This is a genomic window from Pseudomonas sp. H1_G08 (genome assembly GCF_054681355.1).
Genome location: NZ_CP162822.1, coordinates 4342396 through 4803768 on the forward strand (window position 1 = coordinate 4342396; position 461373 = coordinate 4803768).

Below are 461373 nucleotides of genomic sequence, written 5' to 3' on the forward strand. Positions count from 1 at the left end.
TGCGCCCGGGGTCTGCGCGAAACATGCATGCCAGAGCTTCTCATCAGGCGTTTCGCGTACTAACCTCAGGCCATGCCCCTTATTGCCCAACTGCTGAGCGTTATTCTTCTGACTTGCCTGAGCGTCGCCGCTCGGGGGGAGAAGTTGCGTATTGTCACCGAGCCGTGGGCGCCTTACGTCTACGAACAGGGTGGTAAAAACCTCGGTCTTGACTACGAAACCACCGCCATCGTGTTCCAGCGCCTGGGCATTGAAGTGGAATGGCAGTTCCTGCCGTGGAAGCGCTGCCTGTCGATGCTCGAGACCGGTCAAGCCGACGGTGCGCTGGACATCTTTCACAGCGCCGAACGCGACGCCACTCTGCTCTACCCCAGCGAACCGCTGTCCGACGTCGAATTCGTGATGTTCTACGCCAACGAGCGGCCGCATCCATTCAACACCCTCGAACAACTCAAAGGCCTGACCATCGGCACCTCGCCGGGTTATCTGTACAGCCCTGACTTCAGCCAGTCGGACCTGTTTACCCGTGAGCCGGCGCCAACTCATGAAGCCAATTTCGGCAAACTGGTGCGCGGGCGGATTGACCTGCTGATTACCGATCGCCGCGTCGGTCAGCATTTGCTCGATGAGCTGAATATTCGCGATCTGATCACGGAAAACCCGACGGTTATCAGCCGTCAGAGCCAGTTTCTTGCAGTTCGGCGCAATGCCGGCATGGATTTGCTGGTGCAGCGTTTCGGTGCCGAGCTCAAGCGTTTCAAGCGCGAACCGGCCTACGCGGAGCTCAGCGCGCGCTACGGTGCCGCGCCTGTCGATAGCGCATCACTGCGCTCGGCCACGGCCAGCGGCGAAACCGTTGAGCAGCAGGAAAGCAGCGCGCAGTGATTGCTCTGTTATACTCCGGCGTTCCCGCCAGGCTCACGCCCGGACGCCCGGAACCGTAACAGGCCTCTCGACCCGCTACAGCGCAGCTTTCAGCCCGCGCGAGCGCTCCTGACGTGCCTTCGGAACCGCCGCTGGACCGGACGGGATTGCGTCCTCTTAAACGTGATTCGCGCCAGGCAAGACTCCCATTGGGCCAAGCCCTAACTAAAACAGGATTACTCATGTCCTTTGCTTCCCTCGGTCTCTCCGAGGCTTTAGTCCGTGCCATCGAAGATGCGGGCTATACCGAGCCTACTCCGGTGCAACAGCGGGCCATTCCCGCCGTGTTGCAAGGTCGCGACCTGATGGTGGCGGCTCAGACAGGTACCGGTAAAACCGGCGGCTTCGCCCTCCCGATTCTGGAGCGGTTGTTCCCCAACGGTCACCCGGACAAATCCCAGCGTCACGGCCCGCGCCAACCTCGCGTGCTGGTCCTGACCCCGACCCGCGAACTCGCGGCCCAGGTGCACGAGAGCTTCAAGATCTACGCCCGTGACCTGAAATTCGTCAGCGCCTGCATCTTCGGCGGCGTCGGCATGAACCCGCAGGTCCAGGCCATGTCCCGTGGCGTCGACGTTCTCGTCGCCTGCCCGGGTCGCTTGCTCGACCTCGCCGGCCAGGGCAGCGTCGATCTGTCCCACGTGGAAATTCTCGTTCTCGACGAAGCCGACCGCATGCTCGACATGGGTTTTGTCCACGACGTGAAGAAAGTCCTCGCGCGTCTGCCGGCCAAGCGTCAGAACCTGCTGTTCTCGGCGACCTTCTCCAAAGACATCACCGACCTCGCCGGCAAGCTGCTGCACAACCCGGAACGCATCGAAGTGACGCCGCCAAACACCACGGTCGAGCGCATCGAACAACGCGTGTTCCGCCTGCCGGCCAGCCACAAGCGTGCGCTGCTGGCGCACCTGATCACCGCCGGCGCGTGGGAACAGGTACTGGTTTTTACCCGCACCAAGCACGGCGCCAACCGTCTCGCTGAATACCTGGACAAACACGGCCTGTCGGCTGTGGCAATCCACGGTAACAAGAGCCAGAACGCGCGCACCAAAGCCCTGGCCGACTTCAAGGCCGGCGAAGTACGCATTCTGGTTGCCACCGACATCGCTGCCCGTGGCCTGGACATCGATCAGTTGCCGCATGTGGTCAACTTCGAGCTGCCGAACGTCGATGAAGACTATGTGCACCGTATCGGCCGTACCGGCCGCGCCGGTCGTTCGGGCGAGGCGATCTCGCTGGTCGCGCCGGACGAAGAAAAACTGCTGAAAAGCATCGAGCGCATGACCAAGCAGAAGATTGCCGACGGCGATCTGATGGGCTTCGACTCCAGCACCATCGAAGCCGAGAAGCCGGAAGCCCGCGAGCGTCCGGACATCCGCAACCCGCGCAATTCCCGTGGCCCGCGTGGCGACGGTCCGAATGGCGGCGGCGGTGGTGGTGGTCGCAAGGACAAAGGCAAAGACAAGGGCAAGGAAAAACCGGCCGGTGAACGTGGCGAGCGCCCTGCCCGTCAGCAGAAACCGCGCGAAGGCACCCCGAGCCGCGACCAGCGCCCGAGCCAGCCACCGCGTGCAGCGGCTGACCGTGCCCCGGACGAATTCCTCGACGACGATATCGATAACTTCGGTAACCGCGTCGACTACGTGCCGAAAGCCGCCCCTGCCGGCGGCCGTGGCCGTCGTCCGGGCGCACCGGCGCAAGGCGCTGGCGCACCACGCGGTGGCCAGCCTCAGGGTCGCCAGAACGGTCCGCGCAACAGCAACGGCTCGAGCACCGGCACACCACCGGCCAAACGCAGCGGCCCGCGCAATGGCGCACCGCGTGATGGTCAGGGTCGTCGCGACGAATCCGCGCCGCGCAACCGCCGCCCGGCCCGTGACGATCAACCTCGCAGCGAACCGGCCGTGCAGAACCCGCGCAGCAACGGTCCGAAGATCATGCACAAGGAATCGAAAGCCGACCGCTTCCCGACGCCTGAGCAGCTCGATCAACTGCCAAGCCGCCCGCGTGGCGAGAAACCAGCACTGCTGACCCGCAATCGCTGAGTTTCATACCGTCATGAAAAATGCCCCGACTCGAAAGAGCCGGGGCATTTTTTTACCTCGATTATCTCTGCCATACCGCAATACCCCTGTGGGAGCGAGCCTGCTCGCGAAGGCGGCGGGTCAGCTGAATCTTTGCCGATTGACACACCGCTTTCACGAGCAGGCTCGCTCCCACAAGGAATAGCGTGTTATGGCAAAAAAAAACGCCCCCGGCCTTTCGACCGGGGGCGTTTTCATGTGGCGGCGAAAGTTATTTCGCTTTCACACCTTCGAACGAAACATACAGCTCGACCGCATCGGACTTCGGACCGAGGTCTTTCTGCTTGCCGAAATCGGAACGCTTGATGGTGGTGGTGCCTTCGAAGCCGGCACGGTAGCCGCCCCATGGATCCTTGCCTTCGCCCAGGAAGGTGGCCTTGACGACAACCGGCTTGGTTACGCCCAGCAGGGTCAGGTCGCCGGTCACGTCAGCGGTGTTGGCACCGGTGGACTTGACGCTGGTGGATACGAAAGTAGCCTTGCCGAACTTGCTGGCGTTGAGGAAATCAGCGCTGGCGATGTGCTTGTCGCGCTCGGCGTGGTTGGTGAACACGCTGGCAGTGTTGACGTTGAACTCGATCTTGCTGTCTTCAGGCTTGGCAGCGTCGAAGCTGAACTTGCCGTCGATGTCCTTGAAGGTACCGGTGATGTAGCTGTAGCCCAGGTGGCTGATCTTGAAGTCGACGAAGGCGTGCTGACCTTCCTTGTCTACTACATAGTCAGCAGCCATTACGTTGGCGGACAGCACGGCCGAACCGATTGCCAGAGCGGCCAGAGTCTTTTTCAACATGCTTTCTTTTCCTTTGAGTCGAGGTTGAATTTCAGGCTTTGCGACCGAGCATTCGAGTGAGGGTCGCATCACGATCGATAAAGTGGTGCTTCAATGCTGCCAACGCATGGAGACCGGAAAAAATTACCAGTGCCCACGCCAGCCACAGATGAATCACCCCAGCGGTATCTGCCTGATCCGGTAGTCCGGAGAGCAGAGCAGGGACTTCAAACAGGCCAAACACCGGGATCCCGACACCGTCTGCGGTGGAAATCAGGTAACCGGCAATCATCACAGCGAACAGCGCCAGATACAGAAACCCGTGGCCGAATTTAGCGCCGATACGGGTCATGCGGCTGTAGCTTTGCAGCGTTGGCGGCGGTGGGCTGATGAAGCGCCACAGCACCCGCAACACCATCACACCGAGCAGCACCAGACCGATGCTCTTGTGCAGATCCGGCGCGTCTTTGCGCCAAGTGCTGTAGTAATCCAGCCCAACCATCCACAGACCCAGCGCAAACAGCCCGAAGACCGCCAGCGCCACGCCCCAGTGCATGAAGATGCTGACCCAACCATAGCGCGAAGAAGAGTTACGTAGCTGCATTGCCCAAATCCTGTGAGAACTGCGAACCAAGACTAGCGAGTTATCTATCGAATTAAAGCGAAAAATTTTGCTTTGAAATATCGATAAATACGATCAAGAGTCTGCGAGCGGGGTGTTAAGGAAGGATTAAAGGCGATTCCTGCGTGGAGCGCTTGTACAAATGACGGGGGCTGCATTGACCATCGTCGTCTCTGCACACGCAGACGGCGAAACTCGCCCCTGATAACTATGTACCGCTGATGCGCAATTCAAACCTGCTCGAATGATGCTTCTTTTCATTATTCAAACAGGCACGAAAACATGGCTCTGCGATATACGCCCTTTCAAGCAAGTGGTTCTTCTGTACTGCCGCCCAATCAAACGATGTCTGCGGGCCAATTCCTGCAATCCGAGAACGGTCGATTTCGTCTGATGCTGCAAAGCGACGGGAACCTCGTGCTCAAGGACGGTGAGGCGATCATCTGGATCGCCGACGCCAATCAACCTTACAGCGCAACTTTGCACCCGAAGAAGATGCGCGAGCCGCTGCAGTTTGTGATCAGCAACAGCGGCTTTCTTTATGACCCCTCCAGGCGACGATTATGGATCGCGGAAAGCACGCACAGCACCGACAAGTCGCTTTGGTACAACACATACATGACTGTGCAGGACGATGGAAACCTGGTGATTTACGACCAGCGCACGGGCAGTCTGCGCTGGGCGCGTTTCGGTTTCATTCCCGGGCGCCTGCGCAAACCCAAGCAAAAGTGGCTGAGGAAACTGCCGAACGGGACAGAATTCTACAAGTGGGAGTTTTGACTGACCAGCCATTCATGGCCGATCAGTTATGGAGTACTGCCGGCGGTTGCAGGCATTCGGCACTGTAGGGGTCTATGTGGCACTTGTGCGCCAGTTCAGAACCATAGCCGCCGGGGAAAAATTGCCCGTTGCTACATCCGGAAAGTGCAATCAAAACCAGTATCGCGATAAGCGTTTTCATAGCATGCCTCCAATTTTTTCCAGCATAAAATTGGCGCGCTGGCAGCGGCTATCACCTCATTCCGAGCATCTTGTGGGAAGGCTCCGGTACGCCGGTAAGTCCCGTAACCGGATGACGAAGGACTGAAACGCAGGGCAAAAAAAAACGCGACCCGAGGGCCGCGTTTTCATGTGAACAAAGCCTTACTGCGCCTTGGTCTCGGTCGTTGCAGCAGGCTTGGCCGCTGGCTTCTTCGCCGGTTCAGCCTTCTTCGCCGCCGGTTTGGCCGCCGGCTTTTTCGTTTCGGTTTTTGCCGCCGGTTTCTTCGCCGCTGGCTTGGCCGCTGCTTTTTTCGCCGGCTCGGCTTTTACCGGGGCCGCTGGCTTCGGTGCTTCCACCGGCGCAGGTGCAGGTGCCGGGGTCGGCGCAGGCGCTGGAGCAACAGGTGCTGGCGCAGGCTCTGGCGCCTTCACAGGCTCTGGCTTCTTCTCGTCATCCGAACCGCCAAACAGGTTGCTGAAGAAGTTGCCCTTCTTCGCCGCCACGGCACCCGCCGCGCCTGCAGCTGCTGCAGCCGGAACCACTTTGACCGGTTCAAAGGACTTGCCTGCCGCCAGATCTTCAACCTGGCTGGCCGCGCGCTGGCCGGTGCGCAGTGCGCCTTCCAGAGTGCCCGGGTACAAGGTGTCGGTGTGTTCGCCGGCAAACGCTACGCGTTGCAGCGGACGTTCCCACAGGCGCCAGAACTTGCTGATCTGCCCCGGGCCGTAAGCCAGGTAGGCGCCGCCCATCGACGGATCGGTGCTGTAGCGACGGATTTCATAACCGGTGAACGAGCCACGGGCCTGTGGGTAAAACGCGTGCAGACGGATCAGCACCTGATCGACCATCTGCTTGTCGCCGAACGCCTGCATCACACGGGCGTTATCGCCGGACAGGTTGATCACCACGTTGGCGCCGCCCTTCAGTGCCGGTTCGATCCAGAGCATGCCCAGACCGGTATTGCTGTAGATCTCGCCGGACATGCGCGATTTGCTTTCCCACACTGGCGTCTTGAACTTCAGCATGATCTGGTCGCGCCAGCCGTAGTTGGTGCCTTTGATCGCCGCCAGATGCTGGGCATCCAGCGCCGGGGTCAGGGCGATCTTGTTCAGCGCGCGCAGCGGTACCGCCAGCACAACGTAGTCGGCCTGATAGCCGACGCTGCCGACTTTGACGGTCACACCGTCCTTGTCCTGGATGATGGCCGAGACCGGCGAGCTGGTCTTGATGGTCTTGATCTGTTTGACGAAGGCCTGGGCCAGGACCTGGCTGCCGCCGACCAGACGCGAGGCGCGCAGGTCGCGGTCGGAAACGCCGCGATAGACGCGGTTCTGCTGAGCGAAATACAGCAGCGACAGACGCGAAGGTTCGTCGTAGTGGGTGCGGATGTCCTGGTTGATCAACTGACGCGCGGTGGCCGGCAGGTTCTGCTTGTCGAGCCAGCTCGATACGGTGATCTGGTCCAGTGCATGCAGGGTGGCGGTCGCTGCCGGGTTCTGCGGGTCGTCGATCGAGCGCGCCAGATCGTCGAGGGTTTTCTGGTAGCGCTTGAGCGCATCGGCGGTGGCTGGCTGCTTGGTGGCCAGATCAGCGGCGGAGAAATAATCGCCGTCGATCAGATAGCCCGGGGTACGGACGAATTCCGGCGCCGGCGTGGTGCCGAGCTTGAAGGTCGAGACGTACTTGTTCAGCACCGGCTGAGTCTTGTCGTTGCCGATCCACTCGCTGGTGGCCATGCCCGAGCGCCCGCCCAGGCTCGGTTTGGCTTCCAGCAGGGTGACCTGCCAGCCTTTGTTCTGCAGTTCGTAAGCAGCGGTCAGACCCGACAGGCCGCCGCCAATCACGATCGCGGTTTTATCCTTGGCCAGCGCCGTAACGCTGAACAGCCCCAACATCACCAGCGCACAGGCGCGCAGCCAACCGACAGACATTCAGCGAACTCCGGAAAAACATGTGGGAAAAAGCAGTTTTGCGAGTCAGACGACTCAAAGAACCGCGAAGAATACGTTAGCCATCAAAACGCCGCCAGCGACGTCTATCGGCTCAGACAAAGTAGTTCAATCGACACAATGGGTTGTTCCCGCGCGATGCATTGCATAGGCTTGCGCGATTGTTTGCCCGCGCCTGACGCGAGCCGCCTCGAGGAGACTGTAAATGGGCCTGAATAACCAGTGGATGCAACGCGATCTCGCGGTGTTGTGGCATCCCTGCACCCAGATGAAAGACCACGAACAGCTGCCGCTGATCCCGATCAAGCGCGGCGAAGGCGTCTGGCTCGAAGACTTCGAAGGCAAGCGCTACCTCGACGCAGTCAGTTCCTGGTGGGTCAACGTGTTCGGCCACGCCAACCCGCGCATCAACCAGCGCATCAAGGATCAGGTCGATCAACTCGAACATGTGATTCTTGCCGGTTTCAGCCATCAGCCGGTGATCGAGCTGTCCGAGCGCTTGGTGAAGATGACCCCGCAAGGCCTGAACCGGGTGTTCTACGCCGATAACGGCTCGTCCTGCATCGAAGTCGCGCTGAAGATGAGCTTTCACTACTGGCTCAATCGCGGCCAGCCGAACAAGAAGCGCTTCGTCACCCTGACCAACAGCTATCACGGCGAGACCATGGCGGCGATGGCGGTCGGCGATGTGCCGCTGTTCACCGAGACCTACAAAGCGCTGCTGATGGACACCATCAAAGTGCCGAGCCCGGATTGCTACGGCCGGCCCGACGGCATGGGCTGGGAAGAACACTCACGCAATATGTTCGCGGCCATGGAACAGACGCTGGCAGAGAATCATGACAGCGTCGCGGCAGTGATCGTCGAGCCGTTGATTCAGGGCGCGGGCGGCATGCGCATGTATCACCCGGTGTACCTCAAGCTGTTGCGCGAGGCCTGCGACCGTTACGGCGTGCACCTGATCCACGACGAAATCGCCGTCGGCTTCGGCCGCACCGGAACGATGTTCGCCTGCGAACAGGCCGGCATCCGCCCGGACTTCCTCTGCCTGTCGAAAGCCCTCACCGGCGGCTACCTGCCGCTGGCCGCGTGCCTGACCACCGACGAGGTCTACAGCGCCTTCTACGACGACTACCCGACCCTGCGCGCCTTCCTCCACTCGCACAGCTACACCGGCAACCCGCTCGCTTGTGCGGCGGCATTGGCGACCCTGGATATCTTCGAGCAGGACAACGTCATCGAGAACAACAAAGCCTTGGCACAGCGCATGGCCTCGGCGACCGCGCATCTGGTGGATCATCCGAATGTGTCGGAAGTGCGCCAGACCGGCATGGTCCTGGCCATCGAGATGGTCAAGGATAAAGCCACCAAAGAGGCCTACCCTTGGCAGGAGCGTCGCGGTTTGAAGGTCTTCCAACATGCGCTTGAACGTGGCGCGTTGTTGCGGCCACTGGGCAGCGTGGTGTATTTCCTGCCGCCGTATGTGATCACCCCGGAGCAGATCGACTTTCTGGCCGAAGTGGCCAGTGAAGGTATTGATATTGCTACGCGTGACAGCGTCAGCGTGGCGGTGCCGAAAGACTTCCATCCCGGCTTCCGCGATCCGGGCTGATCTATTTCACTTAAGCTTCAGCGGTGAACGGACTACCGTCATCGCTGGCAAGCCAGCTCCCACAGGTCCTGCGCAAGTCCTTGTGGGAGCTGGCTTGCCAGCGATAGGGCCGCCAGACTTTTACACTTTTTACAGAGACCCCGCATGAGACTGTCCCGCTTCTTTATCGACGCCCCGCTGAGCACTGGCGAACACGAACTGCCGGAAGCCCAGGCGCATTACATCAGCCGCGTGTTGCGCATGGCCGAAGGCGATGCGGTGCAGTTGTTCGACGGTTCCGGCCATGAATTTCGCGGGTCCTTGGTGGACGTCGGCAAGAAACGCGTGGTCGTACAAATCGACGAGCAATTCGCCGGGCAAATCGAATCGCCGCTACAGATCCACCTCGGCCAGGGCCTGTCCCGGGGCGAGCGCATGGACTGGGCGATTCAGAAAGCCACTGAACTGGGCGTGACGCAAATCACGCCGATCTTCAGCGAACGCTGCGAAGTGCGCCTCAAGGACGAACGCGCCGACAAGCGCTTGCTGCACTGGCGCCAGGTGGCGATCAGTGCCTGCGAACAGTGCGGGCGTTCACGGGTGCCGGTGATTCATCCACCAGTATTGCTGGCGGACTGGCTCAAGCAGACTGAAGCCGAATTGAAACTGGTGCTGCACCCGGTCGCAGAACCGCTGGTCAGCCATGCCAAACCGGCGACGCTGGCGTTCCTGATCGGACCGGAAGGTGGCTTGACGGACGGCGAAGTCGAGCAGGCCAAAGGCAATGGCTTCCACGCCGCCCGCCTCGGCCCGCGCGTGTTGCGCACCGAGACCGCGCCGGTGGTGGCGTTGGCGGTGGCCCAGCAACTGTGGGGTGACTTCTAAGGCCCCTTCGCGAGCAGGCTCGCTCCCACATTGGATCTAGGGTGTTCACAAAACCAGAGTTCACTGAAGATTTATTGTGGGAGCGAGCCTGCTCGCGAAAGCGGTGTTTCATTCAACGAAGGTGTTGGCTGACCTGACGCCTTCGCGAGCAGGCTCGCTCCCACAGGGATTGCATTTACAGGACGTAAAACAGAATCGCCACAAAGTGCAGCAGACTTCCCGCGATCACAAACAGATGCCAGATGCCATGGGCATGCCGCAGGCGGTGATCCAGGGCAAAGAAGATAATCCCCACCGTATACAAAACCCCGCCCGACGCCAGCCAGGCAAACCCGGCCGTGCCCAGTGCGGCAATCAGCGGTTTGACCGCGACCAGCACGATCCAGCCCATCACCGCGTAAATCACGATCGACAGAATCCGCGCTTCGGAGCGCGGTTTGATCTCTTGCAGAATGCCGATCAGCGCCAGCCCCCAGACAATCCCGAACAGCGTCCAGCCCCAAGGCCCGCGTAACGTCACCAGACAGAACGGCGTGTAGCTGCCGGCGATCAACAGGTAGATCGAGAAATGATCGACCTTCTTCATAATCGCTTTCTTGCGCCCGCGCACGCTGTGATACACGGTCGAGGCGCTGTAGAGCACCAGCAAAGTGAAGGCGTAGATCGCCACGCTGACAATCTTCCACGGACTGCCGTCGAGGCTGGCAATCACCAGCATCCACACGCCGCCGATAAACGCGGCGATGGCCCCGACCAGATGGGTCCAGGCGTTGAGTTTTTCCCCGTGATACATGTATTGCTCACCTCACATTCGTTACCGCAGCGCGCAAGGCTCGGGCCTTGAGCGTAAAAGCGCAATGTTTCTGTTCAACCTCGCCTGCGCGGCCCGCGGGAATTGGGCACAATCGGCCGATACCAAAAAGAGTCCGCGCCATGCTGATCGACGAAGAATTGACCCTGAAAAAACTCGAGGTGTTCCTCGCCTTCATGCGCACCGGCAACCTCGCCCGCGCCGCCGCTGAACTGCAGACCAGCAACGTCAGCGTGCACCGCGCCATTCACTCTTTGGAAAATGCTCTGCGCTGCCCGCTGTTCAAACACGAAGGGCGCAACCTGACGCCGCTGGAAAGCGCTTATGTGCTGGAGGAACGTGCGCAGAAGCTGATCAACGACGTCGTCGACAGCGTGCGCCTGACCCGCGAAGCCGCCGGGTTCTCCGCCGAGCGCTTCAAGCTCGGCTCGCTGTATTCACTGACGGTGAAGACCGTGCCGCAGCTGATCATGGGCCTGAAGATCCGCCGCAGCGAACTCAACATCGACCTGATCCTCGGCTCGAACATCGACCTGCTCTACAAGCTGAAAAACATGGAAGTCGACGCGATTCTGGTGTCGCTGGACGACAGCATCAACGACCCCGATTGCGAACAGATTGCGCTGTTCTCCGACGACATCTTCCTCGCCACCCCGGCGGATTCAAAATTCGCTCAGCGCAGTGAAGTCGATCTGGCGGAAGTGCGCGATGAAACCTTCATCACCCTGACCCAGGGCTTCGCCACGCATCAGGACGGTGTGCGGGTATTCAAGCAAGCAGGGTTCGAGCCGAAGGTGGCGATGCAGGTCAATGACATCTTCACCCTGCTGAGCATGGTCAGCTCAGGGGTGGGGTACGCCTTGTTGCCGGGGCGGATTGCGGCGGTGTACGAGAATCGGGTGAAGCTGATTCCGTTGCAGGAGAAGTACCGGTTGCAGCAGCACATTGGCGTGGTGTTTCTCAAGGCCAAGGAGCGTGACCCGAATTTGCTGGCGTTGTTGGCGGAGTGTCGGATGTATGCCAATCGGCAGGCTGGGGTTTAGATCAAGATCAAAATCAAGAGCTACCCCCTCACCCCAGCCCTCTCCCCCAAGGGGTAGAGGGGGAAAGGGAGCAGATCGGGGGCTTTTTCAGAATCTGAGTTCGACTTAGAAATTTCAGGTCGATGTATAACGCCAAAACAACTCGGTCAGTCCCCTCTCCCTACGGGAGAGGGTTAGGGTGAGGGCAGCTTAAATTGACTAACCCATCAACCCGCGCATCGCCAGAAACAACAGCGAAGGCCCAAGCAGACACCCGAGCGCGGTGTAGAACGCCGCCGTCAGGCAACCATATGGCACCAGCTTCGGATCGGTGGCCGCGAGGCCTCCGGCAACGCCGCTGGAGGTGCCCATCAAACCACCGAAAATTACCGCACTGCGAGGATTGTTCAGGCCGATCATCGGCGCCACGAAGGGTGTCATCACCATCACCAGAATCGCCTTGATCAGCCCCGCCGCAATCGACAGCGCCATCACCTCGGAGCTGGCACCAATCGCCGCACCGGTCACCGGGCCAACGATATAAGTCACGGCACCGGCGCCAATGGTGGTCAGGCTCACCGCATCGGTGTAGCCGAACGCCATCGCCACGCCGACGCCGGCGACGAACGAGGTGCCAACGCCGACAAACAGCGCCAGCACACCGACGAATCCGGCGCGTTTGAGCTCATCGACACTGACGCCAAACGCCGTCGCCACAATCGCGAAATCCCGCAGCATCGCACCACCGAGCAGGCCGATGCCGGACAGCAGGGGAATATCCACCACGCCTTTTTGCCCACCGGTCAGCGCGCCGCCGATATACGACAGCACCAGCCCGAGCAGAATGGCGATCGCCGAACCGTGCAGACGGCCCTTGGTGAAAGTGTTGGACATCCAGTAGGACACCCACATGGTCAGGCCGACAATCAAAAAGCCGCTGATCAGACCGTAGCCGGTGATCACTTTCATCATTGATTCGTACATGGCGATTACCCCGCAGTCTTGGCTGGAGCAATCGGCGTCTCTTGCTTGTTGCCCATGCGCGTCAGCACCGGCACCAGAGCAAAGGCGATCACTACGGCGAGGGTGCCGGCAAGAATCGCCATCGGCCCGCCCTTCAGCGCACCGTAGACATTCTGCTGTGCGGCCATGGCGACCACGATGGGGATGTAGATCGCGCTCCAGAACTCCACGCCCTGCTCGGTCTTGCCCTTGAGCCAGCCGCTCTTGTAGAGATAGCTGCCCAGGCCGATCAACAGCAGCATCGCAATACCGACACCGCCGACATTGGCCGGCACGCCGATCAGCTTGCCGAGCAATTCACCGACCCAGATACCGACCAGCGTGCAAAAGGCGAGAAATGCCACACCGTAAATAATCATTGTTGTAGTCCTCAAAGTGCATCGTCGAATGTTGTTTTTGTTGTTCGAAGCTTGAGTCGCGGCGTTTTTAGAGTTGGCGGCCACCCTCCTCGCGCAACAGCGCTTGCAGGGTATCGAGGCGGGCACTGTCGAAGGCAGTGACGGTGCCCTGCTCGAACACCCGGCGCGCCAGCCCGGTCAGCACCGCACCGGGCGGCAGTTCGATCTGTAGACGTACGCCGCGCTCGTAGGCGCTTTGCACGGTGCCGCGCCAGTCCACCACGCGGCACATGTTGAAAGCGAGGTCGTCACGCAGCGCTTCGACTTTGGCAACAGGCCTTGCGCGACTGCCGCTCAGATAAGCGATTTTCGGGTTCTTCAGTTCAACCTTGGCGAAGGCGTCGGCAAGCGCCTGCGCCGGTTTTTCCAGCAATGGGCAATGCGACGGCACGCTCACCGCCAGCCGCTTCGCCACTCCGGCGCCGCGACTGCGCGCCAGTTCGGCCACCGCGTGCATGGCCTTGTCGCTGCCGGCAATCACCACTTGGTTATCGGCGTTGATGTTGGCCAGATACACCGGCGCATCTTCGCTGTGCACTTGCGCCAGCAGCGTTTCGACGGTGGATAACTGCAAGCCGATGATCGCGGTCATGCCGTAGCCCTGTGGATAGGCTTGTTGCATCAGCTCACCGCGCAGGCTGACCAGATGCAGCGCATCGCTGAAGCTCAATGCCCCCGCCACCACTGCCGCCGGGTAGGCGCCGATGGACAGGCCGGCGACGTAATCCGCAGTCAGTTCATCCTGCAATAACTGCCGCGAAGCAGCGACACCGGCGATCAGCAGGCACAACTGAACCGCTCGTGTCGTGCGCAATGCCTCGGCACAATCCAGCAGCAAGACATCCTCGCCGAGCACATCACTGGCCTCGACCAGCGTTTCCCTTGGCAAACGCTGGAGCATGCCCGCTTGCTGCGCGCCTTGGCCGGGAAACACCAAAAGGCTGCTCACGCTGCCTGCTCCTGCGGGTTCCACGGATCCGTCACCAGACAGGCCTGATAAGCATTTTTCAGCAGCACTCGGGACGAACCGCTGGCCCATTCACGCAGCGCCACCGCGCCGAATGGCGTCTGCAATTGCATGTCGACTCGGCACACAGTCTGATCAAATAGCGCGACCAGTTCGCGCGCCTGATCACGGCCGATCATCTGCGGCGCACGCAGAATCAGATCGAGATCACTGGCCGCATGCATCGCTGCAAAACCACTGGCCAATTCAAACCCGACACTGCCGCTGACACCCCAGACCCAACGGCAGTCATCGAGCATCGGCCGCAGTTGTTTGAGCGCCTGCATCACCGGCAGATCTCGCTCGCACTCAATATGACAAAGGGCTTCGGGACTGACCCGACAGGCAATCGAATCCAGCGCCATAAACGCCGCCAGCCGCTGCTCGCGCAACACACCGCGCACACCGACCGCGACCTGACCTTCCTCGCTCAAGGCCCGGCGCACCACCACCGGTTGCCCGGCCGCCAGCGCCGCGATCGCCCACTGCGGCGCATCCGCCGGCAACTGCGCCGGGGTCATGCCCCAGAGCAGATCGTGGGCCAGGGGCAGGTTCACCACTGCGCCCTCAGCAGTTCGCGGACGCGGCTGGAGGCGGCACGATTGCTCGCACCAAGGCGCCCTTTCAAATCAGTGCCGGTCACATCGCTGATCGCTTGCTTCAGGCACTCGCTCACCCGCGCCAGATCTTCCGCCGTCGGTTGTTCGATCTGCTGCACCGAGAGGGTTTCCCAGAGCAGGCCGAGGCTGGCGTAGCTGTCGATGTCGTAGGCCATCGGCGGCACGCTCGAGGCCAGCGCTTCCAGTTCCTCGACACTGCGCAAGGTCACCCGCGCCGCCGAGGCTTTGCCCATCGCGTGGACCATCACGCCGGGGTCGCGCAGCGCGATCAGGCGATTGGCCTGATAACCGTGAGCGAGAAACGCACCCGACATGGCCTTGCCCACCAGCAGCGCAATCACCGGATGCCCGGCCAATCGCGCACGAGCATAACTGTCCGCCGCGCCGGCCAGCGCCTGATGAATGCCGAGGGCTTCTTCGCGCCGGCCATACGCCTGGCTCGGCACATCGACGATGGCGATGATCGGGCGCTTCTGTGCGCTGTCGCGGTCGGCGCTGATCGCGTCATCCACAGCCTTGGCCAGCCCCCAGCCTTCGAGCAAACCGACCTCGCCATTGCGGGCGCGAGGAAAACGATTGTCCGGGTCGCCGACCACCGCGATAAACCTGCCGAGCTCAGCGTCGGCGACTTTCAACGACGGCGGCAAACCTTCGACGACACTGGCGCCAGCGCTGAGCGCATTGAACCAGTGCAAACCGCGCAGTGAGTAACCGCTCATGAGCGCTCTCCTTGATACAGATCGCGAACCACCGAAGGCTCGATTTGCGCGTTCGTGTCCAGGCTCGCCAAGCGTTGCAGGGACCACTCGGCGCGCTGACTGCGCGGCTGTGCCGGCAGGCCTTGCTGGAGCAATTCACCGACCTGCTGACGAATTTGCGCCACGTCATCGCCGACATAACGGTCCACCAGCCCCGTGTTGAAACGCTGTTCGCCGCCGGTCAGGCCCCAGATGAAGGGCCGGTCGCGGGAGTCGTATTCCTCGATCCCGGCTTCCTGCTCGATCACCTGCGGGCCGTTCAGGCCGAGGCGTGCTTCCTGAGTCACCAGCAAATAACTGCACAGCGCTGCGGCGATCGACATGCCGCCGAAGCAACCGACGCTGCCGGCGACCACGCCGACCACCGGTTGGTATTGCTGCAAATCGACAATCGCCGCGTGAATATCGGCAATCGCCGCCAGCCCTAGATTGGCTTCCTGCAAGCGCACGCCGCCGGTTTCCAGCAGCAATACGGCGCGGGTGGGGATGCCGTTGCGGTTGTCTTCGGCGGCCAGTTCCAGCGCACCGGCAATCTTCGCCCCGCCGACTTCACCAAGGCTGCCGCCCTGAAACGCACCTTCAATCGCCGCAATGACCACCGGCAAACCGTCGAGACTGCCCTTGGCGATGATCACGCCGTCGTCGGCTTGCGGCACTACACCCTGGCGCTCGAGCCACGGCGACATGACCCGTTGAAACGGATCGAGCAGTTCGCGAAAGGTCCCGGCGTCGAGCAAGGCTTGCGCCCGCTGCCGTGCGCCAAGTTCGACGAAGCTGTGTTTGTTGAGCAACACTGCGCTGTCAGTCATGGCCGATCTCCTCGAAACCCTGTTCCAGACGCAAGCGCACCACCCCCGGCGTCGCGCCGAAATCGTGGATATCGATGGCCATCGCCGGCGGCGTGGTGCCGTCGAACATCCGCGCAAACAGGTGCTGCCAGCGCTGCTGCGCGCCGTTGACCGAGGTCTGCACGTTGATCGTCAGTTTGCCGGCCAGACCCGGTTCGATCAGCACTTCCAGATCCCCCGAGCCGACACAGCCGACCAGCGCACGCCCGCGTGGCGGCTGCCCGGCGGGGAATTCAAACGATAGGTTTTCCATCAAAACGCTCCCTGAGAGATGCCGTCGTGCTCGATACGATCGAGCAGCAATGTGGCGGCGAGCAGGTCGGCGGCGCCACCGGGCGAGGCATTCAATGCGATGAGTTGTTGATCGAGTTCGTGCAGGCGCCGACGACCGCTGAGGCTGGCGCTGCCGCCGGCATCGAGCACCGCTTGCGCGCCGGCCTGCATGGCGTGCAAGCCCGGTTCGCCAGCGCGGTAGAGCACGCAGGTGTCGGCCAGCTCGGTCATGATCGCCAGCAATGCATCGAGCCGGGCGTTCTGTTCGCCGTGGCCGTTGGCGCGGCTTTTATGCAGTTGCGGCAGGCCGCGTTGCAGCACGGACGGGAAGCCCAGTTGCGCTTCTTCGCGAGCACCGCGTGCGCCGTAACGCTGGGCGACCTGTGCGCCATGGCTGAGCGGCGTCGGTGCGTAGCGGTCGTCGAGCAGTGCCAGGCGGGCGGCGCACAGGGCGATGGATTTCGGTTGCAGCGCGGCGGCCGTCACGAACAGTCCCAATGCCCAGATCGCACCGCGATGGGTGTTGACGCCGTTGGTGGTCACGAGCATCGCTTGTTCGCCCTCGCGGCCGATGCGGCCAATCGCTTCGCGCAACGGCACACCGACTTCACCGATCTCCAGCGCGGCCTCGGCCATTTCCTTGAATGCCGGCCACAATGCCAGCGCCGACGCGTGCATCAGGCCCAGGTGCAGATCGGTGTGTGCGCCATTGCCGCGACGGTCGACCAGCGCCGGTTTCGGCGACAGATCGGCTTCGTCGATCAGTGCGTCCACCGCCAGATCGGCCAAGCGGTCAGCCAGAGAAAGCGGTTTCGCTTGCAGGTTGAATGCGTGCATTACCAGCTCCTGAATTTGGCGGGCGGGTTGTACAGGCCGCCGGACCACTCGACCAGATCGGCGACGCTTTTCGCCGCGAGCAATTCGCGGGTGGCGTCGGTGCGGCGGATGCCGAGGTCTTCGGGCAAGGCGATCAGGCCTTCGCGGCGCATGCGTTCGGTGTCTTTCGGGTTGTGCCGCAGGCCGATGGCGGTAACCCCGGCGACCGCTGCGATCATCGCCTGGCGTTCTTCCAGCGAGCGCGCCTTGTACAGGTAGGCGATGCCTTCTTCGGTGAGCAGGTGGGTAACGTCGTCGCCGTAGATCATGATCGGTGCCAGCGGCATGCCGCTTTTCTTCGCCACCTCCACCGCGTCGAGGGTTTCGACGAAGGTCGGTTTGCCGCCCTCCTGGAAGGTCTCGACCATTTGCACCACGAGTTTCTTGCCGCGTTCGAGCATCGGTTGCGGCCCATCGGCGTGGCGCATGTCCAGCCACGCCGGGGTGCCGTGACGGCGGCCGCGCGGGTCGTGACCCATGTTTGGCGCACCACCGAAACCGGCGAGACGGCCCCGAGTCACCGTCGAGGAATGGCCGTCGCCGTCGACTTGCAGCGTCGCGCCGATGAACAGGTCCACCGCGTATTGCCCGGCCAGTTGGCAGACCATGCGGTTGGAGCGCAGCGAGCCGTCGCGGCCGGTGAAGAACACATCCGGCCGAGCGGCGATGTAGTTTTCCATGCCCAGTTCGGTACCGAAGCAATGCACGCTCTCGACCCAGCCGCTTTCAATCGCCGGGATCAGCGTCGGGTGCGGATTGAGCGTCCAGTTGCGGCAAATCTTGCCCTTCAAGCCGAGGGATTCGCCGTAGGTCGGCAGGATCAGTTCGATGGCGGCGGTGTTGAAACCGATGCCGTGGTTGAGTGACTGCACATTGTGTTTTTCGTAGATCCCGCGAATCGCCATCATCGCCATCAGCACGTGCACAGGCTTGATGTGGCGTGGGTCGCGGGTGAACAGCGGTTCGATGTAGAACGGCTTGTCGGCGACCACAACGAAATCGACCCACGACGCCGGGATGTCTACGCGAGGCAGCTCGCTGACGTCATCGACCAATTGGTTGACCTGGACGATAACGATACCGTCGCTGAACGCCGCCGGTTCGATCAGTGCGGGGGTGTCTTCGGTGCTCGGGCCGGTGTAGATGTTGCCAGCGCGGTCGGCCATGAAGCCGGCCGAGAGCACAACGTTGGGGATCAGGTCCACGACGAGGCGGGCGTAGAGTTCGATGTACGTGTGAATGGCGCCGACTTCGAGCAAGCCATCTTCGAGCAATTGGCTGATGCGCAGGCTCTGGGTGCCGGCGAAGGAGAAATCGAGCTTGCGGGCAATGCCACGTTCGAACAGATCAAGGTGTTCGGAGCGGCCGACGCTGGGCATGATCATGTGCAGATCGTGGAGCTTGGCCGGGTCGGCCTTGGCCAGCGAACGTGAAAGGAAATCCGCCTGTTTCTGGTTGTTGCCCTCCAGCACCACACGGTCGCCGGGATGGATCAGCGCTTCGAGCGCGGCGACGATCTTGTCGCTAGGCAACACCGCGCCATCGGCGAGCCCGCGCACCTTGTCGAGCCGGCGCTGCTTCTCGTCACGCCGCCGCGTCCAGCGCGAGTCGGGGGAAATTGTTGTTGTCATGCTCACTCCACGGGGTTCGCTGTCGTGGAGCCAAGTTAGGCGTGTGTGGTGAGGGCATCAATCAAGCTGGGTGGTGAATCATTACGCTGAGCGTAACGTTCAAAAGCTACCCTCACCCTAGCCCTCTCCCGGAGGGAGAGGGGACTGATTGGGGGATGCTTGGGAATGACGCTGACCTGAACCCGTTGTAGTGAATCCATAATCGACTCGGTCATTCCAGGTCGATGTAGGACGCGAGACACCCCGGTCGGCTCCCTCTCCCTTTGGGAGAGGGCTGGGGTGAGGGGCTTTTGATCGTTCCCACGCTCTGCGTGGGAATGCCTCCACGGACGCTCCGCGTTCGGCTCTTGATGGGACGCGGAGCGTCCCGGGCTGCATTCCCACGCAGCGCGTGGCAACGATCAAGCGAAAGCCTTGGATCAGCGGGCCAATCCCGCATCCACCAGTAACTGCTCCAGCCCCAACAAATCCGGCACCTTCGCCACCTGCTCGCCGACCTGCACCGCCGCCTGCTCCAGCGCACACAACGGCACATCCACGTAACTCAACTGACTGTCCAGCTTGTACGACCGAGGAATCCCCTGCACCAACAGGGCGATGAATCTGAGCTGCGGCAAGCCGCCCAGCGCATTCAGGATGACGATCCGCGCCCGTTCGCCGATGACGATTTTCTGCCCGCAGGCCGATTCGAAACTGATCAGCGGAATCTGCCGCTCGCGCCACGTTACCCGCCCCAGGTACCACGGCGGCGTGTCGAGATCGAAGGCGCTGGCCTGGTAGTCGATCAGCTCGGCGATGGCGACATTGGGCAGGATCAGGTTGCGATCGGCCAGCGGCAGCAGCAGCCCGGTGAGCTGGCTGGTGCGCGGGTTATGCCGGTGCTCATGCATGTTTCTTGCTCCACTGGGCGATGCTCTCCAGCAACACCGATTCCTGATACGGCTTGCCGAGGTAGTCATTGACGCCGATGGCCATGGCGCGGTCGCGGTGTTTCTGCCCGGTGCGCGAGGTGATCATGATGATCGGCAAGTGGCACAGGCGTTCGTCGGCGCGCACCTGAGTGGCGACTTCGAAGCCGTCCATGCGCGGCATTTCGATGTCGAGCAGCATCAGGTCGGGCATGTGCTCTTCGAGGAGCAGCATCGCATCGACGCCGTCCTTGGCGGTCAGCACGTTCATGCCGTGACGCTCGAGCAAACGGCTGGTGACCTTGCGCACCGTCACCGAGTCATCGACGACCATGATCAGCAACGGCTTGTGCGGTTCGCTGTCGATGTCCGTGCGCGCCGGCTCTTGCGCCAGGCGCGCCTGCATCGCCCGGATCGGTGCGAGCAGATCCAGAATCAGCACCACCCGGCCATCGCCGAGAATCGTCGCCCCCGACACGCCCTGCACCGCCGCGAACTGCGGGCCGAGGCTCTTGACCACGATCTCGCGGGTGCCGGCCATGGAGTCGACCAGCACCGCAACATGGCGGTCGTTGCAATGCACCAGCAGCACCGGCAACGGCAGGTTCTGCCCGAGCAGTTTTGGCCGTGGCGCAGTCTTCAACAGCTCGCCGAGATAGCACAGCTCATACCGCTGGCCGCCGTATTGATAGCTCGGTGGATCGTGACGGAAATGCCCTTCCAGATCATTCGGCAACACGCGCACGATGCCTTCGATGGTGTTCAGCGGGATCGCGTATTGATCCTCGCCGCACTGCACCATCAGCGCGCGGTTGACCGACACGGTGAACGGCAGGCGAATGCGGAAATGCACGCCCTGCCCCGGCACCGAATCGATACTCATGCTGCCGCCGAGCTGACGCACCTCTTCGTGGACCACGTCCATGCCGACGCCACGCCCGGAAATCTGGGTGATCTTTTCCGCCGTGGAGAAACCCGGCTGAAGGATGAACTGCAACACGTCGCGGTCGCTGATCTCGGCGTCGGGCGCCAGCAAGCCGCGTTTGATCGCCTTGCGCCGCACGGCTTCCAGCGGCACCCCGGCGCCGTCGTCGCGGATGTCGAAAACGATGTCACCGCCCTCGCGGGACAGATCAAGGGTGATCTGCCCTTGCGCCGGTTTACCTGCCGCCAGCCGCACATCAGCGGGTTCGAGGCCATGGTCGACGGCGTTGCGCAGCATGTGTTCCAGCGGCGCGGCCATGCGCTCCAGCACGTTGCGATCCATCTCGCCATCAGCGTTGCCGACGACGAATGCGACATCCTTGCCCAGCTCTTCGGCGACCTGACGAACGATGCGTTTCAGACGCGGCACCATGCGTTCGAACGGCACCATGCGCGTACGCATAAGGCCTTCCTGCAGCTCGGTGTTGATCCGCCCCTGTTGTTGCAACAGGTTTTCTGCGTCGTGATTGCGGCGGTCGAGGGTTTCCTTGAGGTCGAGCAGGTCCGAGGCGGATTCGAACAGCGCCCGCGACAGTTGCTGAAGCTGCGAATGGCGGTCCATTTCCAGCGGATCGAAGTCTTCATAACCGAGGCGTTCGCCATCGACTTGCTGGCGGCTGAGGATGCGCCCCTGGGTTTCGGTGTCGAGGCGGCGCAACTGATCGCGCATGCGCTCGATGGTGGTTTCCATCTCGTTGAGAGCAATCTGCGCATCGTTGACTTGCTGCTCGATTCGCCCACGAAAGATCGAGGTTTCCCCGGCCAGATTGACCAGTTCATCAAGCAGCTCGGACGAGACCTTGACCATGTCCGCGCCAGCATCGGCGCTCGGCGGCGCGGCCTCGGGCTTGATGACTGGAGCCGGCGCCGGCGGCGCTTCAACCTGCACCGGGTGACTGAAATTCTGGATCGCGTTGATCAGCCGATCGGCCGGCGGGCACGGTTGCCCGGCGCGCACACCATCGAGCATTTGCGCCAGTCGGTCATGGCCGCGCTGCACCAGCGCGAACAGTTCGGCAGACGGTTGCAGCGCACCGCTAGAGAGGCTTTCGTAGAGAAATTCCAGCTCATGGGCGAGGTCGCCGATCGGGCCGATTTCGACCATGCGCGCGCCGCCCTTGAGGGTGTGCAGATCGCGCAGCAGGGTTTCGATTTCCTGACGGTTGCCCGGCTCGGCCTGCCAGCGCAACAGCGCGGCGCCGGAGCTTTCGATGATGTCGAAACCTTCTTCGAGGAAGATTTCCAACAGTTCCGGATCATGCCCGGCGTTGTCGTGTTCGACCGCAGCGGGGGCAGATTCGCTGGCGGCCTGGCCCTGACGCAACTGACGGATCGCGTCGATCAGATCCTGCGCCGGGGTCAGCGCTTGATGCGCTTGCAGTTGCTCCAGCATCAGCGCCAACCGCTCATGACTGTGCTGCAACAAACCTTCGAGCACGGCGCTGTGGTTGTAGCGCCGATCGACCAGCCCTTCGTAGAGGTTTTCCAGTTCCTGGGCAAGGTCGCCGATAACCTCGACCTCGGCCATGCGCGCGCCGCCCTTCAGCGTGTGCAAGTCGCGCTGCAATGACGACAGCGGCGCGGCGTTGTCCGGATCCTTGCGCCAGCGCTGCAAGGCTTGCCCGGCGCTGTCGAGAATGTCCACCGCCTCTTCGAGGAAGATTTCGACGATCTCGTCGTCAGGCTCAAGGGCGGCAACCGATTGCTGCAATTGCGCGGTGGCGCTGCCCAGTTCGCGAATGTCCAGGGTGCGGCTGCCGTCGCTGCGGATCAGGCCCATCGCCGCCGGGTCGAGGCCTTCGTCGAGCAGTTCCTGCAAGGCACGAATCCGCTCCGGCTGCGGGGTGATTTCCTGGCCGGCAGCGAGCTCGTCGAGCATGTTGATCAGCGCTTCGTGGGCCAGTTGCGCCTCGTGGAAAAACCGCTCACTGACCGCCAGGCTGCTTTCTTCCACCGCGCCATACAGGTCGAGCAAAGCTTCGCAGAGGCCATCGACCGGAAGCAGATCGGCAAGGTGCGCGCCCTCGCCCAGAGTGGTCAGCTCATCGAGCAAGGCGCTGAGTTCCTGGCGTTCGCCGGGGTGTTGCTGCCAGCGCTGCAAAAGGTTTTCGGCGTCGAGGAGGATGTCCATGCCCTGGGCGAGGAAGTTGTTGATCAGCTGCGGATCGCGCTTGAGGCGCAGGCCGCTGTCAGCGCCATCGGAGCTGGCTTGCAGGCGCTCGGCGAGCAGCGCCTCGGTGCGTTTGATCAGCGACTGCGCACCGACAATCGGCGCCAGCGGATCGTGTTTGAGCTGACGCAGGCCGACGCGGAACAAACCCTCGGCTTCGAGCAGCAATTCGACCTCGTCCAGATCCAGCGGCAACTGATGCGCCTTGAACTCGCGAGCCAGTTGATCCAGTGAAGCCGCCAGTTCGGCCATCGGCAATACGCCGGCCATGGATGCACTGCCCTTGAGCGTGTGCAGCGCCCGTTGCAGTTCGTCGCTGGCCGGCAACGGCACCTGTTCGGCGGCCTGATCGAGGAAACGGTTGAGGCTGGCGAGGTGGGTTTCGGCTTCTTTGCGGAAGATTTCCAGCAGCAGCGGATCAAGCGCGGCGACGTCGTCGGTGTCTTCGGCAGCCAGCGGCTCATCGCCTTTGGCCAACGCGTGGGCGCGGGCGGCGAGTTGGTCGACATCGCTGCGTTGGCGCTGACGCTGGGTGGCGAATTCGTTGATCAGCTCGGGCAGCAGCAACAGCGTGTCGCCGAGCAACTGGCGCAGCACTGCGCCGGGCTCGACGCTTTGTTCGAGCACGCGGTTGAGCAGGTTTTCCACGGCCCAGGCCAGTTCGCCAAGGACCAACGCGCGGACCATGCGCCCGCTGCCCTTCAAGGTATGGAAGGCCCGACGCAGCTCAATCAGGGCGGCGCGGTCCTGGGGATTGGCGGTCCAGCGCGGCAGGTATTCGTGGAGGACCGCGAGGACTTCGTCGGTCTCTTCGAGGAATACTTCGCGCAGTTCATCGTCGACCGGTTCCTCATCGGTCGGCGGCGGCATCAGGCTGTCAGGGGTGTTGCGCGCCGGCGGGTTGAGCGCCGACAGCGGGCTGGCCAGCACCTCGGCGAGCGACTGCACGACGTCAGGGTCGTCAAGGGTTTGCAGATCCTGCATGAGCTGCGCTTCGCTGGGGCTGAGCACCTCATCGAGCACCGGCACCTGCGCTTCGCCGGGCTGCTCGTTAGCGAAGAAGCCGAGGCTGGCGAGGCTGTTTTGCGCGACATCGAGCAGATGCTCGGCGGGCGCCTGCGGGTCATCGCTCAGGCGTTCGAGGTAATACTCCAGGCTGCTGATCACATCGGCCAGATGATCGAGTTGTTCCCAGCCCGGTTCGTGGGCATCGAGCATCAAATGCTCGCGAATGAAACCGTTGCAGGCCTCGACCAGACTCGCTGCTCGGGCCAGCGGAATCATCGCCAGCGCGCCGCGCACCTGTGTCAGCAGTTCGGGCAGCGATTGCAGATGCTGGCGGTCCCAATCGGCGTCGATGTAGTCGACGATCATGTCCTTGGCCTGTTGCAGGCAGATGCGCGCTTCCTTGATCACGATCTGATGGATCTGCGTCAGGTCGGTGGTCGGCAGGCGCGCGTCTTCGGCGCTTTGCGTCTCCACCGTGCCAACCATGCCGGCCAGCGTGGCTTCGACGTAGAGCAAGGCCCCGGCGACGTCCATGAGGATCGCGTCGTTCGGTTCGCGCTGGCCTTGGGCGAGGCTGAGCACCACTGCCAGTTGGTCGATGATGACTTTGCGCGGCTGGCCGAAACCCAGCACCGCGAGGGTGTCGGCAATCTGCCGCAGCGGTGCGAGCAGGCTGTCCAGATCCGAGGCGTGCTGGCGGTCGCTGCGCACGAACAGATCGAGGCGCTCCTTGACCCGCACCAGCTCTTCGCACAGCGCCGCCAGCACCGAGCGCATGGCATCGCGGTCGGGGCCGGCGAGGCGTGCGCGTTCTTCATCGACCATCGCGCTGTCGGGCAACGCGTCGTCCAGGGAGTAGTGATCTTTCATGGTCAGCATCTGCCCGGTGGGATGTTCGGCTTTGGCAATATAGAACAACAGGCTTTTCAGCAGCTCGGCCGGCGCCGGCTGATTGAGCCCGACGATGCCCTGCTCGAGCAGGCGCTTGAGCTCTTGGTCGGCGTCCTTGAACAGGCTGCGCAGCGCCGGACTGTTGGCGATGACGCCCTCGCGCATGCCCTCGACCAATGCCGAGGCGATTTGCCACAAAGGGCTCAACGGCGCGTCGCCGCTCAGCGCTTCGAGACGGCTGAAGACTTTGGCCAGATAGCCAAGGTGCGTCTGGTCGTCCTGTTCGCGCAGCAGACCGACCAGAGCCATTTGCAGCATCTGCCGCAGTTTGCGCAGCACGTTCGGCAGATCGGGCGGTTCCAGCGCGGCGAGTGCCTCGTCGCCGAGCGGCGCCAGCTCGGGCAGTGGCGGGCTGAACAGGCTGGTTTCCGCCAGCAGGCTTTCACCACGGGCGCTGCGCAGATCGTTGATCAGCGGCAACACCACCAGCGGCAGGTCGCGGCGGGCGCTCTGCACGCGGTCAAGGTAAAGCGGCAGTTGCCCCAAGGCTTGCAGCAGCAGGTGCAAGGCCTCGTCGCGGTGTGGCACGCGTTGATGTTGCAGGGCTTGGACTAGGTGTTCCATTTCTTCGGCGAGCAACGCTGCGCCGTAGAATTCGACCATCTGCAGACTGCCGTGGACCTGATGAATGTACGCCAGGCACTCGTCCAGACCGGGAAAGGCCTGCGGATCGTCGAGCACGGCTTCGATCGCCTGATGCGCCAGCCTCAGCGTTTCGGCAATTTCGCCCTTGACCCATTCCAGGGCCACGTAGTCGTGCCGATCACCCATAACCACTCCACTCACGCTTTATCTGTCGCCGCCGGCAAGGTGAAACCGGACACCGAACGGCGCAACTGACTGGCCATTTTCGCCAGGTTGCCGATGCTCTCGGCGGTGGCCGTGGACCCCGACGAGGTTTGCGAGGTGATCTGCTGGATCACATTCATCGTCAGCGAGATCTGCCCGGCCGAAGAGGTCTGCTGCTGCGCCGCGTTGGAAATGCTCTGGATCAGCGCCGCGAGGGTCTTGGATACGCCTTCGATTTCTTCCAGAGCCACACCGGCATCCTGCGCCAGTCGCGCGCCGCGCACCACTTCGGTGGTGGTCTGTTCCATGGAAATCACCGCTTCGTTGGTGTCGGCCTGAATCGCCCGCACCAGGGTTTCGATCTGCCGGGTCGCGGCGGACGAACGTTCGGCCAGGCGCTGCACTTCGTCGGCAACCACGGCAAAACCGCGCCCGGCGTCGCCGGCCATCGATGCCTGGATCGCCGCGTTGAGGGCGAGGATGTTGGTCTGGTCGGCGATGTCATCGATCAGGCTGACGATGTCGCCGATTTCCTGAGAGGACTCGCCGAGGCGCTTGATGCGCTTGGCCGTGTCCTGAATCTGTTCGCGGATGTTGTCCATACCGTGGATGGTGTTGTGCACCACCTCGTTGCCCTTGTTGGCGATTTCCACGGAACGCTCGGCCACCGCCGACGATTCGGCAGCGTTGGCCGAGACCTGATCGATGGACTCGGCCATGTCGCTGATCGCTGTCGAGGCTTCGGAAATCTGCTGGGCCTGTTGCTCAGACGCTTGGGCCAGATGCATGGCGGTGGCCTGGGTTTCCTGCACAGCGGCGGCAACCTGGCCGGCGGTGAGGTTGATGGTGGCGACCAGATCGCGCAATTGGTCGACGGAATAGTTGATCGAGTCGGCGATGGTGCCGGTGAAGTCTTCGGTCACCGAAGCGGTCACGGTGAGGTCGCCATCGGCGAGGTCTTCGATTTCGTCGAGCAGGCGCATGATCGCGTTCTGGTTGCGCTCGTTCTTCTCGGCGGTTTCACGCAACTGGCGATTGGTTTCGCGGACCATGACCAGACCGATGAGGATGATCGAGGCCAGCGCCAGCAAGCCCAGCACATAGCCGCCAATGGTGTCGGTGTTGCGCCCGCCGGCCAGATGCTCGAACCCGGTGGCCAGATGCGAGGCTTCGTCGAGCAGGGTTTGCGACAGGGTGAAGATGTTGCTGGCCGACTCGCGCACCTTGAACAGCTCAGGCGAGGTTTCGAGGATTTCGTCCACGGAGCCGGAAACGAACTGGAACAGCTCGGAAATTTCGCTCAAACGCGCACGGGCGTCGCGGTCTTCGACCTGGCTGATTTTCAGCGCCGGGTTGCCTTGCAACATGCCGTTAAGCACCAGGCCGAAACGCGCGGCATCGCGGCCAAAGGCGTCGGCGGCCTGCTGCGAGTTTTCGTCACCGGCAAGCACGGTGTTGACGGCACCGAGGATGCGTTCGGCAAGCAACGATTGCCGTTGCGCCATTGCCACCTGCGCCGCCGGGGCGCCGCGCTGGAGCAGGATTTCCACGACTTTTTCGTATTCGATCTGCAACTGCGGTACGGTTTCGGCCAGCGTCGCGGCGACTTGATGCAGCGACAGCACGGTCTGTTCGCTGCTGAGGATCGCATCGGTGTTTTTCAACAGGCGCTCCCAGTCCATCTGCACCGCGCGCATTTCCGGGCGCACCGCGACGGGTGCCGGCGGCAGGCCGGTGTTCGGGTCACCCTTCTTCAGGTAGCCCCAGCGCTGGGCAAAATCGTTGCGCGCATCACTGAGCAGCTTGAACGCCGCAGCCTTGCCCGCCGCCGCTTCGGTGGCGTTCTTGGCAATGCGTTGCGAGAGCACGCGCAGTTCGCCGGCATGGCCGATGTACTGCTTGTCGTAGTTCGCCTGGGTGTTGAGGTACGCGAAGTTGGCGAACAGCAGCATGATGAACACGATCAGTGCGATAAACAGCACGATGATCTGTGCGCGACTGCGCGATGCTTCTGCCGACTTGCCTGTTTTTGCTTTTGTCATCGGTCCTCGCCTATGAAACCTGCCATGGCCCTTGTGGGAGCGAGCCTTGTGGCGAGGGGATTTATCCCCGTTCGGCTGCGAAGCAGTCGCAAAAATATCGCATGCGCTGACGGTGTCAGGCATTGCAGTTTTTGGGGCCGCTGCGCGACCCAACGGGGATAAATCCCCTCGCCACATGGCCCGCGTCCACATGGGTTCTGTTGTTCGTGCTATAGAGCCACACCCATGAACACCGGAGACCTGGCCAGTGCGAACAGGCTGAACACCCGCCAGTTCTGTTCACGGCGGAAATAGCCTTTGACGAATTCGGCCTTGGAGCCCTGGCGCTTGCTGATCGACAGAGGCTCGAAACTGCCCTGTTCGAAATGCTGCAAGCCGATGACTTCGTCGACCATTACCCCGGCGAACACGTCTTCATGTTCCACCACCAATACCCGCCGTTGTTTGCGCAGCGGCGACAGCTCATGGCCGAAGAAGCCGCACAGGTCCATGATCGGCAGCAGCCGCCCGCGCAGATTGGCGACACCCTTGACCCACGGCTTGACCCCGGGCAACTGGGTGAAGCGCGGTTCATGCAGGACTTCGCTGACTTCGCCCATCGGCGCCACATACCAATGTTCGCCGAGGCGAAAGCCGATGCCGCTCCAGCGATCCGGGCGCGCCGCTTGCGACGGCAGGTCCGCTGCCAGCAGGCGGCAGCGCTGGTCGATCTGCCAGAGCAGTTCGAACGCGGTCAGCGATTCGTTCATGATCGCGCGATCAGCCGTTGAGTACGTTGTTCAGGGTCTTGATCAGGGTGTCTTCGTCGACCGGTTTGGTCAGGTAATCCTTGGCGCCCTGGCGGGTGCCCCAGACCTTGTCGGTCTCCTGATCCTTGGTGGTGATGATGATCACCGGGATGTGCGCCGTGTCGGCATCCTTGGTCAACTGCCGGGTCGCCTGAAAACCGTTGAGGCCAGGCATGACGATGTCCATCAGCACCGCGTCGGGTTTTTCCTGACGGGCCAAGGCCACGCCGTCGGCGCCGTTCTCGGCCTTGAGCACTTCATGGCCGTGCTTTTCGAGCATGCCGGTGAGTTTGTACATTTCAGTCGGCGAATCATCGACGATCAGGATACGTGCCATGGTCTTCCCCATTTTTCTGGTCGACTGCCGGCCCGCTGGCCGAGCGTCACTGTGCGTGTCTTACTGCGGCAAAACGGCGGCGAAGCCCGGAACATGGGCCTGGATCGCGTTGAGCAGTTCTTCTTTGCTGAACGGCTTGGTCAGAAATTGATCAGAGCCGACAATCCGCCCCTTGGCCTTGTCGAACAGACCGTCCCTGGACGACAGCATGATCACCGGCGTCGCCTTGAAGGCGCTGTTGTTCTTGATCAGGGCGCAGGTCTGATAACCGTCCAGACGCGGCATCATGATGTCGACAAAGATGATCCCGGGATGGTGGTCGGCAATCTTCGCCAGCGCATCGAAACCGTCGATGGCGGTGATCACTTCGCAACCGACATTCTTCAACAATGTTTCGGCGGTGCGGCGAATCGTTTTCGAGTCGTCGATCACCATGACCTTCAAGGCGCTGGACTGCTGTTCCATAAGAGGGTTCTACCGTCGCCTTTGCGAATCAAATTGTCCGTTTTGCTGTGAATAATGGCCTGAAACCCTTGAAACCCATGGGGCGGCGCGATCTGCCAGCCTTTTTAGCACAGTCTCCAGATGCAATCTATCGACGGGTTTTTCCTTGACCCGAAACCCGCCCGGCGCCACTCTGGCGGCACTTTTTCAATACCGATCCGGTAGCCAAATTTCGAGGAAAACCCAATGAGCGTTCGCGTCGGGATTGTCATGGACCCTATCGCCAGCATCTCCTATAAAAAGGATAGCTCGCTGGCCATGCTGCTGGCCGCGCAGAAGCGTGGCTGGGAACTGTTCTACATGGAACAGAAAGACCTGTATCAGGCCGAAGGCCAGGCGCGGGCGCGGATGAGCCCGCTGAAAGTCTTCGCCAACCCGGACAAATGGTTCGAGCTGGACGCCGAACAGGACAAGCTGCTGAGCGACCTGGACGTGATCCTGATGCGCAAGGATCCGCCGTTCGACATGGAGTTCGTCTACTCCACTTACTTGCTGGAACAGGCCGAAGCCGCCGGCGTGCTGGTGGTGAACAAGCCGCAGAGCCTGCGCGACTGCAATGAAAAGCTGTTCGCCACGCTGTTTCCGCAGTGCACGCCGCCGACCATCGTCAGCCGCCGCCCGGACGTATTGCGTGAGTTCGCCGATCATCACGGTGACGTGATCCTCAAGCCGCTGGACGGCATGGGCGGTTCGTCGATCTTCCGCCACACCGCCGGCCACCCGAACCTCTCGGTGATCCTCGAAACCCTGACCCTGCACGGCAAGCAGCAGATCATGATTCAGGGTTACCTGCCGGCGATCGTCGACGGCGACAAGCGCATTCTGATGATCGATGGCGAGCCGGTGGATTACTGCCTGGCGCGGATTCCGGCGCTGGGCGAAACCCGTGGCAACCTCGCCGCCGGTGGCCGTGGCGAAGCGCGTCCGCTGACCGAGAAGGATCGCTGGATCGCCGCCCAGGTCGGCCCGACCCTGCGCGAGAAAGGCCTGCTGTTCGTCGGCCTCGACGTGATCGGCGAGCACCTGACCGAAATCAACGTCACCAGCCCGACCTGCATCCGCGAAATCGACAATGCGTTCGGCACTGATATCGGCGGCATGCTGATGGATGCGATCGATAAAAAGCTGCAAGCGGCCGGCAAAAAGCCACAAGCTTGATGTACGTCACATGCAGCCTGTCGCTTGAAGCGTGAAGCCCAAGGCGCGAAACCAACATTGCGTTATCATGCGCAGCCTCTGAAAAACGCGATGTTGGTTTTCTTGTCATGACCCTCCCGTCCGATCTGCCCGCTGAACTCGCCCATCGTGGCGTGCGCCCGGCCGATCGCCTCGGTTTTACCCTGTTTCTGGCAGCGCTGATTCACTTGGCGCTGCTGCTAGGCGTCGGCTTCACCATGGTCGAGCCGCAGCAGATCAGCAAAACCCTGGAAATCACCCTGGCCACCTTCAAGGCCGAGAAGAAGCCGGAAAAGGCAGATTTTCTCGCTCAGGAAAACCAGGAAGGCAGCGGCACGCTGGACAAGAAAGCCCTGCCCAAGACCACCGAAGTCGCGCCATTCCAGGACAATCAGGTCAAAAAGGTCACCCCGCCGCCCGCCGCCAAGCCAGTGGTGCAGGAAGCCGCACCGAAGGCAGCGGTGACCACCGTCGCGCCGAAACCGAAAAAGGCGCCGACCAAGAAAGAAGAAAGCAAAACCGAAGTCAAACCGACCGTCGACGCGCCGGTGTTCGACAGCTCGCAGTTGTCCAGCGACATCGCCAGCCTCGAAGCAGAGCTGGCCAAGGAACAACAGCTGTACGCCAAACGCCCGCGCATCCACCGCTTGAGCGCGGCCTCGACCATGCGCGACAAGGGCGCCTGGTACAAGGACGACTGGCGCAAGAAGGTCGAGCGCATCGGCAACCTCAACTACCCCGAAGAAGCACGGCGCAAGCAGATCTACGGCAATTTGCGCCTGATGGTCTCGATCAACCGCGACGGTTCGCTGTATGAGGTGCTGGTGCTCGAATCCTCCGGCCAGCCGCTGCTCGATCAGGCCGCGCAGCGCATCGTCCGCCTGGCCGCGCCGTTTGCACCGTTTACCGGCGATCTGTCGGACATCGACCGCCTGGAAATCATCCGCACCTGGAAATTTGCCCGGGGCGACAAGCTCTCAAGCAATTAAGAGCAAAATCAAAAGATCGCAGCCTTCGGCAGCTCCTACAGTGGGCCTGCGTACACCCTGTAGGAGCTGCCGAAGGCTGCGATCTTTTAAAGCCTCAGCTTGTCAGTTCGCCCTTGCGACGCCACACTAGCGCTCATGAAAAACGTCAGCCCCAGCTACCTCAAGCATCACTTCCTGATCGCCATGCCACACATGGCCGACCCGAACTTTGCCCACACCTTGACCTACATCGTCGAGCACACGGCCAATGGCGCGATGGGGCTGGTGGTCAACAGGCCGCAAGACTTGAACCTGGCCGACATCCTCGAACAGCTGCGCCCGGACATCGAGCCGCCGGCACGCTGCCAGGATGTGCCGATCTTCATCGGCGGGCCGGTGCAGACCGATCGCGGTTTTGTCCTGCACCCGGCGGGCCAAACGTTCCAGGCCACGGCGCAGCTGGACGGCGACCTGGCCCTGTCGACTTCGCAGGACGTGCTGTTCGCCATCGCTGACGGCGTCGGCCCCGCGCAGAGCCTGATCACCCTCGGTTACGCCGGCTGGGAAGCCGGGCAACTGGAAGCCGAACTGGCCGACAACGCCTGGCTGACCTGCCCTTTCAACGCCGACATACTGTTCAACACCCGCAGCGAATTGCGCCTGGAAGCGGCAGCGCGGCACTTGGGCATCGATCTCAATCTGCTCACCAGCCAGGCAGGTCACGCCTGATGGCCCTGCGCCTGATTCTCGGCTTCGACTACGGCACCAAACAGATCGGCGTCGCGGTCGGCCAGGTCATCACCGGCCAGGCCCGCGAGCTGTGCACCCTCAAAGCACAGAATGGCGTGCCGAACTGGGATCAGGTCGAAGCGCTGATAAAAGAATGGAAACCCGACGCCGTGGTGGTCGGCCTGCCGCTGAACATGGACGGCACGCCCAGCGACATGTGCGTGCGCGCCGAGAAATTCGCCCGCCGCCTCAACGGCCGCTACAACCTGCCCTTCTATACCCACGACGAACGCCTGACCACTTTCGAAGCCAAGGGCGAGCGACTGGTGCGTGGCGGGCAGAAAGGCAGTTACCGCGACAACCCGGTGGACGCCATCGCCGCTGCCCTGCTGCTGCAGGGCTGGCTCGATGAAAACACTGCATTGTTTGAATCCTGACAAGCGCTTCGGCGCTTTTCTTTTGGTTATAAACCGAGCTTCGTCCGGCAGGACGCAGCGCGGATTCACGAAGGAGCAACCATGAGCCTGCCCAATCCCGCCGATCTGATCAGCCAGATGGCGACCCGCCTCAAGGCGCACCTTGCCCAGCGTGACATCAGCGAACCGCGTTACATCGGCATCCGCACCGGCGGCATCTGGGTCGCGCAGGCGCTGCTCAAGGAACTGAACAGCGATGCGCCACTGGGCACGCTGGATGTGTCCTTCTATCGCGATGACTTCAGCCAGAACGGCCTGCACCCGCAAGTGCGCCCGTCCGCCCTGCCCTTCGAGATCGAAGGCCAGCATCTGGTGCTGATCGACGACGTGCTGATGAGCGGTCGGACTATCCGCGCCGCCATGAATGAATTGTTCGATTACGGCCGCCCGGCCAGCGTCACCCTGGTCTGCCTGCTGGACCTGGACGCCGGCGAGTTGCCGATCCGCCCGAACGTGGTCGGCGCCACCCTGACCCTGGCCGGCAACCAGCGGGTCAAGTTGTCCGGCCCCGAACCGCTGACGCTCGAACTGCAAGACGTCACCCTTTAATCCGCCCTATTGAGAGTCCCCCTCGCGATGACGCCTCTAGATACCAAGCGCCCGCTGCAGCTCAATGATCAGGGCCAGCTGCGCCACTTCCTCTCGCTCGACGGCCTGCGCCGCGAGTTGCTGACGGAAATCCTCGACACTGCCGACTCGTTCCTTGAAGTGGGTGCCCGGGCGGTGAAGAAAGTCCCGTTGCTGCGCGGCAAGACCGTTTGCAACGTATTCTTCGAAAACTCCACGCGCACCCGCACCACGTTTGAACTGGCGGCCCAACGGTTGTCGGCAGACGTGATCACCCTGAACGTGTCGACATCGTCGGCGAGCAAGGGCGAAACGCTGCTCGATACCCTGCGCAACCTTGAGGCGATGGCCGCCGACATGTTCGTCGTCCGCCACGGCGACTCGGGCGCGGCGCACTTCATCGCCGAGCATGTCTGCCCGCAGGTGGCGATCATCAACGGCGGCGACGGCCGGCATGCGCACCCGACCCAGGGCATGCTCGACATGCTCACCATCCGTCGGCACAAGGGCGGTTTCGAAAACCTCTCGGTGGCGATCGTCGGCGACATCCTGCATTCGCGGGTGGCGCGCTCGAACATGCTCGCGCTGAAAACCCTTGGCTGCCCGGACATCCGCGTGATCGCGCCGAAAACCCTGCTGCCGATCGGCATCGAGCAATACGGCGTCAAGGTCTACACCGACATGGCTGAAGGCCTGAAAGACGTCGACGTGGTAATCATGCTGCGTCTGCAACGTGAGCGCATGACCGGCGGCCTGCTGCCCAGCGAAGGCGAGTTCTACCGCCTGTTCGGCCTGACCACCGCACGTCTGGCCGGAGCCAAACCCGATTGCATCGTCATGCACCCGGGGCCGATCAACCGTGGTGTGGAGATCGAGTCGGCGGTGGCCGACGGCCCGCACTCGGTGATCCTCAATCAAGTGACCTACGGCATCGCGATTCGTATGGCCGTGCTGTCCATGGCCATGAGCGGGCAGACTGCGCAACGTCAATTCGAGCAGGAGAACGCCCAGTGAAGCTCAGCATTCTCGGCGCACGCGTCATCGATCCCAGCAGCGGCCTGGATCAAATCACCGACATCCACGTTGAAGCTTGCAAGATCGTCGCCCTCGGCGCCGCACCGGCCGGGTTCAGCGCAGTAGAAACCATCGATGCCCAAGGTCTGGTCGCCGCACCTGGCCTGGTCGACCTCAACGTCGCCCTGCGCGAGCCGGGTTACAGCCGCAAAGGCTCGATCGTCAGCGAAACCCGCGCCGCCGCTGCCGGTGGCGTGACCAGCCTGTGCTGCCCACCGAAGACCAGACCGGTGCTCGACACATCCGCCGTGGCCGAATTGATCCTCGACCGCGCCCGCGAAGCCGGCAACACCAAGGTGTTCCCGATCGGCGCACTGAGCAAAGGTCTGGACGGTGAGCAATTGGCCGAACTGGTGGCCCTGCGCGACGCCGGTTGCGTGGCGTTCGGCAACGGTCTGGAAAGCTTTCGCAACAGCCGCACCCTGTGCCGGGCGCTGGAATACGCGGCGACTTTCGACCTGACGGTGATCTTCAACTCGCAGGATCACGATCTGGCCGAGGGCGGTCTCGCCCACGAAGGCGCGGTCGCCAGCTTCCTTGGCCTGCCGGGCATCCCGGAAACCGCCGAAACCGTGGCGCTCGCTCGCGATCTGCTGCTGGTCGAGCAGACCGGCGTGCGTGCGCATTTCAGCCAGTTGACCAGTGCGCGCGGTGTGGCGCTGATTGCCCAGGCGCAGGCCCGTGGCTTGAAGGTAACGGCGGATGTTGCGTTGTATCAGCTGATCCTGACTGACGAAGCGCTGATCGACTTCAACAGCCTCTATCACGTGCAACCGCCGCTGCGCACCCGCGCCGATCGCGATGGCCTGCGTGAGGCAGTGAAGTCCGGGGTGGTTTCGGCGATCTCCAGCCATCACCAGCCCCACGAGCGCGACGCCAAACTGGCACCGTTCGGCGCCACCGAGCCGGGCATCAGCAGTGTTGAGTTGCTGCTGCCGCTGGCGATGACGCTGGTTGAGGATGGTTTGCTCGACTTGCCGACGCTGCTGGCACGTCTCAGCGCAGGACCGGCCGAAGCCCTGCGCCTGCCGGCGGGCAAACTGGCGGTAGGCGGTGCGGCGGATATCGTGCTGTTCGATCCGAAGTCATCGACGGTGGCCGGTGAACAATGGCTGTCGAAGGGCGAGAACTGCCCGTTCATCGGGCACAGTCTGCCGGGCGTGGTGCGCTATACGCTGGTGGATGGGCGGATTACTCACCAGGCCTGAAAAGCAAAAGATCGCAGCCTGCGGCAGCTCCTACTTTGGAATGCATTTCCCTGTAGGAGCTGCCGCAGGCTGCGATCTTTTGATCTGGCAAAAACTTACTGAAAGGCGCCGCGATTCTGCGCGTTGCGCACCGACACCTGATCGTTCAGCGTCCAGAAGTCATACAGCACGCCAATAAAGAACAACCCGCCGGTCAGCAGATACAGCAAGCCGCTGATCCATTTGCCCTGATACATCCGGTGCACGCCGAACACACCGAGGAAGGTCAGCAGAATCCACGCGACGTTGTACTCGATCGGCCCGGCGGCAAAGCGCAGGTCCGCTTCGCGATCCATCGCCGGGATCAGAAACAGGTCGATCAGCCAGCCAATCCCCAGCAAACCGAAGGTGAAGAACCAGATCGTCCCGGTCACCGGTTTGCCGTAATAAAAGCGGTGCGCGCCAGTGAATCCGAAAATCCACAGCAGGTACCCGATGACTTTGCTGTGAGTGTCTTTTTCTTTCACGCGGGGTAGCTGATAGCTGTTCATTAAGACCTCATTGCACTCGATAGATAAATATTCTTCATTTCTTTGTGACTTTTTTACAGGTGGCCGACGTATGGCAAATGTTACCGTTGCTAGCGCGAAACCCTTGTAGAACCTGACTTCTGTCGGACAATTGCGTACTTTTTGAGCGTTTTTGGTTCCGTAGCCGGCGGAATGAATCGATGAACGGCCTCGGAACGGCAAAAAAAGCTGTTATAAAGTTGCGCGCTATCACTTATGAGCCACGCCTAATGCGACCATTTTTCAAGACATGGCTGACTATTTGCCTATTAATGCCACTGGCCGCCCACGCCACCAATCGTGAGCAACGTCTTCCCAACGTCAACGGCTTCACCCCAAAATCCCATGCTTCGGCTCCCTCGAGCAAAAGCGGCAAGAGCAAGACCACCACGCTGAGCAGCAAGAGCCGCAGCAAGCTGGTGCCACCGATGGCGAGCAAGGAAAGCAGCAATGTGCTGAGCCGTGCGGTAAACGTCCTCGGTACACCTTATCGTTGGGGCGGCAGCAGCCCAAGTAAAGGCTTCGATTGCAGCGGTCTGGTGAAATACGCGTTCAACGACGCTACGTTCGACCTGCCACGCACCTCCAACGCCATGGCCAGCGGTCACGGCGAGAAAGTCGAGCGCAAGGATCTGAAGCCGGGCGATCTGATTTTCTTCAACATCAAGAGCCGTCGGGTCAACCACGTTGCCATCTACCTGGGCAATGACCGCTTCATCCACGCCCCGCGCCGTGGCAAAGCGGTGAGCATCGACACGCTGAACAAGCCGTACTGGGAAAAGCATTACGTCGTCGCCAAGCGCGTGTTGCCGAAAGAACAACAGCAACTGCGCGTAGTCCAGCGCTGAGCTGTTTGATCTCCTGAATCAGCTTCAGCAGTACCAGCCTTTTCGCGAGCAGGCTCGCTCCCACAGAAGAATGCATTCCAGCTGAAGGAATGCGGTTTGATGTGGGAGCGAGCCTGCTCGCGAAGGGGCCGGCAGCCGCACCAGCGACCCTCAGAAATTATCAGGCGTACGCGCCTTCTCCCGCGCATGCTCGCGGCTGATCAGGCCCTTGGTCACCAGATCCTTCAGGCACATATCGAGTGTCTGCATCCCCAACGACCCACCGGTCTGAATCGCCGAATACATCTGCGCCACCTTGTCCTCGCGGATCAGGTTACGAATCGCCGATGTCCCGAGCATGATTTCATGCGCCGCCACCCGCCCGCCGCCGATCTTCTTGATCAAAGTCTGCGACACCACCGCCAGCAACGACTCCGACAGCATCGAACGGACCATCGACTTCTCGTCGCCGGGGAACACGTCGACCACGCGGTCGATGGTCTTCGCCGCCGAGGTCGTGTGCAGGGTGCCGAACACCAGATGCCCGGTCTCGGCGGCGGTCAGCGCCAGGCGAATGGTTTCCAGATCACGCATTTCGCCGACCAGAATCACGTCCGGGTCTTCACGCAAGGCCGAACGCAGTGCGGTGGCGAAGCTGCGCGTATCGCGATGGACTTCGCGCTGATTGATCAGGCATTTGCGCGATTCATGGACGAACTCGATGGGGTCCTCAATGGTGAGGATGTGGTGATGGCGATGGGTGTTGAGGTAATCGATCATCGCCGCCAGCGTGGTCGATTTGCCGGAGCCGGTCGGCCCGGTGACCAGCACCAGCCCGCGCGGCGCATCGGTGATCTTGCGGAAAACATCGCCCATGGCGAGGTCTTCCATGCTCAGCACTTTCGACGGAATAGTGCGGAACACGGCGCCAGCGCCACGGTTCTGGTTGAATGCGTTGACCCGAAAGCGCGCCACGCCGGGTACATCGAAGGAAAAATCCGTTTCCAGATTTTTCTCGAATTCGATGCGCTGGGTGTCGTTCATGATGTCGTAGATCAGATCGTGCACTTGCTTGTGATCCAGCGCCGGCAGATTGATCCGTCGCACGTCGCCATCGACACGGATCATCGGCGGCAGGCCGGCCGACAGGTGCAGGTCGGAAGCGCCCTGTTTGGCGCTGAAGGCCAGCAGTTCAGTGATATCCATAGCGTCCCTCAATTCCAGTAGAATGCCGCGAACCTACAGACCGCCGGCGCCTCTTGATGTCCACGATAGCAGACAACATTCTTCAGGTTAGTTCGCGCATCCAGGCAGCGGCGAAAGCTGCGCACCGCGACGAAAACAGCATCCATTTGCTCGCCGTGAGCAAGACCAAACCCGCCCAGGCTCTGCGTGAAGCCTATGCCGCCGGGCTGCGCGACTTCGGCGAGAACTACTTGCAGGAAGCCTTGGGCAAACAGCTGGAGCTGGCCGACCTGCCCTTGATCTGGCACTTCATAGGCCCCATTCAATCGAACAAGACTCGCGCGATTGCCGAGCATTTCGACTGGGTGCACTCCGTGGATCGTCTGAAAATTGCCCAACGCCTGTCCGAGCAGCGCCCGGCCGAACTGCCGCCCCTGAACATCTGCATTCAGGTCAATGTCAGCGGCGAGGCGAGCAAATCCGGTTGCACCCCGGCCGATCTGCCGGCGCTGGCCGAGGCCATCAGCGCCCTGCCCCGGCTGAAATTGCGCGGACTGATGGCGATTCCCGAGCCGACCGAAGAGCGCGCTGAACAGGACGCTGCCTTCGCCGCCGTGCAGACATTGCAGGCGAGCCTCGCTCTGCCGCTCGACACACTGTCCATGGGCATGAGCCACGACCTCGAGTCGGCCATTGCCCAAGGCGCCACCTGGGTGCGGATCGGTACCGCGCTGTTTGGCGCCAGAGATTACTCCCAGTCTTGAACGTTTCCAGATAAGGACCACACATGAGCAACACACGTATTGCGTTTATCGGTGCGGGCAACATGGCGGCCAGTCTGATTGGCGGCTTGCGCGCCAAAGGTCTGGAAGCGGCGCAGATCCGCGCCAGCGATCCGGGCGAAGACACCCGTGCCAAGGTCAGCGCCGAACACGGCATCGAAACCTTCGCTGACAACGCCCAGGCCATCGACGGCGTCGATGTCATCGTGCTGGCGGTCAAGCCACAGGCGATGAAAGCCGTGTGCGAGGCGATTCGCCCAAGCCTGAAACCGAATCAACTGGTGGTGTCGATCGCCGCCGGCATTACCTGCGCAAGCATGACCGCGTGGCTCGGCGAACAGCCGATCGTGCGCTGCATGCCGAACACCCCGGCGCTGCTGCGTCAGGGTGTCAGCGGTTTGTACGCGACCAGCGAAGTAACCGCCGAGCAGCGTCAGCAAGCCGAAGAGCTGCTGTCCGCCGTCGGCATCGCCCTGTGGCTGGAAGAAGAACAGCAACTGGACGCGGTCACCGCAGTGTCCGGCTCCGGCCCGGCGTACTTCTTCCTGCTGATCGAAGCCATGACCGCCGCCGGCGTCAAACTTGGCCTGCCACAAGAGATCGCTGAGCAACTGACCGTGCAGACTGCTCTGGGCGCCGCGCACATGGCGGTGTCCAGCGATGTCGACGCCGCCGAATTGCGTCGCCGCGTGACCTCGCCAAACGGCACCACGGAAGCAGCGATCAAATCATTCCAGGCTGGCGGCTTCGAAGCGCTGGTTGAAACCGCACTCGGCGCCGCCGCGCACCGCTCGGCCGAAATGGCCGAACAACTGGGCAAATAAAGGAGCCTTACATGATCGGATTGAACACCGCAGCGGTTTACGTGCTGCAAACCCTCGGCAGCCTGTACCTGCTGATCGTGCTGCTGCGCTTCGTCCTGCAACTGGTGCGGGCGAACTTCTATAACCCGCTGTGCCAGTTCGTGGTCAAGGCCACCCAGCCGCTGCTCAAGCCTTTGCGCCGGATCATCCCGAGCCTGTTCGGCCTCGACATGTCGTCGCTGGTGCTGGCGATTCTGGTGCAACTGCTGCTGATGGCGCTGACCCTGCTGCTGACCTACGGCACCACCGGAAACCCGCTGCAACTGTTGATCTGGTCGCTGATCGGCGTCACTGCGCTGTTCCTGAAGATCTTCTTCTTCGCTCTGATCATCAGCGTGATTCTGTCGTGGGTCGCACCGGGCAGCCACAATCCGGGCGCTGAGCTGGTCAACCAGATCTGCGAACCGGCGCTGGCACCGTTCCGCCGCTTCCTGCCGAACCTCGGCGGTCTGGACCTGTCGCCGATCTTCGCCTTCCTTGCGCTGAAATTGATCGACATGCTGGTGATCAACAATCTGGCGGCGATGACCATGATGCCGGAGATTTTGCGTTTGCTGATGTAAGCCAGTGCGTTCGGTCTGACTGACCGAGTCGCCTTTTTCGCGAGCAGGCTCGCTCCCACATTGGAATGCATTTCAACTGTGGGAGCGAGCTTGCTCGCGAATGGCTGCACCTCGGTCCGAAGCGAAAACGCCGGACCTGATCGTTGCTTGCCGCTAACCCCCCCGGTCTTTAGACTTACGCCTCATTTCAACGAGAGCAGGGTCGATGCCAACTGCCTTTCCCGCCGATTCTGTTGGTCTGGTAACGCCGCAAACCGCGCATTTCAGCGAACCGCTGACGCTGGCCTGTGGCCGTTCGCTGGCCGCTTATGACCTGATTTATGAAACCTACGGCACGCTGAACGCCCAGGCGAGCAACGCCGTGCTGATCTGCCACGCGCTGTCCGGTCATCATCACGCCGCTGGTTATCACAGCGTCGACGACCGCAAGCCCGGTTGGTGGGACAGCTGCATCGGCCCCGGCAAGCCGATCGACACCAACAAGTTCTTTGTGGTCAGCCTGAACAACCTCGGCGGCTGCAACGGCTCCACCGGCCCGAGCAGTATCAACCCGGAGACCGGCAAGCCGTTCGGCGCCGACTTCCCGGTGCTCACCGTGGAAGACTGGGTGCACAGCCAGGCGCGTCTGGCTGACCTGCTCGGCATCGGCCAGTGGGCAGCGGTGATCGGCGGCAGCCTCGGCGGCATGCAGGCCCTGCAATGGACCATCACCTACCCGGATCGCGTGCGGCACTGCCTGGCGATCGCCTCGGCACCAAAACTGTCGGCGCAGAACATCGCCTTCAACGAAGTCGCGCGTCAGGCGATCCTCACCGATCCGGAATTCCACGGCGGCTCGTTCCAGGAAGCCGGCGTGATCCCCAAGCGCGGGCTGATGCTCGCGCGCATGGTCGGCCACATTACCTATCTGTCCGATGATTCCATGGGTGAGAAATTCGGCCGTGGCCTGAAGAGTGAAAAGCTCAACTACGACTTCCACAGTGTCGAGTTCCAGGTCGAAAGCTATCTGCGTTATCAGGGCGAAGAGTTCTCCGGGCGCTTCGACGCCAATACCTATCTGCTGATGACCAAGGCGCTGGACTACTTCGATCCGGCGGCGAACTTCGACGATGATCTGGCGAAAACCTTCGAAAACGCCACAGCCAAGTTCTGCGTGATGTCGTTCACCACCGACTGGCGCTTTTCTCCTGCGCGTTCGCGGGAACTGGTGGATGCGCTGATGGCCGCGCGCAAGGACGTCAGCTATCTGGAAATTGACGCACCGCAAGGCCACGACGCCTTCCTGATTCCGATCCCGCGTTACTTGCAGGCGTTCGGCAATTACATGAACCGCATTTCGTTGTGAGAAAGCCATGAGAGCTGATCTGGAAATCATCCAGGAATGGATCCCCGCCGGCAGCCGCGTCCTCGACCTGGGTTGCGGTGACGGCGAGCTGCTGACCTGGCTGCGCGACAACAAGAACGTCACCGGTTATGGCCTGGAAAACGACGCCGACAACATCGCCGAGTGCGTGGCCAAGGGCATCAACGTCATCGAGCAGGATCTGGACAAAGGCCTGGGCAATTTTGCCAGCAACAGTTTCGACATCGTCGTCATGACCCAGGCCCTGCAAGCGGTGCATTACCCGGACAAGATCCTCGACGAAATGCTCCGGGTCGGTCGCCAGTGCATCATTACCTTCCCCAACTTCGGCCACTGGCGCTGCCGCTGGTATCTGGCGAGCAAGGGCCGCATGCCGGTCTCGGAATTCCTGCCTTACACCTGGTACAACACGCCGAACATTCACTTCTGCACCTTCGAGGACTTCGAAGAGTTGTGCCGCGAACGTGACGCCAAGGTCATTGATCGGCTTGCCGTGGATCAACAGCACCGCCACGGGTGGGCCAGTAAGCTATGGCCTAATCTGTTAGGTGAAATCGGTATCTACCGCGTCAGCAGTCCGCAGTTGGCGGACGCCCGAGTCGCGGTCTGAGCCAGGGCATTTGAAGGAGCACGAACATGAGCCGTCTAGCGTTGCTGTTATTCACCGCCTGCCTGAGCGCCAGCACCATGGCGGCGGACGTCATCAAAGGTGAGCGCAAGGAAACCTTCGGCGACATCACGGTGCACTACAACACCTTCAACTCGACGTTCCTGCAACCGGACATCGCCAAGGCTGCCGAGCTGATCCGCAGCAAGAACCAAGGCGTGATCAACGTCTCGGTGGTCAAGGACGGCAAACCGGTGATCGCCAGCGTCACCGGCACGATCAAGGACCTGACCAGCAACAGCGTGCCGCTGAACTTTCGCCAGGTCACCGAACAGGGCGCGATCTACTACATCGCCCAGTACCCGGTGCCGCAGCAGGAAACCCGCACCTTTGAAATCAAGGTGCAGAACGGCGACAAGATCAACACCATCAACTTCAACCAAGAACTCTTTCCCGGCGAATGATGAACATCAAGCAGCTCGTACTGGCCAGCCATAACGCCGGCAAACTCAAAGAACTTCAGGCCATGCTCGGCGACTCGGTGCAACTGCGCTCGATTGGCGAATGGAGCAAGGTCGAGCCGGAAGAAACCGGCCTGTCGTTCGTCGAGAACGCGATTCTCAAGGCGCGCAACGCCGCGCGCATTTCCGGGCTGCCGGCACTGGCCGATGATTCCGGGCTGGCGGTGGATTTCCTTGGCGGTGCGCCGGGTATCTACTCGGCGCGTTACGCCGACGGCCAGGGCGATGCGGCAAACAACGCCAAACTGCTCGATGCGCTGAAGGACGTGCCGCAAGCCGAGCGCGGCGCGCAGTTCGTCTGCGTATTGGCACTGGTGCGCCACGCCGATGATCCGCTGCCGATTCTCTGCGAAGGCCTGTGGCACGGGCGCATCCTCACCGCTGCCAGCGGCGAGCACGGCTTCGGTTATGACCCACTGTTCTGGGTGCCGGAGCGCGGCTGCTCCAGCGCCGAACTGAGCCCGGCCGACAAGAACCAGATCAGCCACCGCGCCCGTGCAATGGATCTGCTGCGCCAGCGTCTGGGCTTGAAATGACCACTGATTCTTCCGCGTCGTCGCTGATTATCGGCGGCGCCGCGTCCTCGCCTCGGGCGCCGCTGCCAACTCTGCCGCCCCTGGCGCTGTACATCCACATCCCGTGGTGTGTGCGCAAATGCCCGTATTGCGATTTCAACTCGCACACCGCCAGCCCGGTGCTGCCGGAGCAGGAATACGTCGACGCGCTGCTGGCCGATCTCGATCAGGATCTGCATGCGGTGTATGGCCGTGAGCTGACTTCGATTTTCTTCGGTGGCGGGACGCCCAGCCTGTTCAGCGCCGAAGCCCTCGGGCGTTTGTTGAAGGGTGTCGAGCAGCGCATCCCGTTCGCCGCCGACATCGAAATCACCCTGGAAGCCAACCCGGGCACCTTCGAGCAGGAGAAGTTTGTCGCCTATCGCAAGCTGGGGATCAATCGGCTATCGATCGGTATCCAGAGCTTTCAGCAGGAGAAGCTTGAGGCCCTTGGCCGCATCCACAACGGTGACGAAGCCGTGCGTGCGGCGGGCATGGCGCGGCAGGCCGGGTTCGATAACTTCAACCTGGACTTGATGCACGGTTTGCCCGATCAGTCGCTGGACGATGCCTTGAGCGATCTGCGTCAGGCCATCGCGCTGAAGCCGACGCACATTTCCTGGTATCAGCTGACGCTGGAGCCGAACACGGTGTTCTGGAACCAGCCGCCAGCGCTGCCGGAAGACGACACGCTGTGGGACATTCAGGAAGCCGGCCAGGCGCTGCTGGCCGAGCACGGTTACGCGCAGTACGAAGTGTCGGCGTATGCCCAGGCCGGTCGCCCTGCGCGGCATAACCTCAATTACTGGAGCTTCGGCGACTTCATCGGCATCGGCGCCGGCGCCCATGGCAAGCTGAGTCACCCGGACGGGCGCATCGTGCGCACATGGAAAACCCGCCTGCCGAAGGACTATCTGAATCCCGCGAAGAGCTTTCAGGCTGGCGAGAAATCGCTGAGCAATGACGAGATGCCGTTCGAGTTCCTGATGAACGCCCTGCGCCTGACTGCCGGGGTCGAATCGCGCCTGTATCCGGAACGCACCGGCCTGTCGCTGGACACCCTCGCCGAAGGCCGGCGCGAAGCCGAACAAAGCGGCCTGTTGCAGGTCGAACCGTCACGCCTGGCGGCGACCGAACGCGGCCAGCTGTTTCTCAACGATTTGCTGCAACAATTTCTGAACTGACTTCAGCTCAAAGGGAAAACGCATGGATTTGATACTCGACCTGCTGGCCACCGTCTCCCGCTGGAGCCGCAGCAATCTCTCGGAAATCGCCCTGGCGCTGGTCGGTTGCCTGCTGGTGCTGTTCGGCGCTGACTTCAAAGGCTGGGTCGAACAACGCCTGGGCAGCATCGCCGGCGCCCTGCGCGTGCCCCTGATGGCCCTGCTCTGCCTGATCGGCAGCGGCGCCGCGCTGATCTACGCCACGCCGTGGGTGATCAAAGGCCTGAGCCAGTTCAACAACTACAGCCTGGCGCCGGTGCTGCTGGTGGTACTGGTGTTGATCGGTGTGGTTGCTGATCGCCGCTGACCCCGCAAACACCCCAAAACAAAATGTGGGAGCGAGCCTGCTCGCGAAGGCGTCTTGACATCCAACATCATCGTTGATCGTCAGACCGCTTTCGCGAGCAGGCTCGCTCCCACAGTTGATCGCAATGAAAGGGAAGTTCATGAGTAAAAAACTACTGGATGAGACGAGCAAATTTCTTAGCTTCGTGTTGCGTCACGAGCCTCAGGCGATTGGTCTTACGCTGGATTCGGATGGCTGGGCAAATATCGACGCACTGATCAGCGGCGCGGCGCGTGATGGCAGGCATTTAAGTCGTGAGCTGATTGAAAACGTCGTGACCAGCAGTGACAAGAAGCGTTTTACGATTTCCGCTGATGGCCACTGTATACGCGCTGTTCAAGGCCACTCGACGAAAAGCGTTGATCTGCAATTCGAGCAGAAACAGCCACCGCAAACGCTCTACCACGGAACAGCGACGCGTTTTCTCGACTCGATCCACGAACAAGGCTTGATTCCAGGACAACGCCATCAGGTGCATCTGTCCGACGAGATCGCCACCGCGTCGGCCGTGGGTCAACGCTACGGAACGCCAGTCGTTCTGAAGGTTGCCGCGAAGCAGATGGAAGAACAGGGCTTCAAGTTCTATCAGGCCGAAAATGGCGTCTGGTTGACAGAGCAGGTGCCCGCTCGATTTCTTGCCCCCCTGTAATCTCCTCATACACAAAACAATTGTGGGAGCGAGCCTGCTCGCGAAGGCGTCTTGACATCCAACATCATCGTTGAACGTCAGACCGCTTTCGCGAGCAGGCTCGCTCCCACAGTTTTTTTTGCGTGATGCTTAAGCGATCTTTTCGAACTTCAGATCCCACACGCCATGGCCAAGGCGTTCGCCACGGCGTTCGAACTTGGTGATCGGGCGTTCGGCCGGGCGTGGGACGCATTTGCCGTCTTCGGCAAGGTTGCGGTACCCCGGGGCGACGTTCATCACTTCCAGCATGTACTCGGCGTAAGGCTCCCAGTCGGTGGCCATGTGCAGAATGCCGCCAACCTTCAACTTGCTGCGCACCAGTTCAGCGAACGAGGCCTGGACGATGCGGCGCTTGTGGTGGCGGCTCTTGTGCCACGGATCCGGGAAAAACAGCATCAGGCGATCGAGGCTGTTGTCGGCGATGCAGCGATTGAGCACTTCGATCGCGTCACAATCGTAGACCCGCAGGTTGGTCAGCCCTTGGGTCAGCACGCCATTGAGCAGCGCGCCGACACCCGGACGGTGCACTTCAACACCGATGAAATCCTGCTCTGGAGCGGCCGCGGCCATTTCCAGCAGCGAGTGGCCCATGCCGAAACCGATTTCCAGCGAGCGCGGCGCCGAGCGGCCGAACACCTGGTCGTAATCGACCGGCGCATCGGCCAGCGGCAGCACATACAGCGGCGCGCCCTGATCCAGGCCGCGTTGCTGGCCTTCGGTCATGCGCCCGGCGCGCATCACGAAACTCTTGATGCGGCGGTGTTGGCGCTCGTCGCCTTCGTCCGGCTGGACAGGCGTGTCGTTCGATTCAGTCATCAATGGCTCTTACTTGATCAGACCATCCAGCGGCGAAGAGGCGCTGGCATAAAGTTTTTTCGGCATGCGGCCGGCGAGGTACGCCAGGCGACCGGCGACGATGGCGTGCTGCATGGCTTGCGCCATCATGACCGGTTGCTGGGCGTGGGCGATGGCCGAGTTCATCAGTACGGCGTCGCAACCCAGTTCCATGGCGATGGTCGCGTCGGAAGCGGTACCGACACCAGCATCCACCAGCACCGGGATCCTGGCTTCTTCGAGGATGATCTGCAGGTTGTACGGATTGCAGATGCCCAGACCGGAGCCGATCAGACCGGCCAGCGGCATCACGGCGATGCAGCCGATTTCCGCCAGTTGCCGGGCGATGATCGGGTCATCGCTGGTGTAGACCATCACGTCGAAGCCTTCCTTGACCAGGGTTTCGGCGGCCTTGAGGGTTTCGATCACGTTGGGGAACAGGGTCTTCTGGTCGGCCAGCACTTCCAGCTTCACCAGATTGTGGCCGTCGAGCAGTTCACGCGCCAGGCGGCAGGTGCGCACGGCTTCGATGGCGTCGTAGCAACCGGCAGTGTTCGGCAGGAAGGTGTAGCGATCCGGCGACAACACTTCAAGCAGGTTCGGCTCGCCTTCGATCTGGCCCAGGTTGGTGCGGCGTACGGCGAAGGTGACGATCTCGGCACCCGAGGCTTCGATGGCCTGGCGGGTTTCTTCCATGTCACGGTACTTGCCGGTACCGACCAGCAAACGCGACTGGTAAGTACGACCGGCCAGCACAAAAGGCTTGTCGCTACGAACGATGCTCATGGGGAATCCTCTTTAAGGGTGAGGGTCTTGCAGAATTCTGTGCCCTTGCGGGCCGGGCGATCAGCCGCCGCCGATGGCGTGGACCACTTCGACGTTGTCGCCGTCGTTCAACGTAGTGTCGGCATGCTGGCTGCGCGGGACGATGTCCAGATTGAGCTCGACCGCCACCCGACGTCCGGCCAGATCCAGACGGGTGATCAGGCCCGCAACGGTTTCACCGTCGGGCAGTTCAAAGGACTCACCGTTCAACTGAATGCGCATGCACAACGCCGCCATCATTTTTAGGGGCTGGCATTCTAGCCCGATCATGACCTAAAGGTCAGTACCAAGCGTCAAGCGGTTAGCTGCAAGCGCCAGGCGGCGAGGCCGAGGCAAACCCAACCGATGAGAAACGCGAGGCCACCAAAAGGGGTAATGATGCCGAGCTTGCTGATGCCGGTGGTGGTCAGCAGATACAGGCTGCCGGAGAACAACACAATGCCGACGGTGAAGGACACGCCGGCCCAAGTGACCAGCCGCCCTGGAATCTGCGTGGCCAGCAGCGCAACGCCGAACAATGCGAGCGTGTGCACCAGTTGGTAGGTGACGCCAGTGTGGAAGATCGTCAGGTATTCCGGCGTCAGACGGTTTTTCAGGCCGTGGGCGGCAAACGCGCCCAGCGCAACACCGGTGAATCCGAAAAAAGCAGCCAGCATCAAAAAGCCACGCAGCATGGGGAACTCCAGTCAGACGCCATCGGCAGGGTCTGTATAATGGCCCGCTCCACGGGTTCGGCCAAGCCATCTCTATGCTGCGTTCAATTTTCCGTCGTCTCACGAAGGCTCTGCTCTGGTTCGCCGGCGGCAGTGTCTTGCTGGTGCTGGTGTTTCGCTTCGTGCCACCGCCGGGCACGGCGCTGATGGTCGAGCGCAAGGTCGAATCCTGGGTCGACGGCGAGCCGATTGACCTGCAGCGCACCTGGAAACCGTGGAACGAGATCTCCGATGACCTGAAAGTGGCGGTAATTGCTGGCGAAGACCAGAAATTCCCCGAGCACTGGGGCTTCGATCTGCGCGCGATTCAGGCTGCTCTGGCCCACAACGAACTGGGCGGTTCGATTCGCGGTGCCAGCACCTTGAGCCAACAGGTGTCGAAAAACCTCTTTCTGTGGTCGGGCCGCAGTTATCTGCGCAAAGGCCTGGAAGCGTGGTTTACCGCGCTGATCGAGGTGTTCTGGCCCAAGCAGCGAATTCTCGAGGTGTACCTGAACAGCGTCGAGTGGGATGACGGCGTATTTGGCGCTGAAGCGGCGGCCCGCCATCACTTTGGTGTGAGCGCAAAGTCATTGTCGCGTCAGCAGGCGAGTTATCTGGCTGCCGTACTGCCCAATCCACGGGTGTGGAGCGCGAGTCATCCGACCGGTTATGTATCGCGCCGGGCTGGGTGGATTCGGCAGCAGATGAGTCAGTTGGGCGGAGACAGTTACTTGCTCGGGCTGAACGATTCGCGGCGGGCGCCTTGGGCTGAATAACACCGAAATTCCAATGTGGGAGCGAGCCTGCTCGCGAAAGCGGTGTGTCAGCTTGCATTGATGGCACTGATAAACCGCTTTCGCGAGCGGGCTCGCTCCCACAGGGATTTGTGTTGAAACAGAATGAAAACGCCCCGATCATCGCTGATCGGGGCGTTTTTTATTGCTGATCTACCGGTTACGCGGCGATCGACAACTTGAGCTTGTTCATCGCGCTCTTTTCGAGCTGACGGATTCGCTCGGCCGACACGTTGTACTTCTGCGCCAGGTCGTGCAGCGTGGCTTTCTCTTCCGCCAGCCAGCGCTGGTAGAGGATGTCACGGCTGCGCTCGTCCAGCACTTCCAGTGCTTCGTGCAGGTTGGTGTTGGAGTTGTCGCTCCAGTCGGCATCTTCCAGTTGACGCGCCGGGTCGTACCGGTGGTCTTCCAAGTAGTTGGCCGGAGACTGGAAAGCACTGTCGTCGTCGGCTTCGGCAGCCGGGTCGAAGGCCATATCATGGCCGGTCAGGCGACTTTCCATCTCGCGCACTTCACGTGGTTCGACGCCGAGGCTTTCCGCCACACGGTGGACTTCCTCGTTATTCAGCCACGCCAGACGCTTCTTCTGGCTGCGCAGGTTGAAGAACAGCTTGCGCTGGGCCTTGGTGGTCGCGACTTTCACAATGCGCCAGTTGCGCAGGATGAACTCGTGAATTTCCGCCTTGATCCAGTGCACGGCGAACGACACCAGACGCACACCCATTTCCGGATTGAAACGCTTGACGGCCTTCATCAGGCCAACGTTACCTTCCTGGATCAGGTCAGCCTGAGCCAGACCGTAGCCGGAATAGCTACGGGCAATGTGTACGACAAAACGCAGGTGGGCGAGCACCATCTGCCGAGCCGCCCCCAAATCCTGCTCATAGTAGAGACTCTCGGCCAGTTCACGCTCCTGCTCCGGCGTCAGCAATGGAATGCTGTTGACGGTGTGCACGTAGGCTTCCAGGTTCGCACCCGGAACCAACGCATACGCAGGTTGCAAAGAATTGGTCATACGAAAAAACCTCCCACTCACATACTCGTGCCTCTCGGCACTGCGAAAAATTGACCGGGAACTCAGGTACAAGTTCCCATAAAAACCGCAAGGTCAATCACGCGCAAAAAAGATTCTACTTCGGCGCCAGCTCCCTGAGATGACGTGCGACTGCAATCCATGCACCGATATAACCCAACAGCACCGCGCCAAGCAAGAGCGACAGACCGTCGGCCACTGGCACACCGGCCAGGGCGAAATCACTGCCGTACAAGCCGGCCAGTCCGACCACCGCATCGTTCAGCCAGTTCAGGCCGAACGCCAATACGCCCCAGGACAACAGCCCTGCACCGAAGCCATACAACGCGCCCATATAAAGGAAAGGGCGGCGCACATAACTGTCAGTGCCGCCGACGAGTTTAATCACTTCTATCTCGGTGCGGCGGTTTTCAATATGAAGACGAATGGTATTGCCTATCACCAAAAGTAATGCAGACACCAAAAGCACCGTCAGACCGAAGACAAAGCGGTCGCCAAGCTTGAGGATGGCGGCCAGACGCTCGACCCAGACTAGATCAAGTTGCGCCTGTTGTACCTTCGGCAGCTCGGAAAGTTTTTGTCTTAATGCTTCGAGTGTCGGCTTGTCGACTTCGTTCGGTGTCACCAGCACCACACCCGGCAAAGGGTTGTCAGGCAGCTCACGCAGGGCTTCGCCCAGGCCGGATTGCTGCTGGAACTCTTCCAGCGCCTGATCGCGGCCGACATATTCGGCATCAGCGACGCCCGGCATGCCTTTGATCTGCTCACGCAGCGCTTCGCCTTGTTCCGGGCTGGCGTCGAGTTGCAGGTACAGGGAAATCTGCGCCGCGCGCTGCCAGGAACCGCCGAGACGTTCGACGTTATTGAGCAACAGCGAAAGCCCCATCGGCAGACTCAACGCCACGGCCATCACCATGCAGGTGAAGAAGCTGCCGATCGGCTGTTTGCCGAGACGGCGCAGGCTGTCGAGCAGGCTGGCGCGATGGCTTTCGATCCAGGCGCGAAACAGCGTGGCGAAGTCCGGGCCGTCGTCATCGTCGTGCTTTTTCTTTTTCTGCGGTTGCGGATCGGCGGCCTTCGGGGCCACGCGCTCGGAAACCTTAGGACTGCGTGTCGCACTCATACCCCGGCCTCCCCGTCGCCGATGAGGCGGCCGCGTTGCAGGGTCAGCATGCGATGACGCATGCGCGCGATCAGTGCCAGGTCGTGACTGGCGATCAGTACGCTGGTGCCCAAACGGTTGATGTCTTCGAACACGCCCATGATTTCGGCGGCCAGACGCGGGTCGAGGTTACCGGTCGGTTCGTCCGCCAGCAGCAAGGCCGGGCGGTGGACGATGGCGCGGGCAATGCCGACGCGCTGTTGCTGACCGGTGGACAGGTCGCCCGGGTACAGATCGGATTTATCCGACAGCGCCACGCGTTCCAGCGCCGAATCGACGCGCTTGGCGATCTCGACCTTGGACAGGCCGAGGATCTGCAGCGGCAAGGCGACGTTGTTGAACACCGTGCGATCGAACAGCAACTGGTGATTCTGGAACACCACGCCGATCTGTCGGCGCAGGAATGGAATCTGCGCGTTGCTGATGGTGCTCAGGTCTTGCCCGGCGAGCAGCAATTTGCCGCTGGTCGGCCGTTCCATTGCCAGCAACAGGCGCAACAGCGTGGATTTACCGGCACCGGAGTGGCCGGTGACAAACAAGAACTCGCCACGACGGACTCGAAAGCTCAGCTCATGCAAGCCGACGTGACCGTTCGGGTAGCGTTTACCGACCTGTTCGAAACGAATCATGAACGCTCCCGCTCGGCAAACAGTGCCTGGACAAAGGGTTCGGCTTCAAAGGTACGCAAGTCGTCGATGCCCTCACCGACGCCGATGTAGCGGATCGGCAGACCAAATTGCTTGGCCAGGGCGAAAATCACCCCGCCCTTGGCGGTACCGTCGAGCTTGGTCAGCGCCAGACCGGTCAGTTCGACGGTCTGGTTGAATTGCTTGGCCTGGTTGATCGCGTTCTGGCCAGTGCCGGCGTCGAGCACCAACAGCACTTCATGCGGCGCGTCGGCATCGAGCTTGCCGATCACCCGGCGAACCTTTTTCAGCTCTTCCATCAGGTTGTCTTTGGTGTGCAGGCGACCGGCGGTATCAGCGATCAGCACGTCGATGCCACGGGCCTTGGCCGCTTGCACGGCGTCGAAGATCACCGAAGCGGAATCGGCGCCGGTGTGCTGAGCGATCACCGGAATCTTGTTGCGCTCGCCCCAGACCTGCAATTGCTCCACGGCCGCTGCACGGAAGGTGTCGCCGGCCGCCAGCATGACCTTCTTACCCTCCAATTGCAGCTTCTTCGCCAGCTTGCCGATGGTGGTGGTTTTGCCGGCGCCGTTGACGCCGACCACCAGAATCACGAAAGGCTTGTTCTGCGAGGCGATTTTCAGCGGTTGCTCGACGGGCTTGAGCATTGCGGCCAATTCGGCCTGCAAGGATTTGTACAGGGCGTCGGCGTCTGCCAGTTCCTTGCGTGCGACCTTCTGGGTCAGGCGCTGAATGATCTGCGTGGTGGCTTCAACACCCACGTCGGCGGTGAGCAGACGGGTTTCGAGGTCGTCGAGCAGATCGTCGTCGATGGTTTTGCGCCCGAGGAACAGGCTGGCCATGCCCTCGCCGATGCTGGCGCTGGTCTTCGACAGGCCTTGCTTGAGGCGGGCGAAGAAACCGGCTTTGGTTTCTTCGGTGCGCGGGGTTTCGACTGGCGCTTCTACAGGGACTTCGACCGGCACGACCGGAGCGACCGGAGCGACAACCGGCGCAGCGGCAATCGGTGCAGGCTCCGACGGCGGGACAACCGGGGCGGCGGGTTCAGAAATGACCGGCGCAGGCTCGACAACCGGTTCAGGCACAGGCTGCGCAGGCACCTCGGCAACCGGCGCAGGAATCACTGGCGTCACATGTGGCGCCGCTTCTTCAACCAGCGCGACCGGCTCTTCTGCCACCGGCAAGGTCAGCCACGGCTCGGCGGCGGGCGTCAGCGGCAGTTCGGGAGCGGCGGGCGCTTCCGGCTCGGCTTCAGCCTCCGGTTGCAGCACCGGCTCGGCGATCGGCAGCACAATCGGCGCCGGCTCTTCTTCTATTACAGGAGCTGGCGCGGGGGCCGGTTCAGGAATCGCGGGCGGCTGTTCGACGACGGGTTCCTGCGGTTTTTTCCGCAGCCATCCGAACAGGCTTTTCTTCTCGCCAGCCGCAGCTGGGCTCTTCTTGTCGTCGTTGGAACCAAACATGGAGGACGGCTATCTCACGGTAGCGACGCGCCAACAGGGCGCCCCGGCAAATAAATATTCGATGCAGAACAGACTGTGTTTCACCCAGCTTGTTCACGCGCAACATTTTGTCGAGGCACCGAAGGCACCTCAAGGATCGTATTAACGTTGATCTAAACCGGCAAAGATCGGCGAAAACGCGGAGTTTAGTGGGGAAAACACAGCTTTTCGCCGCAAACCTATACAGCCTTATCAAACCCTGAAGCCTGATAGGCGTGGCCGCCAGTAAAACGGATCAGTATCCTAGGGCGTGTCATTGATCATTACCAGTACCGCGTGGCCGCCTGAAAACGGGCCAGACAAGGCGCAGGCCGCAGGGAATGTGCTTTCCTTGCCAAGGACTGCAACGCAGTATGGCCCGTTTTCAGGCGCCACCCGGAGGGCCGGGCCTGATAGTGTGCAGGGCTGCGTTGCTCGGAGTTTATTTGGAACAACCAAACCACACTCCTCGCGCCTTGCCCTGCACACTATCAGGCGCCGGCGCGGTACTGGTAATGATCAATGACACGCCCTACCTCTCGCCCGCCGACGCTAAGACCAAGCGGGCAGCCCAACAGGTTGAAAAACGAATGAATGCTCTAGCCCGCCGCGCTGCTGGCCTGCTGCTCAGCGCAGTCTGCCTGCCCCTTTCGGCCCTGGCGGCCGACCCGCAACCGACCCATGAATTCACCCTCGACAACGGCCTCAAGGTCGTCGTGCGCGAAGACCATCGTGCGCCGGTGGTCGTTTCGCAGATCTGGTACAAGGTCGGCTCCAGCTACGAGACTCCGGGCCAGACCGGTCTGTCCCACGCGCTCGAGCACATGATGTTCAAGGGCAGCGAAAAAGTCGGTCCCGGCGAAGCTTCGCTGATCCTGCGCGACCTCGGCGCCGAAGAGAACGCGTTCACCAGCGACGACTTCACTGCTTATTACCAGGTGCTGGCCCGTGACCGCCTCGGCGTGGCGTTTGAGCTGGAAGCAGACCGCATGGCCAATCTGCGCCTGCCGGCCGACGAGTTCGCCAAGGAAATCGAAGTCATCAAGGAAGAGCGCCGCCTGCGCACCGATGACAAGCCGATGTCCAAGGCCTACGAGCGCTACAAGGCCATGGCCTACCCGGCCAGCGGTTATCACACGCCGACCATCGGCTGGATGGCTGACCTCGACCGTATGAAAGTCGAGGAACTGCGCCACTGGTACCAATCCTGGTACGCGCCGAACAACGCTACGCTGGTGGTGGTCGGTGACGTCACTCCGGACGAAGTGAAAACCCTCGCCCAGCGCTACTTCGGCCCGGTCGCCAAACGCGACGTGCCACCGGCGAAAAAACCGCTGGAACTGGCCGAGCCCGGCGAACGCCAGATCACCCTGCGCGTGCAAACCCAACTGCCGAGCCTGATGCTTGGCTTCAACGTGCCGAGCATTGCTACCGCTGAAGACAAACGCTCGGTCAACGCCCTGCGCCTGATCTCCGCGCTGCTCGATGGCGGCTACAGCGGGCGCATCCCGACGCAGCTGGAACGTGGCGAAGAGCTGGTCTCCGGCGGCTCGTCGGACTATGACGCCTACACCCGTGGTGACAGCCTGTTCACCCTGTCGGCCACGCCAAATACGCAGAAGAAAAAGACCATTGCCCAGGCCGAAGCCGGCTTGTGGAAACTGCTTGAGCAACTGAAAACCACCGCGCCGTCTGCCGAAGAGCTGGAACGCGTCCGCGCTCAAGTCATCGCCGGCCTGGTCTACGAGCGTGACTCGATCACCAGCCAGGCCACCGCGATCGGTCAACTGGAAACGGTCGGTCTGTCGTGGAAGCTGATGGACACCGAACTGGCCGATCTGGAAAGCGTGACCCCGCAAGACATCCAGAACGCCGCGAAAAAGTATTTCACCCGCGAACGTCTCAGCGTCGCCCACGTCCTGCCTTTGGAGACGACTCATGAGTGAGCGCAAAACCCCACGCCTGATGCTGCTTGGCCTGATTGCTGTCGCGGTGATCGGCTCGGCGGCCGTGTATCTGTCGCCCGGCGCTGACAGCCACGCCAGCGAAGCCCTGGATAACGCCAAAACCAGCCAGAAACTGCAATCGCTGGCCGAACTCGATGGCAAGGCCCCGGCCAGCCGCAAGCTCGATGTACAGACCTGGAACACCGCTGACGGCGCCAAAGTGCTGTTCGTCGAAGCGCATGAGCTGCCGATGTTCGATATGCGCCTGATCTTCGCCGCTGGCAGCAGCCAGGACGGCAACGCGCCCGGCCTCGCGGTGCTGACCAACGCCATGCTCAATGAAGGTATCGCCGGCAAAGACGTCGGCGCTATCGCCCAGGGTTTTGAAGGCCTTGGGTCCGACTTCGGCAACGGTGCGTTCAAGGACATGGCGCTGGCCTCGTTGCGCAGCCTGAGCGCACCCGAGCAGCGTGAACCGGCGTTGAAGCTGTTCGCCGATGTGGTCGGCAAACCGACCTTCCCCGCCGATTCCTTCGCGCGCATCAAGAACCAACTGCTCGCCGGTTTCGAATATCAGAAACAGAACCCCGGCAAACTCGCCAGCCTGGAGCTGATGAAGCGTCTGTATGGCGATCACCCGTACGCGCATTCCAGCGATGGCAATGCCCAAAGCGTGCCGAAGATCACCGTCGCGCAATTGCGCGAGTTCCATGCCAAGGCCTACGCCGCCGGCAATGCGGTGATTGCGCTGGTTGGTGATTTGTCGCGAGCCGAAGCCGAGGCGATTGCCAATCAGGTTTCCTCGGCCCTGCCGAAAGGTCCGGCGCTGGCGAAGATCGCTGCGCCGCAGGAGCCGAAGGCCAGTGTCAACCACATCGAGTTTCCTTCGAAACAGACCAACCTGATGCTCGCGCAACTGGGCATCGATCGCGATGATCCGGATTACGCCGCGCTGTCGCTGGGCAACCAGATCCTCGGCGGCGGTGGTTTCGGTACGCGCCTGATGAGCGAAGTGCGCGAGAAGCGCGGCCTGACCTACGGCGTGTATTCGGCGTTCAGCCCGATGCAGGCCCGTGGCCCGTTCATGATCAACCTGCAGACCCGCGCCGAGATGAGCGAAGGCACCCTGAAACTGGTGCAGAACGTGCTCGCCGACTACCTGAAAACCGGGCCGACACAGAAAGAACTCGACGATGCCAAGCGCGAACTGGCCGGCAGCTTCCCGCTGTCCACCGCGAGCAACGCCGACATCGTTGGCCAGCTCGGCGCGATGGGCTTCTATAATCTGCCACTGAGCTATCTCGACGATTTCATGCGGCAGTCGCAGAGCCTGACTGTGGAGCAGGTCCGCGATGCGCTGAACAAACACCTGAGCACGGAGAAAATGGTCATCGTCACCGCTGGCCCGACCGTGCCGCAAAAGCCGTTACCGGCCCCATCTGATAAACCTGCCGAGCAACCGCTCGGGGTTCCGGAGCATTAATGGCCACTCGAGCACCGAAAAAACCCGTGCAAAACGTGCACAACGGCGTCAATCAGCTGCGCATCATTGGCGGCCAGTGGCGCAGCCGCAAGCTGAGCTTCCCCGACGCACCGGGCCTGCGCCCGACCCCGGATCGCGTGCGTGAAACCCTGTTCAACTGGCTCGCGCCCTATGTCGAAGGGGCGAAAGTGCTCGACCCGTTCGCCGGCAGCGGCGCGCTGTTTCTCGAAGCGCTGTCCCGAGGCGCGGCCACGGCCCAGGCGCTGGACGCCAGCAACGTTGCGGTTTCCAGTCTGAAGGAACACCTCGGCACCTTGCGTTGCAGCAACGGCCAAGTACAAACCGCCGACGCGCTGCGCTACCTGGAAACCCAGGCCGCGACGCCGTTCGATCTGGTGTTCCTCGACCCGCCGTTCAACCAGAACCTGTTACCAGCGGTTTGTACTTTGCTGGAAGAGCGCCAATGGCTGGCGGCCGATTCGTGGATCTACACGGAAAGCGAAACAGCGCCATCGACGCTGGGCCTGCCGGGCAACTGGCGCCTGCACCGCGAACAGAAATCCGGTCGTGTGTATTACGCGTTGTGGCAGCGCAGCGCCTGAACCATCCGCACTGCGCTGTAGCGTGCGGTAGATAGTTACCGCACCCAGTGCCTCGCAGTCCGCCACAGTGGTTACCGCAATCTGCGTTAACCACTGAGGATTTCGCGTATGGATACGCTCTGCAGCCGGATGCTGCTTTTTCTTGGCCTCGCGCCGTTCATGACGCTGGCCGCCACGCCCCCGCCGACTCATCAATTCACCCTGGAAAACGGTTTGCAGGTACTGGTGCGCGAGGATCACCGTGCGCCGCTGGTCACTTCGCATTTGTGGTTCAAGGTCGGCTCGGCAGACGAGGCGCCGGGGCAAGCCGGGCTATCGCACGTTCTTGAACACATGCTCTACAAAGGCAGCCGCAAGACCTGCGCCGGTGAGGCTTCGCGTCTTTTGGAGTCCCTGGGTGCCGAAGAAAATGCCTTCACCGCCGAGGACGTCACCGGCTACTACCAGACCTTGTCGCCGCGCTATCTGGGCGTGGTTTTCGAGCTGATGGCCGACCTGATGACGACTGCTGATTTGCACGTCGACGACCTGAAAACCGAACTGGCAGTCATTCGCGAAGAGCGCCAGCTGCGCATCGACGACGATGTCGACGCCGCTGTGCTGGAACACTTCACCAGCCAGGCGCATGTCGCCAACAGCTATCGCACGCCAGTCATCGGCTGGATGCACGACCTGCAGCACGTGGACGCCGAGGAACTTCGCCATTGGTATCAAAGCCGTTACGCGCCGGGCAACGCCGTACTGGTGATCGTCGGCGATGTCACGCTCGCACACGTGCAGCCGCTGGCCGAGCGCTATTTTGGCGCGCTCGCAAATCGTCCCGTGCCGCGCCTGTTACGGCCCGTGGAGCTGAAAGTGCCGGGCGAACGCAGACTGACCTTGCAGCGCAATGTCCCAGCAGAGCGGTTGCTGATGGCTTTCAATCTGCCCGGACTGGCCACGGCCAAAGACCTGCACACCGTGCACGCCCTGCGCCTGATCAACGCGATACTCGGCGGCACACATGGCGCGCGCCTGCAAAAGAAACTGATTTTCACCGACCGCGTGCTCAATCGTGTCGACACTCACTACGACGAACGCACGCGCGGCGACAGCCTGCTGCTGTTGACTGCCGAGCTGGCCGATCCGCCGCTGACCGATCTTGAAGGTGCGCAAGCGCGGGTGTGGGAGCAGATCGAAAGGTTGCGCACCACACCACCGTCGGCGGAAGAGCTTGAGCGGGCACGCACGCAACTGATTGCGCAGCAGGTGTATGCCCGCGATTCGATTCAGGAACAGGCGCGTCAGCTGGCCAGGTTCCAGGCCATCGGCTTGCCTTGGCGAATACTCGATGAAGATGCCGCTGCATTGGCGAAAGTGACGCCGCAACAGATCCGCGAAGTGGCCGCCACGTGGCTGATACCCGAGCGTCTCAGCGTTGCCCAAGTGCGCAAGGTGGACGTCCGATGAGCAGGTCCTCAAGGCGCACGGGGTTGGTCCTGATGTGGCTGTCGGCTGCGGCGGCTTGCGCTGATGGTCAGCCTGAACAAGCGCGGACATCGCGCCTGCAATCGCTCAGCGAAGTCCAAGCGCTGGAAATCAAGCCGCGCGCATTGCAGATCAGGGGCTGGAAAACCCTGACCGGCACCAAGGTGCTGTTCGTGCGCACGAGCGATCTGCCGATGTTCGATATTCACGTCAGCTTCGCCGCAGGCAGCGCCCGCGACGGTAGCCTGCCGGGCCTGGCTGCCACGACCTTTTCCATGCTCAATGAAGGTATCCCCGGCAAGGATTTGTCCGCCATCGTCGAAACCTTCGACGGGCTCGGCGCGCAATGGGAAATGGATATCGATCACGACCGCGCCGTGTTCTCCCTGCGCAGCCTCAGCGATCCGGCCAAGCGCCTACCGGCGATGGATCTGTTGACGCGAATATTCAGCGAGCCATCGCTCAGCGCCCAGCGCCTGCCGCCAGTGAAAGACGAACTGCGCGCAGCGCTCATCGCAGAGCAAGGCGACGCCGCGGGTCTGGCCTCGCAGAGCATCAAGGCACTGCTTGCGCCGGACAGCCCGTACAGCCTTCCGGTCTATGGCACGCAATGGGGCCTCAATGCCGTGACCCGGGCCGCCGTGGAGGATTTCCATCGCCGCTATTACGCTGCCCGACATGCGCAAATCACCCTGGTCGGCGACCTCACTCTGGACCAGGCACAAGCGATCAGCCTGCAGATCAGCAATGCCCTGCCCAAGCCTCCTGACGCGCTGGTGTCTTCAGCAATAGCAACACCCGGAAACGTCCAGTCCAGTCACCTGGAACTGAATCAACTGCAGACCCACATTGCCTTTGCCCAAATCAGCGTGCCGCGACGACATGCCGATCACACCGCCTTGTACGCCGCCAGTCAGATTCTCGCCGGAGGCAGCAACAGTCGGTTGATGAATGAACTGCGGCACAAGCGCGGACAGGTTTATGACGTGTATGGCGCCAGCGTCAATTGGGCTGGTGGCGCCGGGTTGCTGACCGTCACCTTGCAGACCGGTAGCTCCATGAGCGACAGCACCGTCGCTTTGGTGCGCTCGATGCTCAATGATTTTCTTCGGCAAGGGCCGACCGCCCCGGAACTCGAGCACCTCAAGCGCAGGCTGGCCAACAGAAATGTGCTCACCAGCGCCAGCAACCGGCACATTCTGGCCAGACTCGTGGAGATCAACCGCTACGACTTGCCGCTCGATCTGGATTACACAATGCAACAAGTGCAGAGGCTGACGGTGGACGACATCAAACTCGCTATGAACCGTCACTTGTCTGTTGATCGCTGGGTGTCGGTTACGGTCGGCCCCAGTGTCGAGCAACAGCCACTGCCTGGACCGGAGGTTGCGCCGATCGGTCAGGCTGAAGAGGACATGTGTCGCGCCGACCCGGGCTTTGTGGCAAGTTAGGCGCTTTCGTTGAGAAGCGACAGCCCGCCCTGTGCGCCGGTCGCTTTACGCAAGACCTGTCGAGATTTGCCGTGCAATCACCGTCCCCGCTTCCCGCCTCGCGTTTCGTTCCGGCCTTCGGCCTCGGCAATCCGCATCTGCAAACCCTGTGGGGTCCGCTGTGGCGCAAGACCGTGCACATCGAGCGCGAACGCGAACGCCTGTGGCTCGAGGACGGCGACTTCCTCGACCTCGACTGGCACGGCCCGCACAGCGCCGAGGCGCCGTTGGTACTGGTGCTGCACGGTTTGACCGGCTCATCCAATTCGCCCTATGTGGCGGGCATTCAAAAGGCCTTGGCCGAGCAGGGCTGGGCCAGCGTCGCGCTGAACTGGCGCGGTTGTTCCGGCGAGCCGAATCTGTTGCCGCGCAGCTACCACTCCGGCGCCAGCGAAGACCTTGCCGAAGCCATCCAGCATCTGCGCGCGAAACGACCGTTGGCGCCGTTGTACGCGGTCGGTTATTCGCTGGGCGGTAATGTGCTGCTCAAGCATCTCGGTGAAACCGGCAGCAACAGCGGTGTGCTCGGCGCGGTGGCGGTGTCGGTACCGTTCAGGCTCGACCAATGCGCAGACCGGATTGGCCAGGGATTTTCGCGGGTTTACCAGGCGCATTTCATGCGCGAAATGGTCGCCTACATCAAGAACAAGCAGCGCCAGTTCCAGCATGACGGACGCGAAGACGGCCTGGCGAAACTGGCCGCGCTCGGCTCGCTGGAAAACATGCGTACGTTCTGGGATTTCGACGGCCGGGTCACCGCGCCGCTGCATGGTTTCACCGATGCCGAGGATTACTACCGCCGCGCCTCGAGCCGCTACTACCTCGGCGAGATCCGCACGCCGACGCTGATCATTCAGGCAGCGGATGATCCGTTCGTATTTCCCCACAGCCTGCCGCAAGCCGATGAGTTGTCAGCCTGCACCCAGTTCGAATTGCAGGCGCGTGGCGGTCATGTCGGCTTCGTCGACGGCTCGTTTCGCCGGCCCGGGTATTACCTGGAGCGGCGCATACCACAATGGCTGGCCGCACTCGGTCAATGAACGCCGCATGGCCCTTGCAGGAGTGAGCCTGCTCGCGATGGCGGTGTGTCAGTCTGGAAATTCAATGCCTGACAGGACGCCTTCGCGAGCAGGCTCGCTCCCACAGGGATTTGTGTCGGCATGAAAATGCATGGCACAACCTGGTTCAATGTGGGAGCGAGCCTGCTCGCGAATGCGGTGGGTCAGGTGGCATTTAACTCACTGACACACCGCCATCGCGAGCAGGCTCACTCCTACAGAGAGATCGCTGTGTTTATTCGCCCGTGGCAATGCCGCGCGACGGTTCGTTGATCCACTCGCTCCACGATCCGGCATACAACGCCCCCAGCGGATAACCGGCCAGGCACAGTGCAAACAGGTTATGGCACGCTGTCACCCCGGAGCCGCAGTAGGCGACCAGTTCCGACGGTGAGCGATCACCCAGCTTCGCCGCAAAGCGCTGCTTGAGCTGCTCCGCCGGCAAAAAACGTCCGTCACTGCCGAGGTTGTCGGTGAACGCCGCGCACTGCGCGCCGGGAATATGCCCAGCCACCGGATCGATCGGTTCCACTTCGCCCTTGAAGCGCGGCAAGGCGCGGGCGTCGAGCAGGGTCAGGGTTGGCTGGCCGAGGCGCTGCTGCAATTGCTCGGCGCTGAGCAACAGGCTCATGTCCGGCTGGCCACTGAAGTTACCCGGCGTCACGCTCGGCGGATCCAGGCTCAGCGGCAGGCCGGCGGCGTGCCAGGCTTTGAGCCCGCCATCGAGAATGAATACGCCGTCGCGCTTGCCCAGCCATGCCAGCAACCACCACGCCCGCGCCGCGTATGCACCCGGGCCGTCATCATACAAAACCACATCGCTGTCGTTGCTGATGCCCCAGGCTTGCAGGCGTTCGATCAGCGCCGCCGGCTCGGGCAACGGATGACGCCCGGTCACACCCTTCTCGACTTTGCCGCTTAGATCCCGTTCCAGATCGGCGAAACTCGCTCCGGCAATGTGCCCTTCGGCGTAGCTGCGCTGGCCGTAATCCGGATCCTCGAGGGCGAAACGACAATCGAGAATCACCAGCCCCGGCTGCTCTTTGCGAGCGTCCAAAGCTTGTGGGCTGATCAACTGTGCAATCGACATAACGGGCTCCTGTGGAATTCGGCTGAACGGTTTATTTCACGTCTTCAAGGGCCTGCGCCAGTGGCACGTAGAACTCGTCGAACAATGCGTTGACTTCATCCCGCGCCTGATCGGTAACAAACCCTGCTTCCAGCACCAGCACCTGATACACGCCACGCTTCACGGCCTGTTCGCTGAGGTGGTTGGAGTTTTCCCGGGTGGTGCACAGAAAACGCACCCACGAGGTCAGGATGATCCACGCATTGAGGGTCAGCGATTCGATCTGCACACGGTCCATTTTCAGGATGCCGGCGGCGACGAAGCCTTCGTAGATCGCTGCGCCCTGGATCACGCAGCGCTGGGAAAAGCGCCGATAGCGCGCGGCCAGTTCCGCATCGCTGTCGAGCAGATGCTCGAGGTCACGATGCAGGAAACGGTAGCGCCACATGGCCGAGAGCAGTTCCTTGAGATAGAAACGCTTGTCCTCGACGGTCGCCGGGCGACCCTGAGGCGGACGCAAAAAGCTGTCCACCAGGGCTTCGTACTCACTGAACAACACGGCGATGATCGCCTGCTTGTTGGGGAAGTGGTAGTACAGGTTGCCCGGAGAAATCTCCATGTGCGCGGCGATGTGGTTGGTGCTGACGCTGCGCTCGCCCTGCTGATTGAACAGCTCCAGGCTGTTCTGAACGATGCGCTCGCTGGTTTTTATTCGTGGGGCCATGGCTTGAGCTTTAATTCAGAGTGCGTAGACGGCGCATCTTACGACCTAACCGGAAATGGATAAAACCTTGCCGTGCACGGAAGTCGTTTGACTTTCTAGAGCTTAGACTCTAAAAAGTGCCCATTACAATAAAATCCGGAGCCCGCGATGACTGCCGACATTGCCTACCTGCAAACCCTGCAACAGCCTCTTGAAACCCTCGATCGGCAGTTCCAGGCGCAACGGGCTGCATATGCCGCCAACCCGATGCCGCCGGCCGCGCAACGTCAGCAATGGCTCAAGGCTTTGCGCGATCTGCTCAGCGCTGAGCGGCAGGCATTGATCGAGGCGATCAGCGCCGATTTCAGTCACCGCAGCGCCGACGAAACCCTGCTCGCCGAACTGATGCCGAGCCTGCACGGCATTCACTACGCCAGCTGTCACCTGAAAAAATGGATGAAGCCGTCGCGGCGCAAGGTCAGCGTGGCGTTCCAGCCTGCTTCGGCAAAGGTGGTTTACCAGCCGCTGGGCGTGGTCGGTGTAATCGTGCCGTGGAACTACCCGCTGTATCTGGCCGTAGGGCCGATGGCCGGCGCCCTGGCGGCGGGCAATCGGGTGATGCTCAAGCTCAGCGAATCGACCCCGGCCACCGGCCTGTTGCTCAAAGAGCTGCTCGCGCGGATCTTTCCCGAAGACCTGGTTTGCGTGGTGCTGGGTGAGGCAGATATCGGCGTAGCGTTCTCGCGTCTGCCGTTCGATCACCTGCTGTTCACCGGTTCCACCAGCGTCGGCAAACACGTTATGCGCGCTGCAGCGGAAAACCTCACGCCGGTCACCCTGGAACTGGGCGGCAAGTCGCCGGCCATCGTCTCCACAGACGTACCGCTCAAGGACGCCGCCGAACGCATCGCCTTCGGCAAGACCCTCAACGCCGGGCAGACCTGCGTCGCGCCCGACTATGTGCTGGTGCCGGAAGACCGCGTCGGCGCCTTCGTCGAGGCCTACCGTCAGGCTGTGAAAGGCTTCTACCCGACCCTGGCCGACAACGCCGACTACACCGCGATCATCAACGAACGCCAGATGGCCCGACTGAACGGTTACGTCAGCGACGCGACCAGCAAGGGCGCGCTGCTGATCCCACTGTTCGAACAAGGCCAGGGCCGGCGCATGCCGCACAGCGTGCTGCTCAATGTCAGCGATGAGATGACGGTGATGCAGGACGAAATCTTCGGCCCATTGCTGCCAATCGTGCCTTATCGCGATCTGGAGCAGGCATTCGCTTACATCAATCAGCGGCCTCGTCCTCTGGCTCTTTACTACTTTGGCTACGACAAACGCGAACAGCATCGCGTACTGCACGAGACCCATTCCGGCGGCGTATGCCTGAACGACACCTTGTTGCATGTCGCTCAGGACGATATGCCCTTCGGTGGCATCGGCCCCTCGGGCATGGGCCATTACCACGGCCACGAAGGTTTCCTGACCTTCAGCAAGGCCAAGGGCGTGCTGATCAAACAGCGCTTCAACGCGGCCCGGCTTATCTACCCGCCCTACGGCACATCGATTCAGAAACTGATTCAGAAGCTGTTCATTCGCTAAACGTTCGTCGACGCCGGGTAATAAAAACAATGCACCCAAGCCTGACCGAAACACCTGCCCTGTCGCGCCGTAGCCTGCTGAAATTCAGCCTCGGCGCCAGCGCGTTTCTCGCCACCGCCGGCCTTGGCGCCAGCCTCACTGGCTGCTCGTCGAGCGTCAGCGCCAACGGCTTTGTCGTTTTGCGCGACGGCGATCTGCTGTTCCTGCGCGCGCTGATCCCGGTGATGCTCGACGGCGCCGTTGCCACCGGGGAAATGCCCGCGGCGGTCGACGGCACGCTGAAGTCGCTGGACTACAGCCTTGATCACGTGTCGCCGGAAATGCTCAAGCTCACTCGGCAACTCTTCGATGTGCTCGGCATGGCCGTGACCCGTGGCCCGCTCACCGGTATCTGGGGCAGTTGGGAAAACGCCAGCCCTGAGGCGATGCGGCATTTCCTTGATCGCTGGGAGAACAGCTCACTGAGCTTGTTGCGCATGGGCCATAGCTCGTTGCAGCAGATGGTGATGATGGCCTGGTACACCCGCGCCGAGTCCTGGGCGCATTGCGGTTATCCCGGTCCGCCGAAGGTCTGAAACCAGGGCGCGGCCTTCGCGAGCAGGCTCGCTCCCACATTTGAAATGCATCCCCCTGTGGGAGCGAGCCTGCTCGCGAAGGGGCCTGCTGCATCACCTCAGCATCCAGAATAATAAAGAGAACCTGACCGATGCCCGTACCCGATCCCTTCCGCGAAGGCCTCGCCCGAGGCTGGAAAACCTACAACGGCGCGCAATTGAGCGACGACCTCACCCTCGAAGCCGACGTCGCCATCATCGGCAGCGGCGCCGGCGGCGGTACCACAGCGGAAATCCTCAGCGCGGCCGGCTACAAAGTCCTGCTGATCGAAGAAGGCCCGCTGAAGACCAGCTCGGATTTCAAACTGCTCGAAGACGAGGCCTATAGCAGCCTCTACCAGGAAGGCATCGGGCGCATGAGCAAGGACGGCGCGATCACTATCCTGCAGGGCCGCGCGGTCGGCGGTACGACGCTGATCAACTGGACCTCGAGCTTCCGCACGCCCGAGCCGACCCTCGAACACTGGGCCAGCGAGCACAACGTCACAGGCCATAGCCCGGCAGAGATGGCGCCGTGGTTCGAAAAAATGGAGCAGCGCCTCGGGGTCGCGCCGTGGATGGTGCCACCCAACGCCAATAACGACGTGATCCGCAAAGGCTGCGAGCAACTCGGCTACAGCTGGCACGTGATCCCGCGCAACGTGCGCGGCTGCTGGAATTTGGGCTATTGCGGCATGGGCTGCCCGAGCAACGCCAAGCAATCGATGATGGTCACGACCATCCCGGCGACGCTGGAAAAGGGCGGCGAGCTGCTGTATCTGGCGCGGGTGGAGAAACTGCTGATCAGTGGCGACAAGGTTACCGGGCTGCATTGCGTGGCGATGGACGAACGCTGCGTCGAGCCGACCGGGCGCAGCATCACCGTCAAGGCGCGGCATTATGTGCTGGCCGGCGGCGGCATCAACAGCCCGGCGCTGTTGCTGCGCTCCGACGCACCGGATCCGCATGAGCGCGTGGGCAAGCGTACTTTTCTGCATCCGGTGAACATGTCCGCCGCGCGTTTCGCCGAGGTGGTCAATCCGTTTTACGGCGCGCCGCAGTCGATCTATTCCGACCATTTTCAGTGGAAGGACGGCACCACCGGGCCGATGGCTTTCAAACTCGAAGTGCCGCCGCTGCACCCGGCGCTGGCGGCCACGCTGCTGGGTGGTTTCGGCCGGGAGAACGCCCGGCACATGGCCGACCTGCCGCACACCCACGCAATGCTGGCGCTGCTGCGCGATGGCTTCCACCCGGACAGCAGCGGTGGCTCGGTGGAGCTGCGCGGCGACGGCTCGCCGGTGCTCGACTATCAGGTTTCGCAGTACGCCTGGGACGGTTTGCGCCGGGCCTTTCACGTCATGGCCGAAATCCAGTTCGCCGGCGGCGCGCAATCGGTCATGCCGATGCACGCCGACGGTCGCTATGTGAAGACACTGGCTGAGGCGCGCTCGCTGATCGACGGGTTGAGCCTGGAGCTGTACCGCACGCGACTGGGCAGTGCCCACGTGATGGGTGGTTGTGCGATGGGTGAAGATCCGAAAAGCGCGGTCGCCGACAGCCTCGGTCGCCATCATCAACTGCGCAATCTGTCGATTCACGACGGCTCGCTGTTCCCCACCAGCATCGGCGTCAACCCGCAGTTGTCGGTGTATGGCCTGACCGCGCAACTGGCGACAGCCTTGGCTGATCGGCTGAAAAATCCATGAAAAAGCAGAATATTCCTATCGTCTATAGTGCTTTCTTACCCAACAGGCGACTTGGCCGACCGGGAAGGCTGCGATACCATCCGACTCCCCAACGGACTCCCGCCAGGACGACGCGATGAACCGAGTGTTGTACCCAGGTACCTTCGACCCTATTACCAAGGGCCATGGCGATCTGGTCGAACGCGCCTCGCGCCTGTTCGATCACGTGATCATTGCGGTCGCCGCCAGCCCGAAAAAGAACCCGCTGTTCCCACTGGAACAACGGGTCGAACTGGCTCGCGAGGTCACCAAACACCTGCCGAACGTGGAAGTGGTCGGTTTCTCGACGCTGCTCGCGCATTTCGCCAAAGAGCAGAACGCCAATGTGTTCCTGCGTGGTCTGCGTGCGGTGTCGGACTTCGAATACGAATTCCAGCTGGCCAACATGAACCGCCAACTGGCACCGGATGTGGAGAGCCTGTTTCTCACGCCGTCGGAGCGTTATTCGTTCATTTCCTCGACGCTGGTGCGGGAGATTGCCGCGCTGGGCGGCGATATCAGCAAGTTCGTCCACCCGGCCGTGGCCGACGCGCTGACCCTGCGCTTCAAGAAGTAGGAACTGCCGAAGGCTCGGGCTGCGATCAGACGATCTTTGCTTTTAAAGATTGCAGTCTCGTGCCCTTGATCGCCCCCGCGTGCACTGCGAGCGCCAATGCGGCACAATTGCGCGCATTGATTTATAGCGCCCGGGCCTGCCGCCCCGGCTGGAGTTAGCATGTCCCTGATCATCACCGACGATTGCATCAACTGCGACGTCTGCGAACCCGAGTGCCCGAACGCCGCCATTTCCCAAGGCGAAGAGATCTACGTGATCGACCCGAACCTGTGCACCCAGTGCGTCGGCCACTACGACGAGCCGCAGTGCCAGCAGGTCTGCCCGGTGGATTGCATTCCACTGGACGAAGCCCATCCGGAGACTGAAGAACAGTTGATGGAGAAGTACCGCAAGATTACCGGCAAGGCCTGATCTCTTCAGTGCCCGTCCGGCCCTCTTCGCGAGCAGGCTCGCTCCCACATTTGCAATGCATTCTCCTGTGGGAGCGAGCCTGCTCGCGAATGGGCCATCAGCCACACCCCTGAAACCCGATCAGCTCACTCGCGCTGCTCGAACCCCTCCCCCGTACACCCCAGACACCGCACAAACGCTGCTTTCGCCGGGTCTACCACCAGCGCCTGACCGGCATCGCCAACACCGCCGCCGAGCGCGGTAAACGGCAACGACACCACAAACGCTCCCGCACCGATCACCGTTGCCACCACCAGCAAAGGTCGGGCAATCAGCAGGTCGCCGAGCATGGCGTAGGCCGGGGGATTCTGGATGGTGTATCGCGGGTCACCGCTGCCGTTTTCCGAGGCCTGAGCAGCCAGACTGGAACACAGCAGCAGCGTGACGAAGAAGACTTGCAGGAGTTTCATGGCACGATCCTTCGGGCTGAGCAGTGAGACTTCTCACTATAGACCCAAGGATTTTTCAGGTCTGGCAGCGCGGACAAAACACGCTGGCGCGCTGGCCGAGCTTAACTTCGCGCAATCCGGTGCCGCAGACCTTGCAGTGCTGCCCTCCCCGGCCGTAGACAAACAGTTCCTGCTGGAAATAGCCGGGCTGACCGTCGCCGCCAATGAAATCGCGCAATGTCGTGCCGCCACGCTCGATGGCGGCGGCGAGGATGCGTTTGATCTCGATCGCCAGTTTCAAGTAACGCCCGCGGGAAATGCTTCCGGCTTCGCGGCGCGGGTCGATGCCGGCGGCGAACAGCGCTTCGGTCGCATAGATATTGCCCACCCCGACCACCACCGCGTTGTCCATGATGAACGGCTTGACCGCCATCGAGCGCCCGCGTGACAGCTTGAACAATCTTTCGCCATCGAACAGATCGGTCAGCGGCTCCGGTCCGAGGCGAATCAGCAGTTCGTGATTGAGCGGGTCGTTGCTCCACAGCATCGCGCCGAACCGTCGCGGGTCGGTGTAGCGCAGGGCCAGACCCGATTCCAGTTCGATGTCGACGTGCTCGTGCTTCAACGCCGGCAACCCGGCCTCGACCAGACGCAGATTGCCCGACATGCCCAGATGGCTGATCAGTGTGCCGATCTCGGCGTTGATCAACAGGTACTTGGCGCGCCGCTCCACCAGCACGATGCGCTGCCCGGACAGGCGCACATCGAGGTCTTCGGGGATCGGCCAGCGCAGGCGCCGGTCGCGGACGATGACGCGGCTGACACGCTGGCCTTCCAGGTGCGGGGCGATCCCGCGACGGGTGGTTTCGACTTCCGGCAGTTCAGGCATGGTGTCCTCGGATCAATGCGCGCCGAGGTCGCGAATCGTTTGTTTGAGTGTTTCGAAGTCGTAGTCCGACAGACCGACGTAATCGAGCACCAACGGGCCGACCGCGTTCCACTCGAAATCTTCGGTCTGGTTGCCCAGCACGCGATAAGAGGCGCAGATGTGCTCGGCCATTTTCAGAATCGCCAGCAAATTTTTCAGCTGGCTGTTCTTCGACGATTCGTCGCTGAAAATCGCCAGCGCGTTGTGGTGGTTGGCGATGGCGGCGCTGACATGCTCCGGCAGGCGCCAGGACTTGGCAGTGTAGTAACCGACCACGGCGTGATTGGTGTTGAACACACGGTTTTCCGTATCGACCACACGGCATTCCGGGCTGGCGCTGGCATAGGCCTCTTCCAGTACGGTCATGTAGTTGGGGAAACGCTGCAGCATCAACGGTACGCCGCAATCGTGGAACAGCCCTAACGCATAGGCTTCGTCACCGGCCTGGGTGCCGATGCGCTTGGCCAGGGTCAGGCAGGTCATCGCCACGTCCTGCGCGGTGTCCCAGAAACGGTTGAGGGTGACGATGGTGTCGTCGTTCATCTCGCCCTTGATCGACTGCGCGTTGATCAGGTTGATGATCGAGCGGCTGCCCAACAGGTTCACCGCACGCTGGATCGAGGTGATCTTGTTGCTCAGGCCGTAATACGGCGAGTTGACGATTTTCAGCAGCGCGCCGGACAGGCCGGGATCCTGGGAGATCAGCTTGGCGATCACCTCCAGGTCCGGGTCGGGCATGTACTGCTCCATTTGCAGATCCACCATGATCTGCGGTTGCGCCGGCACACTGATGCCTTGCAGCGATTGTTGAATCTGTTCGGTGGTCAGCTCTTGGGACATAAGTACACACTCCGGGGCAGGCGGCGATTCTAACCGCTGAAACGGCAGGGCGACACACCGATGGGCACATCGTCGGAACTTTCATCTGTGCCCAGGCTTCGGAATCTGTAGGGCGCATCGGACCTCAACGGTCCGCTGCGAAGGCAAAATCTCCACAGACTCAGGAGCTTACCGATGGCAACTTCCCTCAATGGCAAACGCGTCGCTATTTTGGTTACCGATGGTTTCGAACAGGTCGAAATGACAGGCCCCAAGGATGCTCTGGAGCAGGCCGGCGTGCAGGTCGATATCCTTTCCGCCGAGGCTGGCACGGTGAAAGGCTGGAACCATGACAAACCGGCCGACGACTTCCCCGTCAGCAACACTTTCCAGGCTGTGAGCGTCGATCAATACGATGCCGTGCTGCTGCCGGGCGGTGTGCAGAATTCCGACACCATCCGTATCGATCAGGATGCCCAGCATCTGGTCAAGACTGCCGCTTCGGCGGGCAAGCCGATTGCCGTGATCTGTCATGGCAGCTGGCTGCTGATTTCCGCAGGGCTGGTCAATGGCAAGACCATGACCAGCTACAAAACGGTCAAGGACGATCTGGTCAATGCCGGGGTCAACTGGGTCGATCAGGAGGTGGTCAAGGACGGCAACCTGATCAGCAGCCGCCAGCCGGATGATGTGCCGGCGTTCAGTCAGGCCCTGATTGACGCACTGGCTGCATAAGAGCTGAAATCGCTTTCGCGAGCAGGCTCGCTCCCACAGGTGAATGCATTCCAAGTGTGGGAGCGAACCTGCTCGCGAAGGCATCATCAGCGTTTCATCGCATCCTCAGCCCTGCGCAAACCTCAACACGCTATACTCCCGCTCTTTTTTCCGGAGCGACGTCATGTCCCTGCCTAGCCTGCGCCTCAAAGCCAACGCCGACCGTCGCCTGCGCAACGGCCACTTGTGGGTCTACAGCAACGAAATCGACGTGGCCGCCACGCCTCTGCACGGCTTCAAGGCCGGCGATCAGGCGGTGCTCGAAGCCGCTGGCGGCAAGCCGTTGGGCATCGTCGCCATGAGCCCGAACAACCTGATCTGCGCGCGCCTGCTGTCGCGCGACATCAAACTGGCACTCGACAAGTCGTTGCTGGTGCACCGTCTGAACGTCGCGCTGTCGTTGCGCGAGCGTCTGTTCGACAAGCCGTTCTATCGCCTGGTCTACGGCGACTCCGACCTGCTGCCGGGTCTGGTGGTCGATCGCTTCGGCGACATTCTTGTGGTGCAGATCGCCTCGGCGACCATGGAAGCGCACAAGGACGACGTGATCGCCGCGTTGACCCAGGTGCTCAAGCCAAGCGGCATTTTGTTCAAGAATGATTCCGCCGCCCGCGACGCCGAAGGCCTCAACCGTTATGTCGAAACCGTGTTCGGTCTGGTGCCGGAGTGGGTCGCGCTGGAAGAGAACGGCGTCAAGTTCGAAGCGCCGGTCATTCAAGGGCAGAAAACCGGCTGGTTTTACGATCACCGCATGAACCGCGCGCGCCTGGCACCTTACGCAAAGGGCAAACGCGTACTTGATCTCTATAGCTACATCGGTGGCTGGGGCGTGCAGGCCGCTGCGTTCGGCGCCAGCGAAGTGTTCTGCGTCGACGCCTCTGCATTCGCCCTCGACGGCGTCGAGCGCAATGCCGCGCTGAACGGCTTCGCTGACAAGATGACCTGCATCGAAGGCGACGTCTTCGAAGCCTTGAAGGAACTCAAAGCCAGCGAAGAGCGCTTCGACGTGATCGTTGCCGATCCGCCGGCCTTCATCAAACGCAAGAAAGACATGAAGAACGGCGAAGGCGCCTACCGTCGTCTCAACGAGCAAGCCATGCGCCTGCTGACCAAGGACGGCATTCTGGTCAGTGCTTCGTGCTCCATGCACCTGCCGGAAGACGATCTGCAGAACATCCTGCTGACCAGCGCCCGTCACCTGGACCGCAATATCCAGATGCTCGAGCGTGGCGGTCAGGGTCCGGATCATCCGGTGCATCCGGCCATCGCTGAAACCCGTTACATCAAAAGCATCACCTGCCGTCTGCTGCCCAACAGCTGATTGCGCTTGAACACCGGGGAGCCAATGAGCTCCCCGTTTTTTTTGCGCGCCCTCCCCCCGTTTTTTCACACTCGACATGAGTGTACTGCCCTCTTCCTACAACTTCTTTCTCGCTGCCTTGCAGGAAGTTTCGTCATGCCTGTCAATCATGGAAATTAAACCTACACAGTAAGCCTCCTGCAAAAGATCACTCCGACAAAATTACTGGAATATTCCTACTTAATATCCGCTTGCCAATATTCGATTACAAACTAATATGAAGTTGTCGCAACGAAGCGACTCAACTACCAACGAACAAGGAGTTCACATCATGAAAACCATTTATCTCGAAACAGACAAACTCGCCAACCTGGCCTTTCTGGTTGCAGCCACCGGCCGCTAAGTAAGCCTGGACGCCGGAGAGTGCCGGCACTCTGGCGTCCATCAGACTTTTTCCCGAGTGACCTGAGCCCATGTATATCAATCCTTTTCTTTTTATATTGCCGCGCCCGCCTGGACAAGTTGTCTGGAACTACAAGAACCACACTCAACACGAACTTGATCTTGATTACTCCCATCGCCTCGCCAGACTTATACACAACCCTGAATTATTTGATCCGAACAACATAATAGACACACAACTTCTGGACGCAGGAATTCTGACAACTTCCAAAATAGACAGCCCGAATTGGGGCTGGGATGAATTGTCGAAGATCTATCACATCGGCACACAAAACATACCTAGCGCACATACGCCTCGGAATATCCACGAGTGGTCCAGGCAATATCTGGCGCACTGCAGCGAAGTGCTGGCGAAGCCAGAACCTGCAGACACCCGGGCGCGGCGATCAGTGCAGCCCCTGATTACCCTGCCCGTACCGGGCGCCATTGATGATGACAGCCTGACTCAGGCCCTGATGAGGCGCAAAACCTGTCGTTCCTACACCGGTGCAGCGGTGACACTGGATGAGGTTGGCACGCTGCTGTATTTGACCCTCGGCTATCTTCCCCCACGCGACAATGCCCACGACGATCCGGTCGCACCGGGTCTCGAGGCACGCCGAAGCTGCCCGTCCGGCGGCGGACTGAACGCCTGTGAGGGATTTGTCCTGGCGCAAAATGTCAGCGGACTGGAACCCGGCATCTACGCCTATCACCCTGCCGAACACGCCCTGAGTCGGATCAATGCGCTGCCGGATCCGGAGCTGGGTCAATTGCTCGGCGGCCAGCATTTCATCAACAACCTGCCACTGGGCGTGTTCATCACTGCAAGGTTTGATCGTCTCTGGTGGAAGTACGAGCACTCGCGTGCCTATCGCATGGCCTTCATCGAAGCCGGTCATCTCTCGCAAACCTTTCAACTGGTAGCGACGACGCTGGGGTTGAACACCTGGTTGACCGGCGCATTTGCCGACGCACAGATTGAAACCCTGCTCGGCATCGCGGACAGCGCCGAGCAACCGTTGTTCTTCGTCGGCTGCGGACAAAGCGATGGCCAGGCCATGTGCCAGGAAATGCGTGATCTGCTCAGCGGAGCACAGTCATGATTCCCACGGCTATGGACGAAAGCGAAGCCCCGGTGTCATGGTCGCTCAAATTCACGCTTCCAGGCTGGGAGAACCGTGCATCGGTACGCAGCAGTGTCCACGACTATCGATTACCGGGCGATGTCGAGCAGCAATTGCAAACCCGCTACTGGTTACCCCCGGCCTTTGTGCCCTATCTGGCGCATCCGGCCATCCAGGCCAAAGGTCGCGAAACCCTGCACCGCCTTACCGCCAATCATCTGGTGTATTTCCTCGACTACACCACCCTGCTCGAACACCGCATCGTCAACCGCGCGGTGGAAGTCATCGTGCACCGCGAACTGCCCATTTATATACCGCTACCGATGAAACATGCGGCACTGCAGCTGTATACCGACGAGGGCTACCACGCGCTGTTTTCCAACCAGATTGCCGAGCAGATCGCTGCGCTCTACGGCATCACCCGGCGACCGGTCATTCCGAAGCGGATCAGCCGCATGAACGCTTTGATCGCGCGCACGCCGGAGAAAAACCGTGCATTGGCCTGGTTCCTGCTGGGATTTGTCTCGGAAACCATCATTGCCCGCGAGTTGCTGGAGGTCTGCCGCGACACGCTGGTATCCAGTGTGAGTGACATGTTGCGTGATCACCTTGCCGACGAAGCCCGGCACAGCCGCTATTTCGCCGAAGCCTTCCATTACTTCTGGATTGCGATGAACAGTCGTCAACGCCTGTTCGCCAGCAAGACCCTCGTGGAGATCATTTCCATCTTCTTCGAAGCAGATGAAGGCTGGCTGCAACAAAGCCTGCGTTCGGCCGGTATTGCCGAGATCGACGTGATGGAGATTGTCGGCGGCACGGCAACGGTGCAGGCCAACCGCGCTCGTGCACGCGTTGGCTGCAAACCTACGGTGGAGGCCTTGCACAAGGCGGGCTTCTTTGCATTGCCCCACAACCAGACACTTTTCGCCAAAGCAGGATTGATCGATGGATAAACACAGCCGTGTAGCTACCCGCCGGCAACAACGCGGTGCCGTCAGCCTGTTGTTGGCGATGATCCTGCTTGGCGTGTTTCCGCTGGATGTGCTGCTGCCTTCCTTTCCGGCATTGGCAGCTCACTTTGGCCGATCGTCTAACGACATCGCGCTGTCGATCAGTCTGTTTGCCGTGGGCATCGCATTTGCCCAGTTATTGATCGGCCCGCTGTCAGATGTGATCGGGCGCAAAGGTCTGCTGCTTGCCGGCATGAGCGTGTCGCTGCTCGGCGCACTGGGCTGCGTGCTGAGCAATGACTACACGCTGTTCCTGATTTTCCGGGTGATGCAGGCGCTGGGATGCGGTTGCTTCGTGCTGTCCCAGGCACTGGTGCAGGATCTGTTCGAAGGCAACGAGCGTGATCGCCTGCGGATCCTGATGGTCACCGCAACGGGCATCTTCATTTCGGTATCACCATTGGCGGGCACGTTTCTGCAAGCCACGCTCGGCTGGCGCGGCAGCTTCTGGGTCTTCATCGCCCTGGCCGCAGCAGTTCTGATCAAGACCTGGCGATTGCTCGATAACAGCCGTCCTCCTCATGATCCCACCCGCCTTGGCTTCATCCAGTCCTATCAGCGCGTCCTGGGCAATTTCGAATTTGTCGGCTGCTGGCTGATTTCCGCATTCGCTTTCGCTTGCCACTTTTCCTTCATAGTCATTTCCCCGCTGATCTTCATGGAGCAGCTGCAGATGGCACCTTACGATTTCGCCTTGATCCTGCTGATTTACGGCGCCGCCTATGTCTTTGGCGGCGTGCTCGCCAGCGTGCTGAACCGGCATATCAATGCGCAACAGCAGATTTTTACCGGGCTGAGTCTGATCCTGCTCTCGGGACTGGTAATGCTCTATCTGGCCGCCAACCATGATTTGTCAGCTGCGACTGTGCTGATTCCAATGCTCATCTGCACGGTGGGCACGACCATTTCCCGGCCACCGGCTACCTCCCGCGCCATGAGCCTGTTTGCCGAAAATGCCGGCGCATCGGCGTCTGCCGGCAGCACCATCATCTTTATCTGTGGCGGGCTGGTCAGCGCCTTGATCAGCCTCGGCCCGGCCAACCTGCAAGCGACGCTGGGCTACGGTTTCGTCCTGTTGAGCGGCATATCCCTGTTGCTCAACAGCGTGATTGGCCGCCGCGTCAGCAACCTGCGCAGCAACAGGTTGATGCCCGGAGGCGACCATTGACCCTGCCAGTCGTCATCCCGCGCACCGCATCAGCAAGTCAACGATGCTTTGCGCCATTCCCTCGCGACGCCAGCGGTGTAGAATCGCCTCATTCATCGCCATTCATCCCCGGCGGGTTTATGAGCTCAGGCTGAGACCAGCGGCGATCCCGCAACGTCATCGGCAGCTTCCGGACACACGGCCATTTTTCGGGTGTTTCAGAGGTCAACAGAAGCTCACTCCCCTTTAGTACGTGATTAGCCGCCCGGAGTGCTCCATGCCAGATTACCGCTCGAAAACATCCACCCACGGCCGCAACATGGCCGGCGCCCGCGCACTGTGGCGCGCCACCGGCATGAAAGATGACGACTTCAAGAAGCCGATCATTGCCATCGCCAACTCGTTCACCCAGTTCGTCCCGGGGCATGTGCACCTGAAGGACCTGGGTCAACTGGTCGCCCGCGAGATCGAACGCGCCGGTGGCGTGGCCAAGGAATTCAACACCATCGCCGTCGATGACGGCATCGCCATGGGCCACGACGGCATGCTGTATTCGCTGCCGAGTCGCGAGATCATCGCCGACTCCGTCGAGTACATGGTCAATGCCCACTGCGCCGACGCTATCGTGTGCATTTCCAACTGCGACAAGATCACCCCGGGCATGCTGATGGCCGCGCTGCGCCTGAACATTCCGGTGATCTTCGTTTCCGGCGGTCCGATGGAAGCGGGCAAGACCAAACTCGCCTCCCACGGCCTCGACCTCGTCGACGCCATGGTGATCGCCGCCGACTCCAGCGCTTCTGACGAGAAAGTCGCCGAGTACGAGCGTAGCGCCTGCCCGACCTGTGGTTCGTGCTCCGGCATGTTCACCGCCAACTCGATGAACTGTCTGACCGAAGCACTGGGTCTGGCCTTGCCGGGCAACGGTTCCACTCTGGCCACTCACAGCGACCGCGAACAGCTGTTCCTGCAGGCCGGTCGCACCATCGTCGAGCTGTGCAAGCGTTACTACGGCGAGAACGATGACTCCGTGCTGCCGCGCAACATCGCCAACTTCAAGGCGTTCGAGAACGCGATGATGCTCGACATCGCCATGGGCGGTTCGACCAACACCATCCTGCACTTGCTCGCAGCTGCCCAGGAAGCCGAGATCGATTTTGACCTGCGCGACATCGACCGTCTCTCGCGCAGCGTGCCGCAGCTGTGCAAAGTCGCACCGAACATCCAGAAGTACCACATGGAAGACGTGCACCGCGCCGGCGGCATTTTCAGCATCCTCGGTTCGCTGGCCCGTGGCGGCCTGCTGCACACCGACCTGCCGACCGTACACAGCCGCAGCATGGAAGAAGCCATCGCCAAGTGGGACATTACCCAGACCAGCGACGAAGCCGTGCATCACTTCTTCAAGGCAGGTCCTGCGGGCATTCCGACCCAGACCGCGTTCAGCCAGTCGACCCGCTGGGAAACCCTCGACGACGACCGTGAAAACGGCTGCATCCGCAGCTTCGAGCACGCCTATTCGAAAGAAGGCGGCCTCGCCGTGCTGTACGGCAACATCGCGCAGGACGGTTGCGTGGTGAAAACCGCCGGAGTCGATGAGTCGATCCACGTCTTCGAAGGCAACGCGAAAATTTTCGAAAGTCAGGACAGCGCCGTGCGCGGCATCCTCGCTGACGAAGTGAAGGAAGGCGACATCGTCATCATTCGCTACGAAGGCCCGAAAGGCGGCCCGGGCATGCAGGAAATGCTCTACCCGACGTCCTACCTGAAATCCAAAGGTCTGGGCAAAGCCTGTGCGCTGCTCACCGACGGGCGTTTCTCCGGCGGTACTTCCGGCCTGTCGATTGGTCACGCTTCGCCAGAAGCTGCGGCCGGCGGCGCGATTGGTCTGGTGCAGGATGGCGACAAGGTGCTGATCGACATTCCGAACCGCTCGATCAACCTGTTGGTCAGCGACGAAGAACTGGCGGCACGCCGTGCCGAGCAGGACAAGAAAGGCTGGAAACCGGTCGAGGTGCGTCCACGCAAAGTGACCACCGCGCTCAAGGCCTATGCCCTGCTGGCGACCAGTGCCGACAAGGGCGCGGTGCGTAACAAAGCGATGCTCGACGGGCTGTAACCGTCAAATCGTCGATGCAAAAATGCCCCGCCATGTGCGGGGCTGATCGTTCCCACGCTCTGCGTGGGAATGTCTCAAGGGACGCTCCGCGTCCAGTGACGCGGAGCGTCACGGGCTGCATTCCCACGCAGAGCGTGGGAACGATCCAAAACAAGATCAAAAGATCGTAACCTTCGGCAGCTCCTACATGCGATCGTGGCTTACTGGATGTCTTCCGGTTTGACGATCACCCAGTTCTTGTCCGCCGTCACCGGCAAGCCTTCCTTGGCCTGCGCCGCCGCGTGCCTGGCCATCATGCCGTTGATTTGCGTCATGTACTTGTCCTTGCGGTTGATCCACAAGTGAATGCCGCCCTTGGCCACATCGACATCGTGGAACAGCATGTAACCGTCGCTCGTCGGGGTATCGCCGCCGACCAGTACCGGTTTTTTCCATTCATCGATATAGGTCAGGATCGCTGCGTGCTTGCCGGCCATCCACGTTGCCGGGGTCCACAGGTACGGCGTCAGCTCCAGGCCGAGGTTGGCCTTCTCGTCATATTTGCCAGCAGTGATCTGTTTGCGCGCAGTGGTCAGCTCGCCGGTCTTCTGATCCTTGAGCAGCAGTGAAACGCCAATGACGTTCTGCGGTTTGACGTTGTAACCGTACTTGGGATCCGCCGCGACCATACGCACCAGTTCCTCGGAGGCGGCGGTCATCACGTAGACCTCGATGCCGTTCTCCATCAGCTTGTTGTACAGCTCCTGCTGGCCAGTGAAGATCTTCGGCGGATTGACATCGAGCTTCTTCACCACATCGCCTTCGTAATACGTCGCCGGCACCGGTTTGCCCGAAGCCATCAGCTCGTCAACGTAGCCCTTGAGTTCCTTGAGGGTGAAGCCAGAGAACACCTGCGCCACCCACGGGTAGCAGACCATGTCGTCGACTTCGCAGAGCCGGTAGTAATAACTGAACAGGCTTTCCTTGTGCTCGGCGGTGTCCTTGAAGGGCATCAGTTTCAGCGAGGGGTCGAGCTTGTCGCGGGTAATAAGGCCTTTGTTTTCCATGAACGGCAGCAAGGATTCTTCGAGGTCGTAGCGGTAACTGGTGTTGTCCATGTCGAACACCGCGTAATTACCCTTGTTGGCGTTGGCGGCAATCATCGCGTCCAGCGCCTTGGCCTGATCCGCCGGCCAATGCTTGAGGTCCGTGGCGAATACATGGCCGGCGAGGCCAGCCGCCAGTGCTACAGCCAACAACGTGCGTGCAATTCTCATAGCGCTACTCCCCGATGCAAAGAGTTCGACGCTAACAAATCAGTGTGACAACCCTCGCCTGTCAGCGACCGCCTGCGTCCCCTGCGCGCCAGATGCATTGCCGACAGCGACACGCGCTTATTCCAAAAACGACGGATGCCCAGCCATTTTGGTATTAAATCATTGCAAATCAAGCTGTTAGGCTTGCCGGTTCGCAGCAGCCCCGGATGGCTGTTGGCACAGTCTTTACTGGAGTTCTCATGAATCTACCGCTGATTCTCAACTTGCTGGTGTTCCTCGCCCTGCTCTTCGGTCTGGCGCAGACCCGCCACACCACCTGGAGCCTGGCGAAAAAAGTCCTGCTCGCACTGGTCCTCGGCGTGGCGTTCGGCGTCGCGCTGCACACGATTTACGGTGCTGGCAACCCGGTGCTGAAAGCCTCGATCGGCTGGTTCGATCTGGTCGGCAACGGTTACGTGCAGTTGCTGCAAATGATCGTGATCCCGCTGGTGTTCGCTTCGATCCTCAGCGCCGTCGCCCGCCTGCACAACGCCTCGTCGCTGGGCAAGATCAGTTTCCTGACCATCGGCACGCTGCTGTTTACCACCGCCATCGCAGCGCTGATCGGCATCGGCCTGACCAACCTGTTCGGCCTCAGCGCTGAAGGTCTGATCGCCGGCACTCAGGAAATGGCGCGCCTGCAAACCATTCAGAACGACTACGCCGGCAAGGTCGCCGACCTGAATGTGCCGCAATTGCTGCTGTCGTTCATTCCGCAGAACCCGTTCGCCGACCTGGCCCGGGCCAAGCCGACCTCGATCATCAGTGTGGTGATCTTCGCCGCGTTCCTCGGGGTTGCCGCGCTGCAACTGCTCAAGGACGACGTCGAGAAAGGTCAGAAAGTGATCAACGCCATCGACACCCTGCAAGCCTGGGTGATGCGTCTGGTGCGTCTGGTGATGAAGCTGACCCCGTACGGTGTGCTGGCGCTGATGACCAAAGTGGTCGCCGGTTCCAACCTGCAGGACATCATCAAGCTGGGCAGTTTCGTCGTGGTCTCGTATATCGGCCTGGGCCTGATGTTCGTCGTGCACGGCGTGCTGGTGTCGGCCGCCGGGATCAACCCGCTGCGCTTCTTCCGCAAGATCTGGCCGGTGCTGACCTTCGCCTTCACCAGCCGCTCCAGCGCGGCAACCATTCCGCTGAGCATCGAAGCGCAGACCCGTCGTCTGGGCATTCCGTCGTCAGTCGCCAGTTTCGCTGCCTCGTTCGGTGCGACCATCGGCCAGAACGGGTGTGCCGGCCTGTACCCGGCGATGTTGGCGGTGATGGTGGCACCAACGGTCGGCATCAACCCGCTGGATCCGCTGTGGATCGCGACGCTGGTAGCGATTGTCACGTTGAGTTCGGCCGGTGTCGCCGGAGTGGGTGGAGGCGCGACGTTCGCCGCACTGATCGTGCTGCCAGCGATGGGCCTGCCGGTGTCACTGGTGGCGTTGCTGATTTCGGTCGAGCCGCTGATCGATATGGGTCGCACCGCGTTGAACGTGAGTGGCTCGATTACCGCTGGGGCGATTACCAGTCAGGTCATGCAGCAGACTGATAAAGCGCTGCTGGATGCCGATGAACACGCAGAGTTGGCCCAGGCTTAAGCTTCTCAGCGACTGAGCGGGCCTCTTCGCGAGCAGGCTCGCTCCCACACTGAAATGCGTTCCCCTGTGGGAGCGAGCCTGCTCGCGAAGCTGTTAGGCTTTCTCCCAAACCTCAAAGCTATATGCAGGTTTATCGCCCTCTGCCGGATTCGGTACATCCGACACCAGCTTCCATTCGCTCAGATCAAACTCCGGAAACCACGCATCCCCTTCCGGGCTCAGCGCCACGCGGGTCAGGTACAGCCGATCGGCCTGCGCCAGTCCCTGCGCATACAACTGCGCGCCGCCAATCAGCATCAGTTCATCAACGCCCTGGGCTTTCGCCCATTCCTCGGCGCGCGCCACGGCGGCTTCCAGCGACGGATAGACCTCGGCGCCTTCGAGCTGCAGATCGGTCTGGCGGCTGACCACGATGTTCAAGCGCCCCGGCAATGGCCGACTGAGCGAATCCCAGGTCTTGCGACCCATGATGATCGGCTTGCCGAGCGTGGTCGCCTTGAAGTATTTGAAGTCCCCCGGCAGGTGCCAGGGCATGCTGTTGTCGACGCCGATCACGCGGTTTTCACCGAGGGCTGCGATCAGGCTGAGGGGCAGTGATTTAGTCATGCCGGCGAGGATACCAGAGCCGCGCTTACCCCGATAAGCGCCACAGCGGTTATGCTCAGCGCTCGATTTAGCGACGGGACGCCGCGTGACTGAACTGACTCCACTGCAAAACCTCTGGCTCACCGAAACCATCCGCCTGCGCGAAGAACACGCGGGGCCGCTGGATGACCTGGAAGCCAATCGTCTGGCCCGCGCCGCTGGTGGCGATCTGCCGAGCCGCATTGCGCGCCGGGCGCTATGGCTGGCCGAGCGTGACGGGCTGACCGCCGCCCTCAAGCACTGGCTGCAAGGCGCGCGCCTGGCGCTGGTGCTGTTGATGATTGTCGCCGTGCTCAGCGGCGCCGGCCTGGCATTCGCCGCACTTGGGCAGACGCCGGTGAATGTGTTCTGGGCGCTGGGCAGTCTGCTCGGGATCAATATGATTTTGCTGCTGAGCTGGGCGCTGGGCTTGATTTTCGCTGGCGAACACGGCGCCACCCTCGGGCGCTTGTGGCTGTGGCTCAGCGAAAAATTCGCTCGCGACACCAAAGCCGCGCAACTGGCGCCGGCCCTGCTGTTGCTGCTGCAACGCAAGAAACTCAACCGCTGGGCGCTCGGCGCGTTGGTCAATGGCCTGTGGCTGCTGGCGATGCTCAGCGCGTTGATTCTGCTGCTGACGCTGATGGCCACGCGGCGCTATGGCTTTGTCTGGGAAACCACGATCCTCGGCGCCGACACCTTTATCCATGTCACCCAGGCCCTTGGCTATCTGCCGGCGCTGCTCGGCTTCAATGTGCCGACCGAGGAAATGATCCGCGCCAGCGGCGACGGCGCACTGGATATTGAAAGCGCACGACAAGCCTGGGCGACCTGGCTGGTCGGCGTGCTGGTGGTCTACGGCGTGCTGCCGCGCCTGCTGCTCGCGCTGTTCTGCCTGTGGCGCTGGAACCGCGGCAAAGCTGCGCTGCGCCTGGATCTGAACCTGCCCGGCTACGCGCAACTGCGCGAAAGGCTGATGCCGACCAGCGAGCGCCTTGGTGTCAACGACCCGGAGCCGGCGCAACTGCATCGCGTCGAAAGCAACGTCGGCGAACTGGCCAGTGAAGGCGCGCTGCTGGTGGCGATTGAGTTGGACGAACAGCGTCCGTGGCCACCCGTGCTGCCGAAAAACGTCAGCAACGCGGGCATCCTCGACAGCCGCGAATCGCGGCACAAGCTGCTCGAACAACTCAGTCGCTTCCCGCCGGCGCGGCTGGCCATCGCCTGTGATCCGCGACGTTCGCCGGATCGCGGCAGCCTCGCGCTGATCGCCGAACTCGCGCGCAACGCCGGCGCCACTCGCATCTGGCTGCTGCAAGCGCCGCCTGGCGAAGCGCTGGACGGGCAACGTCTGGGTGACTGGCACGCGGCGCTGCAACAGCTGGAACTGCCATTCGCCGATTGCGCGCCGATGAACTGGCTGGAGAGCGGACATGACTGATGCACGCAAGGCCCCGCTGAAACTGGCAGTGGTTGGCCACACCAACGTCGGCAAGACCTCGCTGCTGCGCACGCTGACCCGTGACGTCGGCTTCGGCGAAGTCTCGCACCGGCCGAGCACCACCCGGCATGTCGAAGGCGCGCGGTTGTCGGTGGATGGCGAGCCGTTGCTCGATCTGTACGACACGCCGGGGCTGGAAGATGCGATCGCCCTGCTGGATTTTCTCGAGCGTCTGGAACGCCCCGGCGAACGCCTCGACGGCCCGGCACGATTGGCGCGGTTTCTCGACGGCAGCGAGGCGCGCCAGCGTTTCGAACAGGAAGCCAAGGTACTGCGACAACTGCTGGCCTCCGACGCTGGTCTGTATGTGATCGACGCCCGCGAACCGGTGCTGGCCAAGTACCGCGACGAACTGGAAGTGCTCGCCAGTTGTGGCAAACCGCTGCTGCCGGTGCTGAATTTCGTCAGCAGCGCCAACCATCGCGAACCCGATTGGCGTGAAGCGCTGGCGCGGTTGGGGCTGCATGCGTTGGTACGTTTCGACAGCGTCGCGCCGCCCGAGGATGGCGAGCGGCGCTTGTACGAGAGCCTCGCCCTGCTATTGGAAAACGCCCGGCCGCAACTGGAGCGGTTGATCGCCGACCAGCAGGCGCAGCGCCTCGCCCGTCAGCAAAGCGCCGCGCGCTTGATTGCCGAATTGCTGATCGACTGCGCTGCGTGCCGACGCAGTGTGGTCAGCGAAGCCGAGCAGGAACAGCAGGCGATCAGCGAACTGCGCAAAGCCGTACGTCAGCGTGAGCAGAAGTGCGTTGAGGCGCTGCTCAAGCTCTACGCGTTTCGCCCGCAGGACGCGGCGGCCAGTGACTTGCCGTTGCTCGACGGGCGCTGGGGCGATGATCTGTTCAACCCGGAAACCCTAAAGCAACTCGGCGTGCGCGTCGGCGGCGGCATTGCTGCCGGTGCAGCGGCCGGGGCTGGGGTGGATTTGCTGGTCGGCGGGATTACCCTTGGCGCGGCGGCACTGGCCGGCGCGATTGCCGGTGGCGCACTGCAAACCGCGCGCAGTTATGGCAGTCGCCTGCTCGGCAAGATCAAAGGCCAGCGGGAATTGACAGTGGATGACGCCGTGCTGCGCCTGTTGGCGTTGCGCCAGCGCCAGTTGCTGCTGGCCCTGGATCAGCGCGGGCATGCGGCGATGGACAGCATTCAGGTGGCCACGCCTCTGGACAAGACCTGGCGCGAAGGCAAGTTGCCGGAAGCGCTGAACAAGGCGCGCGCGCATCCGCAGTGGTCGTCGCTCAATCCGCAGGCGAAGTTGAATCAGGCGGAAAGGCAGGAGCAGGTTGAGGCGTTGGTTGATCGGGTGCTTGAGCTTTAGATCGCTACCCCCTCACCCCAGCCCTCTCCCGGAGGGAGAGGGGGCCGACTGTGTTGCTCTTGGGTCATACACCGACCTGAGATATCCAGTCGAACTCAGGTTTGAAAAGCATGGAGATCAGCTCCCTCTCCCTCCGGGAGAGGGCTGGGGTGAGGGCTGCAATCACTCAGCCGACAACAATTTCTCAGCCTTGCGCTTTAACACACTCAGATCCACCAGCGGCACTGCAACCTCCTTCGCCAACTCATCCCAACACCGCATGCGCAAACTCAGCGCACATAACGGATCAGCCGCAAACGTATCCGCCTCAGCCTCGCTCATTACCCCGCCCTGATATTCCAGGGTGCGCCGACTCGCCTCACTCAACCGCGCGTAATAGCCCGGCTCGCGTAAGGTCAGATAGCGTTTGGCCTGGACGTGATATTCCACCAGTCGCGCCAGCCGTTCGCTGAAACCTGCCTCACGCAGATAGTCGGCACCGAGCCGTTCATGGCTGACCACGCCATAACCGCCCATGTTTTCCGCGCCCTCGGCACACAAATGGCCGATGTCATGAAAGAACGCCGCCAGCACCACTTCATCGTCACAGCCTTCAGCCATGGCCAGTTCTGCGGCCTGGGACATGTGCTCGAGCTGCGACACCGGTTCGCCGATGTAATCGCTGGCGCCGAAGCGTTCATACAGGCCGAACACCCGGGCAATCACCTGTTCGTGATTCATGCCTCCTCCAGTAACTGCGCGATGTTGCGTTCGGCCAGCGCCGGGCCGACGCTCATGCCGACGCCGGTGTGCATCAGCGCCACGCTCAGGCCCGGTGCCGGACGCAGGAATGAAAACGGCCCTGGCCCCCGAGAACCATAGACGCCCTGCCAGCGTTCGACCACTTGCACCTGGCAGCCCAGCGTCTGCTCGGCGAGTTCGAGCATCCAGTTGTCGACCTGTTCGGCGTTGAACGGTGAAGCATCGCTGCCGTAATGATGCGAATCGCCGATGATCAACTCGCCATACGGCGTCGGACTGATCAGCAAGTGAATGCCGTTAGCGTGCAGGTGCGGTTGTTCACGGAGGATCTGCGCCTGCACCGCTGCGGCTTCCGGCAGATCGGCGAAAGCGCCGTAGTGCACGCAGCTCAGGCCGGTGAGCACGGCGTGTTGCAGATTGAGACCGGCCTGCGGTCTGGCGCGGAGCATTTGCAAACGACAGATCTGCGGATTGAGCGCGGCAATCGGCTCGGCCAGCAGGGTCTGATAATCGTGGCCGGAGCAGACGATGATCTGCTTGCCGGTAAAACTGCCGGCGGTGCTGTGCAGACGCCCCGGCTCGACGTCGCGCACCAGCGTGGAAAAGTGAAACTCGACGCCCAGATCTCGGCGCAAATAATCGATCAGCGCCGGAATCGCTTCGCGCGAGTACAACTGCTGATCATCGATACCGTGCAGCGCGGCGCGGTGATGGCTGAACTGGCCGCCATAGAGATCACGCAACGCCGCGCCGCGCAGCAGCTCGACGTTGTAGCCATGCTCGACCGCGCGGTCGGCGCAGAAGGCTTCGAGCAAGTATTCTTCGGCCGCGCTGCGGGCGAACAGGTATGAGCCGTTGCGCTTGATCTGCAGGCCGGCAAGTTGCGCCCAGTCGCCCCAGACCTCGCGGCTGGCCTTGGCCAGTTCGAGCATGATGCCGGGCGGCTGACCGGTCACCAGCGCCTGGCCGAAGTTGCGCACCGAAGCGCCGAGGGGCGTGGCGGTGCGTTCGAATACCGCAACTTTCAGGCCGCGTTTGGCAGCAGCATAGGCGTGGGACAGACCGAGGATGCCAGCGCCGATGATGAGCAGGTCTTTGGGTTGTGTCATGAAGAGGTGCTCTGAATGAGAAACCGCTTTCGCGAGCAGGCTCGCTCCCACAGGGGACAGCATTGCAACTGTGGGAGCGAGCCTGCTCGCGAAGAGGCCTTGTCAGTCGATAAAGATCTTACTTGGCGACAACTTTCTCGGACTTGCCGTCATACCGCTTGCGCCATTCAGCCAGGATCTCGTCGCGATTCTTTGAGGCCCAGGCAAAGTCGTTCTTGATCAGGCGCTGCTCATAGTCGGCTGGCAATTCGGTTTGCGGCTTGGCAATCCCCGGCTGCGCAAGAACAGCGAAGTTTTCCTTGTACAGATCCATCGCCTCGGCGCTGGCGGAGAAGTCAGCGAGCTTCTTCGCCGCTTCTTCGTGCGGCGTGCCTTTGATCACCGCTGTCGCTTCGATCTCCCAGCCCAGACCTTCCTTCGGCAGAATGATGTCCAGTGGCGCGCCCTGGCGTTTCAACTGTACGGCTGGATATTCAAAGGAAATCCCGATCGGAAACTCCCCCGCCGCCGCCAGTTTGCACGGCTTGGAACCGGAGTGAACGTACTGGCCGATGTTCTGGTGCAAGCCGTCCATGTAGGCCCAGCCCTGTTTCTCGCCGAAGGTTTGCAGCCAGGCGCTGACGTCGAGGAAACCGGTGCCGGACGACGCCGGATTGGGCATGACGATCTTGCCCTTGTACTCAGGCTTGGTCAGGTCCTGCCAACTGACCGGTTTGCTCAGCCCCTGCTTCTCGGCTTCGACGGTGTTGAAGCAAATGGTCGCGGCCCACACATCCATGCCGACCCAGGCTGGCGGGTTGGCGGCGTCGCGGTAATTCGCGCCGATCTTGGCCAGATCCTTCGGTGCATAGCTTTGCAGCATGCCTTGCTGATCGAGAATCGCCAGGCTCGACGCAGCCAGGCCCCACACCGCGTCAGCCTGCGGACGAGCCTTTTCGGCGAGTAGTTTGGCGGTGATGATCCCGGTGGAATCGCGCACCCACTTGATCTCGACGTCCGGGTTGGCCTTTTCGAAAGCGTCCTTGTAGGACTTCAACTGTTCGGCTTCGAGTGCGGTGTACACCGTCAACTCGGTTTTTGCCGCAAAGGCATTCAGGCTGAAAGTCGCGAGCACAGCAGCGGCCAGGGCCATAGGCTTGAACATGAGCGTTTTCCTGTAGATGAGTTGAACGGAGTTGCAATCAGTGACCGGGCGCGGTTTGCCGCCAGGCCTGGGAACGGCGCAGCAAACCGCGCGAAGCCCACGCCAGCAGCAAGGACACGCCGGCCGAAGTGAACAGAATCAGGGTCGACATCGCCGCCGCGCCGCCAACGTTGCCGGCATCGTCCATGTTCAGCACCGCCACCGCCGCGAGGATGGTGTCGGGGCTGTAGAGGAAGATCGCGGCGGAAACCGTGGTCATCGCCGAGACGAACAGGTAGCGCACGATGTCCAGCAGCGCCGGCAGGCAGATCGGCACAGTCACGCGCAGGTAATGCCGGTACAGCGGCGCCTTCAGCGACAGCGCCGCAGCCTCGAACTCAGCATCGAGCTGGCGCAGCGCGGTGGTCGCGGTCATTTGTGCGGTGGTCAGGTAGTGCGCAATGGTGCAGACGATCAGCAGCGTCATCGTCCCGTAGAGCACGTGCAGCGGATTGCCGCTGAGGTTGAAGAAGAAGACGTAACCCAGGCCCAGCACCAGCCCCGGCACCGCCATCGGCACGAAGCTGAGCATACGCAAAGCCAGGTTCAGCCCGCGCTGAGTGCGGGTTTTCTCCATCAGATAGGCGCCGGTAAAAATCAGCACACTGCCAATCAGCGCCGTGCCCAGCGCCATCTTCAGACTGTTGCCGTAGGCGAGCCAGCCACCGCCGGCGGTATCGTTGAACTGATAGTGGTTGAGCGACAGCGACAGGTTGTACGGCCAGAACTTCACCAGCGACGAAAACACCGCCATGCCGAACACCAGAATCAACGCCGCGCTGATCAGCAAAACAATGGCCAGATAGCAGCCGTCGCGCAGCTTGCACGGCAGCGGTTTGAACACCTGCGCGCGTCCGCTCATGGAGTCGCCATGGCGGCGACGCAACCAGGCATCGACACCGAAACTGAACAGCGCCGGCAGCAACAGCACCATGCCGATCAACGCGCCGCGACCGAATTGCTGCTGGCCGACCACGGCTTTGTAGGCTTCCAGCGCCAACACTTGATAGTCGCCACCGACCACCACCGGCACGCCGAAATCGGTGATGGTCAGGGTGAACACCAGACAGAACGCGGCGAACACCGCCTGACGGGTCGCCGGCCAGGTGATGCTGCGAAACGCCTTCGCAGGGCTGGCGCCCATGCTCGATGCGGCATCGAAAAGCCGCGCATCGGCCAGCGACAATGCCGAGAGCAAAATCATCAGCGCATGGGGAAAGGTGTAGATCACCTCGCCCAGCACAATGCCCCAGAACCCGTAGATATTGTCCGAGAGCAACCCACGCAGCATGCCCTGATTGCCGAACAGATAGACCAGCGCAATCCCCGGCAGCATCGACGGCGCCATCAGCGGCAGCAGGGAGATCCCGCGCCAGATGCCTTTGCCCGGAATCAGCGTGCGTTGCAGCGCGTAGGCAAACAGGTAGGCCAGCGGTACGACAATGGCCGCAACGCTGAGGGACACTTTCAGGCTGTTGCCGAGCAACCAATGGAAATTGGCACTGGTCACCAACTCTTTCGCCGCGAGCCAGCCACCGCCCTGCCCGGCGTCATTGCTGAAGCCGCGCCAGAAGATCGCCAACAACGGCAGCAGCACCGCGAGGCCGAGCAACACCAGCAGAACGACTTTGCCGCCGACCACGAACAGGCGATCGCCGATCTCGGCTTTCGAAGACTGTCGCACCTGCTTGTGCGGTAGCGGCAGCGCGAGGTTGCTGTTCATCAGGCGAACACCTGCAAACTGCGCGGCGGCAAGGCGACCATGATCTGCTGGGCGCCGAGGCGCGGCATGGCTTCTGGCGCGATTTCGGCGAGCAGTGCGTGGCCCGGCAATTGATCAAGTTCGAAGCTCATCCGGCAGCGATTGCCGAGGAAAGTGATTTCGCGAACCCTGGCCGGGAACAGGTTTTCTTCGTGCACCAGCGGATTGACGTTGATCGCCTCCGGGCGGCAGAACAGTCGACCCGAAGCGCCGTGTACGCTGCCCTCGGCCAGGCGCAGATTCATCCCGCCGACCTGGGCGTGACTATCGCTGCTGCGCTGGAACGGCAGCCAGTTGCCCTGGCCGACAAACTCGGCCACGAACGGCGTGGCTGGACGGTTGTAGATTTCCTGCGGCGTGGCGTACTGCTCGACGCGGCCGTTATTCATGACCGCGATGCGATCGGCCATCAGCATCGCTTCGTCCTGATTGTGCGTGACCATCAGCGTGGTGATGCCGAGGTTGCGTTGCAGCTGACGCAGCTCAGTGCACAGATGCTCGCGCACCCGCGCGTCGAGAGCCGACATCGGTTCATCCAGCAACAGCAGCGACGGTGCCGGCGCCAATGCGCGAGCCAGCGCGACCCGCTGTTGCTGACCGCCGGACAGTTGGCCGGGGTATTTTTTCTCACTGCCAGTGAGGCCGACCAGTTCCAGCATCTGGCCGACACGCCGGCGCACTTCATCGCGACCGCTGCCGGCGAGGCCGTAGGCAATGTTCGCCTCGACCGTCAGATTCGGGAACAGCGCGTAGGACTGGAACAGAATCCCGTAATCCCGTGCTTGCGGGGCGAGGTGCGAGACATCGCGATCGCCCAGGTACAGCTCGCCACTGTCCTGCTGCTCCAGCCCGGCGATGCAGCGCAACAACGTGGTCTTGCCACAGCCCGACGGGCCGAGCAGACACACCAGTTCGCCGGCGGCGACATCAAGGGAGACGTTATCCAGCGCAGTGAACGCACCGAAACGCTTGTGCACGCCGCGCACTTTCATCGGCGCGCCGGGGTTGGTCAGGGCAGTTGCGATGGCAGGATTCATGGACGGACCTCAGCAAACGGATGAGGCCAATCCTAGAGTTGTAATGCGTCCGTCATGTGGCAGCGAGGCAAAAACGGCTGATAGTGGTATTCGGGGATTTTGGTTCAGATTGTGTTTTGCCTGGGCTGACGCCTTCGCGAGCAGGCTCGCTCCCACAGGGGATCGTGTTCACAACCCAAATCCAATGTGGGAGCGAGCCTGCTCGCGAAGAGGCCTTCTCAGACATTGAAGGTCTCATGCCGGAGACATCTCTTGTGCCAAGCCGAGGAACGCCGCCGGCAGACGCGCACCCTTGCGCTCTTTGAGGCAATACAGATACTCCGGAATCTGCGGCGCATTCTCGATGGTCAGCACGCGCAATTGCGGATCATGCGGCACTTCCTGCCGGGCAATGATGCTGATGCCGATATTGCGCAGCACCGCTTCGCGGATCGACTCGCGGCTGCCGATTTCCAACAGCGGTCCGAAGCTCACTCCGGCGCTGGCCAGCAACTCTTCGGTCAACCGCCGCGTGGTCGAACCCGGCTCGCGCATCAACAACGTATGCCCGGCCAGCGCGTTCAGCCTCACATGCTCCAACGAGGCCAACGGATGATTGCGATGCACCGCCAGCACCAGCGGATCGGTGCCGAGTACCCGGCGAATCAACCGCGCATCGTCGAGCAGCTGTGACGACGCCGCGACATCCACGCGGTAATCCTCCAGCGCTTCCAGCACTTGCTGCGAATTGCCGATCTCCACCGACACTTCCACCTGCGGCAAACGCTCGCGGAAGGTCTTCACCAGATCGAGGATGTAATAGGGCGCCGTCGCGGCAATGCGCAGCGTGCCCTGCACCTGGCCGCTGTTGCGCAGGAAAAACTCGATGTCGGCCTCTTGCTGCAACAGGGTCTTGACCATCGGCAGCAAGCGCGCGCCTTCGTCACTGACGCTTAAACGGCGCCCGCCCCGGTAGAACAGTTCCACCGAATACTGACTTTCCAGATTGCGGATCTGCGTGGTCACGGTCGGTTGGCTGAGGCCGAGTTTTTTCGCCGCCAGCGTAATGCTGCCCAAGCGGGCGACCATGTAAAACGCTTTCAGCTCGGCACTCAGCACAGTCTTTCCTCATCTATTTGCGCAGCAGGCGCAAACCGTTGAACACCACCAGCAGGCTCACACCCATATCGGCAAACACCGCCATCCACATGGTGGCGAGCCCGGCAAAGGTTACCGCAAGAAAGATCGCCTTGATCACCAGCGCCAGTGCGATGTTCTGTTTCAGGATGCTGGCGGTGTTGCGCGACAGGCTGATGAATGCGGGGATCTTGCGCAGATCGTCGTCCATCAGTGCGACATCGGCGGTTTCGATCGCGGTGTCGGTGCCGGCGGCGGCCATGGCGAAACCGATCTCGGCGCGGGCCAGTGCCGGGGCGTCGTTGATGCCATCGCCGACCATACCGACCCGGTGGCCCAGCTTGTACAAATCTTCAATCGCTTGCAGCTTGTCGGTCGGCAGCAAATCGCCGCGCGCCTCGTCGATGCCGACCTGGGCGGCAATCGCTTGCGCGGTGTGGACGTTGTCGCCGGTCAGCATCAGGGTTTTCACGCCGAGTTCATGCAACTGACGAATCGCTTCGCGGCTGGTTTCCTTGACCGTGTCGGCCACGGCGAACAGCGCCAGCGGGCCTGATTTGTCGAGCAGCAACACCACGGATTTGCCCTGCTTTTCCAGGGCGAACAGCTTCTCTTCCAGCTGCGGTGAGCACAGGCCAAGCTCTTCGACCAGACGATGGTTGCCCAAGTGATAAGTCTGGCCGTTGATGTCGCCTTTGACGCCCCGCCCGCCCAGCGCGGCGAAGTTATCCACAGTCAGCGCGGCGAGGTTTTTATCCACAGCGGCGTTGGCGATGGCCAACGACACCGGGTGATCGGAGCGCCCGGCCAGCGCGGCGGCGATTGCCGGTGCGCTGGCATCGGCCGTCGGGTCGAGTGACAGGTAATCGGTCTGTACCGGTTTGCCGTGGGTGATCGTGCCGGTCTTGTCCAGCGCCAGATAATCGAGCTTGAAGCCGCCCTCCAGATACACGCCGCCCTTGACCAGAATGCCCTTGCGCGCCGCCGCCGCGAGGCCACTGACGATGGTCACCGGGGTGGAAATCACCAGTGCGCACGGACAAGCCACCACCAGCAGCACCAGCGCGCGGTAGATCCAGTCGAACCACGCCGCGCCCATGAACAACGGCGGGATGATCGCCACGGCCAAGGCGAAGACGAAGACCGCCGGGGTGTAGATTTTCGAGAATTGATCAACGAAGCGCTGAGTCGGCGCCCGCGCGCCCTGGGCCTGTTCGACGGCGTGAATGATCCGCGCCAGGGTCGAATTGTTCGCCGCAGCGGTCACCGTATATTCCAGCGAACCGGCCTGATTGATGGTGCCAGCGAAGACTTTGTCACCGACGGTTTTTTCCACCGGCAGGCTTTCGCCGGTGATCGGCGCCTGGTCGATGGTCGAGCTGCCGTTGACCACCGCGCCGTCCAGCGCGATGCGCTCGCCGGGTTTCACCCGCACGCGGGCGCCGAGATCGACGCTTTTCACCTCTTGTTCGCGCCAGTTGCCGTCAGCCTGCAATACCGTGGCCTGCTCCGGGGTCATCTGCATCAAGCCGCTGATCGCATTGCGTGCACGATCCAGCGAGCGCGCCTCAATCAGCTCGGCGACGGTGAACAGGAACATCACCATCGCCGCTTCCGGCCACTGGCCGATGAGGATCGCGCCCGTCACGGCGATGCTCATCAGCGCATTGATGTTGAGATTGCGGTTCTTCAGGGCGATCCAGCCCTTTTTATAAGTGCCGAGGCCGCCGCTGAGGATCGACACCAGCGCAACGACTGCCACCACCCAGTCCGGCGCGGCGCTGGTGAAATGAATGACTTCGGCGCCCAGCGCGGTCAAGCCGGACAGCGCCAATGGCCACCAGTGTTTTTTCACCGCTGCCGGTACTGGCGCGTCGACACCCGCCTCGAGCGGCTCGGCGTGCATGCCGAGGGACTTGATCGCTTCGGTGATCGGCTCGGTGCCCGGCAGATTGTGGGTCACGCCAAGTACGCGGTTGATCAGGTTGAATTCCAGCTGCTGCACGCCGGCCAGTTTACCCAGTTTGTTCTGGATCAGCGTCTGCTCGGTCGGGCAGTCCATCGCCTCGATGCGGAAGCTGCTCAGGCGCGCGTCGGCGCTGGTCTTTTCGCTCAGTTGCACCCGCGCAGGTGCGGCGGCTTTTGACGAGCAGCAGGAATCGCCGCCATGCGCATGTTTATGCACGGGCTGCAATTTATGACTGTGATCGTGACCGTCGCCGGGCTTGTGGGTGTGCAGGGAATCGCTCATTGGTCGCGTCCATGAAGGTGCCTGTTGCCAAGTAAAGACCCTGTAGCCACTATAGGGTCAAGCACCCTTTTGGAGATGGCGGTCATGAAGATCGGCGAACTGGCGAAACTCACCGACTGTGCGGTTGAAACCATCCGCTACTACGAGCGCGAAAACCTCCTGCCGGAACCGGCGCGCAGCGACGGCAACTACCGCGTCTACACCCAGGCCCACGCCGAGCGCCTGACCTTCATCCGCAACTGCCGCACCCTCGACATGACCCTCGAAGAAATCCGCAGCCTGCTCGCCCTGCGCGACAGCCCGCAGGATCAGTGCGAGAGCGTCAATGCGCTGATCGACGAACATATTCAGCACGTGAAGGCGCGGATTGATGGGTTATTGGCGTTGCAGACACAACTGCTCGACCTGCGCCAACGCTGTGGCGAAGGGCCGGAGGCGGATCAATGCGGGATCTTGCAGCGGCTGGAGGTGAGTGGCGGGGTTGTCGCGACCGAAGTTGAGCATTCCCACGTCGGCCGTAGCCACGGCCACTAAGCACACCGCAAAAACAAATGTGGGAGCGAGCCTGCTCGCGAGAGCGGTGTATCAGTCGACACATCTGTGACTGACACGCCCTCTTCGCGAGCAGGCTCGCTCCCACAGGGATATTGCGGTGTGGTTTAGACCGCCATCGGCGCGGTCATTGGTGGGTGGTGCTCGTAGCCTTCCAGCGAGAAATCGCTCGGTTCCACCAGCTCCAGCCACTCCGGCTGATATACACCAGTCTTGGCAAACTCCGGCACGCGGTCGGAGATTTTCAGTTTCGGCATGGCAAACGGCTCGCGCTTGAGCTGTTCGTTGAGCATGTCCAGGTGGTTTTCGTAGACGTGCGCATCGCCGATGAAATAGGTGAACCAGCGCGGCGTGTAACCGGTCAGGCGACCGATCAGGCTCAGCAGTGCGGCGCCTTCGGTAAGGTTGAACGGCGTGCCCAGGCCCAGATCGTTGGAACGGATGTAGAGGGTCAGAGAAATCTCTTTGGTCTCGACATTCGGGTGGAACTGGTACAGCAGGTGGCATGGCGGCAGGGCCATTTCATCGAGCTGGGCGACGTTCCAGCCGTGGAACAGAATGCGGCGGCTGCCCGGATCCTTGATGATCGTGTCGACGCACTGGCGTACCTGGTCGATCGCCTTGTACAGCACGACGTAGGCCTGGCCGTCTTCTTCGCCCTGAGCGATCTGCTTGTAGCCGTTGCTCAGGGTCTGTTCGATGGCAGCGGTGTTGCTCAGCGGGATCTGCTTGTACGCCGGCCACTTGCGCCATTGCACGCCGTAGATTTCACCGAGGTCGTCGTCGCCCTGACGGAACGGGTTGGCCAGCCACTGCGCGTTTTCGTTGGCGTTCTGGTCCCAGACCTTGCAGCCCAGCGCGCGGAATTCAGCGGCGTTGTTCACGCCACGCAGAAAGCCGCACATCTCGCCGATGGCCGATTTGAAGGCCATTTTGCGCGTGGTGATCGCCGGGAAGCCTTCCTGCAGATCGAAACGCAGCATCGCTCCCGGGAAACTGATGGTGTTGATACCGGTGCGGTTGGCCTGTTTGGTGCCGTTCTGAATGACGTGCGAGACCAGTTCGAGATATTGCTTCATGAGGTACCTGTGTCCTTGGAGCCCCGGCGTCGCGCGCCGGGGTTCGTAGTTTAAGCCGTCGGCGCGAGCGGCGCTGCCGGGGCGCGACGATAGGCCAGCCAGATCAGCAACAGCCCGCCGACAATCATCGGCACGCAGAGCACCTGACCCATGGTCAGCCAGTTCCACGCCAAGTAGCCGAGCTGAGCATCCGGGACGCGGACGAACTCGACGATGAAACGGAAGATGCCGTAGAACAGCGCGAACATGCCGGAGACCGCCATGGTCGGGCGCGGTTTGCGCGAGAAGATCCACAGGATCAGGAACAGCGCCACGCCTTCGAGGGCGAACTGATACAGCTGCGACGGGTGGCGCGGCAACTGCGCCGGATCGCTGAACGGCGGGAACACCATTGCCCACGGCACGTCGGTGGCCTTGCCCCACAACTCGGCGTTGATGAAGTTGCCGATGCGCCCGGCGCCCAAGCCGATCGGCACCATCGGCGCGACGAAGTCCATCAGCTGGAAGAACGACTTGCCATTGCGCTTGCCGAACCACAAGGCCGCGAGCATCACGCCGATGAATCCGCCGTGGAACGACATGCCGCCCTTCCACACTTCGAAAATCAGCGTCGGGTTGGCCAGGTACGCGCTCAGGTCATAGAACAGCACGTAACCCAGACGGCCGCCAACGATCACGCCCATCGATAGCCAGAACACCAGATCGGAGAGTTTCTCCTTGGTCCAGGTCGGGTCGAAGCGGTTGAGCCGGCGCGACGCCAACAGCCACGCGCCGCCGATGCCGATCAGGTACATCAGACCGTACCAGTGGATTTTCAGCGGACCGATGGCCAGGGCCACCGGGTCGATCTGCGGGTAAGGCAGCATTGCGACTCCTTGTTAGAGTTGAAAGCAAAATTCCCGGGTGACGCTGCCACCTCAGGATTAAGCCAGGATTGCCACGCGGTCAGAGCAGAAAGCTCAAACCCACGCAGAACAGCAAAGCGGCGAACAGCCTTTTCAGCAAGCGCGGCGACAACCTGTGCGCCAGACGCGCGCCGAGCCGAGCGAAGACCATGCTGGTCAGGGCGATGCCCAACAATGCCGGCAGATAAACAAAACCGAGACTATGGGCCGGCAACAACGGATCGTGCCACCCCAGAATCATGAAACTTGCTGCACTGGCCAGAGCGATCGGCAGACCACAGGCCGATGAGGTCGCCACGGCCTGCTGCATCGGCACGCTGCGCCAGGTCAGAAACGGCACGGTCAGCGAGCCGCCGCCAATACCGAAAATCGCCGACGCCCAGCCAATCACCGTACCGGCGGCAGTCAGACCGAGTTTGCCCGGTACCGTTCGGCTGGCCTTGGGTTTGACATCCAGCGCCAGTTGCACGGCGATCACCAGAGCGAAAACACCGATGATCTTTTGCAGGTTCGGCCCGGAGATCGCTTCAGCAGTCAGCGCTCCGAAACCGGCACCGAGCAGGATACCCACGGTCATCCAGCGAAAAATCGCCCAGCGCACCGCGCCGCGACGGTGATGTTCACGCACGGCGTTGACCGAGGTGAATATGATCGTCGCCAGCGATGTGCCCACCGCCAGGTGCGTAAGAATCGACTGATCGAAGCCCTGCAAAGTGAAGCTGAACACCAGCACCGGGACGATGATGATCCCGCCGCCAACGCCAAACAGCCCGGCGAGCACGCCCGCACAGGCGCCGAGCGCCAGGTAGAGCAGAAATTCCATGACCGTCTCCAGCACGCGTCGGCAAAACAGGAGCGGCATGTTAACGGATGCGCAGCCTTCTGCTCCACTGGCGATGGATGCACGGACGCCGGATGCGTAGAGTGGGCAAAAAACACACAAGGACCACCTTATGTGCCTGATTGTTTTCGCCTGGCGCCCGGGCCATGCCCAGCCGCTGATCGTCGCGGCCAACCGCGACGAGTTCTACGCCCGCCCCAGCCTGCCATTGGCGCCGTGGCCCGAGGCGTCACAGGTGCATGCCGGGCGCGATCTTGAGGCCGGCGGCACCTGGCTGGGGATCGGCGCCAACGGGCGCTTCGCCGCACTGACCAATATTCGCGATCCGCAACAGCCGCCCGCGACCAAATCCCGGGGCGAGCTGGTGGCGCGGTTTCTTGGGGGCGATCTGTCGATTGATGATTATTTGAGCGATGTGGTGGCTCGTGCCGCCGAATATGCCGGGTTCAATCTGCTGCTGGGCAATGCCCATGAGTTGTGGCATTTCAATGCGCGGGCGTCAGAGCCGGTGATGTTGCAGCCGGGGGTTTATGGTTTATCCAACGCGGGGCTGGATACGCCGTGGCCGAAACTGCTCAAGGCCAGGGCTGCGTTGAGCGCGGTGCTGGATGATCCGCAGCCTGAGCGCTTGCTGGCCTTGCTGAGCGATGCGCAGACCGCCCCCGAGGCCGAGTTGCCGGATACCGGGGTGGGCATGGCAACGGAGTCGTTGCTGTCGAGCGTGTTTATTGCCAGCCAAAGTTACGGAACGCGGGCGAGTACAGCGTTGGTTGTGCAGGCGGACGGAACGCGGCGGATGGTGGAGCGCAGTTTTGGGCCGTATGGCGGGCATCTCGGGGAAGTTGAGGTTTGTGTCTAACAGCAGCCCCTCACCCCAGCCCTCTCCCGGAGGGAGAGGGGGCCGACCGAAGTGCCTTGCGGTATACATCGACCTGAGAGATCGAGTCGATTATGGATTCAGCAAAGCACTTACAGGTCGACGGAGTTCTGCAGCATCCCCCAATCAGTCCCCTCTCCCTCTGGGCGGTCCGACGTTTCGGGAGGGCTAGGGTGAGGGGCCTTTGATCTTTAGAGAGCCTTGGTCACCACCGGCGAATTCATCTTCGCCAACCCGAGATTCTTCAGCGCCAGTTGCAGCGAGCTGTGGATAACCTGCGGGTTATCGATCTTCATCAGTTCCGCCAGCATCTCCTGCGCCTTGCTCAGGTTCACCTGACGCAACATCCACTTCACCTTCGGCAGGTTGGTGGCGTTCATCGACAGGCTGTCGAAACCCATCGCCATCAACAGCACCGCCGCCGCCGGATCACCGGCCATCTCGCCGCAGATGCTCACCGGTTTGCCTTCGGCGTGGGCGTCAGTGACCACGGTTTGCAGGGCTTGCAGCACCGCCGGGTGCAGATAGTCGTAGAGGTCGGCGACGCGCGGGTTGTTGCGGTCTACCGCCAGCAGGTACTGGGTCAGGTCGTTGGAGCCGACCGAAAGGAAATCGACCATCCGCGCCAGTTCCTTGGTCTGGTACACCGCTGCCGGGATCTCGATCATCACGCCGATCGGCGGCATCGGCACGTCGGTGCCTTCGTCGCGCACTTCGCCCCAGGCGCGGTGGATCAGGTGCAGGGCCTCTTCGAGTTCGTGAGTGCCGGAGATCATCGGCAGCAGAATCCGCAGGTTGTTCAGGCCTTCGCTGGCCTTGAGCATCGCGCGGGTCTGCACGAGGAAGATTTCCGGGTGGTCGAGGGTGACGCGGATACCGCGCCAGCCGAGGAACGGGTTGTCTTCCTTGATCGGGAAGTACGACAGCGATTTGTCACCGCCGATGTCGAGGCTGCGCATGGTCACCGGTTGCGGGTGGAACGCGGCGAGCTGTTCGCGGTAGATCGCCAGCTGTTCCTTCTCGCTCGGGAAGCGCTGGTTGATCATGAACGGCACTTCGGTGCGGTACAGACCGACCCCTTCGGCGCCACGCTTCTGCGCCCGCGCCACATCGGCGAGCAGGCCGGTGTTGACCCACAGCGGCATGCGGTGGCCATCGAGGGTCACGCACGGCAGGTCGCGCAGGGTGTCGAGGCCCAGCGCCAGTTGTTTCTCTTCTTCGACGACTTCGGCGAACTGCTTGCGCAGCACTTCGCTCGGGTTGGTGTAGACCTCGCCACGGGTGCCGTCGACGATCATTTCGATGCCGTCGACCTTGGCGTACGGCAGATCGACCAGGCCCATCACTGTCGGAATGCCCATGGCTCGGGCGAGAATCGCGACGTGAGAGTTACCTGAACCGAGCACCGAGACCAGACCGACCAGCGTGCCTTCCGGCACCTCGCCGAGCATTGCCGGCGTCAGCTCTTCGCTGACCAGAATGGTTTTTTCCGGGTAGACCAGATTCTGCTGGCGCTCTTCCTGCAGATAGGCGAGCAGACGGCGGCCAAGGTCTTTGACGTCCGAAGCACGCTCGCGCAGGTAGGCGTCGTCCATCAGTTCGAAACGGTTGACGTGCTCAGTGACCACTTGACGCAGCGCGCCCTGAGCCCACTGCCCCGTCTTGATCACGGTGGTGATTTCGCTGCCCAGCGAGGCATCGTCGAGCATCATCAGGTAGACGTCGAACAGCGCGCGTTCTTCCGGGCGCAGCTGGGTCGCGAGTTTGGCGGACAAGGCGCGCATGTCGGCGCGCACGCCTTCGATGGCAGTCTTGAACAGCGCCAGCTCAGCGTCGATGTCGGTGATGGTCTTGTCCGGCACCACGTCCAGGTCCGCCGGCGGCAGCATCACCACGGCGGTACCGACGGCAGCACCCGGCGAACCCGGTACGCCGACGAACTTGGCTTCCTGAATGCCCTTGCCCTGCCGGCCCAGACCACGGATCGAACCGGTGGCCTCGGCGTGGGCGATTACACCAGCAAGCTGCGCGCTCATGGTCACGAGGAAGGCTTCTTCACCTTCGTCGAACTGGCGGCGTTCTTTCTGCTGGATGACCAACACGCCGACGACGCGGCGGTGGTGGATGATCGGTGCACCGAGGAACGAGGCGTAACGCTCTTCACCGGTTTCGGCGAAGTAGCGATAGCGCGGGTGAACCGAAGCGTTTTCCAGGTTCAGGGGTTCTTCACGCGTGCCGACCAGACCGACCAGACCCTCGTTGGGGGCCATGCTGACCTTGCCGATCGAGCGCTTGTTCAAGCCCTCGGTGGCCATCAGGACGAAGCGATTGGTTTCCGGATCAAGCAGGTAGACCGAGCAGACCTGGCTGCCCATGGCCTCTTTGACGCGCAACACAATAATCCCCAACGCCGCCTTGAGATCCTTGGCGGAGTTAACTTCCTGGACGATCTTGCGCAGCGTATTGAGCATGGCTCGGGGTCGAACTCCGTCGTCAGTCGCGCGCTAAAAGGCGCGGGGCAAGCTCTTTGAGAGCGCGTCGATACACCTCGCGCTTGAATGTCACCACCTGGCCCAACGGATACCAATAGCTGACCCAACGCCAGCCATCGAACTCCGGTTTACCGGTCAGATCCATCCGCACCCGCTGCTCGTTGGAGATCAGGCGCAGGAGGAACCATTTCTGTTTCTGGCCGATGCACAGCGGTTGGCTGTGGGTACGCACCAGGCGTTGCGGCAAACGATAGCGCAACCAGCCCCGGGTACAGGCCAGTATTTCAACATCTTCACGTTCCAGGCCAACTTCTTCGTTCAGCTCGCGGTACAAGGCGTCTTCCGGCGTCTCCTCGGGGTTGATCCCCCCTTGCGGAAACTGCCAGGCGTCCTGATTGATACGGCGAGCCCATAGCACCTGGCCGGCGTCATTCGTCAGAATGATCCCGACATTGGGGCGGAAACCATCGGGGTCGATCACGGCAACAACCTCGCAAACGCATGTCGCCGCATTGTTCCACAAAGCTTGATCAGGCGGCAACGAAGGTTCCTACCTTATGTGCACTCTTGTGAAAAGACCGTATTCTTGTCGCCTTTTTACTGACTTTTCAGCGGGTAACTGCAATGCGCCTGGCTTTATTCGATTTGGACAACACCCTACTGGGCGGCGACAGCGATCACGCTTGGGGCGATTATCTGTGCGAGCGCGGCTTCCTCGACCCGATCGCCTACAAGGCGCGCAACGACCAGTTCTATCAGGATTACCTGGCCGGCAAGCTGGACAACGCTGCCTACCTGAACTTCTGTCTGGAAATTCTCGGCCGCACGGAAATGGCCGTGCTTGAGCAATGGCACAGCGATTACATGCGCGACTGCATCGAGCCGATCGTGCTGCCCAAGGCACTGGAGCTGCTGAAGAAGCACCGCGATGCCGGCGACAAACTAGTGATCATCACCGCCACCAACCGTTTCGTGACGGCACCGATCGCCGTGCGCCTGGGCGTGGAAACCCTGATTGCCACCGAATGCGAAATGATCGACGGCCGCTACAGCGGGCGCAGCACCGACATCCCGTGCTTCCGCGAAGGCAAGGTCACGCGCCTCAATCGCTGGCTGGAAGAGACCGGCTATTCGCTCGAGGACAGCTATTTCTATAGCGATTCGATGAATGATCTGGCGCTGCTGGAGCAGGTGACGAATCCGGTGGCGGTGGACCCGGATCCGAATCTGCGGGCCGAGGCCGAGAAGCGTGGCTGGCCGGTGATTTCGTTGCGCGACTGAGATTGCTATCGCTGGCAAGCCAGCTCCCACAGGGTTCTCAGTGTCCACTTAATCTGTGTTCACCGAATACCCCTGTGGGAGCTGGCTTGCCAGCGATGGGGGTCAACTCGGCCTCAAGCCTTAAACCGGCTTGGCCCCCATCAACGCCGCGATGGCGACAAATCCGACGCCGCTGACAATCGCCAGCGCCAGATTGAACTTGCGATTGCCCACCCCGCTTGTCCACAACCGATCCAGCCGGACCAGCAGCCAGACCGCACTGAACGTCGCCACGGCGTAGAGCACGCTGGATCCCAGTATCCACAATTGGCCCAATGGCCAGCCCACCAGGTGCACCAGCCACCAGCCGGTGAAAGGCATGCTGAGCATGCCGATCAGCATCAGGCACCAGATAAACAGCCAGGGACGGCGCATCGTACTGGCCGGGCCTTCGCTGCGATTACGCCAGGTCAAGGCGGCGAGCCCCAGCCCGCTCGCGAGGATGACCACGGTCGCCGCGACGTGAAGGACTTTCAGGGTGGTCAGGGTTTCCATGTCGTTCTCTTCCGTAGATCCATGCCCATCAGCGTAGCCGCTCAGCCAAGAAACAGCTGATAGGCCGGGTTATCGCTTTCATCCCAATACGGGTAGCCGATTTCCGCCAGTGCCGCCGGCACCAGATGACGTTCGTCATGCGGCACTTGCAGGCCGGCAACCACACGGCCATCAGCCGCGCCGTGGTTGCGGTAGTGGAACATCGAGATGTTCCAGCGCCCGCCGAGCTTGTTGAGGAAGTTGAACAACGCGCCCGGACGCTCCGGGAATTCGAAGCGCAGCACCACTTCATCGACCACCTGCGCCGCGCGGCCACCGACCATGTGGCGAATATGCAGCTTGGCCAGCTCGTTGTCGGTCAGGTCGAGCACCGGAAACCCCTGCTCGGTCAGGCTCGCCAGCAAGGCGCTGCGCGGATCGTTGTCCGGGTGGGTCTGCACGCCAACAAAGATGTGCGCTTCGCTGCCGGTGTTGTAGCGGTAATTGAATTCAGTGATCTGGCGCTTGCCGATGGCTTCGCAGAACGCCTTGAAGCTGCCGGCCTTTTCCGGAATGGTCACGGCGATGATCGCCTCGCGCCCTTCGCCCAGCTCAGCGCGTTCGGCGACGTGGCGCAGGCGGTCGAAGTTGACGTTGGCGCCGGAGTCGATGGCGACGAAAGTCTGCCCGCTGACGCCACGTTGCTCGACGTACTTCTTGATCCCGGCCACGCCTAGCGCGCCGGCAGGCTCGGTGATCGAGCGGGTATCGTCGTAGATATCCTTGATTGCTGCGCAGATCTCGTCGGTGCTGACAGTAATCACTTCATCGACGTAATCCTTGCAGATTTCGAAGGTGTACTGGCCGATCTGCGCCACCGCCACGCCGTCGGCGAAAATGCCCACGGTCGGCAGAACCACGCGCTCGCCCGCTGCCATTGCCGCTTGCAGGCAGTTGGAATCGTCCGGCTCGACGCCAATTACCTTGATGTCCGGACGCAGGTATTTCACGTAAGCCGCGATACCGGCGATCAGCCCGCCCCCGCCGACCGGGACGAAAATCGCATCCAGCGGCTGCGGGTGCTGACGCAGGATTTCCATGGCCACGGTGCCCTGCCCGGCAATGGTGTGCGGATCATCGTACGGGTGGATGTAGACGTAGCCTTTTTCATCGACCAGTTTCAGCGAATAGGCTAGCGCTTCCGGAAACGAGTCGCCGTGCAGCACCACTTTGCCGCCGCGCGAACGCACGCCTTCGACTTTGATTTCCGGGGTGGTCTTGGGCATGACGATGGTGGCTTTGACGCCCAACACTTTCGCCGCCAGCGCCAGACCCTGCGCATGATTGCCCGCCGAGGCGGTGACCACGCCACGAGCGCGCTCTTCGTCGCTCAATTGCGTCAGCTTGTTGTAGGCGCCGCGAATCTTGAACGAGAACACTGGCTGCAAGTCTTCGCGCTTGAGCCATATGTCATTGCCCAGCCGCTCGGAGAGCTGGCGGGCGTTCTGCAGCGGGGTTTCTACGGCAACGTCATAAACGCGCGAGGTGAGGATCTTTTTGACGTACTGTTCGAGCATCGGAAAGCATCACTGGCGATTGGGCGGGACCAGCGAGTCTAACCCGCCTTTTGCCGAGGCGACCACACTAAACAGGTGGTTTTAAGGTCTGGAAACCCAATCTTGAGTGAGCACCGTTGTGGTGAGGGGATTTATCCCCGCTGGAGTGCGAAGCGCTCCCCTGCTTTTTTTCAGTCACACCGCGTTCCTGGGTTTTACGACGACTGCGTCGCCGAACGGGGATAAATCCCCTCGCCACAGCTTGTTTCCCCCTGTACCACCGCGAGGCCTATAATGCCGGCCTTTCTGCCCAACCCTTGCCCGCTTCCGGAGCCCGCATGACCCAGGATCAACTCAAACAGGCCGTGGCCCAGGCCGCCGTCGACTTCATCCTGCCGAAACTCGACGACAAGAGCATCGTCGGCGTCGGCACCGGCTCCACCGCCAATTGCTTCATCGATGCCCTGGCCCAGCACAAGGGCGCGTTCGATGGCGCCGTTGCCAGCTCCGAAGCCACCGCCGCGCGCCTCAAGGGCCATGGGATTCCGGTGTATGAGCTGAATACCGTCAGCGATCTGGAGTTCTACGTCGACGGCGCCGATGAAAGCGATGCGCACCTGAACCTGATCAAGGGCGGCGGCGCGGCCCTGACCCGCGAGAAGATTGTCGCCGCTGTGGCCAAGACCTTCATCTGCATCGCTGACGCCAGCAAACTGGTGCCGGTACTCGGCGAGTTCCCGCTGCCGGTGGAAGTCATCCCGATGGCCCGCAGCCACGTTGCCCGCCAACTGGTCAAACTCGGTGGCGACCCGGTGTACCGCGAAGGCGTGCTGACCGACAATGGCAACATCATCCTCGACGTGTTCAACCTGCAGATCACCAACCCGGTGGAGCTGGAAGCGCAGATCAATGCCATCGTTGGCGTGGTCACCAACGGCCTGTTCGCCGCGCGTCCGGCGGATCTGTTGTTGCTGGGCACCAGTGAAGGCGTGAAAACCCTGAAGGCTGAGTAAGCCGGACTGCCCACACTGGTGTGGGCAAATGAAATACCTGTGGGAGCTGGCTTGCCAGCGATAGCGGCCTGTCAGTCAACAATGATGTTGAAAGTGATGGCCTCATCGCTGGCAAGCCAGCTCCCACAGTGTTTTGGGGTGTTGGTTAGGGCTGTGCCGGTTTTTTGAAGACGTAAAACAGATTCGGCTCGCTCACCAGGTACAACGTGCCGTCATCATCCATTGCAATTCCCTCCGCCTGCGGCACGGTTTTCTGCAAACCCTGGCGCCCGCCGCTGATCGACATGGTGCTCAACGGGCGCCCGTCGACATCCAGTTCGATAATCAACCGCGACTCGTCCGACAGCGCCAGCAAGTGCCCGCTGCGCTCGTCGTACTGCAGACTCGACAGATCACGCACAAACATCCCGGCATCGCGCTTGGGGTTGTTGATCACGTGCACCGCGTAGGTCTTGTCCGGTTTGAAATGCGGAAAACCGTGGACTTCGTAGATCAGCATCGGGTCGCGTTCTTTCGCCACGAACAGCCGCTTGCCCACAGAATCATAAGCAAGCCCTTCGAAACCCTTGTTGCCGGACATGTGCACGCCAAGGGTCATTTGCTCGGCATCCTCGGCATCGAGAAAAGTGGTGTCGGCCTCGAGGTGAATCTTGATCAGGCGTTGCTGACGCTCGTCGGTGATCACGTAGGTGTCGGCACTGATGTACTCGACGGCTTCCGGATCGCCAAACCCCACTAGAGCGATGCGCCGCAGAATCTTGCCTTCCAGGGACAATTCGACCAGTTCGGAATTCTTGTTGGTGACCGTGAACAGACTTTTGCGCACCGGATCGTAGGTCAGCGCCGAGACGTCATCGTCGAGCCCCTCGATCGGCCGCGCCTCGATCGTCACCCGATACTGGTCGAGCCCGATCGCCTCGCTGCTCACCGGTTGCCACAGCGTGTGCAGGTTGAACCAGGCGCGCTCGAACAGACGCAGGTATTGGCCGATCGCGATCAAGGCAATCAGGACAATCATCAACAGGACGAGAATCAGCGGTTTGGGGCGGGCAAGTCGACGCATTCAGGCAGGCTCGGATTCATGACAGGCCGATGAAATATCACGCCCGTCTGAATTGAAGCTTAATGGCCACTTGCCTCGCACGACAACTGCGCAATTCCGCAATTACTGTAGGGAAAGTTACCGATGTTTTTCGAATCGGTAGAACAGGTTCGGCTCGCTGACCATGTACAGCGTGCCGTCCTCATCCATGGTCATGCCTTCGGCGCGGGGAATGGTGTCTTTCAGACCGTTGAAATTCCCAAGCAACGTCATGAAGCTGACTTGCTTGCCATCCTCGTCGAGTTCAAGCAACAGATGTGAATCCGCCGACAGCACCAGCAGATGGCCAGTGCGCGGATCGACAGCCAGCGCCGACAGGTTGCGCAGATCCAGCTGATCGCTGGCCAGTTTCTGCTTGTCGCCCTGCAGGGTCTGGCCGCCATCGCTTTTCCACGTGAACAGCGCCGGTGGGCGTTCCTCCCCCAGAATCAATCGCTGATTGCGCGGATCCCACGTGATGGCCTCAAATGCCTTGTTCTGATCTTTCGACGGCCCGAGGTCGTATTTGGGGAAATCGGCGATGTTCAGCTCACGAGTCGCGGCATCGACCTTAATGATCGACAACGTATGCTCACGCTCATCGACAATGGCCAGCAAACCGTTTTCCATGACCGTCAAGCCTTCCGGATTGCTCCAGCCCACCAACGGCATCTTGCGCAACACGTCGCCCTGAAGCGTCAGCTCGACCAGGAAGGCATTCTTGCCCATCACCGCAAACAGGGTCTTGGTCTGCGGGTTGTAGGCCAGATCCGAGGCTTCGTCTTTCTCCATCCCCGGCAGCGGCTTGGCATCGATCACCACCTGATAATCCGGCAGCCACACACTCTCCTTTTGCTCGGCCTTGCTCTCGAAGCGCTCCAGCACCCACAGCACGCCGCGATCATCCCAATGCATGGCGAACGCCAGCCCATAGGCTGCGGCGATGACCAGCAACAGCCAGACATACCAGCGCAGGACGAAGCGCGAACGGGAGGGGGATTTCTGCTGAGTTCGAGATGCCATCGAGGGATGCGTTCCGTTAATTCAGGCCAAGGGTAATAGCACAAAGAGGCCGGCTGAGACGCCAGAATCGCGGGAATTATCCAGAGAGGATGTGAAAAAAACGGGAAATGGCGGGATTGGCGTGTGCGTTTGCCAGCAACACACTTGTGGCGAGGGGATTTATACCCTCACCACAAAGCTCACCCCCTGCAAGGGGTTCCGCGGTTAGCGCACGCTGCTGCTGAAGCTGCTCGCCCCCGGCAGCTCGAGGACGATTTCATCGCCGACGTTCAGCGGGCCGACGCCCACTGGCGTACCCGTAAGGATCACGTCACCGGCCTGCAGCGAGAAGCAGCCAGCCATGTGCTGGATCATCGGCACGATCGGGTTGAGCATCGCGCTGCTGTTGCCGTCCTGGCGCACTTCGCCGTTGATGGTCAGGCGGATGCCGATGTCGGTCAGGTCAGCGAAGGTGCTGCCGACCACGAACGGCGCGATCACCGCCGCGCCGTCGAACGACTTGGCGATTTCCCACGGCAGGCCCTTGGCTTTCAGCTCGGCTTGCTTGTCGCGCAGGGTCAGGTCCAGCGCCGGGGCGAAGCCTGAGATCGCATCGAGGACTTCTTCACGGCTCGGCTTGGTCGACAGCGGCTTGCCGATCAACACGGCGATCTCCGCCTCGTAGTGCACTGAACCACGCTCGGTCGGAATGCTGAACCCGCCTTCCAGCGGCACCACGCAACTGCCCGGCTTGATGAACAGCAGCGGCTCGGTCGGCACTGGGTTATCCAGTTCCTTGGCGTGTTCGGCGTAATTGCGGCCAATGCACACGACTTTCCCGATCGGGAAGTGAATGCGCGTGCCGTCGACGTACTGGTGCTGATAGCTCATTTACCGACTCCTGCCTTTATTGATTCAACAGAGATTACCGATCAAACCGGGAAAATCTTGCCCGGGTTCATGATGCCGTTCGGGTCGAAGACTGCCTTGACCGCTTTCATGTACTCGATCTCGGCCGGCGAGCGGCTGTAGGTCAGGTAATCACGCTTGGTCATACCGACGCCGTGCTCGGCCGAGATCGAGCCGTTGTATTTCTCGACGGTTTCGAACACCCACTTGTTGACGGTGGCGCACTTGGCGAAGAACTCGTCCTTGCTCAGGTTTTCCGGTTTGAGGATATTCAGGTGCAGATTGCCGTCGCCGATGTGGCCGAACCAGACGATTTCGAAATCCGGGTAGTGCTCGCCAACGATCGCGTCGATTTCGCGCAGGAACGCCGGCACTTTCGAGACGGTAACCGAGATGTCGTTCTTGTACGGCGTCCAGTGGGAGATGGTTTCGGAGATGTACTCGCGCAGCTTCCACAGATTGTGCAGCTGGGTTTCGCTCTGGCTCATCACGCCGTCGAGCACCCAGCCCTGTTCTACGCAGTGTTCGAAGGTTTCCAGCGCGCTGTTGGCCACTTCTTCGGTGGTCGCTTCGAATTCCAGCAGGGCGTAGAACGGGCACTCGGTGTCGAATGGCGCCGGCACGTCGCCACGGCCCATGACCTTGGCCAGGGCCTTGTCGGAGAAGAATTCGAACGCCGTCAGGTCGAGTTTGCCCTGGAAGGCATGCAGCACCGGCATGATCGAATCGAAATCGGCGGTGCCGAGGACCATCGCCGTGAGGTTTTTCGGCGCGCGATCAAGGCGCATGGTCGCTTCGACGACGAAACCGAGGGTGCCCTCGGCGCCGATGAACAGCTGACGCAAGTCGTAACCGGTGGCGTTCTTGATCAGGTCCTTGTTCAGTTCGAGCACATCGCCCTTGCCGGTGACGACTTTCATGCCGGCCACCCAGTTGCGGGTCATGCCGTAGCGAATCACTTTGATCCCGCCGGCATTGGTGCCGATATTGCCGCCAATCTGGCTGGAACCTGCCGAGGCGAAGTCGACCGGATAGTACAGGCCGTTTTCTTCGGCGACGTTCTGCAGATGCTCAGTGACCACGCCCGGTTGGCACACGGCAGTGCGGTCGGTGAGGTTGACGTCGAGAATCTGGTTCATGTAATCGAACGAAACCACCACTTCGCCATTGGCCGCCACCGCAGCGGCGGACAACCCGGTGCGCCCGCCGGATGGCACCAGCGCAACCTTGTGAGTGTTGGCCCAACGCACCACGGCCTGCACTTGCTCGATGGTCTTGGGAAACACGATGGCGCTCGGTGCCGGGGCGAAGTGTTTGGTCCAATCCTTGCCGTAAGTGTTCAGGGAGTCGGCGTCAGTGAGGACTTTGCCAGGCTCAACCAGGGTCTTCAGTTCATCAATCAGCGCAGGATTGGTCATCGACAGAACTCTCGAACAATTCATGGTCATCCTGAGAACGCTTCACGTCGCAGGAATGAGTGTTTAGCGGGGTGGCTATGCTAGCATACCGACCCCGCCGGACAGTGCCCAAGGCCAGATCCGCGGTGACGGCTTTGTTGCCGTGCGGGTCAGCTCCAGGCTGCTCCCTCCCTGCCATTTTTCTCCGGGATACAGGTTTACGCAGATGAGCAAGACTTCTCTCGATAAGAGCAAGATCAAGTTCCTTCTTCTCGAAGGCGTCCACCAATCGGCTGTCGACGTCCTCAAGGCGGCGGGCTACACCAGCATCGAATACCTGACTGGTTCCTTGCCGGAAGCCCAGCTCAAGGAAAAGATTGCTGACGCTCACTTCATCGGCATTCGCTCGCGCACGCAACTGACCGAAGAGATCTTCGATCACGCGAAGAAACTGGTCGCGGTCGGCTGTTTCTGCATCGGCACGAACCAGGTTGACCTCAGTGCGGCCCGCGAGCGCGGTATCGCCGTGTTCAACGCACCGTACTCCAACACCCGTTCCGTAGCGGAACTGGTACTGGCCGAAGCGATCCTGCTGCTGCGCGGCATCCCTGAGAAAAATGCCTCCTGCCACCGTGGCGGCTGGATCAAGTCCGCTGCCAACTCGTTCGAGATCCGTGGCAAGAAGCTGGGCATCGTCGGCTACGGCTCGATCGGCACGCAGTTGTCGGTGCTGGCTGAAGGTCTGGGCATGCAAGTGTTCTTCTATGACACCGTGACCAAGCTGCCACTGGGCAACGCTACGCAGGTCAACAATCTGCACGAGCTGCTGGGCATGTCCGATATCGTCACCCTGCACGTACCGGAAACCGCCGCCACTCAGTGGATGATCGGCGAGAAGGAAATCCGCGCCATCAAGAAGGGCGGCATCCTGATCAACGCCGCGCGCGGCACCGTGGTCGAGCTCGACGCCCTGGCGGACGCGATCAAGGACAAGCACCTGATCGGCGCGGCCATCGACGTGTTCCCGGTGGAACCACGCTCCAACGATGAAGAGTTCGAAAGCCCGCTGCGTGGCCTCGACAACGTGATCCTGACCCCGCACATCGGTGGCTCGACCGCCGAAGCGCAAGCCAACATCGGTCTGGAAGTGGCAGAGAAACTGGTCAAGTACAGCGACAACGGTACCTCGGTGTCGTCGGTCAACTTCCCGGAAGTGGCGCTGCCGGCTCACCCTGGCAAGCACCGCCTGCTGCACATCCACGAGAACATCCCGGGTGTGATGAGCGAGATCAACAAGGTCTTTGCCGAAAACGGCATCAACATCTCCGGTCAGTTCCTGCAGACCAACGAAAAAGTCGGCTACGTGGTGATCGACGTAGACGCCGAATACTCGGAGCTGGCGCAAGAGAAGCTGCAACACGTCAACGGTACTATCCGTAGCCGCGTGCTTTTCTAAAAGCAGCTACAAGCTACAAGCTGCAAGTTACAAGCGGTAAGTGAAAGCGCTTTGCCTTTACTTGCCGCTTGCAGCTAGCCACTTGAAGCTGAATAAAAAAGGGAGCCCCGAAAGGCTCCCTTTTTTTATTTCACGTTGACCGTGATTTTTTCCGAAACGATCGATGGGTCGAACGGCATGTGGCCGCTGTCGCCGAGGATCAGTTGCAAGGTGTGCTTGCCCGGGGCCAGTTTGATCGTGGCTTCGGTCTGCGCCTTGCCGAAATGCATGTGGTGCGCGTCAGTCGGAATCGGCGCGCCTTCGGCCGGCAAATCATCGACGTCGATCAGCAGATGATGGTGGCCGGTGTTCTTGGTGGTGTCACCCGCCGGGGCCAGCGCGATGTTCTTGACGCCGAACTTGACCTTGAATTCCTGCGAGACGGTGGCGCCGTCCTCGGGAGAAACGATGAACACTTCAGCATCCTTCGGCGCCGGTGTCGCCGCACTGGCCAGCACCGAAAAACCCATCAGCACACCGGCCAACGCTGCACGAGACATAAAGCTTTTCATTTTCTTCTCCAGTTTTTCCGTAAAATCCGCACGGTCATGACAACTTCATGACCATTCGTTGTCGAAGGCACTCGACAACCATAGCAAAGCGAGCCTGAATCAGAGCGTCGCGATAATGATTTCAAAGGAGTGACCATGCGCCTGCTGCCTGGCCTGATCTGCCTGCTACCCCTTCTGAGCCCGCTGGCTCACGCCGAACTGATTGATGACGTCAACGACCGCGGCGAGCTGCGCATAGCCCTTGAGGCTAATACACCGCCCTTCAATTACAAGGAAGGCGACACCCTCACGGGGTTCGAGGTCGAGCTTGGGCAACTGATCGCCAACGAGCTGGATGTACGCGCCGACTTCATCGTCACCGACGAGGGCGACCTGCTCCAGGGCGTTGAAAGCGGCAAGTACGACGTCGCGCTCAACCACATAGCACTGACACCCGAACTCAAGGATCGTTTCGACTTCAGCGAGCCGTACGGCGAGGTCGACGGGCAGTTGCTGGCGAAGAAGGACGAGACGCCGCGACCGATGGTGCTGGTGCAGGCGTTGACCGAAGCGAAGCCGAAAGCGGCAGCGCCGGTCGAGTTGGCGATCCCGTTTCAGAAGGGTAATCCGGCATTTCAGGCCAGCCTCAAGAGCGCGCTGGAACGGATCAAGGCGGATGGGCGGTTGGCGGCGCTGTCCGAGAAGTGGTTGAAACCGTAAGAGCCCCTCACCCTAACCCTCTCCCGGAGGGAGAGGGAACTGATCCGGGGATGCTTTAGAGGTACGCCGACTTGGGATTGCTATAACGAATCCGAAATCGACTGATCATGGCTTTGTCGAATCTCTGGTCGCCAAGGTCTTTCAGGTCGATGGACAGCGCCAGACACCTCGGTCGGCCCCCTCTCCCCCCGGGAGAGGGCTGGGGTGAGGGCAACGATGGCGGATCAGTCCAAAGCCGCCAGAGTCACCGCCGCCTCAACCAGCTCAAGTTCACTGAAAACCCGAACCCCATGACGCTTGAGCAACGCCGCCGTCACCCCTTCGCCACTGACTTTGACCCCACTGAACGTGCCGTCATACGTCAACAGATTCCCGCAAGAGGGGCTGTTGGCCTTGAGCACCGCCACCCGAATGCCGTGCTTTTGCACCAGTTCCAGCGCTTGCCGCGCCCCCTCGAGAAATTGCGCGCTGACATCCTCGCCCTCAGTAGTGATGACTGCGGCAATGCCATCCAGCACCTCACCGCCCTGCCCGCCGGGAATCTCCGCCGCCGCCCGCGGCGTCGGCAATCCACCGGCCACCTCCGGACACAACGGCACCACGCGCCCTTCTTCGATCCACTGCTCGAGCAGATCAAACGGCCCGCTCGCGCCACCGTCATAACGCACGCGATGGCCCAGCAGGCAGCGACTGACCAGGATCTTTTCCATGTTCAGAACGGCTCGTTGCCACGGCGACGGAACCAGCCAGTCAGCGACAGCCGTTCGCGCTGGGCCGGCAATACTTCGTGAGGCACTTCGCCGGAGAGAAACACCACCAGGCAGCCGCCGGTCGGCTGCACGTCGTGCACGCGCTCATCGCCCAGGTACATGCGCAACTGTCCGCCGTCCTCCGGCAGCCAGGCGTCGTTGAGGTAGATCACCGCCGACACCATGCGCCGGTCATCATCGCGAAAGCGGTCGAGGTGCTTGAGGTAAAACGCGCCGGGCGGGTACAGGGCGAAATGGCATTCGAAATCCTCAAGCCCCAGAAACAAGCCGCGATTGAGCGCCTCGCGCAGACTGTCCATCAGGCTCAGGTAGCGGTCAGTGGCGTCGGCCTGACCCGGGTCGATCCACTGGATGTGATCGCCGCGAATACCCTCGCGAATCTCCGAAAACGGCCCGCGACCGACCGCCGCCGGCGCCAGCTCACCCTCGGCTTCACGTTTACGGCACTCAGCCGCCAGCGCCCGGGTCAGATCGGCGGGCAGGAAGATGTTCTGCTGCGACCAGCCGTGTTCGGCCAGGTCGTCGACAATGCGTAACAGCAGCGGGTGTTCAGAGGATATCGGCATGGCGCGCATAGTATGCCGACGGCGATAAATCCGACAGAGCCACGCAGCGCCTTGCTACGAATTCTCGACAAGTACCGGCACCGCACGGACAATAGTCCGCTGCTGACAGGAGTCCCTATGCGCCGTTTGCTTTTTTCACTGTTGATGTTCTGCGTATTGCCCGCCTGGGCGGACGGCCACGATCAGTTGTACAAGGTCGCCGGCTGGCCAGAACAACGCGCGCATTTCAACGATGCCCTGAGCGCCGCCCAGCAGCGCTATCAGAACAGCCTGCCGCCTGCGGTGTTTCAGGCGCTGGTCAACAACAGCAATCAACGCTTTGCCGCGCAGGCCATGGATCAGCGTGCCGAAGCGCAACTGCGGCAGAAACTCGCCGACCCGAAACCGGCGCTGACCTTCTTCCAGTCACCACTGGGCAAGAAAATCGTCGCCGCCGAATTGCTCGCAACCCGTCGCGATCAACTGGCAAAAAATGCCCAGGGCCTGCCGAAGATGCAGGCCAGCGACAGTCGCTTGCTGATCATCGGCCATCTCGCCCAGGCCCTGCCGGCCCGTGAGGCTGGCGCCGAGGTCAGCCTGGCGATTGCCGGCGTGGCAGCGGACAGCTTGAGTTCGATGATTCCGGGATTGCTTGGCGGTGGACAGGCACAGGGCATGCTGAATGGTCAGCGCCAGCGGCTGATGGATCAGATCGGCGCCGATCTGAACAACACGTTGCTCTACGTCTATCGCGACTTGTCGGATGAAGAGCTGGAAGAGTTTGCGACATTTGCCGAGTCGACCGAGGGCAAGGCTTACTACCAGGCGGCACTGGCGGCGATTCGGGCGGGGTTGGCGGTCGGCCAATAATCTTCGTTGCCTGAAAGATCGCATTCGCGAGCAGGCTCGCTCCCACATTGGATCATCAGTGGACACAAAATGTGTGAGCATCCCGAATTCCCTGTGGGAGCGAGCCTGCTCGCGAAGAGACCCGCACAGCCGCTACAGATTCCTGCCCCTGATCCGCTTGCTCAAGAATTCGAAATACTCCTCACGCATCTCCGCCGTTTCATTGGCCAGGTGATGCCGTGCCTCGGCCAACAGCAGAATCTGCGGCCGGTCGAACTTCCATTTCAACACCTGCAGATTGTGCTGCCAGTCGACAGTCATGTCCGCCTGCCCCTGAATGATCAGCGGCCGTCGCGGACTTTTTTCGCGTGCTCGACGCGGATGATCCAGCGCGACAGCGCGCCCACCCATTTCGTCGGCAGACGTCTTGGCTGCAACGGATCGGCCTGCAGAAACGGCAGAAAATCCGGATCGTTGGAGTTCTCGCTGAAGCGTCGCACGACCCCGCGTACAAACGGCCGCAGCAGGTAATAACTCAGCTGCGACCAGCCCCACGCCCTTGGTCGCACCAACGGCGCCAGCAGAATCACCTGCCCCTGCGCCGGGCTGTTCTCGCCATGGTTGAGCAGGTGATCGACGACAATCGCGCCACCGGTGCTTTGCCCGCACAAATGCCAAGGCTGCGGCAGCGCGATCGAGTTCGCTTCAGCGAACAGCGCCTGCAACACGTCCTGGTATTCAGCGAAATCACGAATGCTTGCCCGTGGCCCGCTCGACAGACCATGGCCCGGCAAGTCGCAGGCGATCACGGCGAAATCCTGATCCAGCGCCCACTCGATCACATGCCGGTACAGGCCGATGTGGTCGTAATAACCGTGGAGCAGAAACAGCGTCGCCTTGACCTTCTCCGGCCACCAGCAATGGCTGACCAGCTCGTAGCCATCGACTTCGAAACGACCCATGCCGCGCCAGACATCGCGCTCGGCGAAGTCGGTCTTGTAGAAGCGCTGATAAGCCTTCGCCTCATCCGATAACGGCTGCCACTCGGCCAATGGCTTGAGGCTCGCGCGTAAATGATCGGGGTCGAAAGTATCAGGCATGCGGACATTCCAGAACGGTAAACGGACTTTATCGGCCTGCGATATTCATCTGTAGAGGCAGACATGGCAAGCTAGCCGGCCTTTCGAGGATCGAAAACCATGCGCTCGCCCTACCGCACCGCACTGTTCGCCAGCCTGCTCGCGCTTATCTGCGCCGGGGTGTTGTGGGCGGCATATGACTGGTTTCAGGGCCGCTACCTGCGCGCGTTCAGCGAACATACGGCGGTATTTTCCGGCGACCCGCTGCGCCTGCCGGACAACCTCGCCGGGCCGGGAAATATCCGCCTCGTGCACTTCTGGGACCCGGCCTGTCCGTGCAATGTCGGCAATCAACAGCACCTGAGCGAGATGGTCGAACAGTTCGGCGCGCGTGGCGTGGAGTTCTTCGCCGTGCAAAAACCCGGCAGCCACGGCCAGTTGCCCGCCACCCTCGCCAGCCTGAAAACCATCGTCGTCCTGCCCGGCGCCGAACAGATCCCCGCCAGCCCTGCCGTGGCGATCTGGGATCGCAGCGGCAAACTCGCCTACTTCGGCCCGTACAGCGAAGGCCTGACCTGCAACTCCAGCAACAGCTTTATCGAACCGATCCTGCATGCCCTGACGGAAGATCGCCCGGTCAATGCTACCCACACCTTGGCGGTGGGTTGTTATTGCCCATGGCCGGCGGACGCGAAGTAAGGCATTCCGGACTTTTCAAGGACAGCGCTGCAGCGCACAGATGCTCTGTGCTAAATGTTTGCAGCCCGACGGGCGGCCTTCCCGCCTGCACAAGGAGTCACCATGAAGCGTGCGTTGATCGTCGTTGCCTTGCTCATCGTTGTCCTGCTCGGCGCCGCCGGCGGGTATATCTACAGCAAGCAGCCGACGCGCCAGGGCCAGGTCGAGTTGCGCAATCTGCAAGGCTCGGTGACCGTGCGCTATGACGAGCGCGGTGTGCCGCATATCCGCGCCGAGAACGAAACCGACCTCTATCGCGCCCTCGGTTATGTGCACGCGCAGGATCGTCTGTTCCAGATGGAAGCCATGCGCCGCCTCGCCCGGGGCGAGCTGGCCGAAGTGCTCGGGCCGAAACTGCTCGACACCGACAAACTGTTTCGCAGCCTGCGCATCCGCGAGCGCGCGGCCAGTTACGTCGCCAGCCTCGACAAGCAGTCGCCGGCATGGAAGGGCCTGCAAGCCTATCTGGATGGCATCAACCAATATCAGAGCAGCCACGCCGCGCCGATCGAGTTCGACGTGCTGGGCATCCCCAAGCGGCCGTTCACGGCCGAAGACAGCATCAGCGTCGCCGGCTACATGGCCTACAGCTTTGCTGCTGCGTTTCGCACCGAGCCGCTGCTGACCTACGTGCGCGATCAGCTCGGCGCCGATTACCTCAATGTCTTCGATCTCGACTGGCAGGCCAAAGGCGTTCTGGCCACCGATCACACCCGGCACGCACCGGCCCTCGCCGCCGGCGACTGGCAGGACCTCACCGCCCTCGCCCGCCTCAGCGAACAGGCGCTGCTCGACAACGGCCTGCCGCAGTTCGAGGGCAGCAACGCCTGGGTGATTGCCGGCAGCCGCAGCCAGAGTGGCAAGCCGTTGCTGGCCGGCGATCCGCATATTCGTTTCTCGGTGCCGTCGGTGTGGTACGAGGCGCAGCTGTCGGCGCCGGGTTTCGAGTTGTACGGCCATCATCAGGCACTGGTGCCGTTCGCGTTTCTGGGGCACAACCTCGATTTCGGCTGGAGCCTGACCATGTTCCAGAACGATGACCTCGATCTGATCGCCGAGAAGGTCAACCCGGCCAACCCCAATCAGGTCTGGTATCGCGGCCAGTGGACCGAGATGCTCGTCAGCGAACAACAGATCAATGTAAAGGGTCAGGCGCCGGTGACTCTCACCTTGCGCCAGTCCCCGCACGGGCCAATCGTCAACGATGCTCTTGGCAGCGCCGCCGGCAAGACCCCGATCGCGATGTGGTGGGCCTTCCTCGAAACACCCAACCCGATCCTCGACGGTTTCTACCAGCTCAACCGCGCCGACACGTTGGCCAAGGCCCGCGCGGCAGCGGCCAAGGTGCAGGCGCCGGGTCTGAATCTGGTGTACGCCAATGCCAAGGGCGATATCGCCTGGTGGGCCTCGGCCCTGCTGCCCAAACGTCCGGCCGGGGTGAAACCGGGCTTCATCCTCGACGGCAGCACGCCCGAGGCGGACAAGGACGGCTACTATCCGTTCAGCGCCAACCCGCAGGAAGAGAACCCGGCGCGCGGCTATATCGTCTCGGCCAACTTCCAGCCCGTGTCGCCGACCGGCATGGAGATTCCCGGTTACTACAACCTTGCCGATCGTGGTCAGCAGCTTGACCGTCAGCTCAGCGACAACCGGGTGAAGTGGAGCAACGAGGCCAACCAAAAACTGCAATTGGGCACGGCGACCGGTTACGGCCCGCGTCTGTTGGCGCCGCTGTTGCCGGTGTTGCGTGAGGTGGTCAGTGATCCGGCGCAGCTCAAACTGGTCGAGCAACTGGCGCAGTGGCCGGGCGACTATCCGCTGAATTCGATCAGCGCGACGGTGTTCAACCAGTTCCTCTACGACCTTGCCGATGCGGCGATGCGCGATGAGTTGGGCAATGACTTCTTCGAGACACTGCTGTCGACGCGGGTAATCGATTCGGCGTTGCCACGCTTGGCGGCCAAGGCGGATTCACCGTGGTGGGACAATCGCAGCACGCCGGCCAAAGAAACCCGCGCCGATGTCGTGCGCACGGCGTGGGCGGCAAGCATGGCGCATCTGAAACTGACCCTCGGCGATAACGTGGCCGGTTGGCAGTGGGGCGCGGCGCACACCCTGACCCACGGCCATCCGCTGGGGCAGCAGAAGCCGCTGGATCGCCTGTTCAACGTCGGCCCGTTCGCAGCGCCGGGCAGCCACGAAGTGCCGAACAACCTCTCGGCAAAGATCGGCCCGGCGCCGTGGCCGGTGACCTATGGACCGTCGACCCGACGCCTGGTGGACTTCGCCGATCCGGTCCATAGCCTGACGATCAATCCGGTCGGCCAGAGTGGCGTGCCACTGGACAGTCACTATGACGATCAGGCCGAGGCGTATGTGGAGGGGATTTATGTGCAGGCGCATTTCAGCGAGGAAGAGGTGCTGGCGAATACGCGCAGTACGTTGAAGCTGTTGCCTGCGCGGGCTGCGCGATAGATTGATGCAATCTGCACCGGCCCTTTCGCGAGCAAGCTCGCTCCCACAGGAGATTGCATTCCAAATGTGGGAGCGAGCCTGCTCGCGAAAGCGCTGTGTCAGCCGACATCTGAGTCGACTGACACTCTGTCTTCGCGAGCAGGCTCGCTCCCACATTTACAACCGGGTTGGCCGCAGGGTTGAGGCCAACCTGATATTGCTTAAGCCGATTGCGGTGCTGGCGCGCGGCGTGCGTCCGGTTGCTTCCACGAATCAGCCGCGCTTTCTTCGATGGCTTGCTGGATGGCTTTCTTGCGGGCTTCTTCGGCGCGGCGGCTGAAGAACCAGACGAGGAAGGTCACCAGCGACACCGCCAGCAGAATCAGACTGGCCACGGCGTTGATTTCCGGCTTTACGCCCAAGCGCACCGCCGAGAACACTTCCATCGGCAGGGTCGTCGAACCCGGGCCGGAGACGAAGCTTGCCAGCACCAGGTCATCCAGCGACAGCGCGAACGACATCATCCCGCCCGCCGCCAGCGATGGCGCGATCATCGGGATGGTGATCAGGAAGAACACCTTCCACGGCCGTGCACCCAAATCCATCGCCGCTTCTTCGATCGACAGGTCCAGCTCACGCAAGCGCGCCGACACCACCACCGCCACATACGCCGCGCAGAACGTAGTGTGCGCAATCCAGATGGTGACGATGCCGCGTTCCTGCGGCCAGCCGATCATCTGCGCCATGGCCACGAACAGCAGCAACAGCGACAGACCGGTGATCACTTCCGGCATCACCAGTGGCGCAGTCACCAGGCCGCCGAACAGCGTGCGGCCCTTGAAGTGGGTGATGCGCGTCAGCACGAACGCTGCCAGGGTACCCAATGCCACCGCAGCAACCGCGGTGTAGCAGGCGATTTCCAGCGAGCGCAGCACCGAGCCCATCAGTTGCGAGTTGTCGAGCAGGCCGACGTACCACTTGATCGACCAGCCGCCCCACACCGTCACCAGTTTCGAGGCGTTGAACGAGTAGATCACCAGAATCAGCATCGGCAGATAGATGAAGATCAGACCCAGTACCAGCATCAGGCTGGAGAAACGGAAGCGCTTCATTCTTTACCCTCCATTTCCTTGGCCTGACTGCGGTTGAACAGAATGATCGGCACAATCAGGATCGCCAGCATCACCACCGCCAGCGCGGACGCCACCGGCCAGTCGCGGTTGTTGAAGAATTCTTGCCACAGCACCTTACCGATCATCAGGGTTTCCGGGCCGCCGAGCAGTTCCGGGATCACGAACTCGCCGACCACCGGAATGAACACCAGCATGCAGCCGGCAATGATGCCGTTCTTGGACAGCGGAATGGTGATTTTCCAGAAGCTGTTGAAGGTGCTCGAACCCAGATCCGACGCGGCTTCCAGCAGACTCTGATCGTGCTTCACCAGGTTGGCGTACAGCGGCAGGATCATGAACGGCAGGTACGAATAGACAATCCCGATGTACACCGCCAGGTTGGTGTTGAGGATCTGCAGCGGCTCGTCGATCAGGCCCATGCTCATCAGGAAGCCGTTGAGCAGGCCGTTGTTGCTGAGGATGCCCATCCACGCGTACACGCGGATCAGGATCGCCGTCCAGGTCGGCATCATGATCAGCAGCACCAGCACCGTTTGCAGCTCCTTGCGCGCGCTGGCGATGGCGTAGGCCATCGGGTAACCGATCAGCAGGCAGAGCACGGTGCTGATAAAGGCCATTTTCAGCGAGCCGAGATAGGCGGCGATGTACAGTTCGTCGTCGCCAAGCAACGCGTAGTTGCCCAGGTTCAGCAGCAGTTGCAGCTTCTGCTCGGCGTAGGTGTAGATCTCGGTGTACGGCGGGATCGCCACGTCGGCTTCGGCGAAGCTGATCTTCAGAACGATGAAGAACGGCAGCATGAAGAACAGGAACAGCCAGATGAACGGCACCCCGATGACCAGCTGCCGGCCATTGGGGATGATTCGGTTTATACGGCGTTTGAATTTGCGCATGTTCATGAGCGAAGTACCACGCCGCTATCGTCTTCCCACCACACGTAGACCTGATCGCCCCAGGTCGGACGCGCGCCGCGACGTTCGGCGTTGGCGACGAACGACTGCACCAGTTTGCCGCTCGGCAATTCGACGTAGAACACCGAGTGCCCGCCCAGATAAGCGATGTCGTGGACCTTGCCGCTCGACCAGTTGTACTCGCAGGTCGGCATGTCGGCGGTGACCAGCAGTTTTTCCGGGCGAATCGCGTAGGTGACCGACTTGTCCTGCACCGAGGTACTGATGCCGTGGCCGACGTAGATCTGCCGGTCGAGGTCCTTGCAGGTGATGGTCGCGTGGCCTTCGGCGTCGTCGATCACTTCGCCTTCGAAGATGTTGACGTTGCCGATGAATTCGCAGACCAGACGGCTGGTCGGGGTTTCGTAGATGTCAATCGGGCTACCAATCTGCGCGATCCAGCCCAGGTGCATGATCGCGATGCGCTCGGCCATGGTCATGGCCTCTTCCTGGTCGTGAGTCACCATCACGCAGGTCACGCCGACGCGCTCGATGATTTCCACCAGTTCCAGCTGCATCTGCGAACGCAGCTTTTTGTCCAGTGCGCCCATCGGTTCGTCGAGCAGCAACAGCTTCGGCCGCTTGGCCAGCGAACGGGCCAGGGCCACGCGTTGACGCTGGCCGCCGGACAGTTGATGCGGCTTGCGCTTGGCGTACTGGCTCATCTGCACCAGCTTGAGCATCTCGGCCACGCGGGCGTCGATCTCGGCCTTGGGGATCTTGTCCTGCTGCAAGCCGAAGGCAATGTTCTGCGCCACGGTCATGTGCGGGAACAAAGCGTAGGACTGGAACATCATGTTGATCGGACGGTCGTACGGCGGCATGTCGGTGATGTCGACGCCGTCGAGGAAAATCCGCCCTTCCGTGGGCCGTTCGAAGCCTGCCAGCATCCGTAGCAAGGTGGATTTGCCCGATCCCGAACCGCCGAGCAGAGCAAAAATTTCGCCCTTCTTGATTTCCAGGGACACGTCGTCCACGGCAATCGTCTCGTCGAACTTCTTCGTGACCCGGTCGATTTTGACCAGCACCTGTTTTGGTGTCTGGTCGCCCTCGAGGGCTTTCTTGTAGGCGCCGGAGGCAACTGCCATTTACGAAACTCCCAACAGAAGCAGCAGTTCGCCCCGCAAGACGAACCCTGGATAGTTTGTGCGTTATTTGCCCGACTTGACCTTGGTCCAGCTACGGGTCATCAAACGCTGAATATTGGCTGGCAACTCGGTCGACACGTAGGTCTTGTCGAGGACTGCTTGCGGTGGGTAAACCGCTTCATCGGTGCGAATGGATTGTTCCATCAGCTTGTCCGAACCCGGATTGGGGTTGGCGTAACCGACGTAATCACTGACCTGGGCGATCACCTCAGGTTTCAGCAAATAATTGATGAAGGCGTGGGCCTCTTTGACGTTGGACGAATCCTTGGGGATCGCCAGCATGTCGAACCACAGCGCGCCGCCCTCTTTCGGAATCGAATAGGCGATGTTGACGCCCTTCTTGGCTTCCTCGGCACGGTTCTTCGCCTGGAAGATATCGCCGGAGAAACCGATGGCCACGCAGATGTCGCCGTTGGCCAGATCGCCGATGTACTTCGACGAATGGAAATAGGTCACGTAGGGACGCACCGCGAGCAGCTTGGCGGTGGCCTTTTCGTAGTCCTTGGTGTTGGTGCTGTTGGCGTTCAGGCCCAGGTAATTGAGCATGGTCGGCATCATTTCGTCAGCCGAATCGAGGAACGCGACACCGCAGCTGTGCAGCTTCTTGATGTTTTCCGGCTCGAACAGCACGGCCCAGGAATCGATCTTGTCGACGCCCAGCACAGCTTTGACCTTGTCGACGTTGTAGCCGATGCCGTTGGTGCCCCACAGATACGGTACGGCGTAGAGGTTGCCGGGATCGTTCTGCTCCAGGCGCTTGAGCAGCACCGGGTCGAGGTTGGAATAATTCGGCAACTGCGCCTTGTCGAGCTTCTGGAACGCGCCCGCCTTGATCTGCTTGCCAAGGAAGTGGTTCGACGGCACGACCACGTCATAACCGGTGCGCCCGGCGAGCAGCTTGCCTTCCAGGGTTTCGTTGGAGTCGAAAACGTCGTAGACCGGTTTGATCCCGGTCTCATTCTCGAAGTCGGCCAGGGTCGATTCGCCGATGTAATCGGACCAGTTATAAATATGCACCGTACCGGCGGCCTGGGCTCCGACAGCGATTGTCAGGCCGGCAGCGGCCAGCAGGGCTTTGCGCAAAGAAGAAAATACAGGCAAGTGGAGGTCCTCTAAATTGATTGGGCCCAAGTTGCCCCGCGCTGCATGACAGCCATGGCTGCCCGACAACAAAACCGGCGCGCAACTTACCCTCGAAAAACCGATCCAGCAAAACTTTCTGTCATTTAATTATCCGCTGGCCGCCGTCGCGACGACGACGGCCAGTGGTTGTGGCGACAAACCGGCTTATTTGCCCGATTTGATCTTGGTCCAGCTGCGGGTGATCAGACGCAGTGTGGCGGCGTCCAGATCGCTGATCGCATAGAGCTGCTTCTTCACTTCAGCCGAAGGATAGATGCTCGGGTCGCTGGTGATGTCCTTGTCCACCAGAGGCGTTGCCGCCTTGTTGCCGTTCGGGAAACGTACGGCGTTGGTGATGCCGGCCATCACTTGCGGCTCCAGCAGGTAGTTCATGAACTTGTAGGCGGCTTCGACGTTTTCGGCATCCTTGGGAATGGCGACCATGTCGTAGAAAGTACCGGCGCCTTCTTTCGGAATGGTGTAGGCCAGCTTGACCTTGTCACCGGCTTCCTGAGCGCGGGTCTTGGATTGCTCCAGGTCACCCGAGTAACCGACGGCGACGCAGATGTTGCCGTTGGCCAGGTCCGAGATGTACTTGGACGAGTGGAAGTAGGCGACCGAAGGACGGATCTTCAGGAACAGGTCTTCGGCAGCTTTCAGATCAGCCTTGTCCTTGCTGTTGGTCGGCTTGCCCAGATAGTGCAATGCCGCCGGAATCATTTCGGTCGGCGCATCGAGGAAGCTCACGCCGCAGCTTTTGAGCTTCTCGATGTTTTCCGGCTTGAACACCACGTCCCACGAATCGATCTTGTCGATGCCCAGCGCGGCCTTGACCTTGGCCGGGTTGTAGCCGATGCCGATCGAGCCCCACATGTACGGGAAGGCGTGTTTGTTGCCCTGGTCGCTGGCATCGCCAACGGCCTTGAGCAGGTCTTCGTCGAGGTTTTTCCAGTTTGGCAGCTTGGACTTGTCCAGCTCCTGGTAAACGCCGGCCTTGATCTGCTTGGCGAGGAAGTTGTTGGAAGGCACCACGATGTCGTAACCGGACTTGCCGGCCAGCAGCTTGGCTTCCAGGGTTTCGTTACTGTCGAAGACGTCGTAGACGACTTTGATCCCGGTGGCTTTTTCGAAGTTGGCCACGGTGTCCGGCGCGATATAGTCGGACCAGTTGTAGACGTGCAGCACCTTGTCGTCCGCGTGCACCGCTCCCGCCATCATGCCCGCCATGGACAGCGCGAGCAGAGTCTTGCCAGCTAGCTTTTTACCTAATGCCTTCATGCGTCATGCTCCAAATTTTTCTTTTTTGAACCACTTTGTTCAGCGGCCGAACCCGGACAACTGGAACCGCGGCTAGTCTGGCAAGATCCGAGGCGGTCTTTCAACAAAAGACCAGCCTTTCTGACAGCTTTGAGCGAGTGCGCCGCAGCTCCCCCGCCCAAAGCCTAGCACCTAGGCCTGCAGCGCATTGAGGGTCAGGTCCAGACACTTGCGTGCTTTTGTAACCAGCTCATCGATCTCGGCTTTGCTGATCACCAGCGGCGGCGCGATGATCATGGTGTCGCCCACCGCGCGCATGATCAGGCCGTTGTCGAAGCAGAACTGCCGGCAGATCATGCCCACGCCCTTGCCTTCGTAACGCTTGCGCGTGGCCTTGTCCTGCACCAGCTCGATCGCCCCCAGCAGACCGACGCCGCGAACTTCACCCACCAACGGGTGATCGTTCAGCTCGCGCAGACGTTTCTGCAAATACGGTGCCGTTTCGTTGTGGGCGTTCTCGATAATTTTTTCGTCGCGCAGGATGCGGATGTTTTCCAGGCCCACCGCTGCTGCCACCGGGTGCCCGGAGTAAGTGAAGCCGTGGTTGAAATCGCCGCCTTCGTTGAGCACGGCCACCACCGAATCACGCACGATCAATCCGCCCATCGGGATGTAGCCGGAGGTCAGGCCCTTGGCGATGGTCATCATGTCAGGCGCAAGGTCGTAGAAATCGCTACCGAACCACTCACCGGTACGGCCAAAGCCGCAGATCACTTCATCGGCAACGAAGAGGATGTCGTACTTGGCGAGGATTTCCTTGATGCGCGGCCAGTAGGTGTCGGGCGGAATGATCACGCCGCCGGCACCCTGAATAGGCTCGGCAATAAAGGCACCGACGTTGTCGACGCCGACTTCGAGAATCTTCTCTTCGAGCTGATTGGCCGCCCAGATGCCGAACTCTTCCGGCGACATGTCACCGCCTTCGGCAAACCAGTACGGCTGCGCGATGTGGACGATGCCCGGAATCGGCAGGTCGCCCTGCTCGTGCATATAAGTCATGCCGCCCAGGCTTGCGCCGGCCACGGTCGAACCGTGATAACCGTTCTTGCGGCTGATGATGACTTTCTTGTTCGGCTGGCCTTTGATCGCCCAGTAGTGACGGACCATGCGCAACATGGTGTCGTTGCCTTCAGAGCCGGAGCCGGTGAAGAACACGTGGTTCATGCCTTCTGGCGCCACGTCGGCAATCGCCTTGGCCAGTTCCAGTGCCGGCGGGTGTGCGGTCTGGAAGAACAGGTTGTAGTACGGCAGCTCGCGCATCTGCCTGGCGGCGGCATCGGCCAGTTCATCGCGACCGTAACCGATCGCCACGCACCAGAGGCCGGCCATGCCGTCGAGGATCTTGTTGCCTTCGCTGTCCCACAGATAAACGCCCTTGGCGTTGGTGATGATCCGCGGGCCTTTCTCTTTCAGTTGCTTGAAGTCGCTGAACGGGGCCAGGTGGTGATCGCTGCTCAGCGCTTGCCACTCGCGGGTTTGCGGGTTGTTGCTGGTCATGCCAATTCTCCTTGTTATCGGTGAAGGCGCGACGGCTGGCCGCCGCGCCCGGCGTATCAGACGGCGAAGAGCAGGTACTCACGCTCCCAGGAACTGATCACGCGCTTGAAGTTTTCATGCTCGGCGCGCTTGACCGCGACGTAGCCGGTGATGAAGGTCTTGCCGAGATACTTCTCGATGGTCGCGCTGTTTTCCATACGCTCCAGCGCGTCTTCGATGGTCAGCGGCAGGCGCAGGTTGCGGCGCTCGTAACCACGGCCAACCACTGGTGCGCTCGGGTTCAGGCCCTCGACCATGCCGATGTAACCGCAGAGCAGGCTCGCGGCGATCGCCAGGTACGGGTTGGCGTCTGCGCCCGGCAGACGGTTTTCCACGCGGCGGTTCTGCGGGCCGGCATCCGGTACGCGCAGGCCGACGGTACGGTTCTCTTCGCCCCACTCGACGTTTACCGGTGCCGAAGTGTCCGGGAGGAAGCGGCGGAACGAGTTGACGTTCGGCGCGAACAGCGGCAACAGCTCGGGAATCAGTTTCTGCAAGCCACCGATGTGGTGCAGGAACAACTGGCTCATGGTCCCGTCTTCGTTGGAGAAAACGTTCTTGCCGGTCTGAATGTCGATGATGCTCTGGTGCAGGTGCATGGCGCTGCCCGGCTCGCCGGTCATCGGCTTGGCCATGAATGTCGCAGCGACATCGTGCTTGAGCGCGGCCTCGCGCATGGTGCGCTTGAACACCAGAATCTGATCGGCCAGCGACAGGGCGTCACCGTGACGGAAGTTGATTTCCATCTGCGCGGTGCCGTCTTCGTGGATCAGCGTGTCGAGGTCCAGCTCCTGTAATTCGCACCAGTCGTAGACGTCTTCGAACAGCGGGTCGAATTCGTTGGCCGCTTCAATGGAGAACGACTGCCGGCCGATTTCCGGACGGCCCGAGCGGCCGATCGGCGGCTGCAACGGATAGTCGGGGTCGTCGCTGCGTTTGGTCAGGTAGAACTCCATTTCCGGCGCCACGATTGGCTGCCAGCCCTTGTCGGCATACAGCTTCAAGACTTTCTTGAGGACGTTGCGCGGCGACAGCTCGATCGGGTTGCCTTGCTTGTCGTAGGTGTCGTGGATCACCTGCGCGGTCGGCTCGATGGCCCACGGCACCAGGTACACGGCGTTCTGGTCGGGGCGGCAGATCATGTCGATGTCGGCCGGGTCGAGCAGTTCGTAATAGATGTCGTCTTCGACGTAGTCGCCGGTCACGGTCTGCAGCAGCACGCTCTCCGGCAGACGCATGCCTTTCTCGGCGATGAACTTGTTGGTCGGCGAAATCTTGCCCCGGGTGATCCCGGTCAAGTCGCCGATCATGCATTCGACTTCTGTGATCTTGCGGTCTTTCAACCAATCGGTGAGCTGGTCGAGGTTGTTACTCATAAATGCCTCTGGGCTGAGTCTGCTGACGCGATGTCAGGCAATTTTGACGCTTGCGGCGTCGCGTTAAAGGGGGCTTGCTCGCGCAGTGCCGGCTTACGCCTGGCACCGCGCATAGACAATGAAAGAGGAGCTTACCTGCCCTTGACGCTGGCGTTGCATTTCCCGTGCACTTTGCAAACGTGCAGAATCACAAGCATGACGCTGAGTGCGGCACGGGCTTTGAGAGGGAAAGAGTTCTATAGTGAAAGGAGACGCCATAAAGCGGATGCTGTGCCCGACGTCCAGAATATCGGACGCTGCCGTTTTGCCGGATGTTGACGAGAGTCTCGTCAACAGGCTGCGCGCCTTGCTGGCTGCGCTACGGACGGATTGATCGCCACTGATGTGATGAGCATGCAGACCGGACTGTTGCGAGCAGTCGGTGATGCCGATTAACGGCAGGCGAGACATGAAGCACCCCGGTATTATTGCTGTTATGGGTTTGACCGGAGCTTAGCCTTGTTCATTTTTTTACACAACACCCCCGTAAAAAATACAACACGGCCTGCTCAAGCCCGCAGCTGAGCAACGTTCAAGGTTTGAAAAAACGCCCCAAAGTGCCCCATAAATGCCCTTCAAGCGCTTTTTCGGGGCAAAAAAGGCCTCGCTTGACTTCGGCAGGCCGTTCGGGTTGACTGAAACCAGAAAAGATCAATGATTGATATTTTTAACAACAAAGGTGTTGCATCATGTCGGTACCCCCGCGTGCCGTTCAGCTTAACGAAGCGAACGCGTTCCTTAAGGAACATCCTGAGGTTCTGTACGTTGACCTTCTGATTGCGGATATGAATGGTGTGGTGCGCGGCAAGCGCATCGAACGCACCAGCCTCCACAAGGTTTACGAGAAAGGCATCAACCTGCCGGCCTCTCTATTTGCTCTGGATATCAACGGCTCCACGGTGGAAAGCACCGGTCTGGGCCTGGACATCGGCGACGCCGATCGTATCTGCTATCCGATCCCCGATACCCTGTGCAACGAGCCATGGCAGAAGCGCCCGACCGCGCAGCTGTTGATGACCATGCACGAACTCGAAGGCGATCCGTTCTTCGCCGATCCCCGTGAAGTGCTGCGCCAGGTGGTGACCAAGTTCGACGAGCTCGGCCTGACCATCTGCGCCGCCTTCGAACTCGAGTTCTACCTGATCGACCAGGAAAACGTGAACGGCCGTCCACAGCCGCCACGCTCGCCGATCTCCGGCAAACGCCCGCACTCGACTCAGGTCTACCTGATCGACGACCTCGACGAATACGTCGACTGCCTCCAGGACATTCTGGAAGGTGCCAAAGAGCAAGGCATCCCGGCCGATGCGATCGTCAAGGAAAGTGCCCCGGCGCAGTTCGAAGTGAACCTGCACCACGTCGCCGACCCGATCAAGGCCTGCGACTACGCGGTCCTGCTCAAGCGTCTGATCAAGAACATCGCCTACGACCATGAAATGGACACCACCTTCATGGCCAAGCCGTATCCGGGCCAGGCGGGCAATGGTCTGCACGTACATATTTCGATTCTGGACAAAGCCGGCAAAAACATTTTTGCCAGCGAGGATCCCGAGCAGAACGCCGCGCTGCGTCACGCGATCGGCGGTGTGCTCGAGACCCTGCCGGCGCAGATGGCTTTCCTCTGCCCGAACGTCAACTCCTACCGTCGCTTCGGCGCGCAGTTCTACGTACCGAACTCGCCGTGCTGGGGCCTGGACAACCGCACCGTGGCGATTCGCGTACCAACCGGTTCTGCCGATGCCGTACGTATCGAGCACCGCGTGGCCGGCGCCGACGCCAACCCGTACCTGCTGATGGCTTCGGTACTGGCCGGCGTGCACCACGGCCTGGTCAACAAGATCGAACCGGGCGCGCCTGTCGAAGGCAACAGCTACGAGCAGAACGAACAGAGCCTGCCGAACAACTTGCGCGATGCCCTGCGCGAGCTGGACGACAGCGAGGTGATGGCCAAGTACATCGATCCGAAGTACATCGATATCTTCGTTGCCTGCAAGGAAAGCGAGCTGGAGGAGTTCGAACACTCCATCTCCGACCTTGAGTACAACTGGTATCTGCATACCGTTTAAGCGTTGTAACGTCCAAAGAAACGCCGTTGGCTTCGCGCCCACGGCGTTTTTTTATGGCCGAACACAAAACCTGTGGCGAGGGGATTTATCCCCGCTGGGTTACGAAGCAGCCCCAAATCCATCCCACTCGGTGTGTCAGGAATACCCGGCTCTCAGGGTTTACGACTGCTGCGCAGCCGAACGGGGCGGTGCGACGTTTCGCTAAATCCCCTCGCCACAGGGTACTGGCAGACAACACCTGAACCGCCTCGTACAATGCCCGCTGCCCCGCAGGAGACTTCCATGACGCGTCCCGCCACCGTCCGCAAACCCCGTGCCCGCAGTCAGGCGCGGATCGATTCGATCCTCGATGCCGCACGCACGTTGCTGGCGGCCGAGGGCGTGGCCAGTCTGTCGATCTACAGCGTCGCCGAACGCGCGCAGATTCCGCCCTCTTCCGTGTATCACTTTTTCGCCAGCGTCCCGGCGCTGCTCGAAGCGCTGACCGCCGATGTCCACGCAGCCTTCCGCGCTTGCCTGCAAGCACCGATCGATCATGATGCCTTGCGCGACTGGCGAGATCTGTCGCGACTGGTCGAACAGCGCATGCTCGAGATCTACGACGAAGACGCAGCCGCGCGGCAATTGATCCTGGCGCAACATGGCCTGACCGAAGTCACCCAGGCCGACCGCCAGCACGACCTCGAACTGGGCGACCTGATGCACAAGCTGTTCGACCAGCATTTCGAGTTGCCGAGGCTGCCGGACGATGTCGATGTGTTTGCCCTGGCGATGGAACTGGGCGACCGGGTTTATGCACGTTCGGTGCAGCAGCACGGGCAGATCACCCCGCGCATGGCCGAGGAAGGGATGCGCGTGTTTGATGCCTATATCGGGTTGTACCTTCCGCCGTATCTACCCAAAAGAAATCTCTAGCGCATGCACCGGCCCTTTCGCGAGCAGGCTCGCTCCCACATTTGAAATGCGTTCCCCTGTGGGAGCGAGCCTGCTCGCGAAAGCCGCGCCGCCGAATCCGCGACAGGCACAAAAAACCCCGCAGGGCTCACACCCTCCGGGGTTGTTTTTTGCTCACCGGCTCACAACTTGGCGATGGACACCTCGGTGGATTTCACAAAGGCGATCACCTCACTGCCGACCACCAGCTCCAACTCTTTCACAGAACGGGTGGTGATCACCGAAGTGACGATGCCCGAAGCGGTCTGCACGTCGATTTCCGACAGCACGTCGCCGAGGACGATTTCCTTGATCGAGCCTTTGAACTGGTTGCGCACGTTGATGGCTTTGATAGTCATGGCATTGATTCCTGTCGTTGATAAAGGTGTTATTGCGCCCAGCGCAATTGCGTAGGCAGGGGTGAAACGGGTTCCGGCGCCGGCGGTTCGCCGGGCAGGGACAGAACACGGTTGAGCACTTCGGTTTCCAGTGCGGCGAGGCGATGCGAGCCACGCACCCTGGGGCGCGGCAGTTCGACGTGCAGGTCGAGGCCAACTTCGCCGTCCTCGATCAGGATCACCCGATCGGCGATCGCCACCGCTTCACTGACGTCATGGGTCACCAGCAGCACGGTAAAACCGTGTTGCTGCCAGAGCCGTTCGATCAGTTGCTGCATCTCGATGCGGGTCAGGGCATCCAGTGCGCCGAGCGGTTCGTCGAGCAGCAGCAGACGCGGCTGGTGAATCAGCGCCCGGGCCAGCGCGACACGCTGCTTCTGGCCGCCGGACAACGCCGCCGGCCATTCATTGGCGCGATCGGCCAGGCCCACTGCTTCCAATGCATCCAGCGCTTGCTGGCGCCAGTTGCCCTTGAGGCCAAGACCGACGTTGTCGATGATCTTTTTCCACGGCAGCAGCCGCGCTTCCTGGAACATCAGCCGCGTATCGTCGCGCGCCTGGCTGAGCGGTGCGGAGCCGGCCAGCAGCTCGCCGCCAGAGGGTTGATCGAGGCCGGCGAGCAAGCGCAAGAACGTGCTCTTGCCACAACCGCTGCGCCCGACCACGGCGACAAACTGCCCCGCCGGAATGTGCAGATCGATGTCGCGCAACACCTGGCGTGAGCCGAAGGTCTTCTGCAGGTTGCGCACTGCCAACGGAATCCCGCGCAACAGGCGTGGAGGTTGTTGAGCAGTCATGCCGCACCTCCCTTGGCAACCTGATAGGCCGGGTGCCAGCGCAGCCACACACGTTCAAGACCACGGGCGGCGAGGTCGGCGAGTTTGCCGAGCACCGCGTAAAGCAGGATCGCCAGCACCACCACATCGGTCTGCAAGAACTCGCGGGCGTTCATCGCCAGATAGCCGATACCGGAGCTGGCCGAGATGGTTTCAGCGACGATCAGCGTCAGCCACATAAAGCCCAGGGCGAAGCGCACGCCAACCAGAATCGACGGCAACGCACCCGGCAGAATCACCTGCCAGAACAGGCTGAAACCGCTCAGACCATAACTGCGCGCCATCTCCACCAACGCCGGGTCGACGTTGCGGATGCCGTGGTAAGTATTGAGGTAAATCGGGAACAAAGTGCCCAGCGCCACGAGGAAAATCTTCGCTGACTCGTCAATGCCGAACCACAGGATCACCAGCGGAATCAGCGCCAGGTGCGGCACGTTGCGGATCATCTGCACCGAGCTGTCGAGCAGGCGTTCGCCCCACTTCGACAGGCCGGTGATGAAACCCAGCACCAGACCGATGCTGCCGCCGATGGTGAAACCGAGTGCTGCGCGCCAGCCGCTGATCGCCAGGTGTGTCCAGATCTCGCCGCTGCGCACCAGACTGACACCGGCTTCGATCACCGCCACCGGTGCCGGCAGAATCCGCGTCGACAACCAACCGGCCGACACCGACAACTGCCACACCGCCAGCAGCAACACCGGCAACGCCCAGGGCGCGAGGCTGTGGATAAATTTGTTCATGGCCGCGCCTCAGCTCTGCGACGCGGCTTTGGGCAGGATGTCGTTGGCGACCATCTCGCCGAACGGGCTGACATAACCGGCGCTCTTCGGCAGTTCCGGGCGTTCAACGTCAAGATGCGGGAACAGCAGCTCGGCTACCCGATACGATTCTTCGAGGTGTGGATAACCGGAGAAGATGAAGGTATCGATGCCCAGATCCGCATATTCCTTGACCCGCGCTGCCACGGTCGGGCCATCGCCGACCAGTGCGGTACCGGCACCGCCGCGCACCAGACCGACGCCAGCCCAGAGATTCGGGCTGACTTCGAGGTTGTCGCGGCTGCCACCGTGCAGCGCGGCCATGCGTTGCTGGCCGACCGAATCGAAGCGCGCCAGCGAAGCCTGCGCACGTTGGATGGTGTCATCGTCCAGATGCGAAATCAGCCGATCCGCCGCTTGCCAGGCTTCGGCATTGGTTTCGCGGACGATCACATGCAGGCGAATGCCGAAGCGTACGGTGCGGCCGAGCCTGGCAGCTTTGGCGCGCACTTGTGCGATCTTCTCGGCCACCGCTGCCGGCGGCTCGCCCCAGGTCAGGACCATTTCCACTTGCTCGGCGGCCAGATCTTGCGCCGCTTCCGAAGAGCCACCGAAATACAGCGGCGGACGCGGTTGCTGGATCGGCGGATAGAGCAGCTTCGCGCCCTTCACGCTTATGTGCTCGCCGTCATAATCGACGGTTTCGCCTTCCAGCACGCGACGCCAGATGCGGGTGAATTCCACTGAGGCCTGATAGCGCTCTTCGTGGTTGAGGAACAGCCCGTCACCGGCCAGTTCTTCCGGGTCACCACCGGTGACCAGATTGAACAGGGCACGCCCGCCGGACAGACGATCCAGCGTCGCAGCCTGGCGCGCCGCGACCGTCGGGGAAATGATCCCGGGGCGCAGGGCGACGAGGAATTTCAGACGCTGGGTCACCGGAATCAGCGAGGCCGCGACCAGCCATGAGTCTTCGCAGGAACGCCCGGTGGGTATCAGCACACCGCCAAACCCCAGACGATCCGCCGCTTGCGCGACCTGTTGCAGATAACCGTGATCAACCGCGCGGGCGCCTTCGGCGGTGCCAAGGTAATGGCCGTCGCCGTGGGTCGGCAGGAACCAGAAGATATTGAGGCTCATGGAGTGGTCTCCTTGTGGATTCGAATTACTGGGCTTGGGAGCTTTGGGCCACAGCGGCCGGCGGGGTCCAGATCACATCCTTGATGCTCAACGGCTTGGGAATCAGCTTGAGCTGGAAGAACGTGTCGGCGATTTTCTGTTGCGCAGCGACCACTTCCGGGGTCAGGAACAGCGCGCCGTAGCCCTGGCGTTTCACCGAGGTCAGGGTGATGTCCGCCGGCAGGCCGAGCAGCGGCGCGACCTGTTGCGTCACGTCTTCGGGATTGGCTTTCGACCATTCACCAACCGCGCGCACCTCTTCGACGAGGGTCTTGATCACCTCGGGATTTTTCTGCGCGTAAGGTTTTGTGGCCAGATAGAACTGATGGTTGTCGACGATGCCTTTGCCGTCGCGCAGGGTGTGCGCTTGCAGTTGTTTCTCGGCAGCGGCCTGATACGGATCCCAGATGACCCAGGCGTCGACACTGCCACGTTCGAACGCAGCGCGAGCATCGGCCGGCGGCAGGAACACGGTCTGAATATCGCTGTACTTGAGGCCGGCGTCTTCCAGTGCACGCACCAGCAGGTAGTGCACGTTGGAGCCTTTGTTCAGGGCGACTTTCTTGCCTTTGAGGTCGGCCACCGATTTGATCGGCGAGTCTTTCGGCACGAGGATCGCTTCGCTGTTCGGCGCTGGCGGTTCATAGGCGACGTAGAGCAGATCCGCGCCAGCGGCCTGGGCGAAAACCGGTGGAGTTTCGCCGGTCACGCCGAAATCGATCGAGCCGACGTTGAGGCCTTCGAGCAGCTGCGGGCCGCCGGGGAATTCCGTCCATTGCACGTCGACGCCTTGCGCCGCCAGACGTTTTTCGAGCGTGCCTTTGGCTTTCAGCAGCACCAGCGTGCCGTACTTCTGATAACCGATCCGCAATGTCTCGGCTTGAGCTTGGGTGATGGCGCCGAAGGTGACAGCCGCAGCAAACAGAGCGACCAGACCACGACGCAAAAATACAGTGCGCATAGCGCTCTCCTTTTTGCTGTTGGGTTGTGGCTGCACCTGCTTGCCCGTTGGCGGGCGAGTAAGGCCAGTACTTCAAATTTCGATAAGGCTTAAATGCTCCAGCGAGCACTCAACAAACGTTCGTTCAGCAGGCCTGGCTCCAGCGGTTTCGGCCGGCGCGCCATGGCGCCGATGAACTGGTCCAGGGCCTCGTGTAACCGTTGCTCCAGGGCCGGCGCCAGTTGCGCGGCGGCACTGCCTTCGCCGTAAGCGATCTGGCTGTCCTCGGCGAAAATGCCCTGAAGCATCTCTTGGGCCTTGAGTGCCGACAGCACAGGCTTGAGGGCGTAATCGACCACCAGCATGTGGGCGATGCTGCCGCCCGTGGCCATCGGCAAGACAACCTTGTGGTTCAAAGCACGCTCGGGGAGCAGATCCAGCAGGGTCTTCAGCGCTCCGGAAAACGAGGCCTTGTACACCGGCGTGGCGATCAGCAGGCCATCGGCGTTTGCGATCTGTTGCAGCAGGTCGAGGACCTTCGGACTGTCGAAGCGCGCGTGGAGCAGATCCTCGGCCGGGAAGTCCCGCACCTGATAACTCACCACTTCCACCCCTTGCTGTTGCAACCAGCGTTGCGAACGCTCCAGCAGCACCCCGGAACGGGAGCGCAGGCTGGGGCTGCCACCGAGTGAGACGACCAGCATTGCAGATTCCTTTAAGCGTTACAGGCGATTCGCAGGCTGCGATCTCGCTTCAATGGCAGTGACCTTACCAGCTGATTTATATATCCATAAATCATATTTATTCATTTGGTTATGCGTTTAAGAAATATGAAGATAAGCAGAATCCAGGCGAAAAAAAAGGCCGTCGAAACGGCCGAAATTCCCCTGCGTTGTGATTCTGGATTCTCAAGTGCCTGGACTGACGCCTTCGCGAGCAGGCTCGCTCCCACAGGGGAATGCATTGCAAATGTGGGAGCGAGCCTGCTCGCGAAAGCGGCGGTGACTGCACCACAAATCTTATTTGTTCGGCTGCGGCGTCAGGCGCAGGTAGGGCTTCACCGCGCGATAGCCTTTTGGGAAGCGCTGCTTGATCTCGTCTTCGTCCTTGAGCGACGGCACGATCACCACTTCTTCACCGTCCTGCCAGTTGGCCGGGGTGGCGACTTTGTAATTGTCGGTGAGCTGCAGCGAGTCGATCACCCGCAGGATCTCGTGGAAGTTGCGCCCGGTACTCGCCGGGTAGGTGATGGTCAGGCGAATCTTCTTGTTCGGATCGATGACGAACAGTGAACGCACAGTCAGCGTGTCATTGGCGTTCGGGTGGATCAGGTCGTAGAGATCGGAGACCTTGCGATCGGCATCGGCCAGGATCGGGAAATTGACGATAGTGTTCTGGGTTTCGTTGATGTCCTCGATCCACTTGTGGTGCGAGTCCACCGGGTCAACCGACAGCGCGATGGCCTTGACGCCGCGTCGGCTGAATTCATCCTTGAGCTTGGCGGTGAAACCCAGCTCGGTGGTGCACACAGGAGTGAAGTCCGCCGGATGGGAAAACAGCACACCCCAGCTATCGCCCAGCCATTCGTGGAAACGAATCTTGCCGGCGCTGGAATCCTGTTCGAAATCGGGGGCGATGTCGCCGAGTCTGAGGCTCATGGTGCTGCTCCTGATGAGGGATGGGAGACAACAACTGTAGCTCGGGATCAATCAGTGTGAAAAAGAATAAATAACTAGATATCTAGATCATTAGTGAATATTAAACATCTGTTCATTGGACACCAGACGGCATCGCGACGAACATCCAACCAAGGTTCGAGAAGGCCTTGAGTTGCAGCAAAGAGGGAAATCGAGAAAGGCTTACGGGGGTGAGCCTGACTCGAAACGCAAAAGCCCCGTCCGGCGCGATGCCGGACGGGGCTTTTTTTGCTTCAGTTACTTGGTCGAGCTGTTACAGCAGCGGGATCGAGTAGCTGAGGATCAGGCGGTTTTCGTCCTGGTCGCGTTGACCCGGGATGTCGTTGCGCCAGGTTGCGTTTTTCCACATTACGCCAACGTTTTTCAGCGGGCCTTCCGGTACGACGTAAGCAACAGTGAGGTCACGCTCCCACTCGGAACGGCCAGTGGCATTGGTGCTGACTTGTGGCACGCTACTGCCAACACGACCAGTAGTGTCGATGTTATCGCCACGCAGGTAAACCACACCGGCGGTAAGGCCAGGTACGCCTACCTTCGCGAAGTCGTACGAGTAGCGAGCTTGCCAAGTACGTTCGCCAGCGCGAGCGAATTTGGCAATTTGCATGTCGGTAGTGATGTAAGCCGACGAGCCGTCACCCTGGTTCAGCCAAGGGAAGTCGCTGTTGCCGTTACTGACCTGATAACCGCCACCGAAGGTGTGACCTTCAACGGTGTACAGGAACAAACCACTGTACAGGTTGTTGTCGACTTTCCCTTTGGTGATGCCGGTACCGTAGTCACCAGTGGTGTAGTACGCCGGATCATTACCGTTGGCGCCATCGTCACGGCTATTGAAGTAACGCAAATCCGACTTCAATACACCCGGGCCGATTGCCCAGTTGTGCACCAGACCCAGGAAGTGCTGCTTGTAGTAATCCTGCAGGTTGCCGTAGTAGTACTGAGCAGTCAGGTCTTTGGTGATTTTGTAGTCACCGCCACCGTAGATGAACTTGTTACTGTCACGACCGGCAGCGGTGTGAGCGTTGGAGCCCGCAATCGACAACTCTTCGTTGTTGCTGGAGTTACGGCCCTTGGCGTGCTCGATTTGACCAGCAACCAGCGTCAGATCCTTGATCTCGCTCGAAGTGATCTGGCCACCCTGGAAGGTTTGCGGCAGCAGACGACCGTCGTTGGTCACGATGACCGGCAGTTTTGGCTGCAGGGTGCCCAATTTCAGTTCGGTCTGAGAGATCTTGGCTTTGGCAGTCAAACCCAGGCTGGAGAAGTTGTCGACCGCTTCGCCGTTGGATTTGCTCGGGAATACAGTACCGCCGTAGGAAGTCGAGGTAGCACCGTTGGTGCCGCCACCCGAATCCAGACGCACACCCAACAGGCCGATGGCATCGATACCGAAGCCTACGGTGCCTTGGGTATAACCGGAGATAAACCGCAGATCGAAGCCTTGGCCCCATTCTTCTTGCTTGTTCTGAGCGCCGGCAGCTTTAGTATCGCCGTCACGGTTGTCAGTGTTGATATAGAAGTTACGCAGACCCAGAGTAGCCTTGCTGTCTTCGATGAAACCGGCGGCGCCTGCCTGCTGCGCCATAACCCCAACGGCCACAGCCAGGGCCAAGGTGGACTTGTTCATGTATCGCTCCTCTCGTTCTAATTCTTGTGTTCCTGGTTCGGGGTCGATTTGCCCTGAATCCTAAGATTCGCGATTAGCGCCAGACCGTGACTGCCAAGTCAATCGTAACCTTGTATGTCTACGACCATCGTCTAATCGCGAGTGATTTGGTCCCTGCAGCGTAAAGACTTCCTGATAATCCCAAAAAGAATTTATTCGTCCTTTTTCATGCCATTCAGGTATATGGCCCATTAATGGCCATCCGCGCCGGGAAACAGCGTATCGGCGCCTAAGCTCATTCCTAAATGGTATTTGTTGACCTTTTTTTAGATCGATTAGCTTTGCCGTGCTCCCAACACGGCAAATCCCATCGAAAAGGCGACGCATCATGGCGAAACGCGCACTATCAAGTCAATTTGTTACAGTTTGTGTGTCGGCACTGTTTTCTTTTTCCACACATGCCGCCGGTCTGACGGTCGGTTACCAGACCGGGATCGATCCGAGCAAAGTGCCGCAGGCCGATGGTGTCTATGAAAAAACCATCGGCGAGAAGATCGACTGGCGTCGTTTCAACAGCGGCCCGGAAGTCGTCACTGCCATTGCTTCTGGCGACGTGCAGATAGGCAACCTTGGCTCGAGTCCCTTGGCTGCAGCGGCATCGACAAACCGCAGGATCTGGTCGGCAAGACCATCGCCACACCGTTCGTGTCGACCTCGCACTACAGTCTGCTTGGAGCGCTGAAGCACTGGGGCCTGAATACTTCGCAAGTCAAAGTGGTCAACCTGCAACCGGCGGAAATCGCCGCCGCGTGGAAGCGTGGCGACATTGATGGTGCGTTTGTCTGGTCGCCGGCGCTGGGCGAGATCCGCAAGACCGGCAAGACCCTGACCGACGCCGCCCAGGTCGGCCAGTGGGGTGCGCCGACCTTTGAGGTGTGGGTGGCGCGCAAGGACTTTGCCGAGAAGCATCCCGAGATCGTGGCCAAGTTTGCCAAGGTCACCCTGGAGTCGTTCGCTGATTACGCCGCACACAAAGACAGCTGGACGGCCGACTCGGTGCCTGTGCAGAAAATCGCCAAATTGACCGGTGCCAACGCAGCAGATGTGCCGGAACTGCTGGCCGGATCGGCGTTCCCGGATGCCAAGGCGCAGCAAAGCACGGCGCTGCTGGACGGCGGCACCGCCGAGGCCATTGCCGAAACGGCGAAATTCTTGAAGGAACAAGGCAAGGTCGAGACGGTGCTGCCTGATTATTCGCCGTACGTCAGCGCCAAATTCATCACTGACTGAATGCAGAACCCTGTGGTGAGGGGATTTATCACCGCTGGGTCGCGTAGCGACCACCTATGTTTTCACTTGGAAACGCAAGGGGACTGCTGCGCAGTCCAGCGGGGATGAATCCCCTCGCCACAGGAGACCTCGCTGTTGTTCAGAGGGTCTTTTCGAAGATCTTCGAATTACGCTGATAGTTGTACAGCGACGCCCGTGCCGCTGGCAGGCGTTCGACGCTGCTTGGCTCGAACCCGCGCTCGCGGAACCAGTGCGCGGTGCGCGTGGTGAGTACGAACAGGGTTTTCAAACCCTGCGCCCGCGCGCGGGTTTCGATGCGTTCGAGCAACTCGTCGCCGCGTCCGCCGTGGCGATACTCGGGATTCACCGCCAGACACGCCAGTTCGCCGGCATCGGAATCGGCAATCTGATACAGCGCCGCACAGGCGATGATCATGCCTTCGCGCTCGACCACGCTGAACTGCTCGATCTCGCGCTCCAGCACTTCCCGCGAGCGGCGCACCAGAATGCCCTGCTCTTCCAGCGGACTGATCAGGTCGAGCAAACCGCCGACGTCTTCAATCGCCGCTTCGCGCACCAGTTCGAACTGCTCCTGCGCCACCAGCGTACCGCCACCGTCACGGGTGAACAGCTCCGTCAGCAGCGCGCCATCTTCGGCGTAACTGACGATATGGCTGCGCGCCACGCCGCCACGGCAGGCTTCGGCGGCGGCATCGAGCAACTCCGCTTGATAGTTGCTCATGCCGAGGCGCTGCAAATGGGCCGGCACTTGTTGCGGGCGCAGTTCGCGGACCAGTTTGCCGTTCTCGTCGATCAGGCCGAGCTCGGCGCCGAACAACAGCAGCTTGTCCGCGCCCAGATCGATGGCGGCGCGAGTGGCGACGTCTTCGCAGGCAAGGTTGAAGATTTCGCCGGTCGGCGAGTAGCCCAGCGGCGACAACAGCACGATCGAGCGCTCATCCAGCAGGCGATTGATGCCTTTGCGGTCGACCCGACGCACTTCGCCGGTGTGGTGATAGTCGACACCTTCCAGCACGCCAATCGGCCGCGCGGTAACGAGGTTGCCGCTGGCCACGCGCAGGCGCGAGCCCTGCATCGGCGACGAGGCCATGTCCATCGACAGCCGCGCTTCGATGGCGATGCGCAACTGGCCGACCGCATCGATCACACACTCAAGCGTTGCGGCATCGGTGATGCGCATGCCGTGATGGTAATGCGGGGTCAGGCCACGGGCGGCGAGGCGGGTTTCGATCTGCGGGCGCGAGCCGTGCACCAGCACCAGACGCACGCCCAGACTGTGCAGCAAGACCAGGTCGTGGACGATATTGCCGAAATTCGGATGCTCGACGCCGTCGCCGGGAAGCATGACGACGAAGGTGCAATCGCGGTGGGCATTGATGTAAGGAGACGCGTGGCGAAGCCAATTGACGTATTCGGGCATGAACCTGGGCCTGTAATAAAGAGCAGCCGAAAAAAGGGGCGAAACGAAAAACGCACAGCGGGCTGATGGTTATCGTCGAAACAGGCTTGGCGACACGCGCGCTCTCCTCATGAATACGGGTTGTGGTGCAGGCAATTTACCGGGTTGATGCAAGACATTTAACCCAGTGGGAGCGAGCCTGCTCGCGAAAGCGGTGGATCAGGTTCATCAATGGCGACTGACAAAACGCTTTCGCGAGCAGGCTCGCTCCCACACAGGGTCGTCATCGTTCGTCTGTCGTCAGGCAGTAATGTTCAATCAACTGCCGAATCAGATGCACGGTAGGCTGCAAACGTGACATTTCAAGGTACTCGCCGGGCTGATGCGCGCAGGCAATGTCGCCGGGGCCGAGGACTATGGTTTCGCAGCCGAGGCGCTGAAGATAAGGCGCTTCGGTGCCGAACGCTACTGCTTCGGCGCGATGGCCGGTGAGCTTTTCAGCGATGCGCACCAGTTCGGCATCTTCGGACTGCTCGAACGGCGGCACTTCCGGGAACAGCGGTTTGTAATCGATTTTCACCTTATGCCGCTCGGCCACCGGGTTGAGCTTGCGCAGGATTTCCGCGCGCAGCAGGTTCGGGTCCATGCCCGGCAGCGGCCGCAGGTCGAACTCCAGCGAACACTGGCCGCAGATGCGATTGGGGTTGTCGCCGCCATGAATGCAGCCGAAGTTCATCGTCGGTTGCGGCACGCTGAACTGTGGATTGCTGAATTCGCGCTGCCACAACAGGCGCAGACCGCGCAGTTCGCCGATCGCATCGTGCATCGCTTCAAGGGCGCTGTGGCCCAGGCGCGGATCAGACGAGTGGCCGCTCTGCCCGAGGATGTCGATGCGCTCCATCATGATGCCTTTGTGCATGCGAATCGGCTTGAGCCCGGTCGGCTCGCCGATCACCGCCGCGCGGCCCAGCGGCTGCCCGGCCTCGGCCAGTGCGCGGGCGCCGGACATCGAGCTTTCTTCGTCGCAGGTGGCGAGGATCAGCAGCGGTTGCTTGAACGGCTGATCGAGCAGCGGCCGCACGGCTTCGATGATCAGCGCGAAGAAGCCCTTCATGTCACAACTGCCCAGCCCGACCCAGCGACCGTCGACTTCGGTGAGCTTCAGCGGGTCGGTCTGCCACAACGCGTCGTCATAAGGTACGGTGTCGCTGTGCCCGGCCAGCACCAGGCCGCCGGGGCCGCTGCCGATACTGGCAAGCAGATTGAATTTGCCGGGGCTGACCTGCTGGATATCGCAGCTGAAACCCAGGTCACCGAGCCAGCCCGCCAGCAGATCGATGACGGCGCGGTTGGACTGGTCCAGGTTCGGTTGGGTGCAGCTGACCGATGGCGCGGCAATCAGCGCGGCGAACTGGTCTTGCATGGACGGCAATGGCATCACTGACTCCAGGTCCCGGATTGAGGCCCACTATAGAACCATCCGGCGCGCGGAATAAACCGCCGCAGGGCGTAGGAAGTTTGACTCCTGTACACTGCACGGCCTTGGCAGCCACACATTCCCCCGGCTGCGCTCCCGATTCTGGATGTTCCGGCCATGCAAAAAGAAACTGAAATCAAACTCCGCGTCAGCCGCGAAACCCTCGCTGCCCTGCGCGAGCACCCGCTGCTGAAGAAACGCAACAAAAGTGGCTGGGAACGCCGTGAGTTGATGAACCAGTACTTCGACACCCCCGAGCGCGACCTCGCTCAGGCCAAGGTCGCCCTGCGCCTGCGCAAGGACGGTGACGAAGTGATTCAAACTCTCAAGACCCGCGGCCAGAGCGTCGCCGGTCTGTCCGAGCGTAATGAGTACGACTGGAAACTCCCGAAGGCCAAGCTCGACGTGAAGAAACTCGACGGCGAATGCTGGCCCGAGTCGCTCGCCGAGCTGGACAAGAAAACCCTCAAGCCGATCTTCACCACCGATTTCGTCCGCGAGCGCGCCGAAATCGCCTGGGGCCGTGGCAAGACCAAAGTGGTTATCGAGGCCGCGCTGGATCTCGGTCACGTGGTGGTCGGCAAGCAGAAAGAAGAAATCTGCGAGCTGGAACTGGAGCTGCGCGAAGGCGAGCCTGCTGCGTTGCTGGAACTGGCTGCCGAACTGGCCGAAACCCTGGCGCTGATGCCATGCGATATCAGCAAGGCCGAGCGTGGTTATCGCCTGCACGACGCCAACAGCTACTCGCTGAGCCTGCCAGCGCCGCAGCTGACCAGCGAAACCCGTCTCGACGACGCCTTCGCCGCGCTGAGCTGGCATCTGCTCGGCAGCAGCCAGCGTCTGGCCGAACAATATCGCTTCAACGGCCACTGGCGTCTGCTGCAGGACTGGGTAGAGAACCTCGCGGAAATGCGCGCCCTGCTCAGCAGCCTCGGTCAGGCTGCGCCGCGTCAGTCGACCCACGATCTGCGCGTGGCCCTCGATGCCTTGCTGGAAGACTGGCGCCCGTTGGTGCAGGTCGGCATCGAAGACGAAGACGTGCGCAAGGCCGCGCCCGAGCAGTTCCTCGAAGAGCTGGAAGACCCGCGCTGGGGTCAGTTCTCTCTGCACGCTTCACGCTGGCTGTTGGCCCGCACCTGGACCGCCGACCGCAACACCCGCGGCAACCGTCAGGGTGACGCGCAACTGCACAGCTGGTTGCCGCGTCTGCTCGGCGAAGAAGCCACTGCTCTGCAGTTGCAGCGCTACCAGCAGCAGCCGGAAGATCTTGCTGAACAACTGCCGCGTATCGAACGCATTCAGGTCTGGTTGCATCACGCCCGCAACGTGCTGGACATCCCGGAAATGGATCGCCTGTACGGTGAGCTGAACAAACTGGCGCAACTGGCCAACGAGCCGACCATCACCGACGAACTGCTCGATGCACGCAAGCATCAGGCAATTGCGGTGTACCAGAACCGCGCCTGGAAAATCCTCCTGCGCAGCTAAACACCTTCCCACCTGATCGTTCCCACGCTCTGCGTGGGCACGCCTCAATGGACGCTCTGCGTCCGCTTTGGGACGCAGAGCGTCCCGGGCTGCATTCCCACGCGGAGCGTGGGAACGATCAAGCGGGGTCTGCTGGGCAGCCCTCAGCGGGGATAAATCCCCTCGCCACAAAGGCCATCCGCACTACACCGGCAGGCTGGTGGTGGACTTGATTTCAGAAAGCGCCACAATCGAATTCACTTCCTGTATCCCCGGCACCAGCGACAGCTTCTCGAAGAAGAATCGCTCGTACGCCTCGATGTCCGCCGCGACTATGCGCAACATGAAATCCACCGCGCCCATCAGCACATAACACTCCAGCACTTCCGGAAAGCCGCGAATCGCCTCGGTGAATTCGGTGAAGTTCGAACGCCCATGAGCGTTGAGTTTGATCTCGGCGAAGATCTGCGTGTTCAGGCCGATCTTCTTGCGATCCAGCAAGGTCACCTGGCCGCGAATGATGCCCTCCTCCTTCATCCACTGAATCCGCCGCCAGCACGGCGATTGCGACAAGCCGACCTGCTCGGCGATCTGCGCGCTCGACAGCGAAGCGTCTTCCTGCAGCAAGGCGAGGATCTTGCGGTCGTATACGTCCAGCTCGCTGTGCATAAAAAATCCTCAAAGATCAGCTTTCACGAATCAATTCTTTCGATAAATCTGTACAGGCGCCGATCATAGCCAAGAAATACCCCGCACCGAATGTAAAAATTTCTCCACTGATCTGGAGATTTGCCATGCCGCATCTTGAAGCCGTGAACAGCGCGCCTGCCCGCGCCGATGTCTGGAACGTCAACAACGCTCACTGCCTGGCGCAGTACCGAATCCTTGCCGAGGCCGAGCCGGACCTGCTGGTGCGCGTGCTGAATCTGTTCGCCTTGCAGTTTCTGACCCCGGAGCAGGTCAACGTCCAGCGCCAGGGCGATCTGCTGTCGATCGATCTGCTCATGAGCGGCCTGAGCTGGCATCGCGCGCAAGTGATCGCGGAAAAACTGCGCAACCTGATCAGCGTCTGCGCGGTGGACCTGCACAACGCCGACGCGGCGTGGCAGGCACCCGCACAGGCGGCCGGCTGACAATTCCGGCAACGGCTTCGTCGGGTAGTGGCCCAACGGTCAGCGGGGCCACGACTATCCTTTTGCGCATGACGCTCAAAAAGGAAAGCCGCATGTCCGTTCAATTTGTCACTCAGGACCGCTGGCTCGACCTCAACGATGTGTTGCGAGAACTGGTCGCCCAAGGCTTCATCTGCCAGGACGCGGCGGAACAGGCGCTCAATGCCCGCCGTCGCCATGCGGCTCACGGGCAGATGCATCCGCTGGAATTCATCGCCAGCCAGCAACTCGACGACCTCAGCCGTCCGGGCAAACATCTGGATCTGGAAAGCCTGACCCTGTGGCTGGCGCAACAGGCCGGTCAGCCGTATTTGCGCATTGATCCGCTGAAAATCAATGTCGCGGCGATCACGCCGCTGATGTCCTATGCCTTCGCGCAACGGCACAAGATTCTCGCCGTCGCCGTGGACCGCGATTCGGTCACCGTGGCCAGCGCTCAGCCCTACGTCAGCGGTTGGGAAGCCGACCTGACCCACGTGTTGAAGCTGCCGATCAAACGCGTTGTGGCCAACCCGGTCGACATCCAGCGCTTCAGCGTCGAATTCTTTCGTCTGGCCAAATCGGTCAGCGGCGCCAGCAATGCCGACGCCCAGGGCGGCAACCTCGGCAATTTCGAACAACTGCTCAATCTCGGCGCCAGCGACCAGGAACCGGACGCCAACGACGCGCACATCGTCAACATCGTCGACTGGCTGTTCCAGTACGCCTTCCAGCAGCGCGCCAGCGACATCCACATCGAACCGCGCCGCGAGCACGGCACCGTGCGCTTTCGCATCGATGGCGTGTTGCACAACGTCTATCAATTCCCGCCGCAGGTGACCATGGCGATTGTCAGCCGCCTGAAAAGCCTCGGTCGCATGAACGTCGCGGAAAAACGCAAACCCCAGGATGGCCGGGTCAAGACCAAGACCCCGGACGGCGGCGAAGTGGAGTTGCGTTTGTCGACCTTGCCGACGGCGTTCGGCGAAAAAATGGTCATGCGGATCTTCGACCCGGAAGTGCTGCTGAAAAATTTCGACCAGTTGGGTTTCAGCGCCGACGACCTGCGGCGCTGGCAGGACATGACCCGCCAGCCAAACGGCATCATTCTGGTCACCGGGCCGACCGGTTCGGGCAAGACCACCACCCTGTACACCACGCTGAAAAAACTGGCGACGCCGGAGGTCAACCTCTGCACCATCGAGGACCCGATCGAAATGGTCGAGCCGGCCTTCAACCAGATGCAGGTGCAGCACAACATTGAGCTGACTTTCGCCGCCGGGGTGCGCGCACTGATGCGGCAGGACCCGGACATCATCATGATCGGCGAGATCCGCGATCTGGAAACTGCGGAAATGGCGATTCAGGCCGCACTCACCGGCCACTTGGTCTTGTCCACCCTGCACACCAACGATGCACCAAGCGCCATCAGCCGTTTGCTCGAACTCGGTGTGCCGCATTACCTGATCAAAGCGACCGTATTGGGCGTCATGGCTCAGCGTCTGGTGCGCACCTTGTGCCCACACTGCAAGGCGCCACTGACGCTCGAGGATGAAGACTGGCAAACCCTGACCCGGCCCTGGCAAGCGCCGCTGCCGAGCAATGCGCAGCGAGCGATCGGTTGCCTGGAATGCCGCGACACCGGCTATCGCGGGCGCGCCGGGGTCTACGAAATCATGCAACTGAGCGACAGCCTCAAAGCGCTGATCACCCCGGACACCGACCTCACCGCGATCAGGCGTCAGGCATTCAAGGAAGGCATGCGCAGCCTGCGCCTGTCCGGCGCGCAGAAAGTCGCGGCGGGGCTGACCACGGTGGAAGAAGTGCTGCGGGTGACGCCGCAAAGTGAGTTGAAATAATTCAGCACGGAACTGGATCGGGGGATCGGCTATCCAACGCCGTAGTCAATCCCAGGAGTCACCTCATCATGCGTCTCAAACTTGCTGTCGCCACCTTGGCCCTGCTGTCGCTTCCCGTTGGTTCGGCCATGGCGGACAGCTTTTGGCGTAACGTCATTTCTTCCGGCGCCACCACCGGCTCGACCTATCTGACGTTCAAGGATCACAAGCTGATCGTTGCCGCCCAGGACGACGCCGGCAGCTTCGTCGCCAGCGACGGCGGCATCCGTGGCCCGTACCTGGAAGCAGCGATGCAGAAAGTCCGCGCCGACAACCCGGGCCTGCAGGCTTCGGACATGGAACTGGCGAACGCGATTCTGGCGAAGAACGCCGTGGCGTCCGAGTAAGCCTCGCACCCTCAAAAATGCCGCTCGATCGAGCGGCTTTTTTTTGCGCCAGAATCAAAAGATCGCAGCCTTCGGCAGCTCCTACCTTTGGAATGCATTCCTACTGTAGGAGCTGCGATCTTTTGATCTTCAGCGGTAATCATCCACCGGCACGCAGGCGCAATACAGATTTCGATCGCCGTAGACGTTATCCACCCGATTCACCGCCGGCCAATATTTGTGCAAGCGTGTGCGCGCATCCGGGGTGATGGCCTGTTCGATGCTGTACGGCCGTTCCCAGATCCCAGTGACATCGGCCAAGGTATGCGGCGCGCGTTTGAGCGGGTTGTCTTCGCCCGGCCAGTTGCCCTTCTGCACTTCATTGATCTCGGCGCGAATGCTCAGCATCGCCGCGATGAAGCGGTCGAGTTCTGCCTTGGATTCGCTCTCGGTCGGCTCGACCATCAACGTACCGGGCACCGGGAAGGACATGGTCGGCGCGTGGAAGCCGTAATCCATCAGCCGCTTGGCAACGTCTTCCTCGCTGATGCCGGTCTGAGCCTTCAGTGGGCGCAAATCAAGAATGCATTCATGCGCCACCCGGCCGTTGCGCCCGGCGTAAAGCACCGGGAATGCCCCGGATAGATGCTGCGCCAGATAATTTGCCGCCAGAATCGCCACCTCGCTGGCGTCCGCCAGTTGCGGGCCCATCATGGCGATGTACATCCAACTGATCGGCAAAATGCTCGCACTGCCCCACGGTGCTGCGCTGACTGCGCCGTTCTGCGCCAGCGGCCCGTCAATCGGCACCACCGGATGGTTGGCGACGAACGGCGCCAGATGCGCACGGACGCCGATCGGCCCCATGCCCGGCCCGCCGCCGCCATGGGGAATGCAGAAGGTCTTGTGCAGGTTCATGTGCGACACGTCGGCGCCAATGTCCGCCGGTCGGGCGAGACCAACCTGGGCATTGAGATTGGCGCCATCCATGTACACCTGGCCGCCGTGCTGGTGGATCACTGCGCAAATTTCGCTGATGCCCTCCTCGTAAACGCCATGGGTCGACGGATAGGTCGCCATCAGGCACGACAACTTGTTCCCGGCCTCTGCGGCTTTCAGCTTCAAGTCTTCCAGATCGACGTTGCCCGCCTCATCGCATTCGACAATCACCACACGCATCCCGGCCATCTGCGCCGAGGCCGGGTTGGTGCCATGGGCCGACGACGGAATCAGGCAGATATCCCGCGCGCCCTCCCCCCGGCTCTCGTGATATTTACGGATCGCCAGGAGCCCGGCGTATTCGCCCTGGGCGCCGGAATTGGGCTGCATGCAGATCGCATCGAAACCAGTGATCGCGCAGAGCCAACGTTCAAGTTCTTCGATCATCAGTGTGTAACCGACAGCCTGCTCCCTCGGCACGAAGGGATGCAGATTGGCGAACTGCGGCCAGGTGATCGGGATCATTTCGCTGGTGGCGTTGAGCTTCATCGTGCAGGAACCGAGCGGAATCATCGACTGATTGAGCGCCAGATCCTTGTTTTCCAGTTGTTTGAGGTAACGCAGCATCTCGGTTTCGCTGTGGTGAGCGTTGAACACCGGATGTTGCAGGTACGGTGTGCTGCGCTGAAGATGCTCTGGAATTCCAGAAGCCATGTCTTCGCCATCCAGCGCGTCAACGCTCAGGCCGTGATCGGCGCCGAGCAGCACGTCGAACAGTTTTGCCACGGTGTGTTCATCACAGGTCTCATCCAGACTCAGACCGACGCGGCCGCGACCGAGAATGCGCAGGTTGATCTGCGCTGCCTGAGCACTTTCGATGATCGCCGTTTGCGCACCGCCGACCTCCAGGGACAGGGTGTCGAAGAATTGCCTGTTGAGCCGCTTGATGCCGTTGCGCTCAAGTCCCGCCGCGAGGAGGCAGGTCAGGCGATGCACGCGCTGGGCGATACGCTTCAAGCCTTCGGGGCCGTGATACACCGCGTAGCAACTGGCGATATTGGCCAGCAGTACCTGCGCTGTGCAGATGTTCGAATTGGCTTTCTCGCGGCGGATGTGTTGCTCGCGGGTTTGCAGGGCCATGCGCAGCGCGACGTTGCCACGAGCATCTTTCGACACACCGATGATCCGCCCCGGAATCGCCCGTTTGTATTCCTCGCGGCTGGCGAAAAACGCCGCATGAGGGCCGCCATAACCCATCGGCACACCGAAACGCTGGGACGAACCGAACACCACGTCGGCACCCAACTCACCCGGCGGCGTCAACAAAAGCAGGCTGAGCAGGTCGGTGGCGACGCAGGCCAGGGCCTGTTGCGCGTGCAGGTGATTGATCAAGGGTTTGAGATCGCGGATTTCGCCGTGGGTGTCGGGGTATTGCAACAGCGCGCCGAACACCTCGTGCTGCGCCAGGTTATCCACCGCGTCGACGACCAGCTCGAAGCCGAAACCTTCTGCTCGGGTCTGTACCACGGAGAGGGTTTGCGGATGGCAGTTCTCGTCAACAAAGAACAGATTGCTCTTCGACTTCGCCACGCGCTTGGCCAACGCCATGGCTTCGGCCGCTGCGGTGGCCTCATCGAGCAGCGAGGCGTTGGCCAGTTCCAGGCCGGTGAGGTCGATGGTCAGTTGCTGAAAATTGAGCAGCGCTTCGAGCCGGCCCTGGGCGATCTCTGGTTGGTATGGGGTATACGCGGTGTACCAGCCGGGATTTTCCAGCACATTGCGCAAAATCACGGTCGGCGTGACGGTGCCGTGATAACCCATGCCGATCAGGCTGGTGAACAGCTGATTCTGCTCGGCATAACCGCGCAGTTTCGCCAGCGCAGTCTGTTCGTCGAGGGCCGGCGGCAGATCCAGTGCGCGATTGAAGCGAATGCCCGGCGGCACGGTCTGCTCGATCAGCTCGGCGCGACTGCCCAGGCCGAGGCTGTCGAGCATCGCCTGCTGCTCGGCGGCATCCGGGCCAAGGTGGCGGCGCAGAAAGGCTTCGGGATCGCGTAACTGGCTCAGGGACGGCGACTGGGACATGACGGGCTCTCCTGGCTGGCGCTTGGCGTCAATCGACACGGTCAAACCAGCATAGCAGGCGAATTTTCAAGATCACGCCGCCCCTGTGGGAGCGAGCCTGCTCGCGAAAGCGGTGTTTCAGAAACCTTGGCATTGACTGATATGGCGCTTTCGCGAGCAGGCTCGCTCCCACAAAGGGATATTCGTCGCCCATAAAAAAGCCCCGACGAATCGGGGCTTTGGGTGTTGCCGGCAACTTACTCGCCGATTGCAGCCTTGTACCCAGCAGCATCCAGCAGCTTGTCCAGCTCGGCCTTGTCGCTTGGCTGGAGCTTGAAGATCCACGCGCCGTACGGGTCATTATTCAGCTCTTCTGGCGAGTCGGTCAGCGCCTCGTTGATCGCGATGACTTCACCGCTGACCGGGGCGTAGATGTCGGAGGCGGCTTTCACCGACTCGACCACGCCGGATTGATCACCGGCGGCGAACACCTTGCCGACTTCGGTCAACTCGACGAACACCACGTCGCCCAGCGCTTCCTGCGCGTGATCGCTGATGCCCACGGTGACGGTGCCGTCGGTTTCCAGACGCGCCCATTCATGACTTTCGGCAAAACGCAGTTCGGCAGGGATATCGCTCATCTTCGGTTCCTCGGAATTGGTCAGCGGTCATGCCCGCCAGAAAAGGTTAGATCAAGGTTTTGCCATGGCGCACGAAGGTCGGTTTGACCACTCGTACCGGGTACCACTTGCCACGGATTTCCACTTCGGCGCGGTCGGCAGTCGCCATCGGTACACGCGCCAGGGCAATCGATTTGCTCAGCGTAGGAGAGAAACTACCACTGGTGATCTCCCCTTCGCCAACATCGGCGATGCGAACCACTTGGTGAGCGCGCAAAACCCCGCGCTCTTCCAGCACCAGACCGACCAGTTTATGCGCCACGCCCACGGCTTTTTCCGCCTCCAGCGCCGCGCGACCGATGAACTGCCGCGAGGCCGGCTCCCAGGCGATGCTCCAGGCCATGTTCGAGGCCAGCGGTGAAACGTCCTGATGAATGTCCTGACCGTACAGGTTCATTCCGGCCTCGACGCGCAAGGTATCGCGCGCACCGAGGCCGATCGGCGAAATACCGGCACCGACCAGGTCGTTGAAGAACCCCGGCGCCTGATTGGCCGGCAGGCAGATTTCCAGGCCATCCTCGCCGGTGTACCCGGTACGCGCGATGAACCAGTCGCCGTCGATGGCGCCTTCGAAAGGTTTGAGTTGCTGGATCAGCGTGGCGCGCGACTGGGTGACCAGTTCGGCAATCTTGTGCCGGGCCTGCGGGCCCTGGATGGCGAGCATCGCCAGCTCGGCGCGCTCGTGCAGTTGCACGTCGTAGGCGCCGAGCTGGGCGTTCATCCAGGCCAGATCCTGATCGCGGGTCGAGGCGTTGAACACCAGCCGGTACGCGTCGTCGAGGCGATAGACGATCATGTCGTCGACGATGCCGCCGCGCTCATTGAGCATGGTGCTGTACAACGCCCGGCCGGGGCGGTGCAGACGTTCGACGTCGTTGGCCAGCAGATGCTGGAGCCAGGCCTTGGCCTGGGCGCCGGTGACATCGATCACGGTCATATGGGAAACATCGAACACCCCGCAATCGCGGCGCACTTCGTGGTGCTCCTCGACCTGCGAGCCGTAATGCAGTGGCATGTCCCAACCGCCAAAATCGACCATCTTCGCGCCGAGCGCGAGGTGCAGGTCATACAGAGGCGTACGCTGTCCCATGGGTTTCTCCTTCCGGGCGTGGCGAGGGTGCGGACCGCCGCTATACGGCTGAAAGCCTTGATGGATAAGGCTTGCAGCCGATTCCAGCGCACGGGTCTGTCAGACGAACCGCACCGAATGCCGCGCATTGTAGCCGCATGATGTAGGACTCACTACTACGGGGGCGTTCTCAATTGGTTTCCCCACCGCGTTGTCGCCTAAAAGCGAGCCAGGCAAGGCGCAGGCCGCTGGGAATGGTATTCCCTTTTCAAGGCCTGCAACGCAGGCTGGCTCGCTTTTAGGCACAACCCGGAGGGCCGGGCCTGCTGTTGTGCAGGGCTGCGTTGCTCGAAGCTTATTTGGAACAACCAAACCACGCTTCTCGCGTCTTGCCCTGCACAACAGCAGACCCGGCGCGGTGGGGAAACCAATCGAGAACGCCCCCTAGTTTCGGTGCGCCGAACGTCGAATCAATCCGATCACCGGCAACAACCCGACCAGCACCAGCGTCAATGCCGGCAATGAGGCGCGCGCCCATTCGCCTTCGCTGGTCATTTCAAAGATGCGCACCGCTAGCGTGTCCCAGCCAAACGGGCGCATCAGCAGGGTCGCGGGCATTTCCTTGAGCACATCGACGAACACCAGCAACGCGGCGCTCAACGTGCCGGGCAGCAAGAGCGGCAGATACACTTTGAAAAACAGTCGCGGCCCACTGACACCCAGGCTACGTGCCGCTTCAGGCAAAGATGGCCGTATACGCGCCAGACTGCTTTCCAGCGGCCCATAGGCGACGGCAATGAAGCGCACCAGATACGCCATGAGCAACGCCGCGAGGCTGCCGAGTAGCAACGGTTTGCCGGCACCACCGAGCCAGGCGGAGAGCGGAATCACCAGTTCACGATCCAGATAACTGAAGGCAAGCATGATCGACACCGCCAGCACCGAACCGGGCAAGGCGTAGCCGAGATTGGCCAGACCGACGCCAGAGTTGATGGCTGGGGTCGGCGCCAGACGCCGGGCAAACGCCAGCAACAGTGCAACGCTGACGGTGATTAGCGCCGCCATGGCACCCAGGTACAGCGTGTGCAGAATCAGTCCGGCGTAGCGCTCATCCAGATCGAAGCGTCCACGCTGCCAGAACCACACGATCAGTTGCAGCACCGGGATGACGAAGGCGCAGGCGAACACCAATCCACACCAGCCCGTCGCCGCGAAGGCCTTGATTCCCCGCAGGTGATACAGCGCTTTCACCCGTGGCCGCTCGTTGGCGGCTCGATTCGCCCCGCGTGCACGGCGTTCACCGTACAGCACCAGCATCACCACCAGCAGCAACAGACTGGCCAGTTGCGCGGCGCTGGGCAGGCTGAAGAAGCCGTACCAGGTCTTGTAGATTGCCGTGGTGAAGGTGTCGAAATTGAACACCGATACCGCGCCAAAATCGGCAAGGGTTTCCATCAGCGCCAGCGCCACGCCCGCGCCGATCGCCGGACGCGCCATCGGCAACGCGACCCGCCAGAACGCCTGCCACGGCGATTGCCCGAGCACCCGCGCCGCTTCCATCAGGCCTTTGCCCTGGGCCAGAAACGCGGTGCGCGCCAGCAGATAAACGTAGGGATAAAACACCAGCACCAGCACCACGATCACCCCGCCGGTGGACCGCACCCGAGGCAGGCGCAGGCCGGTGCCGAACCATTCGCGCAACAGGGACTGCACGGGGCCGGCGAAATCGAGCAGGCCGACGAAAACGAACGCCAGTACATACGCTGGAATGGCGAAGGGCAGCATCAACGCCCAGTCGAGCCAGCGCCGACCGGGGAACTCGCAGAGGCTGGTCAGCCACGCGAGGCTGACACCAAGCAGGGTGACACCGACACCGACGCCGAGGATCAGCGTCAGGGTATTGCCGAGCAGACGCGGCATCTGGGTTTGCCACAGGTGCGACCAGATCTGCTGATCGATGGTCTGCCACGACAGCAGCAACACGCTCAGGGGCAACAACACCAGTGCGGCGATGGCGAAGACGATGGGGTACCAGCGGCGTTGGGCGGGGTGGGCCACTTTTGGGTCTCTGGAGGGATTGGGGTGTTCTTGGATTGCGTATTTCAGGTTGGGATTGCTGCCCTCACCCTAGCCCTCTCCCGGAGGGAGAGGGAACTGACCGAGGTGCTCACGCAAACTACATCGACCTGAGATATTGAGTCGAACTCAAGTTTCGAAAGCAACACAAGTTGGCTCCCTCTCCCTCCGGGAGAGGGCTGGGGTGAGGGAGCGATCTTGAAAGATCAACAGTTACACGAAACGCCTCAGTTCCACCCCGCCCGATCCATCATCCGGATCGCCTCAGCCTGACGCTTGCCCGCCACTTCTACCGGCAAGGTATCGGCGACAAACTTGCCCCACGCCGCCACTTCTTCCGAAGGCGCCACCGCCGGGTTGGCCGGGAATTCCTGGTTCACGTCGGCAAAAATCTTCTGTGCCTCAGGCGTGGTCATCCATTCGACCAGCGCCTTGGCCGCTTCCGGGTGCGGCGCATGTTTGGTCAGGCCGATGCCCGACAGGTTCACATGCACACCGCGATCGGCCTGATTCGGCCAGAACAGCTTCACCGGCAACTCAGGCTTCTGCTTGTGCAGGCGACCGTAGTAGTAGGTGTTGACGATGCCAACGTCGCACTGCCCGGCGTTGATCGCTTCCAGCACTGCAACGTCATCGGAGAACACGTCAGTGGACAGGTTGTTGACCCAGCCCTTGAGGATCTTCTCGGTCTTCTCGGCGCCGTGCACTTCGATCATGGTCGCGGTCAGCGACTGGTTGTAGACCTTCTTCGCCGTGCGCAGGCACAGGCGGCCTTCCCAGTTCTTGTCGGCCAGCGCTTCATAGGTGGTCAGTTCGCCCGGCTTCACCCGCTCGGTGGAATAGGCGATGGTCCGCGCGCGCAGGCTCAGGCCGGTCCAGGCGTGGGTGGACGAGCGATATTGCAGGGGGATGTTGGCGTCGATGGTTTTCGAGGTGAATGGCTGGAGGATGCCCATCTGCTCGGCCTGCCACAGGTTGCCGGCATCGACGGTGAGCAGCAGATCGGCGGTGGCGTTTTCACCTTCGGCCTTGATGCGCTGCATCAGCGGCGCTTCCTTGTCGGTGATGAACTTGATCTTCACCCCGGTCTTGGCGGTGTAGGCATCGAATACCGGTTTGATCAGTTCATCGATACGCGACGAGTAAACCACCACCTCATCGGCGGCCTGGGCAGTGGTGCTGCCGATCAGGGTCAAGGCCAGTGCGGTCAGAAGACGCTTGGGTGCCAACATGGGAGTGGTCTCACGGTCGGGAAAGGTGGGCCAAATGATAAGGACTCACATTTACCACCACAATCGAACACTGGGGGAAGGCGTTACCAGATGTTGCACGGCTCAAAAACTGCGGTAAGTGGGCGGACGCTTTCGCGAGCAGGCTCGCTCCCACATTGGAATGCATCTCAACTGTGGGAGCGAGCCTGCTCGCGAAGGCCATCAGCCTCAATGAGGCGGTCAGGGCTTTGCCAGAGCTGGAAGATCCCCAGTCAACCCCAGCGCCTCGCGCACAAACAACGCCTTCGCCTCGGGCATCTGCTCAACCAGCTTCAACCCGGCATTGCGCAACCAGCGCAGCGGCAGGGGGTCGGCCTGGAACAACCGCTCGAAGCCTTCCATCGCCGCCATCAGCGCCAGATTGTGTGGCATGCGCCGGCGCTCATAACGGCTCAATACTTTGACATCCGCCAGTCGCTCACCGCGCTGATGCGCTTGCAGGAGCACTTCCGCCAGCACGGCGGCATCGAGGAATCCAAGGTTCACACCCTGCCCCGCCAAGGGGTGAATGGTGTGCGCCGCATCACCGATCAAGGCCAGGCCCTCAGCGACGTAGCGCTTGGCATGGCGCTGACGCAGCGGCACGCACAGACGCGGATCGGCGCTGATCACTTCACCGAGGCGCCCTTCGAACGCTCGCTCCAGCTCAGCGCAAAACGCAGTCTCCTCGAGCGCCATCAAGCGCTCGGCTTCAGCCGGTGTGGTCGACCAGACGATCGAGCACCAGTCCTGCTGACCATCACGCTCCAGCGGCAAAAACGCCAATGGCCCGTGATCGGTAAAGCGCTGCCAGGCGGTTTTGCGGTGCGGCTGGCTGCAGCGCACGCTGGTGACGATGGCGTGATGCAGATAATCCCACTCGCGAGTCGCCACGCCGGTCAGACGGCGCACAGCAGAATTGGCGCCATCGGCCGCGATTACCAGCGGCGCGCGCAAGGTGCGGCCGTCGGCCAGGGTCAGCAGCCAGTCATCGCCGGAGCGACGCATCTGCTCCAGCCGTGCATTGGCCAGCATGCCCAGGTCGCAGTCATGCAAACGCTCGAGCAAGGCATCCTGGACCACGCGATTTTCGACGATGTGGCCGAGCACATCGGCATGCACGCTGCTCGCCGAGAAATGAATCTGCCCGGTGCCGCTGCCGTCCCAAACGTGCATGTCGGTGTACGGGCTGCTGCGCCGCTGGGCGATGCCGTCCCAGACGCCAAGGCGCTCGAGAATGCGCTGGCTCGCCGCCGACAATGCACTGACGCGCGGTTCGAACGCCGCTTCGGCAGCGAAGGGTTTGACACTCAGCGGGCTACCGTCGAGCAACAGCACTTCCAGCCCACTGTCCTGTAACGCCAGCGCCAGGGCGCTGCCGACCATTCCGGCTCCGACAATCAGCACATCTGCGCGCATTTCCATGCTTTAGGCCTGTCTCGCTTGCGGCTTGAGCCGCACGTAAAGGGTTTTACCGACCCGCGCCACAAGGTTGCCGGCGCCGTCATGAATGTCGACCTGCAACTGCGGCAGGTATTTCTCGCCGTTGGCGGTCTGCCGGCGGATCTCGTCGAGCAGGGTCTGGTCGATGTTGAACCGGGCGAACACCGGGCCTTTGCCCGGCGCAATGAAATCGATGTCGGCGGCCTTGTCCCAGACGATGTACTTCGGGCCGAGGTTTTCCATGAGCATCAACATGAAGAACGGGTCGACCATCGAATACAGACTGCCGCCAAACTGGGTGCCGACATAGTTGCGGTTGTACCAGCCCAACCCCATGGACACTTGGACGTCGCGAAAGTCATCGCTGATGTGCCGCACCCGCACACCCGCGCCGAGATATGGCGGGTAGCAGGTCATTACCCAACGCATCAATCGCGCCTTGCCGAATGTGTTGCTCAGCCACTCAAGCATCCGGACGGGTTCCCAGACCCATCGCCTGCCGGGCGAACCAGCGTTTGGCTGGCGGCAGCAGGTCGAGGCCGAGCAGGCCGAGGTTGCGCCCCAGCGACACCAGCGGCTGGCTGCTGCCGAACAGACGCGTGACCTGATCGGAGAAGCCCACCGTCAGGTCCTGATCGAGGCGCTGCCGTTCGCGATAGGCCTGCAACGTGGCGAAGTCGCCCAGCGGCTTGTCGCTGGCCAGCAGCGCGGCAGCCAAGGCGTCGGCGTCACGCAGCGACAAGTTGAAGCCCTGGCCGGCGATCGGGTGCAGGCTGTGTGCGGCGTTGCCGAGCACGGCCAGATGCGAGCGCACCTGTTCTTCAGCTTCGATCAGTGACAGCGGATAAAGATGCCGTGCGCCGACCTGTTTCAAAGTGCCGAGGCGGTAACCGAATACGCCTTGCAGCTCGCTGAGAAAATCACGCTCGCTCAATTCAGTCAGACGCTGCGCGTCCATGCCCAGCCGCGTCCACACCAGCGCGCAGCGATTATCCGGCAGCGGCAGCAGGGCCATCGGCCCCTCATCGGTAAAGCGCTCGAAGGCCATGCCGTTGTGCGCTTCGCTCGGGGTGATGTTGGCGATCAGCGCGCTCTGGTTGTAAGGGCGCGTGCGCACGTTGATGCCCAACTGTTCGCGCAAGCCGGAGCGGCCGCCATCGGCGAGCACCGCGAGATCGCATTCCAGCGTGGTTTCATCGTTGAGGGTCAGGCGATAGCCATCGGCCAACGGCTCCATGCGCGTGACTTCCGCCGGGCAGCGCCACGTGATCACGTCTTTGTCGAGGTGCTGCCACAGGCACTGGCCGAGCCAGGCGTTTTCCACCACGTAACCGAGCGCTGGCACACCCTCTTCCATCGCCGACAAGCGCGCGGTGGAGAAGCGGCCACGGTCAGAGACGTGAATCTGTTTGATCGGCTCGGCGCGGCGGGAGATTTCCTGCCACACGCCCAGGCGCTGATAAATCTGCCGCGAGCCGAAGGACAGCGCCGAGGAGCGAGCGTCGTAGCTCGGTTGCCAGCTGTCGCCGGGGGCGAACGGTTCGATCAGGACGATTTTCCAGCCCTGCGCCTTGGCCCCGGCCTGCAACGCCAACGCCAGACTGGCGCCGACCAGACCGCCACCGATGATTGCCAGATTGACTCGACTCATGCTGCGTGTGTCCTTGCTTGTGCCATCAGCGCCTCGATCTCGGCGACGGTTTTCGGCACGCCGCTGGTGAGGATTTCACAACCGGATCGGGTCACGACCACGTCATCCTCGATGCGCACGCCAATGCCGCGCCATTTCTTCGCCACGTTCTGATTGTCCGCCGCGATGTAGATGCCGGGCTCCACGGTCAGCGCCATGCCGACCTCCAGCACACGCCATTCGCCGCCGACCTTGTACTCGCCAACGTCATGCACATCCATGCCCAGCCAGTGGCCGGCGCGGTGCATATAGAAAGCCTTGTAGGCTTCGCTGGCGATCAACTCGTCAACCTCGCCCTGCAACAAGCCAAGCTTGACCAGACCTGCGGTGATCACCCGCACCGTGGCTTCGTGCGCCTGGTTCCAGTGCTTGTTGGGGGCAATCTCGGCGAATGCCGCTTCCTGCGAAGCCAGCACCAACTCGTAGATCGCCTTCTGCTCCGGCGAGAACCTGCCATTGACCGGCCAGGTGCGGGTGATGTCGCTGGCGTAGCAGTCGATCTCGCAACCAGCGTCTATCAACACCAGATCGCCGTCCTTGAGCAGCGCGTCATTTTGCTGGTAATGCAGGATGCAGCTGTTGCGCCCGGCGGCGACAATCGAACCGTAGGCCGGCATCTTCGCCCCGCCCTTGCGGAATTCGTAATCCAGCTCGGCTTCGAGGCTGTATTCATACAGCCCCGGACGACTGGCCTGCATCGCGCGGATATGCGCCTGCGCCGAAATCCGCGCGGCTTCGCGCATCACCTTCACTTCTGCCGCCGATTTATACAGGCGCATGTCGTGCAGGAGGTGATCCAGGGCAACGAATTCATTCGGCGGCTGCGCGCCGAGGTGCGCCTTGGAGCGGATCACGTTGATCCAGTCCATCAAATGCCGATCGAATTCAGGGTTGCTGCCCATCGCCGAATACACCCGGTCGCGGCCTTCGATCAGGCCCGGGAGGATGTCGTCGATGTCGGTAATCGGAAAGGCGTCGTCGGCGCCGTACTCGCGGATCGCGCCTTCCTGCCCGGCGCGCAGGCCATCCCACAATTCGCGTTCGGCGTTGCGTTCACGGCAGAACAGGATGTACTCGCCGTGCTCGCGGCCGGGCATCAGGACGATGACGGCCTGTGGCTCGGGAAAACCGCTGAGGTACTGGAAGTCGCTGTCCTGACGGTAGACGTGCTCGACGTCGCGGTTGCGGATGGCCACCGCGGCGGCGGGCAGGATCGCGATGCTGTTGGGTTCCATCTGCGCCATCAGGGCCTTGCGGCGACGGCTGTATTCCGCTTTGGGGATATGGGTCATGGGCAGATGGCTTTCCCTGGCACGCGATTAATGCAGCGAAGGTTTGGCCGCTGGCGGCACATCGGACTTCTTGGTTTCCGAGAACAGCAGCAACGGCGCGACGCGCAGGTATTCCATGACTTCCATGTAGTCGGATTCGCCGTCTTCGGATTCTTCCAGCGCGTCCTGCACCTGGGAAATGGCTGCCAGATCCTGCAGCACTTCGGTGGCTTCGGTGCTGAGCATGCTGCTGTCGCGGCAGTTCAGGCCGAAACCGCTGAGGAAGCCCTGGCACCACTCGCCCAATGCGGCAGCGCGGTCGGCCAGCGGTGCATCGTCGGTCGGCAGCAGCAGCACGACAGTGACGTCGTCGCCGGTCAGCTCGCCTTTGACCATCTCCTGCAGGCCGATCAGAGCGTTGCGGACGTTGTCCTGGATGTCGCCTTCGAGCAGTTCGGCGGCGTCGATCAGCCAGCCTTCGTGATCGAAGCCGGCCCCGGCGCAACTGCGCCCGAGCAGCACGCCGTGCAGTTCGGCAGGCGAGACGTTGTGGCCGCTGGCAGTCAGCAGAGTGGCAAAGGCTTGGTACGGGGAATTCGCAATGGTCATGGGCAGCTAGGCGCCAGACGGCGCTATGTCTAGAATGAAGGCCTTGTATCCTACATCGACAGCCCCGCCAAGACCATTAAAGGCTGTCCGCCAGTCACCACCCATCAGACGACACGTGGACCCAATGGAAGACACCGACCTGCAAGCGCTGATGGCCAGACTCGAACTGCTGATTGGCCGAGTCGAGCAACTTAAGAGTCAAAACGCACTCTTACTAGCTCAGGAAAAAACCTGGCGCGAGGAACGCGCTCACCTCATTGAAAAAAACGAAATCGCCCGGCGTAAGGTCGAATCGATGATTTCGCGCCTCAAGGCCCTGGAGCAAGACTCATGAGTTCAAGCAATAGCGTTACCGTGCAGATCCTCGACAAAGAGTATTCGATCATCTGCCCGCCGGAAGAACGCAGCAATCTGGTCAGTGCCGCGCGCTACCTGGACGGCAAGATGCGCGAGATCCGCAGCAGCGGCAAAGTCATCGGTGCCGACCGCATTGCCGTGATGGCCGCGCTGAACATCACCCACGACCTGTTGCACAAAGAAGAGCGCCCGGACATCCAGGCCAGCGGTTCGACCCGCGAACAGGTGCGCGACTTGCTCGATCGTGTCGATCTGGTCCTGGCCGACGATCAGAACACCGCCAAGGGCTGATTCGCCTGACAGCTTGAGGTATACTCGCGGCACTCCCTGGGGTGCTTGCCAGTTGACGATGTCCCGGAGCCGATTCGCACTACCCTGGAAGTTGCACGTTGGGCTGGTGTGCATGTCCGCTAGACGGAAAGCCTTAAAGTCTACTGCTTCTTCCACCTTGAACTTTCGGGTTCAAGGGCTGAGTTGACAGCGGTTCATCCGGGGAGCCTGATTCGAATCCGATGTCGGTGTATGCCGACATCGGATTTTTTATGCGTACGTTTTTGCATCCACCTGCCGAAGCCGAACCATGACCGAACCCGCGCTGCTGCCCCGTCCGCAACTCCGCCGTCTGCTGCGCAAGGCACGCCGCGCACTGACGCCAGGCGAACAACGCCAGGCGGCCAAAGGCCTGTTCCGCCAATTGGCGCAAGACCCGCACTTTCGCCGGGCGAAACATATCTCTCTGTATTTGCCCACCGACGGTGAAATCGATCCGCGCCTGCTCCTGCGCGAAGCCCAGCGTCGCGGCAAGGCGACTTATCTGCCGGTACTCAGCGCGTGGCCACGAACGAAAATGGTCTTCCAGCGCATCCGCCCCGGCGAAAAGCTCACGCCCAATCGCTTCCGCATCCTCGAGCCCCGGGCCAATCTGGCTCGGCAACGCAAGGTCTGGGCGCTGGATCTGGTGCTGTTGCCGCTGGTAGGGTTTGACGATGTAGGCGGGCGCCTGGGCATGGGCGGCGGATTTTATGATCGCAGCCTCGCCTATCTGGCCCGGCGCAAGAACTGGCGCAAGCCGACGCTGCTGGGCCTGGCCCATGAGTGTCAGAAGGTCGAACGTCTGGCGCAGGCGAGCTGGGATGTTCCGTTACAAGGCACGGTCACCGACAAGGCGTGGTATTTCGCAGAGTAGACGCCGCATGGAACAGCGGCGTCGAAGAGACAGGTTCAGCGTTTGAAAGCGGTCGACTGTTGCACCTGTTGCGCCACTTCAATCGGCGCGTCGGTCTTGTTCGCCCACAGGCTCTGCGCGTAACCGGTGGTCACCACACCCAGGCCAAACAAAATTACCAAAGTCCATAGCAAATCCGGTTTGCGTTTCATCGATTGCCCCCCTCAAGGCACATCATCACGATGACAGCAGCGGTTTCCGTTCGTAGGCCGTGCAGCAGCGTCAAGCTTTAAAGGCCGGCATTTTGCGGCAACGTGAACCTGTGCGCAAACGCTGACGTCAACCGACTGTCGGTTTGTCATAAAATTGCCCGACAACCTGCCCAATGACCGCTTCAGGAGCACACGACATGGCCTACTGGCTGATGAAATCAGAGCCCGACGAACTCTCGATCAAGGGCCTGGAAAAGCTCGGCAAAGCGCGCTGGGACGGGGTTCGCAACTATCAGGCGCGCAATTTCCTGCGGGCGATGGCGGTCGGTGACGAGTTCTTTTTCTACCATTCCAGCTGCCCCGAGCCGGGGATTGCCGGGATTGGCAAAATTATCCAAGCAGCGTATCCCGATCCGACGGCGCTGGAGCCGCAGAGCCATTACTTCGATCCGAAGGCCACCGCGCAGAAGAATGCCTGGAGCGCCATCGACGTGGCGCACGTCGAAACCTTTGCGCGAGTCTTGAAGCTCGACTACCTGAAACAGCAGACCGCGCTGGCAGAAATGCCACTGGTGCAGAAAGGCTCGCGGTTGTCGGTGATGCCGGTGACGACGGAGCAGTGGGCGGCAGTTATCGCGCTCAAACCCTGATTCATTTTTGCCTGATAAATAGCTTTCGCGAGCAGGCTCGCTCCCACAGTGGATTGGTGGTGATGCACATTTTTGCATTCACCGAATAACCCTGTGGGAGCGAGCCTGCTCGCGAAGGGGCCTGCCCGGACAGCGAATGACTTACTGAATGATCAGGTTGTTGAACAACAGATCCTCAACAACAGGCTTGCCGGTCTCGTCATTCATGACCTGCTGGGTCTGCTTCAACGCTTCCTGACGCAGCTTTTCCTTGCCCTCGATGCTGCCCATCGCCTCGGTCGACTGCTGAGTGAACAACGCCACCAGCTGATTGCGGATCAGCGGCTCGTTGGCCTTGACCAGTTTGGTCGCCTCCTCACCAGTCACACGCAATGCCACATCGGCTTTGTAGACCTTGAGCTTGGCGGTGCCGTCGAGGCCATAGTTGCCGACGAACGGCGGGCTCAGGGTGATGTAATTGACCTTCGGCGCCTCACCTTCTTTGGCTTCTTCGGCCAGTGCTGCCACAGGCAGAGACAGGGCCAGCAACAACATGATCCACGCTTTCACAATTCGCTCCTTATCCGGTTTGCGGCCTAGCATAACGACCCGCCGCGCAAGCACAAGCTTATGGCTGACTATCAGGGCCGGGCATGCTCGTTGACCCGTTGATTCACACACCTACACTTATCGGCCATCACTCCCAAAGGAATAGCCCTGATGAAAGCCGTGCTGTGCAAAGCCTTCGGCCCTGCCGAATCGCTGGTGCTGGAAGACGTCGCCAGTCCTGTCGCGAAGAAGAATGAAATCCTGCTGGACGTGCACGCTGCCGGAGTCAATTTCCCGGACACGCTGATCATCGAGGGCAAATACCAGTTCAAACCGCCCTTCCCGTTTTCGCCGGGCGGTGAAGCGGCGGGCGTGGTGCGTGAAGTCGGGGAAAAGGTCAGCCATCTGAAAGTCGGCGACCGGGTCATGGCCCTGACTGGCTGGGGCAGTTTTGCCGAGCAGGTGGCGGTGCCGGGCTACAACGTCCTGCCGATTCCGCCGTCGATGGATTTCAACATCGCCGCTGCATTCAGCATGACCTACGGCACCTCGATGCACGCGCTCAAGCAACGCGCCAACCTGCAACCGGGCGAAACCCTGCTGGTGCTCGGCGCATCGGGCGGCGTCGGCCTCGCCGCCGTGGAGATTGGCAAAGCCATGGGCGCCCGCGTGATCGCCGCCGCCAGCAGCGCCGAAAAACTCGCGGTGGCCAAGGCTGCCGGCGCCGATGAGCTGATCAATTACAGCGAAGCCAGCCTCAAGGAGGAGATCAAACGCCTCACCGACGGCCAGGGCGCCGACGTGATCTACGACCCGGTCGGCGGCGACCTGTTCGACCAAGCCATCCGCGCCATCGCCTGGAACGGCCGCCTGCTCGTAGTCGGCTTCGCCAGCGGACGCATCCCGGAACTGCCGGTCAACCTCGCCCTGCTCAAAGGCGCGGCGGTGCTCGGCGTGTTCTGGGGTTCTTTTGCCCAACGCCAGCCACAGGACAATGCAGCCAACTTCCAGCAGCTGTTCGCCTGGTTTGCCGAGGGCAAGCTCAAACCGCTGGTGTCGCAGGTGTATCCGCTGAGCAATGCCGCGCAGGCAATCGATGATCTCGGTCAGCGCAAGGCTGTGGGCAAGGTTGTCGTTCAGGTTCGTTAACAACATGGAGCGATCCGGAGCAACCATCCGGATCGCTTTAGCGTTGAGGTCTGCCTCTCCCATGCGCAAAACCGCAGAAACCCACCCGAGCCACCATTCCCTCAGCGCCGCGTACTTGTCTCAGAGCGACATGTTCATAAAGGAACGTTCATCTGCCCAAATTTCCGCTGTTTTGCCGACGTGAAGCGATGCTATTTTCGGTAACGAAACTGTAACATTCGCATCCGCAGTCAAAACAAGAAAACTGGAGCTCTTGAATGTTTGCTTTCTTTCGTCCTGCCGCACATCAGGCTCCATTGCCTGAAGAAAAAATAGACAGCACCTACCGCCGCCTGCGCTGGCAGATCTTCGCCGGTATCTTTATCGGCTACGCCGGTTACTACCTGCTGCGCAAGAACTTCTCCCTGGCCATGCCGTACTTGATCGATGAAGGCTACAGCCGTGGCGACCTTGGTCTGGCGATGTCGGCGATCGCTATTGCTTACGGCCTGTCGAAGTTCCTCATGGGCCTGGTGTCCGACCGTTCCAACCCGCGCTTCTTCCTGCCGTTCGGTCTGCTGGTCTCGGCCGGGGTGATGTTCATTTTCGGTTTCGCGCCGTGGGCAACGTCCAGCGTGACGATGATGTTCATCCTCCTGTTCATCAACGGCTGGGCGCAGGGCATGGGCTGGCCGCCGAGCGGGCGGACCATGGTGCACTGGTGGTCGCAGAAGGAACGCGGTGGCGTGGTGTCGGTGTGGAACGTGGCGCATAACGTCGGCGGCGGTCTGATCGGCCCGCTGTTCCTGATCGGCATGGGTCTATTCAATGACTGGCACGCGGCGTTTTACGTCCCGGCAGCAGTCGCACTTGGCGTAGCAGTATTCGCCTTCATCACCATGCGTGACACCCCGCAATCGGTCGGCCTGCCGCCGATCGAGCAGTACAAGAACGACTACCCGGAAGGCTACGACGCCAGCCACGAAGACGAATTCAGCGCCAAGGAAATCTTCGTCAAATACGTGCTGCGCAACAAAATGCTCTGGTACATCGCTCTGGCCAACGTCTTCGTCTACTTGCTGCGCTACGGCGTGCTGGACTGGGCGCCGACGTACCTGAAGGAAGCCAAGGGCTTCACCGTGGATAAGACCTCGTGGGCCTATTTCTTCTACGAGTGGGCAGGCATCCCGGGCACGCTGCTGTGCGGCTGGATGTCAGACAAGATCTTCCGTGGCAACCGTGGTCTGACCGGCATGGTGTTCATGGCCCTGGTGACTGTTGCGACCCTGGTGTACTGGCTGAATCCGGCCGGCAATCCGATGGTCGACATGATCGCCCTGCTGTCGATCGGCTTCCTGATCTACGGCCCGGTGATGCTGATCGGCCTGCAAGCGCTGGAACTGGCGCCGAAGAAAGCCGCCGGTACCGCAGCGGGCTTCACCGGTCTGTTCGGTTATCTGGGGGGTTCGGTCGCGGCAAGTGCGGCGATGGGCTACACCGTTGACCACTTCGGCTGGGATGGCGGTTTCGTGCTGCTGGTCGGCGCTTGCCTGCTGGCGATGGCCTTCCTTGCGCCAACGCTGTGGCACAAGCAAGTCGCCAGTCAGAGCCGTGAAGCGGTCGCCTGATCGCTGTGTGATTTACAGCGCTTGAGCCGCGCCTCCAGATTTCGATCCGGCATGGCGTGGCTGCGCAGGGCGTGCGCGGTCTGCTCGACATAATCGCGAGTGGTGCCGTAACGCCCGCTGGCGCTGGCGAACACCTGGCTGAGCACATGATCCGGCAAGTTGCCGGCATAGCTCGGCAGGTGACGCTCCAGAACGAAGCCCAAGGCCTGCACCTGAGTGCCATCTTCGAGCCGGCAATTGAGCCAGTGCGGGCGATACGAGGGAAACGGCATCTCGCGTTTCCACAGCGCGTACAGCGCGGTATCGAGATTGTCTTCCGGCAAGCGGTAGGCAAAACCGCTGCATGAACCGCCGCGATCCAGACCGAAGACCAAGCCGGGCATTTCCGGGGTACCCCGATGCTCGTGGGACCACAGGTACAAGCCGCGATGATAGCCATGCACGCGACCGCGCATGCGCTCAACCGCCGTGCATTCCGGCCGCCAGATCAGCGAGCCATAGGCGAACAGCCACACCGGCCCGCCCTTGTGGCGTGCCATGGTTGATTGCATGGAAGCGAGAAGTTGTTCGTGCGTCAGCTGCGGCCCAAGATCGAGCCGCGGAGGGTAAGCCAGGTTCAGGATTGCGTTTTCAATGGCGCTCATGGCGAATAGCGTTCAGCTCCCCGCGGGTGAAGAATTACTTAATAGAACGCACCGTTGTAACAATAAGGCACATATGTTTTAAGGCAAATTAAGTGCCACTGATTAATTGCCTGATTCATATATAACCTAGCGATATTTACTGTTTAGGGTAAATACCAATCGGCTATATACCAAGTTATAAGTCTCAGGAGCGCGGCGCGTAGGCGAACACATCAGCGCGCATCTGATGCGCATCCATCCCCGCCTCGACCAGCGCGTCCAGCGTGCCGTAAACCATCGCCGGCGAACCGCTGGCATAGACATGCAGCGGCTTCAGATCGGGGAAATCCTCGCAAACCGCTTCGTGCAACATCCCGCAGCGCCCTTCCCAGCCGCACTGGTCGCTGACCACTTTGTGCAGGAACAGATTGGGCAGCTTCAGCCATTCGTCCCAGTGCTCGATCTGATAAAAGTCTTCTGGACGGCGTACGCCCCAATACAGATGCACTGGATGCTTGAAGCCTTCGGCGCGGCAATGTTCGATCAGGCTGTGAATCTGGCCCATGCCGGTGCCGGCGGCGATCAACACCAGCGGACCGTCGGGTAGTTCCGCAAGATGTGTGTCACCGAACGGCAGCTCGACACGCACCAGCGGGTTGCGTTGCAGCTGCTCGATCAGGCTCAACGCACTGGTTTCGCGCGCCAGCACATGGATTTCCAGATCACGTCCGCCGTGGGGCGCCGAAGCCATGGAGAACGCCGATTTCTCGCCGTTCTCACGCTCGATCATCAAATATTGCCCGGCGTGATAGCGCGGCGGCTTGCCCGCCGGTGCACGCAGACGCACGCGCCAGGTGTCGCCGCCGACCTCGCGGCACTCGATGACCTGACACGATAGGCTGCGCACCGGCAATTCACCGAGTGCGAGCACGCCATCCCACAACAGCACGCAGTCTTCCAGCGGTGCGGCGATGCAGGTGTAGAACTCGCCATGGTCGTGGACTTTGCCGGCCTGCTCGACGCGGCCCTCCACCAGCAGCGCTGCACACACGTGGCAATTGCCGTTGCGGCAGCTTTGCGGGCAGTCATAGCCCAGGCGCCGCGCACCGTCGAGAATCCGCTCACCGGGCTGTATCTCGAGCACTGCTCCGGAAGGCTGCAGGGTTACACGCATCAATCTATTCCTAACTGATTCCAGATGGCATCGATCCGTTGGGTGACGGCGTCGTCCTTGACGATCACGCGGCCCCACTCGCGAGTGGTTTCGCCCGGCCACTTGTGGGTGGCATCCAGGCCCATTTTCGAGCCCAGGCCGGAGATCGGCGAGGCGAAGTCGAGGTAGTCGATCGGCGTGTTATCGATCATCACCGTATCGCGCTTGGGATCCATGCGCGTGGTGATAGCCCAGATCACGTCGTTCCAGTCGCGGGCGTTGATATCGTCGTCAGTGACGATAACGAACTTGGTGTACATGAACTGTCGCAAAAACGACCAGACACCGAGCATCACGCGCTTGGCATGCCCCGGATACGACTTCTTCATCGTCACCACGGCCATGCGGTACGAGCAGCCTTCCGGCGGCAGGTAGAAGTCGGTGATTTCCGGGAACTGCTTCTGCAGGATCGGCACGAACACTTCGTTCAGCGCCACGCCGAGAATCGCCGGCTCATCCGGCGGCCGCCCGGTGTAGGTGCTGTGATAGATCGGCTTGATCCGGTGGGTGATGCGCTCGACGGTGAACACCGGGAAGCTGTCGACTTCGTTGTAGTAACCGGTGTGGTCGCCATAAGGGCCTTCGTCGGCCATTTCGCCCGGATGAATCACGCCTTCAAGGATGATTTCGGCGGTGGCCGGTACTTGCAGATCGTTGCCACGGCACTTGACCAGTTCGGTACGGTTGCCGCGCAAGAGCCCTGCGAAAGCATATTCGGAGAGGCTGTCCGGCACCGGCGTTACGGCACCGAGAATCGTCGCCGGATCGGCGCCAAGGGCCACGGACACCGGGAACGGCTGGCCCGGGTGCTTCTCGCACCACTCGCGGAAGTCGAGAGCGCCGCCACGATGGCTGAGCCAGCGCATGATCACCTTGTTGCGGCCGATCACTTGCTGGCGGTAGATACCGAGGTTCTGGCGTTCCTTGTTCGGGCCTTTGGTGACCGTCAGGCCCCAAGTGATCAGCGGGCCGACGTCGCCGGGCCAGCAGGTCTGCACCGGCAACATCGCCAGATCGACATCGTCGCCTTCGATGACCACTTCCTGGCATACCGCGTCTTTGACGACTTTCGGCGCCATCGAAATGATCTTGCGGAAGATCGGCAGTTTCGACCACGCGTCCTTCAAGCCCTTCGGCGGCTCCGGCTCCTTGAGGAAGGCCAGCAGCTTGCCGATTTCGCGCAGCTCGCTGACCGACTCGGCGCCCATGCCCATGGCCACGCGCTCGGGGGTGCCGAACAGGTTGCCGAGCACCGGAATGTCGTAACCGGTAGGCTTCTCGAACAGCAGTGCCGGGCCTTTGGCCCGCAACGTGCGGTCGCACACCTCAGTCATCTCCAGCACCGGCGAGACGGGAATCTGGATGCGTTTCAACTCTCCGCGCTGCTCAAGCTGCTGCACGAAATCCCGAAGATCCTTGAATTTCATTGACGATGGCACCCTCAAAATAGGCGTACATCCTACCTGCTCTGAGGAGCAAACAGCAGCCCGTCATTGCTCGATTGTGGCCCCCGCGCTGCGGCGAAGGCGCAGGCCTCGAACTCGGGAGTGCGCTGCCGACGCCGCAGAATCGGCCCATCAACAGATATCTGTGATGGCCGCGAGATTTTTCGGGGCAAAAAAAAACGCCCCCTCGCGGGAGCGTCCTTTGCTGAAACGCCAGCGTATTACTTGCGTTTCATCGACAAGAAGAACTCGTCGTTGGTCTTGGTCGTCTTCAGCTTGTCGACCAGGAACTCGATGGCGGCGACTTCGTCCATCGGGTGCAGCAGCTTGCGCAGAATCCACATGCGCTGCAGTTCGTCGTCGGCGGTCAGCAACTCTTCGCGGCGGGTGCCGGAGCGGTTGATGTTGATGGCCGGGAACACACGCTTCTCGGCGATCTTGCGATCCAGAGGCAGTTCCATGTTGCCGGTACCCTTGAACTCTTCGTAGATCACTTCGTCCATCTTCGAGCCGGTTTCAACCAGCGCGGTGGCGATAATGGTCAGCGAGCCGCCTTCTTCGATGTTACGCGCGGCACCGAAGAAACGCTTCGGCTTCTCCAGGGCGTGGGCATCGACACCACCGGTCAATACCTTGCCGGAGCTCGGGATCACGGTGTTGTAGGCACGGGCCAGACGGGTGATGGAGTCGAGCAGGATCACCACGTCTTTCTTGTGTTCGACCAGACGCTTGGCCTTCTCGATCACCATTTCAGCAACCTGCACGTGACGGGTCGGCGGCTCGTCGAAGGTCGAGGCAACCACTTCGCCGCGCACGGTGCGCTGCATTTCGGTCACTTCTTCCGGACGCTCGTCGATCAACAGCACGATCAGGTGAACTTCAGGATTGTTACGGGCGATGTTCGCTGCGATGTTCTGCAGCATGATCGTTTTACCGGCTTTCGGCGGTGCGACGATCAGACCACGCTGGCCTTTGCCGATCGGTGCACACAGGTCGATCACGCGACCGGTGAGGTCTTCGGTGGAACCGTTGCCGGCTTCCATCTTCATGCGCACCGTCGGGAACAGCGGCGTCAGGTTCTCGAAGAGAATCTTGTTTTTCGCGTTCTCCGGACGATCGAAGTTGATCGTGTCGACCTTGAGCAGGGCGAAGTACCGCTCGCCTTCCTTCGGAGGCCGGATCTTGCCAACGATGGTGTCACCGGTGCGCAAGTTGAAGCGGCGGATCTGGCTCGGCGAGACGTAGATGTCGTCAGGGCCGGCGAGGTAGGAAGCGTCTGCGGAGCGCAGGAAGCCGAAGCCGTCCTGGAGAATCTCCAGCACGCCATCACCGGAGATTTCCTCGCCGCTTTTCGCGTGCTTTTTCAGCAGGGAGAAAATCACGTCCTGCTTGCGCGAACGGGCCATATTTTCTATGCCCATCTGTTCGGCCAATTCGAGCAGTTCGGTAATCGGCTTTTGCTTGAGTTCAGTCAGATTCATATAGGAATGACGTAATCATTTATGGAGGGGGGGGAAATTAAGCTTTTGGCTTAATGAGGCCGCGCCGCGGAGAAGGCGACAGGATCGCGAACTAATTCGAAAAGGAGTGCGTCGGCGACGGCTAGCAGGGGGCATTGGAGAAACCAGTGCGGGGCCGAATGTACCACCTGAGTTTCGGAGCGTCTAGCCCTGAATATGCAAAAAGCCCCGCGATTTGCGGGGCTTTTTTTCAGCGTTTTACTGCGACGCTCAGATGTTGGCGTCGAGGAAAGCCGCCAGCTGCGACTTCGACAGTGCGCCGACCTTGGTCGCTTCAACGTTGCCGTTCTTGAACAGCATCAGCGTCGGGATACCACGCACGCCATGCTTGGCCGGGGTTTCCTGGTTTTCGTCGATGTTCAGTTTGGCAACGGTCAGCTTGCCTTTGTAAGTCTCGGCAATTTCGTCCAGAACCGGTGCGATCATTTTGCAAGGGCCGCACCATTCAGCCCAGTAGTCGACCAGGACAGCGCCTTCGGCCTTGAGTACGTCGGCTTCGAAGCTAGCGTCGCTAACGTGTTTGATCAGATCGCTGCTCATGGAATTCTCCAGGTTGTAAGCAAAAAAACGTGGCCCATCATAGCCGCCCTTCCCTTGTTCAGGAAGCCGCAGATGATTGAGTGTTGCTATGGCCCTTGATGAGTTTGGGTATAGCTCAAGTCACGCCGTGGCGGGAGCGATGAAGGCGATTCCAGTGCGCAGGGCGGCGTTGCGCACGTGTTCCTGCATGGCTTTCTGCGCCGCCGCCGAGGCGCGGCGCGCCAGTGCGCGGAGGATCTTGCGGTGTTCCTGCCAGGTTTCCATGGCGCGCTCGGCGCGGATGAACGGCAGTTTCTGGCTCTCGAGGAAGATCTCGGCGCTGGCGGTGAGAATGCTCAGCATCGCCTGATTACCGCTGGCAAGAAGGATGCGTCGGTGGAATTCGAAGTCGAGTTTCGCCGCTGCCTCAAAGTCGCCGAGCTTCAATTGCTCGCGCATGGCCGCAACGTTGTCTTCCAGCGCATCCAGATCGAACGTGCTCAACGTCACTGCCGCCAAACCTGCTGCAAACCCTTCGAGCGCATAGCGCAATTGAAAGATATCCAGCGGCGATGCCTGCGCCGCAAACGACCAGCCTGGCGCGTTGTCGCCGCGCGACAATTCGACCGGCGACTGCACGAACACGCCCTTGCCCGGCTGAATGCTGACCACGCCCAGTGCACTGAGCGACGACAGCGCTTCACGCAACGATGCCCGACTGACGCCCAGTTGCAGCGCCAGATCCCGTTGCGAAGGCAACGCGTCGCCGGCACCGAAGCCCTGTTCGGTGATCAGTTTGCGGATCGCTTGCAGCGCCACTTCGGGTACGGCGCGGGAGATCGAATTCATGATGTGCGGACGCGTCAGGGCCAAGGTGCGGCTAGTTGTAAAGCTATTCGTCGAGTCCGGCAAGTCGTGCCCCAGCGGGGTTCGGCGCGCACTGCCGATGCGCCATCGCAGTGCGAAAACCGAGTTGACTGTTCAGACCAGTAAGACCGAACCAAGCCGCTGATGCCGCGGCCTGCCGGGGCGAAATCCGCCTGTTGGCACGGCCCATGCTCTGTCCGATCGCAGCAACCACTTCCCGCCGATCCGGAGATTGTCCATGACCCAGCGTTACAGCGCCCTCCTCGCTTCCCTGTTTGCCGGCCTGCTGCTGTGCCAGGCCCCCGCTCACGCCGACGGTCTGGACGACGTGGTCAAACGCGGCACGCTGAAAGTCGCCGTGCCCCAGGACTTCCCGCCGTTCGGCTCGGTCGGCCCGGACATGAAGCCGCGCGGCCTGGATATCGACACGGCGAAACTGCTCGCTGACCAACTCAAGGTCAAACTCGAACTGACCCCGGTCAACAGCACCAACCGCATCCCGTTCCTCACCACCGGCAAAGTCGATCTGGTGATCTCCAGCCTCGGCAAAAACCCCGAGCGTGAGAAAGTCATCGACTTCTCCCGCGCCTATGCGCCGTTCTACCTCGCCGTGTTCGGTCCGCCAGACGCCGCGATCACCAGCCTCGACGACCTCAAGGGCAAGACCATCAGCGTCACCCGGGGCGCCATCGAAGACATCGAGCTGAGCAAAGTCGCCCCCGAAGGCGTGACCATCAAACGTTTCGAAGACAACAACTCGACCATCGCTGCTTATCTGGCTGGCCAGGTCGATCTGATCGCCAGCGGCAACGTGGTGATGGTGGCCATCAGCGAGAAGAACCCCAAGCGCGTGCCGGCGCTGAAGGTGAAGCTCAAGGATTCCCCGGTCTACGTGGGCGTGAACAAGAACGAAGCGGCGTTGCTGGCCAAGGTCAACGACATCCTCAACACCGCCAAGGCTGACGGCGCACTGGAAAAGAACTCGCAGACCTGGCTGAAAGAGCCGCTGCCGGCCGATCTCTGATCGACTGCGCGGGAGACGTTCATGGCTTATCAGTTCGATTTTATGCCGGTGGTGGAAAACACCGACCTGCTGCTGCGCGGCGCACTGTTCACGCTGGAGCTGACCGCCATCGGCGCGCTGCTCGGGGTCGGCGTGGGCATTGTCGGCGCGCTGGTGCGAGCGTGGCAGATCCGCCCGTTCTCAGCGATCTTCGGCGTCTACGTCGAGTTGATCCGCAACACGCCGTTTCTGGTGCAACTGTTCTTCATCTTCTTCGGCCTGCCGTCGCTCGGCGTGCAGATTTCCGAGTGGCAGGCGGCAGTGCTGGCGATGGTGATCAACCTTGGCGCCTATTCGACCGAAATCATCCGCGCCGGCATCCAGGCGATTCCGCGCGGGCAGCTGGAAGCGGCTGCGGCATTGGCGATGACGCGCTTCGAAGCGTTCCGCCACGTCGTCCTGCTGCCGGCGCTGGGCAAGGTCTGGCCGGCGCTGAGCAGCCAGATCATCATCGTCATGCTCGGTTCGGCGGTGTGTTCGCAGATCGCCACGGAAGAATTGAGCTTCGCCGCCAACTTCATTCAGTCGCGCAACTTCCGCGCCTTTGAAACCTATGCGCTGACCACCCTGATCTATCTGTGCATGGCGCTGCTGATCCGCCAGTTGCTCAACTGGTTCGGCCGCCGGTTCATTGCGAGGAGCAACCAATGAGCGATTTCACTTTCTGGGACATCCTGCGCAACCTGCTCACCGGCCTGCAATGGACCCTGGCGCTGTCACTAGTGGCGTTCATTGGCGGCGGCCTCGTCGGCCTGCTGATTCTGGTGATGCGCATCTCCAAGAACACGCTATCAAGCAGCATCGCCCGCACCTGGATCGAGCTGTTTCAGGGCACGCCACTGTTGATGCAACTGTTTCTGGTGTTCTTCGGCGTGGCGCTGGCCGGCATCGAGATTTCACCGTGGATGGCCGCCGCGATCGCTTTGACCTTGTTCACCAGCGCCTATCTGGCGGAGATCTGGCGCGGCTGCGTCGAGGCCATTCCCCACGGTCAGTGGGAAGCCTCGTCGAGCCTGGCGCTCAATCCGCTTGAGCAGTTGCGCTACGTGATCCTGCCGCAAGCGCTGCGCATCGCCGTGGCGCCGACCGTGGGCTTCTCGGTGCAAGTGGTCAAAGGCACAGCGGTGACCTCGATCATCGGCTTCACCGAACTGACCAAGACCGGCGGCATGCTCGCCAATGCCACGTTCGAACCGTTCATGGTCTACGGCCTCGTCGCCCTCGGCTACTTCCTGCTCTGCTACCCCTTGTCCCTCAGTGCGCGCTACCTGGAAAGGAGACTGCATGCCTCTGCTTAGAATTTCCGCCCTGCATAAATACTACGGCGATCACCACGTACTCAAAGGCATCGATCTCAGCGTCGAGGAAGGCCAGGTCGTGGCGATCATCGGCCGCAGCGGCTCGGGCAAATCGACCCTGTTGCGCACGCTCAACGGCCTGGAATCGATCAACGATGGCGTGATCGAAGTCGACGGCGAATACCTCGACGCCGCCCGCGCTGATCTGCGCAGCCTGCGACAGAAGGTCGGCATGGTCTTCCAGCAGTTCAACCTGTTCCCGCACCTGACCGTCGGCGAAAACGTCATGCTCGCGCCGCAAGTGGTGCAGAAAGTACCCAAGGCCAAGGCAGCCGAACTGGCGCGCGAAATGCTCGAGCGAGTCGGGCTCGGGGAGAAATTCGATGCCTTCCCGGACCGTTTGTCCGGTGGTCAGCAGCAACGGGTGGCGATCGCCCGGGCTTTGGCGATGTCGCCGAAGGTGCTGCTGTGCGATGAAATCACCTCGGCGCTGGACCCTGAGCTGGTCAATGAAGTACTCAGCGTGGTGCGGCAATTGGCCAAGGAAGGCATGACGCTGATCATGGTCACCCACGAGATGCGCTTTGCCCGAGAGGTGGGCGACAAACTGGTGTTCATGCACCATGGCAAGGTGCATGAGGTGGGCGATCCGAAGGTGTTGTTTGCCAATCCGCAGACGGCCGAGCTGGCGAACTTTATTGGCACGGTGGAAGCGACAGCCTGAAGCAGCCTCATCCTGATCGTTCCCACGCTCCGCGTGGGAATGCAGCCAGGGACGCTCCGCGTCCCAAAAGCGGACGCAGAGCGTCCGGTGAGGCATTCCCACGCGGAGCGTGGGAACGATCAGGTTCGGGGTGCGCGCTCCGGCGGTTTGAGCCATGCGCGTTGGCGCCAGCGTTTGATCGTGGCACGATGTCGGGGTTATCGACCGAGACCCCCTGACCATGCCGCAATCCCAAGCCAAGAATCTGTCCCTGATCGCCGCAATCGACCTGGGCTCCAACAGCTTTCACATGGTCGTGGCCAAGGCCCAGAACGGCGAAATCCGCATCCTCGAGCGCCTCGGCGAGAAGGTGCAACTGGCCGCCGGCATCGACGACGCGCGCCAGCTCAACGAAGAATCGATGCAGCGCGGCCTCGATTGCCTCAAGCGCTTTGCCCAACTGATCAACGGTATGCCGCTCGGCGCCGTGCGCATCGTCGGCACCAACGCCCTGCGTGAAGCGCGCAATCGTGGCGAATTCATCCGCCGCGCCGAAGAAATCCTCGGCCACACGGTAGAAGTCATTTCCGGCCGTGAAGAAGCGCGCCTGATCTATCTCGGCGTTTCGCACACACTCGCCGACACCCCGGGCAAACGTTTGGTCGCCGACATCGGCGGCGGCAGCACCGAATTCATCATCGGCCAGCGCTTCGAGCCTTTATTGCGCGAAAGCCTGCAAATGGGCTGCGTGAGTTTCACTCAGCGTTATTTCAAGGACGGCAAGATCACCCCGGCCCGCTACGCCCAGGCCTACACGGCGGCGCGCCTGGAAATCATGAGCATCGAGCACGCCCTGCATCGCCTGACCTGGGATGAAGCCATCGGCTCCTCCGGTACGATTCGCGCCATCGGCCTGGCCCTGAAGGCTGGCGGCCACGGCAGCGGCGAGGTCAACGCCGAAGGCCTGGCGTGGCTCAAGCGCAAATTGTTCAAGCTGGGCGACGCCGACAAGATCGATTTCGAAGGCATCAAGCCTGACCGTCGGGCGATCTTCCCGGCGGGCCTGGCGATTCTCGAAGCGATCTTCGACGCCCTTGAACTGCAACGCATGGACCATTGCGAAGGCGCACTGCGTGAAGGCGTGCTCTACGACCTGCTCGGCCGTCATCACCATGAAGACGTGCGCGAACGCACCCTGACCTCGCTGATGGAGCGCTATCACGTCGACCTGGAACAGGCAGCGCGGGTCGAGCGCAAGGCCCTGCACGCGTTCGATCAGGTTGCTGTCGACTGGGAACTGGATGACGGCATCTGGCGCGAACTGCTCGGCTGGGCGGCGAAGGTCCACGAAGTCGGCCTCGACATCGCTCACTATCACTACCACAAGCATGGCGCCTACCTCATCGAGCACTCCGACCTGGCAGGCTTCTCGCGAGAAGACCAGCAGATGCTCGCGCTATTGGTGCGCGGGCACCGGCGCAATATTCCCAAGGACAAGTTTGCCGAATTCGGCGATGACGGCATCAAACTGATTCGCCTGTGCGTGCTGCTGCGGTTTGCGATTCTGTTCCATCACATTCGCGGGACCCAGGCGATGCCACAGGTGGCACTGCATGCCAATGGCGATCATCTCGACGTGGAATTCCCGGAGAACTGGCTGGATGAAAATCAGCTGACCCAGGCGGATTTCGGCCTGGAAGCGGATTGGCTGACGCGGGTTGGAATTGTCCTCACGGTGCACTGAGTAACTGGCTGGCACAAAAAAGGCGATCCGTTAGGATCGCCTTTTTATTGGGTTTGGCTTGAGAGCGGCGGTGTAGCTCTCCCCTCACCCCAGCCCTCTCCCGAGGGAGAGGGAGCCGATTTGTACTAGCGTTGAGGCCAGAGTTCGATCAGGTATTTCAGGTCAGTGTATGACGCAAGACACCTCGGTCAGTCCCCTCTCCCTCCGGGAGAGGGTTAGGGTGAGGGGCTTTTGACCTTCGGCACTTAACTGCTGACAGGCAATATCGGGCTGCCCAGCCGCTCCAGCAACGTCGCCTGGGCACTGCGCGGGTTCTGGTTGCCAGTGGGTGTGTTGCGGATGTAGCGGCCGTCCGACTGCAGGCTCCAGCTGTGGGTGTTGTCGGTCAGGTACAGCTCCAGCTCCTTCTTGACGCGGGTCAGCAGCTTCTTGCCTTCCACCGGGAAGCAGGTCTCGACGCGCTTGTCGAGGTTGCGCTCCATCCAGTCGGCGCTGGAGAGGAACATCTGCTCGTCGCCGCCGTTGAGGAAGTAGAACACCCGCGTGTGCTCAAGGAAGCGGCCAATGATCGAGCGCACATGAATGTTGTGCGAGACCCCGGCAATGCCCGGACGCAGGCAGCACATGCCGCGCACCACCAGATCGATGCGCACGCCGGACTGACTGGCCTTGTACAGCGCGCGGATGATCTTCGGATCGGTCAGCGAGTTGAACTTGGCGATGATGTGCGCCGGTTTGCCTTCGAGGGCAAACTGGGTTTCGCGGGCAATCATGTCGAGCATGCCCTTCTTCAGGGTGAACGGCGCATGCAGCAACTTTTTCATGCGCAGCGTCTTGCCCATGCCGATCAACTGGCTGAACAGTTTGCCGACGTCCTCGCACAAGGCGTCGTCGGAGGTCAGCAGGCTGTAGTCGGTGTAAAGCTTGGCGTTACCGGCGTGGTAGTTGCCGGTACCGAGATGCGCATAACGGACGATCTCGCCAGCCTCACGGCGCAGGATCAGCATCATCTTGGCGTGGGTCTTGAAGCCGACCACGCCGTAGATCACCACCGCACCGGCCGCTTGCAGACGGCTGGCCAGTTGCAGGTTGGATTCCTCGTCAAAGCGCGCGCGCAGCTCGATCACCGCCGTGACTTCCTTGCCGTTACGCGCGGCGTCGACCAGCGCATCGACGATCTCCGAGTTGGCGCCGGAGCGGTACAGGGTCTGGCGAACCGCGAGCACGTGCGGGTCTTTCGCGGCCTGACGCAGCAGGTCGACCACCGGCGTGAACGACTCGAACGGGTGCAGCAGGAGGATGTCCTGCTTGCTGACCACACTGAAGATGTTTTCGCTGTTCTGCAGCAGTTTCGGGATCTGCGGGGTGAACGGCGTGTATTGCAGCTCTGGATGACTATCGAGGCCAGTGATGCTGAACAGACGCGTCAGGTTGACCGGGCCGTTGACCTGATACAGCTCGGTCTCGCTCAGGTTGAACTGCTTGAGCAGGTAGTCCGAGAGGTGTTTCGGGCAGGTGTCGGCAACTTCCAGACGCACCGCGTCACCGTAGCGCCGCGAGAACAACTCGCCACGCAGGGCGCGGGCCAGGTCTTCGACGTCTTCGGAATCGAGCGCCAGGTCGGCGTTTCGGGTCAGACGGAACTGGTAGCAGCCTTTGACCTTCATGCCTTGGAACAGGTCATCGGCGTGGGCGTGGATCATCGACGACAGGAACACATAGTTGTCGCCGGCGCCGCCGACTTCTTCCGGCACCTTGATGATCCGTGGCAGCAGGCGCGGCGCCGGAATGATCGCCAGACCGGAGTCGCGCCCGAAGGCGTCGATGCCTTCGAGCTCGACGATGAAGTTCAGACTCTTGTTCACCAGCAGCGGGAACGGGTGCGTCGGGTCGAGGCCGATCGGGGTGATGATCGGCGCGATCTCGTCGCGGAAATAGCGGCGTACCCAAGTCTTGAGCTTGGTTGTCCAGTTGCGCCGACGGATGAAGCGCACCTGATGCTTTTCCAGCTCGGGCAGGAGGATGTCGTTGAGGATCGCGTACTGGCGGTCGACGTGACCGTGGACCAGTTCGCTGATCCGCGCCAGCGCCTGATGCGGCTGCAAGCCGTCAGCACCGGCCTGTTCACGGGCGAAGGTGATCTGCTTTTTCAGCCCGGCGACGCGGATCTCGAAGAATTCGTCGAGGTTGCTGGAGAAGATCAGCAGGAACTTCAGCCGCTCCAGCAACGGGTAGGACTCGTCCAGCGCCTGTTCCAGCACGCGGATGTTGAACTGCAATTGCGAAAGCTCGCGGTGGATGTACAGGCTGCTGTCATCCAGGCCGGGAATGGCGATCGCCGGCACCGCCACAGCGGTTTCGGCAACCGGCGCGGGTGGCGCAGGCTCCAGTTCCGGCGGGGTTTCGGTGATTTGCTCGACCACCGGCTGAGCTTCTTTTACGGCAACTTCAGTGAGTCCTTCGGTATTCATGGAATGTTCCTGGGAGGGCTATTTCTGCTCTCGTAACAATTGAGCGGCACGAACGGCAAAGTAAGTCAGGATGCCATCTGCACCGGCACGTTTAAAGGCGGTCAGTGACTCGAGGATCACCGCTTCGCTCAACCAGCCATTCTGGATAGCGGCCATGTGCATGGCGTATTCGCCACTGACCTGATAGACGAAGGTCGGCACCTTGAAGGCATCTTTGACGCGAAAAAGAATGTCCAGGTAGGGCATGCCCGGTTTGACCATGACCATGTCCGCACCTTCGGACAAGTCGGCACCGACTTCGTGCAGCGCTTCGTCACTGTTGGCCGGGTCCATCTGATAAGAGGCCTTGTTGGCCTTGCCGAGGTTCGACGCCGAACCCACGGCATCGCGGAAAGGGCCGTAGTAGGCGCTGGCGTATTTGGCCGAGTAGGCCATGATGCGCACGTTGACGTGACCGGCAATTTCCAGCGCCTCACGTATCGCCTGGATGCGACCGTCCATCATGTCCGATGGCGCCACCACCTGCGCGCCGGCTTCGGCGTGGGACAGCGCCTGACGCACCAGCGCATCGACGGTGATGTCGTTCTGCACGTAGCCGTCTTCGTCGAGAATGCCGTCCTGACCGTGGGTGGTGAACGGGTCCAGCGCCACGTCAGTGATCACGCCCAGCTCCGGGAACCGCTCACGCAGGGCGCGAGTGGCGCGCTGGGCGATGCCTTCGGGGTTCCAGGCTTCGGCAGCATCGAGAGATTTCAGTTCAGGCGGGGTGACCGGGAACAGCGCCAGCGCCGGAATGCCCAGCTCGACCCATTTCGCCGCTTCTTCAAGCAGCAGATCAATGGTCAGTCGCTCGACGCCCGGCATCGAGGCCACGGCTTCGCGGCGGTTTTCACCGTCGAGCACGAACACAGGCAGAATCAGATCATCGACCGTCAATACGTTTTCACGCACCAGCCGCCGCGAAAAATCATCACGACGATTGCGACGCAGACGAGTGGCTGGGAACAGACGATTGGCGGGGGTAAAGCTCACGGCAGACTCCTGAGCCCGGGCAAACGGGCGAGCGTGACAGTTATAGACGGCCATTATGACTAACAGATGACAGTTATGTGTGCTCTGTGACAGGTAGCCGCAATCCATTGTCGATGTAGGAAATGTTCACGTCGAGACACATTTGGACACTTTCATGAATGTGCCCGAAGGGTTAGGCTGCGCGTTCATTTCGCCAGCACCCAGACAATGCTCCAACAATTTCTGCACGACTTTGGCTACTTTGCCTTGTTCCTCGGCACGTTCTTCGAAGGCGAAACCATTCTGGTGCTCGCAGGCTTCCTTGCGTTCCGTGGATACATGGACATCAACCTGGTGGTGGTTGTGGCGTTCTTCGGCAGCTATGCCGGCGATCAGCTGTGGTACTTCCTGGGGCGCAAGCACGGGCGCAAATTGCTTGCGCGCAAGCCGCGCTGGCAGATGATGGGCGACCGCGCGCTGGAGCACATCCGCAAACATCCGGACATCTGGGTCCTGAGCTTCCGCTTCGTTTATGGCCTGCGCACCGTGATGCCGGTGGCGATCGGCCTGTCCGGTTATCCGCCGGGGCGTTACTTGCTGCTCAACGGCATCGGCGCGGCGATCTGGGCCACCGCCCTGGCTGCGGCGGCTTACCACTTCGGCGCAGTGCTGGAAGGCATGCTCGGCAGCATCAAGAAGTACGAGCTGTGGGTGCTCGGCGCCTTGCTGATCCTCGGGCTGGGCCTGTGGCTGCGGCGCCGCTTCAAGAATGCGCAACTGGCAAAGAAAATCTATCAGGACGAGCAGCTCGCCAAGGCCGCCGAGGCCGAGCAGTTGCGCCAGGCCGAAGCGCCCCCTCCTGCCGGGCCGAAAACGCCAGCCGAATAAGCCATTCGCTGGCGGCTGCCACGCGCATTCCAGGCAAATAATGAACACCCCGCCGCCGTTGCGATCCATTGAGAGAGCGCTCTGTTCCCGCGCGCGCCAGCCATGCCCCTATGGCCACGCGCGACGATTTAAGGGACATTGAGCGCCATGAATCTGGAGAGAAGCCCATGAGCAAAAAAGTTGCAGTGATCCTGTCCGGCAGTGGCGTGTACGACGGCGCCGAAATCCAGGAAAGTGTCATCACCCTGCTGCGCCTCGACCAGCGCGGCGCACAGGTGCAGTGCTTCGCGCCAAACATCGCGCAATTGCATGTGATCAACCATCTGACCGGCGAAGAAATGCCGGAATCGCGCAACGTACTGGTGGAATCGGCGCGGATTGCCCGGGGCAACGTCAAGGATATCCGCGACGCCGATGTCGAGGATTTCGACGCACTGATCGTGCCCGGCGGTTTCGGCGCGGCAAAGAACCTGTCGAACTTCGCGATCGAAGGCGCCGGCTGCACCGTGCAACCTGAAGTGCTGGCCCTGGCCGAAGCATTTGCCGAAGCGGGCAAACCGGTCGGGCTGATCTGCATCTCCCCGGCGCTGGCGGCGAAAATCTATGGCCCGGGGGTGACCTGCACAATCGGCAACGACGCCGACACCGCTGCGGCCATGAACAAGATGGGCGCCACCCACGAAGAGTGCGCCGTCACCGAAATCGTCGAAGACAAGGCGCGCAAACTGGTCACCACCCCGGCGTACATGCTGGCGCAGACCATCAGTGAAGCGGCTTCGGGGATCAACAAACTGGTCGACCGCGTGCTCGAACTGACCCACGAAAACGACGCTTGAAATCAAAAGATCGCAGCCTTCGGCAGCTCCTACAGGTTTCGTGTCGCGCCGTGATATTGCGGCATACACCGCCCCTGTAGGAGCTGCCGCAGGCTGCGATCTTTTCAGGGCTTGCGGGTGAGCCGGGTGAGAATCCGATCCAGCGCATTGGCAAACGCCTGCTTCTCGCGCTCGCCAAACGGCGCCGGGCCGCCGCTCATCTGGCCCTGCTCCCTGAGATCGGTGAACAGATTCCGCACCGCCAGCCGCTCGCCCATGTTCTGCGCATCGAACTCCTTGCCGCGCGGATCCAGTGCCGCCACGCCCTTCTTGACCAGCCGATCGGCCAGCGGAATATCGCTGCAGATCACCAGCTCGCCCGGCACGGCGTGCTCGACCAGATAATCATCCGCCGCATCCGGCCCGCTCGGCACCACGATCAGTTTGACGATGGCCAGCCCCGGCTTGGTCTGCGGCTGCCCGGCTACCAGCACCACTTCGAACTGGCGCTTGAGGGCGAATTTCACTACAAGATCCTTCGCCGCCCGTGGACAGGCGTCGGCATCAATCCATACACGCATGTTCTTGCCTCCAAAAAATTCGCGAGCAGGCTCGCTCCCACAGGATACATACCGAACCTGTGGGAGCGAGCCTGCTCGCGAATATGAGCGCAGCGAATGCCTTTATGCAGCCGAAACCCGACGCTTCTCCGCCACCCAACTGCGCCCATACAGCACAGCAATCGCCACAATCGCCACCACCTGCGCGGTCAGCGAATAGGCATCGGCATGGATCCCCAGCCAGTCGAATTCAAAGAACGCGACCGGCCGTGTGCCGAAGATCCCGGCTTCTTGCAAGGCCTTGACGCCATGCCCGGCAAACACCACCGACAGCGCGCACAACAGCGCAGCGTTGATGCTAAAGAACAAGGTCAGCGGCAGTTTCGCCGAGCCGCGCAGAATCACCCAGGCCAGGCCGACCAGCAGCACCAGCGCCGTCGCGCCGCCGGCCAGCACGGCGTTGTGCCCGGCTGGACCGGCCTGCAGCCACAGGGTTTCGTAGAACAGGATCACTTCAAACAACTCGCGATAGACCGAGAAGAACGCCAGGATCGCAAAGCCGAAACGTCCACCGCCGCCGACCAGACTGCTTTTGATGTAATCCTGCCAGGCCGCCGCATGACGGCGGTCATGCATCCACACGCCGAGCCACAACACCATGACGCTGGCAAACAGCGCGGTGGCGCCTTCCAGCAACTCACGCTGCGAACCGCTGACGTCGATGACGTACGCCGCCAGTGCCCAGGTACCCAGACCTGCCAGCAGTGCCAGACCCCAGCCAACGTTGACACTGCGTACTGCCGATTGCTGACCGGTATTGCGCAGGAAGGCGAGGATCGCCGCCAGCACCAGAATCGCTTCCAGGCCTTCGCGCAGCAGAATCAGCAGGCCGGAGATGAAGCTCAGCGACCAGCTCAGACCATCGCTGCCCAGCAGCCCGGCGGATTCCTTGAGTTTGGCTTTGGCCGCGTCCAGACGCTGTTCGGCCTGCTCGACCGGCAGACCATCCTGCAATGACTGCCGATACGCCATCAGCGATTTTTCGGTGTCCTTGCGCACGTTGGCATCGACGTTATCCAGCGAGCTTTCGACCAGTTCGAAGCCTTCCAGATACGCCGCCACCGACAGGTCATAGGCCTGATCGTGTTCACCGGCGCGGTAGGCCGCGAGGCTTTTGTCCAGCGTGGCGGCGGTGTAATCGAGCAACTGCGCCGGACCGCGCTTGACCTGCGGCGGTTGCGCGCGCTGGGCACGGAACGTCGCCGCGACCTCTGCGCCCTCGGCAGCCTGCACCTCGGCCGGGGTCTGGCGGGCCAGGTCGGCGATGTTGTAGACCTTGTCGGACTTGGCGGCCGCCGCATCGGCGCTGAAGCCGGCGATGTAGGTGGCCAGATCCCAGCGCTGGCGATCATCGAGCTGATCGGCGAACGCCGGCATGTCGGTGCCTTCGACGCCCTGGCCGAGGGTGCTGTAGATCGCGTACAGACTCAGGTGATCCATCCGCGCAGCGTCGCGCAGGTTGGCTGGCGCAGGGGTCAGACCGACACCGGCCGGGCCGTCGCCAGCACCAGTGTCGCCGTGGCACACCGAGCAATTTTGCGCATACAGCGGCGCACCGCGTGTCGGGTCCGGAGTGATGATCGGTGCCTGGCTGACTTCATAAGCCACCGCCAGTTTCGCCCCCAGCTGTCGGGCCTGACGGGCGACATCAGCACCGTCCTGCTTCGCAGTGATGGCGGCGTGCAAAGATTCGACGCCCTGTTCCAGCGCGGCTTTTTCCGGTTTGGCTGGCAATGCAGTGATCAAGCCTTGCAGAACCTGGGTGAATTCCAGCTGCTCGCGGTATTCGCCATCGTCGATGACTTTGCCTGCCGCGACCGTCGGCGGGTAATCGGCACTGATGTAATCGAGCAGGTGCAACGCTTGCGGCGCGCCTTCCACGGTATCGGCCAGCAGCGGCAGGCTGCTCAGGGACAATAACGGGAACAGCAGCCAGGCCAGCAATCGGGACGAGGCAGTCATGAACGAATCTCAAATGGAAATGCGAAGTTACATATTGTTCACTTCGAAGACATTTCTCTCAAGCTTTGTCGGCGTTTCGCTTTGATTGGCAGGAAATACCCGGCAGACGGCAGCAGCGTTTGTCGCCGAGTATTGCCGCACTGCCCGCTGCCGATTGACGCTCGATCAAGATCGCAGCCATTTGCCACCATCCACTTTATACTGCCCGCCCCAGAGCATTTGCGCGCAAGGAATCAACCTCAATGCGGAGTCTTCCGTTCGTTTTGCTGCTTTGCGTCGCTGTTCAGTTGAGCGGTTGTGCCGCCTATCGCAACTACGATCTTGAAATGCAGCAGACCACCGAGCAAATGACCCGGGGCAATCTGACCGGGGCTCTGGCACTGGTGGAAATGAACAACCCGTGGGAAGACAAGGATCTGCTGTATTACCTGGAAAAAGGCGCGATCCTCAGCGCTGGCAGTGCCCTGCCCGACAGCCAGGACGCCTGGCGCAATGCCGACCGCATGATCTTCCAGCGCGAGGAAGCCAACCCGTCCGGCGCGATGAAATTACTGGCCCGTTTCGGTGATGAAATGGGCACGATGCTGGTCAACGACAAGCTGCGGCGCTATGAAGGCTACGATTACGAAAAGGTCATGTTGACTACGCAAATGGCCTTGAACCAGCTATCCGTCAATGACTTTGCCGGCGCCCGCGCAGACATCAGGAAAACCCACGAACGCGAAGCATTGATCGCCCGCCAGCGTGAAAAGCAATACGAAGCGGCCGAGGAACAGGCAAAAGCTCAAGGCAAAGTTCTCCATTACAAGGAACTGGAAGGCTACCCGGTCGCCTTGCTTGATGCGCCGCAGGTCGTTGAGCTGAAAAACGGCTATCAGAGTGCGTTCAGCCACTATCTGGCCGGATTCACCTATGAAGCCCTCGGCGAACGCGCCCTCGCGGCGGCCGGTTATCGTCAGGCGATCGAACTGCGGCCGGATATGCCCTTGCTGCAAAAGGCCCTGCGCAATCTCGACAAACCGCCAGCGAAAGCCGATGAAAGCGATGTGTTGCTGATTATCCAGAGTGGCCTGGCCCCGGCTCGCAGCTCCGTGCAGGTGCCGATCCCGGTTCGTCTGAACGAAACGCTGGTCATCATTGCGCCCATTTCATTCCCGGTGATGGTGCCGGACGCGGTCACACCCAACTTCAGCCATATCACCGTAGACGGTCGCAAACAGCCGTTGGTAGTGATCAATAGCGTGACCGATATGTCCATGCGCACACTGCGCGACGACATGCCGCAAATCATCTCGCGGGCGATGTTCCGCGCCAACATGGCCGCCATCGGTCAAGCGCAGGAAAACGAGCGCAACCCGGCGAAAGCCTCGTTGATCGTCACTCAGCATGATCCGTTCGAAGAAGCCGACACCCGCACATGGCGAGCGTTGCCGGACAAGACGCTGGTCGCCCGCCTGCGCTTGAAAAAAGGCCTGCATACCTTCCGTTTTGCGCCTGCGTCCATCGACCACCCTTTTGAAATGCGCGTCGACCAGGACCGCCAGATTCTGCACCTGCGGGTATTCCGGGATCAGGTCTATACCGTCGGATCAGCCTTTGTACCGAATCAAAAACCCGCGTCGGATACACCCGCTTCTGCGGAGAAGTGATGGCACCGCATCTGAAAATGCACCCAAAAAGCTATTACATAGCCATCACCCCACGTTTATAATGCCGCGCCCTCGCCCAGCGAGCCGGCATCAAAAGCTCCTCACGCATGAGGAATTGGCAGGAGGCCAGCGCCACCGTCGATAGGTCACACCAGCCCGACCAGCACACGCGGCTGCAAGTTTTGTTACTCAGGGAAGAAGTACCCATGGCATTCCGCGCTCCCATGCTGCTCGCGCTCAGCGCCGTCACGCTGTTGTCCGGCTGCGCAGCGTTTCGCAACTACGATTCCGAACTGGCCCAGACCAATCAGCAACTGGCATCCGGCAACGTCGACGCCGCGCTGACCCTGCTGGAAAAGAACAACACCGGCACCGACAAAGACCTGCTCTATTACTTCGAGAAAGGCGAACTGCTGCGCGCCAAGGGCGACCTGTCAGGCAGCCAGAACGCGTGGGGCAGCGCCGATCAGGTGGTCGGTCAATGGGAAGACGCGGTCAAGCTCGACTCGGCCAAGTACCTGGCGCAGTTCGGCAGCTTCATCGTCAACGACAAGGTGCGTCGCTACGAAGGCTATGACTACGAAAAAGTCATGCTGACCACGCAGATGGCTCTGAACCTGTTGGCGGTCAACGATTTCGATGGTGCCCGCACGGCGATCAAAAAGACTCACGAACGCGAAGCAGTGATCGCTGACCTGCGCGACAAGGAATACCTCAAGAGCGAAGAACAGGCCGAGAAAGAAGGCATCAAGACCCAGTACAAGGATCTGCAGGGTTATCCGGTGGCCAGCCTCGACGCGCCGGAAGTGGTCGGCCTGAAAAACAGCTACCAGAGTGCGTTCAGCCATTACCTGGCCGGTTTCGTTTACGAAGCCCTGGGCGAGAAGGATCTGGCCGCGCCGGGTTATCGCAAGGCTGCCGAATTGCGCCCGAACACGCCGCTGCTCGAGCAGGCGCTGGTCAACCTCGACAAGCCTTCCAAATCCGATGACAGCGACATTCTCATCGTCGTGCAGAGCGGTCTGGCCCCGGCCCGTGACTCGATTCGCGTACCGCTGCCGCTGCCGATTTCCAACAACGTGGTGATCACCCCGTTGTCGTTCCCGATCATCAAACCGGACACCTCCACCGCGCCTTTTGCGCAGATCGGCGTCGACGGCAAGCAGGTCGACCTGACCGCACTGAACAGCACCACCGCCATGTCCCGCCGCGCTCTGCGTGATGACATGCCGGGGATCATCGTGCGCACCACCGTGCGCGCGATCACCAAAGGCGTGGCGCAGAAGCAGATCAACGAAACCAATCCGCTGGCCGGTCTCGCCGTGGGTATTTCTTCAGCAGTGCTCGAAGGTGCCGATACCCGTACATGGCGCACCCTGCCGGACAACACCCAAGTGGTGCGTCTGCGCCTGAAAAAAGGTGAGCATCAGGTTACCCTGCCGAGCGCCGTCGGCGGCTCGGTGGTCAAGGTCACTGTCGACCAGCGCTACCAAGTGATCAGCCTGCGTGCCGTGGGCAACCAGGTATTCGCTGGCGGCATCGCTGCTCACGTAATGCCGAGCGCTGCCGCGACCAACGTCGCCAGCCTCAAACAACCTTAAGAACGGAGTCTTTGCAATGCGCTTGAAGATCATCGCCGTCGCCGCCCTCGCCTTGCTGACAGGCTGCGCTACCCCGCCACCGCCAGAGCCGGGCAGCGCCGCGAGCAAAGTCGTGGCCATGGGCCCGCAGAAACACATCGTCGTCGGCGCCATGCGCGTGGCTCGTGAAAACGGCTTCATGACCGTCAACGTGCAGTTGAGCAACACCCTTAACAGCAACAAGATTTTCTACTACCGCTTCGCCTGGCTCGGCGCCGAAGGTTTCCCGGTTGCCGAAGAAGAAGTGTGGAAAAGCCAGATGATGTACGGCGCCCAGACCAGCTTCATTCAGGCCATCGCCCCGACCCCGAAAGCCGTGGATTTCCGTCTGGAAATCAAGACGCCTTAAGCCCGCCACCCTATTTCTGATTGAGAGAGCTTTCTCATGTTTGCACGCTTTTCCTGCATCGCCGTCATCGCCCTGCTCGCCTCCGGTTGCGCCAACACCTCGCCGACCCTGGGCAGCAAGAACATCAGCTACGGCGACACCAAGGCTGTTGAAACCGTGACCAACGAATTCGGTTCGACCGACCTGCAAATGATCGCCGAGTCGATGACCCGCTCGCTGGCCCAGTCCGGCATTCTGCAGGGCCGTCCGGTGGTTCAGGTCTACGATGTGAAGAACAAGACCAGCGAGTACATCGACACCCGCGAAATCACCACCAGCATCAAGACCCAGCTGATGAAGACCGGTGTCGCGCGCTTTGCCAGCGACAACAATGCAATGCAGAGCCAGGTTGACCAGCTCAAGCTGCAAAACCAGAGCGGTCTGTACAAGAAAAGCACCGTGGCCAAGACCGGCAACATGGTTGCCGCCAAGTACCGCATCGAAGGCTCGATCAGCTCGATCGTCAAGCGCAGCAGCGACTACAAGGACGTCTTCTACAAATTCAGCCTGCAGTTGATCGACGTCGAAAGCGGTCTGGCCGAGTGGATGGACGAAAAAGAGATCCGCAAAACCACGGAGCGTTGATCGATGCGCACATGGATTGGCATGATGGCCCTGGCTTGCGCGTTCAGCGCGCAGGCGGCCCCGAAAGTGGCGGTGACGGATCTGGCGTATCAGGAGCGCGTGGAGCAATACATCCACATCGTTTCGGCGCAGAGCAATCACCGCGAGAGTTACTACAGCACCAGCGGTTCTTCGAGCTACAACGAGATCGAAGCGACCACCAGCTATATCGAACAGGGCGAGTTGCGCAAATTCACCGGCGACATCAAGGGTGAAATCCTGCGTACCGGCATGTTCCAGCTGGTGCAGGGCACGCCGTATACCGCCTCATCCAAAGGCGACGTGTATGACGTGATCAAGCGCATCAAGGCCGGCAACTTCAAAGGCGCCGACTACGTGCTGTTCGGCACCGTGTCCGACATCGATTTCACCCAGGACATCAACGAGCTGGCGCACACCGACAGCTACTCGGCAGTGCTGGGCCTGACGCTGGTGGCGGATTTCAGCCTGATCAATACCAAGACCTACGAGATCACCTCGGCCTTCACGGCGATGGGCGAAGCGCAGGACACCAAACTGGTGAACCATCGCGACATCAAGATCTCGCTGAACCGTCCGCGGGTGGTGCGTGAGGTGTCGAAGGCCTTGGGCGAAGACGTGGCCGGGCAACTGAGCATGCAACTCGGTGGCGGTGACGGTTATGAGCAGCCGCGTGAAGCGCCGCAGCGCAATAATCTGCCGCGTGATACGGCGCCGGTGATTTTACGCTGAGCCGATCTGAGGACTTTTGTGGCGAAGGGCTCTGTGGCGAGGGGATTTATCCCCGTTGGGTCGCGAAGCGGCCCTCGCTATTGATTCAAGACGATTGGGACTGCTGCGCAGTCCAACGGGGATAAATCCCCTCGCCACAAAAGCTCGCTTGCCCCGATGTCTCGGTAGAAATGAAAAAGGCGACCTCTTGAGGTCGCCTTTTTTCTGTCCGAGCGGTTTACGCCGCCGCTTTGCGCAACGTCGCCATGAACGCCGCCGCGCCAATGAATAACCCGGCAAAGGTGCGGTTCATGCGTTTCTGCTGCTTGGGCGTGCGCAACAGGCGCAGCACCTTCGACGCCAGTCCGGTGTATCCGGCCATGACAATCAGATCGACGAAAACCATGGTCACGCCGATCACCACATACTGAATCAGCAGCGGCGCATGGGGATTGATGAACTGCGGCAACACCGCGAGCATGAACACCAACGCCTTGGGGTTGCTGATGTTCACCAGAAAGCCGCGAAACACCAAAGCCAGCGGCTTGCCGATCGGCCGCACTGCGGCGTCATCGCTCATGTCCATGGGCAGCGCCCGCCATTGCTTGATCGCCAGGTAAACCAGATAGGCGACACCGAACCATTTGATCGCATGGAATGCTGTGGCCGAAGCGGTGAGCACAGCGCCAACACCCGCGCCGACAATCGCGATCTGCACCGCCAGACCGATCTGCAGGCCCAGTGCGTTCCAGTAGCCGCGCCAGAATCCGTACTGCAGACCGCTGGACATCGACGCGATGGCGCCCGCGCCCGGGGACAGGCTGATCACCCAGCAGGCGGCAAAGAATGCCAGCCATGTTTGAAGCTCCATCGCACACCTCGGCTGATGCTTGTGACAAATGCCTAAGCTAATGCGGCTTCGTGTGGATGACTACCAGTTTTTTGCTAAATATTGCGGGAAGCTGAGGGCCCCTTCGCGAGCAGGCTCGCTCCCACAGGGGGAACGGATTCCAATGTGGGAGCGAGCCTGCTCCGGGCGGCGTTCCGACGAAGGCGTCGGAACAGACGACGTAGAAATTACTTCTCAAACCCGCTGGAAGGAAACACATCGGTCCCGCGCCAACGCCGCACCGAACGCTGGAAGAACAGGCTGTTCGGCACCTGCACCATGGCGCTGCCGGTGCCTAACTCTTCGGCTTCGACCAGCGTGGTGTAGAGCAGATTGATCGCGATCACCCGGCCTTTGACGCCAGGCTTGTCGGTGGTATCCACCAGCTCGACTACGTCGCCGAGGCGGAACGGCCCGACGGTGAAGATCAGAATCGCGCAGAGCAGGTTCGACAGCACGCTCCACATGGCGAAGAACGCCACCGCCGCCACCGCGACAAATCCCGACAGCGCCGTCCACAGCACCGTGGCCGAAACGCCGAGGCGCTCGAGCACGAAAAGCAGCGCGCTGCCCATGATCAGCCAGCGCAACACGCCGCGAAGCGGCATCAGCAACTGCGGCGGAAACGGATAGCGCTCACCCAGGCGAGTGAGGCCTTTGGCGACGAAACGCTGGGTCAGGTAACCGGCCAGCAGAATCAGCAGAATCTGCGCGGTGAACCACAACGGTTCGACCCACACCGCCGAGAAAGGCAGCTTGAAGGCTTCCATCAGGACAACGCCTCCAGCTCCGCCTGCATGCTTTCCAGGGTTTCCAGCGCTTCCATCCAGGCTTCTTCCAGCTCGGCTTCACGTACCTTCAACTTGGCCTGTTCGGCGAGCAGATCACGCAATTCATTCTTGCGCGCCGGCTCGTAGATATCGCTGTCACCGAGGCTGGCATCGACCTTGGCCAGTTTCTCGTGCAGCTTGCCCAGCTCGGCTTCAAGCTTGTCGGCCTCGCGCTTGTGCGGCGCCAGTTGCTGACGCAACGCTGCCGCCGCCTGGCGCTGCGCTTTCTTGTCGGTCTTGTCCGGGTTGACAGGCGTGTTGCTGACCGGCGCATTGCGCTGACGGTATTCCACCAGCCAGCGCGCGTAGTCTTCGAGATCGCCGTCGAACTCTTCGACCTTGCCGTCAGCGACCAGATAGAAGTTGTCGGTGGTGCTCTTGAGCAAGTGCCGATCGTGAGAGACCACCAGCACCGCGCCGCTGAATTCCTGCAAGGCCATGGTCAGCGCCAGACGCATTTCCAGGTCGAGGTGGTTGGTCGGTTCGTCGAGCAGCAGCAGGTTCGGCCGCTCCCAGGCGATCAGCGCGAGGGCCAGACGCGCCTTCTCGCCACCGGAGAAATTCAGCACCGGCTCATCGATGCGCGCGCCCCGGAAGTCGAAGCCGCCGAGGAAATCGCGCAAGGTCTGCTCGCGCTCACCCGGCGCGAGGCGCTGCAAATGCAGCAACGGGCTGGCCTTGGAGTCCAGCGAATCGAGCTGATGCTGGGCGAAGTAGCCGACCACGGTGTTTTCGCCACGGGTCAGGCGCCCGGCCAGCGGTTCAAGCTCGCCGGCGAGGTTCTTGATCAGCGTTGACTTACCCGCGCCGTTCGGCCCGAGCAGACCGATCCGCGCCCCGGGGGTCAGTTGCAGCTTGACCTTCTCGAGGATGGTCTTGTCGCCATAACCCAAGCGTGCATCGGACAGGTCGATCAGTGGGCTGGAGATCTTGGTCGACTCGCGGAAGACGAAGTCGAACGGCGAATCGACGTGAGCCGCCGACAATTCTTCCATGCGCTCCAGCGCCTTGATCCGGCTCTGCGCCTGACGGGCCTTGGTCGCTTGCGCCTTGAAGCGGGCTATGTAGCTTTCCATGTGCGCACGCTGCGCCTGCTGCTTCTCGTAGGCCTGTTGCTGCTGGGCCAGACGCTCGGCACGGGCGCGCTCGAACGCGGTGTAGCCGCCACGGTAGAGGGTCAGTTTGCTCTGATCGACATGGGCAACGTGATCGACCACTTCGTCGAGGAAATCCCGATCGTGGGAAATCAGCAGCAAGGTGCCCGGATAACTCTTCAGCCACTCTTCGAGCCAGATGATCGCATCGAGGTCCAAGTGGTTGGTCGGTTCGTCGAGCAGCAGCAGATCCGACGGGCACATCAGTGCCTGCGCCAGATTCAGACGCATCCGCCAGCCACCGGAGAAATCGCCTACCTGACGATCCATCTGCTCATTGGTGAACCCAAGACCGGCGAGCAGCTTGCGCGCCCGCGCATCGGCGGTGTAACCGTCGGCGCTGTCGAGTTCGGCGTGCAGGCGCGCCAGCGCGGTGCCGTCGTGGGCCTCCTCGGCGGCGGCAAGCTCGCGTTGCACCTCGCGCAGACGCAGGTCGCCATCGAGCACATAATCGACCGCCAGGCGCTCGAGGGTGTCGACCTCCTGGCGCATGTGCGCGATGCGCCAGTCGGCCGGCAGCAGGCAGTCGCCCGAATCCGGGTGCAACTCGCCGCGCAGCAGGGCGAACAGGCTGGATTTGCCGGCACCGTTGGCGCCGATGAGGCCGGCTTTGTGGCCGGCGTGCAGGGTCAGCTCGGCGTCTTCTAGCAGACGTTGCGGGCCACGCTGTAAAGTCAGGTTCTGAAGTCGGATCATAATGGCGGCGGAGTCTACCAGCTTCGCTCACAACTGGCGCGAGTAGCACGATGTCCTCTGACCTGTGGAGCTTTGCCCTTGATGTCTACGCCCGCCCGGGTGTCGAAGATGCCTGCCTGCAATTGCAAACGGCGGGCGCCAATGTCTGCCTGCTGCTGTGCGGTTTGTGGCTGGAGCAGCGCGCGGTGGCCTGCGATCAACCGCGCGTACGCTTGCTCAAGGCCTTGACCGCGCCATGGGATATCGAAGTGGTGCAGCCGCTGCGAACCCTGCGCCTGCAATGGAAAGCGCGGGCCGTCGACGATGCGGTGGTGGCCGGCATGCGCGAGCAGATCAAATCACTGGAGCTTGAAGCTGAGCGCACCTTGCTGTCACGCCTTGAAGGTGTGGCGCAAGAGTGGACGCGCAACGATGCAGGTTCGGTGACCTGGCTTGAAGACCTGGCCGGCAATGCCGCCAGCCTGAACCGCGACGCGCTGCAAGTGCTGCGCGTCGCGGCAACCGGCACTTAGGAAGCGCTGGTCGGGGTGCTGCTGACGTTCGACGAAGCGGCTGGTGCTGGCGCAGTCGAAGGGGTCGAGTGGGCGGCGGACGACGGTGCCGACGCAGCTGGAGCAGCCGGGGTAGCGGCAGTGGCAGGCTTGGCCGCTGGAGCGGTGGCCGGTTTGGTCGCGGCTGGCTTGGCAGCTGCAGGCTTTTTCACCGCTGGTTTTGCGGCTGGCTTGGCGGCCGGTTTTGCAGCAGCGGCAGGCTTGGCAGCAGCGGGTTTGGCAGCAGGCTTGGCGGCGGCCGGCTTAGCAGTGGTTTTTGCCGCAGGTTTTGCTGCCGATGTTGCGGCTGGTTTGGCAGCCGGTTTTACCGCCACTTTCGCAGCAGGTTTGGCGGCGGCCGGCTTAGCCGCAGTCTTGGCAGCAGGCTTCGCAGCGGCGGTTTTGGCAGCAGGCTTGGCTGCCGGTTTTGCCGTAGGTTTGGCGGCTGCGGTTTTCGCCGGTGCAGCTTTGCTCGCGGCCGGTTTCGCAGCGGCTTTGGCAGGGGTGGCTTTCACTGCTGGCCTGGCTGCAGCAGGTTTGGCTGCGGTGGTTTTAGCCGCCGGTTTTGCCGCGCTCGCCGCCGGCTTCTTCGCTGCAGTTTTCGCCGCTGGTTTGGCAGCCGCTTTCACTGGCGCCTTGGCCGCTGGTTTGGCGGCGGTTTTCGCAACAGCAGGTTTCGCCGCAGCGGTCTTCGCCGGGGCTTTGCTTGCAGCAGGTTTAGCAGCGACTTTCTTCGCTGGTGCTGCTGCCGGTTTGGCCGAGCGCGACGACAGAACTTTGCCCACTGCTTCTTGAACGCGACCAACACCCTGGGCCAGTTTCAGGCTTTCCTGAGCATCGCGCTTGAGTTGCAGAATGTAGCTGCGGGTTTCGGACTGACGATCTTTCAAAGCGTCGAGCAGCTCTTCGAGTTCTTTCACGGAAGACTTGGCTTTGTTCTGAGCCTTGGCTTTGCCGGCAGTGGCGGCGTCCTGCAACTTGGTGCGCGATTTGTGCAGTTTTTCCTGCGCCTTGCCACGCTGTTTTTCCAGCTTGGCGAGCAGTTTTTCAGCATCAGCCAAGGCTTGCGAGCAAGCGTTTTCCAAATGCTCGAGCAGGCTGCCCGACAATTGTTGGAGTAAGTGCAACGGAGTATTTACAGGCTTCTTGGTGGCCGACATGGTTTACCTCCTGGCTGACGTGAGTGCGGCTCATACTAGACCTCTGCTGATACCGCCGCTAGGGCATGTTGACAGTATCTGCACCGTTGCGTTGCACCGCAGCCGAAATGTTCTGCGCCGAGGAAAAAGCAGTTCACCGATGCAGACGTTTGCACTGGCATAATCCCCCGCATCTCAGGTCGGAGAGTGCCCATGTCGCGCTACTTTATTTTGTCCCTCTGCGTGTTTTTTTCGGCGGCGTATGCCGATGAAAAAACCACGGCGAACGATGCTCATGATCTGGCTTACAGCCTCGGTGCCAGCCTCGGCGAACGGCTGCGCCAAGAGGTGCCGCAGTTGCAGATCCAGGCGCTGATCGAAGGTCTGCAACAGGCATATCAGGGCAAGCCACTGGCATTGAGTGAAGCGCGCATTGAACAGATTCTGGCCGACCATGAATCGCAAAATGCCGAGCAGGCTTCACGGCAGTCGAGCGATGCTGCGATGGAAAACGAGCAACGCTTTCTCAGCACAGAAAAAGCCAAACCGGGGGTGAAGGAACTGGCCGATGGCATCCTCCTGACTGAACTGGTTCCAGGCAACGGTGCCAAGGCCGGCCCTGACGGCAAAGTGCAAGTGCTGTATGTCGGCAAGCTGCCGGACGGCACTGTGTTCGATCAGAACACCCAGCCGCAATGGTTCAACCTCGACAGCGTGATTGCCGGTTGGCGCACCGCCTTGCAGAACATGCCGGTGGGGGCGAAATGGCGGCTGGTGATTCCATCGGATCAGGCCTATGGTGCCGACGGTGCCGGCGACCTGATTGCGCCGTTCACGCCTCTGGTTTTTGAAGTGGAGTTGCGTGGTGCGACGAGCTGATCAGGCATAAAAAAACGGTGCGCTTGCGGGCGCACCGTTTTTCATGAAGGACGTGGATCAGGCCTGAACCGAATATTCTTCCTTGTGTGCCGTGTGCAGCACTTCGATCAGGCAATCCTCAAGTTCAAAGCGCTCATGCAGCAAGCCGCCCAATTCCTTGAATTTCTCCGCAACGCATTTGCCTTCGTCGCACAGATCATTGAATGCGAGCAGCTTCTCGGTAATGACGTCGATGCGCGGGTAGATGGTCTCGGCGAGTTCCAGGCCGCGCTTGTCGTTGAACGCCTTGGCTTCGCCGGTCAGCTGTTCATAGATTTCGAAGTGACCCGCCGATACGTAATCGACCAGTACACCGCAGAACTCCAACAAGGGTTTGCGGCTTTCGGACAGCGAATCAGGCTGCGCACCGAGCTTGTCGTAGGCGACGATCAGCTCTTCACGCTCCTGCAACCAGCGGTCGATCAGCAGATGAACCCCACCCCAACGTTCCTGAGCATTCTGACAACTTTCGAGCATGGCGATCTCTCTTCCCTTGTGGGTCATGCTGCTCTACACCCGCGCCCCTGTTCTGATTTGACTGGTGGACGATCGGGCAGAGCGTCATCGAGCAACATAAATCCAATGACACGTGCCGGCCAGATTATGCCCGCACGCCTATGGCTTCAAGGTACGCAGGAGATAAAGTTCATACAAGTGTTTAATCCCTGACCAGCAGGTGGTGCGACGCTTCGTCGCTGACCGGTCGTTGCAGAGCGCTCCAGATCAGACGCAACAACTGATAAACCGCAAGGATCGACACACCGACAAAAAACAGCAGGCTCCATTCGGGGATGCTCAGATCGAACAGCGTCCAGGAGATGTCCGCACAATCGGCGCCGCCGTTGAACATCCGTTGCAGGGCGCAGATCCACGGCAGGTCGCTGAACATTGACTCCACGGTTGGCGAGCATTTGACCAGTTGCAGCATCGAATCACTCTGGATCAACACCTGCCGCCACGCGGCGGTGGTTCCACCCAGACTGGCGCCGAGCGCAAACAGCCAGTACCACCATAAGCCAACGCGCCGGGGGCCATGCACCGCCGCCACGCCGCAGCCGATGCACAGCAATGTGAGGAACAACCGCTGCACCAGGCACAGACTGCAAGGCGTCAGTCCGACCGCGTATTCGAGGTAATAGGAAGCTCCCAGAGCAAAGGCCCCCGCAATGAAAGCCATGAAGAACAAGGAGCGTGAGCAGGCCAACGACATGGCTTTTCCGTAACAGTAGAGACAGACGGTTACGGTAGAGGAAAGCGTGTCAGCCTTTCAAGGCAAGGGCCTGCCGACAGTTCACCACAGGTGTAGGGAAAACCCGACAGGCTCGATAGGAAACGGTGAAGCGCTTTGTAGGACTTTGTCTCTCGAGCGCAAAGAAGGGGAATTTTCGGTCATCGAAGTTCACGAGGGAGCATCCTCCCTCGCTTTTCAGACCTTCGCCGGGACTGGCAGAGGCGCCGCCAGCAGGCGCTCATCAAGCAGCCCCAGACCTTCCTGGAACAACTGATTGCTGCGCTCGGTATCGCCAAGCTGTGCAAGCAGACGGGCCAACTCCGCACAGGTCTCCGGATTGCGCTGCACGCGCAGACTGCTTTCCAGATAGTCACGGGCCTTGCCCCAAAGGCTGGTTTGCAGACACAGGCGTCCAAGGGTCAGCAGCAGGCTCGGATCGGCCGGGTGCTCCTTGAGCCAGCCTTCGGCCGTCTGCAACTGACGCGCAGGATCACTGCCACGAACCAGACCATAAAGCCGCGCCAGATGGCTGTCGTATTTGCGCTTGAGCGCTGCTCGCAGGACCTCTTCGGCCTCGACCTGAGCGCCCAGCTGGCGCAATTGCTCGGCATAGGCCAGTACCAAAGGTGCTTCCTGACGCTGCGCCGAAGTCAGCTGTTCCCACGCCCGCTTGAGCGATTGCAGACCCACCGTACCGTCTTCTTCACGATGCGCTGCCAGCGAGAGGTTCTCACCCCAGGCGCGCCGTTCGAGCTCGGCCAGTTCTGCCGGCGGCAGCACTTTGTCCTTGCGCAACTCAGGCAGCAAACGAATCACCGCCGACCATTCGCCACGCTGCTGATGCAGACGTTGCAATTGACGCAACGTCTGCGCGCTGCGCGGATGCCGTTCATGCATTGCCTGCAAGGTCACCAGCGCACCGTCGGTGTCGCCACGGTCGGTTTGCAGTTGGGCGTGACTGAGGGCAATTGCCAATTCGGCTTGCGGCTGACGCTCCAGCGCGCGTTCGAGCAAACGATCACTTTCTTCGTACTGGCCCTGCTCGTTCGCCGCACGTGCGGCGCCGAGGTAATAAAGCAATGGTTGGCGCTCGGCTTCCGCCGCGCGGGTCAGATGCCGTTGCGCACTGGCCCAGCGACCTTCAGCCAGATCCAGCTGCCCGTGCTCGATCGCCACTTGCACGCGGCGGCTGCGATTGCGTCGCGACCACGGATTGACCACGCCGGTGGAGGTCATCACCAGCTCGACCAGCACCTTGATGCCCCAGAACAGCAGCCACAGCACCGCTATCACCGCCAAGGTCGCCCACAGGCTCGATTCGTAGCGGAAGCTCTTGTACGCCACCAGCACGTAACCGGAATGCTCGGCAATCGCCAGGCCCAGCGCTGCCGTCGCGGCGATGACCAGAAACACGATTACATAGAGGCGCTTCATGGGGTCGCCTCCTGCGCAGCATTGGCGGCCGGTTTGGCAAACGGTTTCACCGATTCCTCGGCATTGACGTTACGCCGCTCCAGATACCCCTGCACCGCACTCAAGGTGCCAGTCAGATCCGGCGTCTTGACGGTGACCGGTTCCTTGCTCAGCTCGGAGACCTGTTCCAGCATGACTTTGCTTTGCGGATTGTCCGGGTTGAAATTGCCCTTGAGCACATCGCGTGCCTCGGCCAGCGCCTGGGTGTACACCGCCGCCTGACCGTTGAGCGCCGCCCACTGCGCTTGCTCCAGCGCCAGGCTCAGGGCCAGGCGCACCTGGCTCAGGCTTTGCCCGGCCAGCAGCGGTTTGACGTTTTTGTCAGCGTTGAAATCGATGCGGATATAGCGCGACACCTTGTCCCACCACTGCGCCCAGCGACTGGCGCCATCGCCATCGTTGGTCAGGCCCAGCAGCGACTCGCCGCGATCCTTGTACTCCGGCGCCAGCTCGGTGAGGTCGATGACCTGATCGCGCAGCGCGCCGAGACGCAGGAACAGCCCGGTGCGATCCGGCTGTTCGGTGCTGCGCAAGGCGACCAGGGTTTTCGCCACTTGCTCGCGCGCGGCGAAGGAACCCGGATCGTTCTGTTCACGCAGAATTTCATCGGCGCCCTGCACCAGTGCCTGGGCGCTGCTGATGTCCTGCAACGCTGAAAGGCGCAGGCTGGCCAGACGCAGCAAGTGCTCGGCCTCGGCCAGACGCCAGTCCTTGCGGCTGGCGCCGAGGACGGTTTCCAGACGTTGATTGAGGCGCTGCTGATCGCCCTGCAGTTGCGTGACCAGACGCTGGCGCTCGGCGAGCTCGTCAGCACCGGGCAGCTGCGCCAGGCGTTCGGTCAGACGCTGTTCGTTGAGCTTCAGACTCTGCGCCTGATCGTTCAGCGCCTGCACCTGACTCGACTGTTGCTGCGTGTTGTTCTGCAGGTGGCGCACCTGCCAGACACCCCAGCCGCCAATGGCGACACCGGCGGCGCCGAGCAGCAGGGCGACAATTGCCAGTCCATTGCCTCGGCGCGGCTCTTTGGCCGGTGGTGGAGTTTCAACCTGGGCATCGAGCGCAGGCTGGACGTCATCTTTTGGCAAGGCTGTTTCGCTCACGTATCCATCCTTTGCATTAGAAAACGGCACGGGACATTCCCGTAACGCCGTCAGCAAAGCCGCGGCACTCGCGCCGCGGCAATCCACAACTGTTTGAGCCCCGGCGGCACGTGCCAGCTCGGCGACCCTCGGGCTTGGAACAAACAACGGCAACTGCGCAATCTTCGGCCAGGCATCGCCGGCCATCTGCCGCAGGTGCTCGAAACCCTGTCCACTGCTGACCACCAGCCCGTTCAAGCGTTCCGCTTCGATCCGCCGTGGCAGCTCGTTCAGCGGATAGGCTGGCAGTTCACGGCGATACAACTCCAGATACTCGACACTAGCACCAAGCGCGCGCAGGCGCTCGGCGAGCAGTTCACGACCGCCCTCGCCGCGCAGGATCATCACCTGCGCGCCGGGCTGGCTCACCGCCTCGCGCAGACGCGGCAATTGCAGCAAAGCTTCACTGTCATCGCCGTCAACCGGAAAGCTCACATCGAGACCGTGTTCGCGAAGAATGCCTGCGGTCGCCGCGCCGACGCTGAACCACGGCATGCTCAATGGCGGCGCGCCTTCAGACTTGAGCAAGTCCACCGCGATCCGCGCCGCCGGTTTGCTGACCACGATCACTGCGCTGCAAGCGGGCAATCGCGAAATCGCTTGGCGAATAGTGTCAGAGACCGGCAGCGGAACAATGTCCAAAAGCGGCAGACAACTGCTGAAAATCCCGTGCCCGGCCAGCTGTTCGGCCAGCGCCGCGCAGTCGTCTGCCGGGCGCGTCAGCAGCAGGCGCCAGGCTGTCACTCGTGACCCGCCTCGCCGTAGACAGCTTTGAGAATGTCGTCAGCGCCTTGCTTGAGCAAGTCTTCAGCGACCTGCACACCCAAGGTTTCCGCGTCGGCACGCGGCGCCCGGGCTTCGGCACTGAGAAGCTTGCCACCGCTCGGCTCACCGACCAGACCGCGCAACCACAACTGCTCGCCTTCAAGCACGGCGTAGCAGGCGATCGGCACTTGGCAGCCGCCGTTCAAATGTTTGTTGAGGGCGCGTTCCGCATTCACCCGCGAAGCGGTATCGGCGTGATGCAAAGGCGCGAGCAAGGCGTGGATTTCGTCGTCGGCGCTGCGGCATTCGATGCCGACCGCGCCCTGGCCACCGGCCGGCAGGCTGTCATCGACACTGATCGCCGAAGTGATGCGATCTTCGAAACCCAGGCGGATCAGGCCGGCAGCGGCGAGGATGATCGCGTCGTACTCGCCGGCGTCGAGCTTGGCCAGACGGGTGTTGACGTTGCCACGCAGGAACCGGATCTGCAGATCCGGGCGACGCGCCAGCAATTGCGTCTGCCGACGCAGGCTCGAGGTGCCGACGATGGCACCGGCAGGCAGCGCTTCAAGACTGGCGTAGGTGTTGGAGACGAAAGCATCGCGCGGGTCTTCACGCTCACAGATGCAGAACAGACCCAGGCCTTGCGGGAAGTCCATCGGCACGTCTTTCATCGAATGCACGGCGATATCGGCCTGGTTTTCCAGCAGCGCGGTTTCCAGTTCCTTGACGAACAGACCCTTGCCGCCGATCTTCGACAGTGGCGAGTCGAGCAACTTGTCACCGCGACTGACCATGGGCACCAGCGTCACCAGCAGGCCCGGGTGGGCCGCCTCGAGACGGGCTTTGACGTATTCGGCCTGCCAGAGGGCCAGCGCACTTTTACGGGTGGCGATGCGGATTTCGCGAGGGGACATGGAACAATCCGTACTGAATAGATACGGCGGATAATAACAGCTCAGTCAATTTCACTTTGACCTGAATCAGAACCGGCGCGGCCTCCCTGGCCTGCCATGCCGGGTAAAAGAACGCGAAAGGCCCGGCGAAGACCGGGTCACAGCCCCTGCATCATCTTGCGCACACCGGCAACATGCCGCCGGCTGACAATCAGCGCATCGCCATTGAGGCCTTTGAGGAACAACTGGAAATGTCCCAGCGGGGTGCGTTGCAAGCGCTCGATGCGGTCGCGAGCGACCAGCGCGTTGCGGTGGATACGCACAAAGCGTTCGCCGAATTCGTCTTCGAGGGCTTTGAGGGGTTCATCGAGCAGCACCTCGCCGGCTTCATGACGCAGGGTCACGTATTTGTGGTCGGCGATGAAGTAGACCACCTGATCCAGCGGAATCAGCTCGATGCCTTTACGGGTGCGTGCGCTGATGTGGCTGCGTGGGCCGTTGCCACTTTCGGCAGCGGGACGGGTCAGGGCCGAGAGTTGCGCCCGGTTGGGACGTTCAGCCCGCTTCAGGGCTTCATTCAAGTGTTCGGTTCGCACAGGTTTCACCACATAGCCCACGGCGCTGGCCTGCAGGGCTTCCACGGCAAATTCATCGGGACTGGTGCAAAACACCACGGCCGGCGGCGTCTCTCGTTCGCACAGTCGGGCAGCAACCTGCAGGCCATCGAGGCCCGGCATGCGGATATCGAGCAGCACGATATCCGGCTTGTGGCTGTCGATCAGCGCTAACGCCTCCTCGCCATTCGTGGCACTGGGCTCCAGGACTGTGTAACCCTCGAGCTCGCTCACCATACGGCTTAGGCGCTCGCGAGCCAGGGGTTCGTCATCAACGATCAGGACATTCATATTGCGCTGGATTCCTGCGTGAGTCTCGCACAAGGATAGCGTAGACAGGTGTAGTGACCTCCGTCACCGCGATCCACGCTAAGACTAGCCCGAGCGCCAAAAAGTGCCGTACGTCGGCCAGCAATATTTGCCAGCGTCCGGGTCGAACGGCTCAGAGCCCAGTGTTTCCTGCGTTTCTCGCGGTGGGTGACCGTTGTACAACTCACCCGCCCCCTCTTCTTATAGCCAGTGGCCGGACCTTTGCATGATCCGCATTCGCACCGACCCTTATGTCCACTGTAGACGTTCGTCGGAACGATATTGCTCAATCAAAAAATATCCTTTTGTAAATTCCTTGCAGACCGCGCCGGACATGCCTGACACATCCGCGAAAAAACGTATCGACCGGTGTCAGCGACAGGATTGGCAACCCTGTTATTATCCGCGCCAGCGTTTCACGCCATTTCTTCAAGCCGATACGAGCGAATTCATGAGCACTGACAAGACCAATCAGTCCTGGGGCGGCCGCTTCAGTGAACCCGTCGACGCCTTCGTCGCCCGCTTCACCGCCTCCGTCACTTTCGACCAGCGCCTGTATCGCCACGACATCATGGGCTCGATCGCCCACGCCACCATGCTGGCCAAGGTCGGCGTGCTGACCGATGCCGAGCGCGACAGCATCATCGATGGCCTGAAGACCATTCAGGGCGAAATCGAGGCCGGCCAGTTCGACTGGCGCGTCGACCTCGAAGACGTGCACATGAACATCGAAGCACGCCTGACCGACCGCATCGGCGTCACCGGTAAAAAGCTCCACACCGGGCGCAGCCGCAACGACCAGGTCGCCACCGATATCCGCCTGTGGCTGCGCGATGAAATCGACCTGATCCTCGCCGAGATCACCCGCCTGCAAAAAGGCCTGCTGGAGCAAGCCGAGCGTGAGGCCGCAAGCATCATGCCGGGCTTCACCCACTTGCAGACCGCGCAGCCGGTAACTTTCGGGCACCACATGCTGGCCTGGTTCGAAATGCTCAGCCGCGACTACGAGCGTCTGCTCGACTGCCGCAAGCGCACCAACCGCATGCCATTGGGCAGCGCCGCACTGGCCGGCACCACCTACCCGATCGACCGCGAATACACCGCGCAACTGCTCGGCTTCGACGCCGTCGGCGGCAACTCGCTGGACAACGTTTCCGATCGCGACTTCGCCATCGAATTCTGCTCGGCCGCAAGCATCGCGATGATGCACCTGTCGCGCTTCTCCGAAGAGCTGGTGCTGTGGACCAGCGCGCAGTTCCAGTTCATCGATCTGCCGGATCGTTTCTGCACTGGCAGCTCGATCATGCCGCAGAAGAAAAACCCTGACGTGCCCGAACTGGTACGCGGCAAGACCGGCCGCGTCTTCGGCGCGCTGATGGGCCTGCTGACCCTGATGAAGGGCCAGCCGCTGGCCTACAACAAGGACAATCAGGAAGACAAGGAGCCGCTGTTCGACGCCGCCGACACCCTGCGCGATTCGCTGCGCGCGTTTGCCGACATGATCCCGGCGATCAAGCCGAAACACGCGATCATGCGTGAAGCGGCACTGCGCGGTTTCTCCACTGCGACTGACCTGGCGGATTATCTGGTGCGCCGTGGCCTGCCGTTCCGTGATTGCCACGAAATCGTTGGCCACGCGGTGAAATACGGCGTCGACAGCGGTAAGGATCTGGCCGAGATGAGCCTCGAAGAACTGCGTCAGTTCAGCGATCAGATCGAGCAGGACGTGTTTGCCGTGCTGACCCTGGAAGGCTCGGTAAATGCCCGCGATCATATCGGCGGGACTGCGCCGGCGCAGGTCAAGGCTGCGGTGGCGCGCGGTCAGGCCCTAATCGCCAGCCGCTAGAAGCATCGCGGGCAAGCCCGCTCCCACAGGGTTCTTTGTGGAACACAATTTTGCGTTCGACCCATAGCCCTGTGGGAGCTGGCTTGCCAGCGATGACTGACTTCAGAGCGCTACAAAATTCATTTCTTGGCAGCAATCATCGCCAAAAACGCCGGCATCGCCGCGTCTTTATCCGCCGCAATCTTCTGCACGTGCGGATTCTGCTCTAACCGCTCCAGCAGCGCCTTCGCCTGCGGCATCTCGGCCAGCAGATCAATCCCGAACAGCTTCTGCCCGACCGCACAGGCCAGCGGCACGCTGTAGAGGAAATACAAATCGGCAATGCTCAGGCTGTCACCCGCCACATACGGGGCGAACTGGCCGTGGCGGCCGAGTGCCGCGAAGCCCAGCAGCAGCTCCGTCCGGGTCTTCTCTTTGATCGCCTCCGGCAACGTCATACCGAAAAACGCCTCGCCATAGCAGGCACGCCCCGGCAACTCGATGTACAACTCGATCTCCTTCGCAATCGCCAATACCTGCGCGCGCTCGAACGGATCGCTGGGCAGGAGCGGCGTGCCCTTTTGTGATTGTTCGAGGTATTCGAGAATGATCGCGGTTTCGTTGATATAACCGGCGTCGACGCCCAGCACCGGGACCTTGCCGCGCGGGCTGATCGCCAGTGACTCCGGGGTTTGCGCCGGGTAGAACGTCACCTCTTCGAAGGGCAGGCCTTTTTCCAGCAGCGCCAGTTTGACCATGTTGTAGTAGTTGCTGACAGCAAATCCGTAGAGCTTGAACATCACAGAGCCTCCAGGCCGTGCGGGGTGGGCAGTGCCTGTTTATAGATCGCCGCGACGTTTCCCGCCAGCAGCATCACGCCGCTGAATGCGGGTAAACTGGCGCCTTTCCCTGAGGAGCCTGCCATGAGCGAGCCGACAGATATCGTCAACGATGACGACGAAGAAGCATTCACCGAAGCGACGCTGATCGAAGCCATCGAGAACCAGATCGAAAGCGACACCCCCCCAGCGGCCAAGGCGACATTGAACAAGCTGACTCTGGTCGGTATGGAGCGCGAAGAGATCCTCAACCTCATGGCTCACGTGCTTGCCCATGAGATTGACGCGATGCTCGATGAAGACCGCGAGTTCAACACCGAATGGTACGAAGCGGCACTGCGCGCTTTGCCAGAGCTGCCACCGGAAAAGCAATAAGATCAAAAGATCGCAGCCTTCGGCAGCTCCTGCACAGATCCGATGTAGATACCGTCTTGAGCCTCACCGGGCAAGCGCAAGTTTCGGGTCATATGGCAGTCCTGACTTGAGCACTCCGTAAATGAAGTGCAGCAGCTTGCGCATTGCTGCGCAGATGATCTGCTTGGGGGCCTTGCCATTGGCTTCCAGGCGTTCTTTCATCGCCTTGATCGCCTTATTGTGTTTCAGCGCCACCATGCCAGGCATGTAAAGGCCTGCACGCAGCCGTGCTGACCCTACTCTTGAGATCAGGGTGTGACCTTTGAGCTTTCCTGATTCCTGCAGCTTTGGATTGAGCCCTGCAGCAGCGACCAGTTGGCGAGGATCACTGTATTTGCGCAAGTCACCCAGTTCGGCGAGCAATCGTTCAAGCGTTTTTTGTCCGATGCCGTCGATGGTTACGATGAGATCCCGCATCTGACGCATATCCGGGTCGTCATCGATGTGTTTTTTGATCGCCTTATGCGTTTCTACGATCTCTTTTTCGATATGGCGCAGAACGGAGTTGATCGAGTCTTTGACCTTTTCGTCGGAAACGTCCAGACGATTAAGCTCCATTTGTTCCATTTCCTGAAGGTCATCCAGGCGGCGCACCATTGCTTTTAACTGGCGGTATTTCAGCGGCTCAGGCGCCCATGGGTGAAGTTTTTGATCCTTTTCCCGGGCAAAGTCGGCGATCAGTTTGGCATCGCTTTTATCGGTCTTGATGCGGCGCAGTTCGCTGTCAGCGTACGCTTTGGTCGTAGCCGGGTTCACGACGCAGACCCGGAAGCCTTTGTTGTAAACGAATTCCGCGAGCTCCAAGTGGTAGACGCTGGTGGCTTCCATCACGATCAGGGCCGAACGCTCGGCGTTTTTTTCTAGCCACGCCTCAAACTCTTTAAAGCCCTTTGGATCGTTGGCCAGCTTGGCCTTGGTTTTGTGCTTGCCGTTGGGCTGGTGTGTAGCGATATCAAAGGTGTTCTTTGCGATGTCGACGCCAACGAAACCGGACATGATCGTTTCTCCACTTGTTCCCTGTTGCGATCATCACGTCACTCTGTCCAACCTTGCGAATGCGGGCTCTCGCCGCAGGCGGGCCCAAGATACCGTGCGAACTGTACGAGTGAGTGTGGAGGGCTGGAGCACGATCTACGTCACAGGCAAAAAGCCTAAGGAGCTGCGCGGCTTCCAAGTCCCTCCCTCGATGATCAGTCGAGAACTATCGCTCCTGACGGAGCGTTAGTCGAGATACAAGGAGCTGCCGAAGGCTGCGATCTTTTTTATGCGGACTACACTGGAATTCGCCTCAAGACAAAATCCCCTGATCCGAGCACTGGACATGCTGCACCAGCGGGTTCACCTTAGAGGCGCTGTCGTCCAATTCCTAGAAAGTCTGGAGTCCTTATGTCGCTTACCCCTGAGTTGGTTGCCGAACTGGAAGTCCTTGCACTCTTCAACCTGGACAGTTCCCAGGAAGGTCTGAAAATTCATCAGACCGCTGCCCCGAAACACATAGCCGCCGCCAAACGCCTCTTCGAAAAAGAACTCACCGACCAGCCCGATGGCGGTTATCTGACCAGCCTCGGCCGCGATGCCGCGCAAAACGTGCAGACCGTACTGACGATTCTGAGAGAGCAGGAAACCGCCTGACTTTTTCCGACTTTGCCCACGGAAACTCCTGCCACGGGATTTCCGCGGGCCAGCCTGATCACTGCCGATGAAAATCTGACGTCAAAAAACAAATTCAGCTTAAACCTCCTGCTGCGCAGAGGCTAAACTGCGGCCATTCCGAGACCCTCTACGTCCGAGCCTGCAAGCCGGTTTGAGCTGACATGACGCGCACCCACGAAATCCGCCCCGACCTGGACGAAGGCATCGACCGCAAGGTACTCAGCCAACTGCGCGCCCGTTTTCTCAAACTCAATGAAGGCCGCCTCGGCCGCGCCCTCGAAGGTTTGTCGACGCGCCAGCAAAGCGTGCTGACGCTGTTGCCGCTGTTCTTTCACGTCAATCATCCGTTGCTGCCCGGCTATGTCTCGGGCAGTACGCCGGCCGGTCTCTCGAATTATGAGCCGGACGCCAATGCGCTGACCGAGGCGCAGCGCCTGACCCGCTCGTTTTCTTACAAACCGCGCCATGGCAGCAACCCGCCGCGACCGATTCACGGTTTGTTCCTGATGGGCAGCCTCGGCACGCTGGCACAGGCCGATCAGAGCGACATGGATGTGTGGGTCTGCCATGCCCCAGATCTGAGCGAAAGCGAACTCGCCGAGCTACGCAAGAAATGCCAGTTGCTGGAAACCTGGGCCGCGAGCCAGGGTGCCGAAGCGCATTTCTTCCTGATCGACCCGGCGCGCTTCGTCAAAGGCGAACGTGATGCTCAGCTCAGTTCGGAAAACTGCGGCAGCACCCAGCACTATCTGCTGCTCGACGAGTTTTATCGCACGGCGATCTGGCTGGCCGGGCGCACGCCGATCTGGTGGCTGGTGCCAGTCTATGAAGAAACAGCCTACGACGCTTACACCCACACCCTGCTGTCCAAACGCTTTATTCGCGCCGACGAAACCCTGGATCTCGGGCCGATGGCGACCATTCCGCCCGGGGAATTCATCGGTGCCGGATTGTGGCAGTTGTTCAAAGGCATCGAGTCGCCCTACAAGTCGGTGCTCAAACTGCTGCTGACCGAGGTGTACGCCAGCGAACATCCGCAAGTGCAGTGCCTGAGCCTGCGCTTCAAGAAAGCCGTGTTCGCCAATCAGCTCGATCTCGATGAGCTTGACCCGTACATGGTCGTGTACCGGCGTATCGAGGAATACCTGCTCGCCCGCAACGAACCGGAGCGTCTTGAGCTGGTGCGCCGCGCGCTGTATCTGAAGGTCAACCGCAAGCTCACCGGCAACAGCCGCAGCCAGGGTTGGCAACGCGCACTGCTCGAACGCCTGGCCGGCGAGTGGCACTGGGATCAGCGGCAACTGGCGCTGCTCGACAGCCGCAGTCAGTGGAAAGTCCGCCAGGTCAGCGCCGAGCGCCGCGCGCTGGTCAACGAACTCAACTACAGCTATCGCTTCCTGACCCAGTTCGCCCGCAGCGAACAGACTGTCAGCCTGATCAACAAGCGCGACCTCAATGTGCTTGGCCGTCGACTCTACGCGGCATTCGAGCGCAAGGCCGACAAGGTCGAGTTCATCAATCCGGGCATCGCCCCGGACCTGGCCGAAGACACCCTGACCCTGGTGCAGTCGCCGAACAAAAAGGAGCCGGGGCAGACCCAGTGGGGTTTGTACAACGGCAGCCTGACGGCGCTGGAGTGGGAACACTTCGCGCCGATCAAGCGCAGTCGCGAGCTACTTGAACTGCTGACCTGGTGCCACCGCAACGGCGTGATCGACAGCAGCACCCGCCTGGCCCTGCATCCGGGCACCAGCGACTTGAGCGAGTTCGAGCTGTTCAACCTGCTCGGCAGCCTGCAGCAGTGCATCGCCCTGCCCTTGTCCACCGTCGCCGAAGAGCCCTTGCTGCGCGCCGCCGTGCCCAGCGAAGTGCTGCTGCTGATCAACGTCGGCGTCGATCCGCTCAAGCATCACCGTGATCTGAATATTTTGATGACCACCGAACGCACCGACTCGCTGAGCTATGCCGGCGTGCGCGAGAACCTGGTGCTGACCCTCGATCAGGTCACGCTCAACAGCTGGAACGAAGTGCTGGTCAATCGTTTCGACGGCCCGCATGCGCTGCTCGACTGCCTGCGCGATTACCTCAACAACCTGCCGCGCGGCCCGGTGCAGCCGTCGCTGAAAGTGCGCTGCTTCTGCCACAACCGCGCGCAATTCATTGCCCGCCGCGTCGAAGAAATCGTCGACAACGCGCAGACCCTGTTGCTCAGTGACTTGAATCATCGCTACCTGATTCAGGTACAACAGCACTATCACGTGCTGGAGCTGGTGCCGGGTCAGGTCAACCATGTCGCCCTCGCCACCCTGCCGGCGCTGCTCGATTATCTGGGCGAAGAACAACCGCGCTACAGCCCGCTGCACCTCGACCCGATGGCGCTGGAAGATCACGATCTGGCGCTGATCCTGCCGATGGGTCAGCCGGAGTGCATTCAAGTGTTCTATCGCATCAGTGAACAGCAGGCGGAGCTGTACGTGCTGGATGAATTCAATGCGCTGTGGCAACAGCAGCTGCCGTACCACGACGAGCAGAGTCTGCTGGTGCCGCTGCAACGTTTTCTGCAATCGATCCAGTACCGCCGTGAAGCGCAATTGCCGATGGACGGTGGCCCTGCGGGCAGCCCCGAGACTTTGTATTACCAGCTGTTGCCGTCAGGCCCGGGGCGCTCGCGCAGGGTCGAAACCCGACCAGCACCGCAGACCCCGGTGAACAAACCGTTCTACGACGTGCAGGCAATCATCGGCAAAGCCGCACCCGGCGAAGTGCAGGTCACCTTGTACTGCAATCAGCGGGAATTCAGCGAGCTGGAGCATGGCGACCAGTTGTTCAGCGTGGTCGCCCGGGAGATCGTCGAGCAGCGTCGCGAGACCGAGCGTTATCGCTGCTACATCACCGACCTCGACCTGTCGGGTCTGCTCGGTGACGGGCACAGTTCAAGCAATCTGTATCTGCGCTACAAGGCAGACCTGGAGCGCTCGTTGAATGAAGCGCTCGAACAGGTTTGAAGCAGGAATTTATTCGGGAAAGGCGCCGCCGTTGACCGGTTGCGATTCCACTTCCAGCAAGGTCAGTTTCAGCGACTTGCCGCCCGGCGCCGGCCAATCGATGTGCTGACCGACCTTCAGGCCCAGCAGCGCACTGCCAACCGGAGCGAGAATGGAAATCTTGCCTTCATCGGCGTTGGCGTCCTTGGGATAGACCAGCGTCAGGTGGTAATCCTTGCCACTGCCTTCTTCGCGGCAATGCACGCGGGAATTCATGGTCACGACATCGGCGGGCACTTCATCGTGGCCGACCACGGTATCGGCGCGGTCCAGCTCGGTTTGCAGCGCAATCACGCCCGGCGCAGCCTGGTCTTTGTCGCTCAGGCTGTCGATCAGGCGCTCCAGACGTTGCACGTCCAGACGGGTAAGGGTGATGGAAGGTGCGGTCATGATCCAGGCAGACTCCTTTCTTCTGCACAAAAAAAGCAAAACCCCGCCAAAAAAGACGGGGTTTTCACCGTGCCTCGGTGGTTTGAGGCGTTCGCGGACACTATCACAGCTCAAAAAATATACAAGTCACGCCCTTTTTTGCCTGGGTGAAACCCTTGTGGCGAGGGGATTTATCCCCGTTCGGCTGCGCAGCAGCCGTATAGATTTTGGGGCCGCTACGCGACCCAACGGGGATAAATCCCCTCGCCACAATATCAACAGGCTTGGGACTTTCGTGCGGTAGCCTGCTGGCAAATCACCCGGCGCCGCTGATCATCCGCCGAGCGCCACTCGCGAATGTCCTCGACGTGGCGCGCACAGCCGAGACAGACTTTCTGCTCGTCCAGTCGACACACACCCGTGCAGGGCGAAGGCACCGCCGGGCTGACGTTGCTGTAGAGCGGTTTCGGCGGGCGAACAGGCGCGGCATCCGTCACGAATCACAGACCTTCGAAATCGAATTCGGCGCCAGCCTGCTGCTTTACGAGGCGCTGAAGCATTTCGCCCAATTGCTCTTCGCTCTTGTCGCACATCCAGCGCTCGCTTTCTTCGTCGTAGTCGAAGTGGAAACCACCGGACACGGCCGCCAGCCACAGCTGACGCAACGGCTCCTGGCGGCTGAAGATCAGCTGCGAGCCATTTTCGAACTTGACGGTCAAGACACCTGCCGAGCTCTCCAGGTCGATATCCAGGTCGCTGTCATCAAAGATATCTTCCAGCGTCTGCTGGGTAGCATCGACCAGATCGTGGAAACGGGCTTCGGACAAACTCATTGCGGCAACCTCAAAAATGTCTGATCAGGCTCAAGCGCCGAAAGATACGGACGCTGCCGACCGATTGCAAAGATTAACGACCAAGCACCTGTCGGCCCATCCAACACCGCCCCCGTGGGAGCGAGCCTGCTCGCGAAAGCGGTGTGTCAGGCAACGAGCCTGTTGAATTTGCCGACGCCTTCGCGAGCAGGCTCGCTCCCACGGGGATGATGCGCATCACAGGAGCCCCGCCGGACGGGAACCCCCTCGCATAGGCAAGCTGCCGGGTGGCCGGTATACTCCGGCGCAATTAACGCATTTTCAAGGATTTCGCCATGAAGCGCCTGATCTCTTCCCTTGCTGCGCTCGTCGCGGTTGCCTGCCTCGTTTCGGCCTGTGGTCAAAAAGGCCCGCTGTACCTGCCGGATGACGATCAGGACCCGGCCGAACAAGCCCAGTCTTCGCAGAAGCAGCCATCCAAGGCTCACAAGCACGACGTTTACTAAGGGATCGCCATGGACGCTTTTAACTACCGTGGCGGGGAGCTGTTCGCGGAAGGTGTGGCGCTGTCCGCCATCGCCGACCGCTTCGGCACGCCCACCTATGTCTACTCGCGCGCGCACATCGAAGCGCAGTATCTGGCCTACGCCGATGCGCTGGCCGGCATGCCGCATCTGGTCTGCTTCGCGGTCAAAGCCAACTCCAACCTCGGTGTACTGAATGTCCTGGCCCGTCTCGGCGCCGGTTTCGACATCGTTTCCCGTGGCGAGCTGGAACGTGTACTGGCCGCTGGTGGCAGCGCCGACAAGATCGTTTTCTCCGGCGTCGGCAAGACCCGTGACGACATGCGCCGCGCCCTCGAAGTCGGCGTGCACTGCTTCAACGTCGAATCCACCGACGAGCTCGAGCGCCTGCAAGTAGTCGCCGCCGAGCTGGGTGTTCGCGCCCCGGTTTCGCTGCGCGTGAACCCGGACGTCGATGCCGGCACCCATCCGTACATTTCCACCGGTCTGAAAGAGAACAAGTTCGGCATCGCCATTGCCGATGCCGAAGACGTGTACGTGCGCGCCGCGCATCTGCCGAACCTGGAAGTAGTCGGTGTCGACTGCCACATCGGTTCGCAACTGACCACCCTGCCGCCATTCATTGACGCCCTCGATCGCTTGCTCGATCTGGTCGACCGTCTGGGCGATTGCGGCATTCACCTGCGCCACATCGATCTCGGTGGCGGCCTGGGCGTGCGTTACCGCGATGAGGAGCCGCCGCTGGCTGCCGACTACATCAAAGCCGTGCGCGAGCGTCTCGACGGGCGTGATCTGGCGCTGGTGTTCGAACCGGGTCGCTTCATCGTTGCCAATGGCGGCGTGTTGCTGACGCAGATCGAATACCTCAAGCACACCGAGCACAAGGATTTCGCCATCGTCGACGCGGCGATGAACGACCTCATCCGTCCGGCGCTGTATCAGGCGTGGATGGACGTCACGGCGGTGAAACCGCGCGACAGCGCTGCACGCAAGTACGACATCGTCGGCCCGATCTGCGAAACCGGCGACTTCCTCGCCAAGGACCGCGAGCTGGCGCTGGAAGAAGGCGATCTGCTGGCGGTGCATTCGGCCGGCGCCTACGGTTTTGTGATGAGCTCCAACTACAACACCCGTGGCCGTGCCGCCGAGGTGCTGGTGGATGGTGATCAGGTTTTTGAAGTGCGTCGCCGCGAAACCGTGGCCGAGCTGTTTGCCGGCGAAAGCCTGCTGCCGGAGTAACCCATGCTGCTGCGTTTTACCAAAATGCACGGCCTGGGCAACGACTTCATGGTCCTCGACCTGGTCAGCCAGCACGCGCACATTCAGCCCAAACACGCCAAGCAATGGGGCGACCGCCACACCGGGATCGGTTTCGACCAGTTGCTGATCGTCGAAGCACCGAGTAACCCGGATGTGGATTTCCGCTACCGGATCTTCAATTCCGACGGCTCGGAAGTGGAGCAATGCGGCAACGGTGCGCGCTGCTTCGCCCGCTTCGTGCTCGACAAGCGTCTGACTGCCAAGCGGCAGATCCGCGTCGAGACCAAGGGCGGCATCATTGAACTGGACGTGCGTAACGACGGCCAGATCGGCGTGAACATGGGCGCGCCGCGCCTGGTGCCGGCAGACATTCCATTCCAGGCGCCGGCCCAGGCCAGCAGCTATCCGCTGGAAGTCGATGGCACCACGGTCGAACTGGCCGCCGTGTCGATGGGCAATCCCCATGCGGTCATTCGCGTGGACGACATCAACAGCGCACCGGTGCATGAACTGGGGCCGAAGATCGAACACCACCCGCGCTTTCCGGCGCGGGTCAATGTCGGCTTCCTTCAGGTCATCGATCGCCATCGCGCGCAACTGCGTGTTTGGGAGCGCGGCGCCGGGGAAACCCAGGCCTGCGGCACCGGCGCCTGTGCGGCGGCGGTGGCGGCCATCAGTCAGGGGTGGATGGATTCGCCGCTGTTGATCGACCTGCCCGGCGGACGTCTGTCCATCGAGTGGGCCGGCCCGGGCGAACCGGTATTGATGACCGGTCCGGCAGTGCGTGTATACGAAGGACAAGTGCGTCTTTGAGCGAGCAGAAATCATGACCGACAAGCCACAGGTACCCGCCCGACCAGCCGACGAATCAGCGCCCGAGAGCCTCGAGGCAGCCGCGGTAGCCGCCTACCTGGAGGCTCATCCGGACTTCTTCGTCGAGCACGAAGAGCTGCTGCCGTCGTTGCGCATTCCGCACCGACGCGGCGACACCGTGTCGCTGGTCGAGCGGCAGATGACCATCCTGCGCGACCGCAATATCGAGATGCGCCATCGCCTTTCGCATCTGATGGACGTGGCCCGCGACAACGATCGCCTGTTCGAAAAGACCCGCCGCCTGATTCTCGCGCTGATGGATGCATCGACCCTGGAAGACGTGGTCATCAGCGTTGAGGACAGCCTGCGTCAGGATTTCCAGGTGCCTTTCGTCAGCCTGATCCTGCTCGGCGACAACCCCGCACCGGTCGGCCGCTGGGTGACTCACGCCGACGCGCAAACCGCGATCGGCGGCCTGCTCACCGAAGGCAAAAGCGTCAGCGGCAGCCTCCGTGAACATGAGCTGGATTTCCTCTTCGGCGAAGAACAGCGCCAGCAGATCGGCTCGACCGCCGTGGTTGCCGTCAGCCATCAGGGCATTCACGGCATTCTGGCCATCGCCAGCCGTGACCCGCAGCATTACAAGAGCTCGGTCGGCACCCTGTTCCTCAGTTACATCGCCGAGGTCATGGGCCGTGTGCTGCCACGGGTCAACAGCTCGCTGCGCTCGGTACGCTGACCATGGAACGACAACTGGACGCTTACTGCGAACATCTGCGCAGTGAGCGACAGGTGTCGCCGCACACCCTGTCGGCTTATCGCCGCGACCTCGATAAAGTCCTCGGCTGGTGCATCAAGCAGAACATCGGCAGCTGGGCCGCGCTGGACATCCAGCGCCTGCGCAGCCTGATCGCCCGGTTGCATGCGCAAGGCCAGTCCTCGCGCAGCCTCGCCCGCCTGCTCTCGGCGGTGCGCGGGCTCTATCACTACTTGAATCGCGAAGGCCTGTGCGACCACGACCCGGCCACCGGCCTGGCCCCGCCGAAAGGCGAACGGCGCCTGCCGAAAACCCTTGATACCGACCGCGCATTGCAGCTGCTGGAAGGTGCGGTCGAGGACGATTTTCTCGCCCGGCGTGATCAGGCGATTCTTGAGCTGTTCTATTCTTCTGGCCTGCGCCTGTCCGAGCTGACCGGGCTCAATCTCGATCAACTCGACCTCGCCGACGGCATGGTTCAGGTGCTCGGCAAGGGCAGCAAGACCCGACTGTTGCCGGTTGGCACCAAGGCCCGCGAAGCCTTGGAACACTGGTTGCCGCTTAGAGCCATGACCAACCCGGCGGACGATGCGGTTTTTGTCAGCCAGCAAGGTCGGCGTCTCGGCCCGCGCGCGATTCAGGTGCGGGTCAAACTGGCTGGCGAGCGCGAACTGGGGCAGAACCTGCATCCGCACATGCTCCGGCACTCGTTCGCCAGCCATTTGCTCGAGTCTTCACAGGATCTGCGCGCGGTGCAGGAATTGCTCGGCCACTCCGATATCAAAACCACGCAGATCTATACCCACCTCGACTTCCAGCATCTGGCGGCGGTCTACGACAGCGCCCATCCCCGGGCCAAACGCATGAAAGGCGATGATTCATGAGCATTCAGTTGATCACCTTCGACCTCGACGACACTTTGTGGGATACCGCGCCGGTGATCGCCAGCGCTGAAACCGTGTTGCGCGAATGGCTGAGCGAGCATGCGTCGAACCTGGGCGCGGTGCCGGTGGAGCATTTGTGGTCGATTCGCGAGCGAGTGCTGGCGGGCGAACCGGGCCTCAAACACCGCATCAGCGCGCTGCGCCGACGTGTGCTGCTCCATGCGCTGGAAGAAGCCGGGTATGCCCACGGCGAAGCGTCGGAGCTGGCTGACAAGGCTTTTGAAGTGTTCCTGCATGCGCGGCATCAGATCGAAGTGTTCCCGGAGGTCGAGCCGCTGCTGGAGCTGCTCGCCAATCATTACGCCCTCGGCGTGGTCACCAATGGCAATGCCGACGTGCGCCGGCTGGGGCTGGCGGATTACTTCAGGTTCGCCTTGTGTGCCGAAGACATCGGCATCGCCAAACCGGATGCGCGGCTGTTTCATGAAGCGTTGCAGCGCGGTGGTGTGGGTGCTGAAGCGGCGGTGCATGTCGGCGATCATCCCGGCGATGACATCGCCGGGGCGCAGCAGGCGGGGTTGCGCGCGGTGTGGTTCAACCCGACAGGCAAGGTCTGGGAGGCGGAGCGCTTGCCGGATGCGGAAATTCGCAGCCTGACCGAATTGCCCGTCGTCCTCTCCCGCTGGAATGCCACCTCGAAATAATCCACAAACCCTGTGGGAGCGAGCCTGCTCGCGAATGCGGTGTGTCATTCAACATGTATGTCGGCTGACATGCCCTCTTCGCGAGCAGGCTCGCTCCCACAGAGGACTGCATTTGCTTTCAACGGATTTATTTCAGGCATAAAAAAGCCCGCAGCGACGGCGGGCTTTTTCAGCAAGCGAGCGACGCGCCTCAGATAGGGCGGCTGCCGTACTTGTTATCCGGCTTCTTGGGCGGATCGGCGACCACGTTGGCCTCCACTTCCTGCACCTTGCCGCCGCGCGCAAGGAATTCTTCCATGGCCTTGGCCAGGGCGTCACGCTCCTTGTTCTTGGCTTCGATGCTCGGCAACTCGTCGACCGAGACCGCAGCCTTGGCTTTGCCTTTGGCAGCCGGGGCCGGCGTGTCGTCACCGCCATCGTCTTCGGTAACGTCTTCCGCTGCCGCTTCCAGGCCTTCCTCGGCCTCGTCTTCGTCGCCTACTTCGAGGTCGTCGTTTTCCAGATCATCGTCGCTCATGTTCTACCTCATGACTTGCCAAAAGCAGATTAGTTATAGACCAGCTTTGGCGGCTGTCGAAGCCGCCGTTGAAAAATCTTCTGCCGCTGCCCGGCAGCGGCTCATGCCTGTTCACCGTGCAAGGTGGCGAGGACTTTACGGGCACCGCCATGATCACGGTGCTCGCCCAGATAAATCCCTTGCCAGGTACCCAGTGCCAGCCGCCCTGCCGCAACCGGCAGACTGATCTGGCAACCGAGCACGCTGGCCTTGAAGTGCGCCGGGAGATCATCCGGGCCTTCGTCGTTGTGCTCGTAGCCGTCTGTTCCTTGTGGGATCAGACGATTGAAAAATCGTTCGAAGTCGCGACGAACTGCCGGATCGGCGTTCTCGTTGATGGTCAACGATGCCGACGTGTGCTGCAGCCACAAATGCAACAGACCGACCCGACAGGTCTTGAGTTCAGGCAAGCCTGCGAGTAACTCGTCCGTCACCAGATGAAAGCCCCGGGGCCTTGCCCGCAGGGTTATCAGAGTCTGTTGCCACATACAGTTCTCCGCTCGTTCGGGGCGCATTCTAGCGTGCTCTGAAAAAAAACAAAGGCCCTAATATTCCTGCAGCGATGTAAGCGATTGCCCGCAGAAAAAGCCTCGTCGTAAAGACGACCAAAGCCGTAAGAAAAATCCTTTCAGCCGCACCTTGAATGACAAATCCCGGACAAAAAAATGCCCGGCGAACCGGGCAATTTTTTTATCGCGCGTACTTACAGGTTGTAGCCGCGTTCGTTGTGTTGTGCCAGATCGAGGCCGACCGACTCTTCTTCCTCGGTTACGCGCAGCCCCATGACGGCGTCCAGCACCTTGAGGATGATGAAAGTGACGATCGCGGTGTAGATCACCGTGAAGCCGACGCCTTTGATCTGAATCCAGACCTGCGCGCCAATGTCAGTCACGGTGCCGAAGCCGCCCAGTGCCGGTGCGGCAAACACACCAGTGAGGATCGCGCCGAGGATACCGCCGATGCCGTGCACGCCGAAGGCATCCAGGGAATCGTCATAGCCGAGTTTGCGTTTCAGGGTGGTGGCGCAGAAGAAGCACACCACGCCTGCGGCCAGACCGATCACCAGTGCACCCATCGGGCCTACAGTGCCAGCGGCCGGAGTGATCGCGACCAGACCGGCGACCACGCCCGAAGCAATCCCCAGTGCGCTTGGCTTGCCGTGGGTGACCCACTCGGCAAACATCCAGCCCAGTGCCGCAGCGGCGGTGGCGATCTGAGTAACCAGCATGGCCATACCGGCAGTGCCGTTGGCGGCAGCAGCGGAACCAGCGTTGAAGCCGAACCAGCCAACCCACAGCATCGCCGCGCCCATCAGGGTGTAGCCGAGGTTATGCGGAGCCATCGGTGTGGTCGGGAAGCCTTTGCGCTTGCCCAGTACCAGGCACGCGACCAGGCCGGCGATACCGGCGTTGATGTGCACCACGGTGCCGCCAGCAAAGTCGAGCACGCCCCAGTCCCACATCAGGCCGCCGTTACCGGACCAGACCATGTGCGCGATCGGTGCATAAACCAGCGTGAACCAGATGCCCATGAAAATCAGCATCGCGGAGAACTTCATGCGCTCGGCGAACGCACCGACGATCAGCGCCGGGGTGATGATCGCGAAGGTCATCTGGAAGGTGATGAACACCGCTTCAGGGAACAGCGCCGCCGGGCCGGTGATGCTCGAAGGCGTGACACCGGCGAGGAACGCCTTGCCCATGCCACCGAAGAACGAATTGAAGTTGACGACGCCCTGCTCCATGCCGGTGGTGTCGAAGGCAATGCTGTAGCCATAAATGACCCACAGGATGCTGATCAGACCGGTAATGGCGAAGCACTGCATCAGCACGGAAAGAATGTTTTTCGAGCGAACCATACCGCCGTAGAACAGCGCCAGGCCGGGGATGGTCATGAACAGCACGAGCGCTGTCGAGGTGAGCATCCAGGCGGTGTCGCCGGAATTGAGGACTGGCGCTGCCACTTCGTCTGCCGCCATGGCGATGCCGGGCATTACGATGGACAACAGGGCGCCTAGCCCTGCGAATTTACGCAGAGTCATATTGTTTTCTCCTGGGGCGTTGGGTTTGTGGCGGCGCTTAGATCGCGTCGGTATCGGTTTCGCCGGTACGGATGCGGATCGCCTGTTCCAGATTGACCACGAAGATCTTGCCGTCACCGATCTTGCCGGTGTTGGCCGCTTTGGTTATCGCCTCGATAACCCGATCCAGATCCTTGTCGTCGATGGCCACGTCGATTTTCACCTTGGGCAGAAAATCGACCACATATTCCGCGCCGCGATACAGCTCGGTGTGACCCTTCTGCCGGCCGAAGCCTTTGACTTCAGTAACGGTAATGCCCTGCACGCCGATTTCGGACAGCGACTCGCGCACGTCGTCCAACTTGAACGGCTTGATGATGGCAGTGACTAGCTTCATGAAACTCTCTCCCGAATTGGTGGACTTGCCCCAGGAAAACAAACCCGTCTCAAGTCTAAGCGCAGTGCCTGGCTTTGTAACGCATCGTTGACGCCAGCTAACCGCATCAGACGAAACTCCCCGCTTCGTCTGCCGCACTGCATTCGTCACAGCGACTGCATCAGTGCATGGGTCGAGGGTGACTAAGCAGAAACCTTGCCAGCTCGGCAAAAACCCTGCATTTCAATCTCTTGGCCCCTGTTGCACGCGCTCGGGCAGAAAAGCTTTTGCCGATACGCACAACAACGGTGCGCCACCGTCCGTCCCCCTGCGCGAAAAGCGTGCATCCGTGCAACGGGATTGACTATAGACACTGCGTGATACACTGCCGGCCATTGTTTCCAGGACATTTCCCATGCTCGCGCCCAAAGACTTCCTCGACGCCCTGAGCGGCACCGCCTCCCGCCTCTTCAGCGGCGACACCCCGCTGCCGAAAGCCGAAATGGAAAGCCAGTTCAAAATGCTGCTGCAAAGTGCCTTCAGCAAACTCGATCTGGTCAGCCGGGAAGAGTTCGATAGTCAGATGGTAGTGCTGGCGCGTACTCGCGCCCGCCTCGAAAGCCTCGAAGCCAAGGTTGCCGAGATGGAAGCGAAGCTGACACCGCCCGCTGAATAATTCGCGTCCCTGTAGGAGCTGCCGAAGGCTGCGATCTTTTGATCTTCAGCCCTTGAACCATCCCCGCAACGTCCTACAACCTTAATGACCGCCGTCCGATTGCGCCAAAAAGCCCAGGTTTCTAAGCTATCTGATGCTGAATGTTCAGCAGAGGATTGGGCGACCCGGGCAGGGCCATGGTGGAAAAGGGCTTCGCGGATGCTGCAATCGCTATGAGCCCGCATGCCGGAGCTGGGCTCTGCGCAAATCGTAAGTCGACTGAAGATTCATCCATAACTCAGGCGTAGTGTTGAGCTGAATGGCGAGGCTGATTGCCAGATCGGCGCAGATCCTGAGCTGGCATTTCACAAGCTCTTCGATCTCGCTTTCGGGCCATTTCGTGGGCATGGCCAGATCCATGACGGTCATGCTCAACGGCTCCATGAATTCCTTATTCAGAACCTCGCCCGGAAGAATCGGGCGCATACCACTGCGGTCCATTTTTTTTCGCCTCCAGAGGCTGCGTTGAGTGGCCAAACTGGAACATCCGACTCCGGATACAAGATCTTCACACCCCTTTCGCCAGCGTCCTACAAATATTAGGGCAGCGTTCTGGTACGAAGAAGAACTGTGCGGACTGTGCTACGCAACGCCGCGAAGAAGCACGATCTGCATGAAAATCGTCCTTTTGCAGGGACACACCTGCAAGACAAATACCTTGCGGGGCTGGATCGCTCCGATGGCATTGCTGACAACAGAGTTCTACGCCCGGAAGCTGGGGTGCACGAAAATCGAAGTACAAGAGCCAGACTCAGGCGCCATCCCTTACTATCAAACGCTGGGATTTTATTTTGATACAACCGGTCGCCTTGTCTTTCCATTGGACGACCAATAAGATCGAATCAAGCATCCCGGCACGTGAGGTGTTTATGAAGCAGAAGAAGCAGAAAACCCAATCGGCACGGGTGTCCAAACCGGGTACCGAGGCACTCGGATTGCCGGACAGAGTTTCAGCCAGTCAGCGGCATTTTCTGAAAGTGGCCGCGACCTATGGCAAGGAAATGGAGCCCGATGGTTGGCTTGCCGGCGGTGGAACCTGAGTACCGCAAAAATGACCGCCTGACAGGCGGTTTTTTTATGCCTGAGGATTAGTGCCTTCAGCAACATCCAGTGAAAGTTCGCCCTTAAAACTGTCCGACCAACGCTCTCTCCCCAGACTACCCTTCAAAAACCCGCAGGAAGCGGCTCCCCGATTCAACTCAAGGAACGACCATGTCCCTCTCCATCGTCCACAGTCGCGCCCAGGTTGGCGTGGAAGCCCCCGCTGTTACCGTCGAAGTCCATCTGGCCAACGGTCTGCCGTCGCTGACCATGGTCGGCCTGCCTGAAGCGGCGGTGAAGGAGAGCAAGGATCGCGTACGCAGCGCGATCATCAATTCCGGACTGCAATTTCCGGCGCGGCGGATCACCTTGAATCTGGCGCCGGCGGACCTGCCCAAGGATGGCGGGCGGTTTGATCTGGCGATTGCCTTGGGGATTCTGTCGGCGAGTGTGCAGGTGCCCTGCCTGACCCTGGACGAGGTGGAATGTCTGGGCGAGTTGGCGCTGTCGGGTGCCGTGCGGCCGGTGCGTGGTGTGCTGCCGGCGGCACTGGCGGCGCGCAAGGCCGGGCGGGCGTTGGTGGTGCCTCGAGCGAATGCCGAGGAGGCGTGTCTGGCGTCGGGGTTGAAGGTGTTTGCGGTGGATCATTTGCTGGAAGCGGTGGCGCATTTCAATGGGCATACGCCGGTGGAGCCTTACGTTTCCGACGGTTTGATGCACGCTGCCAAGCCCTATCCCGACCTCAACGAAGTGCAGGGTCAAACAGCCGCAAAGCGCGCATTGCTGATTGCCGCAGCGGGGGCGCACAACTTGTTGTTCAGCGGGCCTCCGGGAACCGGCAAGACGCTGCTGGCCAGTCGTCTGCCAGGATTACTGCCGCCGCTATCCGAATGCGAGGCGCTGGAAGTGGCAGCGATTCAATCGGTCGCCAGCGGGGTTCCCTTGACTCACTGGCCGCAGCGGCCGTTCAGGCAACCGCACCATTCGGCGTCCGGGCCGGCATTGGTCGGTGGCAGCTCGAAACCGCAACCCGGCGAAATCACCCTCGCCCACCATGGCGTACTGTTTCTCGATGAGTTGCCGGAGTTTGATCGCAAGGTTCTGGAAGTGCTGCGCGAGCCGTTGGAGTCCGGGCATATCGTCATCGCCCGGGCCAAGGATCGCGTACGTTTCCCCGCGCGATTTCAATTGGTGGCAGCGATGAATCCATGTCCCTGTGGATATCTTGGCGAACCCAGCGGCAAATGCTCGTGCACACCGGACATGGTCCAGCGCTATCGCAACAAGCTGTCAGGGCCGCTGCTGGATCGGATTGATCTGCACCTGACCGTCGCGCGGGAGGCAACCGCATTGAATCCGGCAGCCAAGCCCGGCGAAAACAGCGCCAGCGCTGCGGCGTTGGTGGCCGAAGCGCGGGAGCGTCAGCAGAAACGTCAGGGCTGTGCCAATGCGTTTCTCGATCTGCCGGGGCTCAAGCGTCACTGCACGTTATCCACAGCCGATGAAAAATGGCTGGAAGCGGCCTGCGAGCGATTGATCCTGTCGCTGCGCTCGGCGCATCGCCTGCTCAAGGTCGCGCGCACGCTGGCGGATCTTGAACAGGCCGATGCGATTACCCGCGAGCATCTGGCCGAGGCACTGCAATACCGGCCGGCGACACCTTAATGCTCAGTCAGATCAACCAGCGGTGCCTGACGCACTTCAGTGTCGCGACCGGCCTGAATCTCGGTCACGCGCTTGAGGGCCTTGTCCACCGCCCCTTTGTCGGCCAGCAGGCTGTAGCTGATCTGGAACTGTTTATGTTCTTTTGGGGCAATGGTCGGCACCAGATTCAACGGCCGCTGATAGCGACGGTTGTAGGAGAAACTGGTTCCCGGCTCCAGCCCGGTGACGTAGCCCTGCCCTTGGGTGTCGGTGTTTTTCCACAGCGAAAACACTGGCAACTGCTGAGTGTTGAAGCCAACGGATACGCCGAGGCTACCGGCCTTGTTGTGCAGCACGGTGAGGGTCTCACCCTTGGCGTCCGCATACGGCACGACGTTGTAGACAGTTTCGTCGTAGTCCTTGGTTGGCCCGCGATAGGTCTGCCAGTCGGGCAGATCGCCCTTGGCCTTCTCGTTGAACGGCGACACCTGCTTCACCGGCGCAGCGAATTTTGCCCCTTGCTCAAGAAACGGCGTGCTGAAGTTGCTGTGATACAGCGCCTGATATTCCTTCGCATAGTCGCCGTTGTTGGTCAGGGTGTCGTTGAGGGCGAAGCTGGCGCTGCCCGGTTCGGTGACCAGTTCGGTCGCTACCGAGAAATCGACTTTCTTGAATGCCTGCTCTTTCAGCTCGCCACGCAGCGTGATGGCATACGGCGGCTTCTCGTCGATGTGCAAAGTGACGGTGCTGGCCGGGATGTTGGCGGCGCGACCGTGCAAGGTCAGCAATTCGCCGTTGTCCATGCCGGGATGGCCAACCCACTCGTAACCGCAACGGGTGACCAGTTCATTGAAACCTTCGAGCCAGCCCAGGCCACCGCGACCGTTGAGTTCGATGAACGCCGGGTTGACGACGTCCTTGACCGGCGAGTCCCAGCCCATGCGCACGTCGCCCACCGAAGCCTGCAACACATTCATGCCACGGGTCGGCACGACCGACAGCTTCATCGTGCCGTTATCGATGTCGACAATGCTGACGCCCTCCTGACGACCACCATGCAGGGTACGCAGGGTCACGGAAAACGGTTTGGCGGTTTTTACGCCGAGTTGCTCACTGGTGATCGTCCGGTTTTTTGCCGGAGTATTGGCGTCGAGCAGGACATAGTCCCAGGCCATGGCGTGAGAAGCGGCAGAGAATGCGCCGAGGGCGACGAGAAGTTTGAGCGGGGTCATGGCAGCAGCCTTTATTGGAGTTGTGCCATTTTTATAACGCTGCGGAAACGTTTCAGCAAGTGCAAAAACCGGTTTGTGCCGGAGCATTCGCGAGCAAGCTCGCTCCCACCGGATTTTCGGCTGCTCACACGATTTGTGAACGACCGCGGAAACTGTGGGAGCGAGCTTGCTCGCGAAAACTGTTTCAACGACACATCAGCGGAAGCGATCAACCTCGGAACGCAGATCCGCCGCCAGTTTCTCCAGCTCTTTCGCGGTGACAGCCAGGTTCGACACAACCTCACGCTGCTCACTGTTGGCCAGTGCGATGCTCTGCAAATTGCTGCTCAGCAACGTCGCAGTGCTGCTTTGTTCCTGAGTGGCGGTGGTGATCGCGGCGAACTGCTGGCCTGCCGAACGGCTCTGCTCATCGATCCGCGCCAGTGCCGAGGCGACATTGGCGTTGCGCGACAGGCCTTCCTGCATCAGCACATTGCCCTGTTCCATGGTGCTGATCGCGTTGCCGGTTTCCTGTTGGATGCTGTGGATCATGCTGGAGATTTCATCGGTCGCCTGACGGGTACGCGAGGCGAGGCTGCGCACTTCGTCCGCGACCACGGCAAAACCGCGACCTTGTTCACCGGCACGAGCGGCTTCGATGGCAGCGTTAAGTGCCAACAGGTTGGTCTGCTCGGCGATCGAAGTGATCACGCCGACAATCCCGCCGATTTCCTGAGAGCGCTGCCCCAGCGTGTTGATCACGCTGGCGGTGCTGTTCAGCGCGCCAGCGATCTGCTCCAGCGACGACGACGCTTCTTCCATCGAGCTGCGGCCGATCTGGGTCTGCTGAGCGTTTTCCTGCGCCAAGCGCTGGGTCGCGCCCATGTTGTCGGCAATGTTCAGCGACGTCGCGCTGAACTCTTCCACGGCGCCGGCCATGCTGGTGATTTCGCCCGACTGTTGCTCCATGCCTTCGTAAGCACCACCGGACAAACCGGACAGCGCCTGCGCACGGCTGTTGACCTCTTCCGAAGCGCGGCGGATGTGCTCGACCATGGTCGACAGCGCCTGGCTCATCTGGTTGAACGCGCGGGACAGCTGACCGATTTCATCGTGGCTCGATACGTTCAGCCGCACACTCAGATCACCCGCGCCCAAGGCTTCGGCCTGACGCACCAGATCGCCCAGCGGTGCAAGTTTGCTGCGCAGCAGCCAGACCACGGAACCGACCGCGAGCAACATCGCCAGCAGGCTGCCGATCGCCAGTTGCGTACCGACACTCCAGGTCACCGCGCGGATCTCGGCTTTCGGCATGCTCGCCACCACCGACCACGGGCCACCTTCGAACGGCACGGCGATGCTGTAGAAGTCCTCACCCTTGTCGCTCCAGAACTCACCCTTGCCCGGGGTTTTCACCAGGTTGTTGATGGTCGGGGCGGCTTGATCCAGGTTTTCGACGCCGGCAATCGGCACCAGCCATTTGTTCTGCTCGTCGAGCAGCGCCAGCGAGCCGGTCTTGCCAATGCGGAAGCGCTTGAGATTGGCGAACTGCGCGTTCTGCGCATCGGTGTAGTCGAAGCCGACGTACAGCACGGCGATGATCTTGCCGCCCGCATCGCGCACCGGGGTGTACTGCGACATGTAGTAGCGCTCGAACAGCAACGAGCGGCCGACATAACTCTGCCCCGCCATCAACTTCGCGTACGCCGGGTTGGCATGATCGAGCACGGTGCCGATGGCACGGGTGCCGTCCTGCTTGCTGACGTTGGTGCTAACGCGGATGAAGTCTTCGCCGCTGCGCACGAATACCGTGGCCACACCAGCGGTCATCTGCTTGAACTCGTCAACTTCCTTGAAGTTGTTGTTCAGCACCTCGTTGCCCAGATGCAGGCCCGGAGTCTGCACGCCGGCCACGGTCACTGGCTGATCGGGGTGCACACTCAAACCACTGCCGAAGCGCTTTTCGAACAGCCCGCTCAGGCGCAGGGTGCTTTCGCGCAGCGTACCGTGGAAGGTACTCAGCTGATCGGCCAGCAGCCGGGCCTCACTGGCCAGATGCTCTTCACGGGTGGCGAGGTTGGCGGAATCCAGCGAACGCAAGGCGAACACCGTACTGCCGCTGATGACTATCGCCAGTATCACAGCAAGGGCAAGGCCCAGCTGCGAGGCGATCCGAGCACGAGGTTGAGACATGAACAGCTCCTGGCCGAGCCACCGAATCCTCCTTGATCGCGGTAATTGCCCGGAAAATATTCTAATAATGGGGGTAGCGCGGAACCGGCACGACGGTTCCACATGCTCGTAGTCGGCGGAAAATCCGAATACTTGAGCGGATTGCGTGGGTATGGCGCAGTAGTGGCATTGTGCCGGCTCGAACGTTTCAGCTCAAGCGCTCTACCGCCGGCAATTGCATGGCACGGACTTCGCCTTGGAGAAAATCGCTGAGACGGCGCAAACGTTCACCTCCCGGGCGCGGCTTTGGCCAGACCAGGTAATAATTCAGGCCACTGGCGACGGCCGTAGGCCACGGCAGGCTCAAGCGCCCTTGCGCAACATCTTCGGCAACCATCAACAGATCCCCCATCGAAACGCCGTAGCCGCGCGCCGCCGCGATCATGCCCAGCTCCAGCGTATCGAACACTTGCCCGCCCTTGAGCGAAACCTGATCGGACAGGCCCATGCGCTCCAGCCAACTGCGCCAGTCGCGGCGATCCGGGGTCGGGTGCAGCAGTTCAGCAGCTGCCAGACGCGCTACATCCCAAGGTTGATCATTGAGCAGGTTCGGCGCGCCGACCGGGATCAATTCCTCGGGAAACAGCAGGCTCGCTTCCCAGTCCGGCGGGAAATGCCCGTCACTGAGCAACACCGCGCAATCGAACGGTTCATTGTTGAAGTCCACCGAATCGATATCCATCCATGCGCTGGTCAATTGCACCTCATTGCCCGGCTGCAAATGGCGGAAGCGACTCAACCGCGCCAGCAGCCAACGCATGGTCAGGGTCGATGGCGCTTTCATGCGCAGGATGTCGTCCTCGGCGCGCAAGGTATTGCAGGCGCGCTCGAGGGCGGCGAAGCCTTCGCGGATTCCGGGTAGCAGCAGCCGTGCCGATTCGGTCAGTTGCAGGTTGCGCCCGCTGCGATGAAACAGCCGGCAGGCGAAGTGTTCTTCAAGGGTGCGCATGTGCCGACTGACCGCGCTCTGGGTGATCGACAATTCTTCCGCCGCGCGGGTGAACGAGCTGTGTCGCGCTGCCGCTTCGAATGCGCGCAGGGCATACAACGGCGGAAGGCGTCGGGACATACAAAAAGCTCCAGTAGCGGGGATGTAGCCAATTCGGCGGGTACGTTTCAGGATGAGTATTAATCATGCCACCCATCCTTTTTATCCCTTTGTGCAAAGCCTGCCAAGCGCCGAGAATCGACGCTCTTCTGCTTCCTCTGATATTTGGGTGGTGATGACCATGCAGCATCCTGTGCGTACCGAACTCTGGGCCATTCTGCGGCTGGCGGGGCCGCTGATTGCTTCGCAGTTGGCGCACATGCTGATGGTGCTGACCGATACTCTGATGATGGCGCGCCTGAGCCCCGAGGCGCTGGCCGGGGGCGGCCTCGGTGCGGCGAGCTACTCGTTCGTGTCGATTTTCTGCATCGGCGTGATTGCAGCGGTCGGCACTCTGGTGGCGATCCGTCAGGGTGCCGGCGACATCATCGGTGCCGCGCGCCTGACCCAGGCCGGGTTGTGGCTGGCCTGGCTGATGGCCCTCGGCGCCGGGCTGCTGTTGTGGAACCTCAAACCGGTGTTGCTGCTGTTTGGCCAGACCGAAACCAACGTCAACGCCGCCGGGCAATTCCTCATCGCCCTGCCCTTCGCCCTGCCCGGTTATCTGAGCTTCATGGCGCTGCGCGGCTTTACCAGTGCAATCGGCCGGGCGACGCCAGTGATGGTCATCAGCCTCGCCGGCACGGTGGCCAACTTCCTGCTCAACTACGCGCTGATTACCGGCATGTTCGGCCTGCCGCAGCTGGGTCTGACCGGCATCGGTCTGGTCACGGCGATTGTCGCCAACTGCATGGCACTGGCGCTGGCCTGGCATATCCGCCGGCATCCGGCCTATGACGCTTATCCGTTGCGCGCCGGTCTGTCGCGGCCGAACCGGCAATACCTGAAAGAACTCTGGCGCCTGGGCCTGCCGATTGGCGGCACCTATGCGGTGGAAGTCGGGCTGTTTGCCTTTGCCGCGTTGTGCATGGGCACCATGGGCAGTACGCAAATGGGTGCGCATCAGATCGCCCTGCAGATCGTGTCGGTGGCCTTCATGGTCCCGGCCGGGATGTCCTATGCCATCACCATGCGCGTCGGCCAACACTACGGCGCCGGGCAACTGGTCGATGCACGGATGTCCGGGCGTGTCGGTATCGCTTTCGGCGCCGTGGTGATGCTCGGCTTCGCCCTGGTGTTCTGGCTGTGGCCGAACCAGTTGGTCGGCCTGTTCCTGGACCATAATGACCCGGCGTTTGCCGAGGTGATCCGTCTGGCGGTGAGCCTGCTGGCCGTAGCGGCGTGGTTCGAGCTGTTCGACGGCACGCAGACGATTGCCATGGGCTGCATTCGTGGGCTCAAGGATGCCAAAACCACATTTCTGGTCGGACTGGCTTGCTATTGGCTGATTGGCGCACCGGCGGCGTGGTGGATGGCGTTCCACCTCAACTGGGGGCCGACGGGTGTCTGGTGGGGTCTGGCGTTGGGCCTGGCGTGCGCGGCGGTGAGCCTGACGCTGGCGTTCGAATGGAAGATGCAGCGGATGATTCGGCGCGAGCCGCAAGCTCAAGGTTTCAACATCCCCCAGGCCGAATGAGGTTTTCCTTTGTGGGAGCGAGCCTGCTCGCGAAGACCGAGTGTCAGGCCCAGATCATCCAGCTGACATAACGCCTTCGCGAGCAGGCTCGCTCCCACGGGGATTTGCGCCGGCCGCAACAATTGTGATCAACCGACGATTTCCAGGGCCGGCTGCTGGTTCGATCCAGACGTCAGATATTCCACCAGCTCATCCAGCGGCAACGGCCGGCTGATCAGATAACCCTGCACCTGATCGCAGCCGAACCCGCGCAACAACTCCAGTTGCTCCGGCGTCTCGACGCCCTCGGCGACCACTTCCAGATGCAGGTTGTGCGCGAGGTTGATCATCGCGTGCACCAGTTTGCGGTTCTCTTCGCGCTGTTCCATGCCGCCGACAAAACTCTTGTCGATCTTCAGCAATGTGATGGGCAGGCTGTTGAGGTGCACGAACGACGAAAACCCGGTGCCGAAATCGTCCAGGGAGAAGCGCACACCGAGGCGGCCGAGCGCATCCATGGTCTGTTTGACCAGATCGCTGCGCCGCATTACCGCGGTTTCGGTCAGTTCGAATTCCAGCCACTGCGCCTCGACGCCGCGCTCGGCAATCAGACGGCTGAGTGTCGGCAGCAACTGGCTGTCCTGAAACTGGCGGAACGACAGGTTGATCGCCATGTGCAGCGCCGGCAGCCCCTGCTCGCGCAAGGCCTGCATATCGCGCAAGGCGCGGGAAATCACCCAGTAACCCAATGGCACGATCAGACCGCTCTGCTCGGCCAGCGGGACGAACTCGCTCGGTGGCAACAGACCGCGCTCGCCATGACGCCAGCGCACCAGCGCTTCGAGGCCGACAATCTGGCCGTCCTCAAGATTCAGGCGTGGCTGGTAATGCAGTTCCAGCTCATCGCGGCGCAAGGCCCGGCGCAGCTCGCTTTCGAGGTCGGCCATGCTCCGCGCGTTGCGGTTGATGCGTTCGTTGAAGATATGAAAAGTGCAGCCCTGTGTGCTCTTGGCCTGCTGCATGGCGATATGGGCGTGCCACATCAGTGGATCGGCGCCGCCATTGGCGCGGGCATGGGCGATGCCAAGGCTGGAGCCGATCAGCAGGCTCTCGCCGTCGACCCAATAAGGTTCGGCCAACGCCTCAGTGATACGTTCGGCCATCCACTCGGCGCGTTGCGGCGCGCGGCGGGTATCGATCAGCAGAGCGAATTCATCGCTGCCCAGCCGTGCCAGTTGATCGCCGGCCTCCAGCTGACTTTTCAGCCGCGCGACCACTTGCAGGATCAAGCGATCGCCGGCCTGATGACCAAGGGCATCGTTGGCATGGCGGAAGTTGTCGAGATCGAGATGGCCGAGGGCGAGGCCGCGACCGTCGCCTTCGGCAAGACGCGCAGTAAGCAGGGTCTGAAAGCCCTGGCGATTGGCGATGCCAGTCAGCGGGTCCTGTTCGGCAAGGCGCTGGAGAGTGTTTTCCAGCACGCCGCGCTCGCGCACATGGCGCAGGCAACGCTGGAGCATGCCGGCATCGAGGGCGTCGAATACCAGCCAGTCGCTGACACCGACCGGCGCAGTGGCCGGTTCGTGCTCCAGCAGCAGAACGGTCGGCAGGCTGCAGCGACCGGGCGGCGGTTGCAACGCTGGCAGGGTCAGCAGTACCGCGTGGCGGTTGTCCTCGAACAGGCGGCTGACCGAATCCCAGTTCGGCGCACTGATCAGCACCGCCGCGCTCCCCATCGGAGCCAGACACTCACGCAACAACGCTGTCCACGCTGGCTCTTCGGCCAGTAGCAGCAAACGCAAGGGTTCGACAGGCGTAGACAAGCTGACTCCCTAGACTCTGCAATGATGTAGGCGGGGCATTATGCCGGTGTGCTGAACAATGACCAATGCGTTGTCTGATGACAACGGCATCGAAACGTTATTTTGTGTCACGAATGAGAACATTAGCCGCAAAATCCCCGCGTATCCTGCGTGAAAGTAACAAAACCGGCAAATCTGAATCGCGTGCTGCGTCACAAGTCGGACAGAGCAGCAGAAATCGCTGAGCCTGTTAAAATGCCGGCCCATTTCGTCAACGACTCCCGAATTTTCGTATGTCCCGACTCAATCCCCGGCAGCAAGAAGCCGTGAACTACGTCGGCGGCCCTCTATTGGTGCTCGCCGGTGCTGGCTCCGGCAAGACCAGCGTGATCACGCGCAAGATCGCGCACCTGATCCAGAACTGCGGCATTCGCGCCCAGTACATCGTCGCCATGACCTTTACCAACAAGGCCGCGCGCGAGATGAAAGAGCGGGTCGGCACCCTGTTGCGTGCCGGCGAAGGGCGTGGCCTGACCGTCTGCACCTTCCACAACCTGGGCCTGAACATCATCCGCAAGGAGCATGCGCGGCTGGGCTACAAACCCGGTTTCTCGATCTTCGACGAGACCGACGTCAAAGCCCTGATGACCGACATCATGCAGAAGGAATACGCAGGCGACGACGGCGTCGACGAGATCAAGAACATGATCGGCGCCTGGAAAAACGACCTGATCCTGCCCGCTCAGGCCCTGGAAAACGCGCGCAATCCCAAGGAACAGACCGCCGCGATCGTCTACACCCACTACCAGCGCACGCTCAAGGCGTTCAACGCGGTGGACTTCGATGACCTGATCCTGCTGCCGGTAAAGCTCTTCGAAGAACACGCCGACATTCTCGAAAAGTGGCAGAACAAGGTGCGGTACCTGCTCGTCGACGAATACCAGGACACCAACGCCAGCCAGTATCTGTTGGTGAAGATGCTCATCGGCAAGCGCAACCAGTTCACCGTGGTGGGCGACGATGACCAGTCGATCTACGCTTGGCGTGGCGCGCGCCCGGAAAACCTGATGCTGCTCAAGGACGACTATCCGTCCTTGAAAGTGGTCATGCTCGAGCAGAACTACCGCTCCACCAGCCGCATCCTGCGCTGCGCCAACGTGCTGATCTCGAACAACCCGCACGAATTCGAAAAACAGCTGTGGAGCGAGATGGGCCACGGCGACGAGATCCGCGTGATCCGCTGCCGCAACGAGGACGCCGAAGCCGAGCGCGTGGCCATGGAAATCCTCAGCCTGCACTTGCGCACCGACCGCCCGTACAGCGATTTCGCCATTCTTTATCGCGGTAACTATCAGGCCAAGCTGATCGAACTGAAGCTGCAACACCACCAGGTGCCGTATCGCCTGAGCGGCGGCAACAGCTTCTTCGGTCGCCAGGAAGTGAAGGACCTGATGGCTTACTTCCGCCTGATCGTCAATCCGGATGACGACAACGCCTTCCTGCGCGTGATCAACGTGCCGCGTCGCGAGATCGGCTCGACCACCCTGGAAAAGCTCGGCAACTACGCCACCGAGCGCAAGATCTCGATGTACGCCGCCACCGACGAAATCGGTCTGGGCGAACATCTCGACAGCCGCTTCACCGATCGCCTGGCGCGCTTCAAGCGCTTCATGGACAAGGTCCGCGAGCAGTGCGCCGGCGAAGATCCGATCTCTGCGCTGCGCAGCATGGTCATGGACATCGATTACGAGAACTGGCTGCGCACCAACAGCTCCAGCGACAAGGCGGCGGACTACCGCATGGGCAACGTCTGGTTCCTGATCGAGGCGTTGAAAAACACCCTCGAGAAAGACGAAGACGGCGAAATGACCGTCGAGGACGCCATCGGCAAACTGGTGCTGCGTGACATGCTTGAGCGCCAGCAGGAAGAAGAGGACGGTGCCGAAGGTGTGCAGATGATGACGCTGCATGCGTCCAAAGGGCTGGAATTTCCTTACGTGTTCATCATGGGCATGGAAGAGGAAATCCTCCCGCACCGTTCCAGCATCGAAGCCGACACCATCGAAGAAGAGCGTCGCCTGGCCTACGTGGGCATCACCCGCGCCCGCCAGACCCTGGCATTCACCTTCGCTGCCAAGCGCAAGCAGTACGGTGAAATCATCGACTGCGCGCCGAGTCGCTTTCTGGATGAGCTGCCGCCGGACGATCTGGCCTGGGAAGGCAACGACGACACCCCGACTGAAGTCAAAGCCGTGCGTGGCAATAGCGCATTGGCCGATATACGCGCGATGTTAAAGCGCTAGAATCGACTACTTTTTAATCTACCTTCGGCGCCCATCGCGCCAACAGAGGAAGCTGTTGTGGAAGCACTGCACAAAAAAATCCGCGAAGAAGGCATCGTGCTTTCCGATCAGGTCCTGAAAGTCGACGCTTTCCTGAACCACCAGATCGACCCGGCCCTGATGAAGCTCATCGGTGACGAATTCGCCGCGCTGTTCAAGGATTCCGGGATCACCAAGATCGTCACCATCGAGGCCTCAGGCATCGCCCCGGCGATCATGACCGGTCTGAACCTCGGCGTGCCGGTGATCTTCGCCCGCAAGCAACAGTCGCTGACCCTGACTGAAAACCTGCTCTCGGCGACCGTCTACTCGTTCACCAAGAAGACCGAAAGCACCGTGGCCATCTCCCCGCGCCACCTGACCAGCAGCGACCGCGTGCTGATCATCGACGACTTCCTGGCCAACGGTAAGGCCTCGCAAGCGCTGATCTCGATCATCAAACAGGCCGGCGCCACCGTTGCCGGTCTGGGCATCGTCATCGAGAAGTCGTTCCAGGGCGGCCGCGCCGAACTGGACTCGCAGGGCTACCGCGTTGAGTCCCTGGCCCGGGTGCAATCGCTGAAGGATGGCGTCGTTACCTTCATCGAGTAACCAGCGGCACCGAGTTTCCCCTGTGGGAGCGAGCCTGCTCGCGAATGCATTGTGTCAGTCACCCTGTTGAGTGAATGACACACCGCTTTCGCGAGCAGGCTCGCTCCCACAGTGGGTTCTGGTGTGGGCAGTTATTGCGCGGTAGCTTTGAGGCCTGTGAGCAGCAGGCGTTGGAAAAGGTCCTCCTTCAGGCCCTCCGGATTGGTCAGCTGCATCCGCTCAAGGTGTTCCGGGAACGTTGAGGCCTCCGGCGCATCCAGCGCTGCCTTGCCCAATTCCAGAATCTCCGTCAGCTTGAACTTGCTCTTCAGCCAGTTCAGCGCCCGCAGCAGATCCCGTTCGATCACAGTGAAATCACAGCCCAGCGGATACTCCGGAAACAGGTTCGGATGTCGCGCGGCAATCGCCTGCAAGCGTTGCGGTGTGTTATCGGCAAACCGTGGATCGATACGGAAATCCTTTGGCAGCTTGCCGACTTTCTGCGCCTGTTCGATCAGCCCCGGCTGGAAGCGCGAATCGCTGATATTGAGCAGCGCTTCAATCACCGCCGCGTCGGACTTACCGCGCAGGTCGGCGATGCCGTACTCGGTGACGACGATGTCGCGCAGGTGCCGCGGGATCGTGCAGTGGCCGTAGTCCCAGACGATATTGGAATTGACCTCGCCGCCCGATTCGCGCCAGCTGCGCAGGATCAACATCGATCGCGCGCCCTCCAGCGCATGGCCCTGAGCAACAAAGTTGTACTGGCCGCCAACCCCGCTGAGCACGCGTCCGTCTGCCAATTGATCAGCCACGCCGGCGCCGAGCAGAGTCATGGTGAACACGGTGTTGATGAAGCGCGCATCGATGCGCTGCAAGCGCTTGAGCTCTTCCTGGCCGTACAGCTCGTTGATGTAGCTGATACGGGTCATGTTGAATTCCAGCAGCTTGCTTTGCGGCAACTCGCGCAGCCGTTCATAAAAGCTGCGCGGGCCGAGGAAGAAGCCGCCGTGGACGCAGATACCGTCAGGCTGTGCCGCTTCATCTAGGCTGCCGGCGTTGGCGTGCTCTTGGGTCGGCACATCCGGATAGACCTTGCGCCGGATGATCCCGGCATCCGCCAAAACCAGCAGCCCGTTGACGAACATCTCGCTGCAACCGTAGAGGCCTTTGGCAAATGGCGCGGTGCCGCCCTCGCGCTGAATCAATTGCGCCCATTGGCTGAGGTTGATGTCATCGAGCACCGCCTGATAGCCGGCGTTATCGGCCTGCCGCGCGAGTAGCGCAGCAGTCAACGCATCCCCCATCGAGCCGATACCAATTTGCAATGTACCGCCATCGCGCACCAGCGCACTGGCGTGCAAACCAATGAAATGATCCTGAAAGCCCACCGGCATATTCGGCGTGGAAAACAGCGTGCTGCTGTCCTTTTCGTCGATCAGCAGATCAAACGTGTCGATATCGACTTCCGCATCGCCGGGCATGTACGGCAGATCCGTATGGACCTGGCCGACCAGCACAATGGTCTCCCCCGCTTCGCGGCGCTTGGCGATCATCGGCAGCAGGTCGAGGGTGATGTCCGGGTTGCAGCTCAGGCTCAGACGATCGGGATGCTCACTGTTGCTGGCCAGCAGTTGCGCCACAAGGTTCAGGCCCGCCGCATTGATGTCGCGGGCAGCATGGCTGTAATTGCTGCTGACGTAATCCTGCTGCGCCGGCGCGCTGTTGAGCAGACTGCCCGGCTGCATGAAGAACTGTTGGATTCGGATGTTGGCGGGCAGGCTGTCATGCTGGAGATCGGCGAGAAAATCAAACTCCGGATAATCACCAAACACGCGTTCGACGAAAGGCTCGATAAAGCGCTTCTGCAACCCATCGCCCAGATTCGGCCGACCGAGGCACAGCGCGGTATAGATCGTCAGCTGCCGCTCGGGCAGGTCCTTGATGCGCCGGTATAGCGCGTTAACGAAGTGATTCGGCTTGCCCAACCCCAGCGGCAGGCCCATGTGGATGTGCGCAGGCAAACGCGCCAGCACGTCGTCCACCGCCTGTTCGATCGAACACAACTGCACCATCTGAAGCCTCCCGCCCGTTCTATTGATAGGGGTAGACCGAGATTGCCTTGAGTTTGCTGCAAAGGACAGTGTTTGGTTTGGAGGGATCAGGGCCTGAATGAATCGGAAACCAGAAACCACAGACACAAAAAAACCGTCCGAAGACGGTTTTTTTTCAAAGCCGGCGCTGATTACAGACCGGACATCTCTTTGATCGCGCCCTTGAGCTCTTCATCGGAGCAATCGGCGCAGGTGCCTTTTGGCGGCATGGCGTTGATGCCGGTGATGGCCTTGGCGAGGATGCCGTCCAGACCACCCTGATGATCGGCCCGCTCCTTCCAGGCTGCCTTGTCGCCGATCTTCGGCGCGCCGAGCAGGCCCGTGCCGTGACAAGCGTTGCAGTGCTTGGCGATCACGTCTTTAGGGGCCTTTGCTCCGCCGCCACCGCCAGCGGTAGCAGCCACTTCCATACCCTTGCATTCCTGCCCTTGAACACACACCTGGCCGACGGGCTCGAGGCGTTTGGCGATGTCGTCATTTGTCGCAGCTTGAGCGCTGACAGCCCAGAGGGCCAGTACGGTTGCTGGTGCAGCCAGCATTTTCATAATTAGGTTCACGCGTTCACCCTCAATGGTGGCTATTCACGCCTGCGGCCACGGTTCGCAGGCGGGCGCAAGTATAGCGGGTAGGCCGCTGTACTGAAACAACCCCATGGTTAGAGGGGTCTTGTTGCCCATCGGTAAAACGGTTCTGGGGCCTTTGCCGTATTGGCTTGGCGCCTTCTGCTTAGAAATTCGCCGGCGTGGCTGCGCTGATTAGTCGCGCCGGCACGTCGAACGGGTTACGGAAACGATGCGGCTTGGTACTTTCAAAATAGTAGCTGTCGCCGGCTTCGAGGATAAAAGTTTCCAGACCCACCACCAGTTCGAGGCGGCCTTCGACCAGAATTCCGGTTTCCTCGCCCTCGTGGGTGAGCATTTCTTCGCCAGTGTCGGCGCCCGGCGGGTAGATTTCGTTGAGGAAGGCGATGGCGCGGCTCGGGTGGGCGCGGCCGACCAGTTTCATGGTCACGGCGCCGTCGGAGATGTCGATCAGCTCATTGGCCTTGTAGACGATCTGGGTCGGCTGGTCCTGCAGGATCTCTTCGGAAAAGAACTCGACCATCGACATGGGAATGCCGCCGAGCACCTTTCTCAGCGAACTGATCGAAGGGCTGACGCTGTTCTTTTCGATCATCGAAATGGTGCTGTTGGTGACGCCCGCGCGTTTGGCGAGTTCACGCTGGGAAAGCCCTTTGAGCTTGCGGATCGATTGCAGTCGTTCACCGACGTCCAAGGCGGGAGCCTCCTGATGTTGTAAGAATATTGAGCGTTATCATGGCGACAGCGTTCAGTATTTACAACACTTGGCCCCCGCAGCGGCGTCAACCCTCGGAATAGAGCCTTGGCACACGTTTCAGGTTGCAGAAGATCTGATACGGGATGGTATCGGCCCACTTCGCCACATCGCTGGCGAGGATGTTTTTGCCCCACAGTTCGACGTTGGAACCGAGGCCCGCTTCCGGTATGTCGGTCAGGTCGATGCAGAGCATGTCCATCGACACACGCCCCAGCAGGCGGCTGAGTTTGCCGGCCACCAGCACCGGCGTGCCGGTCGGCGCCTGACGCGGGTAACCGTCGGCGTAACCCATGGCGACCACGCCGATGCGCATCGGCTTGTCGGTGATGAATCTGGCGCCATAACCGATCGGTTCGCCGGCCGGCAATTCACGCACGCTGATGACTTTCGATTCGAGGGTCATCACCGGTTGCAGGCGTTCGGCCACGGCGTTGACTTCTTCGAAGGGGGTCGCGCCGTAGAGCATGATGCCCGGGCGTACCCAGTCGCTTTGGATTTCTGGCCAACCGAGCACGGCTGGCGAGTTGCGCAGGCTGACTTCCGCCGCCAGACCCTGACGCGCCGCTTCGAACACCGCGACCTGCTCGGCGCTGCTTTGCGCATGCAGTTCATCAGCGCGGGCGAAGTGGCTCATCAACACGATTTTCGCGACTTTGCCGCTGGCCAGCAGACGTTGATAGACCGCCGGATAATCTTTCGGATGCAGGCCGACGCGGTGCATGCCGGAATCGAGCTTGAGCCACACCGTGATCGGTTTGCTCAGGACTGCCTGTTCGATCGCTTCGAGCTGCCACAGCGAATGCACCACGCACCAGAAATCATGCTCGACGATCAACGCCAGCTCGTCAGCTTCGAAGAAGCCTTCCAGCAGCAATACCGGTGCGCGAATCCCGGCGGAACGCAGCTCCAGTGCTTCTTCAATGCAGGCCACCGCAAACCCGTCAGCCTCGGCTTCCAGCGCCTGGGCGCAACGTACCGCGCCATGGCCGTAGGCGTCTGCCTTGATCACGGCGAGCGCCTTGGCGCCGGTGACTTCGCGGGCAATTCGGTAGTTGTGGCGCAGGGCTTGAAGGTCGATCAGGGCACGGGCAGGACGCATGGCGGCAGACTTCTGGGCGGTCATGGGAAGAAAAACCGGCGCTGACTGACGACGTGAACCGCCAACAGCACCGGGAGAGGGATCTGTAAAACGTTATGGCAGCGCGGCGACGATGGATATCTCCACCAGAATGCTTGGCTTGGCCATCTTCGCTTCGACGGTGGCACGGGCCGGTGCGGCGCCTTTTGGCAGCCACTGGTCCCACACCGCGTTCATCCCGGCGAAGTGCGCTTCAATGTCGTTCAGGTAGATCGTCGCCGACAACAGATGCTGCTTGTCCGTCCCGGCCAGATCGAGCAGGCGCTCGATATTGGCGAGCACCTCGCGGGTCTGCTGTTCAATTCCGGCGTCAAAGTCGTCGCCGACCTGCCCGGCCAGATACACGGTGCCGTTGTGGCTGACGATCTGACTCATGCGCTCATTGGTGAGCTGGCGCTGGATTGACATGTTTTGCGGACTCCTGGGTCTGGTTGCCGTAACGGGAAATATCGAGGCCTTCGGCGCTGATCTGCGGCTTTTTCTTCGCCATCAGGTCGGCGAGCAAACGGCCGGAACCGCAAGCCATGGTCCAGCCGAGCGTACCGTGACCGGTGTTGAGGAACAGGTTCTTGAACGGCGTGGCGCCAACGATCGGCGTACCGTCCGGCGTGGTCGGACGCAGGCCGGTCCAGAAACTCGCTTCGGCCAGATTGCCGCCCTGAGGATAAAGGTCGTTGACGATCATCTCCAGGGTTTCGCGCCGACGCGGGTTCAGCGACAGGTCAAAACCGGCGATCTCGGCCATGCCGCCGACGCGGATGCGGTTGTCGAAGCGGGTGATCGCGACCTTGTAGGTCTCGTCGAGAATGGTCGAGGTCGGCGCCATGTCCGGATTGGTGATCGGCACGGTCAGCGAGTAGCCCTTGAGCGGATACACCGGGGCCTTGATGCCCAGCGGCTTGAGCAACTGCGGCGAGTAGCTGCCCAGCGCCAGTACGTAGCGATCCGCAGTTTCCAGCTTGCCGTCGATCCACACACCGTTGATGCGGTCACCGGCGTAATCGAGCCTCTGGATGTCCTGGCCGAAACGGAATTCCACACCGAGCTTGCGCGCCATTTCGGCGAGACGGGTGGTGAAGATCTGGCAGTCGCCGGTCTGGTCATTGGGCAGACGCAGCGCGCCAGCGAGAATGTCAGTTACGCCTGCCAGAGCCGGTTCGACGCGGGCAATGCCGGCGCGGTCGAGGACTTCAAAGGGCACGCCGGATTCTTTCAGCACGGCGATGTCTTTGGCGGCGTTATCCAGTTGCGCCTGAGTACGGAACAACTGCGTGGTGCCGAGGCTGCGGCCTTCGTAGGCGATACCGGTTTCGGCGCGCAATTCATCGAGGCAGTCGCGGCTGTACTCGGACAGACGCACCATGCGCTCCTTGTTCACCGCGTAACGGCTGGCGGTGCAGTTGCGCAGCATTTGCGCCATCCACAGGTATTGGTCGATGTCGGCAGTGGCTTTGATCGCCAGCGGCGCGTGGCGTTGCAGCAGCCACTTGATGGCCTTGAGCGGCACGCCCGGCGCAGCCCACGGCGAGGCGTAACCCGGCGAGACCTGGCCGGCGTTGGCGAAACTGGTCTCCATGGCCGCAGCAGGCTGCCGGTCGACCACCACCACTTCAAACCCGGCACGGGCCAGATAGTAAGCACTGGCGGTACCGATGACGCCGCTACCCAAGACCATGACGCGCATTTTCAATCCCTCATCGCGGCTTTTCGCCGAACTGTTTGTTAGAGCAATGATGGGCGCAGTGTAAAAAAGAAATGCCAGTGCTTTTCACTATATAAGCGCCTATATTTGGCGACTATTCTCGGCAAAAACCCTTTTCACGGAGGCGCATCCCCTATGCGTACCAACACTCAGACCAAACGTGAGCTGGACAAGATCGACCGCAACATCCTGCGCATCCTCCAGGCGGACGGGCGGATTTCCTTTACCGAACTCGGGGAAAAGGTCGGTCTCTCGACCACGCCCTGCACCGAGCGCGTGCGGCGCCTGGAGCGCGAGGGGATCATCATGGGCTACAACGCCCGGCTCAATCCGCAGCACTTGAAGGGTAGCTTGCTGGTGTTTGTCGAGATCAGCCTCGACTACAAATCCGGCGACACATTCGAAGAATTCAGACGCGCGGTGCTGAAGCTGCCGCATGTGCTGGAGTGCCATTTGGTGTCAGGGGATTTCGACTATCTGGTGAAAGCGCGGATTTCCGAGATGGCCTCGTACCGCAAACTGCTCGGCGACATTCTGTTGAAGCTGCCGCATGTGCGTGAATCGAAGAGCTATATCGTCATGGAAGAGGTGAAAGAGAGCCTTTGCCTGCCGATTCCGGACTGATCACCGCAATGATCGTTCCCACGCTCTGCGTGGGAATGCAGCCCGGGACGCTCTGCGTCCCAAAGGCCGAACGCGGAGCGTCCGAAGAGGCGTTCCCACGCAGAGCGTGGGAACGATCACTTAAACCAACACCTGCCGATTCGCCGCCATGTACTCGAAAATCTGCTTCTCGACCCGTGGATGTATCAACTCCACCGGCCGCCGCTCGTTCGGGCACGGCAGGGTCTTGGTCGTACCAAACAATCGACAGATCAGCGGCCGCTCTTCATACACCGTGCAGCCATTCGGCCCCAGGTGCACACAGTTGAGTTCTTCCAGCGCGGCATCCTGCTCGGCCCGGGATTTGCGCGGCAGCCGGGCCATTTCCTCGGGCGACGTGGTCACCGGGCCGCAGCAGTCGTGGCAGCCCGGCACGCAGTCGAACGTGGGGATCTGCTGACGCAAGTTGCGGATTTTCTGGCTGTTGCAGCTCATCGAAACGTTGACCAAAGTGGCGGGCTGATGATTGTGCCGCAAAAGTCCGGATCCAGACACCGCAGGCCGACCGATGTTGCCCACGTTCGGGCGCGCGGCTTATGCTCCGTCAAATTTTCTCGACACTCAGCCGTTGGATGATGCCCATGACCGCCCGCGCCCCGACCACCGCGAGCCAACCCCACGTTGCCTCTTATTACGCCGCCAGCAGCCTGCCGCAGCCTGACCATCCCGTGCTGCAAGGCGAGGTGGTGGCGGATGTCTGCGTGGTCGGCGGTGGCTTTTCCGGGTTGAACACGGCGCTGGAACTGGCCGAACGCGGTTTCAGCGTAGTGTTGCTGGAAGCGCACCGGATCGGCTGGGGCGCCAGCGGTCGCAACGGCGGGCAGTTGATTCGCGGTGTCGGTCACGGCCTTGATCAGTTCGCCAATGTCATCGGTGCCGAGGGCGTGCGCGAAATGAAACTCATGGGCCTGGAAGCGGTGGAGATTGTCCGCCAGCGCGTCGAGCGTTTCGGCATTGCCTGCGATCTGACCTGGGGCTACTGCGACCTCGCCAACAAACCTTCCGATCTCGACGGTTTCGCCGAAGATGCCGAAGAACTCCGCAGCCTGGGTTATCGCTACGAAACCCGTCTGTTGCAGGCCAGTGAAATGCACACTGTGGTCGGCTCCAAACGCTATGTCGGCGGCTTGATCGACATGGGCTCCGGGCATCTGCACCCGCTGAATCTGGCGCTGGGCGAAGCGGCAGCGGCGCAGCAACTGGGCGTGCAGTTGTTCGAGCAATCGGCAGTGACGCGCATCGATTACGGCCCCGAAGCTAAGGTGCACACGGCGCAGGGCTCGGTGCGGGCGAAGACTCTGGTGTTGGGCTGCAATGCCTATCTCCATGACCTCAACCCGCAACTGAGCGGCAAGGTCCTGCCCGCCGGCAGCTACATCATCGCCACCGAACCGTTGAGCGCAGAGCAGGCGCACAACCTGCTGCCGCAGAACATGGCGGTCTGCGATCAGCGGGTGGCGCTGGATTACTACCGGCTCTCGGCGGATCGACGCTTGTTGTTTGGCGGCGCATGTCATTACTCGGGACGCGATCCGAAAGACATCGGCGCCTATATGCAACCGAAGATGCTTGAAGTGTTCCCGCAACTGGCCGGGGTGAAAATCGATTATCAGTGGGGCGGGATGATCGGCATCGGTGCCAACCGCTTGCCGCAGATTGGCCGGCTCGCCGACCAGCCGAACGTGTATTACGCCCAGGCTTATTCGGGCCACGGGGTGAATGCCACACATCTGGCCGGCAAGCTGCTTGCCGAAGCAATCAGCGGGCAGCATGGCGGCGGCTTTGATCTGTTCGCCAAGGTACCGCACATCACCTTCCCCGGCGGCAAGCACTTGCGCTCGCCGTTGTTGGCGTTGGGGATGTTGTGGCATCGGCTGAAAGAGTTGGTCTGACGAATCAGGATCGTTCCCACGCTCCGCGTGGGAATGCATCCAGTGACGCTCTGCGTCACCGCGGACGCAGAGCGTCCGGGGCGGCGTTCCCACGCAGAGCGTGGGAACGATCTGTGGTATTCATATCCGCCAGAACGGCTTCAACCCCTCCTCCCTTGCCTGCTCCCGCGTCAACCCGACATCCTTGAGCTGCTCCGGTGTCAGGCCGAGCAATGCCTTGCGCGTGTGCAGACGATGCCAGAACAGATCCCAGCGACTGAGGCCGGACGGCGCGTTACGCAGCAGATTGCGCGCGTTGTCCTTTTGCCCTGCCGCCAGTTCCTGACTGTGTAACGTCAGCCGCACATCGCTCAAGCCGTTCATTTTCGTTGCTCCTGTTTACTTGGGTAGCCAGAGATTCCATGATGCGCGGGCGAGCAAAACCATTACAGACTCAAAGAACCAGTATTAAATCCATACAGATTTGCCGATTCGCCGACTGAATGATTGATTTTTGCCGCATCTGTACTGGTTTTCACCAAGTCGCACCGAGGCCACCATGACTCTGTATGTAAACCTCGCCGAATTGCTCGGCACCCGCATCGAACAAGGCTTCTATCGTCCCGGCGACCGCTTGCCGTCGGTGCGTGCCTTGAGCGTCGAACACGGAGTCAGTCTGAGCACGGTGCAGCAGGCGTATCGCGTGCTAGAAGACAGCGGTCTGGCCACGCCAAAACCCAAGTCCGGCTATTTTGTCCCCGTCGGACGCGAATTGCCGGAGCTGCCCGCAGTAGGCCGCCCCGCGCAACGGCCGGTAGAGATTTCGCAATGGGATCAGGTGCTGGAACTCATTCGCGCCGTACCGCGCAAGGACGTCGTGCAATTGGGTCGGGGCATGCCCGATGTCGGCTCGCCGACCATGAAGCCGCTGCTGCGCGGGCTGGCGCGAATCAGTCGGCGGCAGGACATGCCTGGTCTGTATTACGACAACATCCACGGCAACCTCGAACTGCGCGAACAGATCGCACGGCTGATGCTCGATTCCGGCTGCCAGTTGAGCGCCAGCGATCTGGTGATCACCACTGGCTGCCACGAAGCGCTGTCCACCAGCATCCATGCGATCTGCGAGCCGGGCGACATCGTCGCGGTGGACTCGCCGAGTTTCCACGGCGCCATGCAGACCCTCAAAGGCCTGGGCATGAAAGCCCTGGAGATTCCCACCGATCCGCTCACCGGGATCAGCCTCGACGCCCTGGAACTGGCGCTGGAACAGTGGCCGATCAAGGCCATTCAGCTCACGCCCAACTGCAACAACCCGCTCGGCTACGTCATGCCCGAGTCGCGCAAACGCGCGTTGTTGACGCTCGCCCAGCGTTTCGACGTGGCGATCATCGAAGATGATGTGTATGGCGAGCTGGCCTATACCTACCCGCGCCCGCGTACGATCAAATCCTTCGACGAAGACGGCCGCGTGTTGCTCTGCAGCTCGTTCTCCAAGACCCTGGCGCCGGGGCTGCGCATCGGCTGGGTGGCGCCGGGCCGATATCTGGAGCGAGTGCTGCACATGAAATACATCAGCACCGGCTCCACCGCGCCACAACCGCAGATCGCCATCGCCGAATTCATCAAGGCCGGCCATTTCGAGCCGCACTTGCGGCGTATGCGCATGCAGTACCAACGCAATCGTGACGCGATGATCGACTGGGTGACGCGCTATTTCCCGGCCGGCACCCGCGCCAGTCGCCCGCAGGGCAGCTTCATGCTCTGGGTGGAGCTGCCGGAAGGTTTCGACACGCTGAAACTGAATCGCGCGCTGCACGATCAGGGCGTACAGATTGCCGTTGGCAGCATCTTTTCCGCCTCGGGCAAGTACCGCAATTGTTTACGGATGAACTACGCTGCCAAACCAACAGCGCAAATCGAAGAAGCGGTGCGCAAAGTCGGCGCTGCGGCAATCAAATTACTCGCCGAGACCGACTGACCTTTTTTGCGCGCCCGGCGTCCAAATTGCCGACCTCAGCCGCCAACCGGAACGACCCTACGTGAGCTTCAGACAGCCCTTACTCGCTTTACTGATACTCGCCTCGTTCCTCAGCGGCTGCGCCAGCCTTGATGTGCCGCGCGAACCAAGCCAGGCCCTGCCGGCGTCGGACTCCAGCTTCGGCCGTTCGATTCAGGCTCAGGCCGCGCCCTACAAAGGGCAGTCGGGGTTTCGCCTGCTCTCGGACAGCGGCGAGGCGTTTACCGCCCGCGCCGAGCTGATTCGTCATGCGCAGGTCAGCCTCGATTTGCAGTACTACATCGTCCACGACGGCATCAGCACGCGGATGCTGGTGGAGGAAGTGCTCAAGGCTGCCGACCGTGGCGTGCGCGTGCGCATCCTGCTCGATGACACCACCAGCGACGGCCTCGACCAGATCATCGCCACCCTTGCGGCACATCCGCAGATCCAGATTCGTTTGTTCAATCCGTTGCACCTGGGACGCAGCACCGGCGTTACGCGTGCGGCCGGACGACTGTTCAATCTGTCCGTGCAGCACCGGCGCATGCACAACAAGTTGTGGCTGGCGGACAACAGCGCGGCTATCGTCGGCGGGCGCAATCTGGGCGATGAATATTTCGATGCCGAAGCCAACCTGAATTTCACCGACATCGACATGCTCAGCATCGGCCCGGTGGCCGAGCAGCTCGGGCACAGTTTCGACCAGTACTGGAACAGCGCGCTGAGCAAGCCGATCGACGAATTCCTCTCCAGCCAACCGACCGCCGCCGACCTGCAAAACACGCGCACGCGCCTGGAAGAGTCGCTGGAAGAAACCCGCAAGCAGAACCACGCGCTGTATCAGCAGTTGATGAAGTTCACCACCGACCCGCGCATGGACATCTGGCGCAGAGAGCTGATCTGGGCCTGGAACCAGGCCTTGTGGGATGCGCCGAGCAAGGTCCTGTCCAAGGGCGAACCCGATCCGCATCTGCTGCTGACCACGCAACTGGCGCCGGAACTGACCGGCGTCAGCAAAGAGCTGATCATGATTTCCGCCTACTTCGTGCCGGGTCAGCCAGGGCTGGTCTATCTGACCGGGCGCGCCGATGCCGGGGTCTCCGTGAGCCTGCTGACCAATTCACTGGAGGCCACTGACGTGCCGGCGGTGCATGGCGGTTACGCGCCCTATCGCAAGGCGTTGCTTGAACACGGGGTGAAACTCTATGAGTTGCGCCGCCAGCCTGGGGATAACTACGGCAGCGGGCCACGCGTGTTCTACAGCAAGTCGTTTCGCGGCTCGGATTCCAGCCTGCACAGCAAGGCGATGATCTTTGATCGACGCAAATCGTTTATCGGCTCGTTCAATTTCGACCCGCGCTCGGTGCTGTGGAACACCGAGGTCGGCGTCCTGGTGGACAGCCCGGAACTGGCCGAGCATGTGCGCGCACTGGCACTGCAAGGCATGGCGCCAACCTTGAGTTATCAGGCGAAACTCGAGGACGGCAAGGTCGTCTGGGTCACCGAGGACAACGGCCAGATGCATACCCTGACCAAAGAACCGGGGAGCTGGTGGCGGCGCTTCAACTCATGGTTCAGCACCAGCGTCGGCCTGGAGCGGATGCTGTAAAAAGCAAAGATCGCAGCCTTCGGCAGCTCCTACAGTTGGAAATGCGTTTGCCCTGTAGGAGCTGCCGAAGGCTGCGATCTTTTGATCTCAAGCAGTCTGGATTTTGCCGAAGGCGCCCTGGCGCAACAACAGGATAACCAACCCGAAAGCCCCCGCCGCCATCAACAGTGGCAACGCATGCCCGTTGATCCACTGACTCCCCGCCCCCGCCGCCAACGGCCCGACCAGACAACCGACACCCCACAACTGGGCAATATGCGCATTGGCGCGCACCAGCGCATCGTCACGATAACGCTCGCCAATCAGAATCAGCGACAGGGTAAACAAGCCGCCAGCACTGGCGCCGAACAGCACCCAAAGCGGCCAGATCAGCAGCGTGTCGAGCAACATCGGAATGGCCAGACTCGACAGCATCAACACCACCGCGCAACCAGCGAACAGCGTGCGCCGCGACAGGTAATCGGCCAATGCGCCGATCGGCAATTGCAGCAGCGCATCGCCGACCACCACGGTGCTGACCATGGCCAGCGCGATTTCGGCGGTGAACCCCTGTTGCAGGCAGTACACCGGCAGCAGCGTCAGGATCATCGCTTCGAACGCGGCGAACAATGACACCGCCCAGGCAATCGCCGGCAGCTCACGGGCAAAGCCCCACAGATCGCCAAACGTGACGCTGTTGGCCTCGCTGCTCGGCGCGCCGCTGCGCCCCAGCAGCAGGAAAGGCGAGAGCGTCAGCAGACCGACCCCGACCCAGAAACCGTAATCATGCTCGGTACCCAGCGCACCCAGCAGCAACGGACCGGACAGCTGGCTCAGCGCATAGCTGCTGCCATACAGCGCCACCAGACGCCCGCGCCACTGCTCGACCACCAGCTGATTGATCCAGCTCTCGCCAAGAATGAACACGATGGTCAGGATCACACCGATCAGCAACCGCAGCAGCAACCAGATCGGATAACTCGGCAGCAGCGCCAGCAGGCCGATCGACAATGCCCCGGCCCACAGGCACAGGCGCATCAGGTTCGCCGTGCCGAAATACGCAGCGAGATGGCTGGAGACCTTCGCCCCGAGCAGCACGCCGATTGCCGGCATGGCTGCCATCACACCGATGGCGAACGAGCCGTAGCCCCAGCCCTCCAGACGCAACGACACCAGCGGCATGCTGACCCCCAGGGCCAGACCGACACTCAAGACAGACGCCAACACGGCGAAATACGTCGCCCACCGCATGTTCCACGCTCCTGTGGATATTTTTATATGCACCACAAAATCACTGTGGGAGCGAGCCCCTGTGGCGAGGGGATTTATCCCCGTTGGGTCGCGCAGCGGCCCCAAAACCTGCAACCACGATGTACCAGGTACACCTCGTGCAATGGTTTAGCGACTGCTTCGCAGCCAAACGGGGATAAATCCCCTCACCACAGAGCTCGCTCCCACAGGGGATCTCTGTTTGGTCAGGAAGCCCGGAGTGACCGGGCTCGCTAACGTCTTACAGCTTGATCCACGTCGCCTTCAGCTCGGTGTACTTGTCGAAGGCGTGCAGCGATTTGTCGCGACCGTTGCCCGACTGCTTGAAGCCACCGAACGGCGCGGTCATGTCGCCACCATCGTACTGGTTGACCCACACGCTACCGGCGCGCAGGGCCTTGGCAGTCAGATGCGCCTTGGAGATGTCCTGGGTCCACACCGCTGCGGCCAGACCGTATGGCGTGTCGTTGGCAATCTGGATGGCTTCTTCGGCGCTGTCGAAAGCGATCACCGACAACACTGGGCCGAAAATCTCTTCCTGAGCAATCTTCATCGCATTGCTCACACCATCGAAAATGGTTGGCTCGACGTAAGTGCCACCGGTCTCCTGGAGGATGCGCTTGCCGCCGGCGACCAGTTTGGCGCCATCGCTATGGCCGGATTCGATGTACGACAGCACGGTGTTCATCTGCTGGGTATCGACCAGCGCACCGACGTTGGTCGCCGGGTCCAGCGGATTGCCGGGCTTCCAGGTTTTCAGCGCCTCGATCACCATCGGCAGGAATTTGTCCTTGATCGAGCGCTCGACCAGCAGACGCGAACCGGCGGTGCAGACTTCGCCCTGGTTGAAGGCGATGGCGCTGGCGGCGGATTCAGCGGCGGCCTGCAGATCCGGCGCATCGGCGAAGACGATGTTCGGGCTCTTGCCGCCGGCCTCCAGCCAGACGCGCTTCATGTTCGATTCGCCGGCGTAGACCATCAGTTGCTTGGCGATCTTGGTCGAGCCGGTGAAGACCAGCGTGTCGACATCATTATGCAGACCCAGCGCCTTGCCGACGGTGTGGCCATAGCCCGGCAGCACATTGAGCACGCCTTTCGGAATACCGGCTTCAATGGCCAGCGCAGCGATACGGATGGCGGTCAGCGGCGACTTTTCCGACGGCTTGAGGATCACCGAGTTACCGGTCGACAGCGCCGGGCCGAGTTTCCAGCAAGCCATCATCAGCGGGAAGTTCCACGGCACGATAGCGCCGACCACGCCCACCGGCTCGCGAGTCACCAAGCCCAGTTGATCATGTGGGGTCGCGGCGACTTCGTCGTAGATCTTGTCGATCGCTTCACCGCTCCAGCTCAGCGCCTGCGCCGCACCCGGCACGTCGATGTACAGCGAATCGCTGATCGGCTTGCCCATGTCGAGGGTTTCCAGCAGCGCGAGTTCTTCGGCGTGCTGTTTCAGCAGGCTGGCGAAGCGGATCATGGTGGCTTTGCGTTTGGTCGGCGCCAGGCGCGACCAGACGCCGGAGTTGAAGGTGGCGCGGGCGTTTTCTACAGCACGGTCAGCATCGGCGGCGTCGCAGCTGGCGATCTTGCCGAGCAAGCGGCCATCGACCGGGCTGATGCATTCGAAGGTTTCGCCGGAAACGGCGTCGGTGTATTCGCCATTCAGGAAGGCGCGGCCTTCGATTTTCAGATCGCGGGCGCGTTGTTCCCAGTCGGCACGAGTCAGGGTGGTCATTCGGGTGTCCTCCTCTTATTGAATACGAGCACCGCAAGCGCTGCGGCGCTGTTCAAGAATTCTGCCCGGCCAGCCTGCACTTTCGGCCCGAGGCACCCGCCACCCTAAACCAGCGACCGGGTTTGTTTCAATATATTTGACATAAGCTGGCCATACGGCCTTGCGGTGTTCATTTTAATAAACATAGACTTTGGCCCATTCCAGCCAACGCGCCGTCATTAACGGAGAAAACAACAATGAACATCCAGAACGTCGTCGACATCAGCCTCGCCAGCAGCGCAGCCGAGCGTTATCGCCCGGACCCGGCGAAAGTGCTCAAAGGCGACCCTGAGCAAGCGGTGTTTCATCAATACGACAGCCCTTGTGGGCAAATGGGCGTTGGTGTGTGGGAAGGCGCGGTGGGCCAGTGGACGGTGAATTACACCGAGAATGAGTACTGCGAGATTCTGCAGGGGGTTTCGGTATTGCGTGACAGCGATGGCAATGCCAAGACCTTGCGCGTTGGCGATCGCTTCGTGATCCCGGCGGGTTTTCGCGGCACCTGGGAAGTGCTGGAGGCTTGCCGCAAGGTTTATGTGATCTTTGAACAGAAGGCTTGAGATGTTTGCTGGCTGATCGGCCCTCATCGCTGGCAAGCCAGCTCCCACAGGTTTTGTGCATGACACAGGTTCTGTGAAGACCGGCAATCAATGTGGGAGCTGGCTTGCCAGCGATAAGGCCCAACCGGTCACCGCAGAATCCAAGGCAAAAAAAAGGCCCGTATCTCACGATACGGGCCTTTTTCGCAGTCAGGAAAAATCAATTACTTGATTTTGCCTTCCTTGTACATCACGTGCTTGCGAACAACCGGATCATATTTCTTGATCTCGATTTTGTCCGGGGTAGTACGCTTGTTCTTGTCGGTAGTGTAGAAGTGACCAGTACCGGCGCTCGAGATCAAACGAATCAATTCACGCATGATTAGCTCCCTTAAATCTTGCCATCGCGGCGAAGTTCGGCGAGCACGACAGTGATGCCCCGCTTGTCGATGATACGCATGCCTTTGGCAGATACGCGCAGACGCACAAAACGTTTCTCTTCTTCAACCCAGAAGCGGTGATGCTGCAGGTTCGGCAGGAAACGACGACGGGTTTTGTTGTTTGCGTGGGAAATGTTATTCCCAGTCACCGGACCCTTACCGGTAACTTGACATACTCTCGACATGCCTCAGCCCTCTAAAACCACATGCCCAACCCGGCATGGGTTGGCCGCTTAATCTCTCAGTCATTTGGCGCCAGGCGCCGCGTTTCTTTAGAGGTCTTACCGGCTACACCTACAGTGAAGGAACCGGGCCCCTAGAAAAGAGCGCTGCTTTATACCAGAAAGACCGGGGTGCAACAACAATCGGTGTGCAATCAATCGGCAAAAGGGCGATTTTTTCCGCCGCAGACGCCTTGGACAAAGGCTGCGGCCAGTTTTGACCACTCGTCGCAGAAATCCCGTCCTACAGGCGATTCAGACTTTTCATCGGGCGGCCCACGCTCGAAACCGCGCAAGAGTGCGCCTGAAAATGCAAAAAGGGGATAGTCATTTGCAATTCAGAGCTCTAGGGTAGGACTTTTCCAGACTGCACTTGCAGATGGGCCTTCGATCTGTAAAGGAAACCGACCATGCGCCTCGCTGCCCTACCCCTGTTGCTCGCCCCGCTCCTGCTGAGCCCCCTTGCCCAGGCCGCCGCGTTGAGCGTGTGCACCGAGGCCAGCCCTGAAGGGTTCGACGTGGTGCAGTACAACTCGCTGACCACCACCAATGCTTCAGCTGACGTACTGATGAACCGCCTGGTGGATTTCGACACCGCCAGCGGCAAAGTCATCCCGAGCCTGGCCGACAGCTGGGAAGTCAGCACTGATGGCCTGACGTATGTATTCAAGCTACACCCGCAGGTGAAATTTCATACAACCGAGTACTTCAAGCCGAGCCGCGAGCTGAGTGCCGAAGACGTCAAATTCAGCTTCGACCGCATGCTCGACCCCGCCAACCCGTGGCACAAAGTCGCGCAGAGCGGCTTCCCGCATGCGCAGTCGATGCAGCTGCCAACCCTGATCAAAAAGATCGACGCCCTTGACCCGCTCACCGTGCGTTTCACGCTTGATCATCCGGATTCGACCTTCCTCGCGACCCTGAGCATGGGTTTCGCCTCGATCTATTCCGCCGAATACGCCGACAAACTGATGAAGGCCGGCGCCACCGACAAACTCAACAGCCAGCCGATCGGCACCGGTCCGTTCGTGTTCAATCGCTTCCAGAAAGACGCGGCGATTCGCTACAAGGCCAACCCGGATTATTTCCATGGCAAGCCTGCCGTCGACCCGTTGATCTTCGCCATCACGCCGGACGCCAACGTGCGCCTGCAAAAGCTGCGGCGCAATGAGTGCCAGATCGCCCTGTCGCCGAAACCATTGGATGTACAGGCAGCGCTGAAGGAACCGACACTGAAAGTCGAAAAGACTGACGCGTTCATGACCGCTTTCGTGGGCATTAACAGCCAGCATCCGCCGCTGGACAAGCCGGAAGTGCGCCAGGCGATCAACCTCGCCTTCGACAAGGCCAACTACATCAAAGCCGTGTTCGAAGACACCGCCGAGGCAGCCAATGGGCCATACCCACCGAACACCTGGAGCTATGCCAAGAACCTGCCGGGCTATCCGCACGACGTGGCCAAGGCCAAGGCGCTGCTGGCCAAGGCCGGCTTGAAGGACGGCTTCCAGACCACGATCTGGACGCGGCCATCGGGCAGCCTGCTCAACCCGAACCCAAGCCTCGGCGCGCAGATGCTGCAGTCGGATCTGGCCGAGATCGGCATCCAGGCAGAAATTCGTGTGATCGAATGGGGCGAGCTGATTCGTCGCGCCAAGGCCGGCGAACATGATCTGCTGTTCATGGGCTGGGCCGGTGACAACGGCGACCCGGACAACTTCCTCACCCCGCAGTTTTCCTGCGCAGCAGTGAAGTCCGGGACCAACTTCGCCCGGTACTGCAACGCCGATCTGGACAAGCTGATCAGCGCCGGCAAGACCACCAGCGAGCAAGGCGTGCGCACCAAGCTGTATGAGCAGGCACAAGCGCAGATCCAGCAGCAGGCATTGTGGCTGCCACTGGCGCACCCGACGGCCTACGCTTTGACGCGCAAGGATGTTCAGGGTTATTCCGTCAGCCCGTTTGGCCGGCAGGATTATTCCAAGATCAGCCTCAAATAACCTGCCTGACACACCGGTGGATGGAAACAATCTGTGGGAGCGAGCCCGCTCGCGAAAGCGGTCTTTCAGCAAACAATGATGCTGACTGATAAAACGCCTTCGCGAGCAGGCTCGCTCCCACAAGGTCCAGAATCGGCGCCGAGAACTACATCCAACCACACTCCGCCATCGACAGCGGCTCGCCGTCGCCGACGATGAAGTGATCGAGCACTCGCACGTCAATCAGTTCCAGGGTTTTCTGCAGGCGCTTGGTCAGCAGCCGATCTGCCTGACTCGGATCGGTGTTGCCGGACGGATGGTTGTGACACAGGATCACCGCCGCCGCGTTATTGGCCAGCGCCCGCTTCACCACCTCCCGTGGGTGCACGCTGGTGTTGTCGATCGAGCCGCGAAACAGCGCCTCGAAATTCAGCACCTGATGTTTCGAATCGAGAAACAGGCAGCCGAACACCTCGTGCGGCTCATGCCGCAGCATCGCCTTGAGGTAATCGCGGACGACCTGAGGGTTCTCCAGTGCCGGTTTCTGTCGTGAGCGCTCGGCCAGATGGCGCTTGCTCATTTCCTGCGCGGCTTGCAGCTGCGCGAACTTGGCGGGGCCGAGGCCCAGTTGTTTGCTGAATGCGTCCTGATCGGCCTCGAGCAGCAAACGCAGGCCACCGAATTGCGTCAGCAGATGTCTGGCGAGGTCGACAGCGCTTTTTCCGGGCAATCCGGTGCGCAGAAAAATCGCCAACAACTCAGCGTCCGAAAGACTCCCTGCGCCGTGTTCCAACAGCCTTTCCCGCGGCCGTTCCGCCGCCGGCCAATCGCGAATACTCATAGCACCTCCTTGTCTGTGGGCGCCGCTGTTCCGTAGCGGTCGCTGTGATATCGTAGCCCATCTTTTTGGCGGTCGATTCAACCCTGGGGAGGGGTATCGCGCCGCCGTCATCAACGAAATGAAAGGCAGACCTATGCAGCGGCTGTATCGGAAACGCATCGTTCTGGGCGTCGGCGGCGGCATTGCGGCCTACAAGAGCGCCGATCTGGTTCGCCGCCTGATCGACCAGGGTGCCGAAGTGCGCGTGGTCATGACCCATGGCGGCGCCGAATTCATCACCCCGCTGACCATGCAGGCCCTGTCGGGCCACCCGGTTCACCTCGACTTGCTCGACCCTGCCGCCGAAGCCGCCATGGGTCATATCGAGCTGGCGAAATGGGCCGATCTGGTGCTGATCGCCCCGGCCACCGCCGACCTGATCGCCCGTCTGGCCCAAGGCATTGCCAACGATCTGCTGACCACCTTGGTGCTGGCCACCGACGCCGTGGTTGCTGTCGCGCCAGCGATGAATCAGGCGATGTGGCGCGACCCGGCGACCCAGGCCAACCTGCAACTGCTGGAAAGCCGTGGCCTGAAGACTTTCGGCCCGGCCTCGGGCAGCCAGGCCTGCGGCGACGTCGGCATGGGCCGCATGATGGAGGCCACCGATCTGGCCCTGCTCGCCGCTGATTGCTTCCAGCGCCAGGCCCTGACCGGCAAGCATGTGGTGATCACCGCCGGCCCGACTCAGGAAAACATCGACCCGGTGCGCTACATCACTAACCACAGCTCCGGCAAAATGGGTTTTGCCCTCGCCGAAGCAGCCGTGGAAGCCGGCGCCCGTGTCACTTTGATCAGCGGCCCGGTGCACTTGCCGACGCCTGATCGCGTGACGCGGATCGATGTGGTCAGCGCCCGCGACATGCTCGCCGCCTGCGAATCGGCCATGCCTTGCGACGTGTTCATCTCGTCGGCAGCGGTGGCGGACTACCGCCCTGAAGTCGTCGCCCCGCATAAACTCAAGAAAGATCCTACGAGCGGTGACGGCTTCGTCCTGCAAATGGTGCGCAACCCGGACATCCTTGCCACTATCGCGACCCGTCCCGACCGTCCGTTCAGTGTCGGCTTCGCCGCCGAAACCGAACACCTGCTCGACTACGCTGCACGCAAGCTGAAGGACAAGAATCTCGATCTGATCGTCGCCAACGACGTCGCCAATCCGAGCATCGGTTTCAACAGCGAAGAAAACGCCTGCAGCGTCATCGACCGTGAGCTGCACGCCACGGTTTTCGCCCAGACCAGCAAGAGCAAGATCGCTCGCCAACTGGTCACTTTTATCGCCGAACGTCTGAACCAGGTTTAATTTACATGCACGCTTTGCAAGCCAAGATCCTCGATCCACGCATCGGTAGCGAATTCCCGCTGCCGCAATACGCTACGCCGGGCTCCGCCGGCCTCGACCTGCGCGCCATGCTGGAACAGGACATCGTGATCAAACCGGGTGAAACCGTGCTGATTCCCACCGGCCTGTCGGTGTACATCGGCGACCCGAATCTCGCCGCGCTGATCCTGCCGCGCTCGGGCATGGGCCACAAACACGGCATCGTGCTGGGCAATCTGGTCGGCCTGATCGACTCCGATTACCAGGGCCCGCTGATGGTCTCCTGCTGGAACCGCGGCCAGAGCGACTTCACCATGACCGTCGGCGAACGCCTGGCGCAATTGGTGCTGGTACCGGTGGTGCAGGCGCATTTCGAAATGGTTGAAGAGTTTGTCGAGACCGAGCGCGGTACCGGCGGCTTTGGCCACACTGGCACCAAATAACCGGATAGAAATTATGGTGGTGAGGGGATTTATCCCCGTTGGGCTGCGAAGCGGCCCCAAGATTTTGGGTCTGCTGCGCAGCCCATCGGGGATAAATCCCCTCGCCACAAAAAATGCGCTATATCGGCAGCAGGTTTTAACACCGTAAATCAAGGTTTTGCCGGCCGAAAGCCACGCCAGCCGGGGCGTCATGGCCCTTTCATAGCACGAACTCTCTGTGGAAAACGCCGTCATACCCTTCAGTTTGAGCCTGCCGTCGAATCTTTCGCCGGTCTGTCCCGCCCTTTTCGAGATGGAGCATGTCCACAGATGAGCACCCCCGCCAAGATCGCCCCGACGCTGCCTGACAGCATTTTCCGCGCCTACGACATTCGTGGCACCGTGCCGGAATTCCTCAACGGTGAAACCGCCTACTGGATCGGTCGCGCCATCGGCTCGCAGAGCCTGGCCCAGGGCGAGCCGAACGTGTCGGTCGGTCGTGACGGTCGCCTGTCCGGCCCGGAGCTGGTCGCGGAACTCATTCGCGGCATCGCCGAGAGCGGTTGCCACGTCAGCGATGTCGGCCTGGTGCCAACGCCGGCACTGTACTACGCCGCCAACGTGCTGGCCGGCAAGTCCGGGGTGATGCTCACCGGTAGCCACAATCCGTCGAACTACAACGGCTTCAAAATCGTCATCGCCGGCGACACCCTCGCCAACGAGCAGATTCAGGTGCTCCACGAGCGCATCAAGAACAACGACCTGAGCACTGGCCAGGGCAGCGTCACTCAGGTCGAAATCCTCGACCGCTACAACACCGAAATCGTCCAGGACATCAAACTGGCCCGCCGCCTGAAAGTCGTGGTCGACTGCGGCAATGGCGCGGCCGGCGTGATCGCCCCGCAACTGATCGAAGCGCTGAACTGCGAAGTCATCCCGCTGTTCTGCGAAGTCGACGGCAACTTCCCGAACCATCACCCGGATCCGGGCAAACCGGAAAACCTCGTAGACCTGATTGCCAAAGTCAAAGAGACCAACGCCGATATCGGCCTGGCCTTCGACGGTGACGGCGACCGCGTTGGCGTGGTGACCAATACCGGCAGCATCGTCTACCCGGATCGCCTACTGATGCTGTTCGCTCGCGACGTAGTGGCGCGCAACCCGGACGCGGAAATCATCTTCGACGTCAAATGCACCCGTCGCCTGGTGCCATTGATCAAGGAATACGGTGGTCGGCCGCTAATGTGGAAGACCGGTCACTCGTTGATCAAAAAGAAAATGAAACAATCCGGCGCACTGTTGGCCGGCGAAATGAGCGGGCACATCTTCTTCAAGGAACGCTGGTTCGGTTTCGACGACGGCATCTACAGCGCCGCACGTCTGCTGGAGATCCTCAGCAAGGAAAAATCCACTGCTGAAGAGCTGTTTGCGACCTTTCCGAACGATATTTCCACGCCGGAAATCAATATCCATGTGACCGAAGAGAGCAAATTCAGCATCATTGATGCACTGCACGATGCTCAGTGGGGCGAAGGCGCCGACCTGACCACCATCGACGGCGTGCGTGTCGATTACGCCAAAGGCTGGGGCCTGGTGCGCGCGTCCAACACCACACCGGTGCTGGTGCTGCGCTTCGAGGCCGATGACGAGGCTGAATTGCAGCGCATCAAGGATGTGTTCCACGCCCAACTGAAACGCGTTGCACCTGATCTCCAACTACCGTTCTGATCCACCCGGAGCCCTGAATGACCCTCGAACGCGAAGCCGCCGCCAACACTGCCAAGGTCCTGTCCGAAGCGCTGCCTTACATCCGACGCTATGTCGGCAAGACCCTGGTGATCAAATACGGCGGCAACGCGATGGAAAGCGAGGAGCTGAAAACCGGCTTCGCCCGCGACATCGTGCTGATGAAAGCCGTGGGCATCAACCCGGTGGTCGTGCACGGTGGCGGCCCGCAGATCGGTGATCTGCTCAAGCGCCTGTCGATCGAAAGCCACTTCGTCGACGGCATGCGCGTTACCGACGCGGCGACCATGGACGTGGTGGAAATGGTCCTTGGCGGTCAGGTCAACAAGAGCATCGTCAACCTGATCAACCGCCATGGCGGCAGCGCCATCGGCCTGACCGGTAAGGATGCCGGGCTGATCCGGGCGAAGAAGCTCACCGTCTCCCGCCAGACCCCGGAGATGACCCAGCCGGAAATCATCGACATCGGCCATGTCGGCGAAGTCGTCGGCATCAATACCGAGCTGTTGAATCTGCTGGTCAAAGGCAACTTCATCCCGGTCATCGCGCCGATTGGCGTCGGTGAGAACGGCGAGTCGTACAACATCAACGCCGACCTGGTGGCGGGCAAGGTTGCCGAAGCACTGAAAGCTGAAAAGCTGATGCTGCTGACCAACATTGCCGGCCTGATGGACAAGTCGGGCACCGTGCTGACCGGCCTGAGCACGCAGCAGGTCGACGACCTGATCGCCGATGGCACGATCTACGGCGGCATGCTGCCGAAGATCCGCTGCGCACTGGAAGCGGTTCAGGGTGGCGTAGGTAGTTCGTTGATCATCGACGGTCGTGTGCCGAACGCGATTCTGCTGGAAATCTTCACTGATACTGGCGTGGGTACGCTGATCAGCAATCGCAAGCGTCCTTGATCGCTGATACACCGGAGATCGCAATCTGCGGCAGCGCCTGCAAATTTCGTTGATGCGAAATTTCTGTAGGAGCTGACGAAGGCTGCGATCTTTTTTGTGCGCGCAGGAAACGCCTGACTCGACACAGCGAAACGTCCGACATCCCTTCAGAACAAATCTCCCTAGGATCTTCCTCTCATCCAGCGGAGATTCACTCATGCAGAAAGATTACGTTCCCTACGGCAGCGATGTTTCAGCAGGCACCTACGAATGCGTGGACTGCGGTCATCGTTATTCCAATCAAGCCAAGACTTCAATGCCGCCCTGCCCGCAGTTTCGCAAGACGGCGCATGTCCTGAACGGCTGGAAAACCCTCACCGGCCAAGGTGACGCCCCTCAAGATCCGTACCCGGAAAAAACCGAAAAGCCGGCTGCCAGCAAAAAATAATCCCGGAGCGCCTGAGCCATGCAGATCTCGTTCACGATCGACGCCGACGCTTTCGAGCAGGAACAGAAGGAACCGGTGAAAAAGACCTTGCGCATCGGCGACGCCGAAATCGCCCATGCGCTTTTCTGGTGGTGATCAGCTCGACGTGATTCGCGATGAATTGAACATGCTCATCACCCAGAACGAGCCGACCTTCAAACCCATCACCAAACGCAAGGGCCGCGCTGGACAGTTCGAGATCAGCGAAGATTCCCACGCATTGCTCTGCGCGACGCTGGGTCTGAATGCCGTTCAGTGACATCGTCGCGGTCAGTGGCTTGCTGCTGACCCTGACTACGTTCATGTTCAATCTGGCGTGGCCGGCGCTCAGGACTGGCGCTGAGACTGCTGATCAAATGGCAAAAACTGCGTAGACCACTGTAGGAGCTGCCGAAGGCTCGGGCCGCGATCGGACGATCTTTTGATCTTGATCCTGAAAAACAAGATCAAAAGATCGCAGCCTTCGGCAGCTCCTACAGGTGCGTATCACACGCCAAATTGGGCGCGGTACGCTTCCACGGCTGGGAGGTGTTGCTTGAGCTGCGGATCGTCGGCGAGGAACTCCAACACCTGATTCAGCGAGACGATGCTGATCACCGGAATGCCGAAGTCGCGCTCGACTTCCTGGATGGCCGACAATTCGCCGTTGCCACGCTCCTGGCGGTTCAGTGCGATCAGCACACCGGCGGCCTTGGCGCCGTCCTGGGAAGCAATAATCTGCATCACTTCACGAATGGCGGTGCCGGCGGTGATCACGTCGTCGATGATCAAGACTTCGCCAGTCAGCGGCGCGCCAACCAGGCTGCCGCCCTCGCCGTGGGCCTTGGCTTCCTTACGGTTGAAGCACCACGGCAGGTCACGATCGTGATGCTCGGCCAGCGCAACGGCGGTCGTGGCCGCCAGCGGAATACCTTTATAAGCCGGGCCAAACAGAACGTCGAAGGGGATGCCGCTCTCGGTGATGGCGGCGGCGTAGAAACGCCCCAGCTGCGCCAGGGCCGAACCCGAGTTGAACAGGCCGGCGTTGAAGAAGTAGGGACTGGTGCGCCCGGACTTCAGGGTGAACTCACCGAAGCGCAAAACGCCGCGATCGATGGCAAAACGAATGAAATCGCGCTGATACGCTTGCATGAAAAAAACCCCAAATACCACGGATTTAGCTAATTAGCTTGACGCCGTGTATCATACACGCACGCGATTTTTGGGGCCATTTATGCGGATCATCAGTGTGAACGTCAATGGTATTCAGGCGGCAGTCGAGCGCGGTTTGCTCAGTTGGCTGCAAGCCCAGAATGCCGACGTCATCTGCCTGCAGGACACCCGTGCCTCCGCCTTTGAACTGGATGACCCAGCCTTCCAACTGGATGGCTACTTCCTTTATGCCTGCGATGCTGAAGTCCCTGCCCAAGGCGGCGTGGCTTTGTATTCGCGGTTGCAACCGAAGGCTGTCATCAGCGGTCTCGGTTTCGAGACGGCCGACCGCTACGGGCGCTACCTGCAAGCAGATTTCGACAAAGTCAGTATTGCCACCTTGCTGTTTCCTTCGGGGATGAACGGCGATGAGGACTTGAACCAGAAGTTCAAGCTCATGGACGATTTCGGCAAGTACCTGGACAAACAGCGACGCAAACGTCGCGAGTACATTTATTGTGGCTCGCTGTACGTTGCGCAGCAGAAACTCGACATCAAGAACTGGCGCGACAGCCAGCAATCTCCAGGCTTCCTGGCGCCGGAACGCGCCTGGATGGACGAGATTGTCGGCAACATGGGCTATGTCGATGCGCTGCGCGAAGTCAGCCGCGAAGGCGATCAGTACAGCTGGTGGCCGGATAACGAACAGGCCGAGATGCTCAATCTGGGCTGGCGTTTCGATTACCAGATCCTGACCCCGGGCCTGCGTCGCTCGGTGCGCAGTGCACGCCTGCCGCGTCAGCCACGGTTCTCGCAGCACGCACCATTGATCGTCGACTACGACTGGACGCTGACCATCTAAGCGTCGTATCGCAGCCAAAGAAAATGCCCGCATCGTGAGATGCGGGCATTTTTTATGCGCCGTGCTTCCTAAACCGCAGCGAAGAATGGCAAGGCCAGGTACAGCTTGATCACGATGACGTTAACGATATCGATGAAGAACGCTCCTACCATCGGCACCACCAGAAACGCGATTTGCGAAGGGCCATAGCGCTGCGTCACCGCTTGCATGTTGGCAATGGCCGTAGGCGTGGCACCCAGCCCAAAGCCGCAGTGTCCCGCAGCGAGTACGGCGGCATCATAGTTGCTGCCCATCACCCGAAACGTTACGAAAATCGCGAACAGCGCCATGACCAGCGCCTGCACGGCCAGAATGATGAAGATCGGCAATGCCAACGCCGCCAGATCCCAAAGCTTCAGCGACATCAGCGCGATCGCCAGAAACAGCGAGAGGCTGACATTGCCGAGCACGGAAACTTCACGCTCGAACACCTGATACAAGCCAAGTGCTGACAGACTGTTGCGCAACACCACACCTACAAACAGCACGCAAACAAACGTCGGCAGTTCGAACGCAGTGCCATGCAGAACGCCATTCAGAAGGTTGCCCGCGAGCAGGCTGACGGCAATCAGCGCCAGCGTCTCGACGAACGAAAACGGCGTGATTGAGCGTTCCTTGTTTGGCTGTTCAAAACCTCTTGGCAGTCGCGGCGCTTGTTGCGGATTGCAACCCGGCACTTGCACGCGCTTGATCAGCAACCGGGCAACGGGCCCACCAATCAGACCACCCAGCACCAGACCGAACGTCGCTGAGGCCAGCGCCAGCTCTGAAGCCGACGCCAGGCCATATTTCTCGCTGAACACCGCGCCCCATGCAGCGCCAGTGCCGTGGCCGCCGGCCAGCGTGATCGAGCCCGTCAGCAAGCCCATCAAAGGGTCGAGCCCGAGCAGGGTTGCCAACCCGATGCCCATGGCGTTCTGCACCACCAGCAAGCCAATGACCGCCAGCAGGAAGATACCGACAATGCGGCCGCCCTTCTTCAGACTGGCAAGGTCAGCACTCAAGCCAATGGTGGCAAAGAAAGCCAACATCAGGGGGGTTTGCAATGATGTATCGAAGCGGACTTCAATGTCGAAAGTGCGCAATATCAACAGGAGCACGGCAACCACAAGGCCGCCTGCTACCGGTTCAGGAATATTGTAACTTCGCAGAAAGCCGACACGCGTAACAAGTCCGCGTCCGAGCAGCAGTACTAAAGAAGCGGCCACGAGCGTGCCGTAGAAATCGAGCTCAATCATGTGGATTATTCTTGGCTAAGTATTCACGAGGCGAGCGTTTACCTGGGCTCGACGGGTGAACCGGCTGATTTTCTCAACACTGATTACTGGGGAATTCAAGTGCCATCGATGGCTTGAACATATCGGAATGTTTCAACCGAAACATTACATCGGGCAACTTTAACAACCAGCTCGCGCCAATAACAAGAACGGGAATAAGCACTGGACCGATCAGTTGTGACCAAAGATGTAATAGAGGAACATCAGCAAATAAATGCCAAACCGCACATCGTTAACAGACTAGTCCTACAACAAAAACCAATTATTAAGTTGCACAAATAAAAATACCCCGATAAGTCGGGGTATTTTCATATTGCGACACAACAGACTTTCACTTGATCAATCGCCAGGTGAACGGATATCTGTATGGGAAACCTTCGTTGGCTTTGACCCCTGCAATGATCGTCAGGACCAGTGCGGCGATCGCCAACAAACCAAACAGGAAGAAACCAATGATCAGCAGCATGAGCAGGAAGCAGATCATTGAGGCTATCGCCACCGTGATCTGAAAATTCAACGCCTCTTTGCCCTGTGCATCGATAAAAGGGTCTTTCTCGCGCTTCATCTGCCATAGGATCAACGGCCCGATCAGATTGCCGAACGGAATCCAGATCCCCAGCAAGGCGGACAGGTGACAGAACATTGCCCACTGGCGAACCTCCTGGCTCGGTTTGGGCAGCAACTCTTGCTCGTCACTCATCATGTCCTCCTTGTGGTCGAAAACCTCAGTCGGCCAGTGCAGCCTTCTGCAGTTCGAAGATCTCGTTCATGCCTTTCTTCGCCAGTTCCAGCATGGCGTTCAAGTCTTCAGGCTGGAACGGCGCGCCTTCAGCAGTGCCCTGCACTTCGATGAAACCGCCGGTGCTGGTCATCACTACGTTCAGGTCGGTTTCAGCAGCGGAATCTTCAAGATAGTCCAGATCCAGCACCGGCTCGCCCTGGTACATGCCCACCGAGACTGCACCGATCATCTGCTTGAGCGGGTCACCGCCTTTCAGGCCGCCGCGCTTCTTGATCACTTTCAGGGCATCGACCAGCGCAACCATGGCGCCGGTGATGGACGCGGTGCGAGTACCGCCATCGGCCTGGATCACGTCGCAATCGACATACAGGGTCACGTCGCCAAGCTTGGACATATCCAGCGCCGCGCGCAGGGAGCGGCCGATCAGACGCTGGATTTCGAGAGTACGACCGCCCTGCTTGCCACGGCTGGCCTCACGCTGGTTACGCTCACCGGTGGCGCGCGGCAGCATGCCGTACTCGGCAGTCAACCAGCCCTGGCCCTGGCCTTTGAGGAAGCGCGGCACGCCATTTTCGACGCTGACGGTGCAGATGACTTTGGTATCACCGAATTCGACCAGTACAGATCCCTCGGCGTGTTTGGTGTAGTTGCGGGTGATGCGGATCGAGCGGAGCTGATCGGCAGCGCGACCACTTGGACGTTTCATAGGGATACCTGTACTGAGGACGGAAAACTGCCGAGCATTATAGAGCCCTGCACCGCGAGTGGGCACTGGTTAAAACCGCCGGCCGACGACCGAAGCCCCTCGAGCGCGCATAACCGACGGGCTGCAGCGCTTTGTCACACCGTGTGTTTGGGCGCATTCGCCGCACTGCGCTACAATCCTGCGCCTTTGCTGCCAGTCGGCTTAAATTCATTGAAATCGCGCCTGCGAAACAGCGTTTCGCGCCGATCTGCATTGCGAGGTCACCGCCATGGTGCACAGCATGACCGCCTTCGCCCGCGTCGAGAAAGCCGGCGTTCAGGGCACCCTGAGCTGGGAACTGCGCTCGGTCAACAGCCGCTATCTGGAACCGCACCTGCGCTTGCCCGAATCGTTTCGCGACCTCGAAGGCGCCGTGCGTGAAGCACTGCGTCAGGGCCTGTCGCGGGGCAAACTGGAATGCACGCTGCGCTTCACCGAAGAAAGCACCGGCAAACCGCTGCAAGTGGACCGCGAACGCGCCGCACAACTGGTGGCCGCTGCGGAAACCGTTGCCGGGCTGATCAAGAATCCTGCTGCGCTGAATCCGCTGGAAGTGCTGGCCTGGCCCGGCGTGCTGGTGGCCGATGCGACCGACCCGCAAGCGCTGAACGCCGAAGCGCTGGCGCTGTTCAATCAGGGCTTGAAGGATCTGAAGGCTGGTCGCGAGCGCGAAGGCGCGGAGCTGGCTCGCTTGATCAACGACCGCCTGACTTCCATCGAAGAAGACGTGGTGACCCTGCGTGAACTGGTGCCGCAGATGCTCGCCACCCAGCGCCAGAAGGTTCTCGACCGCTTCGCCGACATGAAGGCTGAGCTCGACCCGCAGCGCCTGGAACAGGAAATGGTCATCCTCGCGCAAAAAAGCGACGTGGCCGAAGAACTGGATCGCCTGAGCACTCACATCATCGAAGTCCGCCGGGTGCTCAAGTCCGGTGGTGCCGCCGGGCGGCGTCTGGACTTCCTGATGCAGGAGCTCAACCGCGAGGCCAACACATTGGGCTCCAAAGCCTTCGACCCGCGCAGCACCCAGGCCGCCGTCAACCTCAAGGTGTTGATCGAGCAGATGCGCGAACAAGTGCAGAATATTGAGTAAGGCTACCCTGACATGACCCAACACACCGGCACCCTGTACATCATTTCCGCGCCATCGGGCGCGGGCAAGAGCAGTCTGGTCAAGGCGTTGACCGACGCCGACCCGGAGATCCGCGTTTCGGTCTCGCACACCACCCGCGCCATGCGCCCGGGCGAAGTGGATGGCGTGAACTACCATTTCGTGAGCCGCGAAGAGTTCGTGAAGATGGGCGAGCACGGCGACTTCCTTGAACGCGCCGAAGTCTTCGGCAACTTCTACGGCACCTCGCAAAGCCGTTTGCAACAGACTCTGGACGAAGGTCACGACCTGATTCTGGAAATCGACTGGCAAGGCGCCGAGCAAGTGCGCAAGCTGATGCCGCAAGCGCGCTCGATCTTCATCCTGCCGCCATCGCTGCAAGCCCTGCACCAGCGCCTGACCAATCGTGGCCAGGACAGCGACGAGATCATCGACGGCCGCATGCGCGAAGCGGTCAGCGAGATGAGCCATTACGTCGATTACGATTACCTGATCATCAACGACGATTTCGCCCACGCGCTGGACGATCTGAAAGCGATTTTCCGCGCCAATCAGCTGCAACAGAAACGCCAGCAAGTGCGTTTCGGCAAATTGCTGGCTGAATTGCTCGGCTAAAACAGCACTTCCCAAAATGCCTGCAAGCGCTTTACATTGGTGCTTGCAGCGCGTTGAAGGGTCTGGTCAAAAAATCAGCGCTTCCCTAATCGCTGGTGATTTTTTAAACTGCTCAGTCCGCTCGCCCAACCGGGCAGCGCGCATATTGCATTCGCTCCGAGGAATACCATGGCCCGCGTAACCGTTGAAGACTGCCTAGAACACGTGGAAAACCGCTTTGAGCTGGTCATGCTCTCTACCAAGCGTGCCCGTCAACTGGCCACCGGCGGCAAAGAGCCATTGGTGCAGTGGGAAAACGACAAGCCGACCGTTGTCGCGCTGCGTGAAATTGCTGAAGGCCTGATGAGCTACGAGTTCATCGCCGAGCAGGAAATCGTCCAGGATGAACCGCTGTTCGCAGCGTTCGAGGACGAGTCGAACGAGGCCGTCTAAGCCTATGCCTGGTCGACGTAGCACGGCGCGGGGTCACAGCTTTCGGCAGGAATCATCATGCCGAGCATAGACGCCCTCGCCGATCGCTTATCGACCTACCTCGGCAACGACCAGGTCAACCTGGTCCGCCGAGCGTATTTCTACGCCGAACAAGCCCATGACGGTCAACGCCGTCGCAGCGGCGAGGCGTATGTCACGCATCCTCTTGCCGTGGCCAATATTCTTGCCGACATGCACATGGACCATCAGAGCCTGATGGCCGCGATGCTGCATGACGTGATCGAAGACACCGGTATCGCCAAGGAAGCGCTGCAAGCGCAGTTTGGTGAAACCGTGGCCGAACTGGTCGACGGGGTCAGCAAACTGACCCAGATGAATTTCGAGACCAAGGCCGAAGCCCAGGCGGAAAACTTCCAGAAAATGGCCATGGCCATGGCGCGCGACATCCGGGTGATCCTGGTCAAGCTCGCCGACCGTCTGCACAACATGCGCACGCTGGAAGTGCTGTCCGGCGAAAAACGCCGGCGTATCGCCAAGGAAACCCTCGAGATCTACGCACCCATCGCCAACCGGCTGGGCATGCACGCGATCCGCATCGAATTCGAAGACCTCGGCTTCGAGGCCATGCACCCGATGCGTTCCGCGCGGATCTACCAGGCGGTCAAACGCGCCCGGGGCAACCGCAAGGAAATCGTCAACAAGATCGAAGAATCCCTCGGTCACTGCCTCGCCATCGACGGCATCCAGGGCGAAGTCAGCGGTCGGCAGAAACACCTCTACGGCATCTACAAGAAAATGCGCGGCAAGCGTCGGGCCTTCAACGAGATCATGGACGTTTACGCGTTCCGGATCATCGTCGACAAGGTCGATACCTGCTACCGCGTACTGGGTGCTGTGCATAATTTGTACAAACCGTTGCCAGGGCGCTTCAAGGATTACATCGCGATCCCCAAGGCCAACGGCTATCAGTCGCTGCACACCACGCTGTTCGGCATGCACGGTGTACCGATCGAGATCCAGATCCGCACCCGCGAAATGGAAGAAATGGCCAACAACGGCATCGCCGCCCATTGGCTGTACAAATCCAGCGGCGACGAGCAGCCCAAAGGCACGCACGCCCGCGCTCGCCAGTGGGTCAAAGGCGTGCTGGAAATGCAGCAACGCGCCGGCAACTCGCTGGAATTCATCGAAAGCGTGAAGATCGACCTGTTCCCGGACGAGGTCTACGTGTTCACGCCCAAAGGCCGGATCATGGAGCTGCCAAAAGGCTCCACGGCGGTCGACTTTGCCTACGCAGTGCACACCGATGTCGGCAACAGCTGCATCGCCTGCCGGATCAATCGTCGTCTCGCGCCGCTGTCCGAACCGCTGCAAAGCGGCTCCACGGTCGAGATCGTCAGCGCTCCCGGCGCCCGGCCGAACCCGGCATGGCTCAACTTCGTCGTTACCGGCAAGGCGCGTACGCACATTCGTCATGCGCTGAAGCTACAACGCCGCTCCGAGTCCATCAGTCTTGGCGAACGCCTGCTGAACAAGGTCCTCAACGGTTTCGACAGCTCCCTGGAGAAGATCCCGGCAGAGCGCGTCAAAGCAATGCTTACCGAGTACCGCCTCGAACTGATCGAAGACCTGCTCGAAGACATCGGCCTGGGCAACCGCATGGCGTACGTGGTCGCCCGTCGCCTGCTTGGCGAAGGCGAGCAGCTGCCGAGCCCGGAAGGTCCGCTGGCGATTCGCGGCACCGAAGGCCTGGTGCTCAGCTACGCCAAGTGCTGTACACCGATCCCCGGCGACCCGATTGTCGGACATCTGTCGGCGGGCAAAGGCATGGTCGTGCACCTGGATAACTGCCGCAACATCAGCGAAATCAGGCACAACCCGGAAAAATGCATCCAGCTCTCGTGGGCCAAGGATGTCACCGGCGAATTCAACGTCGAGTTGCGCGTCGAGCTGGAACACCAGCGCGGCCTGATCGCCCTGCTGGCCAGCAGCGTCAACGCGGCCGACGGCAATATCGAGAAAATCAGCATGGACGAACGCGATGGTCGCATCAGCGTCGTGCAGTTGGTGGTCAGCGTCCACGACCGTGTGCACCTGGCCCGCGTGATCAAGAAACTGCGCGCCTTGACCGGGGTGATCCGCATCACCCGCATGCGCGCATAACCTGCCTATTACAAGGAGTCCTACATGACCAAAACCGTCATCACCAGCGACAAGGCCCCGGCCGCCATCGGTACTTACTCCCAGGCGATCAAGGCAGGCAACACCGTGTACATGTCGGGCCAGATTCCTCTGGACCCAAAAACCATGGAACTGGTTGAGGGCTTCGAAGCCCAGACCGTCCAGGTCTTCGAGAACCTCAAAGCCGTGGCCGAAGCTGCCGGCGGTTCGTTCAAGGACATCGTCAAACTGAACATCTTCCTCACCGACCTGAGCCACTTCGCCAAGGTCAACGAGATCATGGGCAAGTACTTCGACCAGCCATACCCTGCCCGCGCCGCCATTGGCGTGGCCGCCCTGCCGAAGGGTGCGCAGGTTGAAATGGATGCCATTCTGGTCATCGAGTGATGCGCACGGCGCGGCCTTCACGCCGCGCCGACTGCCGCAAGAAAAGGTTTTGAAAGGATTTCACCATGCGCAAAGCGCTAGCTCTCTCGCTGCTCGCCCTGTTTCTCGGCGGCTGCGCCAGCGACCCTGCCGACCGTGACATCAGCGGCACCTGGATCAACCAGGTGGCGATCGATGCCGCCGCCAAGGGCGGTCCCCTGCGTGAAGCGCTGCAGGCTTACGGCCCGAATCTGGAGTGGGACGTCAACACCAAGGCCGGTCAGGCCCGCTACACCAACGGTTTTGAGAACGTCGAAGGACGGCTGCTGGGCGGAGAGTCCGGCGCCTGGAAGGTCGACTTCTACGGCAGCTCCGCCAGCGAACTGAAACGCGACGGCGGGCGCCTGCAACAAGCTGCCAGCGACAACGAACCCGAACAAGTCTTCGATCGCGCACAAATCCCCGTGCCGGAAGGCGCGCCAATCGGTGCCAGCTTCGAACGCGCGCTCTACTCAGCATACCTGGGCGGCAACTGGACCATCGCCAGCGGCCAGGGTGAAGGCGGCACCGTGCAGTTCCAGGCCGACGGCCAGGTGACCGGCCTGCCGGGCGTTGACCGTTATGCCTTGTGTCTGGCCGGCGATTGCGCGTCCATGAGCAATGGCAACGACAGCATGTGGCTGCAACTCAATGGCCAGGGCAACAACTGGATCTTTGTGCGCAAGGGCAAGGAGCTGGAGATTCTGCAGGCAGTCAATGCTGCGCTGGCAGATGAGCAACCGCAGTTTGCCGCAGGTGAGCGCAAGTGGTTGCTGGAAAAGCAGTAACCCGCTGAAAAGATCGCAGCCTTCGGCAGCTCCTACTTTGGAATGCATTTTCCTGTAGGAGCTGCCGAAGGCTGCGATCTTTTGCTTTTAGCGACCTTCCAGGATCGCTGCATAGCCTTCGCGGTAACTTGGATACTTCGGCACCCACCCCAACGCTTTCGCCCGCGCATTGCTGCAACGCTTGCTGCCGGTGCGCCGCACACTGGCGTCGTCCGCCCATTCAGTCACACCCAGGTACTCGCGCAACCAGCCCACCACTTCGGCCAATGGCGCAGGCGCGTCATCCACACCGATAAAGAGCTCGTCCAGCTTGACGCCCTCGCGGTCTTTTTCCAGCAAGAACGCCAGCAGCCCCGCTGCATCATCGGCATGAATACGATTGCCATACAGCGGTGGCTCCGTAGCCACGCGATAGCCGCGACGCACCTGAGTCAACAGCCACTCGCGGCCCGGGCCGTAAATGCCGGTCAGGCGCAGCACGCTTGCCGGGATGCCGCTATTGAGCGCGACCTGCTCGGCTTCGAGCATCAAGCGACCTGAATATCCGGCCGCGACAGTCTCGGAGGTCTCATCCACCCATGCTCCATCCTGCTGGCCGTACACGCTGCTGCTGGACACGAAGATCAGCCGCTCAGGCACTTGCCCATAGTCACCCAGCCAGCTCAGCACATTCTGCAAACCCTGCACGTAAGCTTTGCGATAGCCCTCTTCGTCGTGATCGGTGGCCGCAGCGCAATACACCAGATAATCGACAGCGCCTACCGGCCAGGTCGCCGGGCACTCTTCGCTGGACAGGTCGCCGGCGACGCCGATGACACCCTCCGGCAGCTTGGAAACGTCGCGGCGCAGGCCATGGACTTGCCAGCCAGCCGCCAGCAATTGCGTGGCCAGACGACTGCCGACATCACCACAACCGGCAATCAAAACAGAAGGCGCGGACATCAGAAAACTCCCATCAGAAAGGCACAGACTAGCTCTGGCACAGGACGAACGGCTAGCAATGAAGGAAAAAAAGTTACTCTATTACTTTTGTTAACAAGAATTACTTGCAATAATGCACGCCACTTTTGTTCTCGGCCTCACGAGGCCTGGAAGAGCAACAACGTTTTTCTATCTCAGGTCCGGCCAGCATGACACGTAATCAAACTCCCGCTTCGCCAACCACTCGACCTCGCGCCTGGAGCGCCGTCGCGGCTCTGTTGCTCAGCCTGATGCTGGCACCGACCGCCGCCTTCGCCGACGCCCAAGCGCCCGCCACCCCAGCCGCCACCGAGCAGAGCGCACCCGCTGCCGCTCCGGCTGCACCAGCCGCCACCGATCCGGTGCAGGCTGTCGACGCCGCCGACGCACCTGAAGCCCTCGAAGCCCTCGAAGCCGACAACACCTTGGGCATGGCCCACGACCTTTCGCCGTGGGGTATGTACCAGAACGCCGACATCATCGTGAAAATCGTGATGATCGGTCTGGCCATCGCTTCGATCATCACCTGGACTATCTGGATCGCCAAAGGCTTCGAGCTGATGGGCGCCAAGCGTCGTCTGCGTGGCGAAATCGCTGCACTGAAAAAAGCCACCACCCTCAAGGAAGCCAGCGCCACGGCTGGCAAGGAAGGCACCCTCGCCAACCTGCTGGTGCATGACGCGCTTGAAGAGATGCGCCTGTCGGTCAACAGCCGCGAGAAAGAAGGCATCAAGGAACGCGTCAGCTTCCGCCTCGAGCGCCTCGTTGCTGCCTGCGGTCGCAACATGAGCAGCGGCACCGGCGTCCTCGCCACCATCGGTTCGACCGCACCGTTCGTAGGTCTGTTCGGTACCGTGTGGGGCATCATGAACTCGTTCATCGGCATCGCCAAAACCCAGACGACCAACCTTGCAGTTGTCGCACCGGGTATCGCTGAAGCGCTGCTGGCCACTGCACTGGGTCTGGTTGCGGCGATTCCTGCTGTGGTGATCTACAACGTCTTCGCCCGTTCCATCGCCGGTTACAAGGCGCAGGTCTCCGATGCCTCGGCAGAAGTCCTGTTGCTGGTCAGCCGCGATCTCGACCACCAGCCTGAGCGCAGCTCGCAGCCGCACATGGTTAAAGTGGGGTAATCGGCCATGGGCCTGCATTTGAAAGAAGGCGCAGACGACGATCTGGCCGAGAACCACGAAATCAACGTCACGCCGTTCATCGACGTGATGCTGGTGCTGTTGATCATATTCATGGTGGCCGCGCCGTTGGCCACTGTGGACATCAAAGTCGACCTGCCGGCCTCGACCGCCAAACCGGCGCCGCGGCCAGAGAAACCGGTGTTCCTCAGTGTGAAAGCGGACCAGCGCCTGTTCCTCGGTGACGACGAAGTGAAAGCCGAAACCCTCGGCGCCACCCTCGACGCCAAGACCCAGGGCAAGAAAGACACCACCATCTTCTTCCAGGCCGACAAAGGCGTGGATTACGGTGACCTGATGAGCGTGATGGACAGCCTGCGCGCCGCCGGTTACCTGAAGGTTGGTCTGGTCGGACTTGAGACGGCAGCCAAGAAATGATCACGACGCGCCATAAGCTGACGCGTTACAGCGGTAGCCTGGCCGTGGTGCTGGGCGTGCATGCGCTGGCCATCGCGCTGGCGCTGAACTGGACTGCCCGCCCGCCCATCGAATTGCCGCCGCAGGCAATGATGGTCGAGTTGGCCCCGTTGCCTGCCCCGCCACCGCCGGCTCCGCCGAAAGTCGTCACACCGCCGCAGCCACCGGCTCCGGTGGAAGAATTGCCGATTCCGAAACTGGCTGAAGCACCGAAAGCGGAAATCGCGGTACCGAAACCCAAGCCGAAGCCCAAGCCAAAACCGCCGAAGCCGGTCGAGAAAAAACTGCCAGAGCCGCCGAAGGAAAAACCTTCCGAGGAGAAACCGGCCGATACGCAACCGACCCAGGCACCGACGGAGAAATCCGCCCAGCCGGCACCGGGCCCATCGCCAGCTCAAGTCGCGGCCAAGGCCAGTTGGCAAGGCGCCCTGCTCGCGCATTTGCAGAAGTACAAGAAGTACCCGCAGAGTGCGCAGTCGAGGGGCAAGGAAGGCTTGAATCGTCTGCGCTTCGTGGTTGATGGCGAAGGTAATGTGCTGTCGTTCGAACTGGTGGGCCGCTCTGGCAACGCTGATCTGGACCGGGCCACCCTGGACATGATCCGCCGCGCGCAACCGCTGCCCAAGCCGCCGGCCGACATGCTCAACAACGGCTCGATCGAAATTGTTGCGCCGTTTGTTTATTCGCTCGAACGCCGCCGCTAAGCAACACCGCAATACCTGTGGGAGCTGGCTTGCCAGCTCCCACAAGGTTCTCCGCCAGCCGAGAGAACCAAGCCAAGAGGCACCGAAAGGTGCCTTTTGCATATCTGCCAGCGGCAAACCGACCTCGACCGGTGTCGCACTCAGCCCGCAGTCTGATAACGTGCGTCTATCGATTGCAGCCGGTATGCTTGGCGCGCATCTTCATGGACGCTTGCTATGACCCTCACAGAATTACGCTACATCGTTACTCTCGCCCAAGAGCAGCACTTCGGCCATGCCGCCGAGCGTTGCCACGTCAGTCAGCCGACGCTGTCGGTGGGCGTGAAAAAACTTGAAGACGAACTCGGTGTGCTGATTTTCGAGCGCAGCAAAAGCGCCGTGCGCCTGACCCCGGTCGGCGAGGGCATCGTCGCCCAGGCGCAGAAAGTCCTGGAACAAGCCCAAGGCATTCGCGAACTGGCCCAGGCCGGCAAGAACCAGCTGACCGCACCGCTGAAAGTCGGCGCCATCTACACCGTCGGCCCGTACCTGTTCCCGCATCTGATTCCACAACTGCACCGGGTCGCCCCGCAGATGCCGTTGTACATCGAAGAAAACTTCACCCACGTGCTGCGCGACAAACTGCGCAACGGCGAGCTCGACGCGATCATCATCGCCCTGCCGTTCAATGAAGCCGACGTGCTGACCCTGCCGCTTTACGACGAGCCGTTCTACGTGCTCATGCCGGCCCAGCATCCGTGGACCAAGAAAGAATCCATCGACGCCGGCCTGCTCAACGACAAGAGCCTGCTGCTGCTCGGTGAAGGTCACTGTTTCCGCGATCAGGTGCTCGAAGCCTGCCCGACCCTGACCAAGGGCAATGACGGCGCCAAGCACACCACGGTGGAATCCAGCTCGCTGGAAACCATTCGCCACATGGTCGCGTCCGGCCTGGGCATCTCGATCCTGCCGCTGTCGGCGGTGGACAGCCATCACTACGCCCCCGGCGTGATTGAAGTGCGCCCACTGACCGCGCCGGTGCCGTTCCGCACCGTGGCAATCGCCTGGCGCGCCAGCTTCCCACGGCCGAAAGCCATCGAGATCCTCGCCGACTCCATTCGCCTGTGCTCGGTGGCCAAGCCAGCGGCGCCGGTCACGGCCGGTTAAGCGAGCGTCATGACGGAGCTGTCGCAAGTGTCGGTGACGGCACTCAAGGGTGTCGGCGAAGCCATGGCCGAGAAACTGGCCAAGGTCGGCCTCGAGAATCTGCAGGACGTGCTCTTCCACTTGCCGCTGCGTTATCAGGATCGCACCCGCGTGGTGCCGATCGGCGCATTGCGACCGGGGCAGGACGCCGTGGTCGAAGGCACCGTCAGCGGTGCCGACGTGGTCATGGGTCGCCGCCGCAGTCTGGTCGTGCGCTTGCAGGACGGCACCGGCGGGCTGAGCCTGCGCTTCTACCATTTCAGCAACGCGCAGAAGGAAGGGCTCAAGCGTGGCACGCGGGTTCGCTGCTACGGCGAAGCCCGGCCCGGCGCCTCAGGCCTGGAAATCTACCACCCCGAATACCGCGCCATCACCGGCGACGAACCGCCGCCAGTGGATGAAACCCTGACCCCGGTCTACCCGCTCACCGAAGGCCTGACCCAGCAGCGCCTGCGCCAGTTGTGCATGCAGACCTTGACGCTGCTCAAGCCGAGCACCCTGCCGGACTGGCTGCCGACCGAACTGGCCCGCGACTACCAACTGGCACCGCTGGCCGACGCGATCCGTTACCTGCACAACCCGCCCGCCGATGCCGATGTCGATGAACTCGCCCTTGGCCATCACTGGGCGCAGCATCGCCTGGCTTTCGAAGAACTGCTCACGCATCAACTTTCACAGCAGCGTCTGCGCGAAAGCATGCGTTCACTGCGCGCGCCGGCGATGCCGAAAGCCACAAAGCTGCCACCGAAATACCTGAAAAACCTCGGCTTCAACCCGACCGGCGCGCAACAGCGCGTCGGCAACGAAATCGCCTACGACCTCAGTCAGCACGAACCGATGTTGCGCCTGATTCAGGGTGACGTTGGCGCGGGGAAGACCGTGGTTGCCGCCCTCGCCGCACTGCAAGCGCTGGAGGCCGGTTACCAGGTTGCATTGATGGCGCCGACCGAGATCCTCGCCGAACAACACTTCATCACCTTCAAGCGCTGGCTCGAACCGCTTGGCATTGAAGTCGCGTGGCTGGCCGGCAAGCTCAAAGGCAAAAACCGCGTCGCCGCGCTGGAGCAGATCGCCAGCGGAACACCAATGGTGGTCGGCACCCACGCGCTGTTTCAGGACGAAGTACAGTTCAAGAATCTGGCGCTGGTGATCATCGACGAACAGCACCGCTTCGGCGTGCAGCAGCGTCTGGCGCTGCGGCAGAAAGGCGTTGGCGGGCGCATGTGCCCGCACCAACTGATCATGACCGCCACACCGATTCCACGGACGCTGGCGATGAGCGCCTACGCCGACCTCGACACCTCGATCCTCGATGAATTGCCGCCCGGGCGTACCCCGGTCAACACCGTGCTGGTCACCGACACCCGCCGCGTCGAAGTCATCGAACGGGTGCGCAGCGCCTGTGCCGAAGGTCGTCAGGCCTATTGGGTGTGTACGCTGATTGAAGAATCGGAAGAGCTGACCTGCCAGGCCGCCGAAACCACGTTTGAAGACCTCACCGCCGCCCTCGGCGAATTGAAGGTCGGGCTGATTCACGGGCGCATGAAACCGGTAGAGAAAGCCGCCGTCATGGCCGAGTTCAAGGCCGGCAACCTGCAACTGCTGGTGGCGACCACGGTGATCGAAGTCGGCGTCGACGTGCCCAACGCCAGCCTGATGATCATCGAAAACCCCGAGCGCCTCGGCCTCGCGCAGCTGCACCAGTTGCGCGGTCGCGTCGGCCGGGGCAGCGCCGCCAGCCATTGCGTACTGCTCTACCATCCGCCGCTGTCGCAGATCGGTCGCCAGCGCCTGGGCATCATGCGCGAGACCAACGACGGTTTCGTTATCGCCGAAAAGGACCTCGAACTGCGCGGCCCCGGGGAAATGCTCGGCACCCGCCAGACCGGCCTGCTGCAATTCAAGGTCGCCGACCTGATGCGCGACGCCGATTTATTGCCCGCCGTGCGCGATGCCGCCCAGGCTTTGCTGGAGCGCTGGCCGACCCACGTCAGCCCATTGCTTGACCGTTGGCTGCGGCATGGGCAGCAATACGGCCAAGTGTGAGCACCGTCGCAGTTTGTGCAGGATCGTTCCTACAGAGCTGGTTATACTCCTGCCATTGTTTCAAAAACGGATACAGACCATGACCGAAGCTGCTCTCGTCCCCGAATCTCCGCAAGCTCCGTCTGTTATTCGGCTGCTGCTCAACAAGCTGGGCGTTGCCTACGAAGAAGTGCTCGACCACCACGGCCTCAATGCCTCGCGCAAAGTGCAGGCCGTGTTGCTGGACGACGCCGTGGGCGCGTTGATGGTGCTGTTTCCACAGAGCCAGTTGCTGGATCTCAATCGCCTCGCCGAACTCACTGGTCGCCGACTCACAGCGGTGTCCACCGAACGCCTGGAAAAGATGCTCGGCAAACACAATCTGAGCCTGCTCCCAGGCCTGCCGGCGCTAACCAGTTCGCCGTGCCTCTACGAAGAAAGCCTGCTGCGCGAGCCGAAGCTGCTGATCAACTCCGGCGAGCCGGGCCTGCTGCTGGAAATCAGCAGCGAAGACTTCAAATCGATGCTGACCAAGGCCAGCGCCGCCAACTTCGGCGAAGCCCTGAGCAGCATCCGCCCGAACCTCGACCGCCCGGACGATGACCGCGAGGAAATCACCCAGGCCGTGCAGGCGTTCACCGCACGCCGCATTCAGCAGCGTCTGGAAGCGACCATCGAGATTCCGCCGCTGGCCGAAACCGCGCAAAAAATCATCAAGCTGCGCGTTGACCCCAATGCCACCATCGACGACATCACCGGCGTGGTTGAAACCGACCCGGCGCTGGCCGCGCAAGTGGTGAGCTGGGCGGCGTCGCCGTACTACGCCTCGCCGGGCAAGATTCGTTCGGTGGAAGACGCGATCGTCCGCGTGCTGGGCTTCGATCTGGTGATCAACCTCGCGCTGGGCCTGGCCCTCGGCAAGACCCTGAGCCTGCCCAAAGACCACCCGCAACACACCACGCCGTACTGGCAGCAGTCGATCTACACCGCCGCCGTCATCGAAGGCCTGACCCGCGCCATGCCGCGCGCCCAGCGCCCGGAAGCAGGCCTGACGTATCTGGCCGGTCTGCTGCATAACTTCGGTTACCTGCTGCTGGCCCACGTGTTCCCGCCGCACTTCTCGCTGATCTGCCGCCACCTGGAGGTCAACCCGCACCTGTGCCACAGCTACATCGAGCAACACCTGCTCGGTATCAGCCGTGAACAGATCGGCTCGTGGCTGATGCGCTACTGGGACATGCCGGATGAACTGGCCACCGCCCTGCGCTTCCAGCACGACCCAAGCTACGACGGCGCCTACGCCGAATACCCGAACCTCGTCTGCCTGGCCGTACGCCTGCTACGCAGCCGCGGGATTGGCTCCGGGCCGGATGAAGATATTCCGGATGCCCTGCTTGAACGCGTCGGCCTGAGCCGTGACAAAGCCAACGATGTCGTCAGCAAAGTGCTTGAGGCTGAAGTGCTGCTGCGTGAACTGGCTTCGCAGTTCAGCCAGGCCTGAAAAGCTTCGCAGGCAAGCCCGCTCCCACAAGATCGATGCGATCTTCAGGAGCGGGTGCGTTGCGGCCAACTGTTGATTATTGGCGTAATCAACCGCGGTACCGAATCACCCAGCCCTGCGGGTTCGGGAAGCTTCCAATGAAATACCCTCCCACTACAATTCGGCCGTCCCCCAGTACCGTCATGTCATGAAGAGCCTCCAGGACCCCGGCCTCGTCGAAGATGCTGAACCCTGTGCCGTTGAATGACAGGTCCGGTGTTCCGTCCGCCAAAAACTTCGCCGTGATCGCACTCGGATCATCGTCGGTGACTCCGATTCCGGTGTCGCCGCTGACGACGATTGAACCGTCAGGTCGCGCTACACAGCGCAACCATCTCAAACCTTGCGGGACAAAGTCGGAGAACAACGGTTTACCGTTATTGAATACGAGATTGTAGGAGCCTTTGGACGTGAGGACCGCAATCACTCCACGCATGCCACCGTCCCTTACGGCAGCCCCTGCAAGAACAATCTTGCTATCCACAATTGAAATGGCGGACAGGTGGATCTCATCCTCACCAGAGATGATCACGACTCCGTTACCGCTCTCGCCAAACTCCCTGTCGATCTTGCCGTTAGCGTCGAATCGAATGACGTAAGCGCCCGAAGATGGCCCGCTATAGCTGCCACCAACCACCACAGCGCCGTCAGGTTGATGCGCGACCATCTGCGCAGAACTGTGTTGGTGTGCAATGCCAGCGAGCTCGACAGGCGCGAAACCCGTGCCATTGAACGTGGTGTCGTCGGAGCCATCCGCATTGAGCCGCATGACGACGCCGCTCACACGGCCAGCGTCGTCTTCGACGGATCCGGCCAGCAGGATTTTCTCGTCTTGCCGCAAGACATTGTCGCCATGACCCGCGCTCCCCATCTGCGCATAAGGAAGGTAACGCACACCCTGTTCAGCAAAGTTGTGATCCAGCCGTCCATCTTTGTCTTGTTTCACGACAACCAGCCCGGCGGAAACATCAGGCCCATTGTTCTGGTACTCGGCACGAACGAGCCAACCGCCATCCGGGAACGGCGTCAACTCGAGCATCGAGTGCATATACAAACCGTCCTTGAGTGAAATCTCGACGAATCCGGTCTTTTCTTCACCAAAACCGAGGTCCAGTTGGCCGTCCTCCAGAAGCCGGGCGATCAGCGTTTCCAGGCCATCCTTGCGTCGACGAACAGCCACCAGCAACTTGTTGTCCGGCAGAGCCAATACCGCTCTTACGTCAAACTCAGACAATCCTCCAAGCGGAAATCTGACAATGCCGTTTTCGCCAAAAGACGGATCAAAATTCAGCGTGCCACTCGTCAGGTTTGCGCTTAGATAGCGAGTGATCCAGCCATCCACCCGGGAAGGGTCAGAAAGGCTGGTGTGGGTCATGGACACCACTATCCGACCGTCCTCCATGATTGCCAGATCATGAGGAAACACTGGCCCCGCTACGTTATCGAAGAGCGTATAGCCAATACCGTTGAAGGCCGTGTCCAGCTTGCCGTCTGCGAGAAAGCGCGCGGTAATTACCGCGGAATCACCGGCTCCAACGACAATGATCGAGCCGTCGAGCTGTGATGTATGCCGCCACGTCAATCCGTCTGGCAGTAACGGGGAAAACAGAGGCTGGCCATTATTGAATACAAGATTGGATGCTCCGCTGGCGTTCAGCACAACCACCAACCCGCCATGGACGTTCTTTTGCCAGGCTTCACCCACCGCAACGATCCTGCCATCACTTTCGCGCACCGAAACAGCGTTCAAAGAGCTCTCGCCATCCTCGTCGAAAATCAGCTTCGCCTGGCCGTTGTTGAAATCCTTATCCAGCTTCCCCGCTACGTCCAAACGTGCCAGAAAAACTCCGGAGGCTGTCTCACCACTCTGAAAAACGCCGCAAACCAATACTTTGCCATCGGCTTGAACAGCGATAGCGCCGGCGGTGTTCGAGGTGGCACCGACATCCACCAAGACGTACCCCGCGCCGTCAAATGATGGATCGAGCGAGCCGTTCGCCAAAAGACGCATCACGACGGGCGATGGCCATGGCTCATCGATCAGCAGGAAATGGAGCAGGACGATTTTGCCATCGGCCTGCTGAACTGCAGAGACGGTAGAGGCATTTGTAGCGGGGGACTTTTGGCTTGACTTCGCCCCTGCCGACGACGCAAGCGTGGAGCCCGGGATCTTGTAGAAAGAAAATAAACTCACGCCTTTATCGCCGAACGAATCGTCCAGCTCACCGTCGCCTTTCAAGCGGATCATTGCTTGGCCGGCATCGACGGCCTTCTGTGTGAAGTATTGAACGCGCACCAGCCAGCCGCCGTCCCGCAACGCATCGAGCCCAAACACGGTGCTGATGCTAGCGCCGTTCAAAGATATCTCGACGAAACCCGTCTCATGACTTCCGAAGGACTTGTCGAGCGTACCGTCTTCGTTCAATCGGGCGATGGCCAGCAGCGCGTCACTTCCTTCCAGAGGAAGAGCGACCAGCAACTTCCCGTCAGGAAGGGCCAAAACGGCCGCAGCCTCATGGCTCGCAATGCCCGGTATCGGTAATTTCAATAAACCATTCAGGGCAAAAGAGGGATCGGGGGTACCTGGGGTGGTCAAGTCCTGAGCCTGAGTCATGTTCTTGCTCCATCAAGTGCGTGGCGTCCTTTACGGGACCGGAGCTTGAGTAGAGCATCGCGAAGATGAGCAAAGCACCTGACAGAAATGACAGTTCGACCGTCTTTACAGGCCTGAATAAAGACTTTGCGAGCCAAAGAACGCACGATTCTTCATTGTGCTTCGCTTGAAGCCAACCCAAAAAAATCTCAAGCCTTGGCCTTTGCCTTCCTCGGCTTCAAATACTTCATCAACCCCTGAAACCACATCACCAGCGCCGGGTTGCCCTTGAGCTGGATCGACTTTTCCTGAATCCCCTGCATAAACGCCAACTGCTTGTTCTTCGCCTGCATCGTGGCAAAGCCATAACCCGCGTCTTTAAACGCAATCGCAAACGCCGGCTCCGGCACCACGCCAGACTTGCTGGTGATGCGCTGATCCTTGACCACGAAATGCCGCGCCACTTTCCCGTCCAGCGTCTGCAGCTGAAATACCAGATCCTTGTCACCCAACTGCTGCTGGAACGCAGGATTTGTCCGGCTGGCCTTACCCATCAACAAACCCATCATCCACAGGAGAAAACGAAATTTCATGCGCACAGCCTCAAAAGGAAAATGAACGGCCGGGGCAGTGTAAGGGATTCGGACGATAACGCCAGTATCTGAAGCTGTTGGAAGAGGATGCTGACCATTTCCCGCACGATGACTGCCAAGTCACGATTCAGCGCTCGCCCACTGATCGTTCCCCCGCTCCGCGTGGGAATGCATCCCGAGACGCTCCGCGTCTCACCACTCACCTTTCCTACACCTGTTGAAACACATCCCTGTAGGAGCCGGCGAAGCCTGCGATCTTTTGATCTTCCGGCCCGCGAATCCATGGGAAATTTCCTGCGAAGTGCGGGGCTGTCCGTGAACTAGGCGAGTTGGTGCGCTAGGGATAGGCTGTGTGTGTCGCCGCTAAACCGGCGATACGGACGTGCAAGTCCGGCGGGAGTACACATTGGTTATGGCAATTCGCCGAGCGTTTTCCTATGCTCGCGGATCGTTATGGCTGCTGTGTATGGGAGGCCTTCGGGTCTGCCGGGTGACTCCACCGGTCTTGCACACCTATGCACAGCTGCCACCCCTTTCGAAGTGCGAGCGAAACGGTGCCAGCTCCTGAAACTGGAGTAAGACCGAATGAAGAAACCAACACCCAACCCCCCGGAAATCCCGGACATATCGCCCTACGAATCTCTGGAATCGAAGAAATTCCACGAAGCCGCCGAACGCGCCCTCGACCACCATTTCAAACCGCCCACCGAACCACACCCCAAGCGCGAAACCGGCCTCTTTAAACTCTCCCCCGGCACCGATGCCGAAGCCCTCATGGCCAACGCCTCCGAAGACCTGCTGTCCATCAGCGTCATCGCCTGCGACCTGGCTGACGATCTGCACGGCTCACGCCGCTCGGTGGCACTGGCCCTGAGCCGAATGGCGGACGGGGTGCGACTGATGGTGGAAGGGACGCTCGACCAGATTGAAGTGCGAAGCGTGGCGGCCAAGCCGTAGCGAGATTTGAGGATGAAAAAAGGGGACGTTAAGTCCCCTTTCTGCAACTGTCTGTAAAAATCCAGGCACAAAAAAAACTGCCAATCACGGCAGCTTTATTGAGAATCCGAAAACCTTCAACCAGCCAGTCGACCGACTGGCTCAAAATCAGAACCTTTGGCCAACGCAACATCCAGAAAGCGGCTGCGCTTACCAGAGCGCTTGGCCAAAACTTCACGAGCTTCAGCCTGGAACCGAGCAGCCATCATAGGCTTGGGTTCATGTTTGGACTTTTTCATAGAGACCCTGCGGATATCGCGCTTTGACCGGATATTAGAGGCGCGGCTCCCCCAATAACAAGTCAACTACAAGGGAATATTGAGTCCTTTTCTGTCAGCGGGCAGGTAAACAAAACGCAGGAAACGCTTTTAAACCAATCATTGCATCAACGATTCATAGGCAACTGAAAACGCATACGAACAATGCAATAAGCAAAGTCTTCACGAAACAGCCGACCAGCCATTTCGCAGTGCCCATCAGCGTATTGTTTCCAAAGCGGATCGTCGAAGGCGGCTCCACCCAATCGCTCCATCGAAGTCGCCAAACCTTTTTCCCGGTCCTGCCCAGCCATGGCCGTGGCGGCTTTGTAAAAACCGTCCAGCGGTAACCCGGTTTGCAGAGCAATCAACTCTCCCAAACGTGCGTTGGTTGTTTGCACCAGACACCCAAGCCTATCAATCGGCGCTTCGGCACCCGGGAACGTGCCTTGATAGATCTCCTCGCAAAATCCTTCTTTGAAGCGCACCCATTTCTTCTGCACTTCTTTGAGTTGCATCTTTTCCGCAGGCGCCAAACTGACCAGCGCTTTCTTATATTGCTCATTCAGCATTGCATCGACTTTCTCGAAAGTCTGCTGACCGCAGATGATCAAATCGCGATTGGTAAAGCTGTCAGGATTGCAGGCTTCCTGCGCATGCGCTGGAACCAGCGAAGCAGCCAAAAAAACACCCGCGATCAGCTCAAAGAACGTCTTGAGTTTGATCATGATTCGGATCCGCCAACACTGCGCTCAGCTACCCGCGCAGGAATCTTCGACGCCTTTCCCGCTTCCGACATACGCGATGCGTATTGCTTGTACGCCGGCACCGCTCGCTCTTTATCGTTCATACCCCAATAGCTATCGGCGAGATTCAGGTAAGCCACCGTCCGCTCTGGGTTATGTGCAATTACAGCATTCAACAGTTCAATCGACTCAGCGTAGTAACCCGCCTCGCCGAGCAGAAAACCGAGGTCGTTGGACCAGCCAGGATGCTGTCGGAAGTAGTACTTTCCGGTGATATAACTCTCAGGAGAGCACGCGCCATGTGAATCATCGCCCATCAGTGCCTCACTCATCACTCTTTTGAAAGAGCTGCTGTCACCCTTCCGATACGCCGCCAGCGCCGTATCCAGCAGGTCCGCCGAATAGACAGTCATGAGTTTTTTATAACCACCCTGAGGCCCGCTAATGTTCGCAGCCCGCAGCTTTTGAAGAGCCTCGAACCCATCGAAGGACGCCAGAGTGATAGAGCCCAATGTCCGCACCGGCAACTCCGCCACGCTGATGAGCGAGCGATCGCAATACTCGTTGTTAACCAACTGCAATATTTGCTTTAGCTCAAACTGCTTTGAACCTTTGTTGAAGGCGAACAACAGGTTGAAGTTGTAAACCGCGTTATCTTCTTCACTGGTTACCAGCGCGATGTAATCCCCTTCCTCAACGAACGGCTGCTTGACGACAGCTTCCTCAGCCTGCGGATCAATGACAGTCATGACGCCGGGGCGACCTTTAAGTACATGGACGCTGAATACACCCTGAAGCGCAGACGAGTACTGACTCTTGATCAGAGGCAGCGCCTTCGACGTATCGAGCAAAATTTCCTCATTACGTGCCTGCACCGGCGCGATCAACAACCGGTTGGAGGCCTCGTCCGCATCCCCTGTCAGAACAAATACCTTTTGCCGTGATGCATCACCCAGCAAGCTAGCCGGAATTTCCTTCAGGACTTGGGGCGCAGCAAGCGCGGGAGAACCCGGTACAGCGAGACAACAAGTTAGAGCGCAGAGAACGCTCTGCAATACGCGTTTCACTTTCTTCAATCCTTGATTCAATCAAATGATGTCCAAATACGTCCCAATTGACCCGATTAGGCACCGGGTTCAGGCGCGCCGCATTTCAGCTCTTTGATTTGCTCGTTCTTGATCGGAATCACACAAGCGAGGCGCTTCTCTCCGAGCCCACGAAGCTCCGTCAACCTGAGCGTCACGTGCAATCCATCATCGGCAAACGCATGATCCTCAAACCCGGCATCGGCATAGTCCGTCCAAAATGCCTTGCCCTCGAAACTGCAAAACCGCTTGGAGGACAGCACTCTCCAACCGCCGTTGGGCGCCAGTATCTGGACCGTCAGGCCTGGGCTGCCAAAGGTGCTGACATAACGTGCCACGACATCGCCGAAGCGCTGAGAGCCGGACAGGTACACCTTGTTGAGATCGACCACATTACCCGGCTCATCAGCGACGATTGTGTCCAGGTAGGCCGCACGCTCCAGACTTATTCTGGCCATGCAGTTGCTGATCGTCGTGACATGCGCTGCCACCCCGGGCTCGATTTCCGTGGCTTCAAGCGGGCACGTGGTGTCGCGTAGCTTGATCCAGGCGCGCTGGGATTCTCTGGCCATGGCGACCAGCGCCTTACCCTGCTCAGGGTCGCGCCGTTGTTGAGCCTCAAACCGTCCCAGCAGCTTCTTGTAACTGGCATTGAGTTGTGTGTCGGCTTCTTTGCGAGCTGCCTCCACACACCGATCGACCTGGGCGCTAACGGTGATTTCTTTACAGTCGTCCTCGGCCATCGCGCAGGAGGCAAACAGGCATCCAAAGGACAACGCGATAAAACGCGCAAACATGTTCAATTTTCCATTCCCTGAATGACGGATCGCTCAACGACACGTTGAGGTATTTTCTGCGTCTTGCCGTCGGCGCTCATCGCGTCGCGGTACTGGCTGTAATAGCGCTGCGCTTCGTCCTTGCGATCGAGACGCCAGAGTGAATCGGCGATGTTCAACATCAGTACCGTGCGCTTACCAACGGCCTCAACGCCGCGATAAAACTTCAGCGCTAGCTCATCTCTACCGCCCTCGGCCAAGTAGAAAGCCAGGTCGTTGAACGCTTGAACATTGCGCGACGGTGGGTGACAAGCCATATAGGACTCTGGACTTATAGTGCGAAGATTGAATGCGAGTTCTTCCACGCGAGATTGTGGCATCTCAATATTTGAGACCTGCTTCAATAAGTCCTTTGGAGACGGCGTCTGCATGACGAGGTCAGGCGCATCCTCTTCCCCGGAAGTCCACCGATTGCCCTTCCACTTGCCGTAGCAAAACCTGGCTGCCGGCTGACTGAGCACGCAACCGGTCTCCATTGAAATGACCCCGCAACCAGTTTCCTCTGTCGGGATTTCTTCACCCTCCTGGCCAATGACAACGCCATACAGTGTCTGAAGGAGGAGCAATGTTTTCTTGTCGGGACTTAACCAAGCCTCATGCGTCTCAGTACCCACCGCGGGTACATAGAGGGGAAACGTTTTTCCATTGGCGGTAAACGAGGCAACCGCCGACTCCGCAGCAGGCCTGCCCCATGTCTTGTCCTTCAGCGTCACTAAGTGCCCGCCAACCCCCACGATCTGAATATTTTCAGACAAGGCATTGGCTGAAGCTGACAGGCTCATGACAATCATCAACCACTTAAGACTGCCCGCGAGAAGACGGTTCATCCACTCACTCCTCATCCATCGGCGACGATTCAACGTCGGTCATGCTCAGCAGCCGGAATTCGTTGCTCACAAACTCGTAGTAACGATCCCGGTTGCCGCTCTCCAAAGCATTCCCCTGCGCATCTTCTTCGCCGTCGAGCGTGATGCCGGACACGATAATCAAGCTGCTGTCGGGCTGGAAAACCATGCCGAACGTGCTGCCGTCGTAAGCATTCGGTAGACCGCCAACGACTTCCCCAGTCTGAGCGTCCATCACTTCGCCGCAAATGGCGCTGCCGCCACAGCCGAGCCTGTGCAGGATGTAATGGCCGGCGAAGTTGACCTTGCCTTTCAGGGCTTGCACCCGTGCCTGATCCATCATTGGGCTGCTGTTTTCTTGCGGCACCAGCTTATGGTTGGGGCCGGTGAAAACTGGCGTGACGGTGTAATCCTTGAAGGTTGGATCGGCAGCGAATGCCATGGATGCGGCAACCAATAACAGGCTGCCGAGAAGAACCGAAAATCCTTTCACGCTGTAGCTCCGTCGACGTAATGCATTTTGGGGATGTTCATTCGAAGGCAATGCCGCGCACCGCTTTCTTGATTTGTTCGAATCCTTCGTTGCTGATCGCCAACGGGGTGGATGAACCCGATTCCGCCGAGCCGATCAGCACGTCTTTGCCCCTCAGCAAGCAAAAAGCGATGCGGGTAATGTGCCGTCGTGACTTGTCGTGGAAACCGAAGATGAAACCCGAAGAACTCTCCCCGCCCCATTGCTCGAAGGTGTAGGTGTTCGCACGACCGGCCAGCGAATTGGGCACCCAGCCCTGATCGGTAAGGGTCGCCGGACACCTGCGGTCGTTGTCGTCACGCAGGACTTGCACCGCAAACGCATCGTCTACCGGGGGTTTCCAGTCGGTGAGAAGCGAAAAGTACTCCGAGTTTTCACACATCAAACCAAACCACGGCTGGCTCAGGTCGCCGTGTTTCTCGAAGTGCCAGTCGGCACCACTCGAAGTCTGCGCTTGCCACAGGCTGGGAGCGCTGGACGGTTTTGGCAGTTGTTTGGCCGCGACAAAAATCGAATAGAAGTCGTTGAACTTCAACCATTGGTCCTGCAGCAACGGCATGGAAAACCGACACGACCCCATGTCGACAACTGTCTCGGTCGGGCCTTGGGCAACCGGCGACTGACCGGGTTCGTTACCGACCAACACAGCAGCTGCGGCGGTCACATAACCCATCTGTAAAAGCACGACCAGACCAATGATCAATTCGCGGAGGCATCGTAGTTTCACGTCACATCCTTCGAATTGATCAATTCCAACTCACCATAGCGATATAACACCTCACACCCCACCCACGCCGGATCAACCTGTGGCATCACCGCCGACGGCTTTCGCAACTCACGCAGCAACGTCGAGCCATGCGACAAGCGCCCACCCATCCGCGCAATCACCGCTCTCGCTGTTTGATAGTGCGCATGTCGCCCCGGATCGAGGGTGTCTTCGAGCAAAATATCCTCGCCCAGAATGCCCTGCACCTGCCCCGGATAAATCATGAACCCGGTGGCCTGCTCAGCACCTTCGCGACCGTCCTGCCAGAAGCTGCCGTCGCGGGTGCGCACGTCCGGATGCGGTGCGAACCAGTGCTCGCGATCCGCCAGCGGCATGGCGTGGTGCAGACGGAAGAAGATGCGCATCAGGTTGTCGCGATACCACTCGCGCACTTGCAGGTAGTAACCGCGCAGGCCCGGCAGGCCGGTCGAATGCGCTAGGCGGATCAGCCCTGACCATTGCGGGAATGGCTGTAGCGGCAGATCGCTCGACGCGGGCCGAGGGGTGGCCGGATCGGTTTCCCACGGCAATCGATGCGGACTGTTTTCAAGGTTGTCGTAAGCGGTTGGCGGGCGGCCCAGCCAATCACCGCCGCTGCTCGCCAGCGCTGTGGCGATGCACAGATTGCCTTGCACCACGAACACGTAAAACCGGGTGAACCAGTCCGCGAGTTGTTGGCCATCGGCACTCTGGGCGACGAGTTCGGCCAGTTCCCGATCGAAGCGCTGCAAGCCGTTTTCAAGGTTCAGCAAATGGCTGCGAGCGCTGCGTTGCATGCGCAAAAACAGCGGCAACGAACGCAGCATTTTGAGCGGTTGCCACGGCAGATGCGGAGTCGCGCCGCCGACTTCACCGGCGTAGTTAGCGGCGCTGATGCCCCAGTCGGCCAGCCGGGCAAGAAACAGATCATTGTTGATATAGGACGCGCCGCCGAACACGGCGGTGAACGGCTCGTTGTCCTGCAACACCCGCGCATCCCAACGCGCCATGATCGCAGGGATACTCGCTGCCGCGCGGCGCTGGGCGTATTCCACCAGCACGCTCGGTTGCGGCGGCAGGATCTCGGCGATGTTGGCGGCGGTCAGGTGCCGGCGCCAGCCGTAATCGCTGATCGGCCGGTATTGCAGCAGCCACAGTTGTGAGCCGTCCCAGGCCCATTCGACATCGCCGGGCACGTAGTGGAACACGCGCAGTACGTCTTGCAAAAAGCGCCAGAGCAGGTCTTCGGTCAAACCGTGGGACGGCGTGAACGTGCCGCTGCGCCAGGCATCGCCGAGCCGCGAAAGCGTTGCCCGCGAGGGGCTGACGTGACCGTCGGCCAGCGATTCGAGATGGCCTTCAACCCACTCTAGCTCTATCGAGAGATGTCGCACGAAGGCGATCCCGGACACCACCGGGGTGATGAAGCGCTGCACCACCACTTCCTCGACGCCTTCGGCCGTCAGTTCGGCGATGCGTTTCGGCACATTGGCGGTCGGCTCGCGCAGATAGGTGGTGCTCAAACCGGCATTCGCCGAATCGGCCTGATCCTCGCCATAACTGGAGGAGCGCACCGCCCAGGTCACATCAGGTTGAGCAGCGAGAAATGCCGGCAGGCGCGGATCGCTGCAATCGTTGAGCGTCAGTGCTGCCGGTACCGCTTGCCCCGCCAGTTCAGCCAAGCGCAAACGCCCGCCCTTGGTGTGCGCGACAAACCCGCGCTCGCCCGACTCCAGCCACTGCGCGAACTGCGCGGGCGAGTCGATCCACGGGTAATGACCCCAACCGGGTTTGAGGCTGATGGTCAGATCTGCGCGGGCGAGAATCGCCGACCACGCCGCCGCTTGCTCGATGCCGAGCACCGCGTCCTGATCGCCCCAGACCAGCTCGACCGGATCGGTGATCCACTCCAGCAGTGGCAACGCGGTATCGGCGCGAATCAGATCCCAGTGCGGCACAAACGCACGGCAGCGCGCATAACCGGCGCCCATGCGCTGGTACTGCGCAGGCGTCCAGGTCTGGTTGGAAAACTTGCGCGCGAACAGCGTGGGCTTGTTCGACAGCAGCCAGTGGATGGTCTTGCGGATCGGCAGCGGCGACATCAGTGCCGGCAAGCGCCGCTGCCACAAAAATGCCCCAACCGGCGCCAACAGAACACTGCGGGAAAAGTGCCCGGGCCGACGTTGCAACGCGTGCAGCACCAGCAAGGCATTGACCCCGACCGCCATGATCGCGCTGCCCTTCTGCGTCATCGCCAACAAAGTCTGCGCGTAGTCCGCCAGATCCTCGCAAGGCGGCTGCGGATTCGCGCCGAAGCCCGGCAACTCCAGCGGCACGACTTCGTAGCGCTGGAAGTGCGGCAGCGCGTCATCCCACCAATCGGCAGCGCTGCCGTTGCCGGCCAGCAGATACATCAAGGGTTTGCTCATGGACGATCCTCAGGTCAGATCGCGCAGAGCAGCGTCGAGAGTTGGATAACGGAATGTGTAGCCGGCCTCGGTCAAACGCTGCGGCACCACGCGCTGACCGTCGAAGAACAACTGCGCCATCTCCCCCGCCAATGCACGCACTGGCGCGGCGGGAATGTGCAACCACACCGGGCGCTTGAGGACCTTGCCGACCTGCTCGGCGAACGCGGCCTGACTGACCGTTTCGGGCGCGACCATGTTGTAGATGCCACGTAGAGTGTCGTCGTTGAAAGCCCGCGCGATCACCTGAAGCACATCGTCGCGATGCACCCAGCTCATGATCTGCCGACCGTCGCCCATGCGCCCGCCGAAACCCAGGCGTAACGGCATCAGCAGCGGCGTCAACGCACCGCCCGGGCCGAACACCACACCGAGACGCAGCACCACCTGACGCACGCCAAACTCGGTGGCCGGTTGCGCGGCGGCTTCCCAACGCGCGCAGAGTTCGGCCATGAAGCCATCGCCCTTGCTGGCGTGTTCGTCGAGGCTTTCGCTGGCATCGCGCACGCCGTAGAAACCGATGGCTGATGCTTGAATCCATAGCGTTGGTTTGTGCTTGGTGTGTTTCAGCCAGGTTATCAACGCTTCGGTGGTGCCGACTCGACTGGCGAGCAGTTGCGCCTGACGTTTGGGAGTCCAGCGCGGGCCGGCGACAGGGGCGCCGGCGAGATTGATCACTACGTCAAAGGCTTCGTCGTGGCTGAGCTCGCTGAACGAATGCACACAGCGAGCGCGGCCGTTGAACAGGTTGGCCGCGTCCAACGGATCGCGCGTTAGGACGCTGACCGAATGGCCGGCGTCTAGCAGTTGGTTGACCAAGGCTTCACCGATAAACCCGGTGCCGCCAGTGATCAGCACACGCTTGAAAGCGCCGCCGGCAAACGGGTTGGATTGGCTCGGAGTCTTTACTGAAGGGGAGTTTCGGCGGTCATGCCGATACAGCCAAAACAACGGTGGCAGTAAAACCAGCAACGCAAAACCGTCGAGCCACAGGTGCGACCAGACCTGTTGTTGCGCCGAGAGCCACATGTCCTGCGGCGCCCATAACAGGATGCCGGCGCTCAACCAGCCCCAGATTGCCGGGGCTTTCAAGCGATTGCCCAAGTGCACCAGCGCGAGCATGTACAGCGAATAACTTTGCAGCGTCGCGCCGAACAGCGCGAGCCACCAGACTTGTTGTTCGTGGCCGGCGGTGGGAACCGCATCGGCATCCCAGAACGACAGTTCGAGGACTTGCAGGTAGCCATCGAGCAAGCCGGAGTCACCGGCCCAGGTCAGGGTAAGACCGGCGAGGATGTGCGTGATCGCAGCGGCATATAGCCAAAGCACCAACGCTGGGCGAAGCGAGGAAGAAGAGGCTGGCATTCCGTGTCCTGAGCGCGTTCCTTGGGGGTGGGGAGTTTAAAGGAAAATCGCGGTCGTCAGATGCTCAAGCGTTAAACGTTTTAGCGTGAGGGATTCAGACAAAACTTTTGCAAAAACCGCCTCAAACAGCCCCTCGAAATTCAAATGCAGTGGCTGGCTTTGATCGGCGCCGTGGCTGACGATCCCAATCGCCCCACGTTGAAGACGCCCAACTGGTCACCTTTGTCAGCCGCCATTTGATAACAGGCTAAAAGAAAAAGAGGACAGACCATAAAAGAAAAAAAGGACAGACCGCGTTTTTCGGGTAATTGCTAAAATCGTGGTCTGCCCCCATTTCACTGTCCCCATTTCACCCATGCCTCCATTTCACCCAAACGGGGCAGATTTACTCATGCTCAACGATAAAATAGCCATCGCACGAAACTAACAAAGCCGAACCCCCATGCGACTTCGAAATTTCATTTATCCTGCGCGGTAAAATATTTTTTAATACTTGCAGCGTCTTTATAACTGCAAACCACCTTCGCTCCAGAAACTAAGTCCTTTCCATCCTTGCAGTTTTCCAAAGCTGGATCAGATGGGTCACCTGTGAAATAGAGCAATGAAGCGTTTTCACCATCGACCCTGAGCGGAAGCTCCATGACTGAATACGAAAAACCATCAAACGCGGAGTCAGACAGCTTGCTCTTCACCAAGACATACATTGATTTACCGCGTCGCTCCGGAGATTTCCAATCGTAGAAGAAGACGGAGGCAATTTGATCACCCTCAACTTTCCAAACATATTTGAAAAATGTTTTATCTGAACCAATCGGAGAATAATATATTTCGGCGTCAGCAACATACTCTCCGTTCACCAGTTTTTTCAGACTATTTTTTAAAAAGAACACTGCAATCTTTTTTTCTCCTACTGAAGCCACGACCGCTGGATGAAACTCACTCAATGTAGGTGCCGCATCTGCTAACACATTGGATACGACCAAGCTTATGACCATCGCAAAAATGCAACGAATTTTAGACAGTTTCAAATATTTTTTCATTTTTATATATCCTCTGGAAATGCTTCCGACGTTCATCATAACTATCAGTATCTCTGTTAATAATACGAGTAACAGCATCTACGTTTTCGTCCGCATCACCCTTATCCGCTTCTACAAAAATATTGTTTTTAAGCCAGAAATAAACACCCGAACGAACAGAGTATTTAAACTGTGTATGCAAGATATCCGGCTGACCAACAAAATCAACTTCTTCATCCCAGAACGTTTTATGATAATCCTTAAAGGCTTGATAGTTTGCTTTACCCGTTAAATGTTTAAGACCTCTACCACGATATTTCCACCCCTCACCAGACGATATATTGCCGTTACCTAATTTCCCGCCATATGCTCGATTCGCTATCGCGATCTGATTTTCGTGAGACACATATTTATTAGATCCTGGATATCCATAAAGTGTTGCTTCATCAGGGTGATCCCTAAAATACTTAAATGTACCCTTTAGGCCAGGCACTCCATAGGTAAAGTCCTCTACCACCGCGCACTTCGATCCAATTTCCTGCCTTACCTGAGCAAAAAAGTGACTCAACCTCAACGGAGTATCTAATTTATATCTTTCACAGTTTTCATTTAGCTGGGTGGCAACTTCCGCCAATAAGACATCTTGTTCGGAGGTATTTTTTAGTCCTTCAAATACCCTTTTTAACATCTCGACGGTGATCTTTATTTTTCCGCGACTACCGATCTGATTACCAAGAAATGCAATTGGATGAAAATGCCATAAAACGCCATCACCTAAGCCTTTAGACTGTATAACTGAATCATCCCAAAATATTAAACTATCTATTCGTTCTTTTTCGTGATTTAGAACAGATGGGTAATTCTCCAGCAATGTATCCAGCCGCGCCCATTTGGAAGAGTCCGACTTAGATTTCCACTCCGTAGGGTGATATGCAATGAGCTTTGACCAATGATCCCTGAACTCAATATTCTTGAGTGCAATCGGGAAATCTTCGGGAGTGACTTTTTGATCTCTGTTACCAAATCGATCCAAGTCGTTATATAAGGTCTGGAAGAATTCTGGCATATCATCAGGATCCAGAAAACCATCAGAATTTGAATTTGATTCCTTAACGACGCGAAAGCCTAGTTTTTCCCAGTCGTGCTGAGCAATAAGCTCCGCCCCTTCTTTTTTGAGCAAACCCGATTTGCTTTCTGATTCATCAACTACGGTTACTTCGTACCACTCTTCAGGGTCCTTATAGATAACAGTTTTCCCAAGCTCCACAAAGGTTTCATTCGAAATTGTCACAACCCCAGTTAGAGGGGGCTTACTTTTCAAAGTTGTATTCGCTGGCAAGTGCAAGTATTGCTTTCCTTGCTTCACTGCTGCCTTGTTTTTCAAGAAATCCTCAATTCTCGGATCTGCCGAAAAAATTTCCACATGGACTTGATAACTTCTCGAAACCCCTCCATCAGGACCTGCCAATGTTTCATTTAAACCAAGAAAGCCGATTACGTCACCTGCCTTAATTGCCGTATCCATAGCTACGACCTTGTCAAACTCCGTAGGAATCAATCCAAGCAGTTGAACATAAGGCTTTTCAACACAAGCCCAAAAAGTTGCTGGGACAGGAGTGGAATGGCTTTTCAAACCGGTTGCAGTGCCAGAAGTACTTGGCACGAAGCAACATTCCGCCATTTTGTATGACTTAGAGCCAATCTTCAGGCTAAAAACTTTCCCACTATCAAATTCTATTACGCTATTTGTACAAAGTACTAAATCTTCGTTTTGCCCCAGACTATTTACCTGTCTCATTGCAGCCCCAGCTAAAGCGCCGTTACTCTGCGGTGAGGGGGCTACCCTTAAGGTAAGCCCAGAGCCGGTAACTATAGCTCTGACCTTGCCCTTCCAATAATCTGGCTTCTTTCGCTCCGGTGCAGTTATTGCTTTCCAGCTCGCACTGCCATCACCTCTTGGGTATGCAACACCGTTTTGCTTGTAGGCGAACCAGAAATCCTGTCCTGGCGTGCGTCCACCTACTGTACCTTTAATTAGTTTGCCTTTCGCGTGGATGTGATCAGAGTGCTCTTCAAGTATTTCAATTTGAGTTCCAGCAGAAATCGAACCGTATTCGATGCAGCCAGTCGCACCAGCAACATCGCTTCGAGCTTTAAACCCACTTGCGATCATCTTTATTTTCTGATGGCCCATCTGTTCTGGTTCATCCGCGTACCTCTGGTATGGTAGCAAATGCATATACAGGCTATAAAATACGAGTTCATTACTAGTATTGGGCACGACCTCTTTATTAGGTGGTGATTTATAGTCGTGCTTGACAAGGCAGAATGAATTTGAGTACTTCAATTCCTCTGTAGTACTCGAACCTTCAAACTCAGTCTTTAAATAATCCTCATTCAACCGATAGGCTACGACGACACCATCTCCAATACAACGAATAGGTTCATCTCTCACACACTGCGGAGCAGTCTTATGCGTGATATGAATACCGCCATGCCAAAATCCATGATTCCCAAGTAAAAAGTTACCTGAGCTTTCACTCTCAAGTGCTTTAAAGATTTCTTCAGCATCCTTAAATTGCGATCCGTCCGCTTTTCTAAACGGGTACTGAAAATTCATTAATGGTGTAGATTCTACCGGTGCAGGTGCAGGTGCGGGCGCAGGTGCGGATCCTTCCCCCGTCCGAGTCGATTCCTTAACCCTTAGAAATTTTGTAGGGACTGGCCAAAAATATGCTTTGCTATAGGCACCAAACTTTGCAGTAGCTGGACCAGAGCTTTGCGCCCCAAAAAACTCACCATATTGAGAGTCCAGCGTACTATCATAGTGCTCTACGATACCCGTATGATTTAGCGTTTTATTATCTCGATTAGAGATTACGTTAATCCAGAGTACGATATCTCCTCGCCTCACATTAGCAGGACTAATTACATCATAGTATTGAAGTGCGGCTGCACTATTTAGCCCCGCCGTATTCTGGTAAGGAACTTGATATCCAGCGCCTGTGAGCAACAGGTTTACCATATGAGAGCAATCGACGATTTTTTTGCCATTTTCTACGACGAAACCATCTCCTCCTTCCTTATATCTATAGTTAGCACTCGTATAGTTACTTGATAAATCTAGTGGCTCTGTCATTTCTGCTTCCTGCAATAATCAGTAGCAATAGCTCGCTTTAGTAATTTCAGCGGTCTGTTTATTTAGACGTTCCAAATGTGCGATAGACCCTTTGCTGCCTTTTTTGGCAGCCACTTGGTAGCACGCAACCGCCCGGGACATGTCCTTCGTTACCAGCTCTCCAGTTTCAAAGGCACGCCCGAGTGCATTTATCGCAAAAGCACTTCCCATACGGGCCGCTTGCGTCAGCGCTTCCTCGGCCTGTGCTGGATGCTGGCAAGGGCCATTGGAGGAAATGTTGTTTCCATCGCAATAAAACAACGAGAGGCTCATCGCCCCCTCAGGCAGAGTGGTCGCTGCTGCCTTGAATAGCTGCTCAACCTTCTCCGTTTGCAACTGCGGAGCCATTCCGGAAAGACTCAAGCTTGCTGCATTCAAACTAGCCTGGGGATCACCGGAAGCGGCTGCGCATAGATAGTTTTCCAAGGAAGCTTCAAACAACTCACCTGTGAGTCGGTACTGCTCCAGCCCCCCTAGGCCTCTAAAGGCCTCTGCACGTTGAAAGCAAAAATTCTCTGCCTCGCTCATGCGGGGCTTGCTCGTCTCTACGAGATCTTTCTCACTGATCGACCAATCTTCAACCCCCTCAAGCACCCAACACGCTTGGCGAGAAAAATTAAAAATCTTGATGTTGCTATTACCTGCTCGCTTATCCACTACGTTGAAATGATTATCGTCAATCTCCTCAACCTCTACGCCTTCAGTCTTGTCCGCGCCTACAGGCGCCATCAACGGAAACGCTAAATTGGTGCTAGTAAGCCCCATCGTTTTAGGCTCAAAAACCCCATGATCTCCCACCGGTTTCAAAACCAGCGACTTCACCGTCATCGCAGTCAAACGCTGCTGGGTTTCAGCATTCGCAGAAAACGCCGGCAGAAACTGGGAAAAATCCTCGGACGGGCATTCATCCGCATAAGCGCTGCCATGAAACAGGCTCAACAGCGACGCGGTGAAAACCGCTATCGCGATGCCATTGCTCTTCTTCAAAACACGATTCATGTCGATCACTCGGAAAACACAAAAAAAGCCTTCGGTTTAACTTTCTCAGGCGGTGCATTCAACAACGCCTGATCCATCAAACTCCCCGCCTTATCCTTATCCGCCGCCCCCGGCAGCACCGGCGGTTTAATCCCGATCCCGGTGCCGGAACCAGCCGAACCACCCGCATTGATCTTGATCACCGGCCCAACCACCGTAACCCCACCGCCATCCAGCTTGATAAAGCTCCCACCCCCAAGAATGGTCAGCTCTGTCCCCGCCTCAATAACGATCTTGTCCCCAGCCTTGAGGTGAATCTCTTTCCCCACGCTGGTCAGCTGCGCCGTGCCCAACTTCACATGCTGGTTCTGCCCAACCGTCAGGTGATCATCCAGCTTCGCTTCAATCTTGCGGTCAGAGATCGTGGTGCGGTGCTCTTCAGCCTTCAGCTCGGTGTAGGTGTTCTTAACCACCGTGTCATGACGTTCATTACCGACGCGAATCTTCTGGTCATGCTCAACGTTCTCATCCCAGTCACGCTGCGCATGAATGTAGATCTGCTCCGCACCTTTCTTGTCTTCAATACGCAGTTCGTTGTAGCCGCCGCCACCCGGGGAGCTGAGGGTTTTGAAGACGCTGCGGGTCTTGTTCGCCGGCAGTGCGTACGGCACCGGGTTTTCCTTGTGGTACAGGCAGCCGGTGACAAGCGGTTGGTCGGGGTCGCCTTCGAGGAAGGTGACGAGGACTTCCATGCCGATGCGCGGGATGCTGATGGCGCCATAGCGGTCGCCGGCCCAGGAGCTGGAGACGCGTAGCCAGCAGCTGGTTTTGTCGTCGGCCTGGCCTTCGCGGTCCCAGTGGAATTGCACTTTGATGCGGCCGTATTGGTCGCAGTGGATTTCTTCGCCTTTTGGGCCGGTGACCATGGCGGTCTGGCTGCCGAGTACGCGCGGTTTCGGGTGTTCGAGGGCCGGGCGGTAGAACACGTCCCACGGGGTGGCGAGGAAGGTGTTGCGGTAGCCCTGGTGGAAGTCGTCTTTTTCGTCCGTGGTGTCGCTGGTCACGCCTTCTTCGAGGACTTGCGGTTGTTTGCCTTCGTGGAAGATTTCGGTGAGCAGCCACAGGTCGTTCCACTCGCTGCGCGGGTGGTCGGACATTTCCATGAAGTGGCCGCTGACCAGTCTTGTCTGGTCGCCGCGGCCTTCCGCCTGGCGGTAGTCAGCGCGGTGGCGTTCGAGGGCGCGTTGGCTGAGGAACTTGCCGCGCGCGCGGTCGATGAAGCGGCCGGGGTAGTCGTAGTCTTCGAGATCCGGTTCAGTGCTGTCGCCGTCCGGTTTGTATGCGGCTTCCATTCGCAGGCGCGGTTTTTCGAAGTCGTAGTCACGGCGAGTGGTGCGCGTGGTGCGGGTTTCCAAGCGCAGTTTGAAGGCTTTGATTACCGGCTCGTCCGCGACCATGCCGCTGCCCTGCACGTAGGCGGTTGGCTGCCCAAGGTTCTGGAACACGGTCTGGTCGTCGCCGAACACCAGCAGGTGGGCCTTTTCGCTGTGCTGGAAGTGGTAGTGAATGCCCTCTTCTTCGCACAGGCGCTGGACGAAATGCAGGTCGGTTTCGTCGTACTGCACGCAGTAGTCGCGATCCGGGCACGGCTGGCTGAGCTGGAAGCTGTAGGCGTTGCTCTTGATGCCGTGCTCTTCAAGGATCAGCGCGATGATTTTCGGCGCCGACATCTGCTGGTAGATGCGCTGGTTGGTGCGGTGATGCAGGTATTGCAGTTGCGGCACGATCGAGACTTTGTAGCGGGTCAGGCGCTTGCCGGCATCGCCCTGGGCGACGCGGTAGATCTGCCCGTGGATGCCCGAGCCCTGTGGATCGAATGCCAGAAACGCCTGCTTGTGCAGCAGTTGTTCGAGGTCCAGATCGGGGTTTTCGCTGACCAGTTCGAGGTCGAAGCGATACGCCTGGCTGATGCCTTCGGTGCCGGTGAACGACAACACTTGCAGGTCGCCGACGTAGTCTTCGACCTTGAGGCTGAAGTGGGTTTCGTTAGCTGAGTTGAACATCGTGTGCTCCCTGTTCGAATGTCATCCGTTACGCCCGAAGTCGCAACCGTTGCAGCCAGGACGAAGTGGCGCCCAAGGCGTCACGCAATTGTTGGGCAGTGATGGTGCGTTCTGCCGGGTTGAAGCTCAGCGCGGTTCGCAGCGCGTGCCAGCCGTGCTGGGGTAGATTCGCTGGGGCGCGCAGTTCGCGCTCCAGGTGCTCGTCGCGGGCCTGGGTCGAGGGCAAGCGGCGGAACGGGTGTTTGCCGCCCGCCAGTTCATAGATCACGCAGGCCACGCCGTACACGTCCGCGCTGGCCGACAACGGTTGGCCCTCAAGCAGTTCGGGGGCGGCGTAGCCCGGGGTCCAGGCATTGAAGCGCTCGCGGCTCAGATGCGGCAGGCCGGGCAAGGTGCCCTCCTCTGCCTGTCCCAGACCGAAGTCGAAAAGGCGCAGGCCGTCTTCGCTGAGCATGACGTTGCTCGGTTTCAGATCACCGTGCAGCACGCCGCGACGGTGGGCGTAGGCCAACGTGTCGAGCAGCGGCAGGACGATGTCACGCAATTCTTGCCACGGCAGGCCGAGAGGCCGCTCGCAGAGCAATTTGTCCAGGGTCAGGCCACGCATGTATTCCATGGTGATGAAGGCCCGCTGGCAGTCGGTGTCGACTTCAAAGGTGTGCGCACGCACGACATTGTCGTGGCGCAGGCGTCGGGTCAGGGCGAACTCGCTGTAGAGCAAGGCACTGGCATCCGGCGATTCGGCAAATTCTTCGCTGAGGATTTTCAGCGCAATGTAAGGGTCGGGATCGCCGAACTGCTCATGCAGCAGATCCCGCGCCCGGTAAACAGCGCCCATGCCACCGGCCCCGAGCAGACGCTCGAGGTGGTAGCGACCGGCGAGTACATCCGGCAGCGCACCGATGCTGGCCTTGGTCGGCGCCAGCAACGGTTCGGCCTGGTTGCCCTTGGCGAAGGCGAAGTAGGTCAGGTTGTTGGCCTGTTCTTCGCTGATCAGCAGGTCATCGATGGGCGATTCGAGTTCACTCATTGGCGGATCACCACGGCAGTCAGGTTGTCGCGAGCGGCGCCCCGCAGAGCGCCGTCGAACAAACGTTCCAGCGCCACGTGCGGCGCGCTGAGGCTGAGGGCGTTGCCGAGGGCATCGCTGCTCAGGCCCTGATACAAACCATCGCTGCAGAGCAAAAACACATCGCCCGGGTAGACCTCGAGTTCAAGCACATCCAGGGTCAGTGTGTCGGCGGCGCCGACGGCTCGGGTGAGTGCCTGAGCCGCTGGGTGCGCTGCCGCCTGTTCGACGCTCATTTGCTGCTCGTCGATCAGCTGCTGTTGCAGCGAATGGTCCTTGGACAGCTGATACAGCCGCTGCCCGCGCCACATGTAGCAACGACTGTCGCCGGCCCAGATGCAGGCCGCGCGATTGCCTTCCACCAGCAGCGCGACGACGGTGCTGCCCATGATGCTGTCGTGGCGTCCGGCGGTGACGGTCAACTCCTGCCCCAAGCGCCGGTTCAGCCAGTGCAGGCACTGGCGGATGGCTTTGAGGCGTTCGTCGAAGTCCTCGTGTTGCGGCAACTCAGCCAGGCTGGCAACGATCAACTGGCTGGCGATGTCGCCACCCTGATGACCGCCCATGCCGTCCGCGACCACCCACAGCCCATGCTGCGGCGAGTCGAGGAAGGCATCTTCGTTGCGCGCCCGCACCTTGCCCGGGTCGGTACGCGCCGCGCTGCGCCAGGGACTGGCCACCAGCATCAGAGCTGCACCGGCATACGGAAGGTGCGCAACACGCCCATGTCGAACGGGTTCGGCGTGCGCTGGCTGGTCAGCAGGTAGTTGGCGCGCAGGCCGCCCACGTCGGCTTTCAGTACCAGCACGTCACGACCGTTCAGGTACTCGGTCTGCATCAGGTCGAACAAACGGAACAGCGACCATGGGCCGGAATTCTTCTCGATGCCGATCGGACGCCCCGCCATCTTGTCCATGACCAGACTGGTGCGACCGTCTTCAGCATCGGTCGGCCACTTGAAGGTCATTGGCAGGATCGGGCCGTGGCGGTATTCCATGGTCTTGTCGCCGAACTTGAATTCGGAGCGGCTGACCGCCGGATCGAGGGTGTAGGGCTCAAGCTTGAACTGCACCGTCGGCTCGGCCGGGTTGATCGAGAAGAAGCTCTGGCGAATGGTCTGCGCCGCCGCCATCTGATCGAGGTAGACCTTCGATACCGGCAGGCTGTGACCGTCGACGCTGCGCATGCGGTAGTTGCCCGGATCGCCGCTGACGAATGGACGCATGTAGCTGTCGAAGAAACGGTCGACGGTACCTTGAGCACGGAAGAACTCACGGAAGTCGCTGATCGCCACGTCGCTGGTGCTGCTGGCGCTGAACGGATAACGCTTGCTGATGGTTTTGCCATACACGCTGTACAGCTCGTTCTGATAACGGCCGTTCAGGTATTGATAGGCATCGTTGAGCACCAGACGCCACGAGTCCTCGGCCAGCACGTTGAACCACACGCTCAGCGGACGCGGCAGACGACCGGAGGCATTGCGCAGGTTGGTCAGCGCATCACGCTGGCCGCTCATGCGCGTCTTGGCCATCTCGAACGCGGCTTGCTCCGGCGTGCTGGAACGGGCCAGACCGGCCAGTTGCAGTTGCAGGTCGTTGAGTGCGCTGAACGCTGGCGTCAGGTCGGCGCCCGGGCCGTTGTTGTCGTCGAGCAGACGATGCAGCGGTTCGAAGCGGCGTTGCAGGGATTTCTTCGCGGTGTCCGGCAGGTTCTTCGCCACGCTCAGCGCCGAAGCCTTGTCGGCGGCAGCGGCGGCGAGTTTGCCGACCTTGCCCAGTTTGCCTTTCTGCCCGGCCAGCGCATCGGCGGCTTCGCCGGCTTCATCGACCGGATCAGCCGCGGCTTCGAAGCGGGTGTTTTCACGCACTTCGGTGAGCAGCGCGAGGACCGGCGAGTTGGCCGAAGTCAGGCCCGCCAGTTGCTCGGCGCCTTCGCCAGCGTCGCTGATCGGTGGCAGTGCGACCTGGCCAACGGCTTCGCTCCAGTAGTTGGCGTAGTCGCGGAAGTACAGCTGCTCAAGCTCGACCATCAGGCGACGCAAATCCATGTCGCTGATGCCCGCGCCTTCGCCCAGCACCCAGTTGTCGCGCAGGATGTCGGTGACCAGCGCCGCGCCCTGCACCGAGAAATACTGCTGATAACCCTGCTGGGTGTAGAAACCCGGGATCACGTATTCAGTGCCGATGAACAACGAACCTTGCGGGCCGAGGTGCTGGCTGAAGCGGTAGTCCGGCAGGTTGCGCGCCTGCTCGCGGAGCATGCGGTAAACCACGTTGGCCAACGACTCGCTGCGCAGGACCTGACGCGCCTGCGTGACCAGTTGATCGTTCAGCGGGTAGATGAACGGCTGCTTGAGCAAACGCTCGAGGTGCGTGTTCAGTCCATTCTGCACAGCGGTGTTGCCGGTGTAGCGCTGCGACCAGTCAGTGGCGACCCAGTCCTTGAGCCACGCCGCGTCGCGACGATCCTTCATGTTCAGCATCAGGTACGCGCGCAGGCTGTTGAGCAGGCGATCGCGGTCCTTCATGTTGGCGCGGATCTGCCCCTCGAGCATGGTCGCCACCCGTGGCAGCAACTGCGCTTCCAGCTCACGCTCGTAGGCGGTTTTCACCACCGGGTTGATCTCTTCGCCCTGATACAGGCCGCCACGCTCGTGGTAAGAGACGTCGCCCTTACTCGGGAACACCTGGGTCGCGGCGTAGCTGGTGTCGAGAACTTTCAGCACACCCATGGCGTCATCGCGCGGCGTTACGGCCGAACGTTGCTGGGTCCAGTTCTGTGCCAGCGTGCGCAGGTTTTCCAGACGCTCGTAGTTGGCCGAAAAACCACCGGCCCAGAGCATGCCGAACAGTGCCAGTGCTGCCAGTGCGCCGACGTACAGCGCACGCTGGCCCCAATGAATGCGGCTGCGCTCGCGCTTGTCCAGACCGGCCAGATCGGCCTCGGGGAAAATCACCTGGCTGAGCAAGTGGTGGATGAATCGCGAACGACCGCTGCGCAGAGTCGGCAGCACGCCGGCGTTCATGCCCAGGCTGGCGCCGATGCCGGCGGTGGTCGAATCCATTTCCTGGGTCAGGTGCGGCGCGCTGGTCAGGTAGAAACCGCGCAGTTGCGTGGCGCGCTGATAGCGGTTGCCGGTGAACGCCATGTCGACGAACAGGCACAGGCGCTCGCCGATCTGCCCGAGCTGATGCGGGAAGTCGAGGATGCGGCCACGGCGCTGAGTGTCGCGCTCGGAGTGCATGCGCATGATCACTTGGCTGTTCAGGCGGCGCAGCAGCTCTTCGAACTCGTTGCGCAGGACCGTGACGTCGGTGCCGACCTGATCCTTGCGGAAACTGGTGCCGAGCACCTGATCGCTTTCTTCGCGGGTCAGTTGATCGAAGAACTCGTCGAAGCCGAGCAGCTTGTCAGCCTTGCTCAGGACCAGATACACCGGCACGTCGACGTGCAGCTTCTGATGCACGTCCTGCAAACGGCTGCGTACCTGCCGCGCGAGTGTCTCGATGTCCTGCTCGCTACCGCCGGTGAGGGTTTCCACCGGAATGGTCACCAGCACGCCGTTCAACGGACGACCGCGACGACGCTTGCGCAGCAGCTCCAGCAGGGTTGTCCAGGCGTTGCCGTCGACTTCGGCGTCCGGTTGAGTGGTGTAACGCCCGGCGGTGTCGATCAGTACACCGTGATCAGCGAAATACCAGTCGCAATGACGGGTGCCGAGGGTGTCGCGGGTCAGCTTGCGGTCGATCTTGTTGATCGGAAATTCCAGACCGGAAAAGTCCAGCAGGCTGGTCTTACCCGAGGCCTGCGGACCGATCAGCAGGTACCACGGCAAGTCACTGCGCCAGCGCTCGCTGCGACCGCGATACAGGCTCGACGTCTTCAGGGTTTTCAGCGCGTCCTTGAAACGCGCCTTCAACTCTTTCTGTTCTTCGTCGATCAGCTCTTCGCGGCGGATACGGTCCTGACCGTCCTCGCTTTCTTCCTCGGCTTTCTTGCGGATACCGGCGCGCCAGCTGACGAAGACCATGGTCAGGCCCCAGATCAGGAACAGCACGCTGATGGTCAGCAGGCGCGAGGTCGCGCTTTCCCAGAACTTGTAATCATCGACCGCCAACAACGGGCCGACGAACCACACCAGCAGCGCCACGAACAGCACCAGCAGCAGAGTCCAGACCCAGGTCTGGCGCAGGAAGGCGCCGACTTTCTTGAAAAACTTTTTCATCACACGTCCCTGTTTTACGGCTGCGCCTGCGGTTGCACCGCGGCTGGATCAAGCGGCTGATAAGGATGCAGAACGGTGTCGCGTTGTTCGCTCAGGACCCAGGCGAAGCCCGAATACATCACCACCAGGCAAACCAGAGTAAAGAGCACCACCATCCACGCCGGCACGATGCGCACCAGGTTGCGGCGCTGATCGTTGAGACCTTCCCAGTGCGGCGACAACTCGCGCGGCACGTCGCCACGCAACTGACGGATCTGCCGGTACAAGGCGTCGCGGATGCCTTCAAGCTCAAGCATGCCGCGCGCCTGCACGCGGTACTTGCCCTCGAAACCGAGGGACAGGCACAGGTACATCAGTTCGAGCATCGGCAGGTGCTTGACCGGGTTTTTCGACAGCCGATCGAGCAGCTGGAAAAACTTCTCGCCGCCGAAGGTTTCGTTGTGGAAGCTGCTCAGCAGGCTCATCTGCGACCACTCGCTTTCGTTGCCCCACGGCGTGGTCACGACGGCTTCGTCGACCACGGTGCAGAGCACGTAACGCGCGGCCATTACCTGGCTGCTTTCGGCGCCGTTGTGCAGGGCGCGTACTTCAAACAATTTCAGCCCGGCGGTCAGCCGCTCATTCAGCGCGTACAGGTCTTCGCGGGTCTCGCTGTGCTTGAGACGCACCACTTCCGAGAGCAGGTCGGACGAGGCCGCGACCAGCGAGTTGAGGCTGATGTTGAACGCCTCGGCCGGACGCAGGCGCGCGGCGTAGATCATGCGTTCTTCCAGTTGCTCGAAACGCGGCGGCGCGGCGAAGTCGGTCAGCGGACTCGATGCCGGTCCGTGGCCCTGACGGTCGAGCAGGACGGTTTTGTCGTCCTGGTTGTAATCCGTTTCCTTGATCATGTCGGTCAGTTCCTGATGGCCCAGAATTTCAGTTCAAGCTCGGCGAATTCGCCGGACACGTGGAACGCGAAACCGCCGGAGCGCTCGAGTTGTGCCAGGTCTTCGGAACTGAGTTCGAGGATGAAATAGGTTTTGTTCGAATGGAACGCGATCTGCCGTGGGGCCACCGGCAACGGTTTGACCTTGATCCCCGGCAAGTGCAGGTTGACCAGTTGGCGGATGCGCTCCACCGGGCCGACCTTGAGGTGCTGCGGCAAGCGCTGACGCAGTTCTTCGGAGTCGCAGTTGGCACTGGCTGCCAGCACGAACGAGGCCGAGCCGAGCAGTTTGTGATCGTGCAACGGCGAGACGATGATGCCGTACTGACGCGCCTGCAGGATCAGTTCGATGGCGTGCTGTTCGAGCACCATCGACAGCACTTGGCGGATCGCTTCCATCAGTTTGCGGAAGCTTGCGCCCTGATCGGCGTGGGAATAGCGGCTGTCCAGACGCGGGCGTTTGCTCTCGCCGGAGAAGGTCGCCAGATCGCCGAGCATGGTCAGCAGCGTGCGATACAACTCTTCCGGGTGAACCTGCTCAAGACCGAGGTAATGGCGCAGCAGCAGTTCGGTACGGTTGATCAGTTGCAGCATCATGAAATCGCCGACTTCAGCGCCGCCGACCTTGCCATTGGAGCGAATCCGCTCGGCAATCGTGTCGCCACGGTGGCTGAGCATGCTGATGACTTCTTTCAGGCACGACAGCAGGTAGCTGGAGGCGTGGGCCTGAATGTAGGTCGGGACGAAATCCGGGTCGAGGCTGATCACGCCGTCGGGCGTGGTATCGAGCACGTCGCAGATTTTCAGCTTCACGTAGGCCTGATCGCTCTGCTGCTCGCCGAGCAACAGTTTGAAATCCGGGCGACCGCAGCTGACCTGGCTGGCGGAATCATCGCCGGCGTTGGAGTCGGCGACTTCGGCGTCATACGCGGTGTAGCGCGCGAGCACGTCGGATTGCTCCGGGCGCCGGGCCTCGATGTGGTTGCCAGTGACCAGCGGCAGCGCCAGATAGATCGGCGTGTTGCCGGTGTTCGGCGGCACGTCCAGCGCCAGCGGCTCAGTGTTGCCACCAAGTTCGAACAGGCTGCCGTCCGGCAGAATCCCCGAGGCTTCACTGATCACCAGTTTGCCCATGTTGAGGAACTGCAAGTCGATTTCCAGATTGAGAAAACCCCAGGTGTAGCCACCGAGCAATTGCGTGCGGGTTTTCATCTGGTGATCGTAATAACGATCGTTGTGCTGGAAGTGCTGCGGTCGCAGCAGCATGCCTTCCTGCCAAATGACTTTATGGGTGTTCATGATCAGTCATCCGCCTTGGCGAGCACTTGTTGGGTATTGCGGATACCGGCCTGATCGAGGGTCAGATCAGCCTCGGTGAGTTCCAGCGGAGTGATCTGCACGGTGTGGCGCCACTGGGTATCCGGCAGGTCGCGATAGGCAGCAAGGATGCCCACGTAACGGCTGCCCTCCTCCACGCTGAGTTTCAGTTCCACGGTTTCACCGGGGCGCAGTTCGAGTTCTTCGCTGGCCACCAGGTCCGGGTTGAGGGATTCCTTGGCGCGCTCGTAGAGGCTGAAGAAATCAGCGTTCTCGAAGGTCACCGGGTGCTTGAGTTCGAACAGGCGCACGACGATCGGCGACGGCCGCCCGTTGAGGTCCGGATTGAGCTGATCGCTGCCGGTCAGCTTGAGGTTGATCTTGGTCACTTTCGAGTACGGCGACAGCGACGAGCAACCAGCGAGCAGCACCAGCACGGTGAGCGCAGTCAGCGTCTTGAAAAAAGCGGTCGAGCGGCGAGACATGCGCATCATCCTTGGTGGTCGGTGTGGAGGGTGGAGATCAGGCGGATCTGTTCTTCGTAGGCCTGGGCAAAGTCGCGGGCCAGCAGACGCTCGCTCCAGTCATCGTCCTGACGCAGGGCCTGGTGATAGCGGCCGAACGCTCTCCAGCGCCCGCCCGACGTGGCGATCAACGGCTTGCTGTCGCGCTCGAAACGCAGGGTCAGTTGCTCCGGCGAGAAGTGCTCCAGGGTGCCACGCACAGCGGCGCGACTGGCGGTTAGCAGAGCCACTTGGTGCGCCTGCAAATCACGGAATGCGCGGGAGATCGCTTGCTCGGCGGGCAGATGGCCGGGCTTGCTTGGCTGCAACAGAATCTGCAGTGCTTCGCTCGGATCGACGGCGAATTTCAGCGGGTTCTTGTTGGTGCCTTGCACGGTGGTCTGGGCCAGACGCAATTCGTTTTTCAGCTCGGAGCGGGTGCGCAGGCTCTGCTGCAAACCGCCGATGCTCTGGCGCAGCAGCCGCGCAGCGTTCAGCGCCAGCGCTTCGCGTTCGTCGTGGCTGAGGCCTTTGACGTCGACGCCCAGCGCCGCGCCGAAGTGTTCCCAGAAACCTTCGCTCTGACGCTCGACGGCTTTCGGTGCAGGCGCCGGCTCAGGTTCGACCGGGGCGGCAATCAGCTCCGGGACCATCAGGCTTTCCATGTCGATGCGCGCGTAGTCGGCACGCTGACGGGAGTCTTCCGGCTTGGCGGTGGGCGACAGCAGCTCATCGATTTCCGAGTAGACGCGCTCTTGCTGTTCGAGGGCGTTGAGCGGGTCGAGGTCGAGGAACGCGTCGTCCGGAATGATGCTGCCAGCGGCGCGCGGGCGGCCGACTTCGCCGTCGAAGGTCGCCGGGTCACGAACCAGCCGCGCACGGATCTCGAAGTCGCCGAGAATGTAGGTGCTGCCGTGCTCGATGCGCACCGGCTCGCCCTTGTGCAGGCGCGCGCCGCTGCTGCCGTCCTGGACACCGTTGCTGCTGGTGTCGGTGAGGAAGAACGAGCCCTCGCGGTAGCTGACAATCGCGTGATGATTGGACAGGTGCCGCTTGCGGTCAGGGATGATCCAGTCACAGTCCTCGCCGCGCCCGATCACGCCGCCGGCCTGCTTGAAGGTCCGCTGGCACAGCTCGGTGGGCACGAACTGCTTGGTGTTCAGCATTTCGAAAACCAATTCCATGTTTGATGCTCCTTGCGGTCACTTGCCGCGATTGACCGCTTGCGGATCACCCAACGGGCGATAGTCGTTGTCGTTGAATTTGTAATTGCCGCTACAGCCGCCAAGGCCGCATAGAACGACGAGGGTCAGCAGGACAGCGTGCCAGTGACGAACAGACATCAGAGGGTCTCCAGGTGTAGACAAAGCACAAAGCGCCGACCCTTGCGGGCGGCGCTGAAATAAGTTTTTGAGGTGGGCTCGAAGCCTCTAGATCGAGGCCTTGAGCCATAGCCTGGAGGTACGGCGACCTCCCGTGGCGAGGGGACTTGTCCCCGTTGGGGTGCGCAGCGCCCCCAAAACCTGCCAGCGCGGTCTCTCAGTGAAACCGTATATGCCGGACTGCGACTGCTGCGCAGCCGGACGGGGATAAATCCCCTCGCCACAGGGTATGTGTTGGGTTCGAAGAAGTGCTGTAGCTCAACCATCAAAGTCACCCAAATTGATATTCAGGCGCCCGAGGCGGTACAGCAACGTGCGCCGCGGCAGGCCCAGTTCGCGGGCGGCGAGGGTCTGGTTGCCGTCGTTCTTGCGCAGACAATCGAGGAGCAAAGTGCGCTCGACTTGCTCCAGGCGTTCGCGCAGATTCAGGCCGCTGTTGTCTTCGGGCATCGGTTCCAGACGCAGGGAAAAATGCTCGGCGAGCAACTCGCCACCCTCGCAGAGCAACACCGCGCGCTCGACCAGTGCCTTGAGTTCGCGAACGTTGCCGGGGAAGGTGTAACCGCACAGATGCTCCAGCGCCGAATCCGACCAGCGCACCGGATCACGCTGCAGAAAGGTGCAGGTCTTCTCGGCGAAATGCCGGGCCAGATCGAGGATGTCGCCTTCGCGCTGACGCAGGGCCGGCAGCTCGATCGGGAATTGTGCGAGGCGGTAGTACAAGTCCTCGCGGAACTTGCCTTCGCTGACCAGCGCCGCCAGATCACGGTGCGTCGCGGCGATGATGCGCACGTCGATCTTGTGCGTGTCGTTGGAACCCAGCGGACGAATCTCGCCTTCCTGCAACACACGCAGAATCTTCGCTTGCAGCGACAACGGCATGTCGCCGATTTCATCGAGCAGCAACGTGCCGCCATTGGCCGCGTCGAACAGCCCTGCGCGATCTCGATCGGCGCCGGTGAAGGCGCCTTTGCGGTAGCCGAACAGTTCGCTTTCCAGCAGGTTTTCCGGAAACGCCGCGCAGTTCTGCACGATGAACGCCTGGGAGCGACGCGGGCCGCAATCGTGGATCGCCCGCGCCACCACCTCCTTGCCGGTGCCGGTCTCGCCACGCAACAGCACGGTGTACGGGCTGTGAAGGATCTTGCTGATCAGCGAATAGGTCTGGCGCATCGCCGCGCTTTTGCCGATCAGGCCGTAGCCGCTGATGCTCGGCACGCTGCGTGTGGCGGTGGCCGATTCGGCGGCTGGCTGACGCAGGCGTTGCAGCAGATGCAGTTGGCCGAGCACGAACGAGCCGAGCTGGCCGAGGGAATCGGCAAAACCCTGCAAGTCAGTACGCCGACGGCTGGCACACAGCAACAAGCCCTCGACCGACTTGTGCTGATTGACCAGCGGCACGCACAACAGCGACTGCCACGGCGTGCTCGCCGCCGGTAGAAAACTGGTTTCGTGCAGGCTGCCGGTCAGGTCGTCGAGGCACACCACGCGGTTCTGGCACAGGGCGAATTGCAGCAGTTGCTCGCCGTTGTAATCCGCTGGCAGGCTCGCCGCCTGACGCGGTTGCAACGCACCGTCGAGGCACTCGGCGTTCATCCCCAGGCAAGTGTGGGTGGCGTCGAGCAGATACAGCTGAGTGAGTTCGCAGCCACTCAGCTCGGCCAGGCCACGGACGAATTCACCCAGCAGCGCAGCACTGTCCGCCGCCCGCGACAGACTGGCGAACTGCGCCAGCAACGCTTCGGCATAGACCAGCGGCTGCGGCACCTGAGTGAACATCACGCCCACCTCAGACGAACTCGCAGGTCACGCTGGAGTTGCCGTCGAGCGTGGCATGCACACGCTTGAGGCTCTCGCCGGTCGCCATCGCATCAAGCAGACGATCGGCCACCAGCGGCAGCACATGTTGATCGAGCAGATGATCGATCAGGCGCGCACCGCTTTCGCTTTGCGTGCAACGCTCGGACAGGTGATCGACGAGGTTCTGGCACCAGCTGAACTCCAGCTGACGACGGTTCAGGCGCTCGCCGAGACGGCCGAGTTTGATCTCGATCAGCTCGCGCAGCACCGGGCCGCCCACCGGGTAGTACGGCACCACTTTCATCCGCGCCAGCAGCGCCGGTTTGAAGTGTTTGCTGAGTACCGGGCGAATGGTTTCTTCGAGCACTTCGGCGGTAGGCCGCGCGCCGTCTTCGCAGAGTTCGCTGATCTTGTCGCTACCGAGGTTGGAGGTCATCAGGATCAACGTGTTGCGGAAGTCGATCTCGCGACCTTCGCCATCGTTGGCCACGCCTTTGTCGAAGATTTGGTAGAACAGGTTGAGCACGTCCGGATCAGCCTTCTCGACTTCATCGAGCAACACCACCGAATACGGCTTCTGACGCACGGCTTCGGTGAGCATGCCGCCCTCGCCGTAACCGACGTAGCCCGGTGGCGCACCGATCAGGCGCGAGACGGTGTGCTTCTCCTGAAACTCGGACATGTTGATGGTAGTGATGAAGCGGTCGCCGCCGTACAGCAGGTCCGCCAGTGCCAGCGCGGTTTCGGTCTTGCCGACGCCGCTCGGGCCGACCAGCAGGAAAACCCCGACCGGTGCATCAGGCTTGTTCAGACCGGCAGCGGTCGCGCGCATCGAGCGATCCAGCGCGTGCACGGCTTGTTCCTGACCACGGATGCGCGTGCGCAGATCGGTGGCGAAACTGGCAACCTTGGCGTTGTGCTCGCGGGCCAGTTGCGCCAGCGGCACACCGGTCCAGGCGCTGATCACTTCGGCGACCAGACGCGGGCAGACTTCGAAGCTGACCAGGCGTTCTTTGACTTGCGCAGCGGTCAACGCGGCGTGGGTTTCATGCAATTGGGCTTCCAGCGCTTCGACGCTCTGGCCTTCTTCGACTTCGGCGACCAGAGTTTCAATCACGGTGCCTTCGGCGTCTTCTTCCACGCTGACGGTCGGCTCAACAGCTGCAGCCTCGCGGGCCTTGGCCAGTTGCTGACGCAGTTCCAGCAGACGCTCGGCGAGCTCTTTCTGCTCAGTCCACAGGGTCTCGAGCGCAACCATCTCGCTTTCGGCTTCGTCCAGCCGCGCTTCCAGCGCCTCCAGCGCTTCGTGGTCGATCAGCAGACCGGCCTCGGCATCGCGGCGCAGGGCCTGACGCTGGCGGCCGCCTTCAGCCAGTTCGCCACGCAGGCGCTCGAGGCTTTCCGGGGCCGCAGCGAGGCTGATGCGCACGCGGGCGCACGCGGTGTCGAGGACGTCTACAGCCTTGTCCGGCAGTTGCCGACCGGCCAGGTAACGCGCGGACAATTCAGCAGCGGACACCACCGCGTCATCGCGCAGGTAGATGCCGTGGCTCTTCTCGTAGACCTGAGCCAGACCACGCAGAATGGTCACCGCTTCGCTGACGGTCGGTTCGTGCAGTTGCACGGGCTGGAAGCGACGCGCCAGCGCCGGGTCTTTCTCGAAGTATTTCTTGTACTCGGCCCAGGTGGTGGCAGCGATGGTGCGCAGTTCGCCACGGGCCAGTGCCGGTTTCAGCAGGTTGGCCGCGTCGGAACCGCCGGCATTGCCGCCCGCGCCGATCAGGGTGTGAGCTTCGTCGATGAACAGAATGATCGGTTTTGGCGAGGCTTTGACCTCATCAATCACGCCTTTCAAACGACGCTCGAATTCACCTTTGACGCTGGCGCCGGCCTGCAACAGGCCCATGTCCAGCGAGAGTAATTCAACGCCTTTGAGCACCTGCGGCACTTCACCAGCAGCGATGCGCGAGGCGAGGCCTTCGACGATGGCGGTCTTACCGACACCGGCCTCACCGACGACGATCGGGTTGTTCTTGCGCCGACGGGCAAGGATGTCGACCATCTGGCGGATCGCGCCATCGCGGCAGAGCACCGGGTCGAGTTTGCCGTCGCGGGCCTGTTGGGTCAGGTTGTGGGTGAAGCGCTGCAACAGCGATTCGCCCTGTGCGGCCGGTTTGCCGTTGGCCGCCGGTTGCTCCTGTTGCGACAGGGCAAATTCTTTCAGGCGATCAATGTTCAGTTTGGCAAGCAGCGGTTGATAGCGGCTGCCGGCATAACGCATCGGGTTGCGCAGCAACGCCAGGATCAGCGCCGCGTCTTCGACCTGGGTCTGGCCCAGTTCGAGGTTGGCCACCAGCAGTGCGTCTTGCAGCCATTGCACCAGTTCCGGGGCGAACACCGGGTTGCGCGAAGCACTGTGCTCGACCCGCGACTGCAATGCAGCGGTCAGTTCACCGGCGTCGACGTCAGCATCTTGCAGCGCGCGCGACAGCAAGCCGTTCGGGCGCTCGAGCAAGCCCAGCAGCAAGTCTTCGACGAGGATCTTGCTGCCGCCACGGGCGACGCAACGCTCGGCCGAACGTTCCAGATCACGACGGGTTTCGGCGTCCAGCGCCTGGATGAGTTGTTGCAGGTCTACGTTGATCATGGCTCACGTCCTTAATGAATTTTGCTGCCCAGGGTTACCACGCCGTCCGCTTTCTCGCGTCCCAGCCAACTGGTCCAACCGAGGCGACAGGCGTTCTGCTCACCGATGCGCAGTTCGCGGATTTCTTCCTGGCGCAGGACCAGGCGAATGTCGTAATCGAGCGGGTCACGCAAGGTGAACCGCACCAGCGCGCAGAGCGGCTGGTAGCCGAACCCGATCGGCAGGAATTCATGGAATCGCTGCCAGTCGAGCTCGGTGATGTGAATGCGGAATTTGCCGCTGCGGTCGCGCACGTGCTCGCCCAGCACCAGGTCTTCGCCGAGTACGCTGTTGGCGCGGCCCAAACGATTGCGTTGCTCTTCGAGAATTTCCACGCGGCGCTCGATGCACTGCTCGATGACCAGGTCTTCGTGCTTGAAGTAGTAACGCAGCACGGCTTCGATCAACGCCGCCGAGTGCGCCCGCAAGCTGAGCAAACCGAGGTACGGCAGCAGGCGTTTCCAGTTGAGTTCCTTGGCCTTGCGGATCTCGTCGCCGCCCAGGCCGATCAGCGCAAAGAGTTGCGCCGAGAACGGGTCGATCGCGCCGCTCTGGAAGCTCGCGCGGTAGCGGTACTTGCGCCAGATCGGCAGCATCAGTCGTTGCAGGCGATGGTGGAACAGGTCGAGGAAATTGCGCGTCGGGTTGCCGTCCTCGCTGTCGCCCAGGGCTTGTTCGCCATAGAACGCTGGCAGCGGCGAACCGGAGCCGACCAGGCCGATCAGGTTGAAGCGCATGCGCGCGCGCATCTTGCCGTGCTCTTCGAAAAACTCGACGCGATCGACGTCGCTGCGCGGAAAGCCCAGGCTCGGGTTGGCCTGGAACTCGACCTGGTCGTACAGATCGTCTTCGCTCAGATGCGGGTGTGCCTCGCGCAGCCGGTCGATCACCAGCAGCACGGCCTGAAACAGCGAGTACTCGCGTATTACCTTGGTCAGCCCGCTTAAAGCAGGGGCTGCAGGCCCATACGTGGTGTCCATTGGTACACCTCTCCCTGTGTGCTTTTTACCCGCAGTTCATGGAATGAATTGAGACTGGCGTAAAGCGCGAAAAACTCGTTGAGAACCGAAGCGAAGACGAACAGGTCGCCTTCGCCGATATAGCCTTCCGGGTCGATGGTCAGTTCGGTGCGCAAACCGCGTACCGGCAGACCGCGATGCAGTCGGTCGACGTGGTGATGCTTGATGTGCTTGAGGCCGCCCAGCAGGCGCTTGCTGACCTTCTCCGCGTGCTGGTCGTAGTAGCGCGGCAGGTCGTAGGTTTCCAGAATCACCTTCAACGCATTGACGTCCGCCAGCGACAGATAGTTAAGCGACATGTTGCTGATCAGCTTCCACAGGAAGTCACGGTTCAGCGGCGGCGCGAAACTCGGAGTGGCCGGGGTGATGTTGCGGAAACTGAGGAATTCCGGGGTCTGCTCGCTGGCCATGCAGATGTCGCCGAGCTTGAGCTTTTTCGGCAGGTTCTGGTTGGTGCACATCAGCTCGATCGACAGGGTTTCGTGGGCTTCGGTGTGGCGGATGCCGAAGCTCAGGTAAGTGTCGAGGCCGTCATGCAGCAAAGACGAACGCTGGCGAATGCTGTAATGCGGACGGCTGTTGGGCACGTCGAAACTCGGGTCGTGCTCGAAGGACTCGAACGGCACGTATTCCTGATAACCGAGACCGCCGGGCTTCCAGCCAGTGACGGTTTCCACCGAGAACACACCGCAGTTTTCCAGGTCGTATTCCGCTGGTAGCAACAGGTACTCGTCCTGCTTGCCATCGAGACGGATCGGCAGCGCGTCGTGCTCGAACAGATTGACGATCGGCGTGCAGAACAGCTTCACGTTATCGAGGGTCGGGCGCATGCGCATGATGCCGCTCTTGCGGATGTCGAAGCGCAGTTCGAGACCACGCATCTGCTTGAGCGTGTCTTCCGGCAGCGCCTTGAGAATGTCCAGACCGTTGACGTCGACGAACAGGAACTTGTCCTGGAAGGCGAAATATTCCTGCAGGTAGCGATAGCCACGGAAGGTGTTCAGCGGATACGGAATCAACGCTTCTTCTTCGGCAAAGCCCACTGGTTTGACCCGATCACCGGGAATCTTGAACGCCATCGGCTTGCCGCTGACGCCATCAATCGGCTTGCCGGCGCCGTCGAGCGGGATCAGTTCGATGCCGTCGAGGTTGCGCAGCAGGCTCAGATACAGCATCTGGCTGATGTAACGCTCACCGGCAAAGTGCAGGCGCAGCTTGCTCAGTTCCAGTTCGCCGAGGTGGCCGTCGGCGCTCATTTCCAGACGCAGGCTGAGCAGCGAACCGTCGCCCTTCACCGAGTAATTCAGCGCGGCAAGATCCAGCGGCAAGACTTCGGTCGGATAGCAGGTGCGGAAGCGGCAGCGCACGTCTTCTATCGGCTTGCTCTCGATCGGCGTATCGCGCTCAACCAGCAGCGCCGGGCCGGAACGCTTGAGCGGATCAAACTGCAAAATGCTGAACGCCGGCAGCGGGCGCATGTAGTTCGGCCACAGCAACTGCATCAGCGAATGGCTGAGCTCCGGCAGTTCGTCATCGAGCTTCTGGCGCAGGCGCCCGGTGAGGAATGCAAAGCCTTCGAGCAACCGCTCTACATCCGGATCCCGCCCGGCCTGCCCCAGATACGGCGCCAGCGCCGGACTACGCTCGGCGAAACGGCGACCGAGCTGGCGCAGTGCGGTGAGTTCGCTTTGGTAGTAGTGGTTAAAGGACACGGGGTACCTGCCTGGTAGTGGAACTCATTTAAAAAAACAGCAGAACAGTTCATGCGGGTAAGAAACTCCCCGCGGGCAATGTCGGCCATAACGCCCAACAGTCATGCTTTAACTTCTCGATTTGAAAAAAAAACGCGATCAATTAATTGGCCAGCAAATATCGCCGCAAAAGTCAGGACACCACCCATCGAGGTGTAAGCCATCGCACGGACGGGGTAGTGAGGCAAAAAATAGTACAAAATAATTCCCAGCATTAATGAGACAGACAGGACCTTTAATTTCAGCTTGGGGACAAAAAACGCTATAGCGTTCATCACCACAAAATACTGAACCATTAGATCCGGCGTCATACCGATGCCGATACCTCTCGATGTCAACCCGCCATACATATCGATATATACGTCGACACCGTAGTTATGCAAAGGAATATACAGGGCACATACTATCAGGTGTGGAATACAGGCAACTAAGCGACGAGCTTTCATTTATTCCATGCCCCGTACTGATCCATATCGCCTTGCGAAATTGGATTTATTAACTTCGCATTCGATACAGGCACATAAGGTGCGTCAGTAAGTTCAATTGTGTGCGGGATACCTTTATCGTATACCGTGTCTTTTTTCACAACCAACTTGCAGTTTTCTTTTGCCCACAATATCCCTCGCAATATGATGAAGTTATCGTAAACGTCTTTCGGTCCTCGCTCTGCTCCGGTATAGGCTTTGCCGTCGCCCCAGGTCACACCCGTTTCACCAGCCAGCTTTATTGCGAGTTCTACCTGCTTTGTTTCTCGCAGATATTTTCTATAGGTGTTAACCGCAAACGGCACCTGGCCAATGCCATCAGTCCAATACGGTTTATCCTCCATGAACACCATCAAGAACTCAGCACCGCCCACGGCACGGAATTTCCAGTCACCCGGCATTCCAGAGTGAAAAGTGAATGAAAACCGGTCGACGATTGCGAAGTCGATCAGCTCCTGCCAAGTAACATGTTTATAAGCCGCATGCGATTCTGATCCGGCCTGCGTTGTTTCCGGGTTGATCCAGACAAGCTCTCTATAATATCTGGCCAACGGTTCGAACCACTGACCCTTTTCTGCGTATAGTTTCTCCGCAGTGATAATTCTGAATGGAGAGTCATCCTTACCCGGTTTCAAGGCGAAGAGCGGCACACCACTTTTTCGCGTAATAATCCAGGCCAACGGAAGGTCAACTTTCTTAGGCTTTGTATCCTTGCTCTCAGTTGTTTCGGTAAGAACTTTAAGTGTAGTCACCTCGTCCTGAGTCACAAACGTGTAAGCGACACCATCGATGTTGATTACGGTCTCCATACCTACTAGTCCGCCGAAATATATATAGTTACAGGCTCTGCCGTCTTTCCAGTTGAAAAACCACCTGACATGCCTGTTGACGTTGAGCCTGTTTTCTCAATCCCGCTATCAGAGCGCATGATGTAGTTTAAATTTTCAACCGTTCTTCCATCTGCGGTTTTGAATTCAAAGACACGATTGAATATTCCAGGAATGATGACCGGCTCCGGCGGCACAAACGGCGCCGGCGTATGCGAATTGCCAATAATCACCGTCCCGGATCCGGCCGTGACCTTATTGCCGTGAGATCCAACCGAACCTACGGTCGCAGCCGGTTTGCCGTTGATCAACACGGTTGTCGCAAGATCGCCGACCATCGCACCACCACACGCCGAGACATCGCCTTGGCGGGCGGCCGCGAGGCCGTCGAAGAACACGTCGCCGGAACCGGCGGCGATCGGGTTGGTGCCGTGGCCGGGGAGCGGGCAAGCGGTGGGGTCGGATACGCGTGCTGCGGGTTTGCCAGACATCGGGGATCTCCTTAGGTGACCTTGACTTGACCGCTGCCATCCAGGCGCGCGGAGAAACTGACCTGACGCTTGAAACCCTCGACTTCCAGCAGGCCTTCGATACTGAAGGCCAGGCGAAGTTGATCGTGGTCACGCGGCAGGGAAATGACACGCACATTGCTCAGGCGTGGCTCGTAGGCTTCGATGAAGTTTTCGATAGCCAGGCGGGCCTGACTCAGGGAGTCGTGCAGGCTCAGGCGCATGTCATTGAGATCGGGCAACCCGTAGTCGGCCAGCGTTTGCACGCTGCCGGCCCGGGTGCTGAGCATTTTGGCCAGATGGGCAGCCACTGACGCCATGGCACAAGCCTCAAGGCTGTTGCCCTTGCGTAGTTGCGCGTCGCCGTTAAGGCGTTCGAACAGGCTGCCGTATCCGTCCATGAGTCGCTCTTACTCTTTGTCCAGCTTGCCAACCAGCGACAGGGTGAAATCGGCACCCATGTACTTGAAGTGCGGACGCACGTTCAAGCTCACGCGGTACCAGCCCGGCTCGCCTTCAACGTCGCTGACGATCACTTGCGCAGCGCGCAGCGGACGACGGCCACGCACTTCGGCGCTCGGGTTTTCCTGGTCGGCCACGTACTGACGGATCCACTTGTTCAGTTCCAGCTCGAGGTCGGTACGCTCTTTCCACGAACCGAGTTGCTCGCGCTGCAGCACTTTCAAGTAGTGAGCCAGACGGTTGACGATCATCATGTACGGCAGTTGGGTGCCGAGCTTGTAGTTCAGCTCTGCGGCCTTGCCTTCTGCGCTGATGCCGAAGAACTTCGGCTTCTGTACCGAGCTGGCGGAGAAGAACGCCGCGTTGTCGGAGCCTTTGCGCATGGTCAGGGAGATGAAGCCTTCCTCGGCCAGTTCGTATTCACGACGGTCGGAAACCAATACTTCGGTAGGGATCTTGGTTTCGATTTCGCCCATGCTTTCGAAATGGTGCAGAGGCAGGTCTTCAACCGCGCCACCGCTCTGCGGGCCGATGATGTTCGGGCACCAGCGGAATTTGGCGAAGCTGTCGGTCAGTTTGGTGCCGAACGCGTAAGCGGTGTTGCCCCACAGGTAGTGCTCATGGCTGTTGGCAACGGTTTCCTTGTACACGAACGATTTCACCGGGTTTTCTTCCGGATCGTACGGGTTGCGCAGCAGGAAACGCGGCACGGTCAGGCCAACGTAGCGCGAGTCTTCCGAGGTACGGAAGCTCTGCCATTTGGCGAATTGCGGGCCTTCGAAGTGGTCTTTCAGATCTTTCAGATCCGGCAGGCCGGTGAAGCTTTCCAGACCGAAGAATTTCGGCCCGGCGGCAGCGATGAACGGCGCGTGGGACATGCACGAAACGCTGGCCACGTACTGCATCAGCTTGACGTCTGGCGAGCTTGGCGACATGTAGTAGTTGGCGATGATGGCGCCCACTGGCTGACCACCGAACTGGCCGTATTCAGCGGTGTAGATGTGCTTGTACAGGCCCGACTGCATGACTTCCGGCGAATCTTCGAAATCGTCCAGCAGGTCTTCTTTGGAGACGTTGAGGATTTCGATCTTGATGTTTTCGCGGAAGTTGGTGCGGTCGACCAGCAACTGCAGACCACGCCACGACGATTCCAGCGCCTGGAAATCCGGGTGGTGCAGGATCTCGTCCATCTGACGGCTGAGCTTGGCATCGATCTCGGCGATCATGCGGTCAACCATGGCTTTCTTGACCGGCTCACCGTTGTTCTGCGGCTTGAGCAGCTCTTCGATGAACGCCGACACGCCACGCTTGGCGATGTCGTAGGCTTCGTCGTCCGGGGTCAGACGGGTTTCGGCGATGATGCTGTCGAGAATGCTGTATTCGCCGCTGGCGGCGCTCTTCTCTTGTGCTGCGCTAGTGCTCATTGTGTTGGCTTCCTTGGCTACTGGAGTCTCAGGCGTCCGGGGCTGCGGCGTTCAGGCCCAGCTCACCGAGTACGCGACCGCGGGATTCGTCGTCGGCGAGCACGCCTTCGATCGCTTTACGGAACGCAGGTGCGTTACCCAGCGGGCCTTTGAGGGCCACCAGCGCATCGCGCAGTTCCATCAGTTTTTTCAGCTCAGGCACTTGCTCGACCAGGCTGGCCGGGTTGAAGTCCTTCATCGAATTGACGCGCAATTGCACGGCCAGCTCTTCAGCCTCGCCATCTTCCTGCAGACGGTTCGGCACGCTCAGCGTCAGACCCAGCTCTTGCTTGGCCAACACTTCGTCGAAGGTCATCTTGTCGATGCTGATCGGCTTGCGATCTTCGATTTTGCGATCGTCCTTGCGGTGGGTGTAGTCACCGATTGCCAGCAGCTTCAGCGGCAGTTCAATCTCTTCCTGAGCTCCGCCGGTGGCGGGTTTGAAGGTGACGTTGATGCGTTCCTTGGGGGCTACCGAGCCTTCTTTGGCCATGGCTTTTCTCCTTGCGGTTGTGGCCCTGGGGCCTATTCGAGTACCACTTCGAGGTCGAGGTGGCACAGCCTGCGATAAATCTCTTCCTTGCTTTCACGTACGGCGTGGTTCTGCGGCAACAACTCGCAGCAACTGTGCAGCAGGTGCAGCACTTGCAATGCAAGATCGGGCTCCCAGGCGTGCAGGCCTGAGTCCTGTAATGTCTGATCGAGGGTTTCGAGCTGGTTCTTGGCCAGTTCGTATTTCTTGGCCAGGAAACACAGCCGCGCGAGGGTGAACTGCCAGAAGAAGCGTTCGCGGCCACCGTGGGCCGATTGCAGACCCTGCTTGAGAATCTGCACGGCCGGCTTCAAGCCTTCCTTGCGCAGAATCGGCTGGACTTCCTCGAGGGCTTTTTCCCAGGCCGGCTGGGTTTCGACGTTCTCGCTTTCGACCTTGCGCGGCGCGCTGGCGCTTTGCAGGTGCGGCATGACATTGGCGGCGATCCACGCCCGGGTGGACGGATCGGCAAACGGCGCGCCGTCATGGAAGCGCAACTCGATGATGCCCGGCAGGCGCTGAATCAAAAGCGCGAAGTGGATTTCCACTTCGCGCATGGCCAGCTCGGCGTTGAGGTTCTGGAGACATTCCCAGACCATCCTCTGGCCATCGAACCAGAACGGCGCCTTCGCCAGGCTCGCCTCCAGTTCCACCAGCAGGTCGGCGTATTTGCCCTGATCGAAACGGTCCTGATAGAGCTTGAGTTTTTCCAGCGGCAGGCCGCGCAGCACGGTGATCTGCTCGGCGTTGCGCTCGGGCACGGCGTCGATGGTCATCCACAGCAGCGTGCGATTGAGGCGCAGGGCACGCAGATCGGTAGCCTTCTGCTTGAGCCACCAGGCACACAACGGCCGGGCGCTGTCCTGCTGGGCGCGCAGGGCTTTGTGCGCATCCCGCTCGTTGTCGATCGGTGCGCCAGGAGTGAGCAGCTGGGTCGCGGCCTGCTTGACCTGCGCCACCGCCGCGCCCACCACGCCGGGCGCCGGCTGGTTGTCGGCGGCGCGCTGAATCATGGTTTTCAGGCGGCGGGAGATCGGCAGCAGCAGTGGCGCGTCATCGCCCAGATGTTCAGTGCACGCGGCCTCAAGACCGGCCAGGTGCTCAGAGAGCTGCCGGAACATCGGCAACTGCTCTTTGATCGCAATGTTTTCGGTGATGACCTGCTCGAGACGCGGCACCAGCCAGCCGATCGCGGCGGCACGGGTGCGGGGTTTGAGCGGGTGGACGTCGGCCCAGTTGTTTTCCGACAGATGGTGCAGCAGACCGAGGCCGGCAAGCAGCCCGGGGAAGGATTCGCGCTGGTACAGCGACCACGTCAGCCAGGCGCCGACACGCAGATCCTTGGATTGGGTACGCAGCAGATTTTCACTGTTTTCGCGGATTTTCAGCCAGTCGATCTGCCCGCTTTCGTGCATCGACGAAGCCTTGGCCAGCTCACTTTCCAGCGCCTCGAACTCGCTCGAAAAACGAACGTCTTCGCCCGCGAAATTCTCTTTGGAAACAGAGACTTTTGCGAGTTCGAGGTAATGGGCGGAAAGTTTGCTTGAGTAGGACATCCATGGCCTTTATTAAGGATTACAGTCATGCGCGCGAATGGAGTTTCAGCAACGCGGGACAGTATCGAAGAGCAGTTCAGCGACTCATCCAATTGAGATGTGCTCTTTCAAGTGGGCGCATCGTAATCACTATGATGGCCACTAGCAAGCATCTGATTAAACAACAAGACGAACTGTTCATTGCGATCTGTAGGAGATCGCCCTATATGTCGCAGGGGTTTCCCTGATGCCGTTTATAAATCAGCGCATTTTCCCGGCTCCCGCCAAACCATTGTCCCAGAGCCTCGGCCGCAGCCGGGCGAGTTTACCTGACGCCCGCACCCTCGAGCGGCGTGCAGCATGCCAAATTCAAAAAAAAATAGAAGTAGGACACTTCCTAAAATGACCGGGTTCCATCGAGAAGTTTGCAGCGACAACGATCAATGCAAAAAGTGCCACTATAATGATGGCATTTCATTATTCTGAAACTTTACTCCCCCGGCAAATACTGGCACTTCGATAGTTATCCGAGCCGCGTCCTACAGACACTTCTCGCATCCCAACCAAGACTTCCACACCGGAATACTCTGACAAATTTCAGGGATACTTCTTACATCAATTAGTTTGCCGCGCCGCTAGCTTGCCTTGGCAACTTTTCATGCGCGGCGATCAGGGAGGACGGTATCGCGCGTTGACTCACTTTGCTTAAGGACAAGCCCATGTTCGGCAAAGGCCACTGCGCGCCATTCTCACTGCATATCCCGGCCATTCGTCACGACTTCAAGGTGCTCGCGTTCACTGGCACCGAAGCGATCAGTCAGCTGTACGCATTTCGCATCGAGCTGGTGAGCGAGTACGCGGATTTCGATCTGGAAAGCCTGCTCAGCCAGCCTGCTTTTCTGCAATTCGGGTTAGCGGGCGAAGGCATTCACGGGCGGATCGAAAATGTCATGCTCGGCGAATCGGGAAAGCGCCTGACCCGCTATGAGCTGTCACTGGTACCGGCGCTGCATTATCTGCAAATGAGCCACGACCAGCGGATTTTTCAGCAACTGACAGTGCCGCAGATCATCGCGCAAGTGCTCAAAGGGCATGGCATCCAGGCCGATGACTTCACGTTCAATGTCGCCGCCGGTGAGCCTCGTGAGTACTGCACGCAATACGGCGAAAGCGACTTCCTGTTCATCCAGCGCCTGTGCGCCGAAGAGGGTATTGCCTGGCACCACCAGCATTCGCTCGACAGGCATTTGCTGGTGTTCAGCGACAGCCCGGTGTTCGCGCGCAAATTGGGCACCACACCCTTCAGGGTCGATAGCGGCATGGTCGCCGAACACCCGGTGGTCAACCACCTGAGCATGGGCTTCAACACACGTACCAGCACGGTCACCCGCCGCGACTATGACCTCAAGCGCCCAAGCCTGCTGCTGGAAAGCCGCTTCACCGCAGAATTCACGCCGGCTCTGGAGGACTATCGCTATCCACTGCTGATCAAGTCCGAGAAGCACGGCAAACAGCTGGCGCGTCAGGCATTGGAGCGCCATCGCAGCGACTATCAATGGATTGAAGGCAAAAGCAATCAGCCGATTTTGCGCAGCGGTCACCTGTTCGAGCTGAGCGAACATCCCAGGGCCGACTGCAACGAGTTGTGGCTGCTGGTCAGTCTCAGTCACGAAGGCAAGCAACCGGCGGTGCTCGAAGAGGCTTTCAGCAGCGAGGCGAAACCTGCCGATGGTTTTTCCCAGGGTTACCGCAATACCTTCAGGGCCATTCCCGCAGAGGTGGTTTACCGTCCGCCTTTGCCCGCGCCAAGGCCCTTGCTGGTCTGCCAGACCGCGCGCGTTACCGGGCCTCCCGGAGAAGAGATCTTCTGTGATGAATACGGCAGGGTTCGTGTCGAGTTTCCTTGGGATCGCGCTGAACGCAACAGCGAAAAAAGCAGTTGCTGGTTACGCGTAGCGTCCAGTTGGGCAGGTGACGGATTCGGTGCGGTGACCATTCCCCGGGTCGACATGGAAGTGGTCGTGACCTTCCAGGAAGGCGACCCGGACCAACCGCTGATTACCGGCTGCGTCGCCAACAAGGTCAATGCCGTCGCTCATCCCTTGCCGGCGAGTAAAACTCGCACGGTATTACGCAGCCAGAGCTCACCGCGCAATGGCGGCTACAACGAGCTGTCGGTCGAGGATCGCGCCGGGCAGGAGAAGATCTACCTGCGCGCGCAGCGCGACCTTGAGCAACTGATCCTCAACGACAGCCGCAGCCTGATCACTCGTGACCGCCATGAGCATGTCGGCAATGACAGCACCAGTCTCATCGAGGGCAGGGATTCGCGCACTCATCAAGGGCTGCGCAGCACCGTGATCAACGCCGATGACTTGTTGCAGGTCAGCGGCACCAGCAGCCAGACCCTGGGCGCTCTGGTGATCCAGGCCGGCCAGCAGGCGCATGTCACGGCAAGCAACGTGGTGATCGATGCCGGCATGAGCCTGACGCTGTCAGCGGGCGGTCATCACATCGTGATCAATGCCGGCGGGATTTTCAGCAGCGTGCCCATCGTTCAGGGCGGCGCGCCACTGCCGGCTCTCGCACCGCTACAACCGCTGCAAGTTGAGGCCGGCCTGCCAGCTGCGATCAACGCCACGCCGCTGTCGATCGTCAACAGCGCCCGCCAGCAGGCAGCGGATTTTTGCCCGCTGTGCGAAGCCTGCGCGGCGGGTCTGTGCGAGCTGGGAGAAGTCGCATGAGCCCGGTCGAACAATGGTTGCACGCTCAGTCCCGCGCCGGCTGCGAACTGTATCTGATGCTCGACACCGACGGCCAAAGGGCAGAGCACGCTGCGTTGACCCGCGACCTCGGCACCGAGCGGTTTCGTCCGCTCTACAGCGGCACGCCGGCCGAGTCGCTGGTGCCGACCGGCCCGCTGCTGTTGCAGATAGATACGGCGCAGCATCCCGCCCTCCAGACCTTGCTCGCCACGCCCGAGCGCAATTGGGGCTGGCTGGCCAGTGCCCGTCACGTCGAACTTGATCTGCTGGCGGCGCATTGGCGCGAGCGCCTGATAACCGGCGAACGCCCGAATCAGGCGGTGTACCGCGTGCATGACAACCGGGTTCTGGGCCGTGCGCTGGCGCACCTGCAACCCGAGCACCGCGCGGCGTTTCTCGGGCCATTCAACAGCGTTTGCTATTGGCACGCAGAACGATGGAACGCCATCGACAACCCGGACCCCGGCCACCACCCGCTGCCGATGGATCCGCCGTGGCTGCACACGCCGACCCCGGAACTGATCTACGCCAACGTGCTGTTCGACAACACCCGCCGTTACCTGGTCGGCGAACACACCGAAGCCATGGCCACGCTGGCCGAACAGCTCGACGTCGATGAGTGGCTGTGGGGCCTGATTCAACTGACGCACTTGTGGGGCTGGCAACAACCGGAGCAAGTGCATTTCTTGCTGACCCGCAGTTTGCAGTTACCGGGATATCGGCCAGGCAAATCATGGCTGCCCAAACCCGGTGAAGATCCGGCGATGCATTTTGAGCGGGTATATCAGGAAGCGTTGTATTGGCAGGGAGAAGTAGGTCGATGAGGAACTTGAAACGAGGGTTGATACTGAGTGGTTGCCTGGGATTGCTGGTGGGTTGTACGACGGTGAAGACCCCGAACACCTTTATGTTTGTTCCGGATTTTCCGCCCGGATTCAAATATGAGCTGAAGGCTATCTACATGCCCGCAGCGGGTGAAACCTGCCGCTTGCCAGGGAAGCCGGATTTCTGGGTGAGCTTCAATAAACCCACCATGGAATATGTAAGCACTGCGGAAATCGAGTTGTACAAAACCGTCAGCGATTGTCCGTTGGCGCTCAACAAAGTGGAAATCAAGGTCATCGGCTTTTATGGAAAAGGCCGAAGCAACTTCAGCATGGACTACGCCTCGATTTTCGTACGTCCAGAGTTGCTGGAACGACTAAAGGGCACATTCAACGAGGACGGCCTGGGTGAGTTTACAGGCGAATGCATGTGGTTTTTTCGGACAGTCAGCCCCAAGCGTAACCTAATAAAAATGTTGAGATGTAAAGGAATGGATCAAGAAGGAAATGTAGCCCGGAGCCGCCCTCATGGCGCGTACACACTGGATCAACTCCCAGGAAAAACCGTGAGGTTGAAAATAAACCTAGCGAATGAAGAGCAACCTGGTTGGGGGGACACTTGGGTCCAGGTTCCTGGTGGCTGGAAGCGCTGTATGGGGGAAGGCTATGAGGACCAGCGTGGTTATTGCAATGGAAATTATGAAGACTTCAGCACCTTCAGAATGGTGGATGGACGGATTTGCACCATCTATCCAAGTTGCAACGAAAACACGGACGAGACTCCATGAACGCTGAATCCTTACCGACAAGCGTTACCACCTTCATGCAAGGTGATATCCACGCCTGCCCGATGCGCGGGCATTCGACCAGTTTTCAATTGGTGAATGAGTTCGGAGATGGCACACCCTACGCCGGCTTGGCATATGAGATCACCGACTACGAAGACACCGTTCATACAGGAAAACTGGATGCGAAAGGCTGGGCAAAGGTAAACAACCACCATTGTGGCCCGGTAGTGCTCAAGCTGAATAAGCCTTTTCAAGGAGCAGACGCGCTGTATCGAGACTTGAGAAAAAGACTGGACTACCCCCTCCCCATTACCGAACTCCAAGTCCGCGCCGAAAAGACCCGCTTCTTCCATAAAACAGGTACTCGCACCCAGGCCAATCCGGCCAAGGACCTGCCCGAAACCGATGCGTACTGCCAGGTCGAAGTCAGTGAACTGGTAAAACACATCGCCCACCTGCCGCCGCTGGCTGCTCGTCGCGACCCTCCGAAAAGGGCGGCGCACAAGCTCATGCGATCGGCGGCGAAGTCCCGAGACTTCACGCTCGTCGATAAAACTTGTGCGGATGGCGGACTGCACACCATCTTGAGTGCGGCGGAGATGGCCACCGTCGAACTGGGGTTTTCCCCGCCACCGCCCAAAGGCGTCGCGCTGCTGCCGAACAAACATCATGTGCTGGAAGTACGTCCGATGAGAGCGCTACGGCCAATGCTGTCGACAGGCGAAGCGTTCTGCGCGCTTAACCTTTATCAGCTGTCGGTGATGGCGACGCTGAGCTACACCGATTTCGGACAGCAACCCAACACTCAACCGGTGCAGACCGACACGGTAAGCTTTCCGCTACAGCCCAGCAGCAGCAACTGGTTCGGCCACGCGCTACCGCAGTTCGATGAGTTGTGGAAGGTCGATGACTCGCAAACGCAGAAATACTACCCACTGTACGAAGACGTGCCGTATTCGAAACGCCTGGAGGTGGTGCCGTTCGACCCGAACCTTTACCCCGAAGTGAATGACCCCGCGTTGGGCGACGAACAAGAACACCCGGCCAAGTTGCACTGTCTCGATGACCGTAACAAAGACAACAGTACTGATACCCAGGCCTTTATCTGCCACCACGACGAACTGATCCTGATCAGCGTACGCGGTACCAGTGAGATCTGGCCCGACGGCCGGCGTGACGGCGATGCCTATCAGGTTCCCTTTGCCGAAGGCGAAGGCAAAGTGCACCGCGGTTTCTACGGTGGCGCTTTGGCGGCTTATCCATTTATCGTGACTTATCTGGAAAAATTCTACAGCGGGCAAAAGCTGCTGATCACGGGTCACAGTCTGGGCGGTGCAGTTGCACTGATCCTGTCCGAGATGCTGAGACGCAACCTGGAGTTCTCCCCGCAAATCGTGCTCTACACCTACGGCGCCCCCCGCGCCGGCGACACCACCTTCATCGAAAGCGCCAGATCGCTGGTGCATCACCGCATCGTCAATCAGAACGATCCGGTACCGAGCGTGCCGGCGACCTGGATGAACACCTTTGCCAAGCCTGGGCCGATGTACGCAACCAACGCCGTGGTGCTGAGCTTCACCCCGGTCGCCGGCCTCGGCCTGCTGATCTGGGGAATCATCAATTTCTTTGGCGACGACTATGGGCATCACGGTGCTTTGCGCCATTTCATGCCCGTTGAGTTCGACAAGGACCACCGATCCTCCCTTCTCTGGGAGCCGGGTTGCAGCACGATCGTCGATCACGGCTGCGCCAAGGCCCTGCGCGCTACCAACGGCTTGCCCGAACGCGGATCGTTTCTGCGGCAGTTGTTCGACCGGGGTCACCACTCAATGGTCGGCAGCTACATCCCCGGCTGCTGGGCCAGCTTGCGCCGTTGGCAGGAAGCACTGCAGCTCAAGCGTTCGCTGGTGACCAATCGCGAATACGAATGGATCAGCAGCGCCCTGGAGAATATTCAGCAACAGCTGCGGGCCGTTAAGCGCGATCTGCAAAACAACCACCGTTCTTACGTGCGAGAGCAGGAGCGCGCGCACAAGACGCTGATGCTCAATCAGGAAATAGACAAGATCAGCATGACCATGGCCCGCCTGACAGCGCTGCGCAGTCAACGGGTCACCGAGGTCGACGTTTACGGCAGCTATGCCGACCAGCCCGAATGGGTCGAGGAAGGTCTGCTGCGCTGGAACGCCCATCCTGAAAACCTGGTTCAGGAGCAACTGGCGATGATCCCGCCAGCCGCTGAAGACCACGACGCCGCTATCGCCGCGATGACCGGTGGGCATACAGTTGGCGCGCCGTTTCATCTGGATATTGATTCGATTGTGTAGCGCTCTGACGTAATCCTTTCTCGACTCAAAAAGACATGCAGTGCGCTTGGCGGCGCAATTAAGGACAAGGAGTTCAATTAGACATGGGCACTAGCTTTTTCAAAAAACGGATCACGATTCCAGCCTTAATTTTGCTTTTTATCAGCACCTCTGTTTCGGCTGAAATGTGCATTGCAAAAATTTGCCTGTTTAAAGGCCCTTTATCATCAACGGGGGCTATGTTGCTCTTCACAACAACCGTGCCGTTTTATACGACGTCGGAAGAAATCAAAAGCCTTTCGAAGCACTATGTGCAAGCTGTAAAGGACGACGCCACTACATATATCGCTACGGACGGAGAATTCGACGGGGCCATGCTTGAATCCGCATGGCGTGCATATCTCCATCAAAATACCGAGCAAAAATTAAGCAAGAGAGATTTTGCCCATATGGTTTTGGCTACCTATGGATAATCATTAAGTATCCGGACGGATGGTAGATGTACAAAAAATGGGCACCCGACCGCAATCGGTGTGCCCATTTCTCATTTGCGGTTCTCCCCGTCATTCAGGGAAGCACGCCGCCATCAAGGATTGACGCTGTCTTTCAACGATTTGCCTGGCTTGAATGCCACGGTGTTGCTGGCCTTGATCTTGACCGGTTCGCCGGTCTGCGGGTTTTTGCCGGTGCGGGCGCCGCGGTGGCGTTGCAGGAAGGTGCCGAAGCCGACCAGCGTCACGCTGTCCTTGCGGTGCAGGGCGCCGGTGATTTCTTCGAGGACGGCGTTGAGGACGCGATTGGCCTGTTCTTTGGTCAGGTCTGCCTTTTCGGCGATTGCAGCGGCGAGTTCTGGTTTACGCATTAGTGAAGCCCCTTTGACGGTTTTTTGTTGTTATGTCCGTGCTGTTCTCGTTGGAACAGCGCCCAAGGCGCCGCAGGCTCTACTCTGCGGCAGACGGGAGTGAGAATGGCACGCCGCCAACGGCGGCGCCAGTCTCCCCAAGACCTTTGTCGGGGCAAAAGAGCGGTGTTTGCGACAGAACGACCGGCATTTACGCCAGCAGCGGCGGCAGCTGTTTGTTCAGGGCCAGTTTTTCCATGACTGCCCCGCCGGTCAGGGCGTAACCGAGCAACTGACCGTCGGCACTGTGGCATAGCGCTTTGATGTCGGCGCCCTGCCCTTCGACGCTCCAAATGCCTTCGCTGCCCCGTGGCGGCGGCGAAACCACCAGCGGGCACACCGGGGTTTTCACGGTGATCGGCATCGGCCCGTAGCTGACCGCAGTCGGGTTTCCAGCGAGGGTTTGCGCCAAAGCGCGCGCGCAGCTCATCAGCGGCATCACGTAAAGCAGATTGAGCCCGTCGACTTCGGCGCAGTCACCCAAGGCGTAGATGTTGGCGTGGGAGGTCTTCAGGTAACGATCGACCATCACGCCGCGATTGACCTGCACGCCGGCAGCCGCTGCCAGATCGATGCGCGGGCGCAGACCGATCGCCGAGACCACCACATCGCACGGGATGATCTGACCGTCGGACAGGTGCGCTTCCAGGCCATCGGCGACTTTCTCCAGCCGGGTCAGCACCGGGCCGAGGTGAAACTTCGCCCCGATACTTTCCAGCCCGGCCTGCACGGCCGCCGCCGCGGCAGGATGCAAGAGCATTGGCATGACCTGTTCGCACGGCGCGACCAGTTGCACTTCGTAGCCGCCGAGGATCAGGTCATTGGCGAATTCACAGCCGATCAGCCCGGCGCCGAGTACCAAGACCCGACGCTTGCCCGCCGCTGCGGCACGGAAGCGCGCGTAGTCTTCCAGATCGTTGATCGGGAACACCAGTTCCCCGCCGTCGCCTTCGATCGGCACACGCACGGTTTCCGCGCCCCAGGCCAGAATCAAGTCGCGATAGGGCACGGCTTCTTCGCCGATCCACAAGCGTTTGTGGCCGGCGTCGATACCGCTGATGCGCGTGTGGGTGCGCACTTCGGCCTTCAACTGCTCGGCCATGGCGCCGGGCTCGGCCATGCTCAGGCCGTCGGCGTCCTTGTTCTTGCCGAAGCCGGTGGAGAGCATCGGCTTGGAGTAAGAGCGGCCGTCATCGGCGGTGATCAGCAGCAGCGGGGTTTCGCTGTCGAGCTTGCGAAACTCGCGGGCCAGGTTGTAGCCCGCAAGCCCGGTGCCGATGATGACGACTGGTGCGCTCATGCCTTACTCCTCTATTTGCTTAGTTGATTTCAATCATTTCGAAGTCCATTTTGCCGACGCCGCAGTCGGGACACAGCCAGTCTGCCGGTACGTCTTCCCAGCGGGTGCCCGCCGCGATGCCGTCATCCGGCCAGCCCTCGGCTTCGTTATAGATCAGGCCACAGACGATACATTGCCACTTCTTCATTCAGGTACTTCCTCAGGGTTCAGGCGTAGTGCCGGCGCGGACGGTCGATGGGTGTTGCGCTGCCATCCTGCTCAGGGCGTTTTGTACTGAGGGTGCCGCGCAGATGCAAGCCTGTTCGGCGCAACGGCGGCCGGCGCCGCTCAATCCTGTCGCCTGCCATGGTAAGCTCGCCGCCTCATTTGCGGCCAATAATGACTCATTGTGCAACATTCAAATGCCTGCCCCGCCCCGCTCTGGCTGACCCAAGACCGCCTGACGCCCCGCCCCGATCCGTTGACCCTGGACTGGTTGTTCGACGAAGGTTCGCTGACCCGCCGTTTGACCCGTTTGTCCGAGGATGGCTTCAGCGTGTCGCCGCTGTTCGAAGGCTGGGACACCCTGCGCGCTGATGAATGCGCGGCGCTGGATCTGGCCGAGGGCAGCGAAGGCTGGGTGCGTGAGGTGTATTTGCGTGGTCATGGCGAAGCCTGGGTGTTTGCCCGCAGCGTCGCCTCGCGGGCGGCTCTGCAAGGCGATGGTTTGCACATGGATGAACTGGGCAGCCGCTCGCTGGGTGAACTGCTGTTTTGTGATCAGGCGTTCCAGCGCCGCGCGATCGAAGTCTGCCGCTACCCCGAACAATGGTTGCCGCCAGCGGTGCAAGCCCCTGACCTGTGGGGCCGGCGTTCGCGTTTCGACCGTGGCGCGCTGAGCGTGCTGGTCGCGGAAATCTTCCTGCCGAGCCTGTGGGACGCCGCCCGCGCCCATCCGGAGAACTGCTGATGTATCAAAGCCTGCTCAAGTCCCTCAACCGTCTGAACCCGCGCGCCTGGGATTTCGTTCAGTTGACGCGCATGGACAAGCCGATCGGCATTTACCTGCTGCTGTGGCCGACGCTGTGGGCGTTGTGGATTGCCGGCAAGGGTTCGCCGTCGCTGGCCAACATCGTCATCTTCGTCCTCGGCGTGGTGCTGACCCGTGCCGGTGGTTGCGTGATCAACGACTGGGCCGACCGCAAGGTCGACGGCCACGTCAAACGCACCGCGCAACGGCCGCTCGCCGCTGGCCGGATCAGCTCCAAGGAAGCGCTGGTGTTCTTTGCCGTGCTGATGGGCATCAGTTTTCTGCTGGTGCTGTGCACCAATGCGCCGACGATCTGGCTGTCGCTCGGCGGTCTGGCGCTGGCGTTCACTTATCCGTTCATGAAGCGCTACACCTACTACCCGCAAGTGGTACTGGGCGCGGCGTTCTCCTGGGGTATGCCGATGGCCTTTACCGCCGAGACCGGCGAGTTGCCAGCGGCGGCGTGGCTGCTGTGGATTGCCAACCTGCTGTGGACGGTGGGCTACGACACTTATTACGCGATGACCGATCGTGATGACGATCTGAAGATCGGCGTGAAATCCACGGCGATTCTGTTTGGCGAGGCGGATCGGGTGATCATCCTCAGCTTGCAGGCATTGTCGCTGGCCTGCCTGATCCTGGCCGGATCGAAGTTCGAACTGGGGATCTGGTTCCACCTCGGCTTGCTGGTAGCTGCGGGATGTTATGCGTGGGAGTTCTGGTACACACGCAGCAAGGACCGCATGCGCTGCTTCCAGGCCTTTTTGCACAACCACTGGGCAGGGTTGGCGATATTTGTCGGGATCGTGCTGGATTACGCACTGCGCTAATGCATGACACCTGTGGGAGCGAGCCTGCTCGCGAAGGCGTCATGTCAGTCACCTCTGCGATAACTGACACATCGTTTTCGCGAGCAGGCTCGCTCCCACAGCGTCTGGGTTGCATCTATTTGGCCTTGGCGACTTTCCACGCGCCGTCCATTTTGCCGTCGCCGGTCATGTCGCCGGCCTTCTTGTCCATCACGAAGGTGTACAACGGCATGCCTTGGTAGGCCCACTGCATCGTGCCGTCGTCACGCTTGATCACCGTCCAGTCGCCCATGGATTTGTCACCCGCCTGCGCCATCAACGGCGGCCAGTTTGCCGCGCACTTGTCGTTGCACGCGGACTTGCCAGCGGAGTCCTTGGCGAAGGTGTACAGGGTCATGCCCTTGTGGTCGGTGTACATGCCGTCCTTCTCCATCGCCGGATCGGCCGCCATGGCCAGCCCCGGTATTGTCAGGGCGGCGGCCATCAGCAGGGCTTTGAACGAAGCAGTCATCTGAGTCATGGAAACCTTCTTTTGTGGTTGTCAGGATTCGGACTTAGAGCTTAGTCGAGGATGGGTGCAAATGTTGCGGGCCTGAAATACTGTCACACGACTGCAATAATTCCGTTATCTAATGCGGCGCAAGACAGTTAAATGACAAGAGGATTAAGGCATGGTTGGCAGGAGCATTCTGATCGTCGACGACGAAGCGCCCATTCGCGAAATGATCGCCGTGGCGTTGGAAATGGCCGGCTATGACTGCCTCGAGGCAGAGAACTCGCAGCAGGCTCACGCCATCATCGTCGACCGCAAGCCGGACCTGATCCTGCTCGACTGGATGCTGCCCGGCACCTCGGGCATCGAACTGGCACGGCGCCTCAAGCGTGACGAGCTGACCGGGGACATCCCGATCATCATGCTCACCGCCAAGGGCGAAGAGGACAACAAGATCCAGGGCCTGGAAGTCGGCGCCGACGACTACATCACCAAACCGTTTTCCCCGCGTGAACTGGTCGCCCGCCTCAAGGCTGTGCTGCGCCGCGCTGGACCGACCGATGGCGAAGCGCCGATCGAAGTCGGCGGCCTGCTGCTCGACCCGATCAGCCACCGCGTGACCATCGACGGCAAACCCGCCGAGATGGGCCCGACCGAATACCGCCTGCTGCAATTCTTCATGACCCATCAGGAACGCGCCTACACCCGTGGCCAGTTGCTCGACCAGGTCTGGGGCGGCAACGTCTACGTCGAAGAACGCACCGTCGACGTGCACATCCGGCGCCTGCGCAAGGCCCTCGGCGACGCTTACGAAAATCTGGTACAAACCGTGCGCGGCACCGGCTACCGGTTCTCCACAAAAGCGTAAAAGCAGCTGCAAGTTTCCAGCTACAAGCGGCAAGTGAAAGCCGATCCGTTTTAGCTTGGAGCTTGCGGCTTGAAACTTGAAGCTGCGGCTAAGGACGCCCTCGTGAATCAAAACTGGCATGGCACCCTGATTCGCCACATGCTGTTGCTGGTCACCGCCTGCCTGGTGATCGGCCTGATCACCGGCTATTACGGCTGGAGCCTCGCGGCGGGTCTGGGCCTATATCTGGCCTGGACGCTCAAGCAATTGCTGCGTCTGCACGAATGGCTGCGCCAGCACCAACCCGACGAAGCGCCGCCCGATGGCTATGGTCTGTGGGGCGAGGTGTTCGACAGCATCTATCACCTGCAACGCCGCGACCAACGGGTGCGCGGGCGTCTGCAAGCGGTGATCGACCGGGTGCAGGAATCCACCGCCGCGCTGAAAGACGCAGTCATCATGCTCGACAGCGACGGCAATCTCGAATGGTGGAACCGCGCCGCCGAAACCCTGCTCGGCCTGAAGACTCCGCAGGACAGCGGCCAACCGGTGACCAACCTGGTGCGCCATCCGCGCTTCAAGGAATACTTCGAGCAGGACAGCTTCGCCGAGCCATTGGAAATCCCTTCGCCGACCAACGATCGCGTGCGCATTCAGCTGTACCTGACCCGCTACGGCAACAATGAACACCTGATGCTGGTCCGCGACGTGACGCGCATTCATCAGCTGGAACAGATGCGCAAGGACTTCATTGCCAACGTCTCCCACGAGCTGCGCACACCGCTCACGGTGATCTGCGGCTATCTGGAAACCCTGCTGGACAATGTCGAAGAAGTGAACCCGCGCTGGAGCCGAGCCCTGCAACAGATGCAACAACAGGGCGGGCGCATGCAGACACTGCTCAACGACCTGTTGCTGCTGGCCAAGCTGGAAGCCACCGACTATCCGTCGGACAACCAGCCAGTGCAGATCGACACCTTGCTGCAATCGATCACCAGCGATGCGCAGCAGTTGTCCGGGGCAAAGAACCAGCGCATCAGCCTCGAGGCCAATGCCGGAGTGCTGCTCAAGGGCAGCGAAGCGGAGTTGCGCAGCGCGTTCTCCAATCTGGTGTTCAACGCAGTCAAGTACACTCCGGCCGAAGGCAACATCCGCATTCGCTGGTGGGGCGACGATCAGGGCGCGCACCTTAGCGTGCAGGATTCCGGCATCGGTATCGACAGCAAACACCTGCCGCGCCTGACCGAGCGTTTCTACCGCGTCGATTCCAGCCGCAACTCCAACACCGGGGGGACCGGCCTCGGCCTGGCCATCGTCAAGCACGTGCTGCTGCGCCACCGCGCGCGAATGGAGATCAGCAGCGTGCCCGGCCACGGCAGCACGTTTACCTGCCATTTCGCCCCGGCCCAAGTGGCCAGCGCACGGGCGATCAGCGCCACCGAGTGATGCCGCCCGGCACACGCCACTAGGCAATCGCACGGTCAGCCGCTACATTGGCTGACTTGTGCCTGCCTTTCAGGCGCTGTTTCTCCCTAATTTCGAATCACACGGAACCCGCAAAACTCCATCATGGACCCTTCCCCTGGCTTGTCCCTCGCGACCATTTTTGCCGACTTCGGCATGATTCTTTTTGCTCTGATCCTGGTTTTGCTCAACGGCTTTTTCGTTGCGGCGGAATTCGCCATGGTCAAACTGCGCTCGACCCGGGTCGAGGCCATCGCTGAACAACATGGCTGGCGCGGACACATCCTGCGCACCGTGCACAGTCAGCTCGATGCCTACCTGTCGGCGTGTCAGCTCGGCATCACCCTCGCCTCCCTTGGCCTGGGCTGGGTCGGTGAACCGGCGTTCGCGCATATTCTCGAGCCGCTGCTGAGCGCAGTCGGCGTCGACTCGCCCGAGATCATCAAAGGCGTGTCGTTCTTCACCGCGTTCTTCATCATTTCGTACCTGCACATCGTGGTCGGCGAGCTGGCGCCCAAGTCGTGGGCGATCCGCAAACCCGAGCTTTTGTCGCTGTGGACGGCGGTGCCGCTGTACCTGTTCTACTGGGCGATGTACCCGGCGATCTACCTGCTCAATGCCAGCGCCAACGCGATTTTGCGTATCGCCGGGCAAGGTGAACCCGGCCCGCACCATGAACACCATTACAGCCGCGAAGAACTGAAACTGATCCTGCACTCCAGCCGTGGCCAGGATCCGAGCGATCAGGGCATGCGCGTGTTGGCTTCGGCGGTGGAAATGGGCGAGCTGGAAGTGGTCGACTGGGCCAACTCCCGCGAAGACCTGATCACCCTGGAGTTCAACGCGCCGCTGAAGGAAATCCTGGCGATGTTCCGTCGCCACAAGTTCAGCCGTTATCCGGTGTACGACAGCGAGCGCCAGGAGTTCGTCGGCCTGCTGCACATCAAGGATCTGCTGCTGGAACTGGCCGCGCTGGACCACATTCCAGAGTCGTTCAACCTGGCCGAGCTGACCCGCCCGCTGGAGCGCGTGTCGCGGCACATGCCGCTTTCGCAGCTGCTGGAGCAGTTCCGCAAGGGTGGCTCGCACTTCGCCGTGGTCGAAGAGGCTGACGGCAACATCATCGGCTACCTGACCATGGAAGACGTGCTGGAAGTGCTGGTCGGCGACATTCAGGACGAACACCGCAAGGCAGAGCGCGGCATTCTCGCCTATCAGCCAGGCAAGCTGCTGGTGCGTGGCGATACGCCGTTGTTCAAGGTCGAACGTCTGCTGGGCATCGATCTCGATCACATCGAAGCGGAAACCCTTGCCGGGCTGGTTTACGAAACCCTGAAACGGGTGCCGGAAGAGGAAGAAGTGCTGGAAGTCGAAGGCCTGCGCATCATCATCAAGAAGATGAAAGGGCCGAAGATTGTTCTGGCCAAGGTGTTGATGCTCGATTGATGGGAGTTTGGGGGGCTCTTGTGGCGAGGGGATTTATCCCCGTTGGACGGCGCAGCCGTCCCAAAACCATTGAATGCAGTCAGTTAGTACAGAGTTGCAATATTTGGGGCCGCTTCGCGGCCCAACGGGGATAAATCCCCTCGCCACAAGAACCCTCAACACCCTATCGCGCCTACTGCTTGCCCAACGCAAAGTTGGGCAACGCCCCCAGCGGCTGGTTGAACTGATAGGGAATGGATACCAGCCCTTCGCCGGTATTGCGCTGCACCACGAAATGCAGGTGCGGGCCGCTGCTGTTGCCGGTGTTGCCGGACAGCGCCAGCGGGCTGCCGACCTTGACCCGCTGGCCTTCGCGCACGCTCACCGAACCCTGTTTCAGGTGCAGGTACACGCCCATGGTGCCGTCGTCGTGCAGCACCCGGACGAAATTGCCGGAGGCATCGGTGCCGCGCCCGCTCTGGGAGTTCTCGGTCTTGACCACCACTCCCGCTCGCGCAGCGATGATCGGCGTGCCCACCGGCATGGCGATGTCCATGGCGTAGCGGTTCTTCGGCCCGTAGTGGCTGTATTGGCCGTTGGCGCCCTGACTCAGGCGAAACGGCCCGCCACGCCAGGGCAGCGGATAGCGATAGCTCTGCGCGGTGCCTGCGGGGTCGCCCAGCGAATACTGGAACTGCGGCGAATATACCAGCGGCTGGTCACGACTGATCGCCGTCAGCAGCGCCAGCCGCGTGTTGCTGCGCGGTGGCAGCACGCGACGGATCGCCTGCGCTGGCGCGCCACGCACATTGCTCGTGCCGATGAAGGCCAGGGCAACCTCGACCGGCGCGTACAGATCGTTGCGCGCAAACACCACGTCGACGCCCTTCTGCTTCTTGATGTCCAGGTACACCTGGCGGTCGAGGCGCTCGACCATGCGGTCCTGAAACACGAACACTTTCGCGCCTTTGCTCGGGCGGTCGCTGTACGAGACCACGCCGTTGGCATCGGTGGATTTGTAGATGGTCATGGCCATCGCCAGCTGGGAGGCCAGGCAGAGACCGCAGAAAAACAGCAGGCGCGCGAGCATGGGCAAAAGTCTGTCGAAGGAAGGCCTGGGAATCAGCCTAGCAGCTGAGACAGACCAGGCTAGTCGACAGATGTTTCAAATGATCGTCCCCACGCTCTGCGTGGGGATGCAGCCCGGGACGCTCTGCGTCCCCTGCACAGAGGACACGGAGCGTCCGGTTGAGGCATTCCTTTGCTGCGCGTGGGAACGATCAGAGCACGGGAGACAAGTGGTGTTTTGGCTGGCCCCTTCGCGAGCAGGCTCGCTCCCACATTTGGAATGCGTTCCAGGGTGGGAGCGAGCCTGCTCGCGAAGGCGGCCTATCGGGCGACGAAGCTTACGCGCCGGGTACGAAATGCTTCTGCGCCGTGCCCCGGGCGATCAGGCGCGAGATGTAGTCGAGCTTCTGCGCATCCTGGTCGACAAAACGGAAGGTCAGTTGCAGCCAGTCGCTGTCGGCTTTCTGCTCGTGGGCGACGATGGCGTGCAGGTAACCATTGAGGCGCGCGATCTCGGCGTTGTCGCCCTGCTCCAGATCGAGCACGGCGCTGTCGAGGATCTGCGGCAGGGTTTCGGTGCGCTTCACTACCAGCAGGGCTTCCTTGATGCTCAAGGCCTTGATCACGCATTGCTGAGTACCGCTCGGCAGGCGCAACTGGCCCTGACCCCGACCGCCCACCGGCGCCTTGGATGCACCGGGCGCCTGAACTGGCGGGCTGTTGAGCAAACCGCGCGACGGCGCAGCGGCTGGAGCGGGTGCAGCAGCGGCAGGCCTGGCCGCAGCGCCGCCGACCACGGCAGGCTTGCCGCCGGTCAGTGCGCTCAGGGAATCGTTGCCGAATGCCGAATTCATCTTGGTCGGCGCGCTGTTCATCAAGGTGTCGAGCTTGCCGACCTTGTTCAGTGCCTGCTTGACCTTGGTCAGCAGCTGCTCGTTGGTGAACGGCTTGCTGACGTAACCGGATACGCCGGCCTGAATCGCCTGCACGACGTTTTCCTTGTCACCACGGCTGGTGACCATGACGAACGGCATGGTCTTGAGGTTGTCCTGCTCGCGGCACCAGGTCAGCAGTTCGAGGCCGGACATTTCCGGCATTTCCCAGTCGCACAGCACCAGGTCGAAAGCCTCTTTGGCCAGCATGGCCTGGGCCTTTTTGCCGTTGATGGCGTCCTCGGTGCGGATCCCCGGGAAGTAATTACGCAGGCACTTTTTCACCAGGTCACGAATGAACGAAGCATCGTCCACGACCAACACACTGATCTTGCTCATCCAACACCCCTATTAAAATCCCGGCAAGCATAACGCTGGCTGATGGCACATTGCCAAAACTCTTCAGTCACGCCGGGACTTTTCGTTCGCGGGTGCTGCTTTTAATACGAATCCGCTTCTGAAAAGCAGAAACAAAAACGCCCGGCCAGAGGGCCGGGCGCTTTTCTCAGGCAATCTTACTTATCGTCAGCTTCGCCCGGAACATTAGCGGTTTCAGCGCTTGTGCCTTCAACTTCTTCTTTCATGCGCTTGAGGCCCATGTGGCGCACGTCGGTGCCGCGCACCAGGTAGATCACCAGTTCGGAGATGTTGCGCGCATGATCGCCGATGCGCTCCAGTGAACGCAGGACCCAGATGATGCTCAGCACCCGCGAGATAGAGCGCGGGTCTTCCATCATGTAAGTGGCCAGCTCACGCAGGGCGGTTTTGTATTCGCGGTCGATGATCTTGTCGTACTGCGCCACCGACAAGGCCAGATCGGCGTCGAAACGCGCGAAGGCGTCCAGCGCATCACGAACCATGTTGCGCACCTGGTCGCCAATGTGACGAACCTCGACGTAACCGCGCGGCGCTTCGCCTTCTTCGCACAGCTGGATGGCACGACGGGCGATCTTGGTGGCTTCGTCGCCGATACGCTCGAGGTCGATCACCGATTTGGAAATGCTGATGATCAAACGCAGGTCAGAGGCTGCCGGCTGACGACGGGCGAGAATGCGCAGGCATTCTTCGTCGATGTTGCGTTCCATCTGGTTGATCTGGTCGTCGATCTCACGGACCTGCTGAGCCAGGCCGGAGTCGGCCTCGATCAGCGCCGTGACCGCGTCGTTGACCTGCTTCTCGACCAGCCCGCCCATGGCAAGGAGGTGACTGCGCACTTCCTCCAGTTCAGCGTTGAACTGCGCGGAAATGTGATGGGTAAGGCCTTCTTTGGAAATCATTGTTCGCTCCGCGAAAGTTGCAAGCTTCAAGCTGCAAGCTTCAAGCAGTTATGTATAAGTCCTGATATCGCACCAATTATTTCTTGCCGCTTGAAGCTTGCGGCGTGCAGCTGCTCCAATCAGCCATAGCGACCGGTGATGTAGTCTTCGGTCTGCTTCTTCGCCGGATTGGTGAACAGAGTATCGGTGTCGCCGAATTCCACCAGTTTGCCCATGTACATGAACGCGGTGTAGTCGGACACCCGCGCCGCCTGTTGCATGTTGTGGGTCACGATGACGATGGTGAACTTGGATTTCAGCTCGTAGATCAGCTCTTCGACTTTCAGCGTCGAGATCGGGTCCAGAGCGGAGCACGGTTCGTCGAGTAGCAGCACTTCCGGCTCGACCGCGATGGTGCGCGCGATCACCAGACGCTGTTGCTGACCGCCGGACAGGCCGAGGGCCGAGTCGTGCAGACGGTCTTTGACCTCGTCCCACAATGCCGCGCCTTTCAACGCCCATTCAACGGCTTCGTCGAGGATGCGCTTCTTGTTGATGCCCTGGATGCGCAGGCCATAGACCACGTTTTCGTAGATGGTCTTCGGGAACGGGTTGGGCTTCTGGAACACCATGCCGACGCGACGACGCAGTTCGGCAACGTCTTCGCCCTTGCGATAGATGTTGTTGCCGTACAGGTTGATCGCGCCCTCGACACGGCATCCGTCGACCAGATCGTTCATCCGGTTGAAGGTACGCAGCAGCGTCGACTTACCGCAGCCGGACGGGCCGATGAACGCGGTCACACGCTGCTTCGGGATGTTCATGCTGACGTCGAACAGTGCCTGTTTGTCGCCGTAGTACAGGCTCAGGCCCGGCACTTCGATGGCGACGGTTTCCTGCGCCAGGTTGAGGCTCTGCTTGTCGCGGCCCAGGGCAGACATGTTGATGCCGTGGCTGTGTGTTTCGTGCTGCATGGGAGGCTCCCTGTGCTAACAAATTCGGTCCGGTTTTGTAGGAGTGAGCCTGCTCGCGATTCAGGCGCTGCGGTTTGTCTATGAAACCGCGGTGATGCCTTCGCGAGCAGGCTCGCTCCCACATAAAAATCAGTGCTGCAAAATCAGCTATCCAGTGCTTTGTATTTTTCGCGCAGGTGGTTGCGGATATACACCGCCGACAGGTTCAGCGTCGCGATCACCAGCACCAGCAGCAGCGCGGTGGCGTACACCAGCGGGCGGGCTGCTTCGACGTTGGGGCTCTGGAAGCCGACGTCGTAAATGTGAAAGCCCAGGTGCATGATCTTCTGGTCCAGGTGCAGGTACGGGTAGTTGCCGTCCACCGGCAGCGACGGCGCCAGTTTCACCACACCCACCAGCATCAGCGGCGCCACTTCACCGGCGGCACGGGCCACGGCGAGGATCATCCCGGTCATCATGGCCGGGCTGGCCATCGGGATAACGATTTTCCACAGCGTTTCCGCTTTGGTCGCGCCGAGGGCCAACGAGCCTTCACGCACGGTACGAGGAATCCGCGCCAGACCTTCTTCGGTCGCCACAATCACCACCGGCACTGCCAGCAGCGCCAGGGTCAGCGAGGCCCAGAGCAGGCCCGGCGTACCAAAGGTCGGCGCCGGCAGTGCTTCAGGGAAGAACAAGCGGTCGACCGAACCACCCAGCACGTAGACGAAGAAGCCCAGACCGAACACGCCGTAAACGATCGCCGGTACGCCGGCGAGGTTGTTCACCGCGATACGAATGACGCGAGTCAGGGTGTTCTGCTTGGCATATTCGCGCAGGTACACCGCTGCCAGCACGCCGAACGGTGTAACGATCATCGCCATGATCAGGGTCATCATCACAGTGCCGAAGATCGCCGGGAAGATCCCGCCTTCGGTGTTCGCTTCACGCGGGTCGTCGGAGAGGAATTCCCAGATCTTGCTGAAGTAGAAACCAACCTTGGTCAAGGTGCTCATGCCGTTTGGCTGGTAGGCATGCACGACTTTGCCCAGACCGATTTCGATTTCCTTGCCGTTGGCGTCACGGGCGGTCAAGGCGTCGCGGTTGAACTGTGCATGCAAATCAGACAGACGTGCTTCGATGTCTTTGTAGCGCGCGTCCAGCTCGGCGCGCTCGGACTCCATGTCCGCTTGTGCGGTGGCGTCGAGTTTGCCCTCCAGCTCCAGTTTGCGCCCGTGCAGACGGATTCGCTCGAGGCCGGCATTGATTGCGCCGATGTCGGTTTTTTCCAGCGTCTTCAGTTGAGCCGCAAGATCGTTCACCCGATCGATGCGCGCTTGCAGTTCAGGCCAAGCGGCCTCGCCTTCGGCGATGACCTTGCCGTCCTGTTTGACGTTGACCAGGTAGCCGTAGAAGTTGCCCCACTCGCGACGCTCGATCGCCATCAATTCTGGCGGTGTGGTCTGCTTGGTCAGCCACTCGCCGACGATCCAGGTGAAGTCGTTGCCGTTCAGGTCACGGTTGCCGACCTTGATCAGCTCGCGGGTCATGAATTCCGGACCTTCGTCCGGCACCGGCAGACCGGCGCTCTTCAGACGTGCGCGCGGCACTTCTTCTTTCTGCACCACTTCGCCGATCACCAGGTGATTGGCCTGGCCCGGTACGTCGTAATGCGCGTGGATCAGGTCCGCCGGCCAGAAGTGACCGAGACCGCGCACGGCAATCACCGCCAACAGACCAATGGTCATGATGACCGCGATGGACACCGCGCCACCGCTGATCCAGACGCCCGGGGCGCCGCTCTTGAACCATCCTTTCAGGGAGTTCTGTTTCACAGACTTCTACCTTTGCTTAAAGCGACGAGTATTTCTTGCGCAGACGCTGACGAATCAGTTCTGCCAGGGTGTTCATGACGAAGGTGAACAGCAGCAGCACCAGCGCCGAGAGGAACAGCACGCGGTAGTGGCTGCCGCCGACTTCCGACTCGGGCATTTCCACCGCGACGTTGGCGGCCAGGGTGCGCAGGCCTTCGAACAGGTTCATCTCCATGACCGGGGTGTTGCCGGTGGCCATCAGCACGATCATGGTTTCGCCGACCGCACGGCCCATGCCGATCATCAGCGCCGAGAAGATGCCCGGGCTTGCGGTCAGGATCACCACGCGGGTCATGGTCTGCCATGGCGTCGCACCCAGGGCCAGCGAACCCAGGGTCAGGCCGCGCGGCACACTGAACACGGCGTCTTCGGCGATCGAGTAGATGTTCGGGATCACCGCGAAACCCATGGCCAGACCGACCACCAGAGCGTTGCGCTGGTCGTAAGTGATGCCCAGGTCATGGGAGATCCACATGCGCATGTCGCCGCCGAAGAACCAGTTCTCCATGAACGGGCTCATGTAGAGCGAGAGCCAGCCCACAAACAGGATCACCGGAATCAGCAGCGCACTTTCCCAGCCGTCCGGGACTTTCAGGCGGATCGACTCGGGCAGGCGGCTGAAGGTGAAACCGGCGACCAGAATGCCGATCGGCAGCAACATCAGCAGGCTGAAGATGCCCGGCAGATGGCCTTCTACGTACGGCGCGAGGAACAGGCCGGCAAAGAAACCGAGGATCACCGTCGGCATCGCTTCCATCAGCTCGATCACCGGTTTGACCTTGCGGCGCATGCCCGGCGCCATGAAGTACGCGGTGTAGATCGCCGCAGCGACGGCCAGTGGCGCGGCCAGCAGCATGGCGTAGAACGCGGCTTTCAGGGTGCCGAAGGTCAGCGGCGACAGGCTCAGTTTCGGTTCGAAATCGGTGTTGGCGGCGGTCGATTGCCAGACGTATTTAGGCTCGTCGTAGTTCTCGTACCAGACCTTGCTCCACAGCGCGCTCCACGATACTTCCGGGTGCGGGTTGTCGAGCAGCAGCGGTTGCAGCTTGCCGCCGGCTTCGACGATCACCCGGTTGGCGCGCGGCGACAGACCAAACAGGCCCTGGCCTTCAACCACCTGATCGACCAGCAACGTGCGGTGTGCGGTGCTGTGGAACACGCCGAGCTTGCCGCTGGCATCAAGGGCGAGGAAGCCTTTGCGGCGTTCTTCGGCAGCGATTTCAACGATCGGCGTGGTGCCCATCTGGAAGGTGCGGATCTGCTTCAGACGCTGCTCGCCATCGGTATCGCGAGCCATGAACCACTGGGCCAGACCGCCCTTGGAATCGCCGACGATCAGCGAGATACCGCCGACCAGCTGCGCGGTGGCAGTGACTTGGGCGTCAGCGTTTTCCAGCAGTTTGTAGCGCCCGTTGAGGCTCTTGTCGCGCAGGCTGAACACGTCGGCCTGAGCACGACCGTTGACCACGTACAGCCACTGCTGGCGCGGGTCGACGAAGATGTTTTTCACCGGCTCGGTCATCTGCGGCAGATCGATGCGCGTCTGCTCGTTGGTGACTTCGCCGGTCATCATGTTTTCTTCGCTGGTCAGCGACAGCACATTGAGTTGCGAGCCAGTGGAGCCGACCAGCATCAGCGTCGAGTCGGTGGCGTTGAGGCTGACATGCTCCAGCGCGCCGCCGCTTTCGTTCAGCGCAATTGGCGCCTCGCCATAGGGATATTCGATGGCCGGGCTGATGGTTTTCTTGCCATCGGGATAGCTGACTTTATAGGTATGACGGAACACCAGCGCCTGACCGTTGGACAGACCCACGGCCACCAGCGGATGACCCGGCTGGTCTTCGCCAATAGACGTCACAGTGGCGCCCGCAGGCAGCGGCAGATCGACACGCCTCAATTCAGCGCCACTGTCGAGATCGAAGAACAGCGCCTGGCCCTTGTCGGATACACGCATGGCCACCTGATTCTGCTCTTCGAGCGAGATCATCAGCGGCTTGCCCGCGTCCTGCATCCAGGCCGGGGTGATCGAGTCTTTCGCGGTCAGGTCGGCGCCTTGAAACAGTGGCGCAACGACGTAGGCGAGGAAGAAGAAGATCAGGGTGATGGCCGCGAGCACCGCCAGGCCGCCAACGAGGACGTACCAACGGGTGAAGCGATCCTTGAGCGCGCGGATGCGGCGCTTGCGTTGCAGCTCAGGCGTATTGAAATCAATGCGCTTGGGAGGGGAAGACGTAGTCATTGGGGAATTGGCCAGATCATTCATGCGCACACCCTAGCGATCCTGTATGACAGAAAGATGACAGTGCAGTGACGCAGCAAATCCGCCAGCCGGAAGTCCGGCAGCGGAGTCGAGAATTCGAGGTTGTGAAACCTGTGCAGGAGCTGTCGAGGGAACCGAGGCTGCGATCTTTTGATCTTGCGATCAGAGGCCAGATCAAAAGATCGCAGCCTCGTTTCACTCGTCAGCTCCTACACGGTTCCAGCAGGTCCGGGGGGTTGCCCCGGATCTGCGGTGTTACTTCTTGGCGACAGCGCCGCCTTCTTGCAGACCGAGGTCAGCCAGTGCTTTGGCAGCAACCTTGGCAGGCAGCGGGATGTAGCCGTCTTTCACTACCACTTCCTGGCCCTGTTTCGACAGCACCAGCTTCACGAACTCGGCTTCCAGTGGCGCCAGAGGCTTGTTCGGGGCTTTGTTGACGTAAACGTAGAGGAAACGCGACAGCGGATACTTGCCGTTCAGGGCGTTTTCTTCGGTGTCTTCAATGAACTCGCCGCCTTCTTTCTTGGCCAGGGCTACGGTTTTCACGCTGGCGGTCTTGTAGCCGATGCCCGAGTAGCCGACGCCGTTAAGCGAGCTGCTGATCGACTGCACCACCGACGCCGAACCTGGTTGTTCGTTGACGTTTGGCTTGTAGTCACCTTTGCACAGGGCTTCTTCCTTGAAGTAGCCGTAGGTGCCGGACACCGAGTTACGGCCGAACAGCTGGACCGGCTTGTTGGCCAGGTCACCGGTCACGCCCAGGTCACCCCAGGTCTTGACGTCAGCTTTGGCACCGCACAGGCGCGTCGAGGAGAAAATCGCATCGACCTGAGCCATGGTCAGGTGCTTGATCGGGTTGTCCTTGTGCACGAACACGGCCAGAGCATCCACGGCAACCGGGATCGCCGTCGGCTTGTAGCCGTACTTCTGCTCGAAAGCCTGCAGCTCGTTGTCCTTCATCTTGCGGCTCATCGGGCCCAGGTTGGCGGTGCCTTCGGTGAGTGCAGGTGGCGCGGTGGAAGAACCGGCAGCCTGAATCTGGATGTTGACGTTCGGGTATTCTTTTTTGTAGTTCTCGGCCCACAGGGTCATGAGGTTGGCCAGGGTATCGGAACCGACGCTGGACAGGTTGCCCGACACACCAGTGGTCTTGGTGTAGCTCGGGATAGCAGGGTCAACAGCGGCGAACGCGTTGGCAGTCGCAACGCCAGCAGCGACAAAAGTCATTGCCGCCATCAAACGCTTCAGTTTCATGCTTTACTCCTAGCAGATAGGGTGTGTTAAGTCGGGGCCAAGTATCAGCAGGCCATGTGAACACTCTATGGCTGAAATATGACAATTGGATGAAAGGCCAGCATGTCGCGACATATCGTTCCCACGCTCTGCGTGGGAACGCCGCCATGGACGCTCTGCGTCCGCATTTGAGACGTGACGCGGAGCGTCACAGGATGCATTCCCACGCAGAGCGTGGGAACGATCAGGCGGGAGAGAAAATCAACGCCCCTTCTTCCAGAGCCACGCACCTACCACAATCCCCATCCCGCACAGCACTGCCACATAGTAGGCAGGCCCCATTGCACTTTCCTTCAGCAGCAGGCTCACCACCATTGGCGTCAGGCCACCGAAGATCGCGTACGCGACGTTGTACGAGAACGACAGGCCACTGAAGCGAACCACCGGCGGGAACGCTTTGACCATCACGTACGGCACCGCGCCGATGGTGCCGACCAGCAAACCGGTCAATGCGTACAGCGGGAACAGCCAGTCCGGGTGGTCGGCGAGGCTGTGGTAGAAGGTCCAGGAGCTGATCAGCAGACCGAGGCAGCCAAAGACGAAGACGCGACCGGCGCCGAAGCGATCAGCCAACGCGCCGGCACCAATGCAGCCGAGGCTGAGGAAGACGATCGCCAGACTGTTGGCTTGCAGCGCCGTGGTCGCCGAGAAGTGGTAGACCGTTTGCAGCACGGTCGGGGTCATCAGGATCACTACGACAACGCCAGCCGAGAGCAGCCAGGTCAGCAGCATCGAAATGGCGATGGCGCCGCGATGATCACGCAGCACCGCGCGCAACGGCACTTCTTCGGCCAGTGCCTTGCGCAATTGCAGTTCGGCGAACACCGGAGTTTCGTGCAGCCAGCGGCGCAGGTACACAGAGAACAGGCCGAACACGCCGCCGAGCAGGAACGGAATCCGCCAGGCGTAATCCGACACTTCGGCTGGCGTATAAATGCTGTTGATCGCAGTGGCGACCAGCGAGCCGAGGAGGATGCCGGCAGTCAGGCCGCTGGTGAGCGTGCCGCAGGCATAACCGATGTGCTTTTGCGGTACGTGTTCGGAAACGAAGACCCACGCTCCCGGCACCTCACCGCCAATAGCGGCGCCCTGGATCACCCGCATCAGCAGCAACAGGATCGGCGCCCAGATGCCGATCTGCGCGTAGGTCGGCAGCAGGCCCATGATCAGCGTCGGCACGGCCATCATGAAAATGCTCAGGGTGAACATCTTCTTGCGCCCCAGCAGGTCACCGAAGTGCGCCATGACGATGCCGCCCAAAGGACGCGCCAGATAGCCGGCGGCGAAGATGCCGAAGGTCTGCATCAATCGCAGCCACTCGGGCATGTCGGCCGGGAAGAACAGCTTGCCGACGACGGTGGCGAAGAAGACGAAGATGATGAAATCGTAGAACTCCAGCGCCCCGCCAAGGGCGGACAGCGACAGAGTCTTGTAGTCATTGCGGGTCAACGGTCGTGCGGGTTGCTCGGGCTGCGCGAGGCTCGAAGGCGCTGTGGTCATGGCAAGGGCTTCTCTTATAGTCGAATCTGTCGCCACAACAACGCTGGCGGTGGCTTGGACAGGTTCGGCACCATAGCAAATTGTTCGAAAAAGCACATAGAGGCGCGTAATTGACGGTCGAAATCAGAACCGGGTGGTCGTCGCGGGGTCTATCGACCGATATACTCGCCACCTGCGCAGGATTTGTAAGAGGTTGCTGTGCGAAAACGTTGTTGGCCCGTCCTTTGCTCGGGATTTAGCCTTTTTCGCAGAGTTTCCCTTTAGGCGCCTGATGGAAAACGTGACGAACGCAGTGTGTTCGGTGTTGAATCGTTTTTCTTGAAGACGGCTACCACTCGCAATACCCACGAAGAGTCATGGGTCAGAGGCCCCTCGGCATGATAGAGCTCGAACAAGAAGATCCGATCCCACAGGGCGACCTGGCCCTGCAAATCACCGCACTTCCCCGCGAAACCAACGGCTTTGGCGATATTTTCGGCGGCTGGCTGGTCGCGCAGATGGATCTGGCCGGCACCGCCATGGCCAGCCGGGTGGCCGGTGGCCGCGTTGCCACTGTCGCCATCGACCGCATGGCGTTCCTCGTCCCGGTCGCGGTCGGCGCGCAGTTGTCCTTTTATACCCAGACCCTGGAAATCGGACGCAGCTCGATCCAGATGATGGTCGAAGTGTGGAGCGATGACCCACTCTCCAGCGAATGGCGCAAGGTCACCGAAGCGGTTTTCGTTTTCGTCGCCATCGACGGCAGCGGTCGCACCCGTTCGGTGCCGCCACGCGCGCGTTAAACCTCGCGACCGTTTTGCGGTCGATAGTCGTCCCCAGTGTCTGATCGAGAGTTGCCCATGAACACGCCCAACGTTGAAGCCGTGAAACAGGATGAACTGAACTGCTGGCGCATCCGCCACGGCAAGGCCGAAGTGCTGGTGGCCCAGCAAGGCGCGCACATCCTCAGTTATCAGATCGACGGCCAGCCGCCGATCATCTGGCTCAACGACAAGGCCGAGTTCAAGACCGGCAAAAGCATCCGCGCCGGCGTGCCGGTGTGCTGGCCGTGGTTTGGCAAATTCGAACGCAACCCGAGCAGCGTGCAGGCCATGTACACCGGCGAGCAGCCGGCCCCCGCGCACGGTCTGGTGCGGGCGATGGACTGGGAGTTGGGCAACATCGAATCAGAGGCTGACGGCATCAAGGTCGAATTCAAGCTGCCCTACCCGGAAGGTGGCCTGCCGGGCTGGCCCCACGAAGTCGATCTGACCCTGACCCTGCATCTGGCGGATCAACTGCATTACAGTCTGACCAGCCATAACCGGGGGACTGACAGCGTCACGCTGAGTCAGGCGCTGCACACCTATTTCGCCGTGAGTGACGTGCGTAATGTGCATGTCGACGGCGTGGCCGGGCTCAACTACATCGAGACCCTGGACGACTGGAACACGGCCAGCCAAAGCGGCGATCTGCATTTCGCCGGCGAGACCGACCGCATCTACCTCGACGTTCCGCCGCAATTGAGCATCGTTGATGCGACCTGGGAACGACGCATCGTGCTGACCTCTACCGGCTCGCGCACTGCGGTGATCTGGAACCCGTGGATCGACCGCGCCGCCGCACTGCCGGACATGGACAACGATGGCTGGCAGCGCATGCTGTGCATCGAAACGGCGAATGTGATGGATGATCTGGTGACCCTGGCGCCGGGTGCGAGCCATACCATGGGTGTCAGCGTAGCCGCTACGCCGTTCTAAGCTCTAGCGCAATACAAAAGGGCAAAGAGCCCCGTGGCGAGGGGATTTATCCCCGCTGGGTCGCGAAGCGGCCCCCGCTTTTTTTTTAAATCAAAAGCTGGGGCCTGCTGCGCAGTCCAGCGGGGATAAATCCCCTCGCCACAGATAAATCCCTTCACCACAGATAAATCCCCTCACCACAAAGGCTCGCTCCCAAATTTATGTGCGGCGCGCTTTAGAGGTCAGCCTCCTGCACCACCCGCACCTTCTCCGCCTCCAGCGCATACGCCGCATCCGCCAGGTCATTACTGACCTTTTCGATTTTAAGCGTGCCGGTCACCCACAGCGGTGTGTAGATGTCCTCCAGCTTCAAGCCTTTCGGGTAACGCACCAGCACCAGTTGATTCGGTGGTGGTGGCGGTACGTGGATGCAGGCGCCCGGATAGGGCACGAGGAAGAACAACGTACTGCGGCCCTTGGCGTCGGATTCCAGCGGCACCGGGTAACCACCGATGCGGATGTGTTTGTCGTTCATCGACGCTACGGTTTTCGTCGAATACATCACCGCTGGCAGACCCTTGGCCTGCTTCATCCCGCCCTTCTCGGTGAAGGTGCCGGTGGCTTCGGGAGAGTTGTGGTCGATTTCCGGCATGGCCTCAAGGGCCTTTTGATCCGACTTGGGCATCAGTTCCAGCCAGTCGGTTTCCGGCAGTTCGCCGGCGTGGGCGAGATAGCTGCCCAGCAAGAGGAGAGTCAACAGAAGACGGCGCATGAAGGTGCTCGGCAGGCAAAGGAATGGACGGTGAGTCGCCGCGCATTCTAGCCCTCCCGGCCGTGATGGCCGAGAGGGCTTTGTCGCTTTCGATCAGTTCTTTTTGATCAGACCGTAGATCACCAGCAACACGACAGCGCCGACCAGTGCGCCGAGGAAACCAGCGCCCTCGCCCGCCTGATAGATGCCCAGAGCCTGGCCGCCGTAGGTGGCCGCCAGCGAACCGCCGATACCGAGCAGGATGGTCATGATCCAGCCCATGCTGTCATCGCCCGGTTTCAGGAACCGAGCCAGCAGGCCGACGATCAAGCCGATAAAGATGGTTCCGATAATTCCCATGGCATTTCCCTCTGATTTGGAAGATATGCGAAAGACTAGCCAGTGTTTCGCATCCTGCCATGAGAGAACGGCGGCCCCTGAATGGTTCCGCCGCGGCCACATGAAACTGGTTTACTCGGCGATCAGCGCTTCGACCTTGATGATCTGCGCTTGCAGCGTGGCCATGTCAGCGCAGCGCAGGTTGGCGTGGCCGACCTTGCGTCCGGCCTTGAAAGCTTTGCCGTAGTGATGCAAGTGGCAGTCTTCGATAGCGATGACTTTCTCCACCGGCGGCACTACGCCGATGAAGTTGAGCATCGCGCTCTCGCCGACCTTGGCGGTCGAACCCAGCGGCAGGCCGGCCACGGCGCGCAGGTGGTTTTCGAACTGGCTGCACTCGGCACCTTCGGTGGTCCAGTGCCCGGAGTTGTGCACGCGCGGGGCGATTTCGTTGGCTTTCAGGCCACCGTCGACTTCGAAAAACTCAAAAGCCATCACGCCGACGTAGTCGAGGTGTTTGAGCACGCGACTGGAATAATCTTCCGCCAGCGCCTGCAACGGGTGATCGGTGCTGGCCACCGACAGCTTGAGAATGCCGCTGTCGTGGGTGTTGTGCACCAGTGGATAGAACTTCGTTTCACCATCGCGGGCACGCACGGCGATCAGCGACACTTCGCCGGTGAACGGCACGAAGCCTTCCAGCAAGCAGGCAACGCTGCCCAGTTCGGCGAACGTACCCGCCACGTCTTCCGGTTTGCGCAGGACTTTCTGGCCCTTGCCGTCATAACCCAGGGTGCGGGTTTTCAGCACGGCCGGCAGACCGATGGAAGCGACGGCGGCATCCAGGTCGGCTTGCGACTGGATGTCGGCGAAGGCCGGGGTCGGAATGCCGAGGTCCTTGAACATGCTCTTTTCGAACCAGCGGTCACGAGCAATGCGCAGGGCTTCGGCGCTCGGGTACACCGGCACGAATTGCGAGAGAAACGCCACGGTTTCGGCCGGGACGCTTTCGAATTCGAAGGTCACCAGATCGACTTCATCGGCCAGTTGGCGCAGATGATCCTGATCGCCGTAATCGGCCCGCAGGTGTTCGCCCAGCGCGGCCGCACAGGCGTCCGGCGCAGGGTCGAGGAAAGCGAAGTTCATGCCCAGCGGAGTGCCCGCCAGGGCCAACATGCGACCCAACTGGCCGCCACCGATTACACCGATCTTCATCTCAACAACCTCAGGCAATACGTGGGTCTGGATTGTCCAGGACGCTGTCTGTCTGCTCGGCACGGAAGGTTTTCAGTACCGCGTGGAACTGCGGGTGCTTGGCGCCGAGGATGCTCGCCGAGAGCAGGGCGGCGTTGATTGCGCCAGCCTTGCCGATGGCCAGGGTGGCAACCGGAATGCCAGCTGGCATCTGCACGATCGACAGCAGCGAATCGACGCCCGAGAGCATGGCCGACTGCACCGGCACGCCCAGCACCGGCAGGTGGGTCTTGGCCGCACACATGCCTGGCAAGTGGGCTGCGCCACCGGCACCGGCGATGATCACCTCGATGCCGCGGCTTTCAGCCTCTTCGGCGTACTGGAACAGCAGATCCGGGGTGCGGTGGGCGGAAACCACCTTGACCTCGTACGGGATGCCGAGCTTTTCCAGCATATCGGCGGTGTGGCTAAGGGTGGACCAATCGGACTTGGAGCCCATGATCACGCCAACCAGTGCACTCATCGTCGCGCCTCTTCTCTCTGGAGCGCCCGCAGGCGCGTCATAAAACAACAAGCCACGCAGGTTGCGTGGCTTGATTGTACGAAAAATGGCCGGACGTGCCGGCCGAAGGCCGCGCAGTATACCGCAAAGAAAGCAATAAACAGCCCCCGAAACGACCATCTGTCAAATGAGCGAAACGCCCGGTTTTATTGACTTAAAGGTCAGCACCGAGACATCTCCGGATCCCTGTGGGAGCTGGCTTGCCAGCGATGGCGTCGCATCAGTAAAAAGAGAAGGTGACTGAACCACCGCAATCGCTGGCAAGCCAGCTCCCACAGGGTGTTTCGTTCACCTCAGGTTCCGGTTGTACCTTGCGCAGCGCCGCCTTCAAGCTTGCGCCACAGCAACCGCACGTTGGCCTTGCGCACCAAGGCGCAGCGGTACAAACGAATCTCCAGCGGCACATGCCACTGCGGGCCGCCGCACACCACCAGTTCACCGCGAGCCAGTTCGGCGCGTACGCTCAGTTGCGGCACCCAGGCAATGCCGAGGCCTTCCAGGGCCATGCTTTTCAGGCTGTCGGCCATCGCGGTTTCGTAGATCGTGGTGAAACGCAACTGGCGCTGGCGCAGCAAGCCGTTCACCGAACGCCCAAGAAACGCCCCGGCGCTGTAAGCCAGCAACGGCACACTCGCCTCGCCTTCCAGATCGAACAGCGGTTTGCCATCCAGATCTGCCGCGCACACCGGCAGCATTTCGGTCTGGCCCAAGTGCAGCGACGGGAAAATCTCCGGGTCCATCTGCATCGCCGAATCCGGGTCGTAGAACGCCAGCATCAGATCGCAGCCACCTTCACGCAAAGCGTGCACGGCGTCGCCAACGTTGGTCGCCACCAGCCGTGTGGCGATGTTCAGCCCTTCGTTGCGCAACTGGGCGATCCAGCGCGGGAAAAAGCCTAGCGCCAGCGAGTGCGCCGCTGCGACTTGCATGACCTCGCCCTGCCCGCCTTCCAGATGATGCAGGTGGCGCAGCACTTCACCGAGTTGTTCGACCACGGTGCGCGCAGTCACCAGAAACAACTGCCCCGCCGCCGTCAGTTCGACCGGCGTGCGCGAGCGATTGACCAGAGTCAGCCCCAGCGCCGCTTCGAGGCTGCGGATCCGCCGACTGAATGCCGGCTGGGTCACGAAGCGCCGTTCGGCCGCCTGAGAGAAGCTGCGGGTGGCGGCCAGGGCACTGAAGTCCTCGAGCCATTTGCTTTCCAGATTCATCACGTCCTCCCGGACACGCACCAAAACAGGTCACACGTCTGCCGCACAGGCGGCGTCACACGGGCATTATGCCGAATGTGCATAGGGCAGTGCTGAACAGCATTGGCCCAAAAATCCCCACAAGCCTAGCATTCGCAGCGTTCCGGCACAGACCGGGTCCTTATCGAGATGATTTCTATCATGTCCTCCGCTGCATCTTTCCGCACAGAAACCGACCTGCTTGGCGCCCTCGAAGTACCGGCCCATGCGTATTACGGCATCCAGACCCTGCGAGCGGTGAATAACTTCCGCCTCTCGGGCGTTCCGATTTCGCATTACCCGAAACTGGTTGTGGGCCTGGCGATGGTCAAACAGGCCGCCGCTGACGCCAACCGCGAGCTGGGTCACCTGAGCGAAGCCAAGCACGCTGCCATCAGCGAAGCCTGTGCGCGATTGATCCGCGGCGATTACCACGAAGAGTTCGTGGTCGACATGATTCAAGGTGGCGCCGGCACCTCCACCAACATGAACGCCAACGAAGTGATCGCCAACATTGCTCTGGAAGCGATGGGCCACGAGAAAGGCGAATACCAGTACCTGCACCCGAACGACGACGTGAACATGGCGCAGTCGACCAACGACGCCTACCCGACGGCGATCCGCCTGGGTCTGCTGCTCGGTCACGACGCGCTGCTGGCCAGTCTCGACAGCCTGATTCAGGCGTTCGCGGCCAAGGGTAAAGAGTTCGACCACGTCCTGAAAATGGGCCGTACCCAGCTGCAAGACGCCGTGCCGATGACCCTCGGCCAGGAATTCCGCGCGTTCGCCACCACCATGGGCGAAGACCTCGCGCGTCTGAAGACGCTGGCCCCGGAACTGCTGACCGAAGTCAACCTGGGCGGCACCGCGATCGGCACCGGCATCAACGCCGACCCGCGTTATCAGGCGCTGGCGGTACAGCGTCTGGCGCTGATCAGCGGGCAACCGCTGGTACCGGCCGCCGACCTGATCGAAGCGACCTCCGACATGGGCGCCTTCGTGCTGTTTTCCGGCATGCTCAAGCGCACTGCGGTCAAGCTGTCGAAGATCTGCAACGACCTGCGCCTGCTGTCCAGCGGCCCACGCACCGGCATCAATGAGATCAACCTGCCGGCGCGTCAGCCAGGCAGCTCGATCATGCCCGGCAAGGTCAACCCGGTGATCCCGGAAGCCGTGAACCAGGTCGCGTTCCAGGTCATCGGTAACGACTTGGCGCTGACCATGGCAGCCGAAGGCGGCCAGCTGCAACTGAACGTGATGGAGCCGCTGATCGCTTTCAAGATCCTCGACTCGATCCGCCTGCTGCAACGTGCCATGGACATGCTGCGCGAGCACTGCATCGTCGGCATCACCGCCAACGAAGCGCGCTGCCGTGAACTGGTCGAGCACTCGATCGGTCTGGTCACCGCACTGAACCCGTACATCGGCTACAAAAACGCCACCCGCATCGCCCGTATCGCTCTCGAAAGCGGCCGCGGCGTGCTGGAACTGGTGCGCGAAGAAGGTCTGCTCGACGAAGCCATGCTCGCCGACATCCTGCGCCCGGAAAACATGATTGCCCCGCGTCTGGTTCCGCTCAAAGCCTGAGCCGACGCGAACTTGTAGCACCGCTCACCAGGTCGAGGGACTAGACACCTCTCACCTTTTGAGGGCTTGGGGATTTTGTCCCCGAGCCCTTTTTTTTAACTTCTTTGCGGGCAGGACGTTAGATGCTTTGTGTATTCGATACCGCCAAGATCGCAGCCTTCGGCAGCTCCTACAGGATTGACGTGCACCTGTAGGAGCTGCCGAAGGCTGCGATCTTTTGATTTGCAGCAACCTCGTTTCGTCGCTTGCACCACTACCGTGCAGACGGGCGCGCCACTGATCGGTATAGTGCCGCCCCTCTTCGCGTGAGCGGTCGTTGGTAACGAGGCCATAACCCATGCGAAACCCGAACTAATAACAAAACCCGCGATATGGATCCGGGACGAAACCTTCGCCTCACCCGTCGTGCCGTGCGCAGACCGGTGTAACACGATGTTTCTCCGATCCAGCATTTGCACCCACAAAAAACAGCGAGGATAAATCCATGCTCGAAGTCATCAACGACTTCCTCTCAGGGAAAGTACTGATCGTGCTCATTGTCGGGCTCGGTAGTTACTTCACGATTCGCTCGCGTTTCGTTCAACTGCGTCATTTCTTCCACATGTTCGCGGTGTTCCGCGACAGCCTCAAAGGCAGCGCCGGGCAACTCAGCTCGTTCCAGGCCTTGATGCTCAGCCTCGCCGGCCGCGTCGGTGCAGGCAACATCGCCGGTGTCGGCATCGCCGTGACTCTCGGTGGTCCGGGTGCGGTGTTCTGGATGTGGGTGACCGCACTGGTCGGCATGTCCAGCAGCTTCTTCGAGTGCACCCTGGCCCAGGTCTACAAGCGCGCGGATGGCGACGGCCTGTACCGTGGCGGTCCGGCCTACTACATCCAGCACGGGCTCAAGCTCAAAGGCATGGCGATAGTGTTCTCCGTTCTGCTGCTGGTCACCTACGGCTTCGCCTTCATCGGCCTGCAGTCCTACACCGTGACCCACTCGCTGCAGAACGCCTTTGACTTCAACCCGCAACACACCGGTATCGTCCTGGCGGTGCTGCTGGCCATCACCTTTATCGGCGGGATCAAGCGCATCGCTTCGGTCTCCGACCTGCTGGTACCGATCAAGACCCTGGCCTACATCGGCGTGACCCTGTACGTGATCGGCACCCAGATCGAACACGTGCCGGCCATGCTGGAAACCATCTTCAAGAGCGCCTTCGGCCTCGACCCGGCCTTTGCCGGCCTGCTCGGCAGCGCCATTGTCATGGGCGTGAAGCGTGGCGTGTTCGCCAACGAAGCGGGCCTGGGCAGTGCGCCGAACGTCGCGGCCGTGGCCGCCGTCAAGCACCCGGGCGCGCAGGGCGTGGTCCAGGCTTTCAGCGTATTCCTCGACACCTTCGTGATCTGCACCTGCACCGCGCTGCTGATCCTGCTGTCGGGCTTCTACACCCCGGGTTTCGAAGGTGACGGTATCGTCCTGACCCAGAACTCGCTGGCTGCGGTGGTCGGTGACTGGGGTCGCATGTTCGTCAGCGTTGCGCTGTCGCTGTTCGTCTTCACCTGCATCCTCTACAACTACTATCTGGGCGAGAACAGCTTGCAGTTCCTCAGCCGTAACCGCGCCCTGCTGATGCTGTTCCGCGGCCTGGTGCTGGCGCTGGTGGTATGGGGTTCGATGCAGGACCTGACGACGGTGTTCGCCTTCGCCGACATCACCATGACCTGCCTGGCCTTCGTCAACCTCGTGGCCCTGGCCATGCTGTTCAAGGTCGGCCTGCGGGTGATGCGCGACTACGATGAGCAGCGTCGCGCCGGCGTCAAACAGCCAGTGTTTGATTCGAGCAAATTCGCCGATCTGGATCTGGATCGCAACGCCTGGCCGGTGAACCCGCCAGCAACGGCGGGCCAGACTGAAACTGCGCCGCAAGGCGTACCTGCAGCGCAACGCTGACAGGTGAATGACGGGCGCATCCCCTGCGCCCGTCAGTTATTGTGATGCAATAACTTGTAGGAGTGAGCCTGCTCGCGATGGCGGACTTTCAGCCAACATCATTGTTGAATGACACACTGCTTTCGCGAGCAGGCTCGCTCCCACAGGGCCCTCATCGTTTCGGAGAATCCTATGAGCTCGTCGACCTATCCCGCCGCTCAACACGTCATGGTGCTCTACACCGGTGGCACCATCGGCATGCAGGCCAGCGCCAACGGTCTGGCCCCGGCGTCCGGTTTCGAAGCGCGGATGCGCGACTACCTGCACAGTCAGCCTGAGCTGGTAGTGCCGCAGTGGCAATTTCGGGAAATGTCGCCGCTGATCGACAGCGCCAACATGACCCCGGCCTACTGGCAGCAACTGCGCGAAGCGGTGGTCGATGCCGTGGATGTGCAAGGTTGCGACAGCGTGCTGATCCTGCACGGCACCGACACCCTGGCCTACAGCGCGGCGGCGATGAGTTTTCAGTTGCTCGGCCTGCATGCCCGCGTGTGTTTCACCGGTTCGATGCTGCCGGCGGGCGTGACCGACAGTGATGCCTGGGAAAACCTCGGCGGCGCGCTGGTCGCCCTCGGCCAGGGCCTGGCGCCAGGCGTGCACCTGTACTTCCACGGCGAACTGCTGGCACCGACCCGCTGCGCGAAAGTGCGCAGCTTCGGCCGCCATCCGTTCAAACGCCTGGAGCGTCAGGGCGGTGGTGTGAAGGCGCCTTCGATTCCAGGCGCGCTGAACTACAACCAGCCGAAGCAACTGGCGAAAGTCGCGGTGTTGCCGCTGTTTCCCGGCATCAGTGCCGAAGTCCTCGACGGCCTGCTCGACAGCGGCATTCAAGGTCTGGTGCTGGAATGCTACGGCAGCGGGACCGGGCCGAGCGATAACCCCAAGTTCCTCGCCAGCCTTGGCCGTGCACGGGATAACGGCGTGGTGGTGGTGGCAGTGACGCAATGCCATGAAGGCGGGGTAGAGCTGGATGTCTACGAGGCTGGCAGCCGCTTGCGTGGGGTGGGCGTGTTGTCCGGTGGCGGCATGACCCGCGAGGCGGCGTTCGGCAAGTTGCATGGCTTGCTGGGGGCCGGGCTGGAAACGGCTGAAGTGCGCCGATTGATCGAACTGGATTTGTGTGGTGAGTTGAACTGAGCTCGGCGCTGGATTGCCCCTCACCCTAACCCTCTCCCAGAGGGAGAGGGAACTGACCGTAGTGTCTTGCGCTATACACCGACCTTATAAACAGTGTCGATTATGGATTCGGCGGCGGTGTCTCACGTCGGTGTATTTCTGCAATATCCCCCGTTCGGCCCCCTCTCCCTCTGGGAGTGGGCTGGGGTGAGGGCCTGCGGCATGCAACTTGCTGCGTTCCAGCCACCTCAAGGCTGGAAGATCCCATGCTCCACTCCCACCTCACCACCCTCAACGCGGTCTCGCTGATCCTCAACACGTTCAAGGCCGAAGGCCTGTCGAGCGAGGCGTTACTGGCCGGCAGCGGCATCGTGGCAGCGGATCTGCAGCGTGCCGATACGCGCATCACCACCCATCAAGAGATGCAGGTCTGCACCAACGCGGTCGCGCTCAAGCGTGACATCGGTCTCGAATTGGGCCGGCGCATGCACGTGTCCTGTTACGGCATGCTCGGTTACGCCCTGCTGACCTGTGCCACCTTCGGTGACGCTTTGCGTCTGGCAATCCGTTATCCGGCGCTGTTGGGCACGTTGTTCGAACTGAGCCTGGAAGACGATGGCGAGCAGGTCTGGTTCGTCGCTGCTGATTACCGTGAAAGCGCGGCGATGGCGGTGTTCAACGCCGAATTCTGTCTGGTGTCCCTGAAAGTCATCTGCGACGACTTGCTCGGCCATTCCCTGCCGCTGCGCGCCACGCGCTTCGAACATGCAGCGCCGGACTACCGCGACAGCTACGCCGAACCCTTTAACTCGCCACTGCACTTCTCGGCCAAAGACAACGCCTTCGCCTTCGACCGCCACTGGCTCGATCAGCCGCTGCCGCTGGCCGACGCGATCACTCATCAGGCCATGGCCGAACGTTGCCGCAAGCAGAATCTTGAGTTCACTGGACGTCAGGCCTGGCTGGGGCGGATTCGTCAGTTGCTCAGCGCACAATTGAATGCCGCGCCGGGGCTCGAGGGGCTCGCGCAGCAAATGAAGTGCTCACCGCGCACCCTGCGCCGGCATTTGAAAGACATGGGCAGCAGCTATCAGGAACTGCTCGATGAACTGCGCTTCGAACGGGCCAAGCAGATGTTGTGTGAGGACCAGTTGCCGATCTATCGGATCGCCGAGACGCTGGGCTTCAGCGAGACCGCGAGTTTCCGTCATGCATTTGTGCGCTGGAGTGGCGTGGCGCCGAGTCAGTTCAGATCCTGAAGATCAAAAGATCGCAGCCTTCGGCAGCTCCTACAGGGATCGGTGAGCTGCCGAAGGCTGCGATCTTTGGCTGTGAGGGGCGAATTGCGGTCAGAGGTTTTGGCCATATCGATCCCCTTTTGGCCGCTCCCGACATTCTCCGATTCAAACTGCGCCGCAACACTGAAAGCCACCGAATCAGCCTTGCGGAGAACAACAAATGCTGACGATCTACTCAGACGATCACCACTTGCACCATGGCCGCTGCGAACTCATCGATGGCCAGCTCAAGCCGTGCTTCGAAATGCCGTCGCGTGCCGACCACGTACTGCAACGCGTGCAGAAGCAAAACCTCGGGGCGGTCGAAGCGCCGAAGGATTTCGGCCTGGAGCCGATCGCGCGCATTCACAGCCGTGACTATCTGGAATTTTTCAAAGGTGCATGGCAACGCTGGACCGAGTTCAACACCGACGGCGACTTGCTGCCCTACACCTGGCCGGCGCGCACGCTGCGTGCGATCAAGCCGACCAGCCTGCATGGCCAGCTCGGTTATTACAGCTTCGACGGCGGCGCGCCGATTACCGCCGGCACTTGGCAAGCGGCCTACAGCGCGGCGCAAGTGGCGCTTACCGCGCAGGCAGAAATCCAGGGTGGCGCACGCGCGGCCTTCGCGCTGTGCCGTCCTCCGGGACATCACGCCGCCAGCGACTTGATGGGCGGTTATTGCTACCTCAACAACGCCGCCATCGCCGCTCAGGCCTTTCTCGATCAGGGCCACAAGAAAGTCGCGATCCTTGACGTCGACTACCACCACGGCAACGGCACTCAGTCGATTTTCTATGAACGCAGCGACGTCCTGTTCACTTCGATCCACGGTCACCCGGAAGCGGAGTTTCCGTTCTTCCTCGGCTATGACGACGAGCGTGGCGAAGGCGCCGGTGAAGGGTTCAATTTCAACTATCCGCTGCCGGCCGGTTCCGGCTGGGATGTCTGGAGTGCAGCGCTGGATCAGGCCTGCGACGAGATTGATCGCTACGGAGCGGACATCGTTGTCGTCTCCCTCGGCGTCGATACGTTCAAGGACGATCCGATCTCGCAGTTCAAACTCGACAGCCCGGATTACCTGGCCATGGGCAAGCGCATCGCCGCCCTCGGCAAGCCGACCCTGTTCGTCATGGAAGGTGGCTACGCGGTGGAAGAAATCGGCATCAACGCAGTGAACGTGCTGGAAGGTTTCGAACAATGAAAAAGCGACTGATCGCCTCGGCGCTGTGCGCAGCCATGCTGAGCGCTGGCGCCCACGCCGAAGAACGCACGCTGCGCGTTTATAACTGGTTCGACTACATCACGCCCAAGGCGCTGGACGACTTCAAGGCACAGAACAGCCAGACCAAACTGATCTACGACATCTTCGACACCAACGAAGCGCTCGAGGCCAAGCTGCTCACCGGCAACTCCGGCTATGACGTGGTAGTGCCGTCCAACGTGTTCCTCGCCAAGCAGATCGAGGCCGGAGTGTTCCAGCCGCTTGATCGCAGCAAGTTGCCGAACTGGAATCATCTCGATCCGAAGCTGATGAAGCTGATCGAAGCCAATGATCCTGGAAACAAATTTGCCGTGCCGTACATGTACGGCACCATTCTGATCGGCTTCAACCCCGCCAAGATCAAAGCAGCCCTGGGCGATAACGCGCCGGTAGACAGTTGGGACCTGATCTTCAAGGAAGAGAACATCAGCAAGCTCAAGCAGTGCGGCGTCGCCCTGCTCGACTCACCGTCGGAGATTCTGCCGCTGGCTCTGCAACACCTGGGCCTGGACCCCAACAGCAAGAAGCCGGCGGATTACGCCAAGGCCGAAGCGCTGCTGATGAAGATTCGTCCTTACGTGACCTACTTCCATTCGTCCAAGTACATGGCCGACATCGCCAACGGCGACATCTGCGTGGCCGTCGGTTATTCCGGCAGCTTCTCGCAAGCGGCCAACCGCGCCAAGGAAGCGAAAAACGGCGTGGTGGTGGAAATGCGCTTGCCCAAAGAAGGCGCGCCGATCTGGTTCGACATGCTCGCCATTCCCAAGGGCGCGAAGAACACCGAGGACGCCTACACCTTCATCAACTATCTGCTGCAACCGGCGGTGATTGCCCCGGTCAGCGATTTTGTCGGCTATCCGAACCCGAACAAGGACGCCACCGGCCTGGTCGATCCAGCCATTCGCAACAACCCGAACCTGTACCCGACCGACGCGGCAATGAGCACGCTCTACACCTTGCAGCCGCTGCCTCGGGATGCCGAACGCGCACGCACGCGAGCGTGGACGAAAATCAAGTCCGGGACCTGAAACCGGCTCGTTTGCTCAAGACCCGCCTCGGCGGGTCTTTTTTTTGCCTGGCAGCTTTATCTACCGCACGGGTCGCTGTTGCGCCTTTTAACTTGCCCTGCTCCGCCGCCCTTGCGGCGTCCCGACAGAGCAGGAAACCACCATGACCGCCATTCCCAAAGCCAGTGCCGTCGATATCGTGACTCAGCTGGTTACTGGCCCCTCACTGCAGGAAGTCGCTTCAAAAACGCTGCGCGATGCCCTCAAGACGCTGTATCCGAATCTCGACATAGACCCGCGTCTGGCGATGGTCGTGCAACCCACCTGGGCCATTGTGGATGGTCGAGTCGTACCCGACGGGTATCAGGCTGGATCGCTGACCAACGCCCTGGTGCGGCTCGGCCTGTCCGGCACCACGGTGACGTACCTTGATGGCGAGCATTATCTGACCCTGCAACCCGGCATGCCCGCACCCGCGCATCTGCCGGTAAAGATCGATGCCATCGGCCTGTTGCTCAACGAACTGGCGCCACTGCTGTTCATCGCCTACAAGGAGCAGCACGTCGAATACTGGGACGAGTTCACCTACCCCGGGCAACCGCGCTGGCAGCAGTTGTCCGAGGCACTGCGCAACCTGTGGAACGTCGATGCCAGCGTCGGCTGGGACGCTGACGAGATCGCCATGGCCCGGGCGATTTTCAAACAGCCCGACCCGCAACAACGCCTGGCCCCCGCCCCGTACTCGGCAAAGGCATATCTGATTGACCTCGATCGCGGTAGCTCCGACAAGTCATCGCACTTGACCCTGGTCGATGCCGCAGTAGTGATCGGCACAATCGCAGACCGCAAGTTGATTCTCACCCACGCGGTCACCCAGGGCTTTCAGCGTTTCGATTCACTGGAGGAGCTCGGCGAGGCTCTGCTGCGGATATATGGCGCAAGCGCCTCGGGCGAAGATCTCAAGTGGCGGCTGGTCGAACCCCAGGGCAATTTCTTCGACCAGCAGGCGTGCACGCTGATTTCCATGGAAGCGGATGCCTTGGGCGAAATCAGTTTTTTTCAGGATTCCCCTGGTAAACGCGTCTATCCGCATACCGGCACGGCCGGCAAACCGGCTCAACCGACACCGCGCCTCGAAGCGCACTTCGAGCGTTTGCAGCCGATGCTTCCGGACTGGCTGAACGACGCACTGCCCATGGATCAGACGCGTTACAGCCGGCACCTGCTGGATCTGACAACGCTGCAGCACGAGAACAACGGCAAATCCTTTCAAAGCGAAATCACCAGCCTGCAGGCGTTCACTCGTGCAGCGCTGATCAAACAGATTCTCAAGGAGCAGCCCGGCGCCAAAGACGTGAACATCGACAACATCGAAATCACCATCACCAGTCTCGTGGTCTGGGGCACGTTTGTATTGCCGGGAAATACTCAGGCTCAGACATGGACGCTGACCGAGCTTGCCCTGCAAAACCTCGCAGGCCTGCCGTTGGGCAACAAGACTGTGCGGTACAAGGATGGCAGCCCGGTACCCGAGTGGATGAGCGCGACTTTTCTGGAAAAACTGGTCAGCACGGTCGACATCGGCAAGACCTACCCGGCGCATCTCAAGGCCATGCTGCTAGACGACCCCGTGCAAGCGCCGCTGTTGCAAGGGCTCTACACCAGTCAGTTGCGCATTGAGCTGCCATTGCTGGCGTTGCAGCACAAGATCCGGGGTAGAGCCGGCCTCGATGAATCGGGTTATCGATACGTGGTCGCCGCATTCGCCACGACTGGCGCGGAACGCTACGTCGATGGCGAGGAAATCGTCATTCGCCCTTTGGCCTTCGTCGCTCATCGCAGCCGCTCCACCGCAGACACTGTCGACAACATGTATGTCATAGGCCCGCGCGATGCCGACAAAGGACCGTGCGTGCTGTATCGACCGCTGTTCGACAAGACTCTGCTGCAATATCCGGGGCCCGCGAATCTGCTTTTTGCGATCCAGCATTCGCGACATTTGCGTGACTCGGTACTGGCCTGGTTGCCGGACGATGTGCGCTTCAATTACAGCCAGTTCGTCTTTACCGCCAGGCTGCCGTCGGTGTGGACGATCCCGCAACTGATGATCAATCCGACCACTGCGCTGGATATGTCAGGCGCGGTTGCGCTGGGCACTCAGGTGATCGCCAGCGATGTCCTCGCAACCCTGCACGAAAGCAACGTCAAGGCGCTTGTCACTCAAGCCGACCGGCAGTCGGTCTCCGATGCCGAAGCACGCTGGGCCTCGCTGAAACAGGGCGGCTGGGTGATGCTCAATGCCGCGCTGCCGTTCCTGGGCCGCAGCGTAGGCACAGCGGCGTGGATCTGGCAGATCATGGATGATCTGCAGGAAATCACCGACGGCGCCAACGAGCAATCGGGGAAGATCGCCTGGACGGCCATCGCCGATATTCTCCTGGCGCTGGGCATGGTGCTCGCCCACCGTGCGGCGGTGGGCGATGCGCCATCGACACCCGTGGCCACGGAGCTCGAAGAGGACCCAGCGACGACCAGACCTGCCGCCAGAATCGTCAAAGCGCTGCGCCAGCCCGATATCACCGGCCCGCAATTAACCCAATTCCATGGCACATCGATCGACAGCATCACGGCGCTGAAGCGATCCCCGACGGCACTCGCCACGCTGTTGGACGGTTTCGAGGTCGGCAAGCCCAAAGCCCTTGGCGCAGCCACCCGGGAAGGCGCGTACCGAGACCTCTACGCCCACGCAGACAAATGGTACGCCCGGGTCGGTGAGCGCTGGTTCGAAGTCGCGCGCAACGCGCATGGCGATGTGCACATCGTCGATACGCGTCAGCCCACCCGACCAGCCGGGCCCAGGCTTGCCTATACCGCCAATGGCCAATGGGTGATAGATCTGCGTTTACGCCTGCGCGGAGGCGGGCTGGAGGACGGGCGCAAGGTGGCGCAAGGCAAAAAAAACCAAGAGGTGGCCGTATTGTCCGAGCAGATCACCGCGTTCGATTTGACGATGGAGAGCAAAGGCAGCCTTCTCGATACCGAACGCAACAGCCTGCGCGATGCCCCTGCGCAGGCACGCGAACAAGCGCTTGCGCAGTACCTCGCCACGCTCGATTCACAGCACAACGAATATGCCGCGAACATTCAGCTGATCAAGACACTCAACTGCAAGCAATCGATTCCCAACTACCGCACGGTCATGCCGGAGCGGTTGGACATGCAGTTGTTTCTGGGGCAGGAGTGGCTCAGTAATAACGCTTCGGATTACCAGCAACGCGTACTGAGGGTGCAGGCGATACTGGACGACGAACTGCGCGGCGAATCGCAGGCAGTCACCTCTGCGTTCGAACAGTTGAACGATGCCACTCAAACCATTATCGAGAAAATGGAGTCGGCTGAAGCCTGCCTGGATGAACTGACCAGGCTGGGACCTGATGGCCTGGAGATAAAGCAGAAATACAACATCAGCCTGGCGCCCTACCCGCTGGATGATCTGAAGACTCTGCAGATCAGTCTCGGCCAGTACACCTGCATCAAACCCGGCGATTCCACCGCTCATGTCGAGGCACAACAAGCGCTGGCCAGTCTGTTCGAAGATGCTGCGCTGAACGTTCAGAGTTCGCGGGACCTGAGCGCCGATGAAAGCCTCAGTGATCTGCGCATACGCATCGACGCCCTGAGTCAGGTGAGCGAACAGTTCGCTTCCGTGGACAAGCGTTTCGATGACCTGGCGAGTGAATATTCCGAACACATACACACGGAACGACTCAGGCAATTGCAGGCGCGCGTGGCCGCATTCAAGGATAGCGCCGACAACCGACTCGCCGACCTGTTGCGCTACCGGCATTTACTGGTGCCGCAAGCCGGTCCGTCGAGACCCGCAACGTCAGCTTCGAATCGGCAGATCATCAAGACACGCAACAAGGGCACCCTGGTCGGCCAGCGGAAAAAAAGCCTCGACGGCAAGAACACCGATCTGGTCGAAGTCGGTACGGCGCTGACGAGAGTGATCGCGACATTCAAGGAGGAATCGCCAGGTATCTGGGTCGAGCAGAATGCACGGCCTGCACCGTTGCCTAAAGCCCGGCCCAACCTCAACAAGAGCATCAGCGAAGGGCAGGCATTGATCGACGGGCTGGCGGCGTTTCATCGGCGCATCGAGGCGCGTCTCAAACGCGGCTCGCGCATTCCAGTGGAGGTCGAAGAGGAATACCACAACCACGCCACCCTATTGCGCAAAGCCTGTGCGGCGATCGATGAAGCGTTAACGGCGAGTAACCTCACCGCTGCTCTGCATGAACCGTCCGAAGAGCTCAACCACAAGCTCGACGCTGCGGCTACGACACTGGAGCAAAAAGGCACCAGCACGCGAATCCGCCTGGTCAAGCAACAACTGCCAACAGCTGCCGGGGTCGAGTGGCTCAAGGACAAGGGCGAAGTGAGCATCTCGAAAACCCTGACCCGACGGCGTCTGAGGCGCCATCAGAACGATTTTCTCGACGAGTATCAGATTCGTGATGCGCATACCGACAAGGTCCTCTGCTATGCGCATTTCCATTACAGCAGCGTCGACGCGCCCGTTGGTGCATTTGTGCGTGGACATATGAAAACGCTCGCTCAGCACCGCATGGGGGGCGTCGCCGAAATAACGGGTGTGGATAATCAAAGGCTGATTGAAATCCATCGCAGCGAAATTTCCAGTCGCAGCGCCGAAACGCTGTTCTTCAATCTTGCCAAGCCTGCCGCAGACGCGACAGCGCCGCTTTGATCGCAGGCTCTGGTACGGCGGCAAAACCCAGCACCAGGCCGGCGCGCTGATCCATGGGCGTAGTCGAGTCGGGTAACCAGTAGCTGCTCAGGCCGTTGATTTCGACATCGACATCAGCGGCCTGAGCGATCAATTGCTGCTCGCGCTCGATGCTGTCCACGGCGACGGTCAGGTGCAGCCCGGCCGACACGGCCGGCAACTGACCGACACCGGCGACCGTCGGCCAGCCTTCGAGCAGGCAGTTGCGTCGGCTCAGCGCAGCCCGGCGCATGCGACGGATATGTCGCTGAAAATGCCCGGCAGCCATGAATTCGGCCATCACCGCTTGGGTGCTGACCTCCGAGTGCCGCACATCGACGGCGCGGCGTTGCGCAAACGCGTCGACCAGCGCTGGCGGCAGCACCAGATAACCAAGGCGCAACGCCGGAAAAGCGACCTTGCCGAAGGTGCCGACGTAGAGCACACGCCCCTGACGATCAAGTGCGGCCAACGGCGCCAGGGGTGCGCCGGTGTAGCGGTACTCGCCGTCGTAATCGTCTTCGACGATCCAGCCGCCGACCCGCTCGGCCCAGGCGAGCAATTCCAGACGCCGGGCCAGACTCATCACCACTCCGGTCGGGTACTGATGAGACGGCGTGACATAAGCCACCCGACAATCGCTGAGCTGAGCCATGGCGCTGCAATCAATGCCGTCGCTGTCTACCGCCACCCCATGCAATTTCGCCCCCGCCACAGCGAAGGCATGCCCGGCCGCGCGGTAGCCCGGATTCTCGATCGCCACACCGTCCCCCGGCTCGACCAGCAACTGTGCACAAAGGCTGATGCCCTGCTGCGCGCCACTGGTGATCACAATTTGCTCAGCCGTGCACTGCATGCCGCGCGAGCTGCGCAAATACGCAGCAATCATGCCGCGCAGCCGCGCGTCACCGGCCGGGTCGCCGTAACACAGCTGCTGTAAATCCGGTTTACGCCAGAAAGCCGCGTTGAGCTTGGCCCAGACCTCGAACGGAAACAGATCGAATGCAGGCACACCCACCCGAAAAGCACGCGGCGGACCGCTCGGTGGTCGTGGCAAATGATGCTTTTCAATGCGGGAAAATCCGTCGCTGTGGATAACTTTGCTGGATGAATTCACAGGTAAATCCAGCCAATTTGTGGATAAGGCTGTGGGTAAGCCTGTTGACAAGCCTGTGGATGAATTTGTGGATAGTTTTTTCTCAGGCGTGGATGCCTGAGCCAATTGCGCCACGTAAGTACCGTCGCCCACGCGCCCTTCGATAAAGCCCTCGGCATACAACTGATCGTAAGCGCGCACCACGCTGTTACGGGAAATGCCCAGCGCCGAGGCCAGGTCACGGCTGGCCGGCAATCGCGTGCCACTGGCCAGACGTCCATCAAGCACCCGCAGGCGCAAAGACTGATAGAGCTGGCGACTCAGGCCCTGACGGCGATCGAGTTCGATTCCGGCCGGATTGAAAGGCATCGACAAGGGTGGCAGATCAGGCATGGCGAATGGACCTATGAAATGGCTCGGCAATGGCTCTTACAACGGACCAATAGCCTGCCTAGGATGCAGGCATTCGCCAAGGAAAATCTGTCCATGTACACGCCACGCGCCTTTGCCATCGAAGACTTGTCCCAACTGCACGAACTGATCCTCGCCACGCGCCTGGCCATTCTGGTCAGCCACGGTGAGAACGGACTCCAAGCCAGCCACGTGCCGGTGCTGCTGCATCGCGAACAAGGTGAATACGGCACGCTCTACGGCCATCTGGCCAAGGCCAATCCGCAGTGGAAAGACCTGCGTGACGGCGCCGAGGCGATGTTGATCTTCGCCGGCCCGGACGCCTACGTCAGCCCGGGCTTCTATCCGAGCAAGGCCGAGCACGGCAAGGTCGTGCCGACCTGGAACTACATCGCCGTGCACGCCTACGGTCAGGCCGAGACCTTCAGCGATGGCGGCCGCTTGCTCGACATCGTCAGCACCCTGACTGACCGTCACGAAGCGGGCCGCGCCCAGCCATGGTCGGTGGACGATGCGCCAGCCGAATACATCGACGGCATGCTCAAGGCCATCGTCGGGTTTGCCATTCCCATCGACCGCCTCGAAGGCAAACGCAAGCTCAGCCAGAACCGCAGCGCTGAAGACATTGCCGGCGTGCGCGAAGGCCTCGCCGCCAGCCCCGACGCCAACGATCAAACCCTCGCCCGCTTGATGCGCTAAGGAAATCACCATGACTGAGATCGACATTCGCCAGGTCAGCGCCGACGACCACGATGCCTGGCTGCCGTTGTGGCAAGCCTATTTGCGCTTCTACAACACCGAACTGCCGGACGCCGTCACCCAGAGCACCTGGCAGCGCTTTCTCGACCCGAATGAACCGACCCACGCCGCCCTCGCGTGGGCCGATGGCAAAGCATTGGGCATGGTGCATTACATCTATCATCGCTCGAACTGGAGCATCGAAAATTCCTGCTATTTGCAGGATCTGCTGGTGGTGCCGGAAGCCCGTGGCACCGGTGTCGGTCGGCTGTTGATCGAGCATGTCTACGCTACCGCCAAGGCCGATGGTTGCTGCAAAGTCCACTGGCTGACCCATGAAACCAACGCCACGGCGATCCAGCTCTACGAGCGCATTGCCGAACGCCCGGGATTCATGCAGTTTCGTAAAGCCCTTTAAGGAGACGCGCACATGACTGCTTCACTCGCTGACTGGAAAGGCGTCCCCGCCCCCTCCGCCACCCTGCTCGAGGGCCGTTTCATTCGTCTGGAAAAACTCGACCCGGCGCGTCATGGCGATGAGCTTTACGCCGCCCTCGAAGGGCCGGGTGCCGATCCGAAGCTTTGGGATTACTTGCCTTACGGTCCGTTTCGCGAGCGCAGCGCGTTCAACGACTGGCTGAACAATCATGCGGCCAACAGCGACCCGTATTTCTTCAGCATCATCGACCGTGCGACTGGTCAGGTCCAAGGCATCCTCAGCCTGATGTCGATCGTCCCGGCGCAGGGCCGCATCGAAATCGGCCACGTCACTTTCGGTGCGCCAATGCAACGCTCGCCGAAAAGCACCGAGGCGGTGTACCTGCTGGCCAAATATTCGTTCGAGCTGGGTTACCGGCGCCTGGAATGGAAGTGCAACAACGGCAACGCCCGCTCCAAATACGCGGCCGAGCGTCTGGGCTTCAGCTTCGAAGGCGTGTTTCGCCAGCACATGGTGGTCAAGGGGCAGAACCGCGATACCGCGTGGTATTCGATTCTGGATGCGGAATGGCCGGCGATTGGTGCAGGGTTCGAGCGCTGGCTGAGCGATGAAAACCAGACGCCTGCTGGCCAACTCAAAGGTCTGGCCGAATGCCGTAGCTGAACTTCACGGATACCCCTGTGGGAGCGAGCCTGCTCGCGAAGGCGGTGTGTCAGTCACCGCAGATGTTGACTGACTGACCGCTTTCGCGAGCAGGCTCGCTCCCACAATGGGCGGGGTCTTTCTTAACAACGCAGTTCTTGCGCCAGCACCGCAATGTGCTCCGGGCCGATCCCGCAGCAGCCACCCAGATGACTGGCGCCGCGCTGTTGCCAGTCCAGCGCCCAGTGCAGATACCCCGGCGGATCGAGATCGTCACGCAACGGGTCGAGGCCGTCGTTGGCCGTGGCTTCTTTCGGTTGCGGAGGAAACGCGTTGGCATACGCGCCGATATTGATCCTGACGCCGAGACGCTCAAAGGTGGCGCGCGCCGCGTCGATTGCTGCGCCAATCACTTCAGGCTGACTGCAGTTGAACAGCAGGGTTTCGACGCCGAGTTCAGCCGCCACCGCAGCCGCTTCGGCCACTGGCTCGCCAGAGCGCAGGCGCGGCACTTCATCGGTGTCTTCATCCTTGAGCGTGAATGACAGCCAGAACGGTTTACCGTCCTTCGGCAGCCCGGCGTAGATAGCGCGGGCCTCGACGATCGAGCTTTGCGTTTCTGCCAGCCACAGGTCCACATGTGGCGCCAGACCGTTAACCAAAGGCGTCAACAGTTCGGTCACGCGACCAGCCTCGAACAGATCCGGACGGTACGAACCAAACAGCGGCGGCAACGAACCGGCAACACGCACTGGCTTGCCGGATGTCTGCACCGCCCGCCGCGCCAACTCCCCCGCCAGTGCCGCAAGCGCCTGGCCTTCAGCCGCAAAGCGCGCCTCGCCAATGTGAAATGGCACCACCGCGTAACTGTTGCTGGTGATCACGTCGGCGCCGCTGTTGATGTAAGCGGCATGCACCGCCTCGACCGCCTGCGGCGCTTCACTCAGCGCCAGTGCCGACCACTCCGGCTGGCGAAATGGCGCCCCGGCGCGTTGCAATTCACGGCCCATGCCGCCATCGAGAATGACCGTACTTGCTGCGCCCATATGCTTTTCACTCATATGCTTATGAAAATAACTCACTATCAGAGTCGTTCTTATAACTATTTAATACGCACCACTCGGTTAATAACAACCTCTTTTTTCAACAGGAAGCGACTGTGAAACTCCAACCGCTATTGGCCCTGGGCCTGACCATTCTGGCCGCATCCACCCAAGCCTTCGGCGGCGCGACGCTGGACCGTGTCGAACAGAAAAAAGAGCTGGTCGGCGTGCTCATGGAAAGCTATCCGCCCTTCTCATTTCTCAATGAGCAGAATCAACTCGACGGTTTCGATGTCGACGTTGCCAAAGCGGTGGCGGACAAGCTTGGCGTCAAACTGCGTCTCGAAACGCCGTCCTGGGACGTGATCGCCGCCGGTCGCTGGAGCGGGCGCTACGACATCTGCATCTGCTCGATGACCCCGAGCAAGGCCCGCGCAGAAGTGTTCGACTTCCCGGTCGAGTACTACGCCTCGCCAGCGGTAATCGTGGTCAATGCCAAGGACGATCGCATCCACAGCGCCAAGGATCTGAGCGGCAAAAAGGTCGGCCTGACCAGCGCCTCCAGCTACGAAAGTTATCTGAACAAAAATCTGGTGATCGAAGGCGCCGAGGATACGCAGTTGCAGTATCCGTTCGAGGATGTGCAGATCGCCCCGTACGACACCGACAACGTCGCCTTCCAGGATCTGGGCCTGGGCGCCGGCGTGCGCCTGGATGCAATCCTTACCAATCTGGTCACCGCACAGCCGCGTCTGAATCAGGACCAGCGCTTCAAATTGGCCGGCGAACCGCTGTACTCGGAACCGAACTCGGTGGCCATCGAAAAGGGTGACCCGCAGTGGGACGCCAAGGTGCGCGAGGTGTTTGCCCAGCTGAAACAGGACGGCACCCTGAGCAAGCTGTCGCAGAAATGGATCGGCGCCGATATCAGCCAATGACTTCTTTTCCGACCCCGCCACAGCCACCGCAACCGGTGGCTGAAACACGCCTGCAAAAGCTCTTTGGTTTCCGCACGCGCCTGTACCTGACGTGGGCGGCGCTGTTCTGCCTGTTCGCCGGATTCTTCCTCAGCTTCGACCTGAAGTTCGCGATCATCCTCGACAAACTGCCCAACCTCGTTGGCCTGAAGCTGGCGCCAAACGGCTTCCTGCAAGGCGCAGCGCTGACGCTGTTTCTCTGCGCCTGCTCGATCATCGCCTCGTCGCTGCTCGGTTTCATCACCGCGCTGGCGCGCCTGTCGAGCAGCGCCGTGGCGTTTGGCATCGCCAGTTTCTACACCTCGTTCTTTCGCGGCACGCCATTGCTGATCCAGATCCTGCTGATCTACCTCGGCCTGCCGCAACTGGGCATCGTCCCCGGCGCCATCGTCGCCGGCATCATTGCCCTGTCGCTGAACTATGGCGCCTACCTGAGCGAAATCTTCCGCGCCGGCATCCTCGGCGTCGATCACGGCCAACGCGAAGCATCCCTGGCGCTGGGCCTGCGCGAAAGCGTGATCTTCTGGCGCATCACCCTGCCCCAGGCCATGCGCACGATTATCCCGCCGACCACCAACCAGTTCATCTCGATGCTCAAGGACTCGTCGCTGATCTCGGTAATGGGCGTCTGGGAAGTGATGTTTCTCGCCCAGTCCTACGGGCGCTCAAGCTATCGCTACATCGAAATGCTCACCACGGCGGCGATCATCTACTGGCTGATGTCGATCGGGCTGGAGCTGATTCAGGCACGGATGGAGCGGCATTTCGGCAAGGCTTATGTGCGCCGTAGTTGAGGTGCATTCAAATGGTGTCCCGGCGAATCCGCACTACGCCCATTTTCATGCCGAAGGGGCGGAACACCGCGTTCAGCGACTTCAGGGTCTGATTGCCTTCGCCATGTTCGATATGCACCAGCGTGCGCACTGAAATCTTGCACATCTTCGCGAACTGGGACTGATGCAGACCGGTGACTTCGACCCGTAAACGGCGCACGGCGTCACCGATTTCCAGAGTGCCTTCGGCCAGTGATTGCTGAATGCTTTCGATGAGCGCCATTCGATCAAGGACAGTAAGGTCCCGTGCAGATTTGAGTTTACTCATGACGCGGCTAATTCGTTTTGTGAAGACGCAATTTAATGCAGCGTGATGACAGTTTTGGTAATTAAACTGCAACAAAATGCAGACGGGAGCCGCTGGGGCTTCAATCGACGCAAAACAATGCAGATGTACCCCGACGTATGTCGCTGTGACCCATATCGGCTGTAGGAAAACGAACCGCCGCCACCGCGCAAAAGTCTTGTTTGCGAAATCCCGTGAGGATTTTCGACAGAACGGTCCGACGTCGCCTGCACAGCATCAGGAACCGACCGACATCGTGTTTTTCAAGGCAGCAATAGAGTTGAGCCTTTCATACAAGGAGGTTGAACTCGATGCCTGCCCTACACAAATACCGTCCCCATCACCTCGCTTTGGCGATCGCGCTGACCATTGGATCTGCCGAGGCGTCCATCGAACAGCAACCTGACGTCCAGGTTTCTGCAGAGATCAGCGAAGACAAAACCGCCAAGCCTCGAAAGAAGAAAACGCCCACGCCGAAAGCGGATCCTGATGACTTGTTTGCGATCAAGGAATTCATCGGCCCGCTGGAGCACACTTCTCCGTCGCCCGGACAGGCCTCTGACGCGCCTTCGGTCGATGCCGTACGCGCGACGGTTGCGATCGAGGATTTCAGTCCGGCCTTTTATGAAGGGCTGGAGTTTCCAGAGTTCGTGGTGGAGGAAACCGACGATGAGGAATTCGATCTTGTCGACCCGTTTGAACGCGACATGTTGGCGATCACGACGCAGCGCTCTTTTGTCTCGAGCCCGCTCGAGAATATCGACGGCGTATCCCTGCAACTGGGCGATGGAGATGACCTGCTGGTGATCAATAAGGGCGCCCGATGGGACGGTCGCCTGGACGGTGGCGAAGGTGCGAACGGGCTGCTGTTCAATGCCATAGAAGGCGGCGAGATCGGTGAAACGCGCAATTTCTCAGCCATGCGTATCGCACGTGGACAGTGGACCCTGCGTCACGCTTTCGAGGGTGATGCTGACGTCAAAGCCGACGCCGTGCTGATCAACTACGCATCGATCAATGGTGTCGATGTCGACCCGGGAGCGGTTTTTGGCGGTTATGGACATGTGACGGGGCTGTATGTCGCAGGAACACTGCTTGCCAGCCAGCAACACGGCTCTCCCAATATCAAAGGCAATCTGACGCTCCAAAAGGACGCTGTGTTTTCTTACGCCGTATCTGCCGACCGCGGCTCAGATCCCGTGCATGTTAAGGGCACCGCAAGCCTGGGAGGTGCGCGTGTCGAGATTTATGGCGTACCGGGCGACTACGCTCGTACCAATGAGTATCGGCTGTTGTCTGCAAACGTCATTGATGGCGAGTTCGGTGAGGTCACCACGAATCTGGCCTACATGACACCAACGCTCTCCTATGAGCCAAACGCCGTGAAACTGCACTACGTGCGCAACGATGTAGGGTTCGAAGAACTGGCCCAAACGCGCAGTGCTCGTTCGATTGCGCGGAGCATGGATAATCGAGAGGCTTCCACTCGAGCTTTCGAAATCGGCGCCAACAGGGCCGTCGCCGCACTGCTGACCAGCGATAAAACCACCGCGCCCATCGCCCTCGATCAACTTGCCGCAGGCAGCAATGCCAACCTCGCCAAAGCCACGCTGAGCAGTATCACGCCGGTCAGTACGAGCATGCTTTCGGCGATGCGGCAGCTGGACAATCATTCCGCCTCGACCTACGGCTCGCGCAGTTCACCGCGTCAGGCCGCAGGCAGCGAAGACTCCGGACGGGTGTGGGTTCAGGCGCTGGGCCACGGCGGCAAGGTTGACCGCGACGCTGACGGCATCCTCCAACATGCCACGCAAGGGCTGGTCGTGGGCGCTGACTGGCGACTCGATGAGCACTGGCATGTCGGCCTGCTTGGCGGCAAATCGCAGACGAAACTCGATGCCCGCCAGTACGACGGCGACCTCGACAGCTGGCACCTCGGTGCCTATGCCGTGCGTCAGGACGGCCCGCTGTCGCTGCGTCTCGGCGCGACCTACGCCAGCCATGACGGCAGCAGCACACGGCGGGTCGCGTTCAAGGGTTTCAGCGATCGTCTCAAGGGCAATTACGACGCGAATACTCAGCAAGCATTTGCCGAGGCCGGGTTCAATCTGGGCCGGGATCGCTTAACCCTCGAGCCCTACGCCAACCTCGGCTATCAGCGCTATCAGCGCGACAGCTACAACGAAAAGGGCGGCGACGCGGCGTTGAAAGTCTACGGCCAGACCCGCGACAACTTCAGCAGCACCTTCGGTCTGCGTGTTGCGCAGGTCAATACGCTGGATAACGGCATGCATTTGACCCCGCGATTGAGCGCAGGCTGGAAACATACCTACGGTGACATCGACAGTGACACCCGCCAGCAACTGCGCAAGGGCGGCAAGCGCTTCGATGTGACCGGCGCGGCACTGGATCGGAACAGCCTCGCGGTGGATGCTGGGTTGGATCTTGGGTTGTCGACAGCGCACACACTCGGCGTGGGCTTGACGGGTGAGCTGGGCAGCGACAGCCGAACGTATGGCGTGGCGGGTCAATGGCGCATGGCGTTCTGATGGATTAAGCACGCCTCCTGTGGGAGCGAGCCTGCTCGCGAAAGCGGTGCATCATACAAAGATGCCATTGGCTGACCTGGCGCATTCGCGAGCAGGCTCGCTCCCACATTGGCTCTTCAAGGGAGCTGGGTAACGGCGGAAATCACAGGCAAAAAAAAGGGGAGCACATGCCCCCCCGAGGTTTAAAGCGTTGGATCGCGACTGTTATCTCAGCCTTCGATCTCGATGAGGATTTCGCCCGGGTTGACCCGGTCGCCCTTGGCCACATGAATCGCGGTGACCTTGCCGGCAATGGCAGCCTGGACTTCGGTTTCCATCTTCATCGCTTCGGTAATCAATACCGCCTGGCCCGCCTTGACGCTGTCGCCCTCCTTGACCAGCACATCGACGATGTTGCCGGGCATGGTGGTGCTCACGTGGCCTGGTGCCGAGGCCTGTTTGCGTTTGCTGCTGCCACCACCGACAAATTCGTTGAGCGGTTCGAACACCACTTCTTCCGGCATGCCGTCAATGGACAGATAGAAGTGGCGCTTGCCTTCGGCCTTGACGCCGACACCAGTGATGTCGACGCGATAGGTTTCGCCGTGCACATCGATGACAAACTCGGTCGGCACACCTTCGCCACCCGCCGAGGCAACGGCGCCCGCTTCCGGGATAGGCAGCAGCACTTCAGGTGTAAGGGTGCCGGCGGCGCGTTCTTCGAGGAACTTGCGGCCGATGTCCGGGAACATGGCGAAGGTCAGTACGTCTTCTTCGGATTTGGCCAGTGCTCCGATATCGGCACGCAGCTTGGTCATTTCCGGCTTGAGCAGATCGGCCGGGCGCACGTCGATGACGTCTTCGCTGCCGATCGCCTGACGGCGCAGTTTTTCATTGACCACCCCCGGCGCCTTGCCGTAGCCGCCCTGCAGATACAGCTTCACTTCGTTGGTGATGGTCTTGTAGCGCTCGCCGGCCAGTACGTTGAAGAACGCCTGGGTGCCGACGATCTGCGAAGTCGGGGTCACCAGCGGCGGGAACCCGAGGTCTTCACGTACGCGCGGGATTTCTGCGAGCACTTCGCTCATGCGGTTCAGAGCGCCCTGCTCTTTCAACTGGTTGGCGAGGTTGGAAATCATCCCGCCCGGCACCTGGTTGACCTGCACACGGGTATCGACGGCGGTGAATTCGCTTTCGAACTGGTGGTACTTCTTGCGCACGGCATAGAAGTACAGGCCGATTTCCTGGAGCAGCTCCAGATTCAGGCCGGTGTCGTACTCGGTGCCCTTGAGCGCGGCGACCATTGATTCGGTGCCCGGGTGGCTGGTGCCCGAGGCGAAGCTGGAGATCGCGGTGTCGATGTGATCGGCGCCGTTTTCGATCGCCTTGAGCTGGCACATGGCGGCCAGGCCGGCGGTGTCGTGGGAGTGGATGAACACCGGCAACGACTGCTCGGCTTTCAGAGCACGCACCAGTTCACCAGTGGCATACGGGGTCAGCAGACCGGCCATGTCCTTGATCGCTACCGAGTCGCAGCCCATGGATTCCATTTGCTTGGCCTGGGTGACGAAAGCGTCGATGGTGTGCACCGGGCTGGTGGTGTAGGCGATGGTGCCTTGCGCATGTTTGCCGGCAGCTTTCACTGCTTCAATGGCAACGCGCAGGTTACGCACATCGTTCATCGCATCGAAGATGCGGAACACGTCGATGCCGTTCACCGCTGCTTTGGCGACGAAAGCTTTGACCACGTCATCGCTGTAGTGGCGATAGCCGAGCAGATTCTGCCCGCGCAGGAGCATTTGCAGGCGGGTATTGGGCAGCGCCGCACGCAGTTGGCGCAGGCGCTCCCATGGGTCTTCCTTGAGAAAGCGCACGCAGGCGTCGAACGTCGCGCCGCCCCAGCATTCCAGCGACCAGTAGCCGACCTTGTCGAGCTTGTCGCAGATCGGCAGCATGTCTTCGGTGCGCATGCGGGTGGCGAGCAGCGATTGGTGAGCGTCGCGCAGGATGGTGTCTGTTACGAAGATTTTCTTGCTCATTCTTGTATTCCTCACAGGCCTGCGTGGGCGGCGATGGCGGCGGCGATGGCCAAGGCCAGCTCTTCGGGTTTGCGCTTGATCGAGTAGTTGGTCAGTTCCGGGTGGCTTTCAACGAAGCTGGTGTTGAACTGGCCGCTACGGAATTCCGGGTTGCGCAGGATTTCCTGGTAGTACGCGGCGGTGGTCTTCACGCCCTGCAGACGCATGTCGTCGAGGGCGCGCAGGCCACGGTCCATCGCCTCTTCCCAGGTCAGCGCCCAGACCACCAGTTTCAGGCACATCGAGTCGTAGAACGGTGGAATGGTGTAGCCGGTATAGATCGCCGTGTCGGTGCGCACGCCCGGGCCGCCGGGGGCGTAGTAACGGGTGATCTTGCCGAAACTCGGCAGGAAGTTGTTCTTCGGGTCTTCGGCGTTGATACGGAACTGCAACGCAAAGCCACGGTGCTGAATGTCTTCCTGCTTCACCGATAGCGGCAGGCCGGAAGCGATGCGAATCTGTTCGCGGACGATGTCGATGCCGGTGATTTCTTCGGTGATGGTGTGTTCCACCTGCACCCGCGTGTTCATTTCCATGAAGTACACCTCGCCCTCGGCGAGCAGGAACTCCACGGTGCCGGCGTTCTCGTAGCCCACAGCCTTGGCTGCACGTACCGACAGGTCGCCGATGTAGGCGCGCTGTTCCGGGGTCAGCTGCGGGCTCGGCGCGATCTCGATCAGCTTCTGGTTGCGGCGCTGGATCGAGCAGTCACGCTCGAACAGGTGCACGACATTGCCGAAGCTGTCGCCAAGGATCTGCGCTTCAATGTGCTTGGGATTGACGATGCATTTTTCCAGGAACACTTCCGCCGAACCGAACGCCTTGGTGGCTTCGGAGATGACCCGGGGGAAGTTCTGTTCGAGTTCTTCGCGGCTGTTGCAGCGACGGATACCGCGACCGCCACCACCGGAGGTGGCCTTGAGCATTACCGGGTAACCGATGCGATCGCCTTCGACCAAGGCTTCTTCGATGCCGGAGACGTTGCCCTCGGTACCGGGCGTCACCGGTACGCCGGCCTTGATCATGCTGCGGCGCGCTTCGGTCTTGTCGCCCATGCGCCGGATGACTTCCGCCGACGGGCCGATGAATTTGATGCCGCGCTCAGCGCAGATTTCCGCCAGCTCGGCGTTTTCCGAAAGGAAGCCGTAGCCGGGGTGCAGCGCATCGCAGCCGGTTTCCACCGCCAGGTTCACCAGCTTGCGCGGGTTCAGATAGCCGGCCAGTGGCTCGGCACCCACGCTGTGGGCCTCGTCCGCACGCTTCACATGCAAGGCATGGCGATCGGCGTCGGAGAAAATCGCAACCGAGCGAATGCCCATTTCGGCGCAGGCTCGTACGATGCGTACGGCAATCTCACCACGGTTGGCGATCAGGATCTTTTTTATCACTTGGAGGTTCCCTTGAGCCGGTGGCACCACGACCTGCTAGACCCAGGTCGACGCGTGACCAAATGTTTCAATTCAGTCGCAGGTCCACACTAGCGCTGCTGAGGGATTAACAAAAATGAATAAAAATTGGGTCAGGCATAAGCAAACACTTATAGTTGAATTACCTGACCGCTGACCGAGCCTGAAAACTATGCGTAAGTCATTGATGCGTATGACATTGCGTCAATTGCAGATCTTCAATGAGGTGTGTGATTTACGCTCGTACAGCCGCGCCGCCGAGGAAATGTCCCTCACACAACCGGCCGTCAGCCTACAGATTCGTCAGCTGGAAGAGCTGATTGGCCAGCCGCTGTTCGACTATGTCGGCAAAAAACTCTACATGACCGAGGCGGCGGAAGCGCTTCAGCGCGCCAGCCGCGACATTTTCGGGCGCCTGGAAAACCTCGACATGCAACTGTCGGACATGCAGGGTTCACTGCAGGGTCAGCTGAAACTGGCGGTGGAATCGAGCGCCAAATATTTCGTGCCGCATCTGTTCGCCGCGTTCAAGCGCCAGCATCCGGAAGTCAATTTGCAGCTGACCGTGGTCAACCGTGGCCAGGTCATCCGCCGCCTCTCGGACAATCGCGATGATCTGGTGATCATGTCGATGGTGCCGCAGGACATGGGCCTGGAATTCCTGCCATTCCTCAACAATCCGATTGTCGCCGTGGCGCGCCCGGATCATCCGCTGGCACACATGGGCCCGTTGCGCTTGCAGGATCTGGAGCCGTATACGCTGCTGATCCGCGAGCCGGGCTCGGGCACACGTCTGGCCTGCGAAGAATATTTCAAGGAAAAGCGCGTGCACTTCACTCAGACCCAGGAAGTGGCCTCGGCCGAAGCTCAGCGCGAATGCGTATTGGCGGGTCTGGGCCTGGCGCTGCTGACGCGCCACGCCCTGAACCTGGAGCTGGCGACCGGCGGCCTGATCGAGCTGCCGGTCGAGGAGTTGCCGCTGATGCGCAGCTGGTGTCTGGTGCAAGCCAAAGCCAAACGGCTGTCACCGGTGGCGCACGCCTTCCTGGCGTTCATCCGCAGCGAGCGGGCGCAGATTATTGCGCTGGTTGAGCGTTTCGACGGGAAGCGGCGGGCGCTGCCTGCCAGTGCGTGATCTCGGGAAAATCGCCGATCTCGGCCTGAAGCTGGCGAAGTTCGAAGCGATCCTCGATTGCGCGGCGAAATTCCATGCGGCGCTGATCTTCCTGCTGACGACGGGTTTTCGCGGCGCTGTTGCGTTCTTCGTAGGGCTGAGCCATTTCGAGTCTCCCAGGGCGAGTACGGGAGTTTTACGATAGGCGTGGGGGATGACGGTTTGATGAAAGTTTCCGTCAAAAACCAAAAGATCGCAGCCTTCGGCAGCTCCTACAGGGAACGCATTCCAAATGTAGATACTCTGTTCACGGTCAAGCTTTTTGGGTGTGTTTATCGCTAAAAAGCTTGGCTGTACTGAAGTCTTCGCCTGCCCGCATGCAGGCCCATAGTCCGGTCAGGTATTTGCGCATGACTGCGACAATAGCCTGCATCTTCCTCTTTCCTCGAGCCACCAAGGCTTCGTAAAACGCTTTAACGTTCGGGTCGCAACGTATGGCAGTCAGCGCAGGCATGTACATCGCTGATCGCAAATAGGCATTGCCGCCCTTACTTATCCGGCCGGGTTTATCAATGCTGGTGCCTGATTGCGTGAGTCGGACATCGAGTCCGGCATGGCGGCTGACCTGCGCTGACTTGAGCGTTACCGGTAAGGTCGTCAGTTCAGCCAGCGCCGCAAATACTGAGATCTCACCCATGCCAGGGGCGGCGATCATGTGGGCGAACTGGGCGCTCAACGTTGGGCAGTTGTCGATCAATGCACGACCCGCTAGTCGGAAACGCTCGATTCGTTTGTCAAAGGCTTTGATGGCTTCTTCTTCGTCCTCAATCAGCATCAGAAGAGTTGTTTGAGTGGCTTTTAGTGCATGCAGCTCGTTTTTGGCGCGGGTGCGATGACCCGTCAAACGATTGATGTGGCGACCGATAGCGCGCAGCTCAAGCTGTATTGAAGTGGGCGGCGTCCACAACCTTGGGCTCATGCGTTCGCCGTACTCAGCTAATAACTGGGCATCGATTGCGTCCGTTTTGCTGTTTTTCAGCATCAGCTTTGCAAAGTTGTGAAAACTCTTCGGATTGATAACCGAGACTGGCAAACCCGCCGCAGCTAGCTCCATGGCCAAGTCCAGATAGTAGATTCCTGTGGCTTCCATCACCACAGACATAGGCTTGAGCTCAAGCAATTTGCCGACAGCAGCTTTGCGCCCCGCCGGTGTCTGGTCGATATTGCACTGACCTGCAAAGCGGCCGCCATTGCGCCAGCCCATCGCTGTAGTGCGAGATCCCACATCCAAGCCGACGTGCATGTTCATGCTTTCAACTCCAAGAGAACTGAGTTAAAAATGCTTCCTGGTTCCCCTGACCTCGAACTTCATGCCACTGCAACCTTGTAATGCGAAGTCCGACTCGTCGGCTTCTCGATACTCTTCGTGGTGGGCAATGAGGCGGGGGGACCTCTCTACATGCAAGGTCAGGAGCAAGTCCTGCCTTAAGGAGCGATCGGTCTCCCCCAGAAACACATCTTCGTATGTCGCACCAGCGAGCTTAGATCTCATTCATGCTGGTGTGTGGGGAACATACAAGGAGCTGCCGAAGGCACGGGCCGCGATCGGACGATCTTTTGATCTTAATCGTCCAGCGCTTTCACGGCCTTGGGCGACAAACGCAGACTGCGCAGACTGCGCTTCACGCTCTTGAGGTGATTGACCAGGCTCGGCCCGCGCGCCATGGCCACGCCCATCGCCAGCACGTCGATCACCACCAGATGGGCGATTCGCGAGGTAAGCGGCGTGTAGATTTCGGTGTCTTCATGCACATCGATCGCCAGATTGACGGTCGACAGTTCGGCCAACGGCGTCTGGCTCGGACACAGGGTGATCAACGACGCCCCGCTCTCACGAACGAGGTTAGCGGTGATCAGCAAATCCTTGGAGCGCCCTGACTGGGAAATACAGATCGCCACATCGGTAGGCTTCAGCGTCACAGCCGACATCGCCTGCATGTGCGGATCGGAATACGCCGCCGCGGTCAGCAGCAAACGGAAAAACTTGTGCTGTGCATCCGCGGCCACCGCTCCGGAAGCACCGAAGCCGTAGAACTCGACACGCTGCGCCTGGGACATCAGCGTCACCGCGCGTTGCAGCTCCACCGGGTCGAGCTTCTCGCGCACTTCCATCAAGGTGTGCAGCGTGGTGTCGAAAATCTTCAGGCTGTAGTCGGCGACGGAGTCATCTTCATGGATCGCGAACTGACCGAAGCTGGCGCCGGCGGCCAGGCTCTGAGCCAGTTTAAGTTTGAGATCCTGAAAGCCGGAACAACCGATGGCGCGGCAGAAGCGCACGATGGTCGGCTCGCTGATGCCGACGCTGTGAGCCAGGTCGGCCATGGAGCTGTGCATCACTGCCGCAGGGTCAAGCAGCACGTGGTCGGCGACCTTGAGCTCCGACTTGCGTAACAGGTGACGTGACTGGGCGATGTGTTGCAGCAGATTCAAGGGGCTGGACTCTTCTTGTGGGCAAGGATGTAGCAAGCTTGTAGTTATACTACATGAATGGGCATTTTGCCTGCTCAATGCGTAACTCGATGTCCCGGCATCAGGCGCGCTGAGGTGCATGTAGCCCTTACTGCGGATTGGCCTGATCACGCAAAAGCCCGGCCAGACGGGCAGCGTCCACCGGCCGGCTGATCAGATAACCTTGCACTTCGTCGCAGCGTTCGGCGCGCAGAAATGCCAGCTGATCCTCACGCTCGACACCCTCGGCGACGACTTTGAGGGCCAGTCCGTGGGCCATGGCGATAATCGCGCGAGTGATCGCCGCGTCCGCACTGCCCTCGCTCAAGCCGCGAATGAACGCCTGATCGATCTTCACGTAATCCACCGGAATGCGCTTGAGGTAACTCAACGACGAATACCCGGTACCGAAATCATCGATCGCCAGTTTCACCCCCAGATCGCGCAGTTGCTGGAATGTGGCAATGATGTGTTCGACGCTGTCGAGCAAATGGCTCTCGGTCAGCTCCAGCTCGAGGTAGTGCGGCGCCAGCCCGGTTTCTTCCAGCACTTGCCGGACCAGACTGACCAGTTTGCCCTGACGCAGCTGATGCACCGACAGGTTCACCGACACGCGGATCGGCGCCAGCCCCTGCCGTTGCCATTCGCAGGCTTGCCAGCACGCCTGACGCAAAACGAATTCGCCGATCGGCCCGATCAGACCGGTCTCTTCGGCCAGGCCAATGAAATCTGCCGGCGGCACCTGGCCCATGCTCGGATGATCCCAGCGCACCAGCGCTTCAGCGGCATTCATGCGGCCGGTTTGCAGGCACAGTTTGGGTTGGTAGAACACTGTCAGTTGCTGTTCTTCAATGGCTCGGCGCAAGTGGTTTTCCAACTGCAAGCGTTCGAGTGTGCTGGCTTGCAGGCTGTCGGTGAAGAACTGGAAATTGTTGCCACCCAGATGCTTGGCATGCTGCATGGCCATGTTCGACTGGCTGACCAGCGCGGAGATCTCACGCGCGTTGTCCGGCAACAGGCTGATGCCCATCGAAGCGCTGACCACCAGTTCATGCCCGTCGACGCTCAGCGGCAAACGCAGCTTGGCCGACAACCGCGTCGCTACCCGTGCCAGGCTCGACAGATTGCCGTAGGCATCGAACAGCACGGCAAACTCGTCTCCGGACAAGCGCGCAATGGTGTCGGCCTCAGGCAAGGCATTGACCAGCCGCCGCGCCATTTTTTGCAGCAGCTGATCGGCGACTTCATGGCCGAGGCTGTCATTGAGCAATTTGAAACGATCCAGATTGATGTGCAGCAATGCGAGACTGCGGCGCCCGCCCTGCCGCACCCGCTGATGGGCTTCGTGCAGGCGTTCGCGGAACAGTGAACGGTTGGCCAGGCCGGTGAGCTCATCGTAATGGGTCAGATAACGCAGGCGTTCTTCCGACGCACGCCGTGCCGAGAGATCGGCGAAGAAGCCGACAATATGGCTGACATTGCCCCGGCTGTCGCGCACCGCGTTGAGCTGCAACCACTGCGGGTACAACTCGCCGTTCTTGCGGGTTTCCACCAACTCACCCTGCCAACTGCCGTGCTGCTCCAGTGCATGCCGGATCGCCACATAGTGGCGATGGGCATCGCGGCTGCAGGGCAACTCGACGACGTTGCGCCCGAGCATGTCGTCGATCTCGTAACCGGTGACCAGGCTGAACGCCTGGTTGATCGCAATCAGCGCGTAGTTCGGGTCGAGAATCACGATGCCCTCGCTGGCCGCTTCGAACACCGTGGCCGCCAGCCGCTGCTGCTCTTCAAGACTTTTGCTGGCGCTGATATCGCGGCGAGTGCCGACCATGCGGATCACCCGGCCGCTGGCGCTGCGCTCCACGGCGCGGCCACGGTCCTCGATCCACACCCAGTGGCCGTCGCCGTGGCGCAGGCGATACTCAACCTGATAATCCTCGGTGCGCCCCTTCAAATGCTCGACCAGGGCGAACTTGAGTGACGGCACGTCTTCGGGGTGCAGTCGTGGCTTGAGGTCGCGCAGCAGCGCGGTGACGTACTCCGGGGCGAGGCCGAACAGTTCCTGAATCTGTGTGTGATGGACTTCGTCGGTCTGCAGGTTCCAGTCCCACAATCCGAGCTCACTGGCCTTGAGCGCAAGCGCCAGGCGCGCTTCGCTTTTGCTCAGGGCCTGATTGGCGGCATCCAGTTCGCGGCTGCGCTGGGCCACGCGATCTTCGAGGTCGACCTGCGCTTCACGCAACTGCGCCTCGGCACAGCGGCGCTGTTCGATCTCTTTGCCAAGCTCCTGATTGAGTTGTTCGCTGCGCGTCTGCGCTTGCTGCAAATGCTCGATCAGATGCTGATTCTGGAAGCGCCGCAGCAATCCACGGTCGATCAGCCGATTGACCTGCCATGCCACCACACTCAGCGAACCGAGCAGGATCAGACCCAGCCAGCCCCAGCCCCGCGCCTGATCGTCGCCGCCCCAGAACAGGTAGCCGATCGCTGGCAGCAGGCACGGCAAGGTAAACGAGAGGAACGCCGGCAGGCTCACCGCGTAGGCGACACTGGCCGACAGCGTTGCCGCGCCGATCAGGCCGAACACCCAGGCTTGCTGCATGAAGTTGTCAGCGGGCACCAGAGCGATGCCGGCTCCGGCCAGGGTCAGGCCGGTCATGGTCGAACCGAGCAGGAACATGCGGAACCAGATTGGCTGGGCCTGACGATCGGGAATCGCCGAATCGAACGCGGCCACCTGAATCACCCGCAGCGCGACCAGCGACAGCAGCCACACCAGCCAGACGCTGACCACGAAGTAGCGCTGCGGGCTCCAGAGCAAAGCGGCGCAGACCAGACCATTGATCAACATGAACAGCGTGGGCAACAACGAGCCCTGATACAGCAGACGCGTGCGCTCCACCGCCATTTCGACGGCATAGTGCTTGCGGATCACCCGGGGGTCCACGGAGGGCCCCGACAGTTCGGCGCTGAGGATCATGGGCAACGTTCTTGTTCTTATAGGAGGGCGTGCGCCCGAAACGTGGACGGAGCATACACAAGCCGATCCCGATGCCAAACTGCTGCCGATCACAATTGCGGGGAAATTTTCCGCCGCTTGCGCACCGCTGCAACCCCTCAGGCGAGACGGGCCGAAGCCTGCAGCCAGTGACCGACCGGTCGTCATCGGCAGCACTTTCATCGGCTAATGCAACGCACGGTTTGCCCGGGCCTGCGGCGCACCCTAGAATGCCCCGATGCGCGATGATCTCTCCCTTCTGCTGAACTCCCTCAACGATGCCCAACGCCAGGCCGTAGCAGCCCCCGTTGGCCGTCAGTTGGTCCTGGCCGGCGCCGGTTCCGGTAAAACCCGAGTGCTGGTGCACCGTATCGCCTGGTTGATCCAGGTCGAAAACGCCTCGCCTCACTCCATCCTGTCGGTGACCTTCACCAACAAGGCCGCTGCCGAGATGCGCCATCGCATCGAGCAGTTGCTGGGCATCAACCCGGCCGGCATGTGGGTCGGCACCTTCCACGGCCTCGCGCACCGCTTGCTGCGGGCGCACTGGCAGGAAGCGGGCCTGAGCCAGACCTTTCAGATTCTCGACAGCGATGACCAGCAGCGTCTGGTCAAGCGGGTGATCCGCGAGCTCGGTCTGGACGAGCAACGCTGGCCGGCGCGTCAGGCGCAGTGGTTCATCAACGGCCAGAAAGACGAAGGTCTGCGGCCGCAACACATTCAGGCCAGCGGCGACCTGTTCCTCGCTACCATGCGCGGGATCTACGAAGCCTACGAGGCAGCGTGCCTGCGGGCTGGCGTGATCGACTTCTCCGAACTGCTGCTGCGCGCCCTCGATCTGTGGCGCGATCACCCGGGCCTGCTGGCGCATTACCAAAAGCGCTTCCGCCATATTCTGGTCGACGAATTCCAGGACACCAACGCCGTGCAGTACGCCTGGTTGCGCCTGCTCGGCAAGGGCGGCGACAGCCTGATGGTGGTCGGCGACGACGACCAGTCGATTTACGGCTGGCGCGGGGCGAAGATCGAGAACATCCATCAGTACTCTTCGGACTTCCCGGACTCCGAGACGATTCGCCTGGAGCAGAACTACCGATCCACTGCCGGCATCCTTAAAGCCGCCAACGCTTTGATCGCCAACAACACCGGGCGTCTCGGTAAAGAGCTGTGGACCGACGGTGGCGATGGCGAAGCGATCAACCTGTACGCCGCGTTCAACGAGCATGACGAAGCGCGTTACGTGGTGGAAACCATCGAAAGCGCGCTGAAAACCGGTCTGGCCCGTAGCGATATTGCGATTCTGTACCGCTCCAACGCCCAGTCGCGGGTGCTCGAAGAAGCCCTGCTGCGCGAGCGCATCCCGTACCGCATCTATGGCGGTCAGCGCTTCTTCGAACGCGCGGAAATCAAGAACGCCATGGCCTACCTGCGCTTGCTCGAAGGTCGTGGCAACGACGCGGCGCTGGAGCGAGTGATCAACGTACCCGCGCGGGGCATCGGCGAGAAAACCGTCGAAGCGATCCGCGAGCATGCGCGGCACAGCGACGTATCGATGTGGGAAGCGATGCGCCAGCTGGTGGCCAACAAAGGCCTGACCGGCCGTGCAGCGAGCGCGCTCGGTGCATTTATCGAACTGATCGAGAACCTCGCCGCCAAGTGCGCCGAGATGCCGCTGCACCTGATGACGCAAACCGTCATCGAGCAATCCGGCCTGATCGCTTATCACGAAGCGGAAAAAGGCGAAAAAGGCCAGGCCCGGGTGGAAAACCTTGAGGAACTGGTCAGCGCCGCACGTAACTTCGAGAACACCGAAGAGGACGAAGAACTGACCCCACTGGCGGCGTTCCTCGGCCACGCTTCGCTGGAGGCCGGCGACACTCAGGCCGACGAGCACGAAGACAGCGTGCAGCTGATGACCCTGCACAGCGCCAAAGGCCTGGAATTCCCTTACGTGTTCCTCGTGGGCATGGAAGAAGGCCTGTTCCCGCACAAGATGAGCCTGGAAGAACCGGGGCGTCTCGAGGAAGAACGGCGTCTGGCTTACGTCGGTATCACCCGGGCGATGCAGAATCTGGTCATGACCTACGCCGAAACCCGGCGCCTGTACGGCAGCGAAACCTACAACAAGGTGTCGCGTTTCGTCCGCGAGGTGCCGAAAGGCCTGATCCAGGAAGTGCGCCTGTCCAATAGCGTCAGCCGACCGTTCGGCGGCAACCAGTCGATGAGCGGCAGCAATCTGTTCAGCGGCAGCGAGATTCCGGAAACCGGTTTTGTGCTCGGTCAGGCCGTACGTCACTCGATCTTCGGCGAGGGTGTGATCCTCAACTTCGAAGGCTCCGGCGCCCAGGCCCGGGTGCAGGTGAATTTCAGCGAAGGCAGCAAGTGGCTGATGCTCGGCTATGCCAAGCTGGAAGCGATCTAATCACCGGCACTGAACCCATGTGGGAGCGAGCCTGCTCGCTCCCACAGGTTATGCGGCGCAAGTGCATCAATCCCTCTGAACCTATCGCCTTTTCCTACAGACAAAAGTACATCGGCTGATTGCCTCGCCAAGCTGAACGCAACCTGTCAGGCAAAAGCCCGAAACACTCTCTCGCTAGCCAGTAACACTTCAGCTGTGCAACATGGCGCGCGTGTCTCCACAAAACGGGAATACCCTTTATGAAACGTTTTCTTAGCATCGCCATGGCGTTGTGCATCGGCCTGACGATGAGCCTCGACGCCAACGCCAAGCGCTTTGGTGGTGGCAAAAGCGCCGGCGCTGCGCCGACGCACCAGACCAGCCAGATGGCTCCCTCTTCTCCAGGCGTGGGCGGCGCAGCAGCGACCGCTGGCGCTGCCGGTGCTGCTGGCGCCGCGGCCAAGGCCGGCGGTGCTTCGCGCTGGCTCGGCCCATTGGCGGGCATCGCCGCCGGTGGCCTGCTCGCGTCGATGTTCATGGGCGACGGTTTCCAGGGCATGCAGATCTTCGACATCCTGATCATGGCCCTGATCGCGTTCGTGATCTTCCGCTTCATCGCCGCCCGTCGTCGCAAGCAGCAGGAGCAATTCGCTCCGGCCGGCGCGCCGATGCAGCGAGAAGTGTTCGAGCAGAAGCCTGCCGCCATGGGTTCGATCTTCGGTGGTTCGGCTGCTCCGGCTGCCGCCCGTCCAGTGATCAACGCACCGGCCTGGTTCAACGAAGAGCGCTTCCTTGAAGCTGCGCGTAGCCACTTCCAGTCGCTGCAGCAGCACTGGGACGCCAACGAAATGGACAAGATCGCCGAGTTCGTGACCCCGCAAATGCTTGAGTTCCTCAAGCGTGAGCGTGCGGATCTGGGCGATGGCTTCCAGTCGACCTACATCGACAACCTGCAGGTGCAGCTGGACGGCGTCGACGATCGTGCCGACAAGACCATCGCCACCCTGACCTTCACCGGCGTGTCGAAAACCTCGCGTTTCGATCAGGGCGAAGTGTTCAGCGAAAGCTGGAACATGGAACGTCCGCAGGGCGACAACCAGCCTTGGCTGGTCGCCGGTATCCGCCAGAACGGCTGATCCCTGCTGCGCTTCACTTGCGGTAACAGAACCCCGGCCCCGGCCGGGGTTTTTCATTTCACGGTTGCATCTATGGCGAGCTACTGTATAAACCGGCCCATATAAACCGCGCCATTCAGCAAGAGGATCCCGGACGTGGAAGAAATCATCGAACAACTGCGCGAAGCCAACGAACCCGTGCCGGTTCCTTTGGAGTTGCCTGACGAAGACCTGCTGGTGGAAATCGAAGAACAACTGTTCATCGACATTCCGTTCGTCTTCAAAGAATTTTTGCTGACCGTCAGCGATGTGGTCTATGGCAGCCTCGAGCCGGTGACCGTCACTGACCCGCAATCGCACACCTATCTGCCGGACGTTGCGGCCAATGCATGGGACGTGGGTGTTGATCGCAGCTTGATCCCGATCTGTCAGGACGGCGATGACTACTACTGTGTCGAAGAAGACGGCACCGTGGTGCTGTGGCAGGCCGAAGAAGAACTGATTGCTGAAGAAACCTGGGAATCGGTGTGGCACTGGGCGCGGGACGTCTGGCTGGAAAGCTGAGCCGCCAAACGCCCCTGTGGGTCAATGCCCCGACGATTCCTTATGGTTGTCGAGGGTTTCCAGCAAGGCCACCTGCATCCGCGTATGCACGCGGATGAACCAGCGCCAGAGCAGCGCCGCTACGGCGGCCGCCACGACTGCGATCAGCACCAGCAGCTTGTTGGTCGGCAGGATACTGGCCGACAAGGCTGCCAACAGCAGGAAAATCACCAGCAGCGAGAGAATCGGGATCACTTCGGCGATCACCCGGCGCACTCGCTGTGTGTGACGCCCGGCCATCTCCGGCTTGACGCCCATTTCCGCCAGCAGCATCGACAGCGCCTTGAGCTTGCGATAAGCCGCAATCAGGAACGGTAGCGAGACCAGCAACGCACCGCCCCAGATCAGTGCCTTCTGCCAGCTCGGATCGCTGATCCAGTCCTGCAGCCACAACGAGATGCGCTCGGCGAAGTATGCGCCGGCAAAGAAGATCGCAATCACCAGCGCCAGATTGACCCCGACCTGCAACAGGATCCGCCGGATCATCGACGCCAGTAGCGCGCCCTCACCTTGCGGCTGGATGCTGCGCAACCATTCGCCATACATGCCGAGTACACGCCCGAGACGCTTGGGCACGACTGCCGAGAGCTTGATCGACAACGGATCTGCCGCGCGAATCAGGTACGGCGTCAGCAGCGTGGTGATCACCGACACGGCTACAGCGACCGGGTAGAGGAAGTTGCTGGTCACCTGCAAGGTCATGCCCAGCGCGGCGATGATGAAGGAAAATTCGCCAATCTGTGACAGACCCATGCCGACTCGCAGCGAAGTCCGTCCGTCGTTGCCGGCGATAAACGCACCGAGGCCGCAGGACAACATCTTGCCCAGCACTACGGCCACGGTAATCACCGCAATCGGCCAGGCGTATTCGATGAGAATCAGCGGGTCGAGCATCAAGCCGATGGCGACAAAAAAGATCGCACTGAACAAGTCGCGAACCGGCTCGACCAACTGCTCGATTTTCAACAACTGCTTCGACTCGGCCATGATCGCACCGATCAGGAAAGCCCCGAGAACCATGCTGTATTCGAGCTTGACCACCAGCAGGCAGAAGCCGAAACACAGGCCGAGCACGGTGATCAGCAGCATCTCGTTGCTTTCGAATTTCGCCACATAAGCCAGCAGACGCGGCACCAGCAGGATGCCGATGACCAGCGCGACGATCATGAACAGCGACAGCTTGCCGACCGTGGAGAACACTTCCCCCGAGCTCACCGTGCCGCTGACGGCGATGCTCGACAGCAGCGCAATGATGCCGATGCCAAGGATGTCCTCGACAATGAGCACACCGAAGATCAACTGCGCGAAGCGCTCGTTCTTCATCTTCAGGTCATTCAGCGCTTTGACGATGATCGTGGTGGAGGAGATCGCCAGAATCGCGCCGAGGAACAACGAATCCATGGTGTTCCAGTCGAACCAGCGGCCGATTTCGTAGCCGATCCAGATCATCAGGATGATTTCGAGAAACGCGGCAATGAACGCCGTGGCGCCGACCTTGAACAACTTGCGCAGGCTGAACTCCAGGCCAAGGCAGAACATGAGGAAGATCACCCCGAGTTCGGCCAGGGTCTTGATGGTTTCTTCATCGTGAATCAGGCCGAACGGCGGCGTATGCGGGCCGATGATGAAGCCGGCGACGATGTAGCCGAGCACCACCGGTTGTTTGAAACGATGAAACAGTACGGTTACTACGCCCGCGACCAGCATGATCACTGCCAGATCCTGAATAAAACTGATGGCATGCATGGCGTAGGCTCCTTGATGACGAGGCGCGCGGACAGACGTCAGACGTTCTGCGCGAGCAGGGTAAAAATCCGCTTTTAATGTAGGAATTGCCCTTGGGCAGGGCTTTTGCAGGTTAACACCGCGACTTCGCTCTGGAAGCCGGTGCAATATATGGAAACAGATCGCTACCGGCGTGACGGCGGCCCGCCGCGCGGCGTCCCGATAACGGTGCTTTTTGAAAAGCCACCAGGTGCCCGCAGAGGCGCTTCCTGCAATCAGCCTTGATCCGTGAGAACGTTATGGAACCCGGAAACGCCCAGCTGTCGATGACGGTACTGATGACCCCCGACATGGCCAACTTCTCTGGCAATGTCCACGGCGGCACCCTGCTCAAATACCTCGACGAAGTGGCCTACGCCTGCGCCAGCCGTTATGCCGGGCGCTACGTGGTGACCCTGTCGGTGGATCAGGTGATTTTCCGCGAGCCGATTCATGTCGGCGAACTGGTGACGTTCCTCGCCTCGGTCAACTACACCGGCAACACGTCGATGGAAGTTGGCATCAAAGTGGTCACCGAAAACATCCGCGAACGCTCGGTGCGCCACACCAACAGCTGCTTCTTCACCATGGTCGCGGTGGATGATCAGCGCAAACCGGCCGCCGTGCCGCCGTTGCAACCGCAGAACAGCGAAGACAAACGCCGCTTCATGCAGGCGCAGCAGCGCCGGCAGATTCGTCAGGAGCTGGAGAAGCGTTATCAGGAGATCAAGGGCGACGCCTGAGACCAAAAAGCAAAAGATCGCAGCCTTCGGCAGCTCCTACATTTTGGAATGCAAACCCATGTAGGAGCTGCAGAAGGCTGCGATCTTTTTTGAACAACGACGAGATTACAGACTGATCGCGGTAGCCTCGAATTTCACCCGCGGATGCGCAATGCGATCCTGCGCCCGCACAAGTTGCAGCTCGTAACTGGCGCACGCCTGGGTTTCCAGCAACACCTCATGCACTGCCGCTGCGGTGAATTCGAATGCCGCCAACAGCGTGTCGCCCAGCAGTACCCGCGCCAGGAACAGGCCGGATGTCAGATCGCCCACCCCCACCGGCTGACGCGGAAACGCCAGCAAGGGACGGCGCAAATGCCAACTGCCCTCAGCCGTCACCAACAACATTTCGAAGCCCTCCGCCGGTTTGCCCGGATAATCCAGATGCTTGACCAGTACCGCTTTCGGTCCGCGCGCCAGCAGCGCCCGTGCCATCGCCAGGCAATCGAACAGCGACTGCGGCTTGCGCCCGGAAAAACTGTCCAGCTCCAACTGGTTCGGGCACATGATGTCCGCCACGGCAGCCGCTTCATCGAGAAGGAAATCGCTGACCTCGGTGGGCACGCTGCAGCCTTTCTCCGGATGGCCCATCACCGGATCACACAGGTACAGCATTTTCGGATTGACCGCTTTGATCCGCGCCACACCGCTGAGAATCGCCCGGCCCTGCGCGGCGCTACCGAGATAGCCGGACAGCACCGCGTCGCAATTGCCCAGCTCGCCAATCGCAGCGATGCCTTCGATCAGCTCGGGAATCTGCTGCGGCGCCAGCACTTCACCGGCCCACTGACCATACTGGGTGTGGTTGGAGAACTGCACGGTGTTGAGCGGCCAGACATTGACCCCGACGCGCTGCATCGGAAAAACCGCAGCGCTGTTGCCGGCGTGGCCAAACACCACGTGGGACTGGATGGCGAGCAGATGAGGCGTACGTTTCATTCGGGTCATTCCGTAAAACGATTGAAATTCAAGCCGCGCAGTATGCGACGAAACACAGCCTGTACGACAGACCGGCGAGACAGTTAAGCTGACGCCATCTTTTGGAGTTCGATGTCGATGCTGACCCTGGAAAACATCTTCGTGCTGATGCTGTTCGCCGCCGCCGGTGCCTGGCTATGGCACAACCACGGCTTGCGCGAGCGCGCGCTGGAGCGGGTCAAACAGCATTGCACCAATGTTGGCGTCGAGCTGCTGGACGGTAACGTCGCGCTGAAAAAGATCGGGCTGATCAGGGATGCCAACGGTCGCAGGCGACTGGCACGGGTCTACAACTTCGAGTTCACCGTGACCGGAGAAAGCCGCCACAACGGCACCGTCACCCAGTTCGGCGCGCACAGTGCGCAGATTGAACTGGCACCCTACCCGGCGCCGTTCGACGACACGCCGCCGGTGGTCGAAGTCCACAAGCCTCGCGCAGAAGTCATCGAGCTGAGCCAGTGGCGCCAGGAACATACCAAGTGGAAGCCTTGAGCTGACTCACTGAATCCGACATTCCGCCAAATCGGCTTGCAGCTGTTCGATGTTCTGCGGTTCAGCGAAGATCAGCTCAATTCTTGAGTCTTTTCGCCATTCGCTGGCTTGCCAACTCAGCTGCGCATGCTCCAGCGCATTGCCCGAAACCCAGCCATCCGTACTGTGGATAACCAGTTTCGCCCGGTTCCAGTCGAGCGCACTCAGCCAATAGGCGATGCGTGCTTGATCAAATACCTGCTGCGGATGCCAGCGCCAACCGATGCTCCACCCCCCTCCTGCGCCTGACTCAGGCAAATCGGTTCGGCCGGATCGCTCCAGACCGCTGGCAGCTGTGCCAATCCAGTGGGCAGCGGCAGATGCCCTGCGTCTTCGTTCGCCTTTACTGCCAGCCCCGGAAGCTCGCTCAGAGGCAGTTGCGCTTGCTGCGTCCAGATCAGCCTGACGGGCGGCAACTGGCTGGCGATTCTGTTTCGAGCTGTTTCATCGAGATCTTCCGCTTTGTTCAGCAGCAACAACCCCGCACTGGCCAACGCTTGCTGCTGAGCGTCCGGCAAGGCTCTACCTGCGTGCAATGCCTGAGCGTCCAAAACCAGAACACAGGGCTGAACCGCCAGCACACCCAGCCACGGCGCCTCATTCAGTTGCTTGAGCAATTGCGCCGGATGGCCCAGCCCGGATGGCTCGATAAACAGTCGATCCGGCCTGGCCTTGCGCAGCAGGCGGCCAAGGCCGATCTGGAATGGCGCGCCATTGACGCAACACAGGCAGCCCCCGGCCACCTCACCCAGTGCGATACCATCGTCGTCGCGAGTCAGCAGCGCGGCGTCCAGACCAATCTGGCCGAACTCGTTGATCAGTACCGCCCAGCGTTCGTCCGCAGGCCGTTGCGCCAGCAACTGGCGAATCAGGCTGGTCTTGCCGGCGCCCAACGGGCCGGCGATGACGTGGGTCGGAATGTTCTGCAACATGGCGGGTACTTTCTGCGGACAGTTATTGAGGAGATCGAAGATGCGCTGGTCGGGATGGTCGTTGCTGTTGGCGCTGCTGTCGAGTGAAGCGTGGGCTCAGGCCTGCGTGGTGCACACACAGGGCGAACGGCTCGACGTCAAAGTCTGTCAGCAGAACCGGACGATTCCGCAGAAATTGTTCAATGACGGCTTCTGCCAACCGACGCTGGCCGGGCAGAAGGTCGAGGTGCAGTACGTCGACCAGTGCCCGAGCGGCGCTTTCGGCGTGTGCAGCAACGCGCAAGTCGCCAATATGCCCTATCGCCAGGATATCCACTATTACGGCGTGGCCACCGATACGGCGTATCTCAAGCCATATTGCGAAGGCCAGAGCCAGGGCGTCTGGCGCAAGCCCTGATGTGTCAGCCGAGCCAGTCGAGGGTCAGCAACAGACGGCGCTCACCGGGTGCCGGTTGCGGCGAACGATGGATCAGGCCGAAGCCTTCATTGCCGTGCCACTTTTCGCCTTTGAGCAGCGCGACGTCGCCGCTGTTGAGCTGGCGAATCGACGCTGGATCTTGCGGTTCGGCATCGGACTGGCCAAGTTGCGCGCGGTCCATCGCACCCTCCTCAAGCCATTGGCTGCCGATGCCAGCGTAAGTAGTGATCAGGCGCACCGGCACGTGATCGACGTGGAAGCGCGGACACATGGCCTTGTCCAGCACGCGCAAACGCACGCCGATACGCCGCGCGCCCAACAGACAGGCGAAGGCACTGATCAGCCACTTGAGGTCGCTGATGAAACCTTCGAATCCTTGCAGATCACACAGCCCTGCAGCCAGACCGGCGAGATCCGGTTCGGCATCTTCGTCGGGCAATTCCAGACACAACGACTCGGCCAAGGGCTCGTTGAGCGACAGCACCAATTGCGCAAAATCGGCGATGTGCACGGGTAGCTGGCGTTGCCAGACGGCGAGATTGGTCTGGTCTTCCAGGATTCGCGTCAACGTTTGCGGGGTCAGGCCCTGGTACTGATGACGGGCAAGAAGCGGCTGATCCTTGAGTGCGAGCATCAGGCGGCCTCGTCGTGCCACGGGCCGAATGGATCAGGCAGCAAACGCCAGCCTTCTACACCCATGGCCATTTCTTCGTCGGTCAAAAGACAGGCATCGAGTTCGGCGGAGAGCTGTAGGAAATCGATGTTCTGACCAATGAAAACCAGCTCCTGGCGGCAATCTCCTACGCTTGGAGTCCAGTTTTCCATGATCGCCTGCACGCTTTCCTGATCTTCGGGCCATTGGTTCTTTGCTACGAAACGCCACCAGCGCCCGGCGAATCCATGCCGCATCAAACCGCCGGCTTGAGACCAGCTACCGGCATCGGTGGGTTTGCTGGCGAGCCAGAAGAAGCCTTTGGAGCGCAGCAGCTTGCCGTTCAGCCATGGGCGGTCAATGAAGCTGAAAAAGCGTTGCGGGTGGAATGGCCGGCGCGCGCGGTAGGCCGTCGAGGCGATGCCGTATTCCTGTGTTTCCGGGACGTGCTCACCGCGCAATTCCTGCAGCCACCCAGGCGCTTGTGCGGCCTTCTCGAAATCGAAACGACCGGTGTTGAGGATTTTCTCCAGGGGGATTTCGCCCATCACCATTGGAATGATTTCAGCCTGGGCATTGAGGCGCTTGAGGATCGCGGTAAGTTCTTCGCGCTCGTGCTGGTTGATCAGGTCGATTTTGCTGATCAGCAGGACGTCGGCGAACTCGATCTGCTCGATCAACAGATCGGTGATGGAGCGCTCGTCTTCTTCACCGAGAATCTCGCCGCGAGAGGCAAGGCTTTCGGCCGCCTGGTAATCGAGCAGGAAATTCACGCCGTCGACGACCGTGACCATGGTGTCCAGGCGCGCGATGTCGGCGAGGCTTTGCCCTTGTTCATCGCGAAAGGTGAAGGTTTCAGCGACCGGAAGCGGTTCGGAAATGCCAGTGGACTCGATCAGCAGGTAATCAAAACGATCCTCGCGGGCGAGTTTGCTGACTTCTTCAAGCAGGTCTTCGCGTAACGTACAGCAAATGCAGCCGTTGCTCATCTCAATGAGCTTTTCTTCCGCACGGTTAAGACTGACATCGCGCTGGACTTCACTGCCATCGATGTTGATTTCGCTCATATCGTTGACGATCACCGCTACATGCAAGCCGTCTCGGTTACGTAGTACGTAATTCAAAAGTGTACTTTTTCCGGCGCCGAGAAATCCTGAAAGTACGGTGACGGGCAATTTGGCTGACATTGGATAATCCTCATAAATGGCAGCCGATTTGCGCTTTCAGGTGTGCGCTTGGCGTGTTGCGCTTCAATTAATTGGGGCAATGAAGGCAAACGATCGTAATCGGCAGCTCAGGCTGGTTACGGACGATGTTATAGTATAACAATCACAGCTTGCCAGTCCGACACAGGAGAATTCGTAATTTGCCGCAGCACCGATCATGGAAATTCTCAATGAACAATGGGTTGAAATACCTGCTTTTGAGCTTTGCTACGTCGCTGGCCGGCCAAGCCCAAGCGCAGATGCCCTCGCTTGCGCACTGCACGCGCAGCGCTAATTTGCTGGCATGTGTGGACGCCGACGGCAATGCCTATAGCGTCAATACGGTCGGCACCACGCTTTACCTGCGCGGATTCGAGAAGGACGGCCATCGCTATTGGGCGCAAACCAACAGCCGCTTCGGCCAATTAACCTTTTTTACCGGCATCGCCTCGGATGGCGAGGCTTGGGTTGGCTATACCCGTCGTGTCGGCTGGACGACCATCAACCGTTTTTCCAGCTCGGGTGGTAGCAGCGCAAGGTTCACTTGCAGCCGGATGACGGGCTGCTAGTGAAAACCTTTTCATGAAAAAAGCATCGCTGAATGGATTGTTATAATGTAACGTAAACAGAGATCAATACGACGGTCTCAACCATGAATGCTCTTACTCTCCCGGATATCGCCGCCCAATCTGCGCGCCAGGCACTGCCACTCGATTGGGTAGGCATGCGTGGGATTGCCCTACCCGTTGTGCTCGAAAGCCAACGCCTCAGCGCCAGAGTCGACGCTGGCGTGAGTCTCGATGATGGTGAAGCGCGTGGTATTCACATGTCGCGCTTATATCTGGCACTCGAAGCCCTCGAACTGCGAAGCCTTTCTCCCGCTCTGCTGCATCAGGTACTCAAGGGTTTTCTGGTAAGTCACCAAGGTCTATCCGCCTGCGCATATCTGAACGTTCACACCGACTTATTGCTGAAACGACCGGCGTTAGTCAGCCCCCTAGCCGGCTGGAAATCCTATCCGACAACCATTTCAGCAAGCCTGAAACAGCAAATGTTCCACGTGGAACTAAAACTCGAGGTGCCCTATTCCTCGACATGCCCCTGCTCGGCAGCCTTGGCAAGGCAATTGATCCAGCAGCAATTCGTCGACGATTTCGCCAACAAGGCTCTGCAACACGCAGATGTTTTGGCATGGCTTGGCTCAACCAAAGGGATCGTAGCGACGCCGCACAGCCAACGTAGCTATGCGCAACTGCACCTGCATCTCGACAATTTCATCGACGAGCTACCGCTGACAGCGATCATCGATGACGCTGAAGCAGCCCTCGGCACAGCCGTGCAGACCGCAGTAAAGCGCCCCGACGAGCAAGCCTTCGCACTCGCCAATGGGCAAAACCTGATGTTCTGCGAAGACGCCGCGCGCCGCCTCAATCTGGCACTGCAGCGCACGCCCGGCATCAAACAATTGCATATCCGCGTGATCCACGCCGAAAGCCTGCATGCTCATGACGCCGTCGCCGAAAGCAGCTGGCAGCGGGAGCAAATATGATCCGCTGCCAATCGCTGGCCTGGGGCGCTCCCGGTCAACCGCTGACGACGCCTCTGAGTCTTGAGTTCGAGAGCGCCAGTCTGACCGCCATCATCGGCGCCAACGGCTGCGGCAAAAGCAGCCTGCTAAAGGTCATCGCCGGATTGCAGAAGCCCCTCGCTGGCAAAGTGGAAATGGCTGTTCCACGTCAAAGCGGAATTTCCTTCCTGCCGCAACAACAGCACCTTGATCGCCAGTTCCCAATCAGCCTGGAAGAACTCATCGCCGCAGGTTTCTGGGGCCGTCGGCTGTCGACGCAACTGCGCACGCAGCGACTGAAAAACGCACTGGAAGACTGGCACCTGAGTGGACTCGAACAGCGTCCGTTGATGGCCCTGTCCGGCGGTGAGCTACAACGTGCCCTGCTCGCGCGACTGAGCCTTGCTGACGCCCCGGTGCTGTTGCTGGACGAACCGCACGCCGCACTCGACGAACTCGGCCAGCAACTGCTCTGGCAACACATTCACCACTGGCACGCCGAGGGCCGGACACTGCTTGTGGTCTGCCATGACCTGGCGGCTGTCCGCCAACACATTCCGCATACCCTGCTGATCAAAAACGGCCACTGCGTGTACGGAACCAGCAGAGAACTGATCCAGCCAACACCGCACATGCAGGTCGCCTGATGCTCGCCACCGTCAGTTATTTCTGGCAGCCGTTCAGCGAATTCGTGTTCATGCGCCGGGCCTTGCTCGGCGGCCTGGTGTTGGCGTGCAGCACGGCGCCCTTGGGCGTGTTTCTGATTCTCAGACGGATGAGCCTGATCGGCGACGCTGTCGCCCACGGCATTCTCCCTGGTGCAGCGCTGGGATTCTGGTTTGCCGGTTTGAGCCTTCCTGCCCTGACGCTCGGCGGCCTCGGCGCCGGCCTGAGCATGGCCGGACTTGCAGCCTGGATAACCCGGCGTACGGGTTTGCGCGAGGACGCCAGTCTCGCCGCGATCTATCCGATTTCACTCGCCAGCGGCGTGCTGATTCTCGGTATTGCCGGCAAACGCCTCGACCTTCTGCACTTGCTGTTCGGCTCAGCGTTGGCCGTAGACGGGCTGACACTGACCGGCATGCTTTGGGTCTCGGCCATCAGCCTCATGGCCATGGCGGCGATCTACAAACCCCTGCTGTTGGACACACTCGACCCGCTGTTCTTGCGCACGGTCAGTCGTCTCGGGCCGCTGGCTCATGGGGTGTTCCTGACTCTGGTCGTGCTGAATCTGGTGATCGGCTTTCAGGCCATCGGCGCACTGATGGTAGTCGGGCTGATGATGCTTCCGGCTGCCGCGTCTAGATTCTGGAGTCGCCGTCTGCCAATACTGATTGCCGTTGCCGCCGTCATGGGCTGCGTGTCTGTGTGGCTCGGTTTGCTGCTGTCGTTCTACTACTCGCTGCCCAGCGGCCCGGCAATCGTGCTGGTTGCGGGGGTCGGCTATCTGCTGTCGGTGGTGTTGGGACCGGTTCATGGTCTGCTGCGCCGCCCGCCTTTACTCACATCCCAATGAGGTGTTTCCCGATGCGCGCTCTACTCGTGCTGTTCAGCCTGATGCTGTCGATGTCCTTGTCGGCCGCCGAAAAATTGCCGGTGGTCACCAGCTTCAGCATCCTCGCCGACATGGTTCATCAGGTCGGCGGCGAGCACGTGCAGATTACCAACATGGTCGGCGCGGACGCCGATGCGCATACCTACGAGCCGACCCCGGACGATGCCAAGGCGCTGCTCAAAGCCAAAGTGATCATCAAGAACGGCCTCGGTTTCGAACCTTGGCTGGATCGCCTGGTGACCAGCACCGACAGCAAGGCGACGGTGATCAGCGCCAGTCGCGGAGTGATTCCACGTTCGCTCGATGAAGACGGCGAAACGGTTCCGGATCCACACGCCTGGCACAATCTGGCGAACACTGAGTTGTACGTCGCCAACATCACCAAGGCGCTGATCGCCGCCGACCCGGCCAACAAGGCTGACTACGAGCGCAACAGCCAGACCTACCTCAAGCAGATCTATGCCCTGCTCGCCGAAGCCAAAAACAAACTCGGCGCGCTGCCGCCGGGTAATCGCAAGATCGTCACCAGCCACGATGCCTTTGGCTATCTGGGACAGGCCTATGGCATCGACTTTATCGCGCCACAGGGTTTGTCCACCGAACGCGAACCCTCCGCCGCCGAAGTCGCTGCGCTGATCACGCAGATTCGCCAGGCGAAGGTCAAAGCGGTGTTCATGGAAAACATCAAGGACGCGCGCCTGCTCAAGCAGATCGCGGACGAAAGCGGCGCGCACATTGGCGGCACACTGTACTCGGATGCATTGGCGGCGAGTGGACCGGCGAGCACCTTTACCGGGCTGTTCGAATACAACCTCAATACGCTGTACAAGGCGTTGAGTCAGCCATGACTTGAGGTGTACTTCCGATCTATTCGCGAGCACGCTCGCTCCCACAGTTGGAATGGGTTCCAGCTGTGGGAGTCGGAGGTTTTAAGCGCGGGGTTTTACCGTACCGCAATCCTGGCCGAGCCACACTGCCCGGGTTTCCAGACTGCCCTTCTGGTTGATGCCGATGGCGTTGAAGGTGCCATTGGCAACGGTGGTGAATTCGCGGTCACTGAGGAATGTCGCCACACCGGTGCCTTGGGCTTTCGGGCAGCTGAAGCGGAATTTCCACTGGTTGCCGGTGCGCTCGGTGATCTGCTGTTTGCAGCCCGATTGCGGATCGGCCAGCGGGATATCGTTGGTTGCCACCTGCTGCGGCGTCAGGCAGGCACGGATCCCCTTGCCGCCAATATTGATGCCGTTTTTCTCGAGCGCAGCGCGCTGCTGCAGGGTGATCTGGCCTTGAATCTGGCCAAGGATCGATTGCACGTCCATGGCCTGATCATCGACCTTCAGATTGCTCGAAGACATTTCCCACAACCCCGGCTGCAGCATTTGTGCCTGCGCAACCACCGGTAATGCCAAACCCAGGCCCAGCGCCAAACCCAGCAGACGAACGTTCATCGAGTAACTCCTGATCAGTTGTGGCCGTTAGACGCCGGCCGATTGTGTCGGTTCATGCGCCGATTAAATAGAGACATTCGCCGCAGAACATGGTCTGTTAAGCATTGCATCTCGCGGAGCAAGGCTGCCCCATGGATTTTTTCGGACCGCACATTTTCGGTTACCTGATCGCCCTGTTGCACACACTCGGTTCGATCGCTGCAATCCATGCGGTGCTCACCGTGCGCACAGCGCAAGGCTCGATCGCCTGGGCATTGTCGTTGATCTTCATTCCCTACTTCACGCTTATTCCATATCTGGTATTTGGTCGCAGCACCTTCGATGGCTACATCAAGGCCCGGCGCCAGGCCAACGAGCAGATGCGCCTGGCCATTTCCGAACTGAACTGGCGTCCGTGGGTGGAGGAAGCCCTGGCCGCTCGCGCTTCGAGTGCCTACGCCTCACTGCGCGCGATGCCGAAACTGGGGCGCATGCCGTGCCTGGCGAACAACGAGGTGCAACTGCTGGTGAACGGCACCGCGACCTTCGATGCAATATTTCAGGCGATCGAACAAGCCAGGGAGGCAGTGCTGGTCCAGTTCTTCATCATTCACGACGATCGGCTCGGCCAGCGCTTGCGTGATCTGCTGTTGAAGAAAGCCGCCGAAGGCGTGTCGATTCATTTGCTCTATGACCGCATTGGCAGCCATGCCCTGCCCCATCATTACGTGCAAGCGCTGCGTGATGCCGGCGTCGAGGTCAAAGCCTTTGCCACGCGCAGTGGCTGGCTCAACCGCTTTCAGGTCAACTTCCGCAACCACCGCAAAATCGTCGTGGTCGATGGCGTAGTCGGTTTTGTCGGCGGGCATAACGTCGGCGATGAATACATGGGTGAGAAACCACCGCTGGCGCCATGGCGTGACACCCACGTCAAAGTCCGCGGGCCGGTGGTGGCCTGCATGCAGGAATCGTTCGCGGAAGACTGGTTCTGGGCTGCTCGTACCCTGCCGCCGTTGATTCTTCCGGATACGTACCCGGAGGATGGCGTGCTTTGCCAATTGCTCGCCAGCGGCCCGGCGGACGCCTACGAAACCTGCTCGCTGTTTTTCGTCGAAGCCATTCACGCAGCAACGCAACGCGTATGGATCACCAGCCCTTACTTTGTCCCGGACGAAGCGGTGTTCGCGGCATTGAGGCTGGCGGTTTTGCGTGGTGTCGATGTGCGCCTGCTGTTGCCGTCACGGCCTGATCACCGCATTGTCTACGCCGCCTCAAGCCTGTATGCCTTTGAAGCGGTACGGGCCGGCGTTAGGGTGTTCCGTTATCGACCGGGTTTTCTGCACCAGAAAGTGGTGTTGATCGACAGCGAAATCAGCGCCATCGGCAGCGCCAACCTGGACAATCGCTCGTTCCGCCTGAATTTCGAAGTGATGTTGCTGACCGTCGACAGTGAGTTCGCCGCCGCCGTGGAACACATGCTCAATGACGATTTCGCCCAGGCCGATGAGGTGGCCAAAGAAGAAAGCCGGGAGATCCACCGCCTGCAACAGGTCGGCATGCGGATCGCCCGGCTGATTTCGCCGATTCTCTGAGCGCCCCGCTTCAGGGGTGGTAGATGTCGTCGCGGGTCCAAGGCAGCTCGTGGCTGCCATCCGGATGCGCTTTCACAGCGAGGATCTGATGCAGATTGATCCAGCCCCGCGCGAAGGCATAAGCGCAACCGGCCAGATACAGACGCCAGATACGCAGTGCTTGCTCAGGCACCAGTTTCGCCGCAGCTTCGAGGTTGTCCTCCAGTCGCTCGCTCCAGTGATCGAGCGTGCGCGCGTAATGCAGGCGCAGGCTTTCGACATCGACAATTTCCAGTCCCGCTTCACTGATTTCGGCAGAGATCATCGCCAGATGCGGTAACTCGCCGTTGGGAAACACGTATTTTTCGATGAAGTTGCCTGCGCCGCGTCCAACCGGGCGGCCGTCGGTGTGCTTGGCGGTAATGCCGTGGTTCATTACCAGGCCGCCCTCCTTCACCGCACCAAACAGGGTTTTGCAGTATTCGGCGAGATTGGCGTGTCCGACGTGTTCGAACATGCCGACGCTGACAACCTTGTCGAAGCGGCCGTCCTGGGGCAAATCGCGATAGTCGAGCAATTGCAGTTCGACCTGATTGTCCAGCCCTTCGGCTTTGACTCGCTCCTGCGCCAGGGCCAATTGTTCCTTGCTCAAGGTAATACCAAACACTTTTACGCCAAACTCTCGCGCCGCATATCGCGCCAGACCACCCCAACCACAACCGACATCCAGCAGATATTCGCCCGGCTGCAAGCGCAGCTTGCGGCACAGATGGCGGAATTTGGCTTGCTGAGCCTGTTCGAGGGTTTCGCTGCCGGTTTCGAAATAGGCACAGGAATACGCCATGTCGCTGTCCAGCCACAGCTGATAAAAGGCATTCGACAGGTCGTAATGATAGGAGATGGCTTTGGCGTCGGTGTCCTTGTCGTGTTGCGCGCGCACCGGCTGACTGTCTTCGTCTTCGTCGAGCAGCGCATTGCTCAACTCATCGCAAACCCGGATGACCTCGCTGATAGAGCCCTCCAGTTCCAGTTTGCCTTCGACGAACGCCGCACCCAGCGCATCCAGGCTTGGGTGGGTGAATTGAGTGACCATCTGCGGGTCCTTGACCACGATGGTTACGCTGGGCGTCGGCCCCAGATTGAACTCGTGGCCGTCCCAGAGTCGCAGGCGAAGCGGTAACTGCAGGTTCTGCAAGGCCGGTGGAAGTTGCGCGAGCATGGAAAATCCCCCCTTGTTTCAGACGTCTGATCTGAGGGTAGACCAACCTTGAAAAATAGCAGGCTATCGATTCGATCGGCCTCGTCTATCGTGATCGGCACATCGGCTGAACGCCACAGGCGACGTGCCTTACGATAGATGACTGCCTGCGCACTCGGCGGTTCGATGAATTTTCTTTCATTTAGCCTGAGGGTCGAGCCTGAGCAATGGCTCCTGAAAGCGCAGCAAACGTCCGGCGTTGCCCAACACCAACAGGGTGCTCAGGTTATGCAGCAGAGCCGCGATCATCGCCCCGGCCGCGCCAAGCCAACCGAACGCCGCGAAGACCACGATCGCCATGGTCCAGCCGAGACCGATGATCACATTGACCTGCAAAGTATGCCGGCACTGACGACTCAAGCGCACGCAAGTACCGAGGCGACGCAAGTCGCTGCCGATCAACACGATGTCCGCCGACGCCAGGGCAATGTCGGCCCCGCCAGCGCCCATCGCCACACCGACCACGCCGGCCTTGAGCGCGAGTGAATCGTTGATGCCGTCACCGACCACCATCGGGCGGAAGCCGTGATCGATTTCCTCGAGCACGCGATTGAGTTTGTCCTCCGGTAGCGCTTGCGCCTGCACTTCGTTCAGCCCGACTTCCTGCGCCAGGGTTCGCGCGACGCTCTGGCGATCCCCCGTCAACAGGAGCTGGCGTCCCAGCCCCAGTTCACGCAATTCGCTCAAGGCAAAGCGTGCTTCGGGTTTGATGCTGTCTGCTAGCAGCAGCCAGGCGAGGAATTCGCCGTTAAAGGCTAACCCGGCAATCGGGCCATCGTGCTCAGGAACGAGGGTAGTTGTGATGCCCAGTTGCGCGAACAACTCTGGACGACCGAGCGCAGCTTCGCCCTGCTCTGTCGTCGCCACTACGCCCAGGCCTTGGCGCTCATGGATGTTGCTCAGAGGCCAATACGCTTCCTGATCAACCAGCCCAGCGAGTGCCCGGCTCACCGGATGACTGCTTGCCGCGCCAAGACTGGCGGCCAGCACCTGCACTTCTTTGGTGTCCACACTGAGGCTGTCGATCGACTGCAAACGCAAGGTGCCGTACGTCAGCGTGCCGGTCTTGTCGACCACCAGCGAGGTCAGATCGGCGAGTTCTTCGAGGAACGCCGAGCTGCGAATCAGAATCCCGTGACGCGCGGCGACGGCGACACCGGCAATCGCCGTGGCCGGCGCCGACAGCACCAACGCACACGGACACGCCGCCACCAACACCGCGAGCATCGCCTGTGCATCATGGGTGACGAACCAGGTCACCGCCGCCAGCAACAAGACCAGCACCATGTAGTTGCCGGCATAGCGTTCGAGCAATCGCGTGATCGGCGGTTTCGAGCGCTCGGCGTTTTGCATCAGGGCTATGACTTTGCCCAGGGTGGATTCGTCGCCGGTACGGGTGACTTCGACGCGCAGCAATCCATCGAGGTTGATCGCGCCGCCGAACACCAGCATGCCGACGCCAGCTGACACCGGTACCGACTCACCGGTAATCGACGCCGTATCGAGACTCGCCTGGCCGGACAATACCCGACCGTCCGCCGGCACCCGATCACCGGCCCGCACCTCGACAACATCGCCAGCGCTGAGCGTGCCGTTGTCCACTTCGATGATCGAACCGTCTGCTTGCAGCTTGCGCGCATGGCTGCGGGTCAACTGGCCAAGCGCATTAATCGCTTCCTGGGAGCCGATGACGCTGCGCTCCTCAAGCACATGGCCGAAGATCATGATGATCGGCAACAACGCCGCAGTGAGCAGATCACCGGTTGCCCAGGCACCGAGCATGGCCAGCGCAATCAATTGATCGGTAATGCCGTGCAGGCTTGGATAACGCAGGCTGTACCAGGCCGAACGCATTACCGGAACCGCGACGAGCAAAGAAGCGAAACCCAGCAGCAGTTGGCTGACACCGATTTGCTCCGGGAGTATCCAGCGCCAGACCAGCCCCAGACCCAGCAGCCCGAGCGCAAGCATCGCCAGGGTCAATTGGCGCGCGGCGCGACGTTGTTCGGCCGAGGACAACAGACTTGGAGCAGCGGTGGTCGCGGTCATTGACTGGCCCCTTGAATGATCAACCGGGAATCGTCTTTCGGATTGACGGTGGTGACCGACCCGGCCTGACCGAGGATCTTCGGTATGCGCTCGCGATACAGACGCAGGAGCATTTGCGGGTCGGCAGACTTGGCCAGACTCATGACGGTTGCGGTATCGGTTGAGGCTTTTGCAAGACGCTCGCCTGCCTGCGCGTGAGCCACCTGGAGCGTGCGGTCTGCCTGTTCGTTGGCGGACTGGGCAAGTTTCTCGGCATCGGTGCGCGCGTTAGCCACTGCTTTGTCAGCCTGCTGACTGGCCGTTAGAACCGCATTGAAAGCAGTGATCGCTGGCTCCGGCAGACTCGATTGCACATCGACCCGCGACACCTCGATACCTATGCCCTGCCCGCTCGCCTTCAGTTCAGCGAGACGCGCGTTGATGCCTTGCACCAGATCACCGCGCAATCGCTCACGGTGCTCGGCCGCCTGATTGTCGGCGCCGATCAGTTCCGGGCGAGCGACCAGAATGGTGTCGAGGTCTCGCGCGGCGGTCAGTGCCACGGCGCTGCGCGTCACCAAGCGATCGAGTGCTGGCAGCACGTGTTCGCCCTGTAACACGAACGCATAGGGATCGGAGACTTGGTAAAACACTCGCACGTCCAGTTGCACTACGCCGGCGTCACCGGTCAATAAATAACCAGACCCGGCGAGTGCATCGCTCAATGGCGTAGCGAAGGACGCCACCCGGTCAGCCGTCAGCGCCTCGTCACTGCGCAACAGATTTTCCACTCGGCGCTCAATCATCCGATCCGCCGCCGGCAACAGAATCACCTGCTCAAAAGGCTGCGGCCACGCCCATAACAGTCCGGCATTCTGAACGCGATCCAGCGCGCCGAAGTGCAGCACCACGGCGCGGTCCTGCGGATCAATCTGCCGGACATTCGAGACCGCCCATGCTAATGCGGCCAAAACAGTGATCGCATACAAGGCGATGAAGGTCAGACGGCCGGCCTGAATCCACGGACTGTTCAACGCATGTGTTCCACGTGGAACTTCTTCGCTCATGGTTGCGATCCGGCTTTGTTGTCGAGCGTCGGTGGGCCTTCGACCAACACACGGAACGGCGCAGCATCGGTGCGCAGAATCAGTTTGGTTTCCGGTGTGACAATGGTGCCGAGGGTATCGAGCGAGCGGAGCAGGTTGTAAAGCTGCGGCGAGCTGGCGTAGGCGCGACCATAAATCTGCGCAGCCTCGACTCGCGATTGCGCTTCAATGTCAGCGGCTTTCACCGTTGCATCAGCCTGGACGATTCGCGCATCGCGCTCGGCGGCGGAGCGAATTTGCGCCGCTTCGCGTTTGCCGATCGCTGTACGTTCCGTAGCAATGGTTTCACGCTCGGCGCGCATGCGATCGACGGTTGCACTGAGCGTGACCGAGGGCAAAGTCAGCCGCTCGATACCGACCTGCACCACGCGCACGCCATAAGTGGCGAGCAACTGTTGGTCGATCTGCTGACGCAACTGCGCTTCAAAATCGCCGATGCGCACTTGTTTGGCATCAGTGTTGACCAGATTGGCCAGATCGAAACTGCTGGCCGTGGTCTCCAGTGCCGAGCCGACAAAGGTGCGAATCTGCCGCGCCGCTTCATCCGGCTGATTCTGCACGGCACGCATGAAACGCTGCACGTGTTCAGGGTCACCCTGCACCTGCCACGCCACGTAGGTCTGAACGATGGATGCGCAAACCGTCCTTGGTGCCGACGTCCTGCAAACCACTTGAGGTGGTACGTAGACGCAAGTCCACCGGAATCGCTGCTTCGAACGGCGCAGGCCAGCGCCAGCTCAAACCGGGATCAAGCAATACCCGCGACGGATTTCCGAAACGGGTGATGACCGTGGCTTCGCCGGAGCGCACTTGCACCAGACTCGCGGCGGCAATGGCAAACGCCACCAGCAACGCAGCCCAGCCCATACGCCGCCACGGAAATGGTCCGGCCGCTTGCGGATCGCCGTGATGGTGGTGATGACCATGATGATGGTGATGCCCGCCGTGGCCGTGGTCGTGGCCGCTGTGGTCGTGAACGTCATGAACAGGCGACTGGCTCAATGGGTGGCTCCTGGTTGAGCGGTGGTACGGGCGGGCGACGGATCAGTCGGCAGTGTGAAAGTACGCAGATCGATGGTTGGCGCATTTGCGCTCCCGCCAAGTCGATGGTCGAGCACCAGCAACCTCGCTTTACTCAAGCCCTGACTGAGCTGGCTGAGATATTGCTCCAGCACAAAAGCCTGGCCAGCACTGGCGAACGCTTTCTGCTCGGCGCTGAATTTCAGGTCTGCCGTTTGCGCAGCGGCACTGATCTCCCGCGCATTTGCCGTTGCCTGATCCCGCGCCGCGCTCGCCTGCAACTGCGCCTCGTTAGTGGCCTGCGCAGCCGCCCCGCGTTCGCGAGCGATCAACGCCTGCGCGCCGATCTGCGCCGCTTGCACACTGTGATAGGCATTCGCCGCGCCGGCCGGTGGATGAATCGCTTCGACGACTGTGGCAAGGATCTCCACGCCACTGTTCAATCTGTTCAGATCGCTTTGCACCGCGCGACCGATTTCCTCGGCCAGCCCTGTCCTGTCGTCGCCGAGCAGACCGTCGAGGGTGCGCGAGGCAAAATCGTGAACCAGAATGCGGCTGGCGGCGCTGCGAATCAGCGTCGGTACATCGGCGCTGTTATAGGTCGCGGCGAGCGCCGCCTCGTCGTTCAAACCGATGCGATAAACGAAGCGCACGTCCATGTTGACGATTTGCAGGCCCTGTTGCGCGCCGCGGCTGCTGGCGATGACCTGGGATTTGTCGTTGACGTGGCTGGCGTCCCACAAACGGTTGGCGGTCAGCGGCGCCGGGCCTTCAGCGGAATCGGACTGCACGGCGATTGGCTTGTCGCCGACACTGGTTGCCAGTTCATGGACCACGCCGTTTTCAACGGAGATCACACGCCCCAATGGCCAAGGCAACCCGCTATGCAAACCCGGGCCGAAAACCTGTACCGGTTTACCGAAGCGCTCATAGATGCCGCGACCTTGCAGGGGAATTTCATGTACGCCGGTCAGCAGCCAACCGCTAAGGGCGACCACCGCCAACACTGGCAACAAGGCCCGGCGCATGTAACTGAAGGCCCAGATCTGGCGCAAATCGATGCCGAAACGGTTGTGCATTTCATGCTGTAACGCCAGCCACGGCTGCGGCGGCCAACGCAGCATATCGGCGATAAAACTGCGCGCCAGCAGGGTCGGTTCGAGTTGTTCGCGGCGCGGGCTGAAAACAGACAGCACTGCGCGCAATAACAGTTCGATGGCAACCAACATCGGCAGGATTGCGCTGAATACCGCAACACGCGCCGGCCAGACTGCGTCTTCGCTGGCAAACAACAGACACAGCGCACCGATCAACAGAGTGATGATCACCACCCGGATCAGTTGTGCCAGCGCAGCCGCTTCCGGCCACTGCGCCGGCGGTTCCTGCGCCAGTTGCCGCTCCAGCACCAGCAGGGCAAACGCCAGCAACAACGCCAATGCCGCACCGATGCTCGCCGACAGCCCCAAGGCCGCCGCAGGCAACGTGAGATTCCACACCTGCTCAATACCAAGCAGAACCAGCAACGCCCAACCGCCGAGCCACAACGTCGGCGCGCCGATTTGTCCAAGCAGATGGCGGCTCTGCTGACTCAAGCGCTCCAGAAGCCTTTCGTACCAGCCCTCGGCTGCGCCGCCCTCTTCCACGACGGTCGATTGCGAGGCGGGCGGATGCATCACCCGCGCGCGCCATTGCGTCACCCACCACGCCGATTGCAACCCGGCGACCAGTACCAGCAACGCCGCGCTCTGATTGACCAATAACGATAACCACAGGGACTGCGGCGCAAACAGGCCGACGAAAAACGCCAGCACCCAGCCCAAACCGGCCAATGCGCCGAGTCCATAAGCCAGCCGACGTAATTTGCGTGACTGCGCATCTGCTTGCTGAAAGCGCGGCAGCCCGGTGACTGGCGTGGCGTCCAACTCAAGATCGACTTGCATAACACCCCGAAAATGTAGGCTCAGCGTTCATAGCGTTACGATATAACGGACACTGTGAAATATTCGTACACAATTGCTTCCATTCAAAGATGCCGCAGCTGTCGCTTGCCTGAAGCCTTGACCGAAATGTTCGACGAAGCTCATATTACGCACATAATTTTTATCGCGACTAACCTTGGCTATCCCCATCGAGCAATCTGGAGCAAGCGCATGAGCAACTATGATGTGGTAATTCTGGGCGGCGGCCCCGGCGGTTATAACGCGGCGATCCGCGCCGGCCAGCTCGGGCTCAAGGCCGCTTGCGTCGAAGGACGTGCAACCCTCGGCGGCACCTGTCTGAACGTCGGTTGCATGCCGTCCAAAGCCTTGCTGCACGCGTCGGAGCTGTACGCCGCTGCGGTGGGGACAGAGTTCGCCAATCTCGGCATCGAGGTCAAACCGACGCTGAACCTCGCGCAGATGATGAAGCAGAAGGACGAAAGCGTCGCCGGCCTGACCAAGGGCATTGAGTTTCTGTTTCGCAAGAACAAAGTCGACTGGATCAAGGGTTGGGGCCATATCGACGGCCCGGGCAAAGTGACGGTGACCGACGCCCAAGGCAACAAGAGCGAGCTCAGCGCCAAGGACATCATTATTGCCACTGGTTCCGAGCCCACTCCCCTGCCCGGCGTCGAGATCGACAACCAGCGCATCCTCGATTCCACCGGCGCGCTGTCATTGAGTGAAGTACCCAAACATCTGGTGGTCATTGGTGCCGGGGTGATCGGCCTGGAGCTGGGTTCGGTGTGGCGGCGACTCGGCGCGCAGGTCACCGTGGTCGAATACCTTGATCGGATCTGCCCCGGCGTCGATGGCGAGGCCGGCAAGACCTTGCAGCGCGCACTGAGCAAACAAGGCATTGCCTTCAAACTGAGCTCGAAGGTCACCAGCGCCACCAGCTCCGCCACAGGCGTGCATCTGAGCGTCGAGCCTGCCGCCGGTGGCACGGCTGAGCTGATCGAAGCCGACTATGTGCTGGTGGCCATCGGGCGCCGGCCGTACACCCAGGGCCTGGGGCTGGAGAACGTCGGCCTCAGTACCGACAAACGCGGCATGCTCGCCAACAAGCAACATCGCACCGAAGCCGCCGGGGTCTGGGTGATCGGCGACGTCACGTCCGGCCCGATGCTCGCGCACAAGGCTGAAGACGAGGCCATGGCCTGCGTCGAGCAGATCCACGGCAAGGCTGGCGAGGTCAATTACGCGCTGATCCCCAACGTCATCTACACCCAACCGGAGCTGGCCAGCGTCGGCCAGACCGAAGAACAGCTCAAGGCCGAGGGCCGCGCCTACAAGGTCGGCAAGTTTCCCTTCACCGCCAACAGCCGGGCGAAGATCAATCACGAAACAGAAGGCTTTGCCAAAGTCCTCGCCGACGAGCGCACGGACGAAGTGCTCGGCGTGCATCTGGTCGGGCCGAGCGTGAGCGAGATGATCGGCGAGTTCTGTGTGGCGATGGAGTTCAGCGCCTCGGCCGAGGACATTGCCCTGACCTGCCATCCGCACCCGACGCGTTCGGAAGCGTTGCGGCAGGCAGCGATGAATGTCGAGGGGATGGCGACGCAGATGTAGGTTCCAAACCTTGCCGCCGTCTTCGCGAGCAGGCTCGCTCCCACTTTGGAATGCGTTCCCCCTGTGGGAGCGAGCCTGCTCGCGAATGGTGCCACCCGGTCTACAGCGGCAGATGCCCCAACGGCAACGCCCCCGGCGCTTTCACCGTGTGAATGGCAAAGTTGCTGCGAATATCGCTCACACCCGGAAGCTTGAGCAGATGGCCGCTGACAAAGCGGTCATAAGCGCGCAAGTCAGGCACCACTACCTGCAACAAAAAGTCCGATTCGCCGGACACCAGAAACGCCGAGACCACCTCGGGCAATGCAGTGACGGCGGCATAAAAAGCCTCGGCGCGTTCTTCGTTGTGCCGCTCGACCTTGACCCCGACAAACACCGTCAGCCCCAGCCCGACTTCATCGCGATCCAGATTGGCCTGGTAGCCTCGAATCACCCCCGCCTCTTCCAGCATGCGCACCCGCCGCAGACACGGTGAGGCCGACAGGCCGATTTGTTCCGCCAGCTCGACATTGCTCAGGCGGCCGTTGCGTTGCAGCGCGGCGAGAATCTTGCGGTCATAGGCGTCGAGTTTCATCTTTGGCAGATCCCGATAGTCTGACGGTTGAAAACCAGCAGGTTATGCCAAAGCTGTGAACAATTGAAGCCGACTACGCAAGCACCTGCCCTACCGTCTCGCTCTAGACTGGCGCGAGTAAATCGACATCGAAAACGGGGTGTGATGTGGCAAGTCTTTGGCTGTTTATTCTGACGCTGGCTGTGGTTCTGCTACTGCCGGGACCGGACATGATCCTGCTATTGCAAACCGGTGCGCGGCAAGGTCGCGGTGCGGCGCTGGCCACCGCACTGGGCCTGGCCATCGCCCGCGCCTGTCACGTGGCACTGGCAGCATTGGGGCTGGCGGCGCTGTTCAAAACGGCGCCGTGGACTTTTGACGTGGTGCGCATCGCTGGCGCGGCCTATCTGTTGTGGATCGGTATGCAGTGTTTGCGCAGCTCGCTGGTACCGCGTCTGCAAAACCAAAAGCAGGCACCTGTTCCCGGCCAGTGGCGCGATGCGATCCGTCGCGGTTTGCTGACCAACCTGCTCAATCCCAAGGCGTTGCTGTTCTGCTCGGTGCTGCTGCCGCAATTCATTGTCAGTCACGGCGCGCCGGTGCTGAGCCAGTTTGCCGTGCTTGGCATGGTGCTGGTCGCCGTCGGTCTGCTGTTCGACAGCGTGGTTGCCCTGACTGGCGCGGCACTGGGCCGTTGGCTGCAACACAGTCCAACCGCCCAGCGCGTTCAGCAATGGTTGTTCGGCAGTCTGTTGATTGGCTTCGCCGTACGCCTGAGCTTTATTCAACAGGCCTAGCCTTTGCGCACCTTGCGCTGACGACGGGTGATCAGCAGTAACGCGATGGCCGCGACTACGACGATCGCGCCGATCTGCACCGGCCACTTGTACGGCCGCAGCGTTTCACGCACGGCATCGGTCACCTGGGTGACGTAGCGCTTGTCGGCATTTTCGAAGTCCGGGTACGGGCATTGATTGCCGAAGTCTTGCGCCCACGGCACATAAGGACCTTCCTTGACGTAGCGCTGATACAACGCACTCTGGTCCTCAAGGCTGCTGTTCCAGCCGGCCGCGTTGCACAACACGGCGGCAAACGCCTGACTGGTGTGCGGCAGGTTATCGGCGGCGCGACTGGCCAGTGCCGTGGCGACGAAACGATAGTGATAACGCTGATCCGGTTGCGCGGCGCTGGCCTGTTGGCGCTGCACTTCCGCCGTGGAAATCAGCGGGCCGACATCCAGCTTCGTGCTCTCCAGCGTGTAATTGCCACCGAAGGTGGCGTAATCAGGGGCCATCTCATAACCGAGGATGTCCATGCCCCACTCCCGGGCCGTCCATGCGGCGTTGTACAACGCACTGGCGCGTTTGCTCGGCCACCACGCCGACTCGGCCTTGAGCCGTTGCTCGCCATAGAGCCGGGCCTTGTGCTGCAGATCGTCACTGGCGAAATAACCGACCGCTTCCTCGTAACGTCCCTCACGCAGCAAGCGCCGACCGAGCAGATTGCGCAGATTGGCGGCCACCGACAGCGGCACATAGTTATCGCGCTCTTGCTGCGTCAATGGCGGCGGTGCCGGCACGTTCTCATCGACGTACCGCTTGAGCTCATCGACCGTCAGCACCCGCTCGGCAACGGTGGCGGCATCGAACCAGTAAAGGCTGTTGCTGCGATACAGCTGCACGAATGCTTGCAGGTATTCGCCGCGTTGCAGCGCCAGGATCGCGCTTTCGCCTTCCACCCGACATTTGGGCTGCACCGTTTCAAACGCCCAGTCCGGCGTGCGGCGATATCCCCAGTCTTCATTCTGCGGAAAGGCCTGGGCGGCTTTGGCGTAGGCGGCAGCGGCGGCAGTCGTGTCGCCGTCACGCACTGCCAGTTTTGCCCGCAGCCACCAGGCCAGTCCGCCGTCCCCGGCGTTTACCAGAAAGGCCTTGGCAGACGCGTAGTCGCCCTGTTGATAACTCATCGCCGCCAGTCGATCGGCATTGTTGAGGCTGCCACGGGTGCTGCTCTGCAACAGCGTTACCAATTTCTTTTCGTTGGCCGGCTGCTCGCCAAATGACCAGCCTTGGCGGCTGACCAGCGACGCCGTGACCAGTTGCTGCACTGCTGGCTGCTGCAGCAGTTTGGCCAGTTGAGATTCCGGCAATTCGGCCAGCTCGTTCATCAGTTGCTTGAGCGAGGTATAACCGACGGCCGAACCGTGCAGGTTCTGTGCTTCGTACAGTTCGATGGCGCCGCTCCAGTCGCCCGCGCTGCGCAACACCCGTGCCTCTTCACCGAGGCTGGCAACGCCCAATTCCAGCGGATCGCTGAAGCCGTCGATGCTCAGTTGCCGTGCCTGGCGGAAGGCATCGCGCGCCTGCTCCAGCGTTTCGATGCGGTCGTGCGCCCCGTTGCTCATGGCGAAGGCAATGCGCCCGAGGGAATACGCCGCCCACGTGCTGCGCAACGGACGCTGGTCCGCCGGCAGGGCCAGCACCTTGTTGAAATACTCACTGGCCAATTGATGATCACCGGTGGCAAAAGCCACCGCGCCGGCAACGTACAAACGGATTTCCACCGGCAGACTGGCGCCCTGCTCCTCGGCCTGACGTGCATCGCTGAGCCCGCGCAGTCGCTTGACCACGGCGTATTGCTCAGCGCTCAGGCCCACCTGCTCAGCCTGTTCGCGCGCCAGCTCTGACGCGTTGTCTTCGGCATAGTCGTTGGGGTTATGGGTCGCCGCGGTGACGTTTTTCAGCCCGGCAATGGTTTTACCCAGGCGACTGATTTCGAAGCTGAAGCTGCCCTCGGGCAAATCGGCCAAGGTCTGCGCGCGGTTGTCGAGCAGGCGCATCGGGAAGTCCGGGCCGCAGGCCAGCGCCGAACCCAGCGGCAGGCTGAGGCTCAGGCAGAGCAGATGGCGGGGCCAGTTACGGGTCAACATGCGAACCTCCTTGATCAATATGTGCACAACGCGCCCAACCGACAGCGCGCTGTCCGCCCGCCGGCAAGCGGCCGTCACGCAGGCGGGTGAAGGTAAGCAGATTGGCACTTTGTTGCAACGAGTAACCGGCGAGCGCATCGGCGCCTGCACAATCCTGCGCCTTCAGCGTGATTTGCGCGGGCCACGGACTGTCGAGATTGCCGCGGTTATCGAGCTGGATGTCATAGAGTCCGCCCTGCTCTTTGAATGACAAGCGCAACTGACTGTTCAGCACATCGCCCCGCGCCACGGCGCGCAAAGTAGTCAGGCTCCAGGCGCGACGATCGTTGGTCAGCGGCAAGCGAAACCAGATCAGCCCGGCGAGATGCTCGGGCGGATCCTCGCGCAAGGTTTTGGCCAATTGGCTGAGTTGCTGCGGATCGGCGAGCAATTCCCGGCGCTGCCCGCCGCGCTCCAATTGAACTTCGCTTTCCACTATCGGCGCGCCACCGTCATCGCTCAATAGCGCAACGCCGTAGGCCGGCAGCGCCAGATAGAACGGTTTGTCGCTGACATGTGCCCAGGCCTTGGCCCACTTCAACGCCTGCCTGGCGTCGAAAAGACCCAGTCGCGGATCGCTCACGGCGTGGACTTGCAGCACGCTGCTGTCGACGCTCTGCAACAGCGCCGGCAAGTGCGCGCTGTCGAGCCAGGCCGGCAGCGCGGTGATGCTCAAAAGCAACGATGGCGGCAAGGTCGCGCGCAGATCTTTGAGCAATCGGGCATACGCAGGCAGCCGTGCTGTACCGGCGTCGTGATCGATCTCGACGCCGCTCAACGTGAGGCCTTGCGCCTGCCAATCGGCGATGACTTGCAGAATCTGCGCGGTGACCTGCTGCTGGTCCAGCGACTGCAGCTGGCCATCGAGGCGAATCACTGCAATCAAAGGGCGGCTATCGGCTTTCAACAATGCCGGATCAACCCGCGCTCTGCTCCACCGTTCGCCGGGAAAGGCCTGCAATGCCAGCACGCGCAGCGTCGAGAAATCATCGCGACTGTCACGCAAGGCCGGTTCATGCGCAGGCGTCCATTGGCGCTGCCAGACGTAGAGTTGCTGGTCGAGGGCCGGCGCGACGTGTTGCTCGCAACCCGCAAGCAAGACGCCAAGGAACAGACACACAATCAACCGCATACCTTGAAAATCCCTGAAACCACAGGGCTGCAAGGTTACACAAAAACCGTGTAGGAGCTGACGAGTGAAACGAGGCTGCGATCTTTTGATCTTGCTTCAAGACTCCAGATCAAAAGATCGCAGCGTGCCGTAGCGCCTACAGGGATGCCGCAGGCTTGCGCGCGATAATCACCTGACTCTTGGCCACCACCGCATCCAGCGCCTGCTTGATCTGCGCGCCGCGCGGGGAATCCAGCACCGCTTGCCAGGTATTGGCCCAGTGCTCGAGCATCGGGTGATCGGGGTTGCTGAGATCGACCTTGGCTTCCCAGAACAACATCATCCACATCGACCAGTAGAAGCCATATTTACTGTGGCTGATGATCTCCAGCCCGGCGTCGCTGACCATGGCCTTGAACTGGTCTTCGCTGATAATGCGTATGTGATTGGGTTTCTGGAAATACTCCGGCGCGGCGATGTCCTTTTGCAGGTCCTCGGAGCTGGGATGCGGCACGCTCAGCAGATACAAAGCGCCCGGCTTGCCGACACGCACCAGTTCGGCGAGAAACTGCGCGGGATCATCAACGTGCTCGATCACCTCGGTGGAGACCACACGCGTCGCCGTTGCGTCGGCGATCGGTAGCGGGTTGCAGTCGGTAATGTGGCATTCGATGTCCCGGGCCGGGGTGTCGCTCAGGCGCTGGCGGGTGGCTTCGACCTTGGCCGCATCGATATCGGCAAGAATGATCTTCGCCCCACGCATACCGCAGAAGTGCACGTTGCCGCCATCACCGCAGCCGACATCAAGCAACGTATCGTCGGCACTCACAGGGAATCCCGTGTACAGCTCGTGGGTTGCCTGGTTGTACCAGCCGCTGAGTTTCGCGTCGTAAAGGCCGAGCGAGTACGGATCAACCTTGTCGGCAACCGCAGCGACCGGTTCTGCCGCAGTTTGCGCAGGCGTTGTCGCCGAGAGTTTCTTCAAAAAGCTCAGCATGAGGTGGCTCCGGGTGAGGTAACAGCAATTCGGGAGGAACCGAGGCGCTTGACCAGTGCAGCACCGCGATTGCGCATCGGCATTTCGACCACGCGGTAGTTGAGTTCGCTGAGGAGCGCGATCAGGCCAAAGGCAATCAGCATCGTAATGATGGGATGTCCGGCGGGGCTCGGCAGGCCACTGCTCTGCAAGCGAAAGATCAGTTCACGCACCAATAGATACGCCGGAATGTGAATGAGGTAGATACCGTAGGAGCGGCTGCCGATCCATGCCAGCAACCGCTGCAAGCGTCCGGCAGGCATCAGGTAGTCACGGTTGTACGAGGCGATCCAGACCAGCAGCGCACTGAGCACGGCGATCGAACCGATCCGATAATTGGCCAGGGTAAAACGGTCGGTGGTCATGAAGCTCAACAGCGCTCCAATGACCATCAACGCTGAAATGCCAAGCCATGGTCGGCGCAAGAACGAGGGCTGCCAGCGCTGAAAACCCGGCTGCGCACTCCACATCGCCAACAGCACGCCAAGGGCCAGCGCATCGGTGCGTACTACCATCAGCAAAGGCGTGCGCACAGTCAGAATCTGCACCGCCACCAGCGCCAGCAATGCCCAGACCAGGTGTCGGCGAAACAACAGGATCAGCAACGGAAAGAGCAGGTAGAACTGCTCCTCCAGCGCCAGGCTCCAGTAGACGAAACTGCTGCCGTATTCGTATTGGAAAAAGCTGTCGGCGAAGCGGAAATTGGCGTATTGCAGTACCCCGGCCAAGGTCGCCTGAAGATTGGCGGACAGCGTACCGAACGCACCGGACCGGTTGAAAAACATACAGGCCAGCAGGATCACCGCCAGCCATAACCAGGCCGAAGGCAACAGGCGAAAAGCCCGGCGCAGCCAGAAATGGCGCACCTGTTGCCAGCGCTCCTGGCCCGTCGTGCAGCCTTGCAGCACCGGGATCAAGCTGCGGGCGATGACAAAACCGGAGATCGCAAAAAACAGGTCGACGCCCCACCACGTCTGCGCCCATTCGTGGATCCGGGCAAGCGACGGCACCGGGTCAGTGAACAGATTGTCCGGCAAATGGTGGAACAACACCGCGAGCACCGCGACCGCACGCAGGACTTCAACGTCCATGATGCGCTTGGCGTTCATGCTTGGGGAGCTTCCAAAGCAGGCGCACGATGCTCGAACAACTGCGTCAGAAACCCTCGCAAACGCTGTTCAGCCACAGCCTGGCTGCAGAACGCCTGCAAACTGTCGACTGCCTGCGCGGACATATCGGCATAGCGCTGCGGCTGGTTTTTCGCGACATCGTAACTGGCCCGATAGGCCTCGCATAACGAGGTCCAGTTGGTCACGTAACGCAGGGTTCGAAAGGCCTTGCGCGGGTCGTGAGGCCAGGCTGTCAGCTCATCCGTGGACTCGATGAGAAAGGCATTCGCGGTGCTCAGGTAATCGATCATCGCCGTGGTACGCGGCGCCACCGCCGGCTTGCCGCAGGACATGAACTCCATCAGCGGCAGGCACTGACCTTCGCCGTAGGAGGTGTTGACCACGTACCGCGTGGCCTGCACCAGTTGCTCGTAGTCCGGATCGGCGAGGTAACCGTAGATCAGAACGATGCGGCAGCGGTAAGACTGGTTTTTGTACAAATGATGGAGGATATCGCTGAGCGCTTCTTCGGCGTCGTGGTGAGTGAGCTTGAGCACCAGCGTCGCGTCTTCGAGATCGCGAAAACTAACGCAAAAAGCGCTGAGCATGTCTTCCCAGTTCTTGCGCCCGTCACCGGGATTGAACACCGAGGTATAAACCACTCCGTCAAGCACCAGCGTCTGCTCGGAGGCCGGCGCGGCGAAGTCGATGCCGTCGCCGCTGCGCAGGTGCGCCGGCCCGAATGCATTCAGATTGAGGGTGCGGCTGTCCGCGACCAGACCTTTGATCGTCAGGCTGTAGGCGGTGGCCAGGGCTTGCTCGGGCATTTTCGCGCCACGGGCAGCAAAGCGGTCCCAGACCGGCGCCGGCACCGCGACGATCGGGTACTCGGCACCCATCGCCTCGTGCACGGCATTGACCGTGTAGCTGGAGTGGGTGATCGCTGCGCCACAGGCATGCAAGACGCTACGCCAGTCATTGCGCGGCTCGCCCGCAAAGGCTTCATTGGGGATCGTGCTGAACTCCCACGCAAACACCGGCAGCGTCGGACAGGCCAGGTGAACGGGAGTGCGATGCGGCGGCGAGAACGACAGAAACACGCAGGGCTCGCCACGGCTCAGACATTCCAGATACAGAGCATCGACTTCTGTCTGCGGATCGGCCACTTCCACGACCCGACCGATGCGTTCGAGCACCGGACGATACTCCTTGAGCACGAAGTAATAGCTGTACTCCGAACGCCCGAGGTTCTGCGCAATGGTGTGCCGGTTGGTTTCCGAATGAATGATGATCAGCATGAGGCGTTATCCGTCACAGGCGCAGCATCGGTGGGGCCTGCTGTCAGCGCAAAGAACTCCGCGAGCCGTTTGCGCACCGGCGCGAAGGCGCAGTATTGCTGCATGCGCGCGACGGCGGCGGCAGACATCCGCTGATACTCCTGCGGCCGGGCCTTGGCCATTCGATAGCTGTTTTCGTAGGCGCTTTTCAGCGAGCCCCAGTCGGGGCGGTGCCGCAGCGTGCGGTAGATGATCCGCGTGTCCTGCGGCCAGATCGTCAGCTCTTCACTGGACCTGACCACGAACGCCACCGAGTCATCGATGTAATCTTCCATCGCCGTGTGATCGGGGGCGATCACCGGTTTACCGCTGGACATGAACTCCATCAAGGGCAGGCACAGCCCTTCGCAGCGTGACGCGTTGACGTAGAAACTGGCCGCCTGATAGAGCCTGGCGTACTGCGCGTCGTCGAGGTAACCGTGCATCACCACGACCCTACAGGCGAACGGCGTGAGTTGCGCCAGCAGGGTCATCAACTCGCTGTAATAGGACGCCAGATCATTCTGGGTAATCTTGAGCACCAGCGTCGCGTCGGGCGTTTCGCGGAACGCCCAGCAGAATGCGCTGATCAGTCGATGCCAGTTCTTGCGGCCATCCTTGGGATTGAATACCGAGACGTACACCACACCCTCGACTGTGGTTTCGACCACCGATGAGGTGTCCGGCAGATCGAGTGGCGCCGGTTCGATCACGGGCACCGGCGCAGCGCCGCACACCTCAGGCCAACGCTGTTGCAGCCAGCCATGCAAAGCGTCCGGCAGCAGATCGCGAATGCCCTCCCAGTACCAGTTGTGCAGAAATTTCACCCGTGGCACTGGTTCCACCTGCTCGTGTCCCAGATCCAGCACCCACAGGCGCAGATAATGTCGAGCAATGACCAGTCGGCGTTTGAACGTCAACGGTGGCGGGCGCGCGGCTTCAATTGCTGCGGCCAGTGCAGCCTGCTCTTCAGGGCTGATTGGCGTTGGGATCAGCGCATCGGCTGACAGGCCGAGGGTGCGTGAATCGAAAATACAGCCCTTGATCGCCAGTGCAGTCCCGGGATTGACCGGCATAGGTTGGTGTTGCTGACGAATCGTTGCGAAGCTGTCCCACAACGGCGTCGGCAAAACCAGCACCGGGAACGCTTCGCCCATGGCGCGGCGGATGGCCGCTGCCGTGTGGCTCGACAGAGTGATGACCCGGCCGTGGCGCGCGAGCATGCGTGTCCAGTCCTGACGCGGATCGTCGTCCCATTGTTCATTCGGGATCGAATCGAACTCCCAGGCCACCACGCAGATCGTCGGGCATTCCAGATCAACCGGGGTCTTCTGCGGTGGGGTGAAGGACAGGAACACACTGTCTTCACCTGCGGCGAGCAATTGCCGGTAAATCACATCGACGTCGGCGACAGATCCGGCCACGTGCACGCGCCCCAGGCTTTCCAGCACCGGGCGATAGGCTTTGAGGACAAAGTAATAGCTGTATTCCGGACGCCCCAGACTGGCACTGATGGAGCTGTCGTTGACGTCCGAGTAGAGAATGAAATTCATGGCATCCCACGATGAAGCGCCATCCCGGCGACTTCATGCTATGACGGCCGCGCGTCGGATCGGGTCGGCAGGGCCGGCACTCGTCCGTCATCATCGGGCACGTCTCTGTTCTTGTTTTAGTGGTCAGTTTCACCCCGCGTCGCGGCGTCCGGAAAACAATCGGCCAACTCGCGACGAAGGCCATTCTAAACACATCCATCGCGAGTCCGGGAACCGCCGGGCGAGAATAAATCGGACTATGCTGACGAGAACTGACCAGTCACGGTTTGCCCGGTTGAAATTGCCGAGCAATTGGCACAGATTGGCAACCAAACAACTACAACAACGGCTTCGCCTGCTGTTTCACCGGATATTTCCTCCGGTCTGACAGGGCTTTCCTCAAAGCGTGCAAGGAAAGCGGCGCGAGTCATGACCAAGGGGTCGCTGTTTGAAAAAACGTCTGTTCGTCACGGGCCTCAGCGGCTTCGTGGGACAACACATTCAGTCTCGTCTGGCGTCGCCGGGCTCGTCGTGGGAGCTGCTGCCTGCCGCATCGGCCTACGACCTTACGAACGCCGACAGCCTCATCGACCTTTGGCCCGAGATGCCGGATGCAGTCATTCATCTGGCCGGACAGACCTTCGTGCCGGAAGCCTTTCGTGACCCGGCCCGCACCCTCGACATCAATCTCTTCGGCACCCTCAATCTGTTGCAGGCGCTCAAGGCTCGCGGCTTTGCCGGGACGTTTTTGTACGTCAGCTCCGGCGACGTTTACGGGCAAGTCGGCGAGCAGCACCTGCCGATCACCGAGCAACAACCACCGCTGCCACGCAATCCGTACGCGGTAAGCAAACTTTCAGCGGAGTTCCTCAGTTTGCAATGGGGCCTGAGTGAAGGCTGGCCAGTGCTGGTCGCACGCCCGTTCAACCACATCGGCACCGGGCAAAAAGACAGCTTCGTCATCGCTAGCGCAGCCCGGCAGATCTGCCGCATCAAACAGAGCCTGCAAGCACCGCAACTGCAAGTCGGCGATATCGACGTGACCCGCGATTTCCTCGATGTCGGCGATGTGATTCGCGCGTACTTCGCATTGCTGGAAAACGGCACACCGGGGCAGGTCTACAACATCTGCTCGGGCCGCGAGCAAAGCATTCGCAGCCTGATCGAGCAATTGGCCGATCTGGCCGAAGTCGACGTTGAACTGGTGCCGGATCCGGCGCGCATGCGTCGCGCCGACCAGCGCCGCGTCTGCGGCAGCCACGCAAAACTGGCCAACGCCACAGGATGGGCGCCAGCCATCACCACACAACAATCCCTGCGGGCGATCCTGTCCGACTGGGAGATGCGAGTACGACAACAATGACAAAAAGTGCACTGATTACCGGGATTACGGGCCAGGACGGCGCCTATCTGGCCAAACTGCTGCTGGACAAGGGTTACAAGGTTCACGGCCTCGTTGCTCGACGCAGCAGCGATTCACGCTGGCGCCTGCGCGAGATGGGTGTCGAAGCCGACATTGTCTACCTCGACGGCGACATGGCCGATGCCTGCTCGGTGCAGCGTGCGGTAATCAAATCGGCACCGGACGAAGTCTACAACCTCGCCGCACAGAGTTTTGTCGCCGCCTCCTGGGATCAACCGGTGACCACCGGCATCGTCGATGGATTGGGCGTGACACACCTGCTCGAAGCGATCCGTCAGTTCAGTCCGCACACGCGTTTTTATCAGGCCTCGACCAGCGAAATGTTCGGCCTGATCCAGGCTGAGCAACAGGACGAGAACACGCCATTCTACCCGCGCAGCCCTTACGGCGTAGCCAAGCTCTACGGCCACTGGATCACCGTCAACTACCGCGAAAGCTTCAACCTGCACGCCAGCAGCGGCATCCTCTTCAACCATGAATCACCGCTGCGCGGCATCGAATTCGTTACCCGCAAAGTCACTGACGCTGCCGCGCGCATCAAGCAGGGCAAACAGCACGAGTTGGCTCTTGGCAACATTGACGCCAAGCGCGATTGGGGCTTTGCCGGCGATTACGTCGAGGCCATGTGGTTGATGCTGCAACAGGACAAACCCGACGATTTTGTGGTCGCCACGGGCGTCACCACCACCGTGCGCGAAATGTGCCGCATTGCCTTCGATCACGTCGGCCTTAACTACCGTGACTACGTGAAGATCGACCCGGCGTTTTTCCGCCCGGCCGAAGTCGAAGTGCTGCTCGGCAACCCGGCCAAGGCCCAGCGTGTGCTGGGCTGGAAACCGAAAACCGACCTGGATACCTTGATCCGCATGATGATGGATGCGGACATGAAACGCGTCGCCAAGGAGTAGGCCATGCTGATTCCGGTGATTCTGTCCGGCGGTGCCGGCACCCGTTTGTGGCCGGTGTCCCGCGAGGGCCACCCCAAGCCGTTCATGGCCCTGCCCGACGGCCAGTCGCTGCTGGGCAAGACCTACCAACGTGCGGCGGCGTTGCTGGACGGCTGGGGCGACATCGTCACGGTGACCAACCGCGAGTATTACTTCCAGAGCAAGGATCACTATTGCGCGGCTCAGGTGTCGCGCCATCGCGGGCACTTTCTGCTGGAGCCGAGCGGGCGCAATACCGCACCGGCGATCGCAGCGGCAGCACTGTCATTGCAGGCGCTGCATGGTGACGACGCAATCATGGTGGTGATGCCGGCGGATCATTTGATCGTCAATCAGGACGCCTTGAAGTGTGCGGTCGAGCACGCAGTGAATCTGGCGAAGGACGGTTATCTGGTGACCTTCGGCGTGGTCCCTACCGCGCCGGAAACCGGCTTCGGCTATATCGAAACCGGTGCGCCGCTGGACGCCAGAGGCGCGGCCAAGGTGCAGCGCTTCGTCGAGAAACCCGACCTGCAGACCGCCACGCATTACCTGGAGAGCGGCAACTTCCTGTGGAATTCGGGGATGTTCTGCTTCACCACCGCGACGCTCATTGCCGAACTGCAACTGCACGCACCCGAGTTGCTGGAACAGACCCGCGCCTGCATGGCCGTCAGCGCACCGGTCGAAACGGTCGGCTGCCTGCAACAGGAGTTGTCGTCGACCCTGTTTGCCGAAATCACCGACATCTCCATCGATTACGCGCTGATGGAGCGCTCGGAAAAAGTCGTGGTGGTGCCTGCCGGTTTCGACTGGAGCGACATCGGTTCGTGGAGCGCGGTCGCCGCGCTGATTCCCGCCGATGCCGACAACAACCGCGCCAGCGGCGAAGCGATCTTCATCGACAGCCACAACAACTTCGTGCAGAGCGAAGGCCGGCTGGTGGCAACCGTCGGTGTGGATAACCTGATCATTGTCGACACCGCCGACGCGGTGCTGGTGGCCCATGCCGACCGTGCGCAGGATGTACGCCGCGTGGCGAAGCAACTCAAGGACAAGTCCCACGAAGCCTATCGCCTGCATCGTACGGTCAGCCGTCCGTGGGGCACCTACACCGTTCTGGAGGAAGGCCCGCGCTTCAAGATCAAGCGCATCGTGGTCAAACCCGGTGGCAAGTTGTCGTTGCAGATGCACCATCACCGCAACGAGCACTGGGTGGTGGTCGAAGGCATGGCCAAGGTCACCAACAACGGTTCCGGCACGACCCTGGTCGCCAAGAATGAATCAACGTTCATCGCCGCCGGCCACAAGCATCGCCTGGAGAACCCCGGGGTGATCGACCTGGTCATCATTGAGGTGCAAAGCGGCGAATACCTGGGCGAGGACGATATCGTTCGCTTTGAAGATCAATACGGCAGGACGGTCTGAATGCTGCTTTCCCTGTACCGCTCGCTGCACAGCTACCGTGGATTCATCCTCGGCAGCGTGCAGCGCGAGTTTCAAGCGCGTTATCGCAATTCGCTGTTCGGCGCGCTATGGCCGATTTTCAATCCGCTGTCGATGATCATTGTCTACACGGTGATCTTTTCCCAGATCATGCGCGCACGTTTACCGGGTGTGGACGACAGCATGGCCTACAGCGTCTACCTGTGCGCTGGTCTGCTGGCCTGGGGACTGTTTTCCGAAATAACCCTGCGCAGTCAGAACATGTTTCTGGAAAACGCCAACCTGCTGAAGAAAATCAGCTTCCCGAGGATCTGCCTGCCGGTGATTGTATTGATCAATGCCGGGATCAATTTCGCCATCATCATCAGTCTGTTTCTCGGTTTTCTGCTGATCACCGGGCGCTGGCCGGGAATGGCTTTGCTGGCGCTGATTCCGCTGATTGCTCTGCAAATGATGTTCTGCGCCGGGCTGGGCATGGTCCTAGGGGTGTTGAACGTGTTCTTTCGCGATGTCGGCCAGTTGTTCGGCATCTGCCTGCAGTTCTGGTTCTGGCTGACACCGATCGTCTACCCGATCACGATCCTGCCGGAATGGGTGCAGCGCCTGCTGCAACTCAACCCGCTGACCAACCTGTTCAGCAGTTATCAGAACCTGTTTCTCTACGGTCAGTGGCCGGTATGGAGTTCGCTGCTGCCGGTTTTCATTACTGGCGTGGTGTTCTGTCTGATCGGTCTGCGGCTGTTTCGCCAGCGCGTCGGCGAAATGGTGGATGAACTCTGATGGGACATATTCGCGTCACCGGCCTGGGCAAGGCCTATAAGCAATACCCAAACCGCTGGGCACGGCTGGCCGAGTGGCTGATTCCGTTTTCGCCGCTTCGGCATCAACAGCACTGGGTACTGCAAGATGTCGAATTCGAGATTGCTCCGGGTGAAGCGGTGGGTATCGTCGGCGCCAACGGAGCAGGCAAAAGCACCTTGCTGAAAATGATCACCGGCACCACTCAACCCACCCGGGGCAGGATTGAATTGCAGGGTCGCGTCGCAGCGCTGCTGGAGCTGGGCATGGGTTTCCACCCGGACTTTACCGGTCGGCAGAACGCAATCATGGCCGGTCAGTTGTTGGGCATGCAGCTTGAAGAAATCCAGGCCCTGATGCCCGATATCGAGCGTTTTGCCGAAATCGGCGAAGCCATCGATCACCCGGTCCGCACTTACTCCAGCGGCATGCAGATGCGCCTGGCGTTCAGTGTCGCCACCGCCCGGCGCCCGGACATCCTGATCGTTGACGAAGCGCTGTCGGTGGGCGATGCCTATTTCCAGCACAAGAGCTTCGAACGCATCCGCAGCTTTCGCAAATCCGGCACGACGTTATTGATCGTGTCCCATGATCGCTTCGCGATTCAGTCGATTTGCGACTCGGCGATCCTGCTCAAGGATGGGCGCGTGGCCATGCGCGGCAAACCGGAGCCGGTTCTCGATTATTACAATGCGCTGATGGCCGAACGTGAGGGTCAGGTCGTTCGCCAGGAAACGCTCGCCGGCGGCGAGGTGCAAACGGTCTCCGGCACCGGCGAGGCGGCGATTCTGAGCGTACGCCTGCTCGATGAAAACCAGCGCAGCATTGAGGCTGTTGAAGTCGGCCAACCGGTGGTGCTCGAAGTGCAGGTCGAAGTGCGCAAGGACATCGAACGGCTGGTGCTGGGCTTCATTCTCAAGGATCGCCTCGGCCAGATGATGTACGGCATCAACACCCACCGGCTGAACAAGGCATTGACCGATCTGCGCGCCGGTGAACGCTTCACCTATCGCTTCGCCTTCATCATGGGCCTGGGCAAAGGCAACTATTCGGTGTCGCTGAGCCTGTCGCGTCTGGACTCACATCTGGATCGCAATTTCGAGTGGCGTGACTACGGGATGGTGTTCCAGGTGATCAACAGCCGTCGGGAAGACTTCGTCGGCTGTACCTGGCTGGACGCTAAAACCACCATCAGCCGCGACACCGAGGCCCGGCCTGTCGAGCGTGCGCCATGACCCGCCTCTTGGTTGAATGCACCCACGTATTCAAACACCCCAAGATCAATTCGGGGATCCAGCGCGTGGTGCGCAACGTCATCAAGCAGCTGCCCGCCAGCGCTGACGGCGTTGAGTGCTTGCCGGTGGTGATGATCAATCGCCAGCTCTACCGCGTGCTGCAACTGGCGCCACTCGATACACCGTTCTGGAACAGCCTCGAAACCTTCGGTGAACGCCTGGAGCGCCTCGCCCATCGTTTCTGGCAGTGGCATCAGCGCCGTGATGCGCGATGCACTTCGAAACTGGCGCGGCTGCTGCTGTATGTGGGCTATCGGTTGACCCAGTTTGCCGTGCTCGGCCTGCCGATTCGGCTCGTCAGACGGATCAATCGCAGGCAGCTGCTTAAACGTTGCTCGCCGCTTCAACACCACCCGGGCGATCAACTGGTGCTGCTGGATTCATCCTGGCACTCGGACTTTTTCGCCCATGTCGAGCAGCTCAAACGCGACGGCGTCGGCATGATCGCGGTGATCTACGACCTTATTCCGCTGACGCATCCGCAGTTTTACGACACGCGGCTGGTCGAAGTTTTCAATGAGTGGTTCGCCTGGATCACCCGCACGGCCGATGGCTACATGGCGATTTCCGCCACAGTGCGTGATCAGGTGCGTGGTGAATTGCAACGCAGAATCGGTGCCGAGCAGACTGAAAAGCGCTGGTTCGATTACTTTTATCTGGGGTCCGAGCTCGATCTGCAGCACAGCGAAGCCACGGTCGAACCGCGCCTGAGTGACCTGTTCACTGCGACCGAAGCGGTTTTCCTGATGGTCAGCACCATTGAGCCCCGTAAAAACCATGGGTACCTGCTCGACGCCTTCGAACTCGCCTGGGCTGCCGGTTCGACCGCACGCTTGTGCATCGCCGGGCGTATCGGCTGGAAATGCGACGCACTGCTCGAGCGAATCCGCAATCATCCGGAACTGAATCGGCGCCTGTTCATGTTCAATGACCTGAGCGACACCAGCCTCGAATACGCCTATGCGCAGGCCAGCGCGCTGGTGTTTCCTTCGTTTGTCGAAGGCTTCGGCCTGCCACTGGTAGAAGCCATGCAGCGCGGTTTGCCAGCGATGGGCAGCGACATCGCGGTATTCCGCGAAATCGGTGGCGAGTTCATGGCTTATTTCGATCTGCAGGACCCACAAAGCCTTGCCGATCTGATCGAAACCTATCAGCGCAGCGGACAGTTCCCCGCCGCCCGCGACGTCGCTGACTGGCGCTGGATCGGCTGGCGCGAGGCCAGTGAGCAGTTGGCGACACGCAGCCTTGCCCATGTTCAGCAGGCCCTGCGCGTGCAAGCGAGGCCGCATGCGCATTGCTCTTAACGCCCGCATCCTGCAAGCGCCGCGCACCGGCATTGGCCACTACGTCGCCGAACTGGTCAACGCCTTGCGCAGCGAACCCGATGTGGACGTAAGCCTGTTTCACGGATGGGGCTGGAGTTCGGCCCTGCCGGACGCGGCCATGCCCGGCTACTCGCGCATGACGCCATTGCTGCGAAAAATTCCCGGGGCCTATCAGGCACGCCGCTGGCTGGAGCAGAAACGTTTCGATGAGGTGCGTGCACAAAAGATTGATCTTTATCACGAGCCAAGCCTGTGGCCGCTGGCCTTCGACGGTCCGACCGTGATCACCCTGCATGACCTGACGCACCTGCATTTTCCAGAAACCCAGCCACCAGCACGTTTGAGGGAAATCGAACGTCGTCTGGCCGCCGGCGTGGAGCAGGCGCGGGTCATTCTGACCGATTCGCAGGCGATCGCTGACGAGGCGCAGGCCTACTTTAATCTCCCTGCACAGCAATTCGTTGTGGCGCCGTTGGGTGTGTCCGAGCGCTTCCGTCCCCGGCCACTTGAGGAAATCGACAGTGTGCTCAAGGCTCACGCCGTACAGGCACGGGAATATTTCCTCTGTGTCGGCACCCTGGAGCCGCGCAAGAACCTGAGCCTGGCGTTGCATGCCCACGCCCTGCTGCCAGACGCCGTGCGCCAGCGCTTTCCCTTGTTGATTGCAGGCATGGCCGGATGGCAGCGCGAACAGTTCAACGAGCCACTGCGCCAGGCATTGGCCAGCGGCCACGTGTGCCTGCTCGGCTATCTGCCCGATGAGCAATTGGCGCAACTGCTGGCCGGCGCCCGGGCGCTGATATTTCCGTCGTTGTATGAGGGCTTTGGCTTGCCGGTGCTGGAAGCCATGGCCAGTGGCACGCCGGTGGTGACCACCCGTTCTTCGGCGATGCCGGAAGTGGCTGGCGCGGCTGGCAACTATATTGAAGCGGACGATGCCGAGGGTCTGCGTGATGCAATGGGCCGGTTGATCGACGACTCGCTGCATTGGCACGCCTGCCGCGAAGCGGGATTGCAGCAGGCGGCACTTTTTTCCTGGCAACGTTGTGCACAGGCTACGGCTGGTGCCTACCGCCAGGCCATGGGAGGTTGAATGCGCGTTCTTCATTTCTTCAAGACGTACCTGCCCGATTCGGTCGGCGGCATCGAACAAGTCATCTTTCAGTTGTGCGAAAGCGGCGCTCAGCATGGCATCGATGGGCAAGTGCTGACCCTCAGCACCAATCCGACACCGCCCGTGGTGCAACTGGGTCAGCACGAAGTACATCGGGCGAAGCTGGATGTCCAGTTCGCCTCCACTGGCTTTTCCTGGAGTGTGTTCAAGCAGTTCCGTGAGCTAGCCGCCGAAGCCGACGTGATCAACTATCACTTCCCGTGGCCATTCATGGACCTGGTGCATTTCGCCAGCGCTGTGAACAAGCCGAGCGTAGTTACTTATCACTCGGACATCATTCGCCAGAAGCATCTGCTCAAGCTCTATCGGCCACTGATGAATCGCTTCCTCGCCAGCGCCGACCGCATCGTTGCTGCATCGCCGAACTATCTGCACACCAGCGATGTGCTGCAGCAGTTTCAGGACAAGACCCGCGTTATCCCCTACGGCCTGAATAAAGCAGGTTATCCACAGCCCGATACCGAACGCATGAACCGCTGGCGCCAACAGCTTGGGGATAAGTTTTTTCTGTTCGTCGGGGTGATGCGTTATTACAAGGGCCTGCACATCCTGCTCGACGCGCTCAAAGACATTGATTATCCCGTGGTGATTGTCGGTGCCGGTCCGCTGGAGCAGGAACTGCACGCACAGGCCGCCGCGCTGGGCCTGCGCAATATTCACTTCCTCGGCCGTCTGAGCGACGAGGACAAAGTGGCGTTGCTGCAATTGAGCTACGCGATTGTCTTTCCTTCGCACCTGCGCTCGGAGGCTTTCGGTATTTCGTTGCTCGAAGGCGCGATGTACGGCAAACCGATGATCTCCAGCGAAATCGGCACCGGTACCAGTTTCATCAATATCCACAACGAAACCGGACTGGTGGTGCCGCCGAGCAATCCACAGGCCTTTCGGGAAGCCATGCGTACACTATGGGACAACCCTGAGCGTGCCGCCGAGATGGGCGTCAAAGCGGAAGCGCGCTATCGGCAGTTATTCACTGCCGATGAAATGGGCCGCAAGTGGACGGAGTTGTATCAAGAACTGTTGGCAGAAAAAGCGCTGTCCTACGCTTGAAGGCGGGAGATCACGCCGTCTTCTGCAACCCGGCAACCGTGCGCGGCATAGCGACAAAACCCGGCGATGCTTCGATCCGTGCCAGCCAGGCGCGAACGTTGGCGTAGTCGTCCAGCGAGACATTGCCCTCCGGCGCGTGAGCAACGTAGCTGTAGGCAGACACGTCAGCGATGGTCGGCTCTTCGCCCGCCAGATACGCAGTTTTGCCCAACTCCAGTTCCATGACCTTGAGCAGATTGTGCGCACGGCCGATGACTTCCTCGGCATTCAGTTGCGCACCAAACACCGTGATCAGGCGTGCCGCCGCCGGGCCAAACGCAATCGGTCCCGCCGCTGCCGACAGCCAGCGCTGCACATGCGCTGCGCCCACCGGGTCGGCCGGCAGCCAGCGTCCGTTGCCATATTTCTGCGCCAGATAAACCAGAATCGCGTTGGAATCGGCCAGCACCACGCCGTTGTCATCAATCGCCGGCACTTGGCCAAAGCTGTTGATCGCCAGGTACTGCGGCTGCTTGTGCTCACCTGTGGCCAGATCGACGAAGATCAGCTCGGTCGGCAGTTGCAGCAGCGACAGCATCAACTCGACGCGGTGGGCGTGACCGGAACGGGGAAAGTTGTAGAGTTTGATCGCTTGCATGGTCGACTCCGTTGGAAAGTGACGTCGCTACGGGGATGAGCGCGCCGATGGAGTCATCATCTATGGGTTGCCGGAACAACAGAATAACCAGCCACTGCAATCGATTATTTCATCTCGTGCAATAACGCCGCAGCACTCAAGGCTGGATGCTCACGCAGCGCCTTCACGGCGAAGTCGACAAAACTGCGGATCCGCGCCGGTGCCTTGCGCCCGCCCTGATACACCACATGGATCGGCAACGGTGGCAATTCAAACTCGGCGAGGACGATTTCCAGCTCCCCCGCCGCGACTTTGTCCGCCACTTGATACGACAGCACTCGCGTCAGGCCCAGGCCTTTGAGCGCGGCAGTGATCGCCGACTGATTGGCCGTGACGGTCAGGCGCGGTTCGGTGCGCACACTGAGTGCTTCACCGCCGTCGAGAAACGGCCAGTTGCGTTGCTGACCGATCGCCGATGTCGCCACCACCGGCAACCCGGCCAATGCCTGCGGATGCTCCGGGCGGCCATGTTCAGCCAGAAACCCCGGCGAAGCGCAGATTACCCGCCGCACTTCCCCAACTCGGATCGCATGCTGATTGCTGTCCGGCAGCTCACCGATGCGTACCGCGACATCAATGCCCTCCTCGACCATGTTGACGACCCGGTCCAGCAACAGCGCGTTGATCGACACATCCGGATAACGACAAAGGTAATCGGCCATCACTGGCGTCACGAACAGATCGCCAAACAGCACCGGCGCAGTAATCGTCAACTGCCCGCGCGGCAAGGCATGGCTGCCCGCCGCCGAATCCTCGGCCTCCTGCACCTCGGCAAGAATCCGCCGGCAGTCATCGAAATAACGCTGCCCGGCTTCGGTGAGATGCACGGTGCGCGTGGTACGCACCAGCAACTGCGTACCGATATGCTGCTCCAACGCCGCTACGGCCCGGGTGACGCTCGCCGCCGACAGACCCAGACGCCGCGACGCCGCCGAAAAGCCTTGCTCCTGGGCGACGACAACGAAGATCTGCATTTCCTGAAAGCGGTCCATCGAATTCCTCCGGGCGGATACGACAATCGCAGCCGAGGCTGCGATTGTGGGAGCGTAGATCAACGGTGGATAACTTATTCCACGGTGACCGATTTCGCCAGGTTGCGCGGCTGATCAACGTCGGTGCCCTTGAGCACGGCGACGTAATACGACAGCAGTTGCAGCGGGATCGTATAAAGGATCGGCGAGAGAATGTCGTGGATGTGCGGCATTTGCACCACGTGGGTACCTTCGCCGTTGGTCATCGCAGCCTTCTCATCCGCGAACACGATCAACTCGCCGCCGCGAGCGCGGACTTCCTGGAGATTGGATTTGAGCTTTTCCAGCAGTTCGTTGTTCGGCGCGACGGTCACCACTGGCATGTCGTTATCCACAAGTGCCAGCGGCCCGTGTTTGAGCTCGCCGGCCGGGTAGGCTTCGGCATGGATGTAGGAGATTTCCTTGAGTTTCAAGGCACCTTCCATCGCGACCGGGAATTGCGCGCCACGGCCGAGGAACAGGGTGTGGTTTTTCTCGGCAAACAGCTCGGCGATTTTTTCCACGGTGCTGTCCATCGCCAGCGCTTCGCCGAGACGGGTCGGCAGGCGACGCAGTTCTTCGACAAGTGTGGCTTCGACGCCGTTGGCCAGAGTGCCGCGCACCTGTCCCAGCGACAGGGTCAGCAGCAACAGGCCGACCAGTTGCGTGGTAAAGGCTTTGGTCGAGGCCACACCGATTTCGCGGCCGGCCTGGGTCAACAGGGTCAGATCGGATTCGCGCACCAGCGAGCTGATGCCGACGTTGCAGATCGCCAGGCTGGCGAGGAAGCCCAGCTCCTTGGCATTGCGCAGGGCCGCGAGGGTGTCAGCGGTTTCGCCGGACTGCGAGATGGTCACGAACAGCGTGTCCGGCTGCACCACCACTTTGCGATAACGGAATTCGCTGGCGACTTCCACCTGGCACGGAATACCGGCCAGTTCTTCGAGCCAGTAACGCGCGACCATGCCGGCGTGATAGCTGGTGCCGCAGGCGACGATCTGCACATTGCGCACTTTGGCGAACAGCTCGGCAGCTTGTGGACCGAAGGCCTCAACCAGCACTTGATTGTTGCCCAGGCGACCTTCGAGAGTGCGCTGAACCACGGTCGGTTGCTCGTGGATTTCCTTGAGCATGTAGTGGCGGAACTCGCCCTTGTCGGCGGCTTCGGCACCGTCGGTGTACTGCACGGTCTGGCGCTCGACAGCGTTGCCGTTCACGTCCCAGATCTGCACGCTGTCGCGACGGATTTCAGCGATATCGCCTTCTTCCAGGTACATGAAGCGGTCAGTGACCTGACGCAGAGCGAGTTGGTCGGAAGCGAGGAAGTTCTCGCCCAGACCCAAGCCGATCACCAATGGACTGCCACTGCGCGCGGCGACCAGACGATCCGGTTGCTGTGCATTGATCACTGCCAGACCGTAGGCACCGTGCAGCTCCTTGACGGTCGCTTTGAGCGCGGCAGTCAGGTCCGGTTGTTCCTTGAGCTTGTGGGTCAGCAGGTGGGCGATGACTTCGGTGTCGGTGTCCGAGCTGAACGCATAGCCCAGCGCTTTCAGCTGTTCGCGCAGGGCTTCGTGGTTCTCGATGATGCCGTTGTGCACTACCGCAATGTCACCGGAAAAATGCGGGTGGGCATTGCGCTCGCACGGCGCGCCATGGGTAGCCCAACGGGTGTGGGCGATACCGAGACGGCCGGCCAGCGGCTGTTCGGCCAGTGCGGTTTCCAGTTCGCTGACCTTGCCCGGACGGCGCATGCGTTCCAGGGTTTCGTCGTTGGTGTAGACCGCCACGCCGGCGCTGTCATAGCCGCGGTATTCGAGGCGCTTCAGGCCTTCGAGAAGGATGGCGGTGATATTACGTTCAGCTACAGCGCCGACAATGCCACACATGGTTATTTCTCCTGACTGACAGCCGCACAGATCAACGTGATCCCACGGGCCTGAAGCTGATCGCGTGCCTCGACGGGCAGGCGATCATCGGTAATGAGGGTATGGATGCTGCTCCAGGGCAGCTCCAGGTTGGGAATCTTGCGACCGATCTTGTCGGCCTCGACCATGACGATCACTTCTCGCGCAACGTCGGCCATCACCCGGCTGAGGCCGAGCAACTCGTTAAAGGTTGTGGTGCCGCGAACCAGATCGATACCGTCGGCGCCGATGAACAGTTGGTCGAAGTCGTAAGAGCGTAGTACCTGCTCGGCGACCTGGCCCTGAAAGGATTCCGAGTGCGGATCCCAGGTGCCACCGGTCATCAGCAGCACCGGCTCGTGTTCCAGTTCGCTCAAGGCGTTGGCAACATGCAGCGAGTTGGTCATCACCACCAGACCCGGTTGCTGGCCCAGCTCGGGAATCATCGCGGCGGTGGTGCTGCCGCTGTCGATGATGATGCGCGCGTGCTCGCGGATGCGTTTTACCGCCGCGCGAGCGATCGCCTGTTTGTATTTGGAAATACTCTGCGCCGTTTCTGCGACCAGCTCTTGCGGCATGGTGATCGCACCGCCGTAACGACGCAGCAATAGACCATGGGTTTCCAGCGCGGCGAGATCCTTGCGAATCGTAACTTCCGAAGTTTCGAAACGCTTGGCCAGCTCGTCGACACTGACTTCGCCCTGCTCATTGAGCAAGGCGAGGATGTTATGGCGACGTTGAGGAGTATTGCGCTTGGACATGGCAGCTTAAGTTTCGATTCGAAAGATAACGCAAGCAATGAAACTCTATCGAAAGGTTGCCGTCAAGACGCGGGGAGAAAAATTCAGAAAAATTGAAATGACTGTGGGGCGAGCCCGCTCGCGAAAGGGGAGTCCTAGCCACTCAAGACGTGACTGAGAGACCGCATTCGCGAGCAGGCTCGCTCCTACAGGGGATTGTGGATAAATCAGGATTTTTTGATTTTTTCCGGCCGCTTCCAGCCGTCGATGTTCTTCTGGCGGGCTCGGCCTACCGCCAACTGAGCGTTATCCACATTTTGCGTGATAGTCGATCCGGCCGCAGTGGTTGCACCGTTGGAGATATCCACAGGGGCGACCAGCGAGTTGTTGGAGCCGATGAAAACGTCAGCGCCCAACACGGTTTTCCACTTGTTCGCGCCATCGTAATTGCAGGTGATGCTGCCGGCGCCGATGTTGGTGCGTGCGCCGATTTCTGCATCGCCCAGATAGGTCAGGTGGCCAGCCTTGGCACCTTCGCCCATGTGTGCATTTTTCAGCTCAACGAAGTTACCCACATGGGCGCGCGCTTCGAGCACAGTGCCCGGGCGTAACCGCGCGAAGGGACCAGCGTCACTGCCTTCACCGAGAATGGCGCCTTCTATATGACTGTTGGCCTTGATTACCACGCCTTTGCGCAGGGTGCTGTCCTTGATCACGCAGTTCGGGCCGATCTGTACGTCGTCTTCGATGATGACCTTGCCTTCGAGGATCACGTTGATGTCGATCAGCACATCGCGACCGACGCTGACTTCGCCGCGTACGTCGAAGCGGGCCGGGTCACGCAGGGTCACGCCCTCAGCCATCAGACGACGGCCGGCGCGCAACTGGTAATGACGCTCCAGTTCAGAGAGCTGCTTGCGATCGTTGGCGCCCTGCACTTCCATCGGGTCGTGCGGTTGTTCGGTGGCGACGACCAAACCATCGCTGACCGCCATTTCGATCACGTCGGTGAGGTAGTACTCGCCCTGCGCGTTGTTATTCGACAGGCGACTCATCCAGTCCGCCAGGCGATTGGCCGGCACAGCGAGGATGCCGGTGTTGCCTTCGGTGATCGCACGTTGCGCTTCGCTGGCGTCTTTGTGCTCGACGATGGCCGCGACCTTGCCGTCGGCATCGCGCACGATGCGGCCATAACCGGTCGGGTCATCCAGCTCGACAGTGAGCAAACCCATCTGGCCCGGCACGACATGCTTGAGCAGACGTTGCAGGGTTTCGACTTCGATCAGCGGCACATCACCGTAAAGAATCAGCACGGTGTCGGCATCAATGAACGGCACCGCCTGGGCGGTGGCATGGCCAGTGCCCAGTTGCTTGTCCTGCAACACGAAATTCAGGTCATCAGCTGCCAGCCGCTCACGCACCACATCGGCACCGTGACCGATCACCACGTGAATGCGTTGTGGATCAAGTTGCCGAGCGCTGTGGATAACATGGCCGAGCATGGAGTTGCCGGCAATCGGGTGCAGCACCTTGGGCAGCGCCGAGCGCATGCGCGTGCCTTGACCGGCCGCGAGGATAACGATTTCGAGAGACATGACTGGCTACCAATCCTGGGTGGTCAGCAACTGCGACCGGGTTTGAAATTCGGAAAAGAAAAAAGGGTAGCCGAGGCTACCCTTTTTTATCAATCGCACAACAAGCGGATGACGGATTAACCGCCAAACTTCTTGCGGATCTGCTGGACGGTGCGCAGCTGGGCTGCAGCCTCGGCCAGACGAGTGGCAGCGGCGCCGTAATCGAAGTCCGCGCCTTTTTCGTTCAGGGCATTCTCGGCAGCCTTGAGAGCTGCCTGAGCCTGAGCTTCATCCAGGTCGGCGGCACGTTGCACGGTATCGGCAAGTACCTTGACCATGTTCGGCTGAACCTCGAGGAAACCACCGGAGATGTAGAACACCTCGGCTTCCCCGCCTTGCTTGATCAGGCGGATCGGACCCGGCTTGAGATTAGTGATCAGCGGCGCGTGACCCAGAGCGATACCAAGATCACCCAGTGCACCGTGCGCAATCACCATCTCGACCAGGCCGGAAAAGATTTCCCCTTCCGCGCTGACGATATCGCAATGGACTGTCATAGCCATCTGATTGCCTCAACCTAAATTAGCGCCCGTTGCCGGGCGCCGGGATTACAGTTTCTTGGCTTTCTCGATCGCTTCTTCGATGCCGCCAACCATGTAGAACGCTTGTTCTGGCAGGTGGTCGTAGTCACCGTTGAGGATGCCTTTGAAGCCAGCAATGGTGTCTTTCAGGGAAACGTATTTACCCGAAGCACCGGTGAAGACTTCAGCCACGAAGAACGGCTGCGACAAGAAGCGCTGGATCTTACGAGCACGGTTAACCAACTGTTTGTCGGCTTCCGACAGCTCGTCCATACCCAGGATCGCGATGATGTCTTTCAGCTCTTTGTAACGCTGCAGAACATACTGAACGCCGCGAGCGGTGTCGTAGTGGTCCTGACCGATCACGTTCGGGTCCAGCTGGCGCGAAGTCGAATCCAGTGGATCTACCGCCGGGTAGATACCCAGGGAAGCGATGTCACGAGACAGAACGACGGTGGCGTCCAAGTGGGCGAAGGTGGTCGCTGGCGACGGGTCGGTCAAGTCGTCCGCAGGTACGTATACCGCCTGGATCGAGGTGATCGAACCTTCCTTGGTCGAAGTGATACGTTCTTGCAGAACGCCCATCTCTTCAGCCAGGGTCGGCTGGTAACCTACTGCCGAAGGCATACGGCCCAGCAGTGCGGATACTTCAGTACCGGCCAGGGTGTAACGATAGATGTTGTCGACGAACAGCAGAACGTCGTTACCTTCGTCACGGAACTTCTCGGCCATGGTCAGGCCAGTCAGAGCTACGCGCAGACGGTTTCCCGGCGGCTCGTTCATCTGACCGTAAACCAGTGCCACTTTGTCCAGAACGTTGGAGTCCTTCATCTCGTGGTAGAAGTCGTTACCCTCACGAGTACGCTCACCCACACCGGCGAACACGGAATAACCGCTGTGCTCGATGGCGATGTTACGGATCAGTTCCATCATGTTTACGGTTTTGCCTACACCGGCACCACCGAACAGACCGACTTTACCGCCCTTGGCGAACGGGCAGACCAGGTCGATAACCTTGATGCCGGTTTCCAGCAGGTCGTTGCCGCCTGCTTGCTCGGCGAACGAAGGTGCTGCGCGGTGAATGCCCCAGCGCTCTTCGGTGTCGATCGGGCCAGCTTCGTCGATCGGGTTACCGAGGACGTCCATGATCCGGCCCAGGGTCGCTTTACCGACCGGTACGGAGATGGCTGCGCCAGAGTCGGTGACTTCCAGACCGCGCTTCAAGCCCTCGGTGGAACCCATCGCAATGGTACGCACCACGCCGTCGCCCAGCTGCTGCTGAACTTCCAGAGTGGTTGCGGCCGCGCTTTGTACAGTCAGCGCGTTGTAGATGCTCGGTACGCTGTCGCGTGGAAATTCCACGTCGATAACGGCGCCGATGATTTGAACGATACGTCCGCTACTCATAGCTGGATCCTCTGAATATTTGAACCGTTAAACCGCGGCAGCGCCGCCGACGATTTCCGAGATCTCTTGGGTGATCGCAGCCTGACGCGCCTTGTTGTAGATCAGCTGCAAATCGCTGATCAAATCACCGGCGTTGTCGGTAGCGTTCTTCATCGCGATCATCCGCGCAGCCTGTTCAGCCGCGTTGTTCTCGACCACCGCCTGGTAGACCTGCGACTCGACGTAACGGACCATCAAGCCGTCAAGCAGCTCTTTGGCGTCCGGTTCGTAGAGATAGTCCCAGTGGTGCTTGAGATCCTGATCCGGGGTTGCCACCAGTGGAATCAACTGCTCCACGGTAGGCTGTTGTGTCATGGTGTTGATGAACTTGTTGGACACCACGGACAGGCGGTCGATACGGCCGTCCAGGTAGGCATCCAGCATCACCTTGACGCTGCCGATCAGATCATTGATCGACGGCTCTTCACCCAGGTGGCTGATAGCTGCAACGACGTTACCGCCGAAGTTGCGGAAAAAGGCCGCACCCTTGCTACCGACTACACACAGATCAATCTCGACGCCGTTTTCGCGGTTTACCGCCATGTCCTTGACCAGGGCCTTGAACAGGTTGGTGTTCAAGCCGCCGCACAGACCACGGTCACTGCTCACGACGACATAACCGACGCGCTTGATTTCGCGGTCGATCATGAACGGGTGGCGGTATTCCGGGTTGGCGTTGGCCAGATGCCCAATTACCTGGCGGATACGCTCCGCATAAGGACGGCTAGCAGCCATGCGCATTTGTGCCTTGCGCATTTTGCTGACCGCCACTTTTTCCATGGCGCTGGTAATCTTTTGCGTGCTTTTGATGCTCGCAATCTTACTGCGAATCTCTTTTGCGCCTGCCATGTAACACCTATCAGGTTAGCAAGCGGGAGCCTCGCGGCTCCCGCTGCGGCTTACCAGGTTTGGGTGGCCTTGAACTTCTCGATACCGGCTTTCATGCCAGCGTCGATTTCGTCATTGAAGTCACCTTTAACGTTGATCTTGGCCATCAAATCGGCGTGATCGCGGTTGAAGAAAGCAATCAGCGCTTGTTCGAAGCTGCCGACCTTGGCGATTTCAATGTCAGTCAGGAACCCACGCTCAGCGGCATACAGCGACAGCGCCATGTCAGCGATCGACATTGGTGCGTATTGCTTCTGCTTCATCAGCTCGGTAACGCGCTGACCATGCTCAAGTTGCTTGCGGGTCGCTTCGTCCAGGTCAGAAGCGAACTGGGCGAATGCCGCCAGTTCACGGTACTGAGCCAGAGCGGTACGGATACCACCGGAGAGCTTCTTGATGATCTTGGTCTGAGCGGCACCACCCACACGGGATACCGAAACACCGGCGTTCACTGCAGGGCGGATGCCCGAGTTGAACATGGCCGATTCCAGGAAGATCTGACCGTCGGTGATGGAAATCACGTTGGTCGGAACGAACGCGGAAACGTCGCCAGCCTGGGTTTCGATGATCGGCAGTGCGGTCAGGGAACCGGTTTTGCCGGTCACTGCGCCGTTGGTGAACTTCTCTACGTATTCTTCCGAAACGCGGGATGCGCGCTCCAGCAGACGGGAGTGGAGATAGAACACGTCGCCTGGGTAAGCTTCACGGCCTGGTGGACGGCGCAGCAGCAGGGAAATCTGGCGGTAAGCCACTGCCTGCTTGGACAGATCGTCATAAACGATCAGCGCGTCTTCACCGCGGTCGCGGAAGAATTCACCCATGGTGCAACCGGAGTACGGTGCCAGGAATTGCAGCGCAGGAGATTCCGAAGCACTGGCAGCCACGATGATCGTGTTGGCCAGGGCGCCGTTTTCTTCCAGCTTGCGAACCACGTTGGCGATGGTCGATTGCTTCTGACCGATGGCTACGTAGACGCAGAAAATGCCGCTGTCTTTCTGGTTGATGATCGCGTCGATCGCCAGAGCGGTTTTACCGATCTGACGGTCACCGATGATCAGCTCACGCTGGCCACGGCCGACAGGGATCATGGCATCGACAGCCTTGTAGCCAGTCTGTACAGGCTGGTCTACCGACTTACGCCAGATCACGCCTGGAGCAACTTTCTCGACCGCGTCGGTCTCGGTGTTGCCCAGTGGACCTTTGCCGTCAACAGGGTTACCCAGAGCATCGACTACGCGGCCCAGCAATTCCTTACCAACAGGAACTTCGAGGATGCGGCCGGTGCACTTGGCGCTCATGCCTTCAGCCAGCGACTGGTAGGAGCCCAATACCACGGCACCTACGGAGTCCTGCTCCAGGTTGAGAGCCATACCGTAGACGCCGCCCGGAAACTCGATCATCTCGCCGTACATGACGTCGGCCAGACCGTGAATCCGCACGATGCCGTCAGATACGCTGACGACAGTGCCTTCGTTACGGGCTTGGGAGGTCACATCGAGCTTGTCGATGCGGCCCTTGATAATTTCACTTATTTCGGAAGGATTGAGTTGCTGCATTGCTCTGCTGCCCCTTCAAACTCAAGATTTCAATGCTTCGGCAAGTTTCGCGATTTTGCCGCGAATCGAGCCATCGATAACCAGGTCGCCGGCGCGGATCACGACACCACCAATCAAGGCAGCGTCCTCCGCAACTTGCAGGCGCACTTCCCGGTTGAGTCGTGCACTGAGAACCTTGGCGAGTTTGTCTTGCTGTTCTTGGTTCAATGCAAATGCACTGGTCACTTCAACGTCTACCGATTTCTCTTGTTCGGCCTTGTACAGGTCGAACAGAGCGGCGATCTCCGGCAGAAGCAGGAGACGGTCGTTCTCGGCAACGACGTTGATGAAATTGCGTGCCTTTTCATCAAACTTGTCGCCGCACACGTCAATGAACGTGGCGGCCTTTTCTGCGCTCGTCAGTCGCGGGGCCTTGAGCACGCGCTGCAGGGTGTCGTCTTGCGACACCGCTGCTGCCAGGCCGAGCATGGCTGACCAATTGGCCAGTTGCTGGTGGGCCTGAGCGTGCTCGAAGGCCGCCTTAGCGTAAGGTCGGGCCAACGTGGTCAGTTCTGCCATGATCGCCCTCGCTTAGATTTCAGCAGCCAGTTGGTTAACCAGCTCTGCGTGCGCGTTTTGATCGATTGTGGCACCCAGGATCTTCTCGGCGCCGCCAACAGCCAGCAAGCCCACTTGGGCACGCAGCTTGTCTTTGACGCTGTTCAGTTCCTGTTCGATCTCGGCTTGAGCCTGAACCTTCACACGGTCAGCGTCGATACGGGCTTTTTCAACAGCCTCTTCGACGATCTGGTTACCGCGTTTCTTGGCTTGCTCGATGATTTCAGCTGCCTGAGCTTTCGCTTCGCGCAGTTGCTGACCCGCTTTCTCTTGGGCCAACTCCAGGTCGCGAGCTGCACGGCTGGCAGCGTCCAGACCATCAGCGATCTTCTTTTGACGTTCGTGCAGAGCAGCGATGACCGGAGGCCATACATACTTCATGCAGAACAGTACAAAAATCAGGAACGCAACGGACTGGCCAATCAGGGTCGCATTAATGTTCACGCCAACACCTCGCAGTTACGTTGTCCATCACACCAAATTACCCGGAAGATCCGAGTAATCAGCCAGCGATCTGACCAACGAACGGGTTCGCAAAGGTGAAGAACAGAGCGATACCAACACCGATCATGGTTACGGCGTCGAGCAGACCGGCAACGATGAACATTTTTACTTGCAGCATTGGAACCATTTCTGGCTGACGCGCTGCGCCTTCCAGGAACTTGCCGCCCAGCAGGCCGAAACCAATTGCGGTACCCAGTGCGCCCAGGCCGATCAACAGTGCAACAGCGATAGCGGTTAGACCAACTACAGTTTCCATCTTTCCTCCCGACTTTTACGTCGTATGGTTTAGGTTTTTTAGATTAAAGCGGTAAAACAAATCGTTTCAGCTGCCCCGCAAGGAGCTCCCTCCCGTTTGACCGGGAGGAACATCAGACTAGTCGAGACTGGTCTTAATGGTTTTCTTCGTGCGCCATCGACAGGTAGACGATGGTCAGCATCATGAAGATGAACGCCTGCAGGGTGATGATCAGGATGTGGAATACAGCCCACGCCCACTGCAGAACAACGCCCAGGCCGCTGAGCCAGAGCAGGCCGCTGCCGAACATCACAGCGATCAGAATGAACACCAGCTCGCCGGCATACATGTTGCCGAACAGACGCAGAGCCAGAGAGATCGGCTTGGCGATCAGGGTGACGAATTCCAGCAGGAAGTTCACCGGGATCAGCAGGGCCTGAACGAAGATGTTCTTGCTGCCGAACGGGTGCAGGGTCAGTTCGCCGATGAAGCCACCGATGCCCTTGACCTTGATGCTGTAGAAAATGATCAGTGCGAACACCGAGAACGCCATGCCCAGAGTCGCGTTCGGGTCGGTAGTCGACACGGCGCGGAACGGGATGTGGGCATCGCCGGAGATCAGGATGGCCAGCTGAGGAATCCAGTCGACCGGTACCAGGTCGACGGCGTTCATCAGGAACACCCAGACGAAGATGGTCAGTGCCAGCGGTGCAATCACCGGGCTACGGCCATGGAAGCTGTCTTTCACGCTGCCATCGACGAATTCGACCAATACTTCAACGAAGTTCTGCAAGGCACCCGGCTGACCCGAAGTCGCTTTCTTTGCCGCCATGCGGAAAAGAAGAACGAAGATCAGACCCAGCGCGACCGACCAGCCGAGGGTATCGACGTGGAAAGCCCAGAAGCCCATTTCCTTGGCTTCTGCTGCGGTGTGGGCAAAGCCCCAGCCGCCGTTGGGTAGCTGACCGAAAGTCAGGTTCTGCAAGTGGTGCTGGATATAGCCCGAAGCGGTTGTCTCTGCCATGGTTGCCTCAAACGCCCTAAGGTCTCGAAAGTCTTGTTCTCATCAGCAGGGGAGCGAACCAGCTGACCGACTGCGTCAGCACGAACACGCCGAATACTGCGATCGGCGCCAGTGGCTTCACACCTGCGAACACCAGTGCAAACAGCACTGCCGTCAAAATAAGTTTGCCTGCCTCGCCGGCATAAAAAGACCGGACGATGGACTGGGCTGCTCGGGCGCCGGAAAACCGAAATGCCCTGTGAGCGAAATAAACATTGGGCAGCAAGGCTATCAGGCCTCCGCAAAGTCCCGAGTATCCGGCAACGACTCCATGCCATTGCCAGAGCGCCAAAGCGGCAATGAGCAGAATGACAAATTGAGCCATCAACACCGGAAAAACCGCCAGGCGATGGAAAGGCAAGCGGTTTGGCGTGCGGGTTTCCATCACAGTTGCTCTCCAATGGTCGGCTGCCGAAATTCAATAACTTGGCATAATTTGTGCCGACAAAATGCGCGCAGAGTATAGGGGCGGTTCTGCCCCTATTCAACTGTCAGGTAGTGATTTCCGACTGCGCGCTACATGAGGAAATGTTTCAGCGGATGTGTGCGAGCACACCTTGAAGCTCGTCGAGCGAGTTATAACCAATCACCAATTGGCCCTTGCCCTTCTTGCCATGGCGAATCTGCACCGCAGAGCCTAGGCGCTCGGCCAAACGCTGCTCGAGGCGAGCGATGTCCGGGTCGGGTTTGGCAGCTTCCACAGGCTCCGGTTTGCCACTCAACCACTGGCGAACCAGTGCCTCGGTTTGGCGCACGGTCAGCCCTCGTGCGACAACATGTCGCGCCCCTTCGACCTGCTGATTGTCCGGCAGACCGAGCAAGGCACGCGCGTGACCCATTTCCAGGTCACCGTGCGACAGCATTGTCTTGATCACTTCAGGCAGTGCAATAAGTCGCAACAGGTTAGCCACAGTCACCCGCGACTTACCCACAGCCTCGGCAACCTGCTGCTGAGTCAGCTGGAATTCCTGCTGCAAGCGCTGCAAGGCGACGGCTTCTTCGATCGGGTTGAGGTCTTCACGCTGGATGTTCTCGATCAGCGCAATCGCAATGGCGGTTTCATCCGGCACATCGCGAACCATCGCCGGGATGGTTTCCTGCCCGGCCTGCTGACTGGCGCGCCAGCGGCGTTCACCGGCAATGATCTCAAACCGACCGCCGCCAATCGGGCGCACCACGATCGGCTGCATCACGCCTTGGGCCTTGATCGACTGCGCCAGCTCTTCCAGGGCCTGCGGGTCCATGTCACGGCGCGGCTGATATTTGCCACGCTGCAGCAGGTCCAGCGGCAGGTGTTGCAGTTCGCGGGTGTCGGCCTGCGCGGCTTGTTCTTCCAGCGCGCTGACCGTCGGACCACTCAGCAGTGCATCCAGTCCACGTCCGAGACCTCGTTTCTTGACGGCCATGGGGATTCCTTAAGTTGGCTGAGCAGCAGCAATGCGTGAATTTTTGCGCTGACGACGAACCATCTCGCCTGCCAGAGCCAGATAGGCCAGGGCACCACGCGATTGCTTGTCGTAAGCCAGCGCCGGCATGCCGTAGCTCGGTGCTTCGGCCAAGCGAATGTTGCGCGGGATCACCGTGTCGTACAGCTGATCGCCGAAGTGTTCCTTGAGCTGCGCCGAAACATCGTTCATCAGGCTCAGGCGCGGGTCGTACATGGTCCGCAGCAGGCCTTCGACTTTCAGGTTCGGGTTGAGCAACTCGGCGATGCGCTTGATGTTATCCACAAGGTCGCTCAAACCTTCCAGCGCAAAGTATTCGCACTGCATGGGGATAATCACCCCGTCAGCGGCGACCAGTGCGTTGAGTGTGAGCATCGACAGCGACGGTGGGCAGTCGATCAAAATGTAATCGTAGTTGTCACGGATCGGCGCCAGCGCGCTGCGCAGACGGCTTTCCTTCATCTGCATTTCCAGCAGCACCACTTCGGCCGCGGTCAGATCGCGGTTGGCCGGCAGCAATTGATAACCGCCGTGCTCGGAGAAGTGCATGGCCTGACCCAGATCGCATTCACCGATCAGCAGATCGTAGACCGAGTTTTCCAGACCATGTTTATCCACACCGCTACCCATGGTGGCGTTGCCCTGTGGATCGAGATCGATCAACAGCACCCGTCGCTTGGTCGCGACCAGGGATGCTGCGAGGTTGATGCAGGTGGTGGTTTTGCCCACACCACCCTTCTGGTTCGCTATCGCGAATACCTTAGCCATTCTTGCTTGTGTTCCCAATCATGCCGTGCGGCGCAGTATCAGCAGATGGCGTTGGCCTTGGCAACCGGGGACGGCCAGGGCGTGTTCGCTATCGAGTTTGAAATCTGCCGGCAATGCTACCAGCTCATCGGCCGGATGAACGCCCTTCATTGCCAGCCAGCGTGTATCGGCATCGCCCAAGTGGCGAGTCCAGTTGGTGAAGTTTTCCATGCTGCTGAAGGCCCGGGAAATGATCCCGTTGAATGGCTGCGCAGGCTGGAACGCTTCGACGCGACTGTGGATAACTTGCAGGTTATCCAGCTTCAGTTCGAGTTTGACCTGAGTCAGAAAGCGGGTTTTCTTGCCATTGCTGTCCAGACAGGTCACCTGCGAGTCCGGATACAGGATCGCCAGCGGAATACCAGGCATGCCACCACCACTGCCGACATCGAGCCAGCGACCGTTTTCGATAAACGACATCACGCTGAGACTATCGAGCAAGTGCCGCGAAACCATTTCGTCCGGATCGCGCACGGCGGTCAGGTTGTAGGCCTGGTTCCATTTGATCAACAGGGCCAGGTAACCCAGCAGCAATTTGTGCTGGGTTTCTGTGAGATTGACACCGAGCTCGCGGGCTCCTGTGGATAACTCTTCGGCGTGTTGCGAAGTGACCTTGGCACTCAAGCGCTTTGCTCCAACTGACGGCCCGCGCCGCGTTTTTTCAAATGAATCATCAACAGCGAAATCGCCGCCGGGGTTACGCCCGGGATCCGCGAAGCCTGGCCCAGCGTTTCGGGACGTGTGGCGCCGAGCTTGCTCTGGATCTCCTTGGACAGACCGGAGATGTTGGTGTAATCGATATCCACAGGCAATTTTGTGTCTTCGCTGGCGCGCAGACGAGCGATTTCGTCCTGTTGGCGGTCGATGTAACCGGCGTATTTGGTCTTGATCTCAACCTGCTCGGCGACCTGTGGATCTTCGGCGCCCTGCCCGGTCACTTCGACCAGACCGGCGTAATCGATTTCCGGACGGCTCAACAGGTTGAGCAAGTTGTATTCGTGGGTCAGCGGCGTGCCGAACTTGTCAGCAATAGCATCGCCCTGCGGAGTATTTGGCCGCACCCAAGTGCTTTTCAGGCGCTGCTCTTCAAGCTCAATGCTTTCGCGTTTCTTGCAGAAGGCCGCCCAGCGCGCGTCATCGACCAGACCGAGCTCGCGCCCTTTTTCGGTCAGACGCAGGTCGGCGTTGTCTTCGCGCAGAATCAGGCGGTACTCGGCGCGAGAGGTGAACATGCGGTACGGCTCTTGGGTACCGAGGGTGATCAGGTCGTCGACCAGAACGCCGATGTACGCTTCATCGCGGCGCGGACACCAGGCTTCTTTGCCCTTGGCCCGCAGCGCAGCGTTGGCGCCGGCGAGCAGACCTTGAGCGCCGGCTTCTTCGTAACCGGTGGTGCCGTTGATCTGCCCGGCGAAGAACAGACCGCCGATGACTTTGGTTTCCAGGCTGTACTTGAGGTCGCGGGGATCGAAGTAGTCGTACTCGATCGCATAACCCGGACGCACGATGTGCGCGTTTTCCATACCGCGGATCGACTGCACGATCTGCAATTGCACGTCGAACGGCAGGCTTGTGGATATCCCGTTCGGATACAGCTCATGGGTGGTCAGACCTTCCGGTTCGATGAACACCTGATGGCTTTCCTTGTCGGCAAAGCGATGAATCTTGTCTTCGATCGACGGGCAATAACGCGGGCCGACACCTTCGATTTCACCGGCAGCGGAATACATCGGCGAACGATCAAGGTTCGCCGCGATGATTTCGTGGGTACGCGCATTGGTATGGGTGATCCAGCAGCTGACCTGACGGGGATGCTGCTCCTTGCTGCCCATAAACGACATCACCGGGATCGGAGTGTCACCCGGCTGCTCAGTCATCACCGAGAAATCCACAGATTTGCCATCAATACGCGGCGGTGTACCGGTTTTCAGGCGCCCGACACGCAATGGCAACTCACGCAGACGGTGGGCCAGAGCAATCGACGGTGGATCACCGGCGCGACCGCCAGAGAAATTCTGCAAACCAATGTGGATAAGTCCACCGAGGAAGGTACCAGTGGTCAACACCACGGAATCGGCGAAGAAGCGCAGACCCATCTGTGTGACAACACCACGGACTCGCTCCTGCTCAACGATCAGGTCGTCAGCAGCCTGTTGAAATATCCACAGGTTCGGCTGGTTTTCCAGGATTTCGCGGACAGCGGCCTTGTAGAGAATCCGGTCGGCTTGCGCACGGGTCGCCCGTACTGCCGGGCCTTTGCGGCTGTTCAACACACGAAACTGGATGCCGCCCTTGTCGGTAGCCATGGCCATCGCGCCGCCGAGGGCATCGATTTCCTTGACCAGATGGCTTTTGCCGATGCCACCGATGGCCGGGTTGCAACTCATGGCGCCGAGGGTTTCCACGTTATGCGTCAGCAACAGGGTTTTTGCCCCCATGCGTGCTGACGCCAGTGCTGCCTCGGTACCGGCATGACCGCCGCCGATGACGATCACTTCAAAACGGGAAGGGAAATCCACCACGCACCTCGTGCCTGCTTAAGTAGGTCATTCAGGAAATATTGAAACCAGGTTTCTGGACCTGGTCGGCAAGTATAGGGACTTCGCCCTTTCTAAAGAACCCTTTGCACAAAATTTAACCAGCTGTGGAGAACTCGAGGTTAAAAGAATAAAAAAGAGAGAAATTTATAAAACCTTTGTTTTTATGTTTATTCTTACTGAGCACCATTTCTGTGGATAGATCGCTACAGGCCGTGTTTTACAGTGTGTACAGATGTTCAAAACTCTGTGCTCATGTGGCAATGAGGCCCTTGGATAACCGGTGTAAGCCTGTGGATGAAAGGGAAGGTTATCCACAGAGCGGGTTATATCCAGTTTTCAACCCCCTTTATCAACTGACCTCAGGAGCAGTTATTCACAGGGCTTAATCCACAGAAAATCGCCGACATGTCTTTTTCCGGACGCAAAAAAAGCGTCAGCGAGGGATTGGTGACGCTCGGCAAGCCAATTGCAGGAAATGGCTATTGTGAGAGGACGTAACAGAAGCTAATAATAGCCATTATCATTAACACGTCAGTTTCTCCCATGCCCCTACCCGCCCACACCGCTGCGATCGAGCAAATCTACGAGCAACATCATTCGTGGCTGTATGGTTGGCTCAATGGCAAACTGCACAACGCCTGCGATGCAGCCGATGTGGCGCATGACACGTTTTTGCGAGTTCTGGCGGCGCGCAATGCAGCTCATATTCGTGAGCCGAGGGATTACCTGACGACTATTGCGCGCGGCCTGGTCATCGATCGTTATAGACGCAGGGCGATTGAAAGCGCTTATCTGCAGGCCCTCGCAGCTCGGCCGGAAGCGTCAGTCATTAGCGAAGAAGACAGGGCGCTGATCATTGAAACCCTGATCGCTGTGGATAAAGCATTGACCGGGCTGGGTCCGCGAACACGGCAGATCTTCATGCTTTCGCAAGTCGACGGACTGACTTATCAACAGATCGCCGTGCAATTGAGAGTCTCGCTGACCACAGTAAAAAAACACATGATCCGCGCCCTGACTGAGTGCGCCCTGATCATGGCGCAGCCATGATGGCCGCCGCTGCAAACCGTCAGGTATTGGAAACTGCCGCCAGCTGGTATGTGCAGTTTCAGTCTCAGCCACCGAGCCTTGCCGAACAAAAGGCCTGGCAGTTGTGGATAGACAGCGATCCAGCGCATCTGGCGGCGTGGAACCAGATGGAACAATTGCAGCGCCACCTCGGTACGCTGCCGCAGGATCTGAAACGATGTGCGCTCAATAACACTGGTCAGCACCGCCGGCAGGTGCTCAAGCTGTTGCTGCTCGCAGCGGGAACAGGCTTCGTTGGCTGGAGTGCTCAACGACACACATCCCTCGGCAACGTTTGGGCCGACTATAAAACCGGTGTGGGTCAGCGTCGCACCATCAGCCTGGCCGATGGCAGCCAGATCCAGCTCAATACCGACTCGGCCATCGATGTTTCTTTCGACGCAGCGCAACGCCTGATTCAACTGCGTGCCGGTGAAATCCTCATCCAAACCGGCAAGCTTGGCGATCAGCGGCCGTTCTATGTGCAAACCCGCGACGGGCGGATTCAAGCTTTGGGCACCCGGTTCTCGGTGCATCAGATGTCCAGCTCAACCAGAGTTGGGGTGCTGGAAGATCGAGTCAGCGTTCAACCCGCGCAGTCATCCACTGCTGCGCTCATTCTGAAAGCAGGCGAAGGCGCGGATTTCGATAGTCGGCACATCGGCCTCAGTCATTCCTTCCAGTCATCAGAAGTGGCCTGGATCAACGGCCAGTTGATCGTTTTCGACGCGCGCCTGGGCGATGTAATCGCGGAGTTGGGACGCTATCGCAGTGGTGTATTGCATTGTGATCGCCGCGCCCGGGATCTGCGGGTCTCCGGGACTTTCCGGCTCGATTCGACCGACGCAGTGCTGGCCAACCTTCAGGCCTCGTTGCCAATCAACGTGCGTTATTTCAGCCGTTATTGGATCTCGATCAGCCATAGCGCTTGATCAAAAAATGCCTGGGGAAAAATAATTTCAAGCAGGGTTATCTTTTTTCGCCCTGACCCGGCCCTACAGGTAATCGCGATAAACGCGGCTCTTCGCCACCTTCAGGGCTAATCCACACATGCGTCTTCCCACGTTCCGTCAGCGCTTTTCTCCACATTGCATTGCATGCAGCTTATTGATGGCCAGCGCTGCGTCTTGTCTGGTGATCAGCAACAGCGCCTTCGCGGCGTCGACATCCCAGCGCTTCGCCATTGCCGCCGGCCCGCTGGATAGTGCCTTGAGCCAGTTCGCCGCTGCCGCCAATGTGATTCTGTCGTTCTCGCCGCAGCAGACCAGCCGCTTGCGCAGTGCCGGTTTAAATGGCGATTTCAGCGTCGAACAAGGTTTCGCTCAATTGCTGCAAGGCTCGGGTTTACAGGCAGTGCCACAAGCACCCGGCAGTTACATTCTGCAGAACGTGCCCAGCGGTGACTCCCTGGAGCTGGCGCCGACCAACATCAATGCGCAGTTGGGTAATCCAATGAATCTGGATTACACCGCCGACGTCGGCTACAAGGCGCAAAACAGCCGGATCGGTACGAAAACCAATACGCCGCTGTCGGAAACACCGCGTTCCGTGTCAGTGGTGACCGGGCAGCGCATCAAGGATCAGAAATCCCAGACACTCACCGACGTACTCGGCTACGTGCCGGGGATCTTCGCCCCACCTTTTGCCGCCGGTGACAGTCTGGCTGGCGACCCGTTCTATATCCGTGGTTTCAACGCCACCGATTACGGCTACGGTTTGCTGCGCGATGGACTGCGCGTGCAGGGCAATCGCTATGACACCAGCACCGAGCCGTACGGACTTGAGCGGGTCGAGGTGTTCCGTGGCCCGTCTTCGCTGCTGTATGGCGAAAATGCGCCAGGCGGTCTGGTCAATCTGGTCAGCAAACGCCCGACCGCCGCGCCTCAGGGCGAAGTGCAACTGGGCTATGGCTCGAACAATCGCCGGCAAATCGGCGTAGATGTCTCCGGCCCGCTCAATGACAACGGCAACGTTCTCGGACGCGTGGTGATGCAGGGGCGCAAATCCGATACCCAGACCGAGCACGTTCCTGACGACCGGATTTATATCGCCCCTTCGCTGACCCTGAACTTCGACGATTTCAATACGCTGACGCTGCTGGCCAACTACCAGAAAGACCACACCAACATGGAGCTTGGCCTGCCGGCCGCCGGCACGTTGCTGAGTAATCCCAACGGCCAATTATCCAAAGACACAATGCTCGGCGACCCGGACTGGAATACCTTCGAACGGGAAACCTGGAGCAGCGGTTACGAGTTCAGCCACTCGTTCAACGACGACTGGCAGTTCCGCCAGAACTCGCGCTACATGCAGTCGCGCATCACCCGCCACGAAACCTGGCCGGGCAATCTGAACAACGCCGGTTTCGGCACGCGGTTGAACGTGACCGCTTACGATCGCTTCAACAAATCCATGGTGTATTCGCTGGATAACCAGCTCGAAGGCAAGTTCGAGGCGGGCGAGCTGGAAAACACCGTGCTGTTGGGCGTCAGCTACGATCGCACCTCGTTCAACCAGGACTGGAATGCCGGCGTTGTCGGGCCGATCGATGTGTATAACCCGGTTTACCTGCGCGATCCGACCACGCCAATTGCCGTGCAGAACACTTTGCTCGAGCAGCAGATGAAGGGTGTTTATGCACAGATTCAGAGCAAGTACGACCACTGGCTGTTCCTGCTGGGCGGGCGCCAGGACTGGGTCGACAGTGACTTCCGCGACAAGGTGGCGCGAGGCAGCAACATCAGCTCCGAGGACAAGAAGTTCACCTATCAGGGCGGCGTGATGTATCAGTTCGACAACGGCATGACGCCGTATGTCAGCTATTCAACAGCGTTCGTGCCGGTGCAGCAGATTTCCAATGCCGGCGCACCGCTTGATCCGATCACCAGCAGCCAGTACGAAGTGGGTTTGAAGTACGAACCGATGGGCTGGGACACCGCTTTCACCGCTTCGGTGTATGACCTGCGCAAGAAGGACGACACCTATTTCGACGCAACGACGTCAACCTATCGCCAGGTGGGCGAAAGCCGCGCCAAAGGGGTGGAGCTGGAACTCAACAGTAATTTGACGCAGAACCTCAATGTCACGGCGGCTTATACCTACACCGACGCAAAAATTACCAAGGATTCGGCGACGTCGCTGGTCAAGGGCCACCAAATGACCGGCGTGCCGCGTAATCAAGCGTCGGCCTGGGCGAAATATCGCTTCCTCGACGGTGATTTGAAAGGCTTGTATGTGGCCGGTGGCGTGCGTTATTTCGACAGTGCGTTTGCCTACACTTCGCCTTCTCTCTACGGAAAACTGGATGCCGGCGACGTGACATTGGTCGACGCGGCTGTTGGATATCAGATCGATACACACTGGAGTGTCGATCTGAACGCGAAGAACCTGTTCGATAAGGAATACGTTTCGGGATGCAACGATGCAGGTCGCTGTTACTGGGGCGAGGATCGTACTTTGCTCGGTACGGTGTCCTATAACTGGTGAACAAAAAAGGGGCTGTGGATGAATTATCCACAGCCCCCTCTTTTATTTGCCAATGCAGAAGCTGGAGAAAATCTGTCCGAGCAAATCATCAGAACTGAACGCCCCGGTAATTTCACCCAGGGAATGTTGAGCCTGGCGCAAATCCTCAGCGAGCAACTCCCCAGCGCCCGCCAGGGTCAGTTGCGCGCGGCCATGTTCCAATGCCGCGCTGGCGTGGCGCAGTGCCTCCAGATGCCGGCGACGTGCGCTGAAGCTGCTCTCCGAGGTCTGCTCGTAACCCATGCACGCCTTTAGATGATCACGCAGCAGGTCGAGGCCTTCAGCGGACTTGGCGCTGAGACTGATGGTCACGTGGCCGTCGTCACTGGTTTCCAGAGCAATCGCTTCACCGGTCAGATCGGACTTGTTACGGATCAGGGTGACTTTCGCCGGATCCGGTCGAGACTCAAGGAATTCTGGCCACAAGGCAAAAGGATCCAGTGCCTCCGGTGCGGTCGCATCGACCACCAGCAAAACCCGATCCGCTTCACCAATGGCTTTCAACGCCCGTTCCACACCGATCTTTTCCACATGATCATCGGTGTCACGCAGTCCTGCAGTATCGACCACATGCAACGGCATCCCGTCGATGTGGATATGTTCGCGCAGGATATCCCGCGTAGTACCGGCAATCTCGGTGACGATGGCGGCTTCGCGACCGGCCAATGCATTCAACAGGCTGGATTTACCGGCATTCGGCCGCCCAGCGATGACGACGGTCATGCCATCACGCAATAACGCGCCCTGCCCTGCTTCGCGCAGTACTGTGGATAACTCATCGCGTACTTTGTCGAGCATGCTCAATACATGGCCGTCGGCGAGAAAGTCGATTTCCTCTTCCGGGAAGTCGATGGCGGCTTCAACGTAGATACGCAAACCGATCAGTTGCTCGGTCAGGTTATGCACACGCTGGGAAAACGCACCCTGCAATGAGCGCAGCGCATTGCGCGCAGCCTGTGCAGAACTGGCTTCGATCAAATCGGCGATTGCTTCGGCCTGGGCCAGATCGAGTTTGTCATTGAGGAAGGCGCGCTCGCTGAATTCACCTGGACGGGCCAGACGGCAGCCCAGTTCCAGACAACGCTTGAGCAACATGTCCAGAACGATCGGGCCGCCATGGCCCTGCAATTCCAAGACGTCTTCGCCGGTAAACGAGTTCGGACCCGGAAAATACAAAGCCAGGCCTTCGTCCAGCACCTGCTGGTCGTCACTGAAAAACGGTCCGTAATGGGCATAACGCGGTTTCAGTTCTCGGCCGCTGATGGCTATTGCCGCAACGCTGGCCAACGGCCCGGAAATACGGACGATGCCCACACCGCCGCGCCCTTGAGCGGTGGCGACAGCGGCGATGGTTTCACGTGGTGTGCTCATAAAGCGGCATCCAGACAAAAGTGGCAGATAGCAAAACGCCCCACTAGGGGGCGTTTTGAGTGGTGTTATCCACAGTGCAAGTTACGCCTCGGCTTTTTTCGTCGCCGCTTCGATCTTACGCGTGATGTACCACTGTTGTGCAATCGACAGGCAGTTGTTCACAACCCAGTACAGCACCAGGCCCGCCGGGAACCACAGGAAGAAGAAGGTGAAGATGATTGGCATCATTTTCATGACCTTCGCCTGCATCGGATCCGGAGGCGTCGGGTTCAGCTGCTGCTGGATGAACATGGTTGCGCCCATGATGATCGGCAGAATGAAGAACGGATCCTTGATCGACAGGTCAGTGATCCACAGCATGAACGGCGCCTGGCGCATTTCCACGCTTTCCAGCAGAACCCAGTACAGCGACAGGAAGACCGGCATCTGCACGAGGATCGGCAAGCAGCCGCCCAGTGGATTGATCTTCTCTTTCTTGTACAGCTCCATCATGGCCTGCGACATTTTCTGCCGGTCATCGCCATGTTGCTCTTTCAGCGCAGCCAGTTTCGGAGCCACGGCACGCATGCGCGCCATCGATTTGTAGCTGGCGGCCGACAGCGGGAAGAAGATCCCTTTGATCAGCATGGTCAGGAAGATGATCGACCAGCCCCAATTACCGACAATGGCGTGGATATGTTGCAGCAGCCAGAAGATCGGCTGGGCAATGAACCAGAGAATGCCGTAGTCGACGGTCAGTTCCAGACCTGGGGACAACTCTTTCAGTACAGCCTGACTCTTCGGACCGGCGTACAGCACAGCACTGGTTTCAACTTTCGCACCTGGAGCAGCGGTCAGAGTCGGACCGGTGTAACCGATGATGTAGTTGCCTTTGCTGTCTTTACGGGTCTGGACGATATTGTTTTCGCCCTTGGCCGGAATCCACGCGGTCACGAAGTAGTGCTGCAACCAGGCTACCCAACCACCGGTGACGGTTTCCTTGAGCTGCGCCTTGTCCATGTCCTTCATCGACACTTTCTTGTACGGCTCGGAACTTGTCCACAGGGCAGCGCCCAGGTAAGTCGCGGTGCCAGTAGCAGTGGTCGACGAAGGATCAGCGCTGGCGTCGCGCTTCAACTGGGCAAACATTGCGCCGTTCCAGGGCTGAGCGCTCTGGTTATCCACAATGTAGGAGACAGCGACGTCGTACAGCCCACGTTTCATGGTGAAACGCTTGATGTAGTTGACGCCGTCCTTGCTGAATTTCAGGTCAACGACGAGTTGATCCTGACCGTCAGCCAGTTGGTAAACCTTCTTCTCCGAGGAATAAACCGGACGACCGGCCGGGTTTGCATCCGGGCCGTTGGTACCGATCAGACCGCTTTGCGCCAGATATACACGTTCGCCGCCGTTATCGAACAGCTGGAACGGAACGTCAGGACGATCCTGACGACGTGGGTACAAAGGCAGAGTCAGTTGCGCAACGTCGCCACCCTGTGGATCGATCGCCAGATCGAGCACATCGGTCTTGACCTGAATCAGATCCTTGCTGGCGGCGACCGGCGTTTCGGCAGGTGCGCTGGTATCGCTGGCGGCGCGCGGAATATCGTCACTGGCAGCATTTGTGCCAGTGGCGGTGTCCGGCAAACCGGATGTAGTCGTACTGGAAGCAACATTCTGAGTCGGCAGGGCAGCCTGGCCATAATCCTGGTTCCATTTAAGAACCATGACGTAGGACACGATTGCCAGGGCGACGATCAGGATCGTGCGTTTGATATCCATGATTACTCGGCCATCGAAGAAGAACGGGAGGTAGGGACAGGTGGAACCGGGTCATAACCACCGGGATTCCACGGATGACAGCGACCTAAACGACGAAAGGTCAGCCAGCCACCGCGCAGAAGGCCATGATTTTCAATGGCTTCATACGCGTAGCAGGAACAACTGGGGTAGAAGCGACAGTGGCTGGCCATTAAAGGACTAATGGCATAGCGATAAAACTGGATCGGAACGAGGGCCAGTTTACGCATCGGTACTGTCTACCCCTACAGTTTCGGTTTTGACTGCCGGAACGGGCTTGTTGCGTGCCAGACGCTTCCAGAGTTTGCCGAAATGCTGAATCAATTCGGGGTTTTCTACATCACCCAAACCTTTGCGCGCGACGATAACGATGTCCCAGCCGACCAGTGAATCCTGGTGCAGACGGAACGATTCGCGCATCAGACGTTTGAGGCGATTGCGCTCAACGGAGAGCTTCACGCTCTTTTTCCCGATAACCAGCCCGAGACGGGGGTGATCAAGATCGTTGTTGCGTGCAAGGAGCAGGAGATTTTTCCCCGGAACCTTGCCGGTAGGGGAGTCAAAGACTGCCTTGAAATGCCGGGGGGTAAGCAGACGCTTTTCCCGACTGAAGTCCTGACTCACCTCCAGAACCGGATTATCAAACTGCCAGACGCGCACGACCTTTGGCGCGACGACGCGACAGGACTGCGCGGCCGTTCTTGGTAGCCATGCGAGCACGGAAACCGTGGGTACGAGCGCGTTTGATTGTGCTTGGTTGGAAAGTACGTTTCATGTCGTGTTACCTGGTTCGTCCACAACGGGCCGGAATGGCCCCCGTTTTAAGAGACCGGGGATTCTAGAGAAAGCAAGCCTTCAGGTCAATTTCCAACCAGCGTTTCCTCATAAATAGATCCGGGCAGGTTTTTAGCTTGAACGCCTGTCAGCCAGATATAGAAATAAAGAAGGGAATTATTTAAAGCTTTTCTGTAAAGCTTGTAAAAGCTAGACACGCCATCTTCTGTGGATAACTGCCATGAAGCCTTATTCCACGGGATGTACAGAGAATGACAACTACAGTGGAAAACCGTGTTCAGCCTGTGCTGCGCTATCGGATAAGCTGTGCGTGGAATGGCTAGTTATCCACAGGCTGGTTATCCACCGGGTTTAGCCCCCAGTTGTCCAGTGCCCTCAGAGGCGTTTATCCACAGGGCTTATTCACATGCCGTTGGTCGCCTTTTAATGCGTTAACGCGTTGATAAATGATGGTGACGGACCTACCTGCATGTGGATAAGTGAATCGCTCGCCGCTACAATGGCCGCTTGTTTTTGCCTCACCGGCTTTCAACTTAGGGGATATCCGTGTCAGTGGAACTTTGGCAGCAGTGCGTGGAGCTTTTGCGCGAAGAGCTGCCTGCCCAACAATTCAACACCTGGATCCGTCCACTACAGGTCGAAGCCGAAGGCGACGAGTTGCGCGTCTACGCACCGAATCGTTTCGTGCTGGACTGGGTCAACGAAAAGTACCTGGGCCGCGTCCTTGAATTGCTGGATGAGCACGGCAATGGCTCGACGCCGGCGCTGTCCTTGTTAATAGGCAGCAAGCGCAGCTCGGCACCTCGTGCCGCACCCAATGCGCCGCTGGCGGCCGCGCAGGTTGCTCAGGCGCAGGCCAATAATGTGCCGCCGAGCAATCCGGCACCGACGCCAGCCCCTGCTCCGGCCAAACGTTCCACACAGAAGGCCGCTGAAGTCAGCGAAGAACCTTCCCGCGACAGCTTCGACCCGATGGCGGGTGCTGCTTCGCAGCAGGCCCCGGTTCGCGCGGAGCAGCGCACCGTGCAGGTAGAAGGTGCGCTCAAGCACACCAGTTACCTGAACCGCACGTTCACCTTCGAGAATTTTGTTGAAGGTAAATCCAACCAGCTCGCCCGTGCGGCGGCCTGGCAGGTGGCGGACAATCCCAAGCACGGCTATAACCCGCTGTTCCTTTATGGTGGCGTCGGCCTGGGTAAAACCCACTTGATGCACGCAGTGGGCAACCATCTATTAAAGAAGAATCCGAATGCCAAGGTCGTGTACCTGCATTCCGAGCGTTTCGTGGCCGACATGGTCAAAGCGCTGCAACTGAACGCCATCAACGAATTCAAGCGTTTCTACCGTTCGGTGGACGCCTTGTTGATCGACGATATTCAGTTCTTCGCCCGCAAGGAGCGTTCCCAGGAAGAGTTTTTCCACACCTTCAACGCGCTGCTTGAAGGTGGTCAGCAGGTCATTCTCACCAGTGACCGCTACCCGAAAGAAATCGAGGGCCTTGAAGAACGCCTCAAATCCCGCTTCGGCTGGGGCCTGACCGTTGCGGTCGAGCCGCCTGAGCTGGAAACCCGCGTGGCGATCCTGATGAAGAAGGCCGATCAGGCCAAAGTCGAGTTGCCCCATGACGCCGCGTTCTTCATCGCCCAGCGCATCCGCTCGAACGTTCGTGAGCTGGAAGGCGCGCTGAAACGTGTGATCGCTCACTCGCACTTCATGGGCCGCGACATCACCATCGAGCTGATTCGCGAATCCCTCAAAGACTTGCTGGCGTTGCAGGACAAACTTGTTTCTGTGGATAACATTCAGCGCACCGTCGCCGAGTATTACAAGATCAAGATTTCCGACCTGCTGTCCAAGCGCCGCTCGCGCTCGGTGGCTCGTCCGCGTCAGGTGGCCATGGCGTTGTCCAAGGAACTGACCAACCACAGCCTGCCGGAAATCGGCGATGTGTTTGGCGGCCGCGACCACACCACCGTGCTGCACGCCTGCCGCAAGATCAACGAACTTAAGGAATCCGACGCGGACATCCGCGAGGACTACAAGAACCTGCTGCGTACACTGACCACTTGATGAACACCAGCGCAGCTTATTAAGGCAAGGGACTAGACCATGCATTTCACCATTCAACGCGAAGCCCTGTTGAAACCCCTGCAACTGGTCGCAGGCGTCGTCGAGCGCCGACAGACCTTGCCGGTACTGTCCAACGTGCTGTTGGTCGTCGAAGGCCAGCAACTGTCGCTGACCGGTACCGACCTGGAAGTCGAGCTGGTCGGTCGTGTGCAACTCGAAGAGCCGGCCGAAACCGGTTCCATCACCGTGCCGGCGCGCAAGCTGATGGATATCTGCAAAAGCCTGCCCAACGATGCGCTGATCGACATCAAGGTCGACGAGCAGAAGCTGGTGGTAAAGGCCGGCCGTAGCCGCTTCACCCTGTCGACCCTGCCGGCCAACGATTTCCCGACCGTCGAAGAAGGCCCGGGCTCGCTGACCTGCAGCCTGGAGCAAAGCAAACTGCGTCGTCTGATCGAACGCACCAGCTTCGCCATGGCCCAGCAGGACGTGCGTTACTACCTCAACGGCATGCTGCTGGAAGTTTCCGCTGGTGTGATCCGCGCCGTGGCCACCGACGGACACCGTCTGGCGATGTGCTCGATGCAGGCCGATATCGGTCAGCCGGATCGCCATCAGGTGATCGTGCCGCGCAAAGGTATCCTCGAGCTGGCGCGTCTGCTCACCGAGCCGGATGGCAATGTCAGCATCGTCCTCGGCCAGCACCACATCCGCGCCACCACTGGCGAGTTCACTTTCACCTCGAAACTGGTCGACGGTAAATTCCCGGATTACGAGCGCGTCCTGCCGAAAGGTGGTGACAAGCTGGTACTCGGCGATCGTCAGGCGTTGCGTGAAGCGTTCAGCCGTACCGCGATTCTGTCCAACGAGAAGTACCGCGGTATCCGTCTGCAACTGGCCAGCGGTCAGTTGAAGATCCAGGCCAACAACCCGGAGCAGGAAGAAGCGGAAGAAGAAGTGGGCGTTGAATACAACGGCGGCTCGCTGGAGATCGGCTTCAACGTCAGCTATCTGCTCGACGTGCTGGGCGTGATGACCACCGAGCAGGTTCGCCTGATCCTGTCCGACTCCAACAGCAGTGCGCTGGTGCAAGAGTCCGACAATGACGATTCGGCTTACGTTGTCATGCCGATGCGTCTGTAATCAGCTGATCCTGAATGTCGTTAAGTCGTGTTTCGGTCACCGCGGTGCGCAATCTGCACCCGGTGACCTTCTCCCCCTCCCCCCGCATCAACATTCTTTACGGCGCCAACGGCAGCGGCAAAACCAGTGTTCTGGAAGCCATTCATCTGCTGGGGCTTGCCCGTTCGTTTCGCAGCACGCGGCTGTTGCCCGTGATTCAGTACGAACAGCTCGCCTGTACCGTATTCGGTCAGGTTGAGCTGGCTGAAGGCGGACACAGTGCGCTGGGGATTTCCCGCGACCGTCAGGGCGAGTTCCAGATTCGCATCGACGGCCAGAACGCCCGTAGCGCTGCGCAGCTGGCGGAGATCCTGCCGCTGCAGTTGATCAACCCGGACAGCTTCCGTCTGCTGGAAGGCGCACCGAAGATTCGCCGGCAGTTTCTCGACTGGGGCGTGTTCCACGTCGAACCGCGTTTCATGGCCACTTGGCAGCGTTTGCAGAAGGCGCTGCGCCAGAGAAACTCCTGGCTGCGGCATGGTACACTTGACGCCGTTTCGCAAGCGGTTTGGGACAGGGAACTGTGCCAGGCCAGCGCTGAAATCGATGAATACCGCCGCGCTTACATCACAGCCTTGAAACCGGTCTTCGAACAGACCTTGAGCGAACTGGTTGAGCTCGAGGGTTTGACGCTCAGCTATTACCGAGGCTGGGACAAGGACCGCGAATTGAGCGCCGTACTCGCCGCTTCCGTGCAACGGGACCAGCAGATGGGGCACACCCAGGCCGGACCGCAACGAGCTGATTTGCGTCTCAGATTGGGCGCACACAATGCCGCGGACATTTTGTCCCGGGGTCAGCAGAAGTTAGTGGTGTGTGCACTGCGGATTGCCCAAGGGCACCTGGTCAGCCAGGCCCGTCGCGGACAGTGTATTTATCTGGTGGATGACTTGCCGTCCGAGCTGGACGAGAGCCACCGTCGCGCGCTATGCCGCTTGCTGGAAGACTTACGCTGCCAGGTGTTTATCACCTGTGTAGATCACGAATTACTGAGGGAAGGCTGGCAGACGGAAACGCCAGTCGCTTTGTTCCACGTGGAACAGGGCCGTATCACCCAGACCCACGACCATCGGGAGTGAAGGCATTGAGCGAAGAAAATACGTACGACTCAACGAGCATTAAAGTGCTGAAAGGCCTGGATGCCGTACGCAAACGTCCCGGTATGTACATTGGTGACACCGACGATGGCAGCGGTCTGCACCACATGGTGTTCGAGGTGGTCGACAACTCGATCGACGAAGCCCTCGCCGGCCATTGCGACGACATCAGCATCATCATTCACCCGGACGAATCCATCACCGTTAAAGACAACGGTCGTGGCATCCCGGTAGACGTGCATAAAGAGGAAGGCGTTTCCGCCGCCGAGGTCATCATGACCGTCCTCCACGCTGGCGGTAAGTTCGACGACAACTCCTACAAAGTATCCGGCGGTCTGCACGGCGTAGGTGTGTCGGTGGTGAACGCGCTGTCCGAAGAACTGGTCCTGACCGTTCGCCGCAGTGGCAAGATCTGGGAACAGACCTACGTCCACGGCGTGCCTCAGGCACCGATGGCCATCGTTGGCGACAGCGAAACCACCGGTACCCAGATCCACTTCAAGGCTTCCAGCGAAACCTTCAAGAACATTCACTTCAGCTGGGACATCCTCGCCAAGCGCATTCGTGAACTGTCCTTCCTCAACTCCGGTGTCGGCATCGTCCTCAAGGACGAGCGCAGCGGCAAGGAAGAGCTGTTCAAGTACGAAGGCGGCCTGCGTGCGTTCGTTGAATACCTGAACACCAACAAGACTGCGGTCAATCAGGTGTTCCACTTCAACATCCAGCGTGAAGACGGCATCGGCGTGGAAATCGCCCTGCAGTGGAACGACAGCTTCAACGAGAACCTGTTGTGCTTCACCAACAACATTCCGCAGCGCGACGGCGGCACTCACCTGGTGGGCTTCCGCTCGGCACTGACGCGTAACCTGAACAACTACATCGAGCAGGAAGGTCTGGCGAAGAAGCACAAAGTCGCCACCACCGGCGACGATGCCCGTGAAGGCCTGACCGCGATCATCTCGGTGAAAGTGCCGGATCCGAAGTTCAGCTCGCAGACCAAAGACAAGCTGGTGTCTTCCGAAGTGAAGACTGCAGTGGAACAGGAGATGGGCAAATACTTCTCCGACTTCCTTCTGGAGAACCCGAACGAAGCCAAGCTGGTAGTCGGCAAGATGATCGACGCCGCCCGTGCCCGTGAAGCTGCGCGCAAGGCCCGTGAAATGACCCGCCGCAAAGGCGCGCTGGACATCGCCGGCCTGCCGGGCAAGCTCGCTGACTGCCAGGAAAAAGACCCGGCGCTGTCCGAACTGTACCTGGTGGAAGGTGACTCCGCGGGCGGTTCTGCGAAGCAGGGACGTAACCGCAAGACCCAGGCGATCCTGCCGTTGAAGGGCAAGATCCTCAACGTCGAGAAGGCACGCTTCGACAAGATGATCTCGTCCCAGGAAGTGGGCACGCTGATCACCGCGCTGGGCTGCGGCATCGGTCGCGAAGAGTACAACATCGACAAGCTGCGCTATCACAACATCATCATCATGACCGATGCTGACGTCGACGGTTCGCACATCCGTACCCTGCTGCTGACCTTCTTCTTCCGTCAGTTGCCCGAGCTGATCGAGCGTGGCTACATCTACATCGCCCAGCCACCGCTGTACAAAGTCAAAAAAGGCAAGCAAGAGCAATACATCAAAGACGACGACGCCATGGAAGAGTACATGACGCAGTCGGCCCTGGAAGATGCAAGCCTGCACCTGAACGAAGAAGCCCCGGGCATTTCCGGCGAAGCGCTGGAACGTCTGGTGAACGACTTCCGCATGGTGATGAAGACCCTCAAGCGTCTGTCGCGTCTGTACCCTCAGGAGCTGACCGAGCACTTCATCTATCTGCCGGCCGTCAGTCTGGAAACCCTGGGCGACCACGCGGCGATGCAAGAGTGGCTGGCGCAGTATGAAGTCCGTCTGCGTACCAACGAGAAGTCGGGTCTGGTCTACAAGGCCAGCCTGCGTGAGGATCGCGAACGTGGCGTCTGGCTGCCAGAGGTCGAACTGATCTCCCACGGTCTGTCGAACTACGTCACCTTCAACCGCGACTTCTTCGGCAGCAACGACTACAAAACCGTGGTCACCCTGGGCGCGCAACTGAGCACCCTGCTCGATGAAGGCGCGTACATCCAGCGTGGCGAGCGCAAGAAAGCCGTTACCGAGTTCAAGGAAGCCCTCGACTGGCTGATGGCCGAAAGCACCAAGCGCCACACCATCCAGCGCTACAAAGGTCTGGGCGAAATGAACCCGGATCAGCTGTGGGAAACCACCATGGACCCAAGCGTGCGGCGCATGCTGAAAGTCACCATCGAAGACGCCATCGGTGCAGACCAGATCTTCAACACCCTGATGGGTGATGCGGTCGAACCTCGCCGAGATTTCATCGAGAGCAACGCACTGGCGGTTTCCAACCTGGACTTCTGATCCTGTTTGCTACCCGCTCATGGAAAACCCCGGCCAATGCCGGGGTTTTTTTGTTGCCTCACTCATTCCCAGTGCCGACACTCTCCAACCGATACCCATACCCATAAATTGTCAGCAACTGCCAACCCCGATCCGCTGTCAGCCCGAGCTTGTTGCGCAATCGGTAGATATGCGTATCCAGTGGCCGCGAGGAAGTTGTCTCCTCGTTCGGCCAGAAGCGCTCGTACAAGTAATCCCGCGACAATGGCCGCCCCAGGTTGCTGAACAGGCAGCGCGCCAAGCGGTATTCGCGTTCGGTCATGAGGATCGGTTTGCCTTCACGGGTGACGGTCAGTTCGGCGTCGTCGAAAGTCAGATCGTGAAACGTCTGTATTTCGCCCGCCGCGCTGCGCGGTTGGCTATGCCGACGCAATACGGCAGCCACCCTCGCCTTCAACTCATTGGGGCGAAACGGCTTGCTGACATAATCGTCAGCCCCGGCATTCAAGGCTTGAACGATATCGCTCTCGCCATCGCGGCTGGTGAGCATGATCGCCGCAGGTGGCGCGTCCATGTGTTCGCGGGTCCAGCGCAGCAGTGCCAGACCCGTGAGATCAGGAAGTTGCCAATCGAGAATCAACAGGTCGAAGGTTTCCCGGCGCAGCTGGCGCAACAAGTCTTCGCCGCGCTCGAAGCTGTGCAGTGACCACGGCTGCTCGCCCGCTTCGGCCATTTGCTCCAGGGTTTGCTCGACCCGGCGCAGTTCGGCGGGTTCGTCGTCCAGAATGGCAACGCGCATCGGCGGTGTTCCTTGTCGCTGGGGCTGGGATGTCGACAATAGCGACTCCCCGGCCGCGATGAAAGAAGCAGCCCGTCGGTGGTCGACGTCCGCTATGATTCTTCGGGTCTACGCCTCCGACCAGAGACCTATGAAACCCTATCCACTGCCCTGCCCTTTGCCTCATGCGTAACCCTCAACGCCGACGTGAAAGTCGTGAGCCGAGCCAGGTCCAGCGTCTGTTCCGGCGGCTGGTGCGCGAGTGGTTGTGGATAAGTCTAGTGCTGTTGCC

At 60.5% G+C, this 461373-nt stretch carries 417 protein-coding genes, 1 other RNA gene and 7 pseudogenes (1 of these 425 only partly in view); 181 read left to right on the forward strand and 244 right to left on the reverse strand.

Features of this window, described 5'->3' with window-relative positions; translation table 11 throughout:
* The first annotated feature begins 72 nt into the window (after window positions 1-72).
* Both AB4N85_RS19740 and AB4N85_RS19745 read left to right on the forward strand, forming a co-directional pair.
* Window positions 73-885: a substrate-binding periplasmic protein gene (locus AB4N85_RS19740; protein WP_252868412.1), complete on the forward strand. Its 813-nt coding sequence runs from the start codon at window positions 73-75 to the stop codon at window positions 883-885.
* A 221-nt stretch (window positions 886-1106) separates the two neighbouring features.
* Window positions 1107-2969 carry a DEAD/DEAH box helicase gene (locus AB4N85_RS19745; protein WP_460065546.1) on the forward strand — a complete coding sequence of 621 codons (1863 nt, stop codon included), beginning with the start codon at window positions 1107-1109 and terminating at the stop codon, window positions 2967-2969.
* Between the two features lie 250 nt (window positions 2970-3219).
* On the opposite strand, the gene AB4N85_RS19750 is transcribed toward AB4N85_RS19745, so the two are convergent.
* Together AB4N85_RS19750 and AB4N85_RS19755 are read right to left on the reverse strand one after the other, a co-directional pair.
* Window positions 3220-3798 (reverse strand): YceI family protein, encoded by a 579-nt coding sequence (locus AB4N85_RS19750; protein WP_039757580.1) that lies wholly within the window; start codon window positions 3796-3798, stop codon window positions 3220-3222.
* Between the two features lie 31 nt (window positions 3799-3829).
* Entirely contained in the window at window positions 3830-4381 is a 552-nt protein-coding gene (locus tag AB4N85_RS19755; RefSeq protein WP_041476792.1) for a cytochrome b, read from the reverse strand.
* A 300-nt stretch (window positions 4382-4681) separates the two neighbouring features.
* On the opposite strand from AB4N85_RS19755, the gene llpB reads away from it, so the two are divergent.
* Window positions 4682-5179 (forward strand): lectin-like bacteriocin LlpB, encoded by a 498-nt coding sequence (llpB, locus tag AB4N85_RS19760; RefSeq protein ID WP_460065549.1) that lies wholly within the window; start codon window positions 4682-4684, stop codon window positions 5177-5179.
* A gap of 363 nt (window positions 5180-5542) precedes the next feature.
* On the opposite strand, the gene AB4N85_RS19765 is transcribed toward llpB, so the two are convergent.
* Window positions 5543-7312: a flavin monoamine oxidase family protein gene (locus AB4N85_RS19765; RefSeq protein WP_041476793.1), complete on the reverse strand. Its 1770-nt coding sequence runs from the start codon at window positions 7310-7312 to the stop codon at window positions 5543-5545.
* Between the two features lie 223 nt (window positions 7313-7535).
* Between AB4N85_RS19765 and AB4N85_RS19770 the strand changes: the two genes are divergently transcribed.
* Together AB4N85_RS19770 and AB4N85_RS19775 are read left to right on the forward strand one after the other, a co-directional pair.
* On the forward strand, window positions 7536-8942 hold the full coding sequence (locus AB4N85_RS19770; RefSeq protein WP_460065552.1) for an adenosylmethionine--8-amino-7-oxononanoate transaminase: 1407 nt from the start codon (window positions 7536-7538) through the stop codon (window positions 8940-8942).
* A 144-nt stretch (window positions 8943-9086) separates the two neighbouring features.
* Entirely contained in the window at window positions 9087-9806 is a 720-nt protein-coding gene (locus AB4N85_RS19775; RefSeq protein ID WP_041476795.1) for a 16S rRNA (uracil(1498)-N(3))-methyltransferase, read from the forward strand.
* Window positions 9807-9981: 175 nt separating this feature from the next.
* Here the strand turns inward: AB4N85_RS19775 and trhA are convergent, their stop codons facing one another.
* Window positions 9982-10599 carry a PAQR family membrane homeostasis protein TrhA gene (gene trhA / locus AB4N85_RS19780; RefSeq protein WP_039757573.1) on the reverse strand — a complete coding sequence of 206 codons (618 nt, stop codon included), beginning with the start codon at window positions 10597-10599 and terminating at the stop codon, window positions 9982-9984.
* 140 nt (window positions 10600-10739) lie between these two features.
* Here trhA and AB4N85_RS19785 point away from each other — a divergent pair, with 140 nt between their 5' ends.
* Window positions 10740-11660 carry a LysR family transcriptional regulator gene (locus AB4N85_RS19785; RefSeq protein WP_056786436.1) on the forward strand — a complete coding sequence of 307 codons (921 nt, stop codon included), beginning with the start codon at window positions 10740-10742 and terminating at the stop codon, window positions 11658-11660.
* A gap of 198 nt (window positions 11661-11858) precedes the next feature.
* Here AB4N85_RS19785 and madM read toward each other — a convergent pair whose 3' ends face one another.
* The 15 genes from madM to pilG form a co-directional block, all read right to left on the reverse strand.
* Entirely contained in the window at window positions 11859-12623 is a 765-nt protein-coding gene (gene madM, locus AB4N85_RS19790) for a malonate transporter subunit MadM (RefSeq protein WP_041476796.1), read from the reverse strand.
* Between the two features lie 5 nt (window positions 12624-12628).
* Window positions 12629-13021, reverse strand: coding sequence for a malonate transporter subunit MadL (madL, locus tag AB4N85_RS19795; protein ID WP_016772756.1), 393 nt, complete (start codon window positions 13019-13021; stop codon window positions 12629-12631).
* A 67-nt stretch (window positions 13022-13088) separates the two neighbouring features.
* Window positions 13089-14009, reverse strand: a complete 921-nt coding sequence (gene mdcH, locus AB4N85_RS19800; protein ID WP_252879030.1) for a malonate decarboxylase subunit epsilon — start codon at window positions 14007-14009, stop codon at window positions 13089-13091.
* A complete protein-coding gene (locus tag AB4N85_RS19805) occupies window positions 14006-14626 on the reverse strand; it encodes a malonate decarboxylase holo-ACP synthase (RefSeq protein WP_252879031.1) in 621 nt (206 codons plus the stop codon). Before AB4N85_RS19805 ends, mdcH begins: the two co-directional genes overlap by 4 nt.
* Window positions 14620-15405 (reverse strand): biotin-independent malonate decarboxylase subunit gamma, encoded by a 786-nt coding sequence (gene mdcE / locus AB4N85_RS19810; protein WP_252879032.1) that lies wholly within the window; start codon window positions 15403-15405, stop codon window positions 14620-14622. Before mdcE ends, AB4N85_RS19805 begins: the two co-directional genes overlap by 7 nt.
* Window positions 15402-16253 (reverse strand): biotin-independent malonate decarboxylase subunit beta, encoded by an 852-nt coding sequence (locus AB4N85_RS19815; protein WP_460065562.1) that lies wholly within the window; start codon window positions 16251-16253, stop codon window positions 15402-15404. Before AB4N85_RS19815 ends, mdcE begins: the two co-directional genes overlap by 4 nt.
* On the reverse strand, window positions 16246-16545 hold the full coding sequence (locus AB4N85_RS19820; RefSeq protein WP_039757560.1) for a malonate decarboxylase subunit delta: 300 nt from the start codon (window positions 16543-16545) through the stop codon (window positions 16246-16248). The genes AB4N85_RS19815 and AB4N85_RS19820 overlap by 8 nt, the downstream gene beginning before the upstream one ends.
* Window positions 16545-17402 carry a triphosphoribosyl-dephospho-CoA synthase gene (locus AB4N85_RS19825; protein ID WP_423520246.1) on the reverse strand — a complete coding sequence of 286 codons (858 nt, stop codon included), beginning with the start codon at window positions 17400-17402 and terminating at the stop codon, window positions 16545-16547. The genes AB4N85_RS19820 and AB4N85_RS19825 overlap by 1 nt, the downstream gene beginning before the upstream one ends.
* Window positions 17402-19072 carry a malonate decarboxylase subunit alpha gene (gene mdcA, locus AB4N85_RS19830; RefSeq protein WP_016772750.1) on the reverse strand — a complete coding sequence of 557 codons (1671 nt, stop codon included), beginning with the start codon at window positions 19070-19072 and terminating at the stop codon, window positions 17402-17404. The genes AB4N85_RS19825 and mdcA overlap by 1 nt, the downstream gene beginning before the upstream one ends.
* Before the next feature lie 419 nt (window positions 19073-19491).
* Complete coding sequence (locus AB4N85_RS19835) at window positions 19492-19962, reverse strand: chemotaxis protein CheW (RefSeq protein WP_056786406.1); 471 nt, start codon at window positions 19960-19962, stop codon at window positions 19492-19494.
* Window positions 19955-25864 (reverse strand): Hpt domain-containing protein, encoded by a 5910-nt coding sequence (locus AB4N85_RS19840; RefSeq protein WP_460065566.1) that lies wholly within the window; start codon window positions 25862-25864, stop codon window positions 19955-19957. Before AB4N85_RS19840 ends, AB4N85_RS19835 begins: the two co-directional genes overlap by 8 nt.
* An 11-nt stretch (window positions 25865-25875) precedes the next feature.
* A complete protein-coding gene (locus AB4N85_RS19845; RefSeq protein ID WP_041476807.1) occupies window positions 25876-27924 on the reverse strand; it encodes a methyl-accepting chemotaxis protein in 2049 nt (682 codons plus the stop codon).
* 209 nt (window positions 27925-28133) lie between these two features.
* Entirely contained in the window at window positions 28134-28673 is a 540-nt protein-coding gene (locus AB4N85_RS19850) for a chemotaxis protein CheW (protein ID WP_016772745.1), read from the reverse strand.
* A gap of 10 nt (window positions 28674-28683) precedes the next feature.
* A complete protein-coding gene (pilH, locus tag AB4N85_RS19855) occupies window positions 28684-29049 on the reverse strand; it encodes a twitching motility response regulator PilH (protein ID WP_016772744.1) in 366 nt (121 codons plus the stop codon).
* Window positions 29050-29109: 60 nt separating this feature from the next.
* Entirely contained in the window at window positions 29110-29514 is a 405-nt protein-coding gene (gene pilG, locus AB4N85_RS19860) for a twitching motility response regulator PilG (RefSeq protein ID WP_016772743.1), read from the reverse strand.
* A gap of 225 nt (window positions 29515-29739) precedes the next feature.
* Here pilG and gshB point away from each other — a divergent pair, with 225 nt between their 5' ends.
* The 7 genes from gshB to AB4N85_RS19895 all read left to right on the forward strand — a co-directional run bounded on the left by gshB (window position 29740) and on the right by AB4N85_RS19895 (window position 35751).
* The gene (gene gshB, locus AB4N85_RS19865; protein ID WP_056786399.1) at window positions 29740-30711 is read left to right on the forward strand and encodes a glutathione synthase; all 972 of its coding nucleotides are present in this window, start codon (window positions 29740-29742) and stop codon (window positions 30709-30711) included.
* Window positions 30712-30818: 107 nt separating this feature from the next.
* Window positions 30819-31718 (forward strand): energy transducer TonB, encoded by a 900-nt coding sequence (locus tag AB4N85_RS19870; protein WP_039757551.1) that lies wholly within the window; start codon window positions 30819-30821, stop codon window positions 31716-31718.
* A gap of 135 nt (window positions 31719-31853) precedes the next feature.
* Window positions 31854-32426 (forward strand): YqgE/AlgH family protein, encoded by a 573-nt coding sequence (locus tag AB4N85_RS19875; protein WP_016772739.1) that lies wholly within the window; start codon window positions 31854-31856, stop codon window positions 32424-32426.
* Window positions 32426-32863 (forward strand): Holliday junction resolvase RuvX, encoded by a 438-nt coding sequence (ruvX, locus tag AB4N85_RS19880; RefSeq protein ID WP_041476809.1) that lies wholly within the window; start codon window positions 32426-32428, stop codon window positions 32861-32863. The genes AB4N85_RS19875 and ruvX overlap by 1 nt, the downstream gene beginning before the upstream one ends.
* Window positions 32864-32944: 81 nt before the next feature.
* Window positions 32945-33451, forward strand: a complete 507-nt coding sequence (gene pyrR, locus AB4N85_RS19885; RefSeq protein WP_016772737.1) for a bifunctional pyr operon transcriptional regulator/uracil phosphoribosyltransferase PyrR — start codon at window positions 32945-32947, stop codon at window positions 33449-33451.
* 27 nt (window positions 33452-33478) lie between these two features.
* Window positions 33479-34483 (forward strand): aspartate carbamoyltransferase catalytic subunit, encoded by a 1005-nt coding sequence (locus tag AB4N85_RS19890; protein WP_016772736.1) that lies wholly within the window; start codon window positions 33479-33481, stop codon window positions 34481-34483.
* Window positions 34480-35751, forward strand: a complete 1272-nt coding sequence (locus tag AB4N85_RS19895) for a dihydroorotase (RefSeq protein ID WP_024014656.1) — start codon at window positions 34480-34482, stop codon at window positions 35749-35751. Before AB4N85_RS19890 ends, AB4N85_RS19895 begins: the two co-directional genes overlap by 4 nt.
* A 95-nt stretch (window positions 35752-35846) precedes the next feature.
* Here AB4N85_RS19895 and AB4N85_RS19900 read toward each other — a convergent pair whose 3' ends face one another.
* A complete protein-coding gene (locus tag AB4N85_RS19900) occupies window positions 35847-36281 on the reverse strand; it encodes an NINE protein (protein ID WP_016772734.1) in 435 nt (144 codons plus the stop codon).
* A 248-nt stretch (window positions 36282-36529) separates the two neighbouring features.
* Here AB4N85_RS19900 and AB4N85_RS19905 point away from each other — a divergent pair, with 248 nt between their 5' ends.
* Window positions 36530-37147, forward strand: coding sequence for a C40 family peptidase (locus AB4N85_RS19905; protein ID WP_460065578.1), 618 nt, complete (start codon window positions 36530-36532; stop codon window positions 37145-37147).
* 150 nt (window positions 37148-37297) lie between these two features.
* Here the strand turns inward: AB4N85_RS19905 and AB4N85_RS19910 are convergent, their stop codons facing one another.
* Window positions 37298-38332, reverse strand: coding sequence for a type IV pilus twitching motility protein PilT (locus tag AB4N85_RS19910; RefSeq protein WP_016772732.1), 1035 nt, complete (start codon window positions 38330-38332; stop codon window positions 37298-37300).
* A 56-nt stretch (window positions 38333-38388) separates the two neighbouring features.
* Between AB4N85_RS19910 and AB4N85_RS19915 the strand changes: the two genes are divergently transcribed.
* From AB4N85_RS19915 to AB4N85_RS19960, 10 genes are all read left to right on the forward strand, one after another.
* Window positions 38389-39075: a YggS family pyridoxal phosphate-dependent enzyme gene (locus AB4N85_RS19915; protein ID WP_071172225.1), complete on the forward strand. Its 687-nt coding sequence runs from the start codon at window positions 38389-38391 to the stop codon at window positions 39073-39075.
* Between the two features lie 23 nt (window positions 39076-39098).
* Complete coding sequence (gene proC / locus AB4N85_RS19920; RefSeq protein WP_150743565.1) at window positions 39099-39917, forward strand: pyrroline-5-carboxylate reductase; 819 nt, start codon at window positions 39099-39101, stop codon at window positions 39915-39917.
* A gap of 11 nt (window positions 39918-39928) precedes the next feature.
* Window positions 39929-40519 (forward strand): YggT family protein, encoded by a 591-nt coding sequence (locus AB4N85_RS19925; protein ID WP_039757546.1) that lies wholly within the window; start codon window positions 39929-39931, stop codon window positions 40517-40519.
* 205 nt (window positions 40520-40724) lie between these two features.
* Window positions 40725-41864 carry a homoserine O-succinyltransferase MetX gene (gene metX, locus AB4N85_RS19930; RefSeq protein WP_024014658.1) on the forward strand — a complete coding sequence of 380 codons (1140 nt, stop codon included), beginning with the start codon at window positions 40725-40727 and terminating at the stop codon, window positions 41862-41864.
* 7 nt (window positions 41865-41871) lie between these two features.
* Entirely contained in the window at window positions 41872-42492 is a 621-nt protein-coding gene (metW, locus tag AB4N85_RS19935; RefSeq protein ID WP_056786380.1) for a methionine biosynthesis protein MetW, read from the forward strand.
* A gap of 26 nt (window positions 42493-42518) precedes the next feature.
* Window positions 42519-42953 (forward strand): DUF4426 domain-containing protein, encoded by a 435-nt coding sequence (locus AB4N85_RS19940; protein WP_110644428.1) that lies wholly within the window; start codon window positions 42519-42521, stop codon window positions 42951-42953.
* The gene (gene rdgB / locus AB4N85_RS19945; RefSeq protein ID WP_110644429.1) at window positions 42950-43546 is read left to right on the forward strand and encodes an RdgB/HAM1 family non-canonical purine NTP pyrophosphatase; all 597 of its coding nucleotides are present in this window, start codon (window positions 42950-42952) and stop codon (window positions 43544-43546) included. Before AB4N85_RS19940 ends, rdgB begins: the two co-directional genes overlap by 4 nt.
* The gene (hemW, locus tag AB4N85_RS19950) at window positions 43543-44748 is read left to right on the forward strand and encodes a radical SAM family heme chaperone HemW (protein WP_460065586.1); all 1206 of its coding nucleotides are present in this window, start codon (window positions 43543-43545) and stop codon (window positions 44746-44748) included. Before rdgB ends, hemW begins: the two co-directional genes overlap by 4 nt.
* Before the next feature lie 22 nt (window positions 44749-44770).
* Window positions 44771-45094, forward strand: coding sequence for a DUF3392 domain-containing protein (locus AB4N85_RS19955; RefSeq protein WP_008083808.1), 324 nt, complete (start codon window positions 44771-44773; stop codon window positions 45092-45094).
* Window positions 45095-45233: 139 nt separating this feature from the next.
* Entirely contained in the window at window positions 45234-45782 is a 549-nt protein-coding gene (locus tag AB4N85_RS19960) for an RNA 2'-phosphotransferase (protein ID WP_073471033.1), read from the forward strand.
* Between the two features lie 129 nt (window positions 45783-45911).
* Here the strand turns inward: AB4N85_RS19960 and trmB are convergent, their stop codons facing one another.
* From trmB to AB4N85_RS19980, 4 genes are all read right to left on the reverse strand, one after another.
* Entirely contained in the window at window positions 45912-46637 is a 726-nt protein-coding gene (trmB, locus tag AB4N85_RS19965) for a tRNA (guanosine(46)-N7)-methyltransferase TrmB (RefSeq protein ID WP_024014663.1), read from the reverse strand.
* Between the two features lie 9 nt (window positions 46638-46646).
* Window positions 46647-47441, reverse strand: coding sequence for a thiazole synthase (locus tag AB4N85_RS19970; protein WP_041476820.1), 795 nt, complete (start codon window positions 47439-47441; stop codon window positions 46647-46649).
* Between the two features lie 60 nt (window positions 47442-47501).
* Complete coding sequence (thiS, locus tag AB4N85_RS19975; RefSeq protein WP_038861193.1) at window positions 47502-47702, reverse strand: sulfur carrier protein ThiS; 201 nt, start codon at window positions 47700-47702, stop codon at window positions 47502-47504.
* A gap of 71 nt (window positions 47703-47773) precedes the next feature.
* On the reverse strand, window positions 47774-48154 hold the full coding sequence (locus AB4N85_RS19980; RefSeq protein WP_056786365.1) for a DUF423 domain-containing protein: 381 nt from the start codon (window positions 48152-48154) through the stop codon (window positions 47774-47776).
* 74 nt (window positions 48155-48228) lie between these two features.
* Between AB4N85_RS19980 and mtgA the strand changes: the two genes are divergently transcribed.
* The gene (gene mtgA, locus AB4N85_RS19985; RefSeq protein ID WP_095181330.1) at window positions 48229-48951 is read left to right on the forward strand and encodes a monofunctional biosynthetic peptidoglycan transglycosylase; all 723 of its coding nucleotides are present in this window, start codon (window positions 48229-48231) and stop codon (window positions 48949-48951) included.
* A gap of 178 nt (window positions 48952-49129) precedes the next feature.
* On the opposite strand, the gene rpoH is transcribed toward mtgA, so the two are convergent.
* The 4 genes from rpoH to ftsY form a co-directional block, all read right to left on the reverse strand.
* On the reverse strand, window positions 49130-49984 hold the full coding sequence (gene rpoH / locus AB4N85_RS19990) for an RNA polymerase sigma factor RpoH (protein ID WP_016772717.1): 855 nt from the start codon (window positions 49982-49984) through the stop codon (window positions 49130-49132).
* A 115-nt stretch (window positions 49985-50099) separates the two neighbouring features.
* The gene (gene ftsX, locus AB4N85_RS19995) at window positions 50100-51125 is read right to left on the reverse strand and encodes a permease-like cell division protein FtsX (protein ID WP_016772716.1); all 1026 of its coding nucleotides are present in this window, start codon (window positions 51123-51125) and stop codon (window positions 50100-50102) included.
* Window positions 51122-51793, reverse strand: coding sequence for a cell division ATP-binding protein FtsE (gene ftsE / locus AB4N85_RS20000; RefSeq protein WP_016772715.1), 672 nt, complete (start codon window positions 51791-51793; stop codon window positions 51122-51124). The genes ftsX and ftsE overlap by 4 nt, the downstream gene beginning before the upstream one ends.
* The gene (gene ftsY / locus AB4N85_RS20005) at window positions 51790-53277 is read right to left on the reverse strand and encodes a signal recognition particle-docking protein FtsY (RefSeq protein ID WP_041476823.1); all 1488 of its coding nucleotides are present in this window, start codon (window positions 53275-53277) and stop codon (window positions 51790-51792) included. The genes ftsE and ftsY overlap by 4 nt, the downstream gene beginning before the upstream one ends.
* Before the next feature lie 608 nt (window positions 53278-53885).
* Here ftsY and AB4N85_RS20010 point away from each other — a divergent pair.
* The 6 genes from AB4N85_RS20010 (at window position 53886) to AB4N85_RS20035 (ending at window position 61323) form a co-directional block, all read left to right on the forward strand.
* On the forward strand, window positions 53886-55241 hold the full coding sequence (locus tag AB4N85_RS20010; RefSeq protein WP_041476824.1) for a M16 family metallopeptidase: 1356 nt from the start codon (window positions 53886-53888) through the stop codon (window positions 55239-55241).
* A complete protein-coding gene (locus AB4N85_RS20015) occupies window positions 55234-56724 on the forward strand; it encodes a M16 family metallopeptidase (RefSeq protein WP_252868423.1) in 1491 nt (496 codons plus the stop codon). Before AB4N85_RS20010 ends, AB4N85_RS20015 begins: the two co-directional genes overlap by 8 nt.
* Entirely contained in the window at window positions 56724-57326 is a 603-nt protein-coding gene (gene rsmD, locus AB4N85_RS20020) for a 16S rRNA (guanine(966)-N(2))-methyltransferase RsmD (protein ID WP_041476826.1), read from the forward strand. Before AB4N85_RS20015 ends, rsmD begins: the two co-directional genes overlap by 1 nt.
* A gap of 108 nt (window positions 57327-57434) precedes the next feature.
* A complete protein-coding gene (locus tag AB4N85_RS20025; protein ID WP_252868424.1) occupies window positions 57435-58775 on the forward strand; it encodes a M16 family metallopeptidase in 1341 nt (446 codons plus the stop codon).
* Window positions 58772-60244 (forward strand): M16 family metallopeptidase, encoded by a 1473-nt coding sequence (locus tag AB4N85_RS20030; RefSeq protein WP_252868425.1) that lies wholly within the window; start codon window positions 58772-58774, stop codon window positions 60242-60244. The genes AB4N85_RS20025 and AB4N85_RS20030 overlap by 4 nt, the downstream gene beginning before the upstream one ends.
* Window positions 60245-60315: 71 nt before the next feature.
* Complete coding sequence (locus tag AB4N85_RS20035) at window positions 60316-61323, forward strand: hydrolase (RefSeq protein ID WP_236167722.1); 1008 nt, start codon at window positions 60316-60318, stop codon at window positions 61321-61323.
* Window positions 61324-61576: 253 nt separating this feature from the next.
* On the opposite strand, the gene AB4N85_RS20040 is transcribed toward AB4N85_RS20035, so the two are convergent.
* Window positions 61577-62431: a sulfurtransferase gene (locus tag AB4N85_RS20040; protein WP_073471025.1), complete on the reverse strand. Its 855-nt coding sequence runs from the start codon at window positions 62429-62431 to the stop codon at window positions 61577-61579.
* Between the two features lie 31 nt (window positions 62432-62462).
* On the reverse strand, window positions 62463-63134 hold the full coding sequence (locus tag AB4N85_RS20045) for a TetR/AcrR family transcriptional regulator (RefSeq protein WP_016772708.1): 672 nt from the start codon (window positions 63132-63134) through the stop codon (window positions 62463-62465).
* Window positions 63135-63281: 147 nt separating this feature from the next.
* Here AB4N85_RS20045 and AB4N85_RS20050 point away from each other — a divergent pair, with 147 nt between their 5' ends.
* From AB4N85_RS20050 to AB4N85_RS20070, 5 genes are all read left to right on the forward strand, one after another.
* Window positions 63282-64712 carry a coniferyl aldehyde dehydrogenase gene (locus AB4N85_RS20050; protein WP_252868426.1) on the forward strand — a complete coding sequence of 477 codons (1431 nt, stop codon included), beginning with the start codon at window positions 63282-63284 and terminating at the stop codon, window positions 64710-64712.
* A 29-nt stretch (window positions 64713-64741) separates the two neighbouring features.
* Complete coding sequence (locus tag AB4N85_RS20055; RefSeq protein WP_460065614.1) at window positions 64742-65287, forward strand: twin-arginine translocation pathway signal protein; 546 nt, start codon at window positions 64742-64744, stop codon at window positions 65285-65287.
* 131 nt (window positions 65288-65418) lie between these two features.
* Complete coding sequence (locus AB4N85_RS20060; protein ID WP_460065617.1) at window positions 65419-67014, forward strand: GMC family oxidoreductase; 1596 nt, start codon at window positions 65419-65421, stop codon at window positions 67012-67014.
* A gap of 115 nt (window positions 67015-67129) precedes the next feature.
* Entirely contained in the window at window positions 67130-67609 is a 480-nt protein-coding gene (gene coaD / locus AB4N85_RS20065) for a pantetheine-phosphate adenylyltransferase (protein WP_003229157.1), read from the forward strand.
* 159 nt (window positions 67610-67768) lie between these two features.
* Window positions 67769-68020: a YfhL family 4Fe-4S dicluster ferredoxin gene (locus AB4N85_RS20070; RefSeq protein WP_003195146.1), complete on the forward strand. Its 252-nt coding sequence runs from the start codon at window positions 67769-67771 to the stop codon at window positions 68018-68020.
* A gap of 125 nt (window positions 68021-68145) precedes the next feature.
* On the opposite strand, the gene AB4N85_RS20075 is transcribed toward AB4N85_RS20070, so the two are convergent.
* Genes AB4N85_RS20075 through AB4N85_RS20085 form a run of 3 tightly spaced genes read right to left on the reverse strand, consistent with a single transcriptional unit; the run spans window position 68146 to window position 70162 of the window.
* Window positions 68146-68469, reverse strand: a complete 324-nt coding sequence (locus AB4N85_RS20075) for a multidrug transporter (protein WP_252868429.1) — start codon at window positions 68467-68469, stop codon at window positions 68146-68148.
* Window positions 68470-68524: 55 nt separating this feature from the next.
* Complete coding sequence (gene mutM / locus AB4N85_RS20080; RefSeq protein ID WP_150743578.1) at window positions 68525-69337, reverse strand: bifunctional DNA-formamidopyrimidine glycosylase/DNA-(apurinic or apyrimidinic site) lyase; 813 nt, start codon at window positions 69335-69337, stop codon at window positions 68525-68527.
* Window positions 69338-69349: 12 nt separating this feature from the next.
* Window positions 69350-70162, reverse strand: coding sequence for an HDOD domain-containing protein (locus tag AB4N85_RS20085; protein WP_164558347.1), 813 nt, complete (start codon window positions 70160-70162; stop codon window positions 69350-69352).
* A gap of 228 nt (window positions 70163-70390) precedes the next feature.
* On the opposite strand from AB4N85_RS20085, the gene AB4N85_RS20090 reads away from it, so the two are divergent.
* The 6 genes from AB4N85_RS20090 (at window position 70391) to ilvD (ending at window position 78113) form a co-directional block, all read left to right on the forward strand.
* The gene (locus tag AB4N85_RS20090; protein WP_016772701.1) at window positions 70391-70930 is read left to right on the forward strand and encodes a type 1 glutamine amidotransferase domain-containing protein; all 540 of its coding nucleotides are present in this window, start codon (window positions 70391-70393) and stop codon (window positions 70928-70930) included.
* A 163-nt stretch (window positions 70931-71093) separates the two neighbouring features.
* Window positions 71094-72290 (forward strand): class I SAM-dependent rRNA methyltransferase, encoded by a 1197-nt coding sequence (locus AB4N85_RS20095; RefSeq protein ID WP_016772700.1) that lies wholly within the window; start codon window positions 71094-71096, stop codon window positions 72288-72290.
* Window positions 72291-72742: 452 nt separating this feature from the next.
* Complete coding sequence (locus tag AB4N85_RS20100; protein WP_056786314.1) at window positions 72743-73816, forward strand: SagB family peptide dehydrogenase; 1074 nt, start codon at window positions 72743-72745, stop codon at window positions 73814-73816.
* Window positions 73813-74790, forward strand: coding sequence for a diiron oxygenase (locus tag AB4N85_RS20105; protein WP_095181321.1), 978 nt, complete (start codon window positions 73813-73815; stop codon window positions 74788-74790). The genes AB4N85_RS20100 and AB4N85_RS20105 overlap by 4 nt, the downstream gene beginning before the upstream one ends.
* Entirely contained in the window at window positions 74783-76015 is a 1233-nt protein-coding gene (locus AB4N85_RS20110; RefSeq protein WP_252868430.1) for an MFS transporter, read from the forward strand. The genes AB4N85_RS20105 and AB4N85_RS20110 overlap by 8 nt, the downstream gene beginning before the upstream one ends.
* Before the next feature lie 256 nt (window positions 76016-76271).
* Window positions 76272-78113: a dihydroxy-acid dehydratase gene (gene ilvD / locus AB4N85_RS20115; protein ID WP_024014684.1), complete on the forward strand. Its 1842-nt coding sequence runs from the start codon at window positions 76272-76274 to the stop codon at window positions 78111-78113.
* 200 nt (window positions 78114-78313) lie between these two features.
* On the opposite strand, the gene AB4N85_RS20120 is transcribed toward ilvD, so the two are convergent.
* On the reverse strand, window positions 78314-79369 hold the full coding sequence (locus AB4N85_RS20120; protein WP_252868431.1) for an HAD family hydrolase: 1056 nt from the start codon (window positions 79367-79369) through the stop codon (window positions 78314-78316).
* Window positions 79370-79608: 239 nt separating this feature from the next.
* Between AB4N85_RS20120 and AB4N85_RS20125 the strand changes: the two genes are divergently transcribed.
* Complete coding sequence (locus AB4N85_RS20125; protein WP_150636952.1) at window positions 79609-81000, forward strand: L-cystine transporter; 1392 nt, start codon at window positions 79609-79611, stop codon at window positions 80998-81000.
* A 93-nt stretch (window positions 81001-81093) separates the two neighbouring features.
* On the opposite strand, the gene AB4N85_RS20130 is transcribed toward AB4N85_RS20125, so the two are convergent.
* Window positions 81094-81606 carry a dihydrofolate reductase gene (locus tag AB4N85_RS20130; RefSeq protein ID WP_252868432.1) on the reverse strand — a complete coding sequence of 171 codons (513 nt, stop codon included), beginning with the start codon at window positions 81604-81606 and terminating at the stop codon, window positions 81094-81096.
* Between the two features lie 85 nt (window positions 81607-81691).
* Here AB4N85_RS20130 and AB4N85_RS20135 point away from each other — a divergent pair, with 85 nt between their 5' ends.
* A complete protein-coding gene (locus AB4N85_RS20135; protein ID WP_252868433.1) occupies window positions 81692-83065 on the forward strand; it encodes a DUF2868 domain-containing protein in 1374 nt (457 codons plus the stop codon).
* Window positions 83058-84443: a GTPase/DUF3482 domain-containing protein gene (locus tag AB4N85_RS20140; RefSeq protein ID WP_095181316.1), complete on the forward strand. Its 1386-nt coding sequence runs from the start codon at window positions 83058-83060 to the stop codon at window positions 84441-84443. Before AB4N85_RS20135 ends, AB4N85_RS20140 begins: the two co-directional genes overlap by 8 nt.
* 162 nt (window positions 84444-84605) lie before the next feature.
* On the opposite strand, the gene AB4N85_RS20145 is transcribed toward AB4N85_RS20140, so the two are convergent.
* The 7 genes from AB4N85_RS20145 to AB4N85_RS20175 form a co-directional block, all read right to left on the reverse strand.
* Window positions 84606-85163, reverse strand: coding sequence for a phosphonate degradation HD-domain oxygenase (locus AB4N85_RS20145; protein WP_095181315.1), 558 nt, complete (start codon window positions 85161-85163; stop codon window positions 84606-84608).
* Entirely contained in the window at window positions 85160-86293 is a 1134-nt protein-coding gene (locus tag AB4N85_RS20150; RefSeq protein ID WP_252868434.1) for a TIGR03364 family FAD-dependent oxidoreductase, read from the reverse strand. The genes AB4N85_RS20145 and AB4N85_RS20150 overlap by 4 nt, the downstream gene beginning before the upstream one ends.
* Before the next feature lie 118 nt (window positions 86294-86411).
* Complete coding sequence (locus AB4N85_RS20155) at window positions 86412-87437, reverse strand: putative 2-aminoethylphosphonate ABC transporter substrate-binding protein (protein ID WP_122698613.1); 1026 nt, start codon at window positions 87435-87437, stop codon at window positions 86412-86414.
* 37 nt (window positions 87438-87474) lie between these two features.
* Window positions 87475-89199: a putative 2-aminoethylphosphonate ABC transporter permease subunit gene (locus AB4N85_RS20160; RefSeq protein ID WP_041476848.1), complete on the reverse strand. Its 1725-nt coding sequence runs from the start codon at window positions 89197-89199 to the stop codon at window positions 87475-87477.
* Window positions 89199-90275, reverse strand: coding sequence for a putative 2-aminoethylphosphonate ABC transporter ATP-binding protein (locus AB4N85_RS20165; protein ID WP_252868435.1), 1077 nt, complete (start codon window positions 90273-90275; stop codon window positions 89199-89201). The genes AB4N85_RS20160 and AB4N85_RS20165 overlap by 1 nt, the downstream gene beginning before the upstream one ends.
* A 234-nt stretch (window positions 90276-90509) precedes the next feature.
* Window positions 90510-91373, reverse strand: coding sequence for a LysR family transcriptional regulator (locus tag AB4N85_RS20170; RefSeq protein ID WP_150636962.1), 864 nt, complete (start codon window positions 91371-91373; stop codon window positions 90510-90512).
* Window positions 91374-91386: 13 nt separating this feature from the next.
* Window positions 91387-93642: a heavy metal translocating P-type ATPase gene (locus tag AB4N85_RS20175; RefSeq protein WP_460065629.1), complete on the reverse strand. Its 2256-nt coding sequence runs from the start codon at window positions 93640-93642 to the stop codon at window positions 91387-91389.
* 84 nt (window positions 93643-93726) lie between these two features.
* Here AB4N85_RS20175 and cadR point away from each other — a divergent pair, with 84 nt between their 5' ends.
* A complete protein-coding gene (cadR, locus tag AB4N85_RS20180; protein ID WP_016772685.1) occupies window positions 93727-94176 on the forward strand; it encodes a Cd(II)/Pb(II)-responsive transcriptional regulator in 450 nt (149 codons plus the stop codon).
* A gap of 125 nt (window positions 94177-94301) precedes the next feature.
* Here the strand turns inward: cadR and AB4N85_RS20185 are convergent, their stop codons facing one another.
* From AB4N85_RS20185 to AB4N85_RS20195, 3 genes are all read right to left on the reverse strand, one after another.
* Window positions 94302-95273, reverse strand: coding sequence for a thymidylate synthase (locus AB4N85_RS20185; RefSeq protein ID WP_076564469.1), 972 nt, complete (start codon window positions 95271-95273; stop codon window positions 94302-94304).
* A gap of 50 nt (window positions 95274-95323) precedes the next feature.
* Window positions 95324-96139, reverse strand: a complete 816-nt coding sequence (lgt, locus tag AB4N85_RS20190) for a prolipoprotein diacylglyceryl transferase (protein ID WP_016772683.1) — start codon at window positions 96137-96139, stop codon at window positions 95324-95326.
* 79 nt (window positions 96140-96218) lie between these two features.
* Window positions 96219-97001 (reverse strand): sulfite exporter TauE/SafE family protein, encoded by a 783-nt coding sequence (locus AB4N85_RS20195; protein WP_016772682.1) that lies wholly within the window; start codon window positions 96999-97001, stop codon window positions 96219-96221.
* A 130-nt stretch (window positions 97002-97131) separates the two neighbouring features.
* Here AB4N85_RS20195 and AB4N85_RS20200 point away from each other — a divergent pair, with 130 nt between their 5' ends.
* Window positions 97132-97878, forward strand: a complete 747-nt coding sequence (locus AB4N85_RS20200; RefSeq protein ID WP_252868437.1) for an NRDE family protein — start codon at window positions 97132-97134, stop codon at window positions 97876-97878.
* Window positions 97879-98087: 209 nt separating this feature from the next.
* On the opposite strand, the gene ptsP is transcribed toward AB4N85_RS20200, so the two are convergent.
* Complete coding sequence (gene ptsP / locus AB4N85_RS20205) at window positions 98088-100367, reverse strand: phosphoenolpyruvate--protein phosphotransferase (protein ID WP_041476855.1); 2280 nt, start codon at window positions 100365-100367, stop codon at window positions 98088-98090.
* Window positions 100368-100389: 22 nt separating this feature from the next.
* Complete coding sequence (locus AB4N85_RS20210) at window positions 100390-100869, reverse strand: RNA pyrophosphohydrolase (protein WP_003229203.1); 480 nt, start codon at window positions 100867-100869, stop codon at window positions 100390-100392.
* A gap of 143 nt (window positions 100870-101012) precedes the next feature.
* Between AB4N85_RS20210 and AB4N85_RS20215 the strand changes: the two genes are divergently transcribed.
* On the forward strand, window positions 101013-101669 hold the full coding sequence (locus AB4N85_RS20215; protein ID WP_252868438.1) for a histidinol-phosphatase: 657 nt from the start codon (window positions 101013-101015) through the stop codon (window positions 101667-101669).
* Window positions 101670-101789: 120 nt separating this feature from the next.
* Here AB4N85_RS20215 and AB4N85_RS20220 read toward each other — a convergent pair whose 3' ends face one another.
* The gene (locus AB4N85_RS20220; protein ID WP_252868439.1) at window positions 101790-102203 is read right to left on the reverse strand and encodes a DUF2269 family protein; all 414 of its coding nucleotides are present in this window, start codon (window positions 102201-102203) and stop codon (window positions 101790-101792) included.
* A 41-nt stretch (window positions 102204-102244) separates the two neighbouring features.
* Window positions 102245-103759 carry a threonine ammonia-lyase, biosynthetic gene (ilvA, locus tag AB4N85_RS20225; RefSeq protein ID WP_016772678.1) on the reverse strand — a complete coding sequence of 505 codons (1515 nt, stop codon included), beginning with the start codon at window positions 103757-103759 and terminating at the stop codon, window positions 102245-102247.
* A gap of 317 nt (window positions 103760-104076) precedes the next feature.
* Between ilvA and rpiA the strand changes: the two genes are divergently transcribed.
* Window positions 104077-104751 carry a ribose-5-phosphate isomerase RpiA gene (gene rpiA / locus AB4N85_RS20230; RefSeq protein ID WP_007913886.1) on the forward strand — a complete coding sequence of 225 codons (675 nt, stop codon included), beginning with the start codon at window positions 104077-104079 and terminating at the stop codon, window positions 104749-104751.
* 145 nt (window positions 104752-104896) lie between these two features.
* On the opposite strand, the gene AB4N85_RS20235 is transcribed toward rpiA, so the two are convergent.
* From AB4N85_RS20235 to AB4N85_RS20250, 4 genes are all read right to left on the reverse strand, one after another.
* Window positions 104897-105814 carry an SdiA-regulated domain-containing protein gene (locus AB4N85_RS20235; RefSeq protein WP_041476859.1) on the reverse strand — a complete coding sequence of 306 codons (918 nt, stop codon included), beginning with the start codon at window positions 105812-105814 and terminating at the stop codon, window positions 104897-104899.
* Window positions 105815-105931: 117 nt separating this feature from the next.
* Window positions 105932-106855: an SdiA-regulated domain-containing protein gene (locus tag AB4N85_RS20240; protein ID WP_252868441.1), complete on the reverse strand. Its 924-nt coding sequence runs from the start codon at window positions 106853-106855 to the stop codon at window positions 105932-105934.
* A 204-nt stretch (window positions 106856-107059) separates the two neighbouring features.
* Window positions 107060-107725, reverse strand: a complete 666-nt coding sequence (locus AB4N85_RS20245; protein WP_024014705.1) for a fumarylacetoacetate hydrolase family protein — start codon at window positions 107723-107725, stop codon at window positions 107060-107062.
* Between the two features lie 41 nt (window positions 107726-107766).
* Window positions 107767-109161 (reverse strand): FAD-binding oxidoreductase, encoded by a 1395-nt coding sequence (locus AB4N85_RS20250; protein WP_024014706.1) that lies wholly within the window; start codon window positions 109159-109161, stop codon window positions 107767-107769.
* 205 nt (window positions 109162-109366) lie between these two features.
* Here AB4N85_RS20250 and serA point away from each other — a divergent pair, with 205 nt between their 5' ends.
* A complete protein-coding gene (serA, locus tag AB4N85_RS20255; protein WP_024014707.1) occupies window positions 109367-110596 on the forward strand; it encodes a phosphoglycerate dehydrogenase in 1230 nt (409 codons plus the stop codon).
* 125 nt (window positions 110597-110721) lie between these two features.
* On the opposite strand, the gene AB4N85_RS20260 is transcribed toward serA, so the two are convergent.
* Entirely contained in the window at window positions 110722-111147 is a 426-nt protein-coding gene (locus tag AB4N85_RS20260) for a DUF4399 domain-containing protein (RefSeq protein WP_252868442.1), read from the reverse strand.
* A gap of 135 nt (window positions 111148-111282) precedes the next feature.
* Between AB4N85_RS20260 and AB4N85_RS20265 the strand changes: the two genes are divergently transcribed.
* The gene (locus tag AB4N85_RS20265) at window positions 111283-111846 is read left to right on the forward strand and encodes a transporter substrate-binding domain-containing protein (RefSeq protein WP_122881787.1); all 564 of its coding nucleotides are present in this window, start codon (window positions 111283-111285) and stop codon (window positions 111844-111846) included.
* Window positions 111847-112070: 224 nt separating this feature from the next.
* Here the strand turns inward: AB4N85_RS20265 and AB4N85_RS20270 are convergent, their stop codons facing one another.
* Window positions 112071-112556, reverse strand: a complete 486-nt coding sequence (locus AB4N85_RS20270; protein WP_236167736.1) for a 2-thiouracil desulfurase family protein — start codon at window positions 112554-112556, stop codon at window positions 112071-112073.
* A 2-nt stretch (window positions 112557-112558) separates the two neighbouring features.
* Window positions 112559-113191, reverse strand: coding sequence for a 2OG-Fe(II) oxygenase (locus tag AB4N85_RS20275; protein WP_252868443.1), 633 nt, complete (start codon window positions 113189-113191; stop codon window positions 112559-112561).
* 108 nt (window positions 113192-113299) lie between these two features.
* On the opposite strand from AB4N85_RS20275, the gene AB4N85_RS20280 reads away from it, so the two are divergent.
* Window positions 113300-114031 (forward strand): DUF2059 domain-containing protein, encoded by a 732-nt coding sequence (locus AB4N85_RS20280; RefSeq protein ID WP_024014712.1) that lies wholly within the window; start codon window positions 113300-113302, stop codon window positions 114029-114031.
* Between the two features lie 132 nt (window positions 114032-114163).
* Here AB4N85_RS20280 and bipL read toward each other — a convergent pair.
* Window positions 114164-115110: pseudogene (gene bipL / locus AB4N85_RS20285) on the reverse strand (phospholipase BipL).
* Window positions 115111-115209: 99 nt separating this feature from the next.
* On the opposite strand from bipL, the gene AB4N85_RS20290 reads away from it, so the two are divergent.
* Window positions 115210-115788 (forward strand): DUF6436 domain-containing protein, encoded by a 579-nt coding sequence (locus tag AB4N85_RS20290; protein WP_150637045.1) that lies wholly within the window; start codon window positions 115210-115212, stop codon window positions 115786-115788.
* 102 nt (window positions 115789-115890) lie between these two features.
* Window positions 115891-118302 carry a penicillin acylase family protein gene (locus AB4N85_RS20295; protein ID WP_460065639.1) on the forward strand — a complete coding sequence of 804 codons (2412 nt, stop codon included), beginning with the start codon at window positions 115891-115893 and terminating at the stop codon, window positions 118300-118302.
* 200 nt (window positions 118303-118502) lie between these two features.
* On the opposite strand, the gene AB4N85_RS20300 is transcribed toward AB4N85_RS20295, so the two are convergent.
* From AB4N85_RS20300 to AB4N85_RS20330, 7 genes are all read right to left on the reverse strand, one after another.
* Window positions 118503-119393, reverse strand: a complete 891-nt coding sequence (locus AB4N85_RS20300; protein ID WP_150637049.1) for an ABC transporter permease subunit — start codon at window positions 119391-119393, stop codon at window positions 118503-118505.
* Window positions 119390-120271, reverse strand: coding sequence for an ABC transporter permease subunit (locus AB4N85_RS20305; protein WP_177327003.1), 882 nt, complete (start codon window positions 120269-120271; stop codon window positions 119390-119392). The genes AB4N85_RS20300 and AB4N85_RS20305 overlap by 4 nt, the downstream gene beginning before the upstream one ends.
* A gap of 35 nt (window positions 120272-120306) precedes the next feature.
* A complete protein-coding gene (locus tag AB4N85_RS20310; protein WP_016772662.1) occupies window positions 120307-121449 on the reverse strand; it encodes an ABC transporter ATP-binding protein in 1143 nt (380 codons plus the stop codon).
* Window positions 121450-121512: 63 nt separating this feature from the next.
* Window positions 121513-122610: a polyamine ABC transporter substrate-binding protein gene (locus AB4N85_RS20315; protein ID WP_290127815.1), complete on the reverse strand. Its 1098-nt coding sequence runs from the start codon at window positions 122608-122610 to the stop codon at window positions 121513-121515.
* A gap of 186 nt (window positions 122611-122796) precedes the next feature.
* On the reverse strand, window positions 122797-123909 hold the full coding sequence (locus tag AB4N85_RS20320) for a polyamine ABC transporter substrate-binding protein (protein ID WP_039757472.1): 1113 nt from the start codon (window positions 123907-123909) through the stop codon (window positions 122797-122799).
* Window positions 123910-124080: 171 nt separating this feature from the next.
* Complete coding sequence (locus AB4N85_RS20325) at window positions 124081-125445, reverse strand: aspartate aminotransferase family protein (RefSeq protein WP_236167738.1); 1365 nt, start codon at window positions 125443-125445, stop codon at window positions 124081-124083.
* Between the two features lie 56 nt (window positions 125446-125501).
* Window positions 125502-126860 (reverse strand): glutamine synthetase family protein, encoded by a 1359-nt coding sequence (locus AB4N85_RS20330; RefSeq protein ID WP_016772658.1) that lies wholly within the window; start codon window positions 126858-126860, stop codon window positions 125502-125504.
* Between the two features lie 728 nt (window positions 126861-127588).
* On the opposite strand from AB4N85_RS20330, the gene AB4N85_RS20335 reads away from it, so the two are divergent.
* On the forward strand, window positions 127589-128965 hold the full coding sequence (locus AB4N85_RS20335; protein WP_016772657.1) for a glutamine synthetase family protein: 1377 nt from the start codon (window positions 127589-127591) through the stop codon (window positions 128963-128965).
* Window positions 128966-129247: 282 nt separating this feature from the next.
* Window positions 129248-129880: a TetR/AcrR family transcriptional regulator gene (locus AB4N85_RS20340; RefSeq protein WP_041476873.1), complete on the forward strand. Its 633-nt coding sequence runs from the start codon at window positions 129248-129250 to the stop codon at window positions 129878-129880.
* Between the two features lie 161 nt (window positions 129881-130041).
* On the opposite strand, the gene AB4N85_RS20345 is transcribed toward AB4N85_RS20340, so the two are convergent.
* From AB4N85_RS20345 to AB4N85_RS20380, 8 genes are all read right to left on the reverse strand, one after another.
* Complete coding sequence (locus AB4N85_RS20345; RefSeq protein WP_003229256.1) at window positions 130042-130257, reverse strand: TOBE domain-containing protein; 216 nt, start codon at window positions 130255-130257, stop codon at window positions 130042-130044.
* A gap of 29 nt (window positions 130258-130286) precedes the next feature.
* Entirely contained in the window at window positions 130287-131093 is an 807-nt protein-coding gene (gene ssuB / locus AB4N85_RS20350) for an aliphatic sulfonates ABC transporter ATP-binding protein (RefSeq protein WP_150637055.1), read from the reverse strand.
* Window positions 131090-131872 (reverse strand): aliphatic sulfonate ABC transporter permease SsuC, encoded by a 783-nt coding sequence (ssuC, locus tag AB4N85_RS20355; protein ID WP_027610511.1) that lies wholly within the window; start codon window positions 131870-131872, stop codon window positions 131090-131092. Before ssuC ends, ssuB begins: the two co-directional genes overlap by 4 nt.
* A 9-nt stretch (window positions 131873-131881) precedes the next feature.
* Window positions 131882-133030, reverse strand: a complete 1149-nt coding sequence (gene ssuD, locus AB4N85_RS20360) for an FMNH2-dependent alkanesulfonate monooxygenase (protein ID WP_133335804.1) — start codon at window positions 133028-133030, stop codon at window positions 131882-131884.
* 25 nt (window positions 133031-133055) lie between these two features.
* Window positions 133056-134030: a sulfonate ABC transporter substrate-binding protein gene (locus tag AB4N85_RS20365; RefSeq protein ID WP_041476876.1), complete on the reverse strand. Its 975-nt coding sequence runs from the start codon at window positions 134028-134030 to the stop codon at window positions 133056-133058.
* Between the two features lie 89 nt (window positions 134031-134119).
* Window positions 134120-134713, reverse strand: coding sequence for an NADPH-dependent FMN reductase (gene ssuE / locus AB4N85_RS20370; protein WP_016772651.1), 594 nt, complete (start codon window positions 134711-134713; stop codon window positions 134120-134122).
* Between the two features lie 315 nt (window positions 134714-135028).
* Window positions 135029-135667 carry a peroxiredoxin gene (locus AB4N85_RS20375; protein ID WP_041476878.1) on the reverse strand — a complete coding sequence of 213 codons (639 nt, stop codon included), beginning with the start codon at window positions 135665-135667 and terminating at the stop codon, window positions 135029-135031.
* A 292-nt stretch (window positions 135668-135959) separates the two neighbouring features.
* Window positions 135960-137333 (reverse strand): OprD family porin, encoded by a 1374-nt coding sequence (locus AB4N85_RS20380; protein WP_150637056.1) that lies wholly within the window; start codon window positions 137331-137333, stop codon window positions 135960-135962.
* 367 nt (window positions 137334-137700) lie between these two features.
* Between AB4N85_RS20380 and AB4N85_RS20385 the strand changes: the two are divergent.
* Window positions 137701-138602: pseudogene (locus AB4N85_RS20385) on the forward strand (taurine ABC transporter substrate-binding protein).
* A gap of 139 nt (window positions 138603-138741) precedes the next feature.
* On the opposite strand, the gene argA reads toward AB4N85_RS20385, so the two are convergent.
* Together argA and argE are read right to left on the reverse strand one after the other, a co-directional pair.
* The gene (argA, locus tag AB4N85_RS20390) at window positions 138742-140043 is read right to left on the reverse strand and encodes an amino-acid N-acetyltransferase (RefSeq protein WP_016772647.1); all 1302 of its coding nucleotides are present in this window, start codon (window positions 140041-140043) and stop codon (window positions 138742-138744) included.
* 262 nt (window positions 140044-140305) lie between these two features.
* A complete protein-coding gene (gene argE / locus AB4N85_RS20395) occupies window positions 140306-141460 on the reverse strand; it encodes an acetylornithine deacetylase (protein ID WP_252868447.1) in 1155 nt (384 codons plus the stop codon).
* A gap of 156 nt (window positions 141461-141616) precedes the next feature.
* Between argE and AB4N85_RS20400 the strand changes: the two genes are divergently transcribed.
* Window positions 141617-142987: a CYTH domain-containing protein gene (locus AB4N85_RS20400; RefSeq protein WP_095181288.1), complete on the forward strand. Its 1371-nt coding sequence runs from the start codon at window positions 141617-141619 to the stop codon at window positions 142985-142987.
* Window positions 142988-143170: 183 nt separating this feature from the next.
* Here AB4N85_RS20400 and AB4N85_RS20405 read toward each other — a convergent pair whose 3' ends face one another.
* Complete coding sequence (locus AB4N85_RS20405; RefSeq protein ID WP_252868448.1) at window positions 143171-143635, reverse strand: Lrp/AsnC family transcriptional regulator; 465 nt, start codon at window positions 143633-143635, stop codon at window positions 143171-143173.
* Window positions 143636-143760: 125 nt separating this feature from the next.
* Between AB4N85_RS20405 and AB4N85_RS20410 the strand changes: the two genes are divergently transcribed.
* From AB4N85_RS20410 to AB4N85_RS20420, 3 genes are all read left to right on the forward strand, one after another.
* Window positions 143761-144099, forward strand: a complete 339-nt coding sequence (locus tag AB4N85_RS20410) for a hypothetical protein (RefSeq protein WP_252868449.1) — start codon at window positions 143761-143763, stop codon at window positions 144097-144099.
* A gap of 92 nt (window positions 144100-144191) precedes the next feature.
* Entirely contained in the window at window positions 144192-145976 is a 1785-nt protein-coding gene (locus tag AB4N85_RS20415; protein ID WP_024014732.1) for a GspE/PulE family protein, read from the forward strand.
* A gap of 65 nt (window positions 145977-146041) precedes the next feature.
* A complete protein-coding gene (locus tag AB4N85_RS20420; protein ID WP_172667868.1) occupies window positions 146042-146362 on the forward strand; it encodes a DUF2388 domain-containing protein in 321 nt (106 codons plus the stop codon).
* A 129-nt stretch (window positions 146363-146491) separates the two neighbouring features.
* Here AB4N85_RS20420 and gcvP read toward each other — a convergent pair whose 3' ends face one another.
* From gcvP to AB4N85_RS20470, 10 genes are all read right to left on the reverse strand, one after another.
* Window positions 146492-149365 carry an aminomethyl-transferring glycine dehydrogenase gene (gcvP, locus tag AB4N85_RS20425; protein ID WP_460065655.1) on the reverse strand — a complete coding sequence of 958 codons (2874 nt, stop codon included), beginning with the start codon at window positions 149363-149365 and terminating at the stop codon, window positions 146492-146494.
* A 236-nt stretch (window positions 149366-149601) separates the two neighbouring features.
* Window positions 149602-149985, reverse strand: coding sequence for a glycine cleavage system protein GcvH (gene gcvH, locus AB4N85_RS20430; protein ID WP_095181284.1), 384 nt, complete (start codon window positions 149983-149985; stop codon window positions 149602-149604).
* A gap of 46 nt (window positions 149986-150031) precedes the next feature.
* Window positions 150032-151114, reverse strand: coding sequence for a glycine cleavage system aminomethyltransferase GcvT (gcvT, locus tag AB4N85_RS20435; protein ID WP_056791717.1), 1083 nt, complete (start codon window positions 151112-151114; stop codon window positions 150032-150034).
* Between the two features lie 423 nt (window positions 151115-151537).
* On the reverse strand, window positions 151538-153151 hold the full coding sequence (locus AB4N85_RS20440) for an ABC transporter permease (protein ID WP_252868451.1): 1614 nt from the start codon (window positions 153149-153151) through the stop codon (window positions 151538-151540).
* A gap of 245 nt (window positions 153152-153396) precedes the next feature.
* A complete protein-coding gene (locus tag AB4N85_RS20445; protein WP_024014737.1) occupies window positions 153397-154401 on the reverse strand; it encodes an extracellular solute-binding protein in 1005 nt (334 codons plus the stop codon).
* A gap of 219 nt (window positions 154402-154620) precedes the next feature.
* Window positions 154621-155838 (reverse strand): 2-octaprenyl-3-methyl-6-methoxy-1,4-benzoquinol hydroxylase, encoded by a 1218-nt coding sequence (locus tag AB4N85_RS20450; RefSeq protein WP_236167917.1) that lies wholly within the window; start codon window positions 155836-155838, stop codon window positions 154621-154623.
* A 9-nt stretch (window positions 155839-155847) separates the two neighbouring features.
* A complete protein-coding gene (locus tag AB4N85_RS20455) occupies window positions 155848-156333 on the reverse strand; it encodes a DUF4442 domain-containing protein (RefSeq protein WP_041476891.1) in 486 nt (161 codons plus the stop codon).
* Entirely contained in the window at window positions 156326-157513 is a 1188-nt protein-coding gene (gene ubiH / locus AB4N85_RS20460) for a 2-octaprenyl-6-methoxyphenyl hydroxylase (protein WP_212617402.1), read from the reverse strand. The genes AB4N85_RS20455 and ubiH overlap by 8 nt, the downstream gene beginning before the upstream one ends.
* Window positions 157510-158844: a Xaa-Pro aminopeptidase gene (gene pepP, locus AB4N85_RS20465; protein ID WP_041476895.1), complete on the reverse strand. Its 1335-nt coding sequence runs from the start codon at window positions 158842-158844 to the stop codon at window positions 157510-157512. Before pepP ends, ubiH begins: the two co-directional genes overlap by 4 nt.
* A 27-nt stretch (window positions 158845-158871) precedes the next feature.
* Window positions 158872-159432, reverse strand: a complete 561-nt coding sequence (locus tag AB4N85_RS20470) for a YecA/YgfB family protein (RefSeq protein WP_041476897.1) — start codon at window positions 159430-159432, stop codon at window positions 158872-158874.
* Between the two features lie 124 nt (window positions 159433-159556).
* Here AB4N85_RS20470 and AB4N85_RS20475 point away from each other — a divergent pair, with 124 nt between their 5' ends.
* The 4 genes from AB4N85_RS20475 to AB4N85_RS20490 all read left to right on the forward strand — a co-directional run bounded on the left by AB4N85_RS20475 (window position 159557) and on the right by AB4N85_RS20490 (window position 160975).
* On the forward strand, window positions 159557-159766 hold the full coding sequence (locus AB4N85_RS20475; protein WP_007911197.1) for a TIGR02449 family protein: 210 nt from the start codon (window positions 159557-159559) through the stop codon (window positions 159764-159766).
* Complete coding sequence (locus tag AB4N85_RS20480) at window positions 159763-160080, forward strand: cell division protein ZapA (protein ID WP_016772632.1); 318 nt, start codon at window positions 159763-159765, stop codon at window positions 160078-160080. The genes AB4N85_RS20475 and AB4N85_RS20480 overlap by 4 nt, the downstream gene beginning before the upstream one ends.
* Before the next feature lie 30 nt (window positions 160081-160110).
* A non-coding RNA gene (gene ssrS, locus AB4N85_RS20485) (6S RNA) lies at window positions 160111-160289 on the forward strand.
* Between the two features lie 80 nt (window positions 160290-160369).
* Complete coding sequence (locus AB4N85_RS20490) at window positions 160370-160975, forward strand: 5-formyltetrahydrofolate cyclo-ligase (protein WP_024014742.1); 606 nt, start codon at window positions 160370-160372, stop codon at window positions 160973-160975.
* 35 nt (window positions 160976-161010) lie between these two features.
* Here the strand turns inward: AB4N85_RS20490 and AB4N85_RS20495 are convergent, their stop codons facing one another.
* Window positions 161011-161166 (reverse strand): hypothetical protein, encoded by a 156-nt coding sequence (locus AB4N85_RS20495; protein ID WP_024014743.1) that lies wholly within the window; start codon window positions 161164-161166, stop codon window positions 161011-161013.
* Between the two features lie 197 nt (window positions 161167-161363).
* Here AB4N85_RS20495 and AB4N85_RS20500 point away from each other — a divergent pair, with 197 nt between their 5' ends.
* Window positions 161364-161816, forward strand: a complete 453-nt coding sequence (locus AB4N85_RS20500) for an EVE domain-containing protein (protein WP_252868452.1) — start codon at window positions 161364-161366, stop codon at window positions 161814-161816.
* Window positions 161817-161957: 141 nt separating this feature from the next.
* Here the strand turns inward: AB4N85_RS20500 and AB4N85_RS20505 are convergent, their stop codons facing one another.
* The gene (locus tag AB4N85_RS20505) at window positions 161958-162365 is read right to left on the reverse strand and encodes a flagellar basal body-associated protein FliL (protein ID WP_056791694.1); all 408 of its coding nucleotides are present in this window, start codon (window positions 162363-162365) and stop codon (window positions 161958-161960) included.
* Window positions 162366-162515: 150 nt separating this feature from the next.
* Between AB4N85_RS20505 and AB4N85_RS20510 the strand changes: the two genes are divergently transcribed.
* On the forward strand, window positions 162516-163493 hold the full coding sequence (locus AB4N85_RS20510) for an NADPH:quinone oxidoreductase family protein (RefSeq protein WP_056791691.1): 978 nt from the start codon (window positions 162516-162518) through the stop codon (window positions 163491-163493).
* Window positions 163494-163750: 257 nt separating this feature from the next.
* Window positions 163751-165100: a glycerol-3-phosphate transporter gene (glpT, locus tag AB4N85_RS20515; RefSeq protein WP_024014747.1), complete on the forward strand. Its 1350-nt coding sequence runs from the start codon at window positions 163751-163753 to the stop codon at window positions 165098-165100.
* Here glpT and AB4N85_RS20520 read toward each other — a convergent pair.
* From AB4N85_RS20520 to AB4N85_RS20545, 6 genes are all read right to left on the reverse strand, one after another.
* Window positions 165076-165744, reverse strand: a complete 669-nt coding sequence (locus AB4N85_RS20520; protein ID WP_024014748.1) for a gamma-glutamylcyclotransferase — start codon at window positions 165742-165744, stop codon at window positions 165076-165078. The genes glpT and AB4N85_RS20520 overlap by 25 nt on opposite strands.
* Before the next feature lie 184 nt (window positions 165745-165928).
* Entirely contained in the window at window positions 165929-166897 is a 969-nt protein-coding gene (locus tag AB4N85_RS20525) for a CDP-6-deoxy-delta-3,4-glucoseen reductase (protein WP_056791686.1), read from the reverse strand.
* Window positions 166897-168363, reverse strand: coding sequence for a 4-hydroxy-3-polyprenylbenzoate decarboxylase (gene ubiD / locus AB4N85_RS20530; RefSeq protein WP_039757427.1), 1467 nt, complete (start codon window positions 168361-168363; stop codon window positions 166897-166899). Before ubiD ends, AB4N85_RS20525 begins: the two co-directional genes overlap by 1 nt.
* 239 nt (window positions 168364-168602) lie before the next feature.
* Complete coding sequence (gene rho, locus AB4N85_RS20535; RefSeq protein WP_003229334.1) at window positions 168603-169862, reverse strand: transcription termination factor Rho; 1260 nt, start codon at window positions 169860-169862, stop codon at window positions 168603-168605.
* A gap of 249 nt (window positions 169863-170111) precedes the next feature.
* Entirely contained in the window at window positions 170112-170441 is a 330-nt protein-coding gene (gene trxA, locus AB4N85_RS20540) for a thioredoxin TrxA (RefSeq protein WP_003206727.1), read from the reverse strand.
* A gap of 120 nt (window positions 170442-170561) precedes the next feature.
* On the reverse strand, window positions 170562-171269 hold the full coding sequence (locus AB4N85_RS20545; protein ID WP_056791723.1) for a FadR/GntR family transcriptional regulator: 708 nt from the start codon (window positions 171267-171269) through the stop codon (window positions 170562-170564).
* 256 nt (window positions 171270-171525) lie between these two features.
* Between AB4N85_RS20545 and AB4N85_RS20550 the strand changes: the two genes are divergently transcribed.
* From AB4N85_RS20550 to ppx, 5 genes are all read left to right on the forward strand, one after another.
* A complete protein-coding gene (locus AB4N85_RS20550) occupies window positions 171526-172311 on the forward strand; it encodes a transporter substrate-binding domain-containing protein (protein WP_041476905.1) in 786 nt (261 codons plus the stop codon).
* 21 nt (window positions 172312-172332) lie between these two features.
* Entirely contained in the window at window positions 172333-173001 is a 669-nt protein-coding gene (locus AB4N85_RS20555) for an amino acid ABC transporter permease (protein ID WP_252868453.1), read from the forward strand.
* Window positions 172998-173648: an amino acid ABC transporter permease gene (locus tag AB4N85_RS20560; protein WP_122705602.1), complete on the forward strand. Its 651-nt coding sequence runs from the start codon at window positions 172998-173000 to the stop codon at window positions 173646-173648. Before AB4N85_RS20555 ends, AB4N85_RS20560 begins: the two co-directional genes overlap by 4 nt.
* Window positions 173635-174372, forward strand: coding sequence for an amino acid ABC transporter ATP-binding protein (locus AB4N85_RS20565; protein WP_007911148.1), 738 nt, complete (start codon window positions 173635-173637; stop codon window positions 174370-174372). Before AB4N85_RS20560 ends, AB4N85_RS20565 begins: the two co-directional genes overlap by 14 nt.
* 220 nt (window positions 174373-174592) lie before the next feature.
* Entirely contained in the window at window positions 174593-176095 is a 1503-nt protein-coding gene (ppx, locus tag AB4N85_RS20570; RefSeq protein WP_041476907.1) for an exopolyphosphatase, read from the forward strand.
* Window positions 176096-176340: 245 nt separating this feature from the next.
* On the opposite strand, the gene ppk1 is transcribed toward ppx, so the two are convergent.
* Window positions 176341-178566, reverse strand: a complete 2226-nt coding sequence (gene ppk1 / locus AB4N85_RS20575) for a polyphosphate kinase 1 (protein ID WP_016772619.1) — start codon at window positions 178564-178566, stop codon at window positions 176341-176343.
* A gap of 18 nt (window positions 178567-178584) precedes the next feature.
* Window positions 178585-179598, reverse strand: coding sequence for a porphobilinogen synthase (gene hemB, locus AB4N85_RS20580; RefSeq protein ID WP_041476908.1), 1014 nt, complete (start codon window positions 179596-179598; stop codon window positions 178585-178587).
* A gap of 207 nt (window positions 179599-179805) precedes the next feature.
* On the opposite strand from hemB, the gene AB4N85_RS20585 reads away from it, so the two are divergent.
* Both AB4N85_RS20585 and elbB read left to right on the forward strand, forming a co-directional pair.
* Window positions 179806-180465 (forward strand): DedA family protein, encoded by a 660-nt coding sequence (locus AB4N85_RS20585; protein WP_095181269.1) that lies wholly within the window; start codon window positions 179806-179808, stop codon window positions 180463-180465.
* A gap of 167 nt (window positions 180466-180632) precedes the next feature.
* Window positions 180633-181301, forward strand: coding sequence for an isoprenoid biosynthesis glyoxalase ElbB (gene elbB / locus AB4N85_RS20590; RefSeq protein WP_016772616.1), 669 nt, complete (start codon window positions 180633-180635; stop codon window positions 181299-181301).
* 104 nt (window positions 181302-181405) lie between these two features.
* Here the strand turns inward: elbB and AB4N85_RS20595 are convergent, their stop codons facing one another.
* Both AB4N85_RS20595 and AB4N85_RS20600 read right to left on the reverse strand, forming a co-directional pair.
* Entirely contained in the window at window positions 181406-181861 is a 456-nt protein-coding gene (locus AB4N85_RS20595) for a YaiI/YqxD family protein (RefSeq protein WP_041476910.1), read from the reverse strand.
* A gap of 102 nt (window positions 181862-181963) precedes the next feature.
* Window positions 181964-183862, reverse strand: coding sequence for an FTR1 family protein (locus AB4N85_RS20600; RefSeq protein ID WP_095181268.1), 1899 nt, complete (start codon window positions 183860-183862; stop codon window positions 181964-181966).
* 242 nt (window positions 183863-184104) lie between these two features.
* Here AB4N85_RS20600 and AB4N85_RS20605 point away from each other — a divergent pair, with 242 nt between their 5' ends.
* From AB4N85_RS20605 to AB4N85_RS20625, 5 genes are all read left to right on the forward strand, one after another.
* The gene (locus tag AB4N85_RS20605) at window positions 184105-185511 is read left to right on the forward strand and encodes a COG3014 family protein (RefSeq protein ID WP_150637080.1); all 1407 of its coding nucleotides are present in this window, start codon (window positions 184105-184107) and stop codon (window positions 185509-185511) included.
* Between the two features lie 206 nt (window positions 185512-185717).
* Window positions 185718-187112 carry a COG3014 family protein gene (locus tag AB4N85_RS20610; protein ID WP_056791673.1) on the forward strand — a complete coding sequence of 465 codons (1395 nt, stop codon included), beginning with the start codon at window positions 185718-185720 and terminating at the stop codon, window positions 187110-187112.
* A 16-nt stretch (window positions 187113-187128) separates the two neighbouring features.
* Window positions 187129-187500, forward strand: a complete 372-nt coding sequence (locus AB4N85_RS20615) for a YcfL family protein (protein ID WP_095181265.1) — start codon at window positions 187129-187131, stop codon at window positions 187498-187500.
* A gap of 36 nt (window positions 187501-187536) precedes the next feature.
* Window positions 187537-188124: a penicillin-binding protein activator LpoB gene (lpoB, locus tag AB4N85_RS20620; RefSeq protein WP_016772610.1), complete on the forward strand. Its 588-nt coding sequence runs from the start codon at window positions 187537-187539 to the stop codon at window positions 188122-188124.
* A 3-nt stretch (window positions 188125-188127) separates the two neighbouring features.
* Window positions 188128-188874, forward strand: coding sequence for a penicillin-binding protein activator LpoB (locus AB4N85_RS20625; protein WP_252868454.1), 747 nt, complete (start codon window positions 188128-188130; stop codon window positions 188872-188874).
* 217 nt (window positions 188875-189091) lie between these two features.
* On the opposite strand, the gene rhtB is transcribed toward AB4N85_RS20625, so the two are convergent.
* The 3 genes from rhtB to AB4N85_RS20640 all read right to left on the reverse strand — a co-directional run bounded on the left by rhtB (window position 189092) and on the right by AB4N85_RS20640 (window position 192422).
* Entirely contained in the window at window positions 189092-189724 is a 633-nt protein-coding gene (gene rhtB, locus AB4N85_RS20630) for a homoserine/homoserine lactone efflux protein (RefSeq protein ID WP_024014759.1), read from the reverse strand.
* 206 nt (window positions 189725-189930) lie between these two features.
* Entirely contained in the window at window positions 189931-190512 is a 582-nt protein-coding gene (locus AB4N85_RS20635; RefSeq protein ID WP_056791670.1) for a mechanosensitive ion channel family protein, read from the reverse strand.
* Entirely contained in the window at window positions 190512-192422 is a 1911-nt protein-coding gene (locus AB4N85_RS20640) for an ATP-binding cassette domain-containing protein (protein ID WP_252868455.1), read from the reverse strand. The genes AB4N85_RS20635 and AB4N85_RS20640 overlap by 1 nt, the downstream gene beginning before the upstream one ends.
* 50 nt (window positions 192423-192472) lie before the next feature.
* Here AB4N85_RS20640 and AB4N85_RS20645 point away from each other — a divergent pair, with 50 nt between their 5' ends.
* Window positions 192473-192934: a TIGR02444 family protein gene (locus tag AB4N85_RS20645; protein WP_095181264.1), complete on the forward strand. Its 462-nt coding sequence runs from the start codon at window positions 192473-192475 to the stop codon at window positions 192932-192934.
* Here the strand turns inward: AB4N85_RS20645 and AB4N85_RS20650 are convergent.
* Window positions 192931-194112 carry an AlgP family protein gene (locus tag AB4N85_RS20650; RefSeq protein WP_252868456.1) on the reverse strand — a complete coding sequence of 394 codons (1182 nt, stop codon included), beginning with the start codon at window positions 194110-194112 and terminating at the stop codon, window positions 192931-192933. The two genes, AB4N85_RS20645 and AB4N85_RS20650, sit on opposite strands and share 4 nt — an antisense overlap.
* A gap of 192 nt (window positions 194113-194304) precedes the next feature.
* Between AB4N85_RS20650 and AB4N85_RS20655 the strand changes: the two genes are divergently transcribed.
* On the forward strand, window positions 194305-194970 hold the full coding sequence (locus AB4N85_RS20655) for an FKBP-type peptidyl-prolyl cis-trans isomerase (RefSeq protein WP_252868457.1): 666 nt from the start codon (window positions 194305-194307) through the stop codon (window positions 194968-194970).
* 57 nt (window positions 194971-195027) lie between these two features.
* Here AB4N85_RS20655 and AB4N85_RS20660 read toward each other — a convergent pair whose 3' ends face one another.
* From AB4N85_RS20660 to AB4N85_RS20695, 8 genes and pseudogenes are all read right to left on the reverse strand, one after another.
* Window positions 195028-195486, reverse strand: coding sequence for an Rsd/AlgQ family anti-sigma factor (locus AB4N85_RS20660; protein WP_056791659.1), 459 nt, complete (start codon window positions 195484-195486; stop codon window positions 195028-195030).
* Window positions 195487-195667: 181 nt separating this feature from the next.
* Entirely contained in the window at window positions 195668-196219 is a 552-nt protein-coding gene (locus AB4N85_RS20665) for a disulfide bond formation protein B (RefSeq protein WP_150637090.1), read from the reverse strand.
* Between the two features lie 216 nt (window positions 196220-196435).
* Entirely contained in the window at window positions 196436-197674 is a 1239-nt protein-coding gene (locus AB4N85_RS20670; RefSeq protein WP_041476923.1) for a heme biosynthesis protein HemY, read from the reverse strand.
* Window positions 197671-198813 (reverse strand): uroporphyrinogen-III C-methyltransferase, encoded by a 1143-nt coding sequence (locus AB4N85_RS20675; RefSeq protein WP_252880181.1) that lies wholly within the window; start codon window positions 198811-198813, stop codon window positions 197671-197673. Before AB4N85_RS20675 ends, AB4N85_RS20670 begins: the two co-directional genes overlap by 4 nt.
* 36 nt (window positions 198814-198849) lie before the next feature.
* Window positions 198850-199596, reverse strand: a pseudogene (locus tag AB4N85_RS20680) (uroporphyrinogen-III synthase); the annotation flags it as partial.
* Window positions 199593-200534 carry a hydroxymethylbilane synthase gene (gene hemC, locus AB4N85_RS20685; protein ID WP_460065684.1) on the reverse strand — a complete coding sequence of 314 codons (942 nt, stop codon included), beginning with the start codon at window positions 200532-200534 and terminating at the stop codon, window positions 199593-199595. The gene hemC and the pseudogene AB4N85_RS20680, both read right to left, overlap by 4 nt.
* Before the next feature lie 137 nt (window positions 200535-200671).
* Window positions 200672-201418, reverse strand: coding sequence for a LytR/AlgR family response regulator transcription factor (locus AB4N85_RS20690; RefSeq protein ID WP_016772598.1), 747 nt, complete (start codon window positions 201416-201418; stop codon window positions 200672-200674).
* Window positions 201415-201570 (reverse strand): annotated as a pseudogene (locus tag AB4N85_RS20695) (sensor histidine kinase); the annotation flags it as partial. The gene AB4N85_RS20690 and the pseudogene AB4N85_RS20695, both read right to left, overlap by 4 nt.
* Before the next feature lie 317 nt (window positions 201571-201887).
* Here AB4N85_RS20695 and argH point away from each other — a divergent pair.
* Entirely contained in the window at window positions 201888-203282 is a 1395-nt protein-coding gene (gene argH, locus AB4N85_RS20700; RefSeq protein WP_460065688.1) for an argininosuccinate lyase, read from the forward strand.
* A gap of 119 nt (window positions 203283-203401) precedes the next feature.
* Here the strand turns inward: argH and AB4N85_RS20705 are convergent, their stop codons facing one another.
* Window positions 203402-204061, reverse strand: a complete 660-nt coding sequence (locus tag AB4N85_RS20705) for a glutathione S-transferase family protein (RefSeq protein ID WP_056791651.1) — start codon at window positions 204059-204061, stop codon at window positions 203402-203404.
* A gap of 123 nt (window positions 204062-204184) precedes the next feature.
* Here AB4N85_RS20705 and AB4N85_RS20710 point away from each other — a divergent pair, with 123 nt between their 5' ends.
* A complete protein-coding gene (locus tag AB4N85_RS20710) occupies window positions 204185-204475 on the forward strand; it encodes a hypothetical protein (protein ID WP_460065690.1) in 291 nt (96 codons plus the stop codon).
* A gap of 63 nt (window positions 204476-204538) precedes the next feature.
* On the opposite strand, the gene AB4N85_RS20715 is transcribed toward AB4N85_RS20710, so the two are convergent.
* On the reverse strand, window positions 204539-205510 hold the full coding sequence (locus AB4N85_RS20715; protein ID WP_252867835.1) for an IS110 family RNA-guided transposase: 972 nt from the start codon (window positions 205508-205510) through the stop codon (window positions 204539-204541).
* A 390-nt stretch (window positions 205511-205900) separates the two neighbouring features.
* On the opposite strand from AB4N85_RS20715, the gene AB4N85_RS20720 reads away from it, so the two are divergent.
* Both AB4N85_RS20720 and AB4N85_RS20725 read left to right on the forward strand, forming a co-directional pair.
* A complete protein-coding gene (locus AB4N85_RS20720) occupies window positions 205901-206146 on the forward strand; it encodes a TIGR02647 family protein (protein ID WP_003229392.1) in 246 nt (81 codons plus the stop codon).
* A gap of 182 nt (window positions 206147-206328) precedes the next feature.
* Window positions 206329-209172, forward strand: a complete 2844-nt coding sequence (locus AB4N85_RS20725; protein WP_095181257.1) for a class I adenylate cyclase — start codon at window positions 206329-206331, stop codon at window positions 209170-209172.
* A 9-nt stretch (window positions 209173-209181) separates the two neighbouring features.
* Here the strand turns inward: AB4N85_RS20725 and rnk are convergent, their stop codons facing one another.
* The 3 genes from rnk to cyaY all read right to left on the reverse strand — a co-directional run bounded on the left by rnk (window position 209182) and on the right by cyaY (window position 210413).
* Complete coding sequence (rnk, locus tag AB4N85_RS20730; protein ID WP_024014769.1) at window positions 209182-209601, reverse strand: nucleoside diphosphate kinase regulator; 420 nt, start codon at window positions 209599-209601, stop codon at window positions 209182-209184.
* Window positions 209602-209855: 254 nt separating this feature from the next.
* On the reverse strand, window positions 209856-210077 hold the full coding sequence (locus tag AB4N85_RS20735) for a DUF1289 domain-containing protein (protein ID WP_076564524.1): 222 nt from the start codon (window positions 210075-210077) through the stop codon (window positions 209856-209858).
* 3 nt (window positions 210078-210080) lie between these two features.
* A complete protein-coding gene (gene cyaY, locus AB4N85_RS20740) occupies window positions 210081-210413 on the reverse strand; it encodes an iron donor protein CyaY (RefSeq protein WP_056791639.1) in 333 nt (110 codons plus the stop codon).
* Window positions 210414-210727: 314 nt separating this feature from the next.
* Between cyaY and lptM the strand changes: the two genes are divergently transcribed.
* Genes lptM through AB4N85_RS20770 form a run of 6 tightly spaced genes read left to right on the forward strand, consistent with a single transcriptional unit; the run spans window position 210728 to window position 215334 of the window.
* Complete coding sequence (lptM, locus tag AB4N85_RS20745; RefSeq protein WP_016772589.1) at window positions 210728-210898, forward strand: LPS translocon maturation chaperone LptM; 171 nt, start codon at window positions 210728-210730, stop codon at window positions 210896-210898.
* Between the two features lie 9 nt (window positions 210899-210907).
* Complete coding sequence (lysA, locus tag AB4N85_RS20750; RefSeq protein WP_252868460.1) at window positions 210908-212155, forward strand: diaminopimelate decarboxylase; 1248 nt, start codon at window positions 210908-210910, stop codon at window positions 212153-212155.
* Between the two features lie 3 nt (window positions 212156-212158).
* The gene (dapF, locus tag AB4N85_RS20755; RefSeq protein WP_056791632.1) at window positions 212159-212989 is read left to right on the forward strand and encodes a diaminopimelate epimerase; all 831 of its coding nucleotides are present in this window, start codon (window positions 212159-212161) and stop codon (window positions 212987-212989) included.
* Between the two features lie 13 nt (window positions 212990-213002).
* A complete protein-coding gene (locus tag AB4N85_RS20760) occupies window positions 213003-213728 on the forward strand; it encodes a DUF484 family protein (RefSeq protein ID WP_236167760.1) in 726 nt (241 codons plus the stop codon).
* A 2-nt stretch (window positions 213729-213730) separates the two neighbouring features.
* The gene (gene xerC / locus AB4N85_RS20765; RefSeq protein ID WP_024014773.1) at window positions 213731-214630 is read left to right on the forward strand and encodes a tyrosine recombinase XerC; all 900 of its coding nucleotides are present in this window, start codon (window positions 213731-213733) and stop codon (window positions 214628-214630) included.
* Window positions 214627-215334 carry an HAD family hydrolase gene (locus tag AB4N85_RS20770; protein WP_252868461.1) on the forward strand — a complete coding sequence of 236 codons (708 nt, stop codon included), beginning with the start codon at window positions 214627-214629 and terminating at the stop codon, window positions 215332-215334. The genes xerC and AB4N85_RS20770 overlap by 4 nt, the downstream gene beginning before the upstream one ends.
* 190 nt (window positions 215335-215524) lie before the next feature.
* Here the strand turns inward: AB4N85_RS20770 and sutA are convergent, their stop codons facing one another.
* The 4 genes from sutA to glnK form a co-directional block, all read right to left on the reverse strand.
* Entirely contained in the window at window positions 215525-215851 is a 327-nt protein-coding gene (gene sutA / locus AB4N85_RS20775; RefSeq protein ID WP_056791627.1) for a transcriptional regulator SutA, read from the reverse strand.
* Window positions 215852-215952: 101 nt separating this feature from the next.
* The gene (locus tag AB4N85_RS20780; protein ID WP_024014775.1) at window positions 215953-216378 is read right to left on the reverse strand and encodes a secondary thiamine-phosphate synthase enzyme YjbQ; all 426 of its coding nucleotides are present in this window, start codon (window positions 216376-216378) and stop codon (window positions 215953-215955) included.
* Between the two features lie 215 nt (window positions 216379-216593).
* A complete protein-coding gene (locus AB4N85_RS20785; RefSeq protein WP_041476939.1) occupies window positions 216594-217931 on the reverse strand; it encodes an ammonium transporter in 1338 nt (445 codons plus the stop codon).
* Between the two features lie 37 nt (window positions 217932-217968).
* Entirely contained in the window at window positions 217969-218307 is a 339-nt protein-coding gene (glnK, locus tag AB4N85_RS20790) for a P-II family nitrogen regulator (RefSeq protein ID WP_002555808.1), read from the reverse strand.
* 394 nt (window positions 218308-218701) lie between these two features.
* On the opposite strand from glnK, the gene AB4N85_RS20795 reads away from it, so the two are divergent.
* Window positions 218702-218962 carry an accessory factor UbiK family protein gene (locus AB4N85_RS20795; protein ID WP_095181253.1) on the forward strand — a complete coding sequence of 87 codons (261 nt, stop codon included), beginning with the start codon at window positions 218702-218704 and terminating at the stop codon, window positions 218960-218962.
* A gap of 210 nt (window positions 218963-219172) precedes the next feature.
* Here AB4N85_RS20795 and AB4N85_RS20800 read toward each other — a convergent pair whose 3' ends face one another.
* A complete protein-coding gene (locus tag AB4N85_RS20800; RefSeq protein WP_095181252.1) occupies window positions 219173-219442 on the reverse strand; it encodes a HigA family addiction module antitoxin in 270 nt (89 codons plus the stop codon).
* Window positions 219443-219614: 172 nt separating this feature from the next.
* On the opposite strand from AB4N85_RS20800, the gene AB4N85_RS20805 reads away from it, so the two are divergent.
* The 3 genes from AB4N85_RS20805 to AB4N85_RS20815 all read left to right on the forward strand — a co-directional run bounded on the left by AB4N85_RS20805 (window position 219615) and on the right by AB4N85_RS20815 (window position 221707).
* On the forward strand, window positions 219615-219836 hold the full coding sequence (locus AB4N85_RS20805) for a GNAT family protein (RefSeq protein ID WP_252868463.1): 222 nt from the start codon (window positions 219615-219617) through the stop codon (window positions 219834-219836).
* Window positions 219837-219870: 34 nt separating this feature from the next.
* Window positions 219871-220041 (forward strand): hypothetical protein, encoded by a 171-nt coding sequence (locus AB4N85_RS20810; RefSeq protein ID WP_252868464.1) that lies wholly within the window; start codon window positions 219871-219873, stop codon window positions 220039-220041.
* Window positions 220042-220213: 172 nt separating this feature from the next.
* The gene (locus tag AB4N85_RS20815) at window positions 220214-221707 is read left to right on the forward strand and encodes a YifB family Mg chelatase-like AAA ATPase (RefSeq protein ID WP_252868465.1); all 1494 of its coding nucleotides are present in this window, start codon (window positions 220214-220216) and stop codon (window positions 221705-221707) included.
* Here AB4N85_RS20815 and AB4N85_RS20820 read toward each other — a convergent pair.
* The 3 genes from AB4N85_RS20820 to AB4N85_RS20830 form a co-directional block, all read right to left on the reverse strand.
* Window positions 221704-222918 carry an aldose 1-epimerase family protein gene (locus tag AB4N85_RS20820; RefSeq protein ID WP_073470931.1) on the reverse strand — a complete coding sequence of 405 codons (1215 nt, stop codon included), beginning with the start codon at window positions 222916-222918 and terminating at the stop codon, window positions 221704-221706. The two genes, AB4N85_RS20815 and AB4N85_RS20820, sit on opposite strands and share 4 nt — an antisense overlap.
* A 195-nt stretch (window positions 222919-223113) precedes the next feature.
* On the reverse strand, window positions 223114-225090 hold the full coding sequence (locus AB4N85_RS20825; RefSeq protein WP_016772578.1) for a methyl-accepting chemotaxis protein: 1977 nt from the start codon (window positions 225088-225090) through the stop codon (window positions 223114-223116).
* A gap of 187 nt (window positions 225091-225277) precedes the next feature.
* Entirely contained in the window at window positions 225278-226198 is a 921-nt protein-coding gene (locus AB4N85_RS20830) for a LysR substrate-binding domain-containing protein (protein WP_016772577.1), read from the reverse strand.
* 160 nt (window positions 226199-226358) lie between these two features.
* Between AB4N85_RS20830 and AB4N85_RS20835 the strand changes: the two genes are divergently transcribed.
* Window positions 226359-227753, forward strand: coding sequence for a NorM family multidrug efflux MATE transporter (locus AB4N85_RS20835; RefSeq protein ID WP_056791616.1), 1395 nt, complete (start codon window positions 226359-226361; stop codon window positions 227751-227753).
* Window positions 227754-227881: 128 nt separating this feature from the next.
* Here AB4N85_RS20835 and AB4N85_RS20840 read toward each other — a convergent pair whose 3' ends face one another.
* Window positions 227882-229555, reverse strand: coding sequence for a putative bifunctional diguanylate cyclase/phosphodiesterase (locus AB4N85_RS20840; RefSeq protein ID WP_056791613.1), 1674 nt, complete (start codon window positions 229553-229555; stop codon window positions 227882-227884).
* Between the two features lie 272 nt (window positions 229556-229827).
* Between AB4N85_RS20840 and rep the strand changes: the two genes are divergently transcribed.
* A complete protein-coding gene (gene rep / locus AB4N85_RS20845; RefSeq protein WP_016772574.1) occupies window positions 229828-231837 on the forward strand; it encodes a DNA helicase Rep in 2010 nt (669 codons plus the stop codon).
* Window positions 231838-231894: 57 nt separating this feature from the next.
* A complete protein-coding gene (locus AB4N85_RS20850) occupies window positions 231895-232467 on the forward strand; it encodes a xanthine phosphoribosyltransferase (RefSeq protein WP_016772573.1) in 573 nt (190 codons plus the stop codon).
* Between the two features lie 131 nt (window positions 232468-232598).
* Here AB4N85_RS20850 and AB4N85_RS20855 read toward each other — a convergent pair whose 3' ends face one another.
* From AB4N85_RS20855 to dadA, 6 genes are all read right to left on the reverse strand, one after another.
* On the reverse strand, window positions 232599-234521 hold the full coding sequence (locus tag AB4N85_RS20855; protein ID WP_252868466.1) for an acetyl-CoA hydrolase/transferase C-terminal domain-containing protein: 1923 nt from the start codon (window positions 234519-234521) through the stop codon (window positions 232599-232601).
* A gap of 170 nt (window positions 234522-234691) precedes the next feature.
* Window positions 234692-235105, reverse strand: a complete 414-nt coding sequence (locus AB4N85_RS20860; protein WP_039757383.1) for a c-type cytochrome — start codon at window positions 235103-235105, stop codon at window positions 234692-234694.
* A gap of 181 nt (window positions 235106-235286) precedes the next feature.
* Window positions 235287-235835: a cupin domain-containing protein gene (locus tag AB4N85_RS20865; protein WP_016772566.1), complete on the reverse strand. Its 549-nt coding sequence runs from the start codon at window positions 235833-235835 to the stop codon at window positions 235287-235289.
* Window positions 235836-235923: 88 nt separating this feature from the next.
* Window positions 235924-236997, reverse strand: a complete 1074-nt coding sequence (alr, locus tag AB4N85_RS20870; protein ID WP_252869575.1) for an alanine racemase — start codon at window positions 236995-236997, stop codon at window positions 235924-235926.
* Between the two features lie 93 nt (window positions 236998-237090).
* Window positions 237091-237444 (reverse strand): RidA family protein, encoded by a 354-nt coding sequence (locus AB4N85_RS20875; protein WP_041476645.1) that lies wholly within the window; start codon window positions 237442-237444, stop codon window positions 237091-237093.
* Window positions 237416-238720, reverse strand: a complete 1305-nt coding sequence (gene dadA / locus AB4N85_RS20880; protein ID WP_056791607.1) for a D-amino acid dehydrogenase — start codon at window positions 238718-238720, stop codon at window positions 237416-237418. The genes AB4N85_RS20875 and dadA overlap by 29 nt, the downstream gene beginning before the upstream one ends.
* A gap of 153 nt (window positions 238721-238873) precedes the next feature.
* Between dadA and AB4N85_RS20885 the strand changes: the two genes are divergently transcribed.
* Window positions 238874-239362: an Lrp/AsnC ligand binding domain-containing protein gene (locus AB4N85_RS20885; RefSeq protein ID WP_010465173.1), complete on the forward strand. Its 489-nt coding sequence runs from the start codon at window positions 238874-238876 to the stop codon at window positions 239360-239362.
* 120 nt (window positions 239363-239482) lie between these two features.
* Here AB4N85_RS20885 and AB4N85_RS20890 read toward each other — a convergent pair whose 3' ends face one another.
* Complete coding sequence (locus AB4N85_RS20890) at window positions 239483-239836, reverse strand: YkgJ family cysteine cluster protein (protein ID WP_095181431.1); 354 nt, start codon at window positions 239834-239836, stop codon at window positions 239483-239485.
* A gap of 146 nt (window positions 239837-239982) precedes the next feature.
* On the opposite strand from AB4N85_RS20890, the gene AB4N85_RS20895 reads away from it, so the two are divergent.
* On the forward strand, window positions 239983-241293 hold the full coding sequence (locus AB4N85_RS20895) for an NAD(P)/FAD-dependent oxidoreductase (RefSeq protein ID WP_252868467.1): 1311 nt from the start codon (window positions 239983-239985) through the stop codon (window positions 241291-241293).
* A 120-nt stretch (window positions 241294-241413) separates the two neighbouring features.
* Here AB4N85_RS20895 and AB4N85_RS20900 read toward each other — a convergent pair whose 3' ends face one another.
* Window positions 241414-241656, reverse strand: coding sequence for a DUF1127 domain-containing protein (locus AB4N85_RS20900; RefSeq protein ID WP_041476642.1), 243 nt, complete (start codon window positions 241654-241656; stop codon window positions 241414-241416).
* Between the two features lie 175 nt (window positions 241657-241831).
* On the opposite strand from AB4N85_RS20900, the gene AB4N85_RS20905 reads away from it, so the two are divergent.
* Together AB4N85_RS20905 and AB4N85_RS20910 are read left to right on the forward strand one after the other, a co-directional pair.
* Entirely contained in the window at window positions 241832-243253 is a 1422-nt protein-coding gene (locus AB4N85_RS20905) for an aminotransferase-like domain-containing protein (RefSeq protein WP_041476641.1), read from the forward strand.
* 61 nt (window positions 243254-243314) lie between these two features.
* Entirely contained in the window at window positions 243315-244883 is a 1569-nt protein-coding gene (locus AB4N85_RS20910; RefSeq protein WP_217864871.1) for a phospholipase D family protein, read from the forward strand.
* 87 nt (window positions 244884-244970) lie between these two features.
* On the opposite strand, the gene AB4N85_RS20915 is transcribed toward AB4N85_RS20910, so the two are convergent.
* Window positions 244971-246113, reverse strand: coding sequence for an MFS transporter (locus AB4N85_RS20915; RefSeq protein WP_252868468.1), 1143 nt, complete (start codon window positions 246111-246113; stop codon window positions 244971-244973).
* Between the two features lie 259 nt (window positions 246114-246372).
* Window positions 246373-247866 (reverse strand): aldehyde dehydrogenase, encoded by a 1494-nt coding sequence (locus tag AB4N85_RS20920; RefSeq protein WP_041476638.1) that lies wholly within the window; start codon window positions 247864-247866, stop codon window positions 246373-246375.
* A 236-nt stretch (window positions 247867-248102) separates the two neighbouring features.
* On the opposite strand from AB4N85_RS20920, the gene AB4N85_RS20925 reads away from it, so the two are divergent.
* Window positions 248103-248465 carry a cupin domain-containing protein gene (locus AB4N85_RS20925; protein ID WP_056791593.1) on the forward strand — a complete coding sequence of 121 codons (363 nt, stop codon included), beginning with the start codon at window positions 248103-248105 and terminating at the stop codon, window positions 248463-248465.
* Window positions 248466-248668: 203 nt separating this feature from the next.
* Here AB4N85_RS20925 and rpmG read toward each other — a convergent pair whose 3' ends face one another.
* Window positions 248669-248824, reverse strand: a complete 156-nt coding sequence (rpmG, locus tag AB4N85_RS20930; RefSeq protein ID WP_016772554.1) for a 50S ribosomal protein L33 — start codon at window positions 248822-248824, stop codon at window positions 248669-248671.
* Between the two features lie 11 nt (window positions 248825-248835).
* Complete coding sequence (rpmB, locus tag AB4N85_RS20935) at window positions 248836-249069, reverse strand: 50S ribosomal protein L28 (protein ID WP_007920377.1); 234 nt, start codon at window positions 249067-249069, stop codon at window positions 248836-248838.
* 446 nt (window positions 249070-249515) lie between these two features.
* On the opposite strand from rpmB, the gene AB4N85_RS20940 reads away from it, so the two are divergent.
* On the forward strand, window positions 249516-251102 hold the full coding sequence (locus tag AB4N85_RS20940) for an ABC transporter substrate-binding protein (protein WP_095181240.1): 1587 nt from the start codon (window positions 249516-249518) through the stop codon (window positions 251100-251102).
* Window positions 251103-251247: 145 nt separating this feature from the next.
* Here the strand turns inward: AB4N85_RS20940 and radC are convergent, their stop codons facing one another.
* On the reverse strand, window positions 251248-251922 hold the full coding sequence (radC, locus tag AB4N85_RS20945; protein ID WP_095181239.1) for a RadC family protein: 675 nt from the start codon (window positions 251920-251922) through the stop codon (window positions 251248-251250).
* 133 nt (window positions 251923-252055) lie between these two features.
* Between radC and coaBC the strand changes: the two genes are divergently transcribed.
* The 6 genes and pseudogenes from coaBC (at window position 252056) to AB4N85_RS20975 (ending at window position 257080) form a co-directional block, all read left to right on the forward strand.
* Window positions 252056-253264: a bifunctional phosphopantothenoylcysteine decarboxylase/phosphopantothenate--cysteine ligase CoaBC gene (gene coaBC / locus AB4N85_RS20950; protein WP_016772551.1), complete on the forward strand. Its 1209-nt coding sequence runs from the start codon at window positions 252056-252058 to the stop codon at window positions 253262-253264.
* 5 nt (window positions 253265-253269) lie between these two features.
* On the forward strand, window positions 253270-253725 hold the full coding sequence (gene dut, locus AB4N85_RS20955; RefSeq protein WP_041476635.1) for a dUTP diphosphatase: 456 nt from the start codon (window positions 253270-253272) through the stop codon (window positions 253723-253725).
* A 303-nt stretch (window positions 253726-254028) separates the two neighbouring features.
* A pseudogene (locus tag AB4N85_RS20960) lies at window positions 254029-255432 on the forward strand (phosphomannomutase/phosphoglucomutase); the annotation flags it as partial.
* 17 nt (window positions 255433-255449) lie between these two features.
* Entirely contained in the window at window positions 255450-256355 is a 906-nt protein-coding gene (gene argB, locus AB4N85_RS20965; protein WP_016772548.1) for an acetylglutamate kinase, read from the forward strand.
* 196 nt (window positions 256356-256551) lie between these two features.
* Window positions 256552-256782, forward strand: a complete 231-nt coding sequence (locus tag AB4N85_RS20970; protein WP_041476633.1) for a hypothetical protein — start codon at window positions 256552-256554, stop codon at window positions 256780-256782.
* 115 nt (window positions 256783-256897) lie between these two features.
* On the forward strand, window positions 256898-257080 hold the full coding sequence (locus tag AB4N85_RS20975; protein WP_236167771.1) for a hypothetical protein: 183 nt from the start codon (window positions 256898-256900) through the stop codon (window positions 257078-257080).
* 227 nt (window positions 257081-257307) lie between these two features.
* On the opposite strand, the gene pyrE is transcribed toward AB4N85_RS20975, so the two are convergent.
* Window positions 257308-257952: an orotate phosphoribosyltransferase gene (gene pyrE / locus AB4N85_RS20980; protein ID WP_056791572.1), complete on the reverse strand. Its 645-nt coding sequence runs from the start codon at window positions 257950-257952 to the stop codon at window positions 257308-257310.
* 82 nt (window positions 257953-258034) lie between these two features.
* Between pyrE and AB4N85_RS20985 the strand changes: the two genes are divergently transcribed.
* A complete protein-coding gene (locus tag AB4N85_RS20985; protein ID WP_016772543.1) occupies window positions 258035-258814 on the forward strand; it encodes an exodeoxyribonuclease III in 780 nt (259 codons plus the stop codon).
* A 68-nt stretch (window positions 258815-258882) separates the two neighbouring features.
* Here the strand turns inward: AB4N85_RS20985 and gltS are convergent, their stop codons facing one another.
* The 3 genes from gltS to rph form a co-directional block, all read right to left on the reverse strand.
* The gene (gltS, locus tag AB4N85_RS20990; protein ID WP_056791569.1) at window positions 258883-260091 is read right to left on the reverse strand and encodes a sodium/glutamate symporter; all 1209 of its coding nucleotides are present in this window, start codon (window positions 260089-260091) and stop codon (window positions 258883-258885) included.
* A gap of 370 nt (window positions 260092-260461) precedes the next feature.
* Window positions 260462-260830, reverse strand: coding sequence for a DUF4870 domain-containing protein (locus AB4N85_RS20995; RefSeq protein WP_016772541.1), 369 nt, complete (start codon window positions 260828-260830; stop codon window positions 260462-260464).
* A gap of 25 nt (window positions 260831-260855) precedes the next feature.
* Complete coding sequence (gene rph / locus AB4N85_RS21000; RefSeq protein ID WP_027610407.1) at window positions 260856-261578, reverse strand: ribonuclease PH; 723 nt, start codon at window positions 261576-261578, stop codon at window positions 260856-260858.
* Window positions 261579-261846: 268 nt separating this feature from the next.
* Between rph and AB4N85_RS21005 the strand changes: the two genes are divergently transcribed.
* From AB4N85_RS21005 to AB4N85_RS21030, 6 genes are all read left to right on the forward strand, one after another.
* Window positions 261847-262710 carry a YicC/YloC family endoribonuclease gene (locus AB4N85_RS21005; RefSeq protein WP_016770639.1) on the forward strand — a complete coding sequence of 288 codons (864 nt, stop codon included), beginning with the start codon at window positions 261847-261849 and terminating at the stop codon, window positions 262708-262710.
* A gap of 12 nt (window positions 262711-262722) precedes the next feature.
* A complete protein-coding gene (gene gmk, locus AB4N85_RS21010; protein ID WP_129997939.1) occupies window positions 262723-263343 on the forward strand; it encodes a guanylate kinase in 621 nt (206 codons plus the stop codon).
* Window positions 263344-263511: 168 nt separating this feature from the next.
* Window positions 263512-263775 (forward strand): DNA-directed RNA polymerase subunit omega, encoded by a 264-nt coding sequence (gene rpoZ, locus AB4N85_RS21015; RefSeq protein ID WP_008030604.1) that lies wholly within the window; start codon window positions 263512-263514, stop codon window positions 263773-263775.
* Window positions 263776-263832: 57 nt separating this feature from the next.
* Entirely contained in the window at window positions 263833-265938 is a 2106-nt protein-coding gene (gene spoT / locus AB4N85_RS21020) for a bifunctional GTP diphosphokinase/guanosine-3',5'-bis pyrophosphate 3'-pyrophosphohydrolase (RefSeq protein WP_460065723.1), read from the forward strand.
* 24 nt (window positions 265939-265962) lie between these two features.
* A complete protein-coding gene (locus AB4N85_RS21025) occupies window positions 265963-266343 on the forward strand; it encodes a RidA family protein (RefSeq protein ID WP_014340863.1) in 381 nt (126 codons plus the stop codon).
* Window positions 266344-266408: 65 nt separating this feature from the next.
* The gene (locus AB4N85_RS21030) at window positions 266409-267149 is read left to right on the forward strand and encodes a hypothetical protein (protein WP_252868469.1); all 741 of its coding nucleotides are present in this window, start codon (window positions 266409-266411) and stop codon (window positions 267147-267149) included.
* An 87-nt stretch (window positions 267150-267236) separates the two neighbouring features.
* Here AB4N85_RS21030 and AB4N85_RS21035 read toward each other — a convergent pair whose 3' ends face one another.
* The gene (locus AB4N85_RS21035) at window positions 267237-268091 is read right to left on the reverse strand and encodes an SDR family oxidoreductase (RefSeq protein WP_252868470.1); all 855 of its coding nucleotides are present in this window, start codon (window positions 268089-268091) and stop codon (window positions 267237-267239) included.
* Window positions 268092-268279: 188 nt separating this feature from the next.
* Between AB4N85_RS21035 and exbB the strand changes: the two genes are divergently transcribed.
* From exbB to AB4N85_RS21065, 6 genes are all read left to right on the forward strand, one after another.
* Window positions 268280-269242, forward strand: a complete 963-nt coding sequence (exbB, locus tag AB4N85_RS21040) for a tonB-system energizer ExbB (RefSeq protein WP_252868471.1) — start codon at window positions 268280-268282, stop codon at window positions 269240-269242.
* 6 nt (window positions 269243-269248) lie between these two features.
* Window positions 269249-269677 (forward strand): TonB system transport protein ExbD, encoded by a 429-nt coding sequence (gene exbD / locus AB4N85_RS21045; protein ID WP_016772535.1) that lies wholly within the window; start codon window positions 269249-269251, stop codon window positions 269675-269677.
* Window positions 269674-270420 carry a TonB family protein gene (locus tag AB4N85_RS21050; protein WP_024014804.1) on the forward strand — a complete coding sequence of 249 codons (747 nt, stop codon included), beginning with the start codon at window positions 269674-269676 and terminating at the stop codon, window positions 270418-270420. Before exbD ends, AB4N85_RS21050 begins: the two co-directional genes overlap by 4 nt.
* Before the next feature lie 216 nt (window positions 270421-270636).
* Window positions 270637-271566 (forward strand): hydrogen peroxide-inducible genes activator, encoded by a 930-nt coding sequence (locus AB4N85_RS21055; RefSeq protein WP_024014805.1) that lies wholly within the window; start codon window positions 270637-270639, stop codon window positions 271564-271566.
* 9 nt (window positions 271567-271575) lie between these two features.
* Window positions 271576-273651, forward strand: a complete 2076-nt coding sequence (recG, locus tag AB4N85_RS21060; protein WP_041476627.1) for an ATP-dependent DNA helicase RecG — start codon at window positions 271576-271578, stop codon at window positions 273649-273651.
* Between the two features lie 79 nt (window positions 273652-273730).
* Complete coding sequence (locus AB4N85_RS21065) at window positions 273731-275131, forward strand: aminoacyl-tRNA deacylase and HDOD domain-containing protein (RefSeq protein ID WP_041476626.1); 1401 nt, start codon at window positions 273731-273733, stop codon at window positions 275129-275131.
* Between the two features lie 88 nt (window positions 275132-275219).
* On the opposite strand, the gene AB4N85_RS21070 is transcribed toward AB4N85_RS21065, so the two are convergent.
* On the reverse strand, window positions 275220-277784 hold the full coding sequence (locus tag AB4N85_RS21070) for a hypothetical protein (RefSeq protein ID WP_423523159.1): 2565 nt from the start codon (window positions 277782-277784) through the stop codon (window positions 275220-275222).
* A 188-nt stretch (window positions 277785-277972) separates the two neighbouring features.
* Window positions 277973-278356, reverse strand: a complete 384-nt coding sequence (locus tag AB4N85_RS21075; RefSeq protein ID WP_460059661.1) for a helicase — start codon at window positions 278354-278356, stop codon at window positions 277973-277975.
* A gap of 585 nt (window positions 278357-278941) precedes the next feature.
* Between AB4N85_RS21075 and AB4N85_RS21080 the strand changes: the two genes are divergently transcribed.
* The gene (locus tag AB4N85_RS21080; RefSeq protein ID WP_252868473.1) at window positions 278942-279313 is read left to right on the forward strand and encodes a DUF6124 family protein; all 372 of its coding nucleotides are present in this window, start codon (window positions 278942-278944) and stop codon (window positions 279311-279313) included.
* Between the two features lie 116 nt (window positions 279314-279429).
* Here AB4N85_RS21080 and AB4N85_RS21085 read toward each other — a convergent pair whose 3' ends face one another.
* The 32 genes from AB4N85_RS21085 to tssA all read right to left on the reverse strand — a co-directional run bounded on the left by AB4N85_RS21085 (window position 279430) and on the right by tssA (window position 317983).
* The gene (locus AB4N85_RS21085; protein WP_163012154.1) at window positions 279430-279591 is read right to left on the reverse strand and encodes a hypothetical protein; all 162 of its coding nucleotides are present in this window, start codon (window positions 279589-279591) and stop codon (window positions 279430-279432) included.
* 146 nt (window positions 279592-279737) lie between these two features.
* Complete coding sequence (locus AB4N85_RS21090) at window positions 279738-280337, reverse strand: lysozyme inhibitor LprI family protein (protein ID WP_122880295.1); 600 nt, start codon at window positions 280335-280337, stop codon at window positions 279738-279740.
* Window positions 280334-281422 carry a tetratricopeptide repeat protein gene (locus tag AB4N85_RS21095; protein WP_252868474.1) on the reverse strand — a complete coding sequence of 363 codons (1089 nt, stop codon included), beginning with the start codon at window positions 281420-281422 and terminating at the stop codon, window positions 280334-280336. Before AB4N85_RS21095 ends, AB4N85_RS21090 begins: the two co-directional genes overlap by 4 nt.
* Before the next feature lie 56 nt (window positions 281423-281478).
* Window positions 281479-282237, reverse strand: coding sequence for a lysozyme inhibitor LprI family protein (locus tag AB4N85_RS21100; protein WP_217849753.1), 759 nt, complete (start codon window positions 282235-282237; stop codon window positions 281479-281481).
* A 2-nt stretch (window positions 282238-282239) separates the two neighbouring features.
* A complete protein-coding gene (locus tag AB4N85_RS21105; RefSeq protein WP_252868475.1) occupies window positions 282240-283103 on the reverse strand; it encodes a tetratricopeptide repeat protein in 864 nt (287 codons plus the stop codon).
* 4 nt (window positions 283104-283107) lie between these two features.
* On the reverse strand, window positions 283108-283563 hold the full coding sequence (locus AB4N85_RS21110) for a hypothetical protein (RefSeq protein WP_191636995.1): 456 nt from the start codon (window positions 283561-283563) through the stop codon (window positions 283108-283110).
* Window positions 283564-283651: 88 nt separating this feature from the next.
* Window positions 283652-284380: a hypothetical protein gene (locus AB4N85_RS21115; RefSeq protein ID WP_150637142.1), complete on the reverse strand. Its 729-nt coding sequence runs from the start codon at window positions 284378-284380 to the stop codon at window positions 283652-283654.
* The gene (locus AB4N85_RS21120) at window positions 284377-286827 is read right to left on the reverse strand and encodes an alpha/beta hydrolase (protein ID WP_460065736.1); all 2451 of its coding nucleotides are present in this window, start codon (window positions 286825-286827) and stop codon (window positions 284377-284379) included. The genes AB4N85_RS21115 and AB4N85_RS21120 overlap by 4 nt, the downstream gene beginning before the upstream one ends.
* A gap of 9 nt (window positions 286828-286836) precedes the next feature.
* Window positions 286837-288231 carry a TIGR01777 family oxidoreductase gene (locus AB4N85_RS21125; protein ID WP_150637146.1) on the reverse strand — a complete coding sequence of 465 codons (1395 nt, stop codon included), beginning with the start codon at window positions 288229-288231 and terminating at the stop codon, window positions 286837-286839.
* Between the two features lie 458 nt (window positions 288232-288689).
* Window positions 288690-289271 carry a hypothetical protein gene (locus AB4N85_RS21130; RefSeq protein ID WP_136493193.1) on the reverse strand — a complete coding sequence of 194 codons (582 nt, stop codon included), beginning with the start codon at window positions 289269-289271 and terminating at the stop codon, window positions 288690-288692.
* The gene (locus AB4N85_RS21135) at window positions 289246-292389 is read right to left on the reverse strand and encodes a glycoside hydrolase family 19 protein (RefSeq protein ID WP_252868477.1); all 3144 of its coding nucleotides are present in this window, start codon (window positions 292387-292389) and stop codon (window positions 289246-289248) included. Before AB4N85_RS21135 ends, AB4N85_RS21130 begins: the two co-directional genes overlap by 26 nt.
* Before the next feature lie 18 nt (window positions 292390-292407).
* Entirely contained in the window at window positions 292408-293427 is a 1020-nt protein-coding gene (locus AB4N85_RS21140; protein WP_236167779.1) for a tetratricopeptide repeat protein, read from the reverse strand.
* 5 nt (window positions 293428-293432) lie between these two features.
* The gene (locus tag AB4N85_RS21145) at window positions 293433-295469 is read right to left on the reverse strand and encodes a type VI secretion system Vgr family protein (RefSeq protein ID WP_236167780.1); all 2037 of its coding nucleotides are present in this window, start codon (window positions 295467-295469) and stop codon (window positions 293433-293435) included.
* Between the two features lie 28 nt (window positions 295470-295497).
* Entirely contained in the window at window positions 295498-296499 is a 1002-nt protein-coding gene (locus AB4N85_RS21150; RefSeq protein ID WP_056790857.1) for a serine/threonine-protein kinase, read from the reverse strand.
* Window positions 296496-297224, reverse strand: coding sequence for a PP2C family protein-serine/threonine phosphatase (locus tag AB4N85_RS21155; RefSeq protein ID WP_041476618.1), 729 nt, complete (start codon window positions 297222-297224; stop codon window positions 296496-296498). Before AB4N85_RS21155 ends, AB4N85_RS21150 begins: the two co-directional genes overlap by 4 nt.
* Window positions 297224-300763 carry a type VI secretion system membrane subunit TssM gene (gene tssM, locus AB4N85_RS21160; RefSeq protein WP_252868478.1) on the reverse strand — a complete coding sequence of 1180 codons (3540 nt, stop codon included), beginning with the start codon at window positions 300761-300763 and terminating at the stop codon, window positions 297224-297226. Before tssM ends, AB4N85_RS21155 begins: the two co-directional genes overlap by 1 nt.
* 14 nt (window positions 300764-300777) lie before the next feature.
* Window positions 300778-301653, reverse strand: coding sequence for a type IVB secretion system protein IcmH/DotU (gene icmH, locus AB4N85_RS21165; protein ID WP_016772511.1), 876 nt, complete (start codon window positions 301651-301653; stop codon window positions 300778-300780).
* A gap of 5 nt (window positions 301654-301658) precedes the next feature.
* Window positions 301659-302990, reverse strand: a complete 1332-nt coding sequence (gene tssK / locus AB4N85_RS21170; protein ID WP_016772510.1) for a type VI secretion system baseplate subunit TssK — start codon at window positions 302988-302990, stop codon at window positions 301659-301661.
* 2 nt (window positions 302991-302992) lie between these two features.
* Window positions 302993-303493, reverse strand: a complete 501-nt coding sequence (gene tssJ / locus AB4N85_RS21175) for a type VI secretion system lipoprotein TssJ (protein ID WP_016772509.1) — start codon at window positions 303491-303493, stop codon at window positions 302993-302995.
* Between the two features lie 5 nt (window positions 303494-303498).
* Window positions 303499-304695 (reverse strand): type VI secretion system-associated FHA domain protein TagH, encoded by a 1197-nt coding sequence (gene tagH, locus AB4N85_RS21180; RefSeq protein WP_016772508.1) that lies wholly within the window; start codon window positions 304693-304695, stop codon window positions 303499-303501.
* Window positions 304696-304713: 18 nt separating this feature from the next.
* On the reverse strand, window positions 304714-304854 hold the full coding sequence (locus tag AB4N85_RS21185; RefSeq protein ID WP_003229566.1) for a hypothetical protein: 141 nt from the start codon (window positions 304852-304854) through the stop codon (window positions 304714-304716).
* Between the two features lie 297 nt (window positions 304855-305151).
* Entirely contained in the window at window positions 305152-306672 is a 1521-nt protein-coding gene (locus AB4N85_RS21190) for a sigma-54 interaction domain-containing protein (protein WP_056790872.1), read from the reverse strand.
* Between the two features lie 10 nt (window positions 306673-306682).
* Complete coding sequence (gene tssH / locus AB4N85_RS21195) at window positions 306683-309340, reverse strand: type VI secretion system ATPase TssH (protein ID WP_041476615.1); 2658 nt, start codon at window positions 309338-309340, stop codon at window positions 306683-306685.
* 11 nt (window positions 309341-309351) lie between these two features.
* Window positions 309352-310359: a type VI secretion system baseplate subunit TssG gene (tssG, locus tag AB4N85_RS21200; protein WP_095181222.1), complete on the reverse strand. Its 1008-nt coding sequence runs from the start codon at window positions 310357-310359 to the stop codon at window positions 309352-309354.
* A complete protein-coding gene (gene tssF / locus AB4N85_RS21205; protein ID WP_024014825.1) occupies window positions 310323-312110 on the reverse strand; it encodes a type VI secretion system baseplate subunit TssF in 1788 nt (595 codons plus the stop codon). The genes tssG and tssF overlap by 37 nt, the downstream gene beginning before the upstream one ends.
* Window positions 312111-312211: 101 nt before the next feature.
* On the reverse strand, window positions 312212-312595 hold the full coding sequence (locus AB4N85_RS21210; protein WP_236167786.1) for a hypothetical protein: 384 nt from the start codon (window positions 312593-312595) through the stop codon (window positions 312212-312214).
* Complete coding sequence (locus AB4N85_RS21215) at window positions 312592-313443, reverse strand: hypothetical protein (RefSeq protein WP_016772501.1); 852 nt, start codon at window positions 313441-313443, stop codon at window positions 312592-312594. Before AB4N85_RS21215 ends, AB4N85_RS21210 begins: the two co-directional genes overlap by 4 nt.
* A gap of 5 nt (window positions 313444-313448) precedes the next feature.
* Window positions 313449-313952 carry a PAAR domain-containing protein gene (locus tag AB4N85_RS21220; RefSeq protein WP_076564582.1) on the reverse strand — a complete coding sequence of 168 codons (504 nt, stop codon included), beginning with the start codon at window positions 313950-313952 and terminating at the stop codon, window positions 313449-313451.
* A gap of 11 nt (window positions 313953-313963) precedes the next feature.
* The gene (tssE, locus tag AB4N85_RS21225; protein ID WP_007920274.1) at window positions 313964-314371 is read right to left on the reverse strand and encodes a type VI secretion system baseplate subunit TssE; all 408 of its coding nucleotides are present in this window, start codon (window positions 314369-314371) and stop codon (window positions 313964-313966) included.
* A 9-nt stretch (window positions 314372-314380) separates the two neighbouring features.
* A complete protein-coding gene (gene tssC, locus AB4N85_RS21230; protein ID WP_016772499.1) occupies window positions 314381-315856 on the reverse strand; it encodes a type VI secretion system contractile sheath large subunit in 1476 nt (491 codons plus the stop codon).
* A 28-nt stretch (window positions 315857-315884) separates the two neighbouring features.
* Complete coding sequence (gene tssB, locus AB4N85_RS21235; protein WP_016772498.1) at window positions 315885-316388, reverse strand: type VI secretion system contractile sheath small subunit; 504 nt, start codon at window positions 316386-316388, stop codon at window positions 315885-315887.
* A gap of 32 nt (window positions 316389-316420) precedes the next feature.
* Entirely contained in the window at window positions 316421-317983 is a 1563-nt protein-coding gene (tssA, locus tag AB4N85_RS21240; protein WP_056790892.1) for a type VI secretion system protein TssA, read from the reverse strand.
* Window positions 317984-318681: 698 nt separating this feature from the next.
* On the opposite strand from tssA, the gene tssI reads away from it, so the two are divergent.
* The 5 genes from tssI (at window position 318682) to AB4N85_RS21265 (ending at window position 325118) form a co-directional block, all read left to right on the forward strand.
* On the forward strand, window positions 318682-320706 hold the full coding sequence (gene tssI / locus AB4N85_RS21245) for a type VI secretion system tip protein TssI/VgrG (protein WP_252868479.1): 2025 nt from the start codon (window positions 318682-318684) through the stop codon (window positions 320704-320706).
* Window positions 320703-321551 (forward strand): DUF4123 domain-containing protein, encoded by an 849-nt coding sequence (locus AB4N85_RS21250; RefSeq protein WP_252868480.1) that lies wholly within the window; start codon window positions 320703-320705, stop codon window positions 321549-321551. Before tssI ends, AB4N85_RS21250 begins: the two co-directional genes overlap by 4 nt.
* Entirely contained in the window at window positions 321548-322339 is a 792-nt protein-coding gene (locus AB4N85_RS21255) for a hypothetical protein (RefSeq protein WP_252868481.1), read from the forward strand. Before AB4N85_RS21250 ends, AB4N85_RS21255 begins: the two co-directional genes overlap by 4 nt.
* Window positions 322336-324666, forward strand: coding sequence for a lipase family protein (locus tag AB4N85_RS21260; RefSeq protein WP_460068379.1), 2331 nt, complete (start codon window positions 322336-322338; stop codon window positions 324664-324666). Before AB4N85_RS21255 ends, AB4N85_RS21260 begins: the two co-directional genes overlap by 4 nt.
* Before the next feature lie 83 nt (window positions 324667-324749).
* Window positions 324750-325118, forward strand: coding sequence for a DUF2388 domain-containing protein (locus tag AB4N85_RS21265; protein WP_052392119.1), 369 nt, complete (start codon window positions 324750-324752; stop codon window positions 325116-325118).
* Between the two features lie 113 nt (window positions 325119-325231).
* On the opposite strand, the gene AB4N85_RS21270 is transcribed toward AB4N85_RS21265, so the two are convergent.
* The 3 genes from AB4N85_RS21270 to AB4N85_RS21280 all read right to left on the reverse strand — a co-directional run bounded on the left by AB4N85_RS21270 (window position 325232) and on the right by AB4N85_RS21280 (window position 327033).
* Window positions 325232-325507 carry an HU family DNA-binding protein gene (locus tag AB4N85_RS21270; RefSeq protein ID WP_003213368.1) on the reverse strand — a complete coding sequence of 92 codons (276 nt, stop codon included), beginning with the start codon at window positions 325505-325507 and terminating at the stop codon, window positions 325232-325234.
* 190 nt (window positions 325508-325697) lie between these two features.
* Window positions 325698-326846: an NAD(P)/FAD-dependent oxidoreductase gene (locus AB4N85_RS21275; protein WP_460059678.1), complete on the reverse strand. Its 1149-nt coding sequence runs from the start codon at window positions 326844-326846 to the stop codon at window positions 325698-325700.
* A gap of 19 nt (window positions 326847-326865) precedes the next feature.
* A complete protein-coding gene (locus tag AB4N85_RS21280) occupies window positions 326866-327033 on the reverse strand; it encodes a rubredoxin (protein ID WP_041476603.1) in 168 nt (55 codons plus the stop codon).
* Window positions 327034-327234: 201 nt separating this feature from the next.
* Here AB4N85_RS21280 and AB4N85_RS21285 point away from each other — a divergent pair, with 201 nt between their 5' ends.
* Both AB4N85_RS21285 and ubiA read left to right on the forward strand, forming a co-directional pair.
* On the forward strand, window positions 327235-327795 hold the full coding sequence (locus AB4N85_RS21285) for a chorismate--pyruvate lyase family protein (protein WP_252879118.1): 561 nt from the start codon (window positions 327235-327237) through the stop codon (window positions 327793-327795).
* Entirely contained in the window at window positions 327795-328685 is an 891-nt protein-coding gene (gene ubiA, locus AB4N85_RS21290; protein WP_076564596.1) for a 4-hydroxybenzoate octaprenyltransferase, read from the forward strand. Before AB4N85_RS21285 ends, ubiA begins: the two co-directional genes overlap by 1 nt.
* 115 nt (window positions 328686-328800) lie before the next feature.
* On the opposite strand, the gene AB4N85_RS21295 is transcribed toward ubiA, so the two are convergent.
* The gene (locus AB4N85_RS21295) at window positions 328801-329184 is read right to left on the reverse strand and encodes a COG4315 family predicted lipoprotein (protein WP_056790922.1); all 384 of its coding nucleotides are present in this window, start codon (window positions 329182-329184) and stop codon (window positions 328801-328803) included.
* A 151-nt stretch (window positions 329185-329335) separates the two neighbouring features.
* On the opposite strand from AB4N85_RS21295, the gene phoB reads away from it, so the two are divergent.
* The 3 genes from phoB (at window position 329336) to AB4N85_RS21310 (ending at window position 332914) form a co-directional block, all read left to right on the forward strand.
* The gene (gene phoB / locus AB4N85_RS21300; RefSeq protein ID WP_007896474.1) at window positions 329336-330025 is read left to right on the forward strand and encodes a phosphate regulon transcriptional regulator PhoB; all 690 of its coding nucleotides are present in this window, start codon (window positions 329336-329338) and stop codon (window positions 330023-330025) included.
* A gap of 138 nt (window positions 330026-330163) precedes the next feature.
* The gene (phoR, locus tag AB4N85_RS21305) at window positions 330164-331450 is read left to right on the forward strand and encodes a phosphate regulon sensor histidine kinase PhoR (protein WP_221264854.1); all 1287 of its coding nucleotides are present in this window, start codon (window positions 330164-330166) and stop codon (window positions 331448-331450) included.
* A 123-nt stretch (window positions 331451-331573) separates the two neighbouring features.
* Window positions 331574-332914: a hemolysin family protein gene (locus AB4N85_RS21310; protein ID WP_016772486.1), complete on the forward strand. Its 1341-nt coding sequence runs from the start codon at window positions 331574-331576 to the stop codon at window positions 332912-332914.
* Window positions 332915-333086: 172 nt separating this feature from the next.
* Here AB4N85_RS21310 and AB4N85_RS21315 read toward each other — a convergent pair whose 3' ends face one another.
* From AB4N85_RS21315 to AB4N85_RS21350, 8 genes are all read right to left on the reverse strand, one after another.
* A complete protein-coding gene (locus AB4N85_RS21315) occupies window positions 333087-333983 on the reverse strand; it encodes a peptidoglycan DD-metalloendopeptidase family protein (protein ID WP_122506249.1) in 897 nt (298 codons plus the stop codon).
* 316 nt (window positions 333984-334299) lie between these two features.
* Window positions 334300-335232, reverse strand: coding sequence for a response regulator (locus AB4N85_RS21320; protein ID WP_041476598.1), 933 nt, complete (start codon window positions 335230-335232; stop codon window positions 334300-334302).
* A gap of 176 nt (window positions 335233-335408) precedes the next feature.
* Entirely contained in the window at window positions 335409-336170 is a 762-nt protein-coding gene (gene phoU / locus AB4N85_RS21325; protein WP_016772483.1) for a phosphate signaling complex protein PhoU, read from the reverse strand.
* A gap of 119 nt (window positions 336171-336289) precedes the next feature.
* Entirely contained in the window at window positions 336290-337123 is an 834-nt protein-coding gene (pstB, locus tag AB4N85_RS21330) for a phosphate ABC transporter ATP-binding protein PstB (protein ID WP_041476597.1), read from the reverse strand.
* Window positions 337124-337266: 143 nt separating this feature from the next.
* A complete protein-coding gene (pstA, locus tag AB4N85_RS21335; RefSeq protein WP_016772481.1) occupies window positions 337267-338937 on the reverse strand; it encodes a phosphate ABC transporter permease PstA in 1671 nt (556 codons plus the stop codon).
* A 16-nt stretch (window positions 338938-338953) separates the two neighbouring features.
* Entirely contained in the window at window positions 338954-341239 is a 2286-nt protein-coding gene (locus AB4N85_RS21340) for an ABC transporter permease subunit (protein WP_024014834.1), read from the reverse strand.
* 252 nt (window positions 341240-341491) lie between these two features.
* Entirely contained in the window at window positions 341492-342490 is a 999-nt protein-coding gene (locus AB4N85_RS21345; RefSeq protein WP_016772480.1) for a phosphate ABC transporter substrate-binding protein PstS, read from the reverse strand.
* A 240-nt stretch (window positions 342491-342730) separates the two neighbouring features.
* Entirely contained in the window at window positions 342731-344029 is a 1299-nt protein-coding gene (locus AB4N85_RS21350) for an MFS transporter (RefSeq protein ID WP_122506251.1), read from the reverse strand.
* Window positions 344030-344406: 377 nt separating this feature from the next.
* Between AB4N85_RS21350 and AB4N85_RS21355 the strand changes: the two genes are divergently transcribed.
* Together AB4N85_RS21355 and AB4N85_RS21360 are read left to right on the forward strand one after the other, a co-directional pair.
* Window positions 344407-344811, forward strand: a complete 405-nt coding sequence (locus AB4N85_RS21355) for an acyl-CoA thioesterase (RefSeq protein WP_003229628.1) — start codon at window positions 344407-344409, stop codon at window positions 344809-344811.
* A 57-nt stretch (window positions 344812-344868) separates the two neighbouring features.
* Entirely contained in the window at window positions 344869-345768 is a 900-nt protein-coding gene (locus tag AB4N85_RS21360; protein WP_150637181.1) for a D-hexose-6-phosphate mutarotase, read from the forward strand.
* 214 nt (window positions 345769-345982) lie between these two features.
* Here AB4N85_RS21360 and AB4N85_RS21365 read toward each other — a convergent pair whose 3' ends face one another.
* From AB4N85_RS21365 to AB4N85_RS21385, 5 genes are all read right to left on the reverse strand, one after another.
* The gene (locus AB4N85_RS21365; protein WP_056790934.1) at window positions 345983-346519 is read right to left on the reverse strand and encodes a DUF3299 domain-containing protein; all 537 of its coding nucleotides are present in this window, start codon (window positions 346517-346519) and stop codon (window positions 345983-345985) included.
* A gap of 93 nt (window positions 346520-346612) precedes the next feature.
* Window positions 346613-346858, reverse strand: a complete 246-nt coding sequence (locus AB4N85_RS21370) for a GlsB/YeaQ/YmgE family stress response membrane protein (protein ID WP_016772475.1) — start codon at window positions 346856-346858, stop codon at window positions 346613-346615.
* A gap of 111 nt (window positions 346859-346969) precedes the next feature.
* A complete protein-coding gene (locus AB4N85_RS21375) occupies window positions 346970-348052 on the reverse strand; it encodes a 5-(carboxyamino)imidazole ribonucleotide synthase (RefSeq protein WP_041476593.1) in 1083 nt (360 codons plus the stop codon).
* 10 nt (window positions 348053-348062) lie between these two features.
* Window positions 348063-348554, reverse strand: coding sequence for a 5-(carboxyamino)imidazole ribonucleotide mutase (gene purE, locus AB4N85_RS21380; protein WP_007920220.1), 492 nt, complete (start codon window positions 348552-348554; stop codon window positions 348063-348065).
* A gap of 332 nt (window positions 348555-348886) precedes the next feature.
* A complete protein-coding gene (locus AB4N85_RS21385; RefSeq protein ID WP_150742873.1) occupies window positions 348887-349804 on the reverse strand; it encodes a LysR substrate-binding domain-containing protein in 918 nt (305 codons plus the stop codon).
* A 180-nt stretch (window positions 349805-349984) separates the two neighbouring features.
* Between AB4N85_RS21385 and aspA the strand changes: the two genes are divergently transcribed.
* The 7 genes from aspA (at window position 349985) to AB4N85_RS21420 (ending at window position 362819) form a co-directional block, all read left to right on the forward strand.
* Window positions 349985-351409, forward strand: a complete 1425-nt coding sequence (gene aspA / locus AB4N85_RS21390; protein WP_016772472.1) for an aspartate ammonia-lyase — start codon at window positions 349985-349987, stop codon at window positions 351407-351409.
* 484 nt (window positions 351410-351893) lie between these two features.
* Window positions 351894-353342, forward strand: coding sequence for an alanine/glycine:cation symporter family protein (locus AB4N85_RS21395; protein ID WP_150637183.1), 1449 nt, complete (start codon window positions 351894-351896; stop codon window positions 353340-353342).
* A gap of 171 nt (window positions 353343-353513) precedes the next feature.
* A complete protein-coding gene (locus AB4N85_RS21400; RefSeq protein WP_252868484.1) occupies window positions 353514-354518 on the forward strand; it encodes an asparaginase in 1005 nt (334 codons plus the stop codon).
* 245 nt (window positions 354519-354763) lie between these two features.
* Complete coding sequence (locus AB4N85_RS21405; protein ID WP_095181211.1) at window positions 354764-355756, forward strand: AraC family transcriptional regulator; 993 nt, start codon at window positions 354764-354766, stop codon at window positions 355754-355756.
* A 199-nt stretch (window positions 355757-355955) separates the two neighbouring features.
* A complete protein-coding gene (locus AB4N85_RS21410; RefSeq protein WP_236167794.1) occupies window positions 355956-356981 on the forward strand; it encodes a histone deacetylase family protein in 1026 nt (341 codons plus the stop codon).
* Window positions 356978-358072, forward strand: coding sequence for a polyamine ABC transporter substrate-binding protein (locus AB4N85_RS21415; protein WP_150637189.1), 1095 nt, complete (start codon window positions 356978-356980; stop codon window positions 358070-358072). The genes AB4N85_RS21410 and AB4N85_RS21415 overlap by 4 nt, the downstream gene beginning before the upstream one ends.
* Window positions 358073-358214: 142 nt before the next feature.
* A complete protein-coding gene (locus AB4N85_RS21420; protein WP_252868485.1) occupies window positions 358215-362819 on the forward strand; it encodes a dermonecrotic toxin domain-containing protein in 4605 nt (1534 codons plus the stop codon).
* On the opposite strand, the gene pdxR is transcribed toward AB4N85_RS21420, so the two are convergent.
* On the reverse strand, window positions 362776-364326 hold the full coding sequence (pdxR, locus tag AB4N85_RS21425; RefSeq protein WP_252868486.1) for a MocR-like pyridoxine biosynthesis transcription factor PdxR: 1551 nt from the start codon (window positions 364324-364326) through the stop codon (window positions 362776-362778). The two genes, AB4N85_RS21420 and pdxR, sit on opposite strands and share 44 nt — an antisense overlap.
* A gap of 93 nt (window positions 364327-364419) precedes the next feature.
* Here pdxR and AB4N85_RS21430 point away from each other — a divergent pair, with 93 nt between their 5' ends.
* The 3 genes from AB4N85_RS21430 to AB4N85_RS21440 are packed head-to-tail and all read left to right on the forward strand — an operon-like array spanning window position 364420 to window position 366184.
* Window positions 364420-365043, forward strand: a complete 624-nt coding sequence (locus AB4N85_RS21430) for an FMN-binding negative transcriptional regulator (protein WP_252868487.1) — start codon at window positions 364420-364422, stop codon at window positions 365041-365043.
* Window positions 365044-365053: 10 nt separating this feature from the next.
* Window positions 365054-365500 (forward strand): GNAT family N-acetyltransferase, encoded by a 447-nt coding sequence (locus AB4N85_RS21435; protein ID WP_252868488.1) that lies wholly within the window; start codon window positions 365054-365056, stop codon window positions 365498-365500.
* Window positions 365501-365512: 12 nt separating this feature from the next.
* Entirely contained in the window at window positions 365513-366184 is a 672-nt protein-coding gene (locus tag AB4N85_RS21440; RefSeq protein ID WP_252868489.1) for a GNAT family N-acetyltransferase, read from the forward strand.
* A gap of 122 nt (window positions 366185-366306) precedes the next feature.
* Here the strand turns inward: AB4N85_RS21440 and AB4N85_RS21445 are convergent, their stop codons facing one another.
* Window positions 366307-367209 carry a homocysteine S-methyltransferase family protein gene (locus AB4N85_RS21445; RefSeq protein ID WP_252868490.1) on the reverse strand — a complete coding sequence of 301 codons (903 nt, stop codon included), beginning with the start codon at window positions 367207-367209 and terminating at the stop codon, window positions 366307-366309.
* Window positions 367210-367322: 113 nt separating this feature from the next.
* Here AB4N85_RS21445 and AB4N85_RS21450 point away from each other — a divergent pair, with 113 nt between their 5' ends.
* Together AB4N85_RS21450 and AB4N85_RS21455 are read left to right on the forward strand one after the other, a co-directional pair.
* Window positions 367323-368144: an ABC transporter substrate-binding protein gene (locus AB4N85_RS21450; RefSeq protein ID WP_076564634.1), complete on the forward strand. Its 822-nt coding sequence runs from the start codon at window positions 367323-367325 to the stop codon at window positions 368142-368144.
* Entirely contained in the window at window positions 368141-368977 is an 837-nt protein-coding gene (locus tag AB4N85_RS21455) for an amino acid ABC transporter permease (protein ID WP_056790962.1), read from the forward strand. The genes AB4N85_RS21450 and AB4N85_RS21455 overlap by 4 nt, the downstream gene beginning before the upstream one ends.
* Before the next feature lie 7 nt (window positions 368978-368984).
* On the opposite strand, the gene AB4N85_RS21460 is transcribed toward AB4N85_RS21455, so the two are convergent.
* Complete coding sequence (locus AB4N85_RS21460; RefSeq protein ID WP_252868491.1) at window positions 368985-369284, reverse strand: helix-turn-helix domain-containing protein; 300 nt, start codon at window positions 369282-369284, stop codon at window positions 368985-368987.
* A gap of 329 nt (window positions 369285-369613) precedes the next feature.
* Between AB4N85_RS21460 and AB4N85_RS21465 the strand changes: the two genes are divergently transcribed.
* Window positions 369614-371851, forward strand: coding sequence for an autotransporter outer membrane beta-barrel domain-containing protein (locus AB4N85_RS21465; RefSeq protein WP_435406358.1), 2238 nt, complete (start codon window positions 369614-369616; stop codon window positions 371849-371851).
* Between the two features lie 209 nt (window positions 371852-372060).
* Here the strand turns inward: AB4N85_RS21465 and oadA are convergent, their stop codons facing one another.
* Window positions 372061-373869, reverse strand: coding sequence for a sodium-extruding oxaloacetate decarboxylase subunit alpha (oadA, locus tag AB4N85_RS21470; protein WP_252868493.1), 1809 nt, complete (start codon window positions 373867-373869; stop codon window positions 372061-372063).
* Window positions 373870-373880: 11 nt separating this feature from the next.
* On the reverse strand, window positions 373881-375296 hold the full coding sequence (locus tag AB4N85_RS21475; RefSeq protein WP_024014853.1) for an acetyl-CoA carboxylase biotin carboxylase subunit: 1416 nt from the start codon (window positions 375294-375296) through the stop codon (window positions 373881-373883).
* 190 nt (window positions 375297-375486) lie between these two features.
* Between AB4N85_RS21475 and AB4N85_RS21480 the strand changes: the two genes are divergently transcribed.
* Window positions 375487-376449 carry a LysR family transcriptional regulator gene (locus AB4N85_RS21480; protein WP_252868494.1) on the forward strand — a complete coding sequence of 321 codons (963 nt, stop codon included), beginning with the start codon at window positions 375487-375489 and terminating at the stop codon, window positions 376447-376449.
* Here AB4N85_RS21480 and AB4N85_RS21485 read toward each other — a convergent pair.
* From AB4N85_RS21485 to AB4N85_RS21500, 4 genes are all read right to left on the reverse strand, one after another.
* Complete coding sequence (locus AB4N85_RS21485; RefSeq protein ID WP_080902479.1) at window positions 376391-376594, reverse strand: PA3496 family putative envelope integrity protein; 204 nt, start codon at window positions 376592-376594, stop codon at window positions 376391-376393. The genes AB4N85_RS21480 and AB4N85_RS21485 overlap by 59 nt on opposite strands.
* 147 nt (window positions 376595-376741) lie before the next feature.
* Window positions 376742-377737, reverse strand: coding sequence for an IS110 family RNA-guided transposase (locus tag AB4N85_RS21490; protein WP_252868495.1), 996 nt, complete (start codon window positions 377735-377737; stop codon window positions 376742-376744).
* Window positions 377738-378051: 314 nt separating this feature from the next.
* On the reverse strand, window positions 378052-378918 hold the full coding sequence (gene hexR / locus AB4N85_RS21495) for a transcriptional regulator HexR (RefSeq protein ID WP_007962240.1): 867 nt from the start codon (window positions 378916-378918) through the stop codon (window positions 378052-378054).
* Between the two features lie 127 nt (window positions 378919-379045).
* On the reverse strand, window positions 379046-381919 hold the full coding sequence (locus AB4N85_RS21500; RefSeq protein ID WP_460065773.1) for a putative bifunctional diguanylate cyclase/phosphodiesterase: 2874 nt from the start codon (window positions 381917-381919) through the stop codon (window positions 379046-379048).
* Window positions 381920-382175: 256 nt separating this feature from the next.
* Here AB4N85_RS21500 and uvrD point away from each other — a divergent pair, with 256 nt between their 5' ends.
* From uvrD to AB4N85_RS21515, 3 genes are all read left to right on the forward strand, one after another.
* Entirely contained in the window at window positions 382176-384359 is a 2184-nt protein-coding gene (gene uvrD, locus AB4N85_RS21505) for a DNA helicase II (protein ID WP_064365169.1), read from the forward strand.
* 239 nt (window positions 384360-384598) lie between these two features.
* Entirely contained in the window at window positions 384599-385474 is an 876-nt protein-coding gene (locus AB4N85_RS21510) for a Tim44 domain-containing protein (protein ID WP_016772449.1), read from the forward strand.
* A gap of 135 nt (window positions 385475-385609) precedes the next feature.
* Window positions 385610-386017, forward strand: a complete 408-nt coding sequence (locus AB4N85_RS21515; protein ID WP_038359443.1) for an SMI1/KNR4 family protein — start codon at window positions 385610-385612, stop codon at window positions 386015-386017.
* Window positions 386018-386038: 21 nt separating this feature from the next.
* Here the strand turns inward: AB4N85_RS21515 and AB4N85_RS21520 are convergent, their stop codons facing one another.
* The gene (locus tag AB4N85_RS21520; RefSeq protein ID WP_150743150.1) at window positions 386039-387802 is read right to left on the reverse strand and encodes a cation:proton antiporter; all 1764 of its coding nucleotides are present in this window, start codon (window positions 387800-387802) and stop codon (window positions 386039-386041) included.
* A gap of 278 nt (window positions 387803-388080) precedes the next feature.
* Here AB4N85_RS21520 and AB4N85_RS21525 point away from each other — a divergent pair, with 278 nt between their 5' ends.
* On the forward strand, window positions 388081-388563 hold the full coding sequence (locus AB4N85_RS21525; RefSeq protein ID WP_016772447.1) for an acyl-CoA thioesterase: 483 nt from the start codon (window positions 388081-388083) through the stop codon (window positions 388561-388563).
* A 105-nt stretch (window positions 388564-388668) separates the two neighbouring features.
* Here the strand turns inward: AB4N85_RS21525 and pdxY are convergent, their stop codons facing one another.
* On the reverse strand, window positions 388669-389541 hold the full coding sequence (pdxY, locus tag AB4N85_RS21530; protein ID WP_095181198.1) for a pyridoxal kinase PdxY: 873 nt from the start codon (window positions 389539-389541) through the stop codon (window positions 388669-388671).
* A 117-nt stretch (window positions 389542-389658) separates the two neighbouring features.
* Here pdxY and AB4N85_RS21535 point away from each other — a divergent pair, with 117 nt between their 5' ends.
* Entirely contained in the window at window positions 389659-390072 is a 414-nt protein-coding gene (locus tag AB4N85_RS21535; protein ID WP_038861179.1) for a DUF3301 domain-containing protein, read from the forward strand.
* Window positions 390073-390078: 6 nt separating this feature from the next.
* On the opposite strand, the pseudogene AB4N85_RS21540 reads toward AB4N85_RS21535, so the two are convergent.
* A pseudogene (locus AB4N85_RS21540) lies at window positions 390079-391043 on the reverse strand (CobW family GTP-binding protein).
* Between the two features lie 40 nt (window positions 391044-391083).
* Between AB4N85_RS21540 and AB4N85_RS21545 the strand changes: the two are divergent.
* On the forward strand, window positions 391084-391440 hold the full coding sequence (locus AB4N85_RS21545; protein ID WP_041476571.1) for a hypothetical protein: 357 nt from the start codon (window positions 391084-391086) through the stop codon (window positions 391438-391440).
* A gap of 4 nt (window positions 391441-391444) precedes the next feature.
* Here the strand turns inward: AB4N85_RS21545 and AB4N85_RS21550 are convergent, their stop codons facing one another.
* Window positions 391445-392095, reverse strand: a complete 651-nt coding sequence (locus AB4N85_RS21550) for a DUF1826 domain-containing protein (protein ID WP_252868497.1) — start codon at window positions 392093-392095, stop codon at window positions 391445-391447.
* Window positions 392095-393300 (reverse strand): zinc metallochaperone GTPase ZigA, encoded by a 1206-nt coding sequence (gene zigA / locus AB4N85_RS21555; RefSeq protein WP_150637218.1) that lies wholly within the window; start codon window positions 393298-393300, stop codon window positions 392095-392097. The genes AB4N85_RS21550 and zigA overlap by 1 nt, the downstream gene beginning before the upstream one ends.
* A 209-nt stretch (window positions 393301-393509) precedes the next feature.
* Here zigA and AB4N85_RS21560 point away from each other — a divergent pair, with 209 nt between their 5' ends.
* The 5 genes from AB4N85_RS21560 to AB4N85_RS21580 all read left to right on the forward strand — a co-directional run bounded on the left by AB4N85_RS21560 (window position 393510) and on the right by AB4N85_RS21580 (window position 397288).
* The gene (locus tag AB4N85_RS21560) at window positions 393510-393887 is read left to right on the forward strand and encodes a hypothetical protein (protein WP_041476568.1); all 378 of its coding nucleotides are present in this window, start codon (window positions 393510-393512) and stop codon (window positions 393885-393887) included.
* Between the two features lie 83 nt (window positions 393888-393970).
* Entirely contained in the window at window positions 393971-394867 is an 897-nt protein-coding gene (gene folE2, locus AB4N85_RS21565; RefSeq protein WP_150637220.1) for a GTP cyclohydrolase FolE2, read from the forward strand.
* Window positions 394864-395532 (forward strand): metal ABC transporter ATP-binding protein, encoded by a 669-nt coding sequence (locus AB4N85_RS21570; RefSeq protein WP_095181192.1) that lies wholly within the window; start codon window positions 394864-394866, stop codon window positions 395530-395532. The genes folE2 and AB4N85_RS21570 overlap by 4 nt, the downstream gene beginning before the upstream one ends.
* The gene (locus AB4N85_RS21575) at window positions 395532-396401 is read left to right on the forward strand and encodes a metal ABC transporter permease (protein ID WP_252868498.1); all 870 of its coding nucleotides are present in this window, start codon (window positions 395532-395534) and stop codon (window positions 396399-396401) included. The genes AB4N85_RS21570 and AB4N85_RS21575 overlap by 1 nt, the downstream gene beginning before the upstream one ends.
* Window positions 396402-396412: 11 nt before the next feature.
* Entirely contained in the window at window positions 396413-397288 is an 876-nt protein-coding gene (locus AB4N85_RS21580) for a metal ABC transporter substrate-binding protein (RefSeq protein ID WP_252868499.1), read from the forward strand.
* Between the two features lie 81 nt (window positions 397289-397369).
* Here the strand turns inward: AB4N85_RS21580 and AB4N85_RS21585 are convergent, their stop codons facing one another.
* Entirely contained in the window at window positions 397370-397888 is a 519-nt protein-coding gene (locus AB4N85_RS21585) for a DUF3617 domain-containing protein (RefSeq protein ID WP_252868500.1), read from the reverse strand.
* Between the two features lie 131 nt (window positions 397889-398019).
* On the opposite strand from AB4N85_RS21585, the gene cls reads away from it, so the two are divergent.
* Window positions 398020-399459 carry a cardiolipin synthase gene (gene cls / locus AB4N85_RS21590; protein ID WP_460065783.1) on the forward strand — a complete coding sequence of 480 codons (1440 nt, stop codon included), beginning with the start codon at window positions 398020-398022 and terminating at the stop codon, window positions 399457-399459.
* A 10-nt stretch (window positions 399460-399469) separates the two neighbouring features.
* Here the strand turns inward: cls and cfaB are convergent, their stop codons facing one another.
* The 5 genes and pseudogenes from cfaB to hflK (AB4N85_RS21615) form a co-directional block, all read right to left on the reverse strand.
* A complete protein-coding gene (gene cfaB / locus AB4N85_RS21595; protein ID WP_460065785.1) occupies window positions 399470-400657 on the reverse strand; it encodes a C17 cyclopropane fatty acid synthase CfaB in 1188 nt (395 codons plus the stop codon).
* 177 nt (window positions 400658-400834) lie between these two features.
* On the reverse strand, window positions 400835-402745 hold the full coding sequence (locus AB4N85_RS21600) for a cation-translocating P-type ATPase (RefSeq protein ID WP_252868502.1): 1911 nt from the start codon (window positions 402743-402745) through the stop codon (window positions 400835-400837).
* On the reverse strand, window positions 402742-403791 hold the full coding sequence (gene hflK, locus AB4N85_RS21605) for a protease modulator HflK (RefSeq protein WP_056791024.1): 1050 nt from the start codon (window positions 403789-403791) through the stop codon (window positions 402742-402744). Before hflK (AB4N85_RS21605) ends, AB4N85_RS21600 begins: the two co-directional genes overlap by 4 nt.
* Window positions 403788-404832: pseudogene (gene hflC / locus AB4N85_RS21610) on the reverse strand (protease modulator HflC). Before hflC ends, hflK (AB4N85_RS21605) begins: the two are co-directional and overlap by 4 nt.
* Entirely contained in the window at window positions 404829-406790 is a 1962-nt protein-coding gene (gene hflK, locus AB4N85_RS21615; RefSeq protein WP_460065789.1) for a protease modulator HflK, read from the reverse strand. Before hflK (AB4N85_RS21615) ends, hflC begins: the two are co-directional and overlap by 4 nt.
* Window positions 406791-407000: 210 nt before the next feature.
* On the opposite strand from hflK (AB4N85_RS21615), the gene lpdA reads away from it, so the two are divergent.
* Window positions 407001-408401, forward strand: coding sequence for a dihydrolipoyl dehydrogenase (gene lpdA, locus AB4N85_RS21620; RefSeq protein WP_056791033.1), 1401 nt, complete (start codon window positions 407001-407003; stop codon window positions 408399-408401).
* A 100-nt stretch (window positions 408402-408501) separates the two neighbouring features.
* Here lpdA and AB4N85_RS21625 read toward each other — a convergent pair whose 3' ends face one another.
* Entirely contained in the window at window positions 408502-408975 is a 474-nt protein-coding gene (locus AB4N85_RS21625; RefSeq protein WP_056791036.1) for an Lrp/AsnC family transcriptional regulator, read from the reverse strand.
* Between the two features lie 146 nt (window positions 408976-409121).
* Here AB4N85_RS21625 and AB4N85_RS21630 point away from each other — a divergent pair, with 146 nt between their 5' ends.
* Window positions 409122-409751, forward strand: coding sequence for a LysE family translocator (locus AB4N85_RS21630; RefSeq protein ID WP_252868505.1), 630 nt, complete (start codon window positions 409122-409124; stop codon window positions 409749-409751).
* Here AB4N85_RS21630 and AB4N85_RS21635 read toward each other — a convergent pair.
* The 6 genes from AB4N85_RS21635 to AB4N85_RS21660 all read right to left on the reverse strand — a co-directional run bounded on the left by AB4N85_RS21635 (window position 409748) and on the right by AB4N85_RS21660 (window position 418047).
* Window positions 409748-411883, reverse strand: a complete 2136-nt coding sequence (locus AB4N85_RS21635) for a tetratricopeptide repeat protein (protein WP_252868506.1) — start codon at window positions 411881-411883, stop codon at window positions 409748-409750. The genes AB4N85_RS21630 and AB4N85_RS21635 overlap by 4 nt on opposite strands.
* Window positions 411870-413054: a DUF3142 domain-containing protein gene (locus tag AB4N85_RS21640; protein ID WP_252868507.1), complete on the reverse strand. Its 1185-nt coding sequence runs from the start codon at window positions 413052-413054 to the stop codon at window positions 411870-411872. The genes AB4N85_RS21635 and AB4N85_RS21640 overlap by 14 nt, the downstream gene beginning before the upstream one ends.
* 136 nt (window positions 413055-413190) lie before the next feature.
* The gene (locus tag AB4N85_RS21645) at window positions 413191-414030 is read right to left on the reverse strand and encodes a class I SAM-dependent methyltransferase (protein ID WP_095181181.1); all 840 of its coding nucleotides are present in this window, start codon (window positions 414028-414030) and stop codon (window positions 413191-413193) included.
* The gene (locus AB4N85_RS21650; RefSeq protein ID WP_460065795.1) at window positions 414024-415178 is read right to left on the reverse strand and encodes an acyltransferase family protein; all 1155 of its coding nucleotides are present in this window, start codon (window positions 415176-415178) and stop codon (window positions 414024-414026) included. Before AB4N85_RS21650 ends, AB4N85_RS21645 begins: the two co-directional genes overlap by 7 nt.
* Window positions 415175-416476 (reverse strand): glycosyltransferase, encoded by a 1302-nt coding sequence (locus AB4N85_RS21655; protein WP_460065798.1) that lies wholly within the window; start codon window positions 416474-416476, stop codon window positions 415175-415177. Before AB4N85_RS21655 ends, AB4N85_RS21650 begins: the two co-directional genes overlap by 4 nt.
* The gene (locus tag AB4N85_RS21660) at window positions 416470-418047 is read right to left on the reverse strand and encodes a glycosyltransferase (protein WP_460065800.1); all 1578 of its coding nucleotides are present in this window, start codon (window positions 418045-418047) and stop codon (window positions 416470-416472) included. The genes AB4N85_RS21655 and AB4N85_RS21660 overlap by 7 nt, the downstream gene beginning before the upstream one ends.
* A 427-nt stretch (window positions 418048-418474) precedes the next feature.
* Here AB4N85_RS21660 and AB4N85_RS21665 point away from each other — a divergent pair, with 427 nt between their 5' ends.
* Genes AB4N85_RS21665 through AB4N85_RS21700 form a run of 8 tightly spaced genes read left to right on the forward strand, consistent with a single transcriptional unit; the run spans window position 418475 to window position 427463 of the window.
* Window positions 418475-419389 carry a GDP-mannose 4,6-dehydratase gene (locus AB4N85_RS21665; protein WP_353187312.1) on the forward strand — a complete coding sequence of 305 codons (915 nt, stop codon included), beginning with the start codon at window positions 418475-418477 and terminating at the stop codon, window positions 419387-419389.
* Entirely contained in the window at window positions 419386-420357 is a 972-nt protein-coding gene (gene gmd / locus AB4N85_RS21670) for a GDP-mannose 4,6-dehydratase (protein ID WP_105704732.1), read from the forward strand. The genes AB4N85_RS21665 and gmd overlap by 4 nt, the downstream gene beginning before the upstream one ends.
* Before the next feature lie 3 nt (window positions 420358-420360).
* Window positions 420361-421803, forward strand: a complete 1443-nt coding sequence (locus AB4N85_RS21675; RefSeq protein ID WP_460065803.1) for a mannose-1-phosphate guanylyltransferase/mannose-6-phosphate isomerase — start codon at window positions 420361-420363, stop codon at window positions 421801-421803.
* A complete protein-coding gene (locus tag AB4N85_RS21680; protein ID WP_056791068.1) occupies window positions 421804-422601 on the forward strand; it encodes an ABC transporter permease in 798 nt (265 codons plus the stop codon).
* A complete protein-coding gene (locus tag AB4N85_RS21685) occupies window positions 422601-423854 on the forward strand; it encodes an ABC transporter ATP-binding protein (protein ID WP_353187316.1) in 1254 nt (417 codons plus the stop codon). The genes AB4N85_RS21680 and AB4N85_RS21685 overlap by 1 nt, the downstream gene beginning before the upstream one ends.
* Window positions 423851-425218: a glycosyltransferase family 4 protein gene (locus tag AB4N85_RS21690; RefSeq protein ID WP_353187318.1), complete on the forward strand. Its 1368-nt coding sequence runs from the start codon at window positions 423851-423853 to the stop codon at window positions 425216-425218. Before AB4N85_RS21685 ends, AB4N85_RS21690 begins: the two co-directional genes overlap by 4 nt.
* On the forward strand, window positions 425202-426332 hold the full coding sequence (locus AB4N85_RS21695; protein ID WP_353187320.1) for a glycosyltransferase family 4 protein: 1131 nt from the start codon (window positions 425202-425204) through the stop codon (window positions 426330-426332). Before AB4N85_RS21690 ends, AB4N85_RS21695 begins: the two co-directional genes overlap by 17 nt.
* On the forward strand, window positions 426333-427463 hold the full coding sequence (locus AB4N85_RS21700) for a glycosyltransferase family 4 protein (RefSeq protein ID WP_236167827.1): 1131 nt from the start codon (window positions 426333-426335) through the stop codon (window positions 427461-427463).
* Window positions 427464-427473: 10 nt separating this feature from the next.
* Here the strand turns inward: AB4N85_RS21700 and AB4N85_RS21705 are convergent, their stop codons facing one another.
* The 18 genes from AB4N85_RS21705 to mnmG all read right to left on the reverse strand — a co-directional run bounded on the left by AB4N85_RS21705 (window position 427474) and on the right by mnmG (window position 445011).
* Window positions 427474-428100, reverse strand: coding sequence for a glutathione S-transferase family protein (locus tag AB4N85_RS21705; protein ID WP_353187323.1), 627 nt, complete (start codon window positions 428098-428100; stop codon window positions 427474-427476).
* 104 nt (window positions 428101-428204) lie between these two features.
* Complete coding sequence (locus AB4N85_RS21710) at window positions 428205-429131, reverse strand: LysR family transcriptional regulator (RefSeq protein WP_353187325.1); 927 nt, start codon at window positions 429129-429131, stop codon at window positions 428205-428207.
* 74 nt (window positions 429132-429205) lie between these two features.
* Entirely contained in the window at window positions 429206-431038 is a 1833-nt protein-coding gene (glmS, locus tag AB4N85_RS21715; protein ID WP_460065811.1) for a glutamine--fructose-6-phosphate transaminase (isomerizing), read from the reverse strand.
* 2 nt (window positions 431039-431040) lie between these two features.
* A complete protein-coding gene (locus AB4N85_RS21720) occupies window positions 431041-431817 on the reverse strand; it encodes a DeoR/GlpR family DNA-binding transcription regulator (RefSeq protein WP_041476528.1) in 777 nt (258 codons plus the stop codon).
* Window positions 431818-432023: 206 nt separating this feature from the next.
* Entirely contained in the window at window positions 432024-433391 is a 1368-nt protein-coding gene (glmU, locus tag AB4N85_RS21725) for a bifunctional UDP-N-acetylglucosamine diphosphorylase/glucosamine-1-phosphate N-acetyltransferase GlmU (RefSeq protein ID WP_252877165.1), read from the reverse strand.
* Between the two features lie 116 nt (window positions 433392-433507).
* Window positions 433508-433933 (reverse strand): F0F1 ATP synthase subunit epsilon, encoded by a 426-nt coding sequence (locus tag AB4N85_RS21730; protein WP_016772407.1) that lies wholly within the window; start codon window positions 433931-433933, stop codon window positions 433508-433510.
* Between the two features lie 45 nt (window positions 433934-433978).
* The gene (atpD, locus tag AB4N85_RS21735; RefSeq protein ID WP_016772406.1) at window positions 433979-435358 is read right to left on the reverse strand and encodes a F0F1 ATP synthase subunit beta; all 1380 of its coding nucleotides are present in this window, start codon (window positions 435356-435358) and stop codon (window positions 433979-433981) included.
* A 27-nt stretch (window positions 435359-435385) separates the two neighbouring features.
* A complete protein-coding gene (gene atpG, locus AB4N85_RS21740; RefSeq protein WP_007911960.1) occupies window positions 435386-436246 on the reverse strand; it encodes a F0F1 ATP synthase subunit gamma in 861 nt (286 codons plus the stop codon).
* Window positions 436247-436296: 50 nt separating this feature from the next.
* The gene (gene atpA, locus AB4N85_RS21745) at window positions 436297-437841 is read right to left on the reverse strand and encodes a F0F1 ATP synthase subunit alpha (RefSeq protein WP_016772405.1); all 1545 of its coding nucleotides are present in this window, start codon (window positions 437839-437841) and stop codon (window positions 436297-436299) included.
* A gap of 21 nt (window positions 437842-437862) precedes the next feature.
* The gene (locus AB4N85_RS21750) at window positions 437863-438399 is read right to left on the reverse strand and encodes a F0F1 ATP synthase subunit delta (RefSeq protein WP_016772404.1); all 537 of its coding nucleotides are present in this window, start codon (window positions 438397-438399) and stop codon (window positions 437863-437865) included.
* Between the two features lie 12 nt (window positions 438400-438411).
* Window positions 438412-438882, reverse strand: coding sequence for a F0F1 ATP synthase subunit B (locus AB4N85_RS21755; protein ID WP_016772403.1), 471 nt, complete (start codon window positions 438880-438882; stop codon window positions 438412-438414).
* 58 nt (window positions 438883-438940) lie between these two features.
* Complete coding sequence (gene atpE, locus AB4N85_RS21760; RefSeq protein ID WP_003097235.1) at window positions 438941-439198, reverse strand: F0F1 ATP synthase subunit C; 258 nt, start codon at window positions 439196-439198, stop codon at window positions 438941-438943.
* Between the two features lie 133 nt (window positions 439199-439331).
* Window positions 439332-440201 carry a F0F1 ATP synthase subunit A gene (atpB, locus tag AB4N85_RS21765; RefSeq protein WP_016772402.1) on the reverse strand — a complete coding sequence of 290 codons (870 nt, stop codon included), beginning with the start codon at window positions 440199-440201 and terminating at the stop codon, window positions 439332-439334.
* 16 nt (window positions 440202-440217) lie between these two features.
* Window positions 440218-440625 carry a F0F1 ATP synthase subunit I gene (locus AB4N85_RS21770; RefSeq protein ID WP_016772401.1) on the reverse strand — a complete coding sequence of 136 codons (408 nt, stop codon included), beginning with the start codon at window positions 440623-440625 and terminating at the stop codon, window positions 440218-440220.
* A 148-nt stretch (window positions 440626-440773) separates the two neighbouring features.
* Window positions 440774-441646 (reverse strand): ParB/RepB/Spo0J family partition protein, encoded by an 873-nt coding sequence (locus tag AB4N85_RS21775; RefSeq protein WP_007960777.1) that lies wholly within the window; start codon window positions 441644-441646, stop codon window positions 440774-440776.
* Between the two features lie 9 nt (window positions 441647-441655).
* Entirely contained in the window at window positions 441656-442453 is a 798-nt protein-coding gene (locus AB4N85_RS21780) for a ParA family protein (protein ID WP_016772400.1), read from the reverse strand.
* Window positions 442454-442471: 18 nt separating this feature from the next.
* Window positions 442472-443116: a 16S rRNA (guanine(527)-N(7))-methyltransferase RsmG gene (gene rsmG, locus AB4N85_RS21785; protein WP_095182341.1), complete on the reverse strand. Its 645-nt coding sequence runs from the start codon at window positions 443114-443116 to the stop codon at window positions 442472-442474.
* Window positions 443113-445011, reverse strand: coding sequence for a tRNA uridine-5-carboxymethylaminomethyl(34) synthesis enzyme MnmG (gene mnmG, locus AB4N85_RS21790; RefSeq protein WP_252868519.1), 1899 nt, complete (start codon window positions 445009-445011; stop codon window positions 443113-443115). Before mnmG ends, rsmG begins: the two co-directional genes overlap by 4 nt.
* A gap of 564 nt (window positions 445012-445575) precedes the next feature.
* Between mnmG and AB4N85_RS21795 the strand changes: the two genes are divergently transcribed.
* The 3 genes from AB4N85_RS21795 (at window position 445576) to AB4N85_RS21805 (ending at window position 449586) form a co-directional block, all read left to right on the forward strand.
* On the forward strand, window positions 445576-446082 hold the full coding sequence (locus AB4N85_RS21795; protein WP_252868520.1) for a sigma-70 family RNA polymerase sigma factor: 507 nt from the start codon (window positions 445576-445578) through the stop codon (window positions 446080-446082).
* Window positions 446082-447032 carry a FecR domain-containing protein gene (locus tag AB4N85_RS21800; protein WP_236167837.1) on the forward strand — a complete coding sequence of 317 codons (951 nt, stop codon included), beginning with the start codon at window positions 446082-446084 and terminating at the stop codon, window positions 447030-447032. The genes AB4N85_RS21795 and AB4N85_RS21800 overlap by 1 nt, the downstream gene beginning before the upstream one ends.
* Window positions 447033-447150: 118 nt before the next feature.
* Entirely contained in the window at window positions 447151-449586 is a 2436-nt protein-coding gene (locus AB4N85_RS21805) for a TonB-dependent siderophore receptor (protein WP_252868521.1), read from the forward strand.
* A gap of 42 nt (window positions 449587-449628) precedes the next feature.
* Here the strand turns inward: AB4N85_RS21805 and mnmE are convergent, their stop codons facing one another.
* The 5 genes from mnmE to rpmH all read right to left on the reverse strand — a co-directional run bounded on the left by mnmE (window position 449629) and on the right by rpmH (window position 453550).
* The gene (gene mnmE, locus AB4N85_RS21810; RefSeq protein WP_460065821.1) at window positions 449629-450996 is read right to left on the reverse strand and encodes a tRNA uridine-5-carboxymethylaminomethyl(34) synthesis GTPase MnmE; all 1368 of its coding nucleotides are present in this window, start codon (window positions 450994-450996) and stop codon (window positions 449629-449631) included.
* 81 nt (window positions 450997-451077) lie between these two features.
* On the reverse strand, window positions 451078-452757 hold the full coding sequence (gene yidC, locus AB4N85_RS21815; RefSeq protein ID WP_041476523.1) for a membrane protein insertase YidC: 1680 nt from the start codon (window positions 452755-452757) through the stop codon (window positions 451078-451080).
* A 2-nt stretch (window positions 452758-452759) separates the two neighbouring features.
* Window positions 452760-453005 (reverse strand): membrane protein insertion efficiency factor YidD, encoded by a 246-nt coding sequence (gene yidD, locus AB4N85_RS21820; protein WP_027901580.1) that lies wholly within the window; start codon window positions 453003-453005, stop codon window positions 452760-452762.
* Window positions 452998-453399, reverse strand: a complete 402-nt coding sequence (gene rnpA, locus AB4N85_RS21825; protein WP_024014946.1) for a ribonuclease P protein component — start codon at window positions 453397-453399, stop codon at window positions 452998-453000. The genes yidD and rnpA overlap by 8 nt, the downstream gene beginning before the upstream one ends.
* Window positions 453400-453415: 16 nt before the next feature.
* Window positions 453416-453550 carry a 50S ribosomal protein L34 gene (rpmH, locus tag AB4N85_RS21830; RefSeq protein WP_003213577.1) on the reverse strand — a complete coding sequence of 45 codons (135 nt, stop codon included), beginning with the start codon at window positions 453548-453550 and terminating at the stop codon, window positions 453416-453418.
* 566 nt (window positions 453551-454116) lie between these two features.
* Between rpmH and dnaA the strand changes: the two genes are divergently transcribed.
* Genes dnaA through gyrB form a run of 4 tightly spaced genes read left to right on the forward strand, consistent with a single transcriptional unit; the run spans window position 454117 to window position 460324 of the window.
* Window positions 454117-455640 (forward strand): chromosomal replication initiator protein DnaA, encoded by a 1524-nt coding sequence (gene dnaA / locus AB4N85_RS21835; RefSeq protein ID WP_252868523.1) that lies wholly within the window; start codon window positions 454117-454119, stop codon window positions 455638-455640.
* A gap of 39 nt (window positions 455641-455679) precedes the next feature.
* A complete protein-coding gene (dnaN, locus tag AB4N85_RS21840; protein ID WP_016772390.1) occupies window positions 455680-456783 on the forward strand; it encodes a DNA polymerase III subunit beta in 1104 nt (367 codons plus the stop codon).
* 14 nt (window positions 456784-456797) lie between these two features.
* Window positions 456798-457901 carry a DNA replication/repair protein RecF gene (gene recF, locus AB4N85_RS21845; RefSeq protein WP_056791117.1) on the forward strand — a complete coding sequence of 368 codons (1104 nt, stop codon included), beginning with the start codon at window positions 456798-456800 and terminating at the stop codon, window positions 457899-457901.
* 5 nt (window positions 457902-457906) lie between these two features.
* A complete protein-coding gene (gene gyrB / locus AB4N85_RS21850) occupies window positions 457907-460324 on the forward strand; it encodes a DNA topoisomerase (ATP-hydrolyzing) subunit B (protein ID WP_024014948.1) in 2418 nt (805 codons plus the stop codon).
* A 58-nt stretch (window positions 460325-460382) separates the two neighbouring features.
* On the opposite strand, the gene AB4N85_RS21855 is transcribed toward gyrB, so the two are convergent.
* The gene (locus AB4N85_RS21855) at window positions 460383-461102 is read right to left on the reverse strand and encodes a response regulator transcription factor (RefSeq protein WP_073470814.1); all 720 of its coding nucleotides are present in this window, start codon (window positions 461100-461102) and stop codon (window positions 460383-460385) included.
* Window positions 461103-461266: 164 nt separating this feature from the next.
* On the opposite strand from AB4N85_RS21855, the gene AB4N85_RS21860 reads away from it, so the two are divergent.
* Window positions 461267-461373: the start of a sensor histidine kinase gene (locus tag AB4N85_RS21860; protein WP_252868524.1), read on the forward strand. Its footprint extends 1429 nt past the window's final position; 107 of the gene's 1536 nt are visible here — the first part of the coding sequence; its start codon is at window positions 461267-461269; its stop codon lies beyond the right edge, outside the window.

Bases quoted from the DNA above. Each gene is read 5' to 3' on its own strand.
- AB4N85_RS19740 (WP_252868412.1), top strand. From the start codon at position 73: ATGCCCCTTATTGCCCAACTGCTGAGCGTTATTCTTCTGACTTGCCTG.
- AB4N85_RS19745 (WP_460065546.1), top strand. From the start codon at position 1,107: ATGTCCTTTGCTTCCCTCGGTCTCTCCGAGGCTTTAGTCCGTGCCATC.
- AB4N85_RS19750 (WP_039757580.1), bottom strand. From the start codon at position 3,798: ATGTTGAAAAAGACTCTGGCCGCTCTGGCAATCGGTTCGGCCGTGCTG.
- AB4N85_RS19755 (WP_041476792.1), bottom strand. From the start codon at position 4,381: ATGCAGCTACGTAACTCTTCTTCGCGCTATGGTTGGGTCAGCATCTTC.
- llpB (WP_460065549.1), top strand. From the start codon at position 4,682: ATGGCTCTGCGATATACGCCCTTTCAAGCAAGTGGTTCTTCTGTACTG.
- AB4N85_RS19765 (WP_041476793.1), bottom strand. From the start codon at position 7,312: ATGTCTGTCGGTTGGCTGCGCGCCTGTGCGCTGGTGATGTTGGGGCTG.
- AB4N85_RS19770 (WP_460065552.1), top strand. From the start codon at position 7,536: ATGGGCCTGAATAACCAGTGGATGCAACGCGATCTCGCGGTGTTGTGG.
- AB4N85_RS19775 (WP_041476795.1), top strand. From the start codon at position 9,087: ATGAGACTGTCCCGCTTCTTTATCGACGCCCCGCTGAGCACTGGCGAA.
- trhA (WP_039757573.1), bottom strand. From the start codon at position 10,599: ATGTATCACGGGGAAAAACTCAACGCCTGGACCCATCTGGTCGGGGCC.
- AB4N85_RS19785 (WP_056786436.1), top strand. From the start codon at position 10,740: ATGCTGATCGACGAAGAATTGACCCTGAAAAAACTCGAGGTGTTCCTC.
- madM (WP_041476796.1), bottom strand. From the start codon at position 12,623: ATGTACGAATCAATGATGAAAGTGATCACCGGCTACGGTCTGATCAGC.
- madL (WP_016772756.1), bottom strand. From the start codon at position 13,021: ATGATTATTTACGGTGTGGCATTTCTCGCCTTTTGCACGCTGGTCGGT.
- mdcE (WP_252879032.1), bottom strand. From the start codon at position 15,405: ATGAGCGGTTACTCACTGCGCGGTTTGCACTGGTTCAATGCGCTCAGC.
- AB4N85_RS19815 (WP_460065562.1), bottom strand. From the start codon at position 16,253: ATGACTGACAGCGCAGTGTTGCTCAACAAACACAGCTTCGTCGAACTT.
- AB4N85_RS19820 (WP_039757560.1), bottom strand. From the start codon at position 16,545: ATGGAAAACCTATCGTTTGAATTCCCCGCCGGGCAGCCGCCACGCGGG.
- AB4N85_RS19825 (WP_423520246.1), bottom strand. From the start codon at position 17,402: ATGCACGCATTCAACCTGCAAGCGAAACCGCTTTCTCTGGCTGACCGC.
- mdcA (WP_016772750.1), bottom strand. From the start codon at position 19,072: ATGACAACAACAATTTCCCCCGACTCGCGCTGGACGCGGCGGCGTGAC.
- AB4N85_RS19835 (WP_056786406.1), bottom strand. From the start codon at position 19,962: ATGCATGAGCACCGGCATAACCCGCGCACCAGCCAGCTCACCGGGCTG.
- AB4N85_RS19840 (WP_460065566.1), bottom strand. From the start codon at position 25,864: ATGGGTGATCGGCACGACTACGTGGCCCTGGAATGGGTCAAGGGCGAA.
- AB4N85_RS19845 (WP_041476807.1), bottom strand. From the start codon at position 27,924: ATGACAAAAGCAAAAACAGGCAAGTCGGCAGAAGCATCGCGCAGTCGC.
- AB4N85_RS19850 (WP_016772745.1), bottom strand. From the start codon at position 28,673: ATGAACGAATCGCTGACCGCGTTCGAACTGCTCTGGCAGATCGACCAG.
- pilH (WP_016772744.1), bottom strand. From the start codon at position 29,049: ATGGCACGTATCCTGATCGTCGATGATTCGCCGACTGAAATGTACAAA.
- pilG (WP_016772743.1), bottom strand. From the start codon at position 29,514: ATGGAACAGCAGTCCAGCGCCTTGAAGGTCATGGTGATCGACGACTCG.
- gshB (WP_056786399.1), top strand. From the start codon at position 29,740: ATGAGCGTTCGCGTCGGGATTGTCATGGACCCTATCGCCAGCATCTCC.
- AB4N85_RS19870 (WP_039757551.1), top strand. From the start codon at position 30,819: ATGACCCTCCCGTCCGATCTGCCCGCTGAACTCGCCCATCGTGGCGTG.
- AB4N85_RS19875 (WP_016772739.1), top strand. From the start codon at position 31,854: ATGAAAAACGTCAGCCCCAGCTACCTCAAGCATCACTTCCTGATCGCC.
- ruvX (WP_041476809.1), top strand. From the start codon at position 32,426: ATGGCCCTGCGCCTGATTCTCGGCTTCGACTACGGCACCAAACAGATC.
- pyrR (WP_016772737.1), top strand. From the start codon at position 32,945: ATGAGCCTGCCCAATCCCGCCGATCTGATCAGCCAGATGGCGACCCGC.
- AB4N85_RS19890 (WP_016772736.1), top strand. From the start codon at position 33,479: ATGACGCCTCTAGATACCAAGCGCCCGCTGCAGCTCAATGATCAGGGC.
- AB4N85_RS19900 (WP_016772734.1), bottom strand. From the start codon at position 36,281: ATGAACAGCTATCAGCTACCCCGCGTGAAAGAAAAAGACACTCACAGC.
- AB4N85_RS19905 (WP_460065578.1), top strand. From the start codon at position 36,530: ATGCGACCATTTTTCAAGACATGGCTGACTATTTGCCTATTAATGCCA.
- AB4N85_RS19910 (WP_016772732.1), bottom strand. From the start codon at position 38,332: ATGGATATCACTGAACTGCTGGCCTTCAGCGCCAAACAGGGCGCTTCC.
- AB4N85_RS19915 (WP_071172225.1), top strand. From the start codon at position 38,389: ATGTCCACGATAGCAGACAACATTCTTCAGGTTAGTTCGCGCATCCAG.
- proC (WP_150743565.1), top strand. From the start codon at position 39,099: ATGAGCAACACACGTATTGCGTTTATCGGTGCGGGCAACATGGCGGCC.
- AB4N85_RS19925 (WP_039757546.1), top strand. From the start codon at position 39,929: ATGATCGGATTGAACACCGCAGCGGTTTACGTGCTGCAAACCCTCGGC.
- metX (WP_024014658.1), top strand. From the start codon at position 40,725: ATGCCAACTGCCTTTCCCGCCGATTCTGTTGGTCTGGTAACGCCGCAA.
- metW (WP_056786380.1), top strand. From the start codon at position 41,872: ATGAGAGCTGATCTGGAAATCATCCAGGAATGGATCCCCGCCGGCAGC.
- AB4N85_RS19940 (WP_110644428.1), top strand. From the start codon at position 42,519: ATGAGCCGTCTAGCGTTGCTGTTATTCACCGCCTGCCTGAGCGCCAGC.
- rdgB (WP_110644429.1), top strand. From the start codon at position 42,950: ATGATGAACATCAAGCAGCTCGTACTGGCCAGCCATAACGCCGGCAAA.
- hemW (WP_460065586.1), top strand. From the start codon at position 43,543: ATGACCACTGATTCTTCCGCGTCGTCGCTGATTATCGGCGGCGCCGCG.
- AB4N85_RS19955 (WP_008083808.1), top strand. From the start codon at position 44,771: ATGGATTTGATACTCGACCTGCTGGCCACCGTCTCCCGCTGGAGCCGC.
- AB4N85_RS19960 (WP_073471033.1), top strand. From the start codon at position 45,234: ATGAGTAAAAAACTACTGGATGAGACGAGCAAATTTCTTAGCTTCGTG.
- trmB (WP_024014663.1), bottom strand. From the start codon at position 46,637: ATGACTGAATCGAACGACACGCCTGTCCAGCCGGACGAAGGCGACGAG.
- AB4N85_RS19970 (WP_041476820.1), bottom strand. From the start codon at position 47,441: ATGAGCATCGTTCGTAGCGACAAGCCTTTTGTGCTGGCCGGTCGTACT.
- thiS (WP_038861193.1), bottom strand. From the start codon at position 47,702: ATGCGCATTCAGTTGAACGGTGAGTCCTTTGAACTGCCCGACGGTGAA.
- AB4N85_RS19980 (WP_056786365.1), bottom strand. From the start codon at position 48,154: ATGCTGCGTGGCTTTTTGATGCTGGCTGCTTTTTTCGGATTCACCGGT.
- mtgA (WP_095181330.1), top strand. From the start codon at position 48,229: ATGCTGCGTTCAATTTTCCGTCGTCTCACGAAGGCTCTGCTCTGGTTC.
- rpoH (WP_016772717.1), bottom strand. From the start codon at position 49,984: ATGACCAATTCTTTGCAACCTGCGTATGCGTTGGTTCCGGGTGCGAAC.
- ftsX (WP_016772716.1), bottom strand. From the start codon at position 51,125: ATGAGTGCGACACGCAGTCCTAAGGTTTCCGAGCGCGTGGCCCCGAAG.
- ftsE (WP_016772715.1), bottom strand. From the start codon at position 51,793: ATGATTCGTTTCGAACAGGTCGGTAAACGCTACCCGAACGGTCACGTC.
- ftsY (WP_041476823.1), bottom strand. From the start codon at position 53,277: ATGTTTGGTTCCAACGACGACAAGAAGAGCCCAGCTGCGGCTGGCGAG.
- AB4N85_RS20010 (WP_041476824.1), top strand. From the start codon at position 53,886: ATGAATGCTCTAGCCCGCCGCGCTGCTGGCCTGCTGCTCAGCGCAGTC.
- AB4N85_RS20015 (WP_252868423.1), top strand. From the start codon at position 55,234: ATGAGTGAGCGCAAAACCCCACGCCTGATGCTGCTTGGCCTGATTGCT.
- rsmD (WP_041476826.1), top strand. From the start codon at position 56,724: ATGGCCACTCGAGCACCGAAAAAACCCGTGCAAAACGTGCACAACGGC.
- AB4N85_RS20025 (WP_252868424.1), top strand. From the start codon at position 57,435: ATGGATACGCTCTGCAGCCGGATGCTGCTTTTTCTTGGCCTCGCGCCG.
- AB4N85_RS20030 (WP_252868425.1), top strand. From the start codon at position 58,772: ATGAGCAGGTCCTCAAGGCGCACGGGGTTGGTCCTGATGTGGCTGTCG.
- AB4N85_RS20040 (WP_073471025.1), bottom strand. From the start codon at position 62,431: ATGTCGATTGCACAGTTGATCAGCCCACAAGCTTTGGACGCTCGCAAA.
- AB4N85_RS20045 (WP_016772708.1), bottom strand. From the start codon at position 63,134: ATGGCCCCACGAATAAAAACCAGCGAGCGCATCGTTCAGAACAGCCTG.
- AB4N85_RS20050 (WP_252868426.1), top strand. From the start codon at position 63,282: ATGACTGCCGACATTGCCTACCTGCAAACCCTGCAACAGCCTCTTGAA.
- AB4N85_RS20055 (WP_460065614.1), top strand. From the start codon at position 64,742: ATGCACCCAAGCCTGACCGAAACACCTGCCCTGTCGCGCCGTAGCCTG.
- AB4N85_RS20060 (WP_460065617.1), top strand. From the start codon at position 65,419: ATGCCCGTACCCGATCCCTTCCGCGAAGGCCTCGCCCGAGGCTGGAAA.
- coaD (WP_003229157.1), top strand. From the start codon at position 67,130: ATGAACCGAGTGTTGTACCCAGGTACCTTCGACCCTATTACCAAGGGC.
- AB4N85_RS20070 (WP_003195146.1), top strand. From the start codon at position 67,769: ATGTCCCTGATCATCACCGACGATTGCATCAACTGCGACGTCTGCGAA.
- AB4N85_RS20075 (WP_252868429.1), bottom strand. From the start codon at position 68,469: ATGAAACTCCTGCAAGTCTTCTTCGTCACGCTGCTGCTGTGTTCCAGT.
- mutM (WP_150743578.1), bottom strand. From the start codon at position 69,337: ATGCCTGAACTGCCGGAAGTCGAAACCACCCGTCGCGGGATCGCCCCG.
- AB4N85_RS20090 (WP_016772701.1), top strand. From the start codon at position 70,391: ATGGCAACTTCCCTCAATGGCAAACGCGTCGCTATTTTGGTTACCGAT.
- AB4N85_RS20095 (WP_016772700.1), top strand. From the start codon at position 71,094: ATGTCCCTGCCTAGCCTGCGCCTCAAAGCCAACGCCGACCGTCGCCTG.
- AB4N85_RS20100 (WP_056786314.1), top strand. From the start codon at position 72,743: ATGTATATCAATCCTTTTCTTTTTATATTGCCGCGCCCGCCTGGACAA.
- AB4N85_RS20105 (WP_095181321.1), top strand. From the start codon at position 73,813: ATGATTCCCACGGCTATGGACGAAAGCGAAGCCCCGGTGTCATGGTCG.
- AB4N85_RS20110 (WP_252868430.1), top strand. From the start codon at position 74,783: ATGGATAAACACAGCCGTGTAGCTACCCGCCGGCAACAACGCGGTGCC.
- ilvD (WP_024014684.1), top strand. From the start codon at position 76,272: ATGCCAGATTACCGCTCGAAAACATCCACCCACGGCCGCAACATGGCC.
- AB4N85_RS20120 (WP_252868431.1), bottom strand. From the start codon at position 79,369: ATGAGAATTGCACGCACGTTGTTGGCTGTAGCACTGGCGGCTGGCCTC.
- AB4N85_RS20125 (WP_150636952.1), top strand. From the start codon at position 79,609: ATGAATCTACCGCTGATTCTCAACTTGCTGGTGTTCCTCGCCCTGCTC.
- AB4N85_RS20130 (WP_252868432.1), bottom strand. From the start codon at position 81,606: ATGACTAAATCACTGCCCCTCAGCCTGATCGCAGCCCTCGGTGAAAAC.
- AB4N85_RS20140 (WP_095181316.1), top strand. From the start codon at position 83,058: ATGACTGATGCACGCAAGGCCCCGCTGAAACTGGCAGTGGTTGGCCAC.
- AB4N85_RS20145 (WP_095181315.1), bottom strand. From the start codon at position 85,163: ATGAATCACGAACAGGTGATTGCCCGGGTGTTCGGCCTGTATGAACGC.
- AB4N85_RS20150 (WP_252868434.1), bottom strand. From the start codon at position 86,293: ATGACACAACCCAAAGACCTGCTCATCATCGGCGCTGGCATCCTCGGT.
- AB4N85_RS20155 (WP_122698613.1), bottom strand. From the start codon at position 87,437: ATGTTCAAGCCTATGGCCCTGGCCGCTGCTGTGCTCGCGACTTTCAGC.
- AB4N85_RS20160 (WP_041476848.1), bottom strand. From the start codon at position 89,199: ATGAACAGCAACCTCGCGCTGCCGCTACCGCACAAGCAGGTGCGACAG.
- AB4N85_RS20165 (WP_252868435.1), bottom strand. From the start codon at position 90,275: ATGAATCCTGCCATCGCAACTGCCCTGACCAACCCCGGCGCGCCGATG.
- AB4N85_RS20175 (WP_460065629.1), bottom strand. From the start codon at position 93,642: ATGAGCGATTCCCTGCACACCCACAAGCCCGGCGACGGTCACGATCAC.
- cadR (WP_016772685.1), top strand. From the start codon at position 93,727: ATGAAGATCGGCGAACTGGCGAAACTCACCGACTGTGCGGTTGAAACC.
- AB4N85_RS20185 (WP_076564469.1), bottom strand. From the start codon at position 95,273: ATGAAGCAATATCTCGAACTGGTCTCGCACGTCATTCAGAACGGCACC.
- lgt (WP_016772683.1), bottom strand. From the start codon at position 96,139: ATGCTGCCTTACCCGCAGATCGACCCGGTGGCCCTGGCCATCGGTCCG.
- AB4N85_RS20195 (WP_016772682.1), bottom strand. From the start codon at position 97,001: ATGGAATTTCTGCTCTACCTGGCGCTCGGCGCCTGTGCGGGCGTGCTC.
- AB4N85_RS20200 (WP_252868437.1), top strand. From the start codon at position 97,132: ATGTGCCTGATTGTTTTCGCCTGGCGCCCGGGCCATGCCCAGCCGCTG.
- ptsP (WP_041476855.1), bottom strand. From the start codon at position 100,367: ATGCTCAATACGCTGCGCAAGATCGTCCAGGAAGTTAACTCCGCCAAG.
- AB4N85_RS20215 (WP_252868438.1), top strand. From the start codon at position 101,013: ATGCGCCTGGCTTTATTCGATTTGGACAACACCCTACTGGGCGGCGAC.
- AB4N85_RS20220 (WP_252868439.1), bottom strand. From the start codon at position 102,203: ATGGAAACCCTGACCACCCTGAAAGTCCTTCACGTCGCGGCGACCGTG.
- ilvA (WP_016772678.1), bottom strand. From the start codon at position 103,759: ATGCTCGAACAGTACGTCAAAAAGATCCTCACCTCGCGCGTTTATGAC.
- rpiA (WP_007913886.1), top strand. From the start codon at position 104,077: ATGACCCAGGATCAACTCAAACAGGCCGTGGCCCAGGCCGCCGTCGAC.
- AB4N85_RS20235 (WP_041476859.1), bottom strand. From the start codon at position 105,814: ATGCGTCGACTTGCCCGCCCCAAACCGCTGATTCTCGTCCTGTTGATG.
- AB4N85_RS20240 (WP_252868441.1), bottom strand. From the start codon at position 106,855: ATGGCATCTCGAACTCAGCAGAAATCCCCCTCCCGTTCGCGCTTCGTC.
- AB4N85_RS20245 (WP_024014705.1), bottom strand. From the start codon at position 107,725: ATGAGCTATCAGCACCAGTACGTCGACGGCACGCGCATTCACTTCCCG.
- AB4N85_RS20250 (WP_024014706.1), bottom strand. From the start codon at position 109,161: ATGACCAATCCTGCGCTGATTGATGAACTGAAGACCCTGGTTGAGCCT.
- serA (WP_024014707.1), top strand. From the start codon at position 109,367: ATGAGCAAGACTTCTCTCGATAAGAGCAAGATCAAGTTCCTTCTTCTC.
- AB4N85_RS20260 (WP_252868442.1), bottom strand. From the start codon at position 111,147: ATGAAAAGCTTTATGTCTCGTGCAGCGTTGGCCGGTGTGCTGATGGGT.
- AB4N85_RS20265 (WP_122881787.1), top strand. From the start codon at position 111,283: ATGCGCCTGCTGCCTGGCCTGATCTGCCTGCTACCCCTTCTGAGCCCG.
- AB4N85_RS20270 (WP_236167736.1), bottom strand. From the start codon at position 112,556: ATGGAAAAGATCCTGGTCAGTCGCTGCCTGCTGGGCCATCGCGTGCGT.
- AB4N85_RS20275 (WP_252868443.1), bottom strand. From the start codon at position 113,191: ATGCGCGCCATGCCGATATCCTCTGAACACCCGCTGCTGTTACGCATT.
- AB4N85_RS20280 (WP_024014712.1), top strand. From the start codon at position 113,300: ATGCGCCGTTTGCTTTTTTCACTGTTGATGTTCTGCGTATTGCCCGCC.
- AB4N85_RS20290 (WP_150637045.1), top strand. From the start codon at position 115,210: ATGCGCTCGCCCTACCGCACCGCACTGTTCGCCAGCCTGCTCGCGCTT.
- AB4N85_RS20295 (WP_460065639.1), top strand. From the start codon at position 115,891: ATGAAGCGTGCGTTGATCGTCGTTGCCTTGCTCATCGTTGTCCTGCTC.
- AB4N85_RS20300 (WP_150637049.1), bottom strand. From the start codon at position 119,393: ATGAAGCGCTTCCGTTTCTCCAGCCTGATGCTGGTACTGGGTCTGATC.
- AB4N85_RS20310 (WP_016772662.1), bottom strand. From the start codon at position 121,449: ATGGCAGTTGCCTCCGGCGCCTACAAGAAAGCCCTCGAGGGCGACCAG.
- AB4N85_RS20320 (WP_039757472.1), bottom strand. From the start codon at position 123,909: ATGAAGGCATTAGGTAAAAAGCTAGCTGGCAAGACTCTGCTCGCGCTG.
- AB4N85_RS20325 (WP_236167738.1), bottom strand. From the start codon at position 125,445: ATGACCAGCAACAACCCGCAAACCCGCGAGTGGCAAGCGCTGAGCAGC.
- AB4N85_RS20330 (WP_016772658.1), bottom strand. From the start codon at position 126,860: ATGAGTAACAACCTCGACCAGCTCACCGATTGGTTGAAAGACCGCAAG.
- AB4N85_RS20335 (WP_016772657.1), top strand. From the start codon at position 127,589: ATGTCGGTACCCCCGCGTGCCGTTCAGCTTAACGAAGCGAACGCGTTC.
- AB4N85_RS20340 (WP_041476873.1), top strand. From the start codon at position 129,248: ATGACGCGTCCCGCCACCGTCCGCAAACCCCGTGCCCGCAGTCAGGCG.
- AB4N85_RS20345 (WP_003229256.1), bottom strand. From the start codon at position 130,257: ATGACTATCAAAGCCATCAACGTGCGCAACCAGTTCAAAGGCTCGATC.
- ssuB (WP_150637055.1), bottom strand. From the start codon at position 131,093: ATGACTGCTCAACAACCTCCACGCCTGTTGCGCGGGATTCCGTTGGCA.
- ssuC (WP_027610511.1), bottom strand. From the start codon at position 131,872: ATGAACAAATTTATCCACAGCCTCGCGCCCTGGGCGTTGCCGGTGTTG.
- ssuD (WP_133335804.1), bottom strand. From the start codon at position 133,030: ATGAGCCTCAATATCTTCTGGTTCCTGCCGACCCACGGCGACGGCCAT.
- AB4N85_RS20365 (WP_041476876.1), bottom strand. From the start codon at position 134,030: ATGCGCACTGTATTTTTGCGTCGTGGTCTGGTCGCTCTGTTTGCTGCG.
- ssuE (WP_016772651.1), bottom strand. From the start codon at position 134,713: ATGCTGGTCGTCTCACTCGGTGGCAGCCCCAGCCTGCGCTCCCGTTCC.
- AB4N85_RS20375 (WP_041476878.1), bottom strand. From the start codon at position 135,667: ATGAGCCTCAGACTCGGCGACATCGCCCCCGATTTCGAACAGGATTCC.
- AB4N85_RS20380 (WP_150637056.1), bottom strand. From the start codon at position 137,333: ATGAACAAGTCCACCTTGGCCCTGGCTGTGGCCGTTGGGGTTATGGCG.
- argA (WP_016772647.1), bottom strand. From the start codon at position 140,043: ATGCCCGAATACGTCAATTGGCTTCGCCACGCGTCTCCTTACATCAAT.
- argE (WP_252868447.1), bottom strand. From the start codon at position 141,460: ATGCCATTGCCGTCCATGCAAGACCAGTTCGCCGCGCTGATTGCCGCG.
- AB4N85_RS20400 (WP_095181288.1), top strand. From the start codon at position 141,617: ATGCAAAAAGAAACTGAAATCAAACTCCGCGTCAGCCGCGAAACCCTC.
- AB4N85_RS20405 (WP_252868448.1), bottom strand. From the start codon at position 143,635: ATGCACAGCGAGCTGGACGTATACGACCGCAAGATCCTCGCCTTGCTG.
- AB4N85_RS20410 (WP_252868449.1), top strand. From the start codon at position 143,761: ATGCCGCATCTTGAAGCCGTGAACAGCGCGCCTGCCCGCGCCGATGTC.
- AB4N85_RS20415 (WP_024014732.1), top strand. From the start codon at position 144,192: ATGTCCGTTCAATTTGTCACTCAGGACCGCTGGCTCGACCTCAACGAT.
- gcvP (WP_460065655.1), bottom strand. From the start codon at position 149,365: ATGTCCCAGTCGCCGTCCCTGAGCCAGTTACGCGATCCCGAAGCCTTT.
- gcvH (WP_095181284.1), bottom strand. From the start codon at position 149,985: ATGAGCGATATCCCTGCCGAACTGCGTTTTGCCGAAAGTCATGAATGG.
- gcvT (WP_056791717.1), bottom strand. From the start codon at position 151,114: ATGGGACAGCGTACGCCTCTGTATGACCTGCACCTCGCGCTCGGCGCG.
- AB4N85_RS20445 (WP_024014737.1), bottom strand. From the start codon at position 154,401: ATGTTGGCACCCAAGCGTCTTCTGACCGCACTGGCCTTGACCCTGATC.
- AB4N85_RS20450 (WP_236167917.1), bottom strand. From the start codon at position 155,838: ATGCGCGCAGATGTGCTGATTGTCGGAGCCGGAATGGTCGGCAGCGCC.
- AB4N85_RS20455 (WP_041476891.1), bottom strand. From the start codon at position 156,333: ATGCTTGAGTGGCTGAGCAACACATTCGGCAAGGCGCGATTGATGCGT.
- ubiH (WP_212617402.1), bottom strand. From the start codon at position 157,513: ATGAGTCGAGTCAATCTGGCAATCATCGGTGGCGGTCTGGTCGGCGCC.
- pepP (WP_041476895.1), bottom strand. From the start codon at position 158,844: ATGACCCATATCCCCAAAGCGGAATACAGCCGTCGCCGCAAGGCCCTG.
- AB4N85_RS20470 (WP_041476897.1), bottom strand. From the start codon at position 159,432: ATGACCATTGCGAATTCCCCGTACCAAGCCTTTGCCACTCTGCTGACT.
- AB4N85_RS20475 (WP_007911197.1), top strand. From the start codon at position 159,557: ATGGAAGACACCGACCTGCAAGCGCTGATGGCCAGACTCGAACTGCTG.
- AB4N85_RS20480 (WP_016772632.1), top strand. From the start codon at position 159,763: ATGAGTTCAAGCAATAGCGTTACCGTGCAGATCCTCGACAAAGAGTAT.
- AB4N85_RS20490 (WP_024014742.1), top strand. From the start codon at position 160,370: ATGACCGAACCCGCGCTGCTGCCCCGTCCGCAACTCCGCCGTCTGCTG.
- AB4N85_RS20495 (WP_024014743.1), bottom strand. From the start codon at position 161,166: ATGAAACGCAAACCGGATTTGCTATGGACTTTGGTAATTTTGTTTGGC.
- AB4N85_RS20500 (WP_252868452.1), top strand. From the start codon at position 161,364: ATGGCCTACTGGCTGATGAAATCAGAGCCCGACGAACTCTCGATCAAG.
- AB4N85_RS20510 (WP_056791691.1), top strand. From the start codon at position 162,516: ATGAAAGCCGTGCTGTGCAAAGCCTTCGGCCCTGCCGAATCGCTGGTG.
- glpT (WP_024014747.1), top strand. From the start codon at position 163,751: ATGTTTGCTTTCTTTCGTCCTGCCGCACATCAGGCTCCATTGCCTGAA.
- AB4N85_RS20520 (WP_024014748.1), bottom strand. From the start codon at position 165,744: ATGAGCGCCATTGAAAACGCAATCCTGAACCTGGCTTACCCTCCGCGG.
- AB4N85_RS20525 (WP_056791686.1), bottom strand. From the start codon at position 166,897: ATGCGTGTAACCCTGCAGCCTTCCGGAGCAGTGCTCGAGATACAGCCC.
- ubiD (WP_039757427.1), bottom strand. From the start codon at position 168,363: ATGAAATTCAAGGATCTTCGGGATTTCGTGCAGCAGCTTGAGCAGCGC.
- rho (WP_003229334.1), bottom strand. From the start codon at position 169,862: ATGAATCTGACTGAACTCAAGCAAAAGCCGATTACCGAACTGCTCGAA.
- trxA (WP_003206727.1), bottom strand. From the start codon at position 170,441: ATGAGCAGCGATCTGATCAAACACGTTAGCGACGCTAGCTTCGAAGCC.
- AB4N85_RS20545 (WP_056791723.1), bottom strand. From the start codon at position 171,269: ATGAATTCGATCTCCCGCGCCGTACCCGAAGTGGCGCTGCAAGCGATC.
- AB4N85_RS20550 (WP_041476905.1), top strand. From the start codon at position 171,526: ATGACCCAGCGTTACAGCGCCCTCCTCGCTTCCCTGTTTGCCGGCCTG.
- AB4N85_RS20555 (WP_252868453.1), top strand. From the start codon at position 172,333: ATGGCTTATCAGTTCGATTTTATGCCGGTGGTGGAAAACACCGACCTG.
- AB4N85_RS20560 (WP_122705602.1), top strand. From the start codon at position 172,998: ATGAGCGATTTCACTTTCTGGGACATCCTGCGCAACCTGCTCACCGGC.
- AB4N85_RS20565 (WP_007911148.1), top strand. From the start codon at position 173,635: ATGCCTCTGCTTAGAATTTCCGCCCTGCATAAATACTACGGCGATCAC.
- ppx (WP_041476907.1), top strand. From the start codon at position 174,593: ATGCCGCAATCCCAAGCCAAGAATCTGTCCCTGATCGCCGCAATCGAC.
- ppk1 (WP_016772619.1), bottom strand. From the start codon at position 178,566: ATGAATACCGAAGGACTCACTGAAGTTGCCGTAAAAGAAGCTCAGCCG.
- AB4N85_RS20585 (WP_095181269.1), top strand. From the start codon at position 179,806: ATGCTCCAACAATTTCTGCACGACTTTGGCTACTTTGCCTTGTTCCTC.
- elbB (WP_016772616.1), top strand. From the start codon at position 180,633: ATGAGCAAAAAAGTTGCAGTGATCCTGTCCGGCAGTGGCGTGTACGAC.
- AB4N85_RS20595 (WP_041476910.1), bottom strand. From the start codon at position 181,861: ATGCGTGTATGGATTGATGCCGACGCCTGTCCACGGGCGGCGAAGGAT.
- AB4N85_RS20600 (WP_095181268.1), bottom strand. From the start codon at position 183,862: ATGACTGCCTCGTCCCGATTGCTGGCCTGGCTGCTGTTCCCGTTATTG.
- AB4N85_RS20605 (WP_150637080.1), top strand. From the start codon at position 184,105: ATGCGGAGTCTTCCGTTCGTTTTGCTGCTTTGCGTCGCTGTTCAGTTG.
- AB4N85_RS20610 (WP_056791673.1), top strand. From the start codon at position 185,718: ATGGCATTCCGCGCTCCCATGCTGCTCGCGCTCAGCGCCGTCACGCTG.
- AB4N85_RS20615 (WP_095181265.1), top strand. From the start codon at position 187,129: ATGCGCTTGAAGATCATCGCCGTCGCCGCCCTCGCCTTGCTGACAGGC.
- lpoB (WP_016772610.1), top strand. From the start codon at position 187,537: ATGTTTGCACGCTTTTCCTGCATCGCCGTCATCGCCCTGCTCGCCTCC.
- AB4N85_RS20625 (WP_252868454.1), top strand. From the start codon at position 188,128: ATGCGCACATGGATTGGCATGATGGCCCTGGCTTGCGCGTTCAGCGCG.
- rhtB (WP_024014759.1), bottom strand. From the start codon at position 189,724: ATGGAGCTTCAAACATGGCTGGCATTCTTTGCCGCCTGCTGGGTGATC.
- AB4N85_RS20635 (WP_056791670.1), bottom strand. From the start codon at position 190,512: ATGGAAGCCTTCAAGCTGCCTTTCTCGGCGGTGTGGGTCGAACCGTTG.
- AB4N85_RS20640 (WP_252868455.1), bottom strand. From the start codon at position 192,422: ATGATCCGACTTCAGAACCTGACTTTACAGCGTGGCCCGCAACGTCTG.
- AB4N85_RS20645 (WP_095181264.1), top strand. From the start codon at position 192,473: ATGTCCTCTGACCTGTGGAGCTTTGCCCTTGATGTCTACGCCCGCCCG.
- AB4N85_RS20650 (WP_252868456.1), bottom strand. From the start codon at position 194,112: ATGTCGGCCACCAAGAAGCCTGTAAATACTCCGTTGCACTTACTCCAA.
- AB4N85_RS20655 (WP_252868457.1), top strand. From the start codon at position 194,305: ATGTCGCGCTACTTTATTTTGTCCCTCTGCGTGTTTTTTTCGGCGGCG.
- AB4N85_RS20660 (WP_056791659.1), bottom strand. From the start codon at position 195,486: ATGCTCGAAAGTTGTCAGAATGCTCAGGAACGTTGGGGTGGGGTTCAT.
- AB4N85_RS20665 (WP_150637090.1), bottom strand. From the start codon at position 196,219: ATGTCGTTGGCCTGCTCACGCTCCTTGTTCTTCATGGCTTTCATTGCG.
- AB4N85_RS20670 (WP_041476923.1), bottom strand. From the start codon at position 197,674: ATGAAGCGCCTCTATGTAATCGTGTTTCTGGTCATCGCCGCGACGGCA.
- hemC (WP_460065684.1), bottom strand. From the start codon at position 200,534: ATGTCCCCTCGCGAAATCCGCATCGCCACCCGTAAAAGTGCGCTGGCC.
- AB4N85_RS20690 (WP_016772598.1), bottom strand. From the start codon at position 201,418: ATGAATGTCCTGATCGTTGATGACGAACCCCTGGCTCGCGAGCGCCTA.
- argH (WP_460065688.1), top strand. From the start codon at position 201,888: ATGAGCACTGACAAGACCAATCAGTCCTGGGGCGGCCGCTTCAGTGAA.
- AB4N85_RS20705 (WP_056791651.1), bottom strand. From the start codon at position 204,061: ATGTTCAAGCTCTACGGATTTGCTGTCAGCAACTACTACAACATGGTC.
- AB4N85_RS20710 (WP_460065690.1), top strand. From the start codon at position 204,185: ATGAGCGAGCCGACAGATATCGTCAACGATGACGACGAAGAAGCATTC.
- AB4N85_RS20715 (WP_252867835.1), bottom strand. From the start codon at position 205,510: ATGTCCGGTTTCGTTGGCGTCGACATCGCAAAGAACACCTTTGATATC.
- AB4N85_RS20720 (WP_003229392.1), top strand. From the start codon at position 205,901: ATGTCGCTTACCCCTGAGTTGGTTGCCGAACTGGAAGTCCTTGCACTC.
- AB4N85_RS20725 (WP_095181257.1), top strand. From the start codon at position 206,329: ATGACGCGCACCCACGAAATCCGCCCCGACCTGGACGAAGGCATCGAC.
- rnk (WP_024014769.1), bottom strand. From the start codon at position 209,601: ATGACCGCACCTTCCATCACCCTTACCCGTCTGGACGTGCAACGTCTG.
- cyaY (WP_056791639.1), bottom strand. From the start codon at position 210,413: ATGAGTTTGTCCGAAGCCCGTTTCCACGATCTGGTCGATGCTACCCAG.
- lptM (WP_016772589.1), top strand. From the start codon at position 210,728: ATGAAGCGCCTGATCTCTTCCCTTGCTGCGCTCGTCGCGGTTGCCTGC.
- lysA (WP_252868460.1), top strand. From the start codon at position 210,908: ATGGACGCTTTTAACTACCGTGGCGGGGAGCTGTTCGCGGAAGGTGTG.
- dapF (WP_056791632.1), top strand. From the start codon at position 212,159: ATGCTGCTGCGTTTTACCAAAATGCACGGCCTGGGCAACGACTTCATG.
- AB4N85_RS20760 (WP_236167760.1), top strand. From the start codon at position 213,003: ATGACCGACAAGCCACAGGTACCCGCCCGACCAGCCGACGAATCAGCG.
- xerC (WP_024014773.1), top strand. From the start codon at position 213,731: ATGGAACGACAACTGGACGCTTACTGCGAACATCTGCGCAGTGAGCGA.
- AB4N85_RS20770 (WP_252868461.1), top strand. From the start codon at position 214,627: ATGAGCATTCAGTTGATCACCTTCGACCTCGACGACACTTTGTGGGAT.
- sutA (WP_056791627.1), bottom strand. From the start codon at position 215,851: ATGAGCGACGATGATCTGGAAAACGACGACCTCGAAGTAGGCGACGAA.
- AB4N85_RS20780 (WP_024014775.1), bottom strand. From the start codon at position 216,378: ATGTGGCAACAGACTCTGATAACCCTGCGGGCAAGGCCCCGGGGCTTT.
- AB4N85_RS20785 (WP_041476939.1), bottom strand. From the start codon at position 217,931: ATGACTCTGCGTAAATTCGCAGGGCTAGGCGCCCTGTTGTCCATCGTA.
- glnK (WP_002555808.1), bottom strand. From the start codon at position 218,307: ATGAAGCTAGTCACTGCCATCATCAAGCCGTTCAAGTTGGACGACGTG.
- AB4N85_RS20795 (WP_095181253.1), top strand. From the start codon at position 218,702: ATGCTCGCGCCCAAAGACTTCCTCGACGCCCTGAGCGGCACCGCCTCC.
- AB4N85_RS20800 (WP_095181252.1), bottom strand. From the start codon at position 219,442: ATGGACCGCAGTGGTATGCGCCCGATTCTTCCGGGCGAGGTTCTGAAT.
- AB4N85_RS20805 (WP_252868463.1), top strand. From the start codon at position 219,615: ATGAAAATCGTCCTTTTGCAGGGACACACCTGCAAGACAAATACCTTG.
- AB4N85_RS20810 (WP_252868464.1), top strand. From the start codon at position 219,871: ATGAAGCAGAAGAAGCAGAAAACCCAATCGGCACGGGTGTCCAAACCG.
- AB4N85_RS20815 (WP_252868465.1), top strand. From the start codon at position 220,214: ATGTCCCTCTCCATCGTCCACAGTCGCGCCCAGGTTGGCGTGGAAGCC.
- AB4N85_RS20820 (WP_073470931.1), bottom strand. From the start codon at position 222,918: ATGACCCCGCTCAAACTTCTCGTCGCCCTCGGCGCATTCTCTGCCGCT.
- AB4N85_RS20825 (WP_016772578.1), bottom strand. From the start codon at position 225,090: ATGTCTCAACCTCGTGCTCGGATCGCCTCGCAGCTGGGCCTTGCCCTT.
- AB4N85_RS20830 (WP_016772577.1), bottom strand. From the start codon at position 226,198: ATGTCCCGACGCCTTCCGCCGTTGTATGCCCTGCGCGCATTCGAAGCG.
- AB4N85_RS20835 (WP_056791616.1), top strand. From the start codon at position 226,359: ATGCAGCATCCTGTGCGTACCGAACTCTGGGCCATTCTGCGGCTGGCG.
- rep (WP_016772574.1), top strand. From the start codon at position 229,828: ATGTCCCGACTCAATCCCCGGCAGCAAGAAGCCGTGAACTACGTCGGC.
- AB4N85_RS20855 (WP_252868466.1), bottom strand. From the start codon at position 234,521: ATGGTGCAGTTGTGTTCGATCGAACAGGCGGTGGACGACGTGCTGGCG.
- AB4N85_RS20860 (WP_039757383.1), bottom strand. From the start codon at position 235,105: ATGAAAATGCTGGCTGCACCAGCAACCGTACTGGCCCTCTGGGCTGTC.
- alr (WP_252869575.1), bottom strand. From the start codon at position 236,997: ATGCGTCCTGCCCGTGCCCTGATCGACCTTCAAGCCCTGCGCCACAAC.
- AB4N85_RS20875 (WP_041476645.1), bottom strand. From the start codon at position 237,444: ATGTCAATCCAGCGCCAGCTCACCAATGAGCGCATGAGTCAGATCGTC.
- dadA (WP_056791607.1), bottom strand. From the start codon at position 238,720: ATGCGCGTCATGGTCTTGGGTAGCGGCGTCATCGGTACCGCCAGTGCT.
- AB4N85_RS20885 (WP_010465173.1), top strand. From the start codon at position 238,874: ATGCGTACCAACACTCAGACCAAACGTGAGCTGGACAAGATCGACCGC.
- AB4N85_RS20890 (WP_095181431.1), bottom strand. From the start codon at position 239,836: ATGAGCTGCAACAGCCAGAAAATCCGCAACTTGCGTCAGCAGATCCCC.
- AB4N85_RS20895 (WP_252868467.1), top strand. From the start codon at position 239,983: ATGACCGCCCGCGCCCCGACCACCGCGAGCCAACCCCACGTTGCCTCT.
- AB4N85_RS20900 (WP_041476642.1), bottom strand. From the start codon at position 241,656: ATGAACGGCTTGAGCGATGTGCGGCTGACGTTACACAGTCAGGAACTG.
- AB4N85_RS20905 (WP_041476641.1), top strand. From the start codon at position 241,832: ATGACTCTGTATGTAAACCTCGCCGAATTGCTCGGCACCCGCATCGAA.
- AB4N85_RS20915 (WP_252868468.1), bottom strand. From the start codon at position 246,113: ATGCGGTGGGCGACGTATTTCGCCGTGTTGGCGTCTGTCTTGAGTGTC.
- AB4N85_RS20920 (WP_041476638.1), bottom strand. From the start codon at position 247,866: ATGACCACCCTGACTCGTGCCGACTGGGAACAACGCGCCCGCGATCTG.
- AB4N85_RS20925 (WP_056791593.1), top strand. From the start codon at position 248,103: ATGAACATCCAGAACGTCGTCGACATCAGCCTCGCCAGCAGCGCAGCC.
- rpmG (WP_016772554.1), bottom strand. From the start codon at position 248,824: ATGCGTGAATTGATTCGTTTGATCTCGAGCGCCGGTACTGGTCACTTC.
- rpmB (WP_007920377.1), bottom strand. From the start codon at position 249,069: ATGTCGAGAGTATGTCAAGTTACCGGTAAGGGTCCGGTGACTGGGAAT.
- AB4N85_RS20940 (WP_095181240.1), top strand. From the start codon at position 249,516: ATGCGCCTCGCTGCCCTACCCCTGTTGCTCGCCCCGCTCCTGCTGAGC.
- radC (WP_095181239.1), bottom strand. From the start codon at position 251,922: ATGAGTATTCGCGATTGGCCGGCGGCGGAACGGCCGCGGGAAAGGCTG.
- coaBC (WP_016772551.1), top strand. From the start codon at position 252,056: ATGCAGCGGCTGTATCGGAAACGCATCGTTCTGGGCGTCGGCGGCGGC.
- dut (WP_041476635.1), top strand. From the start codon at position 253,270: ATGCACGCTTTGCAAGCCAAGATCCTCGATCCACGCATCGGTAGCGAA.
- argB (WP_016772548.1), top strand. From the start codon at position 255,450: ATGACCCTCGAACGCGAAGCCGCCGCCAACACTGCCAAGGTCCTGTCC.
- AB4N85_RS20970 (WP_041476633.1), top strand. From the start codon at position 256,552: ATGCAGAAAGATTACGTTCCCTACGGCAGCGATGTTTCAGCAGGCACC.
- AB4N85_RS20975 (WP_236167771.1), top strand. From the start codon at position 256,898: ATGCGCTTTTCTGGTGGTGATCAGCTCGACGTGATTCGCGATGAATTG.
- pyrE (WP_056791572.1), bottom strand. From the start codon at position 257,952: ATGCAAGCGTATCAGCGCGATTTCATTCGTTTTGCCATCGATCGCGGC.
- AB4N85_RS20985 (WP_016772543.1), top strand. From the start codon at position 258,035: ATGCGGATCATCAGTGTGAACGTCAATGGTATTCAGGCGGCAGTCGAG.
- gltS (WP_056791569.1), bottom strand. From the start codon at position 260,091: ATGATTGAGCTCGATTTCTACGGCACGCTCGTGGCCGCTTCTTTAGTA.
- AB4N85_RS20995 (WP_016772541.1), bottom strand. From the start codon at position 260,830: ATGAGTGACGAGCAAGAGTTGCTGCCCAAACCGAGCCAGGAGGTTCGC.
- rph (WP_027610407.1), bottom strand. From the start codon at position 261,578: ATGAAACGTCCAAGTGGTCGCGCTGCCGATCAGCTCCGCTCGATCCGC.
- AB4N85_RS21005 (WP_016770639.1), top strand. From the start codon at position 261,847: ATGGTGCACAGCATGACCGCCTTCGCCCGCGTCGAGAAAGCCGGCGTT.
- gmk (WP_129997939.1), top strand. From the start codon at position 262,723: ATGACCCAACACACCGGCACCCTGTACATCATTTCCGCGCCATCGGGC.
- rpoZ (WP_008030604.1), top strand. From the start codon at position 263,512: ATGGCCCGCGTAACCGTTGAAGACTGCCTAGAACACGTGGAAAACCGC.
- spoT (WP_460065723.1), top strand. From the start codon at position 263,833: ATGCCGAGCATAGACGCCCTCGCCGATCGCTTATCGACCTACCTCGGC.
- AB4N85_RS21025 (WP_014340863.1), top strand. From the start codon at position 265,963: ATGACCAAAACCGTCATCACCAGCGACAAGGCCCCGGCCGCCATCGGT.
- AB4N85_RS21030 (WP_252868469.1), top strand. From the start codon at position 266,409: ATGCGCAAAGCGCTAGCTCTCTCGCTGCTCGCCCTGTTTCTCGGCGGC.
- AB4N85_RS21035 (WP_252868470.1), bottom strand. From the start codon at position 268,091: ATGTCCGCGCCTTCTGTTTTGATTGCCGGTTGTGGTGATGTCGGCAGT.
- exbB (WP_252868471.1), top strand. From the start codon at position 268,280: ATGACACGTAATCAAACTCCCGCTTCGCCAACCACTCGACCTCGCGCC.
- exbD (WP_016772535.1), top strand. From the start codon at position 269,249: ATGGGCCTGCATTTGAAAGAAGGCGCAGACGACGATCTGGCCGAGAAC.
- AB4N85_RS21050 (WP_024014804.1), top strand. From the start codon at position 269,674: ATGATCACGACGCGCCATAAGCTGACGCGTTACAGCGGTAGCCTGGCC.
- AB4N85_RS21055 (WP_024014805.1), top strand. From the start codon at position 270,637: ATGACCCTCACAGAATTACGCTACATCGTTACTCTCGCCCAAGAGCAG.
- recG (WP_041476627.1), top strand. From the start codon at position 271,576: ATGACGGAGCTGTCGCAAGTGTCGGTGACGGCACTCAAGGGTGTCGGC.
- AB4N85_RS21065 (WP_041476626.1), top strand. From the start codon at position 273,731: ATGACCGAAGCTGCTCTCGTCCCCGAATCTCCGCAAGCTCCGTCTGTT.
- AB4N85_RS21070 (WP_423523159.1), bottom strand. From the start codon at position 277,784: ATGACTCAGGCTCAGGACTTGACCACCCCAGGTACCCCCGATCCCTCT.
- AB4N85_RS21075 (WP_460059661.1), bottom strand. From the start codon at position 278,356: ATGAAATTTCGTTTTCTCCTGTGGATGATGGGTTTGTTGATGGGTAAG.
- AB4N85_RS21080 (WP_252868473.1), top strand. From the start codon at position 278,942: ATGAAGAAACCAACACCCAACCCCCCGGAAATCCCGGACATATCGCCC.
- AB4N85_RS21085 (WP_163012154.1), bottom strand. From the start codon at position 279,591: ATGAAAAAGTCCAAACATGAACCCAAGCCTATGATGGCTGCTCGGTTC.
- AB4N85_RS21090 (WP_122880295.1), bottom strand. From the start codon at position 280,337: ATGATCAAACTCAAGACGTTCTTTGAGCTGATCGCGGGTGTTTTTTTG.
- AB4N85_RS21100 (WP_217849753.1), bottom strand. From the start codon at position 282,237: ATGTTTGCGCGTTTTATCGCGTTGTCCTTTGGATGCCTGTTTGCCTCC.
- AB4N85_RS21105 (WP_252868475.1), bottom strand. From the start codon at position 283,103: ATGAACCGTCTTCTCGCGGGCAGTCTTAAGTGGTTGATGATTGTCATG.
- AB4N85_RS21110 (WP_191636995.1), bottom strand. From the start codon at position 283,563: ATGGCATTCGCTGCCGATCCAACCTTCAAGGATTACACCGTCACGCCA.
- AB4N85_RS21120 (WP_460065736.1), bottom strand. From the start codon at position 286,827: ATGAGCAAACCCTTGATGTATCTGCTGGCCGGCAACGGCAGCGCTGCC.
- AB4N85_RS21125 (WP_150637146.1), bottom strand. From the start codon at position 288,231: ATGCCAGCCTCTTCTTCCTCGCTTCGCCCAGCGTTGGTGCTTTGGCTA.
- AB4N85_RS21130 (WP_136493193.1), bottom strand. From the start codon at position 289,271: ATGAAAAAATATTTGAAACTGTCTAAAATTCGTTGCATTTTTGCGATG.
- AB4N85_RS21135 (WP_252868477.1), bottom strand. From the start codon at position 292,389: ATGACAGAGCCACTAGATTTATCAAGTAACTATACGAGTGCTAACTAT.
- AB4N85_RS21140 (WP_236167779.1), bottom strand. From the start codon at position 293,427: ATGAATCGTGTTTTGAAGAAGAGCAATGGCATCGCGATAGCGGTTTTC.
- AB4N85_RS21145 (WP_236167780.1), bottom strand. From the start codon at position 295,469: ATGTTCAACTCAGCTAACGAAACCCACTTCAGCCTCAAGGTCGAAGAC.
- AB4N85_RS21150 (WP_056790857.1), bottom strand. From the start codon at position 296,499: ATGAGTGAACTCGAATCGCCCATCGATGACCTGCTGATCAGCGAAGAA.
- AB4N85_RS21155 (WP_041476618.1), bottom strand. From the start codon at position 297,224: ATGCTGGTGGCCAGTCCCTGGCGCAGCGCGGCGCGTACCGACCCGGGC.
- tssM (WP_252868478.1), bottom strand. From the start codon at position 300,763: ATGAAAAAGTTTTTCAAGAAAGTCGGCGCCTTCCTGCGCCAGACCTGG.
- icmH (WP_016772511.1), bottom strand. From the start codon at position 301,653: ATGATCAAGGAAACGGATTACAACCAGGACGACAAAACCGTCCTGCTC.
- tssK (WP_016772510.1), bottom strand. From the start codon at position 302,990: ATGAACACCCATAAAGTCATTTGGCAGGAAGGCATGCTGCTGCGACCG.
- tssJ (WP_016772509.1), bottom strand. From the start codon at position 303,493: ATGTCTCGCCGCTCGACCGCTTTTTTCAAGACGCTGACTGCGCTCACC.
- tagH (WP_016772508.1), bottom strand. From the start codon at position 304,695: ATGGAATTGGTTTTCGAAATGCTGAACACCAAGCAGTTCGTGCCCACC.
- AB4N85_RS21185 (WP_003229566.1), bottom strand. From the start codon at position 304,854: ATGTCTGTTCGTCACTGGCACGCTGTCCTGCTGACCCTCGTCGTTCTA.
- AB4N85_RS21190 (WP_056790872.1), bottom strand. From the start codon at position 306,672: ATGTTCACTCAGGTGCCGCAGCCGCTGGTCTATGCCGAAGCGTTGCTG.
- tssH (WP_041476615.1), bottom strand. From the start codon at position 309,340: ATGATCAACGTAGACCTGCAACAACTCATCCAGGCGCTGGACGCCGAA.
- tssG (WP_095181222.1), bottom strand. From the start codon at position 310,359: ATGGACACCACGTATGGGCCTGCAGCCCCTGCTTTAAGCGGGCTGACC.
- AB4N85_RS21210 (WP_236167786.1), bottom strand. From the start codon at position 312,595: ATGAAAGCTCGTCGCTTAGTTGCCTGTATTCCACACCTGATAGTATGT.
- AB4N85_RS21215 (WP_016772501.1), bottom strand. From the start codon at position 313,443: ATGGAGACCGTAATCAACATCGATGGTGTCGCTTACACGTTTGTGACT.
- AB4N85_RS21220 (WP_076564582.1), bottom strand. From the start codon at position 313,952: ATGTCTGGCAAACCCGCAGCACGCGTATCCGACCCCACCGCTTGCCCG.
- tssE (WP_007920274.1), bottom strand. From the start codon at position 314,371: ATGGACGGATACGGCAGCCTGTTCGAACGCCTTAACGGCGACGCGCAA.
- tssC (WP_016772499.1), bottom strand. From the start codon at position 315,856: ATGAGCACTAGCGCAGCACAAGAGAAGAGCGCCGCCAGCGGCGAATAC.
- tssB (WP_016772498.1), bottom strand. From the start codon at position 316,388: ATGGCCAAAGAAGGCTCGGTAGCCCCCAAGGAACGCATCAACGTCACC.
- tssA (WP_056790892.1), bottom strand. From the start codon at position 317,983: ATGTCCTACTCAAGCAAACTTTCCGCCCATTACCTCGAACTCGCAAAA.
- tssI (WP_252868479.1), top strand. From the start codon at position 318,682: ATGTTCGGCAAAGGCCACTGCGCGCCATTCTCACTGCATATCCCGGCC.
- AB4N85_RS21250 (WP_252868480.1), top strand. From the start codon at position 320,703: ATGAGCCCGGTCGAACAATGGTTGCACGCTCAGTCCCGCGCCGGCTGC.
- AB4N85_RS21255 (WP_252868481.1), top strand. From the start codon at position 321,548: ATGAGGAACTTGAAACGAGGGTTGATACTGAGTGGTTGCCTGGGATTG.
- AB4N85_RS21260 (WP_460068379.1), top strand. From the start codon at position 322,336: ATGAACGCTGAATCCTTACCGACAAGCGTTACCACCTTCATGCAAGGT.
- AB4N85_RS21265 (WP_052392119.1), top strand. From the start codon at position 324,750: ATGGGCACTAGCTTTTTCAAAAAACGGATCACGATTCCAGCCTTAATT.
- AB4N85_RS21270 (WP_003213368.1), bottom strand. From the start codon at position 325,507: ATGCGTAAACCAGAACTCGCCGCTGCAATCGCCGAAAAGGCAGACCTG.
- AB4N85_RS21275 (WP_460059678.1), bottom strand. From the start codon at position 326,846: ATGAGCGCACCAGTCGTCATCATCGGCACCGGGCTTGCGGGCTACAAC.
- AB4N85_RS21280 (WP_041476603.1), bottom strand. From the start codon at position 327,033: ATGAAGAAGTGGCAATGTATCGTCTGTGGCCTGATCTATAACGAAGCC.
- ubiA (WP_076564596.1), top strand. From the start codon at position 327,795: ATGTATCAAAGCCTGCTCAAGTCCCTCAACCGTCTGAACCCGCGCGCC.
- AB4N85_RS21295 (WP_056790922.1), bottom strand. From the start codon at position 329,184: ATGACTCAGATGACTGCTTCGTTCAAAGCCCTGCTGATGGCCGCCGCC.
- phoB (WP_007896474.1), top strand. From the start codon at position 329,336: ATGGTTGGCAGGAGCATTCTGATCGTCGACGACGAAGCGCCCATTCGC.
- phoR (WP_221264854.1), top strand. From the start codon at position 330,164: ATGCTGTTGCTGGTCACCGCCTGCCTGGTGATCGGCCTGATCACCGGC.
- AB4N85_RS21310 (WP_016772486.1), top strand. From the start codon at position 331,574: ATGGACCCTTCCCCTGGCTTGTCCCTCGCGACCATTTTTGCCGACTTC.
- AB4N85_RS21315 (WP_122506249.1), bottom strand. From the start codon at position 333,983: ATGCTCGCGCGCCTGCTGTTTTTCTGCGGTCTCTGCCTGGCCTCCCAG.
- AB4N85_RS21320 (WP_041476598.1), bottom strand. From the start codon at position 335,232: ATGAGCAAGATCAGTGTGTTGGTCGTGGACGATGCTTCGTTCATTCGT.
- phoU (WP_016772483.1), bottom strand. From the start codon at position 336,170: ATGATTTCCAAAGAAGGCCTTACCCATCACATTTCCGCGCAGTTCAAC.
- pstB (WP_041476597.1), bottom strand. From the start codon at position 337,123: ATGCAGCACGAAACACACAGCCACGGCATCAACATGTCTGCCCTGGGC.
- AB4N85_RS21340 (WP_024014834.1), bottom strand. From the start codon at position 341,239: ATGAATGATCTGGCCAATTCCCCAATGACTACGTCTTCCCCTCCCAAG.
- AB4N85_RS21345 (WP_016772480.1), bottom strand. From the start codon at position 342,490: ATGAAACTGAAGCGTTTGATGGCGGCAATGACTTTTGTCGCTGCTGGC.
- AB4N85_RS21350 (WP_122506251.1), bottom strand. From the start codon at position 344,029: ATGACCACAGCGCCTTCGAGCCTCGCGCAGCCCGAGCAACCCGCACGA.
- AB4N85_RS21355 (WP_003229628.1), top strand. From the start codon at position 344,407: ATGATAGAGCTCGAACAAGAAGATCCGATCCCACAGGGCGACCTGGCC.
- AB4N85_RS21360 (WP_150637181.1), top strand. From the start codon at position 344,869: ATGAACACGCCCAACGTTGAAGCCGTGAAACAGGATGAACTGAACTGC.
- AB4N85_RS21365 (WP_056790934.1), bottom strand. From the start codon at position 346,519: ATGCGCCGTCTTCTGTTGACTCTCCTCTTGCTGGGCAGCTATCTCGCC.
- AB4N85_RS21370 (WP_016772475.1), bottom strand. From the start codon at position 346,858: ATGGGAATTATCGGAACCATCTTTATCGGCTTGATCGTCGGCCTGCTG.
- AB4N85_RS21375 (WP_041476593.1), bottom strand. From the start codon at position 348,052: ATGAAGATCGGTGTAATCGGTGGCGGCCAGTTGGGTCGCATGTTGGCC.
- purE (WP_007920220.1), bottom strand. From the start codon at position 348,554: ATGAGTGCACTGGTTGGCGTGATCATGGGCTCCAAGTCCGATTGGTCC.
- AB4N85_RS21385 (WP_150742873.1), bottom strand. From the start codon at position 349,804: ATGAATCTGGAAAGCAAATGGCTCGAGGACTTCAGTGCCCTGGCCGCC.
- aspA (WP_016772472.1), top strand. From the start codon at position 349,985: ATGTCCTCCGCTGCATCTTTCCGCACAGAAACCGACCTGCTTGGCGCC.
- AB4N85_RS21395 (WP_150637183.1), top strand. From the start codon at position 351,894: ATGCTCGAAGTCATCAACGACTTCCTCTCAGGGAAAGTACTGATCGTG.
- AB4N85_RS21400 (WP_252868484.1), top strand. From the start codon at position 353,514: ATGAGCTCGTCGACCTATCCCGCCGCTCAACACGTCATGGTGCTCTAC.
- AB4N85_RS21405 (WP_095181211.1), top strand. From the start codon at position 354,764: ATGCTCCACTCCCACCTCACCACCCTCAACGCGGTCTCGCTGATCCTC.
- AB4N85_RS21410 (WP_236167794.1), top strand. From the start codon at position 355,956: ATGCTGACGATCTACTCAGACGATCACCACTTGCACCATGGCCGCTGC.
- AB4N85_RS21415 (WP_150637189.1), top strand. From the start codon at position 356,978: ATGAAAAAGCGACTGATCGCCTCGGCGCTGTGCGCAGCCATGCTGAGC.
- AB4N85_RS21420 (WP_252868485.1), top strand. From the start codon at position 358,215: ATGACCGCCATTCCCAAAGCCAGTGCCGTCGATATCGTGACTCAGCTG.
- pdxR (WP_252868486.1), bottom strand. From the start codon at position 364,326: ATGCCTGATCTGCCACCCTTGTCGATGCCTTTCAATCCGGCCGGAATC.
- AB4N85_RS21430 (WP_252868487.1), top strand. From the start codon at position 364,420: ATGTACACGCCACGCGCCTTTGCCATCGAAGACTTGTCCCAACTGCAC.
- AB4N85_RS21435 (WP_252868488.1), top strand. From the start codon at position 365,054: ATGACTGAGATCGACATTCGCCAGGTCAGCGCCGACGACCACGATGCC.
- AB4N85_RS21440 (WP_252868489.1), top strand. From the start codon at position 365,513: ATGACTGCTTCACTCGCTGACTGGAAAGGCGTCCCCGCCCCCTCCGCC.
- AB4N85_RS21445 (WP_252868490.1), bottom strand. From the start codon at position 367,209: ATGGGCGCAGCAAGTACGGTCATTCTCGATGGCGGCATGGGCCGTGAA.
- AB4N85_RS21455 (WP_056790962.1), top strand. From the start codon at position 368,141: ATGACTTCTTTTCCGACCCCGCCACAGCCACCGCAACCGGTGGCTGAA.
- AB4N85_RS21460 (WP_252868491.1), bottom strand. From the start codon at position 369,284: ATGAGTAAACTCAAATCTGCACGGGACCTTACTGTCCTTGATCGAATG.
- AB4N85_RS21465 (WP_435406358.1), top strand. From the start codon at position 369,614: ATGCCTGCCCTACACAAATACCGTCCCCATCACCTCGCTTTGGCGATC.
- oadA (WP_252868493.1), bottom strand. From the start codon at position 373,869: ATGAGCAAGAAAATCTTCGTAACAGACACCATCCTGCGCGACGCTCAC.
- AB4N85_RS21480 (WP_252868494.1), top strand. From the start codon at position 375,487: ATGCGTAAGTCATTGATGCGTATGACATTGCGTCAATTGCAGATCTTC.
- AB4N85_RS21485 (WP_080902479.1), bottom strand. From the start codon at position 376,594: ATGGCTCAGCCCTACGAAGAACGCAACAGCGCCGCGAAAACCCGTCGT.
- AB4N85_RS21490 (WP_252868495.1), bottom strand. From the start codon at position 377,737: ATGAACATGCACGTCGGCTTGGATGTGGGATCTCGCACTACAGCGATG.
- AB4N85_RS21500 (WP_460065773.1), bottom strand. From the start codon at position 381,919: ATGATCCTCAGCGCCGAACTGTCGGGGCCCTCCGTGGACCCCCGGGTG.
- uvrD (WP_064365169.1), top strand. From the start codon at position 382,176: ATGCGCGATGATCTCTCCCTTCTGCTGAACTCCCTCAACGATGCCCAA.
- AB4N85_RS21510 (WP_016772449.1), top strand. From the start codon at position 384,599: ATGAAACGTTTTCTTAGCATCGCCATGGCGTTGTGCATCGGCCTGACG.
- AB4N85_RS21520 (WP_150743150.1), bottom strand. From the start codon at position 387,802: ATGCATGCCATCAGTTTTATTCAGGATCTGGCAGTGATCATGCTGGTC.
- AB4N85_RS21525 (WP_016772447.1), top strand. From the start codon at position 388,081: ATGGAACCCGGAAACGCCCAGCTGTCGATGACGGTACTGATGACCCCC.
- pdxY (WP_095181198.1), bottom strand. From the start codon at position 389,541: ATGAAACGTACGCCTCATCTGCTCGCCATCCAGTCCCACGTGGTGTTT.
- AB4N85_RS21535 (WP_038861179.1), top strand. From the start codon at position 389,659: ATGCTGACCCTGGAAAACATCTTCGTGCTGATGCTGTTCGCCGCCGCC.
- AB4N85_RS21545 (WP_041476571.1), top strand. From the start codon at position 391,084: ATGCGCTGGTCGGGATGGTCGTTGCTGTTGGCGCTGCTGTCGAGTGAA.
- AB4N85_RS21550 (WP_252868497.1), bottom strand. From the start codon at position 392,095: ATGCTCGCACTCAAGGATCAGCCGCTTCTTGCCCGTCATCAGTACCAG.
- zigA (WP_150637218.1), bottom strand. From the start codon at position 393,300: ATGTCAGCCAAATTGCCCGTCACCGTACTTTCAGGATTTCTCGGCGCC.
- AB4N85_RS21560 (WP_041476568.1), top strand. From the start codon at position 393,510: ATGAACAATGGGTTGAAATACCTGCTTTTGAGCTTTGCTACGTCGCTG.
- folE2 (WP_150637220.1), top strand. From the start codon at position 393,971: ATGAATGCTCTTACTCTCCCGGATATCGCCGCCCAATCTGCGCGCCAG.
- AB4N85_RS21570 (WP_095181192.1), top strand. From the start codon at position 394,864: ATGATCCGCTGCCAATCGCTGGCCTGGGGCGCTCCCGGTCAACCGCTG.
- AB4N85_RS21575 (WP_252868498.1), top strand. From the start codon at position 395,532: ATGCTCGCCACCGTCAGTTATTTCTGGCAGCCGTTCAGCGAATTCGTG.
- AB4N85_RS21580 (WP_252868499.1), top strand. From the start codon at position 396,413: ATGCGCGCTCTACTCGTGCTGTTCAGCCTGATGCTGTCGATGTCCTTG.
- AB4N85_RS21585 (WP_252868500.1), bottom strand. From the start codon at position 397,888: ATGAACGTTCGTCTGCTGGGTTTGGCGCTGGGCCTGGGTTTGGCATTA.
- cls (WP_460065783.1), top strand. From the start codon at position 398,020: ATGGATTTTTTCGGACCGCACATTTTCGGTTACCTGATCGCCCTGTTG.
- cfaB (WP_460065785.1), bottom strand. From the start codon at position 400,657: ATGCTCGCGCAACTTCCACCGGCCTTGCAGAACCTGCAGTTACCGCTT.
- AB4N85_RS21600 (WP_252868502.1), bottom strand. From the start codon at position 402,745: ATGACCGCGACCACCGCTGCTCCAAGTCTGTTGTCCTCGGCCGAACAA.
- hflK (WP_056791024.1), bottom strand. From the start codon at position 403,791: ATGAGCGAAGAAGTTCCACGTGGAACACATGCGTTGAACAGTCCGTGG.
- hflK (WP_460065789.1), bottom strand. From the start codon at position 406,790: ATGCAAGTCGATCTTGAGTTGGACGCCACGCCAGTCACCGGGCTGCCG.
- lpdA (WP_056791033.1), top strand. From the start codon at position 407,001: ATGAGCAACTATGATGTGGTAATTCTGGGCGGCGGCCCCGGCGGTTAT.
- AB4N85_RS21625 (WP_056791036.1), bottom strand. From the start codon at position 408,975: ATGAAACTCGACGCCTATGACCGCAAGATTCTCGCCGCGCTGCAACGC.
- AB4N85_RS21635 (WP_252868506.1), bottom strand. From the start codon at position 411,883: ATGTTGACCCGTAACTGGCCCCGCCATCTGCTCTGCCTGAGCCTCAGC.
- AB4N85_RS21640 (WP_252868507.1), bottom strand. From the start codon at position 413,054: ATGCGGTTGATTGTGTGTCTGTTCCTTGGCGTCTTGCTTGCGGGTTGC.
- AB4N85_RS21645 (WP_095181181.1), bottom strand. From the start codon at position 414,030: ATGCTGAGCTTTTTGAAGAAACTCTCGGCGACAACGCCTGCGCAAACT.
- AB4N85_RS21650 (WP_460065795.1), bottom strand. From the start codon at position 415,178: ATGAACGCCAAGCGCATCATGGACGTTGAAGTCCTGCGTGCGGTCGCG.
- AB4N85_RS21655 (WP_460065798.1), bottom strand. From the start codon at position 416,476: ATGCTGATCATCATTCATTCGGAAACCAACCGGCACACCATTGCGCAG.
- AB4N85_RS21660 (WP_460065800.1), bottom strand. From the start codon at position 418,047: ATGAATTTCATTCTCTACTCGGACGTCAACGACAGCTCCATCAGTGCC.
- gmd (WP_105704732.1), top strand. From the start codon at position 419,386: ATGACAAAAAGTGCACTGATTACCGGGATTACGGGCCAGGACGGCGCC.
- AB4N85_RS21675 (WP_460065803.1), top strand. From the start codon at position 420,361: ATGCTGATTCCGGTGATTCTGTCCGGCGGTGCCGGCACCCGTTTGTGG.
- AB4N85_RS21680 (WP_056791068.1), top strand. From the start codon at position 421,804: ATGCTGCTTTCCCTGTACCGCTCGCTGCACAGCTACCGTGGATTCATC.
- AB4N85_RS21685 (WP_353187316.1), top strand. From the start codon at position 422,601: ATGGGACATATTCGCGTCACCGGCCTGGGCAAGGCCTATAAGCAATAC.
- AB4N85_RS21690 (WP_353187318.1), top strand. From the start codon at position 423,851: ATGACCCGCCTCTTGGTTGAATGCACCCACGTATTCAAACACCCCAAG.
- AB4N85_RS21695 (WP_353187320.1), top strand. From the start codon at position 425,202: ATGCGCATTGCTCTTAACGCCCGCATCCTGCAAGCGCCGCGCACCGGC.
- AB4N85_RS21700 (WP_236167827.1), top strand. From the start codon at position 426,333: ATGCGCGTTCTTCATTTCTTCAAGACGTACCTGCCCGATTCGGTCGGC.
- AB4N85_RS21705 (WP_353187323.1), bottom strand. From the start codon at position 428,100: ATGCAAGCGATCAAACTCTACAACTTTCCCCGTTCCGGTCACGCCCAC.
- AB4N85_RS21710 (WP_353187325.1), bottom strand. From the start codon at position 429,131: ATGGACCGCTTTCAGGAAATGCAGATCTTCGTTGTCGTCGCCCAGGAG.
- glmS (WP_460065811.1), bottom strand. From the start codon at position 431,038: ATGTGTGGCATTGTCGGCGCTGTAGCTGAACGTAATATCACCGCCATC.
- AB4N85_RS21720 (WP_041476528.1), bottom strand. From the start codon at position 431,817: ATGTCCAAGCGCAATACTCCTCAACGTCGCCATAACATCCTCGCCTTG.
- glmU (WP_252877165.1), bottom strand. From the start codon at position 433,391: ATGTCTCTCGAAATCGTTATCCTCGCGGCCGGTCAAGGCACGCGCATG.
- AB4N85_RS21730 (WP_016772407.1), bottom strand. From the start codon at position 433,933: ATGGCTATGACAGTCCATTGCGATATCGTCAGCGCGGAAGGGGAAATC.
- atpD (WP_016772406.1), bottom strand. From the start codon at position 435,358: ATGAGTAGCGGACGTATCGTTCAAATCATCGGCGCCGTTATCGACGTG.
- atpG (WP_007911960.1), bottom strand. From the start codon at position 436,246: ATGGCAGGCGCAAAAGAGATTCGCAGTAAGATTGCGAGCATCAAAAGC.
- atpA (WP_016772405.1), bottom strand. From the start codon at position 437,841: ATGCAGCAACTCAATCCTTCCGAAATAAGTGAAATTATCAAGGGCCGC.
- AB4N85_RS21750 (WP_016772404.1), bottom strand. From the start codon at position 438,399: ATGGCAGAACTGACCACGTTGGCCCGACCTTACGCTAAGGCGGCCTTC.
- atpE (WP_003097235.1), bottom strand. From the start codon at position 439,198: ATGGAAACTGTAGTTGGTCTAACCGCTATCGCTGTTGCACTGTTGATC.
- atpB (WP_016772402.1), bottom strand. From the start codon at position 440,201: ATGGCAGAGACAACCGCTTCGGGCTATATCCAGCACCACTTGCAGAAC.
- AB4N85_RS21770 (WP_016772401.1), bottom strand. From the start codon at position 440,625: ATGGAAACCCGCACGCCAAACCGCTTGCCTTTCCATCGCCTGGCGGTT.
- AB4N85_RS21775 (WP_007960777.1), bottom strand. From the start codon at position 441,646: ATGGCCGTCAAGAAACGAGGTCTCGGACGTGGACTGGATGCACTGCTG.
- AB4N85_RS21780 (WP_016772400.1), bottom strand. From the start codon at position 442,453: ATGGCTAAGGTATTCGCGATAGCGAACCAGAAGGGTGGTGTGGGCAAA.
- AB4N85_RS21795 (WP_252868520.1), top strand. From the start codon at position 445,576: ATGCCCCTACCCGCCCACACCGCTGCGATCGAGCAAATCTACGAGCAA.
- AB4N85_RS21800 (WP_236167837.1), top strand. From the start codon at position 446,082: ATGGCCGCCGCTGCAAACCGTCAGGTATTGGAAACTGCCGCCAGCTGG.
- AB4N85_RS21805 (WP_252868521.1), top strand. From the start codon at position 447,151: ATGCGTCTTCCCACGTTCCGTCAGCGCTTTTCTCCACATTGCATTGCA.
- mnmE (WP_460065821.1), bottom strand. From the start codon at position 450,996: ATGAGCACACCACGTGAAACCATCGCCGCTGTCGCCACCGCTCAAGGG.
- yidC (WP_041476523.1), bottom strand. From the start codon at position 452,757: ATGGATATCAAACGCACGATCCTGATCGTCGCCCTGGCAATCGTGTCC.
- yidD (WP_027901580.1), bottom strand. From the start codon at position 453,005: ATGCGTAAACTGGCCCTCGTTCCGATCCAGTTTTATCGCTATGCCATT.
- rpmH (WP_003213577.1), bottom strand. From the start codon at position 453,550: ATGAAACGTACTTTCCAACCAAGCACAATCAAACGCGCTCGTACCCAC.
- dnaN (WP_016772390.1), top strand. From the start codon at position 455,680: ATGCATTTCACCATTCAACGCGAAGCCCTGTTGAAACCCCTGCAACTG.
- recF (WP_056791117.1), top strand. From the start codon at position 456,798: ATGTCGTTAAGTCGTGTTTCGGTCACCGCGGTGCGCAATCTGCACCCG.
- AB4N85_RS21855 (WP_073470814.1), bottom strand. From the start codon at position 461,102: ATGCGCGTTGCCATTCTGGACGACGAACCCGCCGAACTGCGCCGGGTC.